General features: G+C 63.8%; 428 protein-coding genes, 2 tRNA genes, 6 pseudogenes and 1 riboswitch (1 of these 437 running past the window's edge). Of the genes and pseudogenes, 189 read left to right on the top strand and 247 right to left on the bottom strand.

Translation table 11 applies throughout. The annotated features are described in order from the left end of the window. Positions 1-37 precede the first annotated feature (37 nt). The 3 genes from EB233_RS03715 (at position 38) to EB233_RS03705 (ending at position 5051) form a co-directional block, all read left to right on the top strand. Positions 38-340 (top strand): cupredoxin domain-containing protein, encoded by a 303-nt coding sequence (locus EB233_RS03715; RefSeq protein WP_027052789.1) that lies wholly within the window; start codon positions 38-40, stop codon positions 338-340. A gap of 223 nt (positions 341-563) precedes the next feature. After that, positions 564-2606 carry a hydantoinase/oxoprolinase family protein gene (locus EB233_RS03710; RefSeq protein ID WP_064990032.1) on the top strand — a complete coding sequence of 681 codons (2043 nt, stop codon included), beginning with the start codon at positions 564-566 and terminating at the stop codon, positions 2604-2606. 276 nt (positions 2607-2882) lie between these two features. Continuing rightward, positions 2883-5051: a malate synthase G gene (locus tag EB233_RS03705; protein ID WP_064990033.1), complete on the top strand. Its 2169-nt coding sequence runs from the start codon at positions 2883-2885 to the stop codon at positions 5049-5051. Positions 5052-5320: 269 nt separating this feature from the next. Here the strand turns inward: EB233_RS03705 and EB233_RS03700 are convergent, their stop codons facing one another. After that, complete coding sequence (locus EB233_RS03700) at positions 5321-6850, bottom strand: YifB family Mg chelatase-like AAA ATPase (protein ID WP_064990680.1); 1530 nt, start codon at positions 6848-6850, stop codon at positions 5321-5323. Positions 6851-7177: 327 nt separating this feature from the next. Continuing rightward, complete coding sequence (locus tag EB233_RS03695) at positions 7178-8242, bottom strand: glycosyltransferase (protein ID WP_155765366.1); 1065 nt, start codon at positions 8240-8242, stop codon at positions 7178-7180. Positions 8243-8426: 184 nt separating this feature from the next. Here EB233_RS03695 and EB233_RS32325 point away from each other — a divergent pair. Further along, a pseudogene (locus EB233_RS32325) lies at positions 8427-8756 on the top strand (glycosyltransferase family 2 protein); the annotation flags it as partial. A gap of 165 nt (positions 8757-8921) precedes the next feature. Further along, entirely contained in the window at positions 8922-9500 is a 579-nt protein-coding gene (locus tag EB233_RS31715; protein WP_246298422.1) for a glycosyltransferase family protein, read from the top strand. Between the two features lie 89 nt (positions 9501-9589). Here the strand turns inward: EB233_RS31715 and gshB are convergent, their stop codons facing one another. The 3 genes from gshB to EB233_RS03675 all read right to left on the bottom strand — a co-directional run bounded on the left by gshB (position 9590) and on the right by EB233_RS03675 (position 12039). Continuing rightward, positions 9590-10543: a glutathione synthase gene (gene gshB / locus EB233_RS03685; protein ID WP_064990037.1), complete on the bottom strand. Its 954-nt coding sequence runs from the start codon at positions 10541-10543 to the stop codon at positions 9590-9592. Positions 10544-10665: 122 nt separating this feature from the next. Further along, the gene (locus EB233_RS03680) at positions 10666-11040 is read right to left on the bottom strand and encodes a GtrA family protein (RefSeq protein ID WP_064990038.1); all 375 of its coding nucleotides are present in this window, start codon (positions 11038-11040) and stop codon (positions 10666-10668) included. Between the two features lie 3 nt (positions 11041-11043). Then, positions 11044-12039 carry a glycosyltransferase gene (locus EB233_RS03675; RefSeq protein ID WP_064990039.1) on the bottom strand — a complete coding sequence of 332 codons (996 nt, stop codon included), beginning with the start codon at positions 12037-12039 and terminating at the stop codon, positions 11044-11046. Between the two features lie 166 nt (positions 12040-12205). Between EB233_RS03675 and EB233_RS03670 the strand changes: the two genes are divergently transcribed. The 7 genes from EB233_RS03670 to EB233_RS03640 all read left to right on the top strand — a co-directional run bounded on the left by EB233_RS03670 (position 12206) and on the right by EB233_RS03640 (position 20056). Further along, on the top strand, positions 12206-14002 hold the full coding sequence (locus tag EB233_RS03670; RefSeq protein ID WP_064990040.1) for a polysaccharide biosynthesis protein GtrA: 1797 nt from the start codon (positions 12206-12208) through the stop codon (positions 14000-14002). Positions 14003-14133: 131 nt separating this feature from the next. Beyond that, entirely contained in the window at positions 14134-15483 is a 1350-nt protein-coding gene (locus tag EB233_RS03665) for a putative bifunctional diguanylate cyclase/phosphodiesterase (RefSeq protein WP_064990041.1), read from the top strand. 155 nt (positions 15484-15638) lie between these two features. Beyond that, positions 15639-16406: an SDR family NAD(P)-dependent oxidoreductase gene (locus EB233_RS03660; RefSeq protein WP_064990042.1), complete on the top strand. Its 768-nt coding sequence runs from the start codon at positions 15639-15641 to the stop codon at positions 16404-16406. Next, the gene (locus EB233_RS03655) at positions 16403-17353 is read left to right on the top strand and encodes a 2-dehydro-3-deoxygalactonokinase (protein WP_064990043.1); all 951 of its coding nucleotides are present in this window, start codon (positions 16403-16405) and stop codon (positions 17351-17353) included. Before EB233_RS03660 ends, EB233_RS03655 begins: the two co-directional genes overlap by 4 nt. Continuing rightward, positions 17350-17988, top strand: coding sequence for a 2-dehydro-3-deoxy-6-phosphogalactonate aldolase (locus EB233_RS03650; RefSeq protein WP_027052823.1), 639 nt, complete (start codon positions 17350-17352; stop codon positions 17986-17988). The genes EB233_RS03655 and EB233_RS03650 overlap by 4 nt, the downstream gene beginning before the upstream one ends. After that, positions 17988-18869 (top strand): SMP-30/gluconolactonase/LRE family protein, encoded by an 882-nt coding sequence (locus EB233_RS03645; protein ID WP_064990044.1) that lies wholly within the window; start codon positions 17988-17990, stop codon positions 18867-18869. The genes EB233_RS03650 and EB233_RS03645 overlap by 1 nt, the downstream gene beginning before the upstream one ends. Before the next feature lie 128 nt (positions 18870-18997). Continuing rightward, positions 18998-20056 carry a D-alanine--D-alanine ligase family protein gene (locus EB233_RS03640; RefSeq protein WP_064990045.1) on the top strand — a complete coding sequence of 353 codons (1059 nt, stop codon included), beginning with the start codon at positions 18998-19000 and terminating at the stop codon, positions 20054-20056. 99 nt (positions 20057-20155) lie between these two features. Here EB233_RS03640 and EB233_RS03635 read toward each other — a convergent pair whose 3' ends face one another. The 6 genes from EB233_RS03635 to dnaK form a co-directional block, all read right to left on the bottom strand. Next, positions 20156-20443, bottom strand: coding sequence for a DUF1330 domain-containing protein (locus tag EB233_RS03635; RefSeq protein ID WP_027052826.1), 288 nt, complete (start codon positions 20441-20443; stop codon positions 20156-20158). 30 nt (positions 20444-20473) lie between these two features. Beyond that, the gene (gene pyrF, locus EB233_RS03630) at positions 20474-21187 is read right to left on the bottom strand and encodes an orotidine-5'-phosphate decarboxylase (RefSeq protein ID WP_064990046.1); all 714 of its coding nucleotides are present in this window, start codon (positions 21185-21187) and stop codon (positions 20474-20476) included. Between the two features lie 11 nt (positions 21188-21198). Next, entirely contained in the window at positions 21199-21795 is a 597-nt protein-coding gene (locus tag EB233_RS03625; protein WP_064990047.1) for an NADPH-dependent FMN reductase, read from the bottom strand. A gap of 211 nt (positions 21796-22006) precedes the next feature. Continuing rightward, on the bottom strand, positions 22007-22612 hold the full coding sequence (gene pmtA / locus EB233_RS03620) for a phospholipid N-methyltransferase PmtA (protein WP_064990048.1): 606 nt from the start codon (positions 22610-22612) through the stop codon (positions 22007-22009). 149 nt (positions 22613-22761) lie between these two features. Beyond that, positions 22762-23892, bottom strand: coding sequence for a molecular chaperone DnaJ (gene dnaJ / locus EB233_RS03615; protein WP_027052830.1), 1131 nt, complete (start codon positions 23890-23892; stop codon positions 22762-22764). A 223-nt stretch (positions 23893-24115) separates the two neighbouring features. Then, the gene (dnaK, locus tag EB233_RS03610) at positions 24116-26032 is read right to left on the bottom strand and encodes a molecular chaperone DnaK (protein ID WP_064990049.1); all 1917 of its coding nucleotides are present in this window, start codon (positions 26030-26032) and stop codon (positions 24116-24118) included. Positions 26033-26521: 489 nt separating this feature from the next. Between dnaK and EB233_RS03605 the strand changes: the two genes are divergently transcribed. The 4 genes from EB233_RS03605 to EB233_RS03590 all read left to right on the top strand — a co-directional run bounded on the left by EB233_RS03605 (position 26522) and on the right by EB233_RS03590 (position 34369). Next, positions 26522-28483 carry an NHL repeat-containing protein gene (locus tag EB233_RS03605; protein ID WP_081294129.1) on the top strand — a complete coding sequence of 654 codons (1962 nt, stop codon included), beginning with the start codon at positions 26522-26524 and terminating at the stop codon, positions 28481-28483. Positions 28484-28493: 10 nt separating this feature from the next. After that, positions 28494-32345, top strand: coding sequence for a DUF7929 domain-containing protein (locus EB233_RS03600; RefSeq protein ID WP_064990051.1), 3852 nt, complete (start codon positions 28494-28496; stop codon positions 32343-32345). Between the two features lie 201 nt (positions 32346-32546). Beyond that, a complete protein-coding gene (gene rpe / locus EB233_RS03595) occupies positions 32547-33224 on the top strand; it encodes a ribulose-phosphate 3-epimerase (RefSeq protein ID WP_027052834.1) in 678 nt (225 codons plus the stop codon). 401 nt (positions 33225-33625) lie between these two features. Next, complete coding sequence (locus EB233_RS03590; RefSeq protein WP_064990052.1) at positions 33626-34369, top strand: GntR family transcriptional regulator; 744 nt, start codon at positions 33626-33628, stop codon at positions 34367-34369. Positions 34370-34395: 26 nt separating this feature from the next. Here EB233_RS03590 and EB233_RS03585 read toward each other — a convergent pair whose 3' ends face one another. Continuing rightward, positions 34396-34557 (bottom strand): hypothetical protein, encoded by a 162-nt coding sequence (locus tag EB233_RS03585; protein WP_155765367.1) that lies wholly within the window; start codon positions 34555-34557, stop codon positions 34396-34398. Here EB233_RS03585 and EB233_RS03580 point away from each other — a divergent pair. After that, the gene (locus tag EB233_RS03580) at positions 34556-36070 is read left to right on the top strand and encodes a malonate--CoA ligase (RefSeq protein ID WP_064990053.1); all 1515 of its coding nucleotides are present in this window, start codon (positions 34556-34558) and stop codon (positions 36068-36070) included. The genes EB233_RS03585 and EB233_RS03580 overlap by 2 nt on opposite strands. On the opposite strand, the gene EB233_RS03575 is transcribed toward EB233_RS03580, so the two are convergent. From EB233_RS03575 to EB233_RS03550, 6 genes are all read right to left on the bottom strand, one after another. Further along, positions 36071-38155 (bottom strand): ABC transporter ATP-binding protein/permease, encoded by a 2085-nt coding sequence (locus EB233_RS03575; protein WP_064990054.1) that lies wholly within the window; start codon positions 38153-38155, stop codon positions 36071-36073. It lies immediately after the preceding gene. 72 nt (positions 38156-38227) lie between these two features. Continuing rightward, a complete protein-coding gene (locus tag EB233_RS03570; protein WP_064990055.1) occupies positions 38228-39343 on the bottom strand; it encodes an NAD(P)/FAD-dependent oxidoreductase in 1116 nt (371 codons plus the stop codon). 10 nt (positions 39344-39353) lie between these two features. Next, positions 39354-40526: an N-acetylglucosamine-6-phosphate deacetylase gene (nagA, locus tag EB233_RS03565; RefSeq protein WP_064990056.1), complete on the bottom strand. Its 1173-nt coding sequence runs from the start codon at positions 40524-40526 to the stop codon at positions 39354-39356. Next, positions 40523-41557 (bottom strand): SIS domain-containing protein, encoded by a 1035-nt coding sequence (locus tag EB233_RS03560; RefSeq protein ID WP_064990057.1) that lies wholly within the window; start codon positions 41555-41557, stop codon positions 40523-40525. Before EB233_RS03560 ends, nagA begins: the two co-directional genes overlap by 4 nt. After that, entirely contained in the window at positions 41554-42336 is a 783-nt protein-coding gene (locus EB233_RS03555) for a GntR family transcriptional regulator (protein ID WP_064990058.1), read from the bottom strand. Before EB233_RS03555 ends, EB233_RS03560 begins: the two co-directional genes overlap by 4 nt. After that, positions 42333-43214 (bottom strand): glucosamine kinase nucleotide-binding domain-containing protein, encoded by an 882-nt coding sequence (locus EB233_RS03550; protein WP_064990059.1) that lies wholly within the window; start codon positions 43212-43214, stop codon positions 42333-42335. Before EB233_RS03550 ends, EB233_RS03555 begins: the two co-directional genes overlap by 4 nt. Before the next feature lie 198 nt (positions 43215-43412). Here EB233_RS03550 and EB233_RS03545 point away from each other — a divergent pair, with 198 nt between their 5' ends. From EB233_RS03545 to EB233_RS03520, 6 genes are all read left to right on the top strand, one after another. After that, positions 43413-44327 carry an N-acetylmuramic acid 6-phosphate etherase gene (locus tag EB233_RS03545; RefSeq protein ID WP_064990060.1) on the top strand — a complete coding sequence of 305 codons (915 nt, stop codon included), beginning with the start codon at positions 43413-43415 and terminating at the stop codon, positions 44325-44327. Between the two features lie 47 nt (positions 44328-44374). Continuing rightward, positions 44375-45634: an ABC transporter substrate-binding protein gene (locus EB233_RS03540; protein WP_064990061.1), complete on the top strand. Its 1260-nt coding sequence runs from the start codon at positions 44375-44377 to the stop codon at positions 45632-45634. Between the two features lie 254 nt (positions 45635-45888). Further along, complete coding sequence (locus tag EB233_RS03535) at positions 45889-46818, top strand: carbohydrate ABC transporter permease (RefSeq protein WP_027052845.1); 930 nt, start codon at positions 45889-45891, stop codon at positions 46816-46818. Positions 46819-46828: 10 nt separating this feature from the next. Then, positions 46829-47668 carry a carbohydrate ABC transporter permease gene (locus EB233_RS03530; protein ID WP_027052846.1) on the top strand — a complete coding sequence of 280 codons (840 nt, stop codon included), beginning with the start codon at positions 46829-46831 and terminating at the stop codon, positions 47666-47668. Continuing rightward, positions 47665-48726, top strand: coding sequence for a Gfo/Idh/MocA family protein (locus EB233_RS03525; protein ID WP_064990062.1), 1062 nt, complete (start codon positions 47665-47667; stop codon positions 48724-48726). The genes EB233_RS03530 and EB233_RS03525 overlap by 4 nt, the downstream gene beginning before the upstream one ends. Positions 48727-48742: 16 nt before the next feature. Beyond that, positions 48743-49741: an ABC transporter ATP-binding protein gene (locus EB233_RS03520; protein WP_064990063.1), complete on the top strand. Its 999-nt coding sequence runs from the start codon at positions 48743-48745 to the stop codon at positions 49739-49741. 179 nt (positions 49742-49920) lie between these two features. On the opposite strand, the gene EB233_RS03515 is transcribed toward EB233_RS03520, so the two are convergent. The 5 genes from EB233_RS03515 to EB233_RS03495 form a co-directional block, all read right to left on the bottom strand. Then, entirely contained in the window at positions 49921-50766 is an 846-nt protein-coding gene (locus tag EB233_RS03515) for a fumarylacetoacetate hydrolase family protein (RefSeq protein WP_064990064.1), read from the bottom strand. Between the two features lie 178 nt (positions 50767-50944). Then, positions 50945-51676: an SDR family oxidoreductase gene (locus EB233_RS03510; RefSeq protein WP_027052851.1), complete on the bottom strand. Its 732-nt coding sequence runs from the start codon at positions 51674-51676 to the stop codon at positions 50945-50947. A 182-nt stretch (positions 51677-51858) separates the two neighbouring features. Beyond that, positions 51859-54231 carry an aldehyde dehydrogenase family protein gene (locus EB233_RS03505; RefSeq protein WP_064990065.1) on the bottom strand — a complete coding sequence of 791 codons (2373 nt, stop codon included), beginning with the start codon at positions 54229-54231 and terminating at the stop codon, positions 51859-51861. Positions 54232-54298: 67 nt separating this feature from the next. Next, positions 54299-55345, bottom strand: a complete 1047-nt coding sequence (gene deoC / locus EB233_RS03500) for a deoxyribose-phosphate aldolase (protein ID WP_064990681.1) — start codon at positions 55343-55345, stop codon at positions 54299-54301. 190 nt (positions 55346-55535) lie between these two features. Beyond that, complete coding sequence (locus EB233_RS03495) at positions 55536-56363, bottom strand: ferredoxin--NADP reductase (protein WP_027052854.1); 828 nt, start codon at positions 56361-56363, stop codon at positions 55536-55538. A 220-nt stretch (positions 56364-56583) separates the two neighbouring features. On the opposite strand from EB233_RS03495, the gene EB233_RS03490 reads away from it, so the two are divergent. The 4 genes from EB233_RS03490 to EB233_RS03475 all read left to right on the top strand — a co-directional run bounded on the left by EB233_RS03490 (position 56584) and on the right by EB233_RS03475 (position 62509). After that, positions 56584-58668, top strand: coding sequence for a hydantoinase/oxoprolinase family protein (locus EB233_RS03490; RefSeq protein ID WP_064990066.1), 2085 nt, complete (start codon positions 56584-56586; stop codon positions 58666-58668). 16 nt (positions 58669-58684) lie between these two features. After that, positions 58685-60427: a hydantoinase B/oxoprolinase family protein gene (locus EB233_RS03485; protein ID WP_064990682.1), complete on the top strand. Its 1743-nt coding sequence runs from the start codon at positions 58685-58687 to the stop codon at positions 60425-60427. A 123-nt stretch (positions 60428-60550) separates the two neighbouring features. After that, the gene (locus EB233_RS03480) at positions 60551-61327 is read left to right on the top strand and encodes an ABC transporter substrate-binding protein (RefSeq protein WP_064990067.1); all 777 of its coding nucleotides are present in this window, start codon (positions 60551-60553) and stop codon (positions 61325-61327) included. A 51-nt stretch (positions 61328-61378) separates the two neighbouring features. After that, positions 61379-62509: an aminomethyl transferase family protein gene (locus tag EB233_RS03475; RefSeq protein ID WP_064990068.1), complete on the top strand. Its 1131-nt coding sequence runs from the start codon at positions 61379-61381 to the stop codon at positions 62507-62509. Here the strand turns inward: EB233_RS03475 and EB233_RS03470 are convergent. After that, positions 62506-62718, bottom strand: coding sequence for a hypothetical protein (locus tag EB233_RS03470; protein ID WP_064990069.1), 213 nt, complete (start codon positions 62716-62718; stop codon positions 62506-62508). The two genes, EB233_RS03475 and EB233_RS03470, sit on opposite strands and share 4 nt — an antisense overlap. Positions 62719-62930: 212 nt before the next feature. On the opposite strand from EB233_RS03470, the gene hpaR reads away from it, so the two are divergent. From hpaR to EB233_RS03430, 8 genes are all read left to right on the top strand, one after another. Further along, entirely contained in the window at positions 62931-63326 is a 396-nt protein-coding gene (gene hpaR / locus EB233_RS03465) for a homoprotocatechuate degradation operon regulator HpaR (RefSeq protein WP_244277731.1), read from the top strand. A 214-nt stretch (positions 63327-63540) separates the two neighbouring features. Beyond that, positions 63541-64635 carry a transporter substrate-binding protein gene (locus EB233_RS03460; protein ID WP_064990071.1) on the top strand — a complete coding sequence of 365 codons (1095 nt, stop codon included), beginning with the start codon at positions 63541-63543 and terminating at the stop codon, positions 64633-64635. Further along, positions 64632-65249 (top strand): ANTAR domain-containing response regulator, encoded by a 618-nt coding sequence (locus tag EB233_RS03455; RefSeq protein ID WP_064990072.1) that lies wholly within the window; start codon positions 64632-64634, stop codon positions 65247-65249. Before EB233_RS03460 ends, EB233_RS03455 begins: the two co-directional genes overlap by 4 nt. Next, the gene (locus tag EB233_RS03450) at positions 65227-66135 is read left to right on the top strand and encodes an ABC transporter permease (protein ID WP_064990073.1); all 909 of its coding nucleotides are present in this window, start codon (positions 65227-65229) and stop codon (positions 66133-66135) included. Before EB233_RS03455 ends, EB233_RS03450 begins: the two co-directional genes overlap by 23 nt. Before the next feature lie 13 nt (positions 66136-66148). Beyond that, positions 66149-67069: an ABC transporter permease gene (locus EB233_RS03445; protein WP_064990074.1), complete on the top strand. Its 921-nt coding sequence runs from the start codon at positions 66149-66151 to the stop codon at positions 67067-67069. Positions 67070-67120: 51 nt separating this feature from the next. Then, on the top strand, positions 67121-68764 hold the full coding sequence (locus tag EB233_RS03440) for an ABC transporter substrate-binding protein (RefSeq protein ID WP_064990075.1): 1644 nt from the start codon (positions 67121-67123) through the stop codon (positions 68762-68764). Further along, positions 68754-69698 (top strand): acetamidase/formamidase family protein, encoded by a 945-nt coding sequence (locus tag EB233_RS03435; protein ID WP_064990076.1) that lies wholly within the window; start codon positions 68754-68756, stop codon positions 69696-69698. The genes EB233_RS03440 and EB233_RS03435 overlap by 11 nt, the downstream gene beginning before the upstream one ends. A gap of 109 nt (positions 69699-69807) precedes the next feature. Beyond that, positions 69808-71574, top strand: coding sequence for an ABC transporter ATP-binding protein (locus EB233_RS03430; RefSeq protein ID WP_064990077.1), 1767 nt, complete (start codon positions 69808-69810; stop codon positions 71572-71574). Positions 71575-71763: 189 nt separating this feature from the next. Here EB233_RS03430 and EB233_RS03425 read toward each other — a convergent pair whose 3' ends face one another. The 12 genes from EB233_RS03425 to EB233_RS03370 form a co-directional block, all read right to left on the bottom strand. Further along, positions 71764-72753, bottom strand: coding sequence for a 2-dehydropantoate 2-reductase (locus tag EB233_RS03425; RefSeq protein WP_064990078.1), 990 nt, complete (start codon positions 72751-72753; stop codon positions 71764-71766). 2 nt (positions 72754-72755) lie between these two features. Then, positions 72756-74282 (bottom strand): acyl--CoA ligase, encoded by a 1527-nt coding sequence (locus EB233_RS03420; RefSeq protein ID WP_064990079.1) that lies wholly within the window; start codon positions 74280-74282, stop codon positions 72756-72758. 139 nt (positions 74283-74421) lie between these two features. Beyond that, positions 74422-76008, bottom strand: a complete 1587-nt coding sequence (gene ggt, locus EB233_RS03415) for a gamma-glutamyltransferase (protein WP_064990080.1) — start codon at positions 76006-76008, stop codon at positions 74422-74424. Between the two features lie 127 nt (positions 76009-76135). Next, a complete protein-coding gene (locus EB233_RS03410; protein WP_064990081.1) occupies positions 76136-76828 on the bottom strand; it encodes an ABC transporter permease in 693 nt (230 codons plus the stop codon). Further along, positions 76825-77538 carry an ABC transporter permease gene (locus EB233_RS03405; RefSeq protein ID WP_064990082.1) on the bottom strand — a complete coding sequence of 238 codons (714 nt, stop codon included), beginning with the start codon at positions 77536-77538 and terminating at the stop codon, positions 76825-76827. The genes EB233_RS03410 and EB233_RS03405 overlap by 4 nt, the downstream gene beginning before the upstream one ends. Before the next feature lie 71 nt (positions 77539-77609). Beyond that, a complete protein-coding gene (locus EB233_RS03400) occupies positions 77610-78461 on the bottom strand; it encodes a transporter substrate-binding domain-containing protein (RefSeq protein WP_064990083.1) in 852 nt (283 codons plus the stop codon). Positions 78462-78553: 92 nt separating this feature from the next. Then, the gene (locus EB233_RS03395) at positions 78554-79195 is read right to left on the bottom strand and encodes a GntR family transcriptional regulator (RefSeq protein ID WP_032917224.1); all 642 of its coding nucleotides are present in this window, start codon (positions 79193-79195) and stop codon (positions 78554-78556) included. A 435-nt stretch (positions 79196-79630) separates the two neighbouring features. After that, positions 79631-79813, bottom strand: coding sequence for a hypothetical protein (locus EB233_RS03390; protein WP_064990084.1), 183 nt, complete (start codon positions 79811-79813; stop codon positions 79631-79633). 13 nt (positions 79814-79826) lie between these two features. After that, positions 79827-80033 (bottom strand): hypothetical protein, encoded by a 207-nt coding sequence (locus EB233_RS03385; protein ID WP_064990085.1) that lies wholly within the window; start codon positions 80031-80033, stop codon positions 79827-79829. A gap of 95 nt (positions 80034-80128) precedes the next feature. Then, positions 80129-80881: an SDR family NAD(P)-dependent oxidoreductase gene (locus tag EB233_RS03380; protein WP_064990086.1), complete on the bottom strand. Its 753-nt coding sequence runs from the start codon at positions 80879-80881 to the stop codon at positions 80129-80131. A 147-nt stretch (positions 80882-81028) separates the two neighbouring features. Continuing rightward, entirely contained in the window at positions 81029-82309 is a 1281-nt protein-coding gene (locus EB233_RS03375; protein WP_179948854.1) for a nucleotide disphospho-sugar-binding domain-containing protein, read from the bottom strand. Positions 82310-82339: 30 nt separating this feature from the next. Next, a complete protein-coding gene (locus EB233_RS03370) occupies positions 82340-82990 on the bottom strand; it encodes a TetR/AcrR family transcriptional regulator (RefSeq protein WP_081294131.1) in 651 nt (216 codons plus the stop codon). 93 nt (positions 82991-83083) lie between these two features. On the opposite strand from EB233_RS03370, the gene EB233_RS03365 reads away from it, so the two are divergent. Next, a complete protein-coding gene (locus tag EB233_RS03365) occupies positions 83084-83557 on the top strand; it encodes a VOC family protein (protein WP_171892202.1) in 474 nt (157 codons plus the stop codon). A gap of 114 nt (positions 83558-83671) precedes the next feature. Here the strand turns inward: EB233_RS03365 and EB233_RS03360 are convergent. After that, a tRNA-Arg gene (locus EB233_RS03360) sits at positions 83672-83748 on the bottom strand. A 294-nt stretch (positions 83749-84042) separates the two neighbouring features. Next, positions 84043-85530 (bottom strand): ATP-binding protein, encoded by a 1488-nt coding sequence (locus EB233_RS03355; RefSeq protein WP_064990088.1) that lies wholly within the window; start codon positions 85528-85530, stop codon positions 84043-84045. A gap of 280 nt (positions 85531-85810) precedes the next feature. On the opposite strand from EB233_RS03355, the gene rpmH reads away from it, so the two are divergent. The 4 genes from rpmH (at position 85811) to EB233_RS03335 (ending at position 88866) form a co-directional block, all read left to right on the top strand. Continuing rightward, positions 85811-85945, top strand: coding sequence for a 50S ribosomal protein L34 (rpmH, locus tag EB233_RS03350; RefSeq protein ID WP_008833937.1), 135 nt, complete (start codon positions 85811-85813; stop codon positions 85943-85945). Between the two features lie 14 nt (positions 85946-85959). Further along, on the top strand, positions 85960-86313 hold the full coding sequence (gene rnpA, locus EB233_RS03345) for a ribonuclease P protein component (protein WP_027052879.1): 354 nt from the start codon (positions 85960-85962) through the stop codon (positions 86311-86313). Between the two features lie 14 nt (positions 86314-86327). Further along, entirely contained in the window at positions 86328-88139 is a 1812-nt protein-coding gene (yidC, locus tag EB233_RS03340) for a membrane protein insertase YidC (protein ID WP_064990089.1), read from the top strand. 166 nt (positions 88140-88305) lie between these two features. Beyond that, the gene (locus EB233_RS03335; protein WP_064990090.1) at positions 88306-88866 is read left to right on the top strand and encodes a fasciclin domain-containing protein; all 561 of its coding nucleotides are present in this window, start codon (positions 88306-88308) and stop codon (positions 88864-88866) included. Between the two features lie 197 nt (positions 88867-89063). Here EB233_RS03335 and EB233_RS03330 read toward each other — a convergent pair whose 3' ends face one another. Genes EB233_RS03330 through EB233_RS03320 form a run of 3 tightly spaced genes read right to left on the bottom strand, consistent with a single transcriptional unit; the run spans position 89064 to position 92366 of the window. Further along, positions 89064-90611, bottom strand: coding sequence for a DHA2 family efflux MFS transporter permease subunit (locus EB233_RS03330; RefSeq protein WP_064990091.1), 1548 nt, complete (start codon positions 90609-90611; stop codon positions 89064-89066). Continuing rightward, positions 90608-91909: an HlyD family secretion protein gene (locus tag EB233_RS03325; protein ID WP_081294133.1), complete on the bottom strand. Its 1302-nt coding sequence runs from the start codon at positions 91907-91909 to the stop codon at positions 90608-90610. The genes EB233_RS03330 and EB233_RS03325 overlap by 4 nt, the downstream gene beginning before the upstream one ends. Further along, on the bottom strand, positions 91902-92366 hold the full coding sequence (locus tag EB233_RS03320; protein WP_064990092.1) for a MarR family winged helix-turn-helix transcriptional regulator: 465 nt from the start codon (positions 92364-92366) through the stop codon (positions 91902-91904). The genes EB233_RS03325 and EB233_RS03320 overlap by 8 nt, the downstream gene beginning before the upstream one ends. A 176-nt stretch (positions 92367-92542) precedes the next feature. Here EB233_RS03320 and EB233_RS03315 point away from each other — a divergent pair, with 176 nt between their 5' ends. The 3 genes from EB233_RS03315 (at position 92543) to yihA (ending at position 94272) form a co-directional block, all read left to right on the top strand. After that, complete coding sequence (locus EB233_RS03315) at positions 92543-92857, top strand: hypothetical protein (protein ID WP_064990093.1); 315 nt, start codon at positions 92543-92545, stop codon at positions 92855-92857. A gap of 120 nt (positions 92858-92977) precedes the next feature. Next, complete coding sequence (locus tag EB233_RS03310) at positions 92978-93616, top strand: CatB-related O-acetyltransferase (protein ID WP_064990094.1); 639 nt, start codon at positions 92978-92980, stop codon at positions 93614-93616. A 74-nt stretch (positions 93617-93690) separates the two neighbouring features. Further along, positions 93691-94272, top strand: coding sequence for a ribosome biogenesis GTP-binding protein YihA/YsxC (gene yihA, locus EB233_RS03305; RefSeq protein WP_425487733.1), 582 nt, complete (start codon positions 93691-93693; stop codon positions 94270-94272). 340 nt (positions 94273-94612) lie between these two features. Here the strand turns inward: yihA and EB233_RS03300 are convergent, their stop codons facing one another. After that, positions 94613-95362: a TetR/AcrR family transcriptional regulator gene (locus tag EB233_RS03300; protein WP_064990095.1), complete on the bottom strand. Its 750-nt coding sequence runs from the start codon at positions 95360-95362 to the stop codon at positions 94613-94615. Between the two features lie 127 nt (positions 95363-95489). Here EB233_RS03300 and EB233_RS03295 point away from each other — a divergent pair, with 127 nt between their 5' ends. Together EB233_RS03295 and EB233_RS03290 are read left to right on the top strand one after the other, a co-directional pair. After that, on the top strand, positions 95490-96680 hold the full coding sequence (locus EB233_RS03295; protein WP_064990096.1) for an HlyD family secretion protein: 1191 nt from the start codon (positions 95490-95492) through the stop codon (positions 96678-96680). 73 nt (positions 96681-96753) lie between these two features. Further along, positions 96754-98349, top strand: a complete 1596-nt coding sequence (locus tag EB233_RS03290) for a DHA2 family efflux MFS transporter permease subunit (protein WP_027052890.1) — start codon at positions 96754-96756, stop codon at positions 98347-98349. A gap of 195 nt (positions 98350-98544) precedes the next feature. On the opposite strand, the gene msrB is transcribed toward EB233_RS03290, so the two are convergent. From msrB to EB233_RS03270, 4 genes are all read right to left on the bottom strand, one after another. Further along, positions 98545-99048: a peptide-methionine (R)-S-oxide reductase MsrB gene (gene msrB / locus EB233_RS03285; RefSeq protein ID WP_064990097.1), complete on the bottom strand. Its 504-nt coding sequence runs from the start codon at positions 99046-99048 to the stop codon at positions 98545-98547. A gap of 225 nt (positions 99049-99273) precedes the next feature. Then, the gene (locus tag EB233_RS03280; RefSeq protein WP_027052892.1) at positions 99274-99831 is read right to left on the bottom strand and encodes a fasciclin domain-containing protein; all 558 of its coding nucleotides are present in this window, start codon (positions 99829-99831) and stop codon (positions 99274-99276) included. Between the two features lie 223 nt (positions 99832-100054). Continuing rightward, complete coding sequence (locus tag EB233_RS03275) at positions 100055-100777, bottom strand: anti-sigma factor (protein ID WP_027052893.1); 723 nt, start codon at positions 100775-100777, stop codon at positions 100055-100057. Then, complete coding sequence (locus EB233_RS03270; protein ID WP_027052894.1) at positions 100774-101313, bottom strand: sigma-70 family RNA polymerase sigma factor; 540 nt, start codon at positions 101311-101313, stop codon at positions 100774-100776. The genes EB233_RS03275 and EB233_RS03270 overlap by 4 nt, the downstream gene beginning before the upstream one ends. A 137-nt stretch (positions 101314-101450) precedes the next feature. Between EB233_RS03270 and EB233_RS03265 the strand changes: the two genes are divergently transcribed. Both EB233_RS03265 and argB read left to right on the top strand, forming a co-directional pair. Beyond that, positions 101451-102950, top strand: a complete 1500-nt coding sequence (locus tag EB233_RS03265; RefSeq protein ID WP_064990098.1) for an amidase — start codon at positions 101451-101453, stop codon at positions 102948-102950. 160 nt (positions 102951-103110) lie between these two features. Then, positions 103111-104004 (top strand): acetylglutamate kinase, encoded by an 894-nt coding sequence (gene argB / locus EB233_RS03260; protein ID WP_027052896.1) that lies wholly within the window; start codon positions 103111-103113, stop codon positions 104002-104004. A 7-nt stretch (positions 104005-104011) separates the two neighbouring features. Here the strand turns inward: argB and bchE are convergent, their stop codons facing one another. Further along, positions 104012-105577: a magnesium-protoporphyrin IX monomethyl ester anaerobic oxidative cyclase gene (gene bchE, locus EB233_RS03255; RefSeq protein ID WP_064990099.1), complete on the bottom strand. Its 1566-nt coding sequence runs from the start codon at positions 105575-105577 to the stop codon at positions 104012-104014. Between the two features lie 107 nt (positions 105578-105684). Next, positions 105685-106161: an Lrp/AsnC family transcriptional regulator gene (locus EB233_RS03250; protein WP_064990100.1), complete on the bottom strand. Its 477-nt coding sequence runs from the start codon at positions 106159-106161 to the stop codon at positions 105685-105687. 137 nt (positions 106162-106298) lie between these two features. On the opposite strand from EB233_RS03250, the gene phhA reads away from it, so the two are divergent. Together phhA and EB233_RS03240 are read left to right on the top strand one after the other, a co-directional pair. Then, a complete protein-coding gene (gene phhA / locus EB233_RS03245; protein ID WP_064990101.1) occupies positions 106299-107135 on the top strand; it encodes a phenylalanine 4-monooxygenase in 837 nt (278 codons plus the stop codon). A gap of 280 nt (positions 107136-107415) precedes the next feature. Continuing rightward, positions 107416-108719 (top strand): annotated as a pseudogene (locus tag EB233_RS03240) (NAD(P)/FAD-dependent oxidoreductase). A 188-nt stretch (positions 108720-108907) separates the two neighbouring features. On the opposite strand, the gene EB233_RS03235 reads toward EB233_RS03240, so the two are convergent. Further along, a complete protein-coding gene (locus tag EB233_RS03235; protein ID WP_064990102.1) occupies positions 108908-109312 on the bottom strand; it encodes a VOC family protein in 405 nt (134 codons plus the stop codon). 102 nt (positions 109313-109414) lie between these two features. On the opposite strand from EB233_RS03235, the gene EB233_RS03230 reads away from it, so the two are divergent. Continuing rightward, entirely contained in the window at positions 109415-110047 is a 633-nt protein-coding gene (locus EB233_RS03230) for a TetR/AcrR family transcriptional regulator (protein ID WP_064990103.1), read from the top strand. Between the two features lie 48 nt (positions 110048-110095). Here the strand turns inward: EB233_RS03230 and EB233_RS03225 are convergent, their stop codons facing one another. Then, positions 110096-110593 (bottom strand): MarR family winged helix-turn-helix transcriptional regulator, encoded by a 498-nt coding sequence (locus EB233_RS03225; protein WP_064990104.1) that lies wholly within the window; start codon positions 110591-110593, stop codon positions 110096-110098. 94 nt (positions 110594-110687) lie between these two features. On the opposite strand from EB233_RS03225, the gene EB233_RS03220 reads away from it, so the two are divergent. Further along, on the top strand, positions 110688-110855 hold the full coding sequence (locus EB233_RS03220; RefSeq protein WP_171892201.1) for a hypothetical protein: 168 nt from the start codon (positions 110688-110690) through the stop codon (positions 110853-110855). 75 nt (positions 110856-110930) lie between these two features. On the opposite strand, the gene EB233_RS03215 is transcribed toward EB233_RS03220, so the two are convergent. The 3 genes from EB233_RS03215 to EB233_RS03205 all read right to left on the bottom strand — a co-directional run bounded on the left by EB233_RS03215 (position 110931) and on the right by EB233_RS03205 (position 113478). Then, the gene (locus tag EB233_RS03215) at positions 110931-112370 is read right to left on the bottom strand and encodes a GMC family oxidoreductase (RefSeq protein WP_064990105.1); all 1440 of its coding nucleotides are present in this window, start codon (positions 112368-112370) and stop codon (positions 110931-110933) included. After that, a complete protein-coding gene (locus EB233_RS03210) occupies positions 112367-112543 on the bottom strand; it encodes a hypothetical protein (protein WP_081294135.1) in 177 nt (58 codons plus the stop codon). Before EB233_RS03210 ends, EB233_RS03215 begins: the two co-directional genes overlap by 4 nt. A 173-nt stretch (positions 112544-112716) precedes the next feature. Next, on the bottom strand, positions 112717-113478 hold the full coding sequence (locus EB233_RS03205) for a GGDEF domain-containing protein (RefSeq protein ID WP_027052904.1): 762 nt from the start codon (positions 113476-113478) through the stop codon (positions 112717-112719). Between the two features lie 162 nt (positions 113479-113640). Between EB233_RS03205 and EB233_RS03200 the strand changes: the two genes are divergently transcribed. Further along, entirely contained in the window at positions 113641-114345 is a 705-nt protein-coding gene (locus EB233_RS03200) for a pyrimidine 5'-nucleotidase (RefSeq protein ID WP_064990106.1), read from the top strand. A 23-nt stretch (positions 114346-114368) separates the two neighbouring features. Here EB233_RS03200 and EB233_RS03195 read toward each other — a convergent pair whose 3' ends face one another. Next, positions 114369-115211: an LOG family protein gene (locus tag EB233_RS03195; protein ID WP_081294136.1), complete on the bottom strand. Its 843-nt coding sequence runs from the start codon at positions 115209-115211 to the stop codon at positions 114369-114371. A 144-nt stretch (positions 115212-115355) separates the two neighbouring features. On the opposite strand from EB233_RS03195, the gene dapD reads away from it, so the two are divergent. The 4 genes from dapD (at position 115356) to EB233_RS03175 (ending at position 117916) form a co-directional block, all read left to right on the top strand. Then, positions 115356-116210 carry a 2,3,4,5-tetrahydropyridine-2,6-dicarboxylate N-succinyltransferase gene (gene dapD, locus EB233_RS03190; protein ID WP_064990108.1) on the top strand — a complete coding sequence of 285 codons (855 nt, stop codon included), beginning with the start codon at positions 115356-115358 and terminating at the stop codon, positions 116208-116210. 72 nt (positions 116211-116282) lie between these two features. Then, entirely contained in the window at positions 116283-116645 is a 363-nt protein-coding gene (locus EB233_RS03185; RefSeq protein ID WP_027052908.1) for a DUF805 domain-containing protein, read from the top strand. Continuing rightward, positions 116638-117015, top strand: coding sequence for a DUF805 domain-containing protein (locus EB233_RS03180; protein ID WP_064990109.1), 378 nt, complete (start codon positions 116638-116640; stop codon positions 117013-117015). Before EB233_RS03185 ends, EB233_RS03180 begins: the two co-directional genes overlap by 8 nt. 127 nt (positions 117016-117142) lie before the next feature. Continuing rightward, positions 117143-117916 carry a hypothetical protein gene (locus tag EB233_RS03175; protein WP_027052910.1) on the top strand — a complete coding sequence of 258 codons (774 nt, stop codon included), beginning with the start codon at positions 117143-117145 and terminating at the stop codon, positions 117914-117916. Here EB233_RS03175 and EB233_RS03170 read toward each other — a convergent pair. Next, positions 117819-118877: pseudogene (locus tag EB233_RS03170) on the bottom strand (2-dehydropantoate 2-reductase); the annotation flags it as partial. The gene EB233_RS03175 and the pseudogene EB233_RS03170 sit on opposite strands and share 98 nt — an antisense overlap. Before the next feature lie 121 nt (positions 118878-118998). On the opposite strand from EB233_RS03170, the gene dapE reads away from it, so the two are divergent. Together dapE and EB233_RS03160 are read left to right on the top strand one after the other, a co-directional pair. Further along, positions 118999-120192, top strand: a complete 1194-nt coding sequence (gene dapE, locus EB233_RS03165) for a succinyl-diaminopimelate desuccinylase (RefSeq protein ID WP_064990112.1) — start codon at positions 118999-119001, stop codon at positions 120190-120192. A 5-nt stretch (positions 120193-120197) separates the two neighbouring features. Continuing rightward, positions 120198-120830, top strand: a complete 633-nt coding sequence (locus EB233_RS03160; protein ID WP_064990113.1) for a transporter — start codon at positions 120198-120200, stop codon at positions 120828-120830. Between the two features lie 15 nt (positions 120831-120845). On the opposite strand, the gene truA is transcribed toward EB233_RS03160, so the two are convergent. From truA to def, 4 genes are read right to left on the bottom strand one after another with little or no spacing between them, the layout of a single operon-like run. Beyond that, on the bottom strand, positions 120846-121592 hold the full coding sequence (truA, locus tag EB233_RS03155) for a tRNA pseudouridine(38-40) synthase TruA (RefSeq protein ID WP_064990114.1): 747 nt from the start codon (positions 121590-121592) through the stop codon (positions 120846-120848). A 24-nt stretch (positions 121593-121616) separates the two neighbouring features. After that, positions 121617-122123: a GNAT family N-acetyltransferase gene (locus EB233_RS03150; RefSeq protein ID WP_064990115.1), complete on the bottom strand. Its 507-nt coding sequence runs from the start codon at positions 122121-122123 to the stop codon at positions 121617-121619. Further along, positions 122120-123091 (bottom strand): methionyl-tRNA formyltransferase, encoded by a 972-nt coding sequence (fmt, locus tag EB233_RS03145; RefSeq protein ID WP_064990116.1) that lies wholly within the window; start codon positions 123089-123091, stop codon positions 122120-122122. Before fmt ends, EB233_RS03150 begins: the two co-directional genes overlap by 4 nt. 3 nt (positions 123092-123094) lie before the next feature. Then, positions 123095-123625, bottom strand: a complete 531-nt coding sequence (gene def / locus EB233_RS03140; RefSeq protein ID WP_027052918.1) for a peptide deformylase — start codon at positions 123623-123625, stop codon at positions 123095-123097. 103 nt (positions 123626-123728) lie between these two features. Here def and EB233_RS03135 point away from each other — a divergent pair, with 103 nt between their 5' ends. Beyond that, positions 123729-124994 carry a DNA recombination protein RmuC gene (locus EB233_RS03135; protein WP_064990117.1) on the top strand — a complete coding sequence of 422 codons (1266 nt, stop codon included), beginning with the start codon at positions 123729-123731 and terminating at the stop codon, positions 124992-124994. Positions 124995-125009: 15 nt separating this feature from the next. On the opposite strand, the gene EB233_RS03130 is transcribed toward EB233_RS03135, so the two are convergent. The 4 genes from EB233_RS03130 to EB233_RS03115 all read right to left on the bottom strand — a co-directional run bounded on the left by EB233_RS03130 (position 125010) and on the right by EB233_RS03115 (position 128245). Then, on the bottom strand, positions 125010-125822 hold the full coding sequence (locus EB233_RS03130; RefSeq protein ID WP_064990118.1) for a class I SAM-dependent methyltransferase: 813 nt from the start codon (positions 125820-125822) through the stop codon (positions 125010-125012). Between the two features lie 67 nt (positions 125823-125889). Continuing rightward, a complete protein-coding gene (locus EB233_RS03125) occupies positions 125890-126294 on the bottom strand; it encodes a GFA family protein (RefSeq protein WP_064990119.1) in 405 nt (134 codons plus the stop codon). A gap of 75 nt (positions 126295-126369) precedes the next feature. Further along, complete coding sequence (locus EB233_RS03120) at positions 126370-127323, bottom strand: cation diffusion facilitator family transporter (protein WP_064990120.1); 954 nt, start codon at positions 127321-127323, stop codon at positions 126370-126372. 112 nt (positions 127324-127435) lie between these two features. Beyond that, positions 127436-128245, bottom strand: a complete 810-nt coding sequence (locus EB233_RS03115) for a transglutaminase-like domain-containing protein (RefSeq protein ID WP_027052923.1) — start codon at positions 128243-128245, stop codon at positions 127436-127438. 212 nt (positions 128246-128457) lie between these two features. On the opposite strand from EB233_RS03115, the gene EB233_RS32115 reads away from it, so the two are divergent. Together EB233_RS32115 and sugE are read left to right on the top strand one after the other, a co-directional pair. Next, positions 128458-128583, top strand: coding sequence for a hypothetical protein (locus EB233_RS32115; RefSeq protein ID WP_081294138.1), 126 nt, complete (start codon positions 128458-128460; stop codon positions 128581-128583). 214 nt (positions 128584-128797) lie between these two features. Next, entirely contained in the window at positions 128798-129112 is a 315-nt protein-coding gene (gene sugE / locus EB233_RS03110) for a quaternary ammonium compound efflux SMR transporter SugE (protein ID WP_064990686.1), read from the top strand. Between the two features lie 77 nt (positions 129113-129189). Here sugE and EB233_RS03105 read toward each other — a convergent pair whose 3' ends face one another. Continuing rightward, positions 129190-129618 carry a DUF6481 family protein gene (locus EB233_RS03105; RefSeq protein ID WP_064990121.1) on the bottom strand — a complete coding sequence of 143 codons (429 nt, stop codon included), beginning with the start codon at positions 129616-129618 and terminating at the stop codon, positions 129190-129192. Positions 129619-129840: 222 nt separating this feature from the next. On the opposite strand from EB233_RS03105, the gene EB233_RS03100 reads away from it, so the two are divergent. The 5 genes from EB233_RS03100 to EB233_RS03080 all read left to right on the top strand — a co-directional run bounded on the left by EB233_RS03100 (position 129841) and on the right by EB233_RS03080 (position 134974). Continuing rightward, positions 129841-130902, top strand: coding sequence for an LLM class flavin-dependent oxidoreductase (locus EB233_RS03100; RefSeq protein ID WP_064990122.1), 1062 nt, complete (start codon positions 129841-129843; stop codon positions 130900-130902). Positions 130903-131026: 124 nt separating this feature from the next. After that, the gene (locus tag EB233_RS03095) at positions 131027-132196 is read left to right on the top strand and encodes an AI-2E family transporter (RefSeq protein ID WP_064990123.1); all 1170 of its coding nucleotides are present in this window, start codon (positions 131027-131029) and stop codon (positions 132194-132196) included. Positions 132197-132265: 69 nt separating this feature from the next. After that, the gene (locus EB233_RS03090; protein ID WP_064990124.1) at positions 132266-133099 is read left to right on the top strand and encodes an arylamine N-acetyltransferase family protein; all 834 of its coding nucleotides are present in this window, start codon (positions 132266-132268) and stop codon (positions 133097-133099) included. Next, positions 133096-134097, top strand: coding sequence for an LLM class flavin-dependent oxidoreductase (locus EB233_RS03085; RefSeq protein ID WP_064990125.1), 1002 nt, complete (start codon positions 133096-133098; stop codon positions 134095-134097). The genes EB233_RS03090 and EB233_RS03085 overlap by 4 nt, the downstream gene beginning before the upstream one ends. Before the next feature lie 82 nt (positions 134098-134179). After that, entirely contained in the window at positions 134180-134974 is a 795-nt protein-coding gene (locus EB233_RS03080; RefSeq protein ID WP_064990126.1) for an inositol monophosphatase family protein, read from the top strand. 62 nt (positions 134975-135036) lie between these two features. On the opposite strand, the gene EB233_RS03075 is transcribed toward EB233_RS03080, so the two are convergent. The 6 genes from EB233_RS03075 to EB233_RS03050 are packed head-to-tail and all read right to left on the bottom strand — an operon-like array spanning position 135037 to position 142200. Continuing rightward, positions 135037-135498: a MarR family winged helix-turn-helix transcriptional regulator gene (locus tag EB233_RS03075; protein ID WP_064990127.1), complete on the bottom strand. Its 462-nt coding sequence runs from the start codon at positions 135496-135498 to the stop codon at positions 135037-135039. After that, a complete protein-coding gene (locus tag EB233_RS03070) occupies positions 135495-136079 on the bottom strand; it encodes an amino acid synthesis family protein (RefSeq protein WP_064990128.1) in 585 nt (194 codons plus the stop codon). Before EB233_RS03070 ends, EB233_RS03075 begins: the two co-directional genes overlap by 4 nt. Then, positions 136072-136956: a UPF0280 family protein gene (locus EB233_RS03065; RefSeq protein ID WP_064990129.1), complete on the bottom strand. Its 885-nt coding sequence runs from the start codon at positions 136954-136956 to the stop codon at positions 136072-136074. The genes EB233_RS03070 and EB233_RS03065 overlap by 8 nt, the downstream gene beginning before the upstream one ends. Further along, positions 136956-138497: a 6-hydroxynicotinate reductase gene (locus tag EB233_RS03060; protein WP_064990130.1), complete on the bottom strand. Its 1542-nt coding sequence runs from the start codon at positions 138495-138497 to the stop codon at positions 136956-136958. Before EB233_RS03060 ends, EB233_RS03065 begins: the two co-directional genes overlap by 1 nt. Further along, complete coding sequence (locus tag EB233_RS03055) at positions 138494-141340, bottom strand: molybdopterin-dependent oxidoreductase (protein WP_244277701.1); 2847 nt, start codon at positions 141338-141340, stop codon at positions 138494-138496. The genes EB233_RS03060 and EB233_RS03055 overlap by 4 nt, the downstream gene beginning before the upstream one ends. Continuing rightward, positions 141337-142200 carry an FAD binding domain-containing protein gene (locus EB233_RS03050; protein WP_064990131.1) on the bottom strand — a complete coding sequence of 288 codons (864 nt, stop codon included), beginning with the start codon at positions 142198-142200 and terminating at the stop codon, positions 141337-141339. The genes EB233_RS03055 and EB233_RS03050 overlap by 4 nt, the downstream gene beginning before the upstream one ends. 291 nt (positions 142201-142491) lie before the next feature. Between EB233_RS03050 and pncA the strand changes: the two genes are divergently transcribed. Then, the gene (gene pncA, locus EB233_RS03045) at positions 142492-143106 is read left to right on the top strand and encodes a bifunctional nicotinamidase/pyrazinamidase (protein ID WP_064990132.1); all 615 of its coding nucleotides are present in this window, start codon (positions 142492-142494) and stop codon (positions 143104-143106) included. A 49-nt stretch (positions 143107-143155) separates the two neighbouring features. Then, on the top strand, positions 143156-144565 hold the full coding sequence (locus tag EB233_RS03040; protein ID WP_064990133.1) for a sodium:proton antiporter: 1410 nt from the start codon (positions 143156-143158) through the stop codon (positions 144563-144565). Here the strand turns inward: EB233_RS03040 and EB233_RS03035 are convergent, their stop codons facing one another. The 10 genes from EB233_RS03035 to gcvA (EB233_RS02990) all read right to left on the bottom strand — a co-directional run bounded on the left by EB233_RS03035 (position 144566) and on the right by gcvA (EB233_RS02990) (position 156219). Beyond that, positions 144566-145303, bottom strand: coding sequence for an ABC transporter ATP-binding protein (locus tag EB233_RS03035; RefSeq protein ID WP_064990134.1), 738 nt, complete (start codon positions 145301-145303; stop codon positions 144566-144568). It lies immediately after the preceding gene. Next, on the bottom strand, positions 145300-146025 hold the full coding sequence (locus tag EB233_RS03030; protein ID WP_064990688.1) for an ABC transporter ATP-binding protein: 726 nt from the start codon (positions 146023-146025) through the stop codon (positions 145300-145302). The genes EB233_RS03035 and EB233_RS03030 overlap by 4 nt, the downstream gene beginning before the upstream one ends. Then, entirely contained in the window at positions 146022-146984 is a 963-nt protein-coding gene (locus tag EB233_RS03025; protein ID WP_064990135.1) for a branched-chain amino acid ABC transporter permease, read from the bottom strand. The genes EB233_RS03030 and EB233_RS03025 overlap by 4 nt, the downstream gene beginning before the upstream one ends. Continuing rightward, complete coding sequence (locus tag EB233_RS03020; protein ID WP_064990136.1) at positions 146981-147862, bottom strand: branched-chain amino acid ABC transporter permease; 882 nt, start codon at positions 147860-147862, stop codon at positions 146981-146983. Before EB233_RS03020 ends, EB233_RS03025 begins: the two co-directional genes overlap by 4 nt. 93 nt (positions 147863-147955) lie before the next feature. Next, positions 147956-149260 carry an ABC transporter substrate-binding protein gene (locus tag EB233_RS03015; protein WP_064990137.1) on the bottom strand — a complete coding sequence of 435 codons (1305 nt, stop codon included), beginning with the start codon at positions 149258-149260 and terminating at the stop codon, positions 147956-147958. A gap of 150 nt (positions 149261-149410) precedes the next feature. Further along, the gene (locus tag EB233_RS03010; protein WP_064990138.1) at positions 149411-150781 is read right to left on the bottom strand and encodes a hypothetical protein; all 1371 of its coding nucleotides are present in this window, start codon (positions 150779-150781) and stop codon (positions 149411-149413) included. A 101-nt stretch (positions 150782-150882) separates the two neighbouring features. Then, on the bottom strand, positions 150883-152187 hold the full coding sequence (gene pncB / locus EB233_RS03005; RefSeq protein ID WP_064990139.1) for a nicotinate phosphoribosyltransferase: 1305 nt from the start codon (positions 152185-152187) through the stop codon (positions 150883-150885). 150 nt (positions 152188-152337) lie between these two features. After that, entirely contained in the window at positions 152338-152775 is a 438-nt protein-coding gene (locus EB233_RS03000) for a hypothetical protein (RefSeq protein WP_064990140.1), read from the bottom strand. Between the two features lie 158 nt (positions 152776-152933). Further along, the gene (locus EB233_RS02995) at positions 152934-155069 is read right to left on the bottom strand and encodes a caspase family protein (RefSeq protein ID WP_064990141.1); all 2136 of its coding nucleotides are present in this window, start codon (positions 155067-155069) and stop codon (positions 152934-152936) included. A 175-nt stretch (positions 155070-155244) separates the two neighbouring features. Continuing rightward, positions 155245-156219, bottom strand: coding sequence for a transcriptional regulator GcvA (gcvA, locus tag EB233_RS02990; RefSeq protein ID WP_064990142.1), 975 nt, complete (start codon positions 156217-156219; stop codon positions 155245-155247). A 209-nt stretch (positions 156220-156428) separates the two neighbouring features. On the opposite strand from gcvA (EB233_RS02990), the gene speB reads away from it, so the two are divergent. From speB to EB233_RS02970, 4 genes are all read left to right on the top strand, one after another. Next, on the top strand, positions 156429-157490 hold the full coding sequence (speB, locus tag EB233_RS02985) for an agmatinase (RefSeq protein ID WP_064990143.1): 1062 nt from the start codon (positions 156429-156431) through the stop codon (positions 157488-157490). A gap of 82 nt (positions 157491-157572) precedes the next feature. Continuing rightward, on the top strand, positions 157573-158382 hold the full coding sequence (locus EB233_RS02980) for a transporter substrate-binding domain-containing protein (RefSeq protein WP_027052948.1): 810 nt from the start codon (positions 157573-157575) through the stop codon (positions 158380-158382). Positions 158383-158388: 6 nt separating this feature from the next. Further along, on the top strand, positions 158389-159045 hold the full coding sequence (locus EB233_RS02975; RefSeq protein WP_027052949.1) for an amino acid ABC transporter permease: 657 nt from the start codon (positions 158389-158391) through the stop codon (positions 159043-159045). Then, on the top strand, positions 159042-159689 hold the full coding sequence (locus EB233_RS02970; protein WP_064990144.1) for an amino acid ABC transporter permease: 648 nt from the start codon (positions 159042-159044) through the stop codon (positions 159687-159689). The genes EB233_RS02975 and EB233_RS02970 overlap by 4 nt, the downstream gene beginning before the upstream one ends. Positions 159690-161450: 1761 nt before the next feature. Here the strand turns inward: EB233_RS02970 and EB233_RS31710 are convergent. After that, positions 161451-161866 (bottom strand): annotated as a pseudogene (locus EB233_RS31710) (hypothetical protein). Positions 161867-161991: 125 nt separating this feature from the next. Continuing rightward, positions 161992-163395 carry an MATE family efflux transporter gene (locus EB233_RS02965; protein ID WP_064990145.1) on the bottom strand — a complete coding sequence of 468 codons (1404 nt, stop codon included), beginning with the start codon at positions 163393-163395 and terminating at the stop codon, positions 161992-161994. A gap of 243 nt (positions 163396-163638) precedes the next feature. Here EB233_RS02965 and EB233_RS02960 point away from each other — a divergent pair, with 243 nt between their 5' ends. The 6 genes from EB233_RS02960 (at position 163639) to EB233_RS02935 (ending at position 170052) form a co-directional block, all read left to right on the top strand. Continuing rightward, positions 163639-164556 (top strand): helix-turn-helix domain-containing protein, encoded by a 918-nt coding sequence (locus EB233_RS02960; RefSeq protein WP_064990689.1) that lies wholly within the window; start codon positions 163639-163641, stop codon positions 164554-164556. A gap of 241 nt (positions 164557-164797) precedes the next feature. Beyond that, positions 164798-166069, top strand: a complete 1272-nt coding sequence (locus EB233_RS02955; RefSeq protein ID WP_064990146.1) for an ABC transporter substrate-binding protein — start codon at positions 164798-164800, stop codon at positions 166067-166069. Positions 166070-166226: 157 nt separating this feature from the next. Beyond that, positions 166227-167093, top strand: coding sequence for a carbohydrate ABC transporter permease (locus EB233_RS02950; RefSeq protein WP_064990147.1), 867 nt, complete (start codon positions 166227-166229; stop codon positions 167091-167093). Further along, positions 167090-167902 carry a carbohydrate ABC transporter permease gene (locus EB233_RS02945; RefSeq protein WP_064990148.1) on the top strand — a complete coding sequence of 271 codons (813 nt, stop codon included), beginning with the start codon at positions 167090-167092 and terminating at the stop codon, positions 167900-167902. The genes EB233_RS02950 and EB233_RS02945 overlap by 4 nt, the downstream gene beginning before the upstream one ends. Positions 167903-167917: 15 nt before the next feature. Next, complete coding sequence (locus EB233_RS02940) at positions 167918-168964, top strand: NAD(P)-dependent alcohol dehydrogenase (protein ID WP_064990149.1); 1047 nt, start codon at positions 167918-167920, stop codon at positions 168962-168964. A 2-nt stretch (positions 168965-168966) separates the two neighbouring features. After that, positions 168967-170052, top strand: a complete 1086-nt coding sequence (locus EB233_RS02935; RefSeq protein ID WP_064990150.1) for an ABC transporter ATP-binding protein — start codon at positions 168967-168969, stop codon at positions 170050-170052. Between the two features lie 111 nt (positions 170053-170163). Here EB233_RS02935 and EB233_RS02930 read toward each other — a convergent pair whose 3' ends face one another. From EB233_RS02930 to gcvA (EB233_RS02890), 9 genes are all read right to left on the bottom strand, one after another. Beyond that, entirely contained in the window at positions 170164-171750 is a 1587-nt protein-coding gene (locus EB233_RS02930; RefSeq protein WP_064990151.1) for an FGGY-family carbohydrate kinase, read from the bottom strand. Further along, positions 171747-172430 carry an HAD family hydrolase gene (locus tag EB233_RS02925; protein ID WP_064990152.1) on the bottom strand — a complete coding sequence of 228 codons (684 nt, stop codon included), beginning with the start codon at positions 172428-172430 and terminating at the stop codon, positions 171747-171749. The genes EB233_RS02930 and EB233_RS02925 overlap by 4 nt, the downstream gene beginning before the upstream one ends. 15 nt (positions 172431-172445) lie before the next feature. Continuing rightward, positions 172446-173924: a mannitol dehydrogenase family protein gene (locus EB233_RS02920; RefSeq protein WP_064990153.1), complete on the bottom strand. Its 1479-nt coding sequence runs from the start codon at positions 173922-173924 to the stop codon at positions 172446-172448. A 153-nt stretch (positions 173925-174077) separates the two neighbouring features. Beyond that, positions 174078-174848, bottom strand: a complete 771-nt coding sequence (locus EB233_RS02915) for an L-iditol 2-dehydrogenase (protein ID WP_064990154.1) — start codon at positions 174846-174848, stop codon at positions 174078-174080. A 2-nt stretch (positions 174849-174850) separates the two neighbouring features. Next, positions 174851-175849, bottom strand: a complete 999-nt coding sequence (locus EB233_RS02910) for an ABC transporter ATP-binding protein (protein WP_027052962.1) — start codon at positions 175847-175849, stop codon at positions 174851-174853. A gap of 50 nt (positions 175850-175899) precedes the next feature. Further along, the gene (locus EB233_RS02905) at positions 175900-176724 is read right to left on the bottom strand and encodes a carbohydrate ABC transporter permease (RefSeq protein ID WP_027052963.1); all 825 of its coding nucleotides are present in this window, start codon (positions 176722-176724) and stop codon (positions 175900-175902) included. Between the two features lie 11 nt (positions 176725-176735). Continuing rightward, positions 176736-177608: a carbohydrate ABC transporter permease gene (locus EB233_RS02900; RefSeq protein ID WP_027052964.1), complete on the bottom strand. Its 873-nt coding sequence runs from the start codon at positions 177606-177608 to the stop codon at positions 176736-176738. A 123-nt stretch (positions 177609-177731) separates the two neighbouring features. Then, the gene (locus EB233_RS02895; protein ID WP_027052965.1) at positions 177732-179042 is read right to left on the bottom strand and encodes an ABC transporter substrate-binding protein; all 1311 of its coding nucleotides are present in this window, start codon (positions 179040-179042) and stop codon (positions 177732-177734) included. A gap of 189 nt (positions 179043-179231) precedes the next feature. Continuing rightward, on the bottom strand, positions 179232-180137 hold the full coding sequence (gene gcvA, locus EB233_RS02890; protein ID WP_064990155.1) for a transcriptional regulator GcvA: 906 nt from the start codon (positions 180135-180137) through the stop codon (positions 179232-179234). A 109-nt stretch (positions 180138-180246) separates the two neighbouring features. Between gcvA (EB233_RS02890) and EB233_RS02885 the strand changes: the two genes are divergently transcribed. Continuing rightward, the gene (locus EB233_RS02885; RefSeq protein ID WP_081294185.1) at positions 180247-180432 is read left to right on the top strand and encodes a hypothetical protein; all 186 of its coding nucleotides are present in this window, start codon (positions 180247-180249) and stop codon (positions 180430-180432) included. Between the two features lie 58 nt (positions 180433-180490). Here the strand turns inward: EB233_RS02885 and EB233_RS02880 are convergent, their stop codons facing one another. Further along, positions 180491-181450 carry a sugar-binding transcriptional regulator gene (locus EB233_RS02880; protein ID WP_064990690.1) on the bottom strand — a complete coding sequence of 320 codons (960 nt, stop codon included), beginning with the start codon at positions 181448-181450 and terminating at the stop codon, positions 180491-180493. A gap of 246 nt (positions 181451-181696) precedes the next feature. On the opposite strand from EB233_RS02880, the gene EB233_RS02875 reads away from it, so the two are divergent. Next, the gene (locus tag EB233_RS02875; RefSeq protein ID WP_064990156.1) at positions 181697-182329 is read left to right on the top strand and encodes an HAD family hydrolase; all 633 of its coding nucleotides are present in this window, start codon (positions 181697-181699) and stop codon (positions 182327-182329) included. Here the strand turns inward: EB233_RS02875 and EB233_RS02870 are convergent. The 8 genes from EB233_RS02870 to ureC form a co-directional block, all read right to left on the bottom strand. Continuing rightward, positions 182326-183093 carry a class II aldolase and adducin N-terminal domain-containing protein gene (locus EB233_RS02870; RefSeq protein WP_027052970.1) on the bottom strand — a complete coding sequence of 256 codons (768 nt, stop codon included), beginning with the start codon at positions 183091-183093 and terminating at the stop codon, positions 182326-182328. The two genes, EB233_RS02875 and EB233_RS02870, sit on opposite strands and share 4 nt — an antisense overlap. Before the next feature lie 84 nt (positions 183094-183177). Next, a complete protein-coding gene (gene ureG / locus EB233_RS02865) occupies positions 183178-183819 on the bottom strand; it encodes an urease accessory protein UreG (RefSeq protein ID WP_064990157.1) in 642 nt (213 codons plus the stop codon). Next, positions 183816-184256, bottom strand: a complete 441-nt coding sequence (locus EB233_RS02860; RefSeq protein ID WP_064990158.1) for a DUF3995 domain-containing protein — start codon at positions 184254-184256, stop codon at positions 183816-183818. The genes ureG and EB233_RS02860 overlap by 4 nt, the downstream gene beginning before the upstream one ends. Next, positions 184253-184924, bottom strand: a complete 672-nt coding sequence (locus tag EB233_RS02855) for an urease accessory protein UreF (RefSeq protein WP_064990159.1) — start codon at positions 184922-184924, stop codon at positions 184253-184255. Before EB233_RS02855 ends, EB233_RS02860 begins: the two co-directional genes overlap by 4 nt. Next, complete coding sequence (locus EB233_RS02850; protein WP_064990160.1) at positions 184917-185519, bottom strand: urease accessory protein UreE; 603 nt, start codon at positions 185517-185519, stop codon at positions 184917-184919. Before EB233_RS02850 ends, EB233_RS02855 begins: the two co-directional genes overlap by 8 nt. After that, positions 185516-186121, bottom strand: a complete 606-nt coding sequence (locus tag EB233_RS02845) for a glutathione S-transferase family protein (protein WP_064990161.1) — start codon at positions 186119-186121, stop codon at positions 185516-185518. The genes EB233_RS02850 and EB233_RS02845 overlap by 4 nt, the downstream gene beginning before the upstream one ends. 45 nt (positions 186122-186166) lie before the next feature. Continuing rightward, positions 186167-186760 (bottom strand): hypothetical protein, encoded by a 594-nt coding sequence (locus EB233_RS02840; protein ID WP_064990162.1) that lies wholly within the window; start codon positions 186758-186760, stop codon positions 186167-186169. Positions 186761-186840: 80 nt separating this feature from the next. Beyond that, positions 186841-188553: an urease subunit alpha gene (gene ureC / locus EB233_RS02835; protein ID WP_027052977.1), complete on the bottom strand. Its 1713-nt coding sequence runs from the start codon at positions 188551-188553 to the stop codon at positions 186841-186843. 167 nt (positions 188554-188720) lie between these two features. On the opposite strand from ureC, the gene EB233_RS02830 reads away from it, so the two are divergent. Both EB233_RS02830 and EB233_RS02825 read left to right on the top strand, forming a co-directional pair. Next, a complete protein-coding gene (locus EB233_RS02830; RefSeq protein WP_081294186.1) occupies positions 188721-189110 on the top strand; it encodes a hypothetical protein in 390 nt (129 codons plus the stop codon). Positions 189111-189224: 114 nt separating this feature from the next. Then, entirely contained in the window at positions 189225-189719 is a 495-nt protein-coding gene (locus EB233_RS02825) for a hypothetical protein (RefSeq protein WP_064990164.1), read from the top strand. Between the two features lie 20 nt (positions 189720-189739). On the opposite strand, the gene EB233_RS02820 is transcribed toward EB233_RS02825, so the two are convergent. Genes EB233_RS02820 through EB233_RS02800 form a run of 5 tightly spaced genes read right to left on the bottom strand, consistent with a single transcriptional unit; the run spans position 189740 to position 192094 of the window. After that, complete coding sequence (locus tag EB233_RS02820) at positions 189740-190045, bottom strand: urease subunit beta (RefSeq protein ID WP_064990165.1); 306 nt, start codon at positions 190043-190045, stop codon at positions 189740-189742. A 6-nt stretch (positions 190046-190051) separates the two neighbouring features. Beyond that, positions 190052-190639, bottom strand: coding sequence for a HupE/UreJ family protein (locus EB233_RS02815; protein ID WP_064990166.1), 588 nt, complete (start codon positions 190637-190639; stop codon positions 190052-190054). A gap of 31 nt (positions 190640-190670) precedes the next feature. Further along, positions 190671-190925 carry a DUF1272 domain-containing protein gene (locus tag EB233_RS02810; RefSeq protein ID WP_064990167.1) on the bottom strand — a complete coding sequence of 85 codons (255 nt, stop codon included), beginning with the start codon at positions 190923-190925 and terminating at the stop codon, positions 190671-190673. A gap of 10 nt (positions 190926-190935) precedes the next feature. After that, the gene (locus tag EB233_RS02805) at positions 190936-191238 is read right to left on the bottom strand and encodes an urease subunit gamma (RefSeq protein WP_023693076.1); all 303 of its coding nucleotides are present in this window, start codon (positions 191236-191238) and stop codon (positions 190936-190938) included. Between the two features lie 13 nt (positions 191239-191251). Further along, positions 191252-192094 (bottom strand): urease accessory protein UreD, encoded by an 843-nt coding sequence (locus tag EB233_RS02800; RefSeq protein ID WP_064990168.1) that lies wholly within the window; start codon positions 192092-192094, stop codon positions 191252-191254. Positions 192095-192295: 201 nt separating this feature from the next. On the opposite strand from EB233_RS02800, the gene EB233_RS02795 reads away from it, so the two are divergent. The 3 genes from EB233_RS02795 (at position 192296) to EB233_RS02785 (ending at position 194693) form a co-directional block, all read left to right on the top strand. Next, complete coding sequence (locus EB233_RS02795; protein WP_064990169.1) at positions 192296-192550, top strand: acyl carrier protein; 255 nt, start codon at positions 192296-192298, stop codon at positions 192548-192550. A gap of 4 nt (positions 192551-192554) precedes the next feature. Then, positions 192555-193763: a beta-ketoacyl-[acyl-carrier-protein] synthase family protein gene (locus tag EB233_RS02790; RefSeq protein ID WP_064990170.1), complete on the top strand. Its 1209-nt coding sequence runs from the start codon at positions 192555-192557 to the stop codon at positions 193761-193763. A gap of 225 nt (positions 193764-193988) precedes the next feature. Next, entirely contained in the window at positions 193989-194693 is a 705-nt protein-coding gene (locus EB233_RS02785) for a glutathione S-transferase family protein (RefSeq protein ID WP_064990171.1), read from the top strand. 62 nt (positions 194694-194755) lie between these two features. Here EB233_RS02785 and EB233_RS02780 read toward each other — a convergent pair whose 3' ends face one another. The 3 genes from EB233_RS02780 to EB233_RS02770 form a co-directional block, all read right to left on the bottom strand. Next, positions 194756-195064, bottom strand: a complete 309-nt coding sequence (locus EB233_RS02780) for a hypothetical protein (RefSeq protein WP_064990172.1) — start codon at positions 195062-195064, stop codon at positions 194756-194758. 94 nt (positions 195065-195158) lie between these two features. Then, positions 195159-195770, bottom strand: coding sequence for a nucleoside triphosphate hydrolase (locus tag EB233_RS02775; RefSeq protein WP_064990173.1), 612 nt, complete (start codon positions 195768-195770; stop codon positions 195159-195161). Positions 195771-195878: 108 nt separating this feature from the next. Further along, the gene (locus EB233_RS02770) at positions 195879-196979 is read right to left on the bottom strand and encodes a hypothetical protein (protein WP_064990174.1); all 1101 of its coding nucleotides are present in this window, start codon (positions 196977-196979) and stop codon (positions 195879-195881) included. Positions 196980-197327: 348 nt separating this feature from the next. Between EB233_RS02770 and EB233_RS02765 the strand changes: the two genes are divergently transcribed. Further along, positions 197328-198164 carry a D-alanyl-D-alanine carboxypeptidase family protein gene (locus tag EB233_RS02765; protein ID WP_064990691.1) on the top strand — a complete coding sequence of 279 codons (837 nt, stop codon included), beginning with the start codon at positions 197328-197330 and terminating at the stop codon, positions 198162-198164. Positions 198165-198507: 343 nt separating this feature from the next. Then, positions 198508-199440: a DUF1003 domain-containing protein gene (locus tag EB233_RS02760; RefSeq protein ID WP_064990175.1), complete on the top strand. Its 933-nt coding sequence runs from the start codon at positions 198508-198510 to the stop codon at positions 199438-199440. A gap of 157 nt (positions 199441-199597) precedes the next feature. On the opposite strand, the gene EB233_RS02755 is transcribed toward EB233_RS02760, so the two are convergent. Further along, positions 199598-200185 carry an IMPACT family protein gene (locus tag EB233_RS02755; RefSeq protein ID WP_064990176.1) on the bottom strand — a complete coding sequence of 196 codons (588 nt, stop codon included), beginning with the start codon at positions 200183-200185 and terminating at the stop codon, positions 199598-199600. A 254-nt stretch (positions 200186-200439) separates the two neighbouring features. Between EB233_RS02755 and EB233_RS02750 the strand changes: the two genes are divergently transcribed. Continuing rightward, positions 200440-200516: transfer RNA gene (locus tag EB233_RS02750), tRNA-Arg, on the top strand. Positions 200517-200553: 37 nt separating this feature from the next. On the opposite strand, the gene EB233_RS02745 is transcribed toward EB233_RS02750, so the two are convergent. Next, positions 200554-201741 carry a helix-turn-helix domain-containing protein gene (locus EB233_RS02745; protein WP_064990177.1) on the bottom strand — a complete coding sequence of 396 codons (1188 nt, stop codon included), beginning with the start codon at positions 201739-201741 and terminating at the stop codon, positions 200554-200556. Positions 201742-202102: 361 nt separating this feature from the next. Further along, on the bottom strand, positions 202103-202978 hold the full coding sequence (locus tag EB233_RS02740) for a LysR family transcriptional regulator (RefSeq protein WP_064990178.1): 876 nt from the start codon (positions 202976-202978) through the stop codon (positions 202103-202105). Positions 202979-203083: 105 nt separating this feature from the next. On the opposite strand from EB233_RS02740, the gene EB233_RS02735 reads away from it, so the two are divergent. The 4 genes from EB233_RS02735 to EB233_RS02720 are packed head-to-tail and all read left to right on the top strand — an operon-like array spanning position 203084 to position 206018. After that, positions 203084-203716, top strand: a complete 633-nt coding sequence (locus tag EB233_RS02735) for a glutathione S-transferase family protein (protein ID WP_064990692.1) — start codon at positions 203084-203086, stop codon at positions 203714-203716. A gap of 43 nt (positions 203717-203759) precedes the next feature. After that, positions 203760-204530: an enoyl-CoA hydratase/isomerase family protein gene (locus tag EB233_RS02730; protein ID WP_064990693.1), complete on the top strand. Its 771-nt coding sequence runs from the start codon at positions 203760-203762 to the stop codon at positions 204528-204530. Positions 204531-204572: 42 nt separating this feature from the next. Next, complete coding sequence (locus tag EB233_RS02725) at positions 204573-205250, top strand: peroxiredoxin-like family protein (protein WP_064990694.1); 678 nt, start codon at positions 204573-204575, stop codon at positions 205248-205250. Between the two features lie 54 nt (positions 205251-205304). After that, a complete protein-coding gene (locus tag EB233_RS02720) occupies positions 205305-206018 on the top strand; it encodes an SDR family oxidoreductase (RefSeq protein ID WP_064990179.1) in 714 nt (237 codons plus the stop codon). A 614-nt stretch (positions 206019-206632) separates the two neighbouring features. Here the strand turns inward: EB233_RS02720 and EB233_RS02715 are convergent. The 9 genes and pseudogenes from EB233_RS02715 to EB233_RS02675 all read right to left on the bottom strand — a co-directional run bounded on the left by EB233_RS02715 (position 206633) and on the right by EB233_RS02675 (position 215396). Beyond that, positions 206633-207172 (bottom strand): NADH-quinone oxidoreductase subunit B family protein, encoded by a 540-nt coding sequence (locus EB233_RS02715; RefSeq protein WP_064990180.1) that lies wholly within the window; start codon positions 207170-207172, stop codon positions 206633-206635. Between the two features lie 19 nt (positions 207173-207191). Next, complete coding sequence (locus EB233_RS02710; protein WP_064990181.1) at positions 207192-208706, bottom strand: hydrogenase large subunit; 1515 nt, start codon at positions 208704-208706, stop codon at positions 207192-207194. Positions 208707-208724: 18 nt separating this feature from the next. Then, the gene (locus EB233_RS02705; protein WP_064990182.1) at positions 208725-210176 is read right to left on the bottom strand and encodes a hydrogenase 4 subunit F; all 1452 of its coding nucleotides are present in this window, start codon (positions 210174-210176) and stop codon (positions 208725-208727) included. Further along, on the bottom strand, positions 210173-210835 hold the full coding sequence (locus tag EB233_RS02700) for a hydrogenase-4 component E (protein ID WP_027053712.1): 663 nt from the start codon (positions 210833-210835) through the stop codon (positions 210173-210175). Before EB233_RS02700 ends, EB233_RS02705 begins: the two co-directional genes overlap by 4 nt. Continuing rightward, positions 210835-211791, bottom strand: a complete 957-nt coding sequence (locus tag EB233_RS02695; RefSeq protein ID WP_064990183.1) for a respiratory chain complex I subunit 1 family protein — start codon at positions 211789-211791, stop codon at positions 210835-210837. The genes EB233_RS02700 and EB233_RS02695 overlap by 1 nt, the downstream gene beginning before the upstream one ends. Further along, on the bottom strand, positions 211782-213803 hold the full coding sequence (gene hyfB, locus EB233_RS02690; RefSeq protein WP_425487726.1) for a hydrogenase 4 subunit B: 2022 nt from the start codon (positions 213801-213803) through the stop codon (positions 211782-211784). Before hyfB ends, EB233_RS02695 begins: the two co-directional genes overlap by 10 nt. After that, the gene (locus EB233_RS02685) at positions 213800-214114 is read right to left on the bottom strand and encodes a helix-turn-helix domain-containing protein (protein ID WP_064990696.1); all 315 of its coding nucleotides are present in this window, start codon (positions 214112-214114) and stop codon (positions 213800-213802) included. Before EB233_RS02685 ends, hyfB begins: the two co-directional genes overlap by 4 nt. Positions 214115-214246: 132 nt before the next feature. Then, positions 214247-214993, bottom strand: a pseudogene (locus EB233_RS02680) (YoaK family protein); the annotation flags it as partial. Positions 214994-215123: 130 nt separating this feature from the next. Beyond that, on the bottom strand, positions 215124-215396 hold the full coding sequence (locus EB233_RS02675; RefSeq protein ID WP_064990185.1) for a helix-turn-helix domain-containing protein: 273 nt from the start codon (positions 215394-215396) through the stop codon (positions 215124-215126). A 129-nt stretch (positions 215397-215525) separates the two neighbouring features. On the opposite strand from EB233_RS02675, the gene EB233_RS02670 reads away from it, so the two are divergent. Together EB233_RS02670 and EB233_RS02665 are read left to right on the top strand one after the other, a co-directional pair. Further along, positions 215526-215708 carry a hypothetical protein gene (locus EB233_RS02670; protein ID WP_154674607.1) on the top strand — a complete coding sequence of 61 codons (183 nt, stop codon included), beginning with the start codon at positions 215526-215528 and terminating at the stop codon, positions 215706-215708. Then, on the top strand, positions 215705-215917 hold the full coding sequence (locus tag EB233_RS02665; protein ID WP_027053719.1) for an alkylphosphonate utilization protein: 213 nt from the start codon (positions 215705-215707) through the stop codon (positions 215915-215917). The genes EB233_RS02670 and EB233_RS02665 overlap by 4 nt, the downstream gene beginning before the upstream one ends. A 336-nt stretch (positions 215918-216253) precedes the next feature. Here EB233_RS02665 and EB233_RS02660 read toward each other — a convergent pair whose 3' ends face one another. Then, on the bottom strand, positions 216254-217423 hold the full coding sequence (locus EB233_RS02660) for a LacI family DNA-binding transcriptional regulator (RefSeq protein ID WP_064990187.1): 1170 nt from the start codon (positions 217421-217423) through the stop codon (positions 216254-216256). 624 nt (positions 217424-218047) lie between these two features. On the opposite strand from EB233_RS02660, the gene EB233_RS02655 reads away from it, so the two are divergent. From EB233_RS02655 to EB233_RS02630, 6 genes are all read left to right on the top strand, one after another. Next, positions 218048-219004: a sugar-binding protein gene (locus EB233_RS02655; protein WP_064990188.1), complete on the top strand. Its 957-nt coding sequence runs from the start codon at positions 218048-218050 to the stop codon at positions 219002-219004. 115 nt (positions 219005-219119) lie between these two features. After that, positions 219120-220658 (top strand): sugar ABC transporter ATP-binding protein, encoded by a 1539-nt coding sequence (locus EB233_RS02650; protein WP_064990697.1) that lies wholly within the window; start codon positions 219120-219122, stop codon positions 220656-220658. A gap of 58 nt (positions 220659-220716) precedes the next feature. Beyond that, positions 220717-221712 carry an ABC transporter permease gene (locus EB233_RS02645; protein WP_064990189.1) on the top strand — a complete coding sequence of 332 codons (996 nt, stop codon included), beginning with the start codon at positions 220717-220719 and terminating at the stop codon, positions 221710-221712. 84 nt (positions 221713-221796) lie between these two features. Next, positions 221797-222576 carry an SDR family NAD(P)-dependent oxidoreductase gene (locus EB233_RS02640; RefSeq protein WP_064990190.1) on the top strand — a complete coding sequence of 260 codons (780 nt, stop codon included), beginning with the start codon at positions 221797-221799 and terminating at the stop codon, positions 222574-222576. Further along, positions 222573-223163 (top strand): SDR family oxidoreductase, encoded by a 591-nt coding sequence (locus EB233_RS02635; RefSeq protein WP_244277702.1) that lies wholly within the window; start codon positions 222573-222575, stop codon positions 223161-223163. The genes EB233_RS02640 and EB233_RS02635 overlap by 4 nt, the downstream gene beginning before the upstream one ends. A gap of 168 nt (positions 223164-223331) precedes the next feature. After that, positions 223332-224369, top strand: coding sequence for a LacI family DNA-binding transcriptional regulator (locus EB233_RS02630; RefSeq protein ID WP_064990698.1), 1038 nt, complete (start codon positions 223332-223334; stop codon positions 224367-224369). A gap of 10 nt (positions 224370-224379) precedes the next feature. Here the strand turns inward: EB233_RS02630 and EB233_RS02625 are convergent, their stop codons facing one another. From EB233_RS02625 to EB233_RS02610, 4 genes are read right to left on the bottom strand one after another with little or no spacing between them, the layout of a single operon-like run. Then, the gene (locus EB233_RS02625) at positions 224380-225555 is read right to left on the bottom strand and encodes a mandelate racemase/muconate lactonizing enzyme family protein (RefSeq protein WP_064990192.1); all 1176 of its coding nucleotides are present in this window, start codon (positions 225553-225555) and stop codon (positions 224380-224382) included. Positions 225556-225565: 10 nt separating this feature from the next. Then, positions 225566-226555 carry a transketolase family protein gene (locus EB233_RS02620; protein ID WP_064990193.1) on the bottom strand — a complete coding sequence of 330 codons (990 nt, stop codon included), beginning with the start codon at positions 226553-226555 and terminating at the stop codon, positions 225566-225568. After that, on the bottom strand, positions 226555-227400 hold the full coding sequence (locus EB233_RS02615; RefSeq protein WP_064990194.1) for a transketolase: 846 nt from the start codon (positions 227398-227400) through the stop codon (positions 226555-226557). The genes EB233_RS02620 and EB233_RS02615 overlap by 1 nt, the downstream gene beginning before the upstream one ends. Positions 227401-227404: 4 nt before the next feature. Next, positions 227405-228199, bottom strand: a complete 795-nt coding sequence (locus EB233_RS02610; protein ID WP_064990195.1) for an SDR family NAD(P)-dependent oxidoreductase — start codon at positions 228197-228199, stop codon at positions 227405-227407. A 119-nt stretch (positions 228200-228318) separates the two neighbouring features. Between EB233_RS02610 and EB233_RS02605 the strand changes: the two genes are divergently transcribed. From EB233_RS02605 to EB233_RS02555, 11 genes are all read left to right on the top strand, one after another. Then, a complete protein-coding gene (locus tag EB233_RS02605) occupies positions 228319-229539 on the top strand; it encodes a mandelate racemase/muconate lactonizing enzyme family protein (protein ID WP_064990196.1) in 1221 nt (406 codons plus the stop codon). A 139-nt stretch (positions 229540-229678) separates the two neighbouring features. Further along, complete coding sequence (locus tag EB233_RS02600) at positions 229679-232069, top strand: thiamine pyrophosphate-dependent enzyme (RefSeq protein WP_244277734.1); 2391 nt, start codon at positions 229679-229681, stop codon at positions 232067-232069. Positions 232070-232091: 22 nt separating this feature from the next. Beyond that, the gene (locus EB233_RS02595) at positions 232092-233102 is read left to right on the top strand and encodes a C-terminal binding protein (RefSeq protein ID WP_064990197.1); all 1011 of its coding nucleotides are present in this window, start codon (positions 232092-232094) and stop codon (positions 233100-233102) included. Positions 233103-233155: 53 nt separating this feature from the next. Beyond that, on the top strand, positions 233156-233824 hold the full coding sequence (locus EB233_RS02590; protein ID WP_244277703.1) for an E3 binding domain-containing protein: 669 nt from the start codon (positions 233156-233158) through the stop codon (positions 233822-233824). Positions 233825-233906: 82 nt separating this feature from the next. Beyond that, positions 233907-234671, top strand: a complete 765-nt coding sequence (locus tag EB233_RS02585) for a GntR family transcriptional regulator (RefSeq protein WP_064990199.1) — start codon at positions 233907-233909, stop codon at positions 234669-234671. Between the two features lie 208 nt (positions 234672-234879). Beyond that, entirely contained in the window at positions 234880-235944 is a 1065-nt protein-coding gene (locus tag EB233_RS02580; protein ID WP_064990200.1) for a sugar ABC transporter substrate-binding protein, read from the top strand. Positions 235945-236109: 165 nt separating this feature from the next. Next, positions 236110-237177 (top strand): substrate-binding domain-containing protein, encoded by a 1068-nt coding sequence (locus EB233_RS02575; protein WP_064990201.1) that lies wholly within the window; start codon positions 236110-236112, stop codon positions 237175-237177. Positions 237178-237245: 68 nt separating this feature from the next. Next, positions 237246-238748, top strand: coding sequence for a sugar ABC transporter ATP-binding protein (locus EB233_RS02570; RefSeq protein WP_064990700.1), 1503 nt, complete (start codon positions 237246-237248; stop codon positions 238746-238748). Between the two features lie 9 nt (positions 238749-238757). Continuing rightward, a complete protein-coding gene (locus EB233_RS02565) occupies positions 238758-239783 on the top strand; it encodes an ABC transporter permease (protein ID WP_244277704.1) in 1026 nt (341 codons plus the stop codon). Beyond that, positions 239780-240748 (top strand): ABC transporter permease, encoded by a 969-nt coding sequence (locus tag EB233_RS02560; RefSeq protein WP_064990203.1) that lies wholly within the window; start codon positions 239780-239782, stop codon positions 240746-240748. Before EB233_RS02565 ends, EB233_RS02560 begins: the two co-directional genes overlap by 4 nt. Positions 240749-240750: 2 nt before the next feature. Next, positions 240751-241632 carry an SMP-30/gluconolactonase/LRE family protein gene (locus tag EB233_RS02555; RefSeq protein ID WP_064990204.1) on the top strand — a complete coding sequence of 294 codons (882 nt, stop codon included), beginning with the start codon at positions 240751-240753 and terminating at the stop codon, positions 241630-241632. Between the two features lie 96 nt (positions 241633-241728). Here the strand turns inward: EB233_RS02555 and EB233_RS02550 are convergent, their stop codons facing one another. Both EB233_RS02550 and EB233_RS02545 read right to left on the bottom strand, forming a co-directional pair. Further along, a complete protein-coding gene (locus tag EB233_RS02550) occupies positions 241729-241944 on the bottom strand; it encodes a hypothetical protein (protein WP_027053742.1) in 216 nt (71 codons plus the stop codon). Further along, positions 241941-242696, bottom strand: a complete 756-nt coding sequence (locus tag EB233_RS02545) for a COG4280 domain-containing protein (RefSeq protein ID WP_064990205.1) — start codon at positions 242694-242696, stop codon at positions 241941-241943. Before EB233_RS02545 ends, EB233_RS02550 begins: the two co-directional genes overlap by 4 nt. 269 nt (positions 242697-242965) lie before the next feature. Here EB233_RS02545 and EB233_RS02540 point away from each other — a divergent pair, with 269 nt between their 5' ends. The 4 genes from EB233_RS02540 to EB233_RS02525 all read left to right on the top strand — a co-directional run bounded on the left by EB233_RS02540 (position 242966) and on the right by EB233_RS02525 (position 246194). After that, positions 242966-243808, top strand: coding sequence for a transporter substrate-binding domain-containing protein (locus EB233_RS02540; protein ID WP_244277705.1), 843 nt, complete (start codon positions 242966-242968; stop codon positions 243806-243808). Positions 243809-243891: 83 nt separating this feature from the next. Further along, positions 243892-244638, top strand: coding sequence for an ABC transporter permease (locus EB233_RS02535; protein ID WP_244277706.1), 747 nt, complete (start codon positions 243892-243894; stop codon positions 244636-244638). A 9-nt stretch (positions 244639-244647) separates the two neighbouring features. Then, entirely contained in the window at positions 244648-245379 is a 732-nt protein-coding gene (locus tag EB233_RS02530; protein ID WP_064990702.1) for an ABC transporter permease, read from the top strand. Next, positions 245379-246194, top strand: a complete 816-nt coding sequence (locus tag EB233_RS02525) for an ABC transporter ATP-binding protein (protein ID WP_051355386.1) — start codon at positions 245379-245381, stop codon at positions 246192-246194. The genes EB233_RS02530 and EB233_RS02525 overlap by 1 nt, the downstream gene beginning before the upstream one ends. 69 nt (positions 246195-246263) lie before the next feature. Here EB233_RS02525 and phnN read toward each other — a convergent pair whose 3' ends face one another. From phnN to EB233_RS02475, 10 genes are all read right to left on the bottom strand, one after another. Then, entirely contained in the window at positions 246264-246893 is a 630-nt protein-coding gene (gene phnN / locus EB233_RS02520; RefSeq protein ID WP_171892199.1) for a phosphonate metabolism protein/1,5-bisphosphokinase (PRPP-forming) PhnN, read from the bottom strand. Further along, positions 246890-248029, bottom strand: a complete 1140-nt coding sequence (locus EB233_RS02515; protein ID WP_064990208.1) for an alpha-D-ribose 1-methylphosphonate 5-triphosphate diphosphatase — start codon at positions 248027-248029, stop codon at positions 246890-246892. The genes phnN and EB233_RS02515 overlap by 4 nt, the downstream gene beginning before the upstream one ends. A 36-nt stretch (positions 248030-248065) precedes the next feature. Beyond that, positions 248066-248773, bottom strand: a complete 708-nt coding sequence (locus EB233_RS02510) for a DUF1045 domain-containing protein (RefSeq protein ID WP_064990209.1) — start codon at positions 248771-248773, stop codon at positions 248066-248068. A 238-nt stretch (positions 248774-249011) separates the two neighbouring features. Further along, the gene (iolB, locus tag EB233_RS02505) at positions 249012-249824 is read right to left on the bottom strand and encodes a 5-deoxy-glucuronate isomerase (RefSeq protein WP_064990210.1); all 813 of its coding nucleotides are present in this window, start codon (positions 249822-249824) and stop codon (positions 249012-249014) included. Positions 249825-249941: 117 nt separating this feature from the next. After that, positions 249942-250151: a hypothetical protein gene (locus EB233_RS02500; RefSeq protein ID WP_155765368.1), complete on the bottom strand. Its 210-nt coding sequence runs from the start codon at positions 250149-250151 to the stop codon at positions 249942-249944. Continuing rightward, entirely contained in the window at positions 250148-250363 is a 216-nt protein-coding gene (locus EB233_RS02495) for a DUF3329 domain-containing protein (RefSeq protein ID WP_064990212.1), read from the bottom strand. The genes EB233_RS02500 and EB233_RS02495 overlap by 4 nt, the downstream gene beginning before the upstream one ends. Before the next feature lie 63 nt (positions 250364-250426). Continuing rightward, positions 250427-251344 (bottom strand): myo-inosose-2 dehydratase, encoded by a 918-nt coding sequence (gene iolE / locus EB233_RS02490; protein ID WP_064990213.1) that lies wholly within the window; start codon positions 251342-251344, stop codon positions 250427-250429. 74 nt (positions 251345-251418) lie between these two features. Beyond that, the gene (iolD, locus tag EB233_RS02485) at positions 251419-253269 is read right to left on the bottom strand and encodes a 3D-(3,5/4)-trihydroxycyclohexane-1,2-dione acylhydrolase (decyclizing) (RefSeq protein WP_064990214.1); all 1851 of its coding nucleotides are present in this window, start codon (positions 253267-253269) and stop codon (positions 251419-251421) included. 35 nt (positions 253270-253304) lie between these two features. Next, the gene (locus EB233_RS02480) at positions 253305-255239 is read right to left on the bottom strand and encodes a bifunctional 5-dehydro-2-deoxygluconokinase/5-dehydro-2-deoxyphosphogluconate aldolase (protein WP_064990215.1); all 1935 of its coding nucleotides are present in this window, start codon (positions 255237-255239) and stop codon (positions 253305-253307) included. Between the two features lie 229 nt (positions 255240-255468). Further along, complete coding sequence (locus tag EB233_RS02475; protein WP_064990216.1) at positions 255469-256314, bottom strand: MurR/RpiR family transcriptional regulator; 846 nt, start codon at positions 256312-256314, stop codon at positions 255469-255471. A 239-nt stretch (positions 256315-256553) separates the two neighbouring features. Here EB233_RS02475 and EB233_RS02470 point away from each other — a divergent pair, with 239 nt between their 5' ends. Beyond that, on the top strand, positions 256554-257663 hold the full coding sequence (locus EB233_RS02470; protein WP_064990703.1) for a Gfo/Idh/MocA family protein: 1110 nt from the start codon (positions 256554-256556) through the stop codon (positions 257661-257663). A 12-nt stretch (positions 257664-257675) separates the two neighbouring features. Here the strand turns inward: EB233_RS02470 and EB233_RS02465 are convergent, their stop codons facing one another. Further along, positions 257676-258371, bottom strand: a complete 696-nt coding sequence (locus tag EB233_RS02465; RefSeq protein ID WP_064990217.1) for a helix-turn-helix transcriptional regulator — start codon at positions 258369-258371, stop codon at positions 257676-257678. A 128-nt stretch (positions 258372-258499) separates the two neighbouring features. On the opposite strand from EB233_RS02465, the gene EB233_RS02460 reads away from it, so the two are divergent. Further along, entirely contained in the window at positions 258500-259135 is a 636-nt protein-coding gene (locus EB233_RS02460; protein WP_027053759.1) for a LysE family translocator, read from the top strand. A 36-nt stretch (positions 259136-259171) separates the two neighbouring features. On the opposite strand, the gene EB233_RS02455 is transcribed toward EB233_RS02460, so the two are convergent. From EB233_RS02455 to EB233_RS02400, 13 genes and pseudogenes are all read right to left on the bottom strand, one after another. Further along, entirely contained in the window at positions 259172-260263 is a 1092-nt protein-coding gene (locus EB233_RS02455; protein WP_064990704.1) for a 3-deoxy-7-phosphoheptulonate synthase, read from the bottom strand. 87 nt (positions 260264-260350) lie between these two features. Beyond that, complete coding sequence (locus EB233_RS02450) at positions 260351-260512, bottom strand: hypothetical protein (protein ID WP_155765369.1); 162 nt, start codon at positions 260510-260512, stop codon at positions 260351-260353. Positions 260513-260716: 204 nt separating this feature from the next. Beyond that, a complete protein-coding gene (locus tag EB233_RS02445; RefSeq protein WP_064990218.1) occupies positions 260717-261511 on the bottom strand; it encodes an SDR family oxidoreductase in 795 nt (264 codons plus the stop codon). A 29-nt stretch (positions 261512-261540) separates the two neighbouring features. After that, complete coding sequence (gene iolG, locus EB233_RS02440; RefSeq protein WP_064990219.1) at positions 261541-262536, bottom strand: inositol 2-dehydrogenase; 996 nt, start codon at positions 262534-262536, stop codon at positions 261541-261543. Positions 262537-262648: 112 nt separating this feature from the next. Next, positions 262649-263416, bottom strand: coding sequence for an ATP-binding cassette domain-containing protein (locus EB233_RS02435; RefSeq protein ID WP_064990220.1), 768 nt, complete (start codon positions 263414-263416; stop codon positions 262649-262651). 2 nt (positions 263417-263418) lie between these two features. Further along, on the bottom strand, positions 263419-264495 hold the full coding sequence (locus EB233_RS02430) for an ABC transporter permease (RefSeq protein ID WP_064990221.1): 1077 nt from the start codon (positions 264493-264495) through the stop codon (positions 263419-263421). A gap of 111 nt (positions 264496-264606) precedes the next feature. Continuing rightward, positions 264607-265548: a sugar ABC transporter substrate-binding protein gene (locus EB233_RS02425; RefSeq protein WP_064990222.1), complete on the bottom strand. Its 942-nt coding sequence runs from the start codon at positions 265546-265548 to the stop codon at positions 264607-264609. A 351-nt stretch (positions 265549-265899) separates the two neighbouring features. Continuing rightward, positions 265900-266691 (bottom strand): hypothetical protein, encoded by a 792-nt coding sequence (locus tag EB233_RS02420; protein WP_064990223.1) that lies wholly within the window; start codon positions 266689-266691, stop codon positions 265900-265902. Positions 266692-266773: 82 nt separating this feature from the next. After that, positions 266774-266883 (bottom strand): annotated as a pseudogene (locus tag EB233_RS31705) (LacI family transcriptional regulator); the annotation flags it as partial. Between the two features lie 107 nt (positions 266884-266990). Next, the gene (locus EB233_RS02415; RefSeq protein ID WP_064990224.1) at positions 266991-267749 is read right to left on the bottom strand and encodes a M48 family metallopeptidase; all 759 of its coding nucleotides are present in this window, start codon (positions 267747-267749) and stop codon (positions 266991-266993) included. Between the two features lie 99 nt (positions 267750-267848). Next, positions 267849-268331, bottom strand: a complete 483-nt coding sequence (locus EB233_RS02410; RefSeq protein WP_027053771.1) for a DUF2852 domain-containing protein — start codon at positions 268329-268331, stop codon at positions 267849-267851. Positions 268332-268448: 117 nt separating this feature from the next. Beyond that, positions 268449-269591, bottom strand: coding sequence for a benzoate/H(+) symporter BenE family transporter (locus EB233_RS02405; protein WP_081294142.1), 1143 nt, complete (start codon positions 269589-269591; stop codon positions 268449-268451). A 2-nt stretch (positions 269592-269593) separates the two neighbouring features. Continuing rightward, on the bottom strand, positions 269594-270394 hold the full coding sequence (locus EB233_RS02400) for an alpha/beta hydrolase (protein ID WP_064990226.1): 801 nt from the start codon (positions 270392-270394) through the stop codon (positions 269594-269596). Positions 270395-270615: 221 nt separating this feature from the next. Here EB233_RS02400 and infC point away from each other — a divergent pair, with 221 nt between their 5' ends. The 8 genes from infC (at position 270616) to EB233_RS02360 (ending at position 277597) form a co-directional block, all read left to right on the top strand. Next, positions 270616-271152, top strand: a complete 537-nt coding sequence (infC, locus tag EB233_RS02395) for a translation initiation factor IF-3 (RefSeq protein ID WP_010912915.1) — start codon at positions 270616-270618, stop codon at positions 271150-271152. Positions 271153-271387: 235 nt separating this feature from the next. Further along, positions 271388-272014 carry a methyltransferase family protein gene (locus EB233_RS02390; RefSeq protein ID WP_027053775.1) on the top strand — a complete coding sequence of 209 codons (627 nt, stop codon included), beginning with the start codon at positions 271388-271390 and terminating at the stop codon, positions 272012-272014. 173 nt (positions 272015-272187) lie between these two features. Continuing rightward, positions 272188-272391, top strand: a complete 204-nt coding sequence (gene rpmI, locus EB233_RS02385) for a 50S ribosomal protein L35 (RefSeq protein ID WP_006201248.1) — start codon at positions 272188-272190, stop codon at positions 272389-272391. A 94-nt stretch (positions 272392-272485) separates the two neighbouring features. Continuing rightward, entirely contained in the window at positions 272486-272887 is a 402-nt protein-coding gene (gene rplT / locus EB233_RS02380; RefSeq protein WP_027053776.1) for a 50S ribosomal protein L20, read from the top strand. 113 nt (positions 272888-273000) lie between these two features. Next, a complete protein-coding gene (pheS, locus tag EB233_RS02375) occupies positions 273001-274131 on the top strand; it encodes a phenylalanine--tRNA ligase subunit alpha (RefSeq protein ID WP_064990227.1) in 1131 nt (376 codons plus the stop codon). Beyond that, entirely contained in the window at positions 274128-274550 is a 423-nt protein-coding gene (locus tag EB233_RS02370; RefSeq protein WP_064990228.1) for a GFA family protein, read from the top strand. Before pheS ends, EB233_RS02370 begins: the two co-directional genes overlap by 4 nt. Continuing rightward, positions 274547-276955: a phenylalanine--tRNA ligase subunit beta gene (gene pheT / locus EB233_RS02365; protein ID WP_064990229.1), complete on the top strand. Its 2409-nt coding sequence runs from the start codon at positions 274547-274549 to the stop codon at positions 276953-276955. Before EB233_RS02370 ends, pheT begins: the two co-directional genes overlap by 4 nt. A gap of 39 nt (positions 276956-276994) precedes the next feature. Continuing rightward, entirely contained in the window at positions 276995-277597 is a 603-nt protein-coding gene (locus EB233_RS02360; protein ID WP_064990230.1) for a nucleotidyltransferase family protein, read from the top strand. 43 nt (positions 277598-277640) lie between these two features. Here the strand turns inward: EB233_RS02360 and EB233_RS02355 are convergent, their stop codons facing one another. After that, entirely contained in the window at positions 277641-278636 is a 996-nt protein-coding gene (locus EB233_RS02355; RefSeq protein WP_064990231.1) for an aldo/keto reductase, read from the bottom strand. A gap of 96 nt (positions 278637-278732) precedes the next feature. Between EB233_RS02355 and EB233_RS02350 the strand changes: the two genes are divergently transcribed. The 5 genes from EB233_RS02350 to EB233_RS02330 all read left to right on the top strand — a co-directional run bounded on the left by EB233_RS02350 (position 278733) and on the right by EB233_RS02330 (position 283887). After that, complete coding sequence (locus EB233_RS02350) at positions 278733-279632, top strand: LysR family transcriptional regulator (RefSeq protein ID WP_064990232.1); 900 nt, start codon at positions 278733-278735, stop codon at positions 279630-279632. Between the two features lie 233 nt (positions 279633-279865). Further along, the gene (locus tag EB233_RS02345) at positions 279866-280435 is read left to right on the top strand and encodes a cytochrome b (protein WP_064990233.1); all 570 of its coding nucleotides are present in this window, start codon (positions 279866-279868) and stop codon (positions 280433-280435) included. 67 nt (positions 280436-280502) lie between these two features. After that, a complete protein-coding gene (locus tag EB233_RS02340) occupies positions 280503-281078 on the top strand; it encodes a YceI family protein (protein ID WP_064990234.1) in 576 nt (191 codons plus the stop codon). An 80-nt stretch (positions 281079-281158) separates the two neighbouring features. Then, positions 281159-282145 carry a Gfo/Idh/MocA family protein gene (locus EB233_RS02335; protein ID WP_064990235.1) on the top strand — a complete coding sequence of 329 codons (987 nt, stop codon included), beginning with the start codon at positions 281159-281161 and terminating at the stop codon, positions 282143-282145. Between the two features lie 83 nt (positions 282146-282228). Next, positions 282229-283887: an FAD-binding dehydrogenase gene (locus EB233_RS02330; RefSeq protein WP_064990236.1), complete on the top strand. Its 1659-nt coding sequence runs from the start codon at positions 282229-282231 to the stop codon at positions 283885-283887. 24 nt (positions 283888-283911) lie between these two features. Here the strand turns inward: EB233_RS02330 and EB233_RS02325 are convergent, their stop codons facing one another. From EB233_RS02325 to bcoG, 7 genes are all read right to left on the bottom strand, one after another. Continuing rightward, entirely contained in the window at positions 283912-284850 is a 939-nt protein-coding gene (locus EB233_RS02325; RefSeq protein WP_064990237.1) for an alpha/beta hydrolase, read from the bottom strand. A 49-nt stretch (positions 284851-284899) separates the two neighbouring features. After that, on the bottom strand, positions 284900-285682 hold the full coding sequence (locus tag EB233_RS02320; protein ID WP_064990238.1) for a carnitinyl-CoA dehydratase: 783 nt from the start codon (positions 285680-285682) through the stop codon (positions 284900-284902). Next, positions 285675-287753 carry an acetate--CoA ligase family protein gene (locus EB233_RS02315; RefSeq protein WP_064990705.1) on the bottom strand — a complete coding sequence of 693 codons (2079 nt, stop codon included), beginning with the start codon at positions 287751-287753 and terminating at the stop codon, positions 285675-285677. The genes EB233_RS02320 and EB233_RS02315 overlap by 8 nt, the downstream gene beginning before the upstream one ends. 86 nt (positions 287754-287839) lie before the next feature. Beyond that, positions 287840-289003 carry an acyl-CoA dehydrogenase family protein gene (locus EB233_RS02310; protein WP_064990239.1) on the bottom strand — a complete coding sequence of 388 codons (1164 nt, stop codon included), beginning with the start codon at positions 289001-289003 and terminating at the stop codon, positions 287840-287842. A gap of 4 nt (positions 289004-289007) precedes the next feature. Continuing rightward, entirely contained in the window at positions 289008-290102 is a 1095-nt protein-coding gene (locus tag EB233_RS02305; RefSeq protein WP_064990240.1) for a carnitine 3-dehydrogenase, read from the bottom strand. Further along, positions 290099-290728, bottom strand: coding sequence for an HD domain-containing protein (locus EB233_RS02300; protein WP_064990241.1), 630 nt, complete (start codon positions 290726-290728; stop codon positions 290099-290101). Before EB233_RS02300 ends, EB233_RS02305 begins: the two co-directional genes overlap by 4 nt. 13 nt (positions 290729-290741) lie before the next feature. Continuing rightward, the gene (gene bcoG, locus EB233_RS02295; RefSeq protein WP_064990242.1) at positions 290742-291665 is read right to left on the bottom strand and encodes a 3-dehydrocarnitine:acetyl-CoA trimethylamine transferase BcoG; all 924 of its coding nucleotides are present in this window, start codon (positions 291663-291665) and stop codon (positions 290742-290744) included. Between the two features lie 79 nt (positions 291666-291744). On the opposite strand from bcoG, the gene EB233_RS02290 reads away from it, so the two are divergent. Then, positions 291745-292725, top strand: coding sequence for a GlxA family transcriptional regulator (locus EB233_RS02290; protein ID WP_064990243.1), 981 nt, complete (start codon positions 291745-291747; stop codon positions 292723-292725). Here EB233_RS02290 and EB233_RS02285 read toward each other — a convergent pair. The 3 genes from EB233_RS02285 to xylA form a co-directional block, all read right to left on the bottom strand. Further along, entirely contained in the window at positions 292722-292925 is a 204-nt protein-coding gene (locus tag EB233_RS02285) for a hypothetical protein (RefSeq protein ID WP_027053795.1), read from the bottom strand. The two genes, EB233_RS02290 and EB233_RS02285, sit on opposite strands and share 4 nt — an antisense overlap. Positions 292926-293102: 177 nt before the next feature. After that, positions 293103-293582, bottom strand: coding sequence for a GNAT family N-acetyltransferase (locus EB233_RS02280; RefSeq protein ID WP_064990244.1), 480 nt, complete (start codon positions 293580-293582; stop codon positions 293103-293105). A gap of 90 nt (positions 293583-293672) precedes the next feature. After that, on the bottom strand, positions 293673-294998 hold the full coding sequence (xylA, locus tag EB233_RS02275; RefSeq protein WP_064990245.1) for a xylose isomerase: 1326 nt from the start codon (positions 294996-294998) through the stop codon (positions 293673-293675). Positions 294999-295111: 113 nt separating this feature from the next. Between xylA and EB233_RS02270 the strand changes: the two genes are divergently transcribed. After that, positions 295112-295474, top strand: a complete 363-nt coding sequence (locus EB233_RS02270; RefSeq protein WP_064990246.1) for a nuclear transport factor 2 family protein — start codon at positions 295112-295114, stop codon at positions 295472-295474. A gap of 197 nt (positions 295475-295671) precedes the next feature. Here the strand turns inward: EB233_RS02270 and xylB are convergent, their stop codons facing one another. Continuing rightward, positions 295672-297126: a xylulokinase gene (gene xylB, locus EB233_RS02265; protein WP_064990247.1), complete on the bottom strand. Its 1455-nt coding sequence runs from the start codon at positions 297124-297126 to the stop codon at positions 295672-295674. 81 nt (positions 297127-297207) lie between these two features. Then, entirely contained in the window at positions 297208-298530 is a 1323-nt protein-coding gene (locus EB233_RS02260; protein WP_064990248.1) for a tetratricopeptide repeat protein, read from the bottom strand. A gap of 226 nt (positions 298531-298756) precedes the next feature. Between EB233_RS02260 and EB233_RS02255 the strand changes: the two genes are divergently transcribed. Further along, the gene (locus tag EB233_RS02255) at positions 298757-301546 is read left to right on the top strand and encodes an autotransporter family protein (RefSeq protein ID WP_081294143.1); all 2790 of its coding nucleotides are present in this window, start codon (positions 298757-298759) and stop codon (positions 301544-301546) included. Between the two features lie 53 nt (positions 301547-301599). Here the strand turns inward: EB233_RS02255 and EB233_RS02250 are convergent, their stop codons facing one another. Next, the gene (locus tag EB233_RS02250) at positions 301600-302223 is read right to left on the bottom strand and encodes a LysE family translocator (protein ID WP_027053801.1); all 624 of its coding nucleotides are present in this window, start codon (positions 302221-302223) and stop codon (positions 301600-301602) included. 142 nt (positions 302224-302365) lie between these two features. Then, positions 302366-302488: a hypothetical protein gene (locus EB233_RS32110; protein WP_080511902.1), complete on the bottom strand. Its 123-nt coding sequence runs from the start codon at positions 302486-302488 to the stop codon at positions 302366-302368. A gap of 236 nt (positions 302489-302724) precedes the next feature. Between EB233_RS32110 and EB233_RS02245 the strand changes: the two genes are divergently transcribed. From EB233_RS02245 to EB233_RS02230, 4 genes are all read left to right on the top strand, one after another. Next, positions 302725-303495: a L,D-transpeptidase gene (locus EB233_RS02245; protein WP_064990249.1), complete on the top strand. Its 771-nt coding sequence runs from the start codon at positions 302725-302727 to the stop codon at positions 303493-303495. 87 nt (positions 303496-303582) lie between these two features. After that, positions 303583-304749: a diphosphate--fructose-6-phosphate 1-phosphotransferase gene (locus tag EB233_RS02240; protein ID WP_064990250.1), complete on the top strand. Its 1167-nt coding sequence runs from the start codon at positions 303583-303585 to the stop codon at positions 304747-304749. Then, entirely contained in the window at positions 304749-305486 is a 738-nt protein-coding gene (locus EB233_RS02235; RefSeq protein WP_064990251.1) for an MBL fold metallo-hydrolase, read from the top strand. The genes EB233_RS02240 and EB233_RS02235 overlap by 1 nt, the downstream gene beginning before the upstream one ends. A gap of 254 nt (positions 305487-305740) precedes the next feature. Further along, complete coding sequence (locus EB233_RS02230) at positions 305741-307282, top strand: DegQ family serine endoprotease (RefSeq protein WP_064990252.1); 1542 nt, start codon at positions 305741-305743, stop codon at positions 307280-307282. 100 nt (positions 307283-307382) lie between these two features. Here the strand turns inward: EB233_RS02230 and coaA are convergent, their stop codons facing one another. The 8 genes from coaA to hisB form a co-directional block, all read right to left on the bottom strand. Next, on the bottom strand, positions 307383-308342 hold the full coding sequence (gene coaA, locus EB233_RS02225; protein WP_064990253.1) for a type I pantothenate kinase: 960 nt from the start codon (positions 308340-308342) through the stop codon (positions 307383-307385). A gap of 24 nt (positions 308343-308366) precedes the next feature. Next, positions 308367-308690: a phosphoribosyl-ATP diphosphatase gene (locus EB233_RS02220; RefSeq protein WP_064990254.1), complete on the bottom strand. Its 324-nt coding sequence runs from the start codon at positions 308688-308690 to the stop codon at positions 308367-308369. Positions 308691-308721: 31 nt separating this feature from the next. Beyond that, the gene (gene hisF / locus EB233_RS02215; RefSeq protein ID WP_064990255.1) at positions 308722-309513 is read right to left on the bottom strand and encodes an imidazole glycerol phosphate synthase subunit HisF; all 792 of its coding nucleotides are present in this window, start codon (positions 309511-309513) and stop codon (positions 308722-308724) included. Beyond that, entirely contained in the window at positions 309513-310349 is an 837-nt protein-coding gene (locus EB233_RS02210; protein ID WP_064990256.1) for an arginase family protein, read from the bottom strand. The genes hisF and EB233_RS02210 overlap by 1 nt, the downstream gene beginning before the upstream one ends. After that, entirely contained in the window at positions 310346-311095 is a 750-nt protein-coding gene (gene hisA / locus EB233_RS02205) for a 1-(5-phosphoribosyl)-5-[(5-phosphoribosylamino)methylideneamino]imidazole-4-carboxamide isomerase (RefSeq protein WP_064990257.1), read from the bottom strand. The genes EB233_RS02210 and hisA overlap by 4 nt, the downstream gene beginning before the upstream one ends. 118 nt (positions 311096-311213) lie before the next feature. After that, the gene (hisH, locus tag EB233_RS02200) at positions 311214-311864 is read right to left on the bottom strand and encodes an imidazole glycerol phosphate synthase subunit HisH (RefSeq protein ID WP_064990258.1); all 651 of its coding nucleotides are present in this window, start codon (positions 311862-311864) and stop codon (positions 311214-311216) included. 1 nt (position 311865) lies between these two features. Continuing rightward, on the bottom strand, positions 311866-312342 hold the full coding sequence (locus EB233_RS02195) for a DUF2628 domain-containing protein (RefSeq protein ID WP_064990259.1): 477 nt from the start codon (positions 312340-312342) through the stop codon (positions 311866-311868). Positions 312343-312346: 4 nt separating this feature from the next. After that, a complete protein-coding gene (hisB, locus tag EB233_RS02190; protein ID WP_064990260.1) occupies positions 312347-312946 on the bottom strand; it encodes an imidazoleglycerol-phosphate dehydratase HisB in 600 nt (199 codons plus the stop codon). A gap of 260 nt (positions 312947-313206) precedes the next feature. Between hisB and hslV the strand changes: the two genes are divergently transcribed. The 5 genes from hslV (at position 313207) to EB233_RS02165 (ending at position 317430) form a co-directional block, all read left to right on the top strand. Beyond that, positions 313207-313758 carry an ATP-dependent protease subunit HslV gene (gene hslV, locus EB233_RS02185; protein ID WP_064990261.1) on the top strand — a complete coding sequence of 184 codons (552 nt, stop codon included), beginning with the start codon at positions 313207-313209 and terminating at the stop codon, positions 313756-313758. After that, positions 313748-314269, top strand: coding sequence for a GNAT family N-acetyltransferase (locus EB233_RS02180; protein ID WP_064990262.1), 522 nt, complete (start codon positions 313748-313750; stop codon positions 314267-314269). The genes hslV and EB233_RS02180 overlap by 11 nt, the downstream gene beginning before the upstream one ends. Before the next feature lie 3 nt (positions 314270-314272). Beyond that, positions 314273-314872, top strand: coding sequence for a DUF2585 domain-containing protein (locus tag EB233_RS02175; protein ID WP_064990263.1), 600 nt, complete (start codon positions 314273-314275; stop codon positions 314870-314872). 4 nt (positions 314873-314876) lie between these two features. Beyond that, positions 314877-316187: an ATP-dependent protease ATPase subunit HslU gene (gene hslU, locus EB233_RS02170; RefSeq protein WP_064990264.1), complete on the top strand. Its 1311-nt coding sequence runs from the start codon at positions 314877-314879 to the stop codon at positions 316185-316187. Positions 316188-316470: 283 nt separating this feature from the next. After that, a complete protein-coding gene (locus EB233_RS02165) occupies positions 316471-317430 on the top strand; it encodes a DUF1402 family protein (protein ID WP_064990265.1) in 960 nt (319 codons plus the stop codon). 101 nt (positions 317431-317531) lie between these two features. On the opposite strand, the gene EB233_RS02160 is transcribed toward EB233_RS02165, so the two are convergent. From EB233_RS02160 to EB233_RS02150, 3 genes are read right to left on the bottom strand one after another with little or no spacing between them, the layout of a single operon-like run. Continuing rightward, positions 317532-318770, bottom strand: coding sequence for an NAD(P)/FAD-dependent oxidoreductase (locus tag EB233_RS02160; protein WP_064990266.1), 1239 nt, complete (start codon positions 318768-318770; stop codon positions 317532-317534). After that, complete coding sequence (locus tag EB233_RS02155) at positions 318767-319081, bottom strand: MocE family 2Fe-2S type ferredoxin (RefSeq protein WP_064990267.1); 315 nt, start codon at positions 319079-319081, stop codon at positions 318767-318769. Before EB233_RS02155 ends, EB233_RS02160 begins: the two co-directional genes overlap by 4 nt. Before the next feature lie 31 nt (positions 319082-319112). Further along, entirely contained in the window at positions 319113-320204 is a 1092-nt protein-coding gene (locus EB233_RS02150) for a fatty acid desaturase family protein (protein ID WP_064990268.1), read from the bottom strand. Between the two features lie 163 nt (positions 320205-320367). Between EB233_RS02150 and EB233_RS02145 the strand changes: the two genes are divergently transcribed. Next, positions 320368-321399: a LacI family DNA-binding transcriptional regulator gene (locus tag EB233_RS02145; protein ID WP_064990269.1), complete on the top strand. Its 1032-nt coding sequence runs from the start codon at positions 320368-320370 to the stop codon at positions 321397-321399. A gap of 104 nt (positions 321400-321503) precedes the next feature. Here the strand turns inward: EB233_RS02145 and EB233_RS02140 are convergent, their stop codons facing one another. After that, complete coding sequence (locus tag EB233_RS02140) at positions 321504-321722, bottom strand: hypothetical protein (RefSeq protein ID WP_064990270.1); 219 nt, start codon at positions 321720-321722, stop codon at positions 321504-321506. 111 nt (positions 321723-321833) lie between these two features. Here EB233_RS02140 and EB233_RS02135 point away from each other — a divergent pair, with 111 nt between their 5' ends. The 5 genes from EB233_RS02135 (at position 321834) to EB233_RS02115 (ending at position 327151) form a co-directional block, all read left to right on the top strand. After that, positions 321834-322493, top strand: a complete 660-nt coding sequence (locus EB233_RS02135; protein ID WP_064990271.1) for a phosphoribosylanthranilate isomerase — start codon at positions 321834-321836, stop codon at positions 322491-322493. 34 nt (positions 322494-322527) lie between these two features. Further along, positions 322528-323778 carry a tryptophan synthase subunit beta gene (gene trpB / locus EB233_RS02130; RefSeq protein WP_064990272.1) on the top strand — a complete coding sequence of 417 codons (1251 nt, stop codon included), beginning with the start codon at positions 322528-322530 and terminating at the stop codon, positions 323776-323778. A 61-nt stretch (positions 323779-323839) separates the two neighbouring features. Continuing rightward, positions 323840-324679: a tryptophan synthase subunit alpha gene (gene trpA / locus EB233_RS02125; protein ID WP_064990273.1), complete on the top strand. Its 840-nt coding sequence runs from the start codon at positions 323840-323842 to the stop codon at positions 324677-324679. Positions 324680-324778: 99 nt separating this feature from the next. Beyond that, a complete protein-coding gene (gene accD, locus EB233_RS02120) occupies positions 324779-325705 on the top strand; it encodes an acetyl-CoA carboxylase, carboxyltransferase subunit beta (RefSeq protein ID WP_064990274.1) in 927 nt (308 codons plus the stop codon). Positions 325706-325825: 120 nt separating this feature from the next. Beyond that, positions 325826-327151, top strand: coding sequence for a bifunctional folylpolyglutamate synthase/dihydrofolate synthase (locus EB233_RS02115; protein ID WP_064990707.1), 1326 nt, complete (start codon positions 325826-325828; stop codon positions 327149-327151). An 18-nt stretch (positions 327152-327169) separates the two neighbouring features. Here the strand turns inward: EB233_RS02115 and EB233_RS02110 are convergent, their stop codons facing one another. The 13 genes from EB233_RS02110 to EB233_RS02050 form a co-directional block, all read right to left on the bottom strand. After that, positions 327170-327451 (bottom strand): cupin domain-containing protein, encoded by a 282-nt coding sequence (locus tag EB233_RS02110; protein ID WP_027053829.1) that lies wholly within the window; start codon positions 327449-327451, stop codon positions 327170-327172. 196 nt (positions 327452-327647) lie between these two features. Further along, positions 327648-327974, bottom strand: coding sequence for a thioredoxin (trxA, locus tag EB233_RS02105; protein WP_056569026.1), 327 nt, complete (start codon positions 327972-327974; stop codon positions 327648-327650). A gap of 77 nt (positions 327975-328051) precedes the next feature. Further along, positions 328052-331564 carry a double-strand break repair helicase AddA gene (gene addA / locus EB233_RS02100; protein ID WP_064990275.1) on the bottom strand — a complete coding sequence of 1171 codons (3513 nt, stop codon included), beginning with the start codon at positions 331562-331564 and terminating at the stop codon, positions 328052-328054. Next, on the bottom strand, positions 331561-334695 hold the full coding sequence (gene addB / locus EB233_RS02095) for a double-strand break repair protein AddB (RefSeq protein WP_064990276.1): 3135 nt from the start codon (positions 334693-334695) through the stop codon (positions 331561-331563). The genes addA and addB overlap by 4 nt, the downstream gene beginning before the upstream one ends. Further along, complete coding sequence (locus EB233_RS02090) at positions 334692-335366, bottom strand: nucleotidyltransferase family protein (protein ID WP_064990708.1); 675 nt, start codon at positions 335364-335366, stop codon at positions 334692-334694. The genes addB and EB233_RS02090 overlap by 4 nt, the downstream gene beginning before the upstream one ends. Before the next feature lie 47 nt (positions 335367-335413). After that, positions 335414-336925, bottom strand: coding sequence for a tRNA (adenosine(37)-N6)-threonylcarbamoyltransferase complex ATPase subunit type 1 TsaE (gene tsaE / locus EB233_RS02085; protein ID WP_064990277.1), 1512 nt, complete (start codon positions 336923-336925; stop codon positions 335414-335416). An 8-nt stretch (positions 336926-336933) separates the two neighbouring features. After that, the gene (locus EB233_RS02080) at positions 336934-339489 is read right to left on the bottom strand and encodes a sensor histidine kinase (protein ID WP_064990278.1); all 2556 of its coding nucleotides are present in this window, start codon (positions 339487-339489) and stop codon (positions 336934-336936) included. A 199-nt stretch (positions 339490-339688) separates the two neighbouring features. After that, entirely contained in the window at positions 339689-341089 is a 1401-nt protein-coding gene (gene ahcY, locus EB233_RS02075) for an adenosylhomocysteinase (protein WP_032932645.1), read from the bottom strand. A gap of 180 nt (positions 341090-341269) precedes the next feature. Then, complete coding sequence (locus EB233_RS02070; RefSeq protein WP_064990279.1) at positions 341270-341581, bottom strand: HPr family phosphocarrier protein; 312 nt, start codon at positions 341579-341581, stop codon at positions 341270-341272. Beyond that, a complete protein-coding gene (locus EB233_RS02065) occupies positions 341578-341979 on the bottom strand; it encodes a PTS sugar transporter subunit IIA (protein WP_027032585.1) in 402 nt (133 codons plus the stop codon). The genes EB233_RS02070 and EB233_RS02065 overlap by 4 nt, the downstream gene beginning before the upstream one ends. A gap of 164 nt (positions 341980-342143) precedes the next feature. Then, positions 342144-342605, bottom strand: a complete 462-nt coding sequence (locus EB233_RS02060) for an HPr kinase/phosphorylase (protein ID WP_064990280.1) — start codon at positions 342603-342605, stop codon at positions 342144-342146. Positions 342606-342624: 19 nt separating this feature from the next. Continuing rightward, positions 342625-344409, bottom strand: coding sequence for a sensor histidine kinase (locus EB233_RS02055; protein ID WP_027053839.1), 1785 nt, complete (start codon positions 344407-344409; stop codon positions 342625-342627). 81 nt (positions 344410-344490) lie between these two features. Continuing rightward, entirely contained in the window at positions 344491-345192 is a 702-nt protein-coding gene (locus tag EB233_RS02050; RefSeq protein ID WP_081294191.1) for a response regulator transcription factor, read from the bottom strand. A 342-nt stretch (positions 345193-345534) separates the two neighbouring features. Here EB233_RS02050 and EB233_RS02045 point away from each other — a divergent pair, with 342 nt between their 5' ends. The 3 genes from EB233_RS02045 to EB233_RS02035 all read left to right on the top strand — a co-directional run bounded on the left by EB233_RS02045 (position 345535) and on the right by EB233_RS02035 (position 348400). Beyond that, positions 345535-347160, top strand: coding sequence for a phosphoenolpyruvate carboxykinase (locus tag EB233_RS02045; RefSeq protein WP_027053841.1), 1626 nt, complete (start codon positions 345535-345537; stop codon positions 347158-347160). Positions 347161-347257: 97 nt separating this feature from the next. Beyond that, entirely contained in the window at positions 347258-347695 is a 438-nt protein-coding gene (arfB, locus tag EB233_RS02040) for an alternative ribosome rescue aminoacyl-tRNA hydrolase ArfB (RefSeq protein ID WP_027053842.1), read from the top strand. A gap of 87 nt (positions 347696-347782) precedes the next feature. Then, a complete protein-coding gene (locus EB233_RS02035; RefSeq protein ID WP_064990281.1) occupies positions 347783-348400 on the top strand; it encodes an alpha-ketoglutarate-dependent dioxygenase AlkB family protein in 618 nt (205 codons plus the stop codon). Positions 348401-348410: 10 nt separating this feature from the next. Here the strand turns inward: EB233_RS02035 and EB233_RS02030 are convergent, their stop codons facing one another. The 8 genes from EB233_RS02030 to EB233_RS01995 all read right to left on the bottom strand — a co-directional run bounded on the left by EB233_RS02030 (position 348411) and on the right by EB233_RS01995 (position 357285). Beyond that, positions 348411-349934, bottom strand: coding sequence for a hypothetical protein (locus EB233_RS02030; RefSeq protein WP_155765370.1), 1524 nt, complete (start codon positions 349932-349934; stop codon positions 348411-348413). 449 nt (positions 349935-350383) lie between these two features. Further along, a complete protein-coding gene (locus EB233_RS02025) occupies positions 350384-351853 on the bottom strand; it encodes a nucleotidyltransferase family protein (RefSeq protein ID WP_064990283.1) in 1470 nt (489 codons plus the stop codon). Continuing rightward, complete coding sequence (locus tag EB233_RS02020; RefSeq protein ID WP_064990284.1) at positions 351853-352530, bottom strand: glycosyltransferase family 2 protein; 678 nt, start codon at positions 352528-352530, stop codon at positions 351853-351855. Before EB233_RS02020 ends, EB233_RS02025 begins: the two co-directional genes overlap by 1 nt. Position 352531: 1 nt before the next feature. Beyond that, positions 352532-353284: a glycosyltransferase family 2 protein gene (locus EB233_RS02015; RefSeq protein ID WP_064990285.1), complete on the bottom strand. Its 753-nt coding sequence runs from the start codon at positions 353282-353284 to the stop codon at positions 352532-352534. Beyond that, a complete protein-coding gene (locus tag EB233_RS02010) occupies positions 353281-354324 on the bottom strand; it encodes a serine kinase (protein ID WP_064990286.1) in 1044 nt (347 codons plus the stop codon). Before EB233_RS02010 ends, EB233_RS02015 begins: the two co-directional genes overlap by 4 nt. 34 nt (positions 354325-354358) lie before the next feature. Continuing rightward, positions 354359-354787 carry a PqqD family peptide modification chaperone gene (locus EB233_RS02005; protein WP_064990709.1) on the bottom strand — a complete coding sequence of 143 codons (429 nt, stop codon included), beginning with the start codon at positions 354785-354787 and terminating at the stop codon, positions 354359-354361. Positions 354788-354922: 135 nt separating this feature from the next. After that, positions 354923-356017 (bottom strand): FAD-binding oxidoreductase, encoded by a 1095-nt coding sequence (locus EB233_RS02000; protein WP_081294192.1) that lies wholly within the window; start codon positions 356015-356017, stop codon positions 354923-354925. Between the two features lie 20 nt (positions 356018-356037). Next, positions 356038-357285: an aromatic ring-hydroxylating oxygenase subunit alpha gene (locus EB233_RS01995; RefSeq protein WP_027053851.1), complete on the bottom strand. Its 1248-nt coding sequence runs from the start codon at positions 357283-357285 to the stop codon at positions 356038-356040. 115 nt (positions 357286-357400) lie between these two features. Then, positions 357401-357602: riboswitch (cobalamin riboswitch) on the bottom strand. Positions 357603-358097: 495 nt separating this feature from the next. Here EB233_RS01995 and EB233_RS01990 point away from each other — a divergent pair. From EB233_RS01990 to EB233_RS01980, 3 genes are all read left to right on the top strand, one after another. After that, complete coding sequence (locus tag EB233_RS01990) at positions 358098-358298, top strand: DUF680 domain-containing protein (protein WP_064990288.1); 201 nt, start codon at positions 358098-358100, stop codon at positions 358296-358298. Positions 358299-358369: 71 nt separating this feature from the next. Further along, positions 358370-358573: a DUF680 domain-containing protein gene (locus EB233_RS01985; protein WP_027053853.1), complete on the top strand. Its 204-nt coding sequence runs from the start codon at positions 358370-358372 to the stop codon at positions 358571-358573. 67 nt (positions 358574-358640) lie between these two features. Continuing rightward, positions 358641-358877 carry a DUF680 domain-containing protein gene (locus EB233_RS01980; protein WP_027053854.1) on the top strand — a complete coding sequence of 79 codons (237 nt, stop codon included), beginning with the start codon at positions 358641-358643 and terminating at the stop codon, positions 358875-358877. 77 nt (positions 358878-358954) lie between these two features. Here the strand turns inward: EB233_RS01980 and EB233_RS01975 are convergent, their stop codons facing one another. The 5 genes from EB233_RS01975 to EB233_RS01955 form a co-directional block, all read right to left on the bottom strand. After that, positions 358955-360067 (bottom strand): ABC transporter ATP-binding protein, encoded by a 1113-nt coding sequence (locus EB233_RS01975; RefSeq protein ID WP_027053855.1) that lies wholly within the window; start codon positions 360065-360067, stop codon positions 358955-358957. Positions 360068-360096: 29 nt separating this feature from the next. Beyond that, complete coding sequence (gene bglA / locus EB233_RS01970; protein ID WP_064990289.1) at positions 360097-361761, bottom strand: beta-galactosidase BglA; 1665 nt, start codon at positions 361759-361761, stop codon at positions 360097-360099. A gap of 4 nt (positions 361762-361765) precedes the next feature. Continuing rightward, positions 361766-362920 (bottom strand): carbohydrate ABC transporter permease, encoded by a 1155-nt coding sequence (locus EB233_RS01965; RefSeq protein ID WP_027053857.1) that lies wholly within the window; start codon positions 362918-362920, stop codon positions 361766-361768. A gap of 1 nt (position 362921) precedes the next feature. Next, positions 362922-363935, bottom strand: a complete 1014-nt coding sequence (locus tag EB233_RS01960) for a carbohydrate ABC transporter permease (RefSeq protein ID WP_027053858.1) — start codon at positions 363933-363935, stop codon at positions 362922-362924. Positions 363936-364168: 233 nt separating this feature from the next. Beyond that, a complete protein-coding gene (locus EB233_RS01955) occupies positions 364169-365524 on the bottom strand; it encodes an ABC transporter substrate-binding protein (protein ID WP_064990290.1) in 1356 nt (451 codons plus the stop codon). Positions 365525-365885: 361 nt separating this feature from the next. Between EB233_RS01955 and EB233_RS01950 the strand changes: the two genes are divergently transcribed. Then, positions 365886-366908 (top strand): substrate-binding domain-containing protein, encoded by a 1023-nt coding sequence (locus EB233_RS01950; RefSeq protein ID WP_064990291.1) that lies wholly within the window; start codon positions 365886-365888, stop codon positions 366906-366908. A gap of 108 nt (positions 366909-367016) precedes the next feature. Next, positions 367017-367661 (top strand): hypothetical protein, encoded by a 645-nt coding sequence (locus tag EB233_RS01945; RefSeq protein WP_155765371.1) that lies wholly within the window; start codon positions 367017-367019, stop codon positions 367659-367661. A 23-nt stretch (positions 367662-367684) separates the two neighbouring features. On the opposite strand, the gene EB233_RS01940 is transcribed toward EB233_RS01945, so the two are convergent. From EB233_RS01940 to puuE, 14 genes are all read right to left on the bottom strand, one after another. After that, positions 367685-369115, bottom strand: coding sequence for a S8 family serine peptidase (locus EB233_RS01940; protein ID WP_064990294.1), 1431 nt, complete (start codon positions 369113-369115; stop codon positions 367685-367687). Further along, complete coding sequence (locus tag EB233_RS01935) at positions 369105-369773, bottom strand: anti-sigma factor (protein WP_081294146.1); 669 nt, start codon at positions 369771-369773, stop codon at positions 369105-369107. Before EB233_RS01935 ends, EB233_RS01940 begins: the two co-directional genes overlap by 11 nt. Then, positions 369770-370336, bottom strand: coding sequence for a sigma-70 family RNA polymerase sigma factor (locus EB233_RS01930; protein WP_064990710.1), 567 nt, complete (start codon positions 370334-370336; stop codon positions 369770-369772). The genes EB233_RS01935 and EB233_RS01930 overlap by 4 nt, the downstream gene beginning before the upstream one ends. A gap of 247 nt (positions 370337-370583) precedes the next feature. Next, positions 370584-371423: an alkaline phosphatase family protein gene (locus EB233_RS01925; RefSeq protein WP_081294193.1), complete on the bottom strand. Its 840-nt coding sequence runs from the start codon at positions 371421-371423 to the stop codon at positions 370584-370586. A gap of 83 nt (positions 371424-371506) precedes the next feature. After that, complete coding sequence (locus EB233_RS01920) at positions 371507-373093, bottom strand: ABC transporter substrate-binding protein (RefSeq protein ID WP_064990297.1); 1587 nt, start codon at positions 373091-373093, stop codon at positions 371507-371509. Between the two features lie 108 nt (positions 373094-373201). Next, positions 373202-374857 carry an ABC transporter ATP-binding protein gene (locus EB233_RS01915; protein ID WP_064990298.1) on the bottom strand — a complete coding sequence of 552 codons (1656 nt, stop codon included), beginning with the start codon at positions 374855-374857 and terminating at the stop codon, positions 373202-373204. Continuing rightward, positions 374857-375681, bottom strand: a complete 825-nt coding sequence (locus EB233_RS01910; protein WP_027055609.1) for an ABC transporter permease — start codon at positions 375679-375681, stop codon at positions 374857-374859. The genes EB233_RS01915 and EB233_RS01910 overlap by 1 nt, the downstream gene beginning before the upstream one ends. Before the next feature lie 10 nt (positions 375682-375691). Further along, complete coding sequence (locus EB233_RS01905) at positions 375692-376651, bottom strand: ABC transporter permease (protein ID WP_027055608.1); 960 nt, start codon at positions 376649-376651, stop codon at positions 375692-375694. Positions 376652-376667: 16 nt separating this feature from the next. Then, a complete protein-coding gene (locus EB233_RS01900) occupies positions 376668-378254 on the bottom strand; it encodes an ABC transporter substrate-binding protein (protein WP_027055607.1) in 1587 nt (528 codons plus the stop codon). Positions 378255-378407: 153 nt separating this feature from the next. Next, on the bottom strand, positions 378408-380393 hold the full coding sequence (locus tag EB233_RS01895) for a CocE/NonD family hydrolase (RefSeq protein WP_064990711.1): 1986 nt from the start codon (positions 380391-380393) through the stop codon (positions 378408-378410). Between the two features lie 95 nt (positions 380394-380488). After that, on the bottom strand, positions 380489-381082 hold the full coding sequence (locus tag EB233_RS01890) for a nucleoside deaminase (protein WP_064990299.1): 594 nt from the start codon (positions 381080-381082) through the stop codon (positions 380489-380491). 18 nt (positions 381083-381100) lie between these two features. Beyond that, positions 381101-381592, bottom strand: a complete 492-nt coding sequence (locus EB233_RS01885; RefSeq protein ID WP_064990300.1) for an ureidoglycolate lyase — start codon at positions 381590-381592, stop codon at positions 381101-381103. After that, a complete protein-coding gene (locus EB233_RS01880) occupies positions 381589-382452 on the bottom strand; it encodes a bifunctional allantoicase/(S)-ureidoglycine aminohydrolase (RefSeq protein ID WP_064990301.1) in 864 nt (287 codons plus the stop codon). Before EB233_RS01880 ends, EB233_RS01885 begins: the two co-directional genes overlap by 4 nt. A gap of 10 nt (positions 382453-382462) precedes the next feature. Continuing rightward, positions 382463-383881 (bottom strand): allantoinase PuuE, encoded by a 1419-nt coding sequence (gene puuE / locus EB233_RS01875; protein WP_064990302.1) that lies wholly within the window; start codon positions 383879-383881, stop codon positions 382463-382465. Between the two features lie 184 nt (positions 383882-384065). Here puuE and uraH point away from each other — a divergent pair, with 184 nt between their 5' ends. From uraH to EB233_RS01850, 5 genes are all read left to right on the top strand, one after another. Beyond that, positions 384066-384440, top strand: a complete 375-nt coding sequence (gene uraH, locus EB233_RS01870) for a hydroxyisourate hydrolase (RefSeq protein ID WP_027055601.1) — start codon at positions 384066-384068, stop codon at positions 384438-384440. 4 nt (positions 384441-384444) lie between these two features. Then, complete coding sequence (xdhA, locus tag EB233_RS01865; RefSeq protein ID WP_064990303.1) at positions 384445-385926, top strand: xanthine dehydrogenase small subunit; 1482 nt, start codon at positions 384445-384447, stop codon at positions 385924-385926. Further along, complete coding sequence (gene xdhB / locus EB233_RS01860; RefSeq protein ID WP_064990304.1) at positions 385926-388289, top strand: xanthine dehydrogenase molybdopterin binding subunit; 2364 nt, start codon at positions 385926-385928, stop codon at positions 388287-388289. The genes xdhA and xdhB overlap by 1 nt, the downstream gene beginning before the upstream one ends. Before the next feature lie 61 nt (positions 388290-388350). Further along, positions 388351-389232 (top strand): xanthine dehydrogenase accessory protein XdhC, encoded by an 882-nt coding sequence (gene xdhC / locus EB233_RS01855; RefSeq protein ID WP_064990305.1) that lies wholly within the window; start codon positions 388351-388353, stop codon positions 389230-389232. Positions 389233-389320: 88 nt separating this feature from the next. Continuing rightward, positions 389321-390157 (top strand): PhzF family phenazine biosynthesis protein, encoded by an 837-nt coding sequence (locus EB233_RS01850; protein ID WP_027055597.1) that lies wholly within the window; start codon positions 389321-389323, stop codon positions 390155-390157. An 11-nt stretch (positions 390158-390168) separates the two neighbouring features. On the opposite strand, the gene EB233_RS01845 is transcribed toward EB233_RS01850, so the two are convergent. The 3 genes from EB233_RS01845 to EB233_RS01835 form a co-directional block, all read right to left on the bottom strand. Further along, entirely contained in the window at positions 390169-391416 is a 1248-nt protein-coding gene (locus EB233_RS01845; protein WP_064990306.1) for an LLM class flavin-dependent oxidoreductase, read from the bottom strand. Continuing rightward, entirely contained in the window at positions 391413-392414 is a 1002-nt protein-coding gene (locus EB233_RS01840) for an LLM class flavin-dependent oxidoreductase (RefSeq protein ID WP_081294147.1), read from the bottom strand. Before EB233_RS01840 ends, EB233_RS01845 begins: the two co-directional genes overlap by 4 nt. Positions 392415-392501: 87 nt before the next feature. Further along, a complete protein-coding gene (locus EB233_RS01835; RefSeq protein WP_064990307.1) occupies positions 392502-393422 on the bottom strand; it encodes a LysR family transcriptional regulator in 921 nt (306 codons plus the stop codon). Between the two features lie 137 nt (positions 393423-393559). Between EB233_RS01835 and EB233_RS01830 the strand changes: the two genes are divergently transcribed. The 4 genes from EB233_RS01830 (at position 393560) to EB233_RS01815 (ending at position 397937) form a co-directional block, all read left to right on the top strand. Continuing rightward, positions 393560-394777, top strand: a complete 1218-nt coding sequence (locus EB233_RS01830; RefSeq protein WP_027055593.1) for a urate hydroxylase PuuD — start codon at positions 393560-393562, stop codon at positions 394775-394777. Between the two features lie 2 nt (positions 394778-394779). Next, positions 394780-396093 carry a guanine deaminase gene (gene guaD, locus EB233_RS01825; protein WP_064990308.1) on the top strand — a complete coding sequence of 438 codons (1314 nt, stop codon included), beginning with the start codon at positions 394780-394782 and terminating at the stop codon, positions 396091-396093. A 78-nt stretch (positions 396094-396171) separates the two neighbouring features. Next, positions 396172-396675 (top strand): heme-degrading domain-containing protein, encoded by a 504-nt coding sequence (locus tag EB233_RS01820; protein ID WP_064990309.1) that lies wholly within the window; start codon positions 396172-396174, stop codon positions 396673-396675. Next, entirely contained in the window at positions 396672-397937 is a 1266-nt protein-coding gene (locus EB233_RS01815; protein WP_064990310.1) for a glycerate kinase type-2 family protein, read from the top strand. The genes EB233_RS01820 and EB233_RS01815 overlap by 4 nt, the downstream gene beginning before the upstream one ends. Before the next feature lie 297 nt (positions 397938-398234). Here EB233_RS01815 and EB233_RS01810 read toward each other — a convergent pair whose 3' ends face one another. From EB233_RS01810 to EB233_RS01795, 4 genes are all read right to left on the bottom strand, one after another. After that, complete coding sequence (locus EB233_RS01810) at positions 398235-399704, bottom strand: UdgX family uracil-DNA binding protein (protein ID WP_064990311.1); 1470 nt, start codon at positions 399702-399704, stop codon at positions 398235-398237. A 2-nt stretch (positions 399705-399706) separates the two neighbouring features. After that, on the bottom strand, positions 399707-400942 hold the full coding sequence (locus EB233_RS01805; protein WP_064990312.1) for a putative DNA modification/repair radical SAM protein: 1236 nt from the start codon (positions 400940-400942) through the stop codon (positions 399707-399709). Positions 400943-401028: 86 nt separating this feature from the next. Then, a complete protein-coding gene (locus EB233_RS01800; RefSeq protein ID WP_081294194.1) occupies positions 401029-402429 on the bottom strand; it encodes a glutamine synthetase family protein in 1401 nt (466 codons plus the stop codon). A gap of 11 nt (positions 402430-402440) precedes the next feature. Beyond that, positions 402441-403823 carry an aspartate aminotransferase family protein gene (locus tag EB233_RS01795; RefSeq protein ID WP_064990313.1) on the bottom strand — a complete coding sequence of 461 codons (1383 nt, stop codon included), beginning with the start codon at positions 403821-403823 and terminating at the stop codon, positions 402441-402443. 156 nt (positions 403824-403979) lie between these two features. Between EB233_RS01795 and EB233_RS01790 the strand changes: the two genes are divergently transcribed. Beyond that, positions 403980-404432: a hypothetical protein gene (locus tag EB233_RS01790; RefSeq protein WP_064990314.1), complete on the top strand. Its 453-nt coding sequence runs from the start codon at positions 403980-403982 to the stop codon at positions 404430-404432. A 49-nt stretch (positions 404433-404481) separates the two neighbouring features. Here EB233_RS01790 and EB233_RS01785 read toward each other — a convergent pair whose 3' ends face one another. From EB233_RS01785 to EB233_RS01775, 3 genes are all read right to left on the bottom strand, one after another. Further along, a complete protein-coding gene (locus EB233_RS01785; protein ID WP_064990315.1) occupies positions 404482-405291 on the bottom strand; it encodes a hypothetical protein in 810 nt (269 codons plus the stop codon). A gap of 100 nt (positions 405292-405391) precedes the next feature. Continuing rightward, positions 405392-406366, bottom strand: a complete 975-nt coding sequence (locus EB233_RS01780) for a WD40 repeat domain-containing protein (protein ID WP_027055655.1) — start codon at positions 406364-406366, stop codon at positions 405392-405394. Between the two features lie 127 nt (positions 406367-406493). Continuing rightward, positions 406494-407561 (bottom strand): CobW family GTP-binding protein, encoded by a 1068-nt coding sequence (locus EB233_RS01775; RefSeq protein WP_064990316.1) that lies wholly within the window; start codon positions 407559-407561, stop codon positions 406494-406496. 403 nt (positions 407562-407964) lie between these two features. Between EB233_RS01775 and EB233_RS01770 the strand changes: the two genes are divergently transcribed. Continuing rightward, entirely contained in the window at positions 407965-408435 is a 471-nt protein-coding gene (locus tag EB233_RS01770) for a MarR family winged helix-turn-helix transcriptional regulator (protein ID WP_027055653.1), read from the top strand. Between the two features lie 9 nt (positions 408436-408444). On the opposite strand, the gene EB233_RS01765 is transcribed toward EB233_RS01770, so the two are convergent. Beyond that, entirely contained in the window at positions 408445-409317 is an 873-nt protein-coding gene (locus EB233_RS01765; RefSeq protein ID WP_064990317.1) for an AraC family transcriptional regulator, read from the bottom strand. 52 nt (positions 409318-409369) lie between these two features. On the opposite strand from EB233_RS01765, the gene EB233_RS01760 reads away from it, so the two are divergent. From EB233_RS01760 to EB233_RS01735, 6 genes are all read left to right on the top strand, one after another. Further along, on the top strand, positions 409370-409777 hold the full coding sequence (locus EB233_RS01760) for a DUF2000 family protein (protein ID WP_064990714.1): 408 nt from the start codon (positions 409370-409372) through the stop codon (positions 409775-409777). 195 nt (positions 409778-409972) lie between these two features. Then, positions 409973-410857 carry a DMT family transporter gene (locus EB233_RS01755; protein ID WP_064990715.1) on the top strand — a complete coding sequence of 295 codons (885 nt, stop codon included), beginning with the start codon at positions 409973-409975 and terminating at the stop codon, positions 410855-410857. A gap of 123 nt (positions 410858-410980) precedes the next feature. After that, on the top strand, positions 410981-411958 hold the full coding sequence (locus tag EB233_RS01750) for a LacI family DNA-binding transcriptional regulator (RefSeq protein WP_027055649.1): 978 nt from the start codon (positions 410981-410983) through the stop codon (positions 411956-411958). After that, the gene (locus EB233_RS01745; protein ID WP_064990318.1) at positions 411955-412938 is read left to right on the top strand and encodes a 2-hydroxyacid dehydrogenase; all 984 of its coding nucleotides are present in this window, start codon (positions 411955-411957) and stop codon (positions 412936-412938) included. The genes EB233_RS01750 and EB233_RS01745 overlap by 4 nt, the downstream gene beginning before the upstream one ends. A gap of 85 nt (positions 412939-413023) precedes the next feature. Next, the gene (locus EB233_RS01740) at positions 413024-413410 is read left to right on the top strand and encodes a hypothetical protein (protein WP_064990319.1); all 387 of its coding nucleotides are present in this window, start codon (positions 413024-413026) and stop codon (positions 413408-413410) included. Positions 413411-413982: 572 nt separating this feature from the next. Continuing rightward, positions 413983-420798, top strand: coding sequence for a hypothetical protein (locus EB233_RS01735; protein ID WP_155765372.1), 6816 nt, complete (start codon positions 413983-413985; stop codon positions 420796-420798). An 8-nt stretch (positions 420799-420806) separates the two neighbouring features. Here the strand turns inward: EB233_RS01735 and EB233_RS01730 are convergent, their stop codons facing one another. Then, on the bottom strand, positions 420807-421580 hold the full coding sequence (locus EB233_RS01730; RefSeq protein WP_064990716.1) for a gamma-glutamyl-gamma-aminobutyrate hydrolase family protein: 774 nt from the start codon (positions 421578-421580) through the stop codon (positions 420807-420809). A gap of 263 nt (positions 421581-421843) precedes the next feature. On the opposite strand from EB233_RS01730, the gene EB233_RS01725 reads away from it, so the two are divergent. Beyond that, a complete protein-coding gene (locus EB233_RS01725) occupies positions 421844-422953 on the top strand; it encodes a TRAP transporter substrate-binding protein (protein WP_064990321.1) in 1110 nt (369 codons plus the stop codon). 245 nt (positions 422954-423198) lie between these two features. On the opposite strand, the gene EB233_RS01720 is transcribed toward EB233_RS01725, so the two are convergent. The 4 genes from EB233_RS01720 to EB233_RS01705 all read right to left on the bottom strand — a co-directional run bounded on the left by EB233_RS01720 (position 423199) and on the right by EB233_RS01705 (position 427695). After that, on the bottom strand, positions 423199-424227 hold the full coding sequence (locus EB233_RS01720; protein WP_064990322.1) for a zinc-dependent alcohol dehydrogenase family protein: 1029 nt from the start codon (positions 424225-424227) through the stop codon (positions 423199-423201). A 14-nt stretch (positions 424228-424241) separates the two neighbouring features. Continuing rightward, on the bottom strand, positions 424242-426020 hold the full coding sequence (locus tag EB233_RS01715) for a TRAP transporter large permease (protein ID WP_064990323.1): 1779 nt from the start codon (positions 426018-426020) through the stop codon (positions 424242-424244). After that, positions 426020-426604, bottom strand: coding sequence for a TRAP transporter small permease subunit (locus EB233_RS01710; RefSeq protein WP_064990324.1), 585 nt, complete (start codon positions 426602-426604; stop codon positions 426020-426022). The genes EB233_RS01715 and EB233_RS01710 overlap by 1 nt, the downstream gene beginning before the upstream one ends. 185 nt (positions 426605-426789) lie before the next feature. Beyond that, positions 426790-427695: a branched-chain amino acid ABC transporter permease gene (locus tag EB233_RS01705; RefSeq protein WP_064990717.1), complete on the bottom strand. Its 906-nt coding sequence runs from the start codon at positions 427693-427695 to the stop codon at positions 426790-426792. 150 nt (positions 427696-427845) lie between these two features. On the opposite strand from EB233_RS01705, the gene EB233_RS01700 reads away from it, so the two are divergent. The 10 genes from EB233_RS01700 to EB233_RS01655 all read left to right on the top strand — a co-directional run bounded on the left by EB233_RS01700 (position 427846) and on the right by EB233_RS01655 (position 440280). After that, on the top strand, positions 427846-428457 hold the full coding sequence (locus tag EB233_RS01700; RefSeq protein WP_064990325.1) for a CGNR zinc finger domain-containing protein: 612 nt from the start codon (positions 427846-427848) through the stop codon (positions 428455-428457). Then, complete coding sequence (locus EB233_RS01695) at positions 428450-428983, top strand: hypothetical protein (protein ID WP_081294150.1); 534 nt, start codon at positions 428450-428452, stop codon at positions 428981-428983. Before EB233_RS01700 ends, EB233_RS01695 begins: the two co-directional genes overlap by 8 nt. Before the next feature lie 218 nt (positions 428984-429201). Then, positions 429202-432681, top strand: coding sequence for an indolepyruvate ferredoxin oxidoreductase family protein (locus EB233_RS01690; protein ID WP_064990327.1), 3480 nt, complete (start codon positions 429202-429204; stop codon positions 432679-432681). A 140-nt stretch (positions 432682-432821) separates the two neighbouring features. Beyond that, positions 432822-435158: a putative bifunctional diguanylate cyclase/phosphodiesterase gene (locus EB233_RS01685; RefSeq protein ID WP_064990328.1), complete on the top strand. Its 2337-nt coding sequence runs from the start codon at positions 432822-432824 to the stop codon at positions 435156-435158. Positions 435159-435587: 429 nt separating this feature from the next. After that, positions 435588-436280 (top strand): N-acyl amino acid synthase FeeM domain-containing protein, encoded by a 693-nt coding sequence (locus tag EB233_RS01680; protein ID WP_244277707.1) that lies wholly within the window; start codon positions 435588-435590, stop codon positions 436278-436280. 242 nt (positions 436281-436522) lie between these two features. Further along, positions 436523-436672, top strand: a complete 150-nt coding sequence (locus EB233_RS01675; protein ID WP_019862764.1) for a DUF3096 domain-containing protein — start codon at positions 436523-436525, stop codon at positions 436670-436672. A gap of 185 nt (positions 436673-436857) precedes the next feature. Further along, positions 436858-437082, top strand: a complete 225-nt coding sequence (locus EB233_RS01670) for an aa3-type cytochrome c oxidase subunit IV (protein WP_027052767.1) — start codon at positions 436858-436860, stop codon at positions 437080-437082. Between the two features lie 87 nt (positions 437083-437169). Next, positions 437170-438459, top strand: coding sequence for a Re/Si-specific NAD(P)(+) transhydrogenase subunit alpha (locus EB233_RS01665; protein WP_064990331.1), 1290 nt, complete (start codon positions 437170-437172; stop codon positions 438457-438459). After that, a complete protein-coding gene (locus EB233_RS01660; protein WP_027052765.1) occupies positions 438459-438872 on the top strand; it encodes an NAD(P) transhydrogenase subunit alpha part 2 in 414 nt (137 codons plus the stop codon). The genes EB233_RS01665 and EB233_RS01660 overlap by 1 nt, the downstream gene beginning before the upstream one ends. Position 438873: 1 nt before the next feature. Next, positions 438874-440280 carry an NAD(P)(+) transhydrogenase (Re/Si-specific) subunit beta gene (locus EB233_RS01655; protein ID WP_064990332.1) on the top strand — a complete coding sequence of 469 codons (1407 nt, stop codon included), beginning with the start codon at positions 438874-438876 and terminating at the stop codon, positions 440278-440280. A gap of 75 nt (positions 440281-440355) precedes the next feature. Here the strand turns inward: EB233_RS01655 and EB233_RS01650 are convergent, their stop codons facing one another. The 4 genes from EB233_RS01650 to EB233_RS01635 all read right to left on the bottom strand — a co-directional run bounded on the left by EB233_RS01650 (position 440356) and on the right by EB233_RS01635 (position 447406). Beyond that, positions 440356-441273 carry a hypothetical protein gene (locus tag EB233_RS01650; protein WP_064990333.1) on the bottom strand — a complete coding sequence of 306 codons (918 nt, stop codon included), beginning with the start codon at positions 441271-441273 and terminating at the stop codon, positions 440356-440358. 229 nt (positions 441274-441502) lie between these two features. After that, positions 441503-443974: a DNA topoisomerase (ATP-hydrolyzing) subunit B gene (gyrB, locus tag EB233_RS01645; protein WP_064990334.1), complete on the bottom strand. Its 2472-nt coding sequence runs from the start codon at positions 443972-443974 to the stop codon at positions 441503-441505. A 145-nt stretch (positions 443975-444119) separates the two neighbouring features. Continuing rightward, positions 444120-446750 (bottom strand): caspase family protein, encoded by a 2631-nt coding sequence (locus tag EB233_RS01640; protein WP_064990718.1) that lies wholly within the window; start codon positions 446748-446750, stop codon positions 444120-444122. Between the two features lie 86 nt (positions 446751-446836). Continuing rightward, the gene (locus tag EB233_RS01635) at positions 446837-447406 is read right to left on the bottom strand and encodes an NADPH-dependent FMN reductase (RefSeq protein WP_081294151.1); all 570 of its coding nucleotides are present in this window, start codon (positions 447404-447406) and stop codon (positions 446837-446839) included. 198 nt (positions 447407-447604) lie between these two features. On the opposite strand from EB233_RS01635, the gene EB233_RS01630 reads away from it, so the two are divergent. Next, positions 447605-448978: a cytochrome P450 gene (locus EB233_RS01630; protein WP_027052759.1), complete on the top strand. Its 1374-nt coding sequence runs from the start codon at positions 447605-447607 to the stop codon at positions 448976-448978. A gap of 21 nt (positions 448979-448999) precedes the next feature. Here the strand turns inward: EB233_RS01630 and EB233_RS01625 are convergent, their stop codons facing one another. The 8 genes from EB233_RS01625 to EB233_RS01590 form a co-directional block, all read right to left on the bottom strand. Continuing rightward, positions 449000-449977, bottom strand: a complete 978-nt coding sequence (locus EB233_RS01625; RefSeq protein ID WP_064990719.1) for a complex I NDUFA9 subunit family protein — start codon at positions 449975-449977, stop codon at positions 449000-449002. A 167-nt stretch (positions 449978-450144) separates the two neighbouring features. Then, positions 450145-450597: a DoxX family protein gene (locus tag EB233_RS01620; RefSeq protein WP_064990336.1), complete on the bottom strand. Its 453-nt coding sequence runs from the start codon at positions 450595-450597 to the stop codon at positions 450145-450147. 342 nt (positions 450598-450939) lie between these two features. After that, a complete protein-coding gene (locus tag EB233_RS01615) occupies positions 450940-451941 on the bottom strand; it encodes an Ldh family oxidoreductase (protein WP_027052756.1) in 1002 nt (333 codons plus the stop codon). A 120-nt stretch (positions 451942-452061) separates the two neighbouring features. Beyond that, on the bottom strand, positions 452062-452871 hold the full coding sequence (locus EB233_RS01610) for an ABC transporter permease (RefSeq protein ID WP_064990337.1): 810 nt from the start codon (positions 452869-452871) through the stop codon (positions 452062-452064). Then, complete coding sequence (locus EB233_RS01605) at positions 452871-453536, bottom strand: ABC transporter permease (RefSeq protein ID WP_064990720.1); 666 nt, start codon at positions 453534-453536, stop codon at positions 452871-452873. Before EB233_RS01605 ends, EB233_RS01610 begins: the two co-directional genes overlap by 1 nt. 205 nt (positions 453537-453741) lie before the next feature. Continuing rightward, complete coding sequence (locus EB233_RS01600; protein WP_064990338.1) at positions 453742-454539, bottom strand: transporter substrate-binding domain-containing protein; 798 nt, start codon at positions 454537-454539, stop codon at positions 453742-453744. 54 nt (positions 454540-454593) lie between these two features. Next, the gene (locus EB233_RS01595) at positions 454594-455409 is read right to left on the bottom strand and encodes an ABC transporter ATP-binding protein (RefSeq protein ID WP_064990339.1); all 816 of its coding nucleotides are present in this window, start codon (positions 455407-455409) and stop codon (positions 454594-454596) included. 114 nt (positions 455410-455523) lie between these two features. Next, positions 455524-455697, bottom strand: coding sequence for a hypothetical protein (locus EB233_RS01590; protein ID WP_167335225.1), 174 nt, complete (start codon positions 455695-455697; stop codon positions 455524-455526). On the opposite strand from EB233_RS01590, the gene EB233_RS01585 reads away from it, so the two are divergent. From EB233_RS01585 to EB233_RS01570, 4 genes are all read left to right on the top strand, one after another. Next, positions 455624-456496 carry a dimethylarginine dimethylaminohydrolase family protein gene (locus tag EB233_RS01585; protein WP_064990340.1) on the top strand — a complete coding sequence of 291 codons (873 nt, stop codon included), beginning with the start codon at positions 455624-455626 and terminating at the stop codon, positions 456494-456496. The genes EB233_RS01590 and EB233_RS01585 overlap by 74 nt on opposite strands. Further along, positions 456493-457143, top strand: a complete 651-nt coding sequence (locus tag EB233_RS01580) for a TetR family transcriptional regulator C-terminal domain-containing protein (RefSeq protein ID WP_027052750.1) — start codon at positions 456493-456495, stop codon at positions 457141-457143. The genes EB233_RS01585 and EB233_RS01580 overlap by 4 nt, the downstream gene beginning before the upstream one ends. Positions 457144-457238: 95 nt before the next feature. After that, positions 457239-458819 (top strand): 5-guanidino-2-oxopentanoate decarboxylase, encoded by a 1581-nt coding sequence (locus EB233_RS01575; RefSeq protein ID WP_064990341.1) that lies wholly within the window; start codon positions 457239-457241, stop codon positions 458817-458819. Positions 458820-459054: 235 nt separating this feature from the next. Next, the gene (locus tag EB233_RS01570) at positions 459055-459762 is read left to right on the top strand and encodes an SDR family NAD(P)-dependent oxidoreductase (protein WP_064990342.1); all 708 of its coding nucleotides are present in this window, start codon (positions 459055-459057) and stop codon (positions 459760-459762) included. A 121-nt stretch (positions 459763-459883) separates the two neighbouring features. On the opposite strand, the gene rpsA is transcribed toward EB233_RS01570, so the two are convergent. Further along, positions 459884-461373, bottom strand: the 3' portion of a protein-coding gene (gene rpsA / locus EB233_RS01565; RefSeq protein ID WP_027052747.1) for a 30S ribosomal protein S1. It continues 208 nt past the right edge of the window; only the last 1490 of its 1698 coding nucleotides appear in the window; its start codon lies beyond the right edge, outside the window; its stop codon occupies positions 459884-459886.

The raw sequence follows: 461373 nt of genomic DNA, 5'->3' as shown, positions 1-461373 counted from the left end.
TTAGGATGAAGTCTCGCGCACAGGGAGGAAGTCCATCATGCGCACCATGCTCGTTCTTGCTCTGCTTGCCTTTGCCATGCCCGCCTACGCCGCCAATCATGCGGTCCAGATCAAGGGCATGAAATTCAATCCGTCGAAGATCTCGGTCGCCGTCGGCGATACCATCACCTTCACCAATGCCGACCCGATGACGCACACCGCCACCGCGCTTGACGGCTCCTTCGACACCGGCCATCTCGCCACCGGCAAGAGCGCCAAGGTCAAGATATCCGCTGCCGGCGCGCACCCGTTCCATTGTGCGATCCACAGCTCGATGAAGGGCACCGTCACGGCGAAATAGCCACATCTCGCCGAACTTTCTTTCGCCATGGCGAGAAGACTTTCCTGCGTCGGCAGGAGAGATGGTCACAGGCGTTGCGGCCGCAGCTGCGATTTCCGCGAATTGGGGTGCAGATCGAGTCCCCATCACGGTCATCGCGTGTTGGCCCAGCGCTCGCTGCTTTATCGGCCGGCCGCTATGGGTTAAGGGCGGGAAAGCAATTCCCCACTTGCCCGGACCGCCAATGACCACCAAGACCAAGCCAAAGCCGCTTTTCCTCGGGATCGATACCGGCGGAACCTATACCGATGCCGTGCTGTGGTCCGAGACGGAAGGCCCACAACAGGGGCCGAACAAGGGCAAGGTTCTGGCCAAGGCCAAGGCGCTGACCACGCGCCATGATCTCGCCGTCGGCATTTCCGGCGCTGTCGATGCGGTGCTGCAAAAATCCGGCACCAATCCTGGCACGATCAAGCTCGTTTCGATGTCGACGACGCTTGCCACCAATGCGCTCGTTGAAGGCCAAGGCGGCCGCGTGGCGCTCGTCATGATCGGCTTTTCCGAAGCCGACCTCGCCCGCGATGGGCTGAAGACGGCGCTCGGCACCGATCCGGTGGTGTTTTGCCCAGGCGGCCATGACGTCCACGGCAATGCCGCCAGGCTCGATCTGTCGGGGTTGGAGGCGATGCTGCCGGAACTCGGCGCCTCGGTGTCCGGCTTTGCCGTCTGCGCCTATTTCGCCACCCGAAACCCGGCGCATGAAGTCGCCGCCCGCGAACTGATCCGCGACAAGACCGGCCTGCCGGTCACCGCGAGCCACGAGCTGTCGGCCAAGCTCGGCGGCCCGCGCCGGGCGCTGACCACGCTGCTCAACGCCAGGCTGATCTCGATGATCGACCGGCTGGTGGCGGCGACCGAAGGATTTTTGGAAGCCCGCGAGATCGCCGCCCCCTTGATGGTGGTGCGCGGCGACGGCGCGCTGGTTTCGGCGGCCTTCGCCCGCCAGCGGCCGATCGAGACGATCCTCTCCGGCCCGGCCGCCAGCCTGGTCGGCGCCCGCCACATGACCGGGCTCGACAATGCCGTGGTGTCCGACATTGGCGGCACCACGACCGACGTCGCCGTGCTCGACCAGGGCCGTCCGCGGCTTGATCCGGAAGGCGCCACCGTCGGTGGCTTCCGCACAATGGTCGAAGCCGTCGCCATGCGCACCTTCGGCCTCGGCGGCGATTCCGAAGTGACGCTGGAGGATGGCGCGCTCAACCCGAAAATCCTGCTCGGGCCGCGCCGCCTTGTGCCGCTGGCGCTGGCCGGCATGGCGCATGGCGATGCCGTCAAATCGGAACTCGAACGCCAGTTGCGCGCGCCCAACCCCGGCCGCATGGACGGCCGTTTTGCGGTGCGCACCGGCGTGCCCGACAGGCTTGCAGCGGGCCTCACGGCTCCGGAAGCGCGCCTTTACGAAGCGATCGGCGCCACCCCTTTGGCCCTGGACAGGCTGCTGACCTCGAATGCCCAGAACGCCACGTTGAACCGGCTGGTCGCGCGCGGCCTGGTGCATATCTCAGGCTTCACCCCGTCGGACGCGGCCCATGTGGTTGGCAAGCAGGCCAATTGGGATGCTGCGACCGCCCGCCTCGGCGCCGAATTGTTCTCGCGCAAACGCGATGGCCGCGGCCAACCTATCGCCGCCTCACCGGAGCTGCTCTCGGAGCGCGTGCTGGTGACGCTGACGCGCTGGTCGGCGGAATACATCCTCGAAACCGCCTTCGCCGAGGACGGTCTCGATGGCGCCGCGACCGTGGCGCACGCATTGGTGCAGCGCGCTGTCGACGCCCATCCCGGCATCGCCCGCCTCAGCGTCGCGCTCGACCGCCCTGTCATCGGCCTCGGCGCCTCGGCGCCGCTTCATTATGCCGGCTTGGCGCCGCTGGTCGGCAATGAGTGCGTGGTGCCTGAAGACACCGATGTCGCCAACGCTCTCGGCGCCGTCGTCGGCCAGGTGCGAGTTTCCGCCGAGGCGCGGGTCAGCCAGCCCAAGGAAGGGCTGTTCCGCCTTGCCTCGGGAGAGACGGTCCGGGACTTCCTCGACGAGGCGACGGCGATCGCCGCCGCCGAGGCCGACGTGCGGGCGATTGTCGCCGAGCGCGCCCGGGACGCCGGCACCGACAGCGCCGAGATCGATGTCGCGACCGAGTTCAAGGTTTCCACGGTGGAGGCCCAGCGCATGTTCATCGAGGCGCATGTCGTGGCGGTGGCCTCGGGCAGGCCGAGGATCGCTGTCTAGGCATCTTCCTTCGCCCCGTTCACGGGGAGAAGGTGGCCGAAGGGCGGATGAGGGGCAGCGCGGGCCGGCGCGATTTAGCCGTGCCGCCATTTCACGCAACTCAGCGCCGCCCCTCATCGGGCCGCCGCTATCTTCTCCCCGTAGAACGGGGAGAAGGACGCTGTTGCCGCCGACTTCGCCAGTTCGTCAAAATGCCCGCCTTCACCCTAAGCTGAATTGACCCTGCAACCCCAACATGCCAAACGCCCCGCAAAGCCTTTCATCTGGAGTAGCCTGATGACCGATCGCGTCGAAATCGCCGGATTGCGGATTGCCCGCGAGCTTCACGACTTTGTCGCAGCCGAAGCGCTGCCCGGCACCGGCATCGATGCGGACAAATTCTGGAACGGGTTTTCGGCCATCGTCCACGACCTCGCCCCGAAGAACCGGGCGCTGCTCGCCAGACGCGACGCCATGCAGGAGAAGCTCGACGGCTGGTATCGCGACAATGGCGCACCGATCGACATGGAGGCTTACAAGGGTTTCCTCAAAGAGATCGGCTACATCGTCCCCGAGGGGCCGGCCTTTTCGGTGTCGACGGACGATGTCGACCCCGAGATTGCCATCGTTGCCGGCCCGCAGCTGGTCGTGCCGGTGATGAACGCGCGCTATGCGCTCAACGCCGCCAATGCGCGCTGGGGCTCGCTCTACGACGCGCTCTATGGCACCGATGCCATCCCCGAAACGGGCGGTGCGGAAAAAGGCAAGGGCTTCAACCCTGCGCGCGGAGCCAAGGTCATCGCCTGGGCCAAGGATTTTCTCGACCAGTCGGTGCCGCTCACTTCGGGCAAATGGGCGGGGGTGAACGGGCTGTCGGTGGCGCATGGCGCCCTGAAGCTCGGCGCCGGCGCCGGCGGCACCACGCTTGCCAACCCCAGGCAATTCGTCGGCTATCGCGGCGATGCGGCCAACCCTGATGCCGTGCTGCTGGAAAAAAATGGACTGCATGTCGAGATCGTCATCGATCGAAACAACCAGATCGGGCGCACCGATCCGGCCGGCATTGCCGACGTGATCCTGGAATCGGCGCTGACCACTATCCAGGACCGCGAGGATTCGGTCGCGGCGGTGGATGCGCAGGACAAGGTCGTCGTCTACCGCAACTGGCTCGGCCTGATGAAGGGCGACCTGACGGAAGAGATCAGCAAGGGTGGAAGGAGCTTCGTGCGCAAGCTCAATCCCGACCGCGCCTACACCGCGCCCGCCGGCGGCACGCTGACAGTGCCCGGCCGCTCGCTGATGCTGGTCAGGAATGTCGGCCACCTGATGACCAATCCGGCGATCCTGGACCGCGACGGCAACGAAGTGCCGGAAGGCATCATGGATGCGGCGCTGACGGCGCTGATCGCGCTGCACGATGTCGGACCGAAAGGCCGCCGCGCCAATTCCCGTGCCGGCTCGATGTATGTGGTGAAACCCAAGATGCACGGCCCGGAGGAAGTCGCCTTCGCCGTCGAGATCTTCGACCGCGTCGAGGCACTGCTCGGCATGGCCAGGAACACCATCAAGATGGGCATCATGGACGAGGAGCGGCGCACCACCGTCAACCTCAAGGAAGCGATCCGCGCCGCGAAAGAGCGGGTGGTGTTCATCAACACCGGCTTCCTCGATCGCACCGGTGACGAGATTCACACCTCGATGGAAGCCGGCCCGATGATCCGCAAGGGCGACATGAAGCAGGCCGCCTGGATTTCCGCCTACGAGGCGTGGAATGTCGACACCGGTTTGGAATGCGGGCTCGCCGGCCACGCCCAGATCGGCAAGGGCATGTGGGCGATGCCGGACCTGATGGCGGCGATGCTGGAACAGAAGATCGCCCACCCCAAGGCCGGCGCCAACACCGCCTGGGTTCCGTCGCCGACGGCGGCGACGCTGCATGCCACGCACTATCACAAGGTCGATGTCCACGCCGTGCAGGCGGCGCTGAAGAGCCGGCCGAAGGCGAAGCTCGACGACATCTTGTCGGTACCGGTGGCGGTGCGGCCGAACTGGACGCCCGACGAGATCCAGCGCGAACTCGACAACAATGCGCAAGGCATCCTGGGCTATGTCGTGCGCTGGATCGACCAGGGCGTCGGCTGCTCGAAAGTGCCCGACATCAACGATGTCGGCCTGATGGAGGACCGCGCCACGCTGCGCATTTCCTCGCAGCACATCGCCAACTGGCTGCGCCACAAAGTGTGTTCGCAAATCCAGGTGCGGGATTCCCTGCAGCGCATGGCGGCCATCGTCGACCGCCAGAATGTCGGTGATCCGCTCTACCAGCCGATGGCGCCGGATTTCGACAAATCGATCGCCTTCCAGGCCGCTTGCGACCTGGTGTTCAAGGGAACCAGCCAGCCGAATGGGTATACCGAACCGGTGCTGCATGCGCGGCGCCTGGAACTGAAGGCGCGCCAAGGTTAAAGCGTATTGCTTTGACCGGTATCGTGTAGATCAACTCCGTCGGCCGGCGCTGCCCCTCATTGCCCCTGCCGCTATTCGCGATTTCGCCAAATACCGAAGTCACGGAAAGCGCCGAGGGTTGCGACAGCATTCTTCTCCCCGTCACCGTACGAGGAGAAGGTGCCGGCAGGCGGATGAGGGGCAGCGCTGTGCTTGGCTATTGATGGAGATGAGAAAAAGACGCGGCGCCTGAATGTCGAAATCGGCGAGAGCTCGGGCTTTCGGCCCTGCTACGCCGCTTGCGCCACACGCTCCGAACTCATGCGATAGGAAATCGCTTCGGCCAGATGGATGCGGCCGACGGTCTCGCTGGCGTCGAGATCGGCGAGCGTTCTCGCCACCTTCAGCACGCGGTGATAGGCGCGCGCCGAAAAGGCGAGTTTTTCGCTGGCGTCCTTGAGCAGCGACAGGCCGGCGGCGTCGGGCATGGCGATCTCTTCGATCACCGCCGGCGCGCAATGCGCGTTGGTGGTGGCGCGGGCGCCGAGCCGCTCGAAACGCTCGCGCTGGAGGGTGCGGGCGCGGCCGACGCGCAGCGCTACTGCCGCACTCTTCTCCGCCCGGTCGGGCCGAATCAGGTCGCTGGCCGAGACGGCGGGCACTTCGATCCTCAGATCGATGCGGTCGAGCAGCGGGCCGGAAATGCGCGCCTGATAGTCGGTGCGGCAGCGGTCGCCGCGCAGGCAGCGATAGCCCGGCTCGCCGGCCATGCCGCAGCGGCACGGATTCATGGCCGCGACCAGCTGGATGCGGGCCGGATACATGACGCGGTGGTTGGCGCGCGCGATCATGCAGTCGCCGGTCTCCAGCGGCTGGCGCAACGCGTCGAGCGTCTGCGGCGTGAATTCGGGGAACTCGTCCAGGAACAGCACGCCGTGATGGGCGAGCGACACCTCGCCCGGCCGCGCGCGTATGCCACCGCCGACCATTGCCGCCATCGAGGCCGAATGGTGCGGGGCGCGGAAAGGCCGCCGGTCGGTCAGCTTGCCCTCGCCGAGTTCCCCCGCCACCGAGGCGATCATCGAGACTTCCAGCAATTCCTTTGGCGCCAGCGGCGGCAGGATCGATGGCAGCCGCTGCGCCAGCATCGATTTTCCCGAACCGGGCGGGCCGACCATCAAGAGATTGTGGCCGCCGGCCGCAGCCACTTCCAGCGCCCGCTTGGCGGTCTCCTGGCCCTTGATGTCGGCAAGGTCGGGCAGGTCGCGCGCCGCGGCGTGGATGCCGGCTTCCGGCCGCGACAGCACCTGCGTGCCACGGAAATGGTTGGCGATGGCGATCAGGCTGCGTGGCGCCAGAATGTCGAATTCTCGCCCTGCCCAGGCGGCTTCCGGGCCACAGGCGAACGGGCAGATCAGCCCTTTGCCCTCGGCATTGGCGCCGATCGCCGCCGGCAAGGCGCCGGCGACGGCGGCGATCGTGCCGTCGAGCGAGAGTTCGCCGAGCACGACATAGCCGGCCAGCATGTCGCCCGGAATGGCGCCAAGCGCCGCCATCAGGCCCAGCGCGATCGGCAGATCGTAATGGCTGCCTTCCTTCGGCAGGTCGGCCGGCGCCAGATTGACCGTCACCTTCTTCGACGGCATCGACAGGCCGGACGCATGCAATGCCGCCTGCACCCGCTCGCGGCTCTCGGCCACCGCCTTGTCGGGCAGGCCGACGATCTGAATGCCGACCTTGCCGGGCGCGATCATCACCTGCACGTCGACCGGCACGGCCTCGATGCCCTGGAAAGCCACCGTGCGAACCCGCGCCACCATTTTGCCGCCCCCGATCTGGGGCTCGCCCCAGGCCTTTGCAATCAGGCCGCGAAGGACCTGTCTCGGAGACAACCATAATTCCCTGAGCAAATCAAGAACATTACAGGAACATGTGGCCGGCTAAATTGCAGCGCGGTTGCGTTGCAGGCCAGCTTGATCAAAGCAGGAACGTCACGAGAACACGCGCAGCCGGGGATCGCGGTCAGGTTGTACGCGATTGAAAAAGCGGAACATGGTTAATACGAAATGAAAACGGGCTGCTTCCGCTTGCTCTCAACCGTGTTGAGAGGGCGACCAGTTCCTCCGGCAATCTGAGGCTGTTGCCGTCTAGCTGGTGACGAAGGCATCGACCGCACCGGAAAGGGATCGATCGATTGCGATCTGCGGTGGAAGCCACTCCATGACAGGGTATCGGAAAGGCCAAGGCATGGCGATCCGGCGCAAGGAGCCGCTTTCCAGAAAAATCTCGTTTACAAGGTCTATGAACCGCTCGCGGTCTCGTTCAACTCGTTTCAAAGTTTGCGAACGAATATGCGCCCGGGGAATTCGCCGCTCTTTCAGCGCCAAGACAGCCTCCGCGACGGATCGAGGATCGGGTGGAACCGTAAGCGAATACTCGTCATCCAGATAAAGGTCTCGGCCGCCAAGGTTCGGCGTGGTGACCACAGGAAGCCCCGCGAGAAGATATTCCGTACTGGCGAACATTGGTCCCTCCACTTCAGAGAGACAAATTCCCACGGCTGCACGATTTAGATGTGTGTTCACGTGAACTGATGACAATCGGACAGGCTTGCCGGTGCCGTCAAACTCGTTGATAAAGACGTGATGCGGCGCGAGTTCCCTGTGCCGATCTATTCGTGCTCTCTCCGACTCCTTCGTAGAGGACTCGTTTGAATCTCGATAGAATACAAATGCACAACGCGGTATGCCAAGAGACAAGTCATGGCGCTTCCACGGAGCCAGTTGCGCATTGTAGATTGCATCAAATTCTACAGGGACATCATCGAGAGGCCTGAATATGTATTCGGAGGTTGTTGAAGTCTTGTTGTGCTGGACGGCGGCCTCGCCGGACTGATTCAACAGACCAGCCTCGGCTTGCGTATTGGACAGGAATATTAGCGAGTGACGGGGATTCCTAAGTCTATGCAGAACGGCATAGGTCCGGATGGCTTTGACGCTAGAACTGTTTTCGATGGACCAGGTCGGCGAGATGAGAAACCAGGCGCGGTGGCTGCGTGGAAGAAGAGGCATATGACTTGCTAATCCGAGGGGCGTACCGGACATTCCGGAATAGGATATGAACGGATCGTCCGACAGCAAACTTGCCTGAAGAGCAGGTTGCGATTTCGCAGGAAGGTGCCCTTTTCTGAGGTTGCGGCCATGACGCAGCATGGCTCTGACAATCTCGGATCTGGTAGGAGGGCGATACCCGTGCTTTAGAGTCAACATGCGGCAATTGCGATCATAAGTACGGAAGAAAACTCGCTGCGGCAGAGAGAAATTTGGCAAAGAAAGTATCACCATCTGATCGACTGAATATCTCAGCGATCAAATTTGGTGTGCGAAGGAGCGCCTCGTGCAAGAAAGCATCCTCCCAAGCGGGGCTGGTTCTCACATCGCACTACCAACCGTATCCGTTTGCGTAGGCTGTTTCAATCAAGAGGCATTCATCGACACTGCGATCCGATCCGTAGCGGCGCAGACGTACACTGCGTTCGAGTGCGTGGTGGTCGATGATCTTTCGACCGACGGTTCCCGCCGAAGGATTGAAGAGTGTCTGTCCCGGCTTGGCGACAGTCGTTTCCGCTTTCTGCCCCGACTGCAAAATGGCGGGCAGTTGGCAACAATAATGACCGGGCTTGACGCGACAGCCGGACCTCTGATCTCCTTTCTTGACGGTGACGATGCCTGGCATCCTGACTTCATAGAATGCCATGCGAGAGCGCATCTCAGTCACACCCGTATCGCGGCGATGTCGACCTCCGATGTGGTGTTGATAGATGCTGCCGGCAATCTGCTTGCTGGCGGTCATCCCGTATTCCGCCTGAATGACCCGCGATCGATACCGAAAATGGGCGGCTACCTGCATGTCGATGCGGAAGCCGACCCAACATTACTATTTATCGATCGGGGTACTGTGGGTTGGTTTTGGTCAACCACATCGGGGATGATGTTTCGTCGAGCTCCGCTTGAAATCATGCGTCCATCTGATCCGGACCAAATAAGGATATGTGCCGATGATTATATGGCTCGTGCCGCCCATATGATCGGGGGAACCGTGAGGATTGAGCGGGCTCTTGGCAGTTACAGGCTTCACGGCGGTAATGGCTGGGCGGACGGGCGCGTCCTTGGTGCCGGAATTGGCCTAGGCAGGATGTCGCCTGATACCGAAATGGTGATACGGCGGGCACTGGCCAATCGTTGGTGCGAGGTGGCGCCGGGACTGGAGCATTTGATTTCCCGCCACTCAATGCGCAGGACCTTGGTCGACCTGATCGGACAGTCTGCGGCTTTTGCATTGCTGGAAAAGAACTCCGATGCGGGTTTTCTGCTGAAAGACTGGGCAACACCACAGCGAAAATTGCAGACCAAACTTATCGGTCTCCTTCCTCCCAAGCTGAGGCCGCGGCGCTTCCGGGACAGAGTTTGATGTGATGAGCCGCTTGCTCAGCGGTCTTATTCGATAAAAACATCATTCGATGCTTCCCTGGACCCCAAAGTCCTGCGTAACAACGCACATTACGCGGCCGACTTCCGCCGCTTTTCCTCCACGCAATCCCAGAACAGGCTGGCGATATCGGCGCCGCCGAATCGCTGAACCTCGCGCACGCCGGTCGGCGAAGTCACGTTGATCTCGGTCATGTAGTCGCCGATGACGTCGATGCCGACAAGGATGAAGCCGCGTTCCCTGAGCGACGGCCCGATGCGGGCGCAGATTTCGCGCTCGCGTTTCGTCAGTTCGGTCTTCTCGGCGCGGCCGCCGACATGCATGTTGGAGCGGGAATCGTGTTCGGCCGGCACCCGGTTGATGGCGCCGACCGGCTCGCCGTCGATCAGGATGATGCGCTTGTCGCCCTTGCGGACATCCTTCAGGTAACGCTGCACGATATAGGGTTCGCGCGACAGCTGTCCGAACATTTCGAGCAGCGAGGCGAGATTGCGGTCGTCTTCCCTGAGGTGGAAAATGCCGGCGCCGCCATTGCCGTAGAGCGGCTTGATGATGATGTCGCCGAAATCCTTGCGGAAGGCGGCAACTTCCAGTGGATCCTTGGTGATCAGCGTGTCCGGCATCAGGTCGGAGAATTCGGTGACGAAGATCTTTTCCGGGCTGTTGCGCACCCAGGCCGGGTCGTTGACCACCAATGTCTTCGGGTGGATGCGCTCGAGGATGTGCGTCGTCGTGATGTAATTCATGTCGAAGGGCGGATCCTGGCGCAGCAGGACGACATCCATCTCCGACAGGTTGGTGCGCACCTTCTCGCCCAGCGAATAATGGTTACCCTTCTCGTCGCGCACCTGCATTTCCTCTATGCGGGCAAACACCTCGCCGTCGCGCAGCGACAGCCGGTCGGGCGTGTAGTGGAACAATTGATGGCCGCGCCGCTGTGCTTCCAGCGACAGCGCGAACGAGGTGTCGCCTGCGATCGAGACAGTGGAGACGTGGTCCATCTGGACGGCGATTTTCAGCTTCATGACAGGTCCCCAGCGCGATTGGAGCGACGTGCATCCCCTTGGATGCACAAAGTACGCTCCAACACTTTAAGTCGAAAAGCGATATAAGGGTCGCGGTGCCTTCTGCCAATCGGGCCACGCCGTTAACGGTCGAAGACCAGTCGCGAATAACCGAGAAAGGACAGCGCCATTGCCGCCAGCGAGGCGATTGCGAGGGCGGCGAGCGGCGGTGCCGCCGGCAGCGCCAGTAGAGTGACGCAATAGACGAGATAGTTGACGATGCTGGTGGCAATGCCGACGCCGCCATAGCGGGCGCTTTCCTGTACGACGCCGCGACGCGACGGCGAGAATGTCAAATGCCGGTTGAGCTGCCAGGTGACGCAGAGCGCGAAGCCGATCGACAGCACGCGGGCGCTGAAAGGCCCGAGCGGCGTGATGGCGAGCAGCAGCCAGAGTGCGGCCGCATCAGTGACGAAGCCGATGCCTCCGGCAAAGACGAACCGGACGAGGCGTTGCATCGTTCAGGCCGCGCGCGGGGTCTTGTCCGGCTGCGGCTTTTGCACCACCGCGCCGGCGCGCCGCTCGACGCGCCCGGAAGGCATGGAAAGGTAGAAAATACGCTTCTGTTCGGCCCGCCCGCGCGAGACGGAATCGAGGATAAGCCCGGTCACCATCGCCAGCATGGACAACAGCAGCAGGCCGACCGACAGCACCCAGGTCGGTATACGCGGCACGAGACCGGTTTCGGCGAACTCGAGCAGCACCGGCGCCATCAGCAACAGGCTCGAGGCGAGGAAGAACAGTGAAAAGGCGCCGAAGAAGCGCAGCGGTTGCGTCTCCTTCATCAGCATGGCGAACATCCAGAGAATTTTCGCGCCGTCGCGGAACGTTGACAGTTTCGACGACGAGCCCTCTGGCCGCCTGCCGTAGTCGAGCGCGATTTCGCTGACCGGCAATTTCAGCTGCGAGGCGTGCACCGACATTTCGGTCTCGATCTCGAAGCCGCCGGAGACGGCCGGAAAGCTCTTGACGAACCGCCTGGTGAAGACGCGGTAGCCGGAGAAGATGTCGGTGAAATCGCTGCCGAACAGCCACTTGTAGAGGCTGTTGAAAATCTGGTTGCCGAAAGCGTGGCCGGTCCGGCCGGCGTCGTCGGTAACGCCGCGCCTGGTGCCCACCACCATGTCGGAGCGCTCGGTCAAAAGCGTGTTGATCAACTGCGGCGCGTCCTCGGGCGCGTAGGTGCCGTCGCCATCGGCCATCAGATAGATGTCGGCGTCGATGTCGGCGAACATGCGGCGCACCACATTGCCCTTGCCCTGCCGCGGCTCGCGAATGACGATGGCGCCGGCCGCGCGGGCACGCAGGGCCGTCAGGTCCTTCGAATTGTTGTCGTAGACATAGACGGTGGCGGCCGGCAGCGTCTCGCGGAACCGCAGAACCACCTCGGCGATGGTCAGCTCTTCATTGTAGCAAGGCAGGAGCACGGCGATGACAGGTTCGTGGTCTTGCGGCATTTTTCGTCTCCGAATGCCTTGTCGACCACTAGGGTCGCGCGCCGGAAACCGGCCTTGTCCAGGCGGTTTTACTATTTATTGAAGCCGTTAAGGCTAGGTTTAAGACCGACTTCATGAGTGCCGATTGCCTGGAAGGGCCCGGCATTCCCGCCAAGGGCGTTCGCGGATGAGCACAGCAAGGGACGGAACTTCCACCTGGAAGTCCGATATCGCATTCGCGCTGCTTGCCGCCTTGCTGCTGCTCGCCCTCAATGCCCATGCCGGTTTCCCGCAACTGGCCAATCCGGCGGGCGACAATGACAGCCTGCTGCAACTGGTCGAAGTCCGCGACCTCATGGGCGGCCAGGGCTGGTACGACCTGCACCAGTACAGGATGGGGCCGGAGGGCGGCTTCGTCATGCATTGGTCGCGGCTGCTCGATGCGCCGCTGGCGCTTGCCATGCTTGCCGTATCGGCGCTGGCAGGCAGCACCGCCCTGGCCGAAAAAACGGTGCAGATACTGTGGCCCGCGCTGCAATTCTGGCTTGCGGTCTTCTTCATCATCCGTGCCGCGCGCGCTTTCGCCGGCGCGCACGCGGTGCTGCCCGCGGCCGTCGTCGGTGGCGCGGCCCTCTACTACATCGGGATTTTTTCGCCAGGCGCGCTCGATCATCACAATATCCAGCTGGTGCTGACGCTGGCGAGCCTCGCTCTGCTGCTCGAGGCGCCCAGGCACCGGCCGGCTGCGCTTGTCGCCGGCATCTGCGCCACGCTGACGCTGGCCATCGGCATGGAAAGCGCCCCCTATGCCGGAACTCTCGGCGCCGTCGTCGCCTTGCTGTTTCTCGCTAGGGGTGACGGCGAAAGGCTGATCGCCAGGGATTTCGCCGTCGGCGTCGCCGGTGTTTCGGCGCTCGTCTTCGTCACGACGATCCCGCTGTCATCCTGGGGCCAGGCCCAGTGCGACACGTTCTCGATCGTGCAATTCGCCGTCACCGGGCTTGCCGGTGGCGGGCTTGCTGCCATTGCCTCGCTGAAGTTCGCCAACGCGACGGGCGCCCGGCGCCTGATGTCGCTTGGCCTGCTTACCGTCGGCATCGCTGTCTTCGCGGCTTTGCTCTTCCCGCAATGCCTTGCAGCGCCTTATGCCAATCTCGACCCGCGCCTGCAGCAAATGTGGCTCGGCTATATCGAGGAGGCGCAATCGATAGTCCAGCTCGTCGCGGATGATCCGGCACGGGCGGTGGCGCGGTTTGCAACGCCTTTGGTGGCGATCGTGCTGATGGCGCTTCACCTCGGCCATGGCGGCTGGCGGCGGCAGGACAGCCTCGTCGGCGCGCTGCTGGTGGTGGCGGTCCTGGTCAGCGCCTGGGAAGTGCGCGGCTCGACCTTCTCCATTGCGTTTGCGGTGATCCCGCTTTCGGCGTGGATCGCCAAATGGCGGCAGCGGGCCGAGGCCAGCCCGTCCAGCGGCTCGGTGCTCAGGATGGCCGCGGCTTGGCTGATCTCGGTGAATGCAATCTGGTCGGGTGCCGCCGAGGCCGCGTCGAGCGCCTTCGACACCGGCGCACCTGCCATCGACGCCAGCATCGATGCGCCCTGCAACAGCAAGGCTTCGTTCGCCACGCTTGGCACGATGGCGCCCACCACGGTCCTTGCCATCTCCAATCTTGGCTCGCCGATCCTCGCCTTCACCGGTCATCGCGTGCTTGCCGGACCCTACCATCGCAACGTCGCCGGAAACCTGCTCGTTTTCGACGCCTTGCTGGGGTCGGACGCCGCCGCGAAAGCCATCGTCGAGAGCCACCATGTCGGCCTTGTCGCGCTCTGCCGCGGCAACACGGAAAGCCGGCTGTTCGCGGCCAAGGCGCCGGACGGCTTCCTGGCCGGGTTGATGCATGGCCAGGTGCCGGATTGGCTGGAGCCGGTCGCCGGGACCGCCGGCAGCCCTCTGGAACTCTATCGCGTCAAGTCCAGCAGCTGAAGCTTTCGCCGCGTAGAGCCTTGGAAAGGTAATGTATTTTACCCGCGAAAAATCGACTTTGGGATACGTTTCCTAAAGGGTTTGCTGCCAGTCTCGAAACTAAATTCCGACGTCAAAAAACAGGGACACCGATGCAAACTCCGTTTGGCACCGGTCAGGCAAACAGGGAAAGCACGGATCTGGCCTTCACCGATCCGTTGACCGGGCTTGGCAACCATCGCCGCTTCTTCGACAAGGTCGATCGCCTGATCAGTGACCGTGCCGATGATCCGGCGCCGTTCACCGTCGGCATTCTCGACCTCGACGGCTTCAAGCCGATTAACGACCTGTTCGGCCACAAGGCCGGTGACGACATCCTGATCCAGGTCGCCATGCGGCTGCGCGCCTCGATGGACGGCTATTCGACGGTCTGCCGCATCGGCGCCGACGAATTCGCCTTCCTCTATCCGCTGGTGTTCTCCGAGGAGGCTGCGGCGGAAAAATCCCGCATGCTGATCGAGATCCTGTCGGCGCCTTATGATGTCGGCGAACGCACCGCCAGACTGTCGGCCTCGGTCGGCTGCTCGCTGTTCTATTCCGGCGACGAGACCACCGAGATCCTCATCAACAAGGCCGAAACGGCGCTCTACCACGCCAAGCGTTCCGGTCGTGGCCGGGTGGTCGTCTACACCCGTGAGATGGAAGAGGCGGCCAAGCGCGTCACCCGCATCGAGCAGGCGCTGCGCCGCGCCGTCTCCGCCGGCGAGGTGGAGCCGCATTTCCAGCCGATCGTCGATCTCAACACACGCCGCACCATCGGCTTCGAGACGCTGGCGCGCTGGACCGACCGCGATCTCGGCGCGGTGCCGCCGACGGTCTTCATTCCGATCGCCGAGGAACGCGGCATCATCGGCCCGCTGTCGCAGCTGGTGCTGCGCAAGGCGACCGAGGCGGCCAGGAGCTGGCCGAGCGACCTGTTCCTGTCCTTCAACCTATCGCCCTCGCAGCTCGTCGACCAGAACACCGGCCTGCACATACTGGCGATCCTCGACCGCACCGGCTTCGACCCGCGCCGGCTGGAGATCGAGATCACCGAGACCGGCCTGATGAACGATCCCGCCTCGGCCGCGCAGATCGTCGAGGATCTGCGCCGTGTCGGCATCCGCGTCTCGCTCGACGATTTCGGCACCGGCCAGTCCTCGCTCGGCCGCCTGCGCGAATTTCATTTCGACAAGCTCAAGATCGACCGCGCCTTCGTCGCCTCCATTCTCGACGACCGGCCGTCCGAACACATCATCCGCGCCATTCTGGCAATGTGCGAAGGGCTCGGCATGGATGTGGTCGCCGAGGGCATCGAGCAGGAAGCGCAAGCCGATCGCCTGGTCCAGTTCGGCTGCGCCGGCGGGCAGGGTTATCTGTTCGGCAAGCCGGCCGATGCCGACGCCACGCTCGGCTATCTCCGCGATTCCTTCCGGGGTGCCTTGCGCGCCAAGGCTATCTGACCGGCGATCTCGACCCTGTTTCCCATCACGACTTTGCGTCCAGTGCGGCGCATTGTCGTTTTGTCCGACATATGCCCGCAAATCGACCTTTTCGCCCTTGCTCGCGCGACTTGCGTGGCTAGGATGCGCGCCGGTCAGGCGCGGAGAGAAGAGACATGATGCCATCGGCGGATTTTGCCGACCTCAAGGGAGCCTCGGTGCTGATCACCGGCGGCGGCTCCGGGATCGGCGCGGCCCTGACCGAGGGTTTTGTGCGCCAGGGCGCCAATGTCGCCTTCATCGACGTCGCCGATGGTCCAAGCATGCTGCTTGCCGACCGCATCGAGAAGGAATTCGGTCGCCGGCCGCTCTACCTCAAGACCGATCTGCGCGACATCGAGGCGTTGCGCGCCTCGGCGGCCAAAGCGGCGGAAGTGCATGGCGATGTCACCGTGCTCGTCAACAATGCCGCGTGGGACGAACGCCACGCCATCGAAGACGTGACGGTGGAGTTCTGGGACAACAACCAGGCGATCAACCTGCGGCCGCATTTCTTCACCGCGCAGGCGGTAGCGCCGGGCATGAAGCGGGCTGGCGGCGGCTCGATCATCAACTTCACCTCGACATCCTATCTCATCAACCACCCGGACATGCCGGCCTACACCGCCGCCAAGGCCGGCATTCTTGGCCTCACCAAGGGGCTCGCCGGCAAGCTCGGACCCGACCGCATCCGCGTCAACGCCGTCGCGCCCGGCTGGGTGATCACTGAACGGCAGCAGGAACGGTGGGTAACCGAAGGGGCGCTTGCCGCCCATGTCGCCAAGCAGTGCATCAAGGAGGTCATGCGTCCTGACGATATGGTCGGCACGGTGCTGTTCCTCGCCTCGGACGCCTCGCGCATGCTGACGGCGCAGATGCTGATCGTCGACGGAGGCTTCCTGTGAGCCCGGGGTTTGCCGGCAACGCGCCGGCGGTCGCCGCGCTCGATTGGGGTACGACCCGGCTCCGGGCATGGCTGATCGATGGCGGCGGCAAGGTGCTTGCCGAACGTCGCGGTGACGATGGCCTGATCACCGCGCGCGAAAAGGGGTTCGCGACCGTGCTGGAAGGTCATCTGGCCGCCATGGGCGCGCCCGAAACGCTGCCCGTCATCATCTGCGGCATGGCCGGTTCCCGCCAGGGCTGGATCGAGGCGCCCTATGTCGGCGTGCCGGCGCCGATCGGCGCCATCCTGCGCGGCGCGGCGCGCATCGAAGGCGAGCGCCGCGACATCCGTATCGTGCCGGGCCTTGCCCAGCGCCTGGCCGATGCGCCGGACGTGATGCGCGGCGAAGAGACACAGCTTGCCGGCGCCGGTTTGCCCGCGAAGGGCCGGCATCTCGCCTGCATGCCCGGCACGCATTCGAAATGGGTCGCGGTCGAGGATGGCGCCGTTGTCGGCTTCGGCACATGGCCGACCGGCGAATTGTTTTCGGTGCTGGCAGCGCATTCGATCCTCAAGCATTCGCTGGGCGAGCATCCGGCTCCGGTGACAGCGGACAATCCGTTCTTCCGGCAATGGTGCGAACGGGCGCTTGGCGAGGGTGGCGACGTCACCTCGAAGCTGTTTGCCATCCGCGCCGCCGGGCTCCTGCAGGACCTGAAGTCGCAGGATGCGGCAGCCTGCCTGTCCGGGCTTCTGATCGGCGGCGAGATCGCCTCGGCGAAGCGCCGCTATGGCGCCGGCGATGCGCCGGTCGTGCTGATCGCTTCCGGCGCTCTGGCCTCGCTCTATCGCGCCGCGCTCGACCTGGCAGGGCTTGCCTTCCGCACCGTCGACGCCGATGAAGCGGTGCGCGCCGGGCTCATCGAGGCCGCGCGCGAGAACGGCATGATTGGAGCCGCCAAATGACCCAGACCGCAGCCTTTCCAAAGCTCAAGCGCGGCCTGGTCGCCATCCTGCGCGGGCTGAAACCCAGTGAGGCGATCGCCATGGGCCAGGCGCTGTTCGACGCCGGCATCGAGGCGATCGAAGTACCGCTCAACTCGCCACAGCCTTTCTCGTCGATCGGCAGGATTGCCCAAGTGCTGCCCAAGTCGGCCCTGGTCGGTGCCGGCACGGTGCTGACGCCGGCCGATGTCGACGGTCTGCATCAAGCTGGCGGGCGGCTCCTGGTCAGCCCCAACATCGATGCGGAAGTGATGGCGCGCGCCATGCATTACGGCATGGTCACCATGCCCGGCGTGTTCACGCCCACCGAAGCGTTCCAGGCGATCCGCCTGGGTGCCTCGGCCCTGAAATTCTTTCCGGCGAGCGCGCTCGGCGCGGGCGGCATTTCCGCCATCCGGGCGGTGCTGCCGGCGCAGACCCTGGTCGGCGCCGTCGGCGGCGTTTCGGAGAAGGATTTTGCCAGCTACAAGGCGGTGGGAGTCACGGTCTTCGGCCTCGGTTCCAGCCTGTTCAAGCCCGGCATGAGCGTCGACGACGTCGCGGCACGTGCGCACGCGGCGGTCGCCGCCTGGGATGTGGTTTTCGGAGAGGCATGATGAACGAAGCGATCGTTTCGGTCTTTTCCGATCATGTCTGCCAGCTTGGCGAGGGGCCGAGCTACGACCCCGCCACCGATGCGCTGTTCTGGTTCGATATCGTCAACGGGCTGTTGCTCGAGCAGGGTGTCGCCTCCGGTGTCTTGAAGATCCATGAACTCGGTCAGATGGCCAGCGCCATCGCCATCGTCGACGACAGGCGCCAGCTGATCGCCACCGAAACCGGCCTGCATGTCCGCGACGTGGCGACCGGGAGGCTGACGCTGCACACCGCGATCGAGGCCGACAATGCGCTGACACGCTCCAACGATTCGCGCGTCCACCCGTGCGGCGCCTTCTGGGTCGGCACCATGGCCAAGGACGAAGCGAAAGGCGCGGGATCGATTTGCTGGTTCTTCAAGGGCGAATTGCGCAAGCTTTATTCCGAGATCACCGTGTCGAACTCGATCTGTTTTTCGGAAGACGGGACGATCGCCTACTACACCGATACCTCGACCGGGCTTCTGATGCGTGTCGCCTGCGATCCGGCGACGGGCCTGCCGGTCGGCGAGTCCAAAGTGTTCGTCGACCATCGCCATTCGAAAGGCTATGTCGACGGCTCGGTCGTCGATCGCGATGGCGTGCTGTGGAACGCTGTCTGGGGCGGCAAGGCGGTCAAGGCCTATTCGCCAGATGGCACGTTGCTGCGCGAAATATCCATGCCGGCGGGGCAATCCTCGTGCCCGGCTTTTGTCGGCGCCAAGGCCGACCGTCTGGCGGTGACTTCGGCCTGGAAAGGCAAGGACGACAAGCAGCGCAAGCTCGACCCGCAAGCCGGCATGACCTTCCTCATCGACATTCCCGTCAACGGCCGCTTCGAGCCGCGCGTGCTGATCGCCTGAACGGACGCGGCGGACAAAGGTCTTCGCCGGCACTATCACGCAACCGTCCGGCGCGGTCGGTTTCACGAAAGCCGATGGCATGCACCGTGCGATGGTAGGCCATCGCGCCGCTGGATTCTTGCCGCATCATGTCAACGCACAGGCCTACGCTGATCCTTGTCTACGAGCCGGAAAAGGCTTGCTTCGACCGCTTGATATCAGACGGTTACCCACCGCAGCGCGCCATCGAAATCTCGTCCTACCTCGCACAGTCGACGGATATCGCCCGCGACTTCGCGGCACTTGCCGCCGCCTGCGAGGCGCGCGGCATCGCCTTCGCGCCGGTGGCGCTCGACGATGCCGCCGCGGTGCTGGAGAAGGCGGATACGGAAAGCACGCTGGTCTGGACGCTGTCCGACGGTGTCGCCTATTTCCGTGGTGGCGCCGCGCCGGCGCTGGCAAGGCTCAAGGGATTGCCGACGATCGGCGCCGACGATGCGCTGTTCGCGCTCTGCCAGGACAAGTTCCGCTCCGGCGCCGTGCTCGGCGCGCTAGGCCTGCCGGCGCCACAGGCAGGCCTTGCCCGCGACGGCAAATGGCTGGTCGAGCCGCCTGTTTCCGCCGTTGGCTGGTTCGTCAAGCCCAACCGGCTCGGCGCCAAGATCGGCATCTGGCCGGATTCGCGCAGCCATGACCTCGGCCACGCACTGGAGCTTAGCCGGCGCGTCTTCGCCGCCTATCGCGACGATGTCGTCGTGCAGCCCTATGTCGCCGGCCGTAATGTGCGCGCCAGCTTCCTCGGCCTGGCACCGCAAACCGGCATCGAAGCGCTCGGTATCGCTTTTGTCGAGTCAGGCGGCGATTTCCAGACCATGGCGGACAGTATGGCGCTTTACGGCGAAACCGGTGAGGCGGCCAAGGCGGCAGGACTTTATGCCGAACCGGAGCTCGTTGCCGTCGCCGACCTGCAGCCGGGGGCCGATGCCAGGATCAGGGCGATCGCCGAACGGCTGATCAATGGGCTCGGCCTGCGCGACGTGTTTTCCATCGACCTGCGCGTTGAAGCCGACGACACGGCGCATCTCATCGAGTTCGAAGTCTGCCCCGGCCTGCCCTGCTTCGATTTCCGCGCCTACTGCCGCCAGCAATGGGGCCTGGAGCTTGCCGACGCCATGGCCGAAGCCGCCCGGAACCGGCTCTTCTCCTGAAGCACGTCGCCCAGAAGTGTACAGCGATCCTGGGACAACGGCATGCATCAACCAAAGACTTGAAGCGCGTTGCCTGAGTCCGTTTCAGTGTGATGCGCTTCAGATCCCCTCGACCAGCACGATCTCACCGTCGGCGACCTTCTGGCGGATGGCGACGGCGCGCTGATATTCCGGCGAGTGGTAGCAATCATGCGCCGCGGCCAGCGACGGAAACTCGATGATGACGTTGCGGGCGCGGCCGGGTCCTTCCGCCTTTTCGTGCTCGCCGCCGCGCGCCAGGAATTTCGCACCGAACCGCTCGAAGGCGGGTTTGGCGGTGGCGACATACTCCTTATAGCCTTCCGCATCGCGCACATCGACGCGGGCGACCCAGTATCCCTTTGGCATTTGTTCTTCTCCGAAGCCGTTCGTTGGAAACTATGCAGAGCGCATTTCGTCGAGGATCGCTTGCGCCGCCGCCCGGCGGTCGCTCGCCGCGACGACCGGGCGGCCAACCACGAGATGGCTGGCGCCGTTGCGGATCGCTTGCGCCGGTGTCACCACGCGCTTCTGGTCGCCATGGTCGCTGCCCGCTGGCCGGATGCCGGGCGTCACCACCGCGATGTCGGGGCCGACGATGCGGCGTACCGCTTCGGCTTCCGCGGCCGAGCAGACGATGCCGCCCATGCCGGCATGCAGCGCCTGTTCCGAGCGCCTCAGCACCAGCGTGTGCGGATCGTATTCATAACCTACATCGATCATGTCCTGCTCATCCATCGAAGTCAGCACGCTGACGGCGAGCAGGCAAAGCTCACTGCCCCTGGCCGCCTCCACCGCCGCCCGCATCGCCTTGGGGTAGGCATGGATGGTCAGCATGGTCATGCCCATCTTGACGATGTTCTCGACGCCCTTGGCCACCGTGTGGTCGATGTCGAGCAGCTTCATGTCGAGGAAGACCTTTGTCCCGCCGCTGGCCAGTTCCCTGGCGAAGTCGAGCCCGCCGGCAAAGGCCAGCTGATAGCCGATCTTGTAGAAGGAGACGACGCCGTCGAGTTCGCGCACGGCCCGCTCGGCCTCTTTCACGGTCGGCACGTCGAGGCCGACGATCAATCTCTCCTGCATGGATTTGGCCTGCATGGATTGAACCTGCATGGTTGCTGCAATCACGCTTCGATCCGGGTCGACAGCATGCGGGAGGTTTCGATCAGCGTGCGGCATAGGTGCTCCATCGATTTGTACAGTCGTTCGTCGCGGAAATTGCCGCCCTCGTCGAAAGCGTCGCCGCCATCGGGCACGCAGCATTCCGGCGTCACCACCTCCATCTGGCAGCGCACCAGCACGGCGCGCAGATGGTTGATGCAGCGGATGCCGGCGAAGTGGCCATTGGAGGACGAGCACAGGCCGGCGACCTTGCCGGCAAGCGGCCTGACCGGCCGGCCGCCATCCCGGCGCACGCGGCTCACCCAGTCGATCGTGTTCTTGAGCAGCGGCGGGATCGAGCCGTTATATTCCGGCGTGGCGATCAGCAGTCCGTCATGGGCTGATAGCAGGCGGCCGAGCTTGGCGGCGTTTTCGGGAACGCCTCTTTCCGTCTCGAGATCCTCGTCGAGGATCGGCAAGGGGTAGTCGGCAAGCGAAATGCGGGTCACCTCGGCGCCCTGCATCGCAAGTTCCTTCTGCGCCACGTCGGCGGTCCGGCCGCTATAGGCGCCGCCGCGCACCGAGCCGGCGAAGACGAGGATTTTCGGGATCACTGCCATTGGCCACCCTTGTTCCGGGACAGGTACAGCCAAGGTTCGATCAAATCAACGCACTGGCTTAAAAATCGAACCGATTTGAGGATGGCATGGGCAGCATTGGCCGTGGCCCCTAACTTCGTCATCCTATGGATGACGAAGTTATTGATATTCCCGCCAATCGCCAAGGTATGCAGCCAGCGCTAGGAATCGCGACCGGCTCCGCACCGGGGAATCAATGAGCCTCGCGGCGATAAATCCAAAGCTGCGTCGGCGGGATGTTGCGGAAAATGAAGTCGAAATGCTTGACCGTATAGTCGCCACGGCCGGCCGGGATCGGCGACATCGGGCCATAGGTCAGTTGCACGATCGGCCGTCCGGCCGGGATGCGGTCGAGCAGGCTCTCTATATAGGCGATGCGTTGGGCGACCGGGAAATTGAGCAGCGGCACGCCGGAGACGACGCTGTCGAAGATCATTCCGCTCCTCTCGCCAAGCGTGGCGTTGAGGTTGAAGGCATCGCCCTCGATGACGTTGACGCCGGGATAGAGCTGGCGCAAATGGCGCACGAAATCCGTATTGTACTCGACCGCATAGAGGTTTTCGGGCCGCACGCCCTGGGCGAGGATGGCGCGGGTGATGACACCGGTGCCCGGTCCGACCTCCAGCACCGGCAGGCCGGACGTGGGATTGACGATCGAGGCCATCTTGCGCGCTGTGATAGCGGAAGTCGGAACGATCGAACCGACCGTCTTCGGCTTGTCGATCCAGCCCTTGAAGAATTTGAGCTCGTCGTCGAACTTCTCGGCAAGCGCCTTCCGCAGTCCGTGACCACGTGTCATGCAAGCTCTCCTCAAGGCTCCCCGCAAGCTACTTAACACCTGGTTGACGCAAGGCAAGGCGCGGCGGGACGCATGTCGTGGATAAGATGATTTTCGTCGCGTCCCGAGACACGGCGCGTTTCATCGATTCCCACCCTATCCTTATCCTATCAGCGCTCGCCGAAGGATTCGAAGAAGTCCTTCATACGGGCGAAAAACCCGCTCGATTGGGGCGAATTGTCTTGCGAGGAGAGCTGTTCGAACTCCTCGAGCAACTCGCGCTGGCGGCGGGTCAGGTTCTGCGGCGTCTCGACCGCGGTCTGGATGTAGAGGTCGCCGACATTGGGCTGGCGCAGCACCGGCATGCCCTTGCCCTTGAGACGGAACTGACGCCCGTTCTGCGTGCCTTCGGTCACCTTCACCTTGGTCTGCGTGCCGTCCAGCGTCGTCACCTCGAAGGAGCCGCCAAGGGCCGCAGTCGTCATCGAGATGGGCACCTTGCAATAGAGATCGGCGCCATCGCGCTGGAAGAATTCGTGTGGCTTCACCGCCAGGAAGATATAGAGATCGCCCGAAGGCCCGCCGCGCAGGCCGGCCTCGCCCTCATTGGCAAGCCGGATGCGGGTGCCATCCTCGATGCCGGCCGGAATGTTGACCGACAGCGAGCGTTCCTCGGTGACGCGGCCTTGGCCGGCGCATTTCGGGCACGGGTCCTTGATGGTCTGGCCGCGGCCCTGGCACTGCGGGCAGGTGCGCTCGATCGAGAAGAAGCCTTGCGTCGCACGCACCTTGCCATGGCCGTGGCACATCGAGCAGGTCACTGGCTGGGTGCCGGGCTTTGCACCGGACCCCGAGCATTCCGTACACGAGATCGAGGCCGGCACGCGGATCTGCGCGGTCTTTCCGGCAAACGCCTCTTCCAGCGTGATTTCCATGTTGTAGCGCAGATCGGCGCCGCGTTCGCGGCCGCCGGACGAACGGCGCTGCCGCCCACCCATCATGTCGCCGAAAATATCCTCGAAGATGTCGGCGAAGCCGCCGGCGCCAAAGCCCTGCGCGCCGCCATTCATGCCACCCTGTTCGAAGGCGGCGTGGCCGAAACGGTCATAGGCCGCGCGCTTCTGCGGGTCCTTCAGCGTCTCGTAGGCCTCGTTGATTTCCTTGAACTTATGCTCGCAGGAATGATCGCCGGGGTTGCGGTCGGGATGGAACTGCATGGCGAGCTTGCGGAAAGCGCTCTTGAGCTCCTTTTCGTCGGCGCCTTTCTGGACGCCCAGCGTTTCGTAGAAATCAGCTTTCATTTTTTCCCGCTGTCCGGATGCTCAACGTCTTGCTGCATTGTTGCGTCGTTTGCCGGCACGTCGTCTCGATTTAGGATTGGTGCCGCCCGGATGCCAGTGCTGGCGTGTGTCTGTCCGGGCTTTTCTGTCACTTTTTCGGCAAGGCTCCGCACTTTTTCAGCGAAGGTTGCAAAAAAGCCCGGCTTTATGCCGGGCTTTCCGCTCTATCTTGCCGTCAGCCGGCTCAGGCCGACTTCTTCTTGTCGTCGTCCCCGTCGATTTCCTCGAAATCGGCATCGACCACGTCGGAGTCCTTGGCGGCGTCCGCCTTGGCATCGGCTTCGGCCGTTTCCTTCTGCGAGGCTTCGTACATGGCCTGTCCAAGCTTCATCGAAGCTTCGGCCAGCACCTGGCTCTTGGCCTCGATGTCGGCCGCGTCGTCGCCCTCGGCGGCGGTCTTCAGCGCCGCGATCGCATCGGAAATCGCCGTGCGCTCGGCTTCCGAGACCTTGTCGCCATATTCCTTCAGCGACTTCTCGGACGAATGCACCAGCGCCTCGGCCTGATTGCGGGCCTCGATCACGGCGCGCCGCTTCTTGTCGGCGTCGGCATTGGCTTCGGCGTCCTTCACCATCTTCTCGATGTCGGCGTCCGAAAGACCACCCGAGGCCTGGATGCGGATCTGGTGCTCCTTGCCGGTGCCCTTGTCCTTGGCCGAAACATTGACGATGCCGTTGGCGTCGATGTCGAAAGTGACCTCGATCTGCGGTACGCCGCGCGGGGCCGGCGGAATGCCGACCAGGTCGAACTGGCCGAGCGCCTTGTTGTCGGCGGCCATTTCACGCTCGCCCTGGAAGACGCGGATGGTCACGGCCGACTGCGAGTCTTCAGCGGTCGAGAACACCTGGCTCTTCTTGGTCGGGATCGTCGTGTTGCGCTCGATCAGCCGCGTGAACACGCCACCCAGCGTCTCGATGCCGAGCGACAGCGGCGTCACGTCGAGCAACAGCACGTCCTTGACGTCACCCTGCAGCACGCCGGCCTGGATGGCGGCGCCCAGAGCGACGACCTCATCGGGATTGACGCCCTTGTGCGGCTCCTTGCCGAAGAACTGCTTCACGATCTCCTGGATCTTGGGCATACGGGTCATGCCGCCGACCAGGACCACTTCGTCGATCTCGCCAGCCTTCAGGCCGGCATCCTTGAGCGCCGCCTTGCAGGGGTCGATGGTGCGCTGGACGAGGTCTTCGACCAGGCTTTCGAACTTGGCGCGCGTCAGCTTCAGCGTCAGGTGCTTCGGCCCGGTCGCGTCAGCGGTGATGAAGGGCAGGTTGATTTCGGTCTGGGTTGTCGACGACAGCTCGATCTTGGCCTTTTCCGCGGCCTCCTTGAGGCGCTGCAAGGCAAGCTTGTCGTTCTTCAGGTCGATGCCCTGTTCCTTCTTGAACTCGGCCGCCAGGTATTCGACCAGACGCATGTCGAAATCCTCGCCGCCGAGGAAGGTGTCGCCATTGGTCGACTTCACCTCGAACACGCCGTCGCCGATTTCGAGCACCGAAATGTCGAAGGTGCCGCCGCCAAGGTCATAGACGGCAATGGTCTTGCCATCCTTCTTGTCGAGGCCGTAGGCAAGCGCCGCGGCCGTCGGCTCGTTGATGATGCGCAGCACTTCCAGGCCGGCGATCTTGCCGGCATCCTTGGTCGCCTGGCGCTGGGCGTCGTTGAAATAGGCCGGAACGGTGATGACCGCTTTCTCGACCTTCTCGCCGAGATAGGCTTCCGCCGTTTCCTTCATCTTCTGCAGGATCATGGCCGAGATCTGGCTCGGCGACTGCTTCTTGCCGCCGGCTTCGACCCATGCATCGCCATTGTCGCCCTTGACGATCTTGTAGGGGACAAGCTTCTTGTCCTTCTCCGTCACCGGGTCGTCATAGCGGCGGCCGATCAGGCGCTTGACCGCGAAGATGGTGTTTTCAGGGTTGGTGACCGCCTGGCGCTTGGCCGGCTGGCCGACGAGACGTTCGCCGTCGCCCGAGATGGCGACGATGGAAGGCGTAGTGCGCGCGCCTTCCGCATTCTCGATTACCTTGGGCTCCTTGCCATCCATGATGGCGATGCAGGAATTCGTGGTGCCGAGATCGATACCGATTACTTTTGCCATTTTTCTAGTCTCTCCTCTAAGCAGGCTTTCAGGACCCATGAAGGCGTTCCGACGAAAGCCCCTGTTCACAAGAAATCCCGTACCGCAACCGGTGTGCCGGTGCCGTACGGCTTGGCGCGTATATAAGAACAGGCGATGCGGCGCGCAAGCATTCTGCGCGAGGCTTCCATGAACCTTTCCACCTTCGTCCGCGACTGAGGTCTAGGAGCCGCATGGTGCGGCCCGAAAAGGAAGCCCCCCATGACCAGCAACCCAGAGGCTCCGCGGTCTCCGGGAACAACAGGAACTCGGCGCGACCACCGCCTTCGGGACGGGGTCGATGCGCTGGGCTTTCCGTTGATTCCGTTGACCCTGCGGAAGAGCAGGCGTATCGTGACTTCGAGGAAAGCAGACAATTCGATCAGGGAAGAACGAGCCGGACCACCGCGCCTTGCCCTGATCTGCGCGGCGACTCCGGACGTTTCTGCCCTGGACTACGGGGGTAGTGTCATGTCTCGCATCCGCGGCTCGCTCGCATCGTCTTTCTATGGCCATTTGGCCCGTGCGGCCCATGCCGGCGGCGGATTGCTGGCCTTTGCGCTTGCCGCCAGCCTGTGGCTTGGCAGCGGCGCCAAGGCGCAGGAAACCCAGATGATCTATCCCGGCTCGATGGCGGTCACCGGCTTCCCCGGGACCGTCATTCCCAATTTGGATGCGGGCCTGCCGCCGGGCGTCGATCCGGTCGACGAAACCTTCATCGACACCACGCGCGCCACCTTGCGCGTCTTCGACGTTTCGCACCTTGGCGGGCCGGCCGCGGGCCAACTGGTCTTCACGCCGCCGCCTTTCGAGGTGACATCAGGCCAGATCGGCGAGGTGTTCGGCCTCACCTATGATGATGGCGTGCGCGATGGCGTTCCGTCAGGCATTCCCAACCTTTACGCGGCAGCCACGTCGCTGCATGGCATCGAGATCGTCACGCCCGACGCCGACAATGACGGGCGGCCGGAACGCCAGCGCCGCGGCACGGCGGGCGCCGCCTTCATGGACGGCCAGTTCGGCACCGAGAACGGCGGCGGACCGGGAACCATCTGGAAGATCGACGGCGTCACCGGCCAGGTCGCCAAATTCGCCGACATCGACACCAACAGCGGTCCCGGCATCGGCAACATCACCTTCGACCCCAACCACCGCCAGTTCTTCGCCTCCGACCTCGACACCGGCCTGATCCATCGCATCGACGCCACCGGCAGGCTGATCGACACCTTCGACCATGGCGTCGCCGGGCGCCCGGCGCATGGCCTGGCTCCCGTCGCCGACGATGGCGCGGTGATGGACATTCAGGGTGCCGCCTTCGACACGGAAGACTCCGAGACCTGGGGCTACACGCAGGACGAGCGCCGCGTCTGGGCCGTTTCCTACCATGGCGGCCGGCTCTACTATTCAGTCGGCGAAAAATCCGAAATCTGGTCGGTGGGCATCGCCCGCGACGGCACCTTTGCCGGCGATCCGCGCTGGGAACTGACGGTCAAGGCCGACAGGGACTACGCCGTCACCGACATCGCCTTCGACAACAGCGGCTTCATGTATCTGGCCCAGCGCGGCCCGGTCGAGAACCGCTACGATTACAGCCGGTTCGCCGATTCCGGCAAGGGCGAGGTCATCCGCTATTGGCGCGAAAACCCGGACGATCCGGCAACGGAGTCGGTCTGGGTGGAGGTGCCGCAGGAATACGCTGTCGGTTTTCCGCAAGGCAACAGGCAGTCGGCCGGCGGCCTCGACCTGCAATATGGCTATGACGCCGACGGCAATCTCGACACCTCGGTCTGTACGCAGACGCTGGTCAATACCGGCGACAAATTGCGCGACAATCCTGAACTCGCCGAGCGGCTCGCCGCCGGCGGGCCGCTCGGCGTGCACGGCGTGCAGATCACGCCAAAGGACCTGGTCAAGCCGGCCAACGTGCCGCCCTTCGGCTCCTGGCTCGTCGACTTCGACGGTTATTTCGAGGACCCGGAAGTGGAAGGCCATGTCGGCGATGTTGCCGTCTGGCATCCCTGCGAGGGCCGTGCCGGCTATTATGAAGAAATTCCGGGCGGCTATCTGCCACCCTTCTATCCGCCGGACTTCCCACCGCCCGGCAATCTGCCCCCGTGTCTCGATGTCGAAGACGTCCAGTATTACTGCACGCCTTCTGGCCTCGAGGCCGATCTCTATCTCCATGACCATGCCGGCTTCGGCGGCGATTCGATCAAGGCCCAGTCCAGGACGCCAGGCGTCGCGGTGACCTCACCCATGTCGCATGCGCCTGGCAAGCCGTACACGATCAACATCACCGGCCATTATCCGGGCGACAGAGTGGATGTTGGACTTTGCTTCTACAGGAAGTCCGACAAGGACAAGGGTGGCTATTACCCTTGCTGCAAGATGACCTTGCCGCTCCGCACGCCAGCCGTCAGTTGCGAACGTTGAGGAGGGAAAGATGAACATTCTTGCCCCGTCCTCATTCGCGACGAACGCTCAAAAAACCGTCATGGAGACGATCATGAAACCCCTGTCATACGCCAGGCGCGGCGCGCGCTGGCTGATGGCGGCCGGTGTCGCGGTCGCCATGCTCACCCCCGTGCAAAGCCACGCCGAAGATGCGGCTCCGATCACCCCGGAACTGAGGCTCGACCTAGACAATTCGCGGGTCGTCAATCCGAGGCCGGAGCGGGTCGTGCCGTTCTTCACCAAGAGAGGCACCCAGAGGGGCTGCGACTATGTCGTCTACTCCCTGAGTTTCGGCCTGCGCGGTGATCCGCAGGGCTTTGCCGATCCCGGTCTGGTGGCGCTGCTGAAGAAACTCAAGATCGAGTTCAAGGACCAGCTCCCGCACGGCCTTGCCATCGTCAATGTCAACGTGTCCGGCGACGGCACGGATGCCTCGGGCGGACCCATGCCGGGCGCGTCGATCAGCAATTCGGCCGGTCCCAACGATACGGCGACAGTCTCCGATTTCCGGCTGTCCGCCGCCGATCTCGACGGCGCCGGTGCTGCCAATGAACGCGTCATCAATTTCCAGATCACGGCCAAGATCGACCACGCGGCGTTTCCCTCGCCGACCAGCGTCGACAACCAGGGCCTGATCAAGGTCAGCAACGGAGCCGGCACCGGGACCATCATCCCGTCGCAGGATCCGGGCAAGCCCGACGACGGCGACTACAAGACCGGCGTGAAGACCTCGATCAAGATCGATGTCACCAAATGCGAACCCCCGCCGCCGCCACCCGGCAAGGAATGCTTCAAGGTGGAACGCGGCACGGTCGATTGCGTGCCCGGCGGCGGTGCCTTCATCTACCATATGCCGGTCGGCCCTGAGATGGGCGGCAAGTGGGTGCAGGTATCGACCACGACGCCCGGCATCACCGTCATCCCCGACACCCAGCTGGTGCCTCCGGGCGGCGGCGTGCTCAACTGGAAGATCGTCGGCGCATCGCCCGGCGACGTCATCCACATCATCGTCACCGGCATCGAGACCTATGCCGGGCCGAAAGAGGGCTGGGGCCTGTGCTGCACGCAGACCATCGACATCGTCATCCCGCGTGACCAGCGCTGCCCACCCAGGGACAAGGAGCCGGACCTCAAGGTCGAGAAACGCGCCGATGTCCCGCGCTGCACCATGGCCGGCGGTTGTGACTTCATCATCCGCGTCACCAATGTCGGCACCGCGCCCTACAACGGCAAGATCGTGCTCGACGAGGTGACGCTGCCGGCCGGCTCGACGCTGAGTTCAGGGCCCAATCCGCCCTGGGTCTGCGTACCCGGCACCACTCCTATGATTTGCACCTATCCGGTAACCACGCTCAATCCTGGGGCCTTTGTCGACCTCAAGCTCGGCTTCAAACCGGCCGGGGGCTGGCAAGGCAAGGTCTTGCGCAACTGCGCCACCTATAATTATCCGGCCAGCGGCAAGCCGCTGTTCGGCAGCCAGCAGAACGACAGGGGCTGCGCCTCGATCCCGATCTGCCGCCGTGGCGATCGTGACCGCGACTGCCAGCCGCCGGTCGAGAAGAAGGTCGACCTGATCCTGAAGAAGCGCGCGCGCATCCCGGTCTGTACGCCGGACGGCGTCTGCTACTTCATCATCGACATCATCAACAACGGCACTTCGACCTATAACGGGCCGTTGACCGTGATCGACAACTACCCCGGCGGCGCGCCGGCCTCGTCGACCTTTGGGCCAAGCCCGCCCTGGACATGCGGTCCGAACGGCCCCGGCCAGTTCCGCTGCGACAATGCCGGCATCTCGCTGCCCGTGGGCGCCTCGACGCCGATCTTCGTCAAGGCGGTCATGCCGGCCGGCTACCAGTCGGATACGGTCGAGAATTGTGCCGCGGTGAAGGCTATCCCCGGTGAGGTCGACCTCACCAACAACAAGGCCTGCGCCAAGGAACGCATCCGTCGTCCCAATGGCGGCCAGCCTGGCCTGCGCATCACCAAGGTGTGCAGCGGTTCACTGGCCGGTGCCGCGGTCGTTTCCTGCCGCATCACCGTGTCCAACGCCGGCACGGCGGCCCCCACCGGCCCGGTCCGGGTCAACGATGCGGCCACGCTGGTGTCGGGCGGCGCGCCCGTCCAGATCCAGACCGTCATCCCCGACGGCGCGGAATGGGCGTGCGGACCGGTTCCGGCCAACACGCTGTCGTGCCAGGTTCCCGGCGCCGTCATGACGCCCGGAACCTCCAGGCACTTCGACGTGACGGTGTCGGCCAATGGCGAGTTCGAGAACTGCGCGCGCGGCTCCTACGGGCCGGCGCAAGGCGACGATGTCGTCTACCCGATCGGCCAGGCCTGCGCCAAGGGCGGCGGCTCTTCGACCATCCGTGTCGAGAAGACCGGCGACCGCGAATGCCGGATCGGCCAGCCGTGCTCGTTCGACATTACCATGACAAATGATGGGACGAGCCCCTTCTCCGGCCCGGTTCGCATCGGTGATGCGATCGGCGTGGACGGTCTCGGTCGGCTCGATGGCGTTTCGATCACCTCGATCGACCCGCCCTTCGGCTGCTCGCCGGAGCCGACGATACTGCCGGCCTCCTGCATCGCCAACCTGACGCTGGGCGCCGGCGAAAGCCAGTCGCATCATGTGACCGTGATCATTCCCGATGACGGACGTCTGGCCAATCTGCAGGGCAACGTCAACGGCCAGAACTGCGTTGGCGTCCTGTCTCCCGACACGCGGGTGCAGGGTGGCGACGTGCTGTCCAAGGACGCGGCCAACGGGCAGGGCGATCGCGGCAAGGCCTATGCGTGCCACCCCTTCGTCATCACGCATGAGGTGAAGAACCAGTGCTCGCCGGGCTTCGTCATGAACGACGCCGGCCGCTGCGTCTGCCCGGAAGGCACCACCTTCCGCAACGGCCAGTGCACCGGCGGCGGCACAAACCTTCTGCCGCTTCCCGTGCCGCCGCGCTGCGTGCTGCTCGAAGGCCAGATCCGCACCGAGGACGGACGCTGCGTCTGCCCACGCGGCACGGATCTGGAGAACGGCGCCTGCGTCAAGACCGACCGACCGGGCTGCGCCATACCCGGTTCGGTCCCAACCTCGGACGGCAACGGTTGCTACTGCCCCGACGGCACGCATCTCGACAGGCAAGCGAATGCGTGTGTGAGGGACAGGCCGAAGCCGCAGCAGTGCACCATTCGCGGCCAGGTCCGCGACGCCAATGGCGATTGCGTCTGCCCGCAAGGCACCGAGGCGCGCAACGGCGCCTGCCGGCCGGTCCGGCCGAGGCCGCAGCAGTGCACCATCCGTGGCCAGGTCCAGAACGCCAACGGCGATTGCGTCTGCCCGCAAGGCACCGAGGTGCGCAACGGCGCCTGCCGACCGGTCCGGCCGAAGCCTGACCAGTGCACCATCCGTGGCCAGGTCCACGACGCCAACGGCAATTGCGTCTGCCCGAGGGGTACGGAGGTGCAGGGCAACGCCTGTCGTCGACCAGGTCCGGTGCTCCAGCAGTGCGACATACGCGGCCAGGTCCACAACAAGCGCGGCGACTGTGTCTGTCCACGTGGGACCGAGGTGATCGACGGTGCCTGCCGCAAGTCCAGGCAACAGACCGAATGCGCGCCGGGCTCGCAGATGATCAATGGCCAGTGCCAGCCGATCATCAGGCGGCGCTGCCCGGAAGGCACGGTCGGGCGGTATCCCAACTGCCGGCCGATTCGCGGTCAGCCGTCGCTGGAGCTCAACCCGGGTCTGCTGCTGCAGGTCCTGCCGCGGCGCCTGCCGCAGGCCGACCAGCAGCAGGATCCGGCACCAAACAGGATCCTGAAGCTCCAGCAGCAGTAGTCATCTGTTCGACGCCAGACCAGAACCCGCCGGAGCAATCCGGCGGGTTTTTGATGTCCTGGAGCGGCGCAAGAATTTGGCTGCGACCCACTCTGGTCTGTCGAGCCGCCACGCTTGTACCCTCGACAAGTCATCAGGAGCGCTTTAGGCAGTCGGTTCGGAGCGACCCAAAGGAAAGGGCGCGCCCGGAAAGGCCGCATGATGAGCAAAAAGACCCTGATCGCACCGTCGGTGCTGGCTTCGGACTTTTCGAAGCTCGGTGACGAGGTCGAAGCCGTCGCGGCCGCTGGCGCCGACTGGATCCATCTCGATGTCATGGATGGCCATTTCGTCCCCAACATCACCTTCGGTCCGCCTGTCATCAAGGCGATCCGCAACCGCACCAAGGCCTTTTTCGACTGCCATCTGATGATCGCGCCGGCCGATCCCTACCTCGCCGCCTTCGCCGAGGCCGGCTGTGACGGCATGACGGTGCATGCGGAGGCCGGGCCGCATCTCGACCGCTCGCTGCAGACCATCAGGAACCTCGGCAAGAAGGCCGGTGTGTCGCTCAATCCGGCGACGCCGGAATCGATGATCGAATATGTGCTTGACCGGCTCGACCTGATCCTGATCATGACCGTCAATCCGGGTTTTGGCGGTCAGGCCTTCATCCCGGGGATCGTCGACAAGGTGAGACGGGTCAAGGCATTGATCGGCGACCGGCCGATCCACATCGAAATCGACGGCGGCGTTTCGCCGGAAACCGCCCCCCTGGTGACAGCAGCAGGCGCCGATGTGCTGGTGGCGGGTGCGGCCATCTTCAGGGGCGGCAGCGTCGAGGCTTACCGCGCCAACATCGAGGCGATCAGGACGGCGGCCGATGGGGCCGCCGGCTAACAAGGCCGCCGGCTACCTCCCGTTTTAGCCCGATAAACCGGCCAAGTGTCGCTGAGCCGTGGCTCCTCCAGGGCCCGGTATGCCGAATCAGATTTGCCCAGAAGGCCTGATTCGGGGTGAACTGGCCGCTGTCTTTGCGCGCGACAGAAAAGATGCTCGCGTGGGCCCACGGAAAAACAGATGATCCTGCGTGCATACAAAACACGTTAAGTTTCTGCTGGTTGTGGAGAGCAACGAGTTTCGACGCACGGATGCGGATCGGGACATATTTCTTCGTCCTTAAGTACAATAAGGTCTTCTCCTGCTTGAGCCTCTTGACGCGGAGGCTGTAGGATACATGTACGGAAGGACTATTTTCAGACTCGAATTGCCCGGAGAGAAATGGGGGACAGGAGTCAAGCTTGACATACGGATTCGCCAACCTGAAGGACGAAGGCACAACACCCAAGAGCACGCTTGCCAGCACGGTCTATCAGCAGTTGCGTGATGATCTGCTCGGCGGCGCTCTCGAAACCGAAAGCAAGCTGCGGGTAGAGTGGGTTGTTTCCAAGTATGGCGCCGGCGCCTCCCCGGTTCGCGAAGCCCTCAATCGCCTTGCCTCCGAAGGCCTTCTCGGCCGCCACGACCAGCGCGGCTTTTTTGTCATGCCGGTCAGCGCGGCGGAGCTCGAGGAGCTGACGCGCACCCGCTGCTGGCTCGAGGAGCGGGCGCTTCGCGAATCCATCGCCCACCGCACCGCCGAATGGGAAGAGCAGCTGGTGCTGGCGTTGCATCGCCTGGGCCGTGCCTCACGCCTTTCGCGGGAAAATCGCTCGTCGCTCGATCCGGACTGGGAGAAATTGCACCGCACCTTCCACCGGGTGCTGATCTCGGCCTGCCGGTCGCACTGGCTGGTGGGTTTTTGCGATCAGCTGTCCGATCACGCCTATCGCTACCGGCAAATGGCCAATGACGGCGAAAGCGCCCGGCGCGACGACTTCGGCGAACACCGCCTGATCGCCGAATGCGCGCTGGACGGCAATGCCGACGGCGCCGTCCAGGCCTTGATCGATCACTACCAGCTGACCGCCGCCATGTGCATGGAACGCTTCAAGCAAGGCGAAGCCTCAAAAGCCGCCGCTTCTCCAGAACGCGCCCGACGGTAACGGCATTTCCCCTTCGCGGACTTAAGTTAGCCGCCATCGCTCACGGCCTTTTCGTTGGAAGTGACGCGCTCGAGGGCCATCTCCAGTCTTGACGGCATGGCGGGGAAACGCGAACTCTTCGCCGCCGAGTCATGCCATTCTGAAGCATTGCGGGCGTCGCCATTGCCGTCATCGCGGGGAAACTTCATGAGCAATCATCTGTTCGATGCGTTTCGGTCCCGGATGCCGGCGCCGGAGCGCCTGTTGATGGAGACCGATGACGGGCGTTGGCTGAGCTATGGCGACATGCTGGCGCGGTCGGCGCAGTTCGCCCATGCGCTTCTGCAAATGGACGTCGAGCCTGGCGACCGGGTCGCCGTGCAGGTCGAGAAGAGCCCGGAAGCGCTGCTGCTCTATCTCGCCTGCGTGCGCGCCGGTGCCGTCTTCCTCCCGCTCAACACCGCTTACACGCTGACCGAGCTCGGCTATTTCTTCGGGGATGCGGCACCTCGTGTCATCGTCTGCGATCCGGCAAAGGCGGCGGATATCGCGCGCATGATCGAGCCATCCGGCGCCGTCGTGGTCACGCTCGACCGCAATGGCCGCGGCTCCCTTACGGACCAGGCCTCGCGCCTGCCGTCGGATTTTCACGATGTCGAACGCGGCGCGGATGATCTCGCGGCAATCCTCTACACTTCGGGAACCACCGGACGCTCGAAGGGCGCGATGCTCAGCCACGAAAACCTCGCCTCGAACGCGCGGGTGCTGGTCGATCAATGGCGCTTCACATCGGGCGACGTGCTGATCCACGCGCTGCCGATCTTCCATACTCACGGGCTGTTCGTCGCCACCAACGTCATCCTGATGGCCGGCGCCGCGATGCTGTTCGAGCAGAAATTCGATCCTGCCCGCATCGTCTCCCTGCTGCCGCGCGCGACGGCACTGATGGGCGTGCCGACCTTCTATACCAGGCTGCTGCAGCAGGACGGCCTGGACCGCGAGGCGGCGAAGAATATCCGCCTGTTCGTGTCCGGCTCGGCGCCGCTGCTGGCGGAGACGCACAAGGCCTGGCGAGAGCGCACCGGCCACGCCATCCTCGAACGCTACGGCATGACCGAGACCAACATGAACACCTCCAACCCCTATGAGGGCGAACGGCGCGCCGGCACGGTCGGCTTCCCCCTGCCTGGCGTGGCGCTGCGCATCGCCGACCCCGACAGCGGCAAGCCGTTGGCGCAAGGGCAGGTCGGCATGATCGAGGTCAAGGGCCCGAACGTGTTTGGCGGTTATTGGCGCATGCCGGAAAAGACCAAAGCGGAATTCCGCGCCGATGGCTTCTTCATCACCGGCGATCTCGGCATCGTCGACGCCGACGGTTATGTCCATATCGTCGGCCGCGGTAAGGACCTGATCATCTCGGGCGGCTACAACATCTATCCGAAGGAACTCGAAAGCGAGATAGACGCGCTTGACGGGGTCTTGGAAAGCGCCGTCATCGGCGTTGCCCATCCGGATTTTGGCGAAGGCGTCACCGCGGTCGTCGTGCGGACACCGGGGGCGCGGATCACCGGGGCGGAGATCATCAGTGCCATCGCCGGCCGCCTGGCCAGGTACAAGCACCCGAAGCAGGTGATCTTCGTCGACGAATTACCGCGCAACACCATGGGCAAGGTGCAGAAGAATCTCCTGCGCGATGCCTATAAGGGTCTCTATGCCACCTGATCAGCGGTTCGACGGCTTGCGCGGCTTTTCGTTTCGAGCGCTGGAGCCCCACAAGGCGCGCTGAAACAGGCCGCGTTTGCGCTTGCGCCGCATAAGGTCGATGTCCCCGACCAGTTTCGCGCCGCCCTTGCGTCGCTCCAACGTGATCTTGCGGGTGTGGAAGGCCTCCAGTTCGGCGCGGTGTGCCACGCTGACGATGGTGACATCAGGCAATTCGCGGATCACCGTCGCCATCATCTGGTCCTGGCTCTTCTCGTCCAGCGCCGAGGTCGCCTCGTCCAGTACCACGATGTCCGGGCGATGCAGCAAAAGGCGCGCGAAAGCGACCCGTTGTTTTTCGCCGCCCGACAGGGTCTGGTCCCAGGGCGCCTCCTCCTTGATCCGGCCGGCGAGATGGGTGAGGCCGACCTTGTCGAGGGCACCCTTGATCTGTTCGAGTTTCCAATTGTCGGCGGCGGCGGGGTAGGCGACCACCCGGCGCAACGTGCCGGACGGGATGTAGGGCCGCTGCGGCAGCATGAACAATCGCTTGTCCGGGTGGAAATTGGCGCTGCCGCTTCCCCATGGCCACAGGCCGGCGATCGCCCGCACCAGCGTCGACTTGCCCGAGCCGGATTCGCCCGAGACCAGCACCCGTTCCCCGGCTTCGACCGCGACCTCCGTTTCCTTGACCACGGACGTGCCATCGTCGAGCGTCACCGATAGATTGTCGAGGGAGAGCATCGTATCGCCCTTGGTCTCGCCGTGAACAATACGGCCCAGCTCGTCGCTCTGCTCGGCGCGCTCCAGCCCGTCGAGCGACATCATCAGCGAGGCGATGCGGCGTGCCGACGCGTTCCAGTCGGCGAGGCGCGGGTAGTTGTCGACCAGCCAGCCGAACGCGCCCTGCACGATGGCGAAGGCGGAGGCGGCCTGCATGACTTGTCCGAGCGACATCGAGCCTTCAAGAAACTTTGGCGCGCACAGCAGCACCGGCACCACCGGCGCGAACAGGCTCGAGCCCTGCGAGACCAGGGCCGTGCGCATATGCTGCCCGGTCAGTTGCGCCCATCGCTTCAGCACGCCGGCAAAGGTCCTGTCGATGCCGCTGCGTTCCTCCTCCTCGCCGCCGAGCAAGGCGATGCTCTCGCCGTTTTCGCGCACGCGCGTCAGCACGTAGCGGAACTCGGCTTCCTTTTGGTTCTTCTCCTCCGACAGCCGCACGAAATCCCGGCCGATGACGAACATCGAGGTTGAGGTGATCGCGGCATAGATCACCGCCGTGATGACGAGGAAGCCGGGCACGGTGAAGGTCGAGCCTCCCAGGGTGAAGCTCAAGGCGCCGCCGATCGTCCACAGCACCACGATGAAGGTCGAGGCCGACAGGGTGGCGACAATCACGCCGGCGACGAAATCGACCGGCGCCTCGGTGGCGACCCGCAGATCTTCCGAGAGGCGGGCTTCGGGGTTCTGGTGGTCGCCCTGCACCAGGTTCAGCTGGTAATAGCGGCCATTGGCGAGCCAGCGCGCGATCACGGAGGTGGTCAGCCAGGAGCGCCAGCGGCGCTGCATGGTCATGCGCAGATAGACCTGCGCGACGACAAGGCCGAGGCTGCCGAGCACGAGCGGCACGAACACCGCGCTGAGGAAATAGACCGTGTGTGCGTCGCGCTTTTCGATGGCATCGAAGATCGAGCGGTTCCAGACATTGATCCCGTATTGGAAACCGACATTGACGACGATCAGGATCAGCAGCCCGACCGTCAACGGCCAGCCAAGCTTGTCGCCATGCCGTCCCCAATAGCCGCGCCCGCTGATCCAGAACCGCTTCAGCAGGTATTTTTTACGCGCCTGTTCGGCCGCCTCGGGCGCCAGCTCCGGATCGGGTTCGACGGCCTCCGGCGGCGGTGTTTCGTCGACGACTTCGGGCGCGGCCGCTTCGACGGCCGACGCGTTCTTCTCGCGCGGCTTCTTCTTGCGTGGAACCTCGTGGCGCGACCCCTCGTCGCGCGGTTTTTGTCGTCGGGGCTTGCCTCGCCTCGGCTTCGGTGCGCCGTCCGGTTTGATCCCGTCGGCAGGTGTCGATTTGGGTTTCGCCTCGGACATGCGCTCCGACAACGACCTCGAAATCAAAAGGTTTCACGGCATCAGCCTGAGCGGACGAATTCCCGGCGACGCTTATAATCGCGTATGCAGCAGCTCGACGACATGGTCGGCAATCGCCAGGCTCGCGGTCAGGCCGGGGCTCTCTATGCCGAACAGATTGACGATCCGCCCGGCGCCATGATCGGCCGGGCCCTGGATCATGAAATCGGCCGCCGGCTGGCCTGGGCCGGACAGTTTCGGCCTGATACCGGCATAGGCCGGCTGCAAGGCGCCGTCGGCAAGCTCGGGCCAATAGCGCCGGATCGCTTCGTAGAAGACGCCGCTTCGGCCGGGATCGACGGTATAGTCCACCCGGTCGATCCATTCGACATCGGGCCCAAAGCGCGCACTGCCGCCAAGGTCGAGCGTCAGATGGACACCGAGGCCACCTTCGACCGGCACCGGATAGATCAGCCGCGAAAAGGGCGATCGCCCTGGAAGGGAGAAGTAGTTTCCGCGCGCCAGCCATTGCCTGGGGATGAGCCCCTGTGGGAAGCCGTCGATCCGGTGGGCCAAGGCCTGCGCGTCGAGGCCGGCGGCATTGATGAAGGCGGCTGCTTCCAGGGCGAAGGTCTCGCCGCCGGCATCGCGCGTGTCGATCCGGATTCCGTCGGTATCGAGCGTCGCCCCGGCGAACGCGGTGAGGAAAGCGAAGGATGCGCCGGCGGCTTCCGCGTCGCCGCGCAGCGAGAGCATCAGCGCGTGGCTGTCGACGATGCCGGTCGATGGCGACAAGAGCGCCCCGGCGCATGCCAGGGCCGGTTCCAGGCTCTCAGCTTCGCCCTGCGTCAGGAACTGGAGATCGTCGACCCCGCAGCGCCGCGCATTGGCCTCGATCTTCCGCAGTCCTTCGATCTGGCCGGCCTCGCTGGCGACGATCAGCTTGCCGGCACGCTTGTGGGCAACGTCGTGCTCGGCGCAGTAGGCGTAGAGACGTTGGCGCCCTTCGACGCAGAGCCGGGCCTTCAGGCTTCCCGGCGCATAATAGAGCCCGGCATGGATGACTTCGGAGTTGCGCGAACTGGTGACGGTGCCGATTGCGTCGGCCTGTTCGACCACAACCACCTCACGGCCCGACTGAGCGAGCGCCCTGGCGATGGCAAGTCCGACGACGCCGGCTCCGACGACGACACAATCGATAGTCTGCATGGCCTCGCTCTCAGTGCGGAGCGACAGCCTCGAACATTTTGTCGCCGCCGATCCAGACGCTTCCTATGCCAAGATCGTCCGACAGCGCAACGATATCCGCCGCCGTGCCCTTGGCAAGGCGGCCAAGCCGGTGCGACTGGCCGACCGCCTGTGCCGGATAGAGCGAGGCCATCCGCAAGGCCTCGGACAGATCGACGCCGACGACATGGTGCATGAAGCGCACGGCCGAGATCATGTCGAGATCGGCGCCCGCCAGCGTGCCGTCGGCAAGCCTGAGGCTCCCGTCCTTGCGGTAGATGGTGCGGCCGTTGAGCGTGAACGAAGTCATGTCGGTGCCGATCGTCGCCATCGCATCCGAGACCAGCACGATCCTGCCCGGGCCCATTTTGGCGTCCAGAGCGATCCTGATGGTGGCGGGATGGACATGGATGCCGTCGGCGATCAGCCCGGCGGACAAGGTGCCGATGTCGATCGCCGCGCCCGCCAGTCCGGGCTCGCGATTGCCGATCTGGCTCATTGCGTTGAACAGATGGGTAACGACGGACGCTCCGGCTTCGGCGAAGGCGCGGGCAGTGGCGTAGCCGGTATCGGAATGGCCGAGGCTGACGATGACGCCCGCCTTGGCCAATGCCGCGACGCGCGCCGGCTCGACGGATTCCGGCGCGATCGTGGTGAGCAACACCGGCAGCTTCTGCCGCGCCGCGATCAGCATCGCCTGGTCGGCATCCGTCATCGGCCGGATCAGCGCCGGGTCATGCGCGCCCTTGCGCGCGATCGACAGATGCGGGCCTTCGAGATGCAGGCCGAGGAAGCCAGGCACATTCCGCAGCGCCGCCGCTTCGCCAGCGGCAACCGCGGAAGCGGTGATCTCAGGCGTATCGGTGATCAGCGTCGCCAGCAGCGCCGTCGTGCCGAACGGCGCGTGCGCCTTGCAGATGGTTTCGATCGACGCGACATCGGGATGATCGTTGAGCATGACGCCGCCGCCGCCATTGACCTGGATGTCGACGAAGCCTGGCGCCAGAATACCGCCGCCAGTCTCGACGGCGCGGATATCCGAGCCGATGGCGCCGGTAGGCGAAATAGCCTCGACCAAACCGTCGCGCACGACAAGTGCGGCGTCTTCATGCCAGGCGTAGCCGTCGAAAATGCGGGCGCCAGTCAGGGCAAAACGATCGCTCATACGGTCTCCGTCACCTTGCGAAGATTGCGCGGCGTGTCCGGATCGAGGCCACGGTGGCGCGCGAAGGCCTCGACGAACACGTAGAACGAAACGATCAGCGTCAGCGGGTCGGTCAGCGGGTGACCGGTGGCGACATGCGGAAGGCGGGTCGCGCGGTTGGCGAGCGCCGATGTCACGAACACCGGCGCGCCCTTGGCCGCCAGGCCGTCGGCCGCCTCGGCGATGGACGGTTCGGACGCATCGCGCGCGGCCAGCGCCAGCACCGGGAAGTCGGGGCCGATCAGCGCCAGCGGGCCATGCATGACTTCGGCCGCGCTATAGGCCTCGGCATGCATGCCGCAGGTTTCCTTGAACTTCAGTGCCGCTTCGTTGGCCATCGCCGCCGACGGGCCGCGGCCAAGGATGAACAGCGACTTCTGCTTCTCGATGGTTTCGGAGAGCACGCTCATCCAGTCGCAGGCGATCGCCTTGCCGAAATGCTCGGGCAGGCGGGCAAGCGCTGCCAGAAGCGCCTCGTCGCCCGTGGAATGCGCCATTAGCGCAAGACCGGCGACAGCGGAATTGACGAAGGTCTTGGTTGCCGCGACGCTGCGCTCGGGCCCGGCGAGGATATCGATCGCATAGTCAGAGGCACGTGCCAGCGGCGAGTCGGCGGTGTTGGTGACGGCGATGGTCAGCGCCCCGCCGGCGCGTGCGGTTTCGGCCATGGCGACGATGTCGGGGCTCTTGCCCGACTGCGAGATCGCCAGGCACGCCGAACCGCCTAGCCGCAGCTTGCGGCCATAGATCGAAGCAATGGACGGACCCACCGAAGCGACGGCAAGGCCCGCGGTCAGCTCCACGGCATATTTCATGAAGGTAGCGGCATGGTCGGACGAACCGCGCGCTACGGTGACGACGAAATGCGGGTCGCGCTCGCGAATGCCGCGCCCGGCTTCGGCAAGCACGGCGCCGGAGCCGTCGAGCAGGCGGGCGACAGCCTGCGGAATCTCCTCGATCTCGCGCTGCATATGGGTGGTGCTGGGGATCATGGTCGGCCCTCTTCGCTCGGCCCTGTCAGCCGCAGTTCGGCGACGAAATCATAGGCGTCGCCCCGGTAGATGGAACGGGTAAATTCGATCACCTTGCCGCTCGCCAGATAGGAAATGCGTTCGATGTGCAGGCCGGCGATGCCCGGCGGCACTTCGAGCAGCCGCGCATCGCTGTCGCCGAGATTGGCGGCCGAGATGCGCTGCACCGCCCGCACCGGCCGGTTGCCGGTCAATTGCAGCGCCGCGTACAGCGAGGAGCCGATGCCGGCCGGGTCGGACAGCACGCTGGCCGATAGTGAGGCGCGTTCGATCGCCAGCGGCGTGTCGTTGGCGATGCGCAGGCGCGCCACGCGCGCCACCAGTTCGCTCGACGACAGGCCGAGCACCATCATCTCGTCGGGCGAGGGGGCATAGAGGCCGCGGTCGAGCCAGGCCGAGCGCACCGCCATGCCGCGCCGCGCCATGTCCTCGGTGAAGGAGGTCAGCCGCGACAATGACTGCTCGACGCGCTCCATGCGCGGCGCGACGAACGTGCCTGAGCCATGGCGCTGCACCAGAATGCCGCCCTTGACCAGGTCCTGCACCGCCTTGCGTACGGTGACGCGCGAAATATCGGCCTTGGTGGCGATGTCGCGCTCGGAAGGCAGCGCATCGCCCGGCCCGATCAGGCCACGGTTGACGGCGTCCTCGATGCTCTTGCGCAGCTGCAGATAGAGCGGCGCGCCGCTTTGCGAGGCCTGCTTCAGCGTGGCGAAGATCTGGTCGGCGGCATCGCTCATCGAGCCGCCTCCGCCTGTCTGGTGAAAAGCCGCACCGCCATCTGCACCGCGCCGCCCAGCGCATCGTCGAGCGGCTCTCTCAGCAGAGCCTTGTAGCGCGCCGACAGGCGGGAGGCGTAGAGCGGCGCCAGTCCGCCGAGCAGGCAGAGCGGCGCGTCATCGGAGAGACCGAGCGCACCGAGCGAGGCCTCGACATCGCTGACCGCCTTGTCGACGATCCAGTTGGCGACGGCATCGCCCTTTTGCGCATGCTCGAACACTTTGGGCGCGAAGCCGCCGAAGTCGCCCGGCTTGGCATTGGTGGTGAACTCGACCACGTCCTCGGGATTGTTGCGGAAGATGGCCATCATCGCGTCGGTCAGCGGCGAGCGTGCGCGGACGCCGTCATAGGCAAGCAATGTCTGCTCGAGCAGATCGCGGCCGATCCGGGCGCCGCTGCCCTGGTCACCGACCTGGAAACCCCAGCCGCCGATGGCGCGCGATTTTCCGCCCTTGCGTGCCATATAGGCGGTGCCGGTGCCGAGGATGGCCATGGCGCCGTCACCGGAGCCGACGGCGCCTTCGAGCGCGATCTCCGCATCGGTTTCGACGCGGCTGATGCTGAACGGCAGGATCGCTTCGAGCTGCTGCCGGTAGGTGCCGACATTAGCGCCGGCCAGGCCGAGAATGGCCGGTGTCTGCGGGATCAGTTCGGGATCCTGCCCGGCGGCGATGAAGGCCTGCCGCGCGGCGTCGACGATATTGGACCGCGCCCCGGTGAGATCGGTGCGGATGTTGGCGGCGCCGCTTTTGGCACGGCCGACGACCGAACCTTCAACCGTTGCCAGGGCGGCCCTGCAACTGGTGCCGCCGCCATCGATGCCGAGCACGAATTTCACGCGATTTCTCCTCCGGGCGGATAATACCAATAAAATACCAATAGCCAAGGGTTAATTTCCGTTTCAAAAAGATTAAGCCGTATTTTATTGAAAAACCTGCATATTTCGTCGGCTCAGCGATTTCCTCCCAATGAATTCGTTAATGCATGTGGACAAGTGGTATTTTTTTGGTATTGTCCTGGTATTGGAGGAACACGGATGGCTGAAACGCGCACCGAAGCGCTTCACAGGAATGCCGAGGGGCTGGATATCCAGGCTCCGGAAGCCATCCTTGTTTCGCTGGCCGATGCGCAGATCGAAGCCGCGAAAGCCGTCCGCAATGCCATTCCCGCCATCGCCAAGGCAGCCGAGATCATCGCCGCCCGGTTGATGAGCGGCGGCAAGCTTGCCTATGCCGCGGCCGGCAGTTCCGGCCTGATGGCGCTGGCCGACGCCCTGGAATTGCCCGGCACCTTCGGCATTCGGCGCGACCGCATCGCCATTCTGATCGCCGGCGGCGACGACGCCTTCCGGACACTGGCCGGCGGCCCCGAGGATGATACCGAGGAAGCTGCGGCCGCCGTCGCCAATGCCGGCATCGGCAAGGGCGACTGCCTGATCGCCCTTTCCGCCAGCGGCACGACGCCCTATGCGCTACGCGCCATCGAGGAAGCCGGTCGCCGGGGTGCCGCCACCATCGGCATCGCCAATAACAGGGACTCGGCCCTGCTGCGCCGGGCGCAAACCGCCATCTTGCTCGAAACGCCGCCGGAAGTGATCGCCGGCTCGACGCGCATGGGCGCCGGCACCGCCCAGAAGATCGCGCTCAACATGCTGTCGACGCTGACCGCCGTCCATCTCGGCCATGTCCATGACGGCTACATGGTCAACCTCATGGCCGACAACATCAAGCTGCGCGACCGCGCCGCGCGCATCGTCGCTGCCATCAGCGGGCGCGGCAAGGACGAAGCCGCCGGCCTTCTCGAAAAGAGCGGCGGCGCGGTCAAGACCGCCATTTTGCTTGCCGCCGGCGCCGACAGCGCCGATGCCGCGGAGAAACTGCTGGAAGGGACAGGCCAGAAGCTGCGGCCGGCCCTTTCTGCGATCGAGGGGAACAAGGGCTCTAAAGCCTAGGTTCTCATCAAAACCGAACCTGAAAAAGGTCAACAGGGAGACTGAGCATGACAACGAAACTACTGACGGCACTGCTTCTGGGCACCAGCATTCTCGGCTCGGCCGGGTTGGCTCATGCCGAGGACGTAACGCTCAACATCGAAAGCTGGCGCGGCGACGATCTGTCCATCTGGAAGGACAAGCTGATCCCGGCTTTCGAGGCCAAGAACCCCGGCATCAAGGTGGTGTTCGCGCCATCGGCGCCGACCGAATATGACGCTGCACTCGGCGCCAAGCTCGCCGCCGGCTCGGCGGGCGACCTGATTACCTGCCGCCCGTTCGACAAGTCGCTCGAACTGTTCAAGAAGGGCAACCTCGCCGACCTCTCGGCACTGCCCGGCATGGAGAACTTCTCGCCGGTGGCCAAGTCCGCCTGGCAGACCGACGACGGCAAGGCGAGCTTCTGCGTGCCGATGGCGTCCGTCATCCACGGCTTCATCTACAACAAGGATGCCTTCGACAAGCTCGGCATCAAGGTGCCGACGACCCGCGACGAGTTCTTCGCCGCGCTCGACAAGATCAAGGCCGACGGCACCTACATCCCGATGGCGATGGGCACCAAGGACCTCTGGGAAGCCGCGACCATGGGCTACCAGAACATCGGCCCCAACTACTGGAAGGGCGAGGACGGCCGCGCGGCGCTGATCAAGGGCGATCAGAAGCTGACCGACAAGGATTGGGTCGCGCCTTATGAGGAGCTGGCCAAGTGGAAGCCTTATCTCGGCGACGGCTTCGAAGCGCAGACCTATCCGGACAGCCAGAACCTGTTCACGCTCGGCCGCGCCGCCATCTACCCGGCCGGCTCATGGGAAATCGGCCTGTTCAACACCCAGGCCCAGTTCAAGATGGGCGCCTTCCCGCCGCCGGTCGAGAAGGCCGGCGACACCTGCTACATCTCCGACCATACCGATATCGGCATGGGCCTGAATGCCGCCTCCAAGCATGCGGATGCGGCCAAGACCTTCCTGTCCTGGGTGGCCTCGCCGGATTTCGCCACCATCTACGCCAACGCGCTGCCGGGCTTCTTCAGCCTGAACTCCGCGCCGGTGAAGATGGCAGACCCGCTGGCGCAGGAATTCGTCTCCTGGCGCGGCAAGTGCAAGTCGACGATCCGCTCGACCTACCAGATCCTGTCACGCGGCACGCCGAACCTCGAAAACGAGACCTGGGTTGAATCGGCCAACGTCATCAACGGCACCGACACTCCCGAAGCTGCCGCCAAGAAGCTGCAGACCGGTCTCGACAGCTGGTATAAGCCGGCGAAGTAAGAGCTCAGGCAACGGAGCCGGCTGGGCGCATGCCCGGCCGGTTCCGGATACTCCGGGTTTCAGACGTGCATCCGTTCAGATAGCGATTGTCGGCACCGCCTCGCGGCCTTACCCTCGGATTACTGGGGAAAGGCTAGCTGACTTGTCGCAGGCCTTCATTCTTGCCGAACCGGGCAAGGATGTCTGAGCCGTGCATCGAGGCATCATCTAGCATCACGATCAGTTGGAACCGAGAGACGGCGGGGACCGAACTCATGGCCGCAGATAGCAGACCGAAAAGACCGTTCCGCTGGCATATCGGCGTCTTCCTGGCGCCGGCGGTGCTCGTCTACACGGCGATCATGATCCTGCCGTTGGCCGGCACTTTGCAGCTGTCGATGTTCCGCAATATCGAGCAGTCCCAGGTCTTCGTCGGGCTGGCGAATTTCCGCACCTTGTTCGGCGATCCTAACTGGTCCGTCGGGTTCTGGAATGCGCTGAGGAACAACACCTGGTTCTTCATCATCCACATGCTGGTGCAGAACCCGATCGGCGTCATGCTGGCGGCATTGCTGTCCAGCCCGAGGTTGAGATTCGCCGCCTTCTATCGCACGGCGATCTTCGTGCCGACCATCCTGTCCTTCGTCATCGTCGGCTTCGCCTGGAAGCTGATCCTGTCGCCGCTATGGGGGGTGGCGCCGCATCTCATGGATTTCGTCGGCCTGAAAAGCCTGTTCACGCCGTGGCTAGGCAAGGAGCAATATGCACTGACCGCGCTCAGCCTGATCTCGGTCTGGCAGTTCGTCGGCATCCCGATGATGCTGATCTACGCCGCCCTGCTGTCGATCCCCGAAGAGGTGATCGAGGCCGCCGAATGTGATGGCATCACCGGCCTGTCGCAGTTCTGGAAGATCAAGCTGCCGCTGATCTTGCCGTCGATCGGCATCATCTCGATCCTCACATTCGTCGGCAATTTCAACGCCTTCGACCTGATCTACACCGCGCAAGGCGCGCTCGCCGGGCCCAACTATTCGACCGATATTCTGGGCACCTTCCTCTACCGCGCCTTCTTCGGCTTTCAGTTGCAGGTCGGCGATCCCAACATGGGCGCGGCGATCGCCACGATGATGTTCTTGATCATCCTCGGCGGCGTCTGCGTCTACCTCTTCCTCGTCCAGACGCGCCTGCGTCGGTATCAGTTCTGAGGAGCGAGAGATGAGCACCGCCACCCGTTCGCTGCCCCGCACCATCGGCGCCCACGCGATCCTTTTGACCTACACGGCGATCGCGCTGTTTCCGGTGATCCTGGTGATCATGAACTCGTTCAAGTCGCGCGCCGGCATCTTCGGCGCGCCACTGACGCCGCCGACGCCGAAAACCTTCGACCTGATCGGCTACACCACCGTCATCGGCCAGGGCGACTTCATCCACTATTTCCAGAACAGTCTCGTCGTCACCGTCGCCTCGCTGTTCTTCGTGCTGTTGTTCGGCGCCATGGCCGCCTTTGCCCTGTCGGAATACCGCTTCCGCGGCAACACGATGATGGGGCTGTATCTGGCGCTCGGCATCATGATCCCGATCCGGCTCGGCACCGTCGCCATCCTGCAACTGATGGTGGCGAGCGGGCTGGTCAACACGCTGACGGCGCTGATCCTGGTCTACACCGCGCAAGGCCTGCCGCTCGCCGTCTTCATCCTGTCGGAATTCATGAAGCAGGTTTCCGACGACCTGAAGAATGCCGGCCGCATCGACGGCCTGTCGGAATACACCATCTTCTTCCGCCTGGTGCTGCCGTTGGTCAGGCCGTCCATGGCGACGGTCGCCGTCTTCACCATGATCCCGATCTGGAACGATCTGTGGTTCCCGCTGATCCTGGCGCCGTCGGAAGAGACCAAGACGGTAACGCTCGGCGCACAGCTGTTCCTCGGCCAGTTCGTCACCAACTGGAACGCCATCCTGGCGGCGCTGTCGCTGGCGATCATGCCGGTCCTGATCCTCTACGTCATCTTCTCGCGGCAGTTGATCCGCGGCATTACCTCCGGAGCCGTCAAGTGAGTTCGCAAAATCCCCTTCGCGTTGTGGTCGCCGGCCTCGGCAATATGGGCCGCAGCCATGCGCTGGCCTATCACACCAATCCGGGTTTTCAGATCGCCGCGCTGATCAACCGCTCCGACGTGCCGCTGCCGGACGGGCTTTCCGGCTACGGCATCAGGCGCTCCTTCGACGAGGTGCTGCGTGACGAAAAGCCCGATGTTGCCTGCATCGCCACCTATTCCGACAGCCATGCCGACTATGCCGTGAAGGCGTTCGAGGCCGGCTGCCATGTCTTCGTCGAGAAGCCATTGGCAACCACGGTAGCCGACGCCAGGCGTGTCGTCGCCGCCGCCAAGGCCAACGGCAAGAAGCTGGTGATCGGCTACATCCTGCGCCACCATCCGTCCTGGATCCGGCTGATCGCCGAGGCGCGCAAGCTCGGCGGCCCTTATGTCTTCCGCATGAACCTCAACCAGCAATCGTCAGGCCCGACCTGGGAGACGCACAAGCAGCTGATGCAGACGACCTCGCCGATCGTCGACTGCGGCGTGCACTATCTCGACGTCATGCTGCAGATCACCGACGCCAGGCCGGTCGAGGTGCGCGGCATGGGCGTGCGGCTGACCGAAGAGGTGGCGCCGTCGATGTACAATTACGGCCATCTGCAGGTGCTGTTCGATGATGGCTCGGTCGGTTGGTACGAAGCCGGCTGGGGGCCGATGATTTCGGAAACCGCCTTCTTCGTGAAGGACGTCATCTCGCCCAAGGGCTGCGTGTCGATCGTCATGAAGGAAGGTGTGAGGTCGGACGACATCGACACCCACACCAAGACCTCGACCATCCGCCTGCACAGCGCGGCGACCGGCGCCGACGGCAAATTCGTCAGGCAAGACGAAATGCTGTCGATGGCAGGCGAACCCGGCCATCAGGACCTCTGCGATCTCGAACAGGCTTTTGTCCTCAAGGCGATCCGCGAAGACCTGGATCTCACCAAACACATGGACGACGCGGTGAAGTCGCTCGCCGTCTGCCTCGCCGCCGACGAGAGCGTGCGCAGCGGCAATGCCGTGAAACTCTAACGACAGGAACGAAGCCGTGGGCTCGCTGAAGATCGAGAATGTGAAGAAGGCCTTCGGGCCGGTCGAGGTGCTGAAGGGCATCGACCTCGAAGTGACGGATGGCGAATTCGTCGTCTTCGTCGGCCCGTCGGGCTGCGGCAAGTCGACCTTGCTCAGGGTCATCGCCGGCCTTGAGGATTCGACCTCGGGCCGCGTGCTCATCGACGGCGAGGACGTTTCGGTCACACCGCCGGCAAAACGCGGCATCGCCATGGTGTTTCAAACCTATGCGCTGTACCCGCATCTGACGGTGAAGAACAATATGGGCCTAGGCCTGAAACAGGCCGGCACGCCCGCCCCGGAGATCGATCGCCGCATCGGCATCGCCTCCTCGATGCTGTCGCTGGAACCTTATCTCGAGCGCCGCCCGGCGGAACTCTCCGGCGGCCAGCGCCAGCGCGTCGCCATCGGCCGCGCCGTGGTGCGCGAGCCCAAGCTGTTTTTGTTCGACGAGCCGCTGTCGAACCTCGATGCGGCGCTGCGCGTCAATACCCGGCTTGAGATCGCGCAGTTGCACCGGCGGCTCAAGGCAACGATGATCTACGTCACCCACGATCAGGTCGAGGCGATGACGCTGGCTGACAAGATCGTCGTGCTCAACGCCGGCCGGATCGAGCAGATCGGCGGCCCGATGGAACTCTACAATGCGCCGGCAAACGAGTTCGTCGCCGGCTTCATTGGCTCGCCGAAGATGAATTTCATCGACGGCGGCAGGCTCGGCGAGACCGCCAAGACCATCGGCGTGCGGCCGGAGCATTTGACGGTCGATCCGAAGTCTGGTGCCTGGAAGGGCACCGTGGTGCATGCCGAGCATCTCGGCGCCGACACCAATCTCTATCTCGATTGTGAGAAGGCCGGGCTGATTACGGTGCGCATTTTCGGGGTTTATGACGCGGAGCCCGGCGCGACGCTTTATGCCACCCCGGATCCGGCGAAGACCTATCGGTTCGGGGCGGACGGGAAGACGATCAGGTAATATCTGCCGACAGGTGGGCGATGCCCCTCATTGCCCTGCCGGGCATTCTCCCCGTAAACGGGAAGAAAGAAGCTGGACGCAGCGCCGACGTCTCTATTCCAGAGTCCTTCTCCCCGTTTACGGGGAGATGATGGCGGCAGCCAGATGAGGGGCGGCGCAGACTTGCGAAATTAGCCCGCCTACACGTCGGCCTTGAACGTCTGCTTCTGCTGGCCGAGGCCCTCGATGCCCAGCTCCACCACGTCTCCAGCCTTCAGGAACACCGGCGGCTTCATGCCGAGGCCAACGCCGGGCGGGGTGCCTGTCGAAATGATGTCGCCGGGGTGCAGCGACATGAACTGGCTGAGATAGGAAACCAGGAACGCGACGCCGTAGACCATGGTCTTGGTCGAGCCGTTCTGCATGGTCTTGCCGTTGACGGTCAGCCACATCTTCAGGTTCTGCGGATCGGCGACTTCGTCCTTGGTCACCAGCCACGGGCCGGTCGGGCCGAACGTGTCGCAGCTCTTGCCCTTGGTCCATTGGCCCTGGCGCTCGGCCTGGAAGGCGCGCTCGGAAACGTCGTGGGCGACGGCATAGCCGGCGACATAATCAAGCGCGTCGGCTTCGCTGACATACTTCGCCGTCTTGCCGATGACCACGGCGAGCTCGACTTCCCAGTCGGTCTTGACCGAACCGCGCGGGATCAGCACGTCGTCATCCGGGCCGACAATGGCCGAGCTTGCCTTCATGAAGATGATCGGCTCCGACGGCACGGTGGCGCCGGTTTCGGCGGCGTGGTCGGAATAGTTGAGGCCGATGCAGATGAACTTGCCGGTGCCGGCGACGCAGGGGCCGAGGCGAGGCTTGCCGGAAACGACCGGCAGCGACTTCGGATCGAGCTTGCCCAGCATCTCCAGCGACGCCGGATGCAGCACCGTGCCGGCAATGTCGGCGACATGGGCGGAGAGATCGCGGATCGTTCCATCCGCATCGAGCAGCCCGGGACGTTCGCTTCCCACCTCGCCATAGCGCAGCAGTTTCATGCATCTTCTCCTGATTGCGGCCGAAGCCGTTTCCAAATTCGCTCGGCCGTTTCAATGGCCTGGTCCCTGAGCCGGGCGAAACCTATCCAGTGGATGGAGGCCGGGCAAGCGCGGATGCACTGTCAGGCTGCCGCAAAACCACGATTTTCAGACCCTTTGACCAGCCCCGCCCCCGAGCCTAGATCGACCAGCCGCCGTCGATATTATACGCCTGTCCGGACGTGTAGGTGGCGCCGGCCAGATAGACGGCAAGGTCGGCAATTTCCTCCGGCGTGCCGAGCCGTCCCATCGGCTGGCGGGCGATGAAGGCGGCGCGGGCGGCTTCGTAGTCGCCTTGCGCATGCATGCGGTCCTGCAGCGAGGGGCTCTCGACCGTGCCCGGGCAGATAGCGTTGCAGCGTATGCCCTTGCCGACATAGTCGGCGGCGATCGCCTTGGTCAGGCCGATGACCGCTGCCTTGGTGACGCCGTAGGCGAAGCGGTTCGGCACGCCCTTTCCGGCGCCGGCGACCGACGACATGTTGATGATCGACCCGTCGCCCCGCTCCAGCATGCCCGGCAGCACCGCCCGGACGGTGCGGATCATGGCGCGCACGTTGAGATTGAAGGCGAAATCGAGATCGGCGTCCTTCATCTCCAGGATCGAGCCGGCGTGAACGAAGCCGGCGCAGTTGAACAATACGTCGACCTTGCCGATCTCGGCGAAGCCGGCATTGACGGCCTCGTCGTTGAGCACGTCCAGCTTGCGGGTCTTGATTCCCGACGTCTTGGCGAGTTCGGCCAGCAGCGTCTCGTTTATGTCGGTGGCGTGGACGGTGGCGCCTGCCTTGGCGAAAGCCAGCGCGCTCGCCTTGCCGATGCCTTGCGCCGCTGCCGTGACGACAACGATCTTGCCTGCCAGATCCGCCATTTCCTGTCCTCGCCTGCTTGGGTCAAACGCTTTTATCGGCGGCCGGCGAAGGCGTCATGTGCCAGTCAGGCGCCATCGTGCGACCTGTGCCAGTTCACTGATAAAGATGTTTTTTCTCGTTAAAGAACATCTGTCCGGGCGTCAAGCCCGAACACGATCATCATTGCGGCCCCCTGGAAGTGTCAGTCGCCGTAAGGCACCCAGACATTCTTCACCTCGATGGCGCGGCGCAGGAAAGCATCGCCGGCCGCCTCGTCCGATGCCCAGTCCAGGGTGCGGCCATTGCCGCTCCAGACGCGCTTGAGGTTGCCGATGGAGTCTGCCTCCGCCTTGGCGCAGGTCTCGGCATCGGCGAACACCCACAGCCCGTCGACATCGTCATGCTTGGCCAGCACGCCAGCCAGCTTGACGCTGCGTCCGGTGACGATGTTGATGGCGCCGGCCGGAACGTCGGAATACTCGATCACCTGATAGAGGTCGGTGGCGAGCAGCGGATAGCGTTCGGAGGGCACGGCGACCACCGTGTTGCCCATGGCCAGCGCCGGCGCGACCAGCGAGATCAGGCCAAGCAGGGGTGAGGTATCCGGCGCGACGATGCCGACGATGCCGACCGGCTCGTGCAGCGCCAGCGTCACCGCGCGGGCCGGCGGCTGGTGCACACGGCCTTCGAACTTGTCGGCAAGGCCGGCATAGAGGAACAGCCTTTCGATCGATTGGTCGACTTCTTCCCGCGCGGCCTTGGCATTGGCGCCGGTGAGCTCGCCGAGGCGGGCGGCAAATTCGCCGGCGCGGCCCGAAAGGTTTTCGGCCAGGTAATAAAGCACCTGGGAACGGTTGTAGGCGGTCGCTTCCGGCCAGCCCTTGCAGGCGCGGGCAGCGGCGACGGCGTCGCGGATGTCCTTGCGATTGCCAAAGCCGACTTCGCCGGCGAGCTTGCCCTTGGCGGTGGCGACGGCCAGCGAATAATTGCCGTCCGGCCGCACCTGCTTGCCGCCGATGAACAGTTTTGCCGTGCGGTCGATGGCTGAGCCATCGGCCTGCTCGACCGGCTGCGCGGAGGTCGCCATGGGCTTGATGACCGGGCCGAGCGGCAGTTTTGCCGCGAGATATTCGAACATGCCCTCGCGCCCGCCCTCGCGGCCGAAACCGCTTTCGCGATAGCCGCCAAAGCCGCAGGCGGCGTCGAACATGTTGGTGCCGTTGACCCAGACGACGCCAGCCTTCAATTGCGGCGCGACATGCAAGGCAAGATTGACATTCTCGCTCCATACGCTCGCCGCCAGGCCGTAGCGGGTGTTGTTGGCAAGCTCGATCGCTTCCTCGGTGTTGCGGAAGGTCATGGTCGCGAGGACCGGCCCGAACACCTCCTCCTGCGCCAGGATATTAGCCGGCGAAACACCAGTGGCGAGCGTCGGCAGATGATAGTAGCCGGACGATGGCAGCGCCGCATCCGGCTGCCAGCAGACGGCCCCTTGCTTGGCGCCTTCGGCGACGAGGCCCTTGACCCGGTCGAGTTGTGTCAGATCGACCAGCGGGCCGATATCAGTGTTCTTGTCGAGCGGACTGCCGACCCGCAGCCGGCTCATCCGCGTCTTGACCTTGGCGATCAAGGCGTCGGCGATGCCTTCCTGCACCAAGAGCCGCGAGCCGGCGCAGCAGACCTGGCCCTGGTTGAACCAGATGCCGTCGACCAGGCCTTCGACGGCGCTGTCGAGATCGGCATCCTCGAAGACGATGAAGGCCGACTTGCCGCCAAGCTCCAGCGACAGTTTCTTGCCCGAGCCGGCGGTTGCCTTGCGGATGATCTTGCCGACTTCCGAAGAGCCGGTGAAGGCGATCTTCTGGATGCCGGGATGGTTGACGATCGCCGCGCCCGCTTGCGGTCCGCCCTGGACGATGTTGACGACGCCTTTCGGCACGCCGGCGCGCTCGCAGATTTCGGCGAACAGGATCGCTGTCAGCGGCGTGAATTCGGCCGGCTTCAGCACCACCGTGCAACCGGCGGCGAGCGCCGGCGCGACCTTCCAAGCCAGCATCAGCAGCGGGAAATTCCACGGGATGATCTGGCCGACGACGCCGACGCCCTTATGGCCGGGAAAATCCCTGTCCAGCGCCTGCGCCCAGCCGGCATGGTGGATGAAATGCCGGATCGCCAGCGGCACGTCGATGTCGCGGCTTTCGCGGATCGGCTTGCCATTGTCGATCGACTCCAGCACCGCGAACAGGCGCTGATGGCGCTGCATGGCGCGGCCTATGGCATAGAGCACCTTGGCGCGCTGGTAGCCCGAGGATGCCGCCCATTTGGGCAGCGCCTTGGTCGCGGCCGAAACCGCCGCGTCGATATCGGCCGCACCGGCGTCGGAAACCTTGGCCAGCAGCTTGCCGGAAGAGGGCTCGCTGGTCTCGAAGGTCTTGCCGCCGCTGGCCGCCTTCCAGCCGCCGTCGATGAACAGCGCCTTGCCGAAATCGCGCGCGGCAAGCCACGCATCGGCCTCGTTGCGGGCTTCCGGCGCCGGGCCGTACTCCATGGCGTGATAGCGGTCGAGAATGTTCATGGGGTGCCTCCTTCACCCTTCCCCTTGATGGGAAGGGTCGATCGGCCAAGCCGATCGGGGTGGGTGCTCAAGCCATTGCGTGGCGGTGATTGGCCGAATAATGCCCGGTCAGATGATGCTCGAGCTGCCGTTCGATGTCGGTCAAAAGGCTCGATGCGCCGAAGCGGAACAGTTCGGGCTCCAGCCATGGCCGGCCGAGCTCTTCCTTCATCAGCACCAGCCAGTCGAGCGAGGCTTTCGCGGTGGAGATGCCGCCGGCCGGCTTGAAGCCGATGAAAAAGCCGGTTTCCTCGAAATAAGCGCGGATGGCGCGCACCATGGCGAGGCCGACGGGCAGCGTCGCGTTGACGCTTTCCTTGCCGGTCGAGGTCTTGATGAAATCGGCGCCCGCCATCATCGCGACCATCGAGGCCAGCATGACGTTGCGCAAAGTGGCGAGGTCGCCTGTGCCGAGGATGACCTTCAGATGCGCGTCACCGCAGGCGGCGCGCATCGATACGATCTCGTTGTAGAGCTCCCGCCACTTGGCGCCGAACACCAGCCCGCGCGGAATGACGACGTCGATCTCGTCGGCGCCGTCGCGCACCGAGGCCTCGATTTCCTGCAGCCGGGTCGACAGCGGCGCCAGGCCGTGCGGAAAGGCGGTTGAGACGGCGGCGACATGAATGCCGGTGCCGCGCACGGCGTCGACCGCGGTGGCGACGAAGGGATGATAGACGCAGACCGCCGCCGGCCGGATGGTTTCACCTGATATGCCGAGGCCTTCGACGATGTCGCGGCGGAACGGGTTGATCGCCTTGGCGCAGAGCCGGCGTACGCGCTCCTCGGTATCGTTGGAATTCAGCGTCGTCAGATCCATGCAGGCGACGGCGCGCAGCAGCCAGGCCGCCTGGTTGTCGGCCTTGATCGAGCGCCGCTTGGTCAGGCTGGCAACGCGGCGTTCCAGCGCCGAGCGGTTGACGGAGCGCACCGATTCCATGAAGCCGAGATCGAGCTTCATGCCGGGATTGCGCGCGATGCGATGGTCCAGCGCTGTCGCGATGTTGGCGGCGGCGCGGGCCGGCAGCGGCGTCACCTTGGTGCCAAGATCGGCTTCGCGGATTGTGCTGCTCATCTCCTGCCCTTTCATTCAGCGACTTGCGCTTGATGTCTTTGTGCACGTCAGTTTTCCGGCACGCACAAAGATAGCCCGTGAAGTCGTGCTTCACGAGTCCTCAAGCGAGGGATAGCTGAAAAAGGCCGCAAAAGCAGCTGGTTTTTGACCGCATGGTCAAAATGCGGGCTTGAAGTGTCGGCATCAGGCCTCAGCCGACGAAGGCGCGCTCGACGACGAAAGTCGCGGGATGGCTGAGCGAACCTTCCTGGAAGCCGAGGTTTTCGGCCATCTCCTTGACGTCCTTCAGCATATGCATCGAGCCGCAGATCATGATGCGGTCGGTGTCCGGATTGAGCTTGTCGATGCCGAGGTCGGAATAGAATTTGCCGGAGCCGATCAGCGCGGTGATGCGGCCCATGCGAGCCGATTCTTCGCGGGTCGTCGAATTGTAGAGCGTGACGCGGCCTTCGGTGAGCTCGCCGATCAGCGGGTCGCTTTGCAGCGCCGCCACCAATTCCTGGCCGTAGATCAGCTCGGCATTGTCGCGGCAGGTGTGGGTCAGGATCAGCTGGTCGAACTTCTCGTAGGTGTCGGGATCGCGCAGCAGGCTGGCGAAGGGTGCGATGCCGGTGCCGGTCGAGATCATGAACAGTCGCTTTGCCGGCGTCAGCGCATCGATCACTAGCGTGCCGGTCGACTTCTGGCGCATGATGACGGTATCGCCGACCTGGATCTTCTGCAGTTCCGAGGTCAGCGGGCCGTCCGGCACCTTGATCGAGAAGAATTCCAGTTCCTCGTCCCAGGCCGGGCTGGCCACCGAATAGGCGCGAAACACCGGCTTCTCGGCATTGGGCAGGCCGATCATGACGAACTCGCCAGAGCGGAAGCGCAGCGACTGCGGACGGGTGATGCGGAACGAGAACAGGCGGTCGGTGTAATGCTTCACCGAGACGACGGTCTGCGCGTAGACATTGGCCGGTATGGGAAACTGCAGCGGGCGGGCGCCGGCGGTGTCGAAGGCGGATGTGGTGTTCATCAAATCCAACTTTCTGGCCTGACCGAGGACGCGGGCGCCAAACTCTTTCCTGCGCGCCCGGACCGTTCAGGTCCCGGCGTGCTGCTCGCACACTCCAAAGCGGTAAGCTCTTGTGTCCGAAGTTTATTAGTATACAAACGATATTTGCGTCAAGATACCGCCGCGAAACACCTTTCCAAACTGCGCCATATCCGTAGTCCCAGCATTTCGGGTTTCGACAATGAAAGAGAATTTTTCGGTGCGGCCGCCGGATTCCCTGGGCAGCGTCGTTGCCGGCATCGATGTCGGCGGGACCTTCACCGACCTGCTTCTGATCGACGGCAAGGACGGTGGCAAGGTGTATCTGGCCAAGACCCCGACGACGGTCGACAACCAGGCCTTCGGCGTCGTTTCGGCACTCGGCGCCACCGGTTTTGCGATCGATGGTATCGACCTCATCGTGCATGGCACGACGACGACCACCAACGCCGTGCTGGAACGCAGGCTGGCCAGGACCGGCATGATCACGACGCGCGGCTTTCGCGACGTGATCGAGTTGGGCCGGCGCACGCGGCCGCAAGCCTATGGCATGACCGGCACCTTCGTCCCCGTCATCCCACGCAATCTCCGGCTCGAGGTGGCGGAGCGCGTCGAGGCCTCGGGCGCGGTGCGCACGCCGCTCGACGAAGCCGGAATGCGCGAGGCGGTGAAGGCACTGATCGCGGTCGGCTGCGAATCCCTCGTCATCCATTTCCTGCATTCCTACGCCAACCCCGCGCATGAGCGCCGTGCCGCCGAGATCGCCGCCGAACTTTGGCCGAACGGCTACATCACCACGGGTCATGCGCTGCTGTCGGAAGCGCGCGAATTCGAGCGCGGCGTCACCGCCTCGGTCAACGCCTCGGTGCAGCCGATCCTCGAACGCTATGTCGAGCGGCTGCGCAAGGAACTGGCCGCCAAAGGCTATGCCCGCGACTTCCTGATCATGAACGGCAATGGCGGCATGATCTCGGCCCGCTTCGTCACACGTGAATCGGCCAAGACCGTGATGTCCGGCCCGGCCTCCGGCGTCATCGCCGCCGCCTATACGGGCAAGCGCGCCGGCTTCGAAAACCTCGTCACCTACGACATGGGCGGCACCTCGACCGACGTGGCGCTGATCCGCAACGCCGAGCCGGCTGTCTCCAACGAGATCGAGATCGAATATGCCATGCCGATCCACGTGCCGATGGTGGCGGTGCACACGGTCGGCGCCGGCGGCGGCTCGATCGCCCGCGTCGACGCGGCCGGCCTGATCCAGATCGGCCCAGAAAGTGCTGGCGCCAATCCCGGCCCGATTTGCTACGGCCGCGGCGGCCTGGAGCCGACCATCACCGACGCCAATCTGGTGCTTGGCCGGCTGGCGCCGAAGAAGCTGCTGGCGGTAGAAAACCCGGTCACCGTCGAGCGCGTCACCGGCATCTTCGAAGAAAAAATAGGCAAGGCCACGGGACTGTCCGGCGTCGAAGCGGCGGGTGCGGTGCTCAAGCTCGGCAACATGAAGATGGCCGGCGCCATCCGCATGGTCTCGGTGTCGCGCGGCCATGACCCGCGCGATTTCGCGCTGTTCGCCTTTGGCGGCGCCGGGCCGCTGCATGCGACAGCCCTAGCACGCGAGCTCGGCCTGCCCCGGGTGCTGGTGCCGGCGCGGCCCGGTATCACCAACGCGCTCGGCTGCGTCGTCGCCGATTTGCGCCATGACTTCGTCAACACCATCAACCAGCCGGTCGCCGTGCTCGACGAAGCCCAGCTTCATCAGGTATTGGAACGGCACCGGAACGAAGGCGAAGAGCTGATCGGCAAGGAAGCGGTGAAGCCGGAGACGATCCGCGTCACCCACTCCGCCGACATGCAGTTCGTCGGCCAGACCCACATCATCAACGTACCGCTGCCGTCCTCGACGGTGGCCCGCAACCAGCTGCAGGCACTGTTCGAAAAAGCCTATTTCGCCCGCTTCAAGGTTGAACTGCCGGAGATTCGCGCCAATCTCGTCAATCTCAACACCTCGGTGACCGGCGTCAGGCCGGCGATCGACCTGTCGCGGCTGATCGACCCCGCCGGGCGCGCCAAGACGCTCGACGAGGCGCGGCGCGAAATCCGGCCCGTCTGGTATGCCGGACGCTGGCACGACACGCCGGTTTATATCAGGGAAAAACTGCCGCTCGACGCCATCATCGAAGGGCCGGCGATCCTCGAACAGATGGACGCCACCACCGTGCTTGAACCCGGCGACCGGGCTCGCTCGGACGCCGACGGCAACATCATCATCGACATTGGCGAGGCGTGAAATGCCTGACATTGATATGGCAAAGCTCGACGCCATCACGCTTTCGGTCCTCCAGGCTGCGCTGCAGCAGGTTTGCGACGAGATGGACCTGACCTTTTCGCGCGCCGCCTTCTCGCCTGTGATCGCCGAGGCCAACGACCGTTCCGACGGCATCTATTCCGCGGTCGACGGCTCGCTGATCGCGCAAGGCAGCCAGGGCCTGCCGGTGTTCGTCGGCGTCATGCAGTATTCGACCAAAACGGTGATCGAGATGATCGCCGATGGACGCTGCCTGGCCCCGGAGCCCGGCGATATCTACATCGTCAACGATCCCTATCTCGGCGGCACCCATCTCATGGATGTGCGTTTCGTCATGCCGGTCTACCGGGGCGGAAAGATCTTCTGCTGGCTGTCCAATACCGGCCATTGGCCCGACATTGGCGGCTCGGTGCCGGGTGGCTTCTCGGCTTCCGCGACCGCGGTCGAGCAGGAAGGCCTGCGGCTGCCGCCGGTAAAACTGTTCAAGAAGGGCGTTCTCGACCCTGAAATCTACGCCATCATCTGCTCCAACATCCGTGTCGCCGACCAGCGCATCGGCGACATCAGGGCGCAGGCCGCCGCGCTGCTGATCGGCCAAGACCGGCTCAACGGAATCCTGGATCGTTACGGAGACGAAACAGTTAGCGAGGCCATAGCCGAACTGCGCCGCCGCGCCGCCGAACAGATGCGCGTCAACATTGCGGCCATTCCCGACGGCACCTATCATTCCAAGGCCTTCGTCGATTCCGACGGCGTCGTCAACGAGCCGCTGACCATTGCGCTTGCCGTCGAGAAGAGCGGCGAGACGCTCACCTTCGATTTCGCCGGTTCGTCAAAACCTTGCGCCGGGCCGATGAACAGCGTGCTGGCAACGACGCTCTCGTCGGTCTACCTCGCCATGCGCCATATCTTCCCGGATGTGCCGATCAGCGCCGGCGCTTTCGAGCCTCTGATCGTCAAGCGGCCGGAAGGCACCTTCCTCGATGCGAAATATCCGCGCCCCGTCTCGGGCTGCGCGGCCGAGGTCTCACAGCGCATCGCCGAGGCGGTGTTTGCGGCCATGGTGCAGGCACTGCCCGACAAGGTGACGGCGGCACCCGCCGGCTCCAGCGGCAATTTCGCACTCGGCGGCAGCGATCCGGTGCGCGGCCGCGACTATGTCATGTACCAGATCTCCGGCGGGGGCTATGGCGGCAATGCCAGCCATGACGGCCTGACCAATGGCTGCTCGACCATCGGCATTTCCAAGTCGCCGCCGGTCGAGATCATGGAGCAGGCCTTTCCGGTGCTCTACCGCCACTATGCCTTGCGCGAAGGTTCGGGCGGCGCCGGCAAGCATCGTGGCGGCTTCGGCCTCGCCTATGAGGTCGAGATCCTGCGTGGCGATGCCCGCGCCTCCTTCGTCATGGATCATGGCCGCTTCGGCCCGCAGGGCGCGCTCGGCGGCAAGGACGGCGAGCCAAACATCGTCATCGTCTTCCGTGGCGGCGTGGAGCATGTGCCGCCGCATCTGTCCAAGGAGCAGGACATTCCACTGAAGGCCGGCGACCGCGTGCGCGTCGGCACGCCGGGCGGCGGCGGCTATGGCGATCCGTTCCAGCGTGACGCCGATCAGGTACAGCGCGATGTGGCGCTGGGATACTATACCCCGGAGGAAGCCAGCCAAAAATTCGGCGTGGTCCTGTCGGCGGGTGATCTCGCCGTTGACCGGGCGGCGACGGGCAGGCAGCGCGCCGGCTAACGACCACTATTGGTCATCGCGCGGGTCGCTCCCGCGCCGTGATCGCCGCAGCCCATGTCGTTTCCGTCTCCGCCGAAAGCACCAAAGCCCGTAGACTTCTGTTGCTCAACGGGGATCTGGAATATGCGTCTTTTCGGTCGTTTCGTGCTTGCCGGTTCCGTCGCTCTTACGCTTGCCACCGGTGCCGCCAGCGCGCAGGACAAGAAACTCAGGATCGGCACGGAGGGCGCCTATCCGCCCTTCAACTACGCCAGTGCCGACGGCACGCTAGGCGGCTTCGACATCGATCTAGGCAAGGCGTTGTGCGCCGAAATGAAGGCCGATTGCGAGTTCATCGTGCAGGATTTCGACGGTTCCATTCCCGCACTTCAGGCCGGCAAGTTCGATGCCATCATCAACATCACCATCACGCCCGAGCGGGCCGAGAAGGTCGAGTTCACCCACAAGTACTACCAGACGCCGCCGGCCATCGCCGTGCCGAAGGATTCGACCATATCAGGCACCTCGCCGGACGATCTGAAAGGCAAGGCGCTCGGCGTGCAGACCGCCACCATCCACCAGAAATTCGCCGAGCAGAAATATGCAGGCTCGACCGTCAAGGCCTATCCGACCGGTGACGACGCCCGCACCGACATGGCCAATGGCCGGCTCGACGCGATGATGGACGGCTCGATCATCCTGACCGAATGGCTGAAGAAGCCCGACGGCGCCTGCTGCAAGCTGCTTGGCACGCTGACGGCCGATCCGGCCATCCACGGTCCTGGCGTCGGCATCGCGCTGCAGAAGGGCAACAAGGAACTGGCCGACAAGTTCAATGCCGCCATCGACGCGCTGCGCGCCAACGGAAAATACAAGGAAATCAACGACAAGTACTTTGCCTTCGACGTTTACGGCAACTGAGAACGACAACAGATACTATCGGCGGCGCCGCCCGCGCTGCCGTTTTCATGAATGATGGAGACCTCTTTGGCTGAGCGGCGTTCCCCCTTCTACGGCAGCATTGTCGGGCTCGGCGCGACGATGGGTCGGGTCGGCGGCGATTTCATCTCGGCCAAGTATTATTCCAGCATCGCCGACGAGCACCTGAACACCCGTAAGAATGTCGGCGTCCAGGATCTCAGCACCATGGGCAAGATGGACATCAAGGGGCCGGACGCCGAGGCGCTGGTCAATCATGTCATCGTCAACGACGCCGCGGCCATAAAAGCGGGCCAGGTCCGCTATTCCACGATCTGCCGCGACGACGGCGGCATCATGGACGACCTCACCGTGTTCCGGCTGGCGCCAGAGCATTTCATGCTGGTCACCGGCTCGGTCAACCGGCTGAAGATGCTGCCTTGGTTGCAGCATCACGCGCAGGGGCGCAGGGCCTATGTCACCGACATCACCGCGGCGATCGCCTTCCCGACCATCCAGGGCCCGCGCTCGCGCGACCTGTTGAAGGCGCTGGTCTCGGATGCCGATCTCGATGGTCTGAAACGCTGGGCGTTCACATCGGGCCATGTCAATGGCACCCGCGTCCTGATCTCGCGCACCGGCGTGACCGGCGAACTCGGCTTCGAACTGTTCGTGCCGGCCGACGAAGCGGCCTCCGTCTGGGACGCGTTGATGCGGGCCGGCAAGGACTTCGGCCTGAAGCCCTATGGCGTCCTGGCTATGTTCACGCTCGGCCTGGAAAAGGCCTATCCGGCGCATGGCATCGACATGGACGAGACCCGCACGCCGTTCCATGTCGGCCTCGACCGCTGGATCAAGTTCGACAAGGGCGATTTCGTCGGCCGTGAAGCGCTGCTCAAGATCCGCGACAAGGGTCTCGATGAGCGTTGGACCGGCTTGATCCTCGATGGCGACAGACCGGCCGCGACGGATGCCCGTGTGCTGGCCGACGGCGAGGATGCCGGCATCGTCACCTACAGCGACCACGGCTATTCCCTCGGCAAGGTGCTGGCCACCGCGCATCTGCGGCTGCCCTTCACCGCGATCGGCACTGAGGTCAGCATCGTCATCGACGGCAAACCGACCCGCGCGGTGGTGGCGCCGATGCCGTTCTTCGATGCGGAAGGGGCGAGGCTGCGGGGTTAACCGCTTTCGTTGACGGGCGGCCTGCCCGGGCGATTGGCGACGATACCCGTCACTTCGTCATCCTCGGGCCTCCGCGACGGAACTTCGTCCTGGATGACGACCCAACTCATTACCTCGCTGATCCCGGTGCCCAACATCAGTCCGCACCACCCGTCGATGTCGACCCTGGTGTCGCGATTGGTCGAATACTCGATGGAGAAATGCGGCACCGCCCTCGTTCCCTGTATGGTGTATTGTTTTAATTAACGCGCTAATTATATGCAGTGTCACCCAAGCCAAGTCTTGCATCGCTCTTGGCGCGAAGATACGGGATGGGAGGATCGGGTTTCGCGCGCGATTCATCGGGGTGGAAATCCGCTGAACGCCGCACTGTCGGGGACACTGCTTCTTGCTGCCAGAAAACACCCGCCGCTCCCTGCCGATGGCGCTGCTTCATGCCCGCGAAGCGGTGATGGCGCGGTTTCGTCCGATGCTCGCCGCGCATGACGTCACCGAACAGCAATGGCGCGTGCTGCGCGTGCTGAGCGAGGCCGGCCCGGTCGAGGCGACCGAGCTTGCCGAGCGCGCCTCGGTGCTGCCGCCCAGCCTGACTCGCATCATCAAGGCGCTCGAGGGCCGAAAATTCATCACCCGCAACAAGGCGGAAGGCGACGGCCGTCGCGTCGTCCTGACCATCGCCCCGGCCGGTTCCGCCCTGATCGACGCCCTGTCGCCGGAGCGCCGCGTCATCTACGACGATATCGAACAGCGCTTCGGCCACGAGAAGCTGGAGCAACTGCTCGATCTCCTGGAGAGCCTGATCGGCGGCGAGAGCTGAGGCTTTTCGATCCCTGAGCGCGGCGTTAACGCACCGCCCGGCGCACAGTGCGGCATGGCTAAGGCGAGCCCACGCACTTTCCCGCTTGACTGACTGGCCGGACTGAATACCCTAAGGCGAAATACCGGCTCTGATCGCCGGGCGGCAAATATGCCTCGTATGCCTCGCCCTTTTCGGCGCTGGCTGCGGGGCATTGTCATTTCTGGGGTCCTGTTTGAAACGGCGCATCGAGATCGGCATCCTGTATTCCCGCTCGGGCAGCTATCAGCTGATCTCCGATGCGTGCCGCATGGGCGCCATGCGCGCCATCGCCGACATCAATGCCGATCGCGGCTCGGGCATCGAATTGGTGCCGGTCGAGCGCGATCCGCAAAGCAATGCCGACCGCTACGCGACGCTGTGCGAGGACATTTTCAAGACGAGCAGCGCGCGTCATGTCGTCGGCTGCGTCACCTCCTGGAGCCGCAAGGAGACGATCCCCGTGCTGGAGAAGGCCGGCGGAATGCTCTGGTATGCCTGCCCCTATGAGGGGTTCGAGGCCAACGAGCATGTCGTCTACATGCACGCCTGCCCTAACCAGCACCTGGTGCCGCTGATGGCCCATGTCGTGCCGCGCTTCGGCGCCAACGGCTTCCTGCTCGGCTCGAATTACATCTGGGGCTGGGAGATGAACCGGGTCGCGCGAGACCTCATCGCCGATGCCGGCGGCAAGGTTCTGGGCGAGCGCTATCTACGCATCGGCGAAACCGATGTGTCGCGCCTGATCGGAGAGATCCGGGCGACGCGGCCGAATTTCATCCTCAACAATCTGATCGGCACCTCGTCCTACGCCTTCCTCGCCGCCTATCGCGATCTGGGCAACGAGGATGCGGCTTTCCGTCCGGAAAACTGCCCCGTCATCTCCTGCAACCTCACCGAGGGCGAGCTGCCGGCGATAGGCGAGACGGGACGGGGGCATTTGTCGGTCGGACCCTACTTTGCACCGCGGCCGGCAGCCTTCGCCTCATCCTTCGAGGCCTCGGCTTACGCGTCCGTGCAAGTGATGGCCGATGTGCTGTCTCGCGATCCTGACGCCGGCCCGGCGGAGTTTTCCAGGGCCTTCGCCGAGCAGCGCTTCTCCACCCGGCTCGGACCGATCACCATCGATGCCCGTTCCCAGCACGCGACGCTGCCGGTGATCATCGGCAGGATCGCCGATGGCTTCTTCGAGGTCGTCAGCCGTGAGGATGAGGTGGCGCCGGATCCCTATCTGTCGCGCTACGATCCGGCCAAGACATTCGGCCGTCCGCGCCTGCGGGTGGTGTCGTGACCCGGACGCCGCGCATCCCCAATCTCGGCGGCGCCAGGGCCTTCATCCTGCATCGTCCGCATCCGACGGTGCAGGCCATCACCCGGCAATTGTCGGCCATCGGCCTGGTCGCGCTCGACTGCTGGCCGGAACTGCCGCCCGAGGCGCTGGCCGCCGATTTCGTCTTCTTCGATACCGATCTCGGTTTCGACGAGCAATTCCCATGGAAGCCGGGCGAAGCGCCGATGCCGCTGGTGGCGCTGATCGGCTCCGAGGCGCCGGGCCGCATCGAATGGGCACTGTCGCACAAGGCCGACGCGCAACTCTTGAAGCCGGTCGGCAATGCCGGCGTCTACAGCGCGCTGTTGATCGCTCGCCAGAGTTTCGAAGCGCGAAAACATTTAGCCGGCGAAATTTCTTTGCTGCGACAGCGCGTCGCCGAGCGCCAGACCATCGTGCGCGCGGTGGCGGCGCTGTCGAAAGGCTCGGATGATGAGCGCGCCTACGCGCAATTGCGCTCGCTGGCAATGAGTTGGCAGATCAGTGTCGAGGACGCCGCGCGCCGGATCGTGGCGATGACCGATGAGGTCAAGACCGGGGAAGAGAGCGGCGATGACCAGTCCCATCGCGCCTGATCTGCCGGCAACAATACGCATGCCGGCCAAGCCGCGCGCCGGAGTCTGGCGCCGGCTGGTCAAGCGCCGTCTGGCTTTGCTCGGCCTGGTCATCGTTGCCATCGTCGTCGCCGGCGCGGTGCTGGCGCCCTGGCTGACCGGCTATGATCCCAACGAGCAGATGTTCGACGGCCTTACCATCGAGGGTTCGCCGCTGCCGCCGGATGCCAAATTCTGGCTCGGCACCGACCTGCTCGGACGCGATCTCTTGACCCGCATCCTCTATGGCGCCCGCACCTCGCTGATCATCGGCATCGTCGCCAATGGCGTGGCGCTGCTGATCGGCACGCTGGTCGGTGTCACCGCCGGCTATTTCCGTGGCTGGATCGGCAGCGCGCTGATGCGTTTCACCGATCTGATGATGGCGTTCCCGGCGCTGCTGCTGGCCATCTGCCTGGCGGCGGTTTTCCAGCCGAGCCTGTGGATCGTCGCCATGGTCATCGCTCTGGTCAACTGGGTGCAGACCGCGCGCGTCATCTACACCGAGACCTCCTCGCTCGCCGAACGCGAGTTCATCGACGCCGAACGCACCATCGGCGCCGGCGCGCCGCGCATCCTGTTTCGCCACATCCTGCCGCATCTGCTGCCGACCATCATCGTCTGGGGCACGCTCGGCATTTCGACCACGGTGCTGCTGGAGGCGACGCTCTCCTTCCTAGGCATCGGCGTGCAGCCGCCGACGGCATCCTGGGGCAACATCATTTTCGAAAACCAGACCTATTTCCAGGCCGCACCCTGGCTGGTGTTCTTCCCCGGCGCCGCGATCCTGGCGCTGGCGCTGGCCTTCAACCTGATCGGCGACGCGCTGCGCGACATCCTCGATCCGACGCAGCGAGGGCGGGAATAATGGGGAGCCGGTCATGATCGCCTATCTCGGCCGCCGCCTGATCCAGTCGGCTCTAATCCTGCTCGGCGTCTCGCTGATCACCTTCGCGCTGCTCTATCTCCTGCCGGCCGACCCGGTGCGCCAGATTGCCGGCCGCAGCGCAACGCCGCAGACGGTCGAGAACATCCGCCAGCAGCTCGGTCTCGACCAGCCCTTTGTCGTCCAGTACTGGCGCTATCTGACCAAGCTCGTCAGCGGCGATCTCGGCCGCTCCTATATCCAGCGCTCCGAAGTCACCGAACTGATCGTCTCGCGGCTGCCGGCAAGCCTGTTGCTGATGGTCGGCGCCATACTGTGCGAGCTGCTGATCGGGCTCTCGATGGGCCTGATCGCCGCCGTCAAGCGCGGCACCGCCACCGACCAGACCTTGATGGTCGCTTCCTTCGTTGGCGTCTCGGCGCCGCAATTCGTCGTCGGTCTCTTGCTGCTCTACGTCTTTGCGGTGCGGCTCAGCTGGTTTCCGATCGGCGGCTACGGCACCTGGCGCCATCTGGTGCTGCCGTCGCTTACGATGGGCATCCTCGGCGCCGGCTGGTACGCGCGCATGATGCGCTCGTCGATGATCGACGTGCTGCGCCAGGATTATGTCCGCACGGCACGGGCGAAAGGCCTGGCGCGCGGCGCCATCATTTTCCGCCATGCGCTGCCCAACGCCATCCTGCCGGTCATCGCCATGATCGGCATCGATATCGGCATCTTCATGGGCGGCATCGTCGTCGTCGAAAGCGTGTTCGGCTGGCCCGGCATCGGTCAGCTCGCCTGGCAGGCCATCCAGCGCGTCGACATTCCGATCATCATGGGCGTCACGCTGGTCTCGGCCTTCGCCATCGTGCTCGGCAACCTCTTGGCCGACATCATCGCGCCCTTCATCGACCCCCGTATCAAGCTGAGATGAGCCTCAAATTCGGATGAAACCAAGAAAACAAACAGAGAAAGGGAACACGAAATGAAGAAATTTCTGGCCTCCACCGTCGCTGCATCAGCGCTGGCGCTGATGCTCGGCATGGCAAGCGCCCGCGCCGAGGACACCATCGATCCCAACGCCAAGCAGGGCGGAGAGATCATCGCCACCTATAAGGACGACGTCACGACGCTCGACCCTGCCATCGGTTATGACTGGCAGAACTGGTCGATGATCAAGAGCCTGTTCGACGGGCTGATGGATTACGAACCGGGCACGACCAAGCTCAAGCCCGATCTTGCCGAAAGCTACGAGATTTCGCCCGACGGCAAGACTTTCACCTTCAAGCTGCGCCATGGCGTCAAATTCCACAATGGCCGCGAGATGACCGCCGACGACGTGAAGTACTCGCTCGACCGCGTCACCAACCCGAAGACGCAGAGCCCCGGCGCCGGCTTCTTCGGTTCGATCAAGGGCTATGACGACGTCGCCGCCGGCAAGGCGCAAAGCCTCTCCGGCGTCACCGTCGTCGACCCCTACACCGTCAAGTTCGAGCTAAGCCGGCCCGACGCCACCTTCCTGCATGTCATGGCCATCAATTTCTCGCATGTCGTGCCGAAGGAGGAGGTGGAAAAATACGGCGCCGATTTCGGCAAGCATCCGGTCGGCACCGGTGCCTTCAAGCTCGCCGAATGGACGCTTGGCCAGCGCATCGTCTTCGTGCGCAACCCGGATTACTGGCACAAGGGCCTGCCGCATGTGGACAAGATCACCTTCGAGGTCGGCCAGGAGCCGATCGTGGCGCTGCTGCGCCTGCAGAAGGGCGAGATCGATCTGCCCCTCGACGGCATTCCTCCAGCCAAATTCCAGGAGGTGATGTCCGACCCCGAGCAGAAGGCGCGCGTCGTCGAAGGCGGGCAGTTGCATACCGGCTATATCACCATGAACACCACCATGGCGCCCTTCGACAATGTGAAGGTGCGCCAGGCCGTCAACATGGCGATCAACAAGGCGCGCATCATCCAGATCATCAACGGCCGTGCGGTGCCGGCCAACCAGCCGCTGCCGCCGTCGATGCCGGCCTACGACAAGGCGTTCGCGGGCTATCCCTATGACGTCGCCAAGGCCAAGGCGCTGCTTGCCGAGGCTGGGCATCCCGATGGTTTCGACACGCAGCTGTTTGCCATGAACACCGACCCCAACCCGCGCATCGCCCAGGCGATCCAGCAGGATCTGGCGGCGATCGGCATCAAGGCCAGCATCCAGGCGCTGGCCCAGGCCAATGTCATTGCGGCCGGTGGCGACAAGGCCGGCGCGCCGATGATCTGGTCCGGCGGCATGGGCTGGATCGCTGATTTCCCGGACCCCTCCAACTTCTATGGCCCGATCCTCGGCTGCGCCGGTGCGGTGCCGGGCGGCTGGAACTGGTCGTGGTACTGCAACAAGGATCTCGATGCCAAGGCGGCTGAGGCCGACTCGATCGTCGACCCGGCGAAGTCCGAGCAGCGCTACAAGATGTGGAGCGACATCTACGCCAAGATCATGGCGGACGCACCGTGGGCGCCGGTCTTCAACGAGCAACGCTTCACCATGAAATCCGCGCGCATGGGCGGCGCCGACAATCTCTATGTCGACCCGGTTCACGTTCCGATCAACTATGACAATGTGTACGTAAAAGATGTGCAATAACTGCGACTACACCATCCACGGGCGCCATCACCATTTCGGCTGGGACAATTCCTTTGCCCCGGCTGAGCGGGTGGCGCCCGGCTCGACCATCGAGTTCCAGTGCCTCGATTCCTCCGGCGGCCAGTTGCAGGCCGGCAGCACGGTCGCCGACATCGCCAAGCTCGACTTCGCGCAGATCAACCCGGTGACCGGGCCGATCTTCGTCGAGGGCGCCGAGCCGGGCGACGCACTCAAGGTGACGATCGAGATGTTCAAGCCGTCCGGCTTCGGCTGGACGGCCAACATTCCGGGCTTTGGTCTGCTCGCGGACGACTTCAAGGAGCCGGCGCTGAACATCTGGAAGTACGACGCGGCTTCGCTCGAGCCGGCGCTGTTCGGTAGACAAGCGCGCGTGCCGCTGAAGCCGTTTGCCGGCACCATCGGCAATGCGCCGGCCGAGAAGGGTCTCCACTCGGTGGTGCCACCGCGGCGCGTCGGCGGCAATCTCGATATCCGCGATCTCGCCGCCGGCACCACGCTCTATCTGCCGGTGGAAGTGGCGGGCGCGCTGTTCTCGGTTGGCGACACGCACGCCGCGCAGGGCGACGGCGAGGTCTGCGGCACCGCGATCGAAAGCCCGATGGACGTCGTGCTCAAACTCGACCTGGTCAAGGACGCCAGGCTGAAGACGCCGCGCTTCACCACGCCAGGCCCGGTGACGCGGCATCTCGACGCCAAGGGCTATGAGGTGACCACAGGAATAGGCCCGGACCTGATGACCGGGGCGAAGGAAGCGGTTGCCCAGATGGTCGACCTCATCTCCGGCCGCTACAAGATCGATCCGGTCGAAGCCTACATGCTGGCCTCGGTTTGCGGCGATCTCAGGATCAGCGAGATCGTCGACATGCCGAACTGGGTGGTGTCGTTCTACTTCCCACGCTGCGTGTTTGAATGAGAGGTCTGCGCCGCACCCCCCTCTGCCCTGCCGGGCATCTCCCCCTCAAGGGGGGAGATCGGCAGTTGCATCCGTGCCGCACAAGACATCTCGGACTCCTGCCCTTGCAATGACCTCGACCCCCGAAACAATCCTCGACATCGCCAACCTCTGCGTCTCCGTGCGCGGCGAGGATGGCTCGCGCGAGGTCGTCTCCAGCCTGTCGCTGACGCTCAAGCGTGGCGAAACGCTCTGCATTGCCGGCGAATCCGGCTCCGGCAAGTCGATGACCGCGCTGGCAATCATGCAGCTCTTGCCGCAGCCGGCCGGGCGTATTTCGTCAGGCCAAATCCGGCTCGGCGACACCGAGCTAACCAGCCTCGACGAACGCCAGATGCGCCGCATTCGCGGCGACCGCATCGCCATGATCTTCCAGGAGCCGATGACCTCGCTCAATCCGGTGCTGTCGATCGGCCGGCAGCTCACCGAATCCATCGAGGCCCACACCAGCCTGTCGCAGGCCGAGGCCCGCCAGCGCGCCATCGAGGCGCTGAAGGCGGTGCGCATTTCGGAAGCTGAAAGCCGGCTAAAGCAGTTTCCGCACGAATTGTCGGGCGGCATGCGCCAGCGGGTGATGATCGCCATGGCGCTGGCGCTCGAGCCCGACGTGCTGATCGCCGATGAGCCGACGACGGCGCTCGACGTCACCGTGCAGGGCGAGGTGCTGGAACTGTTGCGAGACCTGCAGCGCCAGCACGGCACCAGTGTCATCCTCATTACCCACGACATGGGCGTGGTCGCCGAAATGGCGGATCGCGTCATCATCATGCGGCAGGGCTGCATGGTCGAGGAAGGCAAGACATCGGACATCTTCGCCCGGCCGCGGGCCGACTATACGCGCGAATTGCTGGCTGCCGTGCCGCGCATCGGCGGCGGTGTCGGCCGCCAGAAATCCAGGGAGCCGACCGAGGTTTTGAAGCCGGCAAACGTCGCCGACGTCAAGGACCTGCATGTCCGCTTCGACCTGCGCGGCGGCGTCTTCGGCCGGGTTAACCGGCGTGTTCACGCTGTCGAGGGCGTCAGCTTTTCCATCGCGCCCAACGAGACGCTGGCGCTGGTCGGCGAGTCCGGCTGCGGCAAGTCGACCACCGCCAAGGCGTTGGCCGGGTTGGTGCCTTACGGCGGCGACATCGTCATCGGCGGACGCAATCTCTCCGGCCTTGGCCGTGACGAGCGCAAGGCGGTACGCCGCGACGTGCAGATGATCTTCCAGGATCCGTTCGCCTCGCTCGATCCGCGCATGCGCGTCGGCGACCTCGTCGCCGAGCCGCTGGTCATCCATGGCATTGCCTCGCGGGAGGAGCGGCTGAGCCGGGTGGCGACGCTGTTCGAGCGCGTCGGCCTGTCAGCCGATCAGATGGAGCTTTATCCCCACGAATTCTCCGGTGGCCAGCGCCAGCGCGTCTGCATCGCGCGAGCTCTCGCCTTGCGGCCGAAACTGATCATCGCCGACGAAAGCGTGTCGGCGCTCGATGTGTCGGTGCAGGCGCGCGTGCTTGACCTGCTGAAGGAATTACAGCGCGAGTTCGGCGTCGCCTATCTCTTCATCTCGCACGACATGGCGGTGGTCGAGAATATCTCCGACCGCGTCGCCGTCATGTATCTCGGCCAGATCGTCGAGATGGGTACGCGCGACCAAGTGTTTTCCAACCCGCGCCATCCCTACACCAAACGGCTGATCGAAGCCGTGCCGGTGCCAGACCCGGCACAGCGCAGAAGCCGCTTCGCTCGCCTCGACCAGGAAATCCCGAGCGCCACCCGCAGGATCGGCGATGCGCCGCTGAAACTGTCATTGCTGGATGTTGGCAACGGGCATCTGGTCGCTGCCGAAGGCTAATGCATGTCGCCCAGAAGTGACCTCGGTTCTGGGAGAACGACATGCACAAAAAAACAAAGACCTAAAGCGCGCCGCATGAATCCGTTTCGACGCGACGCGCTTTAGGCGCGGATCGCTTCGTCGGCAAAAAGGGCGGACGCGCCGGCAGGTTGGATCCGATACTTGGCCCGGGCAGCAGGCGCTTCCACCTTAGCCCGCGAGCCCATAACAGCCGCGCTCCACCGCCAGCCGTTTTACCAGCGCCGACACCGCATCGATGGCCGGCGTCGGCTTCCCCACCAGCCGGCCAAGCTCCTGCACCGCACTCACCAGCGCGTCGATTTCCATCGGCCGGCCGCGCTCCAGATCCTGCAGCATCGAAGTCTTGTGCTCGCCGACATCGCCGGCGCCCTTGATGCGGCGGTCGACCCCGATCGGAAAGCGCACGCCGAGGCTTTCGCCGATCGCCTGGGCTTCCAGCATCATGGTTCGGGCAAGCGTACGGGTGCCCTCGTCGGCGACGATTGCCGCAAGCGTGCTGCCGGTCAGCGCCGAGATCGGGTTGAAGGAGAGGTTGCCCCACAGCTTCACCCAGATTTCGCTGCGGATGTCGTCGCGCACCGGCGCCTGCAGCCCCGCCTTGACCATTTCCTCGGCCAGTTGCGTCACCCGTTCGCTCTTCTCACCCGAGGGTTCGCCGAGCGAGAAGCGCTTGCCTTCGACATGGCGGATAAGGCCGGGCGCATCGACCTCGGCCGCGGGGTAGACGACCGAACCGATGACGCGCTCCGGCCCGATCCGCTGCCAGATCGCGCCGCCGGGATCGACCGTGTTCAGCCTGGTGCCCTCGAGCGGCCCGCCCACCTTGTGGAAATACCACCAAGGCACGCCGTTCTGCATGGTGACGACGGATGTGTGCTCCCCGAGCAGCGGCGCGATCTGGTCCAGCGCCGGGGTGAGGGAATGGGCCTTCAGCGCCAGCACGACAATATCCTGCACGCCGAGTTCATCCGCCTTGGCGGCGGCGCGGACGGGGGCGGCCGCTTCCTTGCCGTCCTCGATCAGGCGAAGTCCGCTGGTCCTGATCGCCTCGAGATGGGCGCCACGCGCGACGATCGAAAGATCGGTCCGACCGGCCACGGCAAGCTTGGCCGCGAGATAGCCGCCGATCGCGCCGGCGCCAAAGATGGTGATCTTCATCGTCAAAGCCCGAGTTTGGCGGCCAGCCCGATGCGCTGCAGCTTGCCGGTCGCACCCTGGGGGATCTCGTCGAGGATCAGCACCTTGCGCGGCACCTTGAAGTCGGCGAGCCGCGTGGCTGCATGGGCGCGTATATCGCTTTCGCTCGCGCTCATCCCTTCACGCAGCACGACCGCCGCCGCCACCTCTTCGCCAAGCTTGTCATGCGGCATGGCGAAGGTGACGACCTGCGCCACCGCCGGATGGTCCATCAACACGTCGTCGACCTCGAGTGGCGAGATCTTTTCGCCGCCGCGGTTGATGATCTCCTTCAGCCGGCCGGTGACGCGCAGATAGCCATCCTCGTCGAGCACCCCCTGGTCGCCGGTGTGGAACCAGCCATGCGCGAAGGCCGTGGCGTTGGCGTCCGGGTTCTTCTCGTAGCCCGCCGTTACATTGGGGCCGCGAATGACGATCTCGCCGGTCTCGCCGGGGCTCATCAGCCGCCCGTCCGGCGCCATGACGGCGACCTCGGGCCCTGCGGAAGCGCCGACGCTGCTGGGCTTGCGCAGGCCAGGCGGCAGCCGGTTCGAGGCCATCTGGTGGGCGGCCTCGGTCATCCCGTAGGATTCGATCACCGGACAGCCGAAGGTTCTTTCCAGTTCGCCCATCACTTGCGCCGGCAGCGATGCCGAGGACGAACGGATGAAGCGCAGGCGCGCCGCCGCCAGCACTTCGGCATTGCGCGCCGCCCGTGGCAGGATCGCCTGGTGCATGGTCGGCACCGCCGTGTACCAGCTCGGCCTGGCGTCGCTCAGCCACTGGAAGAAGCGCAGCGCGTTGAAGCCCGGCGTGCAGTAGATGCTGCCGCCCGCAGCCAGCGACGACAGCACCGCCGCGATCAGGCCGTGAATGTGGAACAGCGGCATGATGTTGAGGCAGCGGTCATCGGCGGTCAGGCCGAGCGTCGCGCCGATATGGCGGGCGGAGGCCGCCACATTGGCATGGCTGAGCGGCACCAGTTTGGGCCGCGATGTCGTCCCCGAAGTGTGCAGCAGCAGCGCGATGTCGCCATCACCTGCCATATCGGAAGCCGCGTGCGGACCGGCCGCCGCGCCCTCGATGGTGAAACTCCCGGCCGGGGCGCTTGCCGGCACCACCAGCCGTAACACGGCAATGCCGAGCCGCTCGGCCACCGTCACCGCCGGGCCGTTCTCATCGGCGGAGACCAGGATCGCCTTGGCGCCGATGTCGGAGAGATAGAAATCCAGTTCGTCGGCCCGGTAAGCGGGGTTGAGCGGCGCCGTCGAGGCGGCCGCCGCCACCGCGACGAAGCTTGTCGCCATCTCCGGCCCGTTCGGCAGCACGATCGCCACCCGGTCGCCCCGGCCGATGCCGAGTTCATGCAGCCGTTCGGCGGTGGCCGCGATCAGGCCGCGCAGCCCGCCATGGGTCAGCGTTGGCCTGTCCGGCGCCAGGATGGCTGGTGCGTTGTCCGCCCCGGCGACGAGGCGGTGGGAAAGGTCCAGGTGGGTTTCAGTTTGGGTCATGGTCACCGACTATGTTTCAAACGACTGCTTCCAGAAAGTCCGGTAGATCTCTTTTGCCTTTACGGGGGGAAGGTGCGGGCAGATGGATGAACGGCAGCGCCAACGCTTTCGCTTGCCTGCCATTCCCGTACCAATCACCTCAATAGCCCAGCGCCATCCCGTCCTTGCGCGGATCGGAGGCGCCGGTCAGTGTGCCCTTCTCCCAGTCGATCAGCACCGCTTGCCCGCCGCCAAGCGGGTGCTGCGGCTCGACGATGCGGTGGCCCCGCTTGCGCAGCCCTTCGATGGCCTCGGCGGGGATGCCGCGCTCGGCCTCGACAGTGTCATCATTGTAGAACACCCGTGGCGCGTCCAGCGCCTGCTGCGGGTCCATGCCGAAATCGATCATGTTGGTCAGAAGGTGCACGTGGCCGAACGGCTGGTAGCCGCCGCCCATGACGCCGAACGGCATCACCACGCGGCCGTTTTTCGTCGCCATGCCGGGCATGATCGTGTGCATCGGCCGCTTGCCGGGCGCGATGGCGTTGGGATGTTTGGGGTCGAGGCGGAAGCTCGAGCCACGGTTCTGCAGCACGACACCGGATTTCGGCCCCACGACGCCGCTGCCGAAGGAATAATAGGTCGAGTTGATGAATGAGACCGCGTTGCGGTCACGGTCGACGATCGAGATGTAGACGGTGTCGCTGCCGGGTAGTTCCAGACGCGGCAGATGTGTCATGGCCCGTTCGCGGTCGATCTCGGCGCGCAGCCGGTCGGCATAGGCGCCGGATAGGAGCTGTTTTACCGGCACCGGGACATGGTCCTGGTCGCCGACATAGCGGTCGCGGTCCTGGTAGGCGAGGCGTCCGGCCTCGATCTCGAGATGCAGGCGCTCGGCGCCATTGGGGTCGAGCCCGCCGAGCTTGAACCCGGACAGCACGTTCAGCATCAACAGCGCTGTCAGTCCCTGATTGTTCGGCGGCATCTGATGGATGTCGTAGCCGCCATAACGGGTACTTACCGGCGCCACATAGTCGCCTTTGGTCGCGGCGAAATCCTCATGCGAATGCAGCCCGCCCAGCTCGTTGAGCCGGCGCACCATGTCGTCGGCGATGGTGCCCTCGTAGAATCCGGCGCGGCCCTGTTTGGCGATCACTCGCAAGGTGGCGGCGAGTTCCGGCTGGCGGTGGACGTCTCCGGCCTTCGGCGCCTGGCCGCCCGGCAGGAAGATGCGTGCGGCATACTCGTCGGCCGACAGGTCAGTCTCCGGCTCGGCCCAGTCGAAGGCGACGCGGTCATGCACGACATAGCCGTTCTCGGCATAGTGGATGGCCGGAGCTAGCACCTCGGCCAGGCTCTTGCGGCCGTGATCCTCCAGCAGCCGGCTCCAGGCGTCGACGGCGCCCGGCACCGTCACTGCGTGCGCTCCCTGTTTCGGAAGCTCGCTGAAACCCTTGTCCAGATACCAGTCGACGGTGGCGCCGGCGGGCGCGCGCCCTGAGCCGTTGAACGCCAGCACCTCGCTCTGTCCCTTCGGGCAATAGAGGACAAAACAGTCGCCGCCGATACCGGTCGACTGTGGCTCGACCACGCCTTGCACTGCGGCGGCGCAGATGGCCGCGTCCATGGCATTGCCGCCGGCGCGCAGCATCTCGATCGCCGCGAGCGTCGACAGCGGGTGCGACGTCGCGGCGACCGCTTCGGTGGCACGAACCGGCGAGCGGCCGGGAAACTGGAAATCACGCATTCTCTCTGGATATCCCTTGGTCTGATGGATGCGGCGTTGCCATGGCGTAACACGACACGGCAACGGATCGCTTCGGCTTCTCGACACGGTGCATATTGCCAATTCTCCTCGTTACGCCAGATGCGTATCAGGCTCGGACCCGATAAGGTGTTAGCCAGGTTTCCAGCGCATTCAGTGCCGAGATGATTGTGAAATTGATGGTGAGATAGATCGCGCCCGCGGCCACGAAAACCTCTACGGCGCGATAGGTCTGTGAAATAAGCCCCTGGGCGATGCCCGTCACTTCCATCAGGGTGACGATTGATGCAAGCGACGTACCCTTTACCATGAGGATGATCTCGTTGCTGTAGCTCGGTATGGCTTGGCGCAGCGCCAAAGGCAGAACGACGAGGCGCAGGGTGTGGAGCCGTGTCATGCCTAAGGCCGAGGCCGCCTCGGCAAGGCCGCGTGGCACACCCTGTATCGCACCCCGCAGGATTTCGCTGCCATAGGCTGCGGTATTGAGGCTGAGCGCGATGATGGCGCACCAATAGGGCTCGCGAAACAGCCACCAGAGCCCAACTGCCTGAAGTGTAGGGCGGAACTGGCCGAGTCCGTAATAGATGAGGAATATCTGGACGAGCAATGGCGTGCCGCGAAAGACGGCAACGAAGGAGCGTATGGGCCAGACCAGGATCCGATGGTTTCCCTGCTGCGCCAGTGCGAGCAACAGGGCCAAGGCAAAGCCTATTGCGATCGACAACCCCGCAAGTTGCAAGGTCAACGGCAAGCCGGACAGAAGGGTGGGAACGATCTCTACAAAGAAGGCGAAGTCGATCATGCGTGGACCATGCCTCGCCACGCCCGTGCCTCGCCGTAGCGGAAGACCGATCCGGTCACCGCGGCGATGAGGAAATACAGCGCCGCGGCGGCCAGATAAAAGACGAAGGGCTCCCGCATCGATCCCGCGCCGATCTGAGATTGCCGCATCAATTCCACCAAGCCGATCACGGAGATCAAGGCCGAATCCTTGAGCACAAGCTGCCAGACATTTCCGAGGCCCGGCAGGGCGTGCCGCATCAGTTGAGGCACGATGACGAGACGCAGCAATTGGAACCGGGACAGGCCGAGCGCCTTGCTGGCCTCGAACTGGCCAAGATCGACGGCGAGATACGCTCCGCGATAGACCTCGGCTTGATAGGCGCCCGAAATGATGCCGATCGCCAGGACGCCAGTCGCGAATGTCGGCAGCCCGACGAAGCCGGCGCTGCCGAAGAATTTTCCTATCTCGGTCAAAGCTATGCTGCCGCCGTAGTAAAGCAGGTAAATCGTCAACAGATCGGGCACGCCCCTGAACACCGTGCCATAGCCCTTGGCTAACCACGACGGTACAGCTCTCGTGGAAAGCCGGCCACTCGCAGCCACTGCGCCGAAGAGAGCGCCGAGCAGGAAGCCGAGGACGGACAGCGCAAACGTCACGCCTGCTGCCAAGAGCAGTGCGCCGCCCCAGCCGCCCTTGCCCAGGGACAGGAGATGAAGTGCATCGGTCATGTGAAACCTGGTTGATCGGGGGCGTCCGGCCGATCGGTCGACACCGATCGGCCGAACAAGTCCCCAAATGGCTACTTGACCGGCGTCACGTCCGTTTTCACCCATTTTTCCGAGATGCTCTTGATCGTGCCGTCGGCGATCGCGGCGCTGATCGCGTCGTTAAGCATCTGCTTGAGCTTGGTGTCTTCCTTCCTCAGGCCCGCACCCGTTCCGGCGCCGAACAGGCCGCCGACAAAGCCAGGCCCCGCTACCGTGAAGCCCGCGAATTCGGGTTTTGCGAGCGTCGCGGCGAGCGCTGTCTTCTGAGCGAATATCGCGTCGATGCGGCCCGCGGCCAGATCGAGATCGTGCTGCTCGGTCGTCTTGTATTCGCGAATCTCCACCGTGTCGCCGAAGTATTTCTTGACGAATTCGAGCATGGCCGTGGCCGCCTGGACACCGACCACCTTGCCCTTCAGCAGGGGCTTCAACTTGTCGACCGCGGCCTTGGTAGCTGCCTCATCGTCCAGTTTGAATTTCTCGGCCGAGGCGCCGACCTTCCCCAGATCGCTATCCTTGGCGGCTGCGAAACCGCCCGGGTCGATCGCATAGGGCTGGGTGAAGTCGATGGTCTCGAGGCGTTTCGGCGTGATGAACATGCTGGCCATGATCACATCGAACTTGCCGACCTTCAGCGACGGAATAAGTCCGTCCCAATCCTGAGCGATGATGGTGCATTTGACCTTCATACGCTCGCAAAGATTGTTGGCGAGTTCGATCTCCAGTCCGTCGAGCTTGCCGTCCGCATTGGTGAAGTTCCACGGCGCGTAGGCGCCCTCCGTGGCGATGGTTATGGCCTTGGGCGCGTCCTCGGCCAATGCGGTGTGCATGAAGCCGAACATGCTGAGTGCGGCCGCAACGGCGGCCAAACGAGAGATTTTCATATGGTTCCCCTTTTTTTGATAGGCTGATCGATCTGTTCCTGCGTCCGGCCGCCTTTGCCGGTTCAAGGCCACTCTTGTCCGGCCGGCGTTCGTCACCGGCTCGGACTCACGAACTCGGCCAGCATCGGTGCTGTGCTGAGAATGTGATCCTGCATCACCTTTTCCGCGTGAAGTTCGTCGCCTGAACGCAAGGCCGCGATCACGACGGCATGCTCCTCGCGCGCGGAATGCGGCTTGTCACAATCATCGAACCAGATGCGCATGTAGGGCTCTATCACCACATGCAGCGCCGATATCTGGTGGATGAGCTTGGGCCTCCGGCTTAGCGCACAGATACGGCCATGGAATTCCTGGTGGCGGACCACCCAGTCGCTACTGCCGCTCTGGCCCGCGCGTTCCATGCGCTCGAGCAGGCGCTCGAGTTCCTCGAACTCCTCCTCATCGATCCGGGGCATCGCCAGCCTTACGGCTAGTCCCTCCAGAACCGAGCGAATTTCGAAAATCTCGTAAAGCTCATCGACCGTGAGGCCTGCGACCACGCATCCACGATTGGGCCGCAGAACCACCAGCCCGTCGGAGGCCAGGCGCCGAAAGGCTTCCCGCACCGGCATGCGACTCATGCCGATCTCGGCGGCAATCTCCTCCGGAATAAGCCTGTCGCCGGGTTTGTAGCGGCCGAGGCGAAGGGCTCTCTGAATGTGCCTGTAAGCCTCTTCCTCCGCAGTGGCGGACATCTGTGGCTCTGCCGGAAAGGCTGCTGGCATGGGGCACCTAAAGTATTTTTGTATCCACGTATTATCAAATCCGCATTTCATTTCATCGTCAATACCCCTGTGACGACGGCTCGGAAGCCGACACCGGTGCGGTGCACCATCGGCACGATCTGTTTCGGGCTGGGCGAGTCTCCAGATGGTGCCGGACTGCCGGCCGCCGCGGCGACCGACAAGGACAAGGCGCGCGACGAGCATGCCGGGTTCGTCGAAGCCCCATCTGCGCCGGCGATGCCGGCCACGCTGGCGCCCTGGCCCGCGCCCAGGTACGCGACTCCCGCGAAAACGTGCTGCGGCGGCTGCAGGCGAGATCGGATTATCCGAGCTTTCTCGCCAAGGCGTCGTGAGGACGCCACGGCCTGTATACTCTCTCCAAAAGAGCGTTGATCGCCGAGAAAGTTAAGGCGAGGCTACTGATGCGTGTCGCGGGTCGAGGTTTGCCTGAGCCAGCACAGCCAGCGCCTGCTCGACATTTTTTGCCTGGGCATCAGTGCGCTCGATATGCTTTATCATCAGGTTTCGCAGCACAGCGAGCTTTGCCGCGCGATAAGCGCCACTGTTCGTTGGTTCGAAGATCATCATTGCCGCCGACCGATCAATGCGTCGTTGGATCGATCTGACGCAGGCGCGAGCGCGCTTCGGCCAGCTGCTTTTGCTGGGATCTGATCCGGCAGCACAGCGCGAGGCTGATGCCGACGCCGCGCTCTTCGTCCAGCATTTCATTCGCTCGCGTGAGAAAGAGTTCCGCACGCTTGACGCGCTGCCTGGCTCTCGCCAGCTCCATTTCCAGATGGTCGTGCATTGTTCCGCATCCTTGACGTTTGCGGTCCCTTCGAAGGGAAAACCGTGGCTGGGCGCTTTGGTTCCCAATCTCCAGGGGAAGCGCGGCAGGGAGATTCAGCCCTTGTGCTCCTGAAGGCTGTTGCCGCCGTCGACCACCAGCAAAGCACCATTGACATAACTGGCGCCTTCCGAGGCCAGAAACACGACCGCTGCTGCCACCTCATCCGGCCGCCCGGCCCGCGCTGGCGGCGTATGCAGTGCCGCTGTCCGCTCCATCTCGCTCGACGCGCCGGTTTCGATCCAGCCTGGCGCCACGGCATTGACCGTGATGCCGTTTTTCGCGACTTCGAGCGCCAGTGTGCGTGTCAGCCCGACCATGCCGGCCTTGGCCGCCGAGTAAGCCGATGTGCCCTCGAAAGACACCAGCGGCCCGGTGACCGACGCGACGTTGACGATGCGCCCATAGCTGGCCTCGACCATCGCGGGCAGGAACGCATGGGTGACCAGGAACGCGGTCTTCAGGCTGACGTCGATGCCGCGATCCCACTCGGCCTCGGTCATGGCGAGAAACGCCTTGTCGACCGACGGCGACGCCAGCGAACCCATGCCGGCATTGTTGACCAGTATATCGGCCGCGCCGACGGTTGCCCGCAGCCGCGCGACTTCGCCGGCCTTGGTGAGATCGGCGACCACGCCCTTGGCCTCGATGCCTTCGGCGCGGAGCTCGGCGGCGCGGTCAAGCACACGCGCACTGGCGCCGGTGAGGAACACGATATGACCGGCGCTGCCAAGCTGGCGGGCAATGGCAACGCCTATGCCGTCGGCGGCTCCGGCGCCGGTGATCAGGGCGCTTTTGGGAAGGGGCATGGTCGGATCTACTCCAAAGGCTGCGTCTGCCGCTCGCGAACGGACAGCATCGGTTGCATCAGCACAAGCCTTATAATCCATCAGGAGGTCGGGCGCCGTACCGCGTGATGACCGTAGCCGCTTTCAGGTACCGGTCGCCTGGCTTCCTTAGCCGGACCTCGGGCGGGCGAGTTTGCCAAGAGGCCGCGCCAGGGCTTCGAGGTCTGCAATCAGGGTGCTGGCGCGCCATTCCGCATCGACGGCGTCGCCGAGAGCGCCCGCCGCGAGCCGAAATGCGGGGTCGTTCAGCTGGCGAACGAGTGCGGCGCGGATCGTTTCCGTCGGCGCCGTGCGCGAGAGCGTGAGGCCCGCCCCGCGCTCCGTGACACGGACGGCGTTATCGGCCTGATCGCGGCCATGCGGGATGATGAGCATCGGCAGCCGATGCAGGAGTACTGCGATCACCGTGCCATGCCCGCCATGGGTCACGACAAGCGAAGCCTCCTTCAGGATCTCGAGATGCGGCGCGCTGCGAACCACGACGGTATTCGGGGCCGGCGCCAATTCCGAGGGCTCGATCGAGCCGCCCAGCGTGACCAGAAGCCGGACGGGCAATGAGGCCGAGGCATCGATCACCCGCTGCAGGACGGCGGCGTGGTCCTGGAAGCTCGTTGAAAAGCCCGCGAGTACGAGCGGGCGGTCATCGTCCGTGCTCCAGGGCGAGGCCCAAGGTTCGGCCCAGACGGGATCGCCGAGGAGTGGACCGGCATAGCGCATATTGGGCCGCAGCACCGCCTGCTCGAAGTCGAATGCCCGTGCCGTGCCGAGCCAATGCACCGACGCGGCATTGCATTGATCTGCGAGGTGATCGAGGGGGGCGAGACCGAGCCTGGCTCGCGCCGCGTTCAGTTCCGGCAGGGCGGAATCGAAGAGGGCCTGCATCTCCGCACGCGAGGCGTCCAGGAGGGCCTGCTCCTGCGCGTTGCGCGCGATGCCGAGGCCCGAGCCGAGGGGCGCGATCCCCGGCAACGGGAAGAAGCTGATCATCGTGCCGAGCAGCGCCAGCTTCTGGCCGATCGCCTCCGCGCCGAGCATGGGGCCGAGCAGCATGTCGAAGCCGACAACAAGATCGGCCGGTTCGCGCCGCAACTCGTCGATCGTGTCCTCCGCATAGGCCAGCGCCGTGCCCGCAAGGAATTGGGCCACCATGCCGATGCCCTCCTTGTCGCTGACGCTCCAGTCGGGCGGATCGCCTTCGCGGGCGCGATCGACCCGGTTGGGCGCGCGCACCCAGGATCTGAACCGCGCTCCCGCCGCTTGCGCATCGGCGCGGTTCACGTCGTCGCTCATGAAGCGCACTGCATGGCCAGCGGCAACCAAGCTCTGCACGACGGGCACGATCGGCGAGACGTTGCCGCCGAGATGGGCGGTCGCAAACAGAAAGTTCAATGGCTGGCGCCTCATCATGAAGGCTCCCTTTTATGCGAGGGACGACGCTTGCGTCAGGACGGCCCTGACAAGCGTGAGCATGATCTGCGTGGCTTCGCCGCGCGAGCGCCCCATGTCGCGCCGCGCGAGTTTCCAGACATAGACATCGGTTGCGGCGACGAGTGCATCGAGCGTCCTCATCCGATCCGGGGGCGGCAGGCGGTCGAGCCAGGGCGCATAGGTCGCGGCCGTGATCGCGCGATGGCGCCCACGGCCGAGATCAAGCAGCCGCTTCAAGGCGGGGTGGCGCGGCTCCTCCGCGAGGTTGCGGATGACGCTGTCGCCCCAGGTCTCATAGATGTGGTAGAGCCGGTCGATGGCGGCCGCGACATCCCCTGGCGGTGTCTCGCGATCGACCGCGACGGTTGGAATGAAGTCGTCGACAAAAGCTTCGAGCAGTCCATCCTTGCCGCCGAACCGGCGAATGACCGTCCGTACATTGACGCCGGCCCGCCCCGCCACGTCTTCGAGCGTCACCTCGTCGAACCATTTCTCGCGCATGCTCTCGCTGAACGCGGCCAGGATCTGGCGCGCCGTTTCCTCGGTTGCCTCGGCACGGCTGGTTTGACGATAGAGGCGAGGGATGGGAGCGCAGGTCGATTTCATGTCAGCGATGATGACATTGAATTTGACCTGAAGCAATCATGTCATGGTCCATGACATGGAAATTGTCGGGAAGGTCCTGTCGCTCGTCTACGGTCGATCCCCATTGGCTCGAAAGCGACAGCGGCACGATTGCCTGGCGAACCGACGCTCGACGGCCCTATTGACGCAAGGACTCGGCCAACGCACGATCCCGACTTTCGGTGGCTGAAGGGGTCCGTCTTGGCTGCACTGCGCCTCAATCATGTTTCCCTCCGCGTACGCGATCTGGCAGCCAGCGCGAAGTTCTATCAGGATGCGCTCCAACTGCCCGAGATTGCCTGTGGCGCGGGAAAGTCGAACATCCGCTGGTTCGGCCTTGGCGAGGGGCAGTCGCTTCATCTGATCGAAGGTGATTTCGGCAAGACCTTCGTGACGATGTCGACGCATTTTTGCATCTCCACCACCGATTTCGCGCAGGCTTTGCAGCATTTGAAAAGCGAGGGCATTTCGTTCTGCAACCTTGCTGGCGAGATCGGCAAGGAGCATGTGAGGGCGGACGGGCAGCGATCCGTCTATCTAAGAGATCCCGATGGCTACTGGATCGAGGTCAATGGCGACTATTGAAGGGTGGGCGGCCGAGGGGCGTCGACTATCCAAAACCGGCTGAATTCCAAAAGTCGAGCCGGTACCAACATCGCCCGATGTGTCAAAAAGCGCTGGGAAGTCAATCGGATGGAATGGCGCGCCCGAAGAGATTCGAACTCCTGACCCCCAGATTCGTAGTCTGGTGCTCTATCCAGCTGAGCTACGGGCGCGCATCAGGCCATGTTTTCAACGGCCCCGCGATCCGATCCAAGGGACCGGCCGCGATGTGTGGCAGTTCCCTAACGACTGAATTTGCGAAAAGCAAGTCGATCCGACAAAAGTTTTGTCGCAGGCGCTTTCGCCAGTGCAGATCAGATGTGGATTGAGCGCAGGCGGGCCTCGGCCCAAGAGTAACACACTTTAAAGCGCGTCGCTCTGAAAGGGATTCGGGCGACGCGCTTTAAGTCTTTGTTTTGCTGCATGTCGTTGTCCCAGAACCGCTGCGCACTTCTCGGCGACATGCATTAGGCCGGGCGGCGCAGGCTGCCGCGGGCCTGGTCGAGCCGCACCGGCTGGTCCGGGATGGTAACCGCGAAAGTGGTGCGGCCGCCGATCGACTCGACCAGTTCCACGTTGCCGCCATGCGCCCGGATCAGTTCGTGCGCGATGGCCAAGCCAAGGCCGGTGCCGCCGCTGCGCGCCGAGCCGCGGAACGCCGCGAACAGGTTTTCGCGCGCTTTCGGTGGCAGGCCGGGGCCGGTGTCGGAGACGGCGATGCGGCTGACGCTGCCCATGCGCTCGGCCGACACGGCGAGCCGCCGCACCACGGCGCTCTCGGTGTCCGCCGCCATTGCCTGCACCGAGTTGCGGCACAGATTGGTGAGCACCCGGAACAGCTGGTCGGAATCGGCGTCGACCTCGAACGCCGTCTCGACGGCGTTGATGAACTCGATGCCTTCCTCGATGTCGAGCAGGCCATGCACGTCCTCGACCAGCTGACGCAGCCGCACCCTGCGGCGCGAAGGCGGCGGCTCCTGCGTGCGGCCATAGTGAAGCACGCCTTCGGAATAGGATACGGCACGGTCCAGCGCGCGCAAAAGCTTCGGCGCGAAGGCCTGCACTGTCGGATCCCTGACCTGGCGCAGGCGGTCCGAAATTAGCTGTGCGGAGGCCAGGATGTTGCGCATATCGTGGTTGATCTTCGAGACCGCCAGGCCGAGATCGGCAAGGTGCTTCTGCTCCGAGAGCATCTTTTGCAGCCGCTCCTGCATCTGCGACAGCTCGCGCTCGGCAACGCCGATCTCGTCGGCGCGGGCGGCGGGATGGATGATGCGCCCGGGGTCGTCAGGGGCTTCGGAGAAGGACAGCATCGAGCGTGTCATCGTACGGATCGGCCCGATCATGATCAGGTCGATCGCGGCATAGACCAGCATGGCGGTGAACAGCGAGATCAGCAGCGAGACGAAGGCGACGTTGCGCGAATAGATGAGCATGGCCTTGCGCAGCGAGTAATCCGGCATGATCAGCTCGAATTCCTTGTCGCTGTCGCCGACCGGACCGAAGACGCGCAGCATCCGGTCACCGCCGAAGAACAGCGTGTCGAGCGCGCCGGTCATGCCCTTGATCATGCCGATGCTGGCGAGATCGATATGCTCGTCGACCTGCGGCGGCATGTCCGCCACCACCAGCAGCCGGGAGACGCCGCCATCGCGCACCGCGATCGCCTTGGCGCCGATCGCCATCAGCACGTCATTCTGCGCTGCGCGCGACAGCGAGGTCGACTCGCCCTGCACCAGCACGATCGACACGGCCGCTGCTGTGCTCAGCCGCTCCTTGAGCCAGCTCAGCCGGTAGCTGGCGATCCAGGGCAGGAAGATGAGCACTTCGGCCAGAAGCACGAAAACGATGGTGAGCAGCAGGAGTTTTGTCGACAGGCCGCGCGACAGCGGCACCGAACGGACGGCGGCTGGCGCCGTTCCGATCCCTTCCCCTGCTTGGCTGGCTTCGCTCATGCGACTCTGTCTTCACAATCACTTGATCGGCCAACATTAGGCGATTACGGCATTTTTGCCAATTTCATCCTTTGGCTGGAACATTAAATTACCGTCATGAAGCCTGCGTCCACGGTGCGACGACCCCGGATTGACTTCCAAAACCCTTCTTTCTATAAGCCCGCTCACGCTCGGGCCATTCGTCCCGGCGCGGTTTCGATCGCGCCAAAGCCGGCCCGGCAAAGCTCCTGTTACACAGTGACAGAATCAAGAAGGGCCGCACCCCGCGGTATTAAAACAAATGAAGCGTACCTACCAACCGTCCAAACTCGTCCGCAAACGCCGGCATGGTTTCCGTGCTCGCATGGCCACCAAGGGTGGTCGTGGCGTCGTCGCAGCTCGCCGCAACCGCGGCCGCAAGCGGCTCAGCGCCTAAGCGAGACGAGATCGTTGCCCGCAACCGGCAAGCCAGTGGGGCAAAATCCCAAGCGGCTTCTGAAACGCGCGGAATTCCTGGCCGTCCGTCGTGGTGAAAAGCGACGCGGACGGTTTTTCCTCGTCGAGGTCCTCGACCGCGGCGACGGCGGTGTGCCGCGCGTCGGCTACACCGTCACCAAGAAGGTCGGCAACGCTGTTGTGCGCAACCGCGTCAGGCGGCGGCTGAAAGAAGCCGTCCGCGTCCATGCCGCGGATGACATGGTGCCCGGCAATGATTATGTCATCGTCGGGCGCGACGATGCGCTGCGCGCCGCCTTCGGCCAGTTGAAGGCCGAACTCTCCCGCCGACTTCGCGGAACACGATAGGCCAAGGGCTCTCGATGGAAAACAACCGGAACTTCTTCATCACCATCGCGCTGTCGGTGCTGATCCTGACTTTGTGGCAGGTTTTCTACATGAATCCGCGCGTCGAAGCGCAGCGCGAGGCCGCTAAGGTCGAGCAGCAGCGCGTCGAAGAGCAGAAGAAGGCGGCCGAGGCGGCCAACCCGGGAGCCGGCACGCCGGCTCCGGCGCCGGGCAACATCCCCAACGCACCCGGCGGCGATGTCGTCACCGCCGCCGGGCGTGACCAGGCGCTTGCCACTTCGAAGCGCGTCAAGATCGACACGCCCAGCCTCGAAGGCTCGATCAACCTGACCGGTGCGCGCCTCGACGACCTCAAGCTGAAGCACTACACCGAGACCGTCGACAAGAATTCGCCCGAGATCAGCCTGCTCAACCCGCAGGCTCTGCCCACCGGCTACTTCGCCGAGATCGGCTTTGTCGGCAACGACAAGACCGGTACGGTGCCGGGTTCGGAGACGGTGTGGAGCGTCGAAGGCAATCCGACGCTCAGCCCGTCGACACCGGTGACGCTCACCTACACCAATGACAAGGGCCTGACCTTCAAGCGGACCTTCTCCGTCGACGCCAACTACATGTTCACCGTGTCGGACACGGTGCAGAATTCCGGCTCGAGCGCGGTCTCGCTGTTCAACTACGGCCGCGTCACGCGCTATGACAAGCCGGCCGTCGCCAGCACCTATGTGCTCCACGAAGGCCTGATCGGCGTCACTGGCACCGAGGGCCTGGCCGAATACAAATACGCCAAGATCGAATCCGACAAGCAGATTACGCCCGGCAAGTCGACCGACGGCTGGCTCGGCATCACCGACAAGTACTGGGCCGTCACGCTGGTGCCGACCGAAAAGCAGCCGTTCCAGCCGCGCTATGCCTTTTTCGAGGATGGCCGCCACCGCTACCAGTCCGACTTCCTCACCGATGCGATCAATGTCGACGCCGGCCAGTCCGCGACCGTAGAGACCGAAATCTTCGCCGGCGCCAAGGAAGTCGCCAAGATCAACGCCTATGAGGCGGACCGTCATATTCGACAGTTCAATCTGTTGATCGACTGGGGCTGGTTCTATTTCATCACCAAGCCGATGTTCTGGCTGATCGACACGCTCTACAAATTCTTCGGTAATTTTGGCCTGGCGATCCTCGCCACCACGGTCATCGTCAAGGCGCTTTTCTTCCCGCTCGCCAACAAGTCCTACGCGTCGATGGCGAACATGAAGAAGGTGCAGCCCAAGATGCTGGAAATCCGCGAGAAATACGCGGACGACAAGATGAAGCAGCAGCAGGCGATGATGGAGCTGTACAAGACCGAGAAGATCAATCCGCTTGCCGGCTGCTGGCCGGTGGCGCTGCAGATCCCGGTCTTCTTCTCGCTCTACAAGGTGCTCTACATCACCATCGAGATGCGCCACGCGCCGTTCTTCGGCTGGATCCAGGATCTGGCGGCACCCGATCCGACGTCGATCTTCAACCTGTTCGGCCTCGTGCCGGTCACGCTGCCGCACATGCTGATGATTGGTGTGTGGCCGCTGATCATGGGTGTCACCATGTTCCTGCAGATGCGCATGAACCCGACGCCGCCGGATCCGACGCAGGCCGCGATCTTCACCTGGATGCCTGTTATCTTCACCTTCATGATGGCGGGTTTCCCGGCGGGCCTCGTCATCTACTGGGCCTGGAACAACACGCTGTCGATCCTCCAGCAGGGCGTCATTATGAAGCGCCAGGGTGCCAAGATCGAACTGTGGGACAATCTGGTCGCGCTGTTTCGAAAGAAACCATCGCCGGCGGAGTAAAGAACCCTGTCTTCTCGAAAAGCCCGGCTCGTCCGGGCTTTTTCTTTGCGCTGTGTTCGTTCACGTTCCCGTGATCGGCGAAACTGCCGACGCTCGCCAGGCGTGACTGCGTGTGCATTTCCAAAGGCTATCAATTCCGATCAGCCCTCACCCGGAGGAAGACCACATGCGCTTGCCATCATTCAGGACCATTGCCATTTCCGCACTCGTCGCCGGCGTGGCGATTGCCGCCCCGGCCTACGCCAAGAACCCGAATGTCGGCGGCGCGCCGATGTACGCCACCAAGAACATCGTCCAGAACGCCGTCAACTCGAAGGACCACACGACGCTGGTCGCCGCCGTCAAGGCCGCCGGCCTGGTCGACACGCTGCAGGGCGCCGGCCCGTTCACCGTCTTCGCGCCGACCAACGAGGCCTTCGCGGCACTTCCGGCCGGCACCGTCGACACGCTGCTCAAGCCCGAGAACAAGGACAAGCTGACCAAGGTGCTGACCGCGCATGTCGTGGCCGGCAAGATCTCGGGCGCCGAGATGATGAAGAAGGCCAAGGCGATGGGTGGCAAATACGAGATGAAGACCGTCTCTGGCGACACGCTCACCGCCGAGGTCAAGAAGGGCAAGCTCTACATCATGGACGAGTCCGGTGGCGAGGCGAAGGTGACGATCGCCGACGTCAACCAGTCGAACGGCGTCATCCACGTCGTCAACAAGGTTCTGTTGCCGAAGTAACGGCTTCCGGCGAAAGGGTGATCGGCAGGTCGCTAGGCTTTCTCGGCCCGCCATCCCCGCCTCATGACGAGGTGCCATGTTTCTTGGGAAGCCGCATCGGCGAGGCCGGGGTCCTGTAGTCCCTCACAGGGCCCCGGTTTCTTTTTGCGTTCAGTAAAGACTGGCAGGCTCGGCGGCCGAACTCCGGCCGCCGCCCTTCACTCCATGACGGCGCTGTGGTCGACCTTGGCCGGCGTGCCCGGCTTGCGCAGCAAAAGTACCAGCGGAATGGCGGCCAGCGACAGGATCATCATCAGCTTGAAGTCGTCCATGTAGCTGATAACAGTCGCCTGCAGCGTCACCACGCCGTCCAGCGCCGCGCGACCGGCTGCCGTGTAGGGGTTCATCGCCTGCGCGATCGCCGGGTTGCCGAACGCCTGGTTGAAGGGCGTCACATAGGCGGCGATGTTGGCATGGTTGATCTGCACGTTCTGCGTCAACAGCGCTGTGACGACCGATATGCCGACACTGGAGCCGATGTTGCGCGACAGATTGTAGAGGCCGGTGCCTTCCGCCCGCCGTTCCGGCGCCAGCGTGGCGAAGGTGATGGTGGTCAGAGGCACGAACAGGAAGCCCAGGCCGGCGCCCTGGACGAAACCGGTGCTGATGATGGTCCATTGCGAGACGTCGGGCGTCCAGCCCGTCATGTCGTACATCGCCCAGGCGGTGATCACGAGGCCGATGAACAGCAGCCATCGTGTATCCACCTTGCCGATGAGCCTGCCGACGAGGAACATGCAGGCCATCGTGCCCAGGCCGCGTGGGCCCATGACGATGCCGGCCGTCACCACCGGATAGCCCATCAGCGTCTGCAAATAGGGCGTCATCAGCGCCAGCGAAGCGAGATAGGTGATGCCGATGATGAAGATGAAGATCATGCCGACGGCGAAATTCCGGTCGAGGAACAGGCGCGGATTCACGAAGGTGTTCTTGGCGGTGAAGGTGTGGACGAGGAAGATGTAGAAGGCCGACGCGCAGATCAGCGCCTCGACGATGATCTCGGATGAGGAAAACCAGTTGAGCTGCTCGCCGCGGTCGAGAAACATCTGCAGCGCCGCGATGGTGATGCTGAGCATGCCGAAACCCAGCCAGTCCAGCCTAGCCTTGAAGTCCAGTTTGGTTTCCAGGACGTACAGCGACACGCCGGCGAAGGCCAACGCACCGATCGGCACGTTGATGTAGAAAACCCAGCGCCAGGAGACATTCTCGGTCAGCCAGCCGCCGATGACGGGACCCAGCACCGGCCCGACCATGACCGAAACGCCGAACAGCGCCATCGCCGAGCCGCGCTCTTCGACGCTGTAGATGTCGAGCAGGATCGACTGCGATAGCGGCACCAGGGCAGCGCCGAACAGGCCCTGCAGCAGGCGGAAGCCGACGATCTGCGGCAGCGACTGCGCGAAGCCGCAAAGCACGGAGGCGACCACGAAGCCGGTGATCGAGGTCAACAGGATGCGCTTGCGGCCGAAACGATTGGCGAGATAGCCAGATGGCGGCGTCATCACCGCGGCGGCGACGATATAGGAGGTCAGCACCCAGTTGATCTGGTCGGCACTGGCCGAAACGCTGCCCTGGATGTAGGGCAGCGCCACATTGGCGATGGTCGTGTCCAGCGCCTGCATGATGACGGCCAGGATCACGCAAGCTGTGATGGCGCCGCGATTGGCGACCACCGGTGTGGCACCTGCCGCGGTCGCGCTGGTCATGATTTCTGTCCGAACCGGTTGACGAGGTTGGTGACGAGGTCCGGCAGGCCGCGCGCATGGCCGGTCTCGACGTCGACCACGACGCTCATGCCGCCGCGCAGCGGCAGCTTCCCCTGCGGATCATCGACCGTCACGCGCATCGGAATACGCTGCACGACCTTGACCCAGTTGCCGGTGGTGTTCTGCGCCGGCAGCAGCGAGAAGCTCGACGACGAGGCCGGGCTGATCGAGGCCACCGTGCCGTGCCAGACGGCACCCGGATAGCTGTCGACGCTGATCGTCGCCGTCTGTCCCGGCCGCACATAGGTCAGCTCGGTTTCCTTCGGCTCCGCCTCGATCCACAGATCGGTCGACGACACCAGGCTGAAGGCCGGCTGCGAGGCCGGCAGATACTTGCCGACCTGCAGAGCGTCGACATTGGTGACGATGCCGTCGAACGGCGCCTTGACGATAGAGTCGTTGAGATTGCGCTGTGCGTCGTCGACGCCCGACTGGGCCTGCAGGTAGAAGGGGTTCTTTTCCACTGGCTGGTTGGCGTCGCCGCCCAGCTGGGCAAGCATGGCCTGCGCCTGCGCCTTGGCGACGGACACTTTCTGGCGCGCCGCGACGAGGTCGTGCTGGGCACTGTCGAAAGTCGCCTTGGAAGCGGTGGACGTCTTGAGCAGATCCTGCTGCCGCTGGAAGGCGGCCTCGTAATAGGGAATGTCGGCCTCGGCCTGCTCGATCTGCGACAGCGATTGCTGGTAGCTGGCCTGCAGGGTCAGCACCTGATTGCGCACCGTCCCGAGCTGCGCCTGGGCGGCGGCGAGCGCGGTTTCGAAGGAGGCCGGTCGCAGCCGGAACAGCACGTCGCCCTTCTTCACCGCCTGGTTCTCGTGCACGTCGATCTCCTGCACCGTGCCGGAGACGTCGGTCGACACGCCGAGCGACTGCGCCTGGATATAGGCATTGTCGGTCGTCATCACTTGGCCGCCGGTCACGTAGTAATAACCGCCGACCACCAGCGCGACCGGCAGCAAGGCAAACAGCACCGGCCGCGTCAGGCTACGCTTAGGCCTGGCCGGCGCGGGAGCAGGAGGGGCAACGGCGATCGGGGCCTGCTGAGGCTGCGGCTCCCTGGCCGGCGCCTCGAGTGCGGCCGGCTCCAGGGCAACCGGGGCTTCCAACTCGTCATTGTCGATGGCGGCATTGGCTCGCCTCTGTTCGCGCTCGCTGTCCAGCCGGATGATCTGATCGCCGGCTCGACCCGTGGACGCATCGTCTTTGGCGGGTTTCTTGGGGGATGTTGATTCAGCCATGTACTTTCTCCGGGTCGACGGCTGGCTGGGTGCAAGCCGCGAGCAGATTGGATTTGATCAAGCTTAGGGTTTGCAGCAGGTGCTGCTGTGCATCGGACGAGAGACCGGCGAAGGCCTCGTCGCGTGTTTTCTGGCCGTTGCCACGCATGGTCGCGACCAGCGGGCGGGCCTTCGGCGTCAGGTAAAGCAGCCAGGCTCGGCGGTCGGCGGGGTTGGGCCGGCGCTCGACGAAGCCGCGCGCCTCCATCTTGTCCAGCAGCCGCGCCAGCGTGATCGGCATGATCTCGATAAGATCGGCGAGCTTGTTCTGGTGAATGCCTTCATGCAGGCAGAGACAGGCCAGCACCTGCCATTGGGCTCGGGTCAGCCCCGACGTCAGCGAACGCTGCTCAAACCGCTTTCTAAGCAGGCGCGCAACGTCGTGCAGCACGAAGCTGATATTGGGCGAGGAGGACATGGGAGATGATCAGGGTCTGGTAGCAACTTTTCGTGAGCATGCTTATTATCATCATGCACATAATCCTGCTGGACGGCTCGCGCAAGACGGGCTAAGCCGCGAAAAAGAAAAATTGCATGGGCCACGACAGCGACTAGGCGCTTGGCGGTGGGAATTCGCCGGCAAGGATTTGACGAATGAACTGGATCAAGATCGCAGCGGTCGCGGCTCTCCTGGGCTGCCCCGGTGTGGCGGTTGCGAAGCAAGCGTTCAGTTGCGGCGGCGCCGCCGTGCTGGGCGGTGCGCAATTGAATTGCAGCCACGTCGAACCCAAGGCGCCGCCGCAATTCTGCACGTTTAGCTGGGCTCTGCACACCACGGCGGGCGATCAGAAAATTGTCGAAGGCTCCTTCCTGCTGCCGCCCGGAGCGTCAAATGTCACGGTCTACCAGGGCAGCGGTTTCGACAGCGCGCTGTCCGATCCGATCGTAATCTGTCGCGGCAACAAGTGAGCTTGTCCGCAACGGAAGGCTCGCTCTTCAGTCGATTGGTGCTATAGGGCGGATCACGTTATTTTGACCAGGCGCCTTCGGTTCCGGATGCGCCTGTCTGCCATTCCCGGACGAAACGACATGGACGGACCCAACCCTGGCATAAAGCACCCGATCCCGATGCACACGCGCGTCGGCTTCCTGAAGCCATTGGTGACCGCGCCGAACATCGAGGTCGGCGACTTTACCTATTATGACGACCCGGACGGGCCGGACAAATTCGCCGAAAAGTGCGTGCTGCACCACTATCCCTTCATCGGCGACAAGCTGATCATCGGCAGGTTCTGCGCCATCGCCGAAGGCACGCGCTTCATCATGAACGGCGCCAACCACGCCATGTCCGGTTTTTCGACCTATCCGTTCAACATCTTCGGCCATGGCTGGGAACAGGGCTTCGACCCGTCGACATGGTCGAAAGAAGTGCGCGGCGACACGGTGGTCGGCAGCGATGTCTGGATCGGCATGGAGGCGGTGATCCTGCCCGGTGTGGAAATCGGCCATGGCGCCATCGTCGCCGCCAAATCGGTGGTGACGCACGATGTGCCGCCCTATGCAATCGTTGCCGGCAACGCGGCTAAAATGGTGAAGATGCGTTTCGACGACAGGACGATCAATCGGCTGCTGGCATTGGCATGGTGGGACTGGCCGGTGGACAAGATCGGCCGCAATCTCGATGCCATCAGGGGCGCCGATATCTCTCTTCTGGAGGCAGCAGCTTGAGCGCTCAAAACAGCACGACGATCGGCACGGATCTGTTTACGCGCGAGTGGATATTCATCCGCGGCGTGCCGGCCATGAAATTCCTGCCGCCGGAAGGGCCGCCGGAGATCGCCTTTGCCGGCCGCTCCAATGTCGGCAAGTCGTCGCTGATCAACGCGCTGGTCAACCAGAAGGGGCTGGCGCGCACCTCCAACACGCCGGGCCGCACGCAGGAACTCAACTATTTCGTGCCGGGCGGATTTTCGGGCGAGGGCGCCGACCTGCCGCCGATGGCGCTGGTCGACATGCCGGGCTACGGCTATGCCAGCGCGCCCAAGGAAAAGGTCGACGACTGGACCAAGCTGGTCTTCGACTATCTCAAGGGCCGCGTCACGCTGAAGCGGGTCTACGTGCTGATCGACGCCCGTCACGGCATCAAGGCCAAGGACGACGAGGTGCTGTCGCTGCTCGACAAGGCGGCGGTGTCCTACCAGATCGTGCTGACCAAGACCGACAAGATCAAGGTCGCCGGCGTGCCGCGGCTGATTGAGGAGACGCTGCAAAAGATCAAGAAGCGTCCGGCTGCGTTTCCGTTCGTGTTGGCGACGTCATCGGAAAAGACCGAGGGCCTCGAAGAACTGCAGGCGGCGATCGTGCTTGCCGCCAATGGCGGTTAGTAGCGCGGCCAGAGTCTTTCGGTGGAGCGTCGCTGACATTCGGGATTGGCCGAAGCCTCCCCGACTTCGTCATCCACGGGCAGAGCAGGAGCGAAGCTCCGTCGCGGAGACCCGAGGATCCATGCCGTAATCTCGGTCGAAGGGTGCAGCGGAGCAGAATTCTGGACCGCGGCAGCGGCCTTGAAGTCGTGGCATGGATCCTGGGGTCTGCGCCGCGTCGCTGCGCTCCTTGCTTCGCCCCAGGATGACGAAGCGATTGATGTTTTCCGCTAATCCGCCAACGGACGCGGTCAACGCAAGCCCCCTTTGGAACTTCCGTCGGGAATCGCGCGAAACAAAGTTAGACCTTTGCCTCCAGGGCAATCATCTGGTGGCGTTCTTCCTCGGCCAGCCTTTCGGTGCCGTAGGCCTTCAGGAAGATATCGACGCCCGATCTGACGATGTGATCGATTTCTTCCTGGCTCGGGGCCTTGGTGCGGTAAGCGAAGATGCATTGGCGAAACAGGCCGGCCAGGCAAAGTTCGGTGAACTGATAGGCAGCAAGATCGACATCGTCGATCTTGAGCATGCCGCGTTCGATGGCGGCATTGAGGAATTCCATGACCTTGTCATGGCCGCGTTTGGGGCCGCGTTCGTAAAACCGCGCGCCCATGTCCGGTATTCTGTCGGAGGCGCCGATCACCGTGCGCTGCGCCTGGACGACCCTGGCCGAGGTGATCTTCATGGACAGCGCCTTGCCGTACTTCACCAGCGTCTGGCGCAAATCGTCCGCGCGGTCGAGCATCTCGAACATGTTCTTGAAGATGGTGCCGCGCTCTTCCTCGATCAGCGCCTCGAACAGCTCTTCCTTGTTGGCGAAATAGACATAGATGGTGCCCTTGGAGACACCGGCTTCGCGCGTGATGTCGTTCATCGAAGCCGCCTCGAAGCCCTTGTCTATGAAGACCCGGCGGGCGCCGTCTATGATCTGGCTACGCTTGACCGGATCCTGTCCGGCCGCCGGGCGTCCGCGGCGCAAGCTCTCAAGCAGGTCGCACTGCTCCTTGTCGAGATTGGCTGAGGTTTTGGCATTGGGTAAGGTTTCGGCCATGGGGTGACACCTCGAAAATAATTCGAACCAACCGGTTCGATTGCCTCTTGATATGGTCCTCTTTTCGCGCTATGTCAACGGCCGGATCGAACCGAACGGTTCAGTATTATTACTTTAGAGAGATGTCATGTCCTCGAACGCGCCCAATACCGCCGAAGTCCGCCCTTTCCCAAATGCCAAGGTCGCTCCGGCGACGGAAGCCCCGGAAATCCCCGTCCGGCCGGTCGTCGCACCGCCGCCCGCGGCTGAAGCTCCGGCCAAGAAGAAGCGCTCGGCGCGTTCCTTCCTGCTGCCGATCATCGGTCTTGCCCTGCTCGGCGGCGGCGCCTGGTACGGCTACGACTACTGGACCACGGGCCGTTTCATGATCTCGACCGACGACGCTTATGTCCAGGCCGACATGGCGTTCGTCTCGCCCAAGATTTCCGGCTATGTCGACCAGGTCAAGGTGAACGAGAACCAGATGGTCAAGGCCGGCGACCCGCTGCTGACGATCGACGATGGCGACTACAGAATAGCTGTCGCCCAGGCCGAGGCGCAGATCGCGACGCTGGCCAAGACCCTCGACCGCATCGACGCGCAGACCAAGGCCGCACAGGCTTCCCTGCAGCAGGCCCAGGCGCAGAAGGTGGCCGACCAGGCCGCCGCCGACAATGCCGGTCGGGCCCAGCAGCGCGCCGCGCAACTGCTCAAGACGCATGTCGGCACGCAGGCGCAGCTGGATGATGCCCAGACCGCGCTCGACCAGGCCAATGCCGCGCTGGTTGGCGCCGACGCTCAGATCGCCGCGGCGCAGGCCAATATCGGCGTGCTCGAGGCGCAGCGCGCCGAGTCGGCGAGCACGCTCGCCTCCTTGCAGCTGAACCGCGACAAGGCCGCCCGCGACCTGTCCTTCACCGTGCTCAAGGCGCCTTATGACGGCGTCGTCGGCAACCGCTCCGTCGAGCAGGGCGACCTCGTCAGCCCCGGCCAGAAGCTCGCCGTCGTCGTGCCGATGGACAAGCTCTACATCGTCGCCAACTTCAAGGAGACGCAGCTCGCCCGGCTGGTTCCCGGCGAAAAGGTCAACATCTCGGTCGACGCCATCGACGGCCAGCCTATCCAGGGAACCGTCTCGTCACTCGCTCCGGCTTCGGGCGCGGTGTTTTCGCTGTTGCCGCCGGAAAATGCCACCGGCAACTTCACCAAGGTGGTGCAGCGTGTCCCGGTCCGCATCGATGTTCCGGCTGATGCCTTGAAGACCGGCAAGCTGCGCGCGGGCTTGAGCGTTGTCGTCAACGTCGACAGCCGCACCGCACCTGCCGCCACGACCAACTAAGCGCTTTTCGGAGGGCGGCCCGGTGGCTGATTGAGCACCGAGCCGCCCGGCCTGCCTCAAGGAGGCCCATGCAATGGCAACCGCAACCATCACCGCAGGAGCGCCGCCGGCAATGCCGGCTGTCCCCGACACCATTTCCACACGCCGCATCATTGCCTTCCTGGCGATGGTCTTCGGCATGTTCATGGCGATCCTCGACATCCAGATCGTCTCGGCCTCGCTGTCCGAGATCCAGGCGGGCTTGAGCGCCAGCTCCGATGAAATTCCGTGGGTGCAGACGGCCTATCTGATCGCCGAGGTGGTCATGATCCCGCTGTCGGGCTTCCTAAGCCGCATGCTGTCGACGCGCGTGCTGTTCACGATTGCCGCTGCCGGCTTCACCGCGGCCAGCGCCCTTGCCGCGACCGCCACCAACATCGACCAGATGATCGTCTACCGCGCCGTGCAAGGTTTCATCGGCGGCGGTATGATCCCGAGCGTCTTCGCCGCGGCCTTCACCATCTTCCCTCCTTCGCGTCGCGCCATCGTCTCGCCGATGATCGGCCTGGTGGCGACGCTGGCGCCGACCATCGGCCCGACCGTCGGCGGCTATATCAGCCACGCCTTTTCATGGCATTGGCTGTTCCTGGTCAATGTCGTGCCCGGCATCCTGGTGGCGACCGCCGCCTGGTCGCTGATCGATTTCGACAAGCCGAACCTCAAGCTGTTCAACAAGTTCGACTGGTGGGGCCTCGCCGGCATGGCGGCCTTCCTCGGCTGCATGGAGTATGTGCTGGAGGAAGGTCCGAACAATGACTGGCTGCAGGACCAGGGGGTGTTCATTTGCGCCATCGTCATGACCGTCGGCGCGCTGGTCTTCTTCTGGCGTGTCTTCACCGCCGAGGAACCGATCGTCGACCTCCGGGCCTTCAGCAACATCAACTTCGCTTTCGGCTCGCTGTTTTCCTTTGTCATCGGCATCGGCCTCTACGGCCTGACCTATCTCTATCCGGTCTTTCTCGGCCGCATCCGCGGCTACGATTCGATGATGATCGGCGAGGCGCTGTTCGTCAGCGGCCTGGCGATGTTCGTCACCGCGCCGATTTCCGGCTTCCTGTCGAGCAAGATGGATTTGCGGCTGATGATGATGATCGGCTTCTTCGGCTTCGCCACCGGCACCTGGTGGATGACGCACCTGACCGCCGATTGGGATTTCTACGAGCTGCTGATCCCGCAGATCCTGCGCGGCTGTTCGATGATGCTTTGCATGGTGCCGATCAACAACATCGCGCTCGGCACCTTGCCGCCCGACCGGTTGAAGAACGCTTCCGGCCTGTTCAACCTCACCCGCAACCTCGGCGGTGCGGTCGGCCTTGCCCTCATCAACACCGTGCTGATCGACCGCAACGCCTTCCATTACGCAAGGCTCGCCGAGCATGTGCAGTGGGGCAGTGCCGCCGCGCAGACCAAGCTGCAGAACATGACACTCAACTTCGAGCAGACCACCGGCCTCGACGCGGCCAGCGCGGCGATCTCCAAGCTGTCGGGCATGGTCCAGCAGCAGGCGGCGCTGCTGTCCTTCATGGACGTGTTCTACATGCTGACGGTGCTGTTCGCGACACTCGGCCTGTTCACCATGCTCATTAACAAGCCGGCCGCGCCGGGGGGTGGAGGCGGCGGCGGGCACTGAGCAATTCCAGGACAAGCGTGAATCGGTTTTTCCGGGACAAGCGCGTAGCGCTTGCCCTTGGGAATTGCGTCAAAACAGAACTACCATTCGCGGGCAGCGGTTTCGGGAAGCTCCTCCAGTCCACGCCCGAAAGCCTAGACCGCGCAAAAAAACTCCGGGCCGCAAGACCCGGAGTTTTTTGCATGTATGGCCTGTTCAGGCCGTGGCGGGCTTGAAGGTCAGCGCCACGCCGTTGATGCAATGGCGCAGGCCGGTCGGCGCCGGACCATCGTCGAAGACATGGCCGAGATGGCCGCCGCAGCGGCGGCAATGCACTTCGGTGCGGGTCATGCCGAGCGACCTGTCCTCGGTCTTGCCGATGCCATTGGCGATCTCCTGCCAGAAGCTCGGCCAGCCGGTGCCGGAATCGAATTTCGTCTCCGAGGGATAGACCGGCAGGTCACAGCCGGCGCAGGCGAAAATGCCCTTGCGGTGCTCGTTGAGCAGCGGGCTGGTGCCGGGATATTCCGTGCCTTCCTTGCGCAGCACGTCGAAGGCGGCCGGCGATAGGATGGCTTTCCACTCGTCGTCGGTCTTGGTGACCTCGAATTTTTCGGCCGCCTGCGCGGTCTGCGGGTCGCCGATGCGCAGCAGGGTCGCCGCGGCGCCGATGACGCCAATGGCGGCGGCTCCACTCAAAAGAAAGTCCCGACGGTTCATGACCAGTTCCTCCTGTCGTCTGTTTTGCCAAACTATTGCGCCACACGGAAATAAAAAGCGGTGACGCTCACCCTCGAACGCAACTCCGCGCCGTTCCACGTTTGACCGTGGGCGGCGCGGAGCACGCGTGTCGATTGCGGATCACGGGAGCGGGATGACGCGATCGACGGAGGGCTCTTGCTGCAAGTACGTCGCGGCAAGCCCTTTGTTACAGTTTCGGGCCGATCACATCTTCGGCAACAGAACCTTGTCGATGACGTGGATGACGCCGTTGGACTGTTCGACATCGGCAATCGTCACATTGGCGACATTGCCGTTCTCGTCGGTGACGGTGACCTTGCCGCCCTCGGCCTTCAGCGACAGCTCGCAGCCGCCGACGGTCTTGACCTTGTGCGTGCCGCCGTCGGCCTTGGCCATCGAGGCCACGTCCGCCGCCATCGCCTTGGCGCCGATGACATGGCAGGTCAGGATCTTGACGAGCTTGTCCTTGTTCTCGGGCTTGAGCAGCGTGTCGACCGTGCCGGCCGGCAGTGCCGCGAAGGCCTCGTTGGTCGGGGCGAACACGGTGAAAGGACCGGCGCCCTGCAGGGTCTCGACAAGGCCGGCAGCCTTGACGGCGGCTACGAGGGTCGTGTGATCCTTCGAATTGACGGCATTTTCGACGATATTCTTGTTGGCATACATGGCGGCACCGCCGACCATCGGATTTTCAGCATAGGCAGCGGTGGCAAGCGCGGAAATGGCGATCGTACCGGCGAGCAAAAGGGTGGCGTATTTACGCATGATGTCGAACTCCTCGGGTTTTTCTCTTCCCATTCTTGGGAACGCGAGGAGATACGGAACACGAATGCGTGAGTTTCAGAATATTTTTGGATTTTTAATTTATTCACCCGGCCGAAGAGATTTATCGCGTGCAACGTTTAGCCGACTCACGCGGTGTCCTGGGCGCGTGATACATAAGATAGATTTGAACTATACGGGAAAAAGCTTGGCTGCGAGGAGAAGATCAGATGCTCTTCAGATCACCCGCGGCAACCACCGGTCCGGTCGGCTGTCCGGTCGGCGAGCCGCCCGCAGGCTCCAGGCTGACGGCCAGCACCGCGCCTTGCGCGAGCTTCTGCTGCGCCGCGGGCGAGACGACGATGTGGGCCGTCGCTCCGGCCGGGATGACGCCCATCGACACCGGCGCGTTCTTGCCTTCGATCATCCACAGCTCGAAGTCCTTGCCGGCGGCGCGTTCACCGGAGACGTGAGACAGGCCCACTTCATGATGCGCGGCGTCATAGACGGCGAGGTATTTGACGTCGCTGCCGTCGGCGGCCAGCGACGCGACAAGCCGAGCCTGCGGCTGTACGGCTGGAGGATTGAGGTAGGGCACGGCAATGTAGATCGCCAGTGCCGCGACCGCTGCCGCGGCGAGGCCGCGCCAGAAGGCGAGGCTGGACCACAGGCCAGCTGGCGCCTCGGCCGAGGTGGTCGCGGTCGATGCAAACAGCCTGCGGTCGATCGCCGGCTTCACCGCGGCCGGCGGCTCGATTTCCGGATAGGCGGCGGCCAGCGGCGAGAGATGGATCTCCCAACCATCGACAAGGCGCGCGAAGTCGGTGTCGGTGTCAATGCGCCTGGCCGCGATCTGCCGCTCTTCCGCCGGCAGAACGCCTAGAACGTATTCGGCGGCGAACATGTCGTCGCCCCCACGTTCCGGTCCATTGTCCTCTGCCAGCGTCATCTTTCCAGACATTCTCTGAGTTTCATCAAGCTGCGGCGCAGCCAGGTACGCATCGTGTTCAACGGCACGCCGTGGCGTTCCGCCAGCTCGGCATAGCTTTCGCCCTTGAGATAAGCGCCCCGGACGGCCGCCGCCCGGTCTTTCTCCAGCTCATCGAGGCAATGATGAATGCGTTCGGACTCGTCGCCCGCCACCACCATCGCTTCAGGTCCTGGTGCCGGATCGGCCACGTCGAGCGCGGCATCGATATCGGCGGCAGGCTTGCGCCGCGCCCTTATGCGATCGATCGAATGGTTTCGCGCGATCGCCACCAGCCAGGAAATCGGACTGAGATCGGAAACAGCAAAACGATCCGCCTTCATCCATATCTTGACGAAGACCTCTTGTAGCGCTTCTTCCGCTTCTCCCCGGTCATTCAATACACGAAGGCAGACGCCAAAAAGTTTCGCGCTGGTCTGCCGGTAGAGCAGATCGAACGCGGCCCGATCCTTCATCGAAGTCCGGACGATCAGCTTGGTGATGTCCTGTGGCGTCATGCGTGCCAAACTAGGGGATTGCGTTGCATTTGCAACGCCGTAAATATTCCATGCACCTAAAGTTCCGCTGCCCTGCCCAAGCTTTGATTGCCAACAAAAACGCTGCTGACTAGCTTGGCGGGAATGGAGGCGCGCTGATGTCGGTCGAACGGATTCTGTGGGAAGAGGACGCGACCGGCCTTGCCGGCCTGGTGCGCAAGGGCGAGCTTTCCGCGACCGAGCTGACCGACGCGGCGATCGCGCGCGCCGAGGCCACAAGGCCCGAAATCAATGCCACGGCCGAGCCGCTCTATGAGGCGGCGCGGGCCAGGGCGAAGGGCATCGACCGCTCGCTGCCGCTGGCTGGCGTGCCTTTTGCCATCAAGGACCTTGCCATCGCCATCAAGGGCGTGCCCTCGCATGGCGGCAGCCGCATTCCCGCCTCGGTGCCCCAAATCAATTCGGTGATGACCGAGCGTTACCTCGCCGCCGGGCTGATCCCGATCGTCACCTCGACATCACCGGAACATGGGCTGCGGCTGATGACTGAATCGAAAGTCTTCGGCATCACCCGCAACCCCTGGAACACCGGCCACACCAGCGGCGGCTCGTCGGGCGGTGCGGCGGCCCTTGTCGCTGCCGGCGTCGTGCCGGTGGCGCATGCCTCGGATGGCGGCGGTTCGATCCGCGTGCCGTCCGCCTGCACCGGGCTGGTCGGCCTGAAAACCTCGCGCGGCCGCGTCCCGCTGACACCGCTGGTCAGCGAAAGCTGGTACGGCATGGTGGTCGACCATGCCGTCACCCGCTCGGTGCGCGATTGCGCGCTGCTGCTCGATCTCACCCACGGCCCCGATGCCTTGTCGCCCTATGCCGCGCTGCCGCCGAGAGGCAGGTTCACTGCCGCCGCCGCGCGCGATCCCGGAAAGCTCAGCCTCGCGGTGTACCGCAAGTCGCCGCTTGGCCTGCCGATCTCTGCCGAGACGATGAAAGCGCTGGACATTGCGGTGGCACTGGCGCGCGAGGGCGGCCATGCCGTCGAGGACATCGACCTGCCCTTCATCGGCCGCGATTTCTTCGCCGACTTCTGCAGGACGGTTGCTTCCGCCGTTGCCGGCACGCTGCGGGCCGAAGCGCTGCGTGTCGGCCGTTCCGTCACCGGCGACATCGAACGTGCCACGCGTGTGCTCGGCCGGCTGGGCGAAATGGTCTCGGCTGGCGAGGTCTATGCCGGCCTGCAGCGGCTGCATGCCGCCTCGCGGCGGTTGATCGAGGAAACCGCGCGGTATGATGCAGTGCTGATGCCCGTCATTGCGCACCCGCCGCTCGCCTGCGGCGCCATGGATCCGAAAGGCGCCGACGAGCTGATCGAAAACCTGCTCGACAAGCTTCATCTGACGCCCTTGCTCAAGCTCAAGCCGCTGTTCGGACAGTTGATGGACAAGAGCCTTTTCTTCACCCATTGGCCGGCGATCCAAAATGTCAGCGGCCAGCCGTCGATCGCGTTGCCCGTCCACGTCACCGAGGCCGGCCTGCCGCTCGGCATCCAGGCCGCCGGCCGCCCAGGCGACGAGGAGACGCTTTTGTCCTTCGCCGCGCAGATGGAGAAGATTTCGGGGTGGCTCGGCCGCAGGGCGCCCTTGATGGTGCCGTCGCGATGACGAGGCCGTGAGACGTTCGAATATGACAGCAATGCCATTTGCCCCCCGCGCCAATTCCCGCTAAGACGCCGCCGTCTTTACTAGGGCATGTCGCCCAAAAAGTGCTCCGCGGTTTTGGGCCAACGACATGCATGAAACAAAGAGCCAGGGAACCAAGCCGATGACGGACATCGCCGCCACCGCCGAAATGCAGGCCGCCCTGCTGTCGCGGGCGCTGCCCTACATGCAGCGCTACGAACACAAGACGGTCGTGGTGAAATATGGTGGCCACGCCATGGGCGATATCGAGCTTGGCAAGGCTTTCGCCCGCGACATCGCGCTGCTCAAGCAATCCGGCGTCAACCCGATCGTCGTCCATGGCGGCGGGCCACAGATCGGCGCCATGCTGGCCAAGATGGGCATCGAATCCAAATTCGAGGGCGGCCTGCGCGTCACCGACCAGAAGACGGTCGAGATCGTCGAGATGGTGCTGGCCGGCTCGATCAACAAGGAGATCGTCGCGCTGATCAACGCCGAGGGCGAATGGGCGATCGGCCTGTGCGGCAAGGACGGCAACATGGTTTTCGCCGAAAAGGCGCGCAAGACCATGATCGACCCGGACTCCAACATCGAGCGGGTGCTCGATCTCGGCTTCGTCGGCGAGCCGGTCGAAGTCGACCGCACGCTGCTCGACCTTCTGGCGCGCTCCGAAATGATCCCGGTGCTGGCGCCGGTGGCCCCCGGCCGCGACGGTCACACCTACAACATCAACGCCGACACCTTCGCCGGCGCCATCGCCGGCGCCTGCAAGGCCTCGCGCCTGCTGTTCCTGACCGACGTGCCGGGTGTGCTCGACAAGAACAAGAAGCTGATCGACGAGCTGACCGTTGCCGAGGCCAAGGCGCTGATCAAGGACGGCACCGTTTCGGGCGGCATGATCCCCAAGGTCGAGACCTGCATCGAGGCGATCGAGCGCGGTGTCGAAGGCGTCGTCATCCTCAACGGCAAGACGCCGCATTCGGTGCTGCTCGAGCTGTTTACCGAACACGGCGCCGGCACGCTGATCGTGCCCTAGAAAAATATCAGCCGGCTAATCTTTCGTCCGGCAGCCCACGATTTGTGGCAGGGGAAAGCGCCGGTTTTGCCGTCGTGCGCCGGCCAGTCATGGACTCCTCCTCGGCGTCCTGCGGCGCACCCCAGAATTCGGCAAGCGTCGGGCCGTCCTTCACCCTGCCGTCGCGGGTGAGAAAGCCCCAGACCTCGCGGAACCAGACGCGGCGGCCCATTTTGGTGTACCAGCGCATCGAATGCCGCTGCTCGGGATCGGGGTGGAGCAGGATGCGCGCCAGCGCTTTCGGCCGCGACTGTACCGCGACCTCGATCAGCTTGACGCAAATGAACAGCATCCACGGCTTCAGCCGCGTCATGTGCATCACCTGGTGCTTGTAGTCCCACAGCCGCGCGTCCTGCTGGATCACCTTGCGGTCCTTGGCGATCCGGAAGAACGGCGTCCAGCGATGCGGCGTCACATAGAGCGCCTGGATCTGGTCGGGATCGTAGGCGATGAGCTGGCGAAAGCCGCGCCACAGGTCGCGAAGTCCCTCATCCTCGAAGCCGGCCACCCAGGTCGCCATCGACAATATGCCGTGTTTTCGCAGCAGCCTTATCGCCTCGCGGTCGGATGAGGTGCTGCCGCCCTTGCGGATCAATTGCAGCGTCTGTTCGTCGGTGTTCTCCATGCCGAGCAGCCAGCGGATGACACCGGCCTTGCGGTAGAGATGCAGGATGTCGGCATCGCGCACGATGTCGTCGGCGCGGGTCGAGCCGACGATCAGCACCGGCACGTTCTGCGCAATCATGGCATCGAGAAAGGCGCGCCAGGCCTTCTTCGAAACCGTCGGATTTTCGTCGGCGAGGTTGATCAGCTCGACGCCATGTTCCCGGTGCAGCCAGGCGATCTCCTTGGCGAATTTCACCGGATCGCGATGCCGCCAGCGGGTCCAGAAACCGCGCTGGCCGCAATAGTTGCACAGATGCGGACAGCCGCGCGAAAACTGCATCACCACCGCGCGCTTGCCGCCCCAATAGCTGTAGCGCCGGTGATCAATCAGCTCCCAGCCGACGCGATAAGCGTCGAGCTCGGCAATGGTCATCGCCGGCTGCGTCGCGAAGGGCCGGCGCAGATCGTCGCGAAACGCGATGCCGGCGACGCTTGCCGGCGCCTGGTGCATCTCCAGCGCCTCGACCAGCGCCACCACGGTCGCCTCACCCTCGCCGCGCACGATGAAGTCGAAGACGTCGGTCGCGCCGAGGATATCGCGCCAGTGATAGGTCGGAAAAACGCCGCCATAGATGATTGTCGTCGCCGGTTGGCGCTGCTTGATCATTGCCGCGATCAGCAAGGCGGTCGGGTGCGCCGAGGTCGAGCCGGAATGGCCGATCAGGACGAAGTCCGGAAAGCCCTCCAATGCGTCGCGCATCACCTTGTCGAGCGGCATCGGGCCGAACTCGGCATCGACAAGCCGCACGTCATGACCGGCATCGATCAGCGGGCCGCCGATCGCCAAGAGGCCAAACGGCGGCAGATGATCGTCCGGCACCCGGCTGCCGATGGCGGTATGCGGCGGATTGATCAGGACGATTTTCATGGCGGACCTCCAGGAGAGATGGTCCGCGCATCCTGGTCGGCGATGTGGACGCCCGATTGGCCCGCTTCAGCAGTTTGCGTGCAGCTTTTCCGCAGTAACGGTGGGCGTTACTTCCTGAGATGCGCGAGCGGCACGTGGCCGGGTCCCTTGATGTTTTGCAGCACCAGCTGCGTGTGGACGTCGCGCACGCCATCGAGCCGCATCAGCCGGTGCATGACGAAGGCGTTGAGTTCGTCGACCGACGGCACCATGACATGGAGCAGGAAATCGTGGTCGCCGGTCATCGTCCAGCACGACGACACCTCGTCCATCCGCTGCACGGCGGCGATGAACCTTTCCGGCGAGCCGTCGCTGTGGCTGACCAGGCGCACCTGGATGAACACCTCGACCATCAGGCCGACGGCGCGGCGGCTGATCACCGCGGCAAAGCCCTTGATGATGCCGGCGTCCTGCAGCGCCTCGAAACGCCGCGCGCATGGCGTCGTCGACAGGCCGATCTCCTGCGCCAGCTCTGAGACCGGCTTACGGCCATCACGTTGCAGCACATCGAGCATTTTGATCTCGAAATCGTCGAGTTGAGGCATTTTCACTCCTGCGATGTAAATTGTGAGTGAATATTATCTCGAATATCGTCGATGAGCCACCATAAAAACCAGATTGCCTCGGCAAGCCCGGTTACCCTTTGCCCACGTCATTCCTGTGATTTGCGAGGAGAAAAACCATGACGACGATGACCGTTGCCGAATATGCCCGCGACTGCGCAGCCCAGGGTCTGCGCGGCGACTATTCGGTCTGCCGCGCCGATTTCACCGTGGCGCAGGGCTATGACTACAGCGCCGAGGAACAGGCGGTGTGGCGTACTTTGTGCGACCGCCAGACCAAACTGACGCGCAAGCTCGCCCACCATTCCTATCTAGACGGTGTCGAAAAACTCCGCCTCATCGACCGCATTCCGGATTTCGACGACGTCAGTGCCCGGCTGCGCAAACTGACCGGCTGGGAAATCGTCGCCGTGCCGGGTCTCATTCCCGCCGCGCCTTTCTTCGATCATCTCGCCAATCGCCGCTTCCCGGTCACCAACTGGCTGCGCACCAGGCAGGAGCTCGACTACATTGTCGAGCCGGACATGTTCCACGATTTCTTCGGCCATGTGCCGGTGCTGTCGCAGCCGGTGTTCGCCGACTTCATGCAGATGTATGGCAAGAAGGCCGGCGACATCATCGCCCTCGGCGGTGACGAGATGATCACCCGGCTCTACTGGTACACGGCCGAATATGGCCTGATACAGGAGGCCGGCCAGCCGCTGAAGGCCTTTGGCGCCGGCCTGATGTCGTCCTTTACCGAATTGCAGTTCGCCGTCGAAGGCAAGGACGCTCACCATGTGGCCTTCGACCTCGAAACGGTGATGCGCACCGGCTACGAGATCGACAAGTTCCAGCGCGCCTATTTCGTGCTGCCGTCCTTCGACGCCTTGCGCGATGCCTTTCAGACCGCTGATTTCGAGGCGATCGTCGCCCGCCGCAAGGGCCAGCCGGCGCTCGACCCGGGGACGGTCTAGCTCGACTGAATGGCGGCGCAACGTCCCGGCCACGGCTACCCCGTGAAGATCCTGGAAGGAGAATATGCGTTCCGGGAGCCACTCATCGCCATCGCTGGGAAGAAGGATCCTGAGTGGTCCGCAAAGGTCGCGGGCATCATCACTGATAAAAACGCACGCCACGCTCGCCGCGCTAACCACGAAGTGGTACGGCAGCGACTACAGCGCCAAGTGAGTTCATTCCACCGGTTGCCTCCAGCGGCAGCCGGTGGATGCACCGCCCCTCACCGCAAAGTCGCCGATGGCCTATCCGGACACCTACTACGCACGCACCATGACCGACCGCAAGACAAGGCCTCCGCTGCAAGGCGAGGGGCAATGTGCGGTAGCCATCGTCGGCGGCGGACTGGCCGGCCTGACGACGGCGCTGCAACTGGCGCGCGCCGGATTGCATGTCGTCGTGCTGGAAGCCCAGTTCGTCGGTTTCGGCGCCTCGGCCGGAATGGCGGTTTCGTCACGCCCGGCTTCGCCACCGGCGGCGACAACATCGCCGCGCGAGTGGGCCAGGAGGCGGCGCGCGGATTGCACCGGCTGTCGATCGAAGGCGTCGAATTCGTGCGCGACACCATCGAGGTGCTCGCAATATCGGCCGCCGAGCCGCGCGCCGGATTGCTCAGCGTCCTGCGCTATGACGATGGCGACGCGCTGAAGGCCTATGCCGACCAGATGGCACGCGACCATGGTTATGAGCTTCAGTATCTGCGCCGGGAAGACGTCCGCGCGGTGCTGAAGTCCGCCCGCTATCACCAGGGCCTGCGCGACCCGAACGCTTTTCACATCCATCCGCTCAACTATCTGCGTTGCCTGGCCGACGAGATCGAGCGCCTGGGTGGCAAAATCCACGAGAGTTCGGAGGTCGTGCAATGCGACCTGTCGGGGCCGAAGAAGACACTGCGTACCGGGCAGGGCACGCTTGCGTCCTCCCATGTCGTGCTGGCGACCGGCGGCTATACCGGCCCGGTCTTTGCTCAACTCTACCGCGCTGTCCTGCCCATCGCGACCTATGTGATGGTTTCCGAGGCGGCTCCCCACCTCATCGCGCAAGCGATCGCGACCACCGATGCTGTCAGCGACAACAGGCGGGCCGGTGACTATTATCGCCTGGTCGAAAACGGCAATCGCCTCCTGTGGGGCGGGCGCATCACCACGCGCGCCGCTTCCGCCGGTGCCCTGGCGCGCGAATTGCGGCGCGAGATGGTCGGCACATACCCGCAGCTTGCCAGCCTTAAGACCGAATTGGCCTGGTCGGGGCTGATGTCCTATGCCCGGCATCTGATGCCCCAGATCGGAGAATTGCAGCCGGGTGTCTGGTACTGCACTGCTTTCGGCGGCCATGGCCTCAACAACACGGCGATTGCCGGAAAAATCGTCGCGGAAGGCATTTTGGGCGTTTCCGACCGCTACCGGCAGTTCGCACCGTTCGGACTGACCTGGGCCGGCGGCGCCGCCGGCCTCGCCGCCGCGCAGCTCACCTACTGGAAATTGCAGGCGCAGGACTGGTGGCGGGAACGCCGCGCGACCGCCGAGGACAAGGTGACGGCATGATCGGCAGGCTGGTGCTCTCCCATCCAGGGTGTGCCCGCTACGCCGCGGGTGCGCTTGTTGCGACGCTGCTGGTCGCGACCCTCTATGCTGTCGGCGTCAAAGGACGCACTCCAGTTCTGAGAACCTAAAGCGCGTCGCATCGATCCCTTTCAACGCGACGCGCTTCAGGCGCCTTCATCCAGGATACGCTATTGCATGGCGGCGGGGTTCATCCACAGGAACTCCCAGACGTTGCCGTCTGGGTCTTCGATGTGGCGGTTGAACATGAAGCCGAGATCCTGCGCCGGATTGGGATCAGCGCGGCCGCCTGCCGCCACGCCCTTCTCGATTATGGCGTTGACCTCGTCCTTGCTGTCCGTGGTGAGGGCGATCAGCATCTGGCTTTCACGTTTGGGGTCGCCGATCCGCCGCGCCGTGAACTGGCCGTAATGCTGGTGCGTCAGCAACATGACCCCGATGGAGTCCGAGAACATGGTCGAACTGGCCTGGTCGTTCGAGAACTGCGGATTCAGTGTGCCCCCGATCGCGAGATAGAAGTTGGTCGCTGCCTGCAGATCGCGCACCGGTAGATTGAGGAAGATCATTTTGTTCATCGGCTCAAGCCCTGCTTTCGTTGACGGGTACTAGTCAGTCTAGTACTATGACGGTGACTACCACACGGGAACGGTACCGTCTAGTACTGGCAAGGGGCGCTCATGGAAATCGACGGCGAGACCAGATCGGCCCGTAAGGATCGCGAGATCATCCAGGCGGCCACGGCGGCGTTTATCGGCAAGGGCTATGATGGAACCAGCATGGAGGAAATCGCCACCAGGGCGGGAGCTTCCAAACAGACCGTCTACAAGCATTTCAAGGACAAGGAGACGCTTTTCGGCGAAGTCGTTCTATCAACGGCTACCCAGGTCAACGATGTCATCGAGTCCGTGACGACCCTGCTTTCCGAGGCGAAATTCATGCAGGGTGGCCTGCAGCAGCTTGCTCGGCGTTTGATAACGATGCTGATGGACGACGAGCTGTTGAAGTTGCGGCGCCTGATCATCGCCAACGCGGATCGAATGCCGCAGCTCGGCCGCAGCTGGTACGAAAAAGGCTTTGAGCGCATGCTTGCCTCGACGGCGTCCTGCTTTGAAAAGCTCACAAATCGAGGCCTGATGCGAACCACCGACGCCCATCTGGCAGCGAGCCATCTGTTTGGAATGCTTCTCTGGATTCCCATGAATGAAGCGATGTTCACCGGAAGCAATCCGCGCTCCAAGGCCGAACTTGAACGGCACGCGGATGCTTCGGTGGAGGCGTTCCTTGTCGCCTACGGGGTCCAGCCGAAATAGTTCCGTTCCTTGCCGACGTTTGCAGGACCGCCGCGAGCACCTACCGCCCTATCGCTTTGCGAGATCAGACCCTTCGGCCTTCAGCCGCTCGAGCTGGGCGCGCTGCAGGTCGAGCGCGGCGTTGACGAAGCGCGAGATGGTCGCGAGCTCGGCGTCGCTGAAGGTGGCGATCACTTTTTCGCCCTCTTGCGCAATGGCGCCGTAATAGCGCGCCGACAGCTGCCGCGTCGCCTCGGTCGCCTCGATCACCACCTTGCGCCTGTCCTCGAGACTGCGCGTGCGGGTCAGCAGGCCGCGCGCCTCCAGCCGGTCGATCAGCGCCGTCACCGCGGCCGGCGTCAGCCCGGTCGCGCTCGCGACCGCGCCGGCCGATTGCGGGCCGCCATGGAGCAGCCCGATGCAATGGCGCTCGGCCATGTTCAGCCCGAGCCTCACCCCCACTGCCTCGTCATAGGCCTGGGTTGCGTCCTGCCATTGCATGACGGCAAGGCCGATTGCGACCGTCATTTCGTTGCGATTCTTGCTTGACGAATTTATTTCGACCATCTAACTATCAACTTGTCTAACATTTAGACTACCTTAGCAATATGCGGCCGGGGCCTGGACAAGGCAAGAGCCGGCCGCCGACAAGGAGTGAAAAATGAGCTTGATCCAACAACGGACCCCTCTCTCGCACGAGGATGAGTTCAAATACGCCAAGCTGGCGATGGAATGGTATGGCTGGGGCTCCCCCATCGGCCTCGGCATTCTGCTCGTGGCGCTGGCCGCAGCTGCGGTGCTGGTGCGCATTGCCATCTACGGTTTCTGAGCATGCGAAGCTTAGCCGGCGCCGTCATTGGCGCCGGGATGCTTCAAGGTCATGGTGCAGTTTTGCCCAGGCCGCTCAGACCGCGACCACCTTGCTCAGATGTTCGCCCAGCCGGCAGGCCAGCGCGGTGATCGTCGTCGTCGGGTTGGCCTGGCCCGAGGTACAGAACACCGAGGAGCCGCCGACATAGAGGTTGTCCATGCCATGCACCTTGCAGTCGGCGTCCACCACGCTCCTGGTGAGATCGGTGCCCATGCGCGTGCCGCCCATGTGGTGGTGTCCGGCGGTTTCCTCGTTGGTCGGATAGTCCTCGCCGTTGGCAATCCAGTCCATGAGGCGGACGCGGCCAAGATCCTTCTCGATCAGCGTCGTGCCGAACAGTTTCAGGCCTTCGACCAGCGTGCGGCGTTCCAGTTCCGATTTCTTCCAGTGCAGTTCGATGCGCGGCACGCCGGCATGATCGACATCGGTCTTCGACAGTTCGATCTGGTTGGAGGCGAGCGGCGCCTGCTCCCAGGCGACATAGAGCTGGGCCGCGCAGCGCAGATTCTGACTGAGCTGATAAGCGGCCCATTCGGCCGCGTCGGGCGCAGTGCAGGCGAGGTCGGCGATCAGCCTCTTGACGCCGGCATAGGGCGTCTCGATCAGCCGGATGCCGAAGTTCATGATCTGAAGGCGCTGCATCGCCGCAAGCGTCGGCGAGAAGAAAGCCTCGTTGACGGCATCGACCTCGAACTCGCCATAGTTGGCAAGGATGGCATTGCCGCCCTCGAAGGTCGGATGTTCCATCCAGTAGCGGCCAAGCGCTGCCGCATTGGGCACGACACCGCCGTTGGACCGCTGGTTCGACCACAGAAGCAGCCGCGAATTCTCCAGCCCGCCGGTGCAGGCGATGAAATAGTCCGCGCTGAAGGCGCCGGCATCCTGGCCGTTGGACCATAGATTGGCGCCGGTCACGCGTTTGCCGTCGCCGGCAAGCTCGGTGGCATAGGTGTTGAGCACGACGGCGATGTTCCTGCTCTTGTCCAGTTCGTCGGCGAATTTCTCGGCAAAGCGCACCGCCGGGCTCTTGATCAACTGCACCCAGCGTATGTCGTCCGAGATTGGCACATCCGGCCGGAATTCGGGAAGGTCGAGTATATCGCGCACTTCCGGCAGAAAGGGTTCGATGTCGGTACGGCGGATCGGCCAGCCCGTATCCGGCGCCCACGCCTTCGGCTCGAAATCCAGTTTGTCGAGCGCACGGCACCAGCCGGCCCAATGGTTGGAGCTGCCGCCCATGTACCGCAGCCTGGTGATATCCAGGTCGAAATAGAAATCGCCGACTTTGGCGCCGCGGTAGAAATCCTGCGACTCGTCGCTGAACTCCCGCGAGCCGGCTTCCAGCACCACGACCGGGATGCCGGCGGCACCCAGCTTGCGGGCAATGGTGGTGCCGGCCGGGCCCGAACCAAGGATGCAGACCTTGGGTTTGAAGTTGGCGGCGCGATACGCGTCATAGCTGTCGAAGATCATGCCAGGTCGCTCCGCTTCAGGATCCAGCCATTGACCTCGACGATCTCATTCTGATCGACCTGGGATGGACCGGCATCGGCCTCGGGCAGCTTGCGGAACAGGGACAGGGCAGGCAGGGCGACCAGCGCCTGCACGATCATGCGGCGCGGCATTTTCTTGATGAAGAAACTCATGACAGGTCTCTCGGATAGGGGCTTCGATCCGCATGACATTCCCCGAACGGCACACGCATCGTCATGGAAGCCAGTATCGTGCCAAGCCCGGCCTCAAGGCAGTGAGGCGGCACAACCGAATGCAAACAGGGTTAGAAATTCCTTAACAGGCCGGTTGTGCCGGACCGGTCGGCTCAAGCGGCGGCTGAGATGTCCGTATCGAGGATCGTCAGGTTGCGGCCCCGATGCTTGGCTTGGTAGAGGCGCTGGTCCGCGGCGCGCATCAGCTCCGATACGGTGACATCCTCACCACAGACGGTGCCGCCGATGCTGACGGTCAGTGGAATGGTGCGTTCGTCGACGGGTCGGAAACGGATCAACTCAACCTCGCGGCGAATGCGCTCGGCGACGCGCTTGGCCTCCTGCTCGGTGGCTCCGACCAGAAACGCACAGAATTCCTCGCCGCCGATGCGGCCGAGCACGTCGCCGCTGCGCACGCCTCGCTCGATGGCGCTGGCGATCAACAGCAGCGCGTCGTCGCCAGTCAGGTGACCGAAACTGTCATTGATCTTCTTGAAATGATCGGCGTCGATGATCAGCAGCGCGCCGCGGTCGGACTTGCGCCGTGAACCATCCAGCGCGGCAAAGAAACTTTCCCGGTTGAGCATCCCGGTCATGTCGTCACGGCTCGCCTTCTCCGACAGGCGGCGGTGCGCCGCGGCGAGCTGGGCGTGCGCGCGGGCAAGTTCGCGATGCGCGTTTTTCAACCTGTCGCTCTGCCAGAAGGTGCTGGCGCAGGCCACCCAGGCAAGCACCAGCGGACAGAGCGTCGAGGCCAGCCAGATCGTCCGGTTGACCGGGAATCCCAAGGCGGGAACGATGATCAGCGTCAGAAGAAGGGAGGCGGCGACGGAGGCAAAAGCGATAGCGGCGGATTTCAGAATGATGCTGTTCATCGCGGGCTCCCCACAGGACTGCCTCTGTGCCAGCAAGCCCTGAAGGCCACCTTTCCCCGTTGCTTAAAATTTGAATCGTAGGTCTATTTCCGCCACCAAAAGCGCGTGAAAGTTGTGGATAAAGTCCCTTTCGGATTCCCCGTTTCATGCCATAAGGGGCGCATGACCACGCTGCCTGATCCCGCCCGCTTCGCCCATGTCACCGACTGGGTGTTCGATCTCGACAACACGCTCTATCCGCATCATTCGAATCTGTTCTCGCAGATCGACGTCAAGATGACTGCCTATGTCGGCGAATTGCTGGCGCTGCCCCGCGAGGAAGCGCGCAAGCTGCAGAAGGAGCTATATCGCGAATACGGCACGACGCTGAACGGCCTGATGACACGCCACGGCATCGACCCGGATGATTTCCTCGAGAAGGTGCACGACATCGATTATTCATGGCTGGTGCCCGACCCTGTCCTCGGCACCGCCATCCGCCAGCTTCCCGGCCGCAAGTTCATTTTCACCAATGGCGATCGCAGGCACGCCGAGCGCACCGCGCGCCAGCTCGGCATCCTCGACCATTTCGACGACATCTTCGATATCGTCGCCGCCAATCTCAATCCCAAGCCCGCGCGCCAGACCTACGAGAAGTTCGCCGAACTGCACGCCGTCACCGGCCACAATGCGGTGATGTTCGAGGATCTCGCCCGCAACCTGGAGGTGCCGAAGGCGCTGGGCATGACCACCGTGCTGGTGGTGCCGCGCAATTTCGAGCCGACCTTTGCCGAGATCTGGGAGCGCGATCCCACGCAGGAAGACGATGTCGATTTCGTCACCGACGATCTGGCTGGGTTTTTGACGGCGATCGTCGCAAGGCAGTAGGGCAGTACTGCCCTACTGCCTTACTACCCTAATTTGTAGAACCGGCTGATGATCCCCCAGGCTTCGTCGGCGGTGTCGACGAAATCGATGATGTCCTGGTCGCCGGGGCTGATCGTGCCTTGCTCGGCCAGGAAGTCGAGATCGATCGCCCGCTTCCAGAACGATTTGCCGAACAGGATCACCGGCACGCGCTCCATGCGTCCGGTCTGGATCAAGGTCAGCGTCTCGAAGAACTCGTCCATCGTGCCGAACCCGCCGGGAAACACCGCCACCGCCTTGGCGCGCATGACGAAATGCATCTTGCGGATGGCGAAATAGTGGAAGTTGAAACATAGCTCCGGCGTCACATAGGCGTTCGGCGCCTGCTCGTGCGGCAGCACGATGTTGAGGCCGATCGATGGTGCGCCGACGTCATCGGCGCCGCGATTCCCCGCTTCCATCACGCCAGGTCCGCCGCCGGTCACCACGACATATTCGCGGTAGTACGAAGTGGCCGACTGCTGCGAGCAAAGCCGCGCGAATTTGCGCGCCTCCTCGTAATATTTGCTGTTAGCCTCGAGGTTCTTCTTCTGCGTCTCGTTCTTGGCCGCCCAGGCCTCGCCACCGGGCTCCGGCAGGCGCGCGCCGCCAAACAGGATCACCGTCGAACGGATACCGCGCTCGGCGAGGATCATTTCCGGCTTCAGCAGCTCCAGCTGTAGCCGGACCGCGCGCAATTCGCGCCGAGTCATGAAGTCGGGATCGTTCCATGCCAGCCGATAGGTCTCGGCCCTGGTCTGCGGCGTGTCCGGCACGCTTTTCGACCGCTCCAGATCCTCGTCCGAATGCGGCAGCGGGGTCCACCCCGCCTTTTCCATGGGAGTCATCGAATCCACCGTCCAATTCCTTTACTTGCGCCGTCCCATGACGCAGGCGCGATTGACCCCCATTGAGCCTTAACATAGGGTCCGCGCGACTTTCAAAACAGGTTAAGGCGCAGCCCCTTAACAGCTTGGTAATGGAGCGGAATCATGTCGAAGCCCGATCTGGCGAGCCTCGAAAAGACCATCGAGAGGGCCTTCGAGGAACGCGACACGATTTCGACCGCGACCCGCGGCGAAACGCGCGATGCCATCCAGTCGGCGCTCGACCTGCTCGACAGCGGCGCCGCTCGCGTCGCCGAACGTCAGGCGGACGGCAAGTGGCACGTCAACCAGTGGCTGAAGAAGGCGGTGCTGCTCTCCTTCCGGCTCAACCCGATGGAGATCATCAAGGGTGGCCCGGGCGAGGCAGTCTGGTGGGACAAGGTGCCGTCGAAGTTCGATGGCTGGAGCGCCGTCGATTTCGAGAAGGCGGGCTTCCGCGCCGTGCCGTCGTCGATCGTGCGCCGTTCCGCCTATGTCGCCCCGGGCGCCGTGCTGATGCCGTCCTTCGTCAATGTCGGCGCCTATGTCGACACCGGCACCATGGTCGACACCTGGGCCTCGGTCGGCTCCTGCGCCCAGATCGGCAAGAATGTCCACCTTTCTGGTGGCGTCGGCATCGGCGGCGTGCTGGAGCCGATGCAGGCCGGCCCCACCATCATCGAGGACAATTGCTTCATCGGCGCGCGTTCGGAAGTGGTCGAGGGCTGCATCGTGCGCGAAGGCTCGGTGCTCGGCATGGGCGTCTTCATCGGCCAGTCGACCAAGATCGTCGACCGCGCCACCGGCGAGGTCTTCTACGGCGAAGTGCCGCCGAATTCGGTCGTCGTCGCCGGCTCGCTGCCGGGCAAGCCCTTGCCCAATGGTGAGCCTGGCCCCAGCCTGTACTGCGCCGTCATCGTCAAGCGCGTCGATGCCAGGACCCGGTCGAAGACCTCGATCAACGAATTGCTGCGCGATTGATCTTTCCGCAAAGCGGGCGCACCTTCCGCCGGCGCGACAATCCGTCGCGCTGATTCAACATGGAGGGGTGACATGGACTGGAAATATCTGCTGACGAGTTTCGACGGTCGCATCAACCGCGCCAAATTCTGGGCTGGCATCGGAGTGTTCATCGTTATCGGCATTGTCGCCTTCATTCTCGACTCGATCCTCGGTACGCGTTTCACCACCAGCAGCGGCGCTCAGGTCGGCATCATCGGCATCCTCTTCGCGTTGGCATCGATCTATTTCGCTCTTGCCCTGTATGCCAAACGCTGGCACGACCGCAACAAATCGGGCTGGTGGACGCTGATCGGCCTGGTACCTGTCATCGGCGGCATCTGGCTGCTGGTCGAACTCGGCATCCTCCAAGGCACCGGCGGTGCCAATCAATACGGACCGGACCCGCTTGCCTGATAGTTCAAATCTTACCTGGCTTTTCTTCAAGACATCGGGCCGCGTCAGTCGCGCGGCCTATTTTCTTGGCGGCTTGCTGGTCGCCATCATTCAGGCATTTCCACTCTACCGCTTCACGCTGGTGCCGGAAGGCTCGGCCGAGAGCAACATGTGGTCGTTCATCTTCTTCATCGCCTTCATCGCCTCGCTGTGGTCGAACATCGTGCTGGCGGTGAAGCGGCTGCACGACCTCGACAAGCCGGGCATCGCCGCGTTGATCCTGTTCGTGCCGGTGGTGTCGATCGTCGCCTTTCTTGTGTTGTGCCTGTTTCCAGGGCAGCCTGGGCCGAACCGTTATGGCCGGCGCACCAACGAGCCGGCACAACCCTAGAGCCGGATGATCTCAGGTCGAATCGACCTGGGATCTGAATCCGGCTCTAAATCAAAGAGATAGAGCATGATGTCGTCCGAAAGCCGCTTCACACTTTTCGGCATCATCCTCTGAGGACCGATCGGACATGCGCTACCGTACGCTTGATCCGAACCTGATCATCGACACCGCCGAACGGCTGGAGGGCCGCGTCGCCGAGCGTTTTCCCAATGCCGGGCTGCGCGGCGTCGCCGCCGAGCTGGTCTCGCTGTCGCGCGATCTGGCCAAGGCGGCGAAAGGGCTGGAAGAACCGATCTGGTGGCTGCGCGGCCTCATCATCGCCGCCTTCGTCGCCGGGGTGCTGGTGTTCGTTTTCGTCGGCACCATCCTGCCGCTCGATCGAATTTCAGGCAATGACGATGCCCTGCAATCGGTGCAAGGCATCGAGGCATCGATCAACACCTGCATTCTCGCCGTGCTCGGCCTGCTGGCGCTGATCCGCACCGAGGAGCGCATCAAGCGCAAGAAGGTATTCCGCCAGCTGCACGGCCTGCGCTCGCTGATCCATGTCATCGACATGCACCAGCTGACCAAGGATCCGGCGGCGCTTTCGGCCAGTTTCAAGCCGATGGCCCATTCGCCGGCCCGCATCACCAATGCCGCCGATCTTGCCCGCTACCTCGATTATTGCTCGGAAATGCTGTCGATCACCGGCAAGATCGCCGCACTCTTCGCCCAGTCGGTCAATGACGATGTCGTCATCGACGGCGTCAACGACATCGAGAACCTTTCGTCCAACCTGTCGCGCAAGATCTGGCAGAAGATCACGCTGATCGAGAACCAGCCGGCGGCACAACCTGTTCCGGCGCCAGTCCCGGCGAGCCAAGCCGCGCCGCTTCCGCGGCGCGCACCAAAGCGGTAACGCTTTTCAAGAGCGGCGCCGGCGTGCCTGTTCTTTCGGCCAGGCCAAGGACCGCTCCTTGCAATTCGCTGATCTCCGTCGGCCGGCCGCGCTGCAGGTCGTCCCACATCGACGAGCGTGCCTGAGGGTCGATCGCCAGCATGCGCCGCGCCAGCAATTTGAACAGCCAGTCCGGCAGCCGCAGCACCTTCGGCAGCAACGCCGGCCGCAGCCCGGCGATCCACGCTGGCTCGATGCCGGTGGCCTTCATCGCCAGCAAGGCCTCGTCGATCTGGCCGGCCAGGATCAGCCGCCAGCGGCGATCGGCGAGTTCGCTCGCCAGCGGCAGTCCGGACAGCGCCACCAACGCGTTGTTGAGGTTCATCAAAAGCTTGCCCCATAGCACCGCCTTCATGTCGCCATGCGTCTCGACGGCCAGCCCCTCGACATCAAGAAGACTGGGGACGTCGAGAAGGCCGGCAAGACGGCGGTCCTCTATCATCACCTTGCCATCGCTGGCGCGGTGGACGCGCAGCGGCAAGGTGCCGTCCGGCGATTGCACGACATTGAACGGCACCATGCCGGCGAGCACGGTCCGCGAGCCGAGCTCGGCGCGCAGCCTGTCGGCATTGTCGACGCCGTTCTGCAGGCTGATCACCACGGCATCGGGGCGGGCATGGGCCTTGATCAGCGCGGCCATCTCCCGCGTCGCGCCGCTCTTGACGGTGACCAAGATCACGTCCGCCTCGGGCAAGGCGGCTGCCGGATTGGCGGTGATGCCGAGCCGGTCCGGCTCGACCAGGCGATCGCGGCCTTCAAGGTCGCTGATGCGCAATCCGCCCAGCCGCAGCGCGGTCTCGATGCGCGGACGGGCGAGCAGAATCACCTCTCGCCCGGCAATCGCCAGGCAGCCGCCGACATAACAGCCTATGCTGCCGGCGCCGGCGATGACGATCCGTTTACCCCCGTTTGCCATCTCTCGCTCCGCACCTGTCGGCAACTATACGACATGAAAACCATAATGTCGGCGGCATGTCAGGCCATTGGGCTGGCCTCTATGTCGGACCGTGACAGGCCCTCAGCTTTCGACTATCGCTTTTGCCATGACGCTGCCGATTGATCCCGCCACAAACCTCGCCGCCCTTATCCGTTGCGCCTCGGTGACTCCAGCCGAAGGCGGTGCGCTGAGCGCGCTCGAAACGATGCTGAAACCACTCGGCTTCCTGGTCGACCGGCCGGTCTTTTCGGAAGACGGCACATCAGACATCGAGAACCTTTATGCCAGGCGGTCCGGCAACGGCCCGCATCTGATGTTCGCCGGCCATACAGATGTCGTGCCCGTTGGCGACGAAGCCGCCTGGACGCATCCGCCTTTTGCCGCCGAGATCGCCAATGGCGAGATGTATGGTCGTGGCGCGGTCGACATGAAGGGCGGCATTGCCTGCTTCGTCGCGGCGATAGCGCGTCATGTCGAGAAGCATGGCGGCCCCAAGGGCTCGGTCTCGCTGCTGATCACCGGCGATGAGGAAGGCCCTGCCATAAACGGCACGGTCAAGCTGCTCGAATGGGCCGCTTCCAAAGGCGAAAAATGGGACGTCTCGATCGTCGGCGAACCGACCAACCCGGATGCGCTCGGCGACATGATCAAGATCGGCCGGCGCGGCTCGCTCTCAGGTTCGGTCACCGTCAATGGCCGTCAGGGTCATGCCGCCTATCCGCAGCTTGCCGACAATCCGGTGCGCGGCCTGATGAGCCTGGTCGACGCCTTGCTGCATCCTGTCTTCGACAAGGGAACCAGGGATTTCCAGCCGACCAATCTGGAGGTCACCTCCATCGATGTCGGCAACCCGGCCACCAATGTGATCCCGGCGAAAGCCACGGCGACCTTCAACATCCGCTTCAACGACACATGGACCGCCGAGACCGTTCAGGCCGAAATCCACAACCGGCTCGACCAGGCCGCCAAGCGCAAGAAGTATCGGCCGGGCAAGACGACGCCGGTCGATTACGATCTTGTCTGGCGTGACCGGCCGAGCCATGTCTTCCTGACCCGCGACGACAGACTGATCGAGACGCTTCGCGGCTCGATCAAGGCGGTGGTCGGCAAGGAACCGACATTGTCGACTTCCGGCGGCACGTCGGATGCGCGTTTCATCAAGGATTATTGCCCGGTGGTCGAGTTCGGCCTGGTCGGCAAGACCATGCATATGGTCGACGAGCGGGTCGCCATCGCCGATCTGGAAACACTGACGCGGATCTACCAGCGTTTTATCGAAGACTGGTTCGGACAGGGCTGAGCAGCATGCTTACGGCGGACGAAACCCAAGCTTCGCTGACCGGCGCCTGGCGGCTGATGCTCGGCAAGGTCGACGGCCTGCGACTGCTCGACCTGTCGGCCGATGGGTTCTGGAATTCCTTTTTCGCCATCATCGTCGCGGCACCGGCGCTGATCGTCGGCTGGGTCGGCATCGCCAACGAGATCGGCGATCCCGATGCGTTCGCCGGCCGCTTCAGCATGCTGTTGCGCCTGGCGACGGTCGATATCGGCTCCTGGGTGCTGCCGCTCGTCGCGCTCGCTCTGGTCGCGCCGCGCGCCGGCATTGGCGGCCGCTTCGTCCACTATGTCGTCGCCAGCAACTGGGCCTCCGCCATCACCGCCTGGCTGATGCTGCCCTCGGCGCTGATCAGGCTTTTCCTGTCCTCGGCAAACCAGATTTCGAGCCTTGTGTCGCTGCTGCTTTTTGCCCTGTCGATGGTGCTGACCTGGCGCATGACCAACGCGACGATCGGCAAGGGCGCGGCGGTCGGAACCGCCGTTTTCGTCGGCATGTTCATAGCTTCGCTGCTGGTGCTGTTCGGGCTGCAGATGCTGCTTGGCATCACCGTTCCAGACGATATCGGGGCTCAGAGCCTTTCAGGGCTCTCCCCCGGGTAGACCTGCGGACTCTCTTCAGACATAATCGACGCCGATGAGGAAAAGCCCATCGGGCGGCGCCACCTGGCCGCAAGCGGCGCGGTCTTGCGCCTCCAGTGCCGCCTTGAGGTTATCGGCGGTCCAGCCGCCGTCGCCAACGCGCTTGAGCGAGCCGACCATCGAGCGGACCTGGTTATGCAGGAAGGACCGTGCCGAAGCTCTCACCTCGATCATGTCGCCCTCCCGGCTCACATCGAGCCGCTCCAACGTCCGGACCGGACTGTTGGCCTGGCACTGGGTCGAGCGGAAGGTGGTGAAGTCGTGCCGGCCGAGCAGCACTTTCGCCGCCTCGTGCATGGCGCCGGCGTCGAGCCGCTTCGGTACCCACCACACCTTGCCCTTCTCCAGCGCCGCGGGCGCACGGCGGTTGAGGATGCGGTAGAGATAGTGGCGGCCCGTGGCCGAGAAGCGCGCGTCGAAATCGTCCGGGACGATTGTCGCCTTCAGGATGGCGATATGCGCGCCCGCCGCCTGCAGATGGGCGTTGATGGCATCGCGCACCTTGTCGCCAGCCCATGCCTTGGCCAGGTCGGCATGCGCCACCTGGGCGGTCGCATGCACGCCGGCATCGGTGCGGCCGGCGGCGCGCAGCCGCACCGCCTCACCACTGAAGTTTTCGATCGCCTGCTCGATCGCCTGCTGCACCGAAGGCTGATCGGCCTGGTGCTGCCAGCCGGCAAACAGGCTGCCGTCATATTCGATGTCGAGGCGAAAACGCGGCATGCCGGGCGGCTACACGCTCTTGCCTTAAGCGGCGAGAGCGGTGAAGGCGGAAGCATAGACCAGCTTGCCTGCCTCTGGAGCGTCGCCCCAGGTCAGCGCCTGCAGCGCTTCGCCTTGGTACTCGCTCTCGAATTTTTCGGCCCGCGCGTGGCTATAACCGAAACGGCCGTAATAGGCCGGATCGCCCAGCACCACGGACAACGTCTCGCCCGCGTCCCTGAGGCGGATATGCGCCTCGCGGATCAGCGCGCCGCCAATGCCGCTGCCATGGAACGAAGGCTCCACCGCCAGCGGCGCCAGCGCCACGGCCGCGGCACTTTTTCCGCCGGTCTGAACGAACAACCGCGAAAACAGGATGTGGCCGACCACCTGGCCGTCTTCTTCCGCCACCAGTTCGACGACGGCGTCACCGCCCGTCACCAGAGCGTCGACCAGCCCGGCCTCCGCCTGCTGGCCGAAAGCGTGTTCCTCGACGAGGCGAATGGCCTCGCGATCCCGTGGCGTTGCCGCGCGTATCGACATCATGCTCATGAGAACTTCATTCCTTTTACGATCTTGGCTCCGCGCAGGAATTCCGACGCGGCGGCGGGCTTTCCGCCCGCACGTTGAACTTCGACCAGCCTGATCGCGCCTGCCCCGCAGGCGACCGTCAGCCGGTCATCGAGAATTCCTCCCGACTCGCCCAAATTGTCCAAAAGCGCCAAATCTTCGGAATGCGATTGGCCTTCGGACAGCGTCGAGCGAAGCAGTTTCAGCCGTTCCACGCGGCCGCCAATGTCAATTTCGGACCAGGCGCCGGGAAACGGCGACAGGCCACGAAGGTGGTTATGGACCTCGGCGGCAGGCCGCGTCCAATCCACATGCGTCTCGGATTTATCGATTTTTCTGGCGTAAGTCACCCCTTCCGCCGCTTGCGCGGTAAATGTCAGGGTGTTCTCTTCCAGCCGCGCCAGCGCTTCCACCATCAGGGTGGCGCCGAGGCTCATCAACCGATCATGCAGATCGCCGGCAGTCATATCGGGTGCGATTGCGCATTTTTCAAGCAATCCGACCGGTCCGGTATCCAAGCCCTCTTCCATGCGCATCACCATCATGCCGCTTTCCAGGTCGCCAGCCATGATGGCGCGCTGGATGGGTGCGGCACCGCGCCAGCGTGGCAAAAGCGACGCATGGCCGTTGATGCAGCCCAGGCGGGGTGCATCCAGAATCGCCCTCGGCAGCAGCAAACCATAGGCGACGACCACGGCGATATCGGCCTGCAGGGCGCCGAAAGCAGCCTGCTCGGCTTCGCTCTTGAGCGACGTCGGCGTGCGCACCTCGATGGCCAGCCGTTCGGCCTCGCGCTGCACCGGCGACGGCGTCAGCTCCAGTCCGCGGCGGCCCGCCGCGCGCGGCGGTTGCGTATAGACTGCCGCTATCTCATGTCCCGCTTCGGCGATGGCGCGCAGCGTCGGCACCGAAAACTCCGGCGTGCCCATGAAGATGACGCGAAGGGGCATCCCCTATCCCACCAGCTTGCCCGGCGCCTTGTCCTTGGCGAGCTTCTTGAATTTCTTCACCACCATGTCGCGCTTCAGCTTCGAGATGTGGTCGATGAACAGCACGCCGTTGAGATGGTCGATCTCGTGCTGCAGGCAGGTCGCCATCAGCCCTTCGGCCTCCATCTCCTGCAGCTTGCCGTCGCGGTCGAGATACTTCACCCGCACGGAAGCGGGGCGTTCGACCTCTGCGTAATAGTCGGGGATGGACAAGCAGCCTTCCTCGTAGACGGAGCGCGCCTCGGCGCTTTCCAGGATCTCCGGGTTGATGAAGACATGCGGCGCTGGCGTCTCGTCTTCCTTGGCGAGGTCGATCACCAGCATGCGCAGCGGCTCGCCGATCTGAATCGCCGCCAGGCCGATGCCGGGCGCGTCATACATGGTCTCCAGCATGTCGTCAGCCAGTTTGCGCAAGGGCGCGTCGACGCGCTCCACCGGCTTGGAAAGCTGGCGCAGGATGGGATCGGGAAGGATGATGAGCGGCTTGATCGGCATGGCGTCCCACGTAAGACGTCCAGCGAAAAGCGTCAACCGTTGGACCTGAGCCTCGTTCACGTTTTGATCTGTGCGAGCCCCACGAATCGGCTATGCTGTCCACATGAATGATCTGAGCACCATCCTTTCCGAGCCCGTCGCGCGGCTTGGCGCCTCGACAATCACGCTCGGCCACGCTCTCGCCTTCAGCGCCTTGTTGTTTTTCGGCCTGTTCGTGGCGCTGGTCGTCGCGCTGTGGCGGTCGGCCAAGGCGCGCGCCGTCGCCGCGGCCGAAGCCGCCGACCATGCTCGCGACGCGGAAGTGCGGATGGCCGGCATATTGCAAAGCCAGGCCGAGATGCAGGGCCGCATGGGCGCCATCGCCGAAGTGTTTGGGGCTCGCCAGGCGGAGCTGACGCAGTCGATAGGCCAGCGGCTCGATGCCATGACCGGCCGCATCGGCCAGACCATGACCGAGCAGACCAAATCCACGCATGAGAGCCTGGCCAAACTGCAGGAGCGGCTCGCCGTCATCGACACCGCGCAAGGCAACATCCAGTCGCTCGCCGGCCAGGTCGTGCAGCTGCAGGCGATCCTCTCCAACAAGCAGACGCGCGGCGCCTTCGGCCAGTCGCGCATGGAGGCGATCGTCGCCGATGGCCTGCCGCATGGCGCCTATGAATTCCAGGCGACGCTGTCCAACGGCAGCCGGCCGGACTGCCTGGTGAAGATGCCGAACGGCGCGCCGTCGCTTGCCATCGATGCGAAATTTCCCCTGGAAGCCTGGAATGCCATCCGCGCCGCCGATGGTCCGGAACTGCAAAAGGGCGCCGCCCAGGCCTTCCGCCGCGACATCGAGATCCATGTCCGCGATATCTCGGAAAAATACCTGATCCAGGGCGAGACGCAGGATACCGCCTTCATGTTCGTGCCGTCGGAATCGGTGTTCGCCGAAATCCACGAGAATTTCGAGGCGATCGTCCACAAGGCGCACCGTGCCCGCGTCGTGATCGTCTCGCCGTCGTTGCTGATGCTGTCGATCCAGGTCATCCAGGCGATCCTGAAGGACGCCCGCATGCGCGAGCAGGCGCATCTGATCCAGGGCGAAGTGATCCGGCTGATGGAGGATGTGGCGCGTGTCGACGAGCGCGTGCGCAAGCTGCAGGGCCATTTCGGCCAATCGGCCAAGGACATCGAGGACATACTGGTCTCGACATCGAAGGTAACCAAGCGCGGTCAGAAGATCGAGGCGCTGGAGTTCGGCACGCAGGCCGACGGCGATGCCGGCGCCGAGACGCCGTCACGGGCACCGGCCGCGAACCCCAGCCCGCGCGTCGCCGATTCCAAGACCGGCCAGCTCAGGTTGCGGGTCGTCGAGGGCGACGACTGAATGGATGATTCCAGACTAGACCGTCGCCACGATGACGTGTGCCTGAATTTCGGCGGCAACCGCGCCGCTGCCATGTCTTTGCGCAATCGCCGATGCTGCATAGTCCGTCGCGGCGTCGAGTTTACCGGGATCGCGGGCCTCGATTTCGGTGCGAAGAACCGTTCCCTGGCAATAGGCAACGGCGGGGATGCGTGGGGACGACGCGTGGCTCTGTTCGGCCCTCGTGTCGATCGCTACGCTGGCGAACCCTGCCTCCTCGAGGTCGCTGCGGATCAATGCGGTATCGTGGTAGCCGTGCGGCGTGCGGGCCAGGAAGCGTGGCGGATCGTCCGGAAAAATCCTCGCCAGCGCATTGGTGACATCGTCTGCAAAGACATTCTCCTCGATACGGTCCCATACGTTGAACAGAAAACGGCCGCCGGGCTTCAGCACCCGCTTTGCTTCGCGGTAGGCGGATGGGCGGCTGGGAAAGAACATCGCGCCGAACTGGCAGCAGACCAGATCGAAAGCCGCGTCTTCAAACGGCAGCGCCATGGCATCGGCCTGGCGCCACTGGATGCGGCCGTCGGGAGCCTGTCGCGAAGCGGCGTAATCGAGCATCGGCTGGTTGAGGTCGGTCACGACATAACTGGCGCCGGGAGACAGCCTTGGCGCCAGGGCGCGGGTGACCACGCCGGTACCCGCGGCGACTTCAAGGACGGCGCTCGGCGAGAAGGACGCTGCTCGCCGTGCAAGGTCCGCGGCGAATGGCTCGAAAATCAACGGCACCATATAGCGATCGTAGTTTTCAGGAATCGAGCCGGAAAAGAGCTTGTCGGCCTCCAACATGCGATTATCCACCCGTGTCTATGGCGAGCCGGCATAGCGTGGCTGGATCCGCCGATGCGAACCGCTGCTACTGGTCTTCCGCGGTGGCCATGCCTTCGAATTCCGGCAGCCAGTGCAGAGCCGATCTGTGCCACTTCTGTTGTCTTGGGATCAAATCCTGGCGTTGCCGCGCGGTGCCCACCCGGATCCCATAGAGTTTCGGGCCATCTCCGACCGATGTGGCGTAAAGGTGCGAACCGCAGTCGGCGCAAAAGGCTTGGGCGCGCTTGGCGCCGCTCGCCCCGGTCTTGGTATAGATTCTCGGCGTGCCCCTGGTGATCCGGTAGTGATCCTCGGGCGCCGGAACGGTGACGCGAAAGGCGGTGCCGGTCAGTTGCTGGCAGTCCGTGCAGTGGCAGATCGAGGTCTTTTCCGGGTCGACCTCGGCCTCATAGGTAATGGCGCCGCAATGGCAGCCGCCGTCGATCTTCATCGTCTCTCCTCCAAATCCATCGACCGATCTTAGCAAGGCAACGCGGCAGGGCAATGGCGCAGTTCTGGTCCAGGGCTAGTCGGACGCGGCCTCGATCAGCTTGCGCCGCTGTTCCCAGGTCCCCGTGGTCTGCGGCTTGACGAACAGCCGCGTGATCTCCGGCATCTCCTTCTTCAGCCGTGCCTCGATCCGTTCCACACAGGCCTCGATCTCCGGCGCCGCCAGATGGTCCTCGAACTCGATGCTGAGGCCGGCGACGATTTCTTCCGGCCCCATGTGTACGGTCAGCACGCCATTCGCCCGCTGCACCGCCGGATCCTGCTGGGCGATCGCCAGCACTTTTTTCTGCACATCGGGCGAGGCCGGCTCGCCGATGAGCAGGCCCTTGCTTTCGCGGGCGAGGAAGATCGCTGTCGCGCCGAGGATGAGCGCGATGCCGATCGAGGCGGCGCCGTCGAGCGCCGGCATTTCCAGCATCTCCGCCGCCAATATGCCAGCAAAGGCGACGATCAGCCCAAGCAGCGCCGCGCTGTCCTCGAACAGCACCGTATAGACGCTCGGGTCCTTGCTCGATTGCACGGCTTGCAGCCAGCCTTCTCCGCCCTTCTGCCGGCGGAATTCCTTCAGCGCCACCAGCCAGGAGCTGCCTTCGAACAGGAAGGAAGCACCAAGAACGATATAGTTCACCTTGACGTTGGCGACCGGTTCCGGCGCCATGATGTGGACGATACCCTCGTATAACGACACGCCGGCACCCAGCGCGAAGACCAGCAGCGCGACAATAAAACTCCAGAAATAGAGCTCGCGGCCATGGCCGAGCGGATGCGTGCGGTCGGCCGGGCGCGCCGCACGATGCATGCCGTAGAGCAGCAGGCCGCCATTGCCGGTGTCAACCAGCGAGTGGACGCCTTCCGACAGCATTGCCGAGCTGCCGGTGAAGAAAGCGGCGGCGAACTTGGTCAGCGCGATCGCCAGATTGCCGGCGAGCGCTGCGTAGATGACCGTCTTGGAGCCGCCATGCCCGGCCATGGTGTGGTGTTCCCGTTCAATCAACCAGTCTAACGGCCGAACCGCCGAAGCTCCATAAGCCTTCGCAACGCGTGAAGCTCCGGGACGTTCAGCAAAAAGGCAAAAAAGCTGGCTAGGCCGCGATCTCGTCGGTCCACACTTTGAAGCCGGCAAGTGTGCCGGGGCCGAAAATATGGGTCAACGGCACGTCCGCCGCGTCACGGCCGGAGGCAATCAAGATCCGGCCGATGCGAGGCGCGTTGTTACGCGGGTCGAAGGCATGCCAGCGGTCGCCGAGATAGACCTCCATCCACGCGCAGAAATCCATGCTCGCCCAAGGCTTCGGCATGCCGATATCGCTGATGTAACCGGTGCAATAGCGCGTCGGGATGTTGAGTGCCCGGCAGAAGGTGACGGCGAGGTGGGCGAAATCGCGGCACACGCCGCTCTGTTCGCGATAGGTTTCCGCCGCGGTCCGCGTCGGCCGGGCGTTGCCATAATTGAAAACGATGTGATTGTGGACGAAGTCGCACACCGCCTGCACGCGCGGGATGCCGAGCGGCGTATGGCCGAACAGCCGCCACGCCTCGCTGGCCAAAAGGTCGCTCTCGCAGAAGCGGCTGGGCAGCAGGAACAGCAGCGTGTCCGCCGGCAGGTCGCGCACCTCGTGCTGCCAGGCCATCAGCTCGCCCATTTCGAACGTGCCGGGGTCGCGGATCACGGCATCCGTACCGAAGGTGAAGCGCCCGGGCGGGGCGACGAAGCGATTGCACCAATTGCCGAAACTGTCGCGGTAACTCTCGATCGGCACCGACGGGTTCGAGGTCAGGAAATCCGGTCGCTCGAGATCGGAGGCGCGGGAATAGTGCACGTTGAGCATCGCGATGAGTGGCGTTTCCTGCGGGAAATCGAAGCTCATCTCGCAGCCGATGTGGATCCGCATTGTCGTCCTGACCGGCCTGCCTGACGATCACCCGGCGGAAGCACGGGTCGATGCTGCAGTGCGGGAACAACCTTGGCACGGACCGCCACGGTTTACGAGCAAATTAGAAACCGGTTGAAAGCGGCCTGCCTGCAGCTGCTACGGGCGCTGCCCTCTTGCGGCAAAGCGTTTCTCTTGTTTCACTTCGCCTCCCGCAACTGGAGGAACGAATCATGGCTAAAGGTGCGATGAAGGCAGGCAAGGAAGCCCGCAAGCCGAAGAAGGATGCCAAGAAACCAGCAGCCGCTCCCGCCCTGAAGGCGCCGCCGGTCAAGGCGATGCGAATCAAGGAGAAGTAGGCCTCGGCAAGCCAGCCGCGGCAAAATTCCACCGGCGGCGTTCGACAATGCCGCCGGGGCCGCCAGGTTGATCGGGCGTTTGGACAACTCTATATGTCCGGCGCGGGGACGACCTCGCGCCTCCCAAGAATTCGGTCGGGACGACCCGCCCATTGTGATCAGCGTCTGCGGATCGGAGTCTGTCTCCGCTCCGATGCTGGATGGAGCGTTCCCGATGTCATGGATTCTTCTGTTTTTCGCCGGCCTGTTCGAAATCGGCTGGGCGATCGGCCTCAAATACACTGACGGCTTCAGCAAGCTCGTGCCGACCGTGCTTACGGTCGCGTCGATGATCGTCAGCCTTACATTGCTCGGCCTGGCGCTGAAGGCGCTTCCCGTCGGCACCGCCTATGCGGTGTGGACCGGGATCGGCACGGTCGGCACGGCGCTGCTCGGCATCTGGCTGCTCGGCGAGCCCGCCACCGCGATCAGGCTCGCCTGCATCGCGCTGATCGTCTGCGGCATCATGGGGCTGAAGTTCGCGGCCTGACCGTACCGGCGCACAAACACGTTCAGGGCCGCTGCAAGGCGACCCTGGTTCAATGTTCGAACTTGGCTGCGCCGAAGCTAGCGGGCTGAAAAGCCCGGAGGCGTCCTGCCGGTGCGCTGCTTGCGCGCCGCATAGCGTGCGTCGCGTTTCGCCTTGCGCTCGGCCTCGTCCGCCAGCAAACGGGCGATGCGCTCGGTCTCTTCGGCTTCCTTGATCTTCGCTTCAGCCAGTGCCGCCTCTTCGGCCGCGATGCGCGCGGCTTCGGCCGCTGCCTCGCGCTCGGCCTTCTCGACCGCCTCGCGTGCCAGCTTCTCCTGCTTCAGCCTTGCCTTCTCGGCTTCGCGGATCTCACGAGCCTCGAGGATCGCCTTGCGTTCGGCCTGTCGCGCCAGCACTGCAGGATCATCTGCCGCCGGCTTTGACTTGAAGCGCTCCAGAAGCGCCTTCTTTGCCTCGTTCGCGGCATTGCGCCGCTCGAAAATGTCTTTTTCCCTGTAGATAGCCAAGTCCACTTCCCTGAAGTCAATACGCGAGGCTTACATACGCGCGAATGCCAAGAGTTCAAGCGCCAAAACGGTATGCCAGCCATGAAATTCCGCTATGTTGCAGCCGGGAGACGCCTTTCCACCCCCAAACCGACATGCACTGTTCACCGTCTGCCGCTCTGGCGGGCAGGTGCGTGCGTCGCTACCTCTAGCATAACAATCACCACACCAGGATGACACCAGATGGAACTCGGTCTCTACACTTTTGCCGACGTCAGCCCGCTACCAGGCCCCGGCGCCATCGGCCCGCACGAGCGGCTGCGCAACCTGATCGAGGAGGTCGAACTGGCCGACCAGGTCGGTCTCGACGTCTTTGGTCTCGGCGAACATCACCGGCCCGATTATGCCGCTTCCGCGCCGGTCGTGGCGTTGGCCGCTGCCGCCGAGCGCTCGAAACGCATCAAGCTGACCAGCGCGGTCACTGTGCTCTCCTCGGACGATCCGGTGCGCGTCTTCCAGCAGTTCGCCACGCTCGATCTCCTGTCGGGCGGCCGTGCCGAGATCATGGCCGGGCGCGGGTCGTTCATCGAATCCTTCCCGCTCTTCGGCTACAATCTCGAGGACTATGACGAGCTCTTCGCCGAAAAGCTCGACCTGCTGCTTGCCATCCGCGACCAGGTGAAGGTCACCTGGTCCGGCAATCTGCGCGCGCCGATCAACGATCGCGGCGTCTATCCGAGGCCGTTCCAGGACAGGCTGCCGGTCTGGATCGCCATTGGCGGCACGCCACAGTCCGCTGCCCGCGCCGGCGCGCTCGGCCTGCCGCTGGCGCTTGCCATCATCGGCGGCGAGCCGGCCCGCTTCGCGCCGCTGTTCGACCTCTACCGCGAGGCGGCCAAACGCGCCGGCAGCCATCCCAAGGATCTCGCCACCAGCATCAACGTGCACGGCTTCATCGCCGAGACGACCGAACAGGCGGCCGACGATTTCTACGGCCCGCAGGCGGAGGTGATGAACCGCATCGGCCGCGAGCGTGGCTGGGGCCCGACATCGCGGGCGCATTTCGACCAATCGCGCGGTCCCGATGGCGCGCTGTTCGTCGGCAATCCGGAGCAGGTGGCGGAAAAAATCGTCGCCCAGCACAGGATCTTCAACAATGACCGCTTCCTGCTGCAGATGGCGATTGGTACTATGCCGCACGCCAAGATCATGAAGGCGATCGAACTCTACGGCACCAGAGTGGCGCCGATCGTGCGCAAGGAGACGGCGAAGTCCGCGCCGGCCGTGGCAGCGCCGGTAGCGTAAGCCCCCGTCCCATAACCAAAGGCAAGGTCCGTCTAGGGCTTGCCGGCTAACGGAACCTTGAAGCCGTGCCGGCGTTTTCGGTCGACGGACTGCACCAATTGCGGTGCACCGTCGAGGGACCGTTATGAAACCCGAACCCGACGCGCTGGCCGCAGGCGCTGCCGAAGCGACCGAAGCGCGCGCCGTGGCGCGTGCCGACACGCATCTGATGCGCTCTTTGCTGGTAGGCATCTTCATCTTCATGAGCGTCTATGCGCTCTATTTCGGCCGCGCCTTTTTCATGCCGGTCATGCTGGCTTTCCTGCTGGCGCTGACCTTGACGCCGATCGTGCGGCTGCTGCGCAAGCACGGCATTCCCGAAGTCGTCTCGGCAACGCTTCTGGTGCTTCTGTCGATCTGCGTCTTCGCCAGCGCCGGTTACCTGCTTTCCGGCCCGATCATCGAGCTTATCAACAACACCTCGTCGATCGGTCATCAGCTTGGCGAACGGCTGGCCCAACTGCGCCGCCCCTTCGAGAAGATGATGCAGATCTCGCATCAGATCGAACAATTGACCGAGACGTCGCAGGAGCCCGGCGTCCAGAAGGTGGCGGTGGCCCAATCCGGCATCCTGTCGTCGGCCGCCAGCAACATCCTGTCGGCGGGAACAAGCCTGACCATCATCTTCGTGTTGTCGCTGTTCCTGCTCGCTTCGGGCACGATGTTCTACGAGAAGATCATCCAGTCCTTCGCCAGCCTCAGCGAAAAGAAGCGGGCGCTGCGCGTCGTCTATGACGTCGAGCGCGAAATCTCGCACTATCTGCTCACCGTCACCATCATCAATGCCGGTCTCGGCTTGGTCATCGGGCTTGGCCTGTGGGCGCTCGGCATGCCCAACCCGCTTGTCTGGGGCGTCGCCGCCGCACTCCTCAACTTCCTGCCTTATGTCGGCGCGCTGTTGACCATCGTGCTGGTCGCGGTGATGGCGCTGATCAGCTTCGACACCATTTCCTACGCGCTTCTGGCGCCGGCCTTCGTGCTGTTGTGCGATATCGTCGAAGGCCAGTTCGTGACACCGATGGTGGTCGGCAGGCGCCTGGAGATCAATGCCGTGGCGATCTTCATCGCCATTGCCTTCTGGTCGTGGCTGTGGGGCTTTGTCGGCGCCCTGACGGCGGTGCCGCTGCTGGTCGTCATCAAGGTGTTCTGCGACCATTTCGAGGGGCTGGCCCATGTCGGCAATTTTCTCGCCGCGCAGCAGACCGCCGTGGTGGATGACGAGCCGGTAGAAGAGAACACCGAGGCCGCCGCGTAGCCAACCCGTCATGTTTGCGGTGCCCGGACCGAATGCCTATATCCGGCCGGACAATGGCGGTTCCCTCCGATGAACGATGTTTCCTTCGACCTCGACGCCTATTTCGCTCGCATCGGCCACATTGGTTCCAGGGAAGCCTCGCTGGACACGCTGCGGGCGCTGCATTTCCTGCATCCGCAGGCGATCGCGTTCGAGAACATGGATCCGTTTCTTGGCCACCCGGTCCGGCTCGACCTTGCCGCGCTGCGGGACAAGATCGTCGTTGGGGGACGCGGCGGCTATTGCTTCGAACACAATTTGCTCCTCATGCACGCGCTGAGGGCGCTTGGCTTTCAGGTCGGCGGCCTGGCCGCGCGTGTGCTCTGGGGCCAGAGCGAGGACGCCATCACCGCACGCGGCCACATGCTGCTGCGCGTCGAACTCGATGGCCGCACCCATATCGCCGATGTCGGCTTCGGCGGCCTGACCCTGACCGCGCCACTGCTGCTCGAACCGGGCCTGGAACAAAAAACCCCGCACGAGACATTCCGCATTGTCGAGGCCGACGATCACTTCCGCCTGCAGGCCTTGATCGGTGGCGACTGGCGCTCGCTTTACCGCTTCGACCTGCAGCCGCAATACGAGGTCGACTATTCCGTCACCAACTACTTCCTGTCGACCAGCCCAACATCGCATTTCCTCTCCTCCGTCATTGCCGCACGCGCCGCGCCGGACCGGCGCTATGCGTTGCGCGGCAACCGCCTGTCGATCCACCACCTTGGCGGCCGCACCGAGCAGACGGAGATAGCCACCGCCGCCGAACTCGCCGACACGCTGGAAGGTCCGCTCGGCATCATCATTCCCGACCGCGCGGCCTTCGAGGCCAAGGTGCGTGAGAAGAAGATCGTGGAGACCAACGCATGACCGAACTGTCCGTTCTCGACCTGTCGCCGATCGTCGAAGGCAGCAATGCCTCGCAGTCGCTGGCCAACTCGCTCGATCTCGCCCGCCATGCCGAGCGGCTGGGCTACAAACGCTACTGGCTGGCCGAGCACCACAACATGCCGGGCATCGCCAGCGCCGCCACATCCGTGGTCATCGCCCATGTCGCCGGTGGCACCAGGACAATTCGTGTTGGCGCCGGCGGCATCATGCTGCCCAATCATGCGCCGCTGGTCATCGCCGAGCAGTTCGGCACGCTGGCCGCCTTGTTTCCCGGCCGCATCGATCTAGGCCTCGGCCGGGCCCCCGGCACCGACATGAACACCGCGCGCGCCTTGCGCCGCAACCTCGAGGCCGGCGCCGACAATTTTCCGCAGGATGTCGTCGAACTGATGGGTTATTTCCTCCCGGCCGAGGAAGGCCAGCGCATCAGGGCCGTGCCAGGCGAGGGCCAGAATGTGCCGATCTGGATCCTCGGCTCCAGCCTCTATGGTGCGCAGCTCGCCGCCATGCTCGGCCTGCCCTATGCCTTTGCCTCGCATTTCGCGCCGGCCGAGCTCGATCACGCGCTGGACATCTACCGCTCGCGCTTCCAGCCATCGGAACAGCTCGACAAGCCGCATGTCATGCTCGGCCTCAATGTCTTTGCCGCACCTACCGATGCCGAGGCGCGCCTGCTGTTCACCTCGCTGCAGCAGGCCTTCGTCAATCTGCGCACTGGCCGGCCAGGACGATTGCCGCCGCCGGTCGAAAACTATGATCGCGATCTCGACCCGATGGCCAAGACCATGCTCGGCCAGGCGCTGTCCTGCGCCGTCGTCGGCTCTCCCGAAACGGTCCGCCAGGGCATCGACGCCTTTGTGCGCCGGACCGGCGCCGACGAGCTGATGGTCACCGCGCAGATATTCGATCACGCTGCGCGGGTGCGGTCGTTCGAGATCCTGGCAGAGGCGCACAAATCGCTGTCCCAGGCGGCCTGATGTTTGTGTCTCGCCGGGTCCTTTTGTCGGTAGCGATGCTCTGCTAAGTGCGGAGCATCCAGAGGCAAGAGCGAGCTTTCCCATGACCCTTGATCTTGACGCCCGCACGCAGTTCGCCATCGACCTAGCGCGGCGGGCAGGCGAGCTTGGGCTCAAATATTTCCGCGATCTGGAAAGCCTGACCATCGAGAGCAAGGGCCATCAGGACCTGGTCTCGCAAGCCGACCGCGAGGTCGAGCTGTTCATCCGCGCGGCCATCGCTACCGACTATCCGCAAGACGGCATCGTGGGCGAGGAACATGCCTCGGTCGCAGGTTCGACCGGCTATGTCTGGGTCATCGATCCCATTGACGGCACCGCCAATTTCGTGCGCGGCATTCCGGCCTGGTGCGTGGTGATCGCTTGCGCAAAGGACGGCGAGACGGTCGTCGGCGTCATTCATGAACCATCTACCGGCGAGACGTTCCACGGCCGGCTCGGCGGCGGCGCCTTCGTCAACGGCAGGCCGGTCAAGACGAGTGCGGCGACCAGCCTTGAAGAAGGATCGGTGGGGACCGGATTCTCGAACCGCGCCGAGGCCGACAACATCGCCGTGCTGATCAAGAAGATCCTCGCCGAAGGCGGTGTCTTCTTCCGCAACGCGTCCGGCGCCCTGATGCTGGCCTACGTCGCCTCTGGCCGGCTGCTTGGCTATGTCGAGGAACACATGAATGCCTGGGACTGCCTGGCTGGCATGCTGTTGATCGAGGAGGCCGGCGGCACGGTTCTGAAGGCAGATCCCAAGACGGTGCTGCAAAGCGGCACACAGGTCATATCAGGCGGCAAGGGTGTCTTTTCGAAACTGCAGGCGCTGTGTTCAGGCGTGTTCGCGGCTTAAGCGCTCACGCTCTGCACTATTGCCGCGACCGGTCGGCGCGAATTGCGCATCACCAACCGGCTTTACGCCAGCTTCGCCAGCAGCCTCGTGAAGGTGGCGATCTCCTTGGCCGAGAGCGGCGCCAGCGTTTCCCTGGTGATCTCGCGCGCCAGCGGGATCAGCCGGTCGATCGCGTCGCGGCCCTCAGTGGTCAGATTGACCAGCAGCCGCCTTTTGTCGACCTCATGCTTGGAGAGCTCGACCAGGCCGCGCGCCTTCAGCCGGTCGATGACACCTTTTACCGTCGCCGCATCCATGGCGATCAGCGTGCCGAGCTGGTTCTGCGAGGTCTCGCCGACATCGCGCAGCTTGGCCAGGGCGGCGAATTGCGGCGGCGTCAGGTCGCCGATATGCGAGGCGAAGATCGAAACATGGCGCTGATGCGCCTTGCGCAGGATGAAGCCGACCTGCTCCTGCAGGAGGTAGTCCTGATCATCCGGCGCCTCGACCTCGACCAGTTTGAGCAGATTGTCCTCGCCGCTCACCGCAGCCCGTCCCAGGCCTTGATGTCGGTGGCCGCCAACCCGCCCATGCGGTTGTGAACCCGTGGCCCGCAGGTCATGGCCAGGCAGAAAAGAATCTCGTCGGGGCGAGGGCCGTCACTGACACCGACTTCCATGGCGTCGAAATGGCTGCGCACATAGGCGGCGTTGATGTGGCCGATCGGCACGTCGAGCTTCGAGCCGAAAGCGCCGACCTTCTTGGCCGACGGCACGATCGCCTTGGCGTCGCCGAGCCGTTCGCGCATGGCATAGCCGCCCGGCACATGCCACAGCGCGCCGTGCTCCAGTTCGCCCGCCGTGCCGACGATGGCGCCCTTGCCATAGCCGTCGATCTGCTTGACGTCGCCGCCGAGTGCGGCGATCAGCCGGTCGGCGAGCAGCAGGCCAAGCGGCTTCAGATCGTCCATGGCGCTTTGCAAATCCTCGGCATAACGGCCGGCGAACGGGTTCTTGACCACGGCCATGGCCGCGGCACGCCGGCGCGGCACGTCAACGGCCGGCCCGCCCTCATGAAAGATCTCTTCGCTCAGCACCGCTATCTTGCGGATCGGAAACTCAGGCATGGGAAATCTCCTCCGGTTCATGCTTGTTGGGCGCGGCGAGCGCAACGGCGCCGCTGATGCGGGCCTCACCGCCAAGAAACAGCGCCGATCCGGCAATCAGCCCGCGCCGGCGAAAATCTTCGGCGACGGCAAGGCCATTGTCCAGCGCCCGCGTCACTTCGGCAAATCCAAGCGTGCCGACCGCCTGCGTCACCAGGCGCTCGCCAAGATCGCTGTCGGGCGACAGGTCGCGTGCGGGCATGCGGCTGATGGCCGGATTGCCGGGCAGGTCCACCGCGTTGGCGATGAGCGTCGCCGCCGCATCGGCCTCGGCGCCTGTGCGCGCCAGCACGGTGACGGCATCGGCAATGCCAAGCGAGAAAGACCGGCCGCGCCAGCCGCTGGTGGCGACGCCACCTATGCCATCCTCGGCGCGGATCGTAATCCGGTCGGCCATGCCGTTGCCGGTGCCCGCGACCGCCAGGCCGATCGTCGTGCCCGTGCCGAGGTGAAGGGCGCTGTCGCCGCCATTGTTGACGTAGGCACGATCAAGCCTGCGGCCGGCCAGCAGCGCGGCGAGAATTTCGTCGGCTACCGATCCGGCAACGGCTGCCATCGGCGTGATGAAGCATTCCGCGAGCGGCATGACGGCCGCCTCCATGCGCCGCGCCGTCGGACCGGCGAAACTGCGCGGCGCCAGGAAAAATGCCGGCAGCCGCAATTCGGGGAGCTCCTCGACCAACTCGATCAGCATCGTCTGGAAGCGCGTGACGGCCTGCTCGTAGGCCGCGCGACGCTCATCCGCATCGCCAAAAGCCTCGACGATCAGGTCGATCGGCCCATGGTTGAGATGCAGCCGCCTGCCATCCTGCAGCCAGTGCGCTTGCGGGCCGTCCATCACCCGATCCCGTTCGAACCGGCGCGGTGCAATTGCGCCAGCGGTGGCCATGGATTGCTGGTCGGCGCACCGGTGCCCCGCCGCGGATTGAGATACTCGCCGCCCTTGGCGACGATATCCTCGAGACTGCGGATTTCGGCCTCGTAGCCGCCGAGCCTGACATAATCGTCGCGGCGCAGCGTGAATTCGATCGGCGCCACCAATGCCGGTGTCGGCACATAGCCGAACGCGCCTTCCGGCACACGGGTCACATCGACCATCAGCGTTATGCCGCCGCCCGGCCAGACATAGACCGGCGCACCGCCGACGGTGACATAGGTCTTCAAGCCTTGCACGGAGCGGGTGAGATTGACCGGGTTTTCGGTGACGCCGGCACGCAGCGAGCCGCCGGCGCCGCCGATGAACAGCACCGTGCACAGTGCCGGCTCGCAATTGTCCTCGATCAGCCCCACCGACTTCTGCAGCCGATCCGGAAATGGCTTTTCGATCGGCTTCAATTCGTCGTCGAGTTCGTAATAGGCGAATTGCTCGCCGGTGGTCGAAACCATCAGCAACGACAGGCCGGGACGGGCGCCCTTCTTGGCGTTCCACTCGCCGAGGATCGACAGCGGGTCGGAAATCGAGGTGCCACCCCAGCCGAGCCCGGGCTCGGAGACCTTGAAATAGCGGCCCGGCGTCGAACGGCGGCCGATGATTTTGATGCCCGTATCCTGCCAGCCCAGCACCTTGCCGGCCTGATGCTCGGAGACAACCCCGGTGATGTGGTCGTCGACCACCACCACCTCGTCGACCAGCCCGCGCCATTGCGTGGCGAACATGCCGATGGTGGCCGAGCCGCAGCCGACGCGCATGCGGTGTTCCTGCTTGCCGTCGATTACAGGTGGTTTGCCGGCTTCGACAATGATGGTGGCGCCGCCATCGATGGTCAGTTCCACCGGCTTGCGGTTGCACAGATCAAGCAGCGCGTCGCAAGTGGCGCGGCCTTCCGATTTGGAGCCGCCGGTCAGATGATGCACGCCGCCCAGCGACAGCATCTGCGAACCGTATTCGCCCGTCGTGACATGGCCGATCGCCTCGCCCGCCGCGCGCACAATGGCTGTCTCGGGGCCGAGATGACGATCGGTGTCAATCTTCACCTTGACGCCGCAATACGAAAAAATACCCTCGGTGACGACAGTGATGAGATCGACGCCCTCGACCTCCTGGCTGACGATGAAGGGCGCCGGCTTGTAGTCGGGATAGGTGGTGCCGGCACCGATGGCGGTGACGAAGCGGCGGCCCGTGTTGACCAGTTCGCCGTCCCATGCCTCGCCTTCAGCGATGAAGGGCACGATTGCCGCGCCGGTTTCCGCCGCATGGTCGAGGATGGTCAGCGGATCCATGCGCACGATACGGCCGCCGGCATTGCCGTAGCGGTCGCAGGCGCCGGTGCGGCCATCCGCGATGTAGCACATGACAGGGCAGGCATCGCAGCGGATCTTCTCCGCCACCAGTTTCTCGCCGGGATCATGGGTGTCAAAGCGCTCGGCAAGCTCGCTCATGCGCGTGCCTCCTTTTCGCGGATTGCGGCGCGGATCCGCGTCGGCGTCGCCGGGACCTTGGTGATGAGGACGCCGGTGGCATGGCGGATGGCGTTGAGGATCGCCGGTGCCGTCGGGATCAGCACATGCTCGCCCAACCCCTTGGCGCCGAACGGTCCCTCGGGATCGGGAACCTCGACCAGTATGGTCTGGATCGGCGGTACGTCGCCGATGGTCGGAATGAGGTAGTCGTGCAGATTTTCGGTGCGGCCGGGAATGTATTCCTCCATCAGCGCCATGCCGATGCCTTGCGCGATGCCGCCTTCGATCTGGCCCTCGACCAGCAGCGGGTTGATCGCCTTGCCGACATCATGCGCGGCGGTGATTTTGATGAGCTTCACCGTGCCGAGCTTGAGATCGACCTCGAGCTCGGCGATCTGCGCGCCGTAGCCGTAGACGGCATAGGGCTTGCCCTGGCCCTTGGCATCGAGCGGCAGTGTCGGCGGATCATAAGTCTCTTCGGCGCCGAAGACGAAGCCATCGGCATCCACGTCGAGCGAGGCGAGATCGATACGGCGTGTCGCCTCGCCCTCGCGGATGACGATCGCCGCGCCGTCCAGTTGCAGAGACGCCTTTTCGGAGACGTTGGCAAAGCGCAGGATCTTGTCGCGCAAGGCCCGTCCAGCCCTTTCAGCCGCCTTGCCGGTCACAAACGTCTGGCGCGAGGCCGATGTCTTGCCGGCGTCGGGACTGATCGCCGTATCGGCGCTCTTCAGCCGGAATCTTTCCAGCGGCAGGCCGAGCGCGTCGGCGCAGATCTGGGTGATGACGGTGTTCGAGCCCTGGCCGATGTCGACGGCGCCCTGGTGCAGGACGACATCGCCGTCAGCCGCGATGCCGACCCGGATGGTCGACGGGTTGGGCAGTGAGGTGTTGCCGCAGCCATACCAGCACGAAGCCACGCCGACACCGCGCTTTCTATCCCGGTTGGCGTTGTTGAAAGCGTCCGCGTCAGCCTCCGCCCGCGCCCAATGTGGCCGCAAGGCTTCGAGGCACTCGGCAATACCGACGCCGGACTCCAGTCTCTGCCCGGTAACCGTTTCGGAGCCGTTCCGAAGGCAGTTTCTCAGGCGAAACTCGAGCCGGTCGATGCCAAGCTTGCCAGCCAGCTCGTCATAGAGTGTCTCCTGCATGATCGTCGCCTGCGGCACGCCGAAGCCACGGAAGGCGCCCGAGATCGGACCATGCGTGTGGATGGCGCGGCCCTCGGCGCGGTAGTTGGGCGTCGCATAGGGTCCGGAGGCATGCACCGGCACGCGGTTGGCCACCGTCGGACCCCAGCTGGCATAGGCGCCGGTGTTGAAATCGCCTGAAAAGATCATGCCTGTGACAAGGCCGTCGGCATCGGCGCCGATGGTCGCCTTCATCTCCGAGGGATGGCGCTTGGTGGTCGACATCATCGATTCGTTGCGGGTGTACGCAAGGGTGGCCGGTCGCCCGGTCTTCAGCGCTACCAGGCCGATGAGAGGCTGCAACGATACGTCGAGTTTCGAGCCGAAGCCGCCGCCGGTCGCGGTCGGGACGATGCGCACCTTGTCGACGGGAAGACCGAGCACCTTCGCGGTGTCGTCGCGGTCCATATAGGGTGCCTGGGTGCAAGCGACGACGACCAGGGTGTCACCATCGAGATATGCATACCCGGCTTCCGGTTCGATATAGGCGTGCTCGACATAGGAGGTGTCTATAGCGCCGGACACGGTGAAGGCAGCACCGGCGAGCGCTGCGTCTGGATCGCCACGCTCGACAAAGCCGGAGGTTAGCAGATTGGCTGGGCGGTTTTCATGGATCCACGCAGCGCCGTCGGCCCGCGCTTCCGCAGGGTGCAGGAGATGCGGCAATTCGGCCCAGCGGACCGGGAAATCCGACAGATCGAGGTCGAGGATAGCCTCGCGCTCACCGGCGACCAGCGCCACTGCTTCGCCGCGAAATCGCGCAAACCCTTCGGCCAGCGCCGGCTGGTCGGCGAATGGGCCGATCACGCCGAAACAGTTCTTGCCCGGGATATCGGCCGCCACGAACACACCTGTAATGCCGGGATGCGCCCTCGCCCAGCCGTCGAGATCGCCGAAGGTAAAGCTGGCATGATAATGCGGCGAGCGGACCACCAGCACCGACAACGCGTCGGTCGGGAAGGAATCACCACCGAATTTCTCGTCGCCGGTGACCTTCGGCACGCCGTCGAGCCTGACGGGTGAGGAACCAATGGCGTGGCCGGACCGAGGCAGGCGGAAATCGAGATCCGCGCCTTGCAGGGAAGCTTCCATCACCGCCGCGATGATCTTGCGATAGCCGGTGCAGCGGCAGAGGATTCCGCCCAGCGCATCCTGCACTTCGGTCTCGCTCGGTGTGGGATTGGCGTCCAGCAGCGCTGTCGCCGCCACCAGCAGCGCCGGCGTGCAGATGCCGCATTGTGCCGCGCCATGGGCAAGGAAAGAGGCCTGCAATGCCGACAGCCGGCCATTGGCCAGTCCTTCGACGGTCGTCACCGCCGTCCCCGATACCGAGGCAGCCGGCATCAGGCAGGCGCAGACGGGGTCGCCGTCGACCAGCACCGTGCAGGCACCACAATCGCCGGCGTCGCAGCCGACCTTGGTGCCGGTCATCTGCAATTCGTCGCGCAGCACCTGGGATAGCCGGCGAAGCGGCGGCACGTTGACCGAAACGGCGGCGCCATTGACCGCGAAGGCAATGTCGGCGCGTGCAAGGCCAGACTGCGCTCTGCCCCGATCGAGCAGGGCCTCATCCGGCAGAACCTGGCTTATGTCGGTCTGAGCGTTGCTCATCTCGGGCTGAGCCTTGTTCATGCCACCGCCACCATATGCTCGTTCATCGGTCCGGCGGCGGCCAGCGCGGCCCGGACAACAATCTCGCGCACGGCGTCGAGCCGGTATTCGGCGCTGCCGCGCACATCGGCGATCGGCGACAGTTCTGTCATCGGCGCGGACCGGATCGCGGCAGCGAGCCTGCCATCGGCCGGCAATCCCCGCAGCGCCTTTTCGACGCCGGCAAGCCGTCTGGCGACAGCCGAGCAGGAGCCGACGGCAATTGCGGCCTCGGCGACAGTGCCATTGTCCACGACCAGACGCGCCGCCACCATGGCAATGGAGATGACGAGGTAGCGCCGCGCGCCAAGCTTGACGAAGGCCGACGTGCCGGCGGTGGCCGTCCTTGGCACGCGGATGGCTGTCACCATTTCGCCGGGCTGCAAGGCGGTGCGTCGGTTGCCGAGAATGAAATCCGGCAAGGGCAGATGACGCGTCGCGGTCGCCGAACGCAGTTCGACCTCGGCATCGAGCACGATCAGGCCGGGCACGCCATCGGCTGCCGGCGAGGCATTGCAGAGATTGCCGGCGACGGAAGCGACGTTCTGGATCTGCGGCGAACCGACTTCCCGCGCCGCCTGTTTCAGCGCGTCGAAGGCCGGCGGCAAGGCATGGCGGATGATGTCCGTCCAGGTCGTGCGCGCGCCGATGACAAAATGGACATCCGTCTCGGCGATGCCGCGTAGCGCGGCGAGACCGTTGATGTCGAGGACATTGTCGCGAAAAGGCCTGCTGCCCTGTGCCGGATAGAAATCCGTACCACCGGCAAGGATGCGCCAGGCGCCTTCGCCAAGCAAAGCGAGCGCTTCGTCAATCGTGGTGGGTTTCGCGTAACGGATCACGCTGTGCCTTCCCAGAGAGCGGGCCTTCCCCGAATTTGGCCCTCCCAGGGCGTTTACCCCAGGTATGATCTTGCCGGTCCACAAAACCGGAAATTCATTCGTATGCAAATGATATCAAGCCGGCGGAATTTGTCAAAGCCAGAGTTGTGGCCATCGTCCCGGCATGCGCGCATTCAACGAGATTGTTATACCGCCGGAGGTTGACGCGGCCTGCCATCTGGTCAAGTTTCTGCGTCCGGTCGCGTTCGCGGCATTTTCCACTGGAGCATGACGTACAGAAGAGGGAAGCCCATGGCCGACGAAGCGCTTGTTGTCATCGACCTGCAGAACGACTTTTGCCCGGGCGGTGCATTGGCCGTGAGCGGCGGCGACGAGATCGTGCCGCTGGTCAACGACATGATCCGCCATGCCGATCACGTCGTGCTGACGCAGGACTGGCATCCCGCAGGTCATTCGAGTTTTGCCTCCAGCCATCCGGGCGCACAGCCTTTCACGTCGATCGAAATGCCCTATGGCCAGCAGACGCTATGGCCGGACCATTGCATCCAGGGCAGCCTCGGCTCGGATTTTCATTCCGGCCTTGCCTGGACCAAGGCCGAGCTCGTCATCCGCAAGGGGTTTCGCCCCGCCATCGACAGCTATTCGGCCTTCTTCGAGAACGACCACACCACGCCGACCGGCCTCGGTGGCTATCTCAGAGAGCGCGGCATCGACACCATCACCCTGGTTGGCCTGGCGACCGATTTCTGCGTCGGTTTTTCGGCGCTGGACGCCGTCAGCCAGGGCTTCAAGACCACCGTGCGGCTCGATGCCTGCCGCGGCATCGATCTCAACAGCTCGCTCGATGCCATGCTGCAGCGCATGCGCGATGCCGGCGTCACGCTCGAAGACAATTTGTCGGACTGAACGGACGGTGGGGCATCAGAGGGGCTTTTCGCGGATCAGCGCAGGCGCGATGGCGGGCGTGGCCATCGCCGTCGCCGTGTTGTGTCCGGAAGCGGCCTTCGCGGCCGAGGAACACGGGCTGCCAGGCGCTTCCATGTCGCTCTGGTGGGCTTTGCCCTTTGCCGGCCTGCTGCTGTCGATCGCCACCGGCCCGTTGCTCTTCCACCATGTCTGGGAGCACCACTACGGCAAGATATCAGCCCTATGGGCGGCACTCGTGGTCGTGCCGCTAGCGCTCGCCTTCGGCGTCCCCCAGGCGACCGAGGCGGTGCTGCACGCGCTGCTCACCGAATACATGTCCTTCATCGTCCTGCTGTTTGCGCTGTTCACCATTTCGGGCGGCATTCTGGTCGCCGGCAACATCCACGGCACGCCGCTGGTCAATGCCGGGCTGCTGCTGATCGGCGCGCTGCTTGCTTCGGTTGTCGGCACGACGGGCGCCTCGATGATCCTGATCCGGCCGATCATCCGCGCCAACGACGCCAGGCCGTTCAACGCCCATGTCATCGTCTTCTTCATCTTTCTCGTTTCCAACATCGGCGGCTCGCTGACGCCGCTCGGCGACCCGCCGCTGTTCGTCGGCTTCCTGCGCGGCGTCGATTTCTTCTGGACGACCGCCAATCTCTGGCGCGAGACGCTGTTCGTAGGCGGCCTGGTTCTGGCGGTGTTCCTGACGATCGACATCATCCTGCACCGGCGCGAAGCCGGCGCGCCGAAGATCAAGGATCCGACACCGGATTCGAAGGTACGCATCCGTGGCTTGCCCAACATTCCGCTGCTGGCCGGCGTCATCGGCGCCATCCTGCTGTCGGCGACCTGGAAGCCTGAGGTTAGCATCGCCATCCAGGGCGTGACCCTGGAACTGCAGAACCTGGTGCGCGACGCCATCATCCTGGTGCTCGCCTTCGTGTCGCTGGCGGTTTCGCGGCGGGAATACCGTCAGGCGAATGGCTTCAACTGGGGTCCGATCGCGGAAGTGGCAAAACTGTTTGCCGGCATCTTCATCTGCATAGTGCCGGTCATCGCCATCCTGAGGGCGGGCCATGACGGCGCCCTGGCGCCATTGGTCGCGCTGGTGACCTCCGCGCAAGGCACGCCCAACGACCTCGCCTATTTCTGGCTGACCGGGGCGCTATCGTCCTTCCTCGACAATGCGCCGACCTATCTGGTGTTTTTCGAACTCGCCGGCGGCGACCCTCAACATCTGATGACCGAGTTCGCGTCGACGCTGGCGGCGATTTCGGCCGGCGCCGTGTTCATGGGCGCCAACACCTATATCGGCAATGCGCCCAACTTCATGGTCTATGCCATTGCCCGGCAGTGCGGTGTCAAGATGCCCGGCTTCTTCGGTTACATCATGTGGTCCGGGCTGGTACTGATCCCGACCTTTTTGATTGCCGGCTTTCTGTTTTTCGGCTGATCACCCGACACCGACATAACGCCTTACCGCCGATGGATCGGCGCGCAATTCCTCGACATCGACCGTCTCGCGGTTGCGGCCGTTTTCGATGAAGCAAACCCGGTCGGCAACCGACAGCACCGCGTCGACGCGCTGTTCGACCAGGATTGTGGAGACATCCATGGCACGCAGCTTCGACACCGTCTCGCGGATTTTCGAGATCATCGAAGGCATCAGCCCTTCCGTCGGCTCGTCGAGCAAAAGCACCTCCGGTTCCAGGCACAGCGCACGCGCCATCGCCAGCATCTGCTGCTCGCCGCCGGACAAGGTGCCCGAGCGCTGCCGCAGCCGCTGGCGCAGCAATGGAAAAAGGTCGAGGACATTGTCTCGCACGGCCTTGCCCTTGCCGCGCGCCATCAGGCCGATCTCGATGTTCTCCGCCACCGTCATCTCGGCGAATAGCCGCCGGCCTTGCGGCACATAGGCGACGCCCGCCTTCGGCACCTCATGCGCCGGCAGGCCGGTGAGTTCCTTGCCGGTCAGCTTGATCGAGCCCGCGCTTGCAGGAACCAGTCCCATGATCGCCTTCAGCGTCGTCGTCTTGCCGGCGCCGTTGCGCCCGAACAGGCACAGCACCTCGCCTTTGTTCAGCACGAGGTCGAGGCGATAGAGCACCTGAACCGCGCCATGGAAGCAGTCCAGCCCCGCGATCCGCAACGCTTCCGTCTTGCTCGCTTCCGCCTTGTTCGTCTCAATCATGGGGCGGTCCCCAGATAGGCTTCCTGCACCGCGGCGTTTTCGCGGATGGCCTCCGGCGTGCCTTCGGCCAGGATCTTGCCGGCGTTAAAGACGGTGATGCGGTCGGCCAATTGCATGACGACGGGCATGTTGTGCTCGATCAAAAGCACGGTCGCGCCCTTGGCGATATCACGCACCAGCGCGATGAAGTTGTCGATCTCGCTGTCAGCGAGCCCCTGCGTCGGCTCGTCGAGGATCAGCAGGCGCGGCTTCAGCGCCAGTCCCATCGCCACTTCCAGCAGGCGCTGGTGGCCGTAGGACAATTGCCCGGCAGGCATATTGGCGCGGTCGGCCAGGCCCGTGCGTTCGAGCGCCGACATGACGCCCGCGCGCACCGCGCCTTTCGAGCGGCCATCGCGCAGGGTCCGCTGCACGGGCAACGCGACATTGTCGTAGGCGCTGAGATTGGCGAAGACGCTGGTGATCTGGAACGTATAGGCGATCCCCTGGCGCACCCTGATATAGGCCGGCTGGCTGGTGATGTCGGCGCCGTCGAAGACGATCGCCCCCGAGGACGGCTGGATGCGGCCACTGACCAGGCTGACGAAGGTGGTTTTCCCCGCTCCGTTGGGGCCGATGACGGCGCGGATTTCGCCCGGCATCAAGGTGAAGTCGACAGTGTCGACCGCGCGCAACCCACCGAAATTGCGCGACAGGTCCTTGGTGGTCAGCAGCGGCGTCATGGCAGCCATCCGAGCCAGCGCTGGCGGATGGTGCCGAGAATGCCTTTGGGGAAGAACAACACGAGCAGGATCAGCGCGATGCCGACGATCAGCAGATAGGCCGACGTGTAGCCGCTGGTGACGTCGATGACATAGTACATGAAGACGGTGCCGATCAGCGGCCCGATTGTGGTGGCGGCACCGCCGAGCAAGACCCACAGCAGCGGCAGGATCGAGTACTGCACCGACGCGAAGCTCGAGCCGACATAGCCGAACAGCAGCGCGTAGGCTGCGCCGGAGGCCGCGCAGATGGTGCCGGAGACGACGACGGCCATGAGCTTGTTGGAGAAGGTGTCGTAGCCCAGCATCTTGGTGCGCTCTTCATTCTCGCGGATGCCCACCAGCACCCGTCCGTATCGCGAACGCACGATGGCAAGCGTGACCAGAAGGACGAACGAGAACAGCGCCAGCGCTGTCATGTAGCGCACCGTCGGATTGGTGAGATCGAGCGCGGTCGCGCCGAAGTCAAGGACGCGCGCCGGTTGCGGCACGACCTGGCCCTGGTCGCCGCCGGTCCAATTCGCGAAGTAGAGGATCAGCAGATAAAACACCTGCGCGAACATCATGGTGACGATCATGAAGGCGACGCCCGTGGTGCGTAGTGCCAGCAGGCCGATGATCAGCGAAAGGACGGCACCGCAGGCAATTCCAGCGGCGAATGCTGCCGGCACGCCCCAGCCGAGCTGGATGATGGCCAGGCCGGCGCCATAGAGGCCCGCGCCGAAGAACATGGCATGGCCGAGGCTGAGCAGGCCGACATAGCCGAACAGCATGTTGTAGCCCATGGCGAACACCGCCAGCACCATGATGCGGGCGAGCAGGCCGTGATAGTACTCGGGCAGCACGAAGCTGAGCACGAAGAGCAGCGCGATGACGCCGAGATGCAGCGCATAGGCCTTTGCCGGCGAAGCTTCGCTCATCGCGACGCCGTCCCGAACAGGCCTTGCGGACGGAACACCAGCACCATGGCGACCAGCAGCGTGGCGATGATCTTGGCCAGGGTTGGCGAGAAGAACATCGAGATGATGCCGTCGGACAGCCCGATCAGCACGGCGGCAACGACGGTGCCGCGCAGCGAGCCGAGGCCGCCGATGATGACGACGATGAAGGAGAGCAGCAGCGGCTCCTGCCCCATCAGATAATGCGCCTGGCTGATTGGCACGATCAGCACCGCGGCGATGGCCGCCAGCATGGCGCCAAGCGCGAAGACGCCGCCATAGACACGTCCGACCGCGATGCCGAAGGCCTGCGCCGTCTCGCTGTCATACTGCGTGGCGCGCATGATGAGCCCGATCTTCGTGCGCGTCAGCACCAGCCATGTCGCGGCAAGCAGGAGCGCGGAGGCGGCGATGATAGACAATTTATAGCCGGAATAGCCGAACCACGGCAGAAGGATGCGGTAGCTGAAGGGCGGCTCAACCGGCCGTGCCTCGGGACCGTAGAAGCTCAGCGCCAGCTGCTGGATGATGTAGAGCATGCCTATGGTGGCGACGATGGTGGCTTCCGGATTGTAGTTGAGCCGGCGCAGCACCAGTCGTTCGGCGACCAGCGCGATTGCGCCGACGATCAGCGGCGCGATCACCAGCGCCGCCAGGAAGCCGAGCGCCGGATGACCCGATATCGCCGTCGAGATCGCCCAGGCGAGCACGGCGCCCAGCATGAAGAATTCGCCATGCGCGACATTGACCACCCGCATGACGCCGAACACCAGCGACAGCCCGAGCGCCGTCAGCGCCAGCACCGCTGAGGTGACGAGGCCTTCGAGGGCGGCGAGCAGGAGATGGGGTCCGAAGTGCATGAGGCTATCCGGTTACGGAGGCGCCAGGCGCCCCCCTCTGCCCGGCCGGGCAGAGGGGGGTAGGCCAAGGGCACCGGGCTTAAGGAGCCAAGCCTACAGCGCCTGCTTCGTGTAGTCCCCCTCGGCTTCGTAGAGCCCGTCCTCGATCTTGGTCTTGTGCACGACCTTGAGCTTGCCGCCTTCGACCTTGGAGATGTTCTGTATGCCAAAACACTGGTGGATCTTGCCGTTGAAGGTTTTCGGCCCCTGCGGATGCTCCGGGCCTTCGGCGAAGGCTGTCAGCGCCTCAGTCGCCTCGACCAGCTTGGCGCGGTCTTCCGGTCCCTTGTAGCCGGCGTCTTCCATCGCCTTCTTGACGACATAGAGGGTTTCCCAACAGCCGAACATGTGCGCGGCGGTGGAGACGTCCTTGGGGTCGCCGACGGCGGCGCCATTGTCATCGATGCCGACAGCGGCGCGATAGGCTTTCTGCGCTTCGCTATCGTCAGGCTGCGCGTAGCGCGGCGAGCCTTCCCAGAAATGGCTGCCGTCGAGGAATTCCAGCCCCGGGCTGTTGATGTCGACGGCCTCTAGCGAATCGATGAAGCCGAACAGCTGCGGCCGGTTGGAGCCGTAGAACTCGCCGAGTTCCTTGACGAAAGTGAGCACCGCGGGACCGACCATGACGTGATAGATCACCTCGGTCTCGGCCGGGATCTGCGGGAAATACTTGGTGAAGGACGATTCCGTCGGCGGGATGGCGATCTGCGCGATGACCTCGGCGCCTTGCGCCTTCAGCGCCGGCGGCAGGTAGTCGCGATGATCGTAGCCGAAGGCGAAATCGGGGAAGATCTGCGTCACCTTCTTGCCGGCATTGGCCGCGATCCACGGCGCCATCGACTGGATCTGGCTCTTCACATCGGTGATGCCGGGCTGGAAGACATAACGGTTGAGCTTGGTCGAAGCGACGTGATGGCCTTCGCTGACGACGAAATAGGGCATCTTGTTTTCGCCGGCGGCGGGCGCCGAGCCGATGACGACGTGCGAGAAGAGCGTGCCGAAGACGATGTCGGTCTTGTGCTGGGTGGCGAACTTGCCGACCACTTCGGCGCCGCGGCCTGGATCGGTGCCGTCATCCTCGATGATCACCTCGACCTGGCGGCCGTTGATGCCGCCGGCGGCATTGATCGCCTTGACCGCGGCCGCGGTGGTCTTCTCGTACCAGCGGCCATAGGCGGCGCCGATGCCGGTGCGGTGCGACTGGAAGCCGATCTTGATTGGCGCCGAGCTCTGCGCCTGGGAGTAGCGGACGAAACCGGGTGCCACGGCAAGGCCGGCGCCGGCGGCCAGACCCTTCAGCGCCGTGCGGCGGGTGAGACCGGTTTTCGAAAGATTGAAGGTCTTGTTCTTGTCCATGATGCCGTTCCCCTTGTTCAGCGTTAGGAGCGCAAAGCCCGCTCATGTCCGGAAGTCGAAAAATTGCATGTGTACAAACTAAATCATCAAAGTCCGGACACGGCAATGCCGGTTCCCTAAGGGAATCCCGGTTTATTTTCCAGCGCAAACGGATCAGCCCACTGTCGGCGTGGCAAGCAACCAGAGGCCGAAGACCGTGTAGGCGATCATCAGCAAGGTGAGCGGAAGCTGGCTGAACGCGGCGCGGGCAGGCCGCGGATGCAGGCGCCACGCCAAGCCGTGGGCGACGAGCACCGCCAGCACATGGCCAAGGATGATGGCGCCGGCCTGGATATTCCACAGCCACCAGGCCGACTCCGCGCCCGCGACGATGCCTGCTTCGATCTGCATGTCGGCGGTGCCGAACAGGTTCCAGCCCAGCCCGAACGGGTCGGACAGGGCCGCCGCCGCGTACTGACCGTCGACCAGCAGCGCCGTCAGATAGTGCGCGACATGATAGGCGAGCGCGATCGGCACGATCGACCACACCAGCAGGCCGGCCGCCTGGACGAGCGGCGGACCGCCGCCGGCCAGGCGCTGGCCGAGGAAGACGGCGAAAAGGAACACCGCCGACAGCAGCGCGAAGGTCAGTACCAGCCCGAAGCTGCCGCTGCCGATCAACGCCGTTCGGCCCGGGAATTCGAGCGGATTGATGCTGAACAGGCCAAGCCAGAAGAAGGTTTTCGACAAGCCGTCGAAGGAGACCGACGACAGGGCCAGGAGCAGGAAGGCGATACCGCCGGGCGGCAAAGGTTCGGCGGCGAGCAGCTTGGCCCCCGGCCAGCACAACCAAAGCCGGCCGTCCGCGTCGCGCTCGACCGGCGCGAAACGCGCCACCATCGAAAAGAAGATCGTCAGGAACTCGCCGCTGCGGCTCCAGCCGCGATAGCCGGACACCAGCATGGCGATAAACGTGAACAGCCAATAGAGGCCGGCGGTCCATGCCAGTCGCGCCGGGTCGTCAGGCGCCGGATCGATCAGTTCGAACCAGGCAAAGGCCAGGAACAGCACGACAGCCGGCCAGCAGCCGAACCATCGGGGCAGGCGCCATGCGCCCTCTGTGCCAAGCAGGCGCGAGACCAATCGCCACGGTCCAACCCAAGGGTTGAGCCATGACCAGAGGTCGCCGAAGACGCCTTGCAGCAGCGTCAGGCCGGCCCACAGTAGCGTCCAGATCACCAGCGGCAAGGGGTTGGAGAGCGGGTCGCGGCTGCCGAAGACGCCGGCGGCAATGAGAATTGCAAAGCCGGCAAAGCTTATCAGGCTGACAGCGGTGCGGGCTTTGTCGGTGAAGGTGAAGAGCGGCAGGTGCCGGCGCCAGAAGCGTTCGAGGGAAGCCGCCGGCAGCAGCGCCAGCACGAGGAAACTGATCGCCACGGCGAAAGCGCCGCCGACGAGATAGTAGCCGGTCGGGAGCAGCAGCACATGGCCGCGGTCGGAGGCGTGGGCGGAGGCGGGAGTGGGGAGCAAGGTTGGAAGGGCCATGGCGATAGCCAATCCGTAAAGACGGCGCGCTACGGCGAAGGAGGAAGTCAGCCTATCCAACCTTGCGGCCTCGCATGGCGATGCCTGAAGCATCGCTCGCCTCACACCTTGACCAGATGCTCCACGCGATCCTCTTGACCGAAGATCCTGATATAGCGCGCGATCTCCTTGGGGTCTCCGGTCGCCTTGGCCGGATTGTCGGAAAGCTTCACCGCCGGCCTGCCATTGGCCTCGGTGACCTTGCAGACCAGCGATATGGCGTCCAGGCTGTTGGTTTCGATCGGCGCGCAGCCTTCGAAGTCATTGGTCAGATTGGTGCCCCAGCCAAAGGACATGCGCACCTTGCCCTCGAAGTGGCGGTAGGTCTCCTCGATTGTCTCGACCTCGAGCCCGTCGGAGAAGATCAGCAGTTTCTGCTTTGGGTCCTTGCCCCTCTCTCGCCACCAGTCGATGATCTTTTCGCCGCCCTCGATCGGTGGCGCGCTGTCGGGGCGAAAGCCGGTCCAGTCGGCCACCCAGTCTGGTGCATCGCGCAGGAACGAGGCGGTGCCGAAAGCATCGGGCAGCACGATCAAGAGATTGCCGCCATAATAGCGCTGCCAGTCCTGCAGCACCTTGTAGGGAGCCAGTTTCAGCTCCTTCTCGGAAGTGGCCAGTGCCGCGAACACCATCGGCAGTTCGTGCGCGTTGGTGCCCAGCGCTTCGAGGTCGTTGTCCATGGCAAGCAGCACGTTGGACGTGCCGGTGAAAGCCTCGCCGATCCCTTCCTTAAGCGCCTCGACACACCAGCGCTGCCACAGAAAGGAATGGCGCCGACGCGTGCCGAAGTCTGAAATGCGGATGCCGGGCAAGGCCTTCAGCCGCTCGGTCTTGGCCCACATCTTGGCCTTGGCGCGGGCATAGAGCACATCGAGCGCGAAGGGGCCGAAGGCCCGCATGGCCGCGCGGGACCGGAGCTCGTTTATGATGGCGAGTGCCGGGATCTCCCACAGCGTGGTGTACATCCACGGGCCGGGGAAGGTCAGCTCGTACTGCCCGTCGTGCTTCGACAACTCGTAGTCGGGCAGCCTGAAACCTTCCAGCCAGGCGAGGAATTCAGGCTCGAAGATCTGCTTGCGGCCATAGAAATTGTTGCCGCCCAGCCAGATCATTTCTTTCTTGGAGAAGCGCAGCGTGCGGGCATGGTCGAGCTGCTCGCGCAACTCGCCCTCGTCGATCTCGTCGGCCAGCCTCACCGAGGTGGTGCGGTTGATCAGCGAGAAGGTGGCGTCGACCTTGGGGTACATGCCCCAGATCATCTGCAGCATCAAAAGCTTGTAGAAGTCCGTGTCGAGCAGGCTGCGCACGATCGGATCGAGCTTCCAGGTGTGGTTGTAGACGCGCCGCGCAATATCGGTCTTAGCCATGTTTCAACACTTGCCTTCGCTGCTTGCCATCCACAACCGCGACAGGCCTCATAGCATCGAACTGGCCAAAACGCTGCCCGCTTTCAGGCTGGCCCGACAAAAAGAAAGCCCTGCGGCAACAGCCGCAGGGCTCCTTTCTTGACGATCGGATCAATAGCAGTAATAGGCGTATTCGCAATAGCCGTTCCAGTAGCAATAATACTGCCAGTAGCAGACGGCCTTGGAATTGGCCTTGGCCATTGTGCGCACGTCGGCGGCGACCTTGGTGATGAGCTCGTCTCCCTGGGCAAGGCCTTCGGCCTTCTTCAGCACCGCCTCGATATCGAAGTTGGCGCCCTTGTCGCCTTGCTGGCCATCGGCCAGCACGCGGCCGGGAACGCTGGCGACCATCTTTGCCGCCGTCACCAGGGCGAGCGCGTCGCCCTTGGCCTCGCCATAGCTTTCGAGAGACCGCGCGGTCAGCAGGATCTGGCGGCCTTCGGCCTGTTGGGCGGCCGAAATGTCGGGTTTCTTGTCTTCGGCGAGCGAGGCGCCCGCGGTCAGGCTGGTAGCGGCCAGAAGGCCGGCGAGAAGCAGTTTCTTCATCATTGGTCAGTCCTCTGTTGTGTCGGTTTCATTACCCCCACCGGTGGTCATTCCTCCGGCGCTTCCCCAATCCGACGTCGCCTCCCTTCGCAGCGAAACCAGTTGCGGACCTCTCTGGCGCCGGTCGGGCCGCCGCCTATTCCTTCCTGCCGCCAAGGCGCCTATTTGCCCGTCACAGTCGTGAAGGGCCGAATGTCGATCGACATTTCCTCATCGATGCGCGGCGATATGCTCGCGGACGTTCGCGTCATGTCATTTAGGCCCGTCGAGACAAGATCCTGAAGATCCGACAGCTCCGACGACGCAGCACTGCCCATGGTCGCATCGCGCAGACCTTCCTGCTCGAGATTGTCGAAGACCGTATGCGCCTTGCCCAGTCCGGGCACGGCGATGAGAACCAGGCGTTGGTCGCTGGCCGCCGAACCGGGCTCGATCTGCGCGATATCAGGATTCTTCTCGTCGCCCGGGGCGATCCGGTTGATCGTGCCCTGCGCCGGCCACAGCGTTGTGATCGAAAAATCCTGACCGATCAAAAGCACCGTGACATCGGCGGGCTTCGCGCCCCCGTTGCTCATCTTGACTGATATGATGTCGCAGTCACCGAGACGTGGCGCGGGTCCTGCCTCGACCGGCGGCTCATAGTCGGCGCGGTCGCCGGAACAGGTTGCCGCAGCGACGGCCCGCGGCTTGGCCTTGGCGATCAGCATCCGCGTATCCAGTCCGATCGCCTGTCCGGCCGCGCTGCGCCCCAGCCGCTGCAGCGCCAGCGCGCGCGCCATTCGGCCGATGGCCGCCGCCACCGTCGACGCGGCAGCGGACGGGTTGTCGGGCAAGGTCAGGCGCGGCGACGAGCCCGGTCCATTTTGATCGACTTGGCCGCCAGTGGCGGAGAACGCCAGCTTGCCGTCGACCAGCGCGACGGCAATGTCGTAACCGCTCGACCGCAGCGATACGCGTCTGGACAGCGCGTCGGACGTCACCGCCGCGCGTAACGCGCCGATCGCCGGCGCATAGTCCCTGCCGTCGGCCGGATCGAGCCTCACGGGTTTGGACAAGGTCACGGAAAAGTCGACGCCCGGTTCGACGACGCGCGCGAAGCGTCCTCTCTTGAAGCCCGCCTCGTCCGGCACGGCGGGGCAGGCGCCGTCCTTTAGGGCAACCGGACAGGGCCATGCGATCTGCGTCACCACGCTTCTGGTCGCGCCGGTGCTTTCGATGACGCCGTGGGCGACCGCGTCCCCGTCAGGCGCTGCGGGATCGGTATAAAGCGACACGATCGTACCATCAGTGAGGCCGGCAAGCTGGCCGGCCTGGAGGTCGCCGGCATAGATCGGCCATTGCCGCACGACAGGTGCATTGCCGAGCCTGAGCACCGGATCGTCGATCAGTGTGCCTTCAAGGTCGGGCGTCTGCGTCGCCATCAGCGTATTGCGCTTGATGTCGGCGACCACCGCCTGATGAAGCGTCCGGTATGTCAGGTTCGGCGTCTGGTTAAGCCGGCTCAGCATCGTGTATGTGAACACGCCGTAGCTCTCGCCGTCCTCGGCACCCTTCGGCGTCTTCTCAAGCGCCACCTCCGTGGTCTGCGCGGCGTAGAAGAAGGCGGCGCGCCCACGCCCCTTGGGCGGCGGTTTTTGCTCCAGCGCGATGGATCGTTGCGGGGAGGCCTTGTCGGCAGGCTCGCCTAGATCGACCGGGTCGACGCCCCGGGCTCGAGCGTCGTCGCCCAAAACATCGCGAAAACCGCTGGCTGAGTGGCACGCGTCGATGATGCCGAAGAAGTCGGCGCCCTTGTCCAGTATGCGCTGGACACGCTGTCCAAGCTCGTCATCAATGATCGCGCGGTCGACGCTTTCGCCATTCCATCGGCCGATATCGTATGGGAGGAATATCTGGTCGAGGCCGCCTTCCTCGTCGCCATTGAGGTCGGGCTGTTGCGAACCGTGGCCGGAAAAATAGAAGATGACGAGGTCGCCTTCGCGAGCCGTATCGGCCAAGCGGTCCAGGCCTGACAGGATCGCCTGTCTTGTTCCAGGTCCAGGTGCCGCTATGCCGGTAACGAGGTCCTTGACGCCGTCGGCAAGCACGGTGACATCTCTCGCCGGCACGCCGAGCCGGACAAGTGTGTTGGCCACCTCGCGGGCATCGTTCTTTGGGCCGACAAGATGAATGGCTTCAGGAAGATTAGGGTAGCCGGATACGCCGACCACAAGCGCGGTGGTTTCGGCATGCACCGGCACGCAGCCGAACAGAAACATGCCGGCACAGACACACAGCCGTCCCAAGCGCACGATCATGCCGCTCGCCCACCGCCATTTTAGCCCCGCCTCATAATCACAAGCCGGAGCAGCCCGTGTCCAGTCAAATCGTAGAATTCGTCGGCCTGATGACTGTTTCTGGGCAACGGTGGCGACTTTTCATTGCGACAGGAAGGATTGCCCGTGGTGTGCAACAGTCGTGGACGGGATGCGGTCAGGGGGTACTGCTGCCGCCACTGACCCCTGGCTTCGTACGTTTGCGGCGGCCTGTGGCCCGCCCGCCGGCCGGCGCGTGAGCCCTCGCGTCATCCTGTTCCTTCTCGGCGAAGATCCAGTCCATGAAGATCTGAACGATCGGTGTCGCGCGCATTTCGTTGCGGCAGACGATGTAAAAGTCGTCGACCGCCGGCACCGACAGGCTGAACGGCGCGATCAGCATGCCCCTGGCCAGCAGTGCGCTTGCCGTCACGGAATCGCCGAGCGCCACGCCATGGCCGTGTACCGCTGCCTCGGTCGCCATGCGCGCGTCGCCCAGATGATGGCGGCGCCCCCTTTCGAGGTCCAGCGCGTCGGCGGCCGCCAGCCAGGTGTGCCATTCGCGGCCATCGTCGCCATGCAGGAAGACATGGTCGGCAAGGTCCCTGACGCTGCGGATCGGTCGGTTGTTGATCAAGCTCGGGCTGACCACGGGAAACAGCTCCAGCCCCGACCATTTTCGCATCCAGCAATCGGCCCAGCCGCCATTGCCATAGTGCACGCAGACATCGATATGCGGCGCCCTGATGTCCCGCGGGTCGTTGGAAGGGATGAGCGTCAGCTGGATGTCGGGATATTGCGCGGTGAAACTGCCGAGCCTCGGCGTCATCCACAAAAGCAGCAATGCCGGCACGCAGGACACCGAAAGCGCGCCGCTGCTTGCCGGTCGTGTCAGCCGTTGCGTGGCTGCGGCGATGCCGTCGAAAGCCGTCGATACCGCCGGCAACAGCTCGGCGCCATGCGGTGTCAGTTTGACCCGCTGGCCCGATCGTTCAAACAGCTTTACGCCAAGCGACTGCTCCAGTGCCTTGATCTGATGGCTGACGGCGCCATGCGTGACATTCAGCTCACTTGCCGCCTTGGTCAGCGAGCCATGGCGAGCCGTCGCCTCGAAGGCGCGCAGCGGGTTCAGGGGTGGCAGGCGCTTGACCATGGATGCTCTGCTTCTTTGTGAGATTTTCTCACAAGAAACACCCTAACAATATCAATTGATTTTTCAATGCGGCTGCCGGACACTTCGGCTTGGAACCACGTCAGACGTGAAATCTGCAGGCAGCCAGCGGGACAAGCGACCCGGCCGGACGACGGTCAGTTCGCCTGGGCCTCCGGTGGTCAGGCAGCGGCAATCGAGGAGGAACTTGTATGGGGTATGATCGCGGCAAGCTCGACGCGTTGCGTCGCAAATATGGCGAGAGCCATGGCGGCGAGATGTTCGACCCGAAATTCCGCAAGGTTGCCGACAAGATCTTTTCCAAGTCGGGCACACGGCTCGCCCCCTATGCCGGCATCCCGACCTTCCTCGCCGCGCCCTACCGCGAAATCGCGGCGGAGAACCCCGATTTCGGTGACCTGCAGGTGGCTATCATCGGCGTGCCGATGGACCTTGGCGTCACCAACCGGCCGGGCTCGCGCTTCGGGCCCAGAGCCCTGCGGGCCATCGAGCGCATCGGTCCCTACAACCACGTGCTGGAATGCGCGCCGACACATGAGCTTCGCGTGGCCGACATCGGCGACACGCCGTTTCGCAGCCGCTACCGGCTGGAGACCAGCCATGAGGACATCGAGCGCCGCACCAACCAGATCGTCGATGCCGGCGTCATTCCACTCTCTGTCGGCGGCGATCATTCGATCAGCCATCCGATCCTGAAGGCGGTCGGCAAGAAGGCGCCGGTCGGCCTCATCCACATCGACGCCCATTGCGACACCAGCGGGCTGTTCGACATGACCAAGTTCCACCATGGCGGACCGTTCCGCAACGCGGTGCTCGACGGCGTGCTCGACCCGACCCGCACCATCCAGATCGGCATCCGAGGCTCGGCCGAATATCTGTGGGAGTTCACCTACGAGTCGGGAATGACCGTGGTGCACGCCGAGGAGGTGACCGGTCTCGGCATTCCCGCCATCATCGAGAAGGCGCGAAAGATCGTCGGCGACGGCCCGACCTATGTCTCCTTCGACATCGACAGCGTCGACCCGGCCTTTGCTCCGGGCACCGGCACGCCGGAAGTCGGAGGCCTGACGACGCGCGAAGTGCTCGAGCTGCTGCGCGGCCTCAAGGGAATCAACATCGTCGGCGGCGACGTCGTCGAGGTGGCGCCGCAATACGACGCCACCACCAACACCGCCCATGCCGGCGCCCAGGTGCTGTTCGAGATACTGAGCCTGATGGTTTTCAGCCCGGTAATCACAGGCAAGGGCGCCTGACATCCAAGACGGAAAAGCCGGCCGCCGCTCTGGAGCCGGCGGCCTGCCCAGACAATCAGAAGCTTCCAGAAGGGGAATGACAATGACAATCCACTCGACACTGAAATCGTCGATCGCCGCTATACTGGTGCTGGGAGCCGCTGGCCTCGGCCTCGCCACGCAGGCCGCCAGGGCCGACGCGCTTGCCGACATCACCAAGGCCGGCACCATCAATGTCGGCGTCTTCGCCGACTTCCCGCCCTTCTCCTCGGCCAGCGCCGATATGAGCCTCAAGGGCTACGACATGGATGTCGCGCAATACATCGCCGACACGCTCAAGGTGAAGCTCAATCCGGTCGCCGTCACCGGCCAGAACCGCATCCCCTATCTCAACGACCATCGCGTCGACATATTGATGAGCGTCGGCTACTCGAAGGAGCGCGAGCAGGTCATCGATTTCGCCGCCGCCTACGCGCCTTACTACATCGCGGTGATCGGTCCGGCGGCGATGACGGTGAAAGGCAAGGAAGACCTTGCCGACAAGTCGATCGCCGTCAATCGTGGCACGCTCGAGGACACCTCGCTGACCGAGGCCGCGCCCGCTTCGGCCGACATCAAGCGTTTCGACAACTACAATTCGGTGATCCAGGCCTTCATCTCCGGCCAGACCCAGCTGATGGTCGTCGGCAACGATGTCGGCGCCCAGGTGCTGGCCAAGCAGGATGCCTTGAAGCCGGAGCAGAAATTCCAGCTGCTGACCTCGCCCTCGCATATCGGCCTCAACAAGAACGAGGACGCCCTCAAGAAGGCGGTCAACGACGCCATCGCCAAGATGCTGGCCGACGGCAAGCTGGACGAAAGCTCGAAAGCCTGGCTGAAGACGCCGCTCAATCCCGACAACCTCAAGGATTGAGTTTCCATGGCCTTCGGCTGGCTTCCAGGCGCCGTCGGCGACATCGCGCACGGGGCGGCCACGACGATCCTGCTGATCGCCGTGACCACTTTGGCGGGGACGCTGCTCAGCATCCTTGGCGCCGCCGGACGGCGAAACGGCCCCGCGCTGCTCAAGCGGGCCATCGCCTGCTATGTCGAGGTGATGCGCAACACACCGTTCCTGGTGCAGCTGTTCTTCATCTTCTTCGGCCTGCCCAGCCTCGGCATCCGACTCGACCCGATCCTGGCCGCCATGCTGGCGATGACGCTCAACATGGCGGCCTATACGATCGAGATCGTCGGCGCCGGACTGGATGCCGTGCCGGGGGGGCAGACGGAAGCAGCCCTGGCTCTGGGGCTTAGGCCCCGCCAGGTGTTCATCAAGATCGTGCTGCCGCAGGCGCTCAAGATCATCTATCCGGCGCTGACCAGCCAGATCGTCATCATGATGCTGGAATCGGCCGTCGTGTCGCAGATCGCGGTGCGCGAGCTGACCTATGAGGCCGACATGCTGCAGGCGCGCACCTTCCGGTCCTTCGAGACCTATTTCGTCGTGACGCTGGTCTACCTCGCCATGTCGATGGCGTTGCGCCGCTTGCTGGTCACCGGCGGGCGCCGCGCGCTCGGGGCTGGCGTGTCATGATCGAGTTCACCCTTTGGGACATCGTGCGCAACCTTCTGCTGGCCACGCGCTGGACAGTGCTTTTGTCGCTGGCTGCCTTTGTCGGCGGTGGGCTGGTCGGCATGGTGGTGCTGTTCCTGAGGATATCGAAGCACAAGTGGAGCCGGCGCCTTGCCTCCGGCTACATCGCCCTGTTCCAGGGAACGCCGCTCCTCATGCAGCTGTTCCTGATGTTCTTCGGCCTGCCGATGCTCGGCCTGCGCATCGAGCCCTGGACCGCGGCGGTGCTCGGCCTCACCTTCTTCGCCAGCGCCTATCTCGCCGAGATCTGGCGCTCCGGCGTCGACGCGCTGCCACTGGGACAATGGGATGCTGGCGCCAGCCTTGGCCTCCACTATCTGCAGGAGCTCAGGCTGATCATCCTGCCGCAGGCATTCTCGATCACCCGCGCGCCGACGGTCGGCTTCCTGGTGCAGCTGATCAAATCGACGGCGCTGACCTCGATCATCGGCTTCGAGGAGCTGGTGCGGACCTCCAACGCCATCAACAACGCCACCTTCGAACCGTTCAAGGTCTACGGCCTGGTGGCGCTGATCTTCTTCCTCATGTGTTTCCCGCTGACGCAATACGCCCGTTCGCTCGAAAAGCGCGCGGCGGGACACTGAGCCGAAGCGTTGAAGGCGCGAATAGCCCTTTGCCTGCTGCGCCATGACATAAGCACGCAAAAAAGCCCCGTCGCAGGGTGAATCGCCGGGGCTTTAGCCATGTACGAGCTACTTATCATGTCCGCATATGATGGTGCGCTAATCTGCTCAACAAACAGTAAGTTCGGCATGCAACTTGGAGTTGGTCAGCTGCGCAGGCGCGATCGAAGCCGACGTTCAAGCCAGAGACATAAAGCAGTGGCCCAGCGGCTTGGTTGTCAGGGGGCTGGCGAACTTAACCGCTGGGCCTAACCGGCGAGGCGGGTGCGGCGCCGATCTGCCGATATATACGATATCGCTAATATAACATGAACACACCCCTATGAACGAAGGAAGGTAGCAAAAGGTGTAGCGGCGACCTCATTCGAGACGAGGGACTATTTCTAACTGCCCAAACTGCGCTCAGAAGGTTGATCAGTGGGACTTATGCCGAAGCCTCTGGCACCAACACAGAGTCCGAGGCGGAACTGCCACGGCTCTAGAATTTGTTGCAGGCAATTGAGAAGCCCGCCGTCCTAGTCGCGGCAGCATCGGGTCGATCTAGCCTTGAGCGCGATCTGTGGCGAAACGAAATGAGGGATGACGACCGCCGACAGCATTAACTCCGGCTGAGTACTAATGCTCCGTCTTCAAGCTCACCGCCCGGGGGAGAAGGGCGAAGCGATTCACCCTCGGCGCAACAGGTCGGTTGAGCGCACGCGAAAGAGCGTCCGCAGTGCGCTGACCAAGTTCAAGCATGACATTCTCTTTCGTGTCCGAAACCTTGCAGATGGGGCAAGAGAAGAGTTCGGGACCGCTCGGAAGACTAACGCTGCAAACGGGTACCTTGCAGCGGTTACAGCCGATTAGAGAAGTGCTTGGCGTCATCGTAGATGTGTCCCGCTTTCGTAAGCGAACACTGCAATTACGGTGCCAAGCACACTTGATCCGTTGTGGGACAGAGGCGGTCGGTGCGGGCCCGGCACTCGGTCCGTCAAAGAGAGCGAGACGTGAGCGTCATCGCAGAACACATGCGCTCGACCGCTAGGGTTGCCGAAACACAGCCTTTTGGACGATGGCCTGAGTGGTTCCTCATTTAATTAGAGGGTGCTAAAATATAGTTGATACCGGGAGGTGTCGGATTGGAAGCTTCGCGCATTAGCTTCGAGGCCCGGCGACGGGCAGACTCGGTTGCCCCGCCGCCTACATATGATCCTTTCCGGGCAAGTGTCACCGGGGCGGCTATAGCTGGCGGAGCGGTTGCTGTTTTTTGTTTGCTTGCCGACAGCCAGCACATAACGGGTGCGATCACCACAAGCATGATACTTGCGTTTGCGCTGTCGTATTTCCATCTGCGGAGCAAGGAGCGCAAGAATATAGAGGCCTTTGACGCCTCATACATCGATCTCCTGGAACTCGAAAGGGCAAGAGAGAAATTGGACCTGGAGAGGGCCAGGGAGAAAAGCTTGCCTGCATCCAAACCAAAGTCGCTGTCCGTAACAAAAGCTCGCGTCACGATAAGAAGTCCCCGAGTGCCGGTACGGAGGGCCGAGCGATCGAGCGACTCACCACCGCATGGCCCGCGCTGCCCCCGCCAACGGCGCTTGCTGGCTTTCAATCATCGAAGAAAGTGATGAACGACAAGTCGCCAATGCGTCTTCTCGAAGACGCTCACGATGTAGTTGTTGCCAACTCTCAAAGCGCCCCCCGCACGGGGCGCTCTCGTAGAAGGAGTTCTGCTGATCAACGCGTCGCTCGCGATGGCGAAGACGCCGAAAGTACGCTTGCACTTGAGAAAACCACGAAGGCGAAAAGCAGAACTGTGGCCGCCACGATTAGCGAGCCTGCGGCGACGATCGGCTCAATCGCGGTATTGCCTCTCCGCAGCATTAGATACAGGCAGGCAATATAACCACGAGGCCGATGTTATAAAGGTCGTAGTGGATCATCACGACTTTCCGCGCTGCCTTTTGCCGGGCTAAAGGCGTAGTAGCCGCCGAAGATGGCGCTTGTGACCCATCCGAGAAGATTTATATGGGATGCGCCGGAAAGGCACCGTGGTCGCCGGAGATTGCCATCGGTAAGCCGGCGGCGATCCCGAGAATGAGCCACACAACAGCTGTCTCAAAAAAGAGATCCGAAACCTTAGGCTTTTCAATACGAATTTCGGCGCCCGCCGTTCCTTGGAACGGCTGCTTTCCAAGCTACCTGCCAAAAGCCGACGATCTGCTTGCGGCCCCTCTCGAGATGTTCACTGCCGCCGCACCGGCGACCCCCTTTGCCTTCAATGCCCAAACGCCAGCGACGGCGCGATTTTATCCCGCCGCAGCCAGCGCGCGAGAAGCAAAGCCGCCACCACCGCCAGCCCCATCGAGAGGCCCATCCAGATGCCGACGCCGTGGAAGCCGAAATGGAAGGCGAGCAGCACGCCGAGCGGCAGGCCGACGCCCCAATAGCCGATCGCGGCATAGATCATCGGCACCTTCGTGTCGTGCAGGCCGCGTAGCATGCCTGCTGCAACCGCCTGAGCGCCGTCGAAGATCTGGAAAAGTGCTGCAAAGACCAGGAACGACACGGCCAGCGCGATCACCCTGGCATTGGCCGGATTGGTGAGATCGATGAAGGCGCTGATCAGGAGATGCGGCCACAGGATCATCACCAGCCCCATCAGCGCCATGAACGAAACGCCGAGGACGAAGGCTGTCCAGCCGGCGCGCGACACGCCTTCCGGATTGCCGGCGCCATGCGCCAGCCCGACGCGCACCGTCACCGCCTGGTTGAGGCCGAGCGGCACCATGAACGAGATCGAGGCGATCTGGATGGCGATCGCATGCGCGGCCAGCGAATCCGCGTCGATCAGGCCCATCAGCAGCGCCGCCGCGTTAAAGATAGTCACTTCGAAGGCGAGGATGCCGGCGATCGGCAGGCCGAGCCGCAGCAGGCCCTTGAAGCGTGGCCAGTCGGACCGCCAGAAGCGGCCGAACAGACTGTAGCGCCGGAACTTCTTCTCCAGCATCACCACGGCGGCCATGCCTAGGAACATCAGCGTGCTGGACAGCGAGGTGGCAAGGCCCGAGCCGGCGATGCCCATGGCTGGGACACCGAGATTGCCGAACATGAACACCCAGTTGGCGAAAACGTTGAAAGCGACCGCGACGAACACGATGATCAGGGCCCAGCCCGGCCGCTCCAGCGCCGAGATGAACGAGCGCAGCACGATATAGCCATAAAAGGGCAGCACCGCCCATTCGAGCCAGCGCAGATAGACGCCGGCCTGGTGCGCCAGCGCGGGCTCCTGGCCCATGGCCAGCAAAATGGCCTCGCCATGCCACAGCACGAGCCAGATCGGGATCGAGATCAGGATCGCCAGCCACAGGCCCTGGCGCACGGTGCGACGCAGATCGCGCACGGAATGACGGCGGCGTCCGAGTTCGGTGGCGATCATCGGCGAGGTCGCCAGCATCAGGCCGAGGCCGAAGATCAGCGGCATGAAATAGAGGTTGGCGCCAAGCGCGCCGCTGGCCAGCGTGTCCGGCCCGAGCCGGCCCATCATCATGACGTCGGTGGCCGTCATCGCGGTCTGGCCGAGATTGGTCAGCACCATCGGCCAGGCCAGCGCCAGCGTCGCCCTGATTTCCTGACGCCAAAGATTTTCCGGCGCGCGCGCGCCGGCTTCGATCGCAGACATTGTCCTGCTCTTTCAGAACACGGCGCATCGGGACCACGCCCGGAAGCCGTACAACACCGGCGCAAAATGGCGCCGTTTGCGTCGTCTATTGAACGAAATGCGACACGATGGCAAGGGAGGAGGCTCGGCCAGCGATTGATCCAGCCCGCTCTAGGAGCGCCGTCGCCGCGTTCCCTTGCCGGCCGCAGGCTGATACGGATTGCCTTGGAGATCGGCAACCAGCGAACCCGCTGGGAGGAGTGGATGGCGTTCAGACAGCGAAAAAACACGGCCGCGATCCCGCGCACGGTGCCGGCCTTCGAACACATCGTCACCGAAGCCAGCGACAGTTTCCTGTGGCGCCTCGACGACTATCCCTGGGAACGCAATGTCTGGAATTTTCATCCGGAACACGAGATCCATCTGCTGAGGAAATCCTCCGGCGTCGTGCTGGTCGGCGATCATATTGGCGAATTCGGCCCGGGCTACCTGACTATTGTCGGCGGCGGGTTGCCGCATGACTGGGTGACGGCGGTGCAGCCGGGCGAGCTGATCGAAGGCCGCGACATCGTCCTGCAATTCGATGCGCAGCGGCTGCTTGGGTCGGCCGGCCTGCTGCCGGAACTGCGCGAACTGGAGCCGTTCCTGGAGCGGTCGCTGCGCGGCATGGTCTTTCACGGAAGCACGGCGCTGGAAGGCGCCGAACTGATGGAGCGGATGGGAACGGTGCATGGGCTCGCCCGCCTCTGCCTGTTCCTCGAACTGGTCGACCTGCTGGCCAGGACCGACGAATACCAGCTCTTGTCGTCGCCGGATTTCTCGCCCGTTCTCGATGCCGCCTCGCTCGACATCATCCAGCGCACGCTGACCTATCTGTTCCAGCATTTTGCCGAGGATCTGAAGCTGCCCGACATGGCCGAACTCGCCGGAATGACGGAAAGCACATTCTCGCGCTTCTTCCAGAAGAACACCGGCAATTCCTTCAGCGACCACCTCGCCAAGCTCCGGCTCTGGCAGGCCTGCAAGCTGCTTGCCGACACCGACGTCCCGATCACCGACATCTGTTTCCAGGTCGGCTACATGAACATCTCCAATTTCAACCGCGCCTTCCTGCGCAAGCACAAGATGACGCCGTCCTCCTACCGCAAGCTGTCGCGGCAGAGGCTGACGCTGCGCGCATAAGCACGCCCTGAAATCAACGGCTTAGGCGGGATCGATACTTGTGTGACGCAAGCCGTCGCCGGTCGCGGCATTTTGCGCTGCACAATGCATAAAAGTACAGGTTTGCTGCAACGGGGCTTCTAGCTTGGCCTGCTTGAACTGCTCATTTTGGCGATGGGTGGCAGGTCGTTCGGATGACGGTGAGGGTCGCATAGTCCGAGGACTTCCGCTTCCTGCGAGTGTTCCTGGAGGAGAAAAACCAATGAAACCAATTCGGCTTGCTGCCAGCCTTGGCGCAGCTTTTATGCTTTCCGCTACCGTTTCCACCATCGCATTGGCGCAGGCGCCGGTCTGCTCGGCGCCGGTCAAGGTGCTGGCGCAGCCGCGCGACGGCCTGACGCTTCTGGAGGACTCCAAGGCCGAGTTCCAGAAGCTGTCCGGCGCCAGCTTCCAGATCGACTATCTGAACGAGAACGACCGCCGGGCGAAATCGCGCGCCGATGCATCCACCGTCGGCAATTACAACGTCTATTATGTCGACGAAGCCAATGTCGCTTTGTTCGCCTCGTCGAAATGGATCGTGCCGCTGACCGATTATTATCCGGCTGACTATGACTATGCCGACTTCGATCCCGGCCGCCAGAAGGTCGCGACCTATGACGGCAAGGTCTGGTTCGCGCCGCTGACCGGCGGCGGCGACCTGATGGTCTACCGCAAGGACGTGCTGGAGGCCGCCGGCATCCAGCCGCCGAAGACGCTGGACGAGCTGATCGCGGACGTGCCGAAGCTGACCAATGCCGACAAGGGCATGTACGGCATCGCGCTGCGCGGCGCGCGCGGTTCGGGCGCCAATGTCTGGCGCTGGATGCCGTTCTTCAAGGCCTATGGCGGCAAGTGGTTCGATGGCGACAAGCCGGCCTTCAACTCCGAGGCCGCCGTCAAGGCGACCGAAACCTACCTCAAGCTGTTCAAGGATTCGGCCCCCGGCACGCAGACCGGCAGCTGGGATGAATCGACCGGCGCCTTCCTGTCGGGCCAGGTCGCCATCCTCGTCGAATCCACCCCGCTTTCGGGCATGGCGGTCGATCCGAAGACCTCGCAGGTGGTCGGCAAGATCGGCTTCCTGCCGCCGCCCTCGCCGCTGCCTGGCGGCGGTTACGGCCATGGCCTCGCCATCGCGGCGAAAGCCAATGCCGACGACGCCTCGAAGAAATGCGCCGGGCTGTTCATCGCCTGGGCGACATCGAAGGAAAACGAGAAGCGCCGGCTCGACGCCCACCAGTTCGGCGAGCTGAACCGCACCAGCATCCTGTCCAGCAAGGAATTCGCCGATATCTATGGCGCCGATCTCGGCCAGGCGCTGGCCGAAACCGGCAAGGTCACGGCGGTGAACTTCTGGCAGGATCCGCGCTGGCCCGATCTCGGCGACCGCTGGGGCATCATCCTCGAGGAACTGGTCACCGGCACCCGCACCGACGTGAAGGGCGGCCTCAACGAGCTCGAGGCCTATGCCAACGATCTGGTGAAGAAATAGCCTATCCTCCCCCTGCGGCGCGCGGTCCACGGCATTCCAGCGAATGTCGGGACCTGTGCGCCGCGGGTCCCGTTCTCGCCATGGCCGCTCAGGCCCGACATCGCATGAGAGAGCTCAGACATGTTCAATCGTTCGAGACGCAGCCAGGGATAGACAGATGCCCCGACGCTCTTCCTTGCCGGTCACCTTTGTCGTGCCGACCCTTGCCATCCTGCTTGTCCTGTCGATGGTGCCGACGCTCTACGCGATCGTCATCGCCTTGCAGAATCGCGAGTTGAGCGCGACGGCCTATTCCTGGGTCTGGTTTTCGAACTTTTTCGATCTGTTCTCCGACCGCCGCTTCCTCAACGCCGTCTGGGTGTCGGTGAAATGGGAGATCGTCACCGTAGTGGCGACCATGGTGGTGGCGATCGGGCTCGGCGTGCTGATGTTCGAGGTCGCCAGCCCACGCCTGCGCAATGTCTACTGCCTGCTGTTCATCATCCCGGTGCTGTTGCCGCGCGTCTCGGCGGCCTTCGTCTGGAAGTTCGCCTACCATCCGCTCTACGGCATCGCCACCTATCCCTACCGCCTGCTCACCGGCGGGCTGATCTTCGATCCGCTGTCGAAGCCGGGAACGGCCTTGTTCGCCGTCGCGTCGGTCGACGTCTGGCAATGGGGGCTGTTCTTCGCCGTCATCGTGCTGAAGCTGCTCGAAACCTTGCCGCCGCAGCCGATCGAGGCGGCCCGGCTCGACCATGCCAAACGCTGGCAGATCCACGCCTACGTCACCTTGCCGATGCTGAAGGCGCCGTTGATCAGCCTGATGTTCGTCAAGATGATCGAATCGCTGCGCTCCTTCGACCTGATCTATGTCATGACCCGAGGCGGCCCCGGCGTCGCCACCGAGACGCTCGACATGTATGCCTTCTCGCAAGGCTTCATCGAGTCCGGCAAGGTCTCCTACGCCTCGGCCATGGCGGTGCTGATGATGATCGCCACCGTCATCACCTTCACCATGCTGTGGAAGCGGGTGCAGGCATGAGGCCCGGTAGATTGATCGGCCGGATCGTGCTGGCCTTTGCAGGCTTCATGGCCGTGTTCCCGCTGCTGTGGACGGCACTCAATGCGCTGAAGAACAATGTCGACATCATCACCCGCGTGCCGCGTCTGGTGTTCACGCCGACATTGGCCAACATCAGCTATATTGTCGGCCGCGACAGCGTGCTCACCGGGCTCTACAACTCGGTCGTCGCCTGTGGCTCGGCCGTGCTGATCGGTGTGGTGCTCGGCCTGCCCGCGGCTTACGCGGTGGCGCGCTATCCCAACCGGTGGGCCGGCGACATCCAGTTCTTCGTCCTGTCGCTGCGCTTCCTGCCGCCGGTGGCGGTGGCCATCCCGCTGATGGTGATCTGGCTGCAGGTCGGCCTCTACGATACTTTGCCGGCGCTGATCATCACCTATTCGCTGCTCACCATCTCGGTGATCATGTGGCTCGCCATCCCCGCCTTCCAGGGGGTGCCGAAGGAAATCGAGGAAGCCGCCTTCGTCGACGGCTACGGCGCCTATTCGGTGTTCTGGCGCATCGCGCTGCCCGTGGCCGCTCGCTCCCTGGCCGGGGCGGTCGCCTTCAGCTTCGTGCTGGTTTGGAACGAATTCCTGATCGCGCTGATGCTGTCGAGTTCGAACGCCAAGACCTTGCCGATCGTCGCTTCCGAACTCTCCCAGCAAGGCATGAATGTGCCCTGGGGGATCCTGAATGCCTCGGTCGTACTGCTGTCGCTGCCGCCGCTGCTGTTCCTCGGCGTGCTCAGCGGCTTCCTGAATTCCGTTTTCCGGCAAAAAAAGACTTGATGCGAGGATTTCCCAATGCGGGCACTGGTGCTTGAGAAAAAAGGCGAACTGTCGCTGCGCGAAATCGCCCTGCCACTCGATGTCGGGCCGGACGATGTCAAAATCGCCATCCACACGGTCGGCGTCTGCGGCAGCGATGTGCACTATTACACGCATGGCGCCATCGGCAGCTATGTCGTGCGCGCGCCGATGGTGCTCGGCCACGAAGCCGCCGGGACAATTGTCCAGACCGGCGCCAATGTCTCGACGTTCAAGGTCGGCGACCGCGTCTGCATGGAGCCGGGCGTGCCCAACCTGTCGTCGCGCGCGACCAAGCTCGGCATCTACAATGTCGACCCTGATGTTTCCTTCTGGGCGACGCCGCCGGTGCATGGCGTGCTCGCGCCGTACGCGGTTCACCCCGCCGCCTTCACCTACAAGCTGCCGGACAATGTCTCCTTCGCCGAGGGCGCGATGGTCGAGCCCTTTGCCATCGGCATGCAGGCGGCAAGCCGTGCCCGGATCGTTCCTGGCGATGTCGCCGTCGTTGTCGGCTGTGGCCCGATCGGCATCATGATCGCGCTTGCAGCCCTTGCCGGCGGCTGTTCGAAAGTGCTGATTTCCGATTTTTCCGCGCCCAAGCTGAAGATCGCCGCGCAATATGCCGGCATCATGCCCGTCAACATCGGCGAGCAGTCGCTGGTCGACGCCGTCGCGGCCGCGACCGACAATTGGGGCGCCGATATCGTCTTCGAGGCCAGCGGCAGCCCCAAGGCCTTTGCCGATCTGTTCGATGTCGTGCGGCCGGGCGGCGCGGTGGTGCTGGTCGGGCTGCCGGTGGAGCCGGTGGCCTTCAACGTGCCGGCGGCGATCTCGAAGGAGGTGCGCATCGAGACGGTGTTCCGCTACGCCAACATCTTTGATCGCGCCTTGCAATTGATCGCCTCCGGCAAGGTCGACCTCAAGCCGCTGATCACCGGCACCTATGATTTCTCCGACAGCATCAAGGCCTTCGAGCGGGCCGCCGAAGGCAACCCGCAAGACGTCAAGCTGCAGATCCTGCTTACCGGCGAGAAGGGCTGACCATGTCCGCCATCACCTGCTCCCATGTCGACAAGGCGTATGGCGCCACATCAGTCATCCGCGACCTCAACCTCTCGATCGAGGAGCACGAATTCGTCGTCTTCCTCGGCCCGTCCGGCTGCGGCAAGTCGACCTTGCTGCGCATGCTGGCGGGGCTGGAGGATATCAGCGGCGGCGAGGTCTCGATCGGCGGCAAGGTGGTCAACGATCTCGATCCGGGCGATCGCGGCATCGCCATGGTGTTCCAGAACTATGCGCTCTATCCGCACATGACGATCTTCGACAACATCGCCTTCGGGCTGCGGCGGCAGAAGGTGCCGGCGGCCGAGATCCGCAAGCGCGTCGAAGCGGTGTCGAGGACACTCGGCCTGGAACCCTATCTCGGCCGCAAGCCGGCCGAGCTTTCCGGTGGCCAGCAGCAGCGCGTGGCGATTGCCCGCGCCATGATCAAGACGCCAAAAGTGTTCCTGTTCGACGAGCCGCTGTCCAATCTCGACGCCAAGCTGCGCAACCACATGCGCGTCGAAATCGCGCGCCTGCACCAGACGCTGAAGACCACCACCGTCTACGTCACCCATGACCAGCTGGAGGCGATGACGCTCGCCGACCGCATTGTACTGCTCAAGGAGGGCGTCATCGAGCAGGTCGGCTCGCCGGCCGAAATCTACCGGCGGCCCGGCAACATGTTCGTGGCCGGCTTCATCGGCACGCCCAACATGAATTTCATCGAGGTGACGGTCGGCCGCTCAGGCGATGGCTGGACGTTGACCGGCGCCGGAACGGTCCTTTCGATCGAGGGGCGGGCTTTTCATCTCCAGCATGGCGACCGCGCCGTGCTCGGCATCCGGCCTCCCGACTTGAAAACCGCCGATGCCAGCGCTGCCGGCATATTGCAAGGCACGGCCGATCTCATCGAATTCCACGGCAATGATGCGCTCGTGACATTCGCCTCCGGCGGCAAGGAGATCAGTGCGCTGGTTCCGGCACGCGAATGCCCGATGTTGCACGCCCCTGTCCGCTACACCTTCGAGGAAGACAGCATCCATCTGTTCGACGCGACGTCGGGCGCGTCCCTGCGCAAGCAATAGCGCAAAGGCCTCGAGCAATTCCAGGAAAAGTGTGAAACGGTTTTCCGTCCGGAATTGCGTCAGAGCAAAGAGGTAGAGCGTCTCGCCGTTTCCGTGAAACGGTGAACTGCTCTACCGGATCGCGTCGAGCGCCTGCCGCTGCCGGTGCATCTCCAGGAAAATTCGGTAGTCGCGATCGAAGCGGGCGCCGGCGGCCGGGTTGGCGGTGCGCGACTTGCCGCCTTGCTGCATGGCGAGGCAGGCGGCGTTGAGGTCGGGGAAAAGCCCGGCGGCGGTCGCCGCGACCATGCCGGTGCCGAGCAGCACCGCCTCGTCGGCCAGCGGCTCGACCACCGTGCAGCCGGTGGCGTCGGCGTAGAGTTCCATCAGCAGCGGGTTCTTGGTGTGCCCGCCGGTGACGTGCAGCGTGTCGATCAGGTAGCCGTTTTCGTTCAGCGCCTCCAGCACATGGCGCACGCCGAGTGCGATGCCGACGGCGGTGCGCCAGTAAAGCTTGCACAGGCTGTCGAAGGAGGAATCCAGCGTCAGCCCGCTGACGACGCCGACGGCGTGCGGGTCGGCGAGCGGCGAGCGGTTGCCGTGAAAATCAGGCAGCACATGCAGTCGCGCGGCGAGGGCTTCGCCCTCGGTGGCACGCAGTTCGGCCACACGCCCGGCGATTTTTGCATGCATGGCGGCATCCGGCTCGCCGCCGGCACCGTGCCAGCGGATGATGTGGTCGAGCAGGGCGCCGGTGGCCGACTGGCCACCTTCCGACAGCCAAAGCTTCGGCAGCGCCGCGCCGAAATAGGGGCCCCAGACGCCGGCGAAAGGCTGCGGGTCGGGCGACATCGCCATGACGCAGCTCGATGTCCCGGCAATCAGCGCCAGATGCCGTCCGATGTCCTGCTCGTCGCCGGCAAAACCGCCGAGCACGCCGAGCGCGCCGGCATAGGCATCGATGACCCCGGCGCCGACCCGGCAGTTTTCGCTCAAGCCGAGATCGGCTGCGGCCTGAGCTGTCAGCGGACCGATGTCGGCGCCGACCGGACTGGCCCGCTCCGGCAAATTGCCATGCTCGAAGAGATCGTCGAGGCCGACGATCTCGAAGAAATCGCGCTGCCAGGCACTGTCCTCATGCGCCAGATAGGTCCATTTGGCAGTCAGCGTGCATTGCGAGCGCGCCAATGAGCCGGTCGCCTGCCAGGTCAGGAAATCGGCAAGGTCGAATAGATAGCCGGCTTCATTCCATGTCTTGCGCAGGTTGCGCTTCAGCCACATGAGCTTCGGCGTCGCCATCTCCGGCGACATGACGCCGCCAATATAGTTGAGCACCTCGTGGCCGCTCGCCGTGCATTCGTCGGCTTCGGCGATGGCGCGGTGGTCGAGCCAGACTATGGTGTCCCAGCGCTTGTCGCCTGACGTCGAAACGCTGAGCTGATCGCCCTGCCGGTCGCGCACCACCAGCGAGCAGGTGGCATCAAAGGAGATGCCGACAATATCCTGCGCCGCGATGCCGGCTTTTTCGCGCGCGGCGCGCACGGCGGCGCAGACGGCCGCCCAGATATCGCGCGAATCATGCTCGGCATGATCGGGCTTTGGCTGGTTCATGGCTATCGGCCGATCGGCACGGCCGAGCAAGGTACCACTGGCGTCGAGGATGCCCGCGCGAGCGCTCCCGGTGCCGACATCGACCGCGCAAACAAACTGTTTCGTCAAGATGCTCTAACTCTCGCTCCCAGGCCTGCAATCAGATCGGGCAATTGCAGCATGTCAGCGAATATAAAGTCCGGTTCACTCGACGCAAGCCGCGCTTTCAAGCCGGGGTTGCCGGCATGCGCGCCGCCGGTGAAGCCAAAGACGCGCATCCCTGCCGCGCGGGCCGCTTCTATGCCGGCCGGACTGTCCTCGATGACGAGGCATTTGCGCGGATGCGCCCGCATGCTGGCGGCGGCGTGCAGGAAAAGGTCGGGTGCCGGCTTTCCCCTGGCCACCATGGCCGCGGAAAACAGATGCGGCTCCATCAGCTTGAGCAGACCGGTGACGTCGAGCGCATAGCGGATGCGTTCCAGCGTACCCGACGAGGCGACGCAGAACGGCAGGCCGAGCTTCGGCAAGATCTCGCTGATGCCGGATATGGGCCTCAGCTCCTCGCGGAACTTGCGCATGAGGTCGACGCGCATGGCGGTCAAATGCTGGTCGGTAAGCTCCAGGCCGAAATCGCGGCCAAGGATCTCGCGCACGCTTTTCATGCTCTTGCCGAGGAAATGTTCGTAGGCGTCGTCCTCGCTGAGGCTGCCGCCGGCGAGCTTGATCATGCCGAGCAGCGCCGAGACGGAGAGCGCCTCGCTGTCGACCAGCACGCCATCGCAGTCGAAGATGACCAGTTCAGGCGTCATGGCGGCGGATGGCTCTCAGAGCTTGCCGGCGACGTAGCGCGTCAGCGTGGCGCGGGCGCCATTCGCCCACAACAAGTTGAGCGCGCTGCCGAAGGCCTCGACGAAGGTCGTGGCGCGGCCGACATCGCCATAGATGTCTTCCATAGCCAGCCAGGCGGCGGGCGCGTCCTTTGCCGCCCTTGCCGTCGCCTGCAACCGCTCCCAGCTCGGGTCGTTGGGTTCGATGACGGCACCGCTGTCGGTCGTGCCGAAGCAGTAGCGGCACCACAGCGCTGATTCCAGCGCCAGGCCGGCGACGCCCTTGCCGGCCTTCAGGCGGTCGGCGATGGTCGGGATGATGAACTTCGGCTGGCGGTTGGAGCCGTCGAGGCAGAGCCTGCGGATGGTGTCGCCGATCTTGGGATTGGAGAAGCGCTTTTCGATGAGTTGGTAATAGTCCTCCAGCACCGTGTCCGGCACCGGCGGCACGGTCGGGATGATCTCGTCATGCTCGAGCTTGTCGAGAAAGCCGCGCACCAGCGGCTCCTGCATTGCCTCATGGACAAAATGGATGTCCATCAGCCCGGCCGGATAGGCGATGGTGGCGTGGCCGCCATTGAGGATGCGGATCTTCATCAATTCATAAGGCGAGACATCCTTGACGAACTGCACGCCGACCTTTTCCAGCGGCGGGCGGCCGGCGGTGAAATGGTCCTCCAGCACCCATTGTTTGAAGGGTTCGCAGAAAACCGGCCAGGCGTCCTCGACGCCGAAATCCCTCGCCAGGATGCCGCGCTCGCGATCTGACGTGGCAGGCGTGATGCGGTCGACCATGCCGTTGGGAAAAGCGACGTGGTCGTTGACCCAGTTGGCCAGATCCTCGTCGATCAGCCGCGCCAGCCCGATGACACCATCCGACGTGACGTGGCCATTGTGAGGGATGTTGTCGCAGGACATCACGGTGAATGGCACGATGCCATCGTCGCGGCGGCGCACCAGGCCAGCGAGGATGATGCCGAACACCGTCTTGGGGGTGGCGCCCGCCTGCGCGTCGGCGACGATGTCGGGATGGGCCGGATTGAACTTGCCGGAGGCGGGGTCGATGAAATAGCCGCCTTCGGTGATGGTCAGCGAAACTATCTTGATCGCCGGATCGGCCAGGCGATCGATGATGCCGGCCGCATCGCCCGGCATCAGGAAGTCGATCATCGCGCCGGTGACGCGCGCGCTCATATGGCCGTCATCCTGTTCGACCACCGTGGTCAACCAGTCCTGCTCCTGCAGCTTCCCGCGACCGATCTTCTCGCCCTCGAAGACGCCGGCGCCGACCAGCGCCCAGTCTTGGCCGACACCCGAATTGAACAGATCGTCGAGATAGACGGCCTGATGCGAGCGGTGGAAATTGCCGACGCCGAAATGAACGATGCCGGCCTTCAGCTTCGAGCGGTCGTACTTCGGACCCGCGACCTTGGCGGGGAGATTTGCGAGATTGGCGGAAGAGAGTTTCACGGTCATCTGTCTACCCTTTGGCCTATATCGGCCTCGTTACTCCGCCTCCCCCGTCCTGTCGGGAGAGGGTAAGGGACGGCTCATGCTTGGCGAGGCCGATGCGACCCCTGATGTTGGCCTCTGCCCCTCGCGGAGGACGAGAAGCAGAGGCCGCCCCCCTCAACTCATCCACTGGCCGCCGTCGACATTGTAGGTCTGGGCAACGATGTATTCGGCTTCATCGCTGGCCAGGAACACGGCCATGCCGGCGAGATCCTCCGGCTTGCCCATGCGGCCGTAAGGCACCCCTTCGCCGACAAGCCGCTTCTTCTCGCCCTTCGGCCGGTTCTCGTATTTGGCGAACAGCGCATCGACCTGGTCCCACATGTCGCTGTCGACCACGCCGGGCGCGATGCCGTTGACGTTGATGCGATGCTTGATCAGGTCGAGCCCCGCCGACTGGGTCAGCGAGATGACGGCGGCCTTGGTGGCGCAATAGACGCCGACCAGCGCTTCGCCGCGCCGTCCGGCCTGGCTCGCCATGTTGATGATCCGGCCGCCCTTGCCTCGCGCGATCATCGAGCGAGCGGCCGCCTGCAGCATGAACAGCGTACCGGCGACGTTCACGGAGAACAGCTTTTCGTAGCTCGCCCGAGAGATTTCGACGATCGGCGCCAGGTCGAATAAAGCCGCGTTGTTGATCAATATGTCGAGGCCGCCGGCCTTGCTCTCCACCGTCTTCATCGCTGCATCGATGGATGCCTGATCCGCGACGTCGAGTTTGACGGCATAGGCGTTGCCGCCGATCTCGGCCGCCGTCTTTTGCGCGGCCTCGAGGTTGATGTCGGCAATCGCCACCGTGGCGCCTTCGCGTACATAGGCTTCGGCGAAGGCCCTGCCGATGCCGCGCGCCGAACCCGTGATCAGCGCCGATTTGCCGGCCAGGCGCATGCTCACATCGCCTTCCCGTCGGCGCCGAAGCGATGCAGCTTGGCCTTGTCGGGCGTCAGGTAGATGGTGTCGCCGTGATGGACGGCGAGCTCGCCGTCGGCACGCACCGTCAGCGGCCCGACGCCATCGGCCTGGACATGCAGGAAAGTGTCGGAGCCCAGATGCTCGGCAACGCCGACGGTAGCCTTCCATTCGCCGGCCGTGGTCGAGATTTCCATGTGTTCGGGACGGATGCCGATGGTCTTGGCGCCATGTTTGGCCGCCGGCGCGCCTTCGATGAGATTCATCTTCGGCGAGCCGATGAAGCCGGCCACGAACAGGTTGCGCGGCGTCTTGTAGAGCTCCATCGGCGAGCCGACCTGCTCGATGTTGCCGGCATTCAGCACGACGATCTTGTCGGCCATGGTCATGGCTTCGACCTGGTCGTGGGTGACGTAGATCATCGTCGTCTTGAGCTGGTGGTGCAGCTCGCTGATCTCCAGCCGCATCGTGCCGCGCAGCGCCGCGTCGAGGTTGGACAGCGGCTCGTCGAACAGGAAGGCCGAAGGCTGGCGCACGATGGCGCGGCCGATGGCGACGCGCTGGCGCTGGCCGCCGGAGAGCTGGCCGGGCCGGCGTTCGAGATAGTTGGTGAGGTTCAGCACGCGTGCCGCGTCCTTCACCTTCTTGTCGATGGTCGCCTGGTCCTCGCCCGCCATCTTCAGCGGGAAGGCGATGTTCTTGGCCACGGTCATATGCGGATAGAGCGCGTAGGACTGGAACACCATGGCAAGCTTGCGCTTGGCCGGCGCCTCGCCGGTGACGTCGCGGCCATCGATGTTGATGGTGCCGCCGCTGGTGTCTTCCAGCCCGGCGATCAGCCGCAGCAGAGTGGACTTGCCGCAACCCGACGGGCCGACGAAGACGACGAACTCGCCATTCTCGATCACCAGGTCGAGGCCGGGGATGATGGACGTCGCCCCGAAGGACTTGGAGACGTTCTTGAGCGTGATGTTTCCCATGGTTTCCTCCCCGAGGGGTTACTGTCCGTCGTCGGTTGGCGTGCGCGATACTATTTCACGGCGCCAAATGTCAGACCGCGCACCAGCTGCTTCTGGCTGAACCAGCCCATGATCAGGATCGGCGCGATCGCCAGCGTCGAGGCTGCCGAAAGCTTGGCCCAGAACAGGCCTTGCGGGCTGGAGAACGAACTGATGAAGGCGGTCAGCGGCGCTGCGTCCGTGGTGGTCAGCCGGATCGTCCAGAACGCCTCGTTCCAGGCCAGGATGATGTTCAACAGCATGGTCGAGGCAATGCCCGGCACCGCCATCGGGGTCAGCACATAGACGATCTCGTTCCACAGCGAGGCGCCGTCCATGCGCGCCGCCTCGAGGATCTCGCCGGGGATTTCGCGGAAGTAGGTGTAGAGCATCCACACCACGATCGGCAGGTTGATCAGCATCAGCATGACCATCAGGCCGATGCGGCTGTCGAGCAGGCCGAGATTGCGGAAGATCAGGTAGATCGGGAACAGCACCGCGACCGCCGGCATCATCTTGGTGGACAGCATCCACATCAATATGTCCTTGGTCCGCTTGGTCGGCGAGAACGCCATCGACCATGCTGCCGGAATGGCGACCAGCAGGGCCAGGATGGTCGAGCCGACCGAGAGCAGCACGGAGTTCAGAAAGAACTTGAAGTAGCCGCTCTGCGCCTGAACTTCGGCATAGCTCTCGAACGTTCCCGACGGGATCAGGTTGAAGCCCTGGATCGCCTCCTGCTCCGACTTGAACGAGGTGATGATCGTATAGAGGATCGGGAAGAAGATCAGCAGCGCGACGATCCAGGCGGCGACGGTCGCGATTGTCTTGTGCTGGGTGGTGACTGAGCGTGCCATCTTGTCCTCCCTTACTTGTCCAGGTTCTTGCCGACGGCGCGCATGGCGAAGAAGGCGACGATGTTGGCGAGAATGACCGCGATGATGCCGCCGGCCGAAGCCTGGCCGATTTTGAACTCCAGCAATGCCTTCTGGTAGACCAGGAAGGGCAGGTTGGTGGAGGCGTAGCCTGGGCCGCCATTGGTGGTGACGAGGATCTCGGCATAGACCGAGAGCAGGAAGATCGTCTGGATCAGGATGACCACGGTGATGGCGCGCGACATGTGCGGCAGCGTCAGATAGATGAAGCGGCTGAAGAAACCGGCGCCGTCCATTTCGGCGGCTTCCTTCTGCTCGCCGTCGAGCGACTGCAGCGCGGTCAGCAGGATCAGCGTCGCGAAAGGCAGCCACTGCCAAGCGACGATGATGATGATCGCCGTCATCGGATGTTGCCCGAACCAGTCGATCGGTTGCGCCCCGAAGAAGCGCGCTATGTCGGCGAACACCCCATATTGCGGATGCATGATCATGTTCTTCCAGACCAATGCGGCCACCGGCGGCATGACGAAGAACGGCGATATGACGAGGATGCGCACGATGCCCTGACCCCACATCGGCTGGTCGATCAAAAGCGCCAGCAGGATGCCGCCGATCACCGTGATCAGCAGCACGCTGATCACCAGGATCAGGGTGTTGAGGATCGACTGCAGGAAGGCGGGATTGGAATAGAACAGCGCGTAGTTGGAGAGGCCGACGAAGCCGTCGCGCACCGGATTGAGCGGATTGTACTGCTGGAAGGAGAACCACAGCGTCAGCGCCAGTGGAACGACCATCCAGACCAGCAGCAGCAAAACGGATGGCGCCATCATGAAACGGGCAAGCGAACGGGTCTGCTGAGTAGCCATGACGGTCACCCTTCAATGGTCGGACTTGAATTTTCAGAGGCGTTGAAGGCGGCCGCCCGAGCTGGGAACTCGGGCGGCCGTTGCCGGTCGAGGAGGTGACCGGCATCGGCACCGGGAGGAGCCTTACTTGATATACCCGCCTTCGGTCATCGTCGCGGTGGCGGCGTCCTGGGCCTGCTTCAGCGCATCGTCGACGCTCGACTGGCCGGCCAAGGCGGCCGAGAAGAGCTGGCCGACGGTGGTGCCAAGACCCTGGAACTCTGGGATGGCGACGAACTGCACGCCGACATAGGGCACCGGCTTGACGGTCGGATGCGTCGGGTCGGCGGCGTTGATCGAGTCCAGCGTCATCTTGGCGAACGGAGCCGCCTTCTGGTACTCGGGGTTGGCGTAGAGCGAGGAGCGCGTGCCCGGAGGAACGTTGGCCCAGCCTTCTTTCGAAGCGACGAGTTCGGCGTAGTGCTTGCTGGTCGCCCAGGAGACGAACTTCTCGGCGGCGTCGGCCTTCTTCGTACCGGCGGGAATCGCCAGCGACCATGCCCACAGCCAGTTGCCGCGCTTGCCGAGCCCATTGTCAGGCGCCAGCGCATAGCCGACCTTGTCGGCGACGGTGGAGTTCTTCGGATCCGACACGAAGGAGGCGGCGACAGTGGCGTCGATCCACATGCCGCACTTGCCCTGCTGGAAAAGCGCCAGGTTTTCGTTGAAGCCGTTGGAAGAGGCGCCCTCGGGGCCGTCGGCCTTCATCAGGTCGACATAGAACTGCAGCGTCTTCTTCCATTCCGGCTGGTCGAACTGCGGCTTCCAGTTCTCGTCGAACCAGCGGGCGCCGAAGGAGTTCGACATGGCGGTCAGGAACGCCATGTTTTCGCCCCAGCCGGCCTTGCCGCGCAGGCAGACGCCGTTCACGCCATTGGCACGGTCGGTCATCTTGTCGGCGGCCTGCTTGATGAAGTCCCAAGTCGGCGCATCGGGCATCTTCAGCCCGGCCTTGTCCATCAGGTCCTTGCGGTACATGACGAAGGAGCTTTCGCCGTAGAAGGGCGCGGCATAGAGCTTGCCGTCGACCGAAAGGCCGCCAGCGATGGCCGGGATGATGTCCTTGGTGTCGTAGTCGGCGCCGAGCTTGTCGAGCGGCAGCAGCCAGCTTTGCTTGGCCCAGATCGGAACTTCGTAGGTGCCGATGGTCATCACGTCATACTGACCACCCTTGGTGGCGATGTCGGTGGTGACGCGCTCGCGCAGCACGTTCTCTTCAAGCGTGACCCAGTTGAGCTGGACGTCGGGATTAGCCTTGGTGAAGTCTTCGGTCAGCTTCTGCATGCGGACCATATCGCCATTGTTGACGGTGGCGATGGTGATGGATTCGGCATGTGCGGCAAAAGCGAGAGCGCTGGCCGACAACAAGCCCAGGGTGAGCGTGCGCAGTTTCATCAAATTCCTCCCATGAACCAAGTGAGCATTTGCCTTGGCTATGAGCAATTACTCACTTGGCGTGAATTATGTCAAGTGGATTCGATGCTGCAGCGCAGCACCGGGCTTGCCGATACAGGGCGACGGACAGTGCCCGTGCCGCATATTAGTCGGCGGGCGTGGAAGATCGGATCGGGTGAAAAGGGCCTGTCAGCAGGCGATCTCGGCCAGCAGCCAGTCGCGGAAGGCGCGGATCTTCGGCACGTTGCGGCGCGCTTCGGGATAGACCAGCCAGTAGGCATGGCCGTCGTCGCCGACGAGATCGAAAGGCTGGATCAGGCGGCCTTCGGCAAGTTCCGTCTTGAACAGCGCCCGGGTCAGGATCGCCACGCCATGGCCGGCGATCGCCGCGTTCGCCTCGTAGGCCTGCGCGCCCATGCTGCTGCCGGGCCGCGTGGCAAGGTCGTGCGCATGCACGCCCGCCGTCTCGAACCATTGCGTCCACCAGACGTCGCCCGGATCGAGGATCGGCAGCCGCAACAGGTCGGCCGGCTCGTTGACGCCGCCGATGCTCGCCGCGAGCTTCGGGCTCAGCATCGGTGTGAAATCGGCGTCGAGCAGCTTGTGGGCTTCCAGCCCCGGCCATTTGCCGCCGCCCGAGCGGATGGCGAGGTCGACATCCTCGCGGGCGAAATCCGTCAGCCGGCTCGACGTTTCGAGCCGCACGGCAAGGCCTGGATGGGCCAGCTGGAACGAGCCCAGATGATGCGCCAGCCAGTTCGAGGCGAAGGTCAGCACCGTGGTTACGCACAGCAACCCGTCCGCGCCACCGCGCGCCGCGGCATAGGCCTGGCCAAGAATGGCAAAGGCCTCGCTGACCGCCGGCGCCAGGCGTTGGCCGGCTTCGGTCAGCTCGATCTGCCGCGGCCGGCGCAGGAACAAAGGTGCGCCGACACGCTCTTCCAGCACTTTGATCTGATAGCTGACGGCTGCCTGTGTCATGGCGAGTTCCACGGCCGCCTTGGTGAAGGAAAGGTGCCGCGCCACCGCCTCGAACACCCTGACCGCCTGCAGCGGCGGCAGTTGCGAAACCTGTGGCGAGCTCAGATCCGGCATAAGGCCTCCTTATGGGTCCTTATCGACGTTCGATTGGCAAAGCCGGCCGGCAAGACCGACATTTCCGTCAACCCGTCATTCGGGTTCAGGATAGCGGAGGTTGAAGATCATGACCATGGCGCAGCAAAAGGGCACTCCAGCTCCGGATCATCGCTGGATTTCTTGGCTCACGGATGGTTTAGGCTGGTTCGCGATCAGAAGAAGGGCGCATCTCGACATCAGGGACCTGTCGCCGCATCTGCAGCGCGACCTTGGTCTTCTCGATGGCAACGACCCTTTCGGTCGGCACGGATAGACGTGTTGGCTTTATCGCAAAAGCAGTCGCCCGTGCCGCATTCGGCAGGGCTTCCCGGTCAGATGCCGGCCAAAAGGGCGGTCGCTGTCCGCTCATCGGTGATCAGCCCATTGACCAGCCGGCGGTTCACGGCCGCCAGGATCCCGGGCAGCTTGCGCTCGCCCATGGCCAGCGCGATGACCAGCGATTTTTCGCGGGAGGGTAGCGAGGCCGACGACACCCGGTCATTGGTGATGCCCTCGATCATGCGGCCTTCCCGGTCGAACACCCAGCCGACGATCTCGGCGATGCCGCCGGCCTTCTGCAGCGCCTTCAGCTCGCTTTCGGAAATGAAGCCATCCTCGTAGAGCGGCGCCCTGGGGCCGAGGTCGCCAATGCCGATGAAGGTGACATCGGCTTCCGCCGCAAGGGCCAGCGTTGGCTGGATCATCGGCTGGTTGAGCAGCATCTCGCGCTCCTGCGGCGAGGAGGCGATGACCGGCAGCGGCATCGGGAAGGAGCGCGCCTTGACGCGGTCGGCCATGGTGAAGATGACGTTGTAGAAGGCGGCGGAGCCGTCAGGCGAGATGTTGCCGGTCAACGACACGACCTTGTGCTGCGGGCATTCCATCGGCGGCAGCTGCTCGATCGCCGCCTTCAGCGTGCGCCCGGTGCCGATCCCCATGACGATCGGCGTCGGCGACCGCAGCCGCCGCTCGATCTCGGCGGCGGCGGCCTCGGCGATGCCGATGGTCGTCGACGATGAATTGGGATCGCTCGGCACCACCTCGACGAGATCGAGCGCGAAACGCAATCTCAGCCGGGCCGCGAGATCCAGGCAGTTGGCGATAGGATGGTCGACCCGAACCTTGATCAAGCCTTCCGACACCGCCAGCGACACCAGCCGCTGCGCCGTCTGCCGCGAAATGCCGAGCGTGGCGGCGATCTGGTCCTGTGTGTTGCCGGCAACGTAATAGAGCCAGCCGGCGCGCGCCGCGTCGTCCAGCCTGTTGCTGCCGCCATCCTGCCGGGTACTCACGTCCTGCCTCCCAAGACCGCCGGTCATCAAGGCGGTCTGCCTGTAGTTTCGCAGGGAACGGTTGTCTGCGCAATTGTCAATATCACGGGCAATTGTTCGCAACTGCGAGATGGGGATTGCCCCGCCGGCAGTGTCTGGCCGCCGAGGACGGGGGCGACTTCGGCTCCGGTCGCGGCCACCTTCTGCGATTCCGACGGTTTATCTCCCGGGACAAACCCTTTAAGGGGATCGCAAAAGGAGCGCTGCATGACACCGAGAGCGGTTTTCTGGGACATGGACGGTACGCTGGTCGACAGCGAGCCGTTGCACGAGGCGGCCCTGGTGGCGGCAATGCGCAATGTCGGTCTTGTACCGCCCGCCGATCTGCATGAGCGTGTGCTCGGCGTTGCCGCCTGGCCGGTCTACGAGATGATGCGCGACGAGTTTGGCCTGGACCTGCCCTTCGACGACTGGATCGTGCGCAAATACGAGCACTATCTGCCGCTGGTCGAAAGCTTGAGGCCGCGCCCCGGTGCGATCGAGGTCTTCGATGAATTGCGCGCGCTTGGCGTGCAGCAGGCGGTGGTCTCCAATTCCGACCGGCTGATCGTCGATGCCAATCTGCGTGCCGTCGGCCTCTTTTTTCCCGGCATGAAGACCGTCAGCCGCAACGATGTGCGCGACGGCAAGCCGCATGCCGAACCGTTCCTGCGCGCCGCCTATCTGGCCGATGTCGATCCCGCGCATGCTGTCGCTGTCGACGACAGTTGGCCGGGCGCCATGGCGGGTCTGGCGGCGGGCATGAAGACGATCTTCTGGCCGGAAAAGCCGATGGAAGGACCGCCCGGCGCCATCGTCATCAACAGCGCCGGGGAATTGCGAGCTCAGCTCGGGCTCTAGTTCCGGTAGACCGGCTCTTCCTCGTCGAGGATCGCCTTCAATTCGGCGAGATGACGTTCGGCCTGGCCCGGATAATCATCCATCTCGCTTGCCGTCTTCTCGGCGATCGCATCGGACAATGTGCGTAGCGGGCGGCCGGTCCACAGCGCCTTGATGTAGGTCTCCGCGGCGCGCTCGAAATAGAACATGCGGTTGAAAGCGTCCGCCACCGTGTCGCCGATGACCAGCACACCGTGATTGCCCATCACCATCACCTTGACCTTGGGATCGATGAGAAGTTGCGAGCAGCGCTCGCCCTCTTCCTCGAAGGCCAATCCGCCATAATGCGCGTCGACGACATGGCGATTGAAGAACATCGCAGAATTCTGGTCGATCGGCGGCAATGTCGAGTCCGCCAGCGAGGCGAGCACCGTGGCGTGGATCGAATGGACATGCATGACGCAGCGCGCATGCGGCACGTTGCGATGGATGGCGCCGTGCAGGCCCCAGGCCGTCGGGTCGGGCGCGTTAGGCCCCGACAACGTGTCAGGATCGTTGGCGTCGATCATCAACAGGTCGCTCGCCTTGATGCGCGAGAAATGCACCTGGTTCGGGTTCATCAGGAACTGCGTGCCGTCCTTGTTGACCGCCAGCGAGAAATGGTTGGCCACGGCCTCGTGCATGTTGAGCCGTGCCGTCCAGCGAAACGCGCAGGCGAGATCGACGCGCTCTTCGTAGAAGGGCAGGTTGGTCAGCGTTTCCTTCTGCAGGCGGGCGATGCTCATCGAAAATCCTCCGGTTTTGGCGAGAATGCCGCGACCGACGGCTGCCCGCAACGGGTTTTGGTTGGTGCAGGGAGAAGTTGCTGCTCAGGCCGCCGTGCTGGCGGCGGTGCCGACCCTCAGCCCGCCATGCTCGATGATGAAATCGATCACCTCCTGCAAGCCCTTGCCGCGCGACAGATCGGTGAAGCCGAACGGCCGCTTGCCGCGCATGCGGCCGGCGTCGCTCTCCATCACGTCGAGGTTGACGTTCACATAGGGCGCCAAATCGCTCTTGTTGATGATCAGGAAATCGGAACGCGTGATCGCCGGTCCGCCCTTGCGCGGGATTTCCTCGCCCTGGCAGACCGAGATGACATAGAGCGTCAGGTCCGCGAGGTCCGGCGAGAAGGTGGCGGCAAGGTTGTCGCCGCCGGATTCGATGAAGATGATGTCGAGGCCGGGGAATTTCCGGTTGAGCTCGGCGATCGCCTGCAGATTGATCGAGGCATCCTCGCGGATGGCGGTATGCGGGCAGCCGCCGGTCTCGACGCCGACGATGCGGTCCTCCGGCAACGCCTGCAGCCGGGCCAGCATCATGGCGTCTTCCCTGGTGTAGATGTCGTTGGTGACGACGGCGATGGAGAACTCGTCGCGCAACGCCTTGCAGAGCTTCTCGGTCAGCGTCGTCTTGCCGGAGCCGACAGGGCCGCCAATGCCGATGCGAAGGGGACCATTGGGCTGGGTCATGTCGGGAACTCCGTGACGGCAAGGATGGCGAAGCTGAGCCCGATCAGCAGGCACAGCGGCGAATAAAGACTGGTATCGAGCCGGGCGAAAGGTTGTTCCGGCGCCAGCCGCCGCCACCACGGCGTGAAGCCGGCAATGCCGCGTCCCAGAAACACCAGCCCGATCAGCAGCGAAGTGGCGGCCAGGCCTTCCCTTGGGAAGGGCGAGGCAAAGAAGCCGATGAGCGCCAGCGGCCAGAGTGTCGCCAGGCCGAGACAGGCGGCGACGGCGAAACTGGCGAAGGACGACGGCATTTCGTCGACGCCGCGAAAGCCGACGACGGCGTGGGCGCAGGAAGCTGAATCCCTGCCCGGCCAGATGCCGCCAATGCCCCAATAGACATGCAACGCCGTGATCAGCAGCAGGACGAAGGAGAGGACAAAGGCGAGGACGCTCATGAGCGGAACAGCCGCGAATACTGGGTTTCGTGCTTCATCGCCATCACGTCGGAGACGAAGGCGCAGCCGCCGAGATCGTCCAATGTCGAGCGGGAGGCGCGGGCGGCGGTCGAGAGGGCCAGTGGCTCGAAGCCGGCCAGCAGCGCGGTGGCCTCGCTTTGGCCGACGACGCCGAGCCGGATCGCCGCCTGGACGAGGTTGGAGAAGAAGGCTTGCAGGAAGGCGCACAGCGCGTCCTGCAGCGCGATACCGTTGCCGCCGGCGATGGCGCCAACGGCGGCGCAATAGGCGCATTCTGCCGGCAGGCGCGCTAACACGGGATTGGACCACGCCGTTGCCGCTTTGAGGAAGGCCGCCCCCTGCAACATGGTCTCGGTGTGGCGCTCGCGCGAGCCGGCCAGCGCCTCGGCCAGTGCGGCCACTTCGTCGAGATCGCTACCGTGGCGTGCACGGCGCCAGCTCTCGGCGAACAGTACCGCATCGTTCCAGCCTGAACCCATCTCGACCAGTGTCTCCAGCCAGCGAACCAGGCCCCCGGCATCGGCAACCAGCCCGTCATGCACCGCGCGTTCGAGACCGTGGCTGTAGGCGAAGCCGCCGACCGGGAAGGCCGGCGACAGCCACGCCATCAGCCGCAGCAAGGCGATGTTGGAAGGCTGGTCAGTCATGGTCGTGATGGTGACCGTGGTGAGAATGGCTGTGGGCATGGGAATGCGATTCACCATGCGCATGCGAATGGGATTCCGCATGGCTGTGGGAATGGCCGTGATCATGCCCATGCCCATGCCCGCTGCCATGGCCGGAATAGGCGCCGCGCACCGGCTTGAACGGTTCGGAAACCTCGCGCACCGAGGCGCCGAGCCCCTCCAGCATTGCCTTGATGACGTGGTCGCGCAGGATGACGATCCGATCCGCCTCGATGCCCGCGGCGAGATGACGGTTGCCGATATGCCAGGCGAGCTCGGTCAGATGCACGCTGTCGCGGGCGCGGATGTCGTAGACCTCTTCCGGCGCGGCGCTGATCTCGACATGGCGGCCATCCTCCAGCACCAGCCGGTCGCCATCGTTCAGGGCGACGGGTTCGGGCATGTCGACCAGCACCTTGCTGCCGTCGGCAAGTTCGATGGCCCGGCGGCGCAGATGCCGCTCGTCATGGGCAAGAACGGCACGCCCGGACGGCACGGTGGCTCCTGCCGCGCCGGCGGGCAGCACGGAGACGGCGCGTGGAAATTTGGTGAAGTCGGTGTTGAGGTTGAGCTTCATTTCATCGAGCCTCCATTGGCTTGCGCCCGAGCGCGGGCGGGCCGCGCCAGCACGCGGTCGAAATAGGCGTTGACGCGCTCGGATTCGATCTGGAATTTTCCGGCCCGGGCCCAGCCGCCCATGTCGCCCAAAAGCACGTCGACGGCAGAGAACCGGTCGCCCAGCGCAAACGGCTTGTCGCCAAGGCGGCGGTCCAGTGCCTTGGTCTCGGAAGCGAAATCATAGGCCGCCGCGGGGCCGACATCGACGCGGACCTCCTTCGGCAGCAGGAAGCGGTGACGCAGCTTGTTCCACAGCGGCGCCTCGAACTCGCTCTGGGCAAAATGCATCCAGGAATCCATCTCGGCACGGCCGGCGACACCCGGATTGGCGCCCATGCCTTTGTCGGCGTGCTTGTCGGCCAGATAGACGCAGATCGCCGCCGAATCCGTCACCGTCAGCTCGCCGTCGATGAGGATCGGCACCTTGCCCGACGGGTTGAGCGCATAGGCTTCCGGCGAGCGCAGCTTGACCGCGACGAATTCATAGGGCTGCCCGAGCTCCTCGAGCATCCAGAGGACACGGCTGACCCGGGATCCCCGTGATCCGACGGCCTTATACATGATTGACACCTGCCTTTCCCAAGCAGACTAGACCATCCGCCATGGTCATACGATCGTGTCGAAGAGCCGCAGGATGAACGATATCTGGTAGATCAGCGCCGCCGCGACAAAGGCGATGTGGAAGCGGCGGTCGCGCACCAGGATCGCGGCAATGCAAAGCGCGACGAAGATTGGCGTGCGGAACAGATATTCGCTGCCGAAGCGGGCAAAATGCTCCGGCCCTTTCAGCAGCGTGTCGATCACATCGAGCAGATAGGTTGCCGCCAACAGGCCGAAGAACCAGCCTCGGCGCGAATAGAAGAAATCCTCGTAGCTTGTGTAATCCAGCATCGAATCCGGAAACAGCAGCGCGCAGAGCAGGAACAGCGTGATCGCGTAGAAGATGATGAACAGGTATTTGCCGAAGGTCCATGTCTCGATGGCGTAGAGGCCGAACTCCCACCACCAGAAATGCACCAGCATCAACAGCACCGAAGCGACCCAGGCCAGATGCACGGGATAGAGCCGGTACTGGCCCGGATGCTGGACGATGCGCGCTACCCCCGACAGCAGGCGCGCGACGCCAAGTCCGATCACCATGCCCATGACGATGCGGATGTGCGGGAAGATGTCGTGGGCGGAGGCTATTTCGGTGGCCATGCCTGGATCATTATGAGTTTCTGCGCGGCCGCATATTGCGGCCTGTGCATGCCAGCCGCAACGGATTTTGGCGGTCGAACTCAGAACAGAAAATACCGCTGCGCCATCGGCAGCACCGTCGCAGGCTCGCAGGTCAGCAATTCGCCGTCGGCCCGCACCTCGTAGGTCTCCGGGTCGACTTCGACATGCGGGGTGGCGTCGTTGAGCACCATCGAATGTTTGCCGATGCCGCCGCGGGTGTTTTCGACGGCAACGAACTGCTTGTCGACGCCAAGCCGGCCGTGCAGGCCTGATTCGAGCGCGGCTTTCGAGACGAAGGTCACCGACGAATTGGTCCTGGCCTTGCCGTAGGCGCCGAACATTGGCCGGTAGTGCATCGGCTGCGGCGTCGGGATCGAGGCGTTGGGGTCGCCCATCGGGGCGGCGGCGATCATCCCGCCGATCAGCACCATGTCCGGTTTGACACCGAAGAAGGCGGGGTTCCACAGCACCAGGTCGGCGCGTTTGCCGACCGCGATCGAGCCGATGTCCTTGGACAGGCCGTGCGCGATGGCCGGGTTGATCGTGTACTTGGCGATGTAGCGGCGGACGCGGAAATTGTCGTTGTCGCCGGTTTCCTGCGGCAGTGAGCCGCGCTGGCGCTTCATCTTGTCGGCGGTCTGCCAGGTGCGGATCGCCACTTCGCCGACGCGGCCCATGGCCTGGCTGTCGGACGAGATGATCGAGAAGGCGCCGATGTCATGCAGTATGTCCTCGGCCGCGATCGTCTCCTTGCGGATGCGGCTCTCGGCGAAGGCGATGTCCTCGGGGATCGACGGCGACAGATGATGGCAGACCATCAGCATGTCGAGATGCTCGGCCAGCGTGTTGACGGTGTAGGGTCTTGTCGGATTGGTCGAGGACGGGATGACGTTGGGCAGGCCGCAGACCTTGATGATGTCGGGAGCATGGCCGCCACCGGCGCCCTCGGTGTGAAAGGCATGGATGGTGCGGCCCTTGATTGCCGCCACCGTGTTTTCGACGAAGCCGGATTCGTTGAGCGTATCGGTGTGGATCATCACCTGCACGTCATGGTCGTCGGCGACCGACAGGCAGCAGTCGATGGCAGCCGGCGTCGTGCCCCAATCCTCGTGCAGCTTCAGCGAGCAGGCGCCGCCCAGCACCATCTCTTCCAGTGCCGCCGGCAGCGAGGCATTGCCCTTGCCGGACAGGCCGATGTTCATCGGGAAGGCGTCGAAGGACTGGATCATCCGCGCCATGTGCCATGGCCCCGGCGTGCAGGTGGTCGCCAGCGTGCCATGCGCCGGCCCGGTGCCGCCGCCCAGCATGGTGGTAATGCCGCTCATCAGCGCCTCTTCGATCTGCTGCGGGCAGATGAAGTGGATATGCGCGTCGAAGCCGCCCGGTGTCAGGATCTTGCCCTCGCCGGCGATGATTTCGGTGCCCGGGCCGATGATGATGGTGACACCGTTCTGCGTGTCCGGATTGCCGGCCTTGCCGACAGCCGCGATGCGGCCATCCCTGAGGCCGATATCGGCTTTGAAAATGCCGGCACTGGCATCGATTACCAAGGCGTTGGTGATGACGGTATCGACCGCGCCCTCGGCGCGGGAAACCTGGCTCTGGCCCATACCGTCGCGAATGACCTTGCCGCCGCCGAATTTTACCTCCTCACCGTGAATCGTGAGGTCCTTTTCGACTTCGATGAAAAGTTCGGTGTCGGCCAGCCTGACCTTGTCGCCGACGGTCGGACCATACATCTGGGCGTAGGCGGCGCGTGAGATTCTAGCCATCAGCGATTGCTCCCGAAACACGGTGTGGTTGAGGCCGGGCCGCACATTGCGGCCATCCAATGGTCACGCAATGACCCGCTCGGCGACACCTTCTCATCCCATTTGGCGGTTGAGGTTGGCAGGTCACCCCAAAACGACCGTTTGCCAAATCGATGGAAGGAAAATCCATGCGCAAAACGATATTTCTTGTAGCCGCCGCCAGCCTGATGCTGGCCGGTGCCGCCAGTGCCCAGCAGCAGCCCGCCCAACAGTCCGCTCCGGCCACCCCTGCCCCCAAGGCGGCGACTCCCGCCCCGGGCGGTCAGCAGGCCTCGCCGGCGATCCAGAGCGTCAACATCGTCGACATCACCGAACTGCCGAAGGACACCCAGACGCAGGTCAATCAGGTCATCGCCCAGCGTGGCGATGCCGGCCTGCAGAAGCTGCGCAGCTCGATAGATGCCACCCCCAAGGTCAAGTCCGCCCTCGTGGCCAAGGGCATGACCTCGGCGCAGGTGGTCGCGGCCAGCATGGAGCCCAATGGTGCGCTGACCTTGATCACCAAGAAGGCCAGTTGACGATCCGGCTTGGCGGGCCGACTCCCGGCCCGCCAAGCCAATCGTGAAGGGAACCGTGGCCGGGCTGGAGTCGTTTCGTTTCATCGGCGTCGAAACAAAGTGCGAAAGCGAACGATGACCTCCATGACCTTGCCTGATTTCCGTTGGCTGCATGTCGTTGCGGCGGCGGCGTTTCTGGCGGCAAGCCTTCCGCAAGCCGCGCTCAACGCGCAGGGCCTTGAAAGTCCGGAGACCGTCGACCGGATCGTCGGCTCGCAAATCAACGAGGAACAGGCCAAGGCCACCGCTGAAATCGGAAAAGTCAGTTCGGCAATCGAGCGCACGCGTGAAAACATCAGCACGGTGCGCAAGACCTCGAAGCTGGACAAGGTCGATATCGTGTTCCTGACCGACGCGGCGCGCAGCGAAGGCGGCCCGCCGCCGGTCATCGAGAACAAGGTCCGGCAGCATCGGGACGATGTCGCCGAACTGCGCAAGGAGATCGAGGCCAACGCCTTGCTGTTCAACGCCATCGATTCGCGGCGCGTGGCGGCGCAGGACGTTCTCGCCGTCGAGTTCGACGATCCGGGAAAGATCGTCATCTACGCGGCAGCCAAGCCCTCTAGATGAGTTGAGCGCGCCGCTACGCTTCACAGCTTGCCCATAACCTTCTGCTGGAACCCATAGACCTCGCGCTTGCCGCCGAGCGGTACCAGCGTGACGTCGCGTTCCTGGCCTGGCTCGAAGCGCATGGCGGTGCCGGCGGCGATGTCGAGACGCATGCCGCGCGCTTGGTCGCGGTCGAATTTAAGCCCCTCATTGGTTTCGAAGAAATGGTAGTGGCTGCCGACCTGGATCGGCCGGTCGCCGCTGTTGGCGACTTTCAGGGTGACCGTCGCCAGACCCGTGTTGAGCTCGATATCGCCTTGGACGGGAATGATTTCGCCGGGGATCATCGGATATCACACAACGCCGAAAGCGAGGCCGACGCCGATGGCCGCGCAGGCCGCGCCCGCGACGCGGGCCGAACCACGGAACCTCATGCCAAGGCTCAAGCCGGCGGCGATGCCGGTTGCATGAAGCAGCACGGTGGCGGCGGCAAAGCCGGCCATGTACTCGAGGCCGCCGGCATTTTCCGGCACTTCGGTGCCATGAGCGTGGCCGTGGAACAGCGCGAACAGGCCGATGATGGCGACGCCGGCCGCGACCGGCAGATCGACCGCCAGCGCCACCAGCAGGCCAAGCGCCACGACGGAGGCCAGTATGCCAGGCTCGACGAAGGGCACCGGCACATGCGCCATGCCAAGGCCCGCTCCGGCGAGCATGACGCCGACAAAGGCCGCCGGCCACGCCCAGATCGCCTTGCCGCCCTTGAGCGCCGCCCATAGGCCGACGGCGATCATCACGGTCATATGATCGAGGCCGCACAAAGGATGCATGAAGCCGGCGGTGAAGGACGAGGTCGTGCCGATGCCGACATGGGCATAGGCCGGCATGGCTGCGGCCAGAAACAGGATCGCCGAGAGGCACAGGCGTTTGGCGGGGATCATTTCATTGCCTTTCGTTTACTGTATCGGGTGGTCACGCGGCCTTGCGAGGACCGCAGCCCTCGGCCTTGAGGATGCGCTTGGTCGAGGCGGGGTATTTCTTCAGCATCGCGGCGGGACGGATCGGTCGGGCCGAAAAGTTGCCGCCGCAATTGGGGCAGATGCCGCCGAGCACGCCTTCCACGCAATCGGCGCAGAAGGTGCATTCGAAGGTGCAGATCAATGCATCCGCCGCGTCCGGCGGCAGGTCCTTGTCGCAGCACTCGCAGTTTGGGCGCAGTTCGAGCATCCGGGTCTCCTCACCTGATCGGTTCGTGCACGGTCACCAGCTTGGTGCCGTCGGGGAAGGTCGCCTCCACTTGCACGTCATGGATCATCTCGGCGATGCCTTCCATCACCTGCGCGCGGGTGACGACATGGGCGCCGGCCTCCATCAGTTCGGCGACCGGACGCCCATCGCGGGCACCCTCGACGACGAAGTCGGTGATCAGCGCGATCGCTTCCGGGTGGTTGAGCTTGACGCCGCGCTCCAGCCGCTTGCGCGCCACGATCGCCGCCATGGCGATCAGCAGCTTGTCTTTTTCCCTTGGCGTCAGGTTCATGCGGTTTCCCGAATCACAGTGACCATAATTTGGGCAACCCCGCCCGTCCGTTGAGCAATCCAACAAGCGGAACCAGCCGCTGGCGCAGTTGGTAGCCGTCCTCGGCGTAAAGCCTCGCAAGAAGCTTGCCAGATGCCTTGACGCTCCAGACGCTTGCGCCACCCTGGTCGCCGACGATGTCTCGGACCGGGTCGAGAAAGGCCTCGGCCCGCGGCGACACCAGCAGCAGCGTCGCCACCGCGATCGCACCGCCGGCGGCCGCCGGACGGGCGAGCGAAGCAGCGATATCAGGTCCGATGCGGAAATCCTCGGCATGAATGAGATAGCCATCCTGGCGGACACGCCAGCGGTCGCTAAAATTGCCCTGCGCGGCGCACTCACCCATGGCCAGGCGGCCGAAGACGGTCGCCTCCAGCACCAGCGCCTCGGCCCCCGCGGCAAGCTCGACATCCAATTTGCGGGCAAAGGCCGCACGGTCGAAGACGATGGTTTCCTGCGGCAGCCAGGCGACTCGGCCGTTTTCACCGACAGTCAGCCTGACCTGCACCTGGGCATGGTCGGATGCGGCGCGATAGACCTTCTCGCAGGCCTGGGTCGTTATCGACGCCGAGGCATTGGCACCGACATCTATATCCCAGCCGATGCGGTCACCGCCGGTCAGCCCGCCGGCGGTGTTGATCAGCACCGCCTCCAGCGGATCGGCCGAAACGGCCGGCAGCCTTATCTTGGCGGAGCCGTCCTGATAGAGGCGCCGCAGCCGCGTGCGGCCGTCGGCGCTGGCGCAGCCCAACTGTGCCAGGCCCGCGGCGCGCTGGGCCAAAGGGGGCGTAAACTTGGTATATTCGATCGTATCCACGCCGTCAGGTTAAGCACTGCGGCGGTTTTGTCGATATATAGCTTGTTGCTTGATGGCGTTTCCGTTTCTATAGAGGGAGCCACCTTGGTACGGTCAGGCGATGCTTGGCGGGGTAGAAGCGGACGATCGCGGCCTGATACCGAGGACAAGAAGGCGCTGTTCAGTTGGCGTCGAGAAACGACAATGTGGGGAAGAGACCGAATGGCTGACCAACTGGCAACGGATATCATCGAAAAGATCAAGCCCCATGCCGAGCCGGGCGGCGAGGAGATCACCACCAGCACCGAATTGACGTCGCTTGGCATCCATTCCCTGGAGCTGACGGAGATCATCTTCGACCTGGAGGAGCAATATGGCATCGAGATTGAGATGAACACGGTCGATGCCTGGAGCAATCTGAAGAATGTCGGCGACATGGTTGAGGCCGTTCGCGCGTTGATCGCGAAAAAAGCCTGATCGAATGCTGAAACGCGTCGTCATCACCGGCCTTGGCGGGATATGCGGCCTTGGCACCAACGCTCCCGCGATCTGGAACGAGATGCGTGCCGGCCGCTCGGCGATAGGTCCAATCGAAAATCATTCCCTCCACGACCTGAAGGTCAAGATAGGCTGCGAGATCAAGGCGCTGCCCGACCATGGCATCGAGCGCAAGCAGCTGGTGTCGATGGACCGCTTCAGCCTGCTGGCGGTGATCGCCGCGCGCGAAGCCATGCAGCAGTCCGGATTGGCCGCGCATGCCGACAACACCTATCGCATGGGCACCATCGTCGGCGTCGGCGTCTGCGGCTTCGAGACGATCGAGGAAAATTACCGGGCCATCTTGCTCGAAGGCAAGAATCGCGCCGGCATCTTCACCGTGCCCAGGGTCATGCCTGGCGCCGCCTCCGGCCAGGTCAGCATGCATCTTGGCCTGCGTGGGCCGGTGTTCGGTGTCACTTCGGCCTGCTCGTCGTCCAACCACGCCATCGCCTCGGCGGTCGACCAGATCAGGCTTGGCCGCGCCGACGTCATGGTGGCCGGCGGCACCGATGCGCCGCTGGTCTGGGGCGTGCTGAAGGGCTGGGAGGCATTGCGCGTGCTGTCACCCGACACCTGCCGGCCGTTCTCGGCCGACCGCCAGGGCCTGGTGCTCGGTGAAGGCGCCGGCATGGCGGTTCTGGAAAGCTACGATCACGCCATGGCGCGTGGTGCCACCATCCTCGCCGAAGTCGCCGGCGCCGGCCTTTCCGCCGATGCCTCCGACATCGTCGCCCCGACCGTGGAGGGGCCGGAAGCCGCTATGCGCTTCTGCCTCGCCGATGCCGGGCTCAATCCCGAGGACATCGACTATCTCAACGCGCACGGCACCGGCACCAAGGCCAACGACCAGATCGAAACCACCGCGATCAAACACGTCTTCGGCGAGCACGCGCGCGCGCTGTCGATCTCCTCGACCAAGTCGATGCATGCCCATTGCCTCGGTGCGTCGGGCGGACTGGAGATGATCGCCTGTGTCATGGCGATCCGCGAAGGCGTCGTGCCGCCGACGGCGAACTACAACGAGCCTGATCCCGATTGCGATCTCGACGTGACGCCCAACGTCGCGCGCGAGCGCAAGGTGCGCGTTGCGATCAGCAACGGTTTTGCTTTCGGCGGCACCAACGCCGTGCTGGCATTCAAGGCCATCTAATCCCGGCGGTTACTACCGCCCCGGCGGTTACTACCGCCCCGGCGGCCACTACCGGCCGGGCGATCCCGAGTGCGCTTGACGATCCGCCGTGTTCGATTCGGTTGACTGCCCATGCATGGCGAAACTGTCGCCCCCATATTGATCCTGCCTGGCCATGCGCCTAATTCCTTGGCCACCCGCCAACACCGTGCACCCTTGGTGCAAATCCCCGCTCAGGAGTTTTCGATGGCCGACCTGTCCGCCTTTCCGATCACAACCCGTTGGCCGGCCAAGCGCCCGGACCAGATCCAGCTCTATTCGGCAACGACCCCGAACGGCGTGAAAATATCGATCGCACTGGAAGAGATCGGCCTGCCCTATGAGCCGCATCTGATCAACATCAGCAAGAACGAAAGCTGGACACCGGAATTCCTGTCGCTCAATCCCAACGGCAAGATCCCGGCGATCATCGATCCCAACGGCCCGGATGACAAGCCGATCGGCTTGTTCGAATCCGGTGCCATCCTTCTGTATCTCGCCGAAAAGACCGGCCTGCTCTTGCCGGCGGACGCGGCGCGGCGCTACGAGACGATCCAATGGGTCTTCTTTCAGATGGCTTCGGTCGGGCCGATGTTCGGCCAGGTCGGCTTCTTCCACAAATTCGCCGGCCGCGAGATCGCCGACAAGCGCCCGTTGGAGCGCTACCGCGACGAATCGCGGCGGCTGATCGGCGTGCTCGACGGCAGGCTGAAGGGCCGCAAATGGGTCATGGGCAACGACTACACCATCGCCGACATCTCGCTGCTCGGCTGGGTGCGTAACCTGATCGGCTTTTACGAAGCGCGCGAGCTCGTCGGCTTCGACGATTTCGCGAATGTGGCGGCATGGCTGGAGCGCGGCCTGGCCCGGCCGGCTGTCCAGAAGGGCCTGACCATTCCAGCAAAAAGCTGAAACCACCTATAGGGCGATTGTCTTGATCGGGTGGATTTGGCCCGGTGGACGATAAAGTCGTGTTACTCCGCCTTGGCTTTCGACCCACCCTTGCCGATCACGGAGGCGGCCAAAGAGGCCGCGCCGCGCGCGGTGGCGACCACCGCGCCGGCCGCTATGCCAGCCACGGTGCGGACGGTGCCAGGCTTGTTCGGCGCCGGTTTGCGCGGGCTGGCGGTCTTCGCCGCCGGGACGACCTTCCTGGGGGCGGCCTTGCCGAAAGCGCCCTTGGCGTCTTTCGAGCGTTCGGCAATCGCAGGGCCAGCGCCGGCCTTTGCCTGAGTTGCCTTGGCAGGCCTCGTCTTTGCAGGTTTTTTTGCCTTGGTTGCCATCGGAAAAATCCCTTACGCCGGACAAACGGGTTGTCGGGCATAACGGCGCGAAACCCTTAAGGTTCCCGTTGAAAAATACCGAAAATTGAACGTGTTAACCAATGACCAGGTCGGCCGCCCTTCGCCGGGCCAGCACGCGCTCGATGTTGGGCATGTCATTGGAGGCGATCCAGGCGCGCGCATCCTCATCCGAACGTCCATGGCCGTGCCAGCGCTCCATCAGGCGGCGCTCGAGTTCGTTGCGCGGGACTTCGACGAAAATCGAGAAGTCGAACAGCGGCGCCAGCCGTGACCACGGCTCCTCGTCGAGCAGAAGGTAATTGCCTTCGACCAGGATGAACTTGGTCTCGGTGCCGACGATCGCCGCGGCGGCACGCGACAGTTCCATGTCGCGGTCGAAGACGGGGATCGCGATATCGGGTTCGCCGGCCCGGATGCGCTTCAGCAGGGTTTCGAAGCCGGCGAAGTCGAAGGTCTCCGGCGCGCCCTTTCGCGCGCGCAGGCCACGCGCGTTGAGCACGATGTCGTCGTAATGGAAGCCGTCCATCGGCACGACTTCGACCGCTCCTTCCGGCAAAAGGCCGTGCAGGCCGGCCGACAGCGTCGATTTTCCCGCCCCTGGCGGTCCGGCAATGGCGACGATGAAGCGCTTTGCCTTGCCGGCGCGCTTGAAGATGGTGGCGGCGAGGTGGGCGATCTCGGACATTGGAGCCTCATTTGCCCTGATGATAGGCACGATATGCCGGCCGCATCTTGGCGGCAGTCGGTGGAAATTTCAAATCCCCCGCACGCAATCCCCCTCAGCCGGCGCGAATCAGCCGGCAACAGGCCGGCCAATGCGCAGGAAAGCGCTGTCGAACGGCACTTCCCTGGTGGAGCCGCCGGCAGCGAGCCGCATCCGGCCGTCGGCCGCGGTGATGTCTTGCGGCGGTTGACCGCCAGACTGAGGCAGGGCGCCGATGACGTGGCGGAACGAGATGCTGCGGCCTTCGCCAAGCGCAAAGGCGGTCGCCACGCCCTCGCGCTTCAGCCAGTTGTCGCCGATCGAGGCGGCATGGCCGACCGCGGCGCGGCCGTCCTCGATGCCAAGCACCCCCAGATGACGGCCGCTCCACGGCGCATAGTCGCGCCCGCCATTGCTGAGCCAAAGCATGGTGACGGGCAGTTCGGTGGGGTTCTTCAGCACCAGCACCAGGTCCTCCTCGGCCTGGCGCGCCAGCGCCGTCCAACCCGGCCCGCCATGATCGGCCTCGACAAGGGTGACAAAATCCTCGCGCCGGTCGTCCATGCGGTATTCCGTCAGGTCGAGCGTGCCGCCACCCGCAGCGGGAAAATGGCTCAGGTCCACCGCGCGCGCCGGATAGGCCAGCAGGAAGCGGCCACGCGCCGGGTCCGGTTCCAGCGGGTCGGAAGGCGTCGCGGCAAAGCGTTTGCGCGAAAAGGCCAGCCTGCCGCCGCTCGCCATCACCGTCATCGGGTGATGGGCGACGGAAATCGCGCCGGATCCGCCGGAAAACACATGTTCCTGGTAGAGGAAAGGATGATCGTGTCGCAGCGTGAAGATCTTGTCGATGCTGGCGCCCATGACCTTGTGCCGCAGCCGGAAGACCGCGCGCCAGCCATCCTCCGTCGCGCCGCTCTCGGTGACATCCCAGGCGCTGTTGGCCGGCCAGCCATGCAGCGGCGCCTCCTCGACATCGCTGCGCGAAAATGGCGCGCAGAGGAAATCGCCGGACAGCCGGACGGTGCCTTGCGGCAGGTCCTTCGGCAGTGCCTCGCCGGTGTCAACCCAGGGCGCACGGTGCAACGGCTTCAGCCGGCGTCCGCCGTGCTCGACCACCATGTCGGCGATGTGGCCGACGGTGAGATCGAGTGAAACCGAAATGCCCTTGGCCTTGATCGTGCTGATGGTCATTGCGCACCTGTTGATTCTATCCGCAAAAGCAAAGCCCCCTGCGTTGCTAATACGCAAGCGCGGCGACCGGCATTTTGCATCAGTGCCAGCTACTGCCGCTTGTATTCCCTCACCGGCAATTCGGTTCCGTCAGTGTAGGTGACCTGCACCGGCATCGATTTCACGCTGTTTCGCGGGGCGAGGAACCCAAGGCCTCGACATTGCCAGGGCTGTCAGCCATTAACCAAATGGACGCATCAATCGCGTTACGTTAGCTTCTCCGCATCTCAGCAACACATCGCCAGAACAGTCCTGCCCTTGTCCAATTCCCTTCCGCTCATCCAGAGGTTCTTCGTAGCGCTCGGCCTGATGCTGCTGGTCGCCGGCTGCTCGACCACGACCCCGCCGGACCAGGTGCTTGCGGTGCCGGCGCCGCCGCAGAAATATGCCGCGATCGTCGTTGACGTCAAAACCGGCAAGCAGATGTTCGAGGTCAATTCGACGGCGCAGCGCTATCCGGCGTCGCTGACCAAGATGATGACGCTCTATCTGCTGTTCGAGGCGATGGAGTCCGGCCGCGTCAGCAAGGAAACGCGGATCCCGGTCTCCGACCACGCCGCCTCGCAGCCGCCGACCAAGATGCGCTTTCGCCGTGGCGAGTCGATCGACGTCGATTCCGCCATCCGCGCCATCGTCGTCAAATCCGCCAACGACGTCGCGGTGGCGGTCGGTGAATATCTCGGCGGCTCGGAAGACCAGTTCGCCGCCATGATGACCGCCAAGGCGCGTTCGCTCGGCATGACCAGCACCACTTTCCGCAATGCGTCGGGCCTGCCCGACGACAGCCAGATGACGACCGCGCGCGACATGGCGGTGCTCGGCATGGCGCTGCGCCAGCGCTTCCCGCAGCATTTCCACTATTTCTCCGAAAGCGATTTCATGTTTCGCGGCAAGCTGGTGCGCGGCCACAACGACATGCTCGGCCGCGTGCGCGGCGTCGACGGCATCAAGACCGGCTACATCAGGGCCTCCGGCTTCAACATCGTAACCTCCTACAATGCCGATGGCCGTCAGCTGATCGTGGTGGTGATGGGCGCCGACTCGGCCCGCCAGCGCAACGACCACGTCGAAGCGCTCATCCAGCGCAGCCTGTCGCCGACGACGGATACCACCAAGACCAGGCTGATGTTCGCCGAGCAGCAGTAGAGCCAGGGGGCGCCGCCCCCTCACCATAGGATCCATGCCGGGACTCCGAAGCTGTCGCCACGGTCCAGAATTCTGCTCCGCTGCACTCCGGGTCAACGTCCCGGCATGGATCCTCGGGTCTCCGCGACGCCGCTGCGCGGCTGCTGCGCCCGTGGATGACGAAGTAGCAGAGGCCTCCGCCAATCCTCAGAATAACCACCAAAAAACCCCGCAGCCGGCTATTGTTTCGCGACTGTCACGCAATCGTGCGGAAGGCGTGGCATAGGCTGCGAAGACCCATGGTGGCACTGCCCCGCCGCCTTGGCGTATCCTAACCCGCACCGCGACAGCAGGAGCCCGCATCATGAGCACTGTTCCCAAGGCATCCGAGCAGCAGCTGGCCGACAATGAGAACGACAGCGGCGGCGAATATTTCGAGGCGCCGACCACGCCGGAGGATCCGCACGAGGTTTCGGACGAACATTTCGACACGCCCGAAGTGCCGGACTCCGAGCCATCGGCCCCCGGCGCGTCGCGGATAAAGCCGAAGAAAAAGCCGTCGGCGATCTCGGGCCGCAAATTCCACAAGCGCGACCTGGTGCGCATCGACACGCTGCGCCCGAGCCTCGCCGACCGCATCCGCTCCGACCATCCGGACCTGCCCAGGGGCGCCCGCGTCAGCCGCGAGGAGCTCGGCCGCTACCGCATGCGCTACATGGAGGAGCTGCTGCAACAGGAGCACGGCGAATTCTCCGAGCTCGACCGCCAGGTGGTCGAATCGATCGCCAAGCAGGACACGATCTCCGAAAACTCGGAGGAGGAGTTCGAGGAGCACCGCACCTTCCCCGACCGCGTCTCCGACAACATGGCTGCCTTCGGCGGCAGCTGGTGGTTTCTGATCTCGTTTGCCACCGTGCTTCTGGTGTGGATCGGCATCAATTTGTTCGAGGGCATCGGAGGCGCCTTCGACCCCTATCCCTTCATCCTCTTGAACCTGCTGCTCTCCTGCATCGCCGCCATCCAGGCACCGGTCATCATGATGAGCCAGAAGCGCCAGGAGGTGAAAGACCGGCTGCGCTCCTTCAACGAATACCGGGTCAACCTCAAAGCCGAGCTCGAGGTGCGCCATCTGCACGAAAAGCTCGACTACCTCATCTCGCGCCAATGGACGCGGCTGGCCGAAATGCAGCAGATGCAGCTCGACGCAATGAACGAGCTGGCCGGCGCCAAGAAGGCCAAACGCGCCGCGCACGGGGTGAGAAGGCGAAGGGCGGCCAAGGCCGAAGCGGGGCAGTAGACCCGGCAGGTCCCCAGTCCATCAGCGACCGCGCGGACAAGGGGCGGCGCTGCCGTCGGCCGCAGGCACGACATATCGCGCAGCGCACGGATCGGCAGGATCGGGTTCGCCTGTCGATCCCATCGCGCGCTTCGCGGCACCCGGGTTCACGGGCCGGTCAATCCGGCAAGAGGACCGTTGTGCGGCCGCTGGTGAGGTCGATCACCATCCGCGCGATCGAGGACGCATCAGCCTCGGGGAGGGCAACGGTCAGTTCCGCGCCGGTCTCGATGAAATTCTCATGCAGGATGCGAACCCCGGAAGATGCCGCCAGCCGCGCCTGGACCAGGGCAAGATCGGAGAACCCGCACGTAATGGTCGCTTCGACCGTCGTGACGATCGGAATTCTGACGGCCGTTCGAAGACAGGCGGATGCCGTGCCGCCATAGGCGCGCATGAGCCCGCCGCTGCCGAGCAGGATGCCGCCGAACCAGCGCGTGACCACGACCGCGACGTTGTCAAGCATCTGACCGTCGAGCGCCTGGAGAATCGGTTTCCCGGCCGTCCCGCTCGGTTCGCCATCATCGTTGAACCGGTAATTCATGCCGATGCGCCATGCCCAGCAATTATGGTTGGCGTCGGCAACCGAGTGAGCGGCTATGAATTGCTTCGCTTCCTCCTCGGTCGAAACAGGTCCAGCAGCCGCCAGGAAGCGGCTTTTCTTAATCTCCTGCCCGAATGTTGCGGGCTGCTCGATGCTGAACATGACGCTCTTCTGGTTTGCAACGCCTGGTGCCGGGCCGCGGGATAGCGCAAGAGGAGGTCGGTTGGTAGCAGCAGGTCCACCGGCAGCGCAGCTCTAAATGCCATCCAGCAGGTGACGCACCCGGCAGGGCGCGAATTCATGGCCGCTCCTGTCGGAGAACGCCGCTGCTCCATTTCGCCGTTGAAGCCCACGCCCGCTTCCGCTAAGAAGCCGTGACTGCCGGTTCATCCGGTTCGTTTTCCGGTTCCCGGGAAGCACCCGTAGCTCAGCTGGATAGAGCGCTGCCCTCCGAAGGCAGAGGTCACAGGTTCGAATCCTGTCGGGTGCGCCAGATTCCGGCGGTCCGTTCCGGACACATGGGTTACGGTTTATACCGGAGACATAGGTAACACTTTTGGCCCGAAGGGGTTTTGGAGTGGTTCGAGCCTGCATGTCTCGTCGTCGAAATATCCCAAATCATAGTCCATGAAGCTGGTCAGCCAGATATGGTCCTCGACCTGTTTGATGCCGACGGTCTGGCCGGCAAAGACAAGGCTGAGGTTGATCTTCTTGCGATTGTAGCAGATGCGGCCGCAGGTGGTGACGGTGACGGCCTTATCGTGAAACGGATAGGCGAGATCCGGCAGACCGGCATAGGGACGCGTTGAAGGTTGGTAGCGCTCGGCTGGACAATCCATGCCGAGCGCCTGGTGCGGGCGTTCCGAGTTGAACTCGTCGATGAAGTTGTCGAACCTGGCCTGCTGTTGAAGGAAATTGGCGCCGGCCGGCTTGGTGGTTTCCTTCTTCAGGGTGAGGTGCATACGCTCATGGCGGCCGTTCTGCTGCGGGCAGCCCGGCTTGATGCGCTCGATGTCGATGCCCAGGCGCAGCCACCAGACCGACAGCTTGCTGAGGTTGAACAGCGCATTGGGGCTGGCGAAGGGAACGCCATTGTCGGTCCTGATCGCGCCGGGCAGGCCGAACTCCTTGAAAACGCTTTCGAACACCGTGAAGGCATAGGCTCCCTTGGTGGTCGACAGCGCCTCGCAGGCGATGAGATAACGGCTGGCGAAGTCGGTGATCGTCAGCGGATAGCAATAGCGCCGATCGGCGAGCATGAACTCGCCCTTGTAGTCGGCACACCAAAGATCGTTGGGGCGATACCCGTTTGAAAGCGGTGTCCCCGTCGCCCTGTTGCGCCGTCGCTTGCGGTGCTCGACCATGCCGTGCCGGTCGAGAACCGCATGCACCGTCGAGATCGCAGGCCGGTGCACGTCCCGATACAGTCGGGCCAACCGCTCGCGTATCTTCGGCGCACCCCAAGTCGGCTTGTCTTGCTTGAGGCGCACAATCAGCTTCTCGATTTGAAACGGAAGCTGATTGGCGTGGCGGTAGGGCCGGCGCGATCGATCCGTCAGCCCTTCCAGGCCGCTGTCGTTGTAGCGCGTGAGAATCCTGTAACCGGTCTTGCGCGAGATATCGAACTCACGGCAAAGTACGGCCATCTTCTCGCCGTCCAGCAGCCGGGCGATGAACTTCAGCCGCTCTTCCATGACGTTACACTCCTTCCAAGGCACCTTGCTCTCCTTGCAAAGGGCCGAAAGTGTAACCCATCTATCCGCAATGAACTGTCACCCATCTCTCGGGAAGGGCAGCCGATAGCCCTCTGTGGTACCTAATGGCCGCCGAACGCGCACTGACAGTCTGAATAGAGGATGGGCTGTATGCGTAAAAGCGTAGAAACGACGGCATCCGGCGCCAAAAAAAGTTCTCATCGCCAAAGTTTGATATGTCTATTTTCCTGCACCGAAGTCGCGTAACGGCTTCTGGATCGCATCTACACGCCCAAGCTGCAGCCGTAATACGAGCCTCATGTGCATCCCCGGCTCGGCCAATACCATGTCTCCGCGGGCTATTCCTTCCAACGGAAGATTGACCTTACCCGACAACCTGCTCCACAAATTCCGCGAACACCCGCGCCTTGGCGCTTGCAAGCCGTCCCGTTGGAAAGACCGCCCAGAGGTCGATCTTCGGAAGCTCCCAGTCTTCAAGCACGCGCGTGACATCGCCGCTTTGCAATTCCGGCCAGAACATCCAGTCTGAGGTGACGGCCAGCCCCATGTCAGCCTTGACCGCCGCACGAATACCTTCGGCGGCGGTGAACTGAACCCGGCCGGAGACCGCGACAGACGCCTCGGTTCCATCCTTGCGGAAGGTCCAGCTTCTGCCAAGCTGGGTATAGACCACCGCCCGATGCGCGGAGATATCCGCGGGCACCCGCGGCCTGCCGTGCGCTGCAAGATAGGCAGATGTTGCAACCACCGACCGCCGACCGGTGGCAAGACGGCGGGCGACGGCCGAAGAGTCGGCGAGATCCCCCATGCGTAACGCGATGTCTATGCCTTCGGATACGAGATCGATCACCCGGTCGTCGAGAATGACGTCCACGTCCAGATCGGGATGTTTTGCCATGAACTCCGGTAGACGCGGAATAACCATGAGTCTCGCGAAGGTCGTGGCAGCACAAATGCGAAGTCGACCGGAAAGCCCGGCGCCGGCCCCCTTCGCTTCCAGTTCGGCCTCATCCGCTTCATGGATGGCGGTCTTGGCGCGTTCGTAAAAGCGCGCCCCGGCGTCGGTCGGCGACAGCCCATGGGTCGATCGAATGAGCAACCGGACCTGTAGCCGGTCTTCCAATTGCGCGATCGTTTTCGATATGGCGGGCTGGCCGACCCCGATCTGCCGGGCCGCCTGGGAGAAGGAGCCGGTCTCAACCACGCGCACGAAGGCAGCCATCGCCTGCAATCTGTCCATTGCTCATTCTCCTTGGGAATAAGCACTATCGCCTCAAGCTGCCTGCCGCAAGCATCGTGGAATGGTCATAACACTCTCCACCGAACACGACCGATGGAGACGAACATGATCGAAGTCTACGCCTTTGCAACCCCCAACAGCGTCAAGGTGCCGATCGCGCTTGAGGAGCTCGGCCTTCCCTACGAACTGAGGACGGTCAATGTCCGCAAGGGCGAACAGAAGGAAGAGGCGTTTGTCACGCTCAATCCGAACGGCAAGGTGCCTGTCTTGTTGGACGACGGCTTGGTCCTGACGGAAAGTGCCGCGATCCTGGTTCATCTTGCGGAAAAGACCGGCAAGCTGTTGCCGAGCGACAGCGAGGCCCGTGCCCGCGTCTTCGAACAACTTTTCTTTCACGCCTCGGCCTTGAGCCCCGCCTTTGGCAATGCCGGCTTCTTCAAGCGCTCATCGCCGGAGCCGCAGCCCCTCGCCGAGGCGCGTTTCACAACCGAAGCCGAACGCATCCTGGGCCTGCTCGATACTAAGCTTGCCGAGCAGGCTTTCATGGCCGGCGAGGCGTTCACCATCGCCGACATCGCCCATTTCGGTTGGCTGTGGCGCCGGCAATTCCCCGGCCTGACGCTCGATGAGCGCCCGCACCTGTCCCGCTGGTACGAGACGGTGGCAGATCGCCCCGCCGTCCAGCGCGCCATATCCCGCGTCGAAGCCCTGGTCGAAATCAAGGGGCCCGCCGCCTGATCCTCCCCCGACCATCCATATCCAAACCCGAAGGAGAATGACCATGTCCAACTTCGAAACCTACAAGAACAGCTTCCCGAATGCCCGGCTGACACGTTCGACGAGCGGCGTCCTCGAAGTCGCCTTCCACACCGACGGCGGCAAGCTCGTTTTCAACGGCTACACGCATGAGCAGTTCGTCGAACTCTTCCACCAGATCGGTTCCGACGCCGAGAACCGCCTCGTCATCCTGACCGGCTCGGGTGATGCCTTCATGGATGCGATCAATCCCGAAGGCTTCGATTTCTTCTCGCCGCGCGGTTACGACAAGATCCTACGCGAGGGCAAGAAGGTCCTCATGAACATCCTCGACATCGAGGTGCCCATGATCACCGCGCTGAACGGACCGGTCCTCTTGCATTCTGAGTATGCACTGCTCACGGACATCATCCTCGCCACGCCGGAAACCGTCTTCCAGGACAAGCCGCACTTCGATTTCGGCATCGTCCCCGGCGACGGCGTCAATTTGCTCTGGCCGGAAGTGATCGGCAGCATCCGCGGCCGCCATTTCATACTGACCCGTCAGGTGCTCGATGCCCAGACAGCGCAGGATTGGGGCGTGGTCAATGAGATTGTTCCAGCTGACGGCCTGCTCGCTCGCGCCCACGAGATCGCCGAGGGCATTGCCGCCCTTCCGCCGCTGACCAGCCGTTACACCCGCATTGCCCTGACGCAGAAGCTGCGCCGGATCATCGACGAAGGCGCGGGCTATGGTCTGGCGCTGGAAGGCATCAGCGCGGCCGAAGTGGCACGCTCCATGGCCGCCAATGGCTAAGGCCACCCAGGAAACAATTCCGATTTTCAAAGGACAATGATCATGACACTTCAATCCAAGCTGGACGCCTTCAAGGTCGATTTCGAAGCCGGAAAGCCGCCCTACAACGTCCCTCACTCGGTCATCGAGACCATGCACCGCGCCACTGCCGAACTGATCGCCTCGGGCGCGGCTGGGCGAGCCCTGAAGGCGGGCGATAAGCTTCCGGATTTCGCCCTGTCCGACCCTGACGGCAATATGGTCTTATCGGCCGATCTGTTGTCGCGTGGACCGCTGGTCATCAGCTTCTATCGCGGTGTCTGGTGCCCCTACTGCAATATGGAACTCCAGGCCCTGCAGGACGCGCTGCCCAGGTTTCAGGAGCTGGGCGCAAGCCTGGTGGCGATCTCGCCGCAAAATCCGGTCAACAGCCGCAAGTCGATCGACAAGAACAACCTGACCTTCCCGATCCTGTCGGACCCGCACAACGACATTGCCGCCGCCTTCGGTTTGCGATTCGCAATGCCGGACTATCTGGTCGCGCTTTACAAATCCCTGAAGAATGACCTTCCGGCCTTCAACGGCGACCCGAGTTGGACCCTGCCCATGCCCGCCCGCTACGTGGTCGGACAAGATGGCGTCATCCTCTATGCCGAGGTGAACCCGGACTACACGCGCCGTCCGGAACCGGAAGACATGCTGCCGGCCCTGCGCCTCGCCGCAACCCAGGCCGCTGCCTGAGCTTGTCAACTTATCAGGCCCTGCTTCTTCGAGGCAGGGCCAGAGGATTTTCCGATGAAGAGAACATTCCTGATCACCGGCGCCAGTAAGGGCATCGGTCTGGCGCTGGCTCAACGGCTTGCCGAACGCGGCCACAACGTCATCGGCATCGCCCGCAACCGAACCGATGCGTTTCCAGGCCCGCTTCATACGCTCGACCTTTCCGAACGCACCGCCAACGCGCAACTGGCCAGGATCGTCAAAGATAGCGATGTTGATGGCGTGATCAACAATGTCGGTTTGGTAAAGGCTGAGCCGCTGGGCAACATAGCCGTCGAAACGCTTGAGGACGTGATGCGCGTCAACCTGCATCCTGCCCTGATGGCCGTGCAGGCAGCCTTGCCCGGCATGCGCTCGCGCGGCTGGGGGCGTATCGTCAATATCTCCAGTCTCACCGTTCTCGGCAGCGTGCAGCGGACAAGCTACGCCGCTGGCAAGGCAGCCCTTGTCAGCTTCACGCGAAGCTGGGCGCTCGAACTCGCCCCGACCGGGATCACCGTGAATGCCGTTTCGCCTGGGCCGACGGAAACGGAGCTGTTTCGCGCGAACAATCCGGTCGGCAGCGAAGGCGAGGCGCGATACCTGTCCGGCGTTCCCATGGGCCGTTTCGGCCAACCCGACGAACTCGCCGCCGCGATCGAATTCCTGCTCTCGGACGATGCAGCATTCATCACGGGGCAGACGCTGCACGTTGATGGTGGAGCCTCGATCGGAAGGTCTTCGCTGTAGGACGATTGAGACCAGGCCAGTACCCACGAGACTGGACCGGTTCCGGAGATCAGCACAAGATAATTATATGAGCTGCAGAAGTGACCGGTCCTGCCGCGATCCCTTTTCGGAGCTTGTTAGTGGCCAGGTCGTGTGCAGTTTCGATAGTTCCAATCAAATTGTGCACCCGGTGAGCTCGGTTAACGTGGCGGAGCCTACGGTTTGGACATCAAATGGTGTAAAGGAGGGCTACAGCGTAGACGTAGTTCTCATCATCACCCGGCGCGGCGCGCCAGATTTCGGCGGCGTCTTGTTCAGGTTGCCGGCGCCGGAAACTGCATTTGCGCGCCGCAGCCCGGCAACCACTCGACAATTGCATCCAGCGCTTCGGAAATATCAGCGCCCTTCAGGACGCACCCCAAACGGTAGCGACGCGCCACCCAGATTGGAGTAGTAAATTCCGTTGAGTAACATCTCGGCGTTGATTTTGCCCATCCGCGCCGACCTCCTAAGCTTGAATCAGATTTGCGCACTTAGGGAATCCGCCGCCGATTCAGCCTCAATTCATCCCGCTCTAGTGGCCCCCGCTCTAGTGGCCCCCGCTCTAGTGGCCGAAGAGCCCTCCACATCGATAGTCAACTTCGGGCAACACTGGCCTTTGAATTCACTCCCTCAAGCAAGGCGAGCAAGCCTTTCAGGATTTCGATTGGTGGCGGCGGGCAACCTGGAATGTGCAGATCGACCGGCAGCACCTCCGACACGCCCCCGATCACGGCGTAGCTGCCAGCGAAACAGCCGCCGTTCTGGGCGCAATCGCCGAGCGCGACCACCCATTTGGGGTTGGGAGTTGCGTCGTAGGTCCGCTTCAATGCCTCGCGCATGTTCTTGGTCACCGGCCCTGTGACCAGCAGGACATCTGCATGGCGAGGCGATGCGACGAACCGGATTCCAAAACGCTCGATGTCGTAGAAAGCGTTGTTGAGCGCGTGCATTTCGAGTTCGCAACCGTTGCAGGAACCGGCATCGATTGCCCGGATCGACAGGCTTCGCCCCAATCTTCTATGTGCAGCCCCGTTGAGGGCGCGTGCGAATTCGTCAACCGCCGCGTCGCTCACCTGCGGCGGACGCTCGGTTAGCGGCGGGCGTATCAGGCTTTCGAAGAGGAGCTTGCGCATGATGGCTTGCCTTGGACCCTTAGAGGTCGTGTCCCGAATACGAGCAGTTGAACGATTTGTTGCATAGTGGGAAGTCGGCGACGATGTTGCCTTCAATGGCCGCTTCCAGCAGCGGCCATTGAAACCATGACGGATCACGCAGGTGACAGCGCTCGATCAGGCCGCTTTTACCAATGCGCAGCCAGGCCAGAATGTCGCCCCGGAAACCCTCGACGAGCGCCATGCCTTCATGCGGGCCGCCTGTCTGGGCAAAGTCGACACGGATCGGTCCACCCGGCAACTGGCGCAGGATTTGCTCGACCAGAGACAAGCTCTGTTCGACCTCGTGAATGCGAATCCAGACACGGGCGTTCACGTCGCCTTCCTGGAGGAGAGGTACCTTGAAGTTAAGCGCGTCATAGGGAGGATAGGCGAGACTGCGTCGCGTATCAAAGTCCCGACCGGAGGCCCGGCCGACATACCCTCCGGCGCGATATTGTCGAGCGAGTTCCACCTTCAGCCGCCCAGTTGCGACTGTCCGATCCTGCAGCGACGCGGTGTTGTCGTAGAGTTCTACAAGCGCCGGAAACCGCTGCCTGATCTCCGTGATCAGGGACCAGATCGCTGTCGTCCCCTCATCGCTTGGGGCGCTTGCCACTCCTCCGGGCACGATGAGGTCGCGTATCAGACGATGACCGAAGGCAGTATCGCTTGCCCGCAATACACGCTCACGCAGCACGCCGCAGTGGGCATGCATGAGCGCGAAGGCAGCGTCATTGCAGATGGCGCCGATATCGCCGAGATGGTTGGCCAGCCGCTCCAACTCGGCCATCAGCGCTCGCAGCCAGACCGCGCGCGGAGGAACCTCGATACCCAGGGCCACTTCGACCGCGCGGGAAAAGGCAAGGGAGTATGCCACGGTACTGTCGCCAGAGGTTCTGCCCGCCAGCTTGGCGGCATGGTCGATGTCGGACCCCGCCATCAAGCCTTCCATGCCCTTGTGCGTGTACCCTAGGCGTTCCTCCAGCCGGACGACCGTCTCGCCGCTTGCTGTAAATCGAAAATGCCCCGGCTCGATGATGCCGGCATGCACGGGTCCGACCGGGATCTGGTGCAGGCTCTCCCCCTCGGCTGGAAGGAAATGGTAGGGTGACGCCGACGGAGACGACGTTTGCTGGGTTCCCAGCGGATAGCTGACCCCCCACTGGTCATGATCAAGCCAACGTCGTGTATCGGGCGCGCCCTGTGGCAAGAGACCGAACAAGTCGGAGGCCGCACGTTCGAGACGCAATGCGGGCGGATGCAGCCGGCCGACCGATGGGTAGCGGCCGTCCGGACATTCCAGGCTGACGACGCCGATGTCGCGCGCGCCTTCGTCGAGAAGCGCCATGTGGACGAGGCCGGGCTCACCCCAGAGACCGAGCAAGCCCCAGTGACCCTCGACCAGCTGGTCAACGGCAAAGCTCCATATCTTGGGGGCCACCACGGCGCGCTGCCACGGAAAATGGTTGTCGACGCGTTGGCCAGCGAGGATGAGGTCGATCAGAGCGGGCATGCTTCTTTCTCCCCTCCTTCATCCCAGGAGATTGGCGACATGCTGGAACCATGTGACCAGTGGTGGCGGCAGATAGATGCCGGCGGCAAACACCAGCGCCAGGTGGGAATACATCGGAATGTAGGATGCCTCGGCGGGCGCGGTGCTGCCGCGCGGTTCGCCGAAAGCGACGCCGGTCAGCCGAAGCAGCAGGGCGCCGAAAGCGAGCAGAATCCCGAATACCAGCGGCACCGCCAGAAAGGGGTGCCTTGCGAAGGTCGAACTCACAACCAGGAATTCGCTCATGAAGATGCCGGATGGAGGGAGGCCGGCAATGGCGACGACGCCGATGACGAGTGCCCAGCCAAGCGCCGGATGCGTCTCCGTCAGCCCCCTGATCTCGGTGATGTTCTGTGTTCCCTTGACCTGTGCAATGTGTCCGACCGTGAAGAAGATCGCCGACTTGGTCAGGCTGTGCATCACCATGTGCAGCAGGCCGGCAAAGTTGGCGAGCGGGCCACCCATGCCGAAAGCGAACACGATGATGCCCATGTGCTCGATGGAGGAATACGCGAACAGGCGTTTGATGTCGCGGCGGCGGTAGAGCATGAAGGCCGCGAAAACAAGCGACGTCAGCCCCATCGTGATCATCAAGGGCCCCGTCGCGATCGCTTCCGGGCTTGCCGCGAGCAACAGCTTGAAACGCAGCACGGCATAGAGCGCGACGTTCAACAGCAAGCCCGACAGGACCGCGGAAATCGGCGTCGGGCCTTCCGCGTGCGCGTCGGGCAGCCAGGCATGCAAGGGCGCCAGGCCAACCTTCGTACCGTAGCCGAGCAGCAGGAAGACGAAGGCGACGTTCAGCAAGGCCGGGTCGAAATGCGCCGCGTGCGCGATGAGCACTGTCCAGACCATGGCATTCGTGCCCTCGCCAACAACCGGCTGCGCGGCCATGTAGACGAGGATGGTTCCGAACAGCGCCAGCGCGATGCCGACGCTGCCCAGAATGAAATATTTCCAGGCAGCTTCCAGCGCCTCATGCGTGCGATAGATGCCGACCATGAGCACGGTGGTCAGCGTGGCAAGCTCCACCGCCACCCACATCAAGCCGATATTGTTCGACACGAACGCCAGGTTCATGCCGAACATCATGATCTGGTACATGGCATGGTAGAACCGCAGGTTCGACGCGGTCAGCCGTCCGGTATCCAGTTCGTGCGCAATGTAGGAGGCGCTGAAGACGCTGGTCGTGAAGCCAACGAATGCATTCAGCACGATGAAGACGATGTTGAGATCGTCGACGAGCAGGTATTGACCGGGCTGTGGCCGATCCGTCACGAAAAGCGACAGTGCGGCGAGCAAGGTCAGCAAGCTCGCGGCGACATTGAGGCCAGCCGCCAGCCGGTAATTCGGCAGCGCGGCCAGAAGCGCGGCCGCGACGACTGGTATCAGCAAGATGGTGGCCACCGCATCGAGGGAAAACGCGGTCAACGGTGTTCTCCCCTGTAGTCGTCGAGCGCGCCGACATCGACCGAATCGAACCTCTCGCGGATGCGGAACAGGAAGACGCCGATGACGATGAAGGCGATGAGGATCGAGAAGGCGACACTGATCTCGACGACCAGCGGCATGCCCTTGGCTCCCGTGGCGGCAAGGACCAGGCCGTTCTCGAGCGACATGAACCCGACCACCTGGCTGACGGCATTCCGCCGGGTGACCATCACCAGCAGCCCCAGCAGTATGATGGACAGCGCGAAGGCCAGGTCCTCGCGGGCGAGGGGGTCGGCGCCTGAAGTGACCCGCAGCATCAGGACCATGGACAGGGCCACCAGGCCTATTCCGGCGAGCATGGTCGGACCGATCCCGACGGCGGTCTCGATATCGCGATGGATGCCGAGCCGCTGAATGATGCGATGGAGTCCGACGGGAATGACGATCGCCTTGAAAATGAGGGCAATCGCCGCCGTGACGTAGAGATGATGCGCGTCCTGGATATAGGCCTGCCAGGCCACCGACAGGGCGAGCACGATGGCGTGAACCGCAAAAACGTTGATCAGCGCAAAGAGACGATCCTGGTACAGCATCATGAAACTGACCAGCACCAGGCCACCGGCGAGCAGATGAGCGATGTCGAAGGTGAGGCCGTTCATCAGAGGCTCCGTGAGACGAACAGCAGGAGCGTGCCGAGCAGGGCCAGCATGAGTGCTGCTCCAAGGAAATCCGGTACGCGGAAGACACGCATCTTGGCGATGGCAGTCTCGAACAAAGCGAGGAGGACGCCGCTCGCGGCAAGTTTGCAGATGTAGAAAACGACGCCCAGAACATACGACCAGGGTCCGGCCCCGGCGGTCACGAGCCCCCAGGGAACGAAGACACAGGAAATCAGCGAGACGTAAAGCAGAAGCTTCAGGAAGGCCGCGAAATCGATCATCGCCAGATGGCGACCGGAATATTCCAGGACCATCGCCTCGTGGACCATGGTGAGCTCCAGATGCGTCGCCGGGTTATCCACCGGCACACGGGCATTTTCCGCGATCGCCACCATGACGAGAGCGATCAGCGACATTCCGAGCGATACCCGCAGGCCAACCTGCGGCGAGCCCATGAAAGCGGCCACCGTGGACAGTTGCGTCGCTCCGGCAACGAGTGCCAGGCTGAACACGATCAGGAGCATGGCGGGCTCGGCCAGGGAAGCAATCATCACCTCGCGGCTGGCGCCGATGCCGCCAAAGCTCGTGCCGACGTCCATCGCCGCCAGCGCCAGGAAGAACCGTGCGCTTCCAAGCAGCGCGACGATGGCTATCAGATCGGCCGTCCAACTGAATTCGAGGCCGGTGGCAAATGTCGGGACGAGCGCGGCGGCGACCCAGGTGGCGGCGAAGATCAGATAGGGTATGACGCGAAACAGCCAGGATGCGTTGTCGGCCAGAACGACCTCCTTGCGCATGAGCCGCAAGAGATCGCGATACGGCTGGATGAGAGGAGGACCCCGGCGGCGCAACAATCTTGCCTTCACCTTGCGGATGAAGCCAGTCAAGAGCGGTGCCAGCAAAAGCACCAGCAGCATCTGCGCGGCCTGGACCGTCAACTCGAGGATCAGGGCCATAGTGCGAGCACCAGGAGCAAGACGATGAGGAAGAGGAAAACAAGGGTAAGGTAGCGCCTGATCGTCAGGAACTGCAGATGGTTCAGGTGGTCGGTCGCAAAGTCCAGGGCCTTGCCTATGGGCAGGTAGAGCGTCTCCCAGATCACATCATGGACTTCCAGATTGAAACGAGCCGGACGGGTCTCGCCAGGTGCCGGCATCTCGACCCTTTCGGTCGCACGGAACACGAACGTGCCGAAGACCCGGCGGATAGGCTGTGCGAAGCTGACGCCCGTGTATTGCGAGCCTGCGACGCCATCCGCGAAGCCGCAACCCCAGGCGGGACCGCGACGCAGCGCGTGCGACGCGAAGCGATGGATGACATAGACCGCAGCGGATGCGGAAATGGCGATGAATACAAACACCAGCAGGCCGTTGTAGGAACTGCGGCTCGCTGCAATCGGCACGATCGAGAGCCAAGGTTGCGCCATCTGCACCGGCATGCGGCTGCCGATAAGCGAAAGCGTCACGGGGGAAAGGCCATCTATGACAAGGCCCGGCAGAATGCCGGCAAGCAGACAGAGCACGGCAAGGATGAACATTGCCGCCAACGAGTAGCGGTCGGCGTCGTGCGCGTGTTCCACAGCCGAGGACCGTGGCCGGCCCAGGAACGTAATTCCGAAGGCCTTTACGAAGCAGGCCGCGGCCAGCGCCGCCGACAGCGCCAGCAGACCGCCGACGGCGGGCACCATCACTTTCAGGCCCCATTGCGGCAAATCCGGGCTCTGCAGGACAGCCTGGAAAGCCAGCCATTCAGAGACGAAGCCGTTGAAGGGCGGAAGCGAGGAGATCGCTACGCAGCCGACGAGAAAGACGAAGCTGGTCTGCGGCATCCGATGGATAAGACCGCCCAGCTTCTCCATATCCCGTTCGCCGGTCGCCGTGAGCACGGCGCCGGCGCCGAAGAAAAGCAGGCTTTTGAAGAACGAATGGTTGAGAGCGTGGAACAGCGCGGCGGTAAGCGCTAGCGCCGCCGCCGATGGCATGGCGTTCGCCTTGAAGGCGAGCGCAAGACCAAGGCTTACGAAGATGACGCCGATGTTTTCGATGGTGCTATAGGCGAGCAGCCGCTTGAGGTCCTTTTCCATCAGCGCGTAAAGGATCCCCAGGACAGCGGTGAGGCCTCCGAAGAAAAGGACGATGATGCTCGACCACCATGTCGGTTCACCGAGCAGGTCGAAGATAACGCGAATGAAGCCATACACGGCGACCTTGGTCATGACGCCGCTCATGAGAGCCGAGACATGGCTTGGCGCGGCCGGGTGAGCGAGCGGAAGCCAAACGTGCAGCGGAACGAGACCAGCCTTGGACCCGGCGCCAAGCAACATGAGAGCCAGGACGAAGGTGGCGACGAGCGGGGTAGGCCCCGCGGCACGCATCGCTTCGAACGTGTAGTTTCCGCCCGGCCCAGACAACAGGCCGAACGCAAGCAGCAGCGCCAGCGTGCCGAAGCTCGCCATCACGAGATAGATGTAACCGGCCCGTGCATTTTCCCGTTCGCGATGGTGGACGATGACCAGCGCCCAGGAAGAGAGCGACATGAATTCCCAGGAAAGCAGGAAGGTGAAGGCGTCGTCCGCGAGCACGACCAGGTTCATTCCAGCGAGGAAGGCGGGGAAGAACGGCAGCACCCGGTGCGGCGAGGGTTCGTGGCTGCCATAGCCAAGACCGTAGAGGCTGGCCATGGCGCCGCCGAAATCGATGACGACGAGGAAGAAAGTCGAGAGCGCATCCAGGCGGAAATGAGCCCCAATCCAGGGCAGCCCGACCGGCAATACGGCAGTCGACGGCGTGACGGGGTCTTCCAGGACGCGACCCGCGAGAACCAGGAGCGCGGCGGCCGAAATACCGAGCGTCAAGCCGTAGACGAGGCGCGTTCCCGAGCCCGGCGTGCGGCTCACCGCAATCGCGAGCACCGCAGTCCCCAGGAGCGAAGCAACGCCCCACAGAAGGACCGCGGCGTCCGAAATCACGGCACGCTCCTCGCAGCGAGTCTGGTGCCCGCATCGTCCCCGCCCAGAACCTTGACGGGGTCGAAATCCGCCTTGAGCCGCACGCCACGTCCACCGACCTGGCTGGTGGCGCCCTCGGCGATCAGCTCGACGCCGGCAAGGTCAAGGGCTCCGATCAACTTCATCAGGGAATCGACGTTGCCCCGGATAATCGACTCGCTGGCTTCCATGCGCTGAATTGTCGGCACCGAAAGGCCGGACAATTCGGCCAGCCTGCGCTGGTCAATGCCGAGGAGCGCCCTCGCGGCACGCAACTGTGGAGCAGTTATCACGGGTTGCATCCCTTATTGTCAACTTTGAGATATTGTCTCTGCCGGTTACAGCATATATTAAAATGCGGTGCATTCAACAAATGATGCGTGACACATCTATCCCTGCGCCGAAACCGCGAGCTACTGCCGAAGCCGCCTCATGCGGACGGAGACATCCTCCAAGACCGGCATGGAGGCAAGCATCAGGAGAATGGCCGCGAGAAACAGCGTCGCCGCAAAGCCGACGTGCTTGAAGCCCAAAGCGCCGATGACACCCCCGATAAAGAACAGGGCAACAAGCGACGCAAGCAGTCTCAGCTTCCTTCGATCTGCCTTCACGAACAGTCCGTCCGAGTCATTCCGTGACATGTTCCAATAGAGCAGCTTGCCGAGTTCGATGCCCATATCAGTCACCAGGCCGGTGATATGCGTTGTCCGGATTCTGGCTTCCGATAGTTTGGTGATGATTGCGTTCTGCAACCCCATGATGAAGCAAAGCAGCATTACCGTCATTGGCACGAACAGAGCCTCATGGCGCGCAAGGTGGCTGCCGAGCAGACCGAAGCAGATCAGCAGGATCGCTTCCAGGACGAGCGAAAACGCATACTCGCTCTGCAGATGTTGCCGTCGTCCCCAATTCACCAGCACCGCGGAACAGGCGGCCCCGGCAACAAACGACAGGAAGGCCCCCAATCCGGAAAGCACCAGTTCGACATTGCCGAGTGCCAGGTGATCAGCCATCGACGAAACGATGCCTGACATGTGGGACGTGTATTGTTGGACCGCCAGAAACCCGCCGGCATTGGCTGCCCCCGCGACAAAGGTCAGGAAACGGGCGAGGTGCCGGTCGGTTCTGTCGCTTCGCTCCTTCCCCGCTAGTCGACGTAGATAGAGGATCATGAGCGAACCATGCCTTTCCGTGCGGAAAGGCGGGGCCGCAAGCTGACGTGCCGGAAAAGGCTCATTGGGGTGTTTCTGGAAGACAAGGAAGACGAAAGAATGCGTGGCGCCGAGGTGTGCCTTGTGTGGCTTAGTTTGGCCTGCCCAATGGCGTATCCGGATGCCGGTACCTGACGCCACGGCCACCATCCTCGCTACGCACATGTTCGCTGAGAAGTTCGACGCCGGCGCGGCTCAGTGCATTGAGCACTTTCATCAAGCTATCGGCAACGCCTCGCACATTGCCCGGGCTGGCTTCCATTCGTTGGATCGTCGGCAGCGAGACGCCTGCCATTTCCGCCAAGGTTTTCTGGTCGATGTCGAGAAGGGCGCGAGCGGCACGAAGCTGGAAAGCAGTGATCATTGGGCATCAGTGTCTGAGTATGAGAAATGATATTCATTATGGTATCATTGACGTATAAAACATCAATACAAAGCGAAAAATAATGATCTGCCGCTTGGCAGCGGGAGCCTCGGCGATTATCGTGCCTGAATGACTCAGCGCTACAAACCTTGTCAGGAGCCCGCCGGCACCTGGACCGTCAATGATGCTCGTACCGGGCGCCCCGCCGAGATGGGCAGCCGAACCATCGTTGGAATGAACCAGCAGGATGCCGAGGAACTCGCGGATCTCCTCAATGGGCTGAATGCACAAAGGCAGGAAGCAAAATCATGAAGGTCAAAGACAGCAATGGCACTCCCCTGAGTGACGGAGATTCCGTCACGCTCATCAAGGATCTCAAAGTCAAGGGCACCTCTGTCACCCTGAAACGTGGAACGCTGATCAAGAACATCCACCTCACGGGCAATGAAGATGAGGTCGAGTGTCGAGCCGAGAGGGTCAAGGACCTGGTTCTGCGGACAGAGTTCCTGAAAAAGGCGTAGGGGAGCGGATTTCCCCACAATTTGGCGGACCGTATTGAAGCCGCGTTCGTACGTTGCAGGGTTGCCGATGCAGGTCTGGAGTAAGGAAGGCCCTAGAGGTTTCGCTCATTACCGCCGCCATCTCGTATTCGATGCATTGGGCTTTCGGCTTCATTGAACTTTGGCCGGATTTGCTTCGACATCCTCTCGCTCAGAGCAAGTGGCTGAATAGCATTGCCCAGCACAGCCGTGAGAAAGGCCGTAAGCCGGAGCCGCGGCGCGCAAAGAGCAATCTTTCGGTAAGTCCGGATTTTTATTACGAAGGCAGAACGTTCGAATCTTGTCGGGCGCGCCATCTCACGATGAGCCAGCGCCCACCGCCCTTACACTCTCCCGCTCAACTAGGGGGCACTCCAGCTTGGTGATCGGATACCGCCCCCGTCCGGCCACCGCTGGCGTTTCCAGCTGTTCGATCGCCCATTGGCCCATCGCCATGTGCGGCAGGATCGAGGTGGTCAGCGGCGGGAAGAGGTGGCGGGCGATTTCCTCGTCGTCGTAGCCGACCACCGAGATGTCCCGCGGGATGTGTAGGCCGGCTTCCTTCAACGCCTCGTAGCAGCCGATCGCGGTGCGGTCGTTCTGGCAGAAGATGGCGGTCGGGCGGTCTTTCAGCGCGAGCAGCTTCACCGTCGCGGCGTAGCCGGCGCTGGCCGACCAGTCGCCTTCGACAACGAGGTCCGCGTCGAACGGGATGTCGGCGGTGGCGAGCGCGCGGCGGTAGCCTTTCAGGCGGTCTTGGGCCGCCTGCATCCACGGCTCGCCCGTGATGGTGGCGATGCGGCGGTGGCCGTGGCTGATCAGATGGCGGGTCGAACTCTGGCCGCCGGCGATCTCTGAAGGCACCACGGCGGGGAAGGCATAGTCCGCCGTGTAGCAGTTGAGCAGGATCACCGGAATGTCGAGGCCGTAGAGGAAATCGGGCGCCGTGATCTCGCGGGTGAAGATGGTCATGTAAATCAGGGCAGAAATACCCCGCCTTGTCAGCGCCTGGATGGCGCGCGGCTCCATGACGGCGTCGCCCATGGTCTGCGCCACCAGAAGCACGTTGCCGGCATTCCACGAGGCCTGGCGCGCGCCCTCGATCGCCACCACCGCCTCGGGGCTGGTGGCGAGCTGGTCGACGACGAAGCCGATTACCCCGTCGAGCCGGTCGAACGCGGGCCCCTCTAAGGCCGGTCTCTCTAAGGCCGGCCCGCCGAGCGCGGTCCGTTCGAAAGCGGCCGGGGGCTTTTCCAGCGCCGAGAAGGCGGGGGCGCTGTAGCCCAGCGCCCGTGCCGCCTCGATCACCCGCTCGCGGGTCTGCCGCGACAGCTTTATCCCCGGCGAATTGTTGAGCACGAAGGAGACGGTCGCTTGCGAACAACCGGCGGCCCTGGCGATGTCGGTCATGGTGACCCGCCCCTTGGGCTTCGCCGGCGCCTTGCGGCGCTTCTGTGTCTCGATGGCCGGATCCGTCGTCTCGCTCATGGCCTTCCTGTTCCCAATCCCAAGCCTGTCTAGCGGCGGCCTGTCGTGCCGGCAAGACGGCATTGCGGCAGGGGTTTATAGAAATCGCCGCCGCGTTTATAGTTATTACTAGCCTTTCGGTCCATCGATCAAGTCGGTGCCGGATTCTCGGGGAAGCGAGGCTTGGAAGGGTATGGCCATCGCGCAACCGAGGCGCTGGCGCCAGCAGATCGGCTCCGACGTGGCCACGAAGTGTTCGGATGTTGGTTCAAAACTAATACTGTTTACTAATACAAAAATGCGCGGTAACGTCAATCCGTCGCATCCGGCCGACAAGGTCCCAGGGGCGGCGGGAGAGCGAGCGTGACTGGCCCGATGGCGAGCGGAGATTGCCTCCGTCGAGTCTTGTCTCGGACATGTGATATGTCAGACAAATCGGACTATTTACGAACGGGATATGAGTGTCTAAAGTCCGTGATCGTGGCTGGGACGGCGCCAATCTTCCAGAGCCGGGAACCCCTGAGGAGGAGGGGCGTCCGAGCCGCAAACGGCAAATTCCAGGTGAGCAAGCAAGTTCAGTAAGCAAGGCAATTCTAGCAAGTAAGACTGGCCAGTCCGACGATTGGCCAAAACGGGAGGTTGAACATGAAATTGATACGCAATGCATCCGTGGCCGCCGCAGCGCTGCTGCTTGGTTTGACGGCAACGGCGATCGCGCGTGCCGCCGACAAGCCGACGCTGGCCTTCGTCGTCAACGGCGCTTCCGACTTCTGGAAGGCCGCAGAAGCCGGCGTCAAGAAGGCGCAGGGTGAACTGCCCGACTACACGCTCGAGCTCAAATATCCGGAACAATCCTCGGTCGCCATCCAGCAGCGGCTGATGGACGATCTGGTGACGGCCGGCGTCAAGGGCATCATGGTCTCGGCCGTCGATCCGAAGACCTCGACCGACGGGCTGAACAAGATCGCCTCGGAAACGGCGCTGTTCACCACCGACTCCGACGCCCCGCAGACCAAGCGCGTCGCCTATATCGGCTCGTCCAATGTCGATGCCGGCAAGCAGGCGGCCGAAATCGCCAAGAAGGCGATGCCCAATGGCGGAAAGTGCCTCGGCTTCGTCGGCCTGCTCGGCGCCGACAACGCCAAGGAGCGTATCCAGGGCATGAAGGACGGCCTCGCCGGCAGCAAGATCGAGCTCGTCGACGTGCGCGGCGACGACATCGATCAGGCCCGCGCCAAGAAGAATGTCGAGGACGCGCTGGTCGCCAGCCCCGACATCACCTGCATGGTCGGTTTCTACTCCTACAACACGCCGCGCATCTATGAAGCGCTGCGCGACGCCGGCAAGCTCGGCTCGATCACCGTCGTCGGTTTTGATGACGATCCGATCACGCTGGGCGGCGTCAAGGAAGGCACCATTGCCGCCACCGTCGTGCAGCAGCCCTTTGAATGGGCCTATCAGGGCATGAAGCTCATGGCCGCCTACCTTAAGGGCGACAAGTCAGGCATCCCAGCCGGCAATCTGATCATCATCCCGACCAAGATCATCGGCAAGGATGATGTCGACGCCTACGCCGCCAATCTGAAGGCGATGTCAAAATAGGACCACAGGCAGTTCAGCCGGCTCAACTTCGGTTGAGCCGGCTGTTCGCATTGACGAAGCCCTTGCGCTTCGTCAATCTGCCCTAGAGGTCGGCTGCCAATCGCTGTCAGGCATGATGAACTATACCGACACAACCATCGCCGCGACCACTCCGTTCCTCAGTCTTGAGAACGTGCGCAAAACCTATCCGGGCGTCGTCGCGCTCGATGGGTTTTCGATGGAAGTCAGGCCGGGCGAAGTCATCGGCCTGGTCGGCGAGAACGGCGCCGGCAAGTCGACGCTGATGAAGATCCTCGGCGGCGTCACCACGCCGGACACCGGCACCATCACGGTTGACGGCAACGCCCACAACAGCTTGAGCGTCGAGGCGAGCCTCGGCTCGGGCATCGCCTTCGTTCACCAGGAACTCAACCTGTTCGACAATCTCGACGTCGCCGCCAACATCTTCTTCGGCCGCGAGCCGCTCCGCGCCGGACCGCTGAAACTGGTCGACCGCGCCAAGCTGCGCGAAATGGTGGCGCCGCTCCTGAAGCGCGTCGGCGCCAATTTCTCCGCCGACACGCAGGTCGCCGATCTGTCGCTGGCGCAGCAGCAGATGGTCGAGATCGCCAAGGCGCTGTCGATAAAGGCCAGGCTGGTCATTCTCGACGAGCCGACATCGAGCCTACCGATCGCAGAGACCGACAAGCTGCTCGACGTCATCAAGGCGCTGAAGGCCGAAGGCATCAGCGTCATCTTCATTTCGCACCGCCTGCACGAGGTCGAGCGCGTTGCCGACCGCGTCGTGGTGCTGCGCGACGGCATGCTGGCCGGCACGTTGGGCAAGCGCGACATCAACCACGACCAGATGGTCAAGCTGATGATCGGCCGCATGCTGAAGGAGCGCGAGAAGGCTTCCGAGGCCGCGCGCGCGCCGGGCGCCGCGGCACTTGCCGCCAAGGCCGTCCGCACCCCCACCTATCCCGGCCGTCCCGTCGATCTCGACGTCAGGCGCGGCGAAATCCTCGGCCTTGCTGGCCTTGTCGGCTCCGGCCGCACCGAGCTGGCGCGCGTGTTCTTCGGCATCGACGGCAGCCTTGGCGGCACGCTCGAACTCGACGGCAAGCCGCTGGCGCTCGGCTCAGCGGCCGACGCCGTCGCGCATGGCATCTTCCTGGTCCCGGAAGACCGCAAGCTGACCGGCATCCTGCTCGATTTGTCGATCGCGCAGAACATCTCGCTGCCCAATCTGTCGGCGCATGCCAAGCATCAACTGGTTTCGGCAAGCGCCGAGACAGCGACCGCCGAGACGCAAAAGAAGAATCTCGGAATCAAGGCGCCTTCGGTCGCGACCCGCACCGGCACGCTGTCGGGCGGCAACCAGCAGAAGGTGGTGCTCGGCAAGTGGCTCGCCATGAACCCGAAGGTGATGATCCTCGACGAGCCGACGCGCGGCATCGACATCGGCGCCAAGGCGGAAATCTACGGGCTGATGCGGGCGCTGGCCGATGCCGGCGTCGCCGTGCTGATGATCTCCAGCGACATGGAAGAGGTGATCGGCGTGTCCGACCGCATCGCCGTCATGCATGAGGGCCAGATCTCGGGCATTCTCGACAAGGACCAGTTCAGCCAGGAAAACGTGCTTTTGCTGGCGGTCGGCAAGCAGCCGAAATGATTTTTGCCGCCGCTCGCGCAAAGCGCGACGCGCGCGGGCAGGCATTGGGGAGAAGACGATGAGCAAGAAAGATCTCGGCCTGCTGATCCTGATCCTGGTGGTCGGCGCGATCGTCGCCATGATCAATCCGCGCTTCCTGCTGCCGATCAACCTTGCCAACACCTCGAACCTGATCGGCCTGTTCGGCATCCTCTCGATCGGCCAGGCCTTCGTCATCATTACCGGCGGCATCGAACTGTCGGTCGGCTCGCTTGTCGCGCTGCTGGGTACGCTGTTCATCGACTTCATCGCCGTGCGCGGCATGGAATGGCCGCTCGCCTTCGTGCTCATCCTCGTGCTCGGTGCCATTATCGGGCTGGCGCATGGCTGGCTGATCACGCGGCTCAAGCTGCAGCCTTTCGTCGTCACCCTGTGCGGCCTGCTGATCTATCGCGGCGTCGCCCGCTTCTACACCGCCGACGGCACCGCCGGCTTCGCCTTCGGACAGAATTTTCCCGATCTGGAATTCCTGACCGCCGGCCGTAGCTATGGCGTGCCGAATTCCTTCATCGCGCTGATCGTCATTGCCATCGTCATGTGGGTGGTGCTGCACCGCTCGGTGTTCGGCCGCTATCTCTATGCCATCGGCAAGAACGAGGAGGCGGCGAAGTACTCCGGCATCCGCACCGGCCGCATCGTCATGGCGGCCTACGTCATTTGCGGCGTGCTCACCGCGCTGTCGGCGATCTATTTCGCCATGTACACGCGCTCGATCTCGCCGGCCAGCCACGGCCAGTTCTATGAGCTCTACGCCATTGCCGCCGCCGTGCTCGGCGGCTTCTCGCTGCGTGGCGGCGAGGGTTCGCTGATCGGCGTCATCCTCGGCACCGTGCTGCTGCAGGAGCTGCAGAACCTCGTCAACCTGCTTGGCATCCCGTCTTCGCTCAACTTCGCGGTGATGGGCGGCGTCATCCTCATCGGCGTGCTCGTCGACCAGCAATGGGGTGTGTTCCGGGCAAGGCGGCTGATGATCGATGCCGCGCGCAAGAACGTGGCGGGTGCGCCGGCGGAATAAGCACGCCGCAGTGGTGTGGAAGCTTGCCCGGCCTATGAAGATATTATAATAGCATAACCCGAAATGGTTCGGGGTGGGCGGGACATGCGCTGCGATCTGCGAGGCAAGGTAGCGCTGGTCACCGGGGCCGCGGGTGCCATAGGCAGTTCCATCGCCAGGCGCCTGTCCGACAATGGCGCTGTCGTCGTCGTCGCCGACATCAATGGCGAGGGCGCGGAGCAGGTCGCGGTCGGCCTGCGCGACGCGATGGCCTGCGCCGTCGATATCCGCGATCCAGTGTCAGTGGACAACGCCATCGCCGCGCTGATGCAGCGCTACGGCCGGCTCGACATCCTCGTCAACAATGCCGGCGTCAACACGCTGGCGCACCGCGTCACCATTGATGAATTCCCTTCCGAGGAATGGGACCGCATCACCGGCATCGATCTCGATGGCCTCTACATCATGAGCCGCGCGGCACTCTGCCCCATGCTCGCCGCCGGCAAGGGCGGACGCATCGTCAACATCGCCTCGGTCGTTGGCCTTGCCGCCATGCGCCTGCAGAGCCCATTTGTCGCCGCCAAGGCCGCCATCATCCATCTGACGCGGTCGATGGCGATCGAACTTGGCGCCAGGGGCATCCTGACCAATGCCATTGCCCCGGGTTCGGTGATGACGGCGCTGACGGCAAAACTGTTCTATGGCGAGGACGGCAAGTTTGCCGGCCGCACGCGGGAATTCCTGGCCCATGTGCCGCTCGGCCGGCCGGCCGAGCCGCCGGAGATCGCCGAGGCGGTGCTGTTCTTGGCCTCGCCGGCTGCCAGCTATGTCAACGGCCAGGTGCTGGCGGTCGATGGCGGCTGGACAGCGGGATACATGATGTGAGCAGCGCGATGGAAATCGATCTCAACGGGGCCGCGGTCGCCCTCGACGGCGAGGCCAATCCGATTGTCGATGCCGTGCTCGCCGCGCTACGGGCCAATGGCGGCACGGTTGTCGAAGCGGCGGATACCGCCGACATCCTACTGATGTCCAATCCGCTGCGCCCGGGAACGACGGTGCAGGATCCGCGCGACCAGCATGCCGATGCGCGCAAGGCGGCCATGGCAATGGCGGAGCGCGGGGGCGGCCGCATCGTCTTCCTCATCTCGGCCACGTCAGGCATGCCGATGCGCCGCCACCCGCGCTTCTCCATGGAAAATGCCTCGATTCTCGCCGGGATGCGCACGCTGGCCATGGAGTTCGGCCCGAAGGTGCTGGTCAATGCCGTCGGCTTCGGCGCGATCGTGGGTGAAGCCATGATCTCGGGCGACAAGGCGATGCTCAGCCACACGCCCGTTGGTCGCGCCGGCCGCATCGAGGAGGCGGTAGCGGCCGTGTTGTTCTTTTGCGATCCACTCAACACCTATACGACGGGCCAGATGCTGGGCGTCGACGGTGGATGGACGGCAGGCTATGGGCGTAATTTCTGAACCGGTGACGCTGTGGGCCGGAGCGCTTCGCATGGTGAAATTTCCTGGCGGTGCATAGCTAGGTTCCATCGCTGGAAAGCGTTCGCCGCAACCGCTATGAATGGGTGTCTACTGCGTGATCCCCTGGAGCGTTGCCCTGGCGGATCGCGCGCTTTGGAGCCATTCGAGATGACCGATAGGCCAGGGGACGGCCCGGGCGGGAAAAAACCGCCGCGCCTTGGCGTGCGCGAGATCGCCAAGCGTGTCGGCGTCGCGCCGATGACGGTGTCGCGCGCGCTGTCCAATCCCGACATGGTGTCGCCGGAGACGCGCGTCAAAGTGCTCGAAGCGATCGAACAGGCCGGCTTCGTGCCCAACCGGCTGGCCTCGAGCATGCGCGGCAATGGCCGCATGATCGGCACGGTGGTGCCACCGCTGATCAATTCTGGCATCGCCGAACAGGTGCAAGGCATGTCCGACGAATGCCATGAGAGCGGCTATTCGATGCTTCTGGTGCAAGGCGAATTCACGCAGGAAGCCGAGGAGAAATCGATCCGCAATCTGCTCGGCTGGCGCCCGGTCGGCATGATCCTGCAGAGCTTCGTGCAAAGCGAGGCGGCGCGCGCGCTTCTGAAGAGCAGCGGCGCGCCGGTCGTCGAAATCTCGGAGATCAAGGGCCGCAAGCCGGTCGACATGGTGGTCGGCGTCTCCAACTTCGAGACCGCCTATGCCATGACCATGCATCTGGCCGCCAAGGGCTACAAACGCATCGGTTTCGTCTCGACGCCGATCCACGGCAATGACCGCCTGCAGCAGCGCCGCACCGGCTACCATGCCGCGCTGACGGAACTCGGCATCAAAAACCACGCCGACATGGAGGTCGAGGTGCCGATCACCGCGCAGGGCGGCGCCGAAGCGCTGGTGACGTTGACCTCCCGCCACAAGGACATCGATGCCATCTTCTTCTCCAGCGATACGCTGGCCGTCGGCGCCGTGCAGGAATGCCACCGCCGCCGCTGGGCGGTGCCGGGCAGGATCGCGATCGCCGGCTATGGCGACATGGACCTCGCCGCACAGCTCTATCCGCCGCTGACCACTGTCAAGGTCAACCGCTACGAGATGGGCCGGCGCGCGGTGCGGCAATTGCTGGCGAGGCTGGGAGGCGACACCAAGGTACCGACCATCACCAGCCTCGGCTTCGAGATCGTCGACCGCGAAAGCGCCTGATCGGAACGGTCTACGCCTTGGCCGCCTCCTCCCGCCGCCCCAGCCGCTTTTCCCAGCCCTCGGCATGGACGTTGAGATAGGCGTCGGGGTCGTAGGGATGATCCATGATCGCATCGATGTCGAGATCGATGCCGAGTCCCGGCGCGTCCGGCAGCGACAAATGGCCGTTGTCCGGATTGACGGTCGGATGCCAGGTCACCAAGTCGCGCGTCCACGCATCGTTGAAAGCGTCGAAATGCTCCTGGATGAGGAAGTTCGGCACCGCGGCGGCCAGTTGCAGGCACACCGCCGTCGCCACCGGCCCGCCACTCTGGTGCGGCGCGATATGGCTGCCATGCGCGAGCGCCAGATTGGCCACCTGCATCGATGGCGCGATGCCACCGAGCGACATCGGCTCGGGCTGGAAGATGTTGACGCCGCCGCCGGCGGCCAGTGAGTAGAATTGCCCGACCGTGTCATACATCTCACCGGTCGCCACCGGGATCGGCGAGCGATGCGCCACTTCGTGCACGGTCTCCTGGCGGTCGCGAGAGGTCGGCTCCTCCCACCAGTAGATGTCGAGATCGGCGAATTTCTGTGCCGCCTGCAGCGCGGCGATCTCGGTGAAGCGGGCATGCACGTCGATCAGGATCAGCGTGTCCTTCGGTAGCTTGTCACGCAAGGTTCGGCAGATGGCATAGGACAGGTCCAGCTCTTCGCGCGAGATAAAACCTTGGGCGGTACCGAACGGGTCGAGCTTGAATGCCTTGAAGCCTTTGGCCAGCACAGCCTTTGCGGCCTCCAGAAAGGCGTCGGGCGTGCGCTCGGTGCGGTACCAGCCATTGGCGTAGCCGAGCACGCTGTCGCGCACCTGGCCGCCGAGCAATTGGTGGATCGGTACACCGAGGCTCTTGCCCAGTATGTCCCAGCAGGCGACTTCGATCGCCGCGATCACGGTGCGGTGGATATGGCCGCCATCCAGCGACACGCTGTCCAGCATGCGCTTGGCCAGCGCGTTGATGCGGCGTGGATCCTGGCCGATGGCGAGATGCTTGAGCTCATGCACGCCGGCTTCAGTGGTCTTGATGAAGCCATTTAGCGTGCCTTCGCCGATGCCGTGGATGCCCTTGTCGGTATGGACTTTGACGAATAGCCAGTTCTTCCAGCCGGCGCCGACGGCAAAGGTTTCGATCTCGGTGATCTTCATGCAACTGATCCTAGTTCAGCGCGGCAATCGTTGCGATGACAGCTTCGGTCGTCAGGCCGTATTTCGCCTGCAAGGTCGGCACCGCGCCGCATTCGATATAGCGGTCGGGCAGGCCGATGCGGGTGACCTTCTTCGCTATGCCGGCGTCGAACAAGGTCTCGACCACAAGGCTCGCCAAGCCGCCGACGACAACATGGTTTTCCGCCGTGACGATGTGGTTGAAGCCGGCGGCAAATTCAGCCACCGCCTCGGCGTCGAACGGTTTTATCGTCGGCACGTGGAGTACGCCGGCGGAGATGCCTTGTTTGCCCAAGGCATCGGCCGCATCCAGGGCTCGCTCGGTCATGAAACCGGTCGAGACGATACCGACATCGGAACCTTCGCGAAGGTGCCGTGCCTTGCCGATCTCGAAGCTGTAGCCGGGTTCGAACACGACAGGCACGCTACCGCGCAGCAGCCGCATATAGACGGGCCCCGGATGTTCGGCGATCGCCGCCGTCGCGGCTTCGATCTCCGTCGCATCGCAGGGATCGATGACGGTCAGGCCGGGGATCATCCGCATCAGCGCCAGGTCCTCGATCGCCTGATGCGTGCCGCCATAGCCGGTGGTCAGGCCGGGCAGGCCAGCGACGATCTTCACGTCGAGCCTGGAGTGGGCGAGCGCGATGGCGACGAAATCATAGGCGCGCCGAGTTGCGAACACGCCATAGGTGGTGGCGAAAGGCACCTTGCCGGTGCGCGCCAGACCGGCGGCGACGGCGACGAGATTCTGCTCGGCCATGCCGACATTGAAGAAGCGGTCCGGGAAAGCATCGCGGAACGGCAATATGTCGGTGTATTTGCCGAGATCGGCGGTCAGCCCGACAATGTTGGGTCGGCTCTGGCCAAGCCGCGCCAAAGCCTTGCCAAAGGGCGCCTCGACGCTCTGCCGGCCGCCACCAACCGCTTCGTCCTGGCCCATGGCCAGGGTGCGGCCGGCCTCCACCGTCGCGCTGCTCATCAGGCTGCTCCCACGGTCTTGTCGAACTCGGCGATGATGCCGTCCCACTGCGCGACGTCGATGCGGAAGAAGTGTGATTTCTCGGAGGTCTCGATGCGCGGCACACCCTTGCCGGGCAGTGTGCGCAGCACGATCGCCTTCGGCTTGCCGTCGCGGTTTCTTGCATCGGCCAGCGCGCCGACCACCGCCATCATGTCATTGCCGTCGATCTCGGATGTCGTCCAGCCGAAGGCACGCCATTTGTCGGCCACAGGTTCCATGTCGAGCACGACTGGGCCATCGGCCTGGATGCCGTTGCAGTCGATCAGCGCCACCAGGCCGTCGAGCTTGAAATGGCTGGCCGACATTGCCGCTTCCCAGGTCGAGCCTTCCTGCATCTCGCCGTCGGACAGTTCGACGAAAACCCGCGCATCGGATTTGTCGACGCGCAAGCCCAGCGCCTGGCCGACACCTTGCCCCAACCCATGGCCGAGCGAACCGCCGATCATTTCGACGCCGGGCGTGGTGTCGAGGGTCGACATTTCGAGCCGGCTGTTGTCGGCGCCGTAGGTGGTGAGTTCCTCGACGGGGATGATGCCGGCTTCGGCCAGTGCCGCCCATAGCGCGATGGAATAGTGGCCGGTCGACAAAAGGAAGCGGTCACGATCGGGCCAGGCCAGATTGTGCGGATCGTAGCGTAGCTCATGGTAGTAGAGCGCGGCCAGCACATCGGCGATGCCGAGGCCTTGGCCGATATAGCCCTGGCCTTGGCCGCGCGCCATGGTCAGCATGTGACGGCGCAACTCCGTCGCCTTGCTTTCGAGCACGCCGATATCGGCGCTGCCGGGTGGAGAATTTCGCAGCATTGGATCAGTCCTTGTCGAGCCCGCCCGACATGTTGAGCCGCTCGGCGGTCATGTATTTGGGCGAATCGAGGCAAAGCCAGACGACCGCCTCGGCGACTTCCGCGATCTCGGCGCGGCGGCCGAGCGGAATGCGGCGGGTGCGCTCGTCGAGGAAGGCCTGCAGATCGTCGCGGCCATTGGCGCGGGCGAGATCGACCTCGGTCGAGCGCTGCATTTCCGTATCCATCATGCCGGGCGCCAGGCTGTTGACCAGCACGCCATAGGGCGCCAGCGCGACCGCCGCGGCGCGCGTGATGGAATCGACGCCGGCCTTGCTCGCCGTGTAGGCGGTGTAATCGGGCAGCGCCATGCGCGAACCTGGCGAGGTGATGTTGATGATGCGCCCCGAACGCTGCTCGCGCATCACCCGGCCGGCCGCCTTGCAGGCCATGGCAAGCGCCGTGACGTTGAGCGCCAGGGTGCGCGTCCAGGCTCTGTAGGTGGCATCGAGAAACGGCTCGATCACGCCATAGCCGGCATTGTTGACCAGGATGTCGATGCCACCCCAGCGCGCGACCACTTTTTCAACCGCCGCCTCCGGCGCGCCTTCCCCGGTGAAATCGCCGACGATGCTTTCGCTTTCCGCGCCGACCTCGCCGATCAGCGTAATCGTCTCCGCAAGCCCCTCGCCGTTGATGTCGGTGACCGCGACGACACAGCCGCGCCGTGCCAGCTGGACCGCCACCTCGCGGCCGAGGCCGCCGGCGGCACCGGTAACCAGTGCTCTTCGTGGCGTCGTATTCTGATTTTCGACTGGCAAGCGAACACCCTCCCGGTGGCCATCTTGACGGGATTGATACCGGTACCATAAATGGCTGTCAACGACGATGTGCTATCGTCCCGCCGATCGCATGTTCCGCCGCAACGGGGAGAAAAAAGATGAAAGTCGTCGCGCTCGAAACGCTGCAACTGGCGGAGTTCCCCTTCCTGTTCTGGCTGCGCGTCCACACCGATGCCGGCCTCATCGGCACCGGGGAGACCTTCTGGGCACCGGGGCCGGTCGCCGCCTACATCCACGACAATGTCGCGTCCTATCTCCTGGGCAAGGATCCGCGCGACATCGAGCTGCACGACCGCACGCTGGGCAGCGTCTATGTCGGCGCGAGGGATTCCGGCGCCGAGGTACGCGGCAATTCCGCCGTCAACATCGCGCTGTGGGATATCTATGGCCAGGCGCTCGGCGAGCCGGTCTGGCGGCTGCTTGGCGGACGCACCCACAGAAACGTCCCCATCTACAACACTTGCGCCGGCTACAAACATGTCCGCGCCACGAAGAAGAACGCGCTGTTCGAGCGCGGCGAGGACTGGTCGCTCAAGTCAGGCGATTCCAACGAAGGCCCGTATGAGGACCTGCTCGCCTGGCGCTACAATGCCGGCGACCTTGCCAGGAGCCTGAAATCCGAAGGCATCGGCGCCATGAAGATATGGCCGTTCGACATCGCCGCCGAGGCATCGAACGGTACCCGCATTTCTCTTGCCGACCTCGACAAGGCGTTGGAGCCCTTTCAGAAAATTCGCGACGCTGTCGGCCGCGACATGGAAATCATGGTCGAACTGCACGGCCTGTGGACCTTGCCGCCGGCGTTGCGCGTCGCCGAGGCGCTGAAAGCCTACGACGTCGCCTGGCTGGAGGAGCCGGTCCGCTACAACGAGCTCGACGCCATGGCCGAGCTGGCCCGCCACACCTCGATACCGATCGCCGCCAGCGAACGGCTTGCCTCGCGGCAGATGTTCAAGCAGCTGATCGACAAGCGCGCCGCCAGCGTGATCATGATCGACCTCGCCTGGTGCGGCGGGCTCTCCGAGGCGCGCAAGATCGCCAACATGGCCGAAGCCAGCGAATTGCCGGTCACCTTGCACGATTGTACCGGGCCGATCGTCTATGCCGCCAGCTGCGCGTTGTCGGCGACCTTGCCGAACGTCAATTATCAGGAAGCGGTGCGCGCCTACTTCACCGGCTGGTACACCGAAATCGTCGCCGACATTCCGCCGGTCAAGGACGGCCATGTCGCGCCGCTCGAAGGTCCGGGGCTCGGTCTCAGCCTGCGGCCGGAGCTGTTCCAGCGGCCCGACGCGGCCGTGCGGATCACCAGGATCTAGCCTCTCGCCCGGCTTGGTTCGGAGGCAGTAGACATTATGCTATTATAATCTATGATGTGCCGAAGCGAGTGACTAACAAGCTCGCCGGCGGCGCTCTGCCGCCAGGGTTCAGACGCATTTCAGGGAGGCTTTGGTGGCAATGTCGGCGGCGCGCGCACGCGACGATTTCAAGGGCGCTCCAAACTTGCCCGATCCAAAGATCCTGCTCGACCTGTTCGAACGCATGGTGCTGTTACGCCGCTTCGAAAGCATCGCCCAGATCGCCTGCCGCAAGGGTGAAACGCCAGGCTTCCTGCATCTCTATATCGGCGAGGAAGCGACCGGCGTTGGCGTCTGTGCGCACCTGCGGCCAACCGACTGGGTCACCTCGACCCATCGCGGCCATGGCCACGCCCTTGCCAAGGGCGCGGATCCCGGCCGGGTGATGGCCGAACTGTTCGGCAAGGTTGACGGCATTTGCGGCGGCCGTGGCGGCACCATGCATCTCTACGACCGTTCGGTCGGCCTGTTCGGCACCAACGGCATCGTCGCCGCCGGCATCGGCCATGCCGTCGGCATCGGCATGAGCGCCCGCCGGCAGGGCCGTGACGACATCGGCGTCGCTTTTTTCGGCGATGGCGCCGCCAACCATGGCGGCTTCCACGAGGCGCTCAACTTCGCCGCCGTGCAGCGGGCGCCCGCCGTCTTCATCTGCGAGAACAATCTCTACGCGACGGCGACGCCGCTGAAGTCGATCACGCTCAATCCCGAGATCGCCACCAAGGCCGCCTCCTACGGCATGCCCGGCGTCGCCGTCGACGGCAATGACGTCTTCGCCGTCTGGCTGGCCATGAAGGAAGCGACCGAGCGCGCCCGAGCCGGCAAGGGTCCAACGCTGATCGAGGCCAAGACCTACCGAACCGTCGGCCATCATGAAGGCGATCCAGTCATCGGCACTTACCGGACGCAAGAAGAGCTCGACGCCTGGATCAAGCGCGATCCGATCGACATGTTCCGCAAGAAGCTGGTCGAGGACTACGGCATCGCCGATGCCGAGGCGCTAACCGCGATCGAAGCGCGGATCGAGAAGGTGGTGGAGGACGCACTGACCTTCGCCCGCAATTCGCCCGAACCCGACCCGGCAACGGTGCGCCTGCATGTCTTCGCCGATCCGATCAATCCGCCGGCTGCCTTGGCTAGGCGCGCCGTCGGCGAGACGCGCACGCAAGGATGGCTCGAGGCGGTGCGCGACGGCCTCGCCGAGGAAATGCGCGCCAACCCGGCGATCCTTTATTTCGGTGAGGGCACCGGCGAGCGCGGCGGCAGTTTCGCCCATACCAAAAACCTCTGGCAGGAATTCGGCGCCGATCGCATGGTCGACACGCCGATCTCCGAACAAGGTTTCACCGCTGCCGCCGTCGGCGCCTCGGCCACCGGAGCGCGCACCGTGTCGGACCTGATGTTCGCCGACTTCGCTTTCGAGACCGCCGGCCAGATTTTCCTGCAAGCGGCGAAACTGCGCTACATGACCAGCGGCCTGATGAGCGCGCCGATGGTGGTGCGCGTCGGCGCCGGCGCGCTGCGCAGTTCCGGCCCGCACCACAGCGGCATCTATCATCCGGTTTTTGCCCATATGCCTGGCCTCATCGTCTGCGTGCCGTCAACCCCGGCCGACGCCAAGGGCCTGATGAAGACGGCGCTCAGGGCCGGCGATCCTGTCATTATGCTGGAACCCAAGGCGCTCTTCGCCTCCAAGGGCGAAGTGCCGGTCGGAGAGCACTTTGTGCCGTTCGGCGTAGCCCGCATCGCCCGGGCGGGCACCGACATCACTATCGTCGCCGCCGGCCAGATGGTTCAGCGCGCGTTGGAGGCGGCCGAAGCCTTGGCCGGCGAAGGCGTGGAGGCGGAGGTGATCGACCCGCGCACCATCATGCCGCTCGACATTGACAGCATCGTCGGCAGTGTCAGGAAAACCCATCGCCTGCTCATCGTCGACGAAGCCTGGGCGATGTGCGGCCTGGGCGGCGAGATTGCCCAGGCCATCAACGAGCTCGCCTTCGACGAACTCGACGCGCCGCCGGGAAGGCTGCACACCGCGCCGACCTCGCATCCCTTCGCGCCGGTGCTGGAACGCGCCATGCTGGTCGACAGCGCGCGCATCGCGCAAGGCGTACGCGATGTCATGGCAGGGCAGCCGCCGGTGCCGGACCATTGGTACACAGTGGGCCTGAAAAGTGATGCGCCGGCTAAATCTGCGCCTGCTCCGGCCGAGACAGTTCACGCAGCTGCGCCGGCCAAGGCGCCCGCTGTCGGCGATGACGAGCCGATCACGATGCCGTTCGGCGATCTCACCGTCAGCGAAGGCACCGTCGTCAAATGGCTGAAGGCGCTCGGTGATCCGGTCAAGGAAGGCGAGCTGATCGCCGAGATTGAGACCGACAAGGCCGTGGTCGAGATCGAGGCGCCGGTCAGCGGGACACTCAGCGCCATCGATCAGCCGGTCGGCGCCGTGGTGCCGATGGGCGGCCGCATCGGCGGCATCAAGAAATAGTCAAGAAATCCGAAGGACCGGCATGAAGATCCTGTGCGCCAACTGGCAAGCCGCCGACGAGGCCGAACTCGAGCGCGAGCACTATCCCGACATCGAGTTCGTCCTCGCCCGCTCGACCAACGACAAGGCCGCGGCACTTGATCCGGCCGTTTGTGAGACGGTCGACGCCGTCATCAACTATTCGCCCACTCACAATGTTGCGGCCGCCCCGACGGCCTTTCCCAAGACCAGGATCGCCGTGCGCTCCGGCGTCGGTTTCGACAACATCGACACGTCAGGCTGGGGCGCGCGCGGGATTCCGGCCTGTAACGTGCCGGACTATGGCACGACCGAGGTCGCCGACCATGCCATCGGCCTGATGCTGGCGCTGACGCGCGGCACATCGGCCTATGGCGCGGAGCTCTCCGGCCATGGCGTCGAAGGCTGGCATTTCTCCAAGGCACCGCTGGTGCGCCGGCACAAGGGCGCGACCTTCGGCATTGTCGGACTCGGCCGCATCGGCCTCGCCACCGCCCGCCGCGCCGCCGCCTTCGACATGAAGGTGCTGTTTTACGACCCGCATCTCCTGTCCGGCGTCGACCTGTCGACCGGTTACGAGCGGGTCCATTCGCTGGGCGAACTGATGGCGCGCGCGGATGTGGTGAGCGTCCACGCGCCGCTGAGCGAGGAAACCCGCAAGCTGCTCGGCGCGGCCGCCTTCGCCGCCGCCAAGCCCGGTCTTGTGCTGGTCAACACGGCGCGCGGCCCGATCGTCGATCTCGACGCGCTGGAGGCGGCGATGCGCAACGGGACCGTTGCCGGCGCCGGGCTCGACGTTTTGCCGAACGAACCCGGGGATCTCGACCATCCGCTGCTGGCGGCATGGCGTGCCCGGGAGCCCTGGATCGCCAACCGCCTGATCGTCACCCCGCACGCCGCCTTCTACAGCCCGGCATCGATGCGCGACCTCCGGCTGAAATCGATCGAGGTCGTGCATGCCTATCTCGCCGAGGGCCGGCTCACCAACTGCGTCAATTCAGAGTATCTGAAATGAACATCACGGTGGCGCAAACCGGACGCGTGGCTGTTTCGCCCTATGCCCGCCGGTTGGCGCGCGAACGGTCTCTGCCGCTCGAAGCGCTTCGTGGCAGCGGTCCTGGCGGGCGTATCCTGGCCGCCGATGTCGTGAACTTCGTTCCGGTTGCTGCGCCGGTTTCGTCCGGAGTCGTCGCTGCGGCGGCAGCACCTTCCCCTGCCGCGTCCCGGATCGCCGCCTTTGCCACGTCCGTCGCGCTTGGCGCGCTGCACGACCTGCTGGCGGCGCTTGAGAGCTCGGGACATGCGTTCGCTATCGACGACGTGCTGCTGCGCGCTGTCGGTCGAGCCTTCACCGAGATACCTGATGCCGCAAAGCTCGGCGACGCTTCGGTGGCGCTGGAGTTGCCAAGCCGGCAAACCGTGTTCGCCATGATCCCCGAAATGTCCCTGACATCGCTGCGCGCAATGCGGCTTGCGACATTGGCGGGCAGCCTTGATGAAACGGAAACGCCGGCGGTGCTGTCCCTGCGGCTGCTGCCGTCGCGCGACATCCGGCCGGTGGTGATGCCGGTCCTGCCGGGTCGCGTCATGCGCCTCACCGTCTCGCTCGACATGGCGGCCGACCACGCCGAATGCCTGCTGACGGTGGATGCGGCAAGCATTGGTGAGGCCGCGGCCGCCGAATGGCTCGCGACCCTGAAATCGGCGATCGAACAGCCGCTTCGGCTCTTCGTCTGAGCCGGTTGATCGTCAACGGCCTTGCCTAGCCTCGGGCGCAGGAAGCTATTATAAAAGCTTCGACACAGGCGCGACGAGGCACATGGACCATCCCAGCATCGACAGTCTTCCCAGGCGTACACTTGGCCGTGCCAACGGCCCGCTCTACCGCCAGCTCGCCGATCTTCTGCGCGAGCCGATCGGCGACGGCACTTTCCCGGTCGGCGGCGAACTGCCGAAGGAAGCGGCCATTGCCGAGCATTTCGGCGTCAGCCTCATCACCGTGCGCCAGGCGTTGCGCGATCTCGAGGCCGACGGCCTGATCCGGAAACGGTCGGCCAAACCGGCAGTGGTGGCGGCGCGCAATCCGTCGGTCAATCTGAGCTGGAAGTTCAAGAACTTCGCCGACATGGCCGCCTTCACCAAGGACGCCGAGTTGACGGTGAAATCCTACCGCAAGGAGGTTTCGCCCGTGCTCCAGCGCCATTTCGGCATGGGCAAGGACGAGGCGGGCTACTGTTTACGCGGCATCCTGTCGGTAGGTGAGCAGAAGAAGGCTCAGATCACCAGCTATTTCCCTCCGTCCGTCGGGGCGAAGCTGAAGCGGGACGATTTCTCCGATGTGCTTATCTTTCGTTCGGTGCAACGGCATCTCGGCCTGCGGTTGGACGTCGCGCATGTCACGGTGCGGGCCGAGATCGCCGATGAGGTCATCGCCGAAGATCTTGGCATCGCGCAGGGCAGTGCAATCCTCAGCGTCGAGATGCTCTATCAGTCGGCGGAACAGCAGAGCATCGAGTTCACCATCGCGCGTCATCCGGCCGACCTATTCAGCATCAGCTACGACGCACCGAACGATCTGGCCTGAACCCGATCAGGGTTCATCCAGGCGCCTTACAAGGGGACCGTGCGTGCGCGGATTTCCTTGTCACGGCCATGGACAGTTTTATAAAATTATAATAGCATCATAGCTAGGATGAAGGCCGTGCCGAAAGCCACGATCGAACGTGGATGCGCGGCCCCATCCGATATCGGCGCGCTCGCGCGGCCGATACCAGATACGGGAGGAGGAAATCATGAAAGCAGGCGTATTCTTCGCCGGCCTTGCGGCGATCGCGGTTACTTTGCTGTCGGTCGAAGCCGTGCCGGCCAATGCACAGGACAAGAAGCCCTACACCATCTATCTCTCCAACAATTTCGTCGGCAACGACTGGCGCCAGCAGATGCTGCGCAGCGCCGACATCGCGGTCAAGAAGCCGCCACTCGCCGGCCGTGTCGACCTCAAGGTCGAGGTGGTCGAGACCACGGTCCAGGCACAGATCAATTCCCTCAACAACATCATTCGCAACAAGCCCGATGCCATCGTCATCGATGCCGGCTCCGGCGAAGCGCTCAACCCGACGATCGAGAAGGCCTGCAATGCCGGCATCGTCGTCGTCGCCTTCGATCAGATCGTCAGCGCTCCTTGTGCCTACACGATGGAGTCCGACTGGGGCCGGGCACCGCGCGTGGAGGCCGAATGGCTGGTCAAGAAGCTCGGCGGCAAGGGCAAGATCCTCGTCGACCGCGGGCTTGCCGGCGCTCCGATCTCGGCCCAGCTGCAGGGCGGTTTCGAGGAGGTGATCAAGAAATATCCGGGCATCGAAGTGGTCGGCTATTTCAACGGCGACTATGCGCTGGGGCCGGAGCAGGCCGGTGTCGCCAGCCTGCTGGCGGCGCATCCGCAGGTCGACGCCATCTTCGTCCAGGGCTACGGCGCCGGAGCGATCAAGGCACTGCAGGATGCCGGTCGCCCGATCGTTCCCGTCACCGGCAGCCCTTTCAACCTGACGACCACGACCTGCGCGCAGACGCAAGGCGCGCAGTGCATCCTGGCGCCCAACCCTGCCTATCTGTCCGCCGAGGCGCTGAGGCTCGCGGTGGACATACTCGACGGCAAGAAGCCGGCGGAGAAGAAGATCCTGCTGCGCAACGCCTTCCTGACCACCGATCCGGTGCCGTCGGAATTGTATCCTGATGCGACCATGCAGAAAATCGAGGTGGGCAAGAACGCCTTTCCCGACATGGCGCCGGGCCTGTTTCTTCCCGTCAGCCCGGACTGGGTGGAAATCACCCCGGCCGAGGCCGCCGGCTCGAAATGACGCTGCCTGCGGGCGGGTGACGAAATGGCGGCGTCCAGGCCCTCCGATACGCCTTGGCTTAAATTGACAAGGCGTATTGGTACCGGTATCAATTTGGATGCAAAAGCTCGCCAAGGCGGCGAAGTCCGTCAGCGCCGATGCAGGAAACACGAAGGAGGAGAGACCATGAAAATGAAGACAGTTTTTGGCGGATTGGCGGCCCTTGCCATGTCCGCGATCGCCATGAGCACCGCGCCGGGCCATGCAGAGGACAAGAAACCCTACACCATCTATCTCTCGAACAATTTCGTCGGCAATGACTGGCGCCAGCAGATGGAGCGCGTCGCCACCGTCTCGGTCAACAAGGGGCCGCTGAAGGGCCGCGTCGACCTCAAGATCGAGAATGTCGAGAACACCGTCCAGGCGCAGATCAATTCGCTGAACAACATCATCCGCCAGAAGCCGGATGCCATCCTCGTCGATGCGGGTTCGGACTCGGCCTTGAACCCGACCATCAAGAAGGCCTGCGACGCCGGCATCGTCGTCATCTCCTTCGACCAGGTGGTGACCGAGCCCTGCGCCTTTGCCGTGGCGTCGGACTGGGACCGCATCCCCTCCGTCATGGCCGAGTGGATGGCCACGCAGCTTGGCGGCAAGGGCAACATCATCCTCGATCGTGGCCTTGCCGGCGCGCCGATCTCAGCACAGCTGCAGGGAGGCTATGAGAAGGTTCTGGCCAAATATCCCGACATCAAGGTCGTCGGTTATTACAACGGCAATTATGCGCTCGGGCCGGAACAGTCCGGCGTCGCCGCATTGCTTGCCGCCAACCCGAAGATCGACGGCATCATGACGCAAGGCTATGGCTCCGGGGCCATCCAGGCGCTGAAGGATGCCGGCCGTCCGATCGTTCCGGTCGTCGGCTTCTCCTACAATGTCGCCGCCGTCACCTGCGCGCAGACGCAGGGCGCCAAGTGCATCCTCGGTTCCAACCCGGCCTACCTGTCCTCGGAAGCGATCAAGCTGGCGGTCGACATCCTCGACACCGGCAAGAAACCGGCCGAGCGTTCCGTCTCGGTCAAGGGTGACTTCGTCACCACCGATCCCTTCGACTCCAAGCTCTATCCCGGCACCAAGATGATCAAGATCGCGATCGGCGAAAATGCCTTCCCCGACCAGGCGCCCGGCCTGACGCTGCCGATCACGCCCGACTGGGTCGAGATCACCGCTGCGGAAGCCGCCGGGGCGAAGTAACATCCCGAGACCACGACCCTGTCTCCCGGCGTCGCAAGATGTCGGGAGAGCTTTTCGAAGGCGCATCCATGGACCTTGTGACCGTCAAAGGCTTGTCCAAACGCTATGGCGGCATCGTCGCGCTGAGCGAGGCGACATTCAGCGCCCGCGCCGGCGAGGTGCACGCCCTGCTTGGCGAGAACGGCGCCGGCAAAAGCACCTTCATCCAGATCCTGTCGGGCGCCGTGCGACATGATGGCGGCTCGATCCTGGTCGATGGCCAGGACTATCGCCCGGCCAATCCGGATGCGGCGCAGGCGCGCGGCATCGCCGCAGTCTTCCAGGAACTGTCGCTGATCCCCGATCTCAGCGTCGAACAGAACATCTGGTTCCGCCATGAGCCCCGTACGTGGCTTGGCACCGTCAATCGCGGCGAAATGCGCCGCAAGACGCTGGCGCTGCTCGAAAAATATGATTTTCCAGCCCTTCGCCCCGACCAGGAACTGCGCCGGCTGACGCTTGCCGAACGGCAGATCGTCGAGATCGCCAAGGGCCTGGCCAAGGATCCGCGCATCCTGATCCTCGATGAGGCGACCTCGGCGCTGCCGGCGCGTGAAGCCGAATGGCTGCTGAAACTCACCCGGCAACTGGCCGCCGAAGGCAGGCTGGTCATCTTCATTTCGCATCGTATGGCCGAGGTGCGCGCCATCGCCGACCGGCTGACCATCTTTCGCAATGGCGCCACCGTCGCCGCGCATGAGGCCAACGCCGTCTCGGACAATGAAATCGTCACCCAGATGATTGGCCGGCATCTTGATCGGCTCTATCCCGAACGGGTTGCGACAGCGACCGATCGCATCGCACTGCGGGTGAAGGAGTTTTCGAGCGGCAGCCGCCTTTCCGGGGTCGACTTTGCGCTGCGCGAAGGCGAGGTGCTCGGCGTCGGTGGCCTGCAAGGCCACGGCCAGCGCGAACTCTTCCAGGCGCTGTTCGGCGCTACCAGGGCCAATGGCACTATTGAGCTCTGGGGCAAACCCACCTCGATCGGCAATCCGCGGCAGGCGTTGACCGGCAAGGACGGCATTGCCCTGGTGCCGGAGGACCGGCGCGGGCAGGGCTTGCTCTTGACCAAGAGCGTGCGGGAGAATTTGACGCTTTCGGTCATCAAGCGCTTCACCGAAAACGGCTTGCTGAGCCGGCAAAAAGAAGCCGCCCTCGTCAAGGAGATGGTCGATTTTCTGCGCATCAAGGCGGGCACGCCGGAACAGCTTGCCGGCACTTTGTCGGGTGGCAACCAGCAGAAGGTCATCTTCGGCAAGATGCTTTTGACTGAAGCGCGCGTGCTGCTGCTCTACGATCCGACACGCGGTGTCGATGTTGGTACCAAGGGCGAGATTTTCCAGTTGATGCGCGACCTCGCGGCGAAAGGCTACGCGATTCTGTTCCATTCCAGCGACATGCCGGAGCTCGTCCATGTCGCCGACCGTGTCATGGTGATGCGCAACGGTCGCATTGCCGCGACGCTGGAGGGGGATCTGATCTCCGAAGAGGGAATTTTGCGCGCCGCCATGCTTGAAACAAGGGCGGCCTGAGGCATGGTGATGTCTGCTGCGGAGAGACCGTTGGAGATGGCGCAAGGGCCGGCCGAGATGAAACCCAGCAAGGTGGCCATCGATTGGCGCGGTCGCCTGCTCGACCGCGCGCCGTTTCTCGTCGCGTGCCTGATGCTGGCCTTGATCATCGGCATCTATGGCAGCCTGCAATCCGGCGTCTTCACGCTTGACGAACTCAACCTCGACACGGCGGCGGCGATGACGCTGATGCTGGCGGCGACCGGGCAGACCATCGTGCTGGTACGCGGCGGCATCGACCTGTCGATCGGCGGCATGATCAGCCTCGGCACGGTGATCGCGGCGACGCGCTTCACCGATGATCCACCGACCACTGCACTTTGGGCGTTGATCATTCTGGCGCTTGGCTTTGTCATCGGCGCACTCAATGGTTTGCTGATCTCGCTGCTGAAGCTGCAGCCCTTCCTGGTGACGCTCGCCACCTGGTCGATCCTCAACGGTGTCGCCATGATCATCCTGCCGACCGATGGCGGCAGCATTCCCGGCTGGTGGGTCGGCTTCGCCTCCGCACAACTGTTCGGTGTCACCAGCCCGGTCTGGATGCTGCTGGTGCTGGTGCTGTTCTGGTGGTGGTTCCGTGCGACCTCGATAGGCACCACCATCCAGGCAACCGGTTCCAACGAGAAATCGGCCTTCCTGTCGGGTGTCTCGATCACAAGGGTCAACCTCGTCACCTACGGCCTCTCCGGCCTGTTCGCGGCCGGTGCGGCGCTGTTCCTGGTGACGCAGACCGGCGCCGGGTCGCCGACCGTCGGCAAGGACTATATCCTGCCCTCGGTGGCGGCGGCGGTCATCGGCGGCGTCAGCCTGTTCGGCGGCCGGGGCCATCTCGCCGGCACGCTGATCGGCGCCTTCGTGCTGACCCTCATCGGCAATCTGGTCTTCGTCCTGCATGTGTCGAGCTACTGGCAGCCGGTCGCTTCCGGGGTCATCCTGCTGCTGTCGGTGCTGGCCAGTTCCGTCGCCGAGAAAGCCGCAAGGAACCGTGTCCAATGAGCGGCTTCCTCGCCCGCAACCGGCTCATCGTGCTCGCCTATGCTGGCATGGTCGTGCTGCTCCTGGTGACGGCGATGTTCTCGCCGGGCTTCCTGTCGGTCTCCAATATGCGCTCGACCGTCGTGCTGGCGGCCTTCGTCGGCATTGTCGCACTCGGCCAGACCTTCGTCATCATCGGCGGCGGCATCGACCTGTCGGTGCCCTGGGTGCTCAATTCCGCCGCCATCGTCATGGCGCTGCTTTGCGGCGGCCAGGATCTACCGCTTGTCTGGGTCATGCCGCTGCTGCTTGCCGGCGGCGCCTTCATCGGTCTTATCAACGGTGTCGGCGTCGCCCAATTCGGCGTGCCGCCGATCATCATGACGTTGGCCACCAATGTCATCCTGCAAGGGCTGATCCTGGTGCTGACCGGCGGCTCGCCGACGCCATCCGCGCCGGCCCTGATCCAGTTTCTCTCGGTCGGTCGGCTCAGCGGCTTTCCGGTCATCGCACTGATCTGGCTGGCGCTGACGCTGGTGGCGACGCTGCTGCTCTCCAAGGCGGCGTTCGGCCGCCATCTCTATGCGCTAGGCACCAGCGCCACGGTCGCCGAATTCTCCGGCGTTCCGACGGCGCGCACCACCATCCTGACCTATGTCGTCTCGGGCCTCACCGCCGCCTTCGCCGGCATGCTTTTGACCGGCTATTCCGGCCAGGCCTATCTCGGCATGGGCGACGCCTATCTGTTCACCTCGATCGCCGCGGTCGCCATTGGCGGCGCTTCGATACTCGGCGGCAGCGGCCATTATCTCGGCACCGTCGCCGGCGCCATGGTGCTGACCATTCTCACCGGTCTTTTGCCGGCGCTGAACCTGTCGAGCGGCGCGCTGCTCATCGTTTATGGCTCCGTCATCCTGCTGACCGTGTCGATCGGCAGCGAAACCTTCGCCGGGCTCGGCGGCAGGCTGCGCAGAAAAGAGGGCTGACCATGGTCGAAATTTCGTGTGTCGTCGATGCCAGGGCCGAACTCGGCGAAGGCACGCTCTGGGACCCGCGAGCTGGCGTGCTCTGGTGGATCGACATCTGGAAGAAACTGATCCACCGCTACGATCCCGCGACCGGCAAGGACGAGGTGTTCGAAGCGCCGGAATATCTCGGCTGCCTCGGCCTGCGCGAGAAGGGCGGCCTGGTGCTGACCATGACCAACGGCTTCCATTTCTTCGACCCTAAGACCGGCAGGTTCGAGGCGATCATCGATCCCGAAGCGCATATGCCGAAGACCCGCTTCAACGACGGCAAGCCGGACCGCCAGGGCCGCTTCTGGTCGGGCTCGATGTTCGAGGTGCCGGGCGAGCCGATCGAATTCATCGGCGCGCTCTACCGGCTCGATCCCGACCTTTCCGTGCACAGGATGATCGACGGCATCGGCTGCTCCAACGGCCTCGCCTGGAGCCCGGATTCCAAGACCATGTATTTCTCCGACAGCCATGCAGGGGCCGTCTGGGCCTATGATTTCGATCCCGCCAGCGGCGATATCCAGAACCGCCGCACTTTCATCGACATGACCGTCACCGGCGGTCTCGCCGATGGTGCGACGGTGGACGCCGAGGGCTGCTACTGGGTGACCATACCGGTCACCAGCAAGGTCTGCCGCTACGATCCAAGCGGCCGCCTGATGCAGACCGTGCTGCTGCCCACCGACCTGCCGACCTGCTGCGAATTTGGCGGCAAGGATCTCGACATCCTCTATGTCACCTCTGCCGTACTCAGGCGCCCGGCCAGCCACTTTGTCGGACAGAAGAACCCCGGCGGCCTGTTCGCGCTCGACGTCGGCGTCAAGGGCCTGACACTGCCCGCGTTCAAGGGCTGACGCCCTCGCTCAAACCGCCGGCATGACCAGCGGCGTTTCGACCTTGCGCATCGTTCCGGTGACGAAACGACGCTTGAGCTAGTTTGCTTGCAGGCACTACCGATTGGTGGCGCGTGCGGCGCGGCGAACGCTTTGCAACAGGATGGCGAGGCAGCCGACAAGCAGCAGCGCGCCGCCGAGTAGCGGCGGCAGGGCCAGCAGCTTCACCGCCGCCGTGACGGCGGCCACCAGCACCAGTGCCAGCAGCGCCAGATTGCCGTCATCGACGAACATGCCGAAGAATTCCGTGGCGACAAGGCGAAGGGCGTTCATCGGGCGAGCCCTCCGGCGGCCGCGGGATACGTGCTGCGCAGCCAGCGCACCATGGCAAAGGACGCCAGGGCGACGATGGCGAAGATGGCGAGCAGGGCGAGATCGGCGCCCGGCCAGTCGGCGCCGATGCCTTCGCCTGTCCAGAAAATGCCGAAGCTGGTCAGCATCAGCCCGACCACGAACTTGAGCGCATTCTCCGGCACGCGCGCCAGCGGCCGGTGGACCGCCAGGCCGACAAGCATCACCAGGATGAAGGCCGCCAGCGCGCCCAGGCTGGCATAGAGCGTCTGCCCGTGCGCCGAGCCAACGGCAATCACGATGAACACCACCTCGACGCCCTCTAGCAGCACCGCCTTGAACGACGCCAGCCCGGCCAGGTAGTCGGCGCGGCGGTCCTTGGCCTGCCGGCGCAAGACGGCGGTCTCCTCGAAAAAGGCCGCCTCCTCGTCATGCAGGGCGATGACGCCGACGCTGCGCAGGATGGCCTTTCGCAGCCAGCGCATGCCGAACAGGATCAGCAGCACGCCGACGACGAACTGCAGCGTGGTGATCGGCACCAGCGCCAGCAACGGTCCGAATGCCAGCACCAGCGCCGCCAACACTGCCAGCGCCAAGGCGGCACCCGTCAGCGCCGGGGCCCAGCTGCGCGTCACGCCGACCGCAAGCACGATGGTGAAGGCTTCGACGACCTCGACGAACGAGGCCAGGAATGCCGCCGTGACTGTCGAGAGGATGGGTGTCAGAGTTTGCATTGAGGGTTCCTGCGCTGTCTTGCTCGACCATGGTCTTTTTGGCCGGTTATTTCTACCTTCGGCATTGCTCTCGGCGATCTCGAAGCGTTCGTCGCGGACCTGACGATGCGCGTGACGGCCCCGTTGGCGCCGGCAGGCCCGGCACTTCGACGCGGTCTTCACAAACCGTTGAAGCGCGCGGGCGGCAGATAACAGCCCTTGTCGGAAAATTGGGGCTGGGCTAAGCAATTAACATCACATGCTACAAGAATAGAAAAATGGGGGATATTGTGAAATCATCACGTTGGATTGCACTCGCCGCGCTGGCGCTGACCTGTTCGACCCCGGCGATGGCCAAGGACTGGAAAACCGTCACCGTGGCCATGGAGGGCTCCTATGCCCCCTGGAACCAGACGGATGCCAGCGGCAAGATCGTCGGGTTCGAAGTAGACATACTCAATGACGTTTGCGCCCGCGCCAAGCTCGAATGCAACATCGTGGCGCAGGATTGGGACGGCGTTGTCCCCGGCCTGACAGCAGGCAAGTTCGACATTGTGATGGATGGCATGTCGATCACAGAGGAGCGCATGAAGACGATCGACTTCTCGATCCCCTACGCCTCTTCTCCGGTGGCCTTCCTCGCAGACAAGAATGGCCCGCTGGCGCAGCTGTCCAACAGCGGCAAGATGATCGATCTTTCGAAGGACGATGCCGAATCCAAGGCAGCGCTCGACACGCTGCGCAAGGAACTCACCGGCAAAAATGTCGGCTTGCAGGTGTCGACCACGGAGGCGACTTTTGCCGACAAATATCTCAAGGATGTCGCCAACGTCCATGAATACAAGACCACCGACGAGCATGACCTCGATCTGATGGCGGGCCGCATCGACGTGGCTTTTGCCGACACCACCTACTTCCTCGGCACGTTGGCCAAGCCCGATGCCAAGGACCTGGAATTCGTCGGACCGCAGTTCAAGGGTGGCCCGATCCTGGGACCGGGTATCGGCGCTGCTTTCCGCAAGACCGACAAGGACCTGCAGGACATCTACAACAAGGCCCTCAAGGCAGCCCTCGATGACGGCTCGGTATCCAAGTACAGCATGCAATGGTTCAAGATCGACATCACCAAGTGATGTCGCAACGGGAGCAGCCAAGGCTGCTCCCGTTTTTACATTGAGGTGAGCACCCGCATCTCGACGCCCGGAGGGAGGCGTACTTGGAGTTTCTGAGCAATCTGCAGGAGCAGCTGTCGACGGCTTATGATCTCCTGGCTGCCGGCTGGGGCGTGCAATTGCTCTGGGGCATCGGATGGACCCTGGCGGTGACCACGGTCTCGATGGCCATCGGCGCCTTGCTGGGATCACTGGTGGCGGCGGCCAAGCTTTCGCATCGCGCCGGGCTGAGATTCCTCGGCGAGAGCTACACCACCGTGTTCCGCGGTGAGCCGGAACTTCTGGTAATCTATCTTTTCTACTATGGCGGCACGCAAATCCTGACGGGTGTCGCGAGGTCCACCGGATCGATAGGGTCGACCGATATTTTGAACATGCCGAGCTTCCTTGGCGGCGTTCTCGCGGTCGGCATCATTTCGGGCGCATATCAGGCCGAGGTTTTCCGCGGATCGTTCCTGGCTATCCATCGCGGCGAACTGGAGGCGGCTCGCGCCTATGGCATGTCGGCCTGGCTGCGTTTTCGCCTGGTGATCATGCCGCAGGTGTTGCGTCTGGCGGTGCCGGGGCTGGGCAATGTGTGGCAGCTGACGATCAAGGATTCGGCGCTGATCTCGGTCACCGGCGTTGCCGAGCTGATGCTGACCGCCAACAAAGCCGCGCGTTCAACACACCATTCGCTGCTTTTCTACACCGTCGCCGGCATTCTCTACCTCGTGATGACGTCGATCTCGACGCCGATCTTCGACAAGGCCGAGCGTTACACCTCACGCAGCTTTCTGCGTCCGAAATAAGAGGTGGAAGTGGATTACAACTTCTACCTTTCAACCATGTGGAGCGTGCTGAAGGCACTGCCGCTGACGCTTGAGATCTGGTTCTTCGGCATCGCTTTCGGCCTCATCATTGCCACCGGCCTGACCTGGCTGCGGGCGTCGGGCTATAGGCTCGGCGAATATGTCACCCGCGCCTATGTCTTCGTCTTTCGCGGCTCGCCGCTGCTGGTGCAGCTCTATCTGATCTATTTCGGGCTCTCTCAGTTCGATTTTGTTCGCCACAGCCCGGTCCTGTGGCCGATTCTGCGCGATCCGATGTATTGCACCATCGTCGCCATGGCCCTGAACACGGCCGCCTATGAGAGCGAGATTTTCCGCGGTGCGCTGCGGGCGGTGCCGGTCGGCCAGATCGAGGCGGCCAAGGCGTTCGGCATGTCGGCTTTCACCCGTTTCCGCCTCGTCACGCTGCCGATTGCGTTGCGGCTGGCGCTGCCGGCCTATTCGACCGAGATCATCCTGATGACCAAGGCGACCGCGCTCGCTTCCGTGGTGACGATCATGGAGATGATGGGAACGGCGCAAAAAATCCAGCACGATACGTTCCGACCGATCGAGGTGCTGACCTGCGCCGGCGTCATCTATCTATTGCTCAACCTGTCGATCGCGCGGCTGTTCGCCTGGGTCGAGTACCGGCTTTCGCCGCATCTGCGTCCCGCGCCCGAACAGTCCCAGCAAATCAAGCCCATTCCGGAGGTGTTGTGATGCCGGCAAATCTTGCCGCTGCCGCGAAAGCGGCGCCGTCCTCCGATGAGACACCGGCCATCAGCGTCAAGGACCTGCGCAAATGCTTCGGCGATCATGAGGTGCTCAAGGGCATTTCGCTCGAGGCCCACAAGGGTGACGTCATTTCCATCCTTGGCTCGTCGGGCTCCGGTAAAAGCACGATGCTGCGTTGTATCAACCTCCTGGAGACCCCCGACTCGGGCGAAGTACGTGTCGACGGCGAACTCATCAAGATGAAACCGGGACCAAACGGCAACCAGGTGCCGGCCGATATCCGCCAGGTGGAGCGGATTCGCGCCAACCTCGCCATGGTTTTCCAGAGCTTCAATCTTTGGTCGCACATGACGGTGCTCGAGAACCTTGTCGCGGCGCCGACGCATGTGTTGAAGCGGCCGCGCGCCGAATGCGTGGAACAGGCCGAGGAGTTGCTAAAGCGCGTCGGCATCTGGGAGCGCCGCAACTATTACCCGCCTCACATGTCCGGAGGCCAGCAGCAGCGCGCCGCGATAGCGCGTGCCCTGGCGATGAATCCCAAGGTGATGCTGTTTGACGAGCCGACCTCCGCACTTGATCCGGAACTGGTTGGCGAGGTGCTGCGGGTCATGCGCTCGCTCGCGGAAGAAGGTCGCACCATGTTGGTCGTGACGCATGAAATGGGGTTTGCCCGCGACGTGTCGAGCAAGGTGATGTTCCTTCACAAGGGCGAGGTGGATTCGCTGGGCGAACCAAAGGAAATGTTCGCCAGGCCACCGACGCAGCAGTTCAAGCAGTTTATCACGAACTTCAACAAGTGATGCATCGGCGTCCACGAAGCCCGGGCGGAACCCCCTCGCGAAGAAGGCGACCTTCCGCGTAGCTACGCGCTAGATGAGACCCGACATGTCGGAGAAGGCCATTGCCTTGCGCAGCAACTCGGCGAAGCGCTCGCCGGCCACTTCGCGCGAGCCGCTATTGTCGATCGTGGTGACGCCGGGCCCGGACAGTGTGACGTTGGCACTGCGCGCCAGCCGCGCCAGCACTTCGCCGCGCGACTCGCGGCCGCGCATCGCCAGCCGTTCGGCCAGCACGTCATGCGAGGCGGTGATCTCGACGACGGCCAGATTGGCATAGCGCTCGCGCAAGGAGGGGATGATCGCGCGCGATACGTTCGCCACGGCGACATGGCCATTGGCGACCGACCAGTCGACATCGGCGGGCAGGCCATAGCGCAGGCCGTGCGCTTCCCAGGAGATGGCGAAGGCGCCGTCGGCCTCGGCCTCGACGAAGGCGGCATCGGCCAGCGTGTCGTGATCCTCGCTCGCGGCATCGCTCGGCCTGGTGATGACGCGACGGACGAACTCCAGCCGGCTCTCGTAGGCGAACAGCGCGCGGGCGTAGCCGATCACCGTGTCCTTGCCGGCGCCGCTGGGTCCCACCACGGCGACGAAGACGCCATGGCGGATCGGGAACGTTTCGGCGGACAATTCACGCTCGATCAAGGCCGACACCATCACGCGACCCGGCGCCCTTGCCGCCAGACGGTGCGCACCACCGGCACATGGTCGTCGACGCGCACGCGCACCAGGTCGGCGCGGCGGCCCTGCTCGATGATGCCGCGGTCGTCGAGGCCGACGGCTTCGGCCGGGTTCTTCGAAACCATGGCCACCGCCTGAGGCAGCGAAATGCCTTCGACCATATCGCCGAGGAAGAAGGCGGACTGGATCAGGCTGAAGGGAATATAGTCCGAGGACAGGATGTCGAGAAGCCCGTCACTGGCCAGCGTGCGCGCCGAGACATTGCCCGAATGTGATGCGCCGCGCATGACATTGGGCGCGCCCATCAGCACGCCCAGGCCCGCGGCCTTCGAAGCCCGCGCCGCTTCCTCGGTCGTCGGAAACTCGGCGACGCGCACGCCTTGCTCGATCGCCTCGTCGACATGGCCCGATGTGGCGTCGTCATGGCTGGCCAGCACGATGCCGCGCTCGTGGCAGGCGGCTGATATCACCGCGCGGTTCGGCGCCGAATTGCGCGCCGATTCCGCCATCCGCTTCTCGCAGAACAGTTTGAAGTCGCGGTCGGTCAGCTTCAGCTTGCGCTGGTAATAATAGGCATAGGTTTCGAGATTGACGAACTGGCGCTGGCCCGGCGCATGGTCCATCAGCGATGCCAGCTTGACCCGCTCGTCCGCGTCGAAATTGGCGAAGGCCTGCAGGCAGTCCGGCGCCGAAACCTCGCAGCGCAGATGCAGGAAGTGATCGGCACGCAGGCGATCCTGCCGGACACTGTCCTCGATCGCGTCGGCCAATTTGCGGATGTCGGCGGAAGTGAGGTCGGCGTCCTCGTCCATGCCGACGCGCAAGGCGTCGAGCACGGTGGTGATGCCAGCGGTCGCGACCTGCGCGTCATGGGCAAGCACGGCGGCGATGGGGTTCCAGCGCACCTTCGGCCGTGGCGCATAGTGACCTTCCAGATGATCTGTATGCAGTTCGACCAAGCCGGGGATGACATAGTCGCCACCCATGTCCTCGCCAGTGCGGCTGCTGCCCGCATCGATGCCGGCGATGAAGCCGTCACGCAACACCAGCGACCCCTCGACGATCTCGTCGGCAAGCACGATTCGGGCGTTGGAAAGAACGGTCTCGGCGGTCATCTCAAGCAGTCCTTGGTTCTTCGGGCAGGGGTGTGGTCAGGCGATTTTTCTGGCCGGGCGGCGTCCCAGCGCGTGCTGAGAAAGCACCATGAACGGTGCGCCGGGTTCGGTTTCGACGAACAGTGTCAGCGCGTCCACCAGCACCGGCTGCCGCAGCATTTCGGCGAACAGGCTGTCGATTGCTGCGCGCAGACGAGGGCTTTCCTGTGGCCCGGCCCGGCCCGACAGCGTCATATGGAAGCGGAAGGTCTCGAAGACATAGGGGTAACCCCACTGGCAGAGGTTGCGGAACTCGGCCGGCTTCAGCGAATCCGGGCTGCGCCGTTCGATCTCGGCTTCGGTCAGCGGCGCGCGAAACCGGTCGAAATCGCGCACGACGTCATCGGCGAAGCGGTTGAGCGGCGGCAACGGCCCCTCCGGCACCAGCGCGAAGAAGCTGTCGATCTGGCTGACGACAAGACGCGGGATCGTCACCACCGGTGTCGCCTCGGCAAAATGGTCGAGTGCGGCGCGCAGCGAGGTCTCCGTCTCGTTGGCAGCGAGGCGGAAGGGGGCCTTGAGCGTCGCATGGAAGCCATAGCGGCGCGCCGAAGCGGTGTGGAACGCGACTTCCGCCGGCGACAGATCGGCCACGGCCTCGACCGGCTTTGTCGGCGCGCCGAACGGGTCGCGGCCTAGCCAGTTGGCGGCGATCCGCGCCAGCGGTTCATCCTGCCTGGGAGTGAAATAGATGGCGTAACGCATCGGGAAGTCCTCGTTAAAGCGCGCCGCGGCGCGCTTTAAGTCTTCATTTTGTGCATGTCGTTGTCTCAAAACCGCTGCACAATTTTGGGCGACATGCACTAAGCTCCGCTGCCATAGGTGATTTCCATGACGGATTGACGAAGCTTGGCGGGTTTTCGATGGCAAATCGACCCCGTCGGTCCTTAGCCGACGATTTTTCCCAGCTGGACCAACAAATTCAGCCCGAATCCCGGAACGGTCAGGCCTTCATCAACCATTCGTGCTCGGGCGCATTGTGGAATTTCCACGTCCGCTTCGGCCCGGCCATGACATTGAGATAATAGAGGTCGTAGCCGTGGCAGGCGGCGCAGGGGTGATAGCCCTTGGGCACCAGCACGACATCGCCATCCTCGATCGCCATGGCTTCGTCGAGCGCGCGATGTCCATTTTTGTCAGCGTCGGTGTAGACGCGCTGGAAGGCAAAGCCCTGCGGTGGGTTCAGGCGATGGTAATAGGTCTCCTCGAGATAGGATTCGGCAGGCAGATTGTCCTGGTCATGCTTGTGCGGCGGATAACTCGATGTGTGGCCACCCGGCGTGATGACCTCGACCACCAGCAGCGAGTCGGCCGGCTTGCCTTCCGGCAGGATGTTGGTGACATAGCGCGTGTTGGTGCCCTTGCCGCGCACTTCCTGGCCAAGATCGTCGGGGCCGATCACCCGAACCGGCAGCCCGCCGCCGAGACCGGGCGCCGAGCATACGGCCAGTTCCAGTTCGGTATCGGCCGTCACCGACCAGTCCGATTCCTCGGGCACATAGACCGACCACGGCTTGCCTTCGAAGGGCGACATGCGTTCGCCGAGCAGGCCAAGATCCTCGCCGCCGGCCTTCGCATTGCCCTTGCCGGTGACGAATACGAGACAGACCTCGCGATCCCCAGTCTTGCCGGATGCCGTCTCGCCGGGCTTCAGCCGGTGCAGGTCGAAACCGACATAGGTCCAGCCAGCGCTTTTCGGCGTGACGTGGGCAACGCGGCCATGGCCCTTGTCGGCTTTGACGAGCAGTTTCGACATTTTTGTCTCTCCTATCGCAATCCTTCGGCGTCGGCCGAAGCCTCCCAACTTCGTCATCCTAGGGCGAAGCAGGAGCGAAGCTCCGTCGCGAAGACCCTAGGATCCATTCCGTGACCATCAATCGAGGCGCAGCGGCACAAAATTCTGCACCATAGCGGCGCCCACCGGGCACGGCATGGATCCTAGGGTCTGCGCCGCGTCGCTGCGCTCCTTGCTCCGCCCTAGGATGACGAAGCGAGGAGCGTTGCGGCCAATCGCCGACGTATGCGATTCGCCATGTGTCGAATGTTCGATCCGCATGCCCTGCTGCGCCACCTGTCCCTTCATTCCTTCGTCTCGTCAGGCCTCGCCTCGTTCTGCTCGGCCGGCTTGTAGAGGTAGAAGAACTGCCACACAGCATATCCGGCGAAGCCGAGCGCGATGACACCCCAGAACGGCGTGCCGGTGGCGAACTCGATCCCCGACCAGATCACGCAGACGGCGACAACGGTCACCCGCCGCCACAGCGGCCGGAAGAAGGGGTGCTCATAGTCTTTCATCGCGCCATCCGGGTTCAGCAGACCTGACTTCAGATAGACCGCGCGTGGCGGCGAATCCAGCCTTCAGGCATTCGGGAAGCCCTGCGTCTCCACCGTGTAACCGGCAGCCGTCATCACCCGCATCAATTCCTTGTGGCCAACCTGCGCCATCTTCAGCGGCGGGTTCTTCTTCGGGTCCTGCTCGGCCTCGACCACGAACCAGCCCTCATAGCCATGGTCGGCGAAGCGCTGCACGATGGCGCCGAAATCCAGCGAGCCGTCGCCCGGCACGGTGAAGGCGCCGAGCGCCACGGCGTCAAGGAAGGACTGTTTCGTGCGATCGAGCTTGTCGATCACAGCCATGCGGACATCCTTCACATGGACATGGCTGATGCGCTTGTGATGGTTGTCGATGGCGCGCAGCACGTCGCCACCGGCAAAGGCGAGATGCCCGGCATCGAGCAGCAGCGGAATGCCTTCACCGGAATGGCGCATGAAGGCATCGAGCTCCGGCTCGGTCTCGACCACCGCCGCCATATGGTGATGGTAGGAAAGCGGCATGCCTTGCTCGGCGCACCATTCGCCGAACTCGGTCAGGCGCCGGCCATAGGCCTTCATCTCGTCGCTGGACAGTTTCGGCTTGGTGGCCAGCGGCTTCGAACGATCGCCCTGGATCGAGCGGCCGACTTCGCCATAGACGATGCAAGGCGCGTTCACCGCCTTGAACAGGTCGATCATCGGCTGGATGCGATCCTTGTTCTTGCTCATCTCCTCATCGACCAGGGTGCCCGAGAACCAGCCGCCGCACAGCGTCACGTCGACGGCCTTGAGAATCGGCAGCATGACGGCGGGATCGTTGGGGAAACGCCGCCCCATCTCCATGCCGGTGAAGCCGGCCGAACGCGACTGGCGCAGGCACTCCTCCAGCGACACGTCATCGCTCAGTTCCGCAAGATCGTCGTTCCACCATGCGATGGGGGACATGCCCAGTTTGGCTTTCAAGTCGTCACTCCAGTTTCGTGTTTACCCTCCCCCTTGTGGGGGGTCCTAAGCGAGAGGGCAGCGCCAACTTAGCATCAATCGCCAACGCTCTGCATCTGACGCTTCTCGTCATAGGCCTTGCGCGCCGCGTTGACCTGCGGCCGCGCCGAGACTTCCGGCACCGCCACATCCCACCAATGGCCGCCGGCATCGGTGGAGACCAGCGGGTCGGTGTCGATGACCAGCACAGTTGTGCGGTCGTTCGTCTTCGCCTTCTGCAGCGCGCTTTCCAGCCCGGCGATCGACGGCACTTTCTCGGCGATCGCGCCCATGCTCGCCGCATGCGCCGCGAAGTCGATGTCGGGCAGGATCTCGTGGCGCGCGTCCTTCAGGAGATTGTTGAAGTTGGCGCCGCCGGTCGCCATCTGCAGCCGGTTGATGCAACCATAGCCACGGTTGTCGAGCAGCACGATGGTCAGCTTCAAACCGAGCATCACCGAGGTGGCGATTTCGGAGTTCATCATCAGATAGGAGCCATCGCCGATCATCACGACGACCTCCTGGTCTGGTTTGGCCATCTTGGCGCCGAGCCCGCCGGCAATCTCGTAACCCATGGTCGAGAAGCCGTATTCGCCATGGTACGAACCGGGCGCGCCCGCCTGCCAGAGCTTGTGCAGTTCGCCCGGGAGGCCGCCGGAGGCATTCAGCAGCGTCACACTGGCGCCCATCGCCCGCTGCACCGCGCCGATCACCTGCGCGTCGGAAGGGAACGCCGCATTGGTCGAGGCCGTCACCTTGGCCGCCTCGGCCTGCCATTCTTTCTTGCCCTTGGCGGCATTGGCGGTCCAGGCGGAAGGCGCTTTCCAGCCGTTCAGCGCCGCGCCGAGTTCAGTCAACCCTTCGGCCGCATCGGCGACCAGCGGCAGCGCCCTGTGCTTGCCGGCATCGAATGGCTGTACGTTGAGCCCTATGATGGTCTTGCCGGAATTCTTGAACAGCGCCCACGAGCCGGTGGTGAAATCCTGCAGGCGCGTGCCGATGGCAAGCACGACATCGGCTTCCTCGGCCAGCCGATTGGCGGCCGAAGTGCCGGTGACGCCGACCGCCGCCATGTTGAGCGGATGATCGTCCGGCAGCGAGGATTTGCCGCCTTGCGTCTCGCAGACCGGAATGCCTTGGCAGTCCGCGAACCCTGCCAGTTCTTCCCACGCCTGCGAATACAGTACGCCACCACCCGCAATAATCAGCGGCTTCTTGGCGCCCTTGAGCGCCGCGACGGCAGCCGCCAGTTCCTTGCGATCGGGACGTGTCCGGCGCTGGTGCCAGACGCGTTCGGCGAAAAAGCTCTCGGGATAGTCATAGGCCTCGGCCTGCACGTCCTGACAGAGCGACAACGTCACCGGGCCGCAATCGGCGGGATCGGTCAGCACCTGCATGGCGCGATTGAGCGCCGGGATGATCTGCTCCGGCCGCGTGATGCGGTCGAAATAACGCGACACCGGCCTGAAGCAGTCATTGACCGTCGCCGTGCCGTCGGAAAAGTCCTCGGCCTGCTGCAAAACCGGATCCGGGATGCGGTTGGCAAAGACATCGCCCGGTAAAAACAGCACCGGCAAGCGGTTGACATGCGCGAGTGCGGCGGCCGTCACCATGTTGAGCGCGCCGGGGCCGATCGAAGAGGTCGCGGCCATGAAGCGGTGGCGGAAATTGGCCTTGGCGTAGGCGATCGCCGCATGCGCCATCGCCTGCTCGTTGTGGGCACGGAAGGTCGGCAATTCGTCGCGCACCTGGTAGAGCGCCTCGCCGATGCCGGCGACGTTGCCATGGCCGAAGATCGCCCAGACGCCGCCAAAGATCGGGACTTTCTTACCGTGGATCTCGGTCATCTGGCGGCTGAGGAAGCGGGTCAGCGCCTGCGCCATAGTCAGGCGGATTGTCTTGCTCATGATAGGTTCCTCCGCAGTCCTTTTGCCGCGCCTTCTTATGCTGCTTTACGGCCACGCGCGGCAAGCCACGCTTCGGTCAGCTGTTCGAACCGTGACGCCATGTCGGCGACAGCCTCGTCATCCGACATCCTGCCGGCCAGCCATTGTTCGGCCGCATGGACGAAGATGGTGCGGCCGACGGCAAAGCCCTTGACGATCGGCGCCTTGGCGGTGGCGGCGAAGGCGGCCTCCAACTCGTCCTGCGGCGCTTCCAGCCCGAGCAGCACGACGCCACGGCACCAGGGATCGTGCTTCAGGATGACGGCTTCGATCTTGGCCCAGGCACCGCTCGACGCCTGCGGTTCGAGCTTCCACCAATCCGGCTTGATGCCAAGCGCATAGAGCTCTTCCAGCGCGCGCGGAATGGTCGTGTCGTCGAGCTTGCCGTTCTTGCCGGCGATGATTTCGACGAGAAGTTCCCGGCCGACTTTGCGCGCTGCCTCGAACAGCGAGCGTAGCTTCTGCTGCTGCTCTTCCTTGAGATCAGCCGGATCGTCGGGATGGTAGAAGCACAGGCATTTGATGCAGTGGTCGACGGGCCATTCGACGAGCTGCGAGCCGATGTCCTGCGAGAATTCGAAGCGCAGCGGCCTCGATCCCGGCAGCTCCACCGGTCGTCCAAGCCAGGCGAACGAATGCCTGGCGAATTCGAACATCGCCGCACGTCCATGCTTTTCGTCGATCAGCATGCCGTAGCCGTCGCGGCCAGCGGCGACCTTCGCGGCGGCCTTGACCGCCAGCACCTTGAAATCGCGGATGCGCGCCGGATCGGCGCCGGCTTTCGCCGCCACGTCCTCGAGTTGCACGCGATGGTCGCAGGCGAGCGCCATCAGCGAAGGAATGTCGCGCCGGCGGGTGGTCGCCCAATGGATGTGGTTGATCGCCTCATCCTTGCGCAGTGCCCGATGCTTGCTGCCGTTCCTGAGGAAGAACCGCAACTCCTCGAAGGTCGGATATTCCGGCGCGCACAGCAGCCGCGACACCGCGAAGGCGCCGCAGGCATTGGCCCAGGTCGCCGCCGTCGCGTGGTCTTCGCCGCCCAGCCAGCCGCGCAGGAAGCCCGACATGAAGGCGTCGCCGGCGCCCAGCACATTGTAGATCTCGATCGGAAAACCCTTGCCGACGACACCGTCCTCGAGATCGTCGCTGATAGGTCCGTCATAGACGATGCAGCCCATGGCGCCGCGCTTCAAGACGATGGTGGCCGGCGACAGCGCACGGATCGTCTTCAGCGCGCTCAGGCAATCATCGGCGCCCGAGGCGATCATGATCTCCTCCTCGGTGCCGACGATGAGATCGCAATCGGGCAGCACCGTCTTCAACTGGGCCGAAACCCGATCGGATTTGACATAGCGCTCGAAGCCCTCGGCATGGCCGGCGAGGCCCCACAAATTGGGCCGGTAGTCGATGTCGAATACCACCTTGCCGCCCTTGGCCTTCATGATGCGAATCGCCTTGCGCTGCGCGGCGTCGCTATTGGGCCGCGAAAAGTGCGTGCCGGTGACGACGATCGAGCGGGCCGAGGCGATGAAGGCCTCGTCGATATCCTCCGGCGCCAGCGCCATGTCGGCGCAGTCGCTGCGATAGAAGATCATTGGCGAAATGCCTTCGCTCTCGACCGACAGCAGCACCAGCGCCGTCAACCGTTCCTTGTCGGTCTTCAGCCCGTCGGTGTTGACGCCTTCGCGCTTGAGCTGTTCGCGGATGAAGCGGCCCATCTGCTCGTCGCCGACGCGCGTCAGCAGCGCCGAGCGCAGGCCGAGCCTGGCCGTGCCGACCGAAATGTTGGCTGGGCAGCCACCGACCGACTTGGCGAAGGAGGTGATGTCCTCGAGCCGCGAGCCGATCTGCTGGCCATAAAGGTCGACGGAAGCGCGACCGATGGTGATGACGTCGAGCTGCGCCTGTTTGGCGTCCACGGCTTCGCTCATTGGAACCTCCCGTCAGTCTTGTTGTCAGGAACAACATTGTTTGGGTAACACGCGCGAGCGGCAGCGTGGCGCCGGCAATATGAAATAATAATTCCAATCCATAGTCAATATGGAATGAGCGTTCCCTGGTCTAAAATTGCCAGACCATGATCCCGAACAGCAGGACCGCGTAAGCGAAAAATGGCTAGGTTTTCGGAAAGATCATGGTCAAAGAAGAAATGGCGCAGGGTCAGGCCTTGCGCTTGCGGCTGGCGTCGCGCCGCTTCTCGCCGACGCCGACGGTCAGCGCCATGGCCAGCGCCATTGTCGCCGACAGCGAACGGAAGCCGGCGAAATCAGCCTCGGCAACCTCGAACCAGACCCTCGCGAACTGGGCAAGCGGCGAAAACGAGCTGTCGGTGATGGCGACGATCGGCACGCCCTGTTCCGAAATGGTGCGTGCTTCCTCGATGGTCGCCGGCGCGTAGGGTGAGAAGGAGATGGCGATGACGGCATCCGCCGGGGTGGCGAAGGCGACCATCTCGGCGTTTAGGCCGGCGGCCGATTCGATCAGCTGGTTGCGGATCTTCAGCTTGCCAAGCGCATAGGCGATGTAGGTCGCCACCGGATAGGAGCGTCGCTTGGCCAGCACATAGATGGTCTGCGCTTTCGCCAGCAGCGAAATCGCGTCTTCCAGATGCGCGTCGTCCAGCGTGCGCGAAATGTCGTTGAGCGAGGTGCTGGCGGCGGCGACGAAGCCGTCGAAGATCGCGCGGTGTCCGGCGCCGCCCTCCGCCTTGGCGCGCAGCGCCTGCAGCCGCTCGTCATAGGACGAGTTGCGCTCGCGCAGCCGCTCGCGAAACACCTGTTGCAGGCTGGTGAAGCCGTCGAAGCCCAGCTGCTGGGCAAAGCGGATGAGGGTCGAGGGCTGCACGCCGGCCGAAGCGGCGATGCTGGCGGCGGTGCCGAAGGCTATATCGTCGGGATTGTCGAGCGCGTAGGCGGCGATCTGGGCGATACGCTTGGGCAGGCTTTCGCGCCGGTCCAGGATGGTGGAGCGCAGCGTCTCGAAGTCGCGAGGTACCCGTTCGTCCATCGTTGGCCCGTCCAAGCTTGTCCAAAGCGCGTCAGCGCGCTTTAGACCGTTTGATTCCATGCATGTCGTTGTCCCAAAACCGCTGCGCACTTTTGGGCGACATGCATTGGAAACGTCCTCTCTGCCCCATCATAACGGGCCTGCGCAAGAACGCCATAAAAAATGAGGCAGACATTCCATTCCAGGAAGAAATGGACTAATTCATCCATCCAGCGCTTCAGGCAATGGAGAAACGGAAAATGGTTGGCGTCGGTCTTATCGGCACGGGCTTCATGGGCAAATGCCATGCCATCGCGTGGAGTGCCGTCGGCGCCGTCTTTCCCGATGTCGCCAAGCCCAGGCTCGTCCATCTCGGAGAAGTCAATGAGGAGCTCGCCCGGCGCAAGGCCGGCGAGTTCGGTTTCGCCAGGGCATCCGGCGACTGGCGGGCCGTCGTCAACGACCCTGAGGTCGACATCGTCTCCCTGACCACGCCCAACCAGTTCCATCCGGAAATGGCCATCGCCATCCTGGAGGCTGGCAAGCATCTGTGGTGCGAAAAGCCGATGGCGCCGAGCTTTGCCGAAGCCGAGGCAATGGCTGCGGCGGCGAAGAAATCGCGCAAGGTCGCCGCGCTTGGCTACAATTATATCCAGAGCCCGGCCATCCGCCACATCGGTGCGCTGCTCGACGAGAAGATCATCGGCGAGGTCAACCATCTGCGCATCGAGATGGACGAGGACTTCATGGCCGATCCAGAGGCGCTGTTCTTCTGGAAGCATGAGGCCGCGTCAGGCTATGGCGCGCTCGACGATTTCGCCGTGCATCCGCTGTCGCTGGTCTCGGCGCTGTTCGGCCGCGTCGCAAAGGTCATCTGCGACATGGCCAAGCCCTATGCCGATCGCAAGCTGGCCGCCGGCGGGCGCCGCGCGGTCGAGACCTATGATATCGCCAGTGTCCTGATGCATCTGGAAAACGACATCGCCGGCACTTTGCTGGTCAATCGCTCGGCCTGGGGCCGCAAGGGCCGCATCGCCATCCAGATCTTCGGCTCGAAAGGGTCGATCCTGTTCGACCAGGAGCGGATGAACGAAATCCAGCTCTACGTCACAGCGGATCGCCCGACTGAGCAGGGCTATCGCACCATCCTGGTGGCGCCGCACCACAAGCCCTACGATGCGTTCCTGCCGGCGCCGGGCCACGGCCTCGGCTTCAACGATCTCAAGATCATCGAATGCCATGAATTGCTTACCCGCCTTGCCGGCAAGCCGGCACGGCTCATCGAATTCGACGAAGGGCTGGAGATCGAGCGCACCGTGCACGCAATGGCCCGCTCGTTCGCGGAAAGGCGCTGGGTGGATGTGCGGTAGTCTCCGCTTGTCTCAACCGCTCACGGCGTTGGTCTCCCAGCCATTGACCCAGACCTGCCGCAAGAGGTCGCCTTCGCCCTTGAACCGCAGTCCGGTCGGCCGGCAGTCCTCGATGCGGTCGCTGCGGAAATTGCGGATGGCCTGGCGCAGCTCGCACCAGGCGACGATGTTGGCGTTCTCGGCATAGTAGATCAGCGCGATCGGGCGGACGAGGCGCTCGGAAGCACGGCCCATTTCGTCGCGGTAGGAAAGGTCGAGCTTCTCCTCGTCGCGGATGGCGCGGCGCACCAGCGCCAGGTCGATCGTGCCGGCCGAAGGCGCGGAAAAACCCCAGGCATGCAGCGCATTGGCCTCGAAGGTCTGGCGCAGAGGTTGCGGCACCGCGCCGGCGATCTTGGCACTGACGCGCTTGGCAGCCTGCTTGAGCTCGTCGTCTCCCGTGCGCTCGAGCAGCGCCAGCGACAGCACGATCGCCTCCATCTCCTCGATCGAAAACATCAGCGGCGGTAGGTCGAAGCCGGGCCGCAGTATGTAACCGATGCCACGCCCACCCTCGATCGGCACACGCATCGCCTGCAACGCCGCGATGTCGCGATAGATCGAACGGACAGTCACTTCCAGCTGCTCGGCAATCATGGCCGCCGTCACCGGCTGCCGCGCCAGCCGCAGGATCTGAATGATCTCGAACAGGCGCGACGCCTTGCGCATTTTTTCACCTGATGTCGATCACAACTGACACACCATCGTCAGTTGGGCCAGCATATAGGATCGTCTATCGATTTGAAAATCAACAGGTTCCGCTTCGACTTGGCGGAGCGAGGCGGCAGGCAACTGACATGGGTTACGCGGAAAATCTCTGGCTTTTCTTTATCCTGCTGTTCGGCATCATCGCCGTGCCGGGCATGGACATGCTGTTCGTGCTGGCCAATGCGCTGACCGGCGGCCGCGACCGGGGCCTTGCCGCGACCGGGGGCATTATGGTCGGCGGCATGGTGCACACGCTGAATGGCGCCATCGGCGTCGGCTTGCTCATGCATTTCGTGCCGATCCTGTTCAAGCCGCTGCTGATCGCCGGCGCCGCCTACATGGCTTTCATCGGCATCACCCTGATGCGCAGTTCCATCACCGTCGGCCAGGACGGTCCTGCCGGCAGCCGCACCGCCTGGAAGGCGTTTCGACAGGGGCTGGTGACCTGCCTGATCAACCCGAAGGCTTATTTGTTCGTGCTTGCCGTCTATCCGCAGTTCCTCAAGCCGGATTACGGCCCGATCTGGATGCAGGCAACAATAATGGGCCTGATGACGGTCGTCACCCAGGCCGCGATCTATGGCGGGCTCGCGGTCACGGCCGGTCGCAGCCGCAGCCTTTTGATCGCCAATCCGCGGGCGACCATTCTTGCAGGCCGGGCGGCCGGATTGCTGCTCTTCGCGGTGTCGGTGTTCACCGCATGGGAGGGGCTGAGGGCGGCGTGATCTTCGTAGCGCCGCCCTTGGCTGATCGTCATCGCATCAGGCCGCGCCCTGCCGGTTTTCCAGCATGGCGCGGCGTGCCGAGCGGCGCCACTCGACGGCACCGGCAAGGCCGTGCAGCACGGTCTCGGTGGTCGCCCAGTCGATGCAGCCATCGGTGATGCTCTGGCCGTAGACGAGCGGCTTGCCGGGCACCACGTCCTGCCGTCCGGCGACGAGATTGCTCTCGATCATGACGCCGATGATACGCTCGTCGCCCGCCGCCACCTGCCCAGCGACATCGGTCGCGACCTTGGGCTGGTTCTCCGGCTTCTTGGCGGAGTTGGCATGGCTGACATCGATCATCAGCCGGGGCGCCACGCCGATGCGGGCGAGTTCCGCCGCCGCCGCCTCAACGCTCGTCGCGTCATAATTGGGCTGTACGCCGCCGCGCAGGATGACATGGCAGTCGTCATTGCCTGATGTCGCCGCGATGGCACTGCGTCCGCCCTTGGTCACCGCCATGAAATGGTGCGGCTGGGCCGCCGACTTCACCGCCTCGCCGGCGATCCTCAGATTGCCGTCGGTGCCGTTCTTGAAGCCGACCGGGCAGGAGAGGCCGGAGGCGAGTTCCCGATGGATCTGGCTCTCGGTGGTGCGCGCGCCGATGGCGCCCCAGGCGACGAGGTCGGCGATGTATTGTGGTATCGTCATGTCGAGGAATTCGGTTGCCGCCGGCAGGCCAAGATTGTTGACGGCCGACAGCACGTTGCGCGCCATCCTCAGCCCCTTCTCGATGTTGAAGGAGCCGTCGAGGTCGGGATCGTTGATCAGGCCCTTCCAGCCGACCGTCGTGCGCGGCTTCTCGAAATAGACCCGCATGACGATCTCTAGCCGGTCGGACAGGGCCTCGCGCAGCGCCGCCAGACGGCTGGCGTAGTCCACGGCGGCGACCGGATCGTGGATGGAACAAGGGCCGACGATGACGACAAGCCGATCGTCGGCCCCCGTAAGGATGGAATGAATGGCGTTGCGTGACGCGGCAACGGTGCGCGTCGCCGTCAGCGTGCGCGGGATTTCCCGCATCACCTGGTCCGGCGTGCTCAATTCTCGGATTTCCGTAACCCGGAGGTCGTCTGTGGTGGTCAACACGGCTTTCTGCTCCTGTTTGGAGACCTGCCGGCTGAAACAAAAAAGCCGCCAGGTCTGGCGGCTGTTCGGATACTTTTGCTGCAATCTTCAGATCGAGCGCAATCCTCCCGCCGCCAGCGAGCTGCTAAAGTACCAATACGTGGCGAACAGGTTGATCATGCGGCTCATATAGTCGAAGCGAAGGCGTTTGTCGATGGGGCGATGAGGTGCTGTTTTGGGATGGACCGCTCCCCCGATTTCGTCATCCACGGGCGGAGCAGCCGCGTAGCGGCGTCGCGGAGACCCGAGGATCCATTCCGCGACCTTAGTCAAAGGTGCAGCGGAGCAATATTCTGCACCGCGGCGGCGCTCAGGAGTCCCGGCATGGATCCTCGGGTCTGCGCCGCGTCGCTGCGCTCCTTGCTCCGCCCGTGGATGACGAAGTGACGGGCGTTTCTGCGAGACTTGCCGGCACTACTCTGGCGAAGATCCCGCAACGCTTTGGTCATAGTCGACCAATGACCCCGTCATGACGCCCGATTGCGGGCTGACCATGTAGCTGATCAGCCGGGCGAGTTGGTCCGGCTTCACCAGTTGGCCCATCGGCTGCGCCGCCTCCGCCTTCTCCAGCCAGTTATCAGGCGCGTCGTGCCATTTCTTCTGCACGATGTCCTCCCCTTCCGTGTCCATCCAGCCGGGCAGCACGGCGTTGCAACGGATGCGGTTGAAGCGATAGGCATTGGCGACATTCTTGGTCAGCGTCATCAGCGCGCCCTTGCTGGTCGAATAGGGCGTCAGGAACGACTGGCCGGCATGCGCCGACATCGACAGCACGTTGACGATCGAGCCGGGCGCCTTGCGCTCCAGGAGATGCGCCACCACGCCCTGCATCAGGAAAAACGGGCCGCGCACATTGGTGTCGAAAATCTGGTCGAAAAGTTCTTCGCTCGTCTCGACCAGCGAACCGCGCGCCGAGGTGGCGGCGGCGTTGACCAGCGCGTTGATGCTGCCGAAATGGGCGAGCGCGGTGGCGACCGCGCGCTTGCAGTCGGCCACTTTGGAAACGTCGGCGCTGATGAAGATGGCGTCGACGCCCAATTTCTTGAAGTGGGCAACAGCCTTGTCGCCCTTTTCCTGCGAGCGGCCGATGAGCGCCAGCGCCCGGCAGCCCTCGTCGGCCAGGGCCTCGGCGACGGCAAAGCCGATGCCTTGCGCGCCGCCTGTGACGATGGCGCGTGTTTCACGATTGCGACCGGCGGATGCGCTCATCGCTCTGCTCCTGTGCCTTGATCCGGTTGTTACTTGTCGAGACGAACGGTCTTGCCCGTGGTCGCCGACTTCAGCGCCGCATCGGCGAGCTTCAGCGCCACCAGGCCATCGGCGCCGCTTGGTGCCGCCTTCTTGCCTGATGTCGCTGCGGCGATGAACGAAGCGATCTCGTTGGCATAGGCGTCGAGATAGCGGGTCATGAAGAAGTCGTGCAGCGGCGGGCGCGTATAGCCCTTCTCGTTGGCCAGTTCGATCGACACCGGCCGCTGGTTTTCGGCCGCGATCATGCCCTTCGAGCCATGCACCTCGATGCGCTGGTCGTAGCCATAGGTGGCGCGGCGCGAATTGGAGATGACGGCCTGCTTGCCGGACGCGGTTTCGAGGATGACGCTGACCGAGTCGAAATCGCCGGCCTCGCCAATCTTCTTGTCCACCAGAACCGAGGCATGGGCGCTGACCGCCACCGGCTCCTCGCCGAGCAGGAAGCGCGCCATATCGAAATCATGGATGGTCATGTCGCGGAAGATGCCGCCCGAGCGCTTGATGTAGTCGATCGGCGGCGCGCCGGGATCGCGCGAGGTGATGGTGACCATCTCGACCGTGCCGATGGCGCCGTCGTCGATCGCCTTGCGCACGGCGGCGAAGTGGGGGTCGAAGCGCCGGTTGAAGCCGACCATCAGCGTTGCCTTGGCCTTCTCGACCACCGCCAGGCACTTTTCCACCCGCTTGACGTTCAGGTCGATCGGCTTCTCGCAGAAGATCGCCTTGCCGGCCTTGGCGAAACGCTCGATCAGGTCGGCATGGGTATCGGTCGGCGTGCAGATGACGACGGCGTCGATGTCCTTGGATTTTTCGATGGCGTCGATGCTGCGCACCTCGGCGCCATAGGCCGTCGCCAGCTCTTTGGCCGCCGTCTCGAAAGCATCGGCAACGGCCACCAGTTTGGCCTGCGGGTTGGAGCCGACGGCGCGGGCGTGGACCTTGCCGATGCGGCCGGCACCGAGGAGGGCGAAGCGAACAGTCATGGATATTTCCTCTGGGGGATGGGTTCGAGAGAGTTGTGTCTCCACCTTTCTGTCAGGAAAAGGTGGCAAGGGGGTTTTCTTGGCGCGGCGGATCGTCCCGGAAGCCGGCTGCCTAGGCCGCCAGTTCCGCCTCTCCGGTCTTGGCGCCGGTGATGTAGGAGACGATGTCCTGCCCGTCCGTGTTTTCCTTACGCAGGTTGGCGACGATGCGGCCGCGCCGGAAGACGACGATGCGGTCGCAGAGGTCGAACACCTGGCGCATATTGTGGCTGATCAGGATGAGCGGTTCGCCATTGTCCTTCAGCGTGCGGATGATGTTTTCGACCTGCGCCGTCTCCTGCACGCCAAGGGCGGCTGTCGGTTCGTCCATGATGATCAGCTTGGAGGCGAAGGTGGCGGTCCTGGCGATCGCCACGCACTGCCGCTGGCCGCCCGACATGTGGCGGATGGTGTTGGACAGATTGGGGATTTTCACCGCGGTGCGCACCAGGGCGGCCTCGGTCGCCTTGCGCATGTATTTGCGGTCGAGGATCGAGAACGGCCCGAGATTGAACAACACCTTCTCGCGGCCAAGGAACAGGTTCGACGGCACGTCGAGATCGTCGGCCAGCGCCAGGTTCTGGAACACCGTCTCGATGCCCGCCTCGCGCGCCTCGATCGGACCGGTGAAATTCACTTCCTTGCCGTCGAACCAGACTTGGCCGCTGGTGCGCTGCTCGACGGCGGTGATCTGGCGCACGAAGGTCGATTTGCCGGCGCCGTTGTCGCCCATGATGGCGACATGCTCGCCCTTGCGCAGCTCGAAATTGGCGCCTTCCAGCGCATGCACGCCGCCATAGCGCTTGGTCAGGTTTTCGGTCTTCAGGACGATGTCTGTCATGGTCAAGCCCTCAATGCCCGCATACGCTGGCGCCACTGGTCGAGAACCACCGCGCCGACAATGATCACGCCCTTGACCATCTCCTGATAGTAGGCGTCGAGGCGCAGGAAGGTGAAGCCGGAGATGATGACGCCGAAGATCAGCGAGCCGATCACCGTGCCGACGATCGAGCCGCGCCCGCCCGACAGCGAGACGCCGCCGATGACCGCCATGGCTATGGCGTCGAGTTCGTACATCACGCCCATGCCGGCCTGGGCGGTGAGGTTCTTGGAGGAGAGCACCACGGCGGCGAGCGCGGCGAGAATGCCGGCGATGACATAGACCAGGATCTTGTGGTTGGCGATCTTGATGCCCGACATGCGCGCGGCATCCTCGTTGGAGCCGATCGCGTAACAGTGCTTGCCATACCTGGTGTAGGTCATGATCAGCTGGAACAGCACGGCCAGCGACAGGAAGATGATGACGGGCATCAGGCCCTTGCCGATCGCGGCGAAGCTCTCGGTGGGAAACGAGATCGGCTGGCCCTTGGACCACCATTTGGCGATGCCGCGCGCGGTCACCATCATGCCCAGCGTGGCAATGAAGGGCGGAATGCGCGTGTAGGCAATCAACGCGCCGTTGACCAGGCCGGCCAGCAGGCCGCAGCCGACCGCGACAAGCAGCGGCACCATGACGGGCAGGTCGGTCCAGCCTTGCGCCAAAAACATCGCCTTGGGATTGGGATTGCCGTTGACGGTCGCCACCTGGGCGAAACTCATGGCGATCATCGCGGTCGCGCCGACGATCGAACCCGAGGACAGGTCGATGCCGCCGGTGATGATGACTTGCGTCACACCGATGGCGATGATCCCGACGATCGACACCTGCAGGATGATGATCTGCAGGCGGGCCTCGTTGAAGAGGCCTGCGACGTCGCTGCGGGTGTTGAACAGAAAACTGTCGCCAAGAAAGACGCGGCCGATCAGTTCGAAGATGACGACGAGGATGACGAGTGCCAGGAAGACGTTGAACTCGGCCGGCCATGTACGCTTCTTCGCGTCATAGCTGACCCCGCCGACGCCGTGGGATGTCTGTGCCAATCTTCTCTCCTCCGTCAGACGCGCTCGTCCGTCGGCCCCTTGCGGGTGCCGGTGAAGCGAGCGGCGCCGTCTGCTGCCAGAGGGCGCCGCCCGTAAGGGCAGGCCCGCCGCTCAGTTCTTCTTCAGGAACTTGTCGATGTTGGCCGGGGTAACCAGCTGGAACGGAACGTAGACCTTGCGTTCGACCTTCTCGCCCTTGGACAACTTCAGCGCGGCATCGAGCGCGCCCGCGCCCTGACCCGCCGCATCCTGGAACACCGTCACCTTCAGGTCGCCCGCCTGCATCGCGACAAGCGCGTCCTGCGTGGCGTCGACACCGCCGACTACAACGGTCTTCATGTCGATGTTGGCGGCCTTCATCGCCTGGATGGCGCCGATCGCGCTTTCGTCATTGTTGGCGATGACGCCATCGAACTTCTTGCCGGTCGACAGCCAGTTGGTCATCAGGTTCTGGGCCTGGTCGCGATCCCAGTTCGAGGTCTGCTTGTCGATGATCTTGATGAAGCTGCAGTCCGGCGTGGCGATCACCTCCTCGATGTCCTTCGTGCGCTGAACGGCCGCCTGGTTGGAAAGCTCGCCCATGATCACGTAGACATTGGCTTCCTTCTTGCCGGCTTCCTTGAACAGGCGGCAGACTTCCTTGGTTTCGAGCGTGCCGGAATCGGCCTCGTTCGAGGCGACGAAGGCCTGGTTGTCGGGCAGCGTGTCGACATTGACCGGCTGGCGGTTGACATAGACCAGCGGGATCTTGGCGGCGGCGGCGGCGTCCGACATCGCCTGCGTGGCCGAGGTGTCGACCGGATTGACGATGATGGCGTCGACGCCCGAAGCGGCGAAGTTCTTGATCTGGTCGAGTTGTTTGGCGACGTCGTTCTGCGCGTCCTCGACCTGCAGCTCGACGCCGCTCATGCCCTTGGCCTGCGCGATCATGCCGTTGCGCAGCACGGTCAGGAAGTTGTCGTCGAACTTGGCCATCGAGACGCCGATCTTAGCGGCAAAAGCCGATGAACTCATTAGCGCCGCGAAGGCGACGCCCAAAAGCAGTTTCTTCATTGTATCTCTCCTCCACTTTTGGTGTCCGGTTGCACCGATCTCTCCGGAATCCCCGATCTCCCCGGGGAATCTCTCCCTGATGTCATTTCGTCCCGCTCGGCATGCCCTGCATGGGCTGTAACGCCAAACCCTCAGTTTGAAACAGACGTTACGGAACGAAAGAACCAAAATGCACTATTGGTGAAATATTTATTCCATTTTTTCGCCAAACGTCAAGGGCGATTCCAAAACGGGACGCGCGATTTTGGCCGATGCTGACAAGGCGTAAACGGCACTGGTGAGCGAGCGCCGGCCACGCCGCGCTCCCTGGGGATGGTTGACAGCAATGTCCGATTGCCGCCGTGGTGACGTTCAGAAGTGCCAGATGTCTCTTTGCCGCAAGAGATCGAGCGGCGCTCGCCAGACCCTGTAGGCCGCTGCCTGTTTGATCTGCTGCTCGGCACCGAGGTGACCGTTGGCCTCGAAGAAGGCCTCGATGCGCCTTCGAGCAAAGAGCTTTCTGCCCCTCGTGTTGTAGTTGCGGATCGGCAGCCGATGGCGGCGGATAGTCCTTCCACCTTCCGACAAGGCTATGCCAATGCAGAATTGCTCCGGCGTATGGGCCCTCACCAGACCGATCATTTGTTCCATGGTATGATAGGCGTCTGTCAATGCGGGAATGTTGGCGTTGTGGACGCCAAGGACGCCGCTGTTCCACATAGGCTCGCTCCCGGTCAGCCTACGGGTTCCTAGCAAACAGCCCTTTTCTTCAAGGGTTCGATAGGCGGGCTTTGGCTTGCCTTCGCATTTTCTCATGATTGAAAGCGACGGGGAGATATCACTGAAGCAAGTCGAGATATCGCCAGTGGGATACATGTCCGCATCCATGAAAAACAGGCGTTCACATCGCCTCAATATATCGATGACGCCGGCTGCTTTGATGCCGAACAGATACCGATTGCCAAAGGACATCTCGGTCATTCTCTCGGCTGTAAGCTCGATCACATCGATGGGATATCGCCGGAAAATTGCCGGCCTGTCGGTCAGCACGGTAATTTTTGCCCCCGGACAATAGTGCAGCAGGCGAAGGCCGCTGAACAGCGCTCCGAAAGCATAGAGCGCGTCGTCTCCAAACGCGACATACCCAAATCTATCCCTGCCCATCGGGCATATATATCAGATATCGCGTATATATCAGATGCCTATCGGCGGCCGGATTCTGCGTCGTCCGGCGCCTACTCGCGGAAAAGGAGCGGAAGCCGATCTCGCGCGGTTCGTGGCCATGGAAGCGGTGGCTGCCGACGAACAGCGCGACCTGCCCGGCCGTTTCGCCGCTTTCGAGATCATCCAGGCCGCGGGCGGAGCAAGGAGCGAAGCGGCGCAGACCCGAGGATCACGAAGGGGCGGGTGCCTTCGCCAATCTCCCACGTCCGCAACAAGGCAGAGTGCGCCGTTTCTCCCGCCTACTCGAATACGATCGCCTGCAGCGCGCCGCCATTGCGTTTCAGCCAATCCTTGCAGCGGTCGGTGTCGGGGCAGAGTTTTTCGCACAATTTCCAGAATTTCGGGCCGTGGTTCATCTCCTTGAGATGCGCCACCTCATGCGCGACGAGGTAGTTTATGATTGGCTGAGGCGCCATCATGATGCGCCAGGAGAAGGACAGGTTGCCTTCCGAGGTGCAGGAGCCCCAGCGGCTGGAGGTGTCCTTGTAGCGGATCGCCTTGGCGCGCTTGCCGAGCGCCTCGGTGTGTTTGATCACCAGCTTCTCGATTTCCTTCTTGGCCTCGCGCTTCAGGAAATCGGCGATGCGGCGCGGCAGATGCACACGGTCGCCGTGCACGACCAGCAGCGGGCCGCGCTCGTCGCGCGATATCGTGACGGTGCCGCGCTTTGACGGTTCGTGGACAATGCGATGTGGGACGCCCCGGATCGGGATCCTGATGCCAGGCCGCACCTGCGGACGCGTCGGCACCTTGGCCAGCCGCTGTTCAAGCCAGTCCTGGTGGCGCTCGAGGAACCGATCCACCTCGCCGCGGCGCAGGCCCGGCGGAACGGTGATGCGCAGACCCTGGCCACCGGAATCGATGCGCAGCGTCAGGCGCCGCGCCCTGGCGCTCTCGACGATCTTGAGCGGCAGCGTGCGGCCGGCGACGCAATATTCTCGCTCCACGACAGGCGTGGGCTTGGGCTTCGTCAGATTGCGGAAGAACCCGATGGTCATGGGAGGACGATACGCGATTCGAGGAAAACGACTAGAACAAAAAAGAAACGGCGCCGCTCGCGCGACGCCGTCTCTTACGCAAGGCCCTGTCGCCGGGCCTCAGTCGTCAAGCAGGTTCGAACCCTTGCCGCGCTTGGTCGGGGTCGTGCCGGTGCTCGGGTCGGTCTTCGCCGGTGCGGTCGACTTGTGGCGGTTGGCCATGAAGCGATCGAACTCGTCCTGATCCTTGGCGCGACGCAGTTCGCGGGCATAGTCGTCGAACTCGGTCAGCATGTCGTCGAGTTTGCGGCGTTCCTCGGCGAGGCGCTCAAGCTCCTTTTCGCGCCAGTCGTCGAAAGCGACATTGCCGGTGCGGGCGGAGCCATTGCCCCAGCGCGCGGCCTTGTCGGAACCGCGGCGGCAGCCGGCGAAGATGCCGTCTGTGGCGCGGTTGACGTCGCGCTTGAAGCCGTCGAGCCGGTCGCCCCAGATGATGTAGGCGAGCATGGCGAAGCCGAGCGGCCAGAACACCATGAAGCCGATCACCATCAACGCGATGGTTGCCGGCGTCCAGGCCGGGCGGATCAATGCAGATGTGTTCATTTTCTCCCATTCCTTCGGTTGGAGACAGCCAGAACCGGCTGCGTGGAATCGAAATGGGAAGAGGAAAACGGCGATTCAAGACAATGTCCGCCAAAACCGGACAAGGGGCTGAAATGATTATCGCTTTTTGAGCCTGTCGAGGAAAAGCACGGCCAGCCCCGCGATCAGGCCCCAGAACGCGGCACCGACGCCGAACAATGTCAGCCCTGAAGCGGTGACGACAAAGGTGATGGTGGCGGCCATGCGATCGCCCTCGTCCTTCAGAGCGATCGCCAGCGCATTGGCGAGCGACGCCATCAGCGCAAGACCCGCCACCAGCACGATCAGGCTCTGCGGCAGGACGGCGAAGATCGCCACCAGCGACGCGCCGAAAATCGCGAAGACGAGATAGGCGAGCGCATAGAACGGCCCGGTCTTCCAGCGCTCGGCGGGGTCGGGATGGACGTCCGGCCCGGTGCAGATGGCCGCCGAAATCGCCGCCAGATTGGTGGTCGAGCCGCCAAACGGCGCCGATAGTAGCGAAAAGAGGCCAGTGACGCCGATCAGCGGGCCGGGCTCCGGATGGTAGCCGGCGGCGCGCAGCACGGCGAGGCCCGACAGGTTCTGCGAGGCCATGGTGACGAGATAGAGCGGCAGCGCCAGGCCGATCATCGCCTTGGCGGTGAAGTCAGGGGCAATCAGCGTCAGCGTCGACAGTTCCGGCGTCGGCAGGCCGCCGACGCGGCCGGTCAGAAACGCGGCCAAACCGCCACCGATCAGCACCGCCAGCACCGACAGCGCCGGGTTGAACAGCCTGATGATGAAGAAGGCCGCGATCAGCGGCAGGATCAGCCAGGGGTCGACAGGAACCGTCTTGACCGCATTGAGGGCGAAGGTGACGACGATGCCAGCCAGCATGCCGGAAGCGACCGAGGGCGGTATCCTGGAAATCAATTGCGTCAAAGGCCGAAACAGGCCGGTGGCGATCAACAGGATGGCGGTGACGATGAAGGCCGCGACGGCCTCATTGATCGAAAAGCCACTGGACGCCGCCATCAGCGCCAGACCCGGCGTCGACCATGCCGTGATGACAGGCATCTTCGTGCGCCAGGACAGCCACAGACTTTCGATCGCCATGGCCAGGCAAATGGTCGTCACCCAGCTCGCCGTCTGAATTTGCGTCGCGCCGACCGCGTGGGCGGCGGCAATGACGATGGCAAGCGTGCCGCCGAAGCCGACGATAGCCGCGACAAAGGCGGAGATCGGTATGGAGAGGCGCATCGTCACGTGCTCCGCCCGGCTCCTCGGTCGACCATGTCGCCGACCGACCGCACCAGCATGTCGAGGTCCTGTGGCCGTGACAGGCGGTGGTCGCCGTCGGGAATCAGCGACAGTGTGACATCGTCGGCCGGTAGCAGGCTGACCAGTTTCAGCGCGTGGCTGGACGGAACGTCCGCATCGGCCAGGCCTTGCAGGATGTGGACCGGGCAATGCGTGTCGATCGGCCCGGTCATCACCCGATTGTCGCGCCCGTCCTCGATCAAGGCGCGCGTATAGATGTAAGGCTCCGTGGAATAGTCGGAGGGCTCGGCGAAGAAACCCTTTTCGGCGAGGTCGCGCTTCTGCGCCGCGGTCAGCACGGGCTCGACCAGTTCACTGGTAAAATCCGGTGCCGGCGCCAGCAGCACCAGGCCGACAACATTGGTGTCGCCGGTTTTGCGCAATTCCTGCACCATGCGCAGCGCGATCCAGGCGCCCATCGAGGAGCCGACCAGGATCTGATTGCCACGGGTGAAATGCCGGAACACGGCGAGGCTTTGCGAAAGCCACGTCGAGATCGTGCCGTCGGCAAAGGCGCCGCCGGATTCGCCGTGACCGGAATAGTCATGGCGCAGGAAGCCGCGGCCTTCTCTTGCCGCCCAGTCCGACAGCGTCTGTGCTTTGGTGCCCAGCATGTCGGACTTGTAGCCGCCCAGCCAGACGATGCCGGGCGCCGAGCCCGCCGTATGGCGCACCGCGATGCGCGATCCCCCAACGTCCAGAAAGATCGGGGCATCGAGAAAGGTGGGGGGCGTGGCGGTCATGGCTATTTCCTCAGGCCCCTCTTCTGGCACGGGGTTCTTGTGGCACAGCCACAGGTGTGACGAAAAGTGCTCGCACCGTTTCTTTGTTTGGTGCAGGCAGTGATCAGGGTGATTTCCTGTCAATGCTGTGCTATTGACTTCGCCCGCGCGCTTCCCACATTGGCGCGTCCACACATCAGACCGACAAAACCCGGAACGAAACGGCCAAGGAGACCACGACCATTCGCAGACCTTTCAAAGCAGCGGCGCCGACCAAGGATGGGCCGCGCTCCAACCGTGACATCCGGGTTCCCCGGGTCCAGCTTATCGACGCCGAAGGCCAGAACCGCGGCGATGTTTCCATAAACGACGCATTGCTGCTCGCCGAAGAGGCCGGGCTCGATCTCGTCGAAATATCGCCCAATGCGGTGCCGCCCGTCGTAAAAATTCTCGATCTCGGCAAGTTGAAATACGCCAACCAGAAGAAGGCGGCCGAGGCGCGCAAGAATCAGAAGGTCATCGAGATCAAGGAGATCAAGATGCGCCCGAACATCGACAGCCATGACTACGAGACCAAGATGAAGGCGGTCCGCCGCTTCTTCGAGGAAGGCGACAAGGTCAAGCTGACGTTGCGCTTCCGCGGCCGCGAGATGGCGCATATGGAGCTCGGCATGCAGCTTCTGAACAAGGTGCGTGAAGAAGTGGCGACCATCGCCAAGGTCGAGGCGGAGCCGAAGCTCGAAGGCCGCCAGATGATGATGGTGCTGGCACCGCGCTAGGCCTGCCTTTGCCTGAAATGTCCGGGATCACGCCCTGGTCACGAAAAGGTTAGGCGCGGCATCGCGCTCCAAATTCGCCCGAATTGTGCTACAGGGCGTCCCGACGATCGGCGGGACGCCTGTTTTTCGGCCACGGTTGCGATCGCCGGCTCTGTTTTTGTGCATGTCGTCAGCCCAGAACCGGGGCCACTTTTGGGCGACAGGCATCAGGCTCCTCGACGATCGGATTCCTCCCTTGGACAATGAATTGAAATATGGGCTGGGCAACTATCAGCAGATGCGCAGGCTGGTGCTTGCCGTGCTGGTGGCGGTGCTGTTCCTGGCGCTGCTGTTCGGCCAGTCGACCTTCCCGCCCGACACGCCGGTGCATGAAACGATCGAGATGTTCGGCGTGTTGCTGATCTTCCTCGGCATCGTCGGGCGCCTTTGGGCGACGCTCTATATTGGCGGACGCAAGTCCGCCGAGGTGGTGACCGGCGGGCCCTACTCGATCACCCGCAACCCGCTCTACGTGTTCTCGACAGTGGCCGCGGCGGGCGTCGGCGCCCAGATCGGCTCGTTTTCCGGTGTCATCCTGTTTGCACTGCTTTGCGCCGGTGCCTTCCACATCGTCATCCTGCGCGAGGAGAAATTCCTCAAGGAAGCGCTCGGCGCCCCCTATGCCGCCTATCTGGCGAAAGTGCCACGCTTCTTCCCCAACCTCTCGCTCTACCAGGAAGGCGACACCGGCAGCTTCAAGCCGCGCCTGCTGTTGACCACCTTGCTCGACGGGTTGGTGTTCCTCGTCGCGCTGCCGGCCTTTGAACTGATCGACGGCGCCCAGCAGTCCGGCATGCTGCCGGTATGGTTCACGCTGCCCTGAGAGACGTGCGCCGCGGTGGGTGTTGCACAGCCGCGCGCTTTGACGTATAGGACCGCCGTTCAAGAAAACCGCCCGGCAGGGCATGCCGTGGCGGTTTCATTTGCTTTTCGGGCTTTGGTCGGCCCGGAGCGAACAAGAAGCGCGATAGTGCGCCAACAATACGGAGTAGCAAAATGCCCAAGATGAAAACCAAGTCGGCCGCCAAGAAGCGGTTCAAGATCACAGGTACGGGTAAAGTCCTGTCGGCTGCGGCCGGCAAGCGTCACGGCATGATCAAGCGTTCCAACAAGTTCATTCGAAATGCCCGCGGCACGATGGTTCTGGCTGAACCGGATGGCAAGAAGGTCATCAAGAATTTTCTGCCGAACGGCCTCTGAGCATTCGGTTTCAGGAACGTATTTGTTTTTACGCAATTCCGAACGGAAAACCGCAAGGCACTTTTCCTGGAATTGCTTTTAAGGAGATCATGACATGGCACGCGTAAAGAGAGGCGTCACCGCTCACGCCAAGCACAAGAAGGTCCTGAAAGCCGCGAAAGGCTTCTACGGCCGCCGCAAGAACACCATCCGCATCGCCAAGCAGGCGGTGGAAAAGTCGCTGCAGTACGCTTACCGCGACCGCAAGAACCGCAAGCGCTCGTTCCGTGCGCTGTGGATCCAGCGCATCAACGCCGCGACCCACGAGCACGGCCTGACCTATGGCCGCTTCATCGACGGCCTCAACAAGGCCGGCATCGAGATCGATCGCAAGATCCTGTCCGACATGGCCATCCATGAGCCGCAGGCTTTCGCCGCCCTGGTCGCCAAGGCCAAGGTCGCGCTCGAATATCTGAAGAACACCACGCCGAACGCTTTTGAAAGCGCTGTCGCCTAAGACCAGCGCTTCCCAAGCATTCGCAATTCTGATTTTGGGGAACCCGCGCTGGCACGGCTGGCGCGGGTTTTTCTTATGCCTGATGTAACCAAAATGGTGACACCGAAACCAAAATGGTATCGGTCGCCGATCGAGAGAGTTTCGCCGTGAACGCCACCGCTGGAAATCTTGAAACCCTGGAAGCTTCACTGCTTGCCGACATCGCCTCGGCCGCTGACGAACCGGCCATCGAGGCCGTGCGCATTGCTGCGTTCGGCAAGAAGGGCACCGTGTCCGAGATGCTGAAAACACTTGGCGCCATGACCGCCGAGGAGCGCCAGGTCAAAGGCCCCGCCATCAACGGCCTCAAGAACCGCGTCACCGAGGCGCTGACGGCTCGTAAGGCCGAATTGAAGGACGTCGCCATCGCCGCGCGCCTGGCCGCCGAGAAGGTCGACGTGACCCTGCCGGTGCGGCAATCGCCGGCCGAGCGCGGCCGCATCCATCCGATCAGCCAGGTCATCGACGAGATCGCGGCCATCTTCGGCGATCTCGGCTTCGCCATCGCCGAAGGTCCCGATATCGAGACCGACTACTACAATTTCACCGCGCTGAATTTCCCGGAAGGCCATCCGGCGCGCGAGATGCACGACACCTTCTTCTTCCAGCCGGATGAGAAGGGCGAGCGCAAGCTTTTGCGCACCCACACCTCACCGGTGCAGATCCGCACAATGGAGAAGCAGAAGCCGCCGATCCGCATCGTCATTCCGGGCAAGACCTACCGGCAGGATTCCGACGCCACCCACTCGCCGATGTTCCATCAGGTCGAGGGGCTCGTGATCGACAAAACGGCGAACGTCGCCAACATGAAATGGGTGCTGGAAGAGTTCTGCAAGGCGTTCTTCGAGGTGCCCTCGGTCAAGATGCGCTTCCGGCCGTCCTTCTTCCCGTTCACCGAGCCAAGCCTCGAGGTCGACATCCAGTGCGACCGCTCGCGGCCCGGCGAAGTGCGCTTCGGCGAAGGCTCCGACTGGATGGAGATCCTCGGCTGCGGCATGGTGCATCCCAACGTGCTGCGCGCCGGCGGGCTCGATCCCGACGAGTATCAGGGCTTTGCCTGGGGCATGGGCATCGACCGCATCGCCATGCTTAAATACGGCATGCCGGACCTGCGCGCCTTCTTCGACGCCGATGTGCGGTGGCTGTCGCATTACGGTTTCCGGCCGCTCGACATGCCGACACTGTTTGGGGGCCTGAGCGCATGACAGGGCCCCACGCCGGCGGCTGTCGTTGCGGCGCCGTGCGGTTCGAGGCTTCGGCTGAACCGCACCACGTCAGCTATTGCCATTGTGGCGATTGCCGGCGAGCCAGCGGCGCGCCGGTGTCGGCCTTTGTCGGCTTCCCGGTCGACAAGGTGATGTTCACCGGCAAGTCGCTGAAGATGTACGAGAACGGTCCGGTGACGCGCTCGTTCTGCGGCATCTGTGGTTCGCCGATCGCCTATGTCGACGACCGGCTTGAAGATGACATCTATTTCATGCTCGGCGCGATGGACATGCCGGCCGCTTTCACGCCGACGCAGCATGCCTATGTAGGCGAGCAACTCCCTTTCCTGCACATGTCCGACGACTTGCCCAGACATCTTAAAACAAGCGTCACAAGACCAGACGGAACAGTCCCATGAAATTCACCCTCTCCTGGCTCAAGGATCACCTCGAGACCGACGCCACGCTCGACGAGATCGTCGAGCGGCTGACCTCGATCGGCCTCGAAGTCGAGCATGTCGACGACAAGTCAGGCCTGAAACCCTTTGTCATCGCCAAGGTGTTGACGGCGGTTCAGCATCCCGACGCCGACAGGCTGCGCGTACTCACCGTCGATACCGGCGACGGCAAGCCTCCCGTACAGGTCGTCTGCGGTGCGCCGAACGCCCGCGCCGGACTGATCGGCGCCTTCGCCGCGCCCGGCACCTATGTGCCCGGCATCGACGTGACGCTGACGGTCGGCAAGATCCGTGGCGTCGAAAGCCATGGCATGATGTGTTCCGAGCGCGAGCTGCAACTGTCGGACGAACACAACGGGATCATCGACCTGCCGGCCGACGCGCCGGTCGGCACCAGCTTCGCGTCCTATGCGCATCTCGACGATCCGGTCATCGAGATCAATCTGACGCCGAACCGGCCGGACGCGACCAGCGTCTACGGCATCGCCAGGGATCTGGCGGCGAGCGGGCTCGGCACGCTGAAAAGCGGTGCGGTCGAGGCGATCCCCGGCAAGGGCGAGACGCCGGTCAAGGTGGTGATCGAGGCGCCGGAGCTTTGCCCCGGTTTCGCTCTGCGGCTGGTGCGCGGCGTCAAGAACGGCCCGTCGCCGAAATGGCTGCAGCAGAGGCTGATCGCCATTGGTCTGAGGCCGATCAGCGCGCTGGTCGACATCACCAACTACGTCACTTTCGATCGCGGTCGGCCGCTGCATGTGTTCGATGCCAGCAAGGTTGCGGGCAATCTCGTCGTGCGTCGCGCGAAGGATGGCGAACGGGTGCTGGCACTCGACGGCCGCGAATACACGCTGACACCGGAGATGTGCGTCATCGCGGACGATGATGGCGTCGAATCGATTGCCGGCGTGATGGGTGGCGAGCATTCGGGCTGCGACGAGAACACATCGGACGTGCTCATCGAATCGGCGCTTTGGCATCCGATCACTACCGCCCGCACCGGCCGCGCGCTCGGCATCATCACCGATGCGCGCTACCGCTTCGAGCGCGGTGTCGATCCTGAATTCATGGTCCCCGGCATCGAACTGGCGACGAGGCTGGTGCTCGATCTGTGCGGCGGTGAGCCGGCGCAGACCGAGGTCGTCGGCTATGCCGGGCATGTCGACAAGATCGTTTCCTTCCCGCTATCTGAGGTGACGCGGCTGACCGGGATCGAGGTACCGAAGGCGGAATGCCTCGACATCCTGTCGCGCCTCGGCTTCAAGCCTCAAGGGTCGGGCGATGTCGTCGATGTGGCGGTGCCGTCCTGGCGTCCCGATCTCGACGGCAAGGCCGACCTGGTCGAGGAAGTGATGCGCATTCATGGCGTCGACAACATCGCACCGCAGCCGCTCGGCGCGCATGACGCGGTCAATTCGAAGATCTTGACCACGCTGCAGGTCCGTACCCGCACCGCCAAGCGCGCGCTTGCCGTGCGCGGCATGATGGAGGCCTTCACCTGGTCGTTCATCCCGGCCAAACACGCCGAACTGTTCGGCGGCGGCCAGACGGCGCTGAAACTCGCCAACCCGATCGCCGCCGACATGTCCGACATGCGGCCGTCGCTGCTGCCAGGGCTGATCGCAGCCGCCCAGCGCAATGCCGACAAGGGCATTGGCGATGTGGCGCTGTTCGAGGTCTCGGGCACCTACGAGGGCGACGGCGCCGACCAGCAACGGCGCGTCGCCGCCGGCGTGCGCCGCGGCACCGCCAAGCTCGACGGTTCCGGCCGCAATTGGGCCGGCAATTCCGGCCCGGTCGGCGTGTTCGACGCCAAGGCCGATGCCATCGCAGCGCTCGAAGCCTGCGGCGCGCCGGTAGACCGGCTGCAGATCGAGGCGGGCGGTCCGGCCTGGTACCATCCCGGCCGTTCCGGCACGATCAAGCTCGGGCCGAAGACCGTGCTCGGCACGTTCGGCGAGTTCCATCCCAAGACAATGGAAGGGCTCGATGTTTCCGGCCCGCTCTGCGGCTTCGAAGTGTTCGTCGACGCCGTGCCCGAGCCGAAGGCCAAGCCGACCAAGACCAAGCCGAAGCTGGAGCTCTCCGCCTTCCAGGCCGTGAAGCGCGATTTTGCTTTCGTCGTAGACAAGTCGGTCGAGGCCGGCACGCTTGTTCGCGCCGCATTGGCCGCCGACAAGAAGCTGATTACTGGCGTCTCGGTGTTCGACATCTTCGAAGGTGCATCGCTCGGCGCCGACAAGAAGTCGATCGCCGTCGAAGTATCGATCCAGCCGGTCGAGAAGACGCTGACCGACGAGGATTTCGAGGCGCTGGCCAAGCGCATCGTCGAGAATGTCGGCAAGCAGACCGGCGGTGTGCTGCGCGCTTAGAGGATTGCGCCGTGATGGCGAATCGCCCTCCAAAGGGCGATGGACCATCTGCGCTATTCCGGGCTGCCGTTCGAAGCACAGCGCGCGGCGTTTCTCGACATCGTTTCGAGCGATGCGCTCGTCAGCGAAGCACTGCTGCGTGCCCGTGCGCTCGATCTTCCGAACTGGCTGGTGGTCTCCGGCGCGCTCTACAACAGCGTCTGGAACCATCTGACCGGCAAGCCGTCGGGCTACGGCATCAAGGACGTTGATCTCTTCTACTTCGATGATCGTGATCTGTCCTATGAGGCGGAGGACACTGTGATCCGCCGGGCCGCGCTGCATTTCGAGGGGTTGGCGCTGCCGGTCGAGGTGCGCAACCAGGCGCGGGTGCATTTGTGGTATCCTCAGAAATTCGGGCAGCCCTGCCCGCGCTATACGAGCGCGAGCGAATCCATCAGCCATTTCGCCTCGAAGACGCATGCTGTGGGCGTCCGATACGGCGCTGATGGCCAGCTGGAGCTGGTGGCGCCGTTCGGGCTGGACGATATTTTTTCGTTTCGCATCACCCCCAACCGGGTGATGGACAATCAGCGCACACATGAAGCGAAGGGCGCGCGGGCGCAGGTGACCTGGCCCGAGATTTGTGTGGTCCCTTGGTAGAGGGTTCTGCGCGCCAACCTCTGAACACCAGTGGGTGCTGCCCCTACCCATTCACCAGCGTCAGCAACTCCTCCGTATAGCGCTTGCCCATCACCTTGTCCGGCGACAGCGCATCGCCGATCGCCGCCACTTCCGCCGCGCTCAGCGCGATCCCGGCCGCCGCCGTGTTCTGCTCCAGATGGCGGATCTTTCGAGCGCCGGGGATCGGCACGATGAAATCGCCCTGGTGCAACACCCAGGCGAGCGCCAACTGCGCCGACGTAACGCCCTTTTCAGCGGCCATCTTCTCCAGAGTGGCGACCACCTTGGCATTGGCCGCCATGGCATCCGCCTGGAACCGTGGCAAGGTGCGGCGCCAATCGCTGTCGCTCAAGGTTTCCGGCTTGGCGATTGCACCTGTCAGCAGGCCGCGGCCGAGCGGGCTATAGGGCACGAAGCCGATGCCGAGTTCGCGGCAGACGGCCAAAACCTCGTCTTCCGGGTCGCGGCTCCACAGCGAGTATTCGCTCTGCACGGCCGCGATCGGATGCATGGCGTGCGCCCGGCGGATGGTGGCGGCACTCGCCTCCGAGAGACCGAGCGCGCGCACCTTGCCCTCGAGCACCAGTTCGGCCATGGCGCCGACCGTGTCCTCGATCGGAACGTTGGGGTCGACGCGGTGCTGGTAGTAGAGGTCGATGACATCGGTGCCGAGCCGCTTCAGCGAGGCCTCGGCGACAGCTTTGACGTGCTCGGGACGGCTGTCGACGCCGGCCATGCGGTCGAGGCCCGTGCCTTCCTCCTGAATCTTGAAGCCGAATTTGGTGGCGATCGTCACTTTGCTCCGCACCGACTTCAGCGCCTTGCCGAGCAGGATCTCGTTCTCGTAAGGACCGTAGACTTCCGCTGTGTCGAAGAAATTGACGCCGATCTCGACGGCGCGATGCAAAGTGGCGATCGCCTCCGCCTCCGGCTGGCCGCCATAGGCGAAGCTCATTCCCATGCAGCCGAGGCCGACCGGGTAGACTTCGAGTTCAGTACCGAGTTTGCGGGTTTGCATCACGCGTCTCCTTGTTGTGATGCCGGGAAGGTAGGGCCTTGCCTTGTGTTCGATAATCGGCTCATTTGAGCACAGGTCGTTCTAGAATATAGATCAATGAACCGAGCACATCTTTCACAGCTCGCAGTGCTGGCAACCGTGGCCCAATGCGGCAGTTTTCGCGGTGCGGCGAGGGAATTGGCCATCGCGCCGTCGGCGGTCAGCCATGCCGTGTCCAGCCTGGAGGCGCGGCTTGGCGTGCGGCTGCTGGCGCGCAGCACGCGTAGCGTCGCGCCGACCGAGGAAGGCGCGCAGTTGCTGGAGCGGCTGCGTCCCGCGCTATCCGAGATCGACCTGGCTCTGGAGACGGCGGTCGAGGCGCGCGACCGGCCGGCCGGGAATCTGCGGCTCAGCGTTCCGCGCACCGCCGCGCACCTGGTGCTGACGCCCCGGCTGGGCGCCTTTGCATCAGCCTATCCCGACATCGTGCTGGAGATTGTCATCGAGGACCGCTTTACCGACGTCGTCGAAGGCGGCTTCGATGCAGGTGTGCGGCTCGGCGAGAGCCTGCAGCGCGACATGATCGCGGTGCGCATCGGGCCGGACATGCGTGGCGCGGTGGTTGGCGCGCCCTCCTATTTCGCGGCTAACGCCAGGCCGCGTCACCCGCGCGACCTCGCCGACCATCGCTGCATCCGCTTCCGCTTCTCCAGCGGCATCCTCTACCGCTGGGAATTCGAGAAGGGTGGCAAGGAGATCGAGATCGCCGCGCAAGGGCCGCTGATCCTCGACGAGGACCATCTGATCGCCCAGGCGGCCATCGATGGCGCCGGGCTTGCCTTCGTCTTCGAGCCCTATGTCCGCACGCCGCTCGCCGACGGCAGGCTGATCCGCGTGCTGGAAGACTGGTGCCCACCCTTCGACGGGTTTTTCGTTTATTATCCGAGCCGCCGGCAGATGCGGCCGGCGCTGAGAGCGTTTGTGGATTTCTTCAAGGGTGAGAAGTGGTCCGCGTAGCGGATGAAAAGCCAATTGCTTGGCTTTTCGAACTTCGAACGCCCTGAGCCTCCGAAGGGCCGGGTTGACAATTGGTGAGCCCGGCGGGTCCCCGCAGCTTAGCAGCGTCCCGGCGTTCGCCGGCCTTTCATCGTGCCACTGGCACGATGAATTCGCCTGTGGAGAACCGGCTGCTCACCCCCACAAGGTGAAGAGCGCTGGAAGAAAGCTGTCCTGACATTCGTTCTTCCACCATGCAGTCAATCACCAACAGCACGACCCGCTATGGCTGGGCGACGATCATCCTCCACTGGCTGATCGGCATCATCTTCATCGGCCAGTTCGCCCTCGGCTTCATCATGGTACGGACCGAGAGCCAGCGTACGGCCTTCGAACTGATCCAATTGCACAAATCCCTTGGCTTTCTGTTGCTCGGCCTCATCATCTTGCGCGTCGCGTGGCGGCTTGGCAATTCGGCGCCGCCCTTGCCGGCTTCGGTCGGCGCCCTCGAGCGGCGTACGGCGCCGCTCGCCCATCTGGCGCTCTATGCCTTCCAGATCGCCCTGCCTCTGTCGGGATGGGCGCTGGTTTCGGTTTCGACATTGGAAATCCCGACCATGCCGTTCGACCTGTTCGTGATGCCCAACCTGCCTTTGGTGGAATCGGACGCGGCGGAAAGCTTCTGGGCCGCGGCGCACTGGTATCTCGCCTATGCCGGCATCACCCTGGTCGTGCTGCATGTCGCGGCCGCGCTGCGGCACCATTTCAGGCTCAGGGACAACGTGCTCACCCGCATGATCACGCCTTCGTCAAGTGGGGAATAGAACGGGCGGTCCGTTCGTTCGTGGGGCGAGGACGCGAAAAGCGTTGCCTCCAAAAAGGAACATTCCCATGTTTGCGCGCATCCTTGGATTTGCGGCGGTTGCCGCTTGCATTGCCACGCCTGTCTTCGCGGCCGTCGCGCTTGGCGACGCCGCAGGCAGCTACGCGATCAGCCCGGCCAGTTCGAGCATCCATTTTTCCATAGGCAAGGTCGGTGGCGGCGGCCTCAACGGCGCCTTCGCCCACTTCAAGGGCTCGATCCGCATCGATAACAGTGACGTCGCTCGCTCGCAGGTCAATTTCACCATCTTTCCCGAAAGCGTCGGCACCGGCCAGGGTCGTATCGATGCCTTCCTGCGCTCGGACGCGGTATTCGACGTTGCCAACAGTCCGGAAATCCAGTTCCGCTCGACCAGCGTGACACGAACCAGCGACACCACGGCGCTGGTCACCGGTCGGCTGACGGCGCGCGGCAAGACTTTTCCGGAAAAATTTACCGCGGAGCTTGGTGGCCTCAAGGCCGGCACGATCAAATTCCATGTCACCGGCAAGGTACTCAGGTCACGCTATGGCATGGATGTCGGCACGCCGCTCTATTCGAACATCGTCGACTTTGACATGACGCTGACCGGCAGACGCGGCTGACACGAGGGCCGAGCTTGTCATTGGCTTTTCCATCGATTTCGGGCAAACCTCATCGCCTGTAACCGACATGGAGAAGCGTGATGTTCCGATGGGGTGTATTGTCGACGGCCAAGATTGGCCGCGAGCATTTGCTGCCGGCAATGGTCGAGGCCGAGAACGGCGTGCTGTCGGCGATCGCCAGCCGCGATTTGTCGAAGGCCAGGGCCCTGGCCGAAAGGTTCGGCGCGCGCCATGCGTTCGGTTCCTATGAGGAATTGCTCGCCTCCAAGGAAGTCGACGGCGTCTACATCCCGCTGCCGACCTCGCAACATGTCGAATGGACGGCGAAAGCCATAGAAGCCGGCAAGCATGTGCTGGTCGAAAAGCCGCTGGCGCTCGATGCCAAGGATATCGCGCCGCTGATCAAGCTGCGCGACGCCAAGAAGGTGCTGGTCTGCGAAGCCTTCATGGTCATCTACCACCCGCAATGGATCAAGGTGCGCGACCTCATCGCCAGCGGTGCCATTGGCCGGCTGCGCCATGTGCAGGGGGCGTTCTCCTACTACAATGTCGACCCCAACAACATGCGCAACCAGCTCGATCTTGGTGGCGGCGCGCTGCCCGATATTGGCGTCTACCCGACGGTGTCGACCCGGTTCTCGACCGGCAAGGAGCCTAGCCGTGTGCAGGCGACGATCGAGCGCGACAAGAAATTCGGCACCGACGTCTACTCCTCGATCCGCGCCGATTTCGGCGACTTCGAACTGTCCTTTTACCTCTCGACGCAAATGGCGGCGCGCCAGGTGATGGTGTTCCACGGCGAGAAAGGGTTCATCGAGGTGTTTTCACCGTTCAATGCCGGGCTCTACGATCACCATCGCGTCGAACTGCACAACCAGAACCACACCGAGGCGCAGGTGTTCCGCTTCCCCGGCACGCAGCAATACCGGCTGGAGGTCGAGACTTTCGCGCGTGCTGCACAGGGCGGCAAGGAACGTGTCTTCACGCTGGAAGAGTCCGTGCTCAACCAGAAGGTCATCGACGCCATCTTCCGCGCCGGCGGCAAGGACGGTTGGGAGGCCGTCTGACTCTTTGTTTGACGCAATTCCGGACGGAAAACCGCTTACACTTTGCCTGAAATTGCGTTAGCCGGCTAATTCTGGGAGGAAAAATGGCTGACGACGCGGACGTGATCATTGTCGGCGCCGGCCTTGCCGGGCTGGTTGCCGCCGCCGAGCTTGCCGATGCCGGCAAGAAGGTCATCATCGTCGACCAGGAGCCGGAGCAGTCGCTGGGCGGCCAGGCATTCTGGTCCTTCGGCGGGTTGTTCCTCGTCGATTCGCCGGAGCAGCGGCGCATGCGCATCCGTGATTCGCATGATCTGGCGCTTGAGGACTGGATGGGCACCGCCGCCTTCGACCGGCCGGAGGATTTCTGGCCGCGCAAATGGGCGGAGGCCTATGTCGGCTTCGCCGCCGGCGAGAAACGTTCCTGGCTGATTGAGCGCGGCCTGAAGTTCTTTCCCGTGGTCGGCTGGGCCGAGCGTGGCGGCGGCAATGCCATCGGCCACGGCAATTCGGTGCCGCGCTTCCACATCACCTGGGGCACGGGCCCGGGTGTGCTCGAACCTTTTGTCCTGCGCGTGCGCGAGGCGCAAAAGCGTGGATTGGTCAGCTTCGAATTCCGCCACCGGGTCAATGAACTGACGCGGACGGGCGCTGTGGTGACCGGCGTGCGCGGCGACATCCTCGAGCCCAGCACCGTCGAGCGCGGCCGCAAGAGTTCGCGTGAAATTGCAGGCGATTTCGAGCTGCGTGCGCAAGCGGTGATCGTCGCCTCCGGCGGCATCGGCGCCAACCATCGACTGGTGCGGGAGAACTGGCCCAAACGCCTGGGAACCGCACCGAAGCGGATGATCACCGGCGTGCCCGACCATGTCGATGGCCGCATGCTGGCGATCACAGAGGCCGCTGGCGGTTCGATCATCAACCGCGACCGCATGTGGCATTATGTCGAGGGCATCAGGAACTGGGCGCCCATCTGGACCGATCATGCGATCCGCATCCTGCCCGGCCCGTCCTCCCTGTGGCTGGATGCCAGGGGAAAACGCCTGCCGGTGCCGCTTTATCCCGGCTTCGACACGCTCGGCACGCTCAGCCACATCATGAGCACCGGCTTCGACTATTCCTGGTTCATCCTGACCAAGAAGATCATCCAGAAGGAGTTCGCGCTGTCGGGCTCCGAGCAGAATCCGGATCTGACCGGCAAGAGCTGGCGACAGGTGCTTGGCCGTGCCACCTCAGGCATCCCGGGACCGGTCAAGGCTTTTATGGAGAAGGGCGAGGATTTCATCGTCGAGGCGGACCTTTCAAAGCTGGTCGCGCGCATGAATGCGCTGGTCGGCGGCGAGCCGCTGCTCGATCTCGCCCAGGTCGAGCGCGAGATCCGCGCCCGCGACAGGCAACTCGACAATCCGTTCTCCAAGGACATGCAGGTCACCGCGCTGCGCGGCGCCCGCGCCTATCTCGGCGACAGGCTGATCCGCACGGCCAGGCCGCACAAAATGCTCGACCCGGCGAACGGCCCGCTGATCGCGGTTCGCCTCAACATCCTGACCCGCAAGACGCTGGGCGGTCTGCAGACCGATCTCGACAGCCGCGTGCTGGGCGAGGACGGCCAGCCGGTGCCCGGGCTCTATGCCGTGGGCGAGGCCGCCGGTTTCGGTGGCGGTGGTGTGCATGGCTATGCCGCACTGGAAGGCACGTTCCTCGGCGGCTGCATCTTTTCCGGACGCAGCGCCGGCCGGGCGGCGGCACGCTCTGTGGCGTGAGACGGCGTTAGACGAGAAAAATGCTCACCAGAGCCAGGTTCCCTGTCCAAGCGCGGCTACCGCGTCGACAATGCGGGTAAAGCTCGCGTGGGCGCGGCCGACCGTATGCCGGGCTCTGAGATAGCCGTGTACCAGTCCCGGTTCCTCGAACCAGGTCGCGTGCCCGCCAGCCGCGACGATGCGGTCACGATAGGCCTCGCCATCTGAAGACAGCGGGTCACATTGCGCCGTGATCAGGACCGTCGGTGGCAGGTTGGCGAAGTCGGTGTCGGCCAGCGGCGACAGTGTCGGATCGCCGGTACGGTCCGCGCCGCCGGTACGAATGTGCTTGTAGAATTCGAGATCGCGCATGGTCAGCATCGGCGCTTCCGCGTGCGTGACATAGGATCCCTTCGAGCGGTCGCCGCCGAGGCCGGGATAAATCAGCACTTGGCCGACCGGCCGTTTCGGGTGGCCGCGCGTGGCGTGGGCAATAGCGGCGCAGAGATTGCCGCCGGCGCTGTCGCCGCAAAGCAGGATGGGGGCGCCGTAAGTCCGGGCGGCCCACTCGAACGCGTTCAGCGCATCGTCGAAGGCTGCCGGATGCAGATGCTCCGGCGCCAGCCGGTAATCGACCGAGACCACCTCGTAACCGGTGCGGGCGCAGAGCTCGGCGCAGACATCGTCGTGGCTGTCCAGCCCGCCAAGGATGAAACCGCCACCATGGATGTAGAGCACCGCCGCCGCCGGCTGCGGGCCGGTGCGGTAGATGCGGATCGGGATGTTGTGCGTCAACGTCGCTATTGAGGAAGTCTCGACCGCGACGCCTTCTGGATAGCCGGCAAAGAATTCCCGGCACATGCGGTTGTAGATTTCGCGCTGCTGGGTGATCGTGTAGTCGATCGTATCGGGCGGATAGTAGGAATTGGTCCGCTCGATGAAAGCCCAGGTCTCGGCGTCGATGAGGGTTTTGTAGTCGGTCACGGCTGTTTGACGAACTGCCAAGGTTGAGCGCGCTATCATCTCCTCAGGCTCACTTACCCTTCCACACCGGATCGCGCTTTTCCGCAAAAGCCCGGAAACCTTCCATATTGTCCTCGGATCCGTAGAGGGCGTCGACCGTCGCCAGTTGCCGGCGCGTCACCCGGTTCATGGCATCCTGGAAGGTCAGCGCTTCGGCCACCCGTGCGGTCTCCTTGATCGCGGCGAAGACCAGCGGCGGGCCGCTGGCGAGCAGTCTTGCGATCTCCCAGACGCGGTCCTCGAGCTTTTCCTTCGGCAGAACTTCGTTGACCAGGCCCCAGCGATGCGCCTCGGCGACATCCATCCAGCGGCCGGTGAACAAAAGGTCCATGGCGACATGATAGGGAATGCGCTTCGGCAGCTTGATCGTCGCCGCGTCGGCCAGCGTGCCGGCACGGATTTCGGGCAGCGCGAAGGAGGAGTGGTCGGAGGCGTAGATGAGGTCACAGGACAGCGCGAGCTCGAAGCCGCCGCCGACCGCCATGCCGTTCACGCAGGCGATGACCGGCTTGTTCAGATCGCGCAGCTCCTGCAGGCCGGCAAAGCCGCCGACGCCATAATCGCCGTCGACCGCGTCGCCGCCGGCGGCGGCCTTCAGGTCCCAGCCGGCGCAGAAGAACTTGTCCCCAGCGGTCTTGACGATGGCGACGCGCAATTCCGGATCGTCGCGGAAGGCCTTGAAGGTTTCGCCCATCAGCCGCGAGGTCTTGAGGTCGATGGCGTTGGCCTTGGGCCGGTCCAGCGTGACCTCGAGGATCGAGCCTTCGCGGCGGGTTGAAATGACGTCAGACATTCTTGTTTTCTCCCAGCACCAGCAGCGCGTCGGCGATCCAGGCACCCTTGCCTTCGACGCAGACGATCAGCGGGTTGATGTCGAGTTCCTCGATGTCGCCGGCATTCTTCTGCACGAAGGAAGCAATGCCCGCTATGGCGTCGATGGCGGCCGCCACGTCGGCCTTCGGCCGGCCGCGATAGCCTTCGAGCAGCGGGAACAGCTTCAGGCCGCGCAATGCCGCCTCGATGTCGTCGCGGGTAGCCGGCAGCATCAAGGTGACGCTGTCACGCAGCAATTCGACCAGCACGCCACCGGTGCCCAGCGTCATCACCGCGCCGAACATCGGATCCCTGGTGAAGCCGACGATCAGCTCGGCGACGCCGTCGCGTACCATGCGTTCGACATAGAGGCCGGTGCCGAGCGGCAGCAGATCATGGGCCGCCGTGCTGACGGATTCGGCGTCCTTGAGGTTGAGCCGGACCGCGCCGACCTCGGATTTATGGGTGACGCCCAGCGCCTTCAGGGCGACGGGAAAGCCGAGCGCCATGGACGAGATCACCGCCTCGACCGCATTGCCAGCACGTTCGCCCTTGGGCACGGGAAGCCCGGCCTTGATCAGTCGCGCCTTGGCTTCGGCCTCGTCAGGCGTGACATGCTCGCCGCCGGCGGCACCGGCAGCGGAGGTGTCAACCGGCTGCGCCTGCGGTTCAGCCCATGCCCAGCCGATGAAGGCTGCCGCGCCGGCGGCATCCATGGCCTCGGAAATGCCGAACAACGGCACCATGCCGCGCGCCATCAGTTCGGCGGTGTATTCCTCCGGCAGGTTCTCCGGCAGAGAGGAAACGATGGCGCCATGCGCCTTGTTGGTTTTCAGCGCCGATTCGAAGGCGCGCAGCGTCGCCCACCAATCGGTGACCGAGCAGCGGTCTGGGCGCGGGAAGTCGAGCACCAGCATGTTCAAGTCGAAGCCGCCCGACACCATGGCGGTGAAGGTGGCGGTCATCGCCGGTTCGTTGTTCCAGATGAAGGTGTGGTAGTCGAGCGGGTTGGCGACCGCGACCAGCGGTCCAAGCGTCGATTTGACGTGGGCGCGGTGCTTTTCCGTCAGAACCGGAAAGTTGACCCATCGGCCTTCGGCGCTGTCGGCCATGACGGAAGCCTCGCCGCCCGAACAGCTCATCGACGACAGGCGGTAGCCGGGCAGCGGGCCGGTGATGTGCAGCAGCTTCAGCGCCTCGATGAAGGCCGGGATGGAATCGACGCGCGCAATGCCGAGCCGCCTCAGGAAGGCTCCGGATGCGGCGTCGGAGCCTGCAAGCGAGGCGGTGTGCGAGACGGTCGCCTGCCGCGCCTGTTCGGAGCGACCGACCTTCATGGCGATGATCGGCTTCTTCAGCTCGCGAGCGCGAGCCGCCAGCCTTTCGAAGCCGGCTACCGAATCGAAGGCCTCGATGTGCAGGCCGAGCGAGGTGACGCGATCGTCCTCGATCAGGCCGAGCGCCATTTCGGAGAGACCGGTCTGCGCCTGGTTGCCGGCGGTCATCAGGAAGGCGATCGGCAGGCCGCGCTTCTGCATCGTCATGTTGATGGCGATGTTGGAGGACTGGGTGATGATGGCGACACCCTTGCCGCCCTCGTCCAGCCTGATGCCGCCATGCTGGTCGGGCCACAGAAGCGCGCCGTCGGCATAGTTGATCAGGCCATAGCAGTTCGGGCCGATGATCGGCATCTGGCCGGCGGCCGCGACCAGTTCGGCCTGCAGCCGTTCGCCGTCATCGTCATAGGCCTCGGTTTCGAGGAAGCCGGCGGCAAAGCAGACGGCGCCTCCGGCGCCACGCTCGGCCAGCGCCTTGATCACCTCGATGGTCAGGTGCCGGTTGACGCCGACAAAGGCGGCATCCGGCGCGCCGGGCAGGTCGGCCACCGAACGATAGGCCTTGCGTCCGGCAACCTCGTCCTTGGTCGGGTGCACCGGCCAGATCTCGCCGGCAAAGCCCATCTTGATCGACTGCGCCACGACGGCGGCGGCCTGCACGCCACCGAAGACGGCGATCGATTTCGGGCGCAGGAGACGTTCGAGTTTATGCATGGTCATCTTTTCGTTTGAGCGTGGTGTCAGGACAAACGACCTCGTTTGTCCGACAAAGCCGGATCCGGACTTTGGCGCATCATGCTCTAAGCTCCGAACGGACGCAGCAACGCCCGCGAAATAATATGTCGCTGAATCTCCGATGTGCCTTCCCAGATGCGTTCGACGCGGGCATCGCGCCAGATGCGCTCCAGCGGCAGGTCGTCCATCAGCCCCATGCCGCCATGGATCTGGATCGCCTCGTCGGCAACGTATGCCAGCATCTCGGTGGCCTTCAGCTTGGCCATGGCCATATCCTGGTCGGTGACGGTGCCCTGATCGTACTTCCAGCCGGCTTCGAACACCATCAGGTCGGCGGCCTTCAGCTCCGTCGCCATGTCGGCAAGCTTGAACGACACGCCCTGGAATTTGCCGATCTGCTGGCCGAACTGCTGGCGCTGCGCGGAGTACTCCACCGCGTGGCCGAGCGCACGTTCAGCGCGGCCGAGACAGGTGGCGCCGACCTGCAGGCGGGTGGCGCCGAGCCATGAATTGGCGACGTCGAATCCCTTGTGCACTTCGCCCAGAACCTGGGAGGCAGGCAACCGGCAATCGTCGAATTCGAGGATGGCGTTGGTGTAGCCGCGATGCGAGACGTTGCGGTAGCCGTCGCGCACGGCAAAACCCTTGGTGCCCTTGTCGACGAAGAAGGCAGTGATCTTCTTGCGCTTGCCGCGCGGCGAATCCTCCTCGCCCGAAGCCATGAAGACGATGGCGAAGTCGGCGAGATCGGCGTGGCTGATAAAATGCTTGGTGCCGTTCAGCACCCAGTCGTCGCCATCCTGCACCGCGGTCGCCTTCATGCCGCGCAGGTCGGAGCCGGCGCCGGGCTCCGTCATCGCCAGGCAGTCCCATTTCTCACCACGGATGCAAGGGAACAGGTATTTTTCGCGCTGTTCCGGCGTGCCGGCAAGCAGGATGTTGGAAGGGCGCGCCACGCAGGTCCAGTGCAGCGCGTAGTTGGCGCGGCCGAGTTCCTTCTCATAGAGCAGCCAGGTCACCGTATCGAGGCCGGCGCCGCCGACATCCGCCGGCATGTTGGCGGCGTAGAGACCAGCTTCGATCGCCTTGGCCTTGATCTCCTCGATCAGGTCGCGGCGCAGCACGCCGGTGCGCTCGACTTCACGCTCATGCGGGTAAAGCTCGTTCTCGACGAAGGCACGCGTCGTCTCGACGATGAGCTTCTGCTCTTCCGACAGACCGAAATCCATGGCCTCAGCCCTTCTTCTTTTTCTTCGGCTTTTCCGCCTTCTTCACCGGCTTGGAGGCCTTGGCCTTCTCAGCCGCCTTCGAGGCCGTAGGCTTCTTCGCCGCCAGCTTGGCAAGCTGCCTGGTGTAGTCCTTGTGCAGCGCGCCGGCGCCCCAGCCCTTGCCCTTGTTCTGCTTCGACAGCGCATCCATGATCGCGACCAGATTGTCGTCGCGGATCTTTTCCAGCTCGCGGATCGACAGGCCATGCGCCTGGTCGTCAGACTGGGTGGCGATCAGATCGACCAGCTCGTCGTTGAACTCCGGCACGTCCATCAGCTTGGTCCATGGCCATTTCAGGCAAGGCCCGAACTGCGCCATGAAGTGGCGCATGCCGGCCTCGCCGCCGGCGACGCGATAGACCTGGAACATGCCCATCTGCGCCCAGCGCAGGCCGAAACCGTAGCGCATGATGTCGTCGAGTTCCTCGACAGTGCAGATGCCATCCTTGATCAGCCACAGCGCCTCGCGCCATGCCGCTTCGAGCAAGCGGTCGCCGACGAAGGCCTCGATCTCCTTGCGGATGACGACAGGCTTCATGCCGATCGAGGCGTAGATCTCCTTGGCGACTTCGATCGCCTCGGGAAAGGTCTGCTCGCCGCCGACGATCTCGACCAGCGGCAGGAGATAGACCGGGTTGAACGGGTGGCCCACGACCAGCCGTTCCGGATGCTTCTTCATCGCCACCTGCATGTCGGTCGGCTTGATGCCGGAGGTGGAAGAACCGACAATGGCATTGGCCGGCGCGTGCGTGTCGATCTCGGCCAGCACGCGGTGCTTGAGGTCGAGTCGTTCCGGCACGCTCTCCTGGATGAAGTCGGCATCGGCGACCGCCTCGGCGATGGTCTTGGCGAAGGTCAGCTTGCCTTCCGTCGGCAGGCCGCCGGGCACCATCTGCCTGTAGGCGCGGCGCGCACCCTTCATCACTTCAGAGACCTTGCGTGAGGCTTCCGGGTCCGGATCGAAGATCGACACGTCGATGCCGTTCAAGAGCAGCCGCGCCACCCAGCCGGCGCCGATGACACCGCCGCCAATGGCGGCCGCCTTGTTGATGATGCTCATGCGGAAGCTCCGGTTCTTGTCTTGGCGGTTTCGGGATCGATCAGGGGCACGCGCTCGCCGGCGCGGATGACGGCTGCATCGTAGGCCTTGCGGGCAAACACCTCGAGCACGAAGGGCCGAAAGAACTCGATCGGCAGCGTCTCGTAGTCGGGGTCGAAACTCGACTGGTCCCAGCGTTCGCAGAACTGGTCGCAATCGTCGAAATAGGCGTGGCCGGCGAAGCGTTCGCGGGCATGGCGGTTGCCGCCTAGATGGTGCGCGTAATAGAGGCGCTGGAAGTCGCCGTGCTTTTCCACCACCCAGGTGCACTGCTCGCGCACGAAGGGCTTCAGGATCGAAGCGGCGTATTCGTCATGATTGTAGGGCGCGTAGATGTCGCCGATATCGTGCAGCAGCGCGCAGGCGATCCAGTCGGTGTCGGCGCCGTCACGCCAGGCGCGAGTCGCCGCCTGGAGCGAATGGCCGAGCCGAGTGATCTTGTAGCCGGACAGGCCCTCGTCGAGCTGAACCAGCGCGTCGAGCAGGCGATCGCCGGTCTTGGCGGCATAGTCGATTTCATGGGCAGTCAGGAACTCGTAATCGTCCTTGTCGCCATCCTTCATCGCGGTGAATTTGACGGTTGTCATCTCAGCCCCCGCTTTATGCAGCTGCAGCGATCGGCGCCCGCTTGGTCAGGTTGAGCTTCTTGCGCACTTCCTCGGGGCCAAGGATCCTGGCGCCAAGATTGGTGACGATGCTGGCGGCGCGCTCGACCAGCTGCGCGTTGGTCGCCAGCACACCCTTGTCGAGCCAGAGATTGTCTTCCAGACCGACGCGGACATTGCCGCCGGCGAGCACCGCGGCCGCCGCATAGGCCATCTGGTTGCGCCCGATGGCGAAGGCCGACCAGTTCCAGGTCGACGGCACGTTGTTGACCATGGCCATGAACGTGTTGAGATCGTCGGGCGCGCCCCACGGCACCCCCATGCAGAGTTGCACCAGCGCGTCGGCATTGAGCACTTTTTCCTCGACCAGCTGCTTGGCGAACCAGAGATGGCCGGTGTCGAAGGCCTCGATCTCCGGCTTGACGCCGAGCGCTGTCATCATGCCGCCCATGGCGCGCAGCATGCCGGGCGTGTTGGTCATGACATAGTCGGCCTCGGCGAAGTTCATGGTGCCGCAGTCGAGCGTGCAGATCTCCGGCAGGCATTGGCGCACGTGTTCCATGCGGTTGGTGGCGCCGCCCATGTCGGTGCCCTTCTCGTTGAGCGGCAGCGGCGCTTCCGGCGAGCCGAACACCATGTCGCCGCCCATGCCGGCGGTGAGGTTGAGGATCACGTCCACGTTGGCGTCGCGGATGCGCTCGGTCACTTCGCGGTAAAGATGCACGTCGCGCCTGGGCTTGCCGGTTTCGGGGTCGCGGACGTGGCAATGCACGATCGCCGCACCGGCCTTGGCAGCGTCGATGGCCGAATCGGCGATCTGCTTGGGCGAACGCGGCACATGCGGGCTGCGATCCTGCGAGCCGCCGGACCCGGTCACGGCACAGGTAATGAAAACCTCACGGTTCATCGCAAGCGGCATGGAATTCTCCTCCCAATTCAAACAGAGGCATAACATTGCGCGACTTGCGCAATGCTGTTTTACGGTTTACGAAGCCCGCATGACAAAAAACGAAAGAACGACAATCTTTCGTGCCGAGCAATCGCCGCTCAAGGTGACGTTGCTGGTGTTTTCCGGTGCTTCCATCATGTGCGTGGCATGCACCGTCGACCCCTTGCGTGCCGCCAATCGCATCGCCGGCGAAACGCTGTTCGACTTCAAGCTGGTTTCGGTGACCGGCGAGGCGCCGGTCACGACATGCGGCCTGCCCGTGGCGGTCAGCGGCCGGTTCGATGCTACTGAACCGACCGATGTCCTGATCGTGGTCGCGGGCTTCGGCACGCAGAACTATGCCACGTCGGCCTTGCTTGCCGGCCTGCGCCGCGCGGCGCGGTCGGCTCGCGCCTGCGGCGGCGTCGAGGCGGGCACTTGGCTGGTGGCGCGCGCCGGCTTGCTCGAAGGGCGCAGCGCCACCACCCATTGGGAGGATATGGAGGATTTTTCGTCTGCCTTTCCGGGCGTCGACGTGCGCCCCGATCGCTACATCATCGATGGTCCGGTGTTCACCACGGGCGGCGCGTCTCCGACCCTGGACCTGATGCTGCATTTGATCCGTACCCGGCTCGGCATGGCCGTAGCGCTGGATGTGGCGAGCGCGTTCATTTACGATCAGGCGCGCGTGGCGACCGATGCGCAGCCGCTGGTCTCGCTTGGCCGGCTCGACGGCTACGATCCACGCCTGGCGCAGGCCATCCGGCTGATGGAAGCGCATGTCGACCAGCCGCTGACCATAGAAGCCATAGCCAGGCGTGCCGGGGTCACGGCGCGAACACTGGAAAGCATTTTTCGCAAGTCGATCGGCGAGACGCCAGGAGCCTATTATCTCAGGCTACGCCTGGGCGCGGCGCGCCGGCTGGTGGTCGACACGCGGGTGGCCATGGCTGATATTGCCGGGCGGACGGGTTTCTCGTCCGCCGCGGCATTTTCCAGAGCGTTTTCAAGAGCGTTCGGCGAAGCCCCGGTCAGGCTTCGTCGCGGTTAAGCTGCGTTCCGGCGATCGCTGCCGGCGTCGATCTGTGAGCGCATCTGTCTCACCAGCCGGACTTCAAAACGGTTGCTGACGGCGCGATCCCATTGGTTTTTCACGTCGTCTGTTGGCCGCGGCAGCGCCATCAGCCGGTCGATGATCGATCCGGTCTCGCCGGATGAGAGCAGGGCGTCGATTTCGCGTTCGTGCTGCATATCGGTTCGCCTCCTTCCTTTTCACCCGCCACAACGTCACTCTTATACGAGATACGTGACGGCTGTTTGAAGGCAAGAGCGAGGTGATTGAGGGGCGCGAAGGGGCAAAACCTTGTCGCCGGATCCGCCTCTTGGCGCAAAGCCGTTCCGCACGCCAAAGTCCGAATGAGGTGACGTTTAGCCCAGCCGTTTCTCGAACAGCACGGTGGTGAAGCCGCTGCCCCATTCATCGTCGGGATAGCGGTCTTTTTCGATATAGCCGACCGCTTTGTAGACATTCTGGGCGCGCTCGTTGAACGTATCGGTCTCGAGCCGCACCTGGCGGTATCCGGCAGCGCGGATAGCCTGTTCGGCGTGCGCCAGCAGCCTGCCGCCGACGCCCTGGCCCTGACGGCTGACCCTGACATGCAAAGCTTCGATGAAATCGCCGCGCCAATGGATCACGCCGGCAACCTCGCCATCGATCTCGGCAATGGTGAATTCCGGCCAGCTCTCCTCGACGTAATGCCCGCCAAGGTCGGTCTCGACATAGCGCTGCGCCGATGCCTGGGTGATGTGCGGCAGCCAGGTGCCCTCGAACGTCTCCCGCAGCACCTTTTTGAGAGCCACAAGATCGCTCAGCCGCGCCTTGCGCACCGTGATCGGCCCGTTTTCCATTGTCATCTCCCTTCAGGAGAGCGGACTAGCAAAAGGCGATCACGGCGGCTTTCAGCCACATCCGGCAGATGTCGGTCCAGACGTCGGGCGTCAGACGTAACGATTGACGATATTCTCCAGCAATTCCTGGCGGCCGGAGCGCGGCTGCGGCTCGATCTTCTTCTTCACCACGCGCTCGGCGATGTCTTCCAGCGTGCGCTTGCCCGACAGCATCGCCTTGGCCTCGGCGCTGTTCCAGCCGGCGTAGCGCTCGGCCAGCGGACCCGACAACGCCTTGTCCTCGACCATGCGAGCCGCTGCCTTGAGGCCGCGCGCGCAGGAATCCATGCCACCGATGTGGCCGATCAGCAGGTCCTGCGGATCGAGCGACTGGCGGCGCAGCTTGGCGTCGAAATTGGTGCCGCCGGTCTTGAAGCCGCCGGCCTGCAGGACCTGGTAGTAGGCCAGGGCCATTTCCGGCACGTTGTTGGGGAACTGGTCGGTGTCCCAGCCCGACTGGTAGTCGTTGCGGTTCATGTCGATCGAACCGAAGACGCCGAGCGCGTTGGCCAGCGCCAGCTCGTGCTCGAAGGAATGGCCGGCGAGGATCGCGTGGCCTTGCTCGATGTTGAGTTTGACCTCCTTCTCCAGCCCGAAGCGCTTGAGGAAGCCGTAAACGGTGGCGACATCATAGTCATACTGGTGCTTGGTCGGCTCCTGCGGCTTCGGCTCGATCAGGATGGTGCCCTTGAAACCGATCTTGTGCTTGTAGTCGACGACGAGGTTGAGGAAGCGGCCGGCCTGTTCCTGCTCGCGGGCAAGATCGGTGTTGAGCAGCGTCTCATAGCCCTCGCGGCCGCCCCACAGCACATAGTTCTCGCCCTTCAGCCGCTTGGTGACGTCGATGCAGCTCTTCACCGTCGCCGCCGCATACGCAAACACGTCCGGATCGGGGTTGGTGGCGGCGCCCGACATGAAGCGGCGGTTGGAGAACAGGTTCGCGGTGCCCCAGAGCAGCTTGACGCCGGTCTGTTTCATCTTGCCAGCGAAATAGTCCGCGATCTCGTCGAGACGGGCAGCACTTTCGGAGAAATCTTTGCCCTCCGGCCGCACATCGGCGTCGTGGAAGCAGAAATAGGGCGCGCCGAGCAGCGAGAACATCTCGAAGGCGACATCGGCCTTGAGCTTCGCCAGTTCCATCGTGTCGATTCCGCCGGCCTTGGGGAACCAGGGTCGGTCGAAGGTCTGGCCGCCGAACGGGTCGCCGCCGGGCCAGGCGAAGGAATGCCAGTAGGCGACGGCGAAGCGCAGATGATCTTCCAGCCGCTTGCCGGCCACCACCTCGTCAGGATTGTAGAACCGGTAGGCCAGCGGATTTGTCGAATCCGGCCCCTCATACTTGATCTTCTGGATGTCGCCGAAAAATCCGCTGCTCATGTTTCCTGTCCTCTCTCGAATAGTCCGGCCTGATTACCTCAGGCGTAATTGGTTTCGGTTCCGGGCTGGCCGAAAAGGCTGATGTCAAAGCCATCAAACAAAGGAGACAGACCTTGATCGACCTCAACAAAATCGCCGAAGGCTACATCACCGCCTGGAACGAAAGCGACGCCAGCCAGCGCGCCGAATTGCTCAAGGCCACCTTCACCGAAGACGTCAGCTACCGCGATCCGCTGATGCAGGGCGACGGCCATGAAGGCGTCGCGGCACTGATCGCCGGCGTGCAGCAACGCTTTGCCGGCTTCCGGTTCTCGCTGAAGGGCGCGCCGGATGGGTTCGCCGACAAGATCCGCTTTTCCTGGAATCTCGGGCCTGAAGGCGTCCCTTCGGTGATCGAAGGCACCGACATCGGCATCATCGAGAACGGCCGCCTGAAGAGCGTCACCGGCTTCTTGGACAAAGTGCCGGCGCAGTGAGGCCAACGGGGTAAGGGAGGTGCGAGGCGCCGCCCTCTGGCCTGCCGGCCATCTCCCCCTCCAGGGGGGCGATGGGCTGCTATCCTGACCATCGCCAATTGCCGACGTTGGGAGAGCAGCGCCGGCGTCGAAGCTGCCGATCTCCCCCCTTGAGGGGGAGATGCCCGGCAGGGCAGAGGGCGGCGCCTCGCGCCTACTCATGCGGTTACAGCTCGAATTGCCGGGTACAGTGCCCGGTAGCGGTGATAGGCGTCAGCGTAAGCGCCGCCGAGCGCCGCATCCGGCTCGATCGTGCCATCCGTCCTTGGCGCGGAGCACACGGTCAGCGGATCCGCCCCCGTCGCCGCGATCAGGCCGAGCCTTGCCGCACCGAAGGCAGCGCCGAAATCGCCGTCGGCGGGAATGTCCACCGGCATCTGCAGCGCGGTGGCGATCGCCTTCAGCCAGTAGCGCGACCGCGAGCCGCCGCCGATCGCCGTCACCCGTGTCAATGTGGTGCCGGCCGTCTTCAAGGCTTCGAGGCTGTCGCGGAAGGCGAAGGCGACGCCTTCGAGCACAGCCTGCGTCAGCACGGCACGGCTCGATTCATGCGCCAGCCCGGTGAAGGAACCGCGAATGGCCGAATCATTGTGCGGTGTGCGTTCGCCCGAAAGATAGGGCAGGAAGGACACGCCGCTCGGCGCCTTGAGCGCGTCGCCGAGTTCCGATGTCAGCTCGCCAGCGCCTTTTCCGGTGATCTCCGACAGCCAGTTGAGCGAATCGGTCGCCGACAGGATGACCCCCATCTGGTGCCAGGTGTCGGGCAGCGCATGGCAGAAGGTGTGCACAGCACTTGCCGGATTGGGCAGGTAGGATGCATTGGCGGCAAACAATACGCCCGACGTGCCGAGCGAGACAAAGGCATGGCCGGCACTGACCGTGCCCATGCCGCAGGCCGAAGCCGCGTTGTCGCCGGCGCCGCCGGCGATCGGGATGCCAGCCCCAATACCCCATTTCGATGCCAATTCGGCGCGCAGACCGCCGGCCTTGTGCGTGCCCTCGACCAGCGACGGCATCTGCTTCTCGTCAAGGAAGGTGGCCGCGAGCAGGTCCGCCGACCAGCGGCGCTGGCCGACGTCGAGCCAGGACGTGCCGGCCGAGTCGGACATTTCCGAAATGTGCTCGCCGGTCAGCCAAAGCCGCAGAAAATCCTTCGGCAGCACGACCTTTGCCACTTTCGCGAAGATGGCGGGCTCGTTGTTCTTCACCCAGGCGAGTTTCGGCGCGGTGAAGCCGGGAAAGACGATGTTGCCGGTCAGCGCGCGGAAGCGCGGGTCGGCGTCGAGCGCCGCTGCCTCGACATGGCTGCGCGTGTCGTTCCACAGAATGCAGGGTCGCAGCACCTCGTCGGCCGCATCGAGCAAGGTCGCGCCATGCATCTGGCCAGACAGGCCGATGCCTTTCACCGCCGCGAACTGCCTGGGATGGGAGGTCTTCAGTTCGGCGATCGCGTCTTCGCAGGCGCGTATCCAGTGGGACGGGTCCTGTTCGGACCAGCCGGGATGCGGTCGCGAAACGTCAAGCGAACCATGGCCGGAGCCGACGACGGTCTGTCCGGCATCGATCAGCAGCGCCTTGACGCCCGACGTGCCCAGGTCGAGGCCGAGATACATGTTTTCCTCCCACGTCCTTATTTTTTTCGGATCCCGAAAAAATCTGGCCGAGCCAGTTTTTAAGGCAAGATCGGCTTCGGGTCAATTCTCTGACAAATCGGCCGTACGTCGCGCAAGCAGCACCGACAGCGGACTGTCCGGCCGCGCCATCGACCGCTCGGCCGTGAGCGCTCTTGCCATGGCGCCGTCACCGGCCCGCAACGCCGCCTCGATCAGCGTCAGGTCGATGACATCGCGCTGTGCATGGCTGCCGCCGAAGCGGTTGGCGATCGCCCGTATCGGCCGGATCAGCTGCACGACGTCGGTGTATCTGCCCTCGCCGAACGCCTTGATCGCCAGCGTTAAGGGATGGCCGACATCCCGCGTGAAAGCGGCGTTGTCGCCGCTGCCATGCATCGCTTCGCGCTGCGCCTCGAGCAAGGCAAGGGCGGGTCCGTCGAGGCCGGCGCCGACGAAGGCCATCATCGCGTGGGCATCGTTGAAGGCGTAGTCGCCGGCGCCGGCCTTGGGCCAGTTGGCGGCGAGCGTTGTCCAGCGGTCGCCGACATCGACGCCGCCGAGATGCAATCGCCACAGAACCGCCGACGCATCGACCATGTTCAGCGCCATCGCCGAGGGTGTGCCATAGATCGGTCCGTCATAGAGGGCCAGCACCTGATCGGTTTCGCCGAGATCGTAGTGAAACAGCGCCAGATGCCACCAATTGTGCACCTGCAGGAAACTCTCCTTTGTCCAGGCCTCGGGATTGGCGCGCATCCAGGCGATGCCATCCCTTTGCCGGCTCTGCATTTCCATGACGTGGGCGACCGCATGCTGCGCCCAGCCGTCGCGTGGCTCGATCTCCACCGCCGCGCGGCCAAGCTTTTCGGCCCTGGTATAGTCGCCCATCTCCTCCAACCCGAAGGCCTGCATGCCCAGGACGGCATGGTAACCCGGCATGTCGCTTTGCCAGGACGGCAAGGCGCGGGCGATGCGGTCGCGCAACATGCGGGCATTGCCGGTGAAGAAGTCGATCTGGTGCCCGACCTGCAGCGCCAGCCCGTCGAGAGGGGTCTCGATGGCGATATCCTCGAGGACCCTGGCGGCGTCATGCCAGCGCCCATTGGCGAGGTGGCCGAGGGCCACGACATGCGCCTCCTCGCGCGTCGTGGCGGCGAGCGGCAGGGCTGCCTGATGGCAAGCCCTGGCCACCATCGTCGCTTCACGCTCGGTGGCGAGGCCGAAGAGATAGCCCTTGAAGACATGCGCCATGACGAAACCGGGATTTTCCGCGATGGAACGGTCGACGGAGGCAACCGGATCGCCGATGAAGCACAGCAGTTCACGGACCGCCTGACTGTAAGGCGTGAACCCGGCTTCGGTGGCGCCCGAAAATGTCAGGCCAAATGCGTCCCTGATTCCCATGCAACGTCCTCTGATCGGGCTCGGACCGGGCCCCAGACCCTTCGGCCAAAGCGATCTTAAAGCATGGGCCAGCAACGTGCCAATCACGCGCTGCAAGAGGTCTATCTCAGTAGCCTTTGCAGTTCATCAACCATGGAATGCAGATTAGGCTTTGTAAAAGCGAATGAATTGTGGCTTCATTGCGGCGCGGCGAAGGGCTTGTAATCGCGATCTGAGAGGGGACGCGATGTGGAAGTTTGAAATACAGCGCCCGAGTGGTCGTTCGGAAAACGTCGGCGAATCGATTTCTTTGGTGCGACGAAAGACACGGCAGATCAGCCCATGGTTTATTAGCTTACTTGCAACAACAGCGCTTGTGTTGCTGCCCAATTCCGCAGCCTTGGCAGCCTGCGTGCTGGTTCCATCGGCGGGAAATACCACCTTCACCTGTGACAGCGGCGATTCAGGCGGCAGCCTCACCGACACCAGCGGCGACAACACGCTGACCTTCCCCGCCGGCGGCACCGAGCAGGTGAGCGGCAACGTCACCTTCGGCGCCGGTACGGACCGCATCAACATGCAGTCCGGCACTATTACCGGCGCGGTCGACCAGGGCGATGGCACGGATTTCTTCTCCATCGGTGGTGGCACCGTCACCGGCAATGTCCAGCAAGGCGCCGGCATCGACGACTTCAACATGAGCGGCGGCCAGATCGGATCGCTCAACCAGGGCGACGGGCTGGACACGTTCACCATGACGGGCGGGCGCATCGTCGATTTCTTCGACGATGGCGATAACGCCGTGATGACCGGCGGTCGCATCGGCCGGGTCAACATGAAGCTCGACAAGAACTATTTCAACATGTCCGGCGGCACCATCGACCGCAACCTCGTTACCGGCTTCGATCAGGACACCATCATTCTCTCGGGTGGCACGATCGGCGGCAACATCAGCGTCAGCGGTGGCAACGATAGCGTCACGATATCAGGCGGCACGGTCGGCGGCGATGTGCTGATGAGCTTCGGTTCCGACAACTTCGTCTGGAATGGCGGCGGCATCATCTATGGTTCCGTCGATCTCGGCGCCGACAACGATACCGCCAAGCTCGGCAACCTCACCAACGCCAATCTCGGCGCCACGGACGCCATAAATGGCGGCCTTGGCACCGACGCGCTGACCTTTGACAATGTCAAGCTGGACGGGATCGCGCGGGTCCAGAACTGGGAGAGCATCGACGCCACCAACGACACGCAATTGATGCTGGATGGCACTCTGGTGCTCGGCGACAGCGGCACCGGCAAGGGCTCGCTCAGCGTCGACGCCGCGAGCACGCTCTATGGCGGCGGCTTCAACGCCGAGATTCGCGCCTTTACGGCGGGCCAGATGGCAGACGTGATGAATGCCGGACGCATCGACCTGACCAACGGCACGACCGGCGCGACCGATCGGCTGACGATATCAGGCAATTATACCGGCCTCGGCGGCCTGCTGCTCATCCAGACCGAACTTGGCGACGACACCTCTGCTTCCGATAGGCTCGTCCTGTCGGAAGGCACAGCTTCGGGCTCGACCGGCATTGCGGTGGTCAATGTCGGCGGTGCCGGCGCGCAGACCACCGCCGACGGCATCATGGTCGTGCAGGCGATCAACGGCGCCTCATCCAGCGCGACGGCCTTTGCCCTTGATGCGCCGGTGGCGGCGGGCGCCTTCGAATACTACCTGTTCAAGGGAGGCGTCAGCGCCGGCAGCAACGAGAACTGGTATCTGCGCTCGTCGCTGACAACGCCGGCGACACCGGCTTCGGCGCCACCGGTGCTGGAGCCCGCACCGCCGCCGGAGCCCGAGCCGCCGGCGGCCGAGCCGCCGCCACCACCGCCCTCCGAACTGCCGCCGGTGGCCGTGCCAACCGAGGGCGATATCAACAACCCACCGGTCGACCCGACGCCGCCGGTGCAGGCCAGCGATCCGGCGCCAGAGCCGCCGCCGCCGCCCTCGCCGGCGCCGCCCGCGGATCCGCCGCCGCCGCCGCCGGTGGTGCCGACCGCGGTGCCTGACCTGCCGACCCCGACTCCGGGTCAGCAGATCCTGCTCTATCGCATCGAGGTTCCCGTCTATTCCGCATTGCCGCCGGTGGCCGAGCATCTGGCGATGACGACGCTCGGCACTTTCCACGAGCGGCGCGGCGAACAGAGCCTGCTGTCGGATACGGAACTGTCACCGGTCTGGGGTCGCATTTTCGGCCAGGACGCCGAGATGGGCTGGTCGGGAACGGTGTCGCCGTCCTTCGACGGCACGCTGTTCGGCCTTCAGGCAGGCTTCGACGTGTTCGGGCGCGATACGGCCTCAGGCGGCATGGACCGCGCCGGCCTGTTCGTCGCCTATGGCAGCGTGAACGGCGATGTGCGTGGCCAGGCGCTGGGACAGAACGATCTGGCCGTCGGCAAGCTGGACGTCAACGGCACCAGCGTCGGCGGCTACTGGACCCGGATCGGCCAAGGCGGCTGGTATCTTGACGGCGTCCTCATGGCCACCTTCTTCGGCGGCAATGCGACCTCGTCGCGCGATGTCGGCATCGACGGTGGCGGAACCGGCGTCACCGCATCGCTGGAAGGCGGATATCCCATTGCGCTGGGGCAAGGCTGGACGCTCGAGCCACAAGCCCAACTCGTCTGGCAGCACCTTTCGCTCGACGATACCAATGACCGCTTCTCGTCGGTTTCCTTCGACACCGACGGCGGCGTCACCGGCCGGCTGGGCGCGCGCCTGCAGGGCGAGACGACGATCAACGGCACGGCGCTGCAGCCCTATCTCAAGGCCAACATCTGGCACGATTTCGGCGGCACCGACACTGTCAGCTTCGACACCACGGACATCACGACCCAGAGCCGGTCGACCTCGTTCGAATTCGGCGGCGGCGTGGTGGCCAAGGTGACGGACAAGGTCAGCATCTTTGCCACGGGCGACTACACCACCAACCTCGGCGGCGACAAGCGCCGCATCCTTGAGGGCAATCTGGGCATCAGCGTCAAGTGGTGAACGAGACCATCCGGAACCGGAACCGGTTTCGGATGATCCGATAAAGGACAGGCCTAATTGCCCGAACGTATGGCAACGGTGGCGATGCCGGCGCCGACCAGCAGCGTGCCGCCGGTGCGGTTGAAGATGCGGATTGCCTTGGGATTGCGCACGACGTTTCGGGCGCGCGCCGCGATCAGCGCATAGCCGAAGGCATTGGCGAAGGCGAGCGCCAGGAAAGTCGTCTCGAAGATCAGCATCTGCGTCCAGAAATTGGCATGCCGGTCGAGGAACTGCGGCAGGAAGGCGACGAAGAAGGTGATGCTTTTCGGGTTGAGCGCGGTGACCAGCCAGGCATGCGCCATCATCTTGGCCGACGACACCGCATCGGTGCGCGGTTCGGCCTTCAACGCGCCGCCGGCGCGGAACAATTTCACGCCGAGATAGATCAGGTAGCCGGCGCCGATCAGCTTCAGGACCGTGAAAACGCTCGCCGACGCGGCGAGCAATGCGCCGATGCCCAGCATCGAGAGCGTCATGGCGGTGAAGTCGCCGAGCGCCACGCCAACCGCCATCGGCAGCGCGGTGCGCCAGCCCTGGCCCAGCGCATAGGACACGACCAAGAGGATGGTCGGACCCGGAATGACGAGCAGGATGGTCGACGCGGCGGCGAAAGCGGCCCAGTTTTCGAAGGACATGCTCGTCTCCCTTGAGCTCAAAGAAGAGGATAAATCCTTGGGTCCGGGAGAATGTAAAGCAATTTGTTTCCTGCAATTGCGGGCGCGAAACCGCTACGTCGTTTCCCGCAATTGCACCAATTGCGCCAGCGGCAGGCCGGCGTCAGTTCGCGCCGCCCAGCGTGCTCACGATATCGGCCAGGCTGACATCGGCACCGAGAACCAGTGCGGCCGCGACAATGGCAGCGGCAAAAAGCGTGATGTCGGTCTTTAACGTCTTGCACATGGAGGCCCCTCGCTGGTCGCGTGACGGGTAGGAGAGACCGGTGCCGGGATTATGACCCGACCTGGGTCTTTTTGTGCAGGAGCGCTGGGTTGGCCCGTCATTCGGGAGGCCCGATGCGGCCAGGCAACGCGCAAATGCAGGCAGTGCAAGCATTCACGCTTTATCAACCATGAATGATGAAAATGCCCGCTATCCGGCCGGACCGTGCTTCCCGCCGATAGCGTAGGGTTGGGTATATGCGTGAGTTGCCGCAAGGTCTGACGCCGCCACGGAACGGCGACGCAATCGAAACCGATCTTTTTCTCTCTCGCCGTGCCGTCTTGTCCGGGGCAGGCGCCTTGGCCCTGCTCGGCATCGCCGGCTGCTCGACCTCCAGTGACGGCGCCATGCCGGCGCTGCAGCTGGACAATACGGTTACCGGTTCCGTGCCGCCGATGCGGCCGGCGATCAGCGTCGACAAGAACATCACCAGCCCCGACCTTATGTATGCCGCGCTGACGGACAACGGTTTCAACGTGCCCGAGGTGCCCTATCTCAAGGTCAAGCCGGAATTCCGCCGCCAGATCGTCGTCGACACCACCGGAGAGGCGCCGGGCACCATCGTCGTCCATCTCAAGGAACGCATGCTCTATCTGGTCCAGCCGGGCGGTGACGCCATCCGCTACGGCGTCGGCATCGGCAAGGACGGCTTCCGCTGGTCCGGACGCGCCAACATCCAGTACGGACGGGAATGGCCGACCTGGACGCCGCCGCCGGAGATGATCCAGCGCAAGCCCGAACTGGTGAAGTGGCAGGGCGGCCAGCCCGGCGGCCTTACCAATCCGCTCGGAGCGCGCGCTCTCTACATCTACCAGGACGGCAAGGACACCGGCTATCGCATCCACGGTTCACCGGAATGGTGGAGCATCGGCCAGGCGATGTCGTCGGGCTGCGTGCGCCTGATCAATCAGGACATTATCGACCTCTACAGCCGCGTCTCGAAGAAAAACCCGGTCGTCGTCATGTGATCGTCCAGTCGGCCCGACTCCCCCGTTGCGCGATAGCGAAAGACAGGCGAATGTGCCTGCGAAATCATCGCTCGGGAGACGTCAGGAATGGCCGGAACTTTTGTTATCGCGCAGGGCGGCGGCCCGACAGCCGTCATCAACCAGACGGTCGTCGGCGCCACGCTGGAGATCCGCAAGCGGCATCCGGGCGCCAAGGTGCTTGGCTCCATCCATGGCGTGCGCGGCATTCGTGACGGCAATTATGTCGACCTCTCCGCCATCTCCGAAGATCGGCTGCGGCTGATTGCCGGAACACCGAGTGCAGCACTCGGCTCGACGCGCGACAAGCCGGATGCCGCCTATTGCGATGTCATCCTCAATGGGCTGAAAAAAGCCGGCGCCGATGCCTTCATCTATATCGGCGGCAATGACACGTCGGGCACGCAGCAGATCCTGACCGACGCCGCCGGCGGCTCCATCGCTTTCGTCCATGCGCCGAAAACCATCGACAATGACCTGGAGGAGAACGACCATACACCCGGCTTCATTTCGGCGGCCGAATTCGTTGCCGGCGCCTTCCTCTCCGTCGATCTCGATTTCCGTGCGCTGCCCGGCATCTATGTCGGCATCGTCATGGGCCGGCATGCCGGCTTCCTGACCGCGGCGGCGGCGGCTTGGCAGCTCGATCCCGACAGCGGGCCGCATCTGGTCTACGTGCCGGAGCGGCCATTCTCGGCCGCGGGCTTCATCGACGATGTGCGCGCCACGCTCGACCGCCACAAGCGTTGCATCGTCGCCGTGTCGGAAGGGGTGAGCACCGCCGACGGCAAGGCGCTGGTCGAAAGCCTGGTGCCGCCGGAGAAGCTCGAACGCGACGCGCACGGCAACGTGAAACTGTCGGGCAGCGACCTTCCGGCAGCGCTCGAACGCGCGCTGGCCGAGGGCCTGCCGGGCAAGCGCGCTCGCGTCGATGCGCTCGGCTACATGCCGCGCGGCTATGTCGGGGCCATCAGCGCCGTTGACGCGCAGGAGGCGTTCGATGCCGGCGCCTTCGCCGTCTCCGTCGCCGAACAGGGCGGCGGCTCGGTGGCGCTGCAATATGATGGCTCAAAGACCGTGCTGAAGAAGGTGCCGCTGAAGAACGTCGCCGGCAAGACCCGCCACATGCCGGACGATTTCATGCAGCCCGACGCCAACCAACTGTCCAATGCCGGCATGGCCTATCTCAAGCGGCTGGTGCCGGAAAAGTACAAGGTCGGGAAGCCGTTCGTCTGATGCCGGGCTCACACCTGCTACCGGCCTGGTTCAGCAAGAGCATCGTCGACGACAGGACGACGATGCTGACCGAGCCGTTCGTGCATGGCTATGTGCGCGCCAACATCTGGCATCTCGCCGGCCGCGATGCCGACCTTCTGGTCGATACCGGCATGGGCATCTGTCCGCTGGCGCCGGAGATCGAGACGCCGCGGGGTAAGCCGCTGCTGGTCGTCGCCACCCACATCCATCTCGACCATGTCGGCTCGCTGCACGAATTTGCGTGGCGGGCCGGGCCGAGGATGAGTGCGGCGCAATTCGAGAGCATGGATGAGGCGGCGACCTACGCCTACATGTTCCATGATCTCGAGGGCGCCGTGTCGAAACTGCCGGCACCGGGCTGGAAGTCGGCGGAATACAAGATTCCCCCGGCGCCGTTGACTCGGACCCTCGACGAGGGCGACGTGGTCGATCTCGGCGACCGGCAATTTCATGTCCTGCACTTGCCCGGGCATTCGCCGGATTCGATCGCGCTGTTCGACGAGGCCGATGGCCTGTTCTTCAGCGGCGACGCCATCTACGACGACAAGCTGATCGACAGCCTGCCGGATTCCGACCGCGCCGCCTATGTCAGTACCATGCGGCGCCTGCTCGACCTGCCGATCCGCATCGGCCATGGCGGGCACGGACCAAGCTTCGACGGCAAGCGTATGCGTGAGATTGCAACGGCTTACATCAGGCAAGCCGGCGACAGCTGAGCTCCACCGGTACTGCCAGCTGGCGGGAGAAGCTGGCGGCCAGCTGCATTACCAATCCTGCGCAAAGAATTAAATCTTTGTAATATAACCGAAAAAACCTAATTCGCCCGCATCCGCGCCCTAGATTCCGGTTTCATCGACCGGGACGGCCGCCGCATGAAGCGAGACAGGCAGCCGCGACGGCCGATACGCCGAATGGGCCGCTCCCCCCGAGGCCACGGCGCCGAACCCAATGTCTCGCACGGACAACGACCATGTCATCTCTCAACATTCTTCGCAGACATCGCGTCGCCGCATTGCTGGGCGCCGCCCTCATCATCTCCCCCTTCGTCGTCTCATACGCTCAAAGCGCCAGCAGTGCAGGCGTGAGCAACGTCGTGGCGACGACCCAGACCCCAGTCGCCGGCATCACCGCCCCCAACGGGTCGTTCGCGCCGATCGTGGCGGCGGACAAGCCGGCCGTGGTGACCGTCACCACGATCATGAAAGCGCAACCGGCCAACGCCGAGGACGGCATGCCGCTCGGCAACTCGCCATTCGACCAGTATTTCCGCCAGTTCTTCGGCGACCAGGGCATGCCCGCCCCGCAGACGCCGCCGCAACAGACGCAACGGGCCGAAGCGCTCGGTTCCGGCTTCATCGTCAATGCCGACGGCACCATCGTCACCAACAATCACGTCGTCGACGGCGCTTCCTCGATCAAGGTGACGCTCGACGACGGCACCGAACTTCCGGCAAAGCTTGTCGGCCGTGACGCCAAGAACGATCTTGCCGTGCTCAAGATCAAAGCCGACAAGCCCTTGCCGACGGTCAAGTGGGGCGATTCCGACAGGCTGATGACCGGCGATCAGGTGCTGGCGATCGGCAATCCGTTCGGCATCGGTACAACAGTCACAGCCGGCATCGTCTCCGCACGCGGCCGCGACTTGCATAGCGGGCCGTTCGACGACTTCATCCAGATCGACGCGCCGATCAACCACGGCAATTCCGGCGGCCCGCTGGTGGATGTGAACGGCAATGTCGTCGGCATCAACACGGCAATCTATTCACCCAATGGCGGCAGTGTCGGCGTCGGCTTCGCCATCCCGTCCGACCAAGCACAGAAGGTCGTGGCCAAGCTGATGAAGGACGGCTCGATCCAGTACGGCTACCTCGGTGTCGAGATCCAACCGGTGACGCCCGACGTGGCCAGCGCCATCGGGCTCGATCATCCCGGCGGCGCGCTGGTTTCGAAGGTCAATGACAGTTCGCCCGCCGCCAGTGCCGGCATCGAGGCAGGCGATGTCATCACCGGCTTCGCCGGACAGGACGTGAAAGACCCCAAGGATCTGTCGCGCGCGGTTGCCGATGTCGCGCCGGGCGCCAAGGAGCGGCTGGATGTCTGGCGCAAGGGCAAGGCCATGCAGATTTCCGTCGATGTCGGGCAAAACAGCGACGATGTGAAAACCGCATCGACCGACAATTCCGGCCTGCCGGGCGCCGAACAAGGCTCGCGGGCACCCGCGATCGGCCTCGGCCTGATGGACATCACGCCCGACATTCGCCAGCAGATGAACCTCGCCGACAACGAGCATGGTGCGGTGGTCGCGAGCGTCAGTCCCGACAAGGCGGCGGCCGCCGCCGGCATCCAGCCGGGCGATATCATCGTCGCCGTCAACCAGGCCCCCGTGAAGAGCGCCAAGCAGGTCACGCAGGCGATCGCGCAGGCCAGCAAGTCGGGCCGCAAGTCGGTGCTGCTGCTGGTGGAACGCGACGGCGGCCAGATCTATGTCGCCGTGCCGTTCGCCAATGGCTGAGCCGCGAAGCTGACTTGAATACCGGCGTGGCGGCCTGTCGACGACGAGCCCGCCGCGCCGTCCATGAAACGGTGAACTGCCCTGGCGCACCAACAAACAGCTATAGCTTGCGTAGCGCCACTTCCTCGATCAGATGATCGGCGCCCTTGCGCAAGATGATGTCGGCACGGGCGCGCGTCGGCAGGATGTTTTCGCGCAGGTTCTTCAGATTGATGTTGGTCCACAAGCCTTCGGCGATGGCGCGCGCCGATTCCTCCGAGAGCTGCGAATAGCGGTGGAAAAAGGAATCCGGATTGCGGAATGCGGTCTCGCGCAGACGCATGAAACGGGAAATGTACCACTGGTGGATCAGTTTCTCGTCGGCATCGATATAGATGGCGAAATCGAAAAAGTCCGACAGGAAGGGCACGATCTTGCCGTCTTGCGGCAGCTTCCCCGGCTGCAGCACATTGATGCCTTCGAAGATCAGGATATCGGGCCGATCGATGGTGACGAATTCACCCGGAATGACGTCATAGGTGAGGTGCGAATAGACCGGGGCGCGGACATCGCGCTGCGCCGACTTGATGCCTGACAGGAAGCGCAGCAGCGCGCCGACATCGTAGCTGTCGGGAAAGCCCTTGCGTTCCATCAGGTTTTCGCGGCGCAACACCTCGTTGGGCAGCAGGAAGCCATCGGTGGTGATGAGATCGACCTTGGGGCTCGACGGCCAGCGCGCCAGAAGCTCTTTCAGCACGCGCGCCGTGGTCGACTTGCCGACCGCGACGGAACCGGCAATGCCGATGATGAACGGCGTCTTGACGATGTCGACGGCATTGAAGAAGGCCTGGCGCTGCCGGAACAGCAGCTGGCTGGCTTCGACATGGGCGGACAGAAGTCGCGACAGCGACAGATAGATCCGCTCGACTTCGGCAAGATCGACCGGATCGTTGAGCGAGCGCAGACGGCGGAATTCGTCGTCGCTCAGCGTCAGCGGCGTGTCGGCGCGGAATTGCGACCATTGCTCGGCTGAGAAGAAACGAAAGGGGGAATATTTCTCGGTCGGCGCGAGCTGATCCATCGAGATACCTGCCCTCCCTAGCGCTCAGCCCTTGGGCCGTGACGCCTTCTCGGCGATGCCCGAACGCCCGGTGCGGCTTTCGAGCTCCTTGAGCACGTCGCTCAACGGCACGCCCGAGAGGCCGAGAACGACGAGCCAATGATATATAAGATCGGCACTTTCGGAAACGAGGTCCTCTCTGTCGCCCTTGACGGCGGCAATCACGGTCTCGACCGCCTCCTCGCCAAGCTTCTGCGCCGCCTTGTCGATGCCGCGCGCGAACAGCTTGGCCGTCCACGAGTCGGGATCGCCGGAACGGGCGCGTTCCCCGACGATTTTTTCCAGATCGGACAGCGAAAACTCGGTCATGGCGCCTGGGCCCTTTTCTAGCCGGAAGCCTCTAGGACCGATCGGCCGGGGAGTCCAGCCGCATGGGCAGGCCTGCCGCAGCCATGTGCGCCTTGGCTTGCGCTATCGTGTAGGTGCCGAAATGGAAGATCGAGGCCGCCAGCACGGCGCCGGCATGGCCGTCGCGAATGCCTTCGACCAGATGATCCAGCGTGCCGACGCCGCCCGAAGCGATGACCGGCGCGCGCACCGCGTCGGCAATCGCACGCGTCAGCGCGATGTCGTAGCCCGCCTTGGTGCCGTCGCGGTCCATCGAGGTCAGCAGGATCTCGCCGGCGCCGCGATCGACCATCTTTCGCGCGAATTCGACCGCGTCGATGCCGGTCTTCTCGCGCCCGCCATGGGTGAAGATCTCCCAGCGATCGGCCTCACCGGGCCCGGACACTTTCTTGGCGTCGATGGCGACGACGATGCATTGGTTGCCGAACTTGTCGGCCGCTTCGGCGACGAAATCCGGATTCTTCACCGCCGCAGTGTTGATCGACACCTTGTCGGCGCCGGCCAGAAGCAGCTTCCTGATATCGGCGACCTGGCGCACGCCGCCGCCGACGGTCAGCGGCATGAAGCACTGTTCGGCGGTGCGGGCAATAACATCGAAGATCGTTTCGCGGTTGTCGGATGAAGCCGTGATGTCGAGAAAGCAGAGCTCGTCGGCGCCGGCGGCGTCATAGGCCTTGGCCGCCTCGACCGGATCACCGGCGTCGATGAGATCGACGAAATTGACGCCCTTGACGACGCGGCCGTCCTTGACGTCGAGACAAGGGATGACGCGGGCTTTCAGCATCAAGCGCCCTCTATCGTGGCAATGAGATCGTTGAGCAGTCGGCCGACCAGCGGCGGCACATCGGCCTGAGCGTCGAACGCGGGATCGTAAGCGGAAACCGTGATGCCGACGACCGGCATGGCAAGCGCCATGGCGCAGGCCGCGTCGCGCAACTGTTCCGGATCCGGGCCGCCTGGGGTGGTATAGCGATTAGCCTGCAAGGTCTTGGGATCGTGGACGTCGAGATCGAGATGCATGTGCACGCTTTTGGCGCCCGCGGCCTTCAGCTTTTGCGTCGCTTGCGCCACGCCAGGGCATTCGGTGCGGATCACCGGCAAGGTCTCGAGTAGTTTCTTCTCCGCCGGATCGAGATCGCGGGCGTTGACGAGCACGCAGCGCGAAGGATCGATCGGCCTGAAACCGGGAATGGCCGTTGCCATCGGACGCCAGCACAGGCCAAGCACGGTCGCCAGGGCCATGCCGTCGAGAAAGCCGTGTATGGAGGTCTCGGGCGTGTTGAGATCGCCATGCTGGTCGGCCCAGATGATTGCATCGGCGCCCTCGCCGGCGACAGCGCCGGCCGATGTCAGGCAGTTGCCGGCGAGCACGATGGGGAACCGCCCCCTGTCGATGGCGATGCGGACCTCGCCCGAGACGGCGTTGCAGACGGCAAAGCCGGTGGCGATCTCCCGCTCCTGACCGTCGCCGGCCCTGCCGATATCCTCGACCTCGACATCGTGACCGGCCATGGTCAGGGCGTCGACGAGACCGCCTGATATCAGCGCATCCGGCCCCTGGCCCATGCCGCCGTGATAGTGGCCGCTGTCATAGGAGGCGAGGATAATGGTGATTTTCACGATTTCGCCTCCGCCACCGGCCGGCCGTGCAGGATCGCCAGCGCCTCGGCCGGATCGATGCGGCCGTCATAGAGCGCGCGACCCGAGATGGCGCCTTCGAGCTTTCGCGCGTCGGGCATGGTCATGCGCACGATATCGGCGATCGATGCGAGGCCGCCCGAAGCGATGACCGGGATCGACACGGCGTCGGCGAGGTCGATGGTGGCGTCCCAGTTGATGCCGGTCAGCACGCCGTCGCGATCGATGTCGGTGTAGATGATGGCGGTCACACCGGCCCCCTCGAATTTCCGTGCCAGTTCGATGACGCCGAGGCTCGACGCCTCGGCCCAGCCTTCGACCGCCACCTTGCCGCCCTTGGCGTCGATGCCGACGGCGACCTTGCCCGGAAAAGCCTTGCAGGCCTGCCTGACCAGATCGGGATCGCGCACCGCCACCGTTCCGAGGATGACGCGCGCCAGCCCGCGGTCGAGCCAGTCCTCGATCTGCGCAATCGTGCGGATGCCGCCGCCGAGCTGCACCGGGTTCTTCGTCGCCTTGAGGATGGCGCCGACCGCCGCACTGTTGACGCTCTGGCCCTTGAAGGCGCCGTTGAGGTCGACGACATGCAACCATTCGAAGCCTTGATCCTCGAAGGCTTTTGCCTGTGCGGCGGGATCATCGTTGTAGATGGTCGCGGTCGCCATGTCGCCCTGCTTCAAGCGCACACATTGGCCGTCCTTGAGGTCGATGGCAGGAAACAGGATCATGCTGCGCTGCGCTCCTTGAAAGCCTGGGCGCTTGAATTGGCTCGTGGATGGATCCCATCCGGCAAAGGCTCGTGCCGCCCCTTGAGGGGCAGCGCCAACATCCGGCGCGGATTGCTCATCACGGCCTCCACTTCAGGAAATTGGTGATCAGCGCCAGGCCCAGCGCCTGGCTCTTCTCTGGATGGAACTGCGTGCCGACGAGATTGTCGCGCCCGACAGTCGCCGTCACCGGACCGCCATAGTCGGCTTCGGCCAGAACCTCGTCCGGCTTCCTCGCGTCGAGATGGTAGGAATGGACGAAATAGGCGTGCAGGCCGTCCGGTCCGGTCGGGATGCCGGCGAACAGCGGATGTTTGCGCCGGAGCTCGATCGTATTCCAGCCGATCTGCGGGATTTTCAGTGCGGCATCGGTGGGCGTGATCTCCTTGACGTCGCCCGCTATCCAGCCAAAGCCGTTGGTGACGGTCTTTTCCAGGCCGCGCTCGGACATCAGTTGCATGCCGACGCAGATGCCGAGGAAAGGCCGGCCTTTACGAACCGCGACGTCCTCGACCGCCTCCCACATGCCGTCGACGGCGTGCAAGCCGGCCGCGCAGTCGGCATAGGCGCCGACACCGGGCAGCACGATGCGGTCGGCCGTGTGCACCCGGTCGGCATCGGCCGTCAGGTCGATCTCAGCTGCTATGCCGGCTTCGCGCGCGGCGCGCTCGAAGGCCTTGGTGGCCGAGCGCAGATTGCCCGAACCGTAGTCGATGATTGCTACCCGCATGTCAGGGGCGTCCCGGAACGTGGGTCAGCCCCAGCGCCATGCCGGGCTGCGCCGGGCGGGCCAGGGCGGCATCCGGAACCATGCGCGGCGCCGGCGTGGTTTCCTCCGTTTGCGCCTCGACGTCCAGAGCATAGCGTATGTCGGCGTCGTCGAGCCGGCCGGCCTGAACCACGCCCCATTCATGCCAGCCGCGCCGGCGCAGTGCCGCGATGCGCAACCCCTGCCCTTCCAGGCCGACATAGAGCGAGACCAGCAACGACAGCAGCGAACCGGCCAGTCCAAGGCCAAGATTCTGGCCAGCCATCGAAAGCGCGCCCATGACGACGAAGGCAAGGGCTGCTTCGATCCACAGCCGGTTCCAGGCGAACCAGAGCGGCGGCACCAGAAACCCCAGCCAGGTGAAGCCATCGCGGATAAAGGCCGACGTGTCGACCTTTTCGCTGCGGCCGGGCGGTTCCATCACGACATAGGCGGCCATGACGCTATCCCTTCAAAGAACCCTTGGTGGAGGGAACCGCGTCCGGCTGACGCGGGTCGTGCTCGAGCGCGGCGCGCAGCGCGCGCGCTACCGCCTTGAAGCAGGTCTCGGCAATATGGTGGTTGTTGGCGCCGTAATGGTTGGTGACGTGCAGCGTGATGCCGGCATTCTGCGCCAGCGCCTGGAAGAACTCACGCACCAGCTCGGTGTCGAAAGTGCCGATCTTGGGCGACGAGAAGGCAACGTTCCAGACCAGGAACGGCCGGCCGGACACGTCGATCGCGGCGCGCGTCAGCGTCTCGTCCATGGCAAGGTCGATGGAGGCATAGCGCATGATGCCGCGCCGCTCGCCCAGCGCCTTGGTCAGCGCCTGGCCGAGCGCGATGCCGGTGTCCTCGACCGTATGGTGGTCGTCAATGTGCAGGTCGCCCTTGGCCCTGACCGTCATGTCGATCAGCGAATGGCGCGACAGCTGGTCGAGCATGTGGTCGAAGAAGCCGACGCCCGTCGACATGTCGGATTTGCCCGAACCGTCGACATGGACCGACACCGAAATCTCGGTTTCCTTGGTCTTGCGGCTGGCTTCGGCGGAACGGGGCGCCATCACTCTATCCTTGTCCCAGTGGTTCACAGCGTAATCCGGGGTCACATGATGACCGGTGCACGGGCTTCAGGCGCTCGCGGGCCTGAAAGCGAATGCCTTCTACCAGCATGATCCGGCGATTGCCAGTTGCGTCTGACGCAGGTATCGACCCTGCCGAAGAGGCGATTTGCAATCATTGGTCCCATGCATACATATGGCCGATCAAGTCACTCGTACCGCGCCAATCGCCTTTTGGGATAGCGCTGCTCGGAGCCCAGGAAATGTCTGATAATCTGACCATGCACGCCACGACCATCGTGACGGTGCGCAAGGGCAACAAGGTGGTGATCGCCGGCGACGGCCAGGTCAGCCTTGGCCAGACCATCATGAAGGGCAATGCCCGCAAGGTCCGCCGCATCGGCAAGGGCGGCACGGTGATCGCCGGGTTCGCCGGCGCCACGGCCGACGCCTTCACACTGCTGGAACGGCTGGAAGCCAAGCTCGAACAATATCCCGACCAGCTGACGCGCGCCTGCGTCGAGCTCGCCAAGGACTGGCGCACCGACCGCTATCTGCGCCGGCTGGAAGCGATGATGCTGGTGGCCGACAAGTCGGTGTCGCTGGCGCTGACCGGCAATGGCGACGTGCTCGAGCCCGAACATGGCGTCATGGCCATCGGTTCGGGCGGCAATTACGCGCTGGCCGCCGCCCGCGCGCTGATGGACACCGACAAGGATGCCGAGGAGATCGCCCGCAAGGCGATGCAGATTGCTTCCGACATCTGCGTCTACACCAACAACAACTTTGTTGTTGAAACCCTCGATGCCGCCTGAGAACGTGGTGGTCTATGATTTTCGGCCGGTCACGGAAAAAGACCTGCCGATGATCGCCGGCTGGCTGGCCGAGCCGCATGTCGCCGAATGGTGGGACGACCCGGAGACGGAAATTGAAGGCATTCGCGAGCATATCGACTCGATTTCCGTCGAGCCGCTGATCGTCGAACTCGACGGCAAGCCGATCGCCTACCTGCAGAGCTACGACCCGCATCTGGAGGACGGTCACCCCTATGCCGACCAGCCGTTCGGCACGCTCGGCATCGACCTGTCGATCGGCCTGCCGGAGCTGGTCGGCATCGGCCATGGCTCGGCCATCGTCAGGCAGTTCGTCGAAGAGTTGTTCGAGGAGGGCGTGCCGCGCGTCATCATCGACCCCGATCCTGCCAATCTGCGAGCCATCCGCGCCTATGAAAAGGCCGGATTCCGGGCCATAGACCGCAGGCAATCGGTCTATGGCGACGTCGTGCTGATGGCCATTGATAACGGCGACGCGGAAGAGGGGCAGTAGGGCATGAACATTTCCGACGAGGACAAGAGCCTTTCGGCCTACGAAAACAGCTGGCGGATGGGGTTGCTGATCGTGGCCGGCCTGGTCATCGTCCAGGCCGTCACGCTATACCTCATGGGCCATCCGCCGATCTGCACCTGCGGCTACGTCAAGCTTTGGCACGGCGTGGTCAACAGCTCCGAGAATTCCCAGCATATTTCGGACTGGTACACGTTCTCGCACATCATCCACGGCTTTCTGTTCTACGCGCTGGCACGGTTCCTGTTTCCGCGCTCGCCGATCGGTCTGCGGCTGGCCTTCGCCGTCCTCATCGAGGGCGGCTGGGAGCTGCTCGAAAACAGCCCGTTCATCATCGACCGCTACCGCGCCGGCACTATTTCGCTCGACTATTACGGCGACAGCATCATCAATTCGGTGTCCGACACACTGGCCATGGTGCTGGGATTTGTGATGGCGCGAAGGCTACCTATATGGGTGATCGTCAGCCTCGCCATCCTGTTCGAACTGGGTACCGGCTATCTCATCCGGGACAATCTGACACTCAACGTGATCATGCTGCTGCATCCGTTCGAGGCCATCAAGCAGTGGCAAAGTGGAATTTAGTGATATGAGCACATTTTCTCCCCGCGAAATCGTTTCGGAACTCGACCGTTTCATCATCGGCCAGAAGGACGCCAAGCGCGCCGTGGCCATCGCCTTGCGCAACCGCTGGCGCCGCCAGCAGTTGGAAGGCCAGATGCGCGAAGAGGTGATGCCGAAGAACATCCTGATGATCGGGCCGACCGGCGTCGGCAAGACCGAGATATCGCGCCGCCTGGCGCGCCTGGCCGGTGCGCCCTTCGTCAAGGTCGAAGCCACCAAATTCACCGAAGTCGGCTATGTCGGCCGTGACGTCGAGCAGATCATCCGCGACCTCGTCGAGATAGCCATCGGCCTGGTGCGCGAGAAGATGCGCGAGGACGTCAAGGCGCGCGCCCACGTCAACGCCGAGGAACGCGTGCTGGAAGCGCTGGTCGGCAAGACGGCCAGCCCGGCGACGCGTGACTCCTTCCGCAAGAAGCTGCGCGATGGCGAGCTCGACGACAAGGAAATCGAGATAGATGTGGCCGACACCGGCAATGGCGGCATGCCCGGCTTCGAGATTCCCGGCATGCCGGGCGCCAATATCGGGGTGCTGAACATCAACGACATGCTGTCTAAGGCGATGGGCGGCAAGAAGACCAAGCAGCGCAAGACGACGGTGAAGGAATCCTACGATCTTCTGGTCAGCGACGAGTCCGACAAGCTGCTCGACCAGGACGAGGTGGTGCGCCGGGCGCTCGATGCCGCGGAAAATGACGGCATCGTCTTCCTCGACGAGATCGACAAGATCGCGGCAAGATCCGACATTTCCGGCGGGCCTTCGCGCGAGGGCGTGCAGCGCGACCTGCTGCCGCTGGTCGAAGGCACTACGGTGGCGACCAAATACGGGCCGTTGAAGACGGACCACATCCTGTTCATCGCCTCGGGCGCGTTTCACGTGTCGAAGCCTTCCGACCTGTTGCCGGAATTGCAGGGCCGCCTGCCGATCCGCGTCGAGCTGCGCGCACTGGAGAAGGAGGATTTCGTCCGCATCCTGACCGAGACCGAAGCCAGCCTGATCAAGCAGTATATCGCTCTGATGAAGACCGAGGGCGTCGAGCTCACGTTCACCGACGATGCGATCGATTCGCTCGCCGGCGTCGCCGTCGACCTCAACGCCAGCATCGAGAACATCGGCGCCCGGCGGCTGCAGACGGTGATGGAGCGGGTGCTGGACGAGATTTCGTATGACGCGCCAGACCGCAACGGCACGGCCGTCACCATCGACGCCGCCTATGTCGAGAAGCATGTCGGCGACCTCTCCAGAAACACGGATTTGTCGCGATTTATCCTTTGATTTATCCTTTAAACAACGGCGCCGGCTGTTCCGGCGCCGGTTCAGGCAACGTTCCGGTATAAAGAACCATGTGTGGCCAGATGGTACCATCTGGGCATCTTTCGTCCTGCCGGGTGAAGGGGCGCTCTCGACTCAACCGTGAGCACTACCCTAGTTTGCCCGGCACTACAGCGCCGCGCGTCCATCGGACGCGCAAAAGGACGCTGCAGCACTTTGTTTGGCCATGATCCTTTCCGAAATCTAGTTCAGATTTCGGGTCATGTGCGTTTGCAGGCGGCGGTGCATGAAAAAACTGATCCTGGTCATTCTCGGCTTAACGCTGGCGGCGACGCTGTTCGCCGCCGAGGCGGCGACATTGGTGCCGGCTGGCAACCGAAATGCCGAGCAGCCCGATATCCCCGGCGCCTCGAGCCGGCGCACGCAAGCGACCAACACCACTTTCCAGGCAAAGTACCGCAAGGTCTATGCCTTGCTGCAGAACGACCCCGACCTGCGCGGCAAGATCAAGAAGGCCGCAAGCGCCTACGGCATCGATCCCATGCACATCGTCGGCGCCATCGTCGGCGAGCACACGTACAATGTCGACGCCTACGACCGGCTGCAGACCTATTACGTAAAGGCGATTTCCTATCTCTCCGGCAAGCTGACCTTCGCTTATGACGGCGAGGACATCACCGATTTCGTGCAGCGGCCGGAATTCGAGAAATGCGCTGCCATGTCCGACAGCTACGACCTGTGGGAATGCCGCGAACAGGTGTGGAACCATGCATTCCGCGGCAAGACCGTCGGCGGCACAAGCTTTCCCGACGACCGCTTCGGCGCCACCTTCTTCCAGCCCTACTATGCCGGCCAGACTTTCGGCCTCGGCCAGCTCAATCCTTTGACCGCCTTGCAGATGAGCGATCTCGTGCACAAGATGTCGGGCCTGCCGAAGCTCGATGTCGCCGATCCCAACTCGGTCTACAAGACCATCATGGATCCGGACCTGACCTTGCCCTATGTCGCGGCGACGATCCGGAAATCGATCGACGCCTACAAGAGCATCGCCGGCTTCGACATTTCGGGCAATCCGGGACTGACCGCCACGCTCTACAATGTCGGCAACCCGGAGCAGCGCGCCTATGCGCTGAAGGCGGAAAACGACAAACGCCGCGCCGCCGGTGAGCCGGAAAAGCTGCCGGAAGAGAACTATTACGGCTGGCTGGTCAACGACAAGCTGCCTGAACTGAAGGCGCTGTTTTAGGGCTGAGAAGAAACAAACGCCGCCTGGTTTTCCACGTTTGCACCGCCCTCATTGCAGGCAGATGAGGGGCGGCGCCGATCTCTACGAACTCGAGCGAAGATTCACGCCGCCAGCAATGACTTCAGCTTGATATCAGGCGATCCCAGCGCTTCCCGCGTTGGCCTGGCCCGCTTGCCGATCAGCATCTCCGCTAGCCTGATATCGCGGGCGACCGCATTGCCGGGGCCGATGCCGCTTGCCGCCACCAGCCTGCCGTCCTCGGCGAGGTGGAAAAGGATGAAGGCGCCGTCGCCGAGATCGCGGCGCACGCTGCTCTTGCCTTCGTCCGAGAGCCCGGCGATCTGCAGCGACAGGCTATACTGATCGGACCAGAACCATGGCACCGCCGCATGTGCCTCGCCCGCGCCCAGCATGTTTCTTGCCGCCAGCGCGCCCTGTTCCTGGGCGTTGCGCCAGGCTTCCAGCCGCACGCGGCGGCCGCCATAGACGGTGAGCGGAAACGAGCAGCAATCGCCAGCGGCGAAGATATCGGGATCGCTGCTGCGCAGTTCCGCATCGACGGATATGCCATTGTCGATCGCGAGGCCCGCTTCGGCGGCAAGCCCGGTCACCGGCACGGCGCCAATGCCGATGACGGCGAGGTCGGCTGATATTTCGCGCCCGCCAGCAAGTCCAATTCGTACTTCCTTGCCGTCGTCGGCAATGGAGGCGATGCCTTGACCGCACACGATGTCGACGCCTTCGGCGACATGCGCCTGATGGATGATTTCGGCGATCTCGACCGGCACGCCGCGCATCAGGATACGCGGCTGTGCCTCGATGACGGTGACGGCAGCGCCAAGCTTGCGTGCCGAGGCGGCGAGTTCGAGGCCGATGAAGCCGCCGCCGATGACGGCGATGCGGCTGCCGACACCGAGATGGGCGCGAATGGCCAGCGCATCGGCGAAGGTGCGGAGATAGACGCAGCGCTCGCCAAGGCCGGGCATCGGCAGTTTGCGCGGGGCCGAGCCGGTGGCCAGCAGGAGCTTGTCGTACGGCAGCAACGCACCGTCCGACAGACGCACGGTGTGCGCCACGCGATCGATCGCCACGGCCTGGACGGAATGGATATGCCGGATCGACTTTTCGGTCAGCATTTCGTCACTGGCGATCGCCTTGATTTCCGGGGCGTCGCTGACCATCGCGTCCTTGGACAAAGGCGGCCGTTCGTAGGGCAGATGCGGCTCGTCGCCGACCAGGGTCACCGGGCCGTCATAGCCGAGATCGCGCAGCGTGAGTGCCGACCGCCCGCCGCATTCGCCGGCTCCGATGATGACCATTCCCCGCGCCATATCAGTCATCCGATCTGGACGAGGACTTTGCCGGCGTCGACCTTGGCCGCATAGGTTTTCAGGTTGACGCAGACCGGGGCGCCCCTCGCCGCGCCCGTCTTGTAGTTGAAGCGGCCATTGTGCTTGGGGCATTCGATGATGTCGTCCATCACCAGCCCGTCGGCGAGATGCACCTTCTCATGCGTGCACAGCCCGTCGGTTGCGAAATATTCGTCGTCGGGGCTGCGGTAGATGGCGAAGGTGCGCCCGCCATGATCGAAACGCATCACGTCTTCTTCGTCGATGTCATCGGCAGCACAGGCCTCGACCCAGTCGCTCATTCAGTCCTCCCGGCAAATCTTGATCTCAACGTCACTCAGCGGCCGCAGCTACGGTCTCGTTGTGGAATTCCTCGCGGTACGGCCTGGCCGTCGGCGGCAGTTCGCGCTTGAGGAAGTAATCCTCGTTGCGCAGCTGGCGCAGGAAGGCTGGGATCATCTCGCGGTAGCCGGCCAGGATCGACGGCGTCGGCGCCGGCAGATCGTGCTTGATCAACGCATGAAGCCTGGGTAGCGCATGATAAGGCACCATCGGGAACATGTGATGCTCGACGTGGTAGTTCATGTTCCAGTAGATGAAGCGGCTGACCCGGTTCATGTAGACGGTGCGGCTATTCAGCCTGTGGTCGACGACATTTTCGGCAAGACCGCCATGTTGCAGCAGGCCGACCATGACGTGATGCCAGGCGCCGTAGAGCCTGGGCAGGCCGACCAGCATCAGCGGCAGGAACGAACCGAAATACAGCGCCAGCGCGATGGTTGCGGCATAAATCGCGGTCCAGATGCGGGCAATGCGGATCGCCTTGCCCTGCTCCTGCTCGGGAATGAAGGTCTTTTCGGCCGCGCTGATGTTGCCGGCGGCGTTGCGCAGCATGTCCGACATCGCATGCCAGGCATCGAGCACGCCGACGAATGCGAGGAGCACGCGCACCAGGTCCGGCGGCCGCATGACCGAGATTTCCGGGTCGCGGCCGACGATGATGGTGTCGGTGTGGTGGCGCGTGTGGCTCCAGCGCCAGGTAACCGGATTGCGCATGATCATGAAGCAGGCGACCTGATAGACCACATCATTCATCCACTGCGTGCGGAACGCCGTGCCGTGGCCGCATTCGTGCCAGCGTGAATCCGTCGACGAGCCGTAGAGCACGCCGTAGACGAAGAAGAAAGGCACGCACCACCAACTGCCCCAGAACCAGGCGCCACCGGCGCCGCTGACGATCAGCGCGGCGAGCCAGATCGTGGTGTCGCGGATCGCCGGTGCGTCGGAGCGCTGCATCAGCTCCTTCATCTGCTTGCGGGGAATGTCGGTGTGATACCACTCGGCCGCCGACAGGCCGTTCTCCACGGCGAGCTTGGCGTCGCGGCCGATCAGGCTGTAGTCACGCCGGGACGGCGTTGCGGACATGATTGCCTCCCTCGGCAAGGCACCCGCCCAAGCGAATGCCGTTCATCTGTCGTGGAGCCTGAAAAATATCGCCGACCCATGATAGACTCAATATCACAAAGATAGTTTCTATCATTTTCTATCAGAATGATGTAACCATGCCCCCGATAGAGCGAGAGGGATCATGTCGAAACGGCCGACCATATCAGATCTGGCGCGCATCTCCGGCGTCAGCGTTGCAACGGTGGACCGCGTGCTCAACAATCGCCTGCCGGTTCGCGAGGAGACAGCGCGCCGCGTCTACGAGACAGCCACCGAGATCGGCTATCACGCGGCCGGTCTGATCAAGCAGCGGATGCGTCATGAACTGCCGGAGTACCGGCTCGGTTTCCTGCTGTTGCGAGGCAATGATGTCTTCTACACGGAGTTCGCGCGGCAACTCGAACTCGCGGTGACGCAATCGCAACGCTTCCGCGGCGTCGCCATCATCGACTTCGCCAGTTCGCTGACGCCGGACGAGATTGTCGAGCGCACGCGCAAGCTGGCGGCCAAATGCCGGGCCGTCGCGCTGGTCGGGCCGGATCACCCGACGCTGACGGTTACCGTCGAGGAGATGAAGGCCAGGGGCATGCCGGTATTTTCATTGCTGTCCGACTTCGCGGCCGGCATTCGCGAGGGCTATATCGGCCTCGACAACCGCAAGGTCGGACGCACCGCGGCCTGGATGATCTCGAAAGCGGCGAAACGGCCGGGCAAGGTCGCGCTGTTCGTTGGCAGCCACCGCTTCCATGGCCACGAACTGCGCGAGATCGGCTTCCGCTCCTTTTTCCGTGAGCAGGCCCCGGACTTCACCTTGCTGGAGACGCTGGTCAATCTCGAGGCCAACCAGATCACGCAGGACACGCTGCTCGAGCTTCTCGGCCGCCATCCAGACCTTGTCGGTTGCTATGTCGCCGGCGGCGGCATGGAGGGCGCGGTCGCGGCGCTTCGGCAAGCCAGGCCAACCGAAATGCCGGCGGTGGTCTGCAACGAAATCACGGCGGTCTCGCGCTCGGCGCTCGCCGACGGCATCCTGACCATGGTGATCTCGACGCCGCTGCCGGCACTTTGCCGCGAGCTCATGGAACTGATGGCGCACGCCATCGAGACAGGTGCCGCCAACGCGCCGGGACAGACCTTCCTGCCGTTCGAGGTCTACCTGCCGGAGAATATTTAGGCTAAGCTGGAGGCCTGTGCGCACATCCTGGCCTCGTCATCCACGGTCGGAGCAGGGAGCTTAGGGACGCAGACCAGAGGATGACGAAGTGGCAGCGGAAGCGCTCAATCGTCATTCGCCGCATTCAACTCGTCCGGTCGTAACCCCTCGTCGCCATGGTGCGGCCACGGCAAGAAATTGCGGTCGAATTCATCGCCGCCGAAATATTCCAGCGCCCGATGCGCCTCGACGCCGTTGAAGGCAGCCTTGTCGATCAGATGGGCGATGACCTCACGCGCCTGCGCGATCTTCTGCTTCAGTTCGGCAATGGTTCTGTCGGCCATGATGTTTCTCCCGCCTGCATGGTGTCCATCCATAGGTAGCGCCTTTGCCCGTGCTGGCAAACAGCATGCTTTTTCTCGACTCTGCCGCGATTTCATGCCAATTCCCGCGCCATGGCGCTCGACATCAAGATCTGCGGCTTGAAGACCGACCAGGCAATGGGCGCGGCCCTGGCCGGCGGTGCCAGCCATGTCGGCTTTATTTTTTTCGCCAAAAGTCCTCGCTATGTCGATCCGGCCGAGGCCGGTCGTCTGCGGGAGGCCGCACGTGGCAAGGCCTTGGCGGTGGCTGTCACGGTCGACGCCAGCGACGCGTTCCTGGACGAGATCGTCGAAAAAATGCAGCCCGACATGCTGCAGCTGCACGGCTCGGAAACATCAGAGCGGGTGGCCGAACTGAAAGCCCGCTACGGCCTGCCGGTGATGAAGGCGCTGCCGCTCAGCGAGGCCGCCGATCTCGACCGGATCAAGCCGTTCATCGGCGTCGCCGACCGGTTCCTGTTCGACGCCAAGCCGCCAAAGGGCTCTGAACTGCCGGGCGGCAATGGCGTCGCCTTCGACTGGCGCATCCTTGCCGGCCTTGACGCCGGCGTCGATTACATGCTTTCCGGTGGGCTGAACGCCGCCAATATCGGTGATGCCCTTCGGCTTGCAAACCCGCCCGGAATAGATATCTCGTCGGGCGTGGAAAGCGCGCCGGGCGTCAAGGATCCGGCGCTGATCGAACAGTTTTTCCGGGCCGTAAGGGTCGCGCGAGACAACCGCGCCGCCTGAACGCCCCTTGGTTCAAGACGATAGGAGATCGGCGATGAACAAGCCGGCGACACCCAATTCCTTCCGCACCGGACCCGACGAGCAGGGCATGTTCGGCATTTTCGGCGGTCGTTTCGTCGCCGAAACGCTGATGCCGCTTATCCTCGATCTGGAAAAGAACTGGAACGAGGTCAAGGACGATCCGGATTTCAGGGCTGAACTGACCGACCTTTCGACCCACTATGCCGGGCGGCCGTCGAAGCTCTATTTTGCCGAAGGGCTGACCAAGCATCTTCGCGAGGTTTCCTCGGCTAAGGGCCTCGGGGGCGGCGCAAAGGTCTATTTCAAGCGCGAGGACCTGAACCACACCGGTTCGCACAAGATCAACAACTGCCTCGGCCAGATCCTGCTGGCCAAGCGCATGGGCAAGAAGCGCATCATCGCCGAGACCGGCGCCGGCCAGCACGGCGTGGCTTCCGCCACCGTCGCGGCCCGTTTCGGCTTTCCCTGCGTCGTCTATATGGGCGCCACCGACGTCGCCCGCCAAAGCCCCAACGTCTTCCGCATGAAGCTGCTCGGCGCCGAAGTGCGGCCGGTGACATCAGGCCATGGCACGCTGAAAGACGCCATGAACGAAGCGCTTCGGGACTGGGTGACCAATGTCGAGGACACCTACTACCTGATCGGCACGGCCGCCGGCCCGCACCCTTATCCGGAGCTGGTGCGCGACTTCCAGTCGGTGATCGGTTCGGAGGCACGCGCGCAGATCCTCGAACAGGAAGGCCGGCTGCCCGACACCATCATCGCCGCCGTCGGCGGCGGCTCCAACGCCATCGGCCTGTTCCATCCCTTCCTCGACGACAAGGAGGTCAGGATCATCGGCATCGAAGCCGGTGGCCGTGGCCTCGACGGCATCGAGCACTGCGCCTCGATGAATGCGGGAAGGCCCGGCGTGCTGCACGGCAATCGCACCTATCTCCTGCAGAACGCCGACGGCCAGATCATGGACGGCCATTCGATCTCGGCCGGCCTGGATTACCCCGGCGTCGGCCCCGAGCATTCCTGGCTGCGCGACAGCGGCCGCGTCGAATATGTCCCGATCCTCGACGACGAGGCGTTGGAGGCGTTCAAGCTGACGACGCGAGTCGAGGGCATCATCCCGGCGCTGGAATCGGCGCACGCCATCGCCCATGCGGTGAAGATCGTGCCGGCCATGGACAAGGACCAGATCGTCATCGTCAACCTGTCCGGCCGTGGCGACAAGGACGTGCATACGGTGGCCTCGATGCTGGGTATGGAGATCTAGGCCCTTTGGACAGTTTCGAATTGGGAGTGATTATGAACAACATTCGTCCAAAGGGCCAGACATGGTGACCCGCATCGACCGCCGCATGGCGAAGCTCAAGGCTGAAGGCCGCCCGGCGCTCGTCACTTATTTCATGGGTGGCGATCCCGATTACGACACCTCGCTGTCGATCATGAAGGCGCTGCCCAAAGCGGGTGCTGACGTGATCGAGATGGGCATGCCGTTCTCGGATCCGATGGCCGACGGCCCGGCGATCCAGGCGGCGGGCCTGCGGGCGCTGAAAGGCGGCCAGACTCTGGTGAAGACGCTGAAATTGGCGTCCGACTTCCGCGCCGGCGACAACGAGACGCCGATCGTGCTGATGGGCTATTACAACCCGATCTATATCTATGGCGTCGATCGCTTCCTCGTCGATGCCAAGGCGAGCGGCATCGACGGGCTGATCGTCGTCGACCTGCCGCCGGAAATGGATGAGGAGCTCTGCATTCCGGCTCTCAAGGCCGGTATCAACTTCATCCGGCTGGCGACCCCGACCACCGACGACAAGCGGCTACCCAAGGTTCTGCAGAACACGTCCGGCTTCGTCTACTACGTCTCGATGACCGGTATAACGGGCGCAGCGCTTGCCGACACCGGCAAGGTGGCGACAGCGGTCAAGCGCATCAAGGGCCACACCGACCTGCCGGTCTGCGTCGGCTTCGGCGTCAAGACCGCCGAGCAGGCGCGTGTCATCGGCGCCAATGCCGATGGCGTTGTCGTCGGCACGGCAATCGTCAACGCGGTCGCCAATGTGCTGGGGCCGAAGGGCGAAAAGACCGCCGACCCGGCCGAGGCCGTCGCCACGCTGGTAAGCGGCCTGGCGCAAGGCGTGCGCTCGGCCCGCCTTGCTGCCGCCGAATAGTTTTCCTACGTCAGTCCTGCGCATGCCATTATCCCAAAACCGGGTCTCACTTTTGGGCGGCATGCCTAGCAACTCTTCGTCAGGACAGGAGCCGAAGCGATGAACTGGATCACCAATTACGTTCGCCCGAAGATCAATTCGATGCTCGGCCGGCGTGCCGATATGCCCGAGAATCTCTGGATCAAGGATCCCGAGACCGGCGAGATGGTGTTCCACAAGGATCTGGAATCCAACCAGTTCGTCATCCCGTCTTCCGGCCATCACATGAAGATTTCAGCCAAGGAGCGGCTGAAATACTTCCTCGACGACGGCAAATACGAGCAGCTCGAAAACCCCAAGGTCGTCCAGGATCCGCTGAAGTTCCGCGACGAGAAGCGCTACACCGACCGGCTGAAGGACGCCAAGGCCAAGACCGGTCTGGAGGATGCGATTGTCAACGCGCTTGGCAGCATCGAAGGACTGCCGGTGGTGGTGACGGTGCAGGATTTCGCCTTCATGGGCGGCTCGCTCGGCATGGCGGCCGGTGACGCCATCGTCCACGCTTTCGAGGTCGCCCTGCAGCGCAAGCGGCCGCTGATCCTGTTCGCCGCCTCCGGCGGCGCCCGCATGCAGGAAGGCATTTTGTCGCTCATGCAGCTGCCGCGAACCACGGTCGGCGTCGACCGGCTGAAGGAAGCCGGCCTGCCCTATATCGTCGTGCTGACCAATCCGACCACTGGCGGCGTCACCGCCTCCTACGCCATGCTGGGCGACGTGCACATCGCCGAACCGGGTGCTTTGATCGGTTTTGCCGGACCGCGCGTCATCGAACAGACCATCAGGGAAAAGCTGCCGGACGGCTTCCAGCGCTCCGAATATCTGATGGAGCACGGCATGGTCGACATGGTGGTGTCGCGGCTTGAGATGCGCGAAACGATTGCACGCCTGCTGAAGATGCTGCTCAAGCTGCCGGGCGAGCAAAAGCCGCTGGAGCCTGAAATCCTGCCGCCGGCGGTGGTTTCCGCCGAAGCCAGGCAGCAGGCCTGACACGACATCGGCCGCCGCGAACGGTGATTGCGCCACCCACATGGCACGCTGTAGCCTTTTGATTGCCTTGGCAATTGTGGGAGCGATTCTGGCTCCCGGGCCATGCGCCGGGATTCTGTGATGACAACGCTCGCCGCCGACCGCGAAATCGAAGCCTTGATGGCGCTTCATCCGAAAGGCTTCGACCTTTCGCTCGACCGCATCACGCGGCTCCTGGAGCGGCTGGGCAACCCGCAGGATCTGCTGCCGCCGGTCATCCATATCGCAGGCACCAACGGCAAGGGCTCCTGCGCGGCCTTTTCGCGCGCGCTGCTCGAAGCCGCCGGGCATCTTGTCCATGTCCACACTTCGCCGCATCTGGTCAACTGGGCCGAGCGCTACCGGCTCGCCGCCGAAGGTGGCGGCAAACTCGTCGACGATGAGACCTTCGCCGAGGCCATTGCCCGCGTCGCCAAGGCCAATGGCGGCCAGAAGATCACCGTCTTCGAGATCCTCACCGCGGTCACCTTCATCTTGTTTTCCGAGCATCCGGCCGAAGCCGCCATCATCGAGGTCGGCCTCGGCGGCCGCTTCGACGCCACCAATGTCGTCGCCAGGCCCGCCGTGTCGGTGATCATGCCGGTGTCGATGGACCATGAGGCCTATCTCGGCGACCGTGTCGAACTGATCGCCGCTGAGAAGGCCGGCATCATGAAGCGCGGCTGCCCGGTGGTCATCGGCGCGCAGGAAAGCGAGACGGCGCTGCAAGTGCTGATCGAGACCGCCGAGCGGCTGGAGTGCCCGACCTTCGTCTACGGCCAGGATTTCCTCGCCTTCGAGGAAAACGGCCGCATGGTCTACCAGGACGAGGACGGCTTGATGGATTTGCCGCCGCCACGGCTGCCCGGGCGCCACCAGTTCGCCAATGCGGCCGCCGCGATCGCCGCGGTCAAGGCGGCCGGCTTCGAGATCAGCCACCGCGCCGCCGAGAAGGCGATGACCCATGTCGCGTGGCCCGGCCGCATGCAGAAGCTGGCGCAGGGAAAGTTGGTGGAGCTGGCGCCGAAGGGCGCCGATATCTGGCTCGACGGCGGCCACAATCCAGGTGCCGGGGTGGTTGTCGCCGAAGCGCTGGCCGAGCAGGAGGAAAAGAACCCGCGCCCGCTGTTCCTCATTTCGGGCATGATCAACACCAAGGACCAGAGCGGCTATTTTCGCGCCTTCAAGGGTCTGGCCCGGCATGTCTACACCGTGCCGGTGAGCATGAGCGAGGCCGGCGTGCCGAACGACGAACTGGCGATCCGCGCCACGGAAGCCGGGCTGTCCGCCGAGCCGGTCAGTTCCGTCGCCAGCGCGCTGATGCTGCTGCGCGACACCTGGGACGGCCCGGCGCCGCGCATTCTGATCGGCGGGTCGCTCTATCTCGCTGGTGCCGTGCTGGCGGAGAACGGCACGCCACCGACCTGACGTTTCGCCTCAGCGCACCTACTTCAGCTCGATCTCGATGAAAGCATATTCGCCGTCATTGGCGCTGATGACGTCGTGTTCGACGCCCTCCTTTCGGAAATAGGGCGCGCCTTTCTTCATCTCGGCGAAGGTCTCGCCATCCTTGGTCACCAGCTTCAGCTTGCCGTCCATCAGCGGCACCACGACATAGTCGTGGCCATGACGGTGCCAGCCGGTATTTTCGCCCGGCTGGAAGCGGTACTCGGTGACGATGACGCGATCATTGTCGATGAAGACGGTGGCCTTGGCGGATCCGGTCATGTCGTTCTCCCTGTTTCTGCTGCCAACAGAGGACATGGAGTGCACCGATGCGAGGGCCAGAGCGGGTCACCAATGGCGCCAACAAAAAGCCCGGCGCGATGGCCGGGCTCTTGATATAGGGAACTCAAAGCAATTCCAGGAAAAGTGTGAAGCTGTTTTCCGTTCGGAATTGCGTCCAAAAAGAGGGTCTACCGGATCAGGCGAGGCTACCGTTGATCCAGTGCGACAGCGCGGTCTTCGGCGCGGCGCCAACCTTCATGTCGGCCACTTCGCCGCCCTTGAAGATCATCAGCGTCGGGATCGAGCGCACGCCGAACTGCGCGGCAAGTTCGGGATTCTCGTCGATGTTCAGCTTGGCGATCTTGACCTTGCTGCCAAGTTCGAGGGCGATATCCTCAAGCGCCGGTGCGATCATCTTGCAGGGGCCGCACCATTCAGCCCAGAAATCCACCACGACCGGCTCCTTGGCGTTGAGCACGTCGGCCTGGAAATTATTCTTGTCGACCTTGACGGTGGCACCCATGCGGAAAATTCCTTTCGAGAGTTCTTTGTCGCACCAAATGTGGTGGTTGTCGTGCCCTTCTTCAAGCAGGTCTTGTGTCACGCTCCTGTGAGTCGGGCAAGGGCGTCATCCATGACCCTGGCCGGCAATTCGATAAGCCTTGGTGCTTCGGTGAACAGCAGGGCGGCCTTGACCTCGCGCCCGGGATAGAGCGGCTGCAGCAGGGCGCGATAGAGCGCGAGCTGCAGCAGATAGGCCGGCGGAACCTCGGCCAAAGAGGCGGGCGCGGGCCGGTTGGTCTTGTAGTCGACGATCGAAACCGTGTCGGCTGTCACCGCCAGCCGGTCGATCTTGCCGGAAATCGAGCGCCTTTTTCCCCTCACGTCCAGGCTGCCCATGATCGCCACCTCGGCGCGCGATGACCGCGCGAACAGCTGGCCGAGGCGCGGGTCGGCAAGAATGGCGATGACCGATGCCAAGGCCCTTTCCCGCTCTGACGGCGGCCACCCAGCGCCTGTTCGCGCGAGATAACGCTCGGCCGCACCCCGGCGCTCGTCCTCGGCAATACCGGGCAACATCTGCAGCAACTTGTGCAAGGCGAGCCCGCGCAGCACGGCAAAACCTGGGTCGACGTCGGCGTCCAGCACCGGTGAAGCCTTGTCGACCACCGCTTCCTTGCCCTCGTCGATTAGGGCCGAGGCGCCGGACGGCGATAGCGGCCGCGGCAGATCCTCGAAGGGCGGCAGGGGTCGGAACAGGGTCGTCGGCAATGGCCCGAAAGCATCGGCCTGCCGCGCCTCTTCACTGGCATCTAGCTCCACGGGCGGCAGCCTGGTGACATGGAAACGGTGCACTGGTTCGCCACCGGCGGGATGCTGACGCTCTTCGCTTTCCGGCGCGCCGATCAGCGCACGGCTGACGATCGAATGCCAGGTGCCGGTGTTCGGCGCTCGCTTGCCGTGGTAGCCGCAGACGATCAGCCGGTCCTCGGCGCGGGTCATGCCGACATAGAGCAGCCTTCGGTATTCGTCATCGGCGAGTTCCCTTGCCCGCGCGGCTGCCGCTTTCGAAAAGCCGTTCGCGACGTCGCTGGCCGAACGCCAGAGATAGCCCTTGCCGTCCCAATGCTTGCCCGAACTGGCGAAAGGCATCAGGCGCGGCAGATGCTGGTCGCTGAACGGGGCGGAGCCGCCGTCGACCAGGAACACCACGGGCGCTTCCAGGCCCTTGGCGGCGTGCACCGTCATGACGCGCACTTCGTCGCGGGTCTGGTCCATCTCGCGCTTGATCTCTGGCCCGGCATTTTCCAGCGTCGACAGGAAGGCTTCCAGCCCGGGCAGACCGGTTCGCTCCTCGGCAAGGCAGAAGCTGAGGAACTCGTCGAGAATGTCACCGGCTTCCGGCCCAAGCCGGGCGATCATCTTGCGCCGTACGCGATCACGCGCCAGCAGGCCGGCATAGAACTCGAACACCGGCTTGAAGGCGGCCTCATCGGCCCAGAGGTCAAGCTGGGCGACGACCTTGGCGAGGGCTTCGTCGTCGGTGGCATGCTGGCGCAGCGACGCGGCCAGCGATACGCCGGGAGGCCTCAGCGCGGCGAGCTTGAACAGCGTCTCCTCCGGCACGTCGAAAATCGGGCTGCGCAGCACGGCCGCAAGCGACAGATCGTCCTGTGGCTGGATCAGCAGATGGCCGAGCGCGATCAAATCCTTCACCGCAATATGGCCGGGCAGGCTCAAACGGTCGGCACCGGCGACCGGAATGTCGCGGCGTTTCAAGGCGCGCGTCAGCGCATGGACGAAGCTGTCGCGCTTGCGCACCAGCACCAGCACATCGCCCGGCCGCAGCCGTTTGCCGCGGCCTTCGATGATCTCGCCCTTGCCGATCCAGCCGGCGATGGCGGTCGCCACATTCTCGGCAACGCGCACCGCCGGTGCATGGGCGTGGTCGATGGCCTGCGTCCAGTCGTCGGGCTCATCGACGACATCGGCACCGATCGATGGCCAGACCTCGACGTAGCCCGGCGCATCCGTGCGGATCGCCTTGTGGCTCAGCGGATCGGGATCATGGCTGATGCCGCGCCTCACGATCGGGTCGGCAAAGACGCGGTCGACGGCGGCCAGCACGTCGTCGGTCGAGCGGAAAGACCAGGTCAGCTTGAGGTCGGCGAAGGACGCCTCGGCATCGCGCACGCGTCCGGCAAACAGCAGCCGGCTGTCCGCGAAGGAGTCCGGGGCAGCCCCTTGGAAGGAATAGATCGACTGTTTCTCGTCGCCGACGGCGAAGACGGTCCGGTGGACCCGCTCGCGTGCGCCAAAACCGGCGAAAAATTCCTCCGCCAGCCGCTTCACCACCTCCCATTGATCAGGGCTCGTGTCCTGCGCCTCATCGAGCAGGATGTGGTCGATGCCCTGGTCGAGCTTGTACTGCACCCAGGGGCCGGCATCGGGCCGCGCCAGGAGGTTGACCGTGCGGGTGATCAGGTCGTTGAAGTCGAGAAAGCCGCGGCTGCGCTTAAGCACCTCATAGCGGGCGATCAGCCAGTCGGCGATGGTGAGTGCCGCGCGCGTGCCTTCCAGCATCCGGAAAAGCGCCAGCCGGTCGATGGTTTCAACGATGGCGTTCGCGGCCGAAAGGTAGCGTTCGGCCAGATCCGGCAGGCGGTCGGTCAGCGCCTTCTTGAAGGCCTTTGCCGGATCATAGGGATCGCCATCGGTCTTGAGGAAGGCTCGGCCCAGCAATTGCAGCCGGCGGATGGGATCGTTCTCCGCAAAGGCCTGCCGCGCATAAGGCAGGATGTTGTTCAGCACCGATCTGGCGTCGGTGGATTCGGCGGCCTGGGCGAAGCCGGCGAAATAATCCGGCAGGAAGCCGGGCAATGGCCACACCGACGCCGCCAGGCCCTCTGCGGTCTGGCCGGGGTGGAAATGGAATTCATCGAACAGGGGCTGGAAGCCGTCACCCCCGACGGCATCGAGGAATTGGCGCAAGCCGTCACGCTTGCGCACGATTTCGCCGAGCAGCGCATCGAGCCCGGCTTCGCCGCCGCGCTCCAGCACGGTGGCGAAGGCCTCGGCCAGATCAGCGTTGCCGGCAGCGGTGCCGGAGATCATTTCGCGGCGCGCGGCGGCGAAAAGCGACGCCTCCATCTGGCCATCGAGCATCTCGAAATGGGCGGGAATATTGGCTTCCAGCGGGAACTGGTGGAGCACGGATTCGCAGAAGGCATGGATGGTCTGGATCTTCAGGCCGCCGGGCGTCTCCAGCGCCTCGGCGAACAGCCGTCGCGCCCGGCGCATTGTGTCATGGTCGGGCCGGCGCCCTTCCAGCGCCTCGATCTTCGCGGCCAGTTCGGCGTCGCCGAGCACCGTCCAGTCCGACAGCGTCGAAAAGACCCGGTTCGACATGTTGGCGGCGGCGGCGCGCGTATAGGTCAGGCACAGGATTTTCGACGGGTCGGTGCCGTTGAGCAGCAGCCGGATGACGCGCTGGGCCAGCACATGGGTCTTGCCGGAGCCGGCATTGGCCGACACCCAGGCGGAATTCCGGGGATCGGCGGCGCGGGCCTGGCTGTTGGCGGTATCGCTTGGGATGGGATAGGCCTTCTTCATGCCTCCCCTCCCTCATCACCGGCATCGCCGCCGGCTGACCATTCGAGCACGCGGGCGAGATGGTCGTAGTCACCGTCGGTCTCGCCTTCGCGAAACGGCAAAGCGCGCGACAGGTAGCCGGTCTGCGGGTCGCTATAGTGGACGAGCAACTTTTCCAGCCGGGCCCAGGCCTCTTCGGCAAGGTCGGCGGCGGTCCTTGGCTGGCGGTTGTGCTCGAGAATGGACTCCTCGAACACCTCGCCATTCGGCTTCAACCGCACGAAGGCCAGCTGCGATGGTTCGCGCGCGCCCAAATCCTTGAAGGCGCCGCGCCTCAGCAGCGCGCCTTCCAGCGCCAGTTGCGGCGCCAGCAGCGTGTGCGCCTGCGCCTTGGAGGGCGAGGAGCCGGTCTTGTAGTCCAGTATGTCGGCCATGCCGCCGGCCAGCAGGTCGACGCGGTCGGCATAACCGGACAGCGTCACGCCGGACTGGCCGACCGGGGTCTTGCCGGCACGTTCCTCGGCATGGCGCCGGTTCACCGCGTCGGCACGCGTGCGCTCCCATTCGACGATGTTGGCCGCGAGTTTCTCGAAGCGCGGCCACCACACCGCCTCGACGTCGGCCGGAAGCGCGGCCTCGGCAAAGCAGGCGCGGCCGGCGGCGACGAGGCCGGCGAGCGCATCGGGCGCGCGCGGATCGGCGACGCGCGAAGAGAACAGATGCAGGATGGCGTGGAACAGCGTGCCGCGTTCGGCGGCACCGGGATCGCGGATCAGCGGATCGAGTGGCATCAGGCCGAGAATCCGTCTGGCATAGACAGCATAGGGATCGCGGCGCAACGTCTCGATCTCGGTGACCGAGAAATGCGTTGGGCGCACCGCCAATGGCGGCTTCGGCTGCGGCCTTGCCGCGAAATCCTGCTTCGGGCCGGTATCGAGCGCGCGTGCCCAGGCCAGCAACTCGTCGCCGCGCCGGCGCAGAGTCGATGCCTGGTCGTTGCCGATGAAGGTGAGCAGGCGCTGCAGCCAGCGTGACGGCACGGCGGGTGCGTCGCCGGCGCGGGCCGAGCGGGCCAGCACCACTTGCCTCGCGCCCATGGCCATCTGGAAATCATGCGCAGCAAGGCCGATGCGCCGTTCGGGCGGTTCGAGATCGATGCCGGTCTTCATCAGCCGCGACATGAAGCGGTCGCTCTCCGGTTTGCGCGGCCACACACCTTCGTTGAGCCCGCCAATGACAAGCGTGTCGACATCCTGCAGCCGCGCTTCCAGCGCGCCCCAGATGGCGATGTTCCTGTCGGTGCCTTGTGCCGGCTTGACCGTTTCGGGCGCGATCAGCGCGTCCATTACATCGGGCCACTCATCCGCGCCGAACGACAGCGAGGCCGAGGCCGCCACCAGCCCGCGCAGCAATTCGGCAAGCTTCTCGCCGGCGTCGCCGGCATAGAGGTCGCCCAGGCCGCCATCAGCGGAACGGCCGAGAGTTTCCAGGGCGACGACGCTGGCTTTGACCAGTGCGACAAGGTCGGCACCCGCCTGGCCGCGAAACGCTGAAAGCGGCGCCAGCGCTTCTGTCAGGTGTGCGAGAAGGTTCCTCGCATCCTCTATGGAGCGCACGGTCAGCCGGGAAAACCAGAAGGGCGGACGGCTGTCGCCGCCCAGGCCGGTGAGGCGGGCCTCGAACAAGTCCGGCAGCGAAACGATGTCCGGGCGGCCGTTACCGCCGCGCAGGGCCACCAACTCGACCAGTTCCGCCGCATGGCGCACGGCAGCGCGCTCCAGGCCGAGGCCGAGCAGCGGATGCTTGAGCAGCGACAGGAGGTCGACCGGATCGCCCGGCCTGAACACGGCCTCGAGCGCCAGCCGCAGCAGGCTGGCCGCCGGGCTGTTGGCGAGCGGCGTGCCGCCGGAATCGTCGGCGACGACGCCGAAGCGCTGAAGTTCGACAGAGACGCGCCGCGCCAGCGCCCGGTCGCCGGTGACGAGAGCCGCCCTCTGGCCGGGCTCTTCCACGGCCCGCTTGAGCGCGACGGCGATGGCGACGGCCTCGTCCCGTTCACTCGCCGCTTCCAGCAGCGTCACATCGGCAAAGGCGCCGGCAATGTCGGACGTCGAAAACCCGTTGCGCGTTTCGGCCCACAATTCGGTGGTCTCGGCCGGCCGCAGCGCTTCGCCGACAAGGGCAGCGCGCAGCGCCAGCCGTGGTTCGGCCACGCCGACTTCCTCGACATCGTCGCGCAGCACGCCGATCTTGCCGATCAGCCTGGCCAGACCATATTGCGGGTGGCCAAGCACCGCCGGCCGTGCGCCGGGTGCCACGAGCGCCTGGAAGGAGGCTTCGTCAAGCGTCCGGTCGAGACCGGGCAGCACGATGGCGCCGCCAGGCAGACGGGCGATCGCGGCAAGCAGCTCGGCCGTTGCCGGGATGGAACCGGTCGAGCCGGCGGCGATCACCGGTCCGGCCGGGGGATTGCGTCGCAATCGCGCCGCCTCGGCCCGGATCAGCGCGCTACGATGCGCGGCCGGATTCGAGCGGTCGCTCTCGCTCAGGAATTTTGGCCAGGCATCGGTGACGATGCCGAGGAATTCGAGTGTCACCTGCCACCATCCGGCAAGGTTGCCGGTCACCAGGCTTTCAAGCTTCGCCCAGTCGGTGCCTTCGGTCTCGATTTCGTCCATCAGTCCGGCAAGATCGCGTGCCAGCCAGATCGCGTCGGCCGTGGAGGCGGGGATGACGATCTCCTCCGCGAAGAGCTTCGCGACGTGCTCCGGCAACCGGCGTTTCCACGCCCGCACCAGCGGCGTCAGCAGCAACAGCCGTTCGGTCGCCGAGATCGGCGGCGCGAGATCGATCGCCGCCGATGGCTCGGCGTCGAACGCCGCCTCGTCCTCGTCGAACTCGCCGAGCGGGCGGATAACCGGCAAGATCGCCGAACCGCCGCCGCCGCGTTTCTTCAAGCTGTCGACGAAGACGCCGCGCAAGGCACGCGCGGCACGGCGCGTCGGCACATAGATGGTGACGTCGGCCAGGGCGAGCGGATCGCCATCGAAGCGAAAGTCTGGAATCAGACGGCCGGCAAGCAGCGCCTCGGCCAGCGTCGGCAGGAACGGCGCACCGGGGGGGATGGAGAAAACGCGGCTTGGGCCGCTCATTGCGACTCGGTTAAAGCGCCGGCGACGGCTTCTTCCGCCAGCGCAATGGCATCGGGCGTGCCGACAGTGATCCAGTGGCCGTGCATCGGCATGCCGTACAGCCGGCCGGCTGCAATGGCCTTGTCGAAGTAAGCGTTGAGCGAGTGCGGCTCGGCAGGTGCATCCCTGAACAGGCGCGGATGGATGATCGCCGCGCCGGCGTAGATCAGGCCGGCGGGATCGCCTTTTGAACGCCGCAAGGCACCGTCCGGGGCCACCAGGAAATCGGTGCTGCCACAGTGTCCTGTCGCCTGATGGAGATCAGCCAGCATCAGCAGAATATCCATTTTCGCCGCGTCCCACGCAAGGCCAAGCCGCCCGAGATTGAGCGGGCCATGGTCGATCCAGAACGTGTCGGCGTTGAGGATGTAGAACGGCTCTTGCCCCAACTCGGGCAGCGCCTTGACGATGCCACCAGCGGAATCGAGCAGCCGGTCACTCTCGTTCGAAATGACGATCTTCGGTGCCCGACGCGGCGCGACGTGGGCGATGATCTGTTCTGGAAAATAATGGACGTTGACCACGGCCTTGGCGATGCCGGCGGCGGCCAGGCTGTCAAGGCCCCAGTCGAGCAATGTCTTGCCGGCGATCCGGACCAGCGGCTTGGGGATGGTGTCGGTGATCGGCCGCATGCGCTTGCCGAGCCCGGCGGCAAGGACGATGGCAGTGTCGGGTCTTGTCACAGTATTCGTTCCTCAAGCAGCCCGTGCTCTTGATAGAAATCCTGCAGGCTGGCAAGCGCCGGATGGGACAGCGCCCGGCGCAGATAGTCGCGGATGCGCGGCAGGTGCTGGAGATAATAGGGTTTGCCGTCGCGTTTTTCGAGGCGCACGAAAATGCCGAGGATCTTGGAGTTGCGCTGTGCGGCCATGATTGCATAGGCTTCCCGGAAACCCGCTTCGTCAAAGGCTCCGCCGGCATGGCGCGCCGCGACATAGGCTTCGAGCGTTGCCGTCTCGATCTCGGGCGAGATGGTGACCCGAGCATCCATGGCCAGCGAGGCGACGTCATAGGCTGAAGGCCCGATCAGCGCGTCCTGGAAATCGACGATGCCCAGCCGGTCATGGCCGGCGCGCACGCCACGCCAGATGATGTTGGGCGAATGGAAGTCCCGGAGCATCAGTGTGTATTCGCTGCCCTGCAGCCGGTCGAAAAGCGCGTTCCATTCCCTGGCGTAGCCGGCGCGCAAGGCGTCGCTTGCGGGTTGGCCCGATATCGCCGGCACGTACCAGTCGACCAGCAGATCGGCCTCGATCGTCATCGCATCGCGGTCGAAGGGCGGCACGTCGTGGAAGCTGCCCGGCCCGGCTTGCAGGCGTTGCGGCCAGCTCTTGCCATGCATCATGGCCAGCAGTTCGGCCGCTGCCGCGTAGCGCTCGCCCACCGGCTCGCCGTCCTTGCCGAGAAATCCCTCTGAGCCGAGATGTTCGAGCAGCAAGAAACCCTGGTCCTGGTCCTCGGCATGGATAGTGGGAACGCTGACGCCGCCGGCCTTCAAGGCGTGGTCGATGGCGACGAAGGCCGAGACCGATTGGGCGGTATGGGCGATCACCGCGTAGGGCTTGCCGTCGCGCACGGGTGGGCCGAGCACCAGCCGCGGCGAGTTCATCAGCACGCGCGGCTCCTGGCCGGCGAGCGTAACGATCTCATAGGAGCGGGCGGAGGCGTCGCCGATAAAATGGCGCCGCCGCGCTTCGCCCCAGCCGGCTTCTTCCAGAAATCCGCGCATGGCCAGCGACCTTGCCGCGCGGTCGAAGGCAGCGCCTGGCCCCGACAGCCGCGCCAGCCGGCCATCGCCATGCTGGACGAGTTCGATCGAGAGCGTCGTCTTCGGCAAATAGCCATCGGCCCGCTCCGGCCATTCGACAAGGGCGGCCCCTTGCGTCAGCGCCTCGTCGAAGCCGAGTTCATCGAGTTCGGCCGCCGAGGACAGGCGATAGAGGTCGAAATGATGGACCGGGATGCGTGTGTCGTAGCTCTGCACCAGAGTGAAGGTCGGGCTTGGCACGTCGAGGCTGGCATCGTCCGCCAGCGCCCGGATCAGCGCCCGCGCCAGCGTCGATTTGCCGGCGCCGAGATCGCCCTTGAGTGCCAGCACGTCGCCCGCGCGCAGCGCCAGCGCCAGATCTTCGCCGAGCCGCGCCGTCTGTGTCTCGTCGGTGAGCAAACGTTCCAGCACCAGGCCCGTCATCGAGCGCGCTATTCGGCCGCGGCGCGGATGCCCGGCATGTCGGGGAAGGTGCAGATGACGGTCGTGCCCTTGTCCCTGCCGGTTTCGATGCGAACGTGGCCGCCATGCAGTTCGACAAAGCTCTTGACGATCGACAGGCCGAGCCCGGCGCCGCGCCGGCGGCCGCCATTGGCACGCGGTTCGAAGCGACGGAACACCGAATCAAGAACATCCGGTGGCATGCCGGGACCATCGTCATGAACCGAGAATTCCACGCCGTCCGCCAGATGGCGGCAGGCGAGCCGGATGGTACTGGCTTCCGGGGCGTAGTTGGCGGCGTTGCTGAGCAGATTGTAGAGGATCTGGCGAATGCGGGTCTCGTCGCCGTGGAACGTCTTCGGTGCGGCGGCGGCATCGACCTCGAGCCGGATCGAGTGCTCCTGCAGCCGGTCGGCAACCAGTTCGGCGGCCGCGGCGATGGTGCGGTCGACATGCACCTCCGAAATGTCGAGCTGCATGATGCCGGCGTCGACAGTCGCGAGGTCGAGTATGTCGTTGACGATGGTCAGCAGCACCGAGGACGAGGAGCTGACATGCTCGACATATTCGCGCTGCTTTTGATTCAGCGGTCCGGTCGTGGGCAATGAAAGCAGTTCGGTGAAACCGATGATGTTGGTTAGCGGCGAACGCAGTTCGTAGGATACGTGCTGGACGAAATCGTTCTTGAGCTGGTCGGACTTTTCCAGCGCTTCGTTCTTGTCCTTCAGCGCGCGTTCGACATTCACGCTGTCGGTGACGTCGACGAAGGTCATCATCACTTGCCCGTTGGGCAGCGGGATCACGGCGTAACGCAGCACGATGCCGTTGTTGAGCTCGGTCTGGCCGTGGCGTTCGCGGCGTTCGTCGTCGAACCCGGTTATGGCAGCGACGAAACCGGGCCAAGGGCTGTCGACCGCTTGCCTGTCGCTAAGATCACGGATCGTCGAGACATGCACATTGGGCTTGGTGGCCTCCGCCGCAAGGCCCCACAGCGTGGCAAAGGCCGGGTTCGACAGCCGCAGCCGGCCGTCGGGGCCGAACACCGCCACGCCTTCGGCGAGGTTGTCCAGCGTCTCGCCCTGGACGCGCACCGCCGTGCGGTAGCGGCTTTCCAGATCCATCTTCTCGGTCAGGTTCTCGAACACCCAGGTGACGCCGCCCTTGGGCTGCGGGTTGGCGACAACGCGGATGGTCTTGCCGTCGGGCAGATGCCACCAATGTTCCTGTGATTCGACCGCGCGATAGGCGCCGAGCAGGCCTTCCTTCCAGCGGCGCCATTCGGGCTGCTCGGCGATCTTGCCCTCGCTGCGCAGCCGGTCGAGCAAAAGCGCGTTGTCGGGCGCGCTGTGCAGGAAGCCGCTGTCCAGGCCCCACAGTTTCTGGAAGGCCTGGTTGAAGAAGCGCAGCTTCTCGTCGGTGTCGAATATGGCGACGGCGGTGTTGAGCTGGTCGAGCGTGTCGGCGTGGCTGCGCACCGTCCGCTCATATTCGCCGCGAATGGTCTCGATGGCGCTGGTGTCACAAGCAAGGCCGGCCGAACCATCGGCGCCGGCGAAGTCGGTGACCGCGAACACGCGGCGGTCGCCTTCGATCACGGTGGAGAGCGACTGCTCGAAGACCGGGTGGGATTTGTGCTGGGTGGCGATAGCTTCACGCGCCTGGCCGCCCAGAAACTCCTTGGCGTCGCGGACGGCGGCTTCCGCGCTTTCGGCCTCGACCGCGTCGGCATAGGCTCGGTTGACCCATTTCAGGCGTCCGTGCTCGTCGCGTAGCCATGCCGGCATCTTCAGCGCCTCCAGCAGGCCGATCATGGTGTCATGGTCGGCGGCCAGCCGCTGATTGTCGATCTTCAGCCGGGCCTGGCTGCGCTGTGTCTCGGAAAGCGATACGAACCGCACCAGGATGTGCGCGGCACTCTTGCGGCCATGCACTTCGAGAGGGGCACCGGACTGTGATTCGATGACCAAGTCAAAGGGCCTGGCCTTTTCACGCAAGCCGGCGACGGCATGTTCGAGCGCCGCCGCCGAGCGCGGCATCAGCCAGCGGCCGAAAGCGAGGAAAGCCGCCCGCTCCTCGGGCGCGCCGCTTTCGATTGGCAATGTGCCGATGAGTTCGGGCTTCTTGTTTTCCGAAGCCCAGACGACCACGCGCTGGTCGCGCAGATTGAGCAGCGCTTCCGAACGGCGCAGTGCGGCGTTGACGTCGGCGACGCGGCTTCTCAGTTCGACATTCTCCGCCGAGGTACGGCCTCTTTCGCGGATGAGAACGATGGCCGACAGCAATGCCGCGCCGGTCACGCCGACGAACACCGCAAGCTGCATGACTTCGACGGTGCTGATCGACAGGCCGGCTTTGGCCACGGCGGCGGTCTCGGCATGCGCCACCGCGCTTGCCAACGGACCCGCCAGCGCGGAACCGGCCAGGAACAGTCCCGCGCGGGCGCGCCATGAAAGGCGCCCTCCCTGGCTGGTCGAGCCTGTGGTCCCCGAATCGTCATGGCCGCCGGAAACGGCCGATCCCGCTCCGTGCGGGTTTTGCCCCGGCATGTCTTGGTCCTCTCCGCCGCCTGAATGCAAGACCGCCCTGATACGCGCCTCTCTGATCCCCTCTCGGGCCGGAAGCGTCGCGAATCACCTGACAATAAACCCTCGCCGAATCGCCGTGAAGGCGGATCGCGCGCAAAAATAAAGCCGGGCGAAAAGTCAATCGCCCGGCCCCAATATCTGGTAGTAAATTTAGCTTTGGTTAATAGCGGTAGTGTTCCGGCTTGAACGGACCCTGCGGCGTGACACCGATATAGGCGGCCTGCTCACCCGACAGTTCGGTCAGGCGGGCGCCGAGTTTGTCGAGGTGCAGGCGCGCGACCTTCTCGTCGAGATGCTTGGGCAGGACATAGACCTGGTTCTGGTACTGCTCGCCCTTGGTGAACAGTTCGATCTGGGCCAGAACCTGGTTGGTGAAGGAAGCCGACATGACGAAGCTCGGATGGCCGGTGGCGTTGCCGAGATTGAGCAGGCGGCCTTCCGACAGCAGGATCATCCGCTTGCCGTCCGGGAAGGTGATCATGTCGACCTGTGGCTTGACGTTGGTCCACTTGAGATTGCGCAGCGACGCGACCTGGATCTCGTTGTCGAAGTGGCCGATATTGCCGACGATCACCATGTCCTTCATCGACCGCATGTGGTCGAGGGTGACGACGTCCTTGTTGCCGGTGGTGGTGATGACGATGTCGGCGCTCGGCGCCGCGTCTTCCAGCGTGACGACCTCAAAGCCGTCCATCGCCGCCTGCAGGGCGCAGATCGGATCGACCTCGGTGACCTTGACGCGGGCGCCGGCGCCCTTGAGCGACGCGGACGATCCCTTGCCGACGTCGCCATAGCCGCAGACCACCGCGACCTTGCCGGCCATCATCGTGTCGGTGCCGCGACGGATGCCGTCGACCAGCGATTCCTTGCAGCCATACTTGTTGTCGAACTTCGACTTGGTGACGGAATCGTTGACGTTGATGGCGGGGAAGGGCAGCAGGCCCTTTTTCTGCAGCTGGTAGAGCCGGTTGACGCCGGTGGTCGTCTCTTCGGTGACGCCGCGGATTGCCGCCTTCTGCTTGGTGAAGAAGCCGGGCGAAGCCTTCAGGCGCTTCTTGACCTGCGCATAGAAATATTCCTCTTCCTCGCTCTGCGGGTTGGACAGTACGTCCTCGCCGGCCTCGGCGCGGGCGCCGATCAGGATGTACATGGTGGCGTCGCCGCCATCGTCGAGGATCATGTTGGAGAGGCCGCCATCGGCCCACTGGAAGATGCGGTCGGTATAATCCCAGTACTGTTCCAGGCTCTCGCCCTTCACGGCGAAGACCGGAATGCCGGCTTCGGCGATCGCCGCGGCGGCATGGTCCTGGGTCGAGAAGATGTTGCAGGAGGCCCAGCGGATGTCGGCGCCGAGCGCCTTCAGCGTCTCGATTAGCACCGCCGTCTGGATGGTCATGTGCAGCGAGCCGGTGATGCGCGCGCCCTTCAGCGGCTTCTTGGCGCCGAATTCCTCGCGGCAGGCCATCAAGCCCGGCATTTCGGTTTCGGCGATATCCAGCTCCTTGCGGCCCCAGCCGGCAAGCGAGATGTCGGCGACCACATAATCCTTGCTACCCGTCATGGCAGTGCTCCGTGCGAATTGTTGTGCGTGCGAATGGTTGCGGATGCGCCCGCGCCGGTCGGCGCGTCGAAGGGCGCGAATTGCCGGCCTGACTAGCAGATCGGCATCACGACGACAATGGGATATAAAGAAATCTTTATCCCTGTATGTCTCTCGGGGATGTCTTCAGGATGCGCGGGATCAGCATTCCTCGCCGAACCGCGACGCGACAAGCTGCTCCAGCGCGTCCATGACCTCGAGCGCCTCCGGCCCGCTAGCGGTGACGCGGATCGAGTAACCCGGGCTGGCGGCAAGCATCATCAGTCCCATGATCGAGGTGCCGCCAACCTTGACGCCGTCCTTCTCGACATGCACCTCGGCGTTGAAGCCGCTGGCGAGTTGGACGAATTTCGCCGAGGCGCGTGCGTGCAGGCCGCGCTGGTTGATGATCGGAAACTCCCTAGAGATCGGATCCTTGGCGATCTGGTCCTTTTCCGACGACATCGTGTTCATTTGCTGCTCAGAAGCTGGCTGGCGACGTTGATGTATTTGCGGCCGGCGGCCTGCGCCTCGTCAAGTGCCGCCGCCATGTTGTCGCCCTTGCGGATCGAGGACAGCTTGATCAGCATCGGCAGGTTCATGCCGGCGATCACCTCGGTGCGGCCGGACTCCATCACCGAGATCGCGAGGTTCGACGGCGTGCCGCCGAACATGTCGGTCAGCACGATTACGCCCGTGCCGGTGTCGACTCGGGCGACGGCGTCGACGATATCGCGGCGACGCTGCTCCATATCGTCGTCGGCACCGATCGCCACGGTTTCGAAATTGTCTTGTGGCCCGACGACATGTTCGACGGCATGTCGGAACTCGGTGGCCAGTTGACCGTGCGTTACAAGCACGAGTCCGATCATTCTTTGGTGGCTCCCGTCATCGCCGCTTCACAGGCGCATTTTATGCTCGCCAGCCATTCCAGGCGGCGGGAGCGCTATCTTGTCGACGCGCGGCCCGTTGACAAGCCCAAAATTGCGCGGGCCCATGCCATTTTGACGCATTGCAGCAAAAAACCCCGGGCGGATTATAGAAAAGGCATGATGGACAGCCGCGCCATCACTGCTGGCAGGGCCGTGGCGGCATTGCGTTCCGCCAGATCGATACGTGACACCGAGCAGCCAGCAACCGGCTCGCTGATTTCCTCCTGGAAACGGGCCATTTTCGCCTTCGGCACCAGCCGCACATGCAGGTCGATCACGCCGGCCGGCTCGAATGGCAGCGGGCGCGGCATGAACCCAGGCACCTCGGCGAGGCCGGCGATGGTCGCCGGCACGCGGCAGACCAGCCGCCCGGCCTGGGCCGAGGCAAGCAGCCTGTCGTCGCCGATCAGCCGCGAGAACAGTGCGCGCGCCCGGCAATGGTCCAGGAGTGTCAGCGCCAGCGTCGTCTTGCCGGCGCCGGACGGTCCGGTGATGAGCACGCCGCGATCGCCGATCAGGATCGCGGTTCCGTGGATGTTTTCAGGCTGCGCGGCGGGTTCGGACATGGCTATATCAGGGCCAAGGTCAGCCTTCGGCCGGCAGCGTCACGACGAAGCGCGCGCCCTTGATCTCGCCGGGCTTGGTGCCGGGAATGTTCTCGGCGGTCAGCGTGCCGCCATGGGCCTCGACGATCTGCCTGGAGATCGACAGGCCAAGGCCCGAATTCTGGCCGAACGCTTCGCCGGCGGGCCGGTCGGTGTAGAAGCGTTCGAAGATGCGGTCGATATTGTCGGCGCGGATGCCGGGACCATTGTCGTCGACGGTCAGGATGTTGAACTTGCCGGCGCGGGCCAGCGACAGGCTGATATGGCCATGGTCCTCGGGAACGAAGGAGCGCGCATTCTCGATCAGATTGGTGACGACCTGGCCGATGCGCAGATCGTGGCCGACGACGAAATAGCCTTTGACGCCTTGCGGCAGCTTGGCGACCTTGAGTTCGATCTCGACCGCCTTCTTGTTGCGCGTGGTTTCGCGCGACACGGCGACGAGGTCGGTGATGAACTTTTTTAGATCCACCGTGCCAGCGTCTTCGCGCGCGAGCTCGGCGTCGAGACGGGAGGCGTCGGAAATGTCGGTGATCAGCCGGTCCAGCCGCCGGACGTCATGCTGGATGATGTCCATCAGCCGGCTGCGCGAATTGTCATTCTTGGCCAGCGGCAAGGTTTCCACCGCGCTGCGCAGCGACGTCAGCGGGTTCTTCAACTCATGCGACACATCGGCGGCGAAGCTTTCGATCGCCTCGATGCGCGCGTAGAGCGCGTTGGTCATGTCGCGAACGGCGACCGACAGATTGCCGATCTCGTCCTGGCGGTCGGAAAAGTCAGGGATTTCCTCGCGGTTCTTGACACCGCGCCGGACCCGCACCGCCGCTGCCGACAGCCGGCGCAGCGGATTGGCGATGGTCGACGCCAGAAGCATCGACAGGATGGCGGTGACCAGCGCCGCGATGCCGAACACGCGCAGGATCGCCTTGCGCTCGGCGGCGACGATCTTGTCGATGTCACCGCCTTCGGTCGACAGCATCAGGACGCCGAGAACGGCGCGGAAGCGCTGGATCGGCACCGCCACCGAAACGATCTGCTCGCCCTGTTCAGAAACGCGCACGATGGTCGACGGGCTGCCGGTCAGCGCCTTCACCACTTCCGGAAAAGCCGCGCCATTGCCGCCGGGCTGCTCGTGATAGACAGGCAGGTCGGTGTTGCGAAAGAAATCGAAGACGAATTTCTGGATACGCTCTACAAGGTCGGGCTGCTCCTCGTCGACCGGCGGCAGGTCGTAGCGCAGGATCTGGCCGCGCGAATAGAGATGGCGCGAATCGAGCAGTAGATTGGCGTCACGGTCATAGATGCGGGCGCGCGTCCGGGTCGGCGAGATCAGCCGTCGCAGCACCGGCGCGACACGTTCGGGATTGATCGGGAAATCGAGATTGTCGAGCTGGTCGGAGCCAGGCCCAAGGCTTTCGCCGGCCTGCAGCTCGAGCAGTTTTTCAGGGTCGATGCTGATCGAATCGGTTTCGACCGTCGCGGACGCGGCGATCGCGCCGGCGATGATCTCGCCCTGCGTCATCAGGCTTTCGACGCGGGCATCGATCAGCCCGTCGCGGAAGGTGTTGAGATAGAGGATGCCGGTGACCAGGACGGCCAGACCGGCAAGGTTGAGGAACAGGATGCGCCGCGTCAGGCTGGAGAAGATGTGATGGCCGAGGAAGCGGCGCATCGGCACGGTGATCTTCGACACGAAGGACGGCATGATGCGCGACGGCCGCCTGGCAGCGCCCGCCGGTCTTGTTCGCTGTGCTTCCACTGCCATCGAATAGCAGGCCCTGCTTAGTCTTCTGTTCGATGCATGTCGCTATCCCATATGGGATCACTTTGGGCGACATGCATCAGCTTAGGCTTCGCGGAACCGGTATCCGACTCCGTAAAGGGTTTCGATCATCTCGAAGTCGTCGTCGACAGCCTTGAACTTCTTGCGCAGCCGCTTGATGTGGCTGTCGATCGTACGGTCATCGACATAGACCTGCTCATCATAGGCTGAATCCATCAGCGCATCACGGCTTTTCACGACACCGGGACGCTGCGCCAGCGAATGCAGGATCAGGAATTCGGTGACGGTGAGCGTCACCGGTTCGCCCTTCCACGTGCAGGTGTGGCGTTCCTGGTCCATGACGAGTTGTCCGCGCTCGAGCGAGCGCGCCTGCTGGGTGGGCGCCTTTGCCGCCGCCTCGCGGGCGCTGGCACGGCGCAGAACGGCGCGCACCCGCTCGACCAGCAAGCGTTGCGAGAACGGTTTGCGGATGAAATCGTCGGCGCCCATCTTGAGGCCGAACAATTCATCGATCTCATCGTCCTTGGAGGTCAGGAAGATCACCGGCAGATCGGACTTCTGACGCATCCGGCGCAAAAGTTCCATCCCGTCCATGCGCGGCATCTTGATGTCGAGGATGGCAAGATTCGGCGGACGCGCCGCCAGGCCTTCCAGCGCGGACGCACCATCCGTGTAGGTCTCGACGCGATATCCCTCGGATTCGAGGGCGATCGACACCGACGTCAGAATGTTGCGGTCGTCATCGACAAGCGCGATTGTTGCCATTTCAAGCGGCTCCCTCATGAGCTGTCCCTTCTTTCGTAGAGAAGGGGCTTTTGCAGGACAAATTAGGTACAAAATGTGGCATAGGCCTTGTCCGCTGTCACGCGCGGGGTGCCACAGGCCACAATCCTACCTCGACATGGATTGGACGAACGAACATCGCCAATCCTTTGGGCAACCGTGAAACTTTTCGCATATATAAACGATTTAAACAACTTTCAAAATATTTAAATCGATTAATGATTTGATATCATTCGTCTTTTCTGGTTCTGACCATCTCAGCCCGCGTAGTGGGCTTGCCGGGAACACGCCGGCAAAGATGCGGAAATCGAAGAAGGGACACCAATGTCGGAAGTCGGCAAACGCAATCCTGCCTGCGCGATCGATCATATCGGTCTGATAACCTCCGGCGTGGTGCACTACAATTTCGGCGCGGCCGCCCTTTACGAGGACTCGATCCGGCGTGGCGAGGCCCGGCTGACCGCGCATGGCGCGCTGGTCGCCGAAACCGGCCAGCACACCGGCCGTTCGCCCAAGGACAAGTTCGTTGTCCGCGAAGCCGCCACCGAGAACCATGTCTGGTGGGACAACAACAAGGCGATCTCGCCGGCCCAGTTCGAGACGCTGCTTGGCGATTTCCGCGCCCACGCCGCGCACAAGGATCTTTACGTACAGGATCTGGTCGGCGGCGCCGATGCGGAGCTGAAATTGCCGACCCGCGTGATCACCGAATTTGCCTGGCACTCGCTGTTCATCCGCAACCTGCTCATCCGTCCCGACAATGCCGAACTCCAGGCGTTCGTGCCGGAGATGACGATCATCGACCTGCCGTCCTTCCGCGCCGATCCCGCCCGCCACGGCAGCCGCACCGAAACGGTGATCGCCGTCGATCTCACCCGCAAGATCGTGCTCATCGGCGGCACCTCCTATGCCGGCGAGATGAAGAAGTCGGTGTTCACCATGCTCAATTACCTGCTGCCGCGGAAGGGCGTGATGCCGATGCATTGCTCGGCCAATGAGGGGCCGTCCGGCGACGCTGCCGTCTTCTTCGGCCTTTCCGGAACCGGCAAGACGACGCTGTCGGCCGATCCGTCGCGCACGCTGATCGGCGACGACGAACACGGTTGGGGGCCGCACGGCATCTTCAATTTCGAAGGCGGCTGCTACGCCAAGACGATCAAGCTGTCGGCCGAAGCCGAGCCGGAGATCTTCGCCACCACGCAGCGCTTCGGCACCGTGTTGGAAAATGTCGTCCTCGACGCCGACGGCGTGCCGGACTTCAATGATGGTCGCCTCACCGAAAACACGCGCTGCGCCTACCCGCTCGACTTCATTCCCAATGCTTCGAAGAGCGGGCGCGCCAATCATCCGAAAAACATCATCATGCTCACCGCCGACGCCTTCGGCGTGATGCCGCCGATCGCCCGGCTGACCCCGGCGCAGGCGATGTATCATTTCCTCTCCGGATACACGGCCAAGGTCGCCGGGACCGAAAAGGGCGTCACTGAACCCGAGGCGACGTTCTCGACCTGTTTCGGCGCCCCGTTCATGCCGCGTCATCCCAAGGAATACGGCAATCTACTGCGCGAACTCATCGCCAGCCATGGCGCCGATTGCTGGCTGGTCAACACCGGCTGGACCGGCGGCGCCTACGGCACCGGCAAGCGCATGCCGATCAAGGCGACGCGCGCTCTGCTTGCCGCCGCACTCGATGGCTCGCTGAAGACAGGCGAATTCCGCACCGATGCCAATTTCGGCTTCGAGGTGCCGGTGGCTGTGCCCGGCATCGACGGCGCCATTCTCGATCCGATGATTTTGGACCCCCGGGCGACGTGGGCGGACAAGGCCGCCTACGACCGGCAGGCGGCAAGACTGGTCGGCATGTTCGCCGTCAACTTCGAGAAATTCGAGCCGCATGTCGATGCAACCGTCATGGGCGCGGCACCCCGCATGCAGGAAGCGGCGGAGTAATCGCCGGATCGCTCGGCATCATTGCCGCGCGGCACCAGTTAAGGCCCGGTTCCGATCGGGCCTTTTCTTTTTCACGCCGCCGCGCCATGACTGCTGCATGCCGATCGACGACAGCATCATCATTGCGGACGAAGCCGTGATCCACCCGGGCGACCTGCACGAGGATTTCATCCGCTCGTCCGGTCCGGGCGGCCAGAACGTCAACAAGGTGGCGACCGCCGTGCAACTGCGCTTCGATGCGGCCAACGCGGCCGGCCTGTCGGAACGCGTGCGTGCGCGCACGATCAAGCTGGCCGGCCAGCGCGCCACCAAGGATGGCGTCATCGTCATCGAGGCCGGTCGCTTCCGCACCCAGGAACAGAACCGGGCCGATGCCCGGGCAAGGCTGACGGCGTTGGTCGCCAAGGCCGCCGAACCGCCGCCGCCGCCGCGCAAGAAGACCAGGCCTTCGAAAGGCGCGGTCGAGCGGCGCCTGAAGACCAAGGCCGGACGCGGCACCATCAAGAAGCTGCGCGGAAAAATCGGCGACGACTGATGCCTGCCACAGCGTTTTCGGGTCGCTGTCAGCGCTTTAACACGGCATTCTTGACGCCCGAAGCAGCAATTGGATTGTCGACAGACCATGCTCGTCCTGCCCAACGGCGTCCGCCACATGCCGGCCTATCTCTCCCGCTCTGTTCAGGAGGCGCTGGTCGAGGCGGTGAGAGGCATCGTCCAGCAGGCTCCGCTGTTCGTGCCGGCCATGCCGCGCACCGGCAAGGAGATGAGCGTGCGCATGACCAATTGCGGCCCGCTCGGCTGGGTCACCGACAAGGAGCGAGGGTATCGTTACCAGCCGATGCATCCGCTGACCGGAGAGCCGTGGCCGCCGATCCCTGGGGGCCTGCTCGATCTTTGGCAGCAGGTATCGGGCTATCCGTATCCGCCGGAGGCCTGCCTGATCAATTTCTACACGGCGGACGCCAAGATGGGTCTGCACCAGGATCGCGACGAAGCCGATTTTTCGGCGCCCGTCGTCTCCGTGTCGCTAGGCGACGATTGCCTGTTCAGGGTCGGCCAGACGACGCGCGAGGGCGCCACCAAATCGTTCAGGCTGAAGAGCGGCGATGTCGTCGTGCTCGGCGGTGAGGGCCGGCTCGCCTTCCACGGCGTCGACCGCATCTATCCCTCGACTTCGGCGTTGCTGAAGAACGGCGGCAGGATCAATCTGACGCTACGACGGGTGACGAAGCCGGTCTGACGCCCGACACTCACGGCAAGGCGCCAGCACCATTGCGTAGCAGCACCTTGACCGCATCGTCCTCGGCGATCTGGTGGTAGTCCTGCATGAAACGGACGATTTCCGACCTGCCAAAAAGCCTTGCCGTCCACAATGTGTCACCTTTCTGCACGACGATCAGCGATGGCTTGGCCGTCTCCAGTTCGGCGAGCTTGCCGTCGATGTAGCGGTTCGCGATCTGCGTATAGTGTTCGGCGCCCGCTTGGTTGCCGTTCCGCGCCTCCACCTGCGAAAAATAGGTGGCGAACGTCCCCAACCAGTCGCTGCAGTAGATCGAAATCCAGTTCCCGCCGACCATCCGTGTCAGCGGATGGCCCGCGGCAATGTCGGAGCCGATCAGCGCGACCGTGGGATGCTCCACCGTATCATTGATCGTGGCGACGAGCCCCGCATCAGGTTTCTGGCTTGGAAGGAAGGGGATTGCGTTAGCCACAATGGTGATGGCCAGCAACAGCTTGTGGGCGGTACCCATCGCCATGCCGGACGGGGACTGTCCCGTTGGATCGAGCTGTGTTTCCCGCAGCAACAGCGCCGCGGCCATCAGGCTGAGTGCTGGAAATGCGTGGTAAGGCCAGCCCTTGGCCTGGTAGACGAGCGGCACCGTGGCAGCCAGCGAGGCCAGCACGAACACGGTCACGAGCGGCGACAAGGCCAGGCCCGGGCGAAGAAAGCGCAGCATGTAGAGCGCGACTAGATAAGCCGGGCCGTACTTCAGCAGCACTGCCTGAAGAACCCGCAACCGCATGTAGGTGTCGGCCAGCACTGGATAAATGACCTCGAGAAATTGTGGATAGAAGTAGAGGACCGCGACGAGATACGCGATGCAGGCCAGCCCGATTACCCAGTATTCGATGGCGAAAAGCATCCAGACGGACCGGCGTTGCCATGCCACATAAAGCGCCGGGGCAAGGACCACCAGTGCGTAATAGGGCTTCACCAGCACCAGGACGCTGCCGCAAACACCAGCTAACACCGCCACCAGCAGGCTGGGCGCGCGCCCGCCCGTCGGCGCCGCACGCCAAGCCATCATCACGAGCAACGGCAAAAGCAGGGCAACGCCCAGATGTTCGCGCTCACTGAAGGCGTTACCGGGAAAGATCACCAGCAGCGCCAGGAATAACGGCAGCATCGAGAACAGTGCGCGTTTCTCGGGAAATCCCGCCATTCTGACGATCAGCGCCGCAAAGCCCAGCCCAAGCAGACATATTGCATAGACATAGACATGGATTACGACCTCTGGCGACAGGCCTAGCGTGTCGGCGAATGCTACTGCGGGCAAGAACATCCAGGGTGTGAAGGGCGGATTGACCTCGAAGAGATCAACGTAAAGGCGCATGCCGGCGAGCATTCGCTCGCACATCGTGATTGCCCAACTGGTATCGGGGATCACGCCCCAGCGCACTTGCCACGGCAGGGCCGCTGCCAGTACCAGCAGGCACAGAACCATGATCCGACGCTGCTGTTCGCGTCCGGCGAGACCGACTGTGCCGGACAAGCGGTTATGCTGGAAAGCTGTCACCGTGGATTACCCCACGCGCCTGTTTTTCCAATTCGGCGGGCCATCATCGGGAGGCCACCGACAAAGCGGATTTCGAGTTGAGGATGAAGTTCGAGACCGGCACTCGCACCGGCGCCAGGGGCGCTCGCCCGGCAGTGCTCGTGTCGATCAAGTGCTGCCCCCGAAACCAGCTGGAACTCATCTAGAAAACTAGTCGGGATTGCCTAAAGTGCAGTTAATCGCGCAGGCTGTTGTCTGCACGGTTCAGCGGATGTTCTGGGCACCCCGCATCTGCCCGTCTCGTAAACACTGCGACAGGCCAAGCGATGCTCGAACACCCGAGTGTTTCTCAAGCGGGATGGCGATGCATATCCCCGGCCATTTTTCCCGAGCCGGATTTCTCTGGACGCCTGCTAGCGGATCGGCCTTCGTGTGGGCCTTGGTTCTCAGCGCAACGGTGAAAAAATTGCCGAGACCAGATGAAAGGGCAATGCGCCATAGGCCGCCACTGTCGCATCATCGTCCCATTGCCGGAATTGCCGGGAGGGTCGCGCCTCCAGCATCACGGCGCGCCTTTCGCCATCAAGCGTCACCTTGCCGCGAAAATGCAGCACCCGCTCCCCGCCGGACCGGCTGATGGCCATGGCGCGCAGGCGAGCGATATGGTCGTCATCCGCATTTATCTCCATCTCGATGCGGCGGCGGACCGGTGGAACGCTGATCCTGACCGTGATGTCCAGCATCATGTCCCCCACCGTCCGCGGACAGGGTATGGCCTGCGAGAACACCGATGGCGGCGCCGTTTCCGACGGCCCGTCGCGGGCTGGCCTGCCGCGCCAGGCCTTGGCTGGAGGCTCCTGATGCAGCCGGCCGCTCTTGCGCCTCAGCCGCAACTGTTTGGCAAGGCCGCGCGACAGCCAGACAAGCCTACCGAAATCGGTCCGCGGCTTGGCCTGCAGCACCGCCGACCAGCGCGACAGGCCGCCGCGGTCGGCGATGCCAAGCACGCGCGCCAGGACCCTGTCCTGTGTCTGGACGGCTGTTTCAAGCGCCAGATAGGAGAGTGCTACCGCCGCGGCGACGGCAAGGCCGCGCCTGGCGACAACATCGAGGAACACATCCCAGTCGACATCGCCGCCGCGAATAGCCACCGCGCAATCGACCAGCCAGTCGCTATGCGTGTGGGCGTCGAGCCCGCCATGCGCGATGGCAAGCGCGATGCGGTCGGCCGGCGACGGCACGAGCACGCCGACGCCGCTGAATTCGGCGCTGTCGGCCCGTTGCCAGATGGCCAAATCGTCTTCCTCGCTTCGTTGCGAGCCGTCATAGGCGAGTTGGTGCAGGTCGATGTCGCCAAGATTGCCCTTGAAGAAGTTCATCGAGCGCAGCGACGCCAGCCTTGTTCTCAGATATTGCGGGCTGACGCCGGTAGCGATCTGCCAGTCGCCGTCGCGCAGCACGTCGAAGGCCGTCTGCATGTCCTGCGGCCGCACCAATATGTCGATGTCGTGCGCCACCCTGCCGCGCTGTGCGGAGGCGTTCAAGGCGATGCGGCTGGCACCCTTGATCAGCATCACCCGGCATCCGGCATCCGCCATCGCCTTCAGCGCCGGTTCGGCTTCCCGCATAGCCATGCGCGATTTGGTCCATAGCATCTTCTGCAGGCCGACGAGGCGGGGATAGGCGGAATGGCCGGCGAGCTTGCGGCCGAACCTGTCGGAGATCGCGGCCAGCAGCCGGTGCTCCCGAAACGAGACATGATCGATATCGTTCTCGTCCAGCCAGCGGCCGGCGCAAGCGGCGGCGGCATCCTCGTCGGGAAGAAGTGCTGCCTTGAGCAACTGGTCGAGTCCGCCGGTCGGCCACGACCAGCCATAGTCCGGGAAGCGTCGGTCGATACGGCGGATATCAGCCATCAGCCCGGGCCAGCCTTGTTACGGGCCCGCCGCAACATGGCGAGCCGCGCCACTTCGAGATAGCCACGGTCGCGAGCGGCATCGCGCCCATAGGACAGGCTGCCCGGCCGGATGCGGCGCAGCGCCAGCGCCTCGTCCAGCATGTCGAGGGCAAGGCCCGCCTCGCGTGCCCGGGCGATCCAGTCGATCATTTCGCCGCGGCCGCCCGGAGGATCGACGATTGGTCCGACCGTCTCGGCGACCTCGCGGCGGATCATCATGGTGGTCCGCGACCAGCCAGCCACGGTCTCGGCCTCGGGCGCGTCGGGCCGGTCGTTGCGGAAATTCCGCCAGTGACAGAAGACCCCGGCTGTCGCGGGATATTTCTCGAGATGCGCCAGTTGTCTCTCGATCTTGTCCGGCAGCCAGAGGTCGTCCGCGTCGAGCGTCGCGATGAGCGGCGTCGACAGGGCGGCGAAGCCTCGCGTCGTTGCGCTGCCAGGCCCGGCATTTGCCTGGCGCAGCAAGCGCACCGGCAAGTCCGTTCCGCCAGTCGCCGAACCAAGATCGTCGGTCGAACCATCGTCGACAACGATTACCAGTGCCGGGCGAACCGTCTGGGCGGCGACGGATCGCAGCGTCTCGCCGATCGTGCCGCTGGCGTTGAAGGCCGGAATGACGACGCCGTAGTTCCGCATGCTACAGGAAGCGCCAATTGGCGAGTTCTTTGACATCGAAGATGCCTTCGATCCCGCACAGTGAAGGGTCGGCCTTGCGCCGTTTCATCGATTTGTGGATGGCCCGCATGAATTCTCGAAGCGATGTGTCGGTCTGCTTGGTCATGTTGCCGGGGTGACGTCTATAGTACAGCGCCACGGTATCCGGCATGACGAATCTGGGGCCGCTTTCAAAGGTGCGCAGCAGGTAGTCGGTATCTTCGGCCTGGCTGAAAGCCTCGTCGAAGCCGCCGATCCGTTCGACGAGCTTGCGCGAGAAGATCGCCGCCGACAGATGAATTCCCCGCACGCTCATGAAATTGCTGCCAGGCTCGGGTTCCAGCCTATCGTCGTCGATCCCGTCGACGAGCATCATCAGGGAATAGGTAAGTTCAAGATTGGGGTCGGCATGAAAGCAGGCGATATCGGCCCTGAATCGTCCGGCGGGCGAGACATCGTCCGAATCGAGGAACGACACGAGCTCCGTTTCCGGCTTGAGCAGCTTGAGACCGGCATTGCGGGTTCGGGTCACGCCCATGTTTTCCTGCCGGAACAGGCGGATGCAGGGGTTCTTGGCCATCATCGAGCGCACGGCCTCCACCGACCCGTCGGTCGAGCCGTCATCGATGACGATGATATCGAGATCGGCGGCATCGCGCTGCCGCACCAGCGAGCGCAAGGCCGCAACCACATAGCGTTCGCGGTTGTAGACAGGCATGATCACGCTCAACTTCACGGGACGCCTCGCGTCAGAAAATCCGCAATAGTGCCGGCAATCTCCTCGGGATGCGTTCCCAGGGACAAACGGTAGCTTGGCAGCAGGCGGGTTAGATCGCCGAAGAAGCGGAAACCGCTTTCACGTTCCCCCGGCATCTGCATGATGCCCGACGGTGCCAGTGCTATCATGGCGTCTCGACGCGACACTGGCATGATCGAACTCGTCTCGCCGCCGCCGATATGTGGCACCACCAGCGCAACGATGTCCAGCGCTGCCGGCACCGGCCGGGCCGCGATGTCGGCAATGTGAAACGTGTGCTTGCCCTGCCAGTTCAAGGGCCTCTCGGTCCCCAGCCGCTGCCTCAAGCCCAGCCGCTCGAAACCTTGCGGATCCTGCTTAAGCGTTGAAAACAGCGGCCGCGCGGTCACGCCGGCGGCGAGATCGATCAGCACGTAGTCATCGCCGACGCTGTCGAGCCCATTGAGCAGGCCGGCGGCGACCGTACCGGATTTGCCGGCGCCGCCCGCGCCGGCCAACAGCACGCCCTTGCCATCGGCGCCGAGCGTGCCGGCATGGGTCAGCCGCATGCCGCGCGCCGCATATTCCCAGTGCAGGAAGGCCCGTAGCGGCGCTGTCGGCTCCCAGGGCGGAAAAGCATCGGCCGTGGCCATCAGCTGCACGCCGACGCGGCGTTGCGGATCGTAGACCTGCCAGAAATCCAGATCGTGAAAATAATGGCCACGCAGCCCGGTCTCGGCGAGCCGTTCGGCAAAACCGTATTCGGTGAAATGCGCGTCGCCCCACCGTGCCGGCTCGGGAATGCCGTCAATGCCAGGGTGAACCGTGAAGACGCGGCATGCCGACGGTTCCGTCTGGTCATTTTCGGCTTCCACAAAGGCGTGGCCGAGCGCCTCCGCAAGCGCACCGGGACCGACATGCGCTGTCAATTCCAGCCGGGGCAGGCGGACCGTTCGCGTGGCCGGATAGTGCGTGGCTTCAGTGGCGGTGACGAGATACCGGGCGTAGTCCGGCAAGGTTTCGAGCGTGACGCGCGGCATCCTGCGCCCCTCTATCTCAAACGCGGCCGGCTCGTCAGGACGCCTGTTTGACCGCCGGCCAGCCGAGGGGTTCCTCGACCTCATGGATGGGATCCACGATGATCAGGTCGGCGAGGTCGTCGTGAATGCTCACGGTAAGTGGTTCGCTGGTTGCGGCAAGCTCGGCAGGCAACTCGCCCGGCAGCGGTTGCGCCGCAGCTTCCGAACGCACCAGCAACTCCAGTTCGAGCAATTGCGATATGAAATCGCCGAGCTCAGCAGCGTCTATTGTCGAGCCGCCGGCGGCCAGCCCGATCAGGGCCTGGGCGTCGACCCCGGACGAGAGTGCCTGCCACACCCTGCTGCCGGAATCGGAGAAGCCGAAATATTTGCCATTGGCAAGGTTGAGCACCACGGCCTCGCCATCGAAGGATTCGAAGACGATATCCCTGCTCGCAACCGCATAGGCGTCGCAATCACGCATCATTGTTGCCCCGCTTCGCGATCCCGCCCCTACCCGGGATCGCGTCCACTGACAACGCCTGTAAACGCTCGGTTCTTCGTTGGCAAGGTAACCGATGCCGTCGAGACGCCGGTCATCGATCAGGGTCTGAGCGGATTACGCCTCGATTTCGAGCGCCGACAGTGGCTTCGAGCAGCAGGCGAGGATGAAGCCGTCGTCGATCTCGTGATCGAGGATACCGCCATTGTGGCTCATCTCGACGGCGCCGGAGACTTTCTTCACCTTGCAGGTTCCGCATAGGCCGAATTCGCAGGCCGCCGGTATCCGCACGCCCGAGGCGCGCGCCGTCTGCAGCACGGTCTGGCCGGCGACGCATTCGGCGTCGACATCCGAAAGCGCGAAGCGGATCGCTGTCGCGGCTTCGACGGGAACAGTCACGCTGTCCGGCGCGGCGAACGGCGCCGGGACTTCCTCCACCGCGGGTGCGGCAAAGCTCTCCTGGTGGTATTTCGTCATGTCGAAGCCGGCGGCTTCCAGCATGCCGCGCACGGCGCGCATGAAGGGGTCCGGACCACAGCAGAAGATCTCGCGTTCGCGGAAATCGGGCGCCAGCAGCGGCAGCCGGATGGCATCGATCCGACCCATATGGCCGTACCAGCCCTCGCGGCTTGACCGTTCCTCGATCATGAAGCCGAGCGACAGGCCAGGCATATGGCCGCCGAGCAGTTCGAGCTCCTTGCGGAAGATGATCTCTTCGGCGCGCCGCGCGCAGTTGACGAAACCGACATCGGTCCATGGCGCGCAGTCGTTCAGCCAGCGCAGCATCGACATCATCGGCGTCACGCCGGAGCCGGCCGAGATGAACAGATATTTGGCCGCCGGGTGGCTGTGCAGCGAAAAGTCACCGCTCGGCCCGTAAGCCTTGACATGCGAGCCGGGCACCAGATGATCGAACATCCAGCGCGTGCCGATGCTGCCGGCCTGCGCCTTGACCGTCACCGCGATCGAAAATGGCCGCGATGGCGAGGACGAAAGCGTATAGGTGCGCATCAGCGGCCCATCGGATGTCGGCAGTTCCAGCGTCACGAACTGGCCCGGCTTGTAGCGGAACCAGGTCTGGTTGTCGGAGCGGAAGGTGAAGGTCCTGACGTCAGGCGCTTCGTCGCTGACGCCGATCACTTCCAGCACCTGCAGCCTGTCGTTCCAGGGCGCCATCTGGTCGAGATGGCGATAGAGGCCAAGATCCGTCATCGCATTCATCCCTCAACCTCTCAGGCCACACTGCGCAGGGCCGGCCGGCCATCGTCGGCAAGTCGCGGGCCGATGAAGCGGGCGTACCAGTCGACGAACTGGATCACACCGCCCTCATGCAACTCCGAATAGGGGCCGGGCTCATAGGCAGGCGACAGAATGCCGAAGGCATTTTCCTCGACGATGCGGCGGTCCTGGTCGTTGGTCTCGGTCCAGACATGGGTGAGTTCGGCAAGATCGTAGTCGACGCCTTCGACCGCATCCTTGTGGACCAGCCATTTCGTCGTCACCGCCGTTTCGGTGGCGCTGATCGGGAGTACGCGGAAGGTTACGGCATGGTCGATCAGGATATGGTTCCAGGTTGTCGGGTAGTGATAGTGCATCAACGTACCGATGCGGTCGGCGGAGACCGTGTCGGAGAGGTTCTTCTTCACCGCCCGCTTGCCGGTCATCGTGTAGCTGACCGCGTCACGCAGCAGCGGCGCGCGGGTGGCGCGGTATTGACCGGCGGGGTCGATGCGGAATTTGCTCGGCAAGCCGTCGGCCTCGCATTTGGCCCAGTGCGCCAGCATTTCCGGATCGCTGTCGGCGCCCTGCACGCCGGTCACCGTCGGAGCTTCCGGGAAGGTCTTGCACAGTTCCGGGTGATTGCCGGCGCAATGATAGCACTCGCGGTTGTTTTCCCAGACCAGCTTCCAGTTGCCCTTTTCGACGATCGTGCTCTCGAAAGCGATTTTTGCTTCATTCAAGCGGTGCGGCTTGAGATAGGGTTCGATCATCGCCCGCATCGGTGCGAAGTCGGCGGGCTCCTTGGCCAGGCAGATGAAGATATAGCCGGCCACGCTTTCGCAGGCGACCGGCTTCAGGCCGAACTGGCTCTTGTCGAACCCATCGGCCATCTGGCGGGCAAACAGCAGTTTTCCGTCAAGCTCATAGGTCCACTGGTGATAGGGGCAGACCAGTTTGGCGGCCATTCCCTTGTCGGTGTTGCAGACGCGGCTGCCGCGATGGCGGCACGAATTGTGGAAAGCGTTGATCTTGCCCTGCTGGTCGCGCACCAGCACGACCGGATAGTCGCCGATCTGCACGGTGATGAAGCTGCCGGGCTTCGGCAGTTCGCAATCATGGCCGATGAACAGCCAGTCGCGGTACCAGATCAGCTCCATGTCGAGCTTGAAGAAATCGGGATCCGTGTAGAAGGGCTGTTCAAGCGAGAATCCGTCCCTGCGGCCGCTCAAGAGCCTCAGCATGTCGTTGCGCGTATCCATGTCCTGTCCTCGTGTCTAAGGACTGACTATGGTGGTGATTGAGGAAGGATCGGGCGCGGGGCGGCAAAAGCCGGGCGTGCGCCATCCACCTCTTGACCGCCCACCGCGATCAGTCGAGTTCAAAAAATCGCGGGCTGGTTTCCGGGCTCTGGAGTTGTCCTTGCGGACGATCGCGACACCTTCCCAGGCTTTCGCCCAGTGGTCTCCCGTTGCGACTTGAACTCCACCACCGTTGCGGGGGCAGCGCCGGATTCTGACCGGCTTCCCAATTCTCCGCTCCATCGTCACGAAGCGGCACCTGAGATGACTTGATCTAATCACGACAGCGTTTGCGACATCGGCATGAAAGCGACATCGCATCCATGTGGCGCGACACGCATGCGCCCATGATCCGATCAAGAGGGCGGTCGCGAAAATCGTCTTGCTGCCGGCGGTGCCGGCTATCGAAGTCGCCCCCGGAACGGGAGCAAAACGGTTAACGGTTTCGAAAAGTGACTATTAGCAGATTCTAAAATCGAACCGAACGGTTCGTTTCTGTTGACGGTGCGTGCAGGACGGTGTGAACGCTGAGCTTCGGATACAGTTGGTGATCGCGCTGCTGCTTTTGCCTAAAAGTTTGATATCAAAAACAAAAACATCTGCGTTGGAAGGTCTTGGTACAATTTCAAGTGGTGGATTCTTGGTCCACACGGAACAACTTCGTGATTGGAAACGGCAGGCTGGCTCTCCCACATCGGGGCGGTCCGAACGACGCGATTTTTAATCCCAAGACACGCCGCTAGACGGACGGAAAAAATACTGGAGTACCCAAAATGAAAAAGATTGTTCTCACTGCCGCCGCCCTTCTGGCCATTTCCGGCAGCGCCTTCGCTGGTAGCGACCACTATGGTTCGAATGCCCCCGCAGCCACTGCTGCTGTCGACAGCTCGTACACCGCTTCGACCAAGAAGTCGGAACCAGCTGCCCAGACGCCTGCCACGGGTGCCGACCACAACCTCTTCGGCAACAACTAATTGCCGATCTCCAGCAGGCGGCGGGCTTGGCTCGCTGCCCTGGCGAACTCGAAGAATTCAGGAGACTTGAAATGAAAAAGATCATGCTTGCTGCCGCCGCCGTTCTGGCTATCTCCGGCAGCGCTTTCGCCGGTAGCGACAACTACGGCTCCAATGGCGCCAACCAGCCCGCTGCTACTTCGACCGACGGCTCGTACACGGCTTCGATCAAGAAGTCGGAGCCGGCTGTCCAGGCCCCTGCTCAGGGTGCCGACCGCAATCTCTTCGGCCGCTAACAGCCGATTCCGGGAGCTGCTGCTTGCGCCGTTGCTCCCGTGACACTCAAAATTCAGGAGACTTGAAATGAAGAAGATCATCCTTGCTGCCGCCGCCGTTCTGGCCATCTCCGGCAGCGCTTTCGCCGGCAGTGACAATTACGGCTCCAATGGCGCCAACCAGCCTGCCGCGACTTCGGTTGACAATTCGCGCACGGCTTCGATCCGTGAAAGCGGCTCGCCCGTCTACAAGCTGCTCAATTCGTCGGGCGACGTACAGAAGTCGGCACCCCAGGGCGCCGACCGGAACCTCTTCGGCCGCTAACAGCCAAAGTCGATTCTAAAAAAGAGCGGCGGGCATTGCCCGCCGCTCTTTTTTGCGTTGTCGACGCGACGCGCGCTTTAAGCCGCCTTTGCTTCCGCTTCATGCAGCGCGAAGGACCGCCCGTCGGTGTCGAAGATATGCAGGTCCTCGGCATTGGCGCTCAGCCGCAATGTCGAGCCGCGCTTGACCTCGACATTGCCTGGCAGCTTGGTCACCAGCGGCAGGTCGGCGCGACCGATGTCGACATAGACCAGCTGAACCTCGCCGAGCTGCTCGACATAGTCGACCGTTCCCTCGAACAGGTAATCCGCACCGGTGGCGACCATCAGGTCCTCCGGCCGCACGCCGAAACTTACCGCCGCACCCTTGGACGAGGCCGGCGTCGCAATCGGCACCGTTGCCTTCCGTCCCCCGACATGGCTGACGACGGTAGGGTTGCCGGTCTTGTCGATCGTCGCCGGCAGGATATTCATGGCTGGCGAGCCGATGAACTGGGCGACGAACAGATTGCCGGGCTTCTTGTAGAGATCCATCGGCGTGCCGACCTGCTCGATATGACCGTCCTTGAGCACGACGATGCGGTCGGCCAGTGTCATCGCCTCGACCTGGTCGTGGGTGACGTAGATCATCGTCGTGTTGGGCATCGATTCCTTCAGCTTGGCGATCTCGATACGCGTGGCGACGCGCAGTGCGGCATCGAGGTTCGACAGCGGCTCGTCGAACAGGAACACTTTCGGATTGCGCACGATGGCGCGGCCGATAGCGACGCGCTGGCGCTGGCCGCCCGACATCGCCTTGGGTAGCCGGTCGAGATACTTGGTCAATTGCAGGATTTCCGCGGCCTGCCGCACCCGCCTGTCGATCTCGGCCTTGCTTTCCTTGCCGATCTTCATCGAGAACGCCATGTTGTCGTAGACGGTCATGTGCGGATAGAGCGCATAGGACTGGAACACCATGGCGATGCCGCGCTTCGATGGCGGCACGTCATTCACCACCTCGCCGTCGATCTTGAGCTCGCCGGACGTGATTTCCTCGAGCCCGGCGATGGAGCGCAACAAAGTCGACTTGCCGCAGCCCGACGGACCGACGAAGACGATGAACTCGCCGGATTTGATATCGAGGTCGATGCCATGGAGAATGTTGAGATTGCCGTAGGACTTCTTCACTTGTCTCAGATTGACATCGGCCATTGGTTTCCTCCTCCAGTGAGTTCCAAAAATCAGTCTATGCGTCCGAACCAGGCACCATAACCGCCGAGGTCCACCGAACCGGTGCTCGCTTGCCCGGAAAACCCGTGTCCGGGCAAAGGTTGTAGCGATCCGCGGCCAAGGTCAACCTTGGCCGGCTTGGCGCCCAGATTGAAGGCGCAGACGATCTGTTCGTTACCGGCGCGGCGCGTGAACGCGACGGTGTCCCCCTCGCTTTCGATGAAGGTGATGTCGCCCTTGGCCAGCGCCGGATGGGCGCGGCGGAAGGTGAGGAAGCGCCGGTAGTGCTCGAGCAGCGAAGCCTGGTCGCCCTGCTGGACGTTGACTGCCTGCGACAGATGCTTGGCCGGCACCGGTAGCCATGGCTTTGCCTGGGAGAAGCCGCCATTCCTGGCGCTGCCATCCCACACCATCGGCGTGCGGCAACCGTCGCGGCCCTTGAATTCCGGCCAGAAGCGGATGCCGTAGGGATCCTGCAAATCCTCGAAACGCAAGTCGGCTTCGCCCAGGCCGAGTTCCTCGCCCTGGTAGATGCAGACCGAGCCGCGCAGCGACATTAGCAGCGCCGAGATCATCTTGAGATAGGCGACCGGATCGGCTTCGCCGGCGGCCCAGCGCGAGGCCGGGCGCATCACGTCATGGTTGGAAAAAGCCCAGCACGACCAGCCATCGCTGGCGACCCTGCCGAAGGCTTCGAGCACCGAACGGACCTTGGCCGCGCTGATCTTTTCCGGCGCCAGGAAGTCGAAGGAATAGCACATGTGCACGCGCTTGCCGCCGGCTGTATAGGCTGCCACCACTTCCAGCCCGCGCTGGGAATCGCCGACCTCGCCGACAGCGGCGGTCGCCGGATATTCGTCGAGCAAGGCGCGGAAGCGTTCGAGGAAGCCGAGGTTTTCCGGCCGGCTCTTGTCGTAGAGATGGTCCTGGTAGTTGTAGGGATTGACCGCCGGTGCGGTCTGGTCGTTGCGCTCTTCCGGCGCCAGCGGCGGATTGTTTTCCAGGCCCTGGCTGTGGAAGTAGAAATTGATCGTGTCGAGGCGGAAGCCGTCGACGCCCCGTTCCAGCCAGAAGCGGGTGACGTCGAGCAGCGCGTCCTGGACGTCGCGGTTGTGGAAGTTGAGGTCGGGCTGCTCGGCGAGGAAATTGTGCAGGTAATATTGCTGGCGGCTGGTGTCCCACTGCCAGGCCGAACCGCCGAAGATGGACAGCCAGTTGTTGGGCGGCGTGCCGTCAGGCCTGGCGTCCGCCCAGACGTACCAGTCCGCCTTCGGATTGGCGCGGCTCGACCGGCTTTCCTTGAACCAGGGATGGCTGTCGGCGGTGTGCGATAGCACTTCGTCGATCATCACCTTGAGACCCAGCCGATGCGCCTCCGCCGTCAGCTCGTCGAAATCAGCCAGCGTGCCGAACATCGGATCGACGTCGCAATAGTCCGAGACGTCGTAGCCGAAATCCTTCATCGGCGACTTGAAGAAGGGCGAGATCCAGATGGCGTCGGCGCCGAGTGCGGCGATATAGGGCAGCCGCCCGATAATGCCCTTGAGGTCGCCGATGCCGTCGCCGTTCGAATCCTGGTAGCTGCGCGGATAGATCTGGTAGATGACAGCGCCTCGCCACCAGTCGCGATCGATGGCGAGGTCGGGGTTCGAACTGGCTTTCAAAGCGGATTGCATGGTCTCAGCCTCCTTTCACCGAACCGGCAAGCAGCCCGCGGACGAAATAGCGTTGTAGCGAGAAGAAGACGATCAGCGGCACGATGATGGTGATGAAGGCCGATGTCGTCAGAATCTCCCAGTTGCCGCCGCGAGAGCCGAGCAGGGCGTTGAGCTTGGCGGTCAACACGATCTGGTCGGGTGCCGTACCAAGGAAAACCATCGCAACCAGGAGATCGTTCCATACCCACAGGAATTGAAAGATGGCGAAAGAGGCCAGCACCGGGAAGGACAGCGGCAGCACGATCTTGACGAAGATCTCGAAGTCGCTGGCGCCGTCGATGCGCGCCGATTCCATGATCTCGCGCGGCAGGCCGGCAATATAGCTCCTCAGCAGATAAATGGCGAAAGGCAGGCCGAAGCCGGTATGCGCCAGCCAGATGCCTAGATAGGTCTTCGACGGCACGCCGAAGAACGTACCGACGCCATTATAGAGCTTGAGCAGCGGGATCAGCGACATCTGCAGCGGCACCACCAGCAGACCGATAATGACTGCGATCAGCAGCGCCCGGCCGGGAAACCGCATCCAGGCCAGCGCATAAGCGGCAAAGGCCGCGATCAGGATCGGAATGACCGTCGCCGGGATGGTGACGGTTAGCGAGTTCATGAACGAGCGGCCGATGCCTTCCGAAAACAGCACGGTATCGTAGTTGTCGGTGGTGAATTTCGGCGGTGCCGACGAGGCATAGTAGACGCGCTGGCCGCGATCGCCTTCGAATGCCTTGGGCGAGGCCATGACGAAACTGCCGTCGGCGTTGACCTGCAGGGTCACGCCGTCACCGAGGTCGGCCGCCGTGCCGGCCGGGTATTGCGTTGGCGCCGCTGCCTTGACGCCGAAGGCGCTGATGTTGCGCTTGGCGCCATCGCCGAAGATGTTGCCTTCGAGAACGTACTTGCCGTCCTTCTGGGTTTGCGCGGAGGCGGGCGGCAGCCGCCCGGCCTCGGTCTGGCTGGAACTGGCGAACGAATTCCACCAGCCCGAGGCGACGATCTGGTCCTTGTCGCGCAGTGACGAGACCAGGATGCCGAGCGTCGGAATGGTCCAGATGGCAACGAAGACCAGCACCGCTATGTGAACGCCGAAGCGGCTGGCGAATGAATTTCCGGTCGCGACGGCCATCTCAGTGCCCTCCCGTCTCTTTGTTCGCCTGGCGGATATTCCAGACCATGATCGGGATGACCGCGACCATGATGATGATGGCGATCGTGGCGCCGCGGCCGAAATCGCCGCCGCCGCGGAACATCCAGTCGAACATCAGATTGGCCAGCACCTGGCTGTTCCACTGGCCGTTGGTCATGGTCAGCACGATGTCGAACACCTTCAGCACCAGAATGGTGATCGTGGTCCAAACCACCGCGATGGTACCCCAGATCTGCGGCACCATGATCTTCCAGAAGATCTGGAACGGATTGGCGCCGTCGATGACCGCCGCCTCCAGCGTCTCTTCCGGAATGCCGCGCAGCGCGGAGGACAGGATGACCATGGCAAAGCCGGTCTGGATCCAGATCAGGATGATCATCAGGAAGAAGTTGTTCCAGAACGGCAGCGAGATCCACACCTGTGGTTGGCCGCCGAAATGCTGGATGATGGCGTTGAGCAAGCCGATCTGTACCTGGCCCTCGCCGCGATATTCGTAGATGAACTTCCAGATCACACTGGCGCCGACGAAGGAGATGGCGAGCGGCAGGAAGATCAGGCTCTTGGCAATCGTGCCCCACCATATCTTGTCCGTCAGCACGGCAATGATGAGGCCGAGGAAGGTACAGGCCGCCGGCACCACCGCCAGCCACAGCAAATTGTTCAGGATCGCGTTTCGTAGGTCCTGATCGCGCAGAGCCCACTCGTAATTGGCGAACCCGACGAAACTGGTGCCGCCGCGGTCGAGGAAGGAGAGCCACAGTGTCGCGATCACGGGGTAGATCAGATAGATGGTCAGAATGATCAGCGCCGGGCCGACGAACAGCCATGGTCGCACCAGGCCTTGTCGGCGCAGATTGTTGACGGCAGCCGTGCCGGAAACCCCGCGTGAGGGAAAGGTCAGGTCGAGAAGTTTGTTGGCGCCCCAAAAATAGGCGACACAGCCGCCGACGCCGATGATGATGACGAATATAGCCGAGAAGATCTGAGCCGCCATGGGTCCCTCTCCCTGCGCATGACCAGCCGGGCAGATGCCGGCGGTCGGGTGCACCGACTTGTGAGTTGTTCGGAACAATCGAAACGCGAAGGCGTCCGGCATATGCCGCCGGTCGGACCCGGGCCGTGGCCCGGATCCAGTAGGAGGATCAGGAAGGTCGAGCGCAATTCCAGGGCAGGTTTGTCACTGTTTCCGTCCTGAATTGCGTAGAGACAAAGCTCGCCCCTCGCGGCCTACTTGATGGCGTCCCAGCTCTTCTGGATGTCGGCGGCGACGTCCTGGACGGATTTGCCGCCGACCAGATCGATCATGCCGGTCCAGAACGAGCCGGCGCCAACCTTGCCGGGCATCAAGTCGGAACCGTCGAAGCGCACTGTTGTCGCTCCGACCAGGATCTCGCCCTGCTTCTTCAGCGCGTCGCTGCCATAGGCGTCCTTGTTGGCACCCTTGAAAGGCGTGACGAAGCTCTTCTGCGCCATCCACAATTCATGCGCGAGCGGCATTTCGAGGAACTTGATGAATTCGCGCGAAGCCTTGGAATCCTTGGTGATCATCACCAGCGTTCCGGCGACTTCCAGCGGCGTGCCGAGTTCCGGCTTGGAGGCATAGGGCGGGTAGGGGAAGAAGTCCGCATCCTGGCCAAGCTTCACGCCGTCCGGGAAGAAGGAGGGGATGAACGATGCCTGATGGTGCATGTAACACTTCGGCGGCACGGTAAAGAGACCCTTCGGGCTGTCGCGGAAGTCGGTCGCGGCCACTGCCTTGGCGCCGCCATCCACCATCTTGTCGTCGGTGGCCATCTTGCCGAAGATGTCTATGGCATTGACCACCGCCGGATCGGTGAACGGGATCTCGTTCTTGACCCACTTATCGTAAACTTCAGGCGGCTGCGTCCTGAGCATGATGTCCTCGACCCAGTCGGTCGCCGGCCAGCCGGTGGCGCCGCCGGAGCCGAGCCCGATGCACCAGGGCTTGCCGCCATCGGCGATGATCTTCTTCTCAAGCTCGGCCAGTTCCTCCTGCGTCTTCGGGACATTGTAGCCGGCTTCCTTGAAATTGTCGGGCGAGTACCAGACCAGCCCCTTCACGTCGATCTTGTAGGGAAAGGCGTAGAAGGCTGATTTCCCGTCCTTGCCGGTATAGGTGCCGAGTTTGGCCCATGAGTCGCCCGCGGCGTAGTTTTCCTTGATCCATGCGGCGACGTCGTCGCCCAGCGGGGTCAGCACGCCCTTGGAGGCGAGGTCCTGGATCAGGCCCGGCTGCGGCAGGACGGCGATGTTCGGCGGGCTGCCGGCCTGGGTGTCGATGACGATCTGCTGCTCGTAATTTTCGGACGAGGAATATTTGACCTCCGCCCCGGTCGCCTCGGAGAAATAATCGAGCACCGAACGCACAAGCGTCTCGTCCTCGCCGCGCCATGGCCCGAAGATGGTCAGCGTCTCGCCCTTGAGGTCGACTTTCTTGAGGTCGTCGTAGTTAGCCCAGTGAAACTTCGAATCCTCGCCCGGCTTGAACTTCAGTTCGGCTTGCGCCGGCAGGCTAAGAGCGAGTGCGCCAAACGCGACACCCAGCAAAAGCACTTTCCTCATCGCTATTCCTCCCAGTGGTCACTAACAGTTCGGACGAAACCTCCATCTCGTCCGCCGGCGCCCGTGGAACTGTGACTCAGTCGCGAACGAACCGCAACCTTTCGAAGAGTCTTCCAAAGCGCTTTGGCTATTTTGATCTCGCCATTGAATCGCGGCGGAGTCAAGAGGGATAACGAGCTAATCGATTTAATCGAGCATGTTCAGGCAGTGGAAAGTGCGCTGCAGCATGGTTTTTTGGCGATGCAACAGCAATTTCTGTTTCAAACTCGGCCTCGTCACGCGTATGGTCTCATCATGTGGTCGCGCTGCTTGCAGCGCTTGGGTCGATTCAATTTAAAAGCGCTTTGAGGATGGAGGCCTAGTGAACCTCAAACAGCTCGCGCATATGCTGGCGCTTTCGCAGACCACGGTGAGCCGTGCGCTGAACGGCTATCCGGAGGTCAACGAGGAGACGCGCAGGCGCGTCATGGACGCCGCCAAGCGCCATGGCTATCGCCCCAATCCCAGTGCGCGGCGGCTGGCGACCGGCAAGTCCGGCATGATCGGCTATGTCCTGCCGACCGGTGCGGCCGTCGACATCGACCCGCATTTCGTCGAATTCCTGTCCGGACTTGGCGACTATGCGCGCGGCCACGAGCTTGACCTCGTGCTGTCGCCGGCCGATGCCGACGACCAGGAGACGACCTACCGGCGCATCGTCGCCAACCGGCAGGTCGATGCCGTCTACATCTCTTCGCCAAGGCCGCAGGACAGCCGGGTGGCGCTGGTCAGCACGCTCGGCATTCCCTTCCTCGTCCACGGCCGCAGCGAAGGCTTCGATTTCGACTATCCCTATCTCGACATCGACAATGAAGGTGCCTTCCACGAAGCGGCGCGGCTGCTGGTCCAGCTCGGCCACCGGCGGCTGGCGCTGATCAACGGCGATGATCGCGAGACCTTCGCCATCCATCGCGAGCGCGGCGTGCGCCGGGCGCTCGCGGCGAGCGGGCTATCGCTGGGCGAGCGCCATGTCTGCTCCGTGGTCATGACCGAGGAAAATGGCTATCGCGCCACAAGGCGACTGCTCGAGGCTGGTGACGCGCCGACGGCGATCGCCTGCTCCAGCCTGATCATGGCGCTCGGCGTCGTGCGCGCCGTGCGCGACCTCGGCCTGACCATTCCCGGCGACGTGTCGCTGATCGCCCATGACGACGTCTTTCCCTGGCTCAAGCCGGAGAATTTTTCGGTGCCGCTGTCGACGACGCGCTCCTCCATTCGCCTTGCCGGCGCGCGCGTCGCCGAGCGGCTGGCGGCTCGGATATCCGGGCTGGAAGAGGGCGCGCGCGGCGAGCTCTGGCCGGTCGATCTGGTGGTCCGGGGCTCGGTGGCGGGAGCGCCGGCCTAAGGCAACACGCAATCACGGTGTACGATGGTTTCGGTCTGAAGGAGGCCATCTCGGTCAAGCCGGGTGCCTGTTAACGCCGCATTAGCCCGCTTATCCCAACATGGGCAGATGAACGGCGATCAGCCCAGCGCGGTCTTCGGCCGACGCGGACGCGAAAGTCGCGCCCCGGTCGCCCCAGTTTACCGGGCCGCAAGGCCGGCGCGCGCCATCGGAATAATCGCGTGTCTGGTCGGCTTGACGGGCCTTCTGCTGGCCGTCGCCGGTGCAATCTTCTGGACGTTGCCAGGGATCGGAAGGGCAGATGCGGAAGCCGCGCGGGCCGAGCAGAAAGTCGTCGAAATCGTCAACCAGCCGGTTACCCATCTGCCCCGCTCTGGGTCATTCTCGGTGTTTTCTCCCGGCTGGTTTCATCCAGGCGCCACAAAACCGGACTTCAACAATGTCGACGTCCGCGCCACACAGGAACTCACCTATGAGGGGTACGTCACTTCAGACTTGAACCCCACCGAAATGTTCATCGGACGCGAACTCGAATTCAACGCGATGACCAAATATTTCTATACCGACCGAACCTTGCCCAAAAGGCGGTTGTCCGCCACGGAAATGGCCGAGATCAATGGCCTCTATCGGGTCATCGGCCGCGACGGGCAGGCGGTACTGATGCGATGGCTTGTGATAATCGGGTTGGTGGTGGCTGGGCTCTGTCTCGCATCCACGTTGCTTCTGCAAATCCGCCGGCCCCCACCAACCTGAGGCGGGTGATCCGGACGCGAGGCCTATTCCTTGGCCGCTTCCGCCGCCTTGATGTCCAGCAACCCATAGCCGAAGTCATTGTCGCGCCCTTTGGGGCCGAGGTCTTTCGCTGTTGTCGCCAGTGCTTTCTCGATGTCGTCGGCCGAGCGGTCGGGCGCTGCATGGAGGAGATTGGCTATGGCGCCGCTGACGATCGCCGCGGCAAACGATGTGCCGGTGACGACATCGGAGCCGGCGCCGCTCGGCGCCACCATCTCGACGCCGGGCGCCGAGATGAAGACATAGGCGCCACGGTTGGCTTGCGGCATCAGCCCATCCTTGGCGTCGGTCGCGGTCACCGCGATGACGCCGTCGAAGGCGGCCGGGTAGCCATAGGGCGCCTTCGGCCCGTTATTGCCGGCGGCGGCGACCAGCACCATGCCAAGGGCGCGGGCATTGCGGCAGGCGGTGCCGAGCAGGTCGTTCTTCGGCCCGACAAAGCTCATGTTGATGATACTGACATTCTGCTCCGCCGCCCAGTCGAGCGCCGACAGGATGACGTCCATGGTCGACTTGCCGCCTTCGAAGGCGCGGGCGTGATAGATCCTGGCGCCAGGCGCCATGCCTTCCAGCGCGCCGACGCCGGCGATCAGCCCATCGACCGAGGTGCCATGGTCGCGCTTTTCGACCGGCACATCGGGCATGGCATCGAACTGCGCGGCGATGACGCCGGTGAGCGCCGGATTGGTGTCGTCGATGCCGGTATCGATGACGGCTACCCTGACGTTTTCGCCGCTTGCCTGTTTGGCGTCGAGCGCGATGCGGTCGAAGGCATAGTTGACGATGCCAGCGGCCTGCTGCAGCGAGTAGATGTGGTTCGGCTCGCGCCGCTGCGTGCGGCCATCGGCGGCAAGTTGCGCCAGCACGACGCCGACAGGACGGCCGTCGGGAATGCCAAAGCGTACCAATGTGGTGCCGAGCAGCCGGGACTGGCGCTGCGAGCGCACTTCGAGGCCGAAGGAGGCGGCGATCTGCTGCACGGCGCCGGCATCGCCATCGACTGTCACCAGCACTTCGTCGGGCACGAATTCGCCGGTCACGGCACGCGGCGGTTGAGCGGCGATGAGATCGGTCGGCGAGATGACCGGGCCGCCTGCCGGCGGGCCGGCCTGAGTGTTGCCGGGCGGTGTCGACGGCTCTGGTCGCGGCGTCGGTACTGGCGCGACCGGATTGGGAAACAGGTCGACGATCAGGGCAGGCAGGAAGACGGCACCGGCCTCCGCGGCGCCCGAGCCGCCCTTGATGTCGCCACCTTCCTTGGCGCATGCGGCGGCTGTCGCATTGGCCCCGTTGCGGCAGTCGATTCTGGTCTGGTCGGTGGCGGCGGTATTGCTCTGTGCCGACGCAGGCAAGACGGCGATTGTCATCGCCGCCGCCAGCATTGCCGCCAATCGAAGGGCCGCCTCAGCCGCCATCAACCGGTTTCCTTCCCTCGATCACAGTGTCCGCGAAAGGCTGGGCGGCAATAAGGCCGAGCTGCTTGGTGTAGTCGGCGGCGTTGGCGGCTGGGATGCCGAGCCGGAAGATGCCGTCGGCGGTCGGTCCACCGATGATCTTGAGCTTGTTGGCGTCGAGGAAAACGGCAATGTCGGACATCTTCGCGTCCGGCTTGAACCTGACCAGCGCGAACGGCATCTTCGCCAGGTCGTCTTCGGCACCGGCAATCTCGAAATCCTTGCCTTTGCCACCGGGTTGCACCAGCGACTGCACCGCGACCAGCGCCAGCAGGACGGCGGCCGCCGCCCAGGCGACACCGACAGGGACCGCCATGAACCGGCTCCAGGCCTGCGCCAGCCAGGACGAGCCGGCCTGAGCCCGCGCTGGCCCGGCCTCGGCGTCGAGCGCCCTGGCGAAGCGGCTGAGCGCGTCGGCGGGCGGCCGGATCGCTTCATTGGCGGCGGATGCGCCGGAGAATTCGGCCTCGGCTTCGCCAAGCGCGGCAAGGGCGGCCGGATCGGTCGCCAGCCATTCCTCGACGGCTTCCAGCTCCGAACCTTCCAGCGAACCGTTCAGGTAGAACGGCAGCAGCGTTTCCATTTCGTCGCGGCGCGACATTTTTTCAGCGGCGCTCATGGCCACCCCCTGTCGTAACCGGCGGCCTTGAGGGCCTCGCCGAGTTTCTTGCGGGCGTAGAACATCCGGGTCTTGACCGTGGCGACCGGGATGTTGAGCACCTCGCCGATCTCGGTCACCGACTGTCCGTGATAATAGGCAAGATCGATCACCGCGCGGTGCTCTTCGGGCAAGGCGTCGATGAAGCGGCGCAAGGCAGCGGCCTTGTCCTCTTTTATGGTGACGACTTCCGGCGTGTCGGCGCTGTCGGGCACCGCGGCGGCGGCCTCGTCGTCGATCCAGTCTTCCTTCTTCTTGCGCAGCAGCGAGAGCGCCTTGAACCGGGCGATGCCGAGCAGCCAAGTCGAGACTTCGGAGCGCCCTTCGAAGCCCGGCGCCTGGCGCCACAGCTCGAGGAACACCTCGTTCGCGATATCGTCAGCCATCATTTCCGATCCCGTCTGGCGCGCCACGAAGCGGTAGACCCGCGCGTGGTGACGCATGAACAGGAGCCGCACGGCGGCACGGTCGCCCTTCGCGACCCGGTCGACAAGCGCGCGATCGGTCTCCGTCGCTGCCGTCATGGCCGGTTGAGCCGCCTGGCTCCTGTCTGCTCTGTCGCTGATCGGTCCAAAAAGGTTCATCCTCCGCCAAGGAATTTTGGGAGGCTAACTGAAGAAAGGGGAGGTTGCCAGAGTCTCCCTTCTCCCGTCACTGTACGAGGAGAAGGTGCCGGCAGGCGTAGGGGGGCGGCGCTGACGTCAGCTATTGATATCCCTCAGGTCTGCCCTCGTGGAGGGACTGGAAGAAGGGCAGCGTCTCGGCCGCCAACTAACTCAAAAACGGCTTCGCTTTCATCGTCGCCGGCACCGGCACGCCGAGCCGGCTCAGCACTGTCGGGGCCAGCTGCAACTGGTCGAGCAGCGTATCGGCTTCGGGCCCCTGGCCTTGGCCGAAATAATACAGCGCGAAATCCTGCATCTCGTCGTCATGGCCGCCATGGTGGCCGCGGTCGGTCTGGCCGTGATCGGCGGTGACCATCACCTCGTAGCCGGCCGCGATCCAGCCCGGCAGGAAGGCCGCCAGCATGCCGTCCATGGCGTAGACGGCATGGTCCATCTCATGGCAGTCGTGGCCGAAGCGGTGACCCATCGAATCCAGCGTGCAGGTGTGCAGGATGCCGTAGTCTATGCCGTGGCGTTTGGTCAGCATGGTCAGCGTCGCGAACAGGTCGACATCGCTCGGCGTCATCTGGTTGCGCGCGTTGTAGCCGGTCATGGTGTGGAAGCGGCCATGCGTGATCGGACCGCCAGGCTCGTCATACTCCATATCCTCGACCAGGTCGAACGGGTAGGACCGGAAGAATTCGGACCAGTAGGAATGGGTGACTGCCCCGGTCTTACCTCCGGCGTTGCTGACCTCGGAGAAGATGTCGGGCTGTTTGACGCGGAAGCGGTTCTCGTTGGAAAGAATGCCGTGCACCTGCGGCGACACGCCTGTGTGGATCGAGGCATAGCAGCAGGCCGAGGTCGACGGCAGCACCGAGCGCATCTTCCACACCCTCGCTTCGCCCGACTGCACCCAGCCCTCGAGATTGCCCATCAGCCGACGCCAGTTGCGGTAAGGCACGCCGTCGAGGATGATCAGCAGAAGCTTGGTGTCGAGTGCCACGGGCGCCTCCATGCGTCGATGGTTTCAAAAAAGTGCGCCGCGTGTCGCACGAACACGCGGCGCTTTTCAGTGGCAGTCCAGCACTAGGCGTTCAGCCAGCATTCGGCGAGCGCGTAGCCGTCCATCATTTCGCCGATCGGGCTCTTGGCAAAGCCGCTGATCTTGTTCGTAGCTGCTGCGTCGATGAACTGGTTGAAGAACGGCACGATCAGGCCGCCTTCGTCGCGCATCAGGACAGCCATGTCGTGGTAGATCGCCTTGCGCTTGGCCTGGTCGAGTTCACCACGCGCCGCAAACAGCATCTTGTCGAATTCCGGCCGCTTGAAGCGGGTGTCGTTCCAGTCGGCGGTCGAGACATAGCCGGTGGAGTACATCTGGTCCTGCGTGGCGCGCCCGCCCCAGTAGGAGAGCGAGAAGGGCTGCTTGTTCCAGACTTCCGACCAGTAGCCGTCGCCCGGCTCGCGCTTGATCTCGATCTTGATGCCGGCCTTGGCGGCGCTCTGCTGATAAAGCTGGGCGGCGTCGACCGCGCCGGGAAAGGCGACATCGGAGGTGCGCAGCAGGATCGAGCCGCTGTGGCCCGACTTCTTGTAGAGCGCGGCCGCCTTTTCCGGGTCGAACTTGCGCTGCTCGATGGCGGTAAACAGCGGATAGGCCTCGTTGATCGGGAAGTCGTTGCCGACCGAACCGTAGCCGCGCAGGATCTTCGTCAGCATCTCCTCGCGGTCCATGGCGAGTTTCAGCGCCATGCGCAGGTCGTTGTTGTCGAACGGCGCCGTGTCGCAGAACATGTTGAACGGATAGTAGCCCTTGCCCGACACATTCTCGATGGTGACGCCCGGGATGCGCTTGACCAGGTCGACGACTTTTGGCTCGACGCGGTTGATCATGTGCACCTGGCCACCCTGCAACGCGGCCAGACGGGCCGTCGCGTCGTTGATGACGACAATCTCGACCTGGTCGGCATGGCCGGCCTTGTCGCCGCGCCAGTAATTGGCGAAGCGCTCGCCGCCATGGCGCACGCCCGGCTGGTTGACGGTGACCTTGTAGGGGCCGGCGCTGATGCCGGCATTCGGATTGTCCTTGCCGCCATTCGGCTGGATGACCAGATGGTAGTCGGCCATCAGATAGGGGAAGTCGGCATCCGCATCGCCGAGCGTGAAGATGACTTCCTTGCCGCTCGCCTTGACGCCCTTGATGTTCTTGAGAATGCCGAGCGCGCCCGACTTTGATTTCTCGTCGGCATGACGCTCGATGGTCGCGGCGACGTCCTCGGCGCCAACCGTCTTGCCGTTATGGAATTCGATTCCGTCACGAATCTTGATCGTCCATGTCTTGGCGTCCTTGGAGGCGCCGATGTCCTCGGCGATCAAGTTCACCAGCTTGTTGTCGGGGGTCAGACGTACAAGATACTCGCCCCAAAGCTTGCCGAAGCTGAAGGTTACCTGGCTGAGGTTCAGCGCCGGGTCGAGGCTGTTGGTCGATTCGCCGCCCTGCAGGCCTGCCTTGAGGGTTCCACCCTTGACCGGCGTCTGCGCGAAGGCCCTTCCGGCCAGCGTCGTCGCCAGCGCCGCCGATACGCCGAGAGCCGCCGTGCGGCCAAGGAAGTCGCGCCGCGATATCCGGCCCTGGCCGGCGAGTTCTGCCAGGTGGTCGAGCTCAGTCTTCATGTCCTACCCCTTTGTTGAAAACAACGTCACGAACGACGCCCGTCCAGAGGACGTGTGGCGTCCTTGTGTGGCACCCGGATGACGGCAGTCGGTGTTGCCGGCAGTTGGTCAGTTCCCCGCGCTGGCCATGCGCCGTCCCTTGATCGCCTTTTCCAGCCAGCCGATCTCCATCTCTGGAACCGACGACAGGAGAAGGTCGGTATAGGCGTCGAAGGGCGGCGTCAGAACCTTGCTCTTCGAGCCATAGCGGACCACTTCGCCGCGATACATCACCGCGATGGAATCGGCTATCGACTTCACGGTGGCGAGGTCGTGGGTGATGAAGAGGTAGGCGACCTTCTCGTGCTCCTGCAGGTTCAGCAGCAGCTTGAGGATGCCGTTGGCCACCAGCGGGTCGAGCGCCGAGGTCACCTCGTCGCAGATGATCAGCTTCGGCTTGGCGGCGAGCGAGCGGGCGATGCAGACGCGCTGCTTCTGGCCGCCGGAAAGCTCGGCCGGATAGCGGTCGATGAAGCCCTTGCCCATCTCGATCTCGTCGAGCAGTTCGGCAACGCGCTTGTCGCGCTCCCTGCCGCGCATGCCGAAGTAGAATTCGAGCGGCCTGCCAATGATGGTGCCGACGGTCTGGCGCGGGTTCATCGCCACGTCGGCCATCTGGTAGATCATCTGCAACTGGCGCAGATCCTCCTTCGGCCGGTCGGCAAGCCGGTTGGCAAGCGGGCGTCCGTCGAAGGTGACGGTGCCTTGCTCGGGCGGCAAAAGTCCGGTGATGGCGCGCGCCAGCGTCGACTTGCCGGAGCCGGATTCGCCAACCACGGCCAGCGTCTGGCCGGGGTATATGTCGACCGAGACGTTCTTCAGCACCTTGACCTGGCCGCCGCCGTAAGCGGCGGTGACGTTCTTGACCGACAGGAACGGCGTCGCGCCGGGGTTCTGTTCGGAATGCTCGATCTCATGCACCGAAACCAGGGCGTTGGTGTATTCCTGGCGCGGCTCCTTGATGATCTGGCGGGTGCCGCCCCATTCGACCAGCCTGCCATGGCGCAGCACCATGATCTCGTCGGAGACCTGGGCGACCACGGCAAGGTCGTGGGTGATGTAGAGCGCCGCCACATGGGTGTCGCGGATAGCGTCCTTGATCGCCGCCAGAACGTCGATCTGCGTCGTCACGTCGAGCGCCGTGGTCGGCTCGTCGAAGACGATCAGGTCGGGTTCCGAACACAGCGCCATCGCCGTCATCACGCGTTGCAGCTGGCCGCCTGAGACCTGGTGCGGAAAGCGTTCGCCGATGGTTTCGGGGTTCGGCAGGCTGAGCTTCTTGAAAAGTGCTATGGCACGCTTCTCGGCCTCGGCGCGTGTCGCCGTGCCGTGCAGCAGCGTGGCTTCCACCACCTGGTCCATCAGCCGGTGCGCCGGGTTGAAGGCCGCGGCCGCCGACTGCGCGACATAGCAGACCTCACGGCCGCGCAGCTTGCGAAAACCTTCCTTGCCGCCCTTCAATATGTCACGGCCGTTGAGGATCACCTCGCCGCCGGTGATGCGCACGCCACCACGGCCATAGCCCATGGAGGACAGGCCGATGGTCGACTTGCCGGCGCCGGATTCGCCTATCAGGCCCAGCACCTTGCCTTTTTCCAGCGTCAGCGAGACATCGTGCACCAGCACGATGTTCTTTGGCGCTTCGCCGGGCGGGTAGACCGTGGCCTCGATGCGCAGGTTGCGGATATCGAGCAGCACGCCGGGTTTCGCTTTGCTGTCGGCCATCACCCGCGCCCTCCCTTCAGGCTTGTCGTGCGGTTGAGGATCCAGTCGGCGACAAGGTTGACCGAGATGGCAAGGGCCGCGATCGCTGCCGCCGGAATGAGTGCCGCGGCGATGCCGAAGACGATGCCGTCCTTGTTTTCCTTGACCATGCCGCCCCAGTCGGCGTCCGGCGGCTGCACGCCGAGGCCGAGGAAGGACAGCGTCGACAGGAACAGCACCGCGTAAATGAAGCGCAGGCCGAGTTCCGAAACCAGCGGCGACAGCGCGTTGGGCAGGATCTCTCGGAAGATGATCCAGGCGCTGCCTTCGCCACGCAGCTTGGCGGCTTCGACGTAATCCATGACGTTGATGTCGACGGCGACCGCGCGCGACAGGCGGTAGACGCGGGTCGAGTCGAGAATGCCCATGACCAGGATCAGCGTCACCAGGTTCGTCGGCAGCACCGAGAGCACGACCAGGCCCATGATAAGCGTCGGGATCGACATCAGGAGGTCGACAAGGCGCGACAGGATGGTGTCGAACCAGCCGCCGAACACTGCCGCCGAGAAGCCCAGTATGGCGCCGAGTGAGAAGGACAGCGCGGTGGCCAGCACGGCGATGAACAGGGTGATGCGGGCGCCGTAGATCATGCGCGAGAGAAGATCGCGGCCGAGATTGTCGGTGCCCAGCCAATGCGCCGCCGACATCGGTTCCCAGACGTCACCGACGATCTCGGCATTATCGTGGGGGGAAATCCACGGCGCGAACACCGCCGCCAGCACGAACAGGGCGGTCAGGACCAGGCCGATCAGGGCGGGGATGGGGATGCGTTTTATATCGAGCATGCCCGCCCCCTCACTTTGGATGTCTGAGACGCGGATTGGCGACGATCGCCGCAATGTCCGCGATGATGTTGAGGCTGATATAGACGGCGGCGAAGATCAGGCCGACCGCCTGCACGACCGGCACGTCGCGCTTGGTGACGTGGTCGACCAGATACTGCCCCATGCCGGGATAGACGAAGATCACCTCGACCACGACGACGCCGACGATGAGATAGGCGAGGTTGAGCATGACGACGTTGATGATCGGCGCGATCGCGTTCGGGAAGGCGTGCTTGCGGATGACGGCGAAGGCCGAAAGCCCCTTGAGCTCCGCCGTCTCGACATAGGCCGACTGCATGACGTTGAGGATCGCGGCGCGGGTCATGCGCATCATGTGGGCGAGCACCACCAGCGTCAGCGCCGTCGCCGGCAAGGCGATCGCTTGCATCCGCTCGCCGAACGGCATGCCGTCATAGACGGTCGAGATGGCGGGGAAGATCTGCCATTTCACCGCGAAGAAATAGACCAGCAGATAGCCGATGAAGAATTCCGGGAACGAGGTGGAGGCGAGCGCGAGGCCGGAGATCAGCTTGTCGACCCAGCCATTGCGGTAACGCACCGCGATGAGGCCGAGGATGATCGCCAGCGGAACGGCAACGATCGCCGCCCAGAAGGCGAGGAACAGCGTGTTCCACAGCCGGCCCTTGATCGAGGTCGCGATATCCTGGCCGCTCGACATCGCCGTGCCGAGGTCGCCGGTCAAGACGCCGCCGAGCCAGTGGAAGTACCTGACATAGGCCGGGTCGTTGAGCCCGAGCTGCTCGCGCAGGTTGGCGAGCGACTCCGGCGTTGCCGATTGTCCCAGAATGGCTTGCGCGACGTCGCCGGGCAGGATTTGCGTGCCGGCGAAGATCAGGACCGAAATGGCCAACAGAAGGAGGATGCCCAGCGCGATGCGCTGGGCAATTAGTTTCAGGATGGGTGAGGACATCTCTGCAAAGCCGGACTCAGGCCTGCAGCCAGCACTTCGCCAGGGCGTAACCGTTCATCAGTTCCTGGTGCGGATCGTCGACCCAGCCATCGACCTTGGCGCCGGTGGCGTCGATGAACTGGTTGAACATCGGCAGGATCAGGCCGCCTTCGTCGCGCACCAGCACCGCCATGTCGTGGTACATCTGCTTGCGCTTGGCCTCGTCGAGTTCGGCGCGCGCCGCCAGCACCATCTTGTCGAAGTCCGGGCGCTTGAAACGCGTGTCGTTCCAGTCGGCGGTCGACAGATAGGCGGTCGAGTACATCTGGTCCTGCGTCGAGCGTCCGCCCCAGTAGGAAGCGCAGAAGGGCTGCTTGTTCCAGACCTCGTTCCAGTAGCCGTCGCCGGGCTCGCGCTTGAGCTCGATCTTGATGCCGGCCTTGGCCGCGCTCTGCTGGAAGAGCTGCGAGGCATCGACGGCGCCTGGGAAGGCGACATCCGAGGTCCGCAGCAGCACCGTGCCGTCATGGCCGGACTTCTTGTAGTGGAACTTGGCCTTGTCGGGATCGTACTTGCGCTGCTCGATTTCGGTGAACAGCGGATAGGACGCGTTGATCGGGAAGTCGTTGCCGAGCGAACCGTAGCCGCGCAGCACCTTGGTCAGCATCTCTTCGCGGTCGATCGCCAGCTTCAGCGCCATCCTGAGGTCGTTGTTGTCGAACGGCGCCGTGTTGCAATGCATGATGAAGACATAGTGGCCCGGACCCGCATGGTTGCGGATGGTGACGCCCGGCACGCGCTTGATCAGGTCGACGATCTTCGGCTCGACGCGGTTGATCATGTTGACCTGGCCGCCCTGCAGGGCCGCCGTGCGCGCCGTCGCGTCGTTGATGACGATGATCTCGATCTGGTCGGCGTGGCCCATCTTGTCGCCCTGCCAGTAGTTGGCGAAGCGTTCACCACCATGGCGCACGCCGGGCTCATTGGTCTTGACCACATACGGACCGGCCGAGATGCCGGCGTCAGCCTTGTCCTTGCCGCCGTTCGGCTGGACGATCAGGTGATAGTCGCTGAGCAGGTAGGGAAGGTCGGCGTTGGCCTCCTTCAGCGTCAGCACCACTTCCTTGCCGTTGGCCTTGATGGTGTCGATGCCCTTCATGTAGCCGAGCGCGCCGGACTTCGACTTCTCGTCCGAATGGCGCTCTAGCGTGGCGGCTACGTCCTCGGCGGTCACGGTCTTGCCGTTGTGGAATTCGACGCCGTCGCGGATCTTCAACGTCCAGATCTTGGCGTCCTTGGACGAGCCGATCTCCTCGGCGATGCGGTTTTCGAGCTTGCCCTCGGGCGACAGCTCGACGATCATTTCGCCCCAGCACTTGCCGAAGGCGAACGGCACCTGCGTCATGAATAGGGCCGGGTCGAGGCTATTGGTGGATTCGCCGCCGACCAGGCCGGCCTTCAGCGTGCCGCCCTTGACCGGGCCGGCCGCTCGCGCGGCACTCGAAAGCAGCGAGTTGGCGAAAGGTGCCGCGATGCCGAGCGCTGCCGCGCGGCCGAGAAAATCACGACGGCTCAGTTTGCCTGCTGCAACGCGCCGGCTAAGGAATTCGAGTTCATTGGACATTTTGAGTTCCTCACTCTGTTGGTTCGACTCTGCGGTCGATTTCTTTGTTAATTCTCCCTGAATAATGAGGGTAAGCTAACGCCGTAAGCAAGACCGAATGCGACATGCCGTGGCGTAAATCGTACGTCGCATTTGGACCAACGACGTCGGCGCTCAGACCAGCGCGCGTGGAATATCTTCCTCGAAATTGCGCTCGAAGACGAGTTTTTCTCCCTCATAGGCCTCGATTCTGGCGCTCACGATGAAGTTTTTCGCTTCCGAGCGTATCTGCGCCCACGTCTCCGTGCGTACCGACCATCCATTTCGCGACAGCGTCTGCGTCCAGTGGGTTTTTCCCGAGGCCGACAGCGGATCGTCGGGATGGATTGTCCAGGTCTCGCGGGCGATGCTGCCATTGACGAGGCCGTGGTCGAGATCGCGCACCTCGCCGAAATCATCCGCTATGGAAAGCGTGACGATTCCGGTCTTTTCGTCGCGATCGACATGGCGTTCGGAATTGGCGGCACGGATCGTCTCGGTCGCCCAAGGCGCGGCGCCTTCCGGTTCGGCGAACGTCACCTCGTTGGCTGTCGCGAGCGGACGCAGCGGCAGGGACAAGGTCGCTGCCGACAAGGCGAGGCTGACTGGTTCCGGCGAGGGCCAGATCATTGGCCAGTAGGCGTTCGACACGGCAATGCGCAGGCGGTGGCCGGCCGGCACGCGGTAGGCGCATTGATCGAGCACGACGCGTGCCGACACGGTTTCGCCCGGCACCAGCGCCCGCGGGAATTCATGCGAGGCGCGGTGCGTCAGGTTGAGCACGCCATAGGAGATCAGCTCCGACGCGCCGTCCGGGTGCACATCGCATAGCCGGACCGCGATGTTGGCTTGTGGCCGATCCGAAGAAAGCGTGACCCGAACTTCGGGCGCACCGAGAATGTCGATCGCCTCGGCCAGTTCCGGCTGGTCGAAACACACCGACAGAGCGTCGTCGGGACGCTGGTCGCCGGGCAATTCCGGGCCGAAGGTGAACGGGAAATACTCGCCGCCGGCGAGCCCGCAATTCTGCGGCGAGGCGACGATGGCCGGTTTGCTCCCCTTGGGCAGCAGTTCTATCGCCTCCGTCTTGATGGCGGGCGACGGCCATTCCTGCTCCGCCACCCAGCGGCCGGGCCGCTCCGGGTGCCAGCGCCCCGGGCGCACGCTGTCCATCACATAGGCGCGGTAGGCGGGATCGGCCTCAACGCCGGTCTCGGCCCCCTTCAGCCAGTGGTCCCACCAGCGCAGCGCTTCCTGCAGGAAGCCGATAGCCGGCTGGGGTCCGGCATAGTGCGGGTATTTGTGGATCCACGGGCCGACAATGCCCTTTACCGGCGCTTCGATGTTGGTGACGAGATGCGAGATCGTATTGCGGTAACCGTCATGCCAGCCGCCGATCGACAGCACGGCGGCCTTGACGGCGGAATAATCCTCGCAGATCGAGCCGCGCTTCCAGTAGGCGTCGCGATGCTGATGGCTGAGCCACAGCGGCAAAAGGAAGGACTGGTTCTCCAGCCGGGTCAGCCACAGATCGCGCCACCTGTTGTCGCCGGCAATCAATGGATCCGGCGGCCGCGACGAATAGGACAGCATGGTCGAGGCCCAGCCGAAATTCTCCAGCAGCAGGCAGCCGCCCTTGTAGTGGATGTCGTCGGCGTAGCGATCGACGGTCGAGCACAGGCTGATCACCGCTTTCAGTGCCGGCGGCCCTTTGGCCGCCACCTGCAGGCAGTTGAAGCCGCCCCAGGAAATCCCCATCATGCCGACATTGCCGTTGCACCAGGGTTGAGCCGCCGCCCAGGCGATGACGTCGCAGGCATCCTGCAATTCCTGCTCGGAATATTCGTCGTCCATCAGCCCTTCGGAATCGCCGTTGCCGCGCATGTCGACGCGGATCGACGCATAGCCGTGGCCGGCGAAATAGGGATGCGTCAACTGATCGCGAAAAATGGTGCCGTCGCGCTTGCGGTAGGGCAAATGCTCGAGAATGACCGGCACCGGATCGGTGCTCGCATCGTCCGGCATCCACACCCGCGCCGACAGCCGGCAGCCATCGGGCATGACAATGCCCATGTCGGGGAATTCGACGACCTTGCGGGGAAATTCTGCGATGGTTTTCATGGTCCGCATAACGCCCGGTGGCGCCGCAACTTTCAATCGCCATTCGCGACTGGAGCAGCGAATTATGCGACCTGCGCCGCTACCTGCTTCACCGCTCAGTTCAGCGGAATCTCGTTCTCGTCCTTGTTCGCCTGATAGACACCGGAAAGCTCGTCGTAACGGGCCGAAATCTCGCCGATGCGCGTCTCTAGCCTCTGTCGTTCGGCCTCGGGCAGCGAGCGCACCAGCCTGCGGATGGAAAAACTCTTCCAGTAGGCGTTCTCGGCATTGTAGCCGCCTGGGTCGAGGGTGAAGACCTCTTTCAGGATTTTCAGGTCGTGCGGAATGGCAAAACTGTCGCGCGAATCCTCGTGGCTGAACAGGTAGTAGAAATTGTCGAAGCCGGTCCAGGTGATCGCCGACAGACAGAGCGAGCACGGCTCGTGCGTGGCGATGAAGATGGCGTCCTTCGTATCGACACGCCCCGCCTTCGGCATTTCGTAGAAGCGTTTCAGGCAATGCACTTCGCCATGCCAGAGCGGGTTTTCGATCTCGTTGTTGGTCTCGGCCAGCACCAGCGAACGGTCGTCCTTGCGCAGGATCGCCGCGCCGAACAGCTTGTTGCCGTGGGCGACTCCATCTGCCGTCTTCGGCACGATGTCATGCTCGATGACGTCGAGCAGGCGGTCGATCAGCGAAATGTCGGTCATGTCGGGAATCCAGGAAATTCAGGGGAGATGGATCTCGTAGGCGTGCGAGAAATGGAATTCCTCGAGGTTGGAGCCGTCGCCGCCACGGTCGACGATCAGGAAATCCTGCGCCTCGCCGAGCGGCGTCAGCACGCCGTGCCAGAGATTGCGGGGGTAGTTGATGCCTTGTCCGGGTGCGGTGATGAAGGCATGCGGCTCGCCCGGCCCCTCCTTGCCGTCATGGCAGACGACGACCAGGAACGGGCGCGGCGACAGCGGAATGAAGGCCTGGCTGCCGAAGGGATGGCGCTCGACCATGGTCAGTTTCAGCGGCAACTCGTAAGGCGTGCCGCGCACCATCGAGATCAGCACGCGGGCGTTGGGCCCAGCGGCCTCGGCCGTGGCGAGATCGTGGTAACGCTCGGCCTTGCCCCCATTGATCGGGTAGTGGTTGTCGCCGCCCATGTCGATGACGTCGCCGAACTCGGCAAAGGCCTCACGGGTCAGCGGACGTGCTGTGATGCGGGTCACCGCGCCCGACCGCCAATGCCCGCTCCGCCGAGCTTGGCGTGCCGGTTGACGTCCTTGTAGAGCAGATAGCGGAATTTGCCGGGGCCGCCGGCATAACAGGCCTGCGGGCAGAAGGCGCGCAGCCACATATAGTCGCCGGCCTCGACCTCAACCCAGTCCTGGTTGAGGCGGTAGACCCCCTTGCCCTCGAGCACATAGAGCCCATGCTCCATGACATGGGTCTCGGCGAACGGAATGACCGCGCCGGACTCGAGCGTGACGATGGTCATATGCATGTCGTGGCGCAGATCGGCGGGATCGACGAACCGTGTCGTCGCCCAGCGGCCCTCCGTGCCGGGCATTGGCGTCGGCGCGATCTCCTGTTCGTTGGTGAAGAAGGCTTCCGGCGTATCGAGCCCGTCGACCGCTTCGTAAGCCTTGCGAATCCAGTGGAAACGAACAGCTGCCTTGCCTTCGTTGCGAACCGTCCAGCCACTGGAAGGCGGCAGGAAAGCGAAACCGCCTGGCCGCAAGACATGCGCCTTGCCGGCAAGCATGACCGTCAACTCGCCTTCAACCACGAACAGCGCCCCCTCGGCGCCGGCATCGGGTTCCGGCCGCTCGCTACCGCCACCGGGCGCGACCTCGACGATGTATTGCGAAAACGTCTCGGCGAAGCCGGACAGCGGCCGCGACAGGATCCAGACGCGGGTCTCTTCCCAGAACGGCAAGGCGCTGGTGACGATGTCCTGCATCACCCCCTTGGGGATGACGGCATAGGCCTCGGTGAAGACGGCGCGGCCGGTCAAAAGCTCGGTCTGGCCGGAGTGGCCGCCATGTGGCGCATAGTAGGTTCGCTCGGGCATTCTGATCGTATCCATGGGTTCAAACCTATTGCGGTAGCATGTCCTTGAGGCGAAGCAGTGCGATGCGCTCGACCTGTTTGCAGGCGGTTTCGAATTCGACGCCGCGGCTGTTGCCGATGCGGGCCTCGAATTCCGCCAGGATCTCCTCCTTGGTCTTGCCCTTCACCGCTATGATGAAGGGAAAGCCGAAGGTGGTGACGTAGGCGGCGTTGAGCTTGGAGAACAGTTCGCGTTCCTTGTCGGTCAACGCATCGAGGCCGGCGGAGGCCTGTTCCCTGGTCGATTCCGCTGTCAGTCGTTTGGCCTTGGCCAGCTTGCCGGCGAGGTCGGGATGGGCGTTGAGCACGCCGAGCCGTTCGGTCTCGCTGGCGGAACGGAAGATGCGGCAGAGCGCATTGTGCAGGCCGCCGGCACTATCATGTGCCGGACCGAGTTCAAGCTCGAAGGCACGTTCGGCGATCCAGGGCGAATGCTCGAACACGCCGCCAAAAGTGTGGACGAAGGTTTCGAATTCCATCTTTGACGGACGCAGGGCCGCCGGCTTGTAGGGATGGTTCTCTTGCCAGTGGCGGGCGATGTCTATGCGCCGCGCCAGCCAGACCTTGTCGTGCGACTTGATGTAGTCGACGAAGCGTTTCAGCGCCGCCACCCGGCCCGGCCGCCCGACGAGGCGGCAATGCAGGCCGATATTCAGCATGCGCGGCCGTCCGGCCTGGCCCTCGGCATAGAGCGTGTCGAAACTGTCCTTGAGATAGGCGAAGAACTGGTCGCCCGAATTGAAGCCCTGCGGCGTGGCGAAGCGCATGTCGTTGGCGTCGAGCGTATAGGGGATGATGAGCTGGGCGCCGCCACTGTGCTCGAACCAGTAGGGCAGTTCGTCGTCATAGGTGTCGGAGACGTAGTCGAAGCCGCCTTCCTCGGCGACCAGCCGCACCGTGTTGACCGATGTGCGGCCCGTATACCAGCCAGTCGGGCGCTGGCCGGTCACTTCGTAATGCAGCTTGATTGCCGCTTCGAGGTCGCGGCGCTCATCTTCGGCGCTGTGGTCGCGGTAGTCGATCCACCGCAACCCGTGCGAGGCGATCTCCCAGCCGGCGTCCTGCATGGCGGTAACCTGGTCGGGCGAGCGTGCCAATGCGGTGGCGACGCCGTAGCAAGTCACCGGAACCTCGGCCTCGCTGAACAGGCGAAGCAGCCGCCAGAAGCCGGCTCGCGCCCCATATTCGTAGATCGATTCCATGTTCCAGTGGCGCTGACCCACCCAGGGTGCGGCGCCGACGATTTCCGACAGGAACGCTTCAGAAGCCTTGTCGCCGTGCAGCACGCAATTCTCGCCGCCCTCTTCGTAATTGACGACGAACTGCACGGCGACATGCGCACCGCCAGGCCATTTCGGATCCGGCGGATTGGCTCCGTAGCCGCGCATGTCTCTTTCGTAACGCATTACCCCTCCTGCCGGACACCGCCGGAAGTTATGATCAGGATATCGAAAGGGTGCTTCTCGCATTCCCCCGAAAATTTTTGAAAGTGTTTTTGTCGCACTCCGCTCGACCGGGACTTATGCATCGCCTTTAATTGGCGCACAATTCACCACTATTGTTCTGATGTACCTGGATGGGAGGCGGCCAATGGCAGAAACGTCGAAAGCCGATGGCGGGCGTCTGACGACCCACGTGCTGGATACGGCGACCGGCAAGCCGGCGGCCGGATTGTCGATCGCGCTCTATCGTCTCGATGGCTCGGCCAGGACGCATCTGAAGACCGTCGCCACCAATGCCGACGGCCGTTGCGACGCACCGCTGCTGGCCGGCCGAGAATTCGGCATCGGCGAATACGAGCTCGTCTTCGCGGCGGGTGACTATCTGCGCGGCCAGGGCACAGAATTGCCCAAGCCAGCCTTCCTCGACAGCGTGCCGATCCGCTTCGGCATGGCCGAGCCGGTGCATTACCATGTACCCTTGCTGATCTCGCCGTACGGCTATTCGACCTACAGGGGGAGCTGAGGGCATGGCCAAGGTTTCCATCCGCAACGAAATCCGCTTCATCCTCAATGGCAGGCATGTCGTGCTGTCGTCGGTGGCGCCGGACGCCACCTTGCTTGACTGGCTGCGGCTCGACCGTTCGCTGCGCGGCACCAAGGAAGGCTGCGCCGAGGGCGATTGCGGCGCCTGCACCGTGCTCGTCGGCAAGCTCTCGGCCGGTGGCCTGGTCTATGAAAGCGTCAACGCCTGCATCCGTTTCCTCGGCTCGCTCGACGGCACCCATGTCGTGACGGTCGAGCATCTGCGCGGAGAACCAGGTCAGTTGCATCCGGTCCAGCAGGCAATGGTCGACTTCCACGGCTCGCAATGCGGTTTCTGCACGCCGGGTTTCGTCATGTCGCTCTACGGCCTATGGATGAAGACGCCGGACCCGTCGAACGCGGCGATCGAGAAGGCGCTGCAAGGCAATCTCTGCCGCTGCACCGGCTATGAGGCCATCATGCGCGCCGCGCACGCTATCTCCAGCTATGGCAAGGCGGCAAAGGATCCGCTGGCGCTGGAGCGCAAGGCGATCATGGCGAGGTTGGAGGCCATGCAGGACGGCGCGCGGATCGAGATCGGTTCGGCCAAGGCGCGGCTCATCGTGCCGGCCGATGTCGATGATTTCGCCGCCATATTCGACAAAGAGCCCGGCGCCACTATCGTTGCCGGTTCGACCGATGTCGGCCTGTGGGTGACCAAGCACATGCGCGACATCTCGCCTGTCATTTTCATCGGCAATCTCGACGGGCTTTGCGGCATCTCGGAAGACAAGGGCATCATATCGATCGGCGCAGGCGTCACCTACACCGATGCCTTTTCGACGCTGGTCAACCGCATCCCGGCGCTGGGGCCGCTGTTCGACCGCATCGGCGGCGAACAGGTGCGCAACATGGGCACCATCGGCGGCAACATCGCCAACGGCTCGCCCATCGGCGACACGCCGCCACCCTTGATCGCGCTCGGCGCCCGGCTGACACTGCGCAAGGGCAGCAAAAGGCGCACGATCCCGCTGGAAGCCTTCTTCATTGCCTATGGCAAGCAGGACCGGCAGTCGGGCGAGTTCGTCGAGGCCGTGCACGTGCCCGTGCCGGCCAAGGGAGAAAAGTTCGCTGTCTACAAGATCACCAAGCGCCGCGACGAGGATATCACGGCGGCCCTCGGCGCCTTTTTCCTGACGCCGGCCCAGGACGGCACGGTCGCCGATGTGCGCATCGCCTATGGCGGCATGGCGGCGACGCCGAAGCGGGCAAGCGCCGTCGAAAAGGCACTGCTCGGCAAACCCTGGACCGAGGAGACGGTCGAGACGGCGATGGCGCAATACGCAAGGGATTTCACGCCGCTCACCGATATGCGGGCGTCGGCGGAATACCGTGCGTTGGCTGCCAAAAACCTGTTGCTGCGTTTCTTTGTCGAAACCACTGGCACCAAGGCACCCTTCCAGGTTTCAAGAAACGAGGCGGCCTGATGAACAAGCACGCCACATCAAATCTCAAGGCCGAGAAGATCACCGGCGGCGTCGCCACCGATCAGCGGCATGATTCGGCCCATAAGCATGTCAGTGGCGCCGCCGTCTATATCGACGACATGCCGGAACCGGCGGGCACGCTGCATGTCGGCCTCGGCCTGTCGAAAGTGGCGCACGGCACCTTGAAAAGCGTGGACATTTCCGCGGTGCGGTCCGCGCCGGGCGTTGTCGACGTGCTGACCTATGCCGACGTGCCCGGCGAAAACGACGTCTCGCCGAGCGGCATGCATGACGATCCGGTGCTGGCCGAAGGCAAAGTGCAGTTCTTCGGCCAGCCGATCTTCGCCGTCATTGCCGAGACACGGGATGCGGCGCGCCGTGCGGCGCGGCTAGCCAAGATCGAATATGAAGAGCTTCCGGCCATCCTCGGCATCTGGCCGTTGGACCCGGTCAAGGACAGGCTGGTCACCACCCCGTTGACCTTGCGGCGCGGCGACGCGGCCGCCGCGATCGCCGCGGCGCCCCGTCGGGTGAAAGGGCGCATGAAGCTTGGCGGACAGGACCATTTCTACCTCGAGGGCCAGGTATCGTTGGCGGTGCCCGGTGAAGACGACGAGGTCACGGTCTATTGCTCGACCCAGGGGCCAAGCGAGACCCAGCACCTCGTCTCCCATGCGCTCGGCGTGCCGAGCCATGCGGTGACGGTCGAAGTTCGGCGCATGGGTGGCGGCTTCGGCGGCAAGGAAACACAGGCCAATCAATGCGCGGCGATCGCCGCCATTGCCGCCAAGAAACTGAAACGCGCAGTCAAGGTCAGGCTCGACCGCGACGAGGATATGACCGCCACCGGCAAACGGCACGACTTCGCCATAGACTATGAAGTCGGCTTCGACGACGAGGGCAATATCCTTGGCGTCGACTTCATGTTCGCACTCAATGCCGGCTTCTCGGCCGACCTGTCCGGTCCGGTCGGCGACCGCGCGCTGTTCCATTGCGACAACGCCTATTTCTATCCGAATGTCCACGCCAAGTCGGCGCCGCTTTACACCAACACCGTTTCCAACACCGCCTTTCGCGGCTTCGGCGGCCCGCAGGGCATGATCGGCGCCGAGCGCGTTATCGACGAGGTCGCCTTCGCGGTCGGCAAGGATCCGCTCGAAATCCGCAAGCTGAATTTCTATGACCCGATGGAGGCGATCGGCAGGCGCAACGTCACGCCCTATCACCAGAAGGTCGAGGACAACATCATCCAGCGCATCGTCGCTGAATTGGAGGAAAGCGCCAATTACGCGCGGCGGCGGCGCGAGATCCAGGCCTTCAACGCCAACAGCCGGTTCATCAAGCGTGGCCTGGCACTCACGCCGGTCAAGTTCGGTATCTCCTTCACCAAGACCGAATCCAACCAGGCCGGCGCGCTGGTGCATGTGTATGCCGACGGCTCGGTGCACATGAACCATGGCGGCACCGAAATGGGGCAGGGCCTGCATCTGAAAGTAGCGCAAGTCGTGGCGGAGGAGTTCCAGATCGACCTCGAACGGGTCAAGATCACCGCCACCACCACCGCCAAGGTGCCCAACACCGCGCCGACCGCGGCCTCCTCCGGCGCCGACCTCAACGGCATGGCGGCGCAGAACGCAGCGCGCCAGATCCGGCAGCGGCTGACCGATTTCGCCGCCGAGAGATACCAGGTGCCGGTCGACCAAGTAGTGTTCCTGCCCAACAGGGTGCGCGTCGGCAACCAGGAGGTCAGTTTCAACGATCTGGTCAGGCAGGCCTATATTGCGCGCGTCCAGCTCTCGGCCGCTGGCTTCTACAAGACGCCGAAAATCCATTGGGACCGTGGCAAGGGCCAGGGCCATGCCTTCTATTACTACGCCTATGGCGCCGCCTGCGCGGAAGTGTCGGTCGACACGCTGACCGGCGAATATGTCGTCGAGCGCGCCGACATCCTGCACGATTGCGGCCGCTCGCTGAACCGGGCCATCGATATTGGCCAGGTCGAGGGCGGCTTCATCCAGGGCATGGGCTGGCTGACGACTGAAGAGCTGTGGTGGGACGACAAGGGCAGGCTGCGCACGCATGCGCCGTCCACCTACAAGATCCCGCTGGCGTCGGATCGCCCGAAGATCTTCAACGTGGCGCTGACCGACTGGTCGCAGGCCTATGAACCGACCATCCATCGCTCCAAAGCGGTTGGCGAGCCCCCGCTGCCGCACGGCATGTCGGTGCTGCATGCGCTGTCGGATGCGGTGGCAAGCGTCGCCGACCACAAAATCTGCCCGCGCCTCGATGCGCCGGCAACGCCTGAACGCGTGCTGATGGCGATTGAGCGGCTGAAGAAAGAGGTCAAGTCGGGCGCTTGAAGCCGCCAAACGTGCAATCCCAGTCGAAAAAACCTATATTCCCTGTTCGGGAACACGAACGATGAAGTCGAAAGTGCATAGCCTGAAAGCCTTTCTTGCCAGCGTCGGCCGGGTCGCGCTGGTCGAGGTGGCCGGCACCAAAGGCTCGACGCCGCGCGAGAAGGGCGCCTTCATGCTCGTCTCGCAGGAGGGGATTCTTGGTACGATCGGTGGCGGCCAGCTCGAATATATGGCGATCGACAAGGCCAGGCAGATGGTGGGTGAGGAAGCCCGCATCGAGGTCGATGAAGTCTGCGCCACGCTCGACGTCCCGCTCGGGCCCGAAATCGGCCAATGCTGCGGCGGGCGCGTCGAAGTATTGATCCGGCTTGTCGATCCTTCACTCGCTGCCGAACTGGTTGCCGCCGCTGAATCCGAAGAAGCCCATCTGCCGCATGTCTACCTCTTTGGCGGCGGCCATGTCGGCCAGGCGCTGGCGGCGTCGCTGGCCCTGCTGCCCATCCACGCCGTCGTCATCGAGACCCGGGCCGAAGCGCTGGAAGGCATGCCGGAAACAGTCGAGACGCGGCTGACGCCAATGCCCGAGGCCGAGGTGCGCAACGCCCCGGCGGGTACCGCCTTCGCCATCCTCACCCACGACCATGCGCTGGATTTCCTGATCGTCACCGAGGCACTGAAACGCGACGACGCGGCCTATGTCGGCATGATCGGCTCGAAGACCAAGAAAGCGACGTTCAGGAACTGGTTCTTGAAATCGGCCGATGGCACGGAGGCCGAATTTGGCCGCCTCGTCTCGCCGATCGGCGGTGATGCCGTCAAGGACAAGCGGCCGACTGTCATCGCGGCCCTTGCGGCAGCCGAGATCATGACGGCGCTTGCCGTCCACAACACGGCATCGGATGCCGGCCGTCAGGTCCGGCAGGACAAGGTCATGGCCGGTTAGCCAGGGCTGCCCGTCCACTCATCCGTTTTTCAATCGCCCGAGCCATGCATTTGCGGTATCCACCGGCATCACGGCATGAGGTGGGTACATGGACGTTCTGAAGATCGCCGCCTTTTCGGATGGCAATACCGGCGGCAATCCTGCCGGCGTCCTGGTCGGCGATATCTTGCCCGAAGCGGCCGAGATGCAGCGCCTGGCGGCTGAGGTCGGGTTCTCGGAAACCGCCTTTGCCGCGCCGGATGGGAAGAACTGGCGGGTTCGCTATTTCTCGCCGGAAACCGAGGTTCCCTTCTGCGGGCACGCCACCATCGCCTTGGGGGCAGCCCTTGTCCGGCGGTTCGGCGACGGGATTTTCCCGCTGGTCCTCAACCAGGCCAACATCACCGTCGAAGGATTCCGTGATGGCATGAACGTTGCGGCCGCCTTGCAGTCGCCAGCAACGCACAGCAAGCCGGCGCCGCCGGCGCTGATTGCCGAGGCGCTGGCGCTGTTCGGTTATGCCGCGACCGATCTCGATCCGGCCATTCCACCGGCGTTGATCCATGGCGGCGCCGACCATCTGGTTTTGGCGCTCAAGTCACGCCAGGCGCTGGCCGCCATGCGCTACGAGTTGAAAGCCGGCCAGGCCCTGATGCGGCGCGAAGGGCTGGTGACGATCCTGCTTGCCCATTCCGAAACGCCTCGGCTTTTCCACACGCGCAATCCCTTTGCCTCCGGCGGCGTCTATGAGGACCCGGCGACGGGCGCCTCGACGGCCGCCTTCGCCGGCTATCTCAGGGATATTGGCTGGCCGCATGGCGGCGCGATCGATGTCGTGCAGGGCGAGGACATGGGCATGCGTTCGCGCCTGCATGCCGATATTCCACCTGAGATCGGCAGTTCGATCAGGGTTTCGGGCACGGCCCGGATGATGGACCCGGCGTAGAAATTCCCGGCTCAGGCCGGCCGTTTCAAGCCAAGATGGTCGCGCAGCGTGCGGCCCTCGTAGTCCCGGCGGAACAGGCCGCGCCGCTGCAGTTCCGGCACGACAAGCGTGGCAAAGGCATCGAGCTCACCCGGGAAATAGGACGGCATGACATTGAAGCCGTCGGCGGCACCACCCTCGAACCGCGCCTGCAACTCATCCGCGACCTGCGCTGCCGTTCCGACGATGCGCCAATGGCCGCGCGCGCCGGCGAAATGGCGGGCAAGCTGGCGGATGGAGAGGCCGTCGCGGCGCGACTGCTCGACGACCAGCGCCTGCCGGCTCTTCATGCCCTCGCTCTCCGGCAGTTCGGGCAGCGGCCCGTCGATCGGATAGCGCCAGAGATCCGAGATGCTGAGATAGCTGGACAGCAGCGCCACGCCGACATCGTCGGGGATCAGTTCCTGCAATTCCTCGTGCTTCTCTCGGGCTTCGGCCTCGGTTTGCGCCACCACGGGTGAGACGCCAGGCATGATCTTGATGTCGTCGGGCTCGCGCCCATAGGCGGCCATGCGCCCCTTGAGATCGTCGTAGAAGGCCTTTGCTTCCTCGAAGGTCTGCGCCGCCGTGAACACCACGTCCGCGGTGCGGGCAGCAAGGTCGCGGCCGACATCCGAGGCGCCGGCCTGGACCATGACGGGCGCACCTTGCGGCGAACGCGGCAAGTCGAGCGGATCATGCACCGAAAAGCTCTGGCCGTCATGGCCGGGAGCGTTGCCGTGCCAGAGCCCGGTCACCACCTCGGCGAATTCGCGCGCCCGCTCGTAGCGGTCGGCATGCGGCTTGAGGCCTGTCGAGCCGAAATTGGCGGCTTCGATGGGGCTCGCCGAGGTGACCAGATTCCAGCCGGCGCGGCCGCCGCTGAGATGGTCGAGCGACAGGAAGGTCCGCGCCAGGCCATAGGGTTCGTTGTAGCTTGTCGAAGCCGTCGAAACGAGGCCGATGCGGCTGGTCTGCACGGCCAGCGCCGACAGCAGGCTGATCGGCTCGAAGCCGATCGATCGCGATGTCTGGCTGGCGATGCCGACATTGGCTTCGCGCAAGCCCGCGGCGTCCTCGCAGAAGATCATGTCGAACTTGGCCGCTTCCGCCGTGCGCGCCAGTTGGATGTAGTGGTCGATGTCGACGCCGGCCGTCACATGCGCCTTGGGGTGGCGCCACGCGGCGATGTGGTGGCCAGTCGCCCACAGGAAAGCGCCGAGCTTCATCCGCGCGGTCATTGGTCACCTCCGCCGGCCAGTCCCAGATGCGCGCGCAATGTTGCCCCGCGATAGGTCTCTCGAACGAGGCCGCGTCGCCGAAGCTCCGGCAGAACGCGCTCGGCGAAATCGTCGAGCGCCGGGTGCCGCGCGGGCAGCCGGATGTTGAAGCCGTCGCAGCTCTTCGCGCGGAATTGGGTCTCCAGCCTATCGGCGACGGTGGTCGGCGTCTCATCGGCCGCCAGTGGGACAGTCGCCAGCATCTTCACGGCATCCGGGTCGCGCCCGCGGGCGGCAACGCGGCGCTTCAGATCGTCAAATCGTATCTTCGTGCTCTCGACTGATCCGCTGTCCATGAAAATGACATCTGCGGTGCGGGCCGCATTATCCAGATCAGGTTCCGACAGGCCAGACAGCACCAGCACCGGCGTGTCCTGGGGTGAGCGCGCTACGTTCAGCGGCCCTCTTACCGAAAAGAATTCGCCCTTGTGGTCCAGCAAATGCATCTTTTCCGGGTCGTGGAAGCGGCCTCCGCTCTTGTCGAAAAGCAACGCGTCGGCATCCCAGCCCTGCCACAGGCCTTGAACGATGCCGATATATTCCTCGCTGCGACGGCGAAAGTCAGCGTCGGAAAACCCTTCCGGCCGGCTGAAATTGGCCGCCTCACCAGCGCTCTGCGCCATCGTCGCATTCCAGCCGGCACGGCCATGGCTGATGATGTCGAGCGAAGCAAATCGGCGCGCCAGATTGTAGGGCTGATGGGCAACGGTGGAGGCCGCCGCGACGAGGCCGATCCTCTTGGTCACTGTCGCCAGCGCGGCGAGCAATGTGGTCGCTTCGAACGGCACCGGTCCGTTGGCGGTGTCCGGCGCGGAATCGGCAAGCAGGACCATGTCCAGCATGGCCGCTTCGGCCTTCTGGGCGAAGCTGGCTAGATGGCTGAACGCAGGCCCATCTCCGGAACCGGCCGCTCCCGGCAACAGCGAAACGGCAAGATGCATTGTGGTGCCGTTGTCCATGGAGAGGTCCTGCAAGACGAAAACAGGAGCGGGACTATGTTCGCCACGCCAGAAGATGGCAACCACCGGCGCTGGGCCAACTGCCGCTCACTTCCCAGCCAGAATATCCTTGATCAGTCGCTGACAGCGCTCGGCCATGAAGTCGAGCAGCAGCCGCACCTTGGGGTCCTGCAGCTTCTTGTGCGGATAGACGGCGGCGAACTGCACCGGTGTCGGCGGCGTGTTGGCCAGGATCACCTTCAGCCGCCGGTCGCGGATGAAGGGTTCGACCTCGAAGCGCGGCTTGTTGATGATGCCGCGCCCCGACAGTGCCCAGCCGGTCAGCACGTCGCCATCGTCGGTGTCGTAAGGGCCGTGCACCTCGAATTTCTGGGGTCCTGTAGGCGTCTGCAGCGTCCACACATATTCGCGCGCGCCGGAATAGCGCAGCATCAGGCAGTCGTGCTTCTTGCCGATCAGCTCCTGCGGCTCGGCGGGTTCGCCGCGCGCCTCAAGATATTTCGGCGCCGCCACCAAGACGCGTTCGCATTCCATGATACCGCGCATCCTGAGGCTGGAATCCTCGATGATGCCGAGCCGGAAGGCGACGTCGATGCCTTCCTTCATGATATCGACATTGTGGTCCGATAGCCTGAGCCGCACCTCGATATCAGGATATTTGTCATGGAAATCGGGAATGCCGGAGGCCACCAGCCGCCGCCCGAGGCCGAGTGGTGCGGTCACCCGGATGGTGCCGCGCGGCTGGCCGGAGAGCGCCGAGACAGCCGCTTCCGCTTCGGTGATCGCCTCCAGCACCTGCTTTGCGCCCGCATAAAACACCGTGCCATGCTCGGTCGGCATCAATTGCCGCGTCGTCCGGTTGAACAGCCGCACGCCAAGATGCTTCTCCAGTTCCTTGATGCGGTTGGAGGCCACCGCCGGCGAAATGCGCATGTCGCGGCCCGCCGCCGACAGATTGCCGAGCTCGACGACGCGGACGAAGACGGCGATATTGTCGAGATAGGCCATGCGGTTTCGTGGCTCTTAGGTGGCTGCGTATGGTCAACCTATTATTTTCCAATTTTTTTTGAAAGTCATCGTGCACCTCGCCCCTTTTCGTTTACGCGCCACGCCGTAAAGTCACCGGATCGGCAGGGACGTAGCAAATGATGGATTTCGCGATTTTCTGGGACTGGCTGAGCTTCGCCGTGCGCTGGCTGCATGTCATCACCGGCATCGCCTGGATCGGCTCGTCGTTTTATTTCGTCGCGCTCGATCTCGGCCTGCGCCAGCGTCCCGGTATGCCCGTCGGCGCCTTTGGCGAGGAATGGCAGGTTCATGGCGGCGGTTTCTACCACATCCAGAAATATCTGGTTGCGCCGGCCGAGATGCCCGAACACCTCACCTGGTTCAAATGGGAATCCTACGCCACCTGGCTGTCCGGCTTCGCCATGCTGTGCGTGGTCTATTATGCCGGAGCCGACCTGTTCCTGATCGATCCCAACGTGCTGCCGATGTCGGTGCCGGTCGGCATCCTGTTGTCGATGGCCACGATCGGCGTCGGCTGGGTGGTCTACGATCTCCTATGCCGTTCACCGCTCGGCAAGAGCGACACCGGTCTGATGCTGGTGCTCTACTGCGTGCTGGTGTTCATCGCCTGGGGGCTGACGCACCTGTTCACCGGCCGCGCCGCCTTCCTGCATCTGGGCGCCATCACCGCCACGATCATGTCGGCCAATGTCTTCATGGTCATCATCCCCAACCAGAAGATCGTCGTCGCCGACCTCATCGCCGGTCGCAAGCCCGACCCGAAATACGGCAAGATCGCCAAGCAGCGCTCGCTTCACAACAACTATCTGACGCTGCCGGTGCTGTTCCTGATGCTGTCGAACCACTATCCGCTGGCGTTCGGCACGCAGTTCAACTGGGTCATCGCCTCGCTGGTGTTCATCATCGGCGTCTTGATCCGGCACTATTTCAACACCGTGCACAAGCGTGCCGGCAACCCGCACTGGACCTGGCTCGGCGCCCTGGTCCTGTTCATCATCATCATCTGGCTGTCGACCGTGCCGAAGGTGCTGACCGGCGAGCCAAAGGCGTCCGCCTCGGCCGACATCTATATCGCCTCGGCGCATTTCCCGGCGGTGCGCGACACCGTGCTCGGCCGCTGCTCGATGTGCCATGCGCAGGAGCCCGTCTATGAAGGCATCTACCACGCGCCGAAGGGCGTGATCCTCGATAGCGACGCCGATATCGCCAACCACGCCCGCGAGATCTATCTGCAGGCCGGCCGCAGCCACGCCATGCCGCCCGCCAATGTCAGCCAGATCACCGACAAGGAACGGGCGCTGCTGGTGGCCTGGTTCGAAGGCGCGGGGAAATAGGCATGACTTCGACACTTCTGCGCGGCCGCACACTCTCCTTCGTGCGCTGGCCGCAGACCATGGATGACCATTCGGCGTGGCGGTATGAGGAGGATGGCGGCCTGCTGATCAGGGATGGCAGGATCGTCGCCACCGGCGCCTATGCCGACGTCGAGAAGCAGGCCGATGACGGAACAAAAAAGATCGATCACCGGCCGCATCTACTGCTGCCGGGGTTCATCGACACCCATGTGCATGTCCCGCAGATGCAGATCATCGCGTCCTACGGCGCCGAACTGCTCGACTGGCTGAACACCTACACGTTTCCAGAAGAGACCAAGTTCGCCAACGCCCAGCATGGCCGCCGCATCGCGCGGCTGTTTCTCGACGAGATGGTGCGACACGGCACGACGACGGTCGTCGCCTACTGTTCAGTGCACAAGGCCTCGGCGGAAGCCTTTTTCGCCGAGTCGCACGCGCGCGACATGCTCAACATCGCCGGCAAGGTGATGATGGACCGCAATGCACCCGAAGGCGTGCTCGACACACCGCAATCCGGCTATGACGATACGAAGGCGCTGATAGCGGAATGGCACGGCAAGGGCCGCCAGCTTTATGCCATCACGCCACGCTTCGCCATCACCTCCTCGCCGGAGCAGATGGAGATGGCCGGCGCGCTCCGCCGCGAGCATCCCGATCTGCACATGCAGACGCATCTGTCAGAAAACCACGCCGAGATCGCCTTCACGCAACAACTTTACCCGTGGTCGCGCGACTATACCTACGTCTACGAACGTTACGGGCTGCTGGGCAAAAAGAGCCTGTTCGGCCACTGCATCCATCTGTCGGAGCGTGAGGCGGACGCGCTCTCGGACTCGGGTTCCGTGGCTGTGTTCTGCCCGACCTCGAACCTGTTCCTCGGCTCCGGCCTGTTCGACTATCAGCGCTTCCGGCAGCGGGACAAGCCGCTCCGGATCGCCGCTGCAACCGATGTCGGCGGTGGTACCAACTATTCCATGCTGCGCACCATGGACGAAGGCTACAAGGTGATCGCGCTCAACGGCGAGAAGCTCAACCCATTCCAATCCTTCTGGCAGATCACGCGGGGCAATGCCGAGGCGCTGTCCGTCGCCGACAAGATCGGCACGCTGGAAGCAGGCACCGACGCCGATATCGTCGTGCTCGATGCCAGCGCCACGCCGGCGATGCAGCTCAGGATGGAAACGGCGCAGACGTTGGCGCAGGAACTGTTTCTCCTGCAGACGCTGGGCGACGACCGCGTCGTGCGCGAGGTCTATGTCGCGGGGCGGGCGGCAAAAAGCGATATGGCGAATTAGAGCGCCATGGTGCGTTCCTTGCTTGACCCGGCGGCAGCCATCGGTCAAAGCGTGCGGCGAAGTTGACAGGGGAACGACATGGCCGTTGCTGACGACATCGCACTGATCAAGAGGCAGGAAGAGCTACTTGTGTTCCCAGCCTTCGATGAGGCCGCCGCTTTCAGGATCGGTTCAGCCATCCGCGATCGCGCAACCGCCGAAAACCTGCCCATCATCGTCGACATCAGGCTGTGGGATCGCCCCCTGTTCTATGCCGCGATGCCGGGTTCGAATGCTTCCAATCCCGACTGGGCGCGGCGCAAGATCAATGTCGTCAGGCGCTATCTCAGAAGCACATACCGCCTGGTGCTGGAGCAGCAGCGCCCCGACCGCAGCTTCAAGGTTGGCGAAGGTCTCGACATAGCGGACTATGTGCTGGCCGGCGGCGGCTTTCCGGTGACGGTCAAGGGCGCCGGCGTCATCGGGGTGATCGCCGTTTCCGGCCTGCCCGAGCGCGAGGATCACGGCGTCGTCGTCGATGCGTTGTGCGCGTATCTCGGTATCGACAAGCGTGGACTGGCGCTGGCTCCGGAAGCCGAATGACCGTGCTCGATCCCAAATCCTTCCTCACCGCCATCTTCAACGCAGCCGTCGCCGCCGCCGACCCGGAACGGACCATCAGGGATCATCTGCCGGCCAGGCCCAAGGGGCGCACCATCGTCATTGGCGCTGGCAAAGGCTCGGCGCAAATGGCGGCGGCTTTCGAGAAGGCCTGGGACGGTCCGATCGAAGGGCTGGTCGTCACCCGCTACGGCTATGGCGCCAAATGCGAGCGCATCGAGATCATCGAGGCGGCGCACCCGGTGCCGGACGCCGCCGGCCTCGAGGCCTCACGGCGTCTGTTGGCAAAGGTGCAGGGACTGACGGCTGACGATCTGGTCGTGGCGCTGATTTCCGGCGGCGGCTCGGCGCTGCTGCCCTCGCCGGCCGAAGGCCTGACACTTGCCGACGAGATCGCCGTCAACGAGGCGCTGCTCGCTTCCGGCGCGCCGATCGCGGCCATGAACACAATCCGCAAGCATGTCTCGACCATCAAGGGCGGCCGGCTGGCGGCAACTGCGTGGCCCGCCAAGGTGGTGTCGCTGGTGGTCTCCGACATTCCTGGCGACAATCCGGCCCTCGTCGCCTCCGGGCCGACGGTGCCTGACAGAGGCAGCCGTCAAGACGCGCTGGCCTCCATCGCCGCCTACGGCATGAAGCTGCCGGCCTCGGTGATGGCGCACATCAATGCGCCGGCGGCCGATGCGCCAAGCCCTGATGATGAGCGCTTTTCACGCAACGAGGTGCATCTGATCGCCTCGGCCGGCGTGTCGCTGGAAGCGGCGGCAGTGGAAGCGAAGCGGCAAGGCATCGAGGCCGTCATCCTCTCCGATGCCATCGAGGGCGAAGCGCGCGAGGTCGGCGGCGTTCACGCGGCCATCGCACGCGAAGTGGCGACCCGCAACCGGCCATTTTCGAAGCCGGTGCTGATCCTGTCGGGCGGCGAAACAACGGTGACCTTGCGCGCCAAAGGCAAGGGCGGACGCAATTCGGAATTCCTGCTCGCCTTTGCCATCGCCGTCAATGGGCAGGAAGACATTCACGCCCTGGCCGCCGACACCGACGGCATCGACGGCTCGGAAAACAATGCCGGCGCCTTCGCCGACGGCTCGACCGTCTCGCGCATGCGCGCGGCGGGCGTCGACGCCAAGGCGATGCTGGCCGGCAACAATGCCTGGACGGCGTTCAACGCGGTTGGGGATCTGTTCGTGCCGGGGCCGACGGGCACGAATGTCAATGATCTGAGGGCGGTTCTGGTCCGGTAATTCACCAGTCGTAGCCTAAGCTTACAATGCTGGATCGACTACGATCGTTGGTGATTGGCCGAAGCTTCGCAACTTCGTCATCCCTGGGCGAAGCAGGAGCGAAGCTCCGTCGCGGAGACCCTGGGATCCATTCCCTGACGTTGGCCGTGGAGTGCAGCGGAGCAGAATTCTGCATCGTGGCGGCGCGTAAGAGTCCCGGCATGGATCCTCGGGTCTGCGCTGCGTCGCTTCGCTCCTTGCTTCGCCCGTGGATGACGAAGTCCGCGAGGCTCTGACAATCTGAATCCGCCATCAGCCTCAAGCCGCCATCAGCCGCTTCACTTCTCTCATATCGGCTAAAAACCGCTCCCGCTCGGCCTCCTTGTCGGCCGGCTCATGGATACGCAGGATGAAGGAGGGATGGATGGTGATGAACACGCGCAAGCCATCCTCGCGCTCGATCACCTGGCCGCGCATTTTCGTCACCGGGATGGCCTTGCCCAGCAGCGACAACGCTGCCGTTGCACCGAGTGCCACGGCAAGCTCAGGCTTGATCAGCGCGAATTCCCTGTCGATCCACCAGCGGCAGGCCTGGACCTCGCCGGCATTCGGCTTGGAATGGATGCGGCGCTTGCCGCGCGGCTCGAATTTGAAGTGTTTGACCGCGTTGGTGACGTAGACCTTTTGCCGGTCCACGCCGGCCTCATCGAGGATGGCGTCGAACACTTTGCCGGCCGGGCCGACAAAAGGTTTGCCGGCGAGGTCTTCCTGGTCACCGGGCTGTTCGCCGACGAAAATCACCCTGGCATTGTCCGGCCCTTCGCCAAACACGGCCTGCGTCGCATCGCGCCAAAGCGGGCAACGGCGGCAGCCTTTCGCGGCCTCGCGCAACTCCGAAATGCTGCCGGCGTTGTCATCTTCCGACGTCTGTGTCGGCTCACGCTTCGGCCAATGTTTCGCCTGCACCTTAGCGTGGTGCGGCGCCGGCTTTGTCGGCATCTTCGCAATCATATCCTTGGCGGCCTTGTCCGCTCCCGCGATCAAGCCTGGAATGAGCGAGGCCTCGGGAAGGTTCCGCCAATACTTCTTCGGCATCTCCTTTTGCATGGCTTTCACCTTCAGCCGCGCCGGGTTGAAGATGTTCTCGAAATAGGTGCGCCACAGCGCCTCGGTGTCGTCCTGATCCGGCGCATCGCCCTTGGCGGCGCCCGGCCCGATCGCCAGTCTTTCGCCATCCCAGTCGGCGGAGGCGTAAGGCGTCAGAATCGTCCAGCGCATGCCGGTGAAGCGCCTGACGAAGAAATCCGCATTGCGCTCGACGATGAAATGGTCTGGCTCGAACCAGGCGACATAACGCTCGTCGGCGCCGTCACCGATCTTCCGGAATCGCACGAAGGCGTGCATCTTGTGGCTGTCGCGCCGAACCGCCTTTTCCATGGCCTCGAGCCGCCTCGTGTCGGGGTCCGACGCGATCGCCAGCAGCTTGGGCTCGGTGCGCAACCGCCACAGAAGCCGGTAGAGAAAAGCAAAGCGGGTGGGATCTGAATGACAGAAGGCCGTTTCGGCATGCTCGATGAAGTCACGCGGCACCACGAGCTGCGCACCAGCAGGTATGGCTGGCAAATCGGACCGGCTCTGGTCCGGGTCGGATGCGACATGCCAGCTGATATCTTCGGGCCTGACCTCACCCAGGGCCAGTCGCCGTGCCGCGCCGCGCCAGCCGGCAAAGTCGGTCTCGCTGTCGAGCGAAACATTGTATCGGGCAAGGTTGAGCTCTGCCGGCTGCATGGTCAAAACAGCGCCAGTTGTTCGCAAGGAGCGACGATCTTTTCGCGCAGGCCGGCCTTGTCGGTGAGCGCGCCGGGCGACCAGCCTTCGGCAATGATGAACGGCCTGAGCTTGGCGATCGACTGGCAAATCCGGCCGACGTCCTCGAGCCGCAGCCGGCGATGGCGGCGGGTCTCCAGGATTTTCGCCACCACCTTGGTGCCGAGGCCGGGCACGCGCAGCAGCGCCTCGCGGTCGGCGCGGTTGATGTCGACGGGAAATTGTCCCCTGTTGCGCAGCGCCCAGGCGAGCTTCGGGTCGATGGCGAGATCGAGCATGCCGTCGCTGCTGCCGGCCAGGATCTCCGGCTGCGAGAAGCCGTAAAACCGCATCAGCCAGTCGGCCTGGTAAAGCCGGTGTTCGCGCATCAATGGCGGCTTCTGCAGCGGCAGGGATGACGAGGAATCCGGGATCGGGCTGAAGGCCGAATAATAGACGCGCCGCAAATGATAGCTGCCATAGAGCCGGGCGCTGGTGTGCAAGATGCCGTCGTCGGAGGTCTTGTCTGCGCCGACGATCATCTGCGTCGACTGGCCACCCGGCGCGAAGCGTTCGCGCTTTTTGGTTCGCAACGTCGGCTCGGCCTTTTCCTCCATCTTCCGGCGCAGCCTGGCCATGGAAAGGCGGATCGTTTCCGGCTTCTTTTCCGGCGCCAGTTTCTTGACACCCTCATCGGTGGGGAGCTCGACATTGATCGACAGTCGATCGGCATAGAGGCCGGCTTTCTCGACCAGTTCGGCAGAGCTTTCAGGAATGGTTTTCAGATGGATGTAGCCAGAGAACTTTTCCTCCAGCCGCAGCCGCCGCGCCACCTCGACCATCTCGCCCATGGTCTCGTCTGGTGAGCGGATGACGCCCGAGGACAGGAAGAGGCCCTCGATATAGTTGCGACGGTAGAAATCCATGGTCAGCTTCACCACCTCGTCGATGCCGAAGCGGGCGCGCTGCACATTCGAGGACGAGCGGTTGATGCAATAGCTGCAATCGTAGATGCAGAAATTGGTGAGCAGGATTTTCAGCAGCGAAATACAGCGCCCGTCCGGTGCATAGGAGTGGCAGATGCCCATGCCTTCCGTCGAACCGATGCCACCGGATTTCAGCGAATCCTTCTTCGCCGACCCAGACGAGGCGCAGGAGGCGTCATACTTGGCGGCGTCGGACAGGATCGCCAGCTTTTCACGGACGGTGAGAGCGCTCATCCGTTCATGATATGTTCTGAGAAGCCGCGGCGCTACCTCATTTGATATCGGCGGCGGAAAAGTGATCGCCGCCGATCGTTAGGTCGTCAAACCTCGTGCAGATAGAGATGATAATCCAGTTCGCTGACCGTGCGTGCCACGCGCAGATATTCGGACTGCTTGATCGCCACGAAGGTGCGGTGCAAATCCTCGCCGAGCGCGCCCTTCAGGAAGCTGGACGCCCTGGCCGCCTCGATGGCGGCGCGCCAATCCGCCGGCATCGTCGTGCGGGTGACGGCTGCTTCATAGCCATTGCCGGTTGTCTCGGGGCCGGGATCGAGCCCTTCATCGAGACCTTTGATGATGCCCGCAAGCACCGTTGCGGCGATCAGATAGGGATTGGCATCGACGCCGGACGGCCGGTGTTCGATGCGCCGGTTCTTCGCGTCGCCGGCCGGCACGCGCAGCGCCACCGAGCGGTTGTTGACGCCCCAGGTCGGCGCCACCGGCGCATAGGACTGGGAAACGAAGCGCCGCCAGGAATTGGCGTGCGGGGCAAACACCAGCATCGATTCCGCCATCGTCTGGATGAGCCCGCCGAGCCCTTGCAGCAAGGGCAGCGACCAGCTCTCGCCGCCCGCCTCGGCAAAGACGTTGCGGCCTGCCTTGTCCTGCAGTGAGACGTGGAAATGCATGCCCGAGCCGGCATATTTCTCGATCGGCTTGGCCATGAAGCAGGCGGTGACGCCATGGCGGCGCGCCTGCGCCCGCACCAGCCGCTTCAGCATGACCAGATCGTCGGCCGCGCGCATCACATCCTTGCGGTAGTTCAGCGTCAGTTCGTACTGGCCCGGCGCATATTCTGAAATCACCGTTTCGGCCGGGATGCCTTGCGCCTTGGCCGCCGCATAGATGTCGGAGAACAACGGCTCCATGCCGTGCAAATGGTCGACCGAGTAGACTTCCGTCTTGCCGGAGACGCGGCCGTCGAGCACGGCACGCGCCGGCTGCACCTTGCCGTCGGCATCGCGCTCGTTGGCAAGGAGAAAGAACTCCAGTTCGAAGGCACCGGCCGGATAAAGGCCCTTGGCCGCGAGGATATCGACCTGCCGGGCCAGCGCCAACCGTGGGTCCGACGACATGGGCTGGCCGTCGAGATGGTACATCGCCATCAGCACCTGGCCGCGCGGCGGGCTGGTGCCGTAGAGCGGCACCAGCGTGCCGGGAATCGGCCAAGCCCTGAGATCGCCGTCGCCGGTTGTCCAGATCAGTCCGGTCTCGTGCACGTCCTCGCCGGTGATGTCGAGGCCGAGGATCGAGATCGGCATGTGCCGGCCACCCTCGAAAATGCTTTTCAGCTCATGCCGGCGCACGATCTTGCCACGGCCGACACCGTTGGCGTCGGTCAGCACGATATCGAAAGCTTCGATCTCGGGATGGGCGTCGAGAAAGGCTTGCGCCTCGGTGGGTGAAGACCCCGACGGTGAGGTCACGATGGCATTGTCCATGGCCGCTTGTCTCATGCCGCAAGCTTTGCCGCAACCGCGGCGAAGGCGGTGATCAGCCGGTTGACCTGGGCGCCCGTGGTTGCCGGCGAAATCAGCATCATGTTGTGGAAGGGCGCGATCAGCACGCCGCGATTGACCAGCGCGACATGGATGGCGGCCTCCAGTTCCGGCGCATGCGCGCCTTCCGCCTCCGCACCATTGCGCAGCGGGCCGGGTGCGCAGATGAATTCGACGCGAGCACCGACGCGGGCGACATGCCAGGGCAGGCGATAGCGGTCGATCACGCCGGTCAGCCCGGCATCCAGACGCCGTGCCAGATGGTCCATCCGGTCATAATTCTCCGGCGTCATCACCTCTTCCAACGTGGCGCGCATCGTGGCGAACTGCAGCGGGTTGGCCGACAGCGTCGTGCCCATGCCGGAATAGCCGGGCTCCTTGGTCCTGTTGTAGTCGGCGTAGCGCGAGGCGACCTCGTCGCTCATGCCCCAAACGCTTGCCGGCACGCCGCCGGCGATGGGCTTGCCCAGCACGAACAAGTCCGGCTCCAGCCCGTATTTCCCGGTGTAGCCGCCGGGCCCGGTCGAGATGGTGTGCGTCTCGTCGATCAAAAGCAGCGTGCCGGTTTCGCGCGTCAGTCCGCGCAGCGCATCATGGAAGCCCGGATCGGCCAGCACCATGCAGGAATTGGTCAGCACCGGCTCGGCGATGACACAGGCCACATCCCTGTCCTTGAGCGCAGCCTCCAACGCCCCCACGTCATTGAACTCGACCACCTTTGCCGTGCGGGTCAGGTCGCGGAATTCGCCCGCCAGCCCCGGCCGGTTGACGGGCTTGCCGTCGATCAGCCGCACCATCGTCTCGTCGACCGAGCCATGATAGCAGCCGTTGAAGACCAGGATCTTTTCCCGCCCGGTGACGGCGCGGGCAACGCGCAGCGCAAAGCGGTTGGCGTCGGTCGCCGTCGTCGCGATCTGCCAGAACGGCAGGCCGAAACGCTGCTGCAGCAGCGGCCCTATCGCCAGCGCATCCTCCGAGGGCAGCATATACGTCAGGCCGCGCCCGGCTTGGCGGCGGATCGCGCGCGCCACCGGCGGCGGCGAGTGGCCGAACATCGAACCGGTGTCGCCGAGGCAGAAATCGTCGAGCCTGTTGCCGTCGATGTCGGTGATGGTGGCGCCCCTGGCGCTGTCGACCAGGATCGGAAACGGCGTCGGCCAGTCGTTCATCCAGTGCATCGGCACGCCGCCGAAGAAGCCGGGCAGGCCGTTGCCGACCTTGGCCTGCGATTGCGGCCGAGCCGTACGGAAGGCCGCGCCTTCGCTCTCGCGCAATTGCGCGATGCGGTCACGGCCGATGCCGCCGATGGATGTCTTTGAACCGTCGCTGCTGTGCATGGAAATCCCTCTGATGGGTTCCTCTTAACCAAGGAGCCTCCGCGACCGCAATGGCCCCGCATCTGTCCTGCATTGGCTCAGCCGCCAGCACCGACGCTTGACGCTCTCCGCGAAGTCAGCGCCAATGCTTGTCGGCCATGGCGAGGCGGGGACAAAATGCGGACGATTATCTGCGTGACGATGCTGTTCCTGTCGGCCAGCACGGCCCACGCCACCGGTGGCATCTGGTGCTCCGTCGATGACGCGGCGGTGAAATTCCAGGTCGATGCCGGCGTCACCACTGGCCTGGGCAGTCCGACCTTCAATTTTCGCGGCGACGTCGAAATCAAGGCGAGGCTGGCTGATGACCAACTGCGAAAGACGACATTCGAGAATTCCAACCTTACCCAGTATTGGCTCGACGCCAAGGAATTGCGGCTGAACATCTACCACGAACAGGAGGTGGCCAAGAGGTTCAGCTCGGTCGAGCTGACGATCCTGACCAAGGCCAGCGACGAGGGCGTCTATGGCGGAGACTACAAGCTTGCCGTCTATGACAGGGCGGCCGACAAGGACGGTGACGGCAAGACCGCCGATCTGAGCGGGGCTGTATCCTGTGGCGCCGAATAGATCGATCGGATGCGGCAGCGCGCAAACGCGCTATGACAGCGGCGGCGGGCTATTTCCGGGAGGTCGCTGCCGGATCGACGAGATTGATCTTTTCGCCGGGCGGAAAGCCGAACACCCGTTCGAAGTGCTTGGGGCCAAGCAGTAAGGCTGCCTGATCGATCAAATGCTGGTTGCGCGCATTGATCGTTTCGGGGCTTGGCGGCACAAAGCCTGGGATTCGCTGCGCGGTGAAATTCTGCACCTCGCCCTTCAGCGACAGGAGCTTGGCCAGCAGTTCCGGTTCCTCGTCGCCGAGCACCGATCGTGCGTGCTCCTCGAAATCGTCGGGCAATCCTTGCATCTTGGTCACTCCGCCTGCTCCACCAGCCGCCAGGGCACTCGTTCCCAGGCAATGCTGGATCTTGCTGGCCCATGCCGCGTGCCGCAGCCCATAGGTTCCATATAGGAAGCTGCTCGCCCCGTAACCACGCGCATTCTTCACCGTCAGCCGCGTCCCGGTGGTCGCGTAGAGCACCTGATTGGCTAGCTGGTGGCAGACGCCATCGATGCCGTAGATCAGTATGGTTCCCTGGGCGGCGGGAACTGTCGCGGAATCCGCATTCGACTGGACCAGGCATCGTGCCAGCGCCAGATGCCCGGACTGGTTGCCGAGAGTTCCCGTCGGATTGCCGGGCGTTCCACCGGTTGGATGATAGCTGCCCCAGCAGAACCAGTAGTCCTTGCCGGCGGCGGCGACAGCGGCTGCATTGGCATAGTGATGTTGCTGGTTGTCGTAGGTGGTGACCCAGGTATGGTCGACCGGCGAGCCGTCGACAAATGCCGGCGTCGCCCAGGCATGAAGCGTAACCGTGCTTGGCAAGGTGTCCTCCCATCGGAAGCTTGTCCAACGGAAAGAGGATGCGCTCAGGAAGGGCGGCGCGCAAGCATGGTGTCGGGCTTGACCCCGATGGCGCGGGGTTTCAGGCCGTGATGTCGATGACGCCGCAGTCGCCGGCGGCACTGCCGAAGGCGATACGGCGTTCTTCCTTGTCCCACATCATCGAAGTGATCGCGCCTTTGCCTTGCCGGCGCAAAAGCACTTCCTTGGCGTCGGCGAAGCGCGCAGCGATCACCATGCCGTCCTCATAGCCGATCGCGACGACATCCTGGCTTGGATGGCAGGCGACCGAGGTCACCATCGAATTGCCGCGCGTACCGAGCTCCAGCGGCGCTTTGCCCATCGGACCGTCCTTGCCTGAGAACGGCCAGACGATAGCCGCCGGCGCGCCGGAACTCGCCAGCCATTTGCCCTTGACGCTCCACGACAGGCTTTTGACCTTCCCGGGATAGCCGGTCATGCGCATGTGTTTGCCGTCGGCGAGCTTCCAGCCATGCAACGCATTCTCCTGCATTGATGTGACCAGGAAGGCGCCGTCCGGCGAGAAGGTGATACCGGTATGCGCGCCCGCCCATTCGAGCTCCACCGGCTTGCCCTCGGCGGCAGGGAAATGCAGCGTCGCACCATTGTAGCGGGCAACGCCGAAGCGCATGCCCTTGGGCGAAAACGCCAGCCCTTCGACTGAGCGTGGATGGGCAAATTCCCTGGTCTTGCCATCGGCGAAACGCACGAAAGCGGTCTTGCCGGTGGCATAGGCGATGGCGCCTTGCGGCCCGGCGGCAACGCTGGTGATCCACTTTTTCCCGGCGCTGGCCAGGTCTTGTACCGCGCCGCCAGACGTCACGGCAAACACCTTGCCGTCCTCGCCGCCGGTGATCAGCCGGTCGTTGGCCGCATCATGGAAGGCGGCGAGCAGCCCGTCATTGGCCTGCACCGTCTTGTGGCCGTTGTCGAGCCGATGGATGGCACCGTCGGCCAGCGCGAAATGTGGCACGTCGCCCAGAAAGACTGCGGCGACGCAATGGCCTTCGAGGTCGAGAGGGGCAACTGTTGGCATCAGAACCGTTCCAATGAAATCTGTCGCCAACCCGGGAAGGCGCCTGCGCGACCAAGTGTAGCGCCAACCTGCTCCCACAAGGGGGAGAAGGAAGAAGGGGCAGCGCTAGCGCCATAAAGTACGGAAATCAAGCCACCTGGCAGGCGTCGAAGCTCTTCTTCAGCCGCTCGGCGTCCAGCTCGCGGCCGATGAAAACCAGCCGGCTCTCATGCTTCTCGCCGTCTTTCCAGGCGCGCTGATGGTCGCCCTCGATGATCATGTGCACGCCCTGGATGACATAGCGCTCATCGTCGCCCTTGAGCGCGATGATGCCCTTCAGGCGCAGGATGTTCGGGCCTTCCATCTGGGTGATCTTCTCGATCCAGGGAAAGAATTTCTTTGGGTCCATCTCGCCGCCGCGCAGCGATACCGACTGCACCGTCACGTCATGGATGTCCGAGGGATGGTCGTGGTGGTGATGATCATGCCCGTCATGGTCATGATGGTGGTGATCGTGACCTTCATGGTCGTGATGATCGTGGTCATGATGATCGTGATCATGGGCCTCGAGGAAATGCGGATCGTTTTCCAACGCCCGCGACAGATCGAAGGCGCCGCGGTCGAGCACTTCCGAGAGGGCGACGCCGGCACGCGTCGTGCGATGGATCCTTGCCGCCGGATTGATGGCGCGGATCGTCGCCTCGACCTTGGCTAGTTCTTCCGGGGTGACCAGGTCGGTCTTGTTCAGCACGACGACGTCGGCGAAGGCGATCTGGTCCTCGGCCTCCTTGGAATCCTTGAGCCTGAGCGGCAGATGCTTGGCGTCGACCAGTGCCACCACCGCGTCGAGCTTGGTCTTGGAGCGCACGTCATCGTCCATGAAGAAGGTCTGCGCCACCGGCACCGGATCGGCGAGACCGGTGGTCTCGACCACGATGGCGTCGAAACGGCCGGGCCGGCGCATCAGGCCCTCGACGACGCGGATCAGGTCGCCGCGCACCGTGCAGCAGACACAGCCATTGTTCATCTCGTAGATCTCCTCGTCGGATTCCACGATCAGGTCGTTGTCGATGCCGATTTCGCCGAATTCGTTGACGATGACCGCATAGCGCCTGCCATGGTTCTCCGACAGGATGCGGTTGAGCAGCGTCGTCTTGCCGGCGCCGAGATAGCCGGTGAGAACGGTTACGGGGATCTGCGTCTGTGCGTCGCTCATGGCTTGCCTCGAAATGACTGGGGCCCTGAATCCAGGCCACGAAAAAGGGATTGTCGGATCCATATAGGATGTGCGCGGGGCTTTTGCACGGGGCAAACCAATGGGCCAAAGCGGCGATCGGGATTGTACCGGGTTCAATGGCCGCGCGGCGCCGGCGGCAGGATGGTCCAGGGGCGGGTTGCCGATCGCTGCGGCCTGCCTGCGATGCGGCGGCTGCGAATACGCTGCTTTCGAAAACTCGTTTGTCATCTAACTGAAATAAACATCTGGCATTAGCCACGGCGGGTAACGCAAAGCTTGCCGGCAAAGCTGTTTCACGTGCCGGAAACTTTTCGATCGTCGATTGCCAACGGGCCGGCTGTGTCTATGCTGCCGCTACCGGTATGGCCGAAGAGGGATGACCATGGCCAAGGCGGACAAGACTGCGACAATGAGCCGGCTGCATTCGGCGGCAAGGCTGGCAAGAACCGCGCTCGCCGCCCGGCTGCTGGCGCACGGCTTCTATGCCGGCCAGGACCAGATCATGCTGGCGCTCGACCGCGAGGACGGCCAGACGCCGGGCAATCTTGCCGGTCGCCTCGGCGTGCGGCCGCCGACCATCACCAAGACCATCAACCGGCTGCAGGCGCAGGGTTTCCTAGAGAAGCGCGCCTCCGAGGCCGATGCCCGCCAGGCGCATATCTTCCTCACCGAGAGCGGCCGCGAAACCATCCGCGCCATCGAGAAGTCGGTGAAGAAGACCGAAAAGCAGGCGCTGAAGGGCCTCGACAAGAAAGACCAGAAGGCGCTGTTCAAGCTGCTGGCCCGCATCGAGGCCAACCTCTCCAACGAGGAGTTGGTGCTGATCGACGACGACGCAGAGTCGGACGACTGATCGCAACGATCAGGCCGCTGCCAGGCCAGAGTCCCGGGTCAGCGACGACCAGCGTCCTGGTGTCATGCCGAACGCTTTCTTGAATTGCCTGTTGAAGTGGCTCTGGTCGGTGAAGCCGGCCTCGATCGCGATCTGCGCCAAAGGTTCGCCGGCGGCGATCATCCGCCGCGCGCGCTGAAGCCGGCGCATCACCAGGAAGCGATGCGGGCTGGTCGAGAAAGCGGCGCGGAAATGCCTCGACAGGGCATAACGGTCGAGCCCGGTGATGGCTTCCAACTCGCCGGAACGCACGGGGCGCGCTACATTCTCGGTCAGATAGTCGCGCGCCAGCACTGCCGCCCGCCACGCCGTCCTCGCCATCGGCTTTGCCGGCTGGCCGGCATGGCGCGCCAGGCCCTGCATCAGTTGCGTGAGAAAATCGTCGACGAACAGCTCGTCGAGTTCCTGCTGTAGCGGCCCCAGCGCCGAAAGCAGCGTTGCGCGGAAGGCCTCGTCCCTCACCACGGCGTCCCTGACGAAGGGCAGCGACAAGCCGCCAAGGCAGTCCAGCATCAGCGACGGTTCGAGATAGAGCATCCTGTAGCGCAGCCCGTCCTCGGTGCCGGCGCCGCCATCATGCAATTCGTCGGGATGCAAAACGATGATCTGGCCGGGCAGGCTCAGCCGCGTCGCGCCACGGTAGCGAAAGGTCTGCACGCCCTGCAGGGTCACCCCGATCGCGTAGGTGTCGTGGCGGTGCAGATCGAAGGCGGAGCCGTGGAACCTCGCTTCGATTCGCTCCATGCCTGCGGGGTCGGGAGCGGAGATGATGCAGTTTTCCGCCGCCTCAGTGCACAAACGTCCAAGACCCTCGAAGGCCTGGCGGTCTAGTTCGAACGGCATCTGCTCCTTCAGCCTCGCAATCGGGGCGCAATAACGAATGGTCTATTTTCTCATGTTCGATACGAAATTTGCAATCGTCCTGCGGGAGGACCTGCCCGTCTGGCAGAAACTCAACGTCACCGCCTTCCTGACCAGCGGCATCGTCGCGCAGTTTCCCGACATCATCGGCGAACCCTATCGCGACCGCTCAGGCAATCTCTACAACCCGCTCTCGATCCAGCCCGTCATCGTGCTCTCGGCCGATCAGGCGACGCTCGCCACGATCCACCGGCGCGCGCTGGAGCGCGGCGTGACCGCCTCGCTCTATGTCGAGGAGATGTTTTCCACCGGCTTTGACGCCGCCAACCGCGCCGTCTTCTCCGAGTTCGCGCCTGAAGACGCCAAGGTGGTCGGCATCGCGTTGCGCGCGGAGAAGAAGGTCGTCGACAAGATCACCAAGGGTGCCCGCATGCATGCCTAGTGGAGGAGATCTGGACTAAGCTTGACAGGTGTTGTTGTGCCAGCAAGTTCAGGCGGGGCGGCGGGCGACAATTGACTTGCCGGCACGCGACAATTCCCGCAAAGGTGGGCTTTAGTCCAGCTTTTCCCCGGCCTGCAAGTGACTGCTTCCAAAAAATATGTCGAAAGCGCGACGCCGCCGGTGGCGATCCTGTGCATGCTCACCACCTATGTCTTCTTCACCTTCCTTGACACCTCGAGCAAATATCTCGTCCTTGCCGGCGTTTCGGCGCTGATCGTCGCCTGGGTGCGCTTTGCCGTGCATGTCGTGCTGGTCGGCACGCTTTTGCGCGGCTGGCGCCAACCCATGCGGTTTCGCCCGGTCAACCTGCCGGCGCATGTGCTGCGCGGCGTGTTCCTGTTCGGCTCGACCATGTGCAACATCCTTGCGCTGCGCTCGCTGCAGCTGGCCGAGACGACGTCGATCTATTTCTTCGGGCCGATGGTGATCACCGCGCTTGCCGGCCCGTTGCTTGGCGAATGGGCCGGCTGGAGGCGTTGGCTGGCCATCCTAGCCGCCTTCGCCGGGGTTCTGATCATCACCAGACCGGGTGTCGGCGTTTTCGGCATCGGCCATCTCTTCGCGCTCGGCTCGATGCTGTCGAACAGCTTCTATGTCATCATGACGCGCCGCATGTCGGCGACCGAGACGTCGGAAAGCCTGATCCTGTTCGCGGCGCTGGCGCCGGCGGTGCTGCTTTTGCCCATGTTGCCGTTTTCATTCTCGCTGCCGCATGATGGCTGGCACTGGTTCGTCCTGCTCATGCTTGGCGTGTTCGGCGGCGTCGGGCACTGGCTGCTAGTGCAGGCCTATCGGCTGGCGACGACCACGGCGCTCGCGCCCTATCCCTATTCGCAGATGGTGTGGATGATCATCTCGGGCTGGATCGTCTTCAAGCAGTTTCCCGATCGCTGGACGCTGGTCGGCGCCGCGATCATCGTGGCCAGCGGCCTCTACATCGTCCACCGCGAGCATCGGCTTCGGCTGCAGAGCCGCGCGGCCTCCGATGTCGAGGCCGAGGCGCTGGCAAAAAAACTTTGATTTGCCCCCGATCGGTGGCATAACGCCGCCTTTAAACAGTTTAGGTCGGAATTCAGGTCGTTCGGGGGGCGCAAGGCGCTGGCACAAAAAATCAAGCTTTCGACGATCGCCGATGCACTCGGCGTGTCCACGGCCACCGTGTCGCTGGCGCTGCGCGACAGCCCGCTGGTTGCGGCCTCGACGCGCGACCGCATCAAGGAACATGCGCGCGCCATCGGCTATATCTACAACCGCCGCGCCGCCAGCCTGCGCACCTCGCGCTCGGGCATTGTCGGTGTCGTGGTGCACGACATCATGAATCCGTTCTTCGCCGAAATCCTGCGTTCGATCGAGAGCGAACTCGACCGCAGCCGGCAGACCTTCATCCTGTCCAATCACTACGACCAGCTCGAAAAGCAGCGCACGTTCATCGATACGTTGCTGCAGCTCGGCGCCGACGGCGTCATCATGTCGCCGGCCATCGGCACCCCGGCTGCCGACATCCTGATGGCCGAGGAGAATGGCCTGCCTGCGGTGCTGATCGCGCGCACCGTCGAGGGCGCCGACGTGCCGGTGTTTCGCGGCGACGATTCCTATGGCACCGGGCTTGCCACCAACCATCTGATCTCGCTCGGCCACAAGCGCATCGCCATGATCGGCGGCACCGACCAGACCTCGACTGGCCGCGACCGCTACCAGGGCTATGTCAACGCCATGGATGCGGCTGGCCTCGAGGTCAGGCCGTCTTGGCGCATCGCTGGCCCCCGTACCAAGCAGGCCGGCTTCGAGGCCGCCGGTCAGTTCCTGGCGCTGAAGGACAAGCCGACCGCCGCCTGCTGCTGGAATGATCTCGTCGCCATCGGCCTGATGAACGGCATTGCACGCGCCGGGTTGATGCCGGGCATCGACATCTCCGTCACCGGCTATGACGATCTCGAGGAGGCGGCGATCGCCACGCCGGCGCTGACCACCGTCTGGAACGGCCAGCGTGAGGTTGGCCGCCGTGCCGCCAGGGCGCTGCTCGACAAGCTCAACGGGCAGACCGTGCGGCCCTCGCAGGAATTGATCAAGCCGGAACTGCACGTGCGCCAGTCGACCGGCAAGCCGGTGGAGCGGGCATGACCAAGGCCGACCAACTGCAAGCCGTCACCATCCTGGTGCCGGCCGACTTCAGCGACCCTGCCGTCAGGCGTATCGATCGTACCTTCAACCAGGTCAGGATCGAGCGCGCCGATCCGGCTCTGGTTACGCAGGAGATGCGGAGCAACGTACGTGGCATCGCGTCCTTTGCCGGCATCAGCGCGCCGATGATGGATGCCTTGCCCAATCTCGAACTGATCGCCTCCTTCGGTGTCGGCTATGACTCGGTCGATGTGGCCCATGCCGCGGCGAAGAATATCATGGTCACCAACACGCCCGACGTCCTGACCGAGGAGGTCGCCGACACCGCGATCGGGCTGCTTATCAACACGATCCGCGACCTGCCGCGCGCCGAAACCTGGCTGCGCGACGGCAGCTGGGCACGCAAGGGCAACTATCCGTTGAGCCGGCTGACCTTGCGTGCGCGCCGCGTTGGCATTTTCGGCATGGGGCGCATCGGGCAGGCCATTGCGCGCCGGCTGGAAGCGTTCGGCCTGCCGGTCGCCTATCACAACCGGCGCCGCGTCGAGGGCCTTTCCTATCAGTACCATCCGACGCTGAAGGGCCTCGCCGAGGCGGTCGATACGCTGATTTCGGTGGCGCCTGGCGGCGCGTCGACGCAGAAGGCGGTCAATGCCGAAATCCTGTCGGCGCTCGGCGCCAACGGGGTCTTCGTCAATATCGGCCGTGGCAGCACGGTCGACGAGACGGCGCTGGCGGCAGCCCTTGCCGACGGGACCATCGCTGCCGCCGGGCTCGACGTTTTCGCCGACGAACCGAACGTGCCCAAGGCCCTGCTCGATGCGCCCAACACCTCGCTGCTGCCGCATGTCGGCTCGGCCTCCGAGCACACACGCCGCGCCATGGCTGATCTGTGCGTCGACAATCTGGTGTCCTGGTTCACCGAGCGCCGGCCGCTGACGCCGGTGCCGGAGACGGCGCATGTGAAAGCTCGCGGCTGAATGGCGGTTTGCCACACTTCTTAACACCAGCTTAACCCATTGAAATCATGCTTGATCCTGCCTGCCTCAAGGGATGAAGCCTAGAATGAAAACGCTTTCCGCAGTGATCGCTGCCGCTGCCCTGTTTGGCGGTGTCCAGCTGTTTCACGGCGGCAGCGGGGAGAGCGTCGCCGAAGAGGCCACGCCGGCCAATACCTACAGGCTGGTCGCCAATGGCGACCAGGAGGCCTGCGCGGTGACGCGGGGCGCTTCGATTTCGGAAGCGCTGTCGCTGTTGACGGTGGCGCCGAATTGCCGTCGGCTCTTGCCGGGCATAGAGCGGGCGAAATTCTGGCGCGAGCAACAGGACGGCACGGTCGCCTTCAGCGCCGATGGCTTAGATCCGATCGTCACTTTCAGCGTTGCGGATGGCGACGGCTACGAGTCCTATGCGCCGGCGTTGCCGCTGCTGTCCCTGGCGGCCAGGAAATAGACCATGGCGAAGTCTTGCTGGCGATATCGACCGTCCTGACTCGCCAAGCTCGCCGCCAGTCGAACATTTCGCGTGGGAAGCGGGACACACCCAAAAAAAGTCAGCTGGTAAAACCACTGGGTAAGCTGCCTGGCCGGACCTCTCGGAATGCTGGACGCGGCCCGCGTTTTGCCTCGCATGTGCCGGTGGATATCAGCAAAACCGTTGCATTCTGGGCAGATCCAGTAGGCTCCCGGCCCCGATGGACGGCGCCCGTTCGTGAAGTCATGCCACGCCACAAAAGCCATCAAAGTGCTTTCTTATTTAGATTGGCCTCAACTGCGTTAAATATAACACAGTCAACCACCATGCGGATCAAGTATGCGTAAGGCGGGAAGAGCTCCGCCAAGCGTGAAGCCGATCGAGGCCTGCCATAGGGCCTCGCTTCTGGATTCCGCCAGACCGGGGCTCACCGGCGGTAGGGGTTGGCTGCGGCTATGAATTACATTGGTGTGCCCGCAATCGGGCTGAAGGCCATGCGCCGGTCTGCCCGGTCAAGCGTGTTCGGAATCCTTACGGGCTCGATGCTGCTTATGACCGTGGGCAGCGCTTTCGCGTTGGCGGTCGGCGATCAGGTCTACAATCCCGGCACCGGCAATCTTGAGACTATTGTCCAGATCCCGTCGCCGCCCAACGGCTGGGTGGTGACCGCGGTTTCCTCCGGCGGCACTACCACGTTCAACGCCGTCATCGTCACGCCGCCTAACGTGGGCACAACCTACGTCTCCGGCGGAAAGACCTACAAGGTTCTATCTTATACCACGACGACGGTGAACGGCACCAACTACTATACCGGCATCGTGGTCGAGAACGAGACCGATTCCGGCAAACCGCAAACCACACTCAACGCGTATCAGCTCAACGTGCCGATCGATGGCGGTGGGGCGGGAGGCTCCGGTAGCGGCGGCACGGTGACCCAGGGCAACAGCGTGCGCTTCGTCGACCGCCAGACCGGTTCCAACGGCTCGGGCGGCTCCAACGCCTATGGCATCAAGATCGACTTCGGCATTCTCGGCAGTCTGACCATTGGCGTCAGCGGTTCCGATGGCCAGCCAGGCGGCAATGGGCCGACGATCAACGACACGCTGCACGCGACCGACAGCTACAGTTCCAGCCAGGCCGGCAAAGCCGCGGTCGAGATCGTCAGCGTCGGCGGTGATGGCGGCAAGGGTGGCGATTCCTACGGCAACCAGGACGCGCGCCAGGGTGGCGCCGCTGGTCAGGGCGGCGACATCACGCTGAACTCGGCGGCGACGATCACCACCGATGCGGTCGGTGCCGACGGCATCTTCGTGATGAGCAAGGGTGGCCAGGGCGGGGCCGGCGGCAGCGGCTACATCTTCAGCCAGGGTGGCTCCGGCGGCCCCCCGACAACCGGCGGCACGGTCATCGTCAACAACAGTGGCCGGATCACCACCAACCAGGACAAGTCGATCGGCATCTTTGCCCAGTCGATCGGCGGCGGCGGCGGCGCGGGCGGCGACAGCTTCGGCATTGTCGGCCAGCCCGGCTCGGCTTCCGCCGGCGGCAATGGCGGCACCGTCACCGTGACCAATACAGGCGTCGTCGAGACCAAGGGCGCGCGGTCCTACGGCATATGGGCGCAATCACTCGGCGGCAGCGGCGGCAACGCCGGTGACTCAGGCGGCATCGTCGCGCTGGGCAACAAGCTCGGCTCCGGCGGCGGTACCGGCAACACCGTGACCGTCAACAACAATGCCGGCGGCAACATCACCACCTATGGCGTCGGCGCCTTCGGCATCCTGGCGCAGTCGATCGGCGGCGGCGGCGGCGATGCGGGCGGCGCCGGCGGCCTCGTCGCCATCGGCGGGGACGCCGGCTCCGGCGGCGATGGCAAGACCGTCATCGTCACCAATGCCGCGGGCAACGTCATCAGGACGTTCGGCGGCTCGGACACGAGCGTCACCGATCTCGGTCCCACCATCCAGGACGTCGGCGCCGACGCGATCGTGGCGCAATCGATCGGCGGCGGCGGCGGCAATGGTTCGGGCAGTGGCGGCCTGGTCGCCATCGGCGGCGAGGGCAGCGCCGGCGGCATCGGCGGGGCGGTCTCGGTCACCAATGACGGCACCCTCATCACGATCGGCCCCAAGGCACGCGGCATCTTCGCCCAGTCGATCGGCGGCGGCGGCGGCAATGGCGGCGATAGCGGTGGTCTCGTCGCCATCGGCGGCAAGGGCTCCTCCACCAGCAACGGCGGCATCGTCACGGTCACCAACACGGGCACCATCACGACCGCGGGCACCGCCATCCAGGCGGAATCAATCGGCGGCGGCGGCGGCGATGGCGGCTCCGCTGGCGGCCTGTTCTCCATCGGCGGCTCGGGCGGCGGCGGCGGCGACGGCCTCAAGGTCACCGTCAATTCGTCCGGTCACCTAAGCACCAGCGGCGATGATGCCGTCGGCATCCTCGCCCAGTCGCTGGGCGGCGGCGGTGGCAACGGAGGCGGTTCGTATACGGTCGGCGAAGCCGTGGCGATCGCCATCGGCGGCTCCGGCGCAAAGGGCGGCAACGGCGGATCCGTCGAGGTCAACCACGTTGCCACGCCGGGCAATCTCAGCGGCCTCGTCGCCTCCAATATCACCACGGGCACCCGCGCCACCAACAATCTGGGCCAAACCGTCGTCACTGGCGCCAAGGCCTACGGCGTTTTCGCACAGTCGGTAGGCGGCGGCGGCGGCCGGGGAGGTCTTGCAGTTGCCGTCTCGAGCGCAACCTCCGGCGCCGGCGCCAGCTTCGCGCTCGGCGGTAAGGGCGGCCCCGGTGGCGACGGCAAGGACGTTACCGTCAATTACAAGGGCGACATCACCACCCAAGGGGACAGTGCCTACGGCATCTTCGCGCAGAGCGTCGGCGGCGGCGGCGGCGATGGCGGCGGCGCCGTCGCGGTCAGCGGCGGTGGCGCGTTCAACTTCGGCCTCTCGATGGGCGGCGCTGCCGGCGTCGGCGGCATTGGCGACATCGTTACCGTCAACACCGCGGGCGGCACGATCGAGACTTACGGCCTCCAGGCCTACGGCATCTTCGCGCAGTCGGTCGGCGGCGGCGGTGGCAACGGCGGCTTTGCCGGTGGCGGCACGATCGGCGCGGTTGCGCTGACTGTTACCCTTGGCGGCAAAGGGGCCGCGGGTGGCCTCGCCAAGGCCGTCACCGTGAACAATGCCTCGACTATCAGCACCCACGCGGACGGGTCGATAGGCATCAACGCGCAGAGCATCGGCGGCGGCGGCGGCAATGGCGGCTTCTCCATCGCCGGCGCGCTCGCGGTCGGCGCAATATCGGCCGCCGTCGGCGGCGACGCCGGTGACGGCAGCAGCGGCGGCACCGTCACGGTCAACAACCAGGGCGACATCAACACTTCGGGCATCAAGGCTTACGGCATCTTCGCGCAGAGCGTCGGCGGCGGCGGCGGCAATGGCGGTGGAGCGATCGCCTTCTCGCTCGCGGTTTCGCCCGATCCGGAAGAGATTCCGGCGGTCGCCGTTTCGGTCGCGGTCGGCGGCAAGGGCGGAGTAGGCAGCATCGGCGACACGGTGCATGTCATCAATGGCGGCGATATCACCACCCTTGGCACGGGGGCTCACGGCATCTGGGCCCAATCGGTGGGCGGCGGTGGCGGCACCGGCGGCTATGCCGGAGCTGGTTCCGGCTCAATGGGGCCGGGTGCCAACATATCGGTCGCCGTTGGCGGTACTGGCGGGACAGGCGGGAACGGCGGCGCCGTCATCGTCGATGCGGGCAAGGACGCGCTCGGCGCGATCGTCGCTGGCTCGGCCATCACCACCTGGGGCCTGGGCGCCGACGGCGTCCGGGCGCAGTCGATCGGCGGCGGCGGCGGCGACGGCGGCTTCGCGATCGGCGTCAATCTCGGCATAAACAACAGCGACCTGCCGTTGGCTTCGATCGGCGTCACCGTCGGCGGCCAGGGCGCGCTTGGGGGCGATGGTTCGAGCGCGACGGTCAACAATTGGTCGGTCATCCGAACCTACGGCGACAATTCGGCTGGCATCTTCGCGCAAAGCGCGGGCGGTGGCGGCGGCGATGGCGGCAACGCGATCACGGCGGTCGGAAGCTGGGCCAACGCGACCAGTTCGAGCGCGCAGAACACCAATATCTCGGTGGCCATCGGCGGCAATGGCGCGCTCGCCGGCGACGGCAAGGACGTCAACGTCAACAACCACGGCAACATCGAGACCGGCCTCGTCACCACCAACAAGGACATAGCCGGCGATACGGTTATCACCGGCAACAGCGGCTACGGCATCTTCGCCCAGTCGATAGGCGGCGGCGGCGGCATCGGCGGTCGAGCCAACTCGATCAACGTGCTGGTCGGCAAGGGTGAGGCGCCCGAGGATGCTCTCATCAACGTCGCCATGTCCGTCGCGGTCGGCGGGCAGGGCGGAGCGGCCGGCGATGGCGGACATGTGACCGTCAACAATGACGGCAGCATCATCACCAACGGCTCGCTTGCCGACGGCATATATGCGCAGAGCGTTGGCGGCGGCGGTGGCGCGGGCGGCAACGGCATTCTAGGCACGGACGAATTGATCCCCGTTCCCGCGGCGCTGATCGCCAACGTGCTCTTCGGCAAGACCAAGATTTACAGCGCGCTTGGCGCCGCCGTTGGCGGCAATGGCGGCGGGTCGGGCATTGGCGGCCTTGTCGAGGTCACCAATACCGGCAACATCACCACCAAGGGCAGCAATTCCAACGGCATCTTCGCCCAATCGGTCGGTGGCGGCGGCGGTGTCGGCGGCAAGGCCAATATCGGCGCCACCGGTACGATCGGCGTCGGCGGCAAGGGCACCAGTGGCGGCGACGGCGGCATCGTTCATGTCATCAACGACGGCAGCGGCAAGATCGAGACCTTCGGCGCGGCATCCAACGGCATCTTCGCCCAGTCGGTGGGCGGCGGCGGTGGTGTCGCCGGCAATGTCGATCGTGTGCTGGCGAACGGAGCCGGGCCGATCCCGGCTCTCAATCTCGGCATCGGCCTTGCTTTTGGCCAGGGTGGCGGCGCTGGCGGATCGGGCAAGGACGTCACGGTCGAAGGCAACGGGACGATCATCACCCACGGCTCCTCCGCGGCCGGCATCTTCGCCCAGTCGGTGGGCGGTGGCGGCGGCATTCTGGGCACGCTCGGCAACGAGCTGATCCCGGGCATCGGCGATGTCACGAACTGGGCGGTCGGCAGCAATGGCGATGCCGGCGATTCAGGCCTCGTCCACGTCAATCATTCCGGCACCGTCGATACCTATGGCGACGGTTCCATAGGCATCTTCGCGCAGAGCAATGGCGGCAGGAAGGATACGACACAGAACTATCTCGGCACGGCCGGCAACGTCACCGTCGATCTCACCGGATCGGTCGTCACTCACGCCGCCGGCACCGACGCCATCGTCGCGCAGAGCAAGGCAGTCGACGGGAACGGCAATATCGCCATCAACCTTACCAGCACGGCAGGCCTGGTGAAGGGCGGCGCCACCGACGCCAACCATACCGGCGTCGGCGTCTGGATCATCGATGGCAACACTAACACGATCAGCAACAAGGGCACGATCACGACCGCAAGCGGGACGGACGGCGGCTGGGCGATCCTGTCCGGCGATGGCAAGGAGGCGGTCACCAATTACGGCACGGTCACCGGCTCCTTCGATCTTGGCGCGGGCGTCAATAGCTTCACCAACATGGCGGGCGCTACCTTCAACGCCGGCCTCGACGCCAAACTCGGCACCGGCAATCTCTTCTCCGACGGCGGCTACTTCTCGCCCGGCGGCGACGGCAATGTGATGACGACCAACCTTGTCGGCAATTGGAATCAGTCCTCGACCGGCGCCTACAAGCTCGACATCGACCTCGATCCGGCATCGGACCTGTTCAACATCGGCGGCACCGCAAATCTGAGCGGCGCGGTCGACCTGAACATAATGGACCCTGCCGTGGCGAAGCCTGGCAGCCAGGAGTTCCTCATCCTGCATGCTGACGGGGGTGTCACCAACGATGGATTGACGCTGAATGCGGTACCCAGCGTGGTGGCGCGGTATCAGCTGCTGTATCCCAATGCCGACGACGTTTTCCTCAACGTCGACATCAATTTCGCGCCCACGGGCCTCACCGGCAACCAGGGCTTGATCGGCAACGCGGTCAATGCGATCCAGACCGGGTCGCCCCCGGCGACCTTCAATAAGATCGCCGACGCGCTCTATTACATTCCGACGCTCGATCAGCTTGGCGCGGTCTATGATTCGATCTCGGGTGAGGGCGTCTCGGGCGTCGAGCAGCCGCAATTCGACGCCTATGGCACATTCCTGACCTCGATGACCCGCCAGGCGGATTTCTGGCGCACTGGGCTCGGTGTCGATCCGACGGATCGCACCATCACGCCGCAGGCTTATGACGAGCCGAAGAAAGCCAAGAAAGATCCGTTCAAAACCCTCCAGCCCGATGAACGGCGATGGAGCTATTGGGCCACCGCCGGCGGTAGTGGCGGTAAGATCAGTGGTAATGCGGCGGCAGGCAGTGCCGACAACGTCTACAAGGGCGGCAGCTTCGCGGCGGGCATGGATTCCGCCGCCGATCCCGATGTGCTGATGGGCTTCGCGCTTGGGGGCTCCGTGTCTTCCTTTTCCGTCGACGACCGCCAGACATCGGGCAACATCAACGGTGGCCAGGTCGGAGCTCATCTCACCCGTAAGTGGGACCAGTTCTACATCAACGGAGCCCTCGCTTTCGGCCTCTACAACAATAATGTCGATCGCGACGCCACCATCCCCGGATCCAACGCACCGCTCGACCCGGTTGCTGGCCTCCAGACCGAGCACTGGAAAAGCAATTTCCTGAGCGCGGGGTTCGCCACCAGCATGGAGGCCGGCTGGCGACAGGCGGTGGGCGAGGGCGCGATCACTCCTTTTGCCGGACTACAGTTCTCGATGCTGTCGATGGACGCCTTCAACGAGACCGCGATCGGTGGGGGCTCACTTGGCCTCGGCTTCGACCGCCGCGCCATCCTATCGCTGCCGGTCTCGCTCGGCCTGCAACTCGACACGACGATGGACGTCGGCAATGGCCGGTCGCTGCAGGCCTGGGGCCGCACGGCCTGGGTGCATGAGTTCGAGCCGGACCGCTCGGTCAAGCCGGAGTTCCAGGCGGCGCCCGGCTATCCCCTCGTCATCCAAGGCGCCGCTGCCACCGAGAATGCGGTTGCCGTCGACGCTGGCCTGAAGATGAATTGGAGCAACAATACCTCGATGTTCGCCACCTTCGATGGCAAGTTCGGCAAGGGCGTCCAGGCTTATGGCGGTAATGTCGGGTTTAGGGTGAACTGGTAGCTCAAATCCTATTCGGCCGCGGCCCTCGAGCCGGCCTTCGCCGCTGCGTGAAGGCGCACCGCGTCGCCGAAGGCGCGGAAAATCTTGGCCGAATTGCTGTCCGAGTTGACCCAGTATTCGGGATGCCACTGGACGCCGACGGCGAAGGCGCGGGCTCCCTTGACCGAAACCGCTTCGACCGTGCCGTCGGTGGCGACAGCCTCGATCTCGAGCCTTGACCCCAGCCTGTCGATCGCCTGGCGATGCAAGGAGTTGACCTTGATGTCGCCGGCCCCGAACACGCCGGCGAGGCAACTGCCCGGCTTGATCGAAATGGTCTGATGGATGGCGAAGCGCTCTTCCTGCTTGTCGCTCACCGGCGCGCGGTGGTCGAGCGAACCCTCGCGCTCATGGATCTCGGTGCCCAGCGTACCGCCGAGCGCCACGTTCAACTCCTGGATACCGCGGCAGATGGCGAGCAGCGGCACTCCACGCTCGATCGCCCGGCGGATCAATGGCAGCGTCGTGGCGTCACGGGCCTGGTCGTAGGGGCCGTTGGCTTCACTGGCATCACCACCGTAGAGCGAGGGGTGCACATTGGATTTCGAGCCGGTGACCATGACACCGTCGACCGAGGACAGAAGTTCGTCGAAGTCGAGCCGGTCGCCGAACGAGGGCACCAGCAGAGGGAAAACGCCGGCACCGGCAACGGCCGCTTCCAGATATTGCTGCGGGGCGGCATGCCAGGTGTAGTTGTCGAACTGACGGACGTCGGTCGATATGGCGACGAGCGGCTGATGCATTTTGGGTCGGGTTTCCATCTGGACGCAGCTATGTTGCCCGCAAAATAGGCGATCTCCGGGCATTTTTCCATGCCAAGTTTACGCGTGTCGCATAGGCCACGAAATCCCTCGTTAGACTATAGTTGCAGGGCTGCGGGGCTTCGCCGCCAAATCCGGCCGCCGTGCTGGACTAGACGTCTCGCCCGTGTATTGTTTCGGTCAACCGATGCGGGAGCCGAGGATGTCCCGGACGTCGGTCTGTTGATCCAAAAGGGAGGAACTTCATGGATCGTCGTGCATTCATTCGCAAGGCCGGCGTGACCGGCGTCGGCGCGGCCGCTGCGGCGGCCACGCTTGCCGCTCCGGCTATAGCCCAGTCCAATCCCAAGGTGACATGGCGGCTGGCGTCGTCCTTCCCGAAATCGCTCGACACCATTTATGGCGGCGCCGAAGTGTTCTCCAAGATGCTGTCGGAAGCCACCGACGGCAATTTCCAGATCCAGGTCTTCGCCGCCGGCGAACTCGTGCCCGGCCTGCAGGCCGCCGACGCCACCACGGCAGGCACGGTCGAAGCCTGTCACACGGTGGCATATTATTACTGGGGCAAGGACCCGACATGGGCACTGGGTGCGTCGGTTCCCTTCTCGCTCAACGCGCGCGGCATGAATGCCTGGCACTACCATGGCGGTGGCATCGACCTGTTCAACGAGTTTCTCGCCACACAGGGCCTTTTCGGTCTGCCGGGCGGCAACACCGGCGTGCAGATGGGCGGCTGGTTCCGCAAGGAAATCAACACGGTCGCCGACCTGTCGGGCCTCAAGATGCGCATCGGCGGCTTTGCCGGCAAGGTGATACAGAAGCTCGGCGTCGTGCCGCAGCAGATCGCCGGCGGCGACATCTATCCGGCCCTGGAAAAGGGCACCATCGACGCCGCCGAATGGGTCGGCCCCTATGACGACGAGAAGCTCGGTTTCTACAAAATCGCACCCTACTACTATTATCCCGGCTGGTGGGAAGGTGGCCCGACCGTCCACCTGCTTTTCAACAAGGCGAAATACGAAGAACTAACGCCGGCTTACAAGTCGCTGCTGCGCACCGCCGCTCAAGCCGCGGACGCCGACATGCTGCAGAAATACGACTATGTGAACCCGCCGGCGGTGAAGCGGCTGGTGGCCGGCGGCGCCAAGCTGCGCCCGTTCAGCCAGGACATCATGGCCGCCTGCTTCGAGAAGGCCAACGAGGTCTATGCCGAGATGGAAGCCACCAACGCGCCCTTCAAGAAGATCTGGGAATCGATCAAGGGCTTCCGCAAGGAGCACTATCTCTGGGCGCAGGTGGCCGAGTACAATTACGACACCTTCATGATGGTGCAGCAGCGCAACGGCAAGCTGTAGGCAGGAATTGGTCCCTTCTCCCCGTCACTATACGGTGAGAAGGTCCCGGCAGGGGGGTGAGGGGCAGTGCCGGCTTCGGCGATTGAATCGCTCGGGCTTGCGTAGGGGCTGAAGCCCAACCTCGTGCCTTATCCATCCACCATTGGCGCCGCCCCTCACCGCCTGCCGGCATCCTCTCCCCGTATAGTGACGGGGAGAGGGGAGCTGTCATCGACGGTTTCGTCAGTCGCCAACGTTGCGAGACTTCAGATTCGGCTCGGCACCACCAGGACCTTGACCTCGCCGGGCGCCGGCGGATTGGCGATCACCTCAGCCGCCTCTTCTAGCGGAACCTGCCTGGAGATCAGCCGCTCGATCTCTATCGCGCCCGATGCGATCAACTCGGCGGCGCGGCGGTGCGTATAGGGATTGAGGAACGAGCCGACCACCTTCAATTCCCGGAATAACAGGTCGAAGGGCTCGAATTCCGCCTTCATGCCTTGCGGCGTCACGCCGACGATGACGACTGTGCCGCCGGCCCTTGCCAGCCGCATCGACTGCTCGACGGTCTCGCGCACGCCGGCACATTCGAACACCACGTCGGCGCCACCAGGCGCCAACCCAGCCGGCCCGGCAATGGCGTCGATGACATCGGCGGCGGTGGGATCGACCGTCGCCGTGGCGCCGAGCTTCTCGGCAAGCGCGCGCCGCGATGCTTGTCTGGTCGACAGGATGATGGTCGTGGCGCCGGCCAGCCGCGCCAATTGCACGGTGAGCAGGCCGATCACGCCGCCGCCGAGCACGATCACCGAACTGCCCGGCTTGATCTCGGCAAGGTCGACGCCATGCAGGCAGCAGCCGAGCGGCTCGCAGAACGCGCCATGCGTCGGCGGCAGATCGGCGGGCAGGACGAAGGCCTGCTTCTGCGGCAGCACCACATAGTCGGCAAAGCCGCCATCGCGATGGATGCCGATGGCACTGAGATTGCGGCACAGATTGACCCGGCCGGCATGGCAATACGGGCATCGCCCGCAAGCGATGTTGGGATCGCCGGTGACACGGTCGCCGACCGAAAAGCCGGACACGGCGTTGCCGACCGCCTCGATGATGCCCGAGAATTCATGTCCCGGCGTCACCGGCGGCCTGCACGGGAATTCGCCACGGAACAGATGCCGGTCGGTGCCGCAGACGCCACAGGCTTCGATCCGCACCAGAAGCTCGTCCGGTCCAGGGACAGGCTTGTCGACCTCGCGCAGCTTAATGCTGCCCACCGCCTCCAGCCGCACCGCTCTCATGGCGTTGTCTCCTATCAGTTGAAGCTCGGCGGCTGCGACAGGTCCGGCGTCGGTGCCGCCGGCTTGGCGGGAGGCGTGTCGCCGAAACTTGGCGGCTGCGACAGATCGGGGGCAGGTGTCGTGCCACCATTGGCCGGTCCCGTGCCGCTCGCCGATGGCGCGCCAAGCGGCGACAGGCCTGGCACTTCCGGCACCTTGTAGTCGATCGTGCCCGGATCGGTCGCCGTGCCCTTATAGCGCATCACCATTTGCGGGAAGGTGATGGTCAGCCCGATCATCACCACCTGGATCAGCACGAACGGCACCGCGCCCCAGTAGATCTGACCGGTCGTCACCGGTGCGATCTGCTTGCCGGTAATGCGGTCGAGATAGGGCACGCGCGCGGCGACCGAGCGCAGGTAGAACAGCGCGAAACCGAAAGGCGGATGCATGAAGCTGGTCTGCATATTGACGCCCAGGAGCACGCCGAACCAGATCAGGTCGATGCCGAGCTTGTCGGCCGCCGGCGCCAGCAGCGGCACGATGATGAAGGCCAGCTCGAAGAAGTCGAGGAAGAAGGCCAGGAAGAACACCAGCATATTGACGCCGATCAGGAAGCCGACTTCGCCGCCTGGCAGCGAGGTCAACAGGTGTTCGACCCAGATCTGGCCGTTGACGCCATAGAAGGTCAGCGAGAACACCCGCGCGCCGATCAGGATGAACAGCACGAAGGACGACAGCCGCGTCGTCGAGGCCAGCGCCTGCTTGATCACATCCAGCGACAGCCGGCCCTTTGCCGCGGCCATGGCCAGCGCGCCGACCGCGCCCATGGCGCCGCCTTCCGTCGGCGTGGCGATGCCGAGAAAGATGGTGCCGAGCACCAGGAAGATCAGCGCCAGCGGCGGGATCAGCACGATGACCACCTGCTGTGCCAGCCGCGACATCATGTTGATGTTCAGACGCCTATCGGCGATGGCCACGACATAGATCAGGATCACGCCGACGCAGGCGCCCAGAATGTCGGCATTGTCGCCATGCGCCGGTGCCAGATAGCGGTACGCCGCATAGGAGATGGCGATTGCCACGGCCAGCGCCACCAGCAGCGAAATCACGCCATGGCCGAGCGTGCGCGCTTCCAGCGGCAGCGCCGGTACCATCTTCGGCCGGAAGATAGAAACGATGAGGATGTAAAGCGCGTAGAGCCCCGTCAGCACCAGGCCGGGAACCAGCGCGCCGGCATACATGTCGCCAACCGAGCGGCCGAGCTGGTCTGCCAGCACGATCAGCACCAGCGAGGGCGGAATGATCTGGGCAAGCGTGCCAGAGGCGGCGATGACGCCGGACGCCAGCCGCCGGTCATAACCATAGCGCAGCATGATAGGCAGCGAGATCAGCCCCATGGCGATGACCGATGCCGCCACCACGCCGGTGGTCGCCGCCAGCAAGGCGCCGACGAAGATCACCGCATATGCGAGGCCGCCGCGGATCGGTCCGAATAGCTGGCCGATCGTGTCGAGCAAGTCCTCGGCCATGCCCGATCGTTCGAGCACGATGCCCATGAAGGTGAAGAACGGGATCGCCAGCAGCGTGTCGTTCGACATCACCCGGCTGCCGTAGAAGTTGTCCGGCAGCGCATAGAGCAGCGGCCATGCGAGGTTGATCGCGCCGCCCGAATAGGGTGTCAAAAACACGCCGATGCAGAAGAACAGCAGGCCGTTGGCGGCGAGCGAAAAGGCCACGGGATAGCCGATCAGCATGAACAGGATCAGCGAGGCGAACATGATCGGCGCCATGTTCAGGGCGATGAATTCCATCACGAGCGCACCTCGTCGGCCAGCGCCTTGGCTTCGAGCTCGGCCTGTTCGTGCACGGAAATGAAGGGGTTGGGATCGTCCATGACGCCGCGCATGATGGCGATCTTCTTGATGATTTCGGAAATGCCCTGCAGCGCCAGCAGGAAAAAGCCGACCAGCAGTATGGCTTTGGCCGGCCACACGATGAGGCCGCCGGCATTGGTCGACATCTCGCCGCTGTGGAACGACAGCGATACGTAGGGGACGAAATAGATCACCATCAGCGTCACGAACGGCATCAGGAAGAAGACGTGGCCGAAGAGGTCGATCCAGTGCTGAACGCGCCGTGAAAACAGGCCGTAGACGATGTCGATGCGGATATGCTCGTTCTGCTTCAGCGTATAGGCGGCGGCCAGCATGAAGGCGGCGCCGAACAGATACCACTGTAACTCCAGCCATGCATTGGACGAGGTGTCGAAGATCTTGCGGATGACGGCGTTGGCCGCACTGACCAGGATCGCCAGCAGGATCAGCCAGGATACGGATTTGCCGATGAATTCGTTGAGGCGGTCGATGCCCCGCGACAGAGCGAGCGGCCCTTCCATGCAGTCCTCCCTTGTATCGGAGGCGTGCCGGGCTCCCCCTCATTCCGTCACGCCGCTTGGTCCAACGGTATACCGCGCGTGGACTGACGGGTCAACAAGCATGGAAGCGACAAACGGCATCAGATGAAACCGAGGGCCGGACAAGGGCGGTCTGCCCCGACGTCATGCAACCAAAGTCTGATGGGTCAGACGACCTTGCCGGTGTCGCGGCCGGCGCCGATCAGGATCAGCATGGCCACCAGGAACAGATACATCCACGCATCGCGCCATTCGAGCGGGAAATAGCCGGCCCACAGTGATTCGGCCATGCCGAAAGCGGCCGCGCCGAGCGCTGCCCGTGGCGGTGAGAGATAGCCGCCGACCGACGTCACGAACAGGATTTTCAGGCCATAAACGAGACCGGAACCGAAACTGACATTGCCATAGTAGAGGCTGGCCATGACGCCGGCCAGCGCGGCGCACAAACCGCCGAGCAGCACGGCATGCCGAAAGACGCGGCGCACGTCGACGCCGCACAGGGCGGCGGCGCGTGGGTCGTCGGAGACCGCGCGCCAGCACCGTCCGAAGTTGGAGAGGGCGAATACCCATGTGGCGAGCGCGACCGCCCCCAGCACCACCGCGCAGTCGAGCACCTGGATCAGCGTCAGCGTCGCCTTGAAGCCGGCCCCTTCGGCGAAGACGATCGGCTGGGCAAGCATCGGCGGCAGCCACAGGTCATGCGTATCGGCGGCAATGCGGCTTGATTCCGACAAGACGATGAGAATGCCGAGCGTCGTCACCACAATGGCATTGGGCGTACGGTCGGCCAAAGGCTCGAAGACGCTGCGCGACAACACATGGCTGATCAGGGCGGCATAGAGGAATGCCGCGACGACGCCGAACAGCACCGAAGCCAACAGCGTCAGCCACAGCACCTGATAGCCGAAGGCGACGCTCAGGATCATGACCTGGCCGCAAAAGGCAAACAGCGCGCCATACGCAAGGTTGGTGCGATGCAGGATGCCGTTGGTCAGCACGTAGCCGAAGGCGAGCAGCGCATAGAGCGCGCCCGAATGCAGCCCGTTCAGCACCTGCTGGAAGAAATAGAGCATGCTCGACCCCACCAGAAGCATCTCGCCCAACCCGCACAGAGGTTTGGGGCGGCGGAATGCCCAGGACAAAGGCGACGATACCCTGCCCATTGGAGGTTTGCATCGTCGAATCTAACTTGTCAAATGCGATTTATCGGTTAGATTTCAGCGATGACAGTTGCCTGGACCCCACACCGTTTCACCGGTGGCCTGCTCGCGCTCGACACGGCGAACACCGTCGTGCTGCGCGGCGATCCGGAGAGAACGTTCGACCGATTCGACGATCCGGCCGAAATCGCCCGCTTCGCCGATGCGGCGAGCGGCTTTCGCGCCGGCGAGCTTGGCGACAGGCGGCTGACCGTATCGTCGCCGGCGGCAATCGCCCCCATCGTGCTGGCGATCCGCGAGACCACCGACCGGCTGTTTCGCGGCACGGTGTCGAATGGCGCGGTCGCCACCGCCGACCTGCCCGATTTCCTGCGCGCCTGTGCCGAGGGCCTGGCCGGCTGCCGGACCGAGATCGGCGTGCCGGGCAGGCCGTTCGGGGATCCGGTGAGGCCGATTGCCTTCGAGGCGGCGCTGGCGGTCTCAGCCCTTTCGCTGCTGCGCGACGACACCGTCGCAAGGCTCAGGATCTGCCCCAACTGCACCTGGCTGTTTGTCGACAGAAGCCGCAATTCCAGCCGTCTTTGGTGCGACATGGCGGTGTGCGGCAACCGGCAGAAGGCCAGCCGTCACTATCGCCGCCGCCAAATGGCGGCCCATGAGGTCAAGGATGCCTAGAGGATTTTCACGCGCTCTCGTTGCCGGCGCCATCCTGATTGCCGCGGCGACCCTGGGCGCCTGCCGCGATACCGGCGGCGAGGGCAAGCTGTTCGAGGTTTCCGGCAAGATATTCGTCTTCAACTACCGTCTCGCCCGGGCGACCTATGTCGTGACGTTGCGGCCCTTGCAACCGATGGGCGAGGGCCAGGTCGCGGTCGCCAGCTTCCAGAATCCTGCCGGCGGCGCGCCGTTGGTGGTCGAGCAAAAAGTCTGGCCGAAGCTCGACAAGGTGAGCCTGGAGAGCCCGGCGCTGACCTGCATCGTCAAGAACAAGCCCTATGCCATCGCCATCAGCATCAAGGGCGCCGACGGCACGATCCTGCAGAAGATCGACACCACGTTGATGTCGACGGAAGACCAGTCGATCCTGCCCGACCGGCCGCTGGTCATGGACCAGCTATATACTGCCAATCCCGACCTCGCCGGCCATCCCGACGGCAAGCTGCCGGGCGAACCGAAGCCGGACTGCTCGAAAGCCGGCTGATATCTTCCGACCGCATCGATTCCGGCCGGAATTTTCGTGCGCCGTCGCCCTGTCGCCGCGCGGTTTCATGCACCGTCCCGCGCCCACCGGACTGTTTGTTGCGCGTTGCCTGGCCCCTGCGATTTTGTTTGACCTGCCTTGCAAGGGAAGAAAGGATGCGTCATCCGATCCCGACGTTGGCCGCTTCCCCCGCTCGGCCTTCGCAGAGGAAATGCCTGATGACGCTGCATGACGTCGCGCTCGACGACAAGTTCGACCTTGGAAAGGAGCGCATCTTCCTGTCCGGCGCGCAGGCGGTCATCCGCATGCTCCTGATGCAGCGCGAGCGCGACCGGCGCGCTGGTTTGAACACGGCCGGCTTCGTCTCCGGCTATCGGGGCTCGCCGCTCGGCGGCCTAGACATGCAGCTGTGGAAGGCGAAGAAGCAGCTCGCCGGCGCCGATATCGTCTTCCAGCCCGGCTTGAACGAGGAACTGGCCGCCACCGCCTGCTGGGGGTCGCAGCAGACGGAGCTGTTGGGCGAGGGGACCCATGATGGCGTCTTTTCCATCTGGTACGGCAAGGGTCCGGGCGTCGACCGTTCCGGCGACGTCTTCCGCCACGCCAATCTCGCCGGCTCATCCAGGCACGGCGGTGTGCTTGCGCTGATGGGCGACGACCATATGGCCGAATCCTCGACCAATGCGCACGCCACCGAATTCCTGTTCGTGGATACCATGGTGCCGATCCTCAATCCGGCCGGCGTCCAGGAGATCATCGACTACGGCCTGTATGGCTTTGCCATGTCGCGTTTCGCCGGCACCTGGGCGGCGATCAAATGCGTCAAGGACAACATCGAATCGACGGCCTCGGTCGATGCCGCGCTCGAACGGCTCAACATCGTCGTGCCGGAGTTCGACATGCCGCCGGGCGGCCTCAACATCCGCCACGAGATCGACATGCTGGGCCAGGAGGAGCGGCTGCATGAATACAAGCGTGCCGCAGCGTCCGCTTTCATCCATGCCAACGGGTTGAATCATATCGTCTATTCGGGCGGCCGCCACCCGAAGCTCGGCATCATCACGCTGGGCAAGAGCTATCTCGATGTCCGCCAGGCGCTGGAGGATATCGGCATCGACGAGGCCGCCGCCAACCGCATCGGCGTGCGGCTGTTCAAGGTTGGCTGCCCCTGGCCGCTTGACCTGCAACACATCGCCGACTTTGCTCGCGGCCTCGACACCATCGTCGTCGTCGAGGAAAAGCGGTCGCTGATCGAGGTGCAACTGCGCGAGAGCCTCTACGGCACTGCAATGCAGCCGGCCATCGTCGGCAAGAAGGACGAGCGCGGCGACTGGCTGTTTCCGGCCAAGGGTGCGCTGGACCCCAACGAGATCGCCATTGCCCTTGGCGAGAAGATCGTCAAGACCATCGGCCCGTCGGAGGAGATCTCTGCGCGGGTGGGCAAGCTGCGCCAGTTCCAGGCGATGCTCAATGAAGCCACCGACATCGGTTCGCGCACACCGTTCTTCTGCTCGGGCTGCCCGCATAATTCATCGACCAAGGTGCCGGATGGTTCGATAGCCGCGGCCGGCATCGGCTGCCATTTCATGGCGCTATGGATGGACCGCAACACGCTCGGCTTCACGGCGATGGGCGGCGAGGGCGCGCAATGGGTCGGCCAGGCGCCGTTCTCGAAGCGCGGCCACATCTTCCAGAATCTCGGCGACGGCACCTACAACCATTCCGGTACGCTGGCGATCCGCTTCGCTTTGTCGAGCGACGCCAACATCACCTACAAGATCCTCTACAACGATGCGGTGGCCATGACCGGCGGCCAGCCGCATGAGGGTGGCCTGACGGTGGACATGATCGCCAGGCAAGTGCGGGCCGAGGGCGTCGACCGCATCGCCATCGTCACCGACGAGCCGGGCAAATACGCCGGCAAGGCTGAATTCCCGGCCGGCGCAACCATCCATCACCGCGACGACCTCGATCTCGTCCAGCGTGAGCTGCGCGACGTCAAGGGCGTCTCGATCCTGCTCTACGACCAGACCTGCGCCGCCGAAAAACGCCGGCGCCGCAAGCGCGGAACTTTTCCCGATCCCGACAAGCGCGTCTTCATCAACGAGCTGGTCTGCGAAGGTTGCGGCGATTGCGGTGTGCAGTCGAACTGCGTCTCGATCCAGCCGGTCGAGACCGAATTCGGCCGCAAGCGCAAGATCGACCAATCGAGTTGCAACAAGGATTTCTCCTGCGTCAACGGCTTCTGTCCGTCCTTCGTCACCGTGCACGGCGCCAAGATCCGCAAGGCCGAAGGCCTTGCCGGCAAGACCGATCCACTCGACGGCGTGCCGACGCCAGCCGAATTCCCGCTGGGTGCCGAGGGCTGGGCGGCGATCATCGATGGCGTCGGCGGCACCGGCGTCGTCACCGTCGGCGCCGTGCTCGGCATGGCGGCCCATCTCGAGGACAAGGGCTGCGGCATGATCGACATGGCCGGCCTTGCCCAGAAGGGCGGCTCGGTGTTTACCCATGTTCGCATTGCCCGCACGCCGGACGACATCCATGCCATCCGCGTTTCGGCGGGGAAGGCCGATCTCGTTCTCGGCTGCGACCTCGTCGTGTCTGGCGCCAAGAAGGTGCTGACGGCGGTACGCGAGGGCCATACGATCTTTCTCGCCAACACCGCCGAGATCATGCCCGGCGAGTTTGCCCGCTCGGCGGACTTCTCCTTGCCTGTCGAACGCCTGAAGAAGGCGATCCGGACCGCCGCGGGCGACGACAAGGCCCACTTCTTCGACGCCACCCGCACCGCCACCGCGCTCTTCGGCAATTCGCTCGGCGCCAACATGTTCATGCTCGGCTTTGCCTTCCAGCATGGCGGCTTGCCGCTGTCGGCCGAGGCCGTAGAAAGGGCGATCGAGCTCAACGGCGAAGCGGTGGCGATGAACATCGCCGCCTTCCGCTGGGGCCGCCGCGCGGCGCACCAGCCGGATTTCGTGCGCGGCCTCGTCGCCCAGCCGGGCAAGGTGGGACAAGCCGCTCCGGCCGCGCAGACGCTGGACGAGATCATTGCCCGCCGTGTCGCCTTCCTGACCGCTTACCAGAACGCGGCCTACGGCAAGCGCTATGCCGACAGGCTGGCGCTGCTGCGCGCCGCGGAGGCCAACGCAGTGCCCGGCTCGACCGCCGTGACTGAAGCCGCGGCCCGGAACCTGTTCAAGCTGATGGCGATCAAGGACGAGTATGAGGTGGCCCGGCTCTACACCGACGGCTCCTTCGCCGCCGAGCTTGGCAAGCAGTTCCAGAGCTACGAGAAGCTCGAGTTCCATCTCGCCCCGCCGATCATGGGACGTCGCGGCAATGACGGCAGCCCTCGGAAATCGAGCTTCGGCCCGTGGATGATGAAGGGTTTTCGCCTGCTGGCGGCGCTGAAGGGCCTGCGTGGCACCGTTTTCGACCTGTTCGGCTATACCGCCGAACGGCGCATGGAACGGCAGCTTTTGGCCCAGTATGAAGCCGATCTCGAGCTCGTCGCCAGGTCGCTGGCGCCTGATAAGGCCGAGGCGGCCGTCGCTCTGGTATCGGTGCCTGCGCTCATTCGCGGTTATGGCCATGTACGGCAGGCAAGCGCGCAAAAGGCCGCGGGTGAGCGCCAACGGCTGCTCGCGCGCCTTTCAAGCACGCCGACGCGGGCAGAACTTCAGGCCGCCGAATGATGGATACGCCTTGTTTACCTGAAGCTTGATTTCCCGGTCCGTCCTGCGTTTGCGCGCCCCCGCAACCGAGCCAGAACCACTGTTCTAAGCCTTTCTTAAGGCGGGTGTGCCATGACAAGGCCTAGCGTTGGGCCGACGACATGGGCAGAACAAAGACCGAAAACATCCCGGCGGATGTTTATATCCAGTTTGTGCGGTCGTTGTTCGACAACGCCCACATGCTGGTGATCGGTGGTGTATGCTACTGGATCCTCGGATTCATGATCTGGTTGCGTACGCAGAACCCTTTGTTCCTGGGTTTTTCTTTTGTTCTGCTGTTCATCAGCCTTTTCCGCTACTCCGGCATTCGCAGTTTCCGCAAGGCGGGCGGCGTCATAGCCAATGTCGAAGAGGCGTGGCAGTGGGAGCGCACCTATATCCTCAAAGGCAGCTTGCAGGGCCTCGGCTTGGGCGCGCTGTGTTTCATTTCGATCTATGTCTATCCCGACCCGTTTGCCGAACTGGCGGCGACGTCGCTGGCCCTGGCAACCCTGGTCACGGTTGTCGGCCGGAACTACGGATCGCCGCTCATGGTGCGGATTTTCTCCGTGACCTTCATTGGTCCCGCGGCACTTGCACTCATTATGCGCATGGATGTCCCCTCGCTCATTCTCGGGTTGATGATCATCCCGCTTACGTTCGTCACCATCAACAGCGCCGACCACGTCCGCGACGTGCTGTTCTCGGCGGTCATCGGCCACAAGGAAGCGAGGAAGCTCGCGCTCAGGTTCGATCGCGCCCTCAACACCATGTCACACGGCCTTATCATGCTTGGCCCCAACGGTCGGGTGGCGGTGGCCAATGCCGAAGCGGCCCATCTGATGTCGCTCAAATCCGCGAACGCTCTGCTCGGGCGGTCGATCCATGGTCTGCTGATGCGCGGCGTTGCCGGCGGTATGCTGGCGCCGAAGGACTGCCGCTACATCGAGGCCCAGCTGACACGGGCCTTGCGCGAGGGCCGCGACCGCAAGGTTCTGGTCTCGCTGGCCAACGGCCAGCATTATGAGTTCTCGGCCCGCGAAGGCAGCCAGGAACTCGGTGTCATCACCTTCGAGGACGTGACGGCGCGCGTCGAGGCGGAAGAGAAGATCCGCTTCATGGCGCGTTACGACAATCTGACAGGCCTGCCCAACCGTGCCTACTTCCATGAACTGGTCGGCGAGGCGATGGCGTCAGGCGATCGCGACCGGCTCTGTGGCCTGGCCGTGCTCGACCTCGACGATTTCAAGAGCGTCAACGACACGCTCGGCCATCCGGTTGGCGACGGGTTGATCTACGCGGTCGCCGAGCGTCTTGCCGCCGTCGCCGGGCACGGCATCACCGTCAGCCGCTTTGGCGGCGACGAGTTCATGGTCTTCTTCGACCGCATCGAGGATGAGAGCCACCTCACGCTGCAGATCGACGAGATCTTCGCGGCATTGCAGGGCGAGGTGGATGTCGCCGGCCATGGGCTGCGCATCCAGACCAGTGGTGGCGCGGTGTTGGCACGGGTCGGCGACAGCGATGTCGACGCCATGATCGTCAAGGCGGATCTGGCGCTTTACAAGGCCAAGGAGCTTGGCAAGAACGGTTGGCGGCTGTTCGAGGCCGCAATGGACGCCGCGTTCCGCAACCGTCAGCTGATGAAGGCGGATCTGCGCAGCGCGGTGGAAAGCCAGAGCCTGCGGGTCGTCTATCAGCCGATCGTGGCAATGAGCACGATGCGCATCGCCAGCTGCGAGGCGCTGTGCCGCTGGGACCATCCCGATCTCGGACCGATTTCGCCGGGCATTTTCATTCCCCTGGCCGAGGAAATGGGCATCATTTCCGAAATCAGCACCTTCGTGCTGCAGGCAGCCTGCACCGAATGCGCCAAATGGCCGGATCAGACCAGCGTCTCGGTCAACCTCTCGGCCAAGGATTTCCGCAGCCGGGACGTCATCCAGAAGGTTCGCGATGCGCTGGTGAATTCCGGCCTTGCAGCCGGCCGGCTGGAGATCGAGGTCACCGAAACGGCGCTGCTCGACGACAAATCGCTGACGCGCCAATATATCGAGGAACTGAAGCAACTCGGCGTACGCATCGCGCTCGACGATTTCGGCACCGGCTATTCGAGCCTGAGCTACCTCCACAAGCTGCCGCTCGACAAGATCAAGATCGATCGCTCGTTCCTGATGGACGTTACCCAGAACAGCCGTTCCCTGGAACTGCTCAAGGGCATTGTCAGCCTGTCGCGCCCGCTTGGGCTTTCGGTGACCGTGGAAGGCGTCGAGACCTTCGAACAGCTCAAGATCCTGGCCTTGCAGGTTAAACCGGATCTCGTGCAAGGTTTCCTCTTCGGTGCCGCGCTCAGCGCGTCGGGTATCGAGACGATGTCTAATGTCACCTGGCCATTTGCCGCGGACCTGCGTCTCACCGGCAAACGCATGGCCAGTCCCGGCAAACGGACAGCCGGCTAGAGCAATTCCGGGAAAAGTGTGTATCGGGCTTCGTACGGAATTGCTTCATGGTGGTTCCGTCGCCCGGCCAGAGGCATTTCATCTTCCGGACGAAGCGCAACGTTGCGTCGGTGACCGGCAAGGGGCTGTGCGTGAGGCCGAGCCCGACAGATGGCATCGCCGGCATCCGGCCCGCTCAAGCTTTCCAATCAAAACAAGAGGCTACGACGGGGTGCGAGAACTTGCGGATGCAAGCGCCATAGCCTCAAAATGGCGCTCGGCTGTTAAGGTTAACGGAAGGTAAACCAACACAATTCAAGTTTCAGCTTGTGTCTCATTTCAGCTCGAATAGCCTATTCATAGGCGGAATTTCGAGGACTGACGATGGATGCTGCAAGGAATGCCTCTGGCGTGGCCAGAGCAGCCGGGGATTCGGTGCTGAATCGATCGATGATGCAGCTCCTCGAGCATGTCGATTATCGCCTCATCACCGGAGGCGAGGATCTGGAGGCGATTTACCGACTTCGCTACAAATCCTATCTGCGCTCAGGCATGTGCGGCCCAATCGCCAGCGGGATGTTCGAGGATCGCTGGGACAATCTGCCCAACTCCTACCGGTTCGGTGTCTATTTCTATGGCGAGTTGGTCAGCACGCTCCGCTTCCACTACATTTCTCGGGAGCATCCGAATTCGCCCTCCGTCGATGCCTATCCGGAAATCCTGGTCGAGCGACTTGCCCGCGGAGAAACCTTTATCGATGGAACCCGGTTTGCGACCGACCCCGACGGCGCGCCGGCGCCCGGAGTGCTGCCGTTCCTGACGCTCAGGCTTGCCATGGTGGCGTCGCTCTATTTTGGCCAGAACTCGGTGCTTACACCGGTCAAGGTCGAGCATTCCAATTTCTATTCGCGTTATTTCAACGCCGTGCAGAGGACCGAGGCCAAGGAATTTCCCGGCGTTCTCACCCGGATCGCCCTGTTCGAAATCCCTGCCGGCGAGAATATGCGCCTGACGCTCCAGCGGTTCCCCTTCTTCAGGTCGACGCCGACGGAGCAGCGGCTGATGTTCGGCAATCCGGCCATCAACCGATTGACACCCTTGTCCATCGTGCCGACGGCGAAATATTATCGCGACGCCGCCTAGAGCAATTCCAGGAAAAGTGCGAGCGGTTTTCCCCGGGTAAAGCGCATGGTGCTTCCCCTTGAGAATTGCGTAGAAACAACAGGTTAGAGCGGATCGTCGTTTCCGTGGAACAGTGAAACGCTTGAGGCGCCCCGATTTTCGCAAGGCGTCTGGAGCCTTCCGGCCAGATACGCGTTCTGATGAAGGCGGCGCGCCGCCGCTCGATCTTTGCCATCCAGGCGAATCTGCAAAAGGAACCGGACATGCATATTTCCCAGCTTGCGCTGACGCCGCTTATCTCGCTGATCGCCGGCGTGCTGATCCTCATCATGCCACGGCTGCTGAACTACATCGTCGCGCTCTATCTGATCGTCGTGGGACTGCTCGGCCTTTTTCCGCACCTCGCCGGCTAAAGGCCATCGAGCGAGCCTGGCGCGGAGAGGCTGTCCCGCGCCGGGATAGGCCGCAGTTTCATTATTCCCCCGCAGTTTCAATATTCCCTTGAGGCAGTTGTCGGTCCCGATGCGGCAATAGCGCCATTGCTCTCGGGCCTGCTTTTCGGTATGTGCCTGAAAGATGTCTTCGAAGGGGTATTCCTATGGCTGATCACTCGTCGACCGGTCCTGTCGAACTGGGCGCGAAGATGGACTATGCCGAGCATGACCGCACCTATGCGGGCTTTCTCGCGCTGGCCAAGTACGGATCGCTTTTCTGCGGCGCGCTGCTTCTGGCGATGGCATTCGGCTTTTTCGCGGGCGGTTTCTTCTCGGCGACCATCCTGTTCGTCCTGATTCTGGCCGTCGGCGCCTTCATTCTGCGATAGACCTTCCAAAACCCCGTTGCCATTGACGTCGCCGGAGCTTCCGGCCGACACTTTGCGCAGACAGGTTCCAGCCGAAAGGATCATGCGGTGGGACAGACGGTTTTCATTCCTCGTGAGCTCGATGCGAACGAGCCGCGTGTCGCGGCCTCGCCCGATACGGTCAAGCGGCTGGCGGGGCTGGGCTTCGACGTGGTTGTCGAAACCGGCGCCGGCACAAGGTCGCGCATCCCAGACGAAGAGTTCGCGAAGGCGGGTGCCGCCATCGGCAAGGCCGGCGATGTCGCCAAGGCCGATGTGGTGCTCAAGGTACGCCGGCCGACGGATTCCGAGCTTAAGGGCTACAAATCAGGCGCGGCGGTGATCGCCATCATGGATCCCTACGGCAACGATGCTGCCGTAGCAGCCTTGGCCAAGGCAGGTGTCACCGCCTTTTCCATGGAATTCATGCCGCGCATCACCCGGGCGCAATCGATGGATGTGCTTTCCTCACAGGCAAACCTTGCCGGCTACCAGGCGGTGATCGACGGCGCCTCGGAATATGACCGCGCGCTGCCGATGATGATGACGGCGGCTGGCACGGTGCCGGCGGCCAAGGTCTTCATCATGGGTGTCGGCGTCGCCGGCTTGCAGGCGATCGCCACCGCTCGCCGGCTCGGCGCGGTCGTCACCGCCACCGACGTGCGCCCCGCCGCCAAGGAACAGGTCGCCTCGCTCGGCGCAAAATTCCTGGCCGTCGAGGACGACGAGTTCAAGGCCGCCGAAACCGCCGGCGGCTACGCCAAGGAAATGTCGAAGGAATATCAGGCCAAGCAGGCAGCGCTCACCGCCGAGCACATCGCCAAGCAGGACATCGTCATCACCACGGCGCTGATCCCCGGCCGGCCGGCGCCCAAGCTGGTGTCGGCGGCCATGGTCGCCTCGATGAAGCCGGGCTCGGTGCTCGTCGATCTCGCCGTCGAGCGCGGCGGTAATGTCGAGGGCGCGGAGGCCGGCAAGGTCGTCACCACCGCCAACAACGTCAAGATCGTCGGCCATCTCAACGTACCGGGCCGCGTCGCCGCATCCGCCTCGCTGCTTTACGCCAAGAACCTGTTCGCTTTCCTCGAGACGCTGGTCGACAAGACCACCAAGACGCTCGCCATCAACCGCGATGACGATCTGGTCAAGGCGACGATGCTGACCGACGCTGGCAAGGTCGTACACCCTGCTTTCGCCAAGGCGGCCGAGCAGCCCTATGTCGAGCCGGCCGCCATCCCGGCCACGACGATGGTGGCTGACGCCTCGGTCGCCCCCAAGAAAGCTGCGCCCCCGAAAACCGCCGCATCGAAAACTGCCGCATCCAAGTCGTCCTCGTCCAAGCCGAAAGGGACCGCGTGATGGATCAGACCCTGCAGAAAGCCCTCGACCAGCTTGACCAGGCAAGTGCGGCCGTCAGGCTGGCAGTGCAGAACCTGGCCAATGCTCCAGGCGGCGCGGACGCGGCGCACGCACTCTCGGGCGGCGCTGTCGACCCTTTCGTTTTCCAGTTCGCCATCTTCGTGCTGGCGATCTTCGTCGGCTACTACGTCGTCTGGTCGGTGACCCCCGCTTTGCACACGCCGCTGATGGCCGTCACCAATGCCATTTCCTCGGTCATCGTCGTCGGCGCGCTGCTTGCCGTCGGCATTGCTGCCTCCGGGCTCGCCGCCGGCTTCGGCTTCATCGCGCTGGTGTTGGTCTCGGTCAACATCTTCGGCGGCTTCCTCGTCACCCAGCGGATGCTGGCCATGTACAAGAAGAAGGACAAGTGACGTGACCGTCAATCTCGCTTCCTTCCTCTATCTGGTCTCCGGCATCCTGTTCATCTTGGCGCTGCGCGGACTCTCGCATCCCACCACCAGCCGCCGCGGCAATCTCTACGGCATGGTCGGGATGGCGATCGCTATTGCCACGACGCTGGCACTGGCTCTGCCCTTGGCTCCCTCGGCCGGCCGTTTTGGTCTGATCGTGCTGGGGTTGGCTATAGGCGGCGGTATTGGCGCCGTCACCGCGCGCCGCATCGCCATGACCTCGATGCCGCAATTGGTCGCCGCCTTTCACTCGCTCGTCGGTTTTGCCGCCGTCATGGTGGCGGCCGCCGCCATGTATGCGCCGGAAAGCTTCAAGATCGGCACGGCGGGCGACATTCACGCCGAAGCTCTCATCGAAATGAGCCTCGGCGTCGCCATCGGCGCCATCACCTTCACCGGTTCGGTCATCGCCTTCCTCAAGCTCGACGGCCGCATGTCGGGCAAGCCGATCATGATCGGCGGTCGACACCTCATCAACGCCGCCCTCGGCATCGCGCTGGTGGTGCTGATCGTGCTTCTGGTCACCACCGAAGCCAAGCTCGTCTTCTGGCTGATCGTCGCCGCCTCGCTGGTGCTCGGTGTCCTTCTGATCATCCCGATCGGCGGCGCCGACATGCCGGTCGTCGTCTCGATGCTGAATTCCTATTCCGGCTGGGCTGCGGCAGCGCTTGGCTTCACGCTCGGCAATCTGGCGCTGATCATCACCGGCGCGCTGGTCGGCTCGTCCGGCGCCATCCTGTCCTACATCATGTGCAAGGGCATGAACCGAAGCTTCATCTCTGTCATCCTCGGCGGCTTCGGCGGTGAGACCGCCACTGCCGCTGATGACGGCGTCGAGCGCACGGTCAAGCAGGGTTCTGCCGACGACGCCGCCTATCTGATGATGAACGCGCAGAAGGTCATCATCGTGCCCGGCTACGGCATGGCGGTCGCCCAGGCGCAGCACGCGCTGCGCGAAATGGCCGACAAGCTCAAGGCCAATGGCGTCGACGTCAAATACGCCATCCATCCGGTGGCCGGCCGCATGCCTGGCCACATGAACGTGCTGCTCGCCGAAGCCAACGTGCCCTATGACGAAGTGTTCGAGCTCGAGGACATCAACTCCGAATTCGCGCAGGCCGACGTCGCCTATGTCATCGGCGCCAACGACGTCACCAATCCGTCTGCCCGTGACGACAAGTCCTCGCCCATCTACGGCATGCCGATCCTCGACGTCGACAAGGCGCGCACCTGCCTGTTCGTCAAGCGCTCGCTCGGCTCCGGCTATGCCGGCATCGACAACACGCTGTTCTACAAGGACGGCACCATGATGCTGCTCGGCGACGCCAAGAAGATGACCGAGGAAATCGTCAAGGCCATGGATCACTGATCCGGCCGATAGGCCTGAATAGCAAAGAGCCCGGCTTTGAAACCGGGCTCTTTCATTTTCGGGAGCGTGCCGTGTTCAGCGGCTGGTCAGGAAGACCGCTTCCTCTTCGTCGCGCTGCCGGCCGCCGAGGGCAGCCGCCGCACTGGCGATGAAAGCACCGATGACCAGCGACAAGGCGCCGAGCAAGGCAAAGGTCGCGCTGCCTTTCCGGGCGGTGTCGGCAGCCTGCTTGGCCTTGACCTTGGCGTCCTCGACCTTGGCGACCATTGCATCGACGCGAGCCTTGGCGTCGGCCTCGGACAGACCGGTGCGGGCGGCGACCAGTTGCGACAGATAGGTCTTGTCGTCAGCCGAAATCTCGCCGGCCGCGGCGCCCGCGACCAGGATGCGCGAGGCTTGGCCGACTGCGGCCGCGTCGCCGTCTGGATTGGCAGCGGCGAGCTTGGCCGGATCGGCCGGACGGAACAGCGAATCCACAAGATAGGAGGTCGCATTGTCAGCCGGTGCGTTTCCGGCATTGGCCGTAGTCCCAGCCGAGGCGCCCATGGCGGCGCCCGAGGCGACGGTGGAAACCGCCTGCACGCCTGAACCGATTGCTGCGGACAACGCCGAGCCAAGCACGCCGACGACAAGCAAAGTTGCCAGTGCCCAGGCGAGGAAACCGTGCGCAGTGTCGCGGAAATAGACCTCGTCGGTGTGAATGCCGACCCATTTGGTGCGCAGGCGTCCGGCAAGGTAGCCGCCGACGCCGGAGGACAGCCATTGCACGATGACCAGCCAGATGGCTGTCGACACGGCGAAAGTGGTGACCGACGCGCCCGAACCCGACCATGGCGATACCATGCTGAGCCCAAGCCCGGAGCCGAGCAGCATGAGGATGAACGTCAGCGCCGAGGCCGCGAAGGCGCCGGCAATAATCGGCCCCCAGCTGACGGCGGTGGCGGAGGATTCCGTTGAAGCGGATACGTCGACAGCCGATAGGGTGGACTGCATTTGAAGCCCCCTATCGTACGAACAGCATGATCAGGATGATGATCGGAATCGGAATGCCGAGCAACCAGAGCAAAATGCCGCGTCCCATGGATGTCTCCTTGTGAGAAATTGTGATCGATATTGCCACAATGTCCCGCGGGGACTTCCGTTCCGGCGCGCTATAAAATGATTTTGTTTGCCGGCGATGGAACAAATCGGCGCGCCGCGGAGCGCCGATTTTGGCGTTCGGTCAAATATCCAGATTGGCGACCGACAGCGCGTTGTCCTGGATGAATTCGCGCCGGGGCTCGACCTCGTCGCCCATCAGCCGCGAGAACAGCGAATCGGCATCGGTCGCGTCGTTGACCTTGACCTGCAGCAGCGACCGCACGTTCGGGTCGAGCGTGGTTTCCCAAAGCTGCTCGGCATTCATCTCGCCGAGACCCTTGTAGCGCTGCATGGTCAGGCCCTTGCGGCCGGTGGCAAAGACCGCATTGAGCAGCGCCATCGGCCCCGAGACGGTTTCGGACACATCCTTGCGGCGCAGCACCGGCGGCGTGCCGTAGACCTCGCTGAGGCGCTGTGAATAGCGGTCGAGCTGGCGGGCATCGGCCGAATTGATCAGCCCCATGTCGAGATGGGCGTACTCCTTGACGCTGCGTACGGTGCGTTCGAAGACATAGCCACCGCTGCCGTCGTTCGAGGTCGACATGCGGCCGGTCCAGCCGCGCTCCGTGTCCTCGGCGATGATGTCGAGGCGCTGTGCGATCCGTTCCGCCATGGCGTTGGCGCGGCCAAGATCACCGAAGACTTCCGGGTTGAGCCCGCCGGCGATGGCGGCCTGCTCGACGACGTTGCGGTTGTAGCGCGTGTGCAGGCCGTTGATGAGCTGGCGAACGGCCAGCGCATCGGCAACGGCACCGTGCAGATCCTGTCCGATCCGCACTTCGCCTGAACCCAGCGTAAGGGAAGCCTCCTCCAGCCCTGAATCGATCAGGAACTCCTCGAAGGCGCTCTCATTCTTGATGTATTGCGAGCTCTTGCCGCGCGTCACTTTGTAGAGCGGCGGCTGGGCAATGTAGAGATGGCCGCGCTCGATCAGCTCCGGCATCTGCCGGAAGAAGAAGGTGAGCAGCAAGGTCCTGATATGGGCGCCGTCGACGTCGGCGTCGGTCATCAGGATGATCTTGTGGTAGCGCAGCTTGTCGGCGTTGAACTCGTCCTTGCCGATCGAGGTGCCGAGCGCGGTGATCAGCGTGCCGATCATGTCGGAAGAGAGCATGCGGTCGAAGCGGGCCCGCTCGACATTGAGGATCTTGCCGCGCAGCGGCAGGATGGCCTGGTTCTGGCGCGAGCGGCCGCCCTTGGCCGAGCCTCCGGCCGAGTCACCCTCGACGATGAAGATTTCCGATTTCGCCGGGTCGCGCTCTTGGCAGTCGGCCAGCTTGCCGGGCAGCGAGGTGACGCCAAGCGAGGTCTTGCGCGTGATGTCGCGGGCCTTGCGCGCGGCTTCGCGCGCCGCCGCGGCTTGGATCACCTTGTCGACCACCACCTTGCCTTCGGCGGGATGCTCCTCCAGCCAGGTGCCGAGCGCCTCGTTGACCAGCCCCTCGACGACCGGGCGGACTTCCGAGGAAACCAGCTTGTCCTTGGTCTGCGAGGAGAATTTCGGGTCGGGGACCTTGACCGAAAGCACGGCTGTCAGCCCTTCGCGGCAATCGTCGCCGATCAGCGAGACCTTTTCCTTTTTGGTCAGCCCCGAGGACTCGCCATAGCCGGTGATCTGGCGGGTCAGCGCGCCACGGAAGCCGGCCAGATGGGTGCCGCCATCGCGCTGCGGGATGTTGTTGGTGAAGGCCAGCACGTTCTCGTGGTAGCTGTCGTTCCACCACATAGCCACTTCGACGGTGATACCGTCGCGCTCGGCCCGGATGGCAATCGGCTTCTCGATCAGCGGTTTCTTGACCCGGTCGAGGTATTTGACGAACTCCTCGAGGCCGCCATCATAGTGCAGCTCATGGCGCACGATGTCGGCGTGGCGGGCATCGGTCAGGACGATGCGCACGCCGGAATTGAGAAAGGCAAGCTCGCGCAGTCGGTGTTCCAGCGTGCCGAAGTCGAACTCGACCATTGTGAAGGTCTCGGCCGACGGAAAGAAGGTGATCTCGCTGCCGCTGCGGCCCTCATTGGTGCCAGGCTGCTTGTTCTGCTCGTAGCTGCCGGTCGCCTTCAGCGGCGCATCGGCATTGCCATGCGTGAAGCTCATCTCGAAGATCTGGCCGTTGCGGCGGATCTTGAGCTTCAGCCAGGCCGACAGGGCGTTGACCACCGAGACGCCGACGCCGTGCAGGCCGCCAGACACCTTGTAGGAATTCTGGTCGAATTTGCCGCCGGCATGCAGCTGCGTCATGATCACTTCGGCCGCCGAGATGCCCTCGCTGGGGTGAATATCGGTCGGAATGCCACGGCCATTGTCGATCACGGTGACCGATCCGTCCGGATTGAGCGTCACCGAAACCAGGTCGGCATGGCCGGCCAGCGCCTCGTCGATGGCGTTGTCGACCACCTCATAGACCATGTGATGCAGGCCCGAACCGTCGTCGGTGTCGCCGATATACATGCCAGGGCGTTTACGAACAGCATCCAACCCCTTCAAAACCTTGATGGAATCAGCGCCGTATTCGGCTTCTGCGCCGTTGGTGTTCTCGGTCTGGTCGCTCATGAAAACCTGTTGTCTAGATGCCGCTTGTATAGCGCGAAAAATCGGCCCCGAATCGCGCCTCTGATATAGGCTAGATATAGGCGCTAAAGGCGGTTTTTCCAAGGTTTACGGCCATTTCCCAGCCGAATCCCAGGCCGGCAGCCGGCTATTTTTTCCGGGCGCCGAATTTGGCGAGAACGCCGCGCAGATATTGGATCGTCGATTTGTCCCTGGGCGCCAGCCGGCCCGTGCGATCAAGCTCCAGTGCCAGGTTCAGCGCCTTGGTCAGCACAGCCTTCGGATCCTTGGCCACATACGCATAGTTGATGTAGGCCTGTACCAGATCGAATTGCCAGGTCGCATTGTCAGGATCGGACGCGGCCAGCTGCTTGCGTATATCGAGGCTGGCTTCGAAGGCTTGCTTGGAACCGTCGAAGTTGCGCTGCTTGGTCTCCAGCATGCCGATTTCCGAGAGCGTGATCGACAGGTCGCGTTGCCAGTCGGAATTGGCGGGATCAAGCTTGGCCAGCCGGGCGGCGATGACGAGACTGTCCTGATAGTTTTGCAGTGCGCCGCTGACATCGCCCTGGGCATCGAGCACACCGGCAACCTTTTCCAGGCAGACCGACAGGTCACGCTGCCATTCGGTGTTGCCAGGGTCGCCTGCTGCAAGGTCACGCGCGATAGTCAGCGCTTGCCGATAGGAAGCCAGTGCGGCCGGCCAGTTCTCCTGGTCGTTGAGCGCGTTGCCGGCCTTGGCGTAACTGATCGACAGGTCGCGCTTCAGGTCGGTATCGTTGGGGTCACGGCGCACCAGTTCCTCGGCGATCGCCTGGCTCTTGGCGTAGGCCACGAGCGCCCCGGCGGCGTCGCCGCGCTCGCGCTTGACGTCACCGATTCTCTCCTGGCTGACAGCGACAGCGCGCCGGCGCTCAGGGTCGTCGGGCTTGTTCTCGGCCAGCACCAGCCGGATTCTCAGGCTTTCTTCAAAGGCTGTCTGGGCGCTGTCCAACTGGCCGGCGGTCCGGGCAAGGTCGCCGATCTCGTCGTAGGTTATGGTCAGGTCGCGCAGCAGGTAGGCGCTGTTCGGCTCGGCATCGGCCAACTGCTGCTTGATCGACAAGCTCTGCTGATAGGCCTTGGCCGCCGCACCGACATCGCCCTGCGTCGCCAGCACGTTGCCGATTTTGTCATTGGCCATGGCAAGATCACCGAGCCAGTCTTTCTTGTCCGGCACGCTTGCGGTCAGCTCCTGCAGCATGCTCCTGGCCGCCTCATAGTTTTCCAGGGAGGTCGACAGGGCGCCTTGCGCCATCTCAGTGTTGGCGAGCTTGATATGACTGATGGCGAGATCGCGCTTGACGCTGGGGTCTGTTTCCTGGCGCGACCGTTGCTCGAGGTTGGCCAACAAGGTGGAAAAGGCGCGGCCGGCCGCTTCGACATTGCCCACCGTCGTATAGAGAATGCCGAGTTCCTCCAGCGTGCGGCTCTGGCGGTCGGCCTGTTCCAGGTTGAGCGAGGTCTGTCCGGCCTCGCCATACAGCGCCAGCACCGATTCATAGTCACCGATAGCCGTGGCGTAGTCGAGGTCGGCGCGCGCCGCACCAGCGGAAAGGAAGCGCGTCGCGGCCTCGGAAAGTGTGCGGCTGACGAAATTGACCTTCAGCGCCTGGCGCGAGACATTGTCGATGTCGGCAGCCTTGGCAAGGATCGCGCGGGCGCTGTTGAAGGCTCCAAGCGACAGCTGTTCCTCGGCTTGCCGGCGCAGCTCCGTAACCTGGGGGTCGTCGGAGGCCAGCGTCTTCATTTCACTGCGCACCTTGACGAAGGCGCCGGCAGCCTCGCGCAGCCGGGCGTTCAGGCTGTCGGCTGAGAGATGACTGGTGTCGGTGCCGATCAGCGCGCCATAAAGCGGCGCCAGCGGCATGTCGGCATCGCTGGCGATCTTTTCGACCTCTCCGCGCATTTCCGGTGTCACATCGGCCATGGCGAGCAGCAGCCGTTCGCGCTCCGGCAGTTGTTCCTTGGCGGCGGTGGCGAAGAACAGTTTCGGCAGGCCGCTTTCCACATAGGGCAGCTGCTTGCCGCGCGACAGGTCATAGACCTCCTGCTGCACCAAGGTCAGCACCGAGCGGATTTCGAGCCCGTCCGTGCCAAGATATTTGGTCAGCGCTGTCGTGAAGGGCGAGTTCTGGCCGGTCCCGTCGGCCGCCGTTTCGCCGGGTGCGGCCGAGAAGGCGAACAGGATGTTTTCCGCCCGCCCGACGCGCCCGAGGCCCGGCTTGACCTTGTCGGCAATGTCCTTGGCCAGCGATGTCGCGCCACGCCCTTCGCCGTTGCTCCCCGAGAATGGATCGCTGCGGCAGGCGTCGAGCACGATCAGCCCGACCTTGGCGGTGGCGGCGACCGCGGCACGCACCTCTTCCAACGGCAGGCTGGTCTTGTCCAGCTGATCGAGCGAGGAGGCGTCGGCATCGACCGGCAGCAGCCGGTTGTCGCCTGAGATTTCGACGCCATGCCCGGAGAAATAGACCAGGGCCACGTCGGCCCCTTTGGCATCTTCGCGAAAATCGTCGAGTGCGCGCCGCATGCGCAGCAGATCCCGGTTGGTTTCGAGCACAACCTCGAAGCCGAGCGTCTTCAGCGCCGCTTGCATCGCCTCGCCGTCATGGACGGGATTGGCGAGCGGCCGGACCAGCCGATAGTCGTCGTCGGCCATCACCAATGCCACGCGCCGCTCGGCCGCCGCTGTGGCGGTCGCCGACAAGAACAGCAGCAAGGCAAGCAGCAAACGCACGTGGAACCGCCCCCGGCTCAGTCGCTTGCCGACCATTCCACCTCTTTATGGCGCGGGCAAGCCGGGCATGTGGTCAACCCGCTTGTTCAGACGGTGCGCAGCGGCTTCAATGCCTCGCTCCAGCGCAACAATTCGTCCAGCATGGTCCTGGCGCCGCCGGTCACTTGTTCGCTGGCGTTGAAAGCGCCGTGCTCGTCGAGCAGCTTCTGATACATCGGCAGCGCCACGCCTTCCGGGATCGGCATGATGCCCACCGATGTCAAGAGCGGCTTCAGCGCCTGCGCCGCGCGCAGGCCGCCGGAAACGCCGCCATAGCTGAAAATGGCGGCCGGCTTGTACTTCCATTCCCGGGCGAGATAGTCGATCGCGTTGACGATCGCGGGGGCCACGAAATAATTGTATTCCGGCGCCACGAAGACAAAGGCATCGGCGGCGTCGATCGCCTTCGACCAGGCCTTGGTGTGGTCGTTCTGATAATTGCCTAGCCTTGGATGATGCGGCTCGTCCAGCACCGGCAGTTTGAACGCCGCGATGTCGGTCAGCACCGGCTCGAATTTTGCGTGCTCGCGCGCGAAAATCTCCAGCCACTCGGCAAAAACCGGGCCGGCGCGGCCTGGCCGCGTGCTGCCGATGATGATGTTCAGTCTGTGCTTCAAGACTAGCTCCTTCGCCGGTATCATTTGGTGACTGTCACTACGGCAGAGCGTCCCGGCGGACAAGCCGGGAGCCCTGGCGGACCGGTCACGATCGGATGAACGGATCGTCCGCTTCGTGCCGCGGGTTCCGCCCGCCGTTCGGTCACATGGACGCCCGGATCGACAGCCACTACATAGATTGCAGCAGCGGAGCACTTCATGGACACGCAGCCTGCCCCCTTTGTTCCTCCCGCGCCGAAGCCGCGCACGTCGCCGCCTTCGACGCTGGAGATGATCCGCATCGTCTACCGCAATCCGCTCGAACTCTGGGGCGAGCCGACCTACAACGAGCCCTGGATTTCGGCAAAGGGCGCCGGCGGACCACTGGTCATTGCCAACGACCCCGCTCTGATCCGTCATGTGCTGGTCGACAATGCCAAGAACTACAAGATGGCGACGGTGCGCCAGAAAATCCTGCGGCCGATCCTGCGCGACGGCCTGCTGACAGCCGAGGGCGAAGTCTGGAAGCGGTCGCGCAAGGCGATGGCGCCGGTGTTCACGCCGCGCCATATCTTCGGCTTTGCCCAGCCGATGCTCAAGCGCACCCGGGAGTTCGTCGCGCGCTACGAAGAGGGCGGCGTATCGGACATCGCCCACGACATGACGCTGCTCACCTACGACATTCTGGCCGAGACGCTGTTCTCCGGCGAGATCGCCGGTGAGCCGGGCAGTTTCGCCAATGAGATCGACCGCCTGTTCGAGACCATGGGCCGCGTCGATCCGCTCGACCTGTTGCGCGCGCCCGACTGGCTGCCACGGCTCACTCGCATCCGCGGCCGCAAGACGATGGCGTATTTCCGCAAGATCGTGACCGACACGGTCAAGATGCGCGAAGAGAAATTCAGGCGCGATCCCGATGCGGTGCCGCAGGATTTCCTGACGCTGCTGCTCAAGGCCGAAGGCCCCGACGGCCTGACGCGTGCCGAGGTCGAGGACAACATCATCACTTTCATCGGCGCTGGGCATGAGACGACGGCGCGGGCGCTGGGCTGGACGCTCTATTGCCTGGCCGAATCGCCATGGGAGCGCGACCGGATCGAGCAGGAGATCGACGAGGTGCTGGCGCGCGAGCCTGATCCGACGAAATGGCTCGACGCCATGCCGTTGACGCGCGCCGCCTTCGACGAGGCGCTCCGGCTCTATCCGCCGGCGCCGTCCATCAACCGCGAGCCGATCGTGCCGGAGATGTGGAAGGATCTTTATATCCCCAAGCACGCGGCCGTGCTGGTCATGCCCTGGGTCGTCCACCGACACAGGAAGCTTTGGGACAGGCCCGATGCCTTCCTGCCCGAGCGCTTCCACCCGGGAAACCGCGAAAAAATCGATCGCTTCCAGTATCTGCCGTTCGGCGCGGGGCCACGCGTCTGCATCGGCGCCAGCTTCGCCATGCAGGAGGCGATCATCGCGCTTGCCATCCTGCTGTCGCGTTTCCGCTTCGATGCGACGGCCGACACCAAGCCTTGGCCGGTGCAAAAGTTGACCACGCAGCCGCAGGGCGGGCTGCCGATGCAGGTCACGCCTCGCCTTCGTTAAGCAGAAAAACTCTTCCGGAAACTACGCTGCGGGCTTGCGCTGCTGGAATTGACCGGCGGCGCGGAAGCGCCAGAGATAGCTCGGCAGGATCGTCGCGATCGATTGCGGCTGGATGCCGAGCCCGGCGAGGGTCCGGTTGGCCTTGACGGCGGCCTCGGAAACGATGTTGTGCTCGCGCAACTGCATCACCTGGTCCTTGGTCAGCAACGGGTTGGGCAGCAGGCCGAGGATCGAGGCCTGGATATTGGCGACCCACCACGGCACCGGAACCAGCAGGCGCTTGCGCTCGATCACCGTCAGCAGCTCTTCCATGCACTCCTTGAAGGTGAGCACATTGGGGCCGCCGAGCTCGTAGATCTGGCCGCCATCGATCTTGCCGTCGACCGAGCGCGCCACCGCCTCGGCGACATCGCCGACATAGACCGGCTGGAACTTGGTCTGGCCGCCGCCGATCAGCGGCAGCACCGGCGAATAGCGCGCCATGTTGGCGAAGCGGTTGAAGAAGCTGTCTTCCGGGCCGAAAATGATCGACGGCCGCAAGATCACCGCGTTGCCGATCGTCTCCATCACGGCCTTTTCGCCAAGCGCCTTGGTGCGTGCGTAATCGGATTCGGAGTCCGCGTCGGCGCCAAGCGCGGAAACGTGGGTTAGCCCTGCACCAACCGAGCGCGCCGCCTCGGCAATGGCCCGGGAGCCGAATTCGTGCACGGCGGAGAATTTTTGCCGACCGGTCTCATGCAGGATGGCGACGAGATTGACGACATGGTCGGCGCCCTGCACGGCGCGGTCGACCGACCAGCGCATGCGCACATTGGCCTGCACTGGCTGAATCTGGCCCACATTGCCGAGCGGCTGAAGATGGCCGGCAAGATCGGGCCGGCGACAGGCGACCCGGATGCGATAGCCGCGCTTGGCCAGCGCGCGCACGACATGGCGGCCGACAAAGCCTGACCCGCCAAAGACGACGACGAGCTTTGGGGTCTGCAGGATTTCGGTCATGGCTGGCTCCGGCGCACGTTCCAGATGGCTTGGCTGATGCCGTTTCATAGTCGGTTTTGCGCCAAAGGCAAAGGGTGACGCGTCGTCGCGTCACCCCTCTTCGCGGAGCAATTTTCCCGGGAAGCGCACAACGCTTTCGCTTGGGATCTGCGTCTAAACACTGCCAGTCAGAATGCCTTGCCGATGCGGGCGTCGACCGAGTGCCGGTTGCCGCCGCGAATAACGAAGAAAAGCAGGATCGCCGCCCACAGAAGCGACTTTTCAGCACCTGAAAAGCCTTGGCCCATGGTCACCCAGTGGAACCAGACGGTCACCAGCAGCACGAACAGGCCGGCAAAGGCGGCCGGGCGCGTCAACAAGCCGGTGGCGATCAGGATGCCGCCGAAGAACTCGGTGCAGGCCAGAAGCAGCGACCAGAAGGCGCCGGGATAGAAGCCGAGGCCTTCGACCATCTCGGCGGCGCCGAAAGGATTGGTGATCTTCTGCGAGCCATGGATGGTGAGGAACGCGCCGGCGACGACGCGCAGCACGCTTTCGCCGGCGTCATGCAGCGACGAATACAGGCGGCCAAGCGCCGGAATGATCAGTCTGCCGCGGGAAGCGTCGGTGGTTACGGACATCGTAGCTCCTGTCTGTGTGAACATCACCTCGCAAACGCCCGATGGCTTCCACCAAGTCAAGTTAACAAAAGTTAACTTTTGTCGTCATGTTTATCCCAAGCAGGCGCAACGCAGAAAACCCCGCCGAAGCGGGGTTTTCCGGGTGAGGTTCGTGTCGAAACCAGGGTCCAACGAGGCAGCCTGACCTGAGACGGTATCGGCATGGCGTGAAGCAAGTACGCCCGCCCCAGCCCTGGACGCATCCGACAGAAGACACCGACCGGGCAAACCCGACCCGGACAGTCATTGGTCGTCGCGGCGCACGGAAAGGTTCACACAGGCGCGGAAAATCCGTCGATTGCTTCAGGCCGAATAGCGCTCGGCGAACTCGGAGATACGTTGCACCACTGCCTTGGGCGCGGTGATGCCACGCGCCTGCGCCTTCTCGGCGGCTTCCGCGCGGGCACGGCCCGGCACATGCACGCCATAGCGGCGGCGCAGACGGTCGAGCTGGTCCTTCATCCGTTGCTCGAAATCCGGATCGAGCAGCTTCGGTTCGATGGCCAGCACGAACAGGCCGGTGCCGGGGCTGTCAGGCCCGCCGCCGAACCAGGGTGCATCGAGCGACCAGTTGGCGCCTGAAATGCCCGCCGCCAGCACTTCGACCATCAGCGCGATATTGGCACCGCGCTGGCCGCCAAACGCAAGCATGGCGCCCTTCATGGCGGCCGCCGGATCGGTGGTCGGGTTGCCGCTGGCGTCCAGCGCCCAGCCTTCGGGGATCTTCTTGCCGTCTTCCGCCGCCTTGCGGATGTTGACGAAGGCGGTGGCGCTCGACGACTGGTCGATGACCAGCGGCGCGCCGTCGGCGGCGGGCGCGGCAAACGACATCGGATTGGTGCAATAGACCGGCTTGACCGAGCCCGAGCCGGCCAGCACGGCCGGGCCGTTGGTGGCGGCGAAGGACACCAGCCCCTGCGCCGCCAGCCTGCCGGTGAAATAGCCGAGCGCGCCGCACGTATAAGCGTTCTTCTGCGAGAAGATGGCGACGCCGAACAGTTTTGCCGCCTTGGCAAGGTCGTCGATCGTGCGGTCGAAGCCGGTATGCGCCAGCCCGCCGCGTGCGTCGGAGAGATAGACCGCCAGCGCCGGCCTTGTGATCACCGGATCGGCATTGCCGTCGATGCGTCCGGCTTCCAGCGCCTCGAGATAGTCGATGAAATGCGACAGGCCGACGGTCGAAAGTCCTTCCGCCTCCGCGGCGATGATCGAGGCGGTGAGCGATTGCGCCGCCTCCTCATTGGCGCCAGCACCGAGTGCGGCCATCCGGCACAGTCCTCTTGCCTGGTCGAGAGAGAGTTGCATGGTAGGTCCCGGTGATGGTGAATGGTCAATAGTGACTGGTCGTCTTAAGCGAGGCCGCGAAAATTGCGACCCTTTTCCGCTGACCATTCACCATTCGCTATTTTGCCATTCACGACTTCACTAACCGATCTTGTTGGGTATCCGTGCCTCGATCCGGCCGAAGGTGAAGACCAGGATGCCGGTGATCGTCATGTAGATCAACGCCAGCAGCAGCAAGGGTTCATAGGTGAGGTACGTATCCTGCCGCACCTTGCCCGCGACGGCGAATATGTCGATGACGCTGATCGTCGCCACCAGCGGCGTCGACTTCAGCTGCAGCACGGTTTCGCCGGTCAGCGTCGGCAACGCCCTGTAGAAGGCCTGCGGCAGCCAGATGCGCCGGAAGATCTTCCAGCGGCTCATGCCGAAAGCGCGGGCGGCTTCCAACTGGCCCTTGGGCACACCGGCAAAGGCGCCGCGCATGACTTCGCCCTCATAGCCGGCGAAGGACAGTGTCAGCGCCAGAACGCCATACGGCCAGGCTTGTCTGAGATAGGGCCACATCCAGGATTCGCGGATCCATGGATATTGCGGGAACAAAGAGCCCAGCCCGTAATAGAGCAGCCATAGCTGCAAAAGCAGCGGCGTGCCGCGGATGATGGTGCAGAAGACTTTCGCTGGCGCCGCCACCCAGATTGAACCGGCGGCCTGCGCCAGCCCGACCGGCACGGCGATCATGAAGCCGAGCGCGCAGGTGACACCCAGGATCCACAGGGCGCGCCAGATGCCCATCAGGCCCATTTCCCAATATTGCGGCAGCCAGTCCCAGCGCATGAAGAAGACCGCCGACAGAACCAGGCCGAGAGCGATCAGGATCAGCACGATGCGATGCGGCTGCAGCCACAGCGACGTGCGCGCCACGACGTTGATGACGGTCGCTTCGCTGGCCATCAACGCGCGTCCTTGACCGAAGGCATGCCACGCCTCGACCAGGCCTCGAGGCGGCCAAGCATCAGGTTCGAGAACAGCGACACCGCCAGATAGAGCACGCCGGCCGCCAGATAAAATATCAGGTAGGCCTTGGTGACACCCGCCGCCTGCCGCGTCGCCAGCGTCAGCTCGAAGAAGCCGACGACGGCCAGCAGCGCGGTGTCCTTGGTCGCGATCAGCCACAGATTGGCAAGGCCGGGAATGGCAAAGGGCAGCATCGCCGGCAAAGTGATGCGCCGCAGCAGAAGACCGGGCGACATGCCATACGCGCGGGCTGCCTCGATCTGGCCTTGTGGTATGGCGAGGATGGCGCCGCGCATCACCTCGGTCGAATAGGCGCCCTGGACGAAGCCGAGCACGGCAATGCCGGCCACCAGTCCGCTGATGTCTATCCGCTGATAGCCGATTGCGGTCAGCAACTGGTTTATCAGGTCGGTGCCGGCATAGTAGAGCAGCAGGATCAGCACCAGTTCGGGCACAGCGCGCACGATGGTCGTATAGACAGCCAAAAGGTCGCGCACCACCGGGCCGCCATAGAGCTTGCCATAGGCGCCGCAGATGCCGATCAGAAGCCCGACGCAGGTGGCGCCGACGGCGATCTCGAGCGAATGCAGCAGCCCGAGCATGAGTGTTCCGCCCCAGCCAACCGGCGCGGGCGAGAGAAGTTCGATGATGCCGGCCGCCGAGGCCGGAAGAAACGCGTCGATCAGCTTTGCCCCCGGAGTGCTGGCTCTCTCCGCCGGCGCCATCGGCCGGCGGCAAGCATGCGTGGGAAAGATAGGCCGGAGAGCACGATCTTGGCGTCATGCTCCCCGGCTCATGCGAGGGGCGTTAGTTCGACTGCGTCGCGCCGCCGTAAATGTCGAAGTCGAAATATTTCTTCGAGATTTCGTCATACTTGCCGTTGGCGCGGATCGCCTTGATGCCGGCGTTGATCTTTGCCTTCAGGTCGGTGTCTTCCTTGCGCACGCCGGCGCCGACGCCTGGCCCGAGCACTTCGTCGTCCGGAGCCACCATGCCCTTGAGGTCGCAGCAGGCCTTGCCCTGGTCGGATTTGAGGAATTCGCCAAGCGCGATGGAATCGGCCTGCACCGCGTCGAGGCGGCCGGCGGCGAGATCGTTGTTAGCCTCGTCCTGGGTCTGGTATTCCTTGATCTCGGAGGCCGTGGCGCCGAAATGCTTCTTGGCGTAGACGGCGTGCACGGTCGACACCTGGACGCCGATGACCTTGCCCTTGAGGTCGTCAGGCGAGGGGCCGAACTTCTGGTCCTTCGGTCCGATGATCGCCGTCGGCGTGTTGTAATATTTGTCGGAGAAGTCGATCGTCTTCTCGCGCTCGGCGGTGATCGACATCGACGAGACGATGAGGTCGATCTTCTTGGTGGTCAGCGCCGGGATGATGCCGTCCCAGGCAACGGGCGTGATGACGCAGTCGAGTTTCTCCTCGGCGCACACGGCATCGATGAAATCGATCTCCCAGCCAACCCATTTGCCGGAAGCATCCGGCGAGGTGAAGGGCGGATAGGGCTCGGCGGCGACGCCGATCTTGACCGTATCGGCCTTGGCCACACCCATGGCGGCGACGCCGAGCAGCAGCGCTGCGGCGAATGTCTTCAGAACGGTTTTCATTTCAAAACTCCCAGTTTGTTGTTGGTTCCCGGTTTTCGCCCGTCCCGGCCTGTCCTAGCCGATGTTGCGGATGAACTGCTTGAGCCTCTCGGATTTCGGGGCTCCGAAGATCTGCTCCGGCGGCCCTTCTTCCTCGACCAGCCCGTTGTAGAGGTAGACGACGTGGGTCGCGACCTCGCGGGCGAACTTCATCTCATGGGTGACCAGCACCATGGTGCGGCCTTCGCGCGCCAGGTCGCCGATCACCTTCAGCACCTCGCCGACCAGTTCGGGGTCGAGCGCCGAGGTCGGCTCGTCGAACAGCATGACGCGCGGATTGATGGCGAGCGCGCGGGCGATTGCGGCGCGCTGCTGCTGGCCGCCCGAGAGATAGGCCGGATAAACGTCGCGCTTTTCGGCGAGCCCGACACGCGCCAGGAGCTTTTCGGCCTGGGCGATCGCCTCGTCGCGCTTGACGCCAAGCACATGCACCGGAACCTCGATGACGTTCTCGATCAGCGTCATGTGGCTCCATAAATTGAAATTCTGGAACACCATGCCGAGCTTGGAGCGGATGCGCTCGATCTGCCTGCGGTCGGCCGGCACGGTGTGGCCGTGGCTGTCCGCCTTGAGCTTGATCTCCTCGCCATTGACGCGGATGATGCCGCTGGTCGGGTTTTCGAGGCAGTTGATGCAGCGCAGCAGCGTCGACTTGCCCGAGCCCGAACCGCCGATGATGGCGATTACCTCGCCGTCGCGCGCCGACAGCGACACACCCTTCAGCACATGCAACTGGCCGAATTTCTTGTGCAGGTTTTCGACATGGATGGCTTCGGCGGCGCTGTTCTGCGCCTTGCCAGATGGGAGTGCGGCGGCTTCCACCGCGCTCACCGGGCGACCCCGACCACAGGGTCGACGGCAGATCGTCGAACGTCTATCCGGCTAATCAACATACGCTGTATTGCCCACTCCAGACTTCAGCATGGACCCAACAGCGCGAGCCCGTCAATCCCGCTCATTACGGCACTTGCGAGCTTGTTGTGCAAGTGTATAAATAGCGTTCGATGAAATTTTTTCGATTTTTTTCACCTTGAAAAGGGCACTGATGAGCGCTTTCGGATCACAGTCCATGGCGGCGCCGTTGCGGCGTGTGCTGATGCGGTCGGCGGCCAATGCCATGCGCGATGCCGACAGGGCGGCCTGGCACTATGGCCCAGGGTTCGACCCGGGCAAGGCAGCCTCGCAGCATGCCGCCTTCGCTCAACTGGTGGCGGCTTCCGGCGCCGTAATCGAATGGATCGATGACAACGCCGACGGACTGTCGGATTCGGTGTTTACGCATGACCCATCGCTGATGACGGACCGCGGCGCGCTGATTCTGTCCATGGGCAAGCCCTTGCGCGCCGGCGAGCCCTCGCTGCATGAGGAGACCTACACGAGACTGGGCATTCCGATCCTCGGCCGCGTCGAGGCCCCTGGCCAGGTCGAAGGCGGTGATTGTGTATGGCTGGATGCCCGCACGCTGGTCATCGGCCGCGGTGTCCGCTCCAACCAGGAAGGCATCCAGCAGCTTTCCAACCTGCTGACGCCGCTGGGCATTTCCGTCTATGGCTTCGACCTGCCGCTGTGGCAGGGCGAAGAGGCGTGCCTGCATCTGATGTCGGTGATCAGCCCGTTGGCCGACGACCTCGCCCTGGTCCATTCACCGCTTTTGCCGGCGCCGTTCTATCAGATGCTGAAGGCGCGCAACATCCGACTGGTCGAAGGCGACGCCGAAGAGTTCGCGGCCTCCAACGGCCTCAGCCTGAACGTGCTACCGACCAGCCCGTTCAAGGTCATTGCCGTTGCCGGCTTTCCCAAGACCAAGGCCGCGATGGAAGCCGCCGGCTGCACGGTGGAAATCTTCGAAGCGGATGCGCTCTGCATCGCCTGCGAGGGCGGGCCGACATGCCTGACGCGGCCGATCCTGCGCCAATGAACACGCCATCCCGCCGCAGGTTCCGCCGCGAGGGCGAGGAGCGCCGGCGGCAGGATCTGATCGAGGCAACCCTGGACAGCGTGGCCGAACATGGCCTGCAGGGCGCCAGCCTGCGCGCCATCGCACTGCGTGCCGGAGTCACCGCCGGGCTCATCCGGCACTATTTCCCCGGCAAGGAAGAATTGCTGCAGGAAGCCTATGCGGCGTTGATGGGTCGCATGACCGAGCAGGCAAAAGCGGCATTGGTCATGGAAGATGCCTCGCCGCGCCAGCGCCTTGCGGCTTTCGTCACCGCCAACCTCAACGTGCCGATTATCGACACGCGGGTGTTTTCGCTCTGGGCAACCTTCATCGGCCGCGCCAGTGCGGATCCGACCCTGGCTCATGTTCACCGTGAAGGCTACCTCGGCTTTCGCAATGAGGTCGAGGCGGTCGTGGCCGAGGTGCTCGCCGCCGAACGGCGCAGTCCGGACGCAAGCCAATTGCGCCACCATGCCATCGCGATCAATGCCATCATCGACGGACTCTGGATCGAAGGCTGCCTGGCTGGCGAGATGTTCTCGCCTGGCGAATTGGCCACGATTGGCATCAGGACTATCGAGGCCGAACTCGGCCTCGCGCCGCTAGCTCAATTGCAGGAAAAGTGAGAAGCGGTTTCCGTCCGGAATTGCGTAAGAAACAAAAAGATACGGCGGATCCTGTTTCCGTTGAACAGTTATCCGCTCCAAAGGGGAGAAAACCAATGACAACGCTCGGCGAAGCCCTCATCACGCTGCTCGAAGCGCATGGCGTCGACACCGTCTTCGGCATCCCAGGCGTCCACACGGTCGAGCTTTATCGCGGTTTGGCGCGTTCGAAGATCCGCCATGTCACGCCGCGCCATGAACAGGGCGCCGGCTTCATGGCCGACGGCTACGCCCGTGCTAGCGGCAGGCCCGGCGTCGCCTTCGTCATCACCGGACCGGGGCTGACCAACACCATCACCGCCATGGGCCAGGCGCGCGCCGATTCGGTGCCGATGCTGGTCATATCGGGCGTCAACGCCATGCCGACGCTGGGCAAGGGGCTGGGCTTCCTGCATGAACTGCCGGACCAGCGCGGCATGATGGAGAAGGTGGCGCTGTTGTCGCGGAGGATCACCGAGGCCAGTGAATTGCCCGGCGCGCTGGCGCAGGCCTTCGCGCTGTTTTCTTCGTCACGGCCCGGGCCGGTGCATATCGAGATCCCGACCGATGTCATGGTCAAGCCGGCTGACGATATGGTTGCGTTGCTGAGCAATGCGGCACCGCCGGTGCCGGATGGCGCGGCGATTGCAAGTGCCGCCAAACTCATCGCCACTGCCCGCCGTCCGCTGATCCTGGCCGGCGGCGGCGCCAGGCGCGCCGAGGCGCCGTTGCAGCGGCTGGCGGAGAAACTGGGCGCGCCGGTCGTCGAGACCACCAATGCGCGCGGCCTGCTGCATCGCCACCCGCTCTGCGTGCCGGCGAGCCCAAGCCTGAAGGCGGTGCGTGCGCTGATGGCCGACGCCGATCTCGTGATCGCCGCCGGCACGGAATTTGGCCCGACCGACTATGACGGCTATGGCGACGGCGGTTTTGTGCTCCCATCCAACCTGATCCGCATCGACATCGGCGCCGACCAGATCGCGCGCCGTCCGGTGACGGTCGGCATCCAGGCCGATTGCGCCGAGGCGATCGAAGCCCTGCTCGCCGCTATAGGCTCCGCTCATGCTGCCGCGCCGGACGGCGAGGCGCGCGCCGCCGCGGCACGCAAGGCGGCGTTCGCCGAACTGAGCCCCGCCTATACGGCGCAGGTGCATGCCGTGGAAATGATCCGCGACGCCTTGCCGGGCGCCATCATTGTCGGCGACTCGACGCAGCCGATCTACGCGGCCAACCTCTATTACGATCACGACCGGCCGGCCGGCTGGTTCAACGCCGCAACCGGCTTCGGCGCACTTGGCTACGGTCCGCCGGCGGCGATCGGCGCGGCGCTCGCCGTACCCGATGCACCGGTCGTCTGCCTGACCGGAGATGGTGGTTTCCAGTTCACATTACCGGAACTGGGTGTGGCGCTCGATTCCGATGCGCCGGTCATCTTCGTGATCTGGAACAACAGGGGCTATCGCGAGATCGAAACCTCGATGCTCGATGTCGGTGTCGAACCTGTCGGGGTCTCGCCGGCGCCGCCGGATTTCTGCAAGCTGGCGGAGGCCTACGGCATATCAGCCGAACGGCTGGCCGAGATCGGCGCCTTGCCACAGGCGCTGAAGCGCGCCCGGGCAACCGGATTGCCCTGCGTGATCGAGATCACGGTCGCTTGAGGCAACAGGCCGGCGTTGATTTTCCACCCTGCATCGAACCGTTCGCCGGCTTGGCTTTCGCGTGGCATGGGCAGCGCCGGGCGGCTCCGCTGTCCCACAGCCTCCCGACGCATGCAAAGACGCGACGGCTGCCATGTCGAGATATCAGTTGAGTGATCGCCCGAAAGGCGCGACGCTTCGCGTCGGCGCGGCGAACAAGCGACATAATCACAAAAAAAGACAGGAGCGGTCCAGGATGACGGAAACACTTCAAGGCAGGCATATCATTGTGACCGGTGGAACCGGCGCGCTCGGCGGGGCGGTGGTTGGCCGGCTCTTGGAACAGGGCGCGGTCTGCCATGTGCCGAACGCGCACGCCGCGGCACCACAGCATTTTCCTTTTGCCGAGCATGAGAACGTCAAGCTGGCGCACAATGTCGACCTGTCGGACTCCGCCAAGGTCGAAGCCTTCTATGCCCAGGTTCCTGCCTTGTGGGGATCGATCCATCTCGCCGGCGGGTTCGCCATGGCGCCGGTGGAAAAGATCGAATCGGCGTCCTTCGCCGAGATGATGGACACCAACGCCCGCACCACCTTTCTGTGCAGCCGCGCGGCCATCCGCTCGATGCTGGCATCGGGCACATCGGGCCGCATCGTCAATGTCACGGCGCGCGCCGGGCTCGACCCCAGGCGCGGCGCTGGCATGGTCGCCTACACGGCAAGCAAGGCGGCGGTCGCGGCCATGACGGTGGCGATGGCCGAAGAACTCAAGGCCAAGGGCATCCTGGTCAATGCCGTGGCCCCCTCGACGCTCGACACGCCGGCAAACCGCGCCGACATGCCGGATGCCGATTTCACCAAATGGGTCAGCCTCGAAGCGGCGGCCGAAGCCATCGCCTATCTCGCCTCGCCCGCCAACCAGGCGATGAGCGGAACGCTGGTGCCGCTTTACGGCCGGGCGTAGCTCTGCATCGATCGGCCCCCCTTTCGCCAAAAGTCGACTTGGCTTCCACCAAAGAAAAACCCCGCCGGAGCGATCCGGCGGGGTTTGTTTTGTAGGCGAAGGACTTAGCTTTGCGAAGGACTTAGCTGCCCTGCTTCTTCAGCGCGGCGCCCAGGATATCGCCCAGCGAAGCGCCGGAGTCGGTCGAGCCGTACTGGGCAACCGCTTCCTTTTCCTCGGCGATTTCCAGAGCCTTGATCGAGACCTGCAGCTTGCGGGTCTTCTTGTCGAAGGCGATGACGCGGGCATCGACCTTCTGGCCGACGGTGAAGCGCTCGGGGCGCTGCTCATCGCGGTCGCGGCTGAGGTCGGAGCGCTTGATGAAGGTCTCGATGCCGCTGTCGACCAGCCGCACTTCCAGACCGCCATCCTTGACGCCGATGACTTCGCAGGTGACGACGGCGTTCTTGCGCAGTTCGCCCGAAGTCGCTGCTTCGCCGACCGTGTCGCGGGCCAGTTGCTTGATGCCGAGCGAGATGCGCTCCTTCTCGATGTCGACGTCGAGCACCTGCGCCTTGACCATGTCGCCGCGATTGTACTCTTCGATGACCTGCTCGCCCGGACGGGTCCAGTCGAGGTCGGAAAGGTGCACCATGCCGTCCACGTCGCCTTCGAGGCCGATGAACAGGCCGAACTCGGTCTTGTTCTTGACCTCGCCCTCGACCTGGCTGCCGACCGGATGGTTGCGCGCGAAGGCTTCCCAAGGATTCTCGAGCGTCTGCTTGAGGCCGAGCGAGATGCGGCGCTTGGCCGGATCGACCTCGAGCACGACAACGTCGACTTCCTGGGTCGTCGACAGGATCTTGCCGGGGTGCACGTTCTTCTTCGTCCACGACATTTCCGAAACGTGGATGAGGCCTTCGATGCCCGGCTCCAGTTCGACGAACGCGCCGTAATCGGTGATGTTGGTGACGGTACCCTTGATCTTCTTGCCGATCGGGAACTTGGTGCCGATCTCCGACCACGGATCCGACTCGAGCTGCTTCATGCCGAGCGAGATGCGGTGGGTTTCCTGGTTGATGCGGATGATCTGCACCTTGACCGTCTGACCGATGTTGAGGATTTCGGTCGGATGGTTGACGCGGCGCCATGCCATGTCGGTGACATGCAGCAGACCGTCGATGCCGCCGAGGTCGACGAACGCACCGTAGTCGGTGATGTTCTTGACGACGCCTTCGACAACCTGGCCTTCTTCGAGGTTCTGCACGATTTCCGAACGCTGCTCGGCGCGGCTCTCCTCGAGTACGGTGCGGCGCGACACCACGATGTTGCCGCGGCGGCGATCCATCTTGAGGATCTCGAAGGGCTGCGGGTTGTGCATCAGCGGGGAGACGTCGCGGATCGGGCGGATATCGACCTGGCTGCGCGGCAGGAAGGCCACGGCGCCGTCGAGGTCGACGGTGAAGCCGCCCTTGACCTGGTTGAAGATGACGCCTTCGACGCGCTCACCCTTGGTGAACTTCTCTTCGAGACGGACCCAGCTCTCTTCGCGGCGGGCCTTCTCACGCGAAAGCATCGCTTCGCCAAGCGCGTTTTCGATGCGCTCGACATAGACTTCGACGGTGTCACCGA

Source organism: Mesorhizobium erdmanii, assembly GCF_013170725.1.
Taxonomy (GTDB): Bacteria; Pseudomonadota; Alphaproteobacteria; order Rhizobiales; family Rhizobiaceae; genus Mesorhizobium; species Mesorhizobium erdmanii.
The sequence above is the reverse complement of the archived record's forward strand: the minus strand, read 5'-3'. Positions and strand labels throughout refer to the sequence as shown.

Bases quoted from the DNA above. Each gene is read 5' to 3' on its own strand.
- EB233_RS02495 (WP_064990212.1), bottom strand. From the start codon at position 250,363: ATGAAAGACTATGAGCACCCCTTCTTCCGGCCGCTGTGGCGGCGGGTG.
- xdhC (WP_064990305.1), top strand. From the start codon at position 388,351: ATGAAGTCGAAAGTGCATAGCCTGAAAGCCTTTCTTGCCAGCGTCGGC.
- gyrB (WP_064990334.1), bottom strand. From the start codon at position 443,974: ATGAGCGACCAGACCGAGAACACCAACGGCGCAGAAGCCGAATACGGC.
- EB233_RS03115 (WP_027052923.1), bottom strand. From the start codon at position 128,245: ATGCGGATCCACATCGGCTGCGAGATGAGCTTCGATTTCCCGCAGGAA.
- EB233_RS03420 (WP_064990079.1), bottom strand. From the start codon at position 74,282: ATGACCCAAACTGAAACCCACCTGGACCTTTCCCACCGCCTCGTCGCC.
- EB233_RS01610 (WP_064990337.1), bottom strand. From the start codon at position 452,871: ATGGCCAGCGAAGCGACCGTCATCAACGTCGTGGCGCGCACGTCGCTG.
- EB233_RS03095 (WP_064990123.1), top strand. From the start codon at position 131,027: ATGAAACCCGAACCCGACGCGCTGGCCGCAGGCGCTGCCGAAGCGACC.
- EB233_RS03425 (WP_064990078.1), bottom strand. From the start codon at position 72,753: ATGAAGATCACCATCTTTGGCGCCGGCGCGATCGGCGGCTATCTCGCG.
- EB233_RS02410 (WP_027053771.1), bottom strand. From the start codon at position 268,331: ATGAACACATCTGCATTGATCCGCCCGGCCTGGACGCCGGCAACCATC.
- addA (WP_064990275.1), bottom strand. From the start codon at position 331,564: ATGAAGAAGGCCTATCCCATCCCAAGCGATACCGCCAACAGCCAGGCC.
- EB233_RS02855 (WP_064990159.1), bottom strand. From the start codon at position 184,924: ATGACTGACCAGCCTTCCAACATCGCCTTGCTGCGGCTGATGGCGTGG.
- fmt (WP_064990116.1), bottom strand. From the start codon at position 123,091: ATGCCCCTTCGCGTCATCTTCATGGGCACGCCGGAGTTTTCGGTGCCG.
- EB233_RS02620 (WP_064990193.1), bottom strand. From the start codon at position 226,555: ATGAGCAGCGCGACGGTGGAGGCCGGCCGCACCCTGGCCATGGGCCAG.
- EB233_RS02995 (WP_064990141.1), bottom strand. From the start codon at position 155,069: ATGATCGTGCGCTTGGGACGGCTGTGTGTCTGTGCCGGCATGTTTCTG.
- EB233_RS03410 (WP_064990081.1), bottom strand. From the start codon at position 76,828: ATGATCGACTTCGCCTTCTTTGTAGAGATCGTTCCCACCCTTCTGTCC.
- EB233_RS02460 (WP_027053759.1), top strand. From the start codon at position 258,500: ATGGGTTACGCGGAAAATCTCTGGCTTTTCTTTATCCTGCTGTTCGGC.
- EB233_RS01630 (WP_027052759.1), top strand. From the start codon at position 447,605: ATGGACACGCAGCCTGCCCCCTTTGTTCCTCCCGCGCCGAAGCCGCGC.
- EB233_RS03385 (WP_064990085.1), bottom strand. From the start codon at position 80,033: ATGCACGACCATCTGGAAATGGAGCTGGCGAGAGCCAGGCAGCGCGTC.
- EB233_RS02575 (WP_064990201.1), top strand. From the start codon at position 236,110: ATGAAAATGAAGACAGTTTTTGGCGGATTGGCGGCCCTTGCCATGTCC.
- EB233_RS03710 (WP_064990032.1), top strand. From the start codon at position 564: ATGACCACCAAGACCAAGCCAAAGCCGCTTTTCCTCGGGATCGATACC.
- EB233_RS03125 (WP_064990119.1), bottom strand. From the start codon at position 126,294: ATGAAGATCGACGGCGGCTGCCATTGCGGCGCCATTACCTATGAGGCC.
- EB233_RS03135 (WP_064990117.1), top strand. From the start codon at position 123,729: ATGAATGATCTGAGCACCATCCTTTCCGAGCCCGTCGCGCGGCTTGGC.
- gcvA (WP_064990142.1), bottom strand. From the start codon at position 156,219: ATGGTCAAGCGCCTGCCACCCCTGAACCCGCTGCGCGCCTTCGAGGCG.
- EB233_RS01650 (WP_064990333.1), bottom strand. From the start codon at position 441,273: ATGCAGTCCACCCTATCGGCTGTCGACGTATCCGCTTCAACGGAATCC.
- EB233_RS03265 (WP_064990098.1), top strand. From the start codon at position 101,451: ATGTCGGTCGAACGGATTCTGTGGGAAGAGGACGCGACCGGCCTTGCC.
- pyrF (WP_064990046.1), bottom strand. From the start codon at position 21,187: ATGCAGGTTCAATCCATGCAGGCCAAATCCATGCAGGAGAGATTGATC.
- EB233_RS02850 (WP_064990160.1), bottom strand. From the start codon at position 185,519: ATGAAGCTCAACCTCAACACCGACTTCACCAAATTTCCACGCGCCGTC.
- EB233_RS03535 (WP_027052845.1), top strand. From the start codon at position 45,889: ATGGCCGCAGATAGCAGACCGAAAAGACCGTTCCGCTGGCATATCGGC.
- EB233_RS03080 (WP_064990126.1), top strand. From the start codon at position 134,180: ATGACCCTTGATCTTGACGCCCGCACGCAGTTCGCCATCGACCTAGCG.
- EB233_RS02920 (WP_064990153.1), bottom strand. From the start codon at position 173,924: ATGACCGTGAAACTCTCTTCCGCCAATCTCGCAAATCTCCCCGCCAAG.
- EB233_RS02445 (WP_064990218.1), bottom strand. From the start codon at position 261,511: ATGAGCGCATCCGCCGGTCGCAATCGTGAAACACGCGCCATCGTCACA.
- xdhA (WP_064990303.1), top strand. From the start codon at position 384,445: ATGGCCAAGGTTTCCATCCGCAACGAAATCCGCTTCATCCTCAATGGC.
- EB233_RS02305 (WP_064990240.1), bottom strand. From the start codon at position 290,102: ATGAGCATCATCAACAAGGCGGCCGCCATTGGCGGCGGTGTCATCGGC.
- EB233_RS02760 (WP_064990175.1), top strand. From the start codon at position 198,508: ATGAGCACTGTTCCCAAGGCATCCGAGCAGCAGCTGGCCGACAATGAG.
- trxA (WP_056569026.1), bottom strand. From the start codon at position 327,974: ATGGGTGCCACCGTCAAGGTCGACAAGAATAATTTCCAGGCCGACGTG.
- xylA (WP_064990245.1), bottom strand. From the start codon at position 294,998: ATGAGCAGCGGATTTTTCGGCGACATCCAGAAGATCAAGTATGAGGGG.
- EB233_RS01835 (WP_064990307.1), bottom strand. From the start codon at position 393,422: ATGGCCTATCTCGACAATATCGCCGTCTTCGTCCGCGTCGTCGAGCTC.
- EB233_RS02065 (WP_027032585.1), bottom strand. From the start codon at position 341,979: ATGATCGGACTCGTGCTTGTAACGCACGGTCAACTGGCCACCGAGTTC.
- EB233_RS02545 (WP_064990205.1), bottom strand. From the start codon at position 242,696: ATGCAAACTCTGACACCCATCCTCTCGACAGTCACGGCGGCATTCCTG.
- EB233_RS03585 (WP_155765367.1), bottom strand. From the start codon at position 34,557: ATGAAGTTTCCCCGCGATGACGGCAATGGCGACGCCCGCAATGCTTCA.
- EB233_RS02310 (WP_064990239.1), bottom strand. From the start codon at position 289,003: ATGGATTTCGGTCTGTCGGAAGAGCAGAAGCTCATCGTCGAGACGACG.
- dnaK (WP_064990049.1), bottom strand. From the start codon at position 26,032: ATGGCAAAAGTAATCGGTATCGATCTCGGCACCACGAATTCCTGCATC.
- EB233_RS03230 (WP_064990103.1), top strand. From the start codon at position 109,415: ATGGAAATCGACGGCGAGACCAGATCGGCCCGTAAGGATCGCGAGATC.
- EB233_RS02335 (WP_064990235.1), top strand. From the start codon at position 281,159: ATGTTCCGATGGGGTGTATTGTCGACGGCCAAGATTGGCCGCGAGCAT.
- EB233_RS03440 (WP_064990075.1), top strand. From the start codon at position 67,121: ATGAAGAAATTTCTGGCCTCCACCGTCGCTGCATCAGCGCTGGCGCTG.
- EB233_RS02175 (WP_064990263.1), top strand. From the start codon at position 314,273: ATGAACATTTCCGACGAGGACAAGAGCCTTTCGGCCTACGAAAACAGC.
- EB233_RS01960 (WP_027053858.1), bottom strand. From the start codon at position 363,935: ATGGCGGCTCAGATCTTCTCGGCTATATTCGTCATCATCATCGGCGTC.
- EB233_RS03220 (WP_171892201.1), top strand. From the start codon at position 110,688: ATGAGCTTGATCCAACAACGGACCCCTCTCTCGCACGAGGATGAGTTC.
- EB233_RS03480 (WP_064990067.1), top strand. From the start codon at position 60,551: ATGCGTCTTTTCGGTCGTTTCGTGCTTGCCGGTTCCGTCGCTCTTACG.
- EB233_RS03495 (WP_027052854.1), bottom strand. From the start codon at position 56,363: ATGAACACCACATCCGCCTTCGACACCGCCGGCGCCCGCCCGCTGCAG.
- iolD (WP_064990214.1), bottom strand. From the start codon at position 253,269: ATGAGCAAGACAATCCGCCTGACTATGGCGCAGGCGCTGACCCGCTTC.
- puuE (WP_064990302.1), bottom strand. From the start codon at position 383,881: ATGCGTTACGAAAGAGACATGCGCGGCTACGGAGCCAATCCGCCGGAT.
- EB233_RS03545 (WP_064990060.1), top strand. From the start codon at position 43,413: ATGGCTGAAACGCGCACCGAAGCGCTTCACAGGAATGCCGAGGGGCTG.
- EB233_RS02825 (WP_064990164.1), top strand. From the start codon at position 189,225: ATGACCTCCATGACCTTGCCTGATTTCCGTTGGCTGCATGTCGTTGCG.
- EB233_RS01900 (WP_027055607.1), bottom strand. From the start codon at position 378,254: ATGTCCAATGAACTCGAATTCCTTAGCCGGCGCGTTGCAGCAGGCAAA.
- EB233_RS02515 (WP_064990208.1), bottom strand. From the start codon at position 248,029: ATGACCGCCGAGACCGTTCTTTCCAACGCCCGAATCGTGCTTGCCGAC.
- EB233_RS02980 (WP_027052948.1), top strand. From the start codon at position 157,573: ATGACAATCCACTCGACACTGAAATCGTCGATCGCCGCTATACTGGTG.
- EB233_RS03040 (WP_064990133.1), top strand. From the start codon at position 143,156: ATGGCGGGCGTGGCCATCGCCGTCGCCGTGTTGTGTCCGGAAGCGGCC.
- uraH (WP_027055601.1), top strand. From the start codon at position 384,066: ATGGCAGAAACGTCGAAAGCCGATGGCGGGCGTCTGACGACCCACGTG.
- EB233_RS32115 (WP_081294138.1), top strand. From the start codon at position 128,458: ATGGCTAAAGGTGCGATGAAGGCAGGCAAGGAAGCCCGCAAGCCGAAG.
- EB233_RS02935 (WP_064990150.1), top strand. From the start codon at position 168,967: ATGTCCGCCATCACCTGCTCCCATGTCGACAAGGCGTATGGCGCCACA.
- EB233_RS03400 (WP_064990083.1), bottom strand. From the start codon at position 78,461: ATGAAAATCTCTCGTTTGGCCGCCGTTGCGGCCGCACTCAGCATGTTC.
- rpmH (WP_008833937.1), top strand. From the start codon at position 85,811: ATGAAGCGTACCTACCAACCGTCCAAACTCGTCCGCAAACGCCGGCAT.
- EB233_RS01675 (WP_019862764.1), top strand. From the start codon at position 436,523: ATGCATATTTCCCAGCTTGCGCTGACGCCGCTTATCTCGCTGATCGCC.
- nagA (WP_064990056.1), bottom strand. From the start codon at position 40,526: ATGAGCGATCGTTTTGCCCTGACTGGCGCCCGCATTTTCGACGGCTAC.
- EB233_RS01760 (WP_064990714.1), top strand. From the start codon at position 409,370: ATGTTCGATACGAAATTTGCAATCGTCCTGCGGGAGGACCTGCCCGTC.
- EB233_RS02900 (WP_027052964.1), bottom strand. From the start codon at position 177,608: ATGGCTACTCAGCAGACCCGTTCGCTTGCCCGTTTCATGATGGCGCCA.
- EB233_RS02475 (WP_064990216.1), bottom strand. From the start codon at position 256,314: ATGGACGAACGGGTACCTCGCGACTTCGAGACGCTGCGCTCCACCATC.
- EB233_RS03030 (WP_064990688.1), bottom strand. From the start codon at position 146,025: ATGACGCCGCTGCTGACCACCAAGGACCTGTCGCGCAATTTCGGTGGG.
- EB233_RS02960 (WP_064990689.1), top strand. From the start codon at position 163,639: ATGGCGTTCAGACAGCGAAAAAACACGGCCGCGATCCCGCGCACGGTG.
- EB233_RS02090 (WP_064990708.1), bottom strand. From the start codon at position 335,366: ATGCGGCCGATCACCGACACCATCCCCAAGCCGCTGGTCCGGATCGCC.
- EB233_RS02230 (WP_064990252.1), top strand. From the start codon at position 305,741: ATGTCATCTCTCAACATTCTTCGCAGACATCGCGTCGCCGCATTGCTG.
- EB233_RS02830 (WP_081294186.1), top strand. From the start codon at position 188,721: ATGCGCAAAACGATATTTCTTGTAGCCGCCGCCAGCCTGATGCTGGCC.
- EB233_RS03700 (WP_064990680.1), bottom strand. From the start codon at position 6,850: ATGGTGGCGCGGGTTCGCACGGTGGCTTTCCAGGGCATCGAGGCCGTG.
- EB233_RS01725 (WP_064990321.1), top strand. From the start codon at position 421,844: ATGGATCGTCGTGCATTCATTCGCAAGGCCGGCGTGACCGGCGTCGGC.
- EB233_RS02135 (WP_064990271.1), top strand. From the start codon at position 321,834: ATGGCGCTCGACATCAAGATCTGCGGCTTGAAGACCGACCAGGCAATG.
- EB233_RS03490 (WP_064990066.1), top strand. From the start codon at position 56,584: ATGAAAGAGAATTTTTCGGTGCGGCCGCCGGATTCCCTGGGCAGCGTC.
- EB233_RS02150 (WP_064990268.1), bottom strand. From the start codon at position 320,204: ATGTCCGCAACGCCGTCCCGGCGTGACTACAGCCTGATCGGCCGCGAC.
- gcvA (WP_064990155.1), bottom strand. From the start codon at position 180,137: ATGCCGGATCTGAGCTCGCCACAGGTTTCGCAACTGCCGCCGCTGCAG.
- EB233_RS02060 (WP_064990280.1), bottom strand. From the start codon at position 342,605: ATGTCCGAACCCGCCGCGCAGCCTGAAAACATCCACGGAACCGCGATC.
- hisB (WP_064990260.1), bottom strand. From the start codon at position 312,946: ATGGCGCCCCGTTCCGCCGAAGCCAGCCGCAAGACCAAGGAAACCGAG.
- EB233_RS02595 (WP_064990197.1), top strand. From the start codon at position 232,092: ATGAAGATCCTGTGCGCCAACTGGCAAGCCGCCGACGAGGCCGAACTC.
- EB233_RS02500 (WP_155765368.1), bottom strand. From the start codon at position 250,151: ATGAAGGGACAGGTGGCGCAGCAGGGCATGCGGATCGAACATTCGACA.
- EB233_RS02670 (WP_154674607.1), top strand. From the start codon at position 215,526: ATGACTCAGCGCTACAAACCTTGTCAGGAGCCCGCCGGCACCTGGACC.
- ahcY (WP_032932645.1), bottom strand. From the start codon at position 341,089: ATGACGGGTAGCAAGGATTATGTGGTCGCCGACATCTCGCTTGCCGGC.
- EB233_RS02755 (WP_064990176.1), bottom strand. From the start codon at position 200,185: ATGTTCAGCATCGAGCAGCCCGCAACATTCGGGCAGGAGATTAAGAAA.
- EB233_RS02160 (WP_064990266.1), bottom strand. From the start codon at position 318,770: ATGACTGATATGGCGCGGGGAATGGTCATCATCGGAGCCGGCGAATGC.
- EB233_RS02580 (WP_064990200.1), top strand. From the start codon at position 234,880: ATGAAAGCAGGCGTATTCTTCGCCGGCCTTGCGGCGATCGCGGTTACT.
- EB233_RS01570 (WP_064990342.1), top strand. From the start codon at position 459,055: ATGACGGAAACACTTCAAGGCAGGCATATCATTGTGACCGGTGGAACC.
- EB233_RS03645 (WP_064990044.1), top strand. From the start codon at position 17,988: ATGAACGAAGCGATCGTTTCGGTCTTTTCCGATCATGTCTGCCAGCTT.
- EB233_RS02940 (WP_064990149.1), top strand. From the start codon at position 167,918: ATGCGGGCACTGGTGCTTGAGAAAAAAGGCGAACTGTCGCTGCGCGAA.
- rpe (WP_027052834.1), top strand. From the start codon at position 32,547: ATGAGCAAAAAGACCCTGATCGCACCGTCGGTGCTGGCTTCGGACTTT.
- yidC (WP_064990089.1), top strand. From the start codon at position 86,328: ATGGAAAACAACCGGAACTTCTTCATCACCATCGCGCTGTCGGTGCTG.
- EB233_RS02510 (WP_064990209.1), bottom strand. From the start codon at position 248,773: ATGCGTTACGCCATCTATTTCACTCCCAGGCAGGATGAACCGCTGGCG.
- EB233_RS02400 (WP_064990226.1), bottom strand. From the start codon at position 270,394: ATGACCGCCACGCCCCCCACCTTTCTCGATGCCCCGATCTTTCTGGAC.
- gshB (WP_064990037.1), bottom strand. From the start codon at position 10,543: ATGAAGCTGAAAATCGCCGTCCAGATGGACCACGTCTCCACTGTCTCG.
- EB233_RS01585 (WP_064990340.1), top strand. From the start codon at position 455,624: ATGAGCGCTTTCGGATCACAGTCCATGGCGGCGCCGTTGCGGCGTGTG.
- EB233_RS03290 (WP_027052890.1), top strand. From the start codon at position 96,754: ATGGCAACCGCAACCATCACCGCAGGAGCGCCGCCGGCAATGCCGGCT.
- EB233_RS02470 (WP_064990703.1), top strand. From the start codon at position 256,554: ATGGTTGGCGTCGGTCTTATCGGCACGGGCTTCATGGGCAAATGCCAT.
- EB233_RS02080 (WP_064990278.1), bottom strand. From the start codon at position 339,489: ATGCCGGGGCAAAACCCGCACGGAGCGGGATCGGCCGTTTCCGGCGGC.
- EB233_RS02675 (WP_064990185.1), bottom strand. From the start codon at position 215,396: ATGATCACTGCTTTCCAGCTTCGTGCCGCTCGCGCCCTTCTCGACATC.
- EB233_RS03270 (WP_027052894.1), bottom strand. From the start codon at position 101,313: ATGACGCCACAGGACATCACCAAGCTGATCGTCCGGACTTCGATGAAG.
- EB233_RS02050 (WP_081294191.1), bottom strand. From the start codon at position 345,192: ATGGCAACAATCGCGCTTGTCGATGACGACCGCAACATTCTGACGTCG.
- EB233_RS03600 (WP_064990051.1), top strand. From the start codon at position 28,494: ATGAACATTCTTGCCCCGTCCTCATTCGCGACGAACGCTCAAAAAACC.
- EB233_RS02765 (WP_064990691.1), top strand. From the start codon at position 197,328: ATGCTGCTGGTCGCCGGCTGCTCGACCACGACCCCGCCGGACCAGGTG.
- EB233_RS03020 (WP_064990136.1), bottom strand. From the start codon at position 147,862: ATGCACTTCGGACCCCATCTCCTGCTCGCCGCCCTCGAAGGCCTCGTC.
- EB233_RS01720 (WP_064990322.1), bottom strand. From the start codon at position 424,227: ATGAGAGCGGTGCGGCTGGAGGCGGTGGGCAGCATTAAGCTGCGCGAG.
- EB233_RS01580 (WP_027052750.1), top strand. From the start codon at position 456,493: ATGAACACGCCATCCCGCCGCAGGTTCCGCCGCGAGGGCGAGGAGCGC.
- EB233_RS02735 (WP_064990692.1), top strand. From the start codon at position 203,084: ATGATCGAAGTCTACGCCTTTGCAACCCCCAACAGCGTCAAGGTGCCG.
- EB233_RS01880 (WP_064990301.1), bottom strand. From the start codon at position 382,452: ATGGATACGATCAGAATGCCCGAGCGAACCTACTATGCGCCACATGGC.
- EB233_RS02640 (WP_064990190.1), top strand. From the start codon at position 221,797: ATGCGCTGCGATCTGCGAGGCAAGGTAGCGCTGGTCACCGGGGCCGCG.
- EB233_RS03000 (WP_064990140.1), bottom strand. From the start codon at position 152,775: ATGATGAAGAAACTGCTTCTCGCCGGCCTTCTGGCCGCTACCAGCCTG.
- EB233_RS03275 (WP_027052893.1), bottom strand. From the start codon at position 100,777: ATGACGCTGGCAGAGGACAATGGACCGGAACGTGGGGGCGACGACATG.
- EB233_RS02810 (WP_064990167.1), bottom strand. From the start codon at position 190,925: ATGCTCGAACTGCGCCCAAACTGCGAGTGCTGCGACAAGGACCTGCCG.
- EB233_RS02725 (WP_064990694.1), top strand. From the start codon at position 204,573: ATGACACTTCAATCCAAGCTGGACGCCTTCAAGGTCGATTTCGAAGCC.
- EB233_RS01815 (WP_064990310.1), top strand. From the start codon at position 396,672: ATGACCGTGCTCGATCCCAAATCCTTCCTCACCGCCATCTTCAACGCA.
- EB233_RS02550 (WP_027053742.1), bottom strand. From the start codon at position 241,944: ATGAACGCCCTTCGCCTTGTCGCCACGGAATTCTTCGGCATGTTCGTC.
- EB233_RS31715 (WP_246298422.1), top strand. From the start codon at position 8,922: ATGGGCGGCTACCTGCATGTCGATGCGGAAGCCGACCCAACATTACTA.
- EB233_RS03485 (WP_064990682.1), top strand. From the start codon at position 58,685: ATGGCAAAGCTCGACGCCATCACGCTTTCGGTCCTCCAGGCTGCGCTG.
- EB233_RS02010 (WP_064990286.1), bottom strand. From the start codon at position 354,324: ATGCCGCGCGTCACGCTCGAAACCTTGCCGGACTACGCCCGGTATCTC.
- EB233_RS02280 (WP_064990244.1), bottom strand. From the start codon at position 293,582: ATGGAAAACGGGCCGATCACGGTGCGCAAGGCGCGGCTGAGCGATCTT.
- EB233_RS03515 (WP_064990064.1), bottom strand. From the start codon at position 50,766: ATGAAACTGCTGCGCTATGGCGAGGTGGGAAGCGAACGTCCCGGGCTG.
- EB233_RS03010 (WP_064990138.1), bottom strand. From the start codon at position 150,781: ATGGCCCTTCCAACCTTGCTCCCCACTCCCGCCTCCGCCCACGCCTCC.
- EB233_RS03065 (WP_064990129.1), bottom strand. From the start codon at position 136,956: ATGGACGGCCCGCAAGCGCACTGGCTGCAGGATGGCAGGCGGCTGCAT.
- phhA (WP_064990101.1), top strand. From the start codon at position 106,299: ATGACGACGATGACCGTTGCCGAATATGCCCGCGACTGCGCAGCCCAG.
- pmtA (WP_064990048.1), bottom strand. From the start codon at position 22,612: ATGACACGTGGTCACGGACTGCGGAAGGCGCTTGCCGAGAAGTTCGAC.
- EB233_RS03405 (WP_064990082.1), bottom strand. From the start codon at position 77,538: ATGACCGATGCACTTCATCTCCTGTCCCTGGGCAAGGGCGGCTGGGGC.
- EB233_RS01695 (WP_081294150.1), top strand. From the start codon at position 428,450: ATGCCTAGAGGATTTTCACGCGCTCTCGTTGCCGGCGCCATCCTGATT.
- guaD (WP_064990308.1), top strand. From the start codon at position 394,780: ATGACTTCGACACTTCTGCGCGGCCGCACACTCTCCTTCGTGCGCTGG.
- EB233_RS01685 (WP_064990328.1), top strand. From the start codon at position 432,822: ATGGGCAGAACAAAGACCGAAAACATCCCGGCGGATGTTTATATCCAG.
- ureC (WP_027052977.1), bottom strand. From the start codon at position 188,553: ATGGCTAGAATCTCACGCGCCGCCTACGCCCAGATGTATGGTCCGACC.
- EB233_RS01990 (WP_064990288.1), top strand. From the start codon at position 358,098: ATGAAAAAGATTGTTCTCACTGCCGCCGCCCTTCTGGCCATTTCCGGC.
- EB233_RS03235 (WP_064990102.1), bottom strand. From the start codon at position 109,312: ATGAACAAAATGATCTTCCTCAATCTACCGGTGCGCGATCTGCAGGCA.
- EB233_RS03555 (WP_064990058.1), bottom strand. From the start codon at position 42,336: ATGAGCGATGCCGCCGACCAGATCTTCGCCACGCTGAAGCAGGCCTCG.
- EB233_RS01820 (WP_064990309.1), top strand. From the start codon at position 396,172: ATGGCCGTTGCTGACGACATCGCACTGATCAAGAGGCAGGAAGAGCTA.
- EB233_RS03650 (WP_027052823.1), top strand. From the start codon at position 17,350: ATGACCCAGACCGCAGCCTTTCCAAAGCTCAAGCGCGGCCTGGTCGCC.
- EB233_RS02950 (WP_064990147.1), top strand. From the start codon at position 166,227: ATGCCCCGACGCTCTTCCTTGCCGGTCACCTTTGTCGTGCCGACCCTT.
- EB233_RS01770 (WP_027055653.1), top strand. From the start codon at position 407,965: ATGGCCAAGGCGGACAAGACTGCGACAATGAGCCGGCTGCATTCGGCG.
- EB233_RS01590 (WP_167335225.1), bottom strand. From the start codon at position 455,697: ATGGCATTGGCCGCCGACCGCATCAGCACACGCCGCAACGGCGCCGCC.
- EB233_RS02045 (WP_027053841.1), top strand. From the start codon at position 345,535: ATGTCGGAAGTCGGCAAACGCAATCCTGCCTGCGCGATCGATCATATC.
- msrB (WP_064990097.1), bottom strand. From the start codon at position 99,048: ATGAACCGTCGGGACTTTCTTTTGAGTGGAGCCGCCGCCATTGGCGTC.
- EB233_RS01620 (WP_064990336.1), bottom strand. From the start codon at position 450,597: ATGTCCGTAACCACCGACGCTTCCCGCGGCAGACTGATCATTCCGGCG.
- EB233_RS03605 (WP_081294129.1), top strand. From the start codon at position 26,522: ATGTCTCGCATCCGCGGCTCGCTCGCATCGTCTTTCTATGGCCATTTG.
- EB233_RS02565 (WP_244277704.1), top strand. From the start codon at position 238,758: ATGTCTGCTGCGGAGAGACCGTTGGAGATGGCGCAAGGGCCGGCCGAG.
- EB233_RS02260 (WP_064990248.1), bottom strand. From the start codon at position 298,530: ATGGGAATCAGGGACGCATTTGGCCTGACATTTTCGGGCGCCACCGAA.
- EB233_RS02625 (WP_064990192.1), bottom strand. From the start codon at position 225,555: ATGAAGATCACCGAGATCGAAACCTTTGCCGTCGGCGCCGGCTGGAAG.
- EB233_RS01890 (WP_064990299.1), bottom strand. From the start codon at position 381,082: ATGACCGACATTTCGCTGATCGACCGCCTGCTCGACGTCATCGAGCAT.
- EB233_RS02815 (WP_064990166.1), bottom strand. From the start codon at position 190,639: ATGATCCCCGCCAAACGCCTGTGCCTCTCGGCGATCCTGTTTCTGGCC.
- EB233_RS01795 (WP_064990313.1), bottom strand. From the start codon at position 403,823: ATGCACAGCAGCGACGGTTCAAAGACATCCATCGGCGGCATCGGCCGT.
- EB233_RS02660 (WP_064990187.1), bottom strand. From the start codon at position 217,423: ATGAGCGAGACGACGGATCCGGCCATCGAGACACAGAAGCGCCGCAAG.
- EB233_RS02645 (WP_064990189.1), top strand. From the start codon at position 220,717: ATGAGCAAGAAAGATCTCGGCCTGCTGATCCTGATCCTGGTGGTCGGC.
- EB233_RS03560 (WP_064990057.1), bottom strand. From the start codon at position 41,557: ATGATCCCCAGCACCACCCATATGCAGCGCGAGATCGAGGAGATTCCG.
- EB233_RS02250 (WP_027053801.1), bottom strand. From the start codon at position 302,223: ATGTCCTTCGAAAACTGGGCCGCTTTCGCCGCCGCGTCGACCATCCTG.
- EB233_RS01690 (WP_064990327.1), top strand. From the start codon at position 429,202: ATGACGCTGCATGACGTCGCGCTCGACGACAAGTTCGACCTTGGAAAG.
- trpB (WP_064990272.1), top strand. From the start codon at position 322,528: ATGAACAAGCCGGCGACACCCAATTCCTTCCGCACCGGACCCGACGAG.
- EB233_RS02605 (WP_064990196.1), top strand. From the start codon at position 228,319: ATGAAAGTCGTCGCGCTCGAAACGCTGCAACTGGCGGAGTTCCCCTTC.
- EB233_RS02655 (WP_064990188.1), top strand. From the start codon at position 218,048: ATGAAATTGATACGCAATGCATCCGTGGCCGCCGCAGCGCTGCTGCTT.
- EB233_RS03505 (WP_064990065.1), bottom strand. From the start codon at position 54,231: ATGAACATTCTCGACCGCTATCACGCCATGGAGTACGGCCCGGCGCCG.
- EB233_RS01705 (WP_064990717.1), bottom strand. From the start codon at position 427,695: ATGCTCTATTTCTTCCAGCAGGTGCTGAACGGGCTGCATTCGGGCGCG.
- EB233_RS01765 (WP_064990317.1), bottom strand. From the start codon at position 409,317: ATGCCGTTCGAACTAGACCGCCAGGCCTTCGAGGGTCTTGGACGTTTG.
- dnaJ (WP_027052830.1), bottom strand. From the start codon at position 23,892: ATGAAAGCTGATTTCTACGAAACGCTGGGCGTCCAGAAAGGCGCCGAC.
- hisH (WP_064990258.1), bottom strand. From the start codon at position 311,864: ATGCGGGTAGCAATCATCGACTACGGTTCGGGCAATCTGCGCTCGGCC.
- EB233_RS02600 (WP_244277734.1), top strand. From the start codon at position 229,679: ATGTCGGCGGCGCGCGCACGCGACGATTTCAAGGGCGCTCCAAACTTG.
- rpmI (WP_006201248.1), top strand. From the start codon at position 272,188: ATGCCCAAGATGAAAACCAAGTCGGCCGCCAAGAAGCGGTTCAAGATC.
- EB233_RS02145 (WP_064990269.1), top strand. From the start codon at position 320,368: ATGTCGAAACGGCCGACCATATCAGATCTGGCGCGCATCTCCGGCGTC.
- EB233_RS03090 (WP_064990124.1), top strand. From the start codon at position 132,266: ATGAACGATGTTTCCTTCGACCTCGACGCCTATTTCGCTCGCATCGGC.
- EB233_RS02425 (WP_064990222.1), bottom strand. From the start codon at position 265,548: ATGAAGAAACTGCTTTTGGGCGTCGCCTTCGCGGCGCTAATGAGTTCA.
- EB233_RS01940 (WP_064990294.1), bottom strand. From the start codon at position 369,115: ATGGCGGCTGAGGCGGCCCTTCGATTGGCGGCAATGCTGGCGGCGGCG.
- EB233_RS02330 (WP_064990236.1), top strand. From the start codon at position 282,229: ATGGCTGACGACGCGGACGTGATCATTGTCGGCGCCGGCCTTGCCGGG.
- EB233_RS03530 (WP_027052846.1), top strand. From the start codon at position 46,829: ATGAGCACCGCCACCCGTTCGCTGCCCCGCACCATCGGCGCCCACGCG.
- EB233_RS01740 (WP_064990319.1), top strand. From the start codon at position 413,024: ATGAAAACGCTTTCCGCAGTGATCGCTGCCGCTGCCCTGTTTGGCGGT.
- EB233_RS03665 (WP_064990041.1), top strand. From the start codon at position 14,134: ATGCAAACTCCGTTTGGCACCGGTCAGGCAAACAGGGAAAGCACGGAT.
- EB233_RS01995 (WP_027053851.1), bottom strand. From the start codon at position 357,285: ATGGATACGCGCAACGACATGCTGAGGCTCTTGAGCGGCCGCAGGGAC.
- EB233_RS03085 (WP_064990125.1), top strand. From the start codon at position 133,096: ATGACCGAACTGTCCGTTCTCGACCTGTCGCCGATCGTCGAAGGCAGC.
- EB233_RS02350 (WP_064990232.1), top strand. From the start codon at position 278,733: ATGAACCGAGCACATCTTTCACAGCTCGCAGTGCTGGCAACCGTGGCC.
- EB233_RS03175 (WP_027052910.1), top strand. From the start codon at position 117,143: ATGCGCTACCGTACGCTTGATCCGAACCTGATCATCGACACCGCCGAA.
- EB233_RS03100 (WP_064990122.1), top strand. From the start codon at position 129,841: ATGGAACTCGGTCTCTACACTTTTGCCGACGTCAGCCCGCTACCAGGC.
- EB233_RS03070 (WP_064990128.1), bottom strand. From the start codon at position 136,079: ATGCCTGAGTTTCCGATCCGCAAGATAGCGGTGCTGAGCGAAGAGATC.
- iolG (WP_064990219.1), bottom strand. From the start codon at position 262,536: ATGACTGTTCGCTTCGCCCTCCTCGGTGCCGGCCGCATCGGCAAGGTC.
- EB233_RS03055 (WP_244277701.1), bottom strand. From the start codon at position 141,340: ATGAACAAGGCTCAGCCCGAGATGAGCAACGCTCAGACCGACATAAGC.
- EB233_RS03635 (WP_027052826.1), bottom strand. From the start codon at position 20,443: ATGCCAAAGGGATACTGGGTCGCCCGCGTCGATGTGCGCGATGCGGAA.
- EB233_RS03445 (WP_064990074.1), top strand. From the start codon at position 66,149: ATGATCGCCTATCTCGGCCGCCGCCTGATCCAGTCGGCTCTAATCCTG.
- EB233_RS01975 (WP_027053855.1), bottom strand. From the start codon at position 360,067: ATGGCCGATGTCAATCTGAGACAAGTGAAGAAGTCCTACGGCAATCTC.
- EB233_RS03200 (WP_064990106.1), top strand. From the start codon at position 113,641: ATGACCACGCTGCCTGATCCCGCCCGCTTCGCCCATGTCACCGACTGG.
- trpA (WP_064990273.1), top strand. From the start codon at position 323,840: ATGGTGACCCGCATCGACCGCCGCATGGCGAAGCTCAAGGCTGAAGGC.
- EB233_RS01680 (WP_244277707.1), top strand. From the start codon at position 435,588: ATGATGCAGCTCCTCGAGCATGTCGATTATCGCCTCATCACCGGAGGC.
- EB233_RS02290 (WP_064990243.1), top strand. From the start codon at position 291,745: ATGACAAAAAACGAAAGAACGACAATCTTTCGTGCCGAGCAATCGCCG.
- EB233_RS02915 (WP_064990154.1), bottom strand. From the start codon at position 174,848: ATGCGCCTGGCCGGCAAATCGGCGCTGATCACGGGTTCGGCGCGCGGC.
- EB233_RS02285 (WP_027053795.1), bottom strand. From the start codon at position 292,925: ATGCAGCACGAACGCGAAATCGACGCCCTGCTCTCATCCGGCGAGACC.
- EB233_RS01845 (WP_064990306.1), bottom strand. From the start codon at position 391,416: ATGACCGCGCGGATGAAGCTCGGCGCTTTCCTGTGGGCGACTGGCCAC.
- speB (WP_064990143.1), top strand. From the start codon at position 156,429: ATGGGGTATGATCGCGGCAAGCTCGACGCGTTGCGTCGCAAATATGGC.
- EB233_RS02560 (WP_064990203.1), top strand. From the start codon at position 239,780: ATGAGCGGCTTCCTCGCCCGCAACCGGCTCATCGTGCTCGCCTATGCT.
- EB233_RS01895 (WP_064990711.1), bottom strand. From the start codon at position 380,393: ATGAAAACCATCGCAGAATTTCCCCGCAAGGTCGTCGAATTCCCCGAC.
- EB233_RS02420 (WP_064990223.1), bottom strand. From the start codon at position 266,691: ATGGGCAGGGATAGATTTGGGTATGTCGCGTTTGGAGACGACGCGCTC.
- EB233_RS02925 (WP_064990152.1), bottom strand. From the start codon at position 172,430: ATGACGCCTGAACTGGTCATCTTCGACTGCGATGGCGTGCTGGTCGAC.
- EB233_RS01830 (WP_027055593.1), top strand. From the start codon at position 393,560: ATGATGGATTTCGCGATTTTCTGGGACTGGCTGAGCTTCGCCGTGCGC.
- EB233_RS02885 (WP_081294185.1), top strand. From the start codon at position 180,247: ATGACCATGGCGCAGCAAAAGGGCACTCCAGCTCCGGATCATCGCTGG.
- EB233_RS02110 (WP_027053829.1), bottom strand. From the start codon at position 327,451: ATGACCGGATCCGCCAAGGCCACCGTCTTCATCGACAATGATCGCGTC.
- EB233_RS02895 (WP_027052965.1), bottom strand. From the start codon at position 179,042: ATGAAACTGCGCACGCTCACCCTGGGCTTGTTGTCGGCCAGCGCTCTC.
- sugE (WP_064990686.1), top strand. From the start codon at position 128,798: ATGTCATGGATTCTTCTGTTTTTCGCCGGCCTGTTCGAAATCGGCTGG.
- EB233_RS02730 (WP_064990693.1), top strand. From the start codon at position 203,760: ATGTCCAACTTCGAAACCTACAAGAACAGCTTCCCGAATGCCCGGCTG.
- EB233_RS02910 (WP_027052962.1), bottom strand. From the start codon at position 175,849: ATGGGAAACATCACGCTCAAGAACGTCTCCAAGTCCTTCGGGGCGACG.
- EB233_RS02165 (WP_064990265.1), top strand. From the start codon at position 316,471: ATGAAAAAACTGATCCTGGTCATTCTCGGCTTAACGCTGGCGGCGACG.
- EB233_RS03705 (WP_064990033.1), top strand. From the start codon at position 2,883: ATGACCGATCGCGTCGAAATCGCCGGATTGCGGATTGCCCGCGAGCTT.
- EB233_RS02650 (WP_064990697.1), top strand. From the start codon at position 219,120: ATGAACTATACCGACACAACCATCGCCGCGACCACTCCGTTCCTCAGT.
- EB233_RS02035 (WP_064990281.1), top strand. From the start codon at position 347,783: ATGCTCGTCCTGCCCAACGGCGTCCGCCACATGCCGGCCTATCTCTCC.
- hslU (WP_064990264.1), top strand. From the start codon at position 314,877: ATGAGCACATTTTCTCCCCGCGAAATCGTTTCGGAACTCGACCGTTTC.
- EB233_RS01700 (WP_064990325.1), top strand. From the start codon at position 427,846: ATGACAGTTGCCTGGACCCCACACCGTTTCACCGGTGGCCTGCTCGCG.
- EB233_RS01805 (WP_064990312.1), bottom strand. From the start codon at position 400,942: ATGAGCGCTCTCACCGTCCGTGAAAAGCTGGCGATCCTGTCCGACGCC.
- EB233_RS03320 (WP_064990092.1), bottom strand. From the start codon at position 92,366: ATGTCCTCCTCGCCCAATATCAGCTTCGTGCTGCACGACGTTGCGCGC.
- EB233_RS02805 (WP_023693076.1), bottom strand. From the start codon at position 191,238: ATGAACCTGACGCCAAGGGAAAAAGACAAGCTGCTGATCGCCATGGCG.
- EB233_RS03315 (WP_064990093.1), top strand. From the start codon at position 92,543: ATGAACTGGATCAAGATCGCAGCGGTCGCGGCTCTCCTGGGCTGCCCC.
- EB233_RS02785 (WP_064990171.1), top strand. From the start codon at position 193,989: ATGGCCGACCTGTCCGCCTTTCCGATCACAACCCGTTGGCCGGCCAAG.
- EB233_RS02845 (WP_064990161.1), bottom strand. From the start codon at position 186,121: ATGTATAAGGCCGTCGGATCACGGGGATCCCGGGTCAGCCGTGTCCTC.
- dapE (WP_064990112.1), top strand. From the start codon at position 118,999: ATGACGCTGCCGATTGATCCCGCCACAAACCTCGCCGCCCTTATCCGT.
- iolB (WP_064990210.1), bottom strand. From the start codon at position 249,824: ATGTCGAAACTGCTCGTCAAAGCCGACAAGGGCCATGGCCGCGTTGCC.
- EB233_RS03195 (WP_081294136.1), bottom strand. From the start codon at position 115,211: ATGACTCCCATGGAAAAGGCGGGGTGGACCCCGCTGCCGCATTCGGAC.
- EB233_RS03695 (WP_155765366.1), bottom strand. From the start codon at position 8,242: ATGCTGCGTCATGGCCGCAACCTCAGAAAAGGGCACCTTCCTGCGAAA.
- EB233_RS03310 (WP_064990094.1), top strand. From the start codon at position 92,978: ATGGACGGACCCAACCCTGGCATAAAGCACCCGATCCCGATGCACACG.
- EB233_RS01945 (WP_155765371.1), top strand. From the start codon at position 367,017: ATGAACGGCGATCAGCCCAGCGCGGTCTTCGGCCGACGCGGACGCGAA.
- EB233_RS02155 (WP_064990267.1), bottom strand. From the start codon at position 319,081: ATGAGCGACTGGGTCGAGGCCTGTGCTGCCGATGACATCGACGAAGAA.
- EB233_RS02195 (WP_064990259.1), bottom strand. From the start codon at position 312,342: ATGGCCGCCTATGTCGTGATGGAACCGCCCGGCCGCAGCGAAAAGGTC.
- EB233_RS02435 (WP_064990220.1), bottom strand. From the start codon at position 263,416: ATGACAGACATCGTCCTGAAGACCGAAAACCTGACCAAGCGCTATGGC.
- EB233_RS02775 (WP_064990173.1), bottom strand. From the start codon at position 195,770: ATGTCCGAGATCGCCCACCTCGCCGCCACCATCTTCAAGCGCGCCGGC.
- EB233_RS02480 (WP_064990215.1), bottom strand. From the start codon at position 255,239: ATGAGCGAAGCCGTGGACGCCAAACAGGCGCAGCTCGACGTCATCACC.
- EB233_RS02025 (WP_064990283.1), bottom strand. From the start codon at position 351,853: ATGGCTGATATCCGCCGTATCGACCGACGCTTCCCGGACTATGGCTGG.
- dapD (WP_064990108.1), top strand. From the start codon at position 115,356: ATGTCGAAGCCCGATCTGGCGAGCCTCGAAAAGACCATCGAGAGGGCC.
- EB233_RS02720 (WP_064990179.1), top strand. From the start codon at position 205,305: ATGAAGAGAACATTCCTGATCACCGGCGCCAGTAAGGGCATCGGTCTG.
- bchE (WP_064990099.1), bottom strand. From the start codon at position 105,577: ATGAAAATCGTCCTGATCAATCCGCCGCATACCGCCATCGGCAGCCGG.
- EB233_RS02235 (WP_064990251.1), top strand. From the start codon at position 304,749: ATGCCGGGCTCACACCTGCTACCGGCCTGGTTCAGCAAGAGCATCGTC.
- EB233_RS02340 (WP_064990234.1), top strand. From the start codon at position 280,503: ATGTTTGCGCGCATCCTTGGATTTGCGGCGGTTGCCGCTTGCATTGCC.
- xdhB (WP_064990304.1), top strand. From the start codon at position 385,926: ATGAACAAGCACGCCACATCAAATCTCAAGGCCGAGAAGATCACCGGC.
- EB233_RS02255 (WP_081294143.1), top strand. From the start codon at position 298,757: ATGTGGAAGTTTGAAATACAGCGCCCGAGTGGTCGTTCGGAAAACGTC.
- EB233_RS03335 (WP_064990090.1), top strand. From the start codon at position 88,306: ATGCGCTTGCCATCATTCAGGACCATTGCCATTTCCGCACTCGTCGCC.
- EB233_RS01600 (WP_064990338.1), bottom strand. From the start codon at position 454,539: ATGAAAACCGTTCTGAAGACATTCGCCGCAGCGCTGCTGCTCGGCGTC.
- EB233_RS02955 (WP_064990146.1), top strand. From the start codon at position 164,798: ATGAAACCAATTCGGCTTGCTGCCAGCCTTGGCGCAGCTTTTATGCTT.
- EB233_RS02360 (WP_064990230.1), top strand. From the start codon at position 276,995: ATGGACCATCTGCGCTATTCCGGGCTGCCGTTCGAAGCACAGCGCGCG.
- EB233_RS03215 (WP_064990105.1), bottom strand. From the start codon at position 112,370: ATGATCTTCGACAGCTATGACGCGTATCGCGCCGCCAACTTCAAACCC.
- hisA (WP_064990257.1), bottom strand. From the start codon at position 311,095: ATGATCCTGTTTCCTGCCATCGACCTCAAGGACGGCCAATGTGTGCGC.
- EB233_RS02840 (WP_064990162.1), bottom strand. From the start codon at position 186,760: ATGGCCACCGAAATAGCCTCCGCCCACGACATCTTCCCGCACATCCGC.
- EB233_RS03035 (WP_064990134.1), bottom strand. From the start codon at position 145,303: ATGATTGAGACGAACAAGGCGGAAGCGAGCAAGACGGAAGCGTTGCGG.
- EB233_RS02795 (WP_064990169.1), top strand. From the start codon at position 192,296: ATGGCTGACCAACTGGCAACGGATATCATCGAAAAGATCAAGCCCCAT.
- EB233_RS02320 (WP_064990238.1), bottom strand. From the start codon at position 285,682: ATGTCTGACGTCATTTCAACCCGCCGCGAAGGCTCGATCCTCGAGGTC.
- EB233_RS03300 (WP_064990095.1), bottom strand. From the start codon at position 95,362: ATGGCCGAAACCTTACCCAATGCCAAAACCTCAGCCAATCTCGACAAG.
- EB233_RS01755 (WP_064990715.1), top strand. From the start codon at position 409,973: ATGCTCACCACCTATGTCTTCTTCACCTTCCTTGACACCTCGAGCAAA.
- EB233_RS02875 (WP_064990156.1), top strand. From the start codon at position 181,697: ATGACACCGAGAGCGGTTTTCTGGGACATGGACGGTACGCTGGTCGAC.
- EB233_RS02570 (WP_064990700.1), top strand. From the start codon at position 237,246: ATGGACCTTGTGACCGTCAAAGGCTTGTCCAAACGCTATGGCGGCATC.
- pncB (WP_064990139.1), bottom strand. From the start codon at position 152,187: ATGGCTAAGACCGATATTGCGCGGCGCGTCTACAACCACACCTGGAAG.
- EB233_RS01955 (WP_064990290.1), bottom strand. From the start codon at position 365,524: ATGAGGAAAGTGCTTTTGCTGGGTGTCGCGTTTGGCGCACTCGCTCTT.
- tsaE (WP_064990277.1), bottom strand. From the start codon at position 336,925: ATGACGGGCCTGGTGCTGGAACGTTTGCTCACCGACGAGACACAGACG.
- EB233_RS02315 (WP_064990705.1), bottom strand. From the start codon at position 287,753: ATGCATAAACTCGAACGTCTCCTGCGCCCGAAATCGATCGCCGTCTTC.
- ureG (WP_064990157.1), bottom strand. From the start codon at position 183,819: ATGACCCAGCCCAATGGTCCCCTTCGCATCGGCATTGGCGGCCCTGTC.
- EB233_RS01930 (WP_064990710.1), bottom strand. From the start codon at position 370,336: ATGACGGCAGCGACGGAGACCGATCGCGCGCTTGTCGACCGGGTCGCG.
- EB233_RS03185 (WP_027052908.1), top strand. From the start codon at position 116,283: ATGGACTGGAAATATCTGCTGACGAGTTTCGACGGTCGCATCAACCGC.
- EB233_RS01935 (WP_081294146.1), bottom strand. From the start codon at position 369,773: ATGAGCGCCGCTGAAAAAATGTCGCGCCGCGACGAAATGGAAACGCTG.
- EB233_RS03640 (WP_064990045.1), top strand. From the start codon at position 18,998: ATGTCAACGCACAGGCCTACGCTGATCCTTGTCTACGAGCCGGAAAAG.
- EB233_RS02870 (WP_027052970.1), bottom strand. From the start codon at position 183,093: ATGAGCATCGCCCGCCTGCAGAAGGAAACGCTGACCAACCTGCCCTTC.
- EB233_RS02005 (WP_064990709.1), bottom strand. From the start codon at position 354,787: ATGCGTGATTGCGACGCCTATGCGGTTGCGAGCAGGGATATCGTCTTC.
- EB233_RS01615 (WP_027052756.1), bottom strand. From the start codon at position 451,941: ATGCAACTCTCTCTCGACCAGGCAAGAGGACTGTGCCGGATGGCCGCA.
- EB233_RS03330 (WP_064990091.1), bottom strand. From the start codon at position 90,611: ATGACCAGCGCGACCGCGGCAGGTGCCACACCGGTGGTCGCCAATCGC.
- hisF (WP_064990255.1), bottom strand. From the start codon at position 309,513: ATGCTGAAAGCCCGCGTCATCCCTTGTCTCGACGTCAAGGACGGCCGC.
- EB233_RS03510 (WP_027052851.1), bottom strand. From the start codon at position 51,676: ATGGCGGATCTGGCAGGCAAGATCGTTGTCGTCACGGCAGCGGCGCAA.
- EB233_RS01715 (WP_064990323.1), bottom strand. From the start codon at position 426,020: ATGGAATTCATCGCCCTGAACATGGCGCCGATCATGTTCGCCTCGCTG.
- pncA (WP_064990132.1), top strand. From the start codon at position 142,492: ATGGCCGACGAAGCGCTTGTTGTCATCGACCTGCAGAACGACTTTTGC.
- EB233_RS02965 (WP_064990145.1), bottom strand. From the start codon at position 163,395: ATGTCTGCGATCGAAGCCGGCGCGCGCGCGCCGGAAAATCTTTGGCGT.
- EB233_RS02945 (WP_064990148.1), top strand. From the start codon at position 167,090: ATGAGGCCCGGTAGATTGATCGGCCGGATCGTGCTGGCCTTTGCAGGC.
- EB233_RS02630 (WP_064990698.1), top strand. From the start codon at position 223,332: ATGACCGATAGGCCAGGGGACGGCCCGGGCGGGAAAAAACCGCCGCGC.
- truA (WP_064990114.1), bottom strand. From the start codon at position 121,592: ATGCCGCGTTTTCGCCTCGACATCGAATATGACGGCAGCCTGTTTGCC.
- EB233_RS03130 (WP_064990118.1), bottom strand. From the start codon at position 125,822: ATGTTGGAGGCCGACAAGCTCTTTTCCGGCTCGATTCCTGAAAACTAC.
- def (WP_027052918.1), bottom strand. From the start codon at position 123,625: ATGCCGATCAAGCCGCTCATCATCCTTCCCGATCCCATCCTGCGCCAG.
- EB233_RS02970 (WP_064990144.1), top strand. From the start codon at position 159,042: ATGATCGAGTTCACCCTTTGGGACATCGTGCGCAACCTTCTGCTGGCC.
- EB233_RS03060 (WP_064990130.1), bottom strand. From the start codon at position 138,497: ATGAGCGAGCTTGCCGAGCGCTTTGACACCCATGATCCCGGCGAGAAA.
- EB233_RS03280 (WP_027052892.1), bottom strand. From the start codon at position 99,831: ATGCGTAAATACGCCACCCTTTTGCTCGCCGGTACGATCGCCATTTCC.
- argB (WP_027052896.1), top strand. From the start codon at position 103,111: ATGACGGACATCGCCGCCACCGCCGAAATGCAGGCCGCCCTGCTGTCG.
- EB233_RS03210 (WP_081294135.1), bottom strand. From the start codon at position 112,543: ATGAGTTTCTTCATCAAGAAAATGCCGCGCCGCATGATCGTGCAGGCG.
- hpaR (WP_244277731.1), top strand. From the start codon at position 62,931: ATGGCGCTGCTTCATGCCCGCGAAGCGGTGATGGCGCGGTTTCGTCCG.
- EB233_RS02770 (WP_064990174.1), bottom strand. From the start codon at position 196,979: ATGACCATCAGCACGATCAAGGCCAAGGGCATTTCGGTTTCACTCGAT.
- EB233_RS03355 (WP_064990088.1), bottom strand. From the start codon at position 85,530: ATGAGCGAAGCCAGCCAAGCAGGGGAAGGGATCGGAACGGCGCCAGCC.
- EB233_RS01810 (WP_064990311.1), bottom strand. From the start codon at position 399,704: ATGCAGCCGGCAGAGCTCAACCTTGCCCGATACAATGTTTCGCTCGAC.
- EB233_RS01905 (WP_027055608.1), bottom strand. From the start codon at position 376,651: ATGTCCTCACCCATCCTGAAACTAATTGCCCAGCGCATCGCGCTGGGC.
- EB233_RS03430 (WP_064990077.1), top strand. From the start codon at position 69,808: ATGACCTCGACCCCCGAAACAATCCTCGACATCGCCAACCTCTGCGTC.
- xylB (WP_064990247.1), bottom strand. From the start codon at position 297,126: ATGTATCTCGGCCTCGACCTGGGCACGTCGGGCGTCAAGGCGCTGCTG.
- EB233_RS03540 (WP_064990061.1), top strand. From the start codon at position 44,375: ATGACAACGAAACTACTGACGGCACTGCTTCTGGGCACCAGCATTCTC.
- EB233_RS02405 (WP_081294142.1), bottom strand. From the start codon at position 269,591: ATGCGCCTCTCCATACCGATCTCCGCCTTTGTCGCGGCTATCGTCGGC.
- EB233_RS02665 (WP_027053719.1), top strand. From the start codon at position 215,705: ATGAAGGTCAAAGACAGCAATGGCACTCCCCTGAGTGACGGAGATTCC.
- EB233_RS02180 (WP_064990262.1), top strand. From the start codon at position 313,748: ATGCCGCCTGAGAACGTGGTGGTCTATGATTTTCGGCCGGTCACGGAA.
- coaA (WP_064990253.1), bottom strand. From the start codon at position 308,342: ATGGATCAGCTCGCGCCGACCGAGAAATATTCCCCCTTTCGTTTCTTC.
- EB233_RS02780 (WP_064990172.1), bottom strand. From the start codon at position 195,064: ATGGCAACCAAGGCAAAAAAACCTGCAAAGACGAGGCCTGCCAAGGCA.
- EB233_RS32110 (WP_080511902.1), bottom strand. From the start codon at position 302,488: ATGTGCAAGACGTTAAAGACCGACATCACGCTTTTTGCCGCTGCCATT.
- addB (WP_064990276.1), bottom strand. From the start codon at position 334,695: ATGAGCGGCCCAAGCCGCGTTTTCTCCATCCCCCCCGGTGCGCCGTTC.
- EB233_RS03380 (WP_064990086.1), bottom strand. From the start codon at position 80,881: ATGCCCCTTCCCAAAAGCGCCCTGATCACCGGCGCCGGAGCCGCCGAC.
- EB233_RS03025 (WP_064990135.1), bottom strand. From the start codon at position 146,984: ATGAGCGAAGCTTCGCCGGCAAAGGCCTATGCGCTGCATCTCGGCGTC.
- EB233_RS02695 (WP_064990183.1), bottom strand. From the start codon at position 211,791: ATGGCCCTGATCCTCGAGTTGACGGTCCAGGCCGCGCAGATGCTGCTG.
- EB233_RS02000 (WP_081294192.1), bottom strand. From the start codon at position 356,017: ATGACGGATCTTGGCCTCTATCGCCATCTCGACCAGATGGCGCCCTGG.
- EB233_RS01670 (WP_027052767.1), top strand. From the start codon at position 436,858: ATGGCTGATCACTCGTCGACCGGTCCTGTCGAACTGGGCGCGAAGATG.
- EB233_RS01965 (WP_027053857.1), bottom strand. From the start codon at position 362,920: ATGGCCGTCGCGACCGGAAATTCATTCGCCAGCCGCTTCGGCGTTCAC.
- EB233_RS03625 (WP_064990047.1), bottom strand. From the start codon at position 21,795: ATGGCAGTGATCCCGAAAATCCTCGTCTTCGCCGGCTCGGTGCGCGGC.
- EB233_RS03120 (WP_064990120.1), bottom strand. From the start codon at position 127,323: ATGGCCGGGCATGGCGGCTCCAAGACGGTCATCTACGCAGCGCTCGCC.
- EB233_RS03680 (WP_064990038.1), bottom strand. From the start codon at position 11,040: ATGCAACGCCTCGTCCGGTTCGTCTTTGCCGGAGGCATCGGCTTCGTC.
- EB233_RS01735 (WP_155765372.1), top strand. From the start codon at position 413,983: ATGACCGTGGGCAGCGCTTTCGCGTTGGCGGTCGGCGATCAGGTCTAC.
- EB233_RS02140 (WP_064990270.1), bottom strand. From the start codon at position 321,722: ATGGCCGACAGAACCATTGCCGAACTGAAGCAGAAGATCGCGCAGGCG.
- EB233_RS02070 (WP_064990279.1), bottom strand. From the start codon at position 341,581: ATGAACACGATGTCGTCGGAAAAGGACCAGATCGCCAAGGATCCGATC.
- accD (WP_064990274.1), top strand. From the start codon at position 324,779: ATGAACTGGATCACCAATTACGTTCGCCCGAAGATCAATTCGATGCTC.
- EB233_RS03205 (WP_027052904.1), bottom strand. From the start codon at position 113,478: ATGAACAGCATCATTCTGAAATCCGCCGCTATCGCTTTTGCCTCCGTC.
- EB233_RS02700 (WP_027053712.1), bottom strand. From the start codon at position 210,835: ATGAACGGCCTCACCTTCGACATCGCTCATCTGCTCGCCGGTGGCCTG.
- EB233_RS02975 (WP_027052949.1), top strand. From the start codon at position 158,389: ATGGCCTTCGGCTGGCTTCCAGGCGCCGTCGGCGACATCGCGCACGGG.
- EB233_RS03450 (WP_064990073.1), top strand. From the start codon at position 65,227: ATGACCAGTCCCATCGCGCCTGATCTGCCGGCAACAATACGCATGCCG.
- EB233_RS01625 (WP_064990719.1), bottom strand. From the start codon at position 449,977: ATGACCGAAATCCTGCAGACCCCAAAGCTCGTCGTCGTCTTTGGCGGG.
- EB233_RS01850 (WP_027055597.1), top strand. From the start codon at position 389,321: ATGGACGTTCTGAAGATCGCCGCCTTTTCGGATGGCAATACCGGCGGC.
- EB233_RS02555 (WP_064990204.1), top strand. From the start codon at position 240,751: ATGGTCGAAATTTCGTGTGTCGTCGATGCCAGGGCCGAACTCGGCGAA.
- bglA (WP_064990289.1), bottom strand. From the start codon at position 361,761: ATGCAATCCGCTTTGAAAGCCAGTTCGAACCCCGACCTCGCCATCGAT.
- EB233_RS02860 (WP_064990158.1), bottom strand. From the start codon at position 184,256: ATGAGCGTCCTCGCCTTTGTCCTCTCCTTCGTCCTGCTGCTGATCACG.
- EB233_RS01780 (WP_027055655.1), bottom strand. From the start codon at position 406,366: ATGCCAACAGTTGCCCCTCTCGACCTCGAAGGCCATTGCGTCGCCGCA.
- EB233_RS03395 (WP_032917224.1), bottom strand. From the start codon at position 79,195: ATGTCCGCCACTGCGGAGGAAGAGGCTTACAGGCACATTCAGAGAGCC.
- EB233_RS01915 (WP_064990298.1), bottom strand. From the start codon at position 374,857: ATGGCCGACAGCAAAGCGAAACCCGGCGTGCTGCTCGATATCCGCAAC.
- EB233_RS02525 (WP_051355386.1), top strand. From the start codon at position 245,379: ATGCCGGCAAATCTTGCCGCTGCCGCGAAAGCGGCGCCGTCCTCCGAT.
- EB233_RS02300 (WP_064990241.1), bottom strand. From the start codon at position 290,728: ATGACAACCGTCAAATTCACCGCGATGAAGGATGGCGACAAGGACGAT.
- EB233_RS03475 (WP_064990068.1), top strand. From the start codon at position 61,379: ATGATGGAGACCTCTTTGGCTGAGCGGCGTTCCCCCTTCTACGGCAGC.
- EB233_RS02370 (WP_064990228.1), top strand. From the start codon at position 274,128: ATGACAGGGCCCCACGCCGGCGGCTGTCGTTGCGGCGCCGTGCGGTTC.
- EB233_RS02240 (WP_064990250.1), top strand. From the start codon at position 303,583: ATGGCCGGAACTTTTGTTATCGCGCAGGGCGGCGGCCCGACAGCCGTC.
- EB233_RS02020 (WP_064990284.1), bottom strand. From the start codon at position 352,530: ATGCGGAACTACGGCGTCGTCATTCCGGCCTTCAACGCCAGCGGCACG.
- pheT (WP_064990229.1), top strand. From the start codon at position 274,547: ATGAAATTCACCCTCTCCTGGCTCAAGGATCACCTCGAGACCGACGCC.
- EB233_RS01575 (WP_064990341.1), top strand. From the start codon at position 457,239: ATGACAACGCTCGGCGAAGCCCTCATCACGCTGCTCGAAGCGCATGGC.
- bcoG (WP_064990242.1), bottom strand. From the start codon at position 291,665: ATGCCGCTTGCGATGAACCGTGAGGTTTTCATTACCTGTGCCGTGACC.
- EB233_RS02465 (WP_064990217.1), bottom strand. From the start codon at position 258,371: ATGCGCAAGGCGTCGCGCCTGTTCGAGATCATTCAGATCCTGCGGCTG.
- arfB (WP_027053842.1), top strand. From the start codon at position 347,258: ATGCCGATCGACGACAGCATCATCATTGCGGACGAAGCCGTGATCCAC.
- EB233_RS02820 (WP_064990165.1), bottom strand. From the start codon at position 190,045: ATGATCCCCGGCGAAATCATTCCCGTCCAAGGCGATATCGAGCTCAAC.
- EB233_RS01605 (WP_064990720.1), bottom strand. From the start codon at position 453,536: ATGCTCGGGCTGCTGCATTCGCTCGAGATCGCCGTCGGCGCCACCTGC.
- EB233_RS01840 (WP_081294147.1), bottom strand. From the start codon at position 392,414: ATGGACAACGGCACCACAATGCATCTTGCCGTTTCGCTGTTGCCGGGA.
- EB233_RS03660 (WP_064990042.1), top strand. From the start codon at position 15,639: ATGATGCCATCGGCGGATTTTGCCGACCTCAAGGGAGCCTCGGTGCTG.
- deoC (WP_064990681.1), bottom strand. From the start codon at position 55,345: ATGAGCAGCACAATCCGCGAAGCCGATCTTGGCACCAAGGTGACGCCG.
- EB233_RS02345 (WP_064990233.1), top strand. From the start codon at position 279,866: ATGCAGTCAATCACCAACAGCACGACCCGCTATGGCTGGGCGACGATC.
- EB233_RS01790 (WP_064990314.1), top strand. From the start codon at position 403,980: ATGCGGACGATTATCTGCGTGACGATGCTGTTCCTGTCGGCCAGCACG.
- EB233_RS03160 (WP_064990113.1), top strand. From the start codon at position 120,198: ATGCTTACGGCGGACGAAACCCAAGCTTCGCTGACCGGCGCCTGGCGG.
- ggt (WP_064990080.1), bottom strand. From the start codon at position 76,008: ATGCGTGATTTCCAGTTTCCCGGCCGCTCGCCGGTTCGTGCCACCGAA.
- EB233_RS02220 (WP_064990254.1), bottom strand. From the start codon at position 308,690: ATGACCGAGTTTTCGCTGTCCGATCTGGAAAAAATCGTCGGGGAACGC.
- hslV (WP_064990261.1), top strand. From the start codon at position 313,207: ATGTCTGATAATCTGACCATGCACGCCACGACCATCGTGACGGTGCGC.
- EB233_RS03295 (WP_064990096.1), top strand. From the start codon at position 95,490: ATGTCCTCGAACGCGCCCAATACCGCCGAAGTCCGCCCTTTCCCAAAT.
- EB233_RS03250 (WP_064990100.1), bottom strand. From the start codon at position 106,161: ATGCCTCAACTCGACGATTTCGAGATCAAAATGCTCGATGTGCTGCAA.
- yihA (WP_425487733.1), top strand. From the start codon at position 93,691: ATGAAATTCCTGCCGCCGGAAGGGCCGCCGGAGATCGCCTTTGCCGGC.
- EB233_RS03715 (WP_027052789.1), top strand. From the start codon at position 38: ATGCGCACCATGCTCGTTCTTGCTCTGCTTGCCTTTGCCATGCCCGCC.
- EB233_RS01985 (WP_027053853.1), top strand. From the start codon at position 358,370: ATGAAAAAGATCATGCTTGCTGCCGCCGCCGTTCTGGCTATCTCCGGC.
- EB233_RS01775 (WP_064990316.1), bottom strand. From the start codon at position 407,561: ATGAGCGACGCACAGACGCAGATCCCCGTAACCGTTCTCACCGGCTAT.
- EB233_RS01920 (WP_064990297.1), bottom strand. From the start codon at position 373,093: ATGAAGACTGAGCTCGACCACCTGGCAGAACTCGCCGGCCAGGGCCGG.
- rplT (WP_027053776.1), top strand. From the start codon at position 272,486: ATGGCACGCGTAAAGAGAGGCGTCACCGCTCACGCCAAGCACAAGAAG.
- EB233_RS03570 (WP_064990055.1), bottom strand. From the start codon at position 39,343: ATGCAGACTATCGATTGTGTCGTCGTCGGAGCCGGCGTCGTCGGACTT.
- EB233_RS02905 (WP_027052963.1), bottom strand. From the start codon at position 176,724: ATGGCACGCTCAGTCACCACCCAGCACAAGACAATCGCGACCGTCGCC.
- EB233_RS02585 (WP_064990199.1), top strand. From the start codon at position 233,907: ATGGACCATCCCAGCATCGACAGTCTTCCCAGGCGTACACTTGGCCGT.
- EB233_RS01910 (WP_027055609.1), bottom strand. From the start codon at position 375,681: ATGCTCGATATAAAACGCATCCCCATCCCCGCCCTGATCGGCCTGGTC.
- EB233_RS02710 (WP_064990181.1), bottom strand. From the start codon at position 208,706: ATGCCCGCTCTGATCGACCTCATCCTCGCTGGCCAACGCGTCGACAAC.
- EB233_RS03150 (WP_064990115.1), bottom strand. From the start codon at position 122,123: ATGAGCATGATGTCGATACGCGCGGCAACGCCACGGGATCGCGAGGCC.
- EB233_RS02790 (WP_064990170.1), top strand. From the start codon at position 192,555: ATGCTGAAACGCGTCGTCATCACCGGCCTTGGCGGGATATGCGGCCTT.
- EB233_RS02740 (WP_064990178.1), bottom strand. From the start codon at position 202,978: ATGGACAGATTGCAGGCGATGGCTGCCTTCGTGCGCGTGGTTGAGACC.
- EB233_RS02415 (WP_064990224.1), bottom strand. From the start codon at position 267,749: ATGACCATCGGGTTCTTCCGCAATCTGACGAAGCCCAAGCCCACGCCT.
- EB233_RS01710 (WP_064990324.1), bottom strand. From the start codon at position 426,604: ATGGAAGGGCCGCTCGCTCTGTCGCGGGGCATCGACCGCCTCAACGAA.
- EB233_RS02715 (WP_064990180.1), bottom strand. From the start codon at position 207,172: ATGCGCAAGCTCCTCTTCGAAAGCCTGATACGCCCGCCGCTAACCGAG.
- EB233_RS03580 (WP_064990053.1), top strand. From the start codon at position 34,556: ATGAGCAATCATCTGTTCGATGCGTTTCGGTCCCGGATGCCGGCGCCG.
- EB233_RS02615 (WP_064990194.1), bottom strand. From the start codon at position 227,400: ATGCTGCGAAATTCTCCACCCGGCAGCGCCGATATCGGCGTGCTCGAA.
- EB233_RS03670 (WP_064990040.1), top strand. From the start codon at position 12,206: ATGAGCACAGCAAGGGACGGAACTTCCACCTGGAAGTCCGATATCGCA.
- pheS (WP_064990227.1), top strand. From the start codon at position 273,001: ATGGTATCGGTCGCCGATCGAGAGAGTTTCGCCGTGAACGCCACCGCT.
- EB233_RS02245 (WP_064990249.1), top strand. From the start codon at position 302,725: ATGCGTGAGTTGCCGCAAGGTCTGACGCCGCCACGGAACGGCGACGCA.
- EB233_RS03575 (WP_064990054.1), bottom strand. From the start codon at position 38,155: ATGTCCGAGGCGAAACCCAAATCGACACCTGCCGACGGGATCAAACCG.
- EB233_RS02115 (WP_064990707.1), top strand. From the start codon at position 325,826: ATGACAACGCTCGCCGCCGACCGCGAAATCGAAGCCTTGATGGCGCTT.
- EB233_RS03390 (WP_064990084.1), bottom strand. From the start codon at position 79,813: ATGATGATCTTCGAACCAACGAACAGTGGCGCTTATCGCGCGGCAAAG.
- EB233_RS01745 (WP_064990318.1), top strand. From the start codon at position 411,955: ATGACCAAGGCCGACCAACTGCAAGCCGTCACCATCCTGGTGCCGGCC.
- EB233_RS01660 (WP_027052765.1), top strand. From the start codon at position 438,459: ATGGATCAGACCCTGCAGAAAGCCCTCGACCAGCTTGACCAGGCAAGT.
- EB233_RS03325 (WP_081294133.1), bottom strand. From the start codon at position 91,909: ATGGCTGAATCAACATCCCCCAAGAAACCCGCCAAAGACGATGCGTCC.
- EB233_RS02355 (WP_064990231.1), bottom strand. From the start codon at position 278,636: ATGCAAACCCGCAAACTCGGTACTGAACTCGAAGTCTACCCGGTCGGC.
- EB233_RS01980 (WP_027053854.1), top strand. From the start codon at position 358,641: ATGAAGAAGATCATCCTTGCTGCCGCCGCCGTTCTGGCCATCTCCGGC.
- EB233_RS01800 (WP_081294194.1), bottom strand. From the start codon at position 402,429: ATGGACAATGCCATCGTGACCTCACCGTCGGGGTCTTCACCCACCGAG.
- EB233_RS03225 (WP_064990104.1), bottom strand. From the start codon at position 110,593: ATGGTCGAAATAAATTCGTCAAGCAAGAATCGCAACGAAATGACGGTC.
- EB233_RS02055 (WP_027053839.1), bottom strand. From the start codon at position 344,409: ATGGCAGTGGAAGCACAGCGAACAAGACCGGCGGGCGCTGCCAGGCGG.
- EB233_RS01730 (WP_064990716.1), bottom strand. From the start codon at position 421,580: ATGCATCAGCCGCTCGTCGCCATATCGACCGACGTCCGTCAGTTCGAC.
- EB233_RS03675 (WP_064990039.1), bottom strand. From the start codon at position 12,039: ATGCCGCAAGACCACGAACCTGTCATCGCCGTGCTCCTGCCTTGCTAC.
- EB233_RS03435 (WP_064990076.1), top strand. From the start codon at position 68,754: ATGTGCAATAACTGCGACTACACCATCCACGGGCGCCATCACCATTTC.